The organism is Pantoea sp. BS_8 (genome assembly GCF_041954965.1).
Taxonomy (GTDB): Bacteria; Pseudomonadota; Gammaproteobacteria; order Enterobacterales; family Enterobacteriaceae; genus Pantoea; species Pantoea stewartii.
Window position 1 is genome coordinate 688,598 of record NZ_JAVAXU010000001.1, and the last position, 461,373, is coordinate 1,149,970.

The 461,373-nt window shown below is 53.1% G+C and carries 396 protein-coding genes, 5 tRNA genes, 5 pseudogenes, 1 riboswitch and 1 other annotated feature; of the genes and pseudogenes, 148 read left to right on the forward strand and 258 right to left on the reverse strand.

Annotated features, from left to right (window positions below):
• Window positions 1-69: 69 nt before the first annotated feature.
• From betI to RAC65_RS03205, 6 genes are all read left to right on the forward strand, one after another.
• On the forward strand, window positions 70-663 hold the full coding sequence (gene betI / locus RAC65_RS03180) for a transcriptional regulator BetI (RefSeq protein ID WP_006120302.1): 594 nt from the start codon (window positions 70-72) through the stop codon (window positions 661-663).
• Window positions 664-680: 17 nt separating this feature from the next.
• Complete coding sequence (gene betB, locus RAC65_RS03185) at window positions 681-2,153, forward strand: betaine-aldehyde dehydrogenase (RefSeq protein ID WP_006120301.1); 1,473 nt, start codon at window positions 681-683, stop codon at window positions 2,151-2,153.
• Between the two features lie 23 nt (window positions 2,154-2,176).
• Entirely contained in the window at window positions 2,177-3,859 is a 1,683-nt protein-coding gene (betA, locus tag RAC65_RS03190) for a choline dehydrogenase (protein ID WP_033741949.1), read from the forward strand.
• Between the two features lie 405 nt (window positions 3,860-4,264).
• Entirely contained in the window at window positions 4,265-4,609 is a 345-nt protein-coding gene (mdtJ, locus tag RAC65_RS03195) for a multidrug/spermidine efflux SMR transporter subunit MdtJ (RefSeq protein WP_006120299.1), read from the forward strand.
• Window positions 4,596-4,925, forward strand: coding sequence for a multidrug/spermidine efflux SMR transporter subunit MdtI (gene mdtI, locus RAC65_RS03200; protein ID WP_033741950.1), 330 nt, complete (start codon window positions 4,596-4,598; stop codon window positions 4,923-4,925). Before mdtJ ends, mdtI begins: the two co-directional genes overlap by 14 nt.
• 309 nt (window positions 4,926-5,234) lie before the next feature.
• Complete coding sequence (locus tag RAC65_RS03205; RefSeq protein WP_263757919.1) at window positions 5,235-6,368, forward strand: acyltransferase; 1,134 nt, start codon at window positions 5,235-5,237, stop codon at window positions 6,366-6,368.
• 42 nt (window positions 6,369-6,410) lie between these two features.
• Here RAC65_RS03205 and RAC65_RS03210 read toward each other — a convergent pair whose 3' ends face one another.
• Window positions 6,411-6,605 carry a hypothetical protein gene (locus RAC65_RS03210; protein WP_006120296.1) on the reverse strand — a complete coding sequence of 65 codons (195 nt, stop codon included), beginning with the start codon at window positions 6,603-6,605 and terminating at the stop codon, window positions 6,411-6,413.
• A gap of 548 nt (window positions 6,606-7,153) precedes the next feature.
• Between RAC65_RS03210 and RAC65_RS03215 the strand changes: the two genes are divergently transcribed.
• Window positions 7,154-8,698: a methyl-accepting chemotaxis protein gene (locus tag RAC65_RS03215; RefSeq protein ID WP_033741952.1), complete on the forward strand. Its 1,545-nt coding sequence runs from the start codon at window positions 7,154-7,156 to the stop codon at window positions 8,696-8,698.
• Window positions 8,699-8,754: 56 nt separating this feature from the next.
• On the opposite strand, the gene RAC65_RS03220 is transcribed toward RAC65_RS03215, so the two are convergent.
• The 4 genes from RAC65_RS03220 to copC all read right to left on the reverse strand — a co-directional run bounded on the left by RAC65_RS03220 (window position 8,755) and on the right by copC (window position 11,201).
• Window positions 8,755-9,213: an MEKHLA domain-containing protein gene (locus tag RAC65_RS03220; RefSeq protein WP_375096341.1), complete on the reverse strand. Its 459-nt coding sequence runs from the start codon at window positions 9,211-9,213 to the stop codon at window positions 8,755-8,757.
• A 357-nt stretch (window positions 9,214-9,570) separates the two neighbouring features.
• The gene (locus tag RAC65_RS03225; protein ID WP_058708054.1) at window positions 9,571-9,918 is read right to left on the reverse strand and encodes a YebY family protein; all 348 of its coding nucleotides are present in this window, start codon (window positions 9,916-9,918) and stop codon (window positions 9,571-9,573) included.
• A 28-nt stretch (window positions 9,919-9,946) separates the two neighbouring features.
• Window positions 9,947-10,822 carry a copper homeostasis membrane protein CopD gene (copD, locus tag RAC65_RS03230; protein WP_033741956.1) on the reverse strand — a complete coding sequence of 292 codons (876 nt, stop codon included), beginning with the start codon at window positions 10,820-10,822 and terminating at the stop codon, window positions 9,947-9,949.
• Window positions 10,823-10,826: 4 nt separating this feature from the next.
• A complete protein-coding gene (gene copC / locus RAC65_RS03235; RefSeq protein ID WP_375096342.1) occupies window positions 10,827-11,201 on the reverse strand; it encodes a copper homeostasis periplasmic binding protein CopC in 375 nt (124 codons plus the stop codon).
• A 150-nt stretch (window positions 11,202-11,351) separates the two neighbouring features.
• Between copC and RAC65_RS03240 the strand changes: the two genes are divergently transcribed.
• Window positions 11,352-11,582: a DNA polymerase III subunit theta gene (locus RAC65_RS03240; protein ID WP_006120290.1), complete on the forward strand. Its 231-nt coding sequence runs from the start codon at window positions 11,352-11,354 to the stop codon at window positions 11,580-11,582.
• Entirely contained in the window at window positions 11,582-12,250 is a 669-nt protein-coding gene (gene exoX / locus RAC65_RS03245; protein ID WP_039343143.1) for an exodeoxyribonuclease X, read from the forward strand. The genes RAC65_RS03240 and exoX overlap by 1 nt, the downstream gene beginning before the upstream one ends.
• On the opposite strand, the gene RAC65_RS03250 is transcribed toward exoX, so the two are convergent.
• Window positions 12,234-14,306, reverse strand: a complete 2,073-nt coding sequence (locus RAC65_RS03250) for a prolyl oligopeptidase family serine peptidase (RefSeq protein ID WP_375096343.1) — start codon at window positions 14,304-14,306, stop codon at window positions 12,234-12,236. The genes exoX and RAC65_RS03250 overlap by 17 nt on opposite strands.
• Before the next feature lie 117 nt (window positions 14,307-14,423).
• Entirely contained in the window at window positions 14,424-15,068 is a 645-nt protein-coding gene (locus RAC65_RS03255) for a tellurite resistance TerB family protein (protein WP_375096344.1), read from the reverse strand.
• A 172-nt stretch (window positions 15,069-15,240) separates the two neighbouring features.
• Between RAC65_RS03255 and purT the strand changes: the two genes are divergently transcribed.
• Window positions 15,241-16,419 (forward strand): formate-dependent phosphoribosylglycinamide formyltransferase, encoded by a 1,179-nt coding sequence (gene purT, locus RAC65_RS03260; protein ID WP_039343220.1) that lies wholly within the window; start codon window positions 15,241-15,243, stop codon window positions 16,417-16,419.
• Window positions 16,420-16,456: 37 nt separating this feature from the next.
• Here purT and RAC65_RS03265 read toward each other — a convergent pair whose 3' ends face one another.
• A complete protein-coding gene (locus RAC65_RS03265; protein WP_033741962.1) occupies window positions 16,457-17,095 on the reverse strand; it encodes a bifunctional 4-hydroxy-2-oxoglutarate aldolase/2-dehydro-3-deoxy-phosphogluconate aldolase in 639 nt (212 codons plus the stop codon).
• 189 nt (window positions 17,096-17,284) lie between these two features.
• Complete coding sequence (gene zwf, locus RAC65_RS03270) at window positions 17,285-18,760, reverse strand: glucose-6-phosphate dehydrogenase (RefSeq protein WP_006120280.1); 1,476 nt, start codon at window positions 18,758-18,760, stop codon at window positions 17,285-17,287.
• An 803-nt stretch (window positions 18,761-19,563) separates the two neighbouring features.
• On the opposite strand from zwf, the gene pyk reads away from it, so the two are divergent.
• Together pyk and RAC65_RS03280 are read left to right on the forward strand one after the other, a co-directional pair.
• Window positions 19,564-21,006: a pyruvate kinase gene (gene pyk / locus RAC65_RS03275; RefSeq protein WP_375096345.1), complete on the forward strand. Its 1,443-nt coding sequence runs from the start codon at window positions 19,564-19,566 to the stop codon at window positions 21,004-21,006.
• An 84-nt stretch (window positions 21,007-21,090) separates the two neighbouring features.
• Window positions 21,091-22,323, forward strand: coding sequence for an MFS transporter (locus tag RAC65_RS03280; RefSeq protein WP_054633646.1), 1,233 nt, complete (start codon window positions 21,091-21,093; stop codon window positions 22,321-22,323).
• A gap of 28 nt (window positions 22,324-22,351) precedes the next feature.
• Here RAC65_RS03280 and lpxM read toward each other — a convergent pair whose 3' ends face one another.
• The 3 genes from lpxM to znuA form a co-directional block, all read right to left on the reverse strand.
• A complete protein-coding gene (gene lpxM, locus RAC65_RS03285; RefSeq protein ID WP_039343145.1) occupies window positions 22,352-23,326 on the reverse strand; it encodes a lauroyl-Kdo(2)-lipid IV(A) myristoyltransferase in 975 nt (324 codons plus the stop codon).
• A 113-nt stretch (window positions 23,327-23,439) separates the two neighbouring features.
• On the reverse strand, window positions 23,440-24,771 hold the full coding sequence (mepM, locus tag RAC65_RS03290) for a murein DD-endopeptidase MepM (RefSeq protein WP_325990767.1): 1,332 nt from the start codon (window positions 24,769-24,771) through the stop codon (window positions 23,440-23,442).
• Between the two features lie 14 nt (window positions 24,772-24,785).
• Window positions 24,786-25,733, reverse strand: coding sequence for a zinc ABC transporter substrate-binding protein ZnuA (gene znuA / locus RAC65_RS03295; protein WP_205950329.1), 948 nt, complete (start codon window positions 25,731-25,733; stop codon window positions 24,786-24,788).
• Window positions 25,734-25,810: 77 nt separating this feature from the next.
• Here znuA and znuC point away from each other — a divergent pair, with 77 nt between their 5' ends.
• Together znuC and znuB are read left to right on the forward strand one after the other, a co-directional pair.
• Window positions 25,811-26,566 (forward strand): zinc ABC transporter ATP-binding protein ZnuC, encoded by a 756-nt coding sequence (gene znuC / locus RAC65_RS03300; RefSeq protein WP_375096346.1) that lies wholly within the window; start codon window positions 25,811-25,813, stop codon window positions 26,564-26,566.
• A complete protein-coding gene (znuB, locus tag RAC65_RS03305) occupies window positions 26,563-27,348 on the forward strand; it encodes a zinc ABC transporter permease subunit ZnuB (RefSeq protein ID WP_054633643.1) in 786 nt (261 codons plus the stop codon). The genes znuC and znuB overlap by 4 nt, the downstream gene beginning before the upstream one ends.
• On the opposite strand, the gene ruvB is transcribed toward znuB, so the two are convergent.
• The 6 genes from ruvB to aspS all read right to left on the reverse strand — a co-directional run bounded on the left by ruvB (window position 27,349) and on the right by aspS (window position 32,861).
• Window positions 27,349-28,353 carry a Holliday junction branch migration DNA helicase RuvB gene (gene ruvB / locus RAC65_RS03310; protein WP_006120271.1) on the reverse strand — a complete coding sequence of 335 codons (1,005 nt, stop codon included), beginning with the start codon at window positions 28,351-28,353 and terminating at the stop codon, window positions 27,349-27,351. It lies immediately after the preceding gene.
• Between the two features lie 8 nt (window positions 28,354-28,361).
• On the reverse strand, window positions 28,362-28,976 hold the full coding sequence (gene ruvA / locus RAC65_RS03315; protein WP_006120270.1) for a Holliday junction branch migration protein RuvA: 615 nt from the start codon (window positions 28,974-28,976) through the stop codon (window positions 28,362-28,364).
• A 96-nt stretch (window positions 28,977-29,072) separates the two neighbouring features.
• Complete coding sequence (ruvC, locus tag RAC65_RS03320; RefSeq protein WP_033741979.1) at window positions 29,073-29,600, reverse strand: crossover junction endodeoxyribonuclease RuvC; 528 nt, start codon at window positions 29,598-29,600, stop codon at window positions 29,073-29,075.
• Window positions 29,601-29,636: 36 nt separating this feature from the next.
• The gene (locus RAC65_RS03325) at window positions 29,637-30,380 is read right to left on the reverse strand and encodes a YebC/PmpR family DNA-binding transcriptional regulator (RefSeq protein ID WP_205956508.1); all 744 of its coding nucleotides are present in this window, start codon (window positions 30,378-30,380) and stop codon (window positions 29,637-29,639) included.
• A gap of 268 nt (window positions 30,381-30,648) precedes the next feature.
• Window positions 30,649-31,080, reverse strand: a complete 432-nt coding sequence (gene nudB, locus RAC65_RS03330) for a dihydroneopterin triphosphate diphosphatase (protein ID WP_006120266.1) — start codon at window positions 31,078-31,080, stop codon at window positions 30,649-30,651.
• Complete coding sequence (gene aspS / locus RAC65_RS03335) at window positions 31,080-32,861, reverse strand: aspartate--tRNA ligase (protein ID WP_324030510.1); 1,782 nt, start codon at window positions 32,859-32,861, stop codon at window positions 31,080-31,082. Before aspS ends, nudB begins: the two co-directional genes overlap by 1 nt.
• A gap of 220 nt (window positions 32,862-33,081) precedes the next feature.
• Here aspS and RAC65_RS03340 point away from each other — a divergent pair, with 220 nt between their 5' ends.
• The 4 genes from RAC65_RS03340 to cmoB all read left to right on the forward strand — a co-directional run bounded on the left by RAC65_RS03340 (window position 33,082) and on the right by cmoB (window position 36,125).
• Complete coding sequence (locus RAC65_RS03340) at window positions 33,082-33,903, forward strand: DUF72 domain-containing protein (RefSeq protein ID WP_006120264.1); 822 nt, start codon at window positions 33,082-33,084, stop codon at window positions 33,901-33,903.
• Between the two features lie 52 nt (window positions 33,904-33,955).
• The gene (locus tag RAC65_RS03345; protein WP_033741986.1) at window positions 33,956-34,351 is read left to right on the forward strand and encodes an MAPEG family protein; all 396 of its coding nucleotides are present in this window, start codon (window positions 33,956-33,958) and stop codon (window positions 34,349-34,351) included.
• An 80-nt stretch (window positions 34,352-34,431) separates the two neighbouring features.
• Window positions 34,432-35,160, forward strand: a complete 729-nt coding sequence (cmoA, locus tag RAC65_RS03350; RefSeq protein WP_006120262.1) for a carboxy-S-adenosyl-L-methionine synthase CmoA — start codon at window positions 34,432-34,434, stop codon at window positions 35,158-35,160.
• Window positions 35,157-36,125: a tRNA 5-methoxyuridine(34)/uridine 5-oxyacetic acid(34) synthase CmoB gene (cmoB, locus tag RAC65_RS03355; protein WP_375096347.1), complete on the forward strand. Its 969-nt coding sequence runs from the start codon at window positions 35,157-35,159 to the stop codon at window positions 36,123-36,125. The genes cmoA and cmoB overlap by 4 nt, the downstream gene beginning before the upstream one ends.
• 3 nt (window positions 36,126-36,128) lie before the next feature.
• On the opposite strand, the gene RAC65_RS03360 is transcribed toward cmoB, so the two are convergent.
• Entirely contained in the window at window positions 36,129-36,752 is a 624-nt protein-coding gene (locus RAC65_RS03360; RefSeq protein WP_375096348.1) for a LysE family translocator, read from the reverse strand.
• A 146-nt stretch (window positions 36,753-36,898) separates the two neighbouring features.
• Here RAC65_RS03360 and RAC65_RS03365 point away from each other — a divergent pair, with 146 nt between their 5' ends.
• Window positions 36,899-37,996, forward strand: a complete 1,098-nt coding sequence (locus RAC65_RS03365; protein ID WP_033741989.1) for a glycerol dehydrogenase — start codon at window positions 36,899-36,901, stop codon at window positions 37,994-37,996.
• Between the two features lie 3 nt (window positions 37,997-37,999).
• Here RAC65_RS03365 and RAC65_RS03370 read toward each other — a convergent pair whose 3' ends face one another.
• Both RAC65_RS03370 and cutC read right to left on the reverse strand, forming a co-directional pair.
• The gene (locus RAC65_RS03370) at window positions 38,000-38,845 is read right to left on the reverse strand and encodes a hypothetical protein (RefSeq protein ID WP_054633639.1); all 846 of its coding nucleotides are present in this window, start codon (window positions 38,843-38,845) and stop codon (window positions 38,000-38,002) included.
• 243 nt (window positions 38,846-39,088) lie between these two features.
• Window positions 39,089-39,841 carry a copper homeostasis protein CutC gene (gene cutC, locus RAC65_RS03375; protein ID WP_375096349.1) on the reverse strand — a complete coding sequence of 251 codons (753 nt, stop codon included), beginning with the start codon at window positions 39,839-39,841 and terminating at the stop codon, window positions 39,089-39,091.
• An 86-nt stretch (window positions 39,842-39,927) separates the two neighbouring features.
• Between cutC and RAC65_RS03380 the strand changes: the two genes are divergently transcribed.
• Entirely contained in the window at window positions 39,928-41,070 is a 1,143-nt protein-coding gene (locus RAC65_RS03380; protein WP_375096350.1) for a MalY/PatB family protein, read from the forward strand.
• On the opposite strand, the gene RAC65_RS03385 is transcribed toward RAC65_RS03380, so the two are convergent.
• On the reverse strand, window positions 41,067-41,627 hold the full coding sequence (locus RAC65_RS03385) for a VOC family protein (RefSeq protein WP_006120255.1): 561 nt from the start codon (window positions 41,625-41,627) through the stop codon (window positions 41,067-41,069). The genes RAC65_RS03380 and RAC65_RS03385 overlap by 4 nt on opposite strands.
• A gap of 630 nt (window positions 41,628-42,257) precedes the next feature.
• Between RAC65_RS03385 and argS the strand changes: the two genes are divergently transcribed.
• Window positions 42,258-43,988: an arginine--tRNA ligase gene (argS, locus tag RAC65_RS03390; protein ID WP_006120253.1), complete on the forward strand. Its 1,731-nt coding sequence runs from the start codon at window positions 42,258-42,260 to the stop codon at window positions 43,986-43,988.
• 322 nt (window positions 43,989-44,310) lie between these two features.
• Window positions 44,311-44,979, forward strand: coding sequence for an aquaporin Z (gene aqpZ / locus RAC65_RS03395; RefSeq protein WP_375096455.1), 669 nt, complete (start codon window positions 44,311-44,313; stop codon window positions 44,977-44,979).
• A 125-nt stretch (window positions 44,980-45,104) separates the two neighbouring features.
• On the opposite strand, the gene RAC65_RS03400 is transcribed toward aqpZ, so the two are convergent.
• From RAC65_RS03400 to otsB, 17 genes are all read right to left on the reverse strand, one after another.
• Entirely contained in the window at window positions 45,105-45,497 is a 393-nt protein-coding gene (locus RAC65_RS03400) for a flagellar protein FlhE (protein WP_033741996.1), read from the reverse strand.
• The gene (gene flhA, locus RAC65_RS03405; protein WP_033741997.1) at window positions 45,494-47,587 is read right to left on the reverse strand and encodes a flagellar biosynthesis protein FlhA; all 2,094 of its coding nucleotides are present in this window, start codon (window positions 47,585-47,587) and stop codon (window positions 45,494-45,496) included. Before flhA ends, RAC65_RS03400 begins: the two co-directional genes overlap by 4 nt.
• Window positions 47,580-48,731, reverse strand: coding sequence for a flagellar biosynthesis protein FlhB (gene flhB / locus RAC65_RS03410; RefSeq protein WP_162285809.1), 1,152 nt, complete (start codon window positions 48,729-48,731; stop codon window positions 47,580-47,582). Before flhB ends, flhA begins: the two co-directional genes overlap by 8 nt.
• Before the next feature lie 190 nt (window positions 48,732-48,921).
• Entirely contained in the window at window positions 48,922-49,563 is a 642-nt protein-coding gene (gene cheZ, locus RAC65_RS03415) for a protein phosphatase CheZ (protein WP_006120247.1), read from the reverse strand.
• Between the two features lie 9 nt (window positions 49,564-49,572).
• A complete protein-coding gene (cheY, locus tag RAC65_RS03420) occupies window positions 49,573-49,962 on the reverse strand; it encodes a chemotaxis response regulator CheY (protein ID WP_006120246.1) in 390 nt (129 codons plus the stop codon).
• 39 nt (window positions 49,963-50,001) lie between these two features.
• Window positions 50,002-51,051, reverse strand: coding sequence for a chemotaxis response regulator protein-glutamate methylesterase (locus RAC65_RS03425; RefSeq protein WP_006120245.1), 1,050 nt, complete (start codon window positions 51,049-51,051; stop codon window positions 50,002-50,004).
• Window positions 51,051-51,923, reverse strand: coding sequence for a protein-glutamate O-methyltransferase CheR (cheR, locus tag RAC65_RS03430; RefSeq protein WP_006120244.1), 873 nt, complete (start codon window positions 51,921-51,923; stop codon window positions 51,051-51,053). The genes RAC65_RS03425 and cheR overlap by 1 nt, the downstream gene beginning before the upstream one ends.
• 82 nt (window positions 51,924-52,005) lie before the next feature.
• Window positions 52,006-53,682, reverse strand: coding sequence for a methyl-accepting chemotaxis protein (locus tag RAC65_RS03435; RefSeq protein WP_375096351.1), 1,677 nt, complete (start codon window positions 53,680-53,682; stop codon window positions 52,006-52,008).
• Between the two features lie 109 nt (window positions 53,683-53,791).
• The gene (locus RAC65_RS03440; protein ID WP_039343187.1) at window positions 53,792-55,354 is read right to left on the reverse strand and encodes a methyl-accepting chemotaxis protein; all 1,563 of its coding nucleotides are present in this window, start codon (window positions 55,352-55,354) and stop codon (window positions 53,792-53,794) included.
• A 255-nt stretch (window positions 55,355-55,609) separates the two neighbouring features.
• Complete coding sequence (gene cheW / locus RAC65_RS03445; RefSeq protein WP_006120241.1) at window positions 55,610-56,107, reverse strand: chemotaxis protein CheW; 498 nt, start codon at window positions 56,105-56,107, stop codon at window positions 55,610-55,612.
• Between the two features lie 23 nt (window positions 56,108-56,130).
• The gene (gene cheA / locus RAC65_RS03450) at window positions 56,131-58,122 is read right to left on the reverse strand and encodes a chemotaxis protein CheA (protein ID WP_172677647.1); all 1,992 of its coding nucleotides are present in this window, start codon (window positions 58,120-58,122) and stop codon (window positions 56,131-56,133) included.
• An 11-nt stretch (window positions 58,123-58,133) separates the two neighbouring features.
• Window positions 58,134-59,393: a flagellar motor protein MotB gene (gene motB / locus RAC65_RS03455; RefSeq protein WP_033741999.1), complete on the reverse strand. Its 1,260-nt coding sequence runs from the start codon at window positions 59,391-59,393 to the stop codon at window positions 58,134-58,136.
• Complete coding sequence (gene motA, locus RAC65_RS03460; protein WP_006120238.1) at window positions 59,390-60,277, reverse strand: flagellar motor stator protein MotA; 888 nt, start codon at window positions 60,275-60,277, stop codon at window positions 59,390-59,392. Before motA ends, motB begins: the two co-directional genes overlap by 4 nt.
• A 131-nt stretch (window positions 60,278-60,408) precedes the next feature.
• Window positions 60,409-60,987: a flagellar transcriptional regulator FlhC gene (flhC, locus tag RAC65_RS03465; protein ID WP_033742000.1), complete on the reverse strand. Its 579-nt coding sequence runs from the start codon at window positions 60,985-60,987 to the stop codon at window positions 60,409-60,411.
• Window positions 60,987-61,337, reverse strand: a complete 351-nt coding sequence (gene flhD / locus RAC65_RS03470) for a flagellar transcriptional regulator FlhD (RefSeq protein WP_006120236.1) — start codon at window positions 61,335-61,337, stop codon at window positions 60,987-60,989. Before flhD ends, flhC begins: the two co-directional genes overlap by 1 nt.
• A 978-nt stretch (window positions 61,338-62,315) precedes the next feature.
• Complete coding sequence (gene otsA, locus RAC65_RS03475; protein ID WP_033742002.1) at window positions 62,316-63,752, reverse strand: alpha,alpha-trehalose-phosphate synthase; 1,437 nt, start codon at window positions 63,750-63,752, stop codon at window positions 62,316-62,318.
• The gene (otsB, locus tag RAC65_RS03480; protein ID WP_375096352.1) at window positions 63,749-64,537 is read right to left on the reverse strand and encodes a trehalose-phosphatase; all 789 of its coding nucleotides are present in this window, start codon (window positions 64,535-64,537) and stop codon (window positions 63,749-63,751) included. The genes otsA and otsB overlap by 4 nt, the downstream gene beginning before the upstream one ends.
• An 846-nt stretch (window positions 64,538-65,383) precedes the next feature.
• Here otsB and pmrA point away from each other — a divergent pair.
• The 4 genes from pmrA (at window position 65,384) to RAC65_RS03500 (ending at window position 68,347) form a co-directional block, all read left to right on the forward strand.
• On the forward strand, window positions 65,384-66,070 hold the full coding sequence (gene pmrA / locus RAC65_RS03485; protein ID WP_205958551.1) for a two-component system response regulator PmrA: 687 nt from the start codon (window positions 65,384-65,386) through the stop codon (window positions 66,068-66,070).
• A complete protein-coding gene (gene pmrB / locus RAC65_RS03490) occupies window positions 66,067-67,134 on the forward strand; it encodes a two-component system sensor histidine kinase PmrB (RefSeq protein ID WP_375096353.1) in 1,068 nt (355 codons plus the stop codon). Before pmrA ends, pmrB begins: the two co-directional genes overlap by 4 nt.
• A 388-nt stretch (window positions 67,135-67,522) precedes the next feature.
• Complete coding sequence (msrA, locus tag RAC65_RS03495; protein ID WP_006120229.1) at window positions 67,523-68,062, forward strand: peptide-methionine (S)-S-oxide reductase MsrA; 540 nt, start codon at window positions 67,523-67,525, stop codon at window positions 68,060-68,062.
• A gap of 197 nt (window positions 68,063-68,259) precedes the next feature.
• Window positions 68,260-68,347 (forward strand) — tRNA-Ser (locus tag RAC65_RS03500).
• Between the two features lie 730 nt (window positions 68,348-69,077).
• On the opposite strand, the gene RAC65_RS03505 is transcribed toward RAC65_RS03500, so the two are convergent.
• On the reverse strand, window positions 69,078-70,025 hold the full coding sequence (locus tag RAC65_RS03505; protein ID WP_375096354.1) for a sulfonate ABC transporter substrate-binding protein: 948 nt from the start codon (window positions 70,023-70,025) through the stop codon (window positions 69,078-69,080).
• Window positions 70,026-70,119: 94 nt separating this feature from the next.
• Window positions 70,120-72,009 carry an aliphatic sulfonate ABC transporter substrate-binding protein gene (locus tag RAC65_RS03510; protein WP_375096355.1) on the reverse strand — a complete coding sequence of 630 codons (1,890 nt, stop codon included), beginning with the start codon at window positions 72,007-72,009 and terminating at the stop codon, window positions 70,120-70,122.
• Window positions 72,010-72,283: 274 nt separating this feature from the next.
• Between RAC65_RS03510 and ssuD the strand changes: the two genes are divergently transcribed.
• The 5 genes from ssuD to RAC65_RS03535 all read left to right on the forward strand — a co-directional run bounded on the left by ssuD (window position 72,284) and on the right by RAC65_RS03535 (window position 79,211).
• Window positions 72,284-73,456: an FMNH2-dependent alkanesulfonate monooxygenase gene (gene ssuD, locus RAC65_RS03515; RefSeq protein ID WP_375096356.1), complete on the forward strand. Its 1,173-nt coding sequence runs from the start codon at window positions 72,284-72,286 to the stop codon at window positions 73,454-73,456.
• Window positions 73,457-73,471: 15 nt separating this feature from the next.
• Window positions 73,472-74,884 carry an FAD/NAD(P)-binding protein gene (locus tag RAC65_RS03520; RefSeq protein ID WP_375096357.1) on the forward strand — a complete coding sequence of 471 codons (1,413 nt, stop codon included), beginning with the start codon at window positions 73,472-73,474 and terminating at the stop codon, window positions 74,882-74,884.
• Between the two features lie 71 nt (window positions 74,885-74,955).
• Window positions 74,956-76,365, forward strand: coding sequence for an LLM class flavin-dependent oxidoreductase (locus RAC65_RS03525; RefSeq protein WP_375096358.1), 1,410 nt, complete (start codon window positions 74,956-74,958; stop codon window positions 76,363-76,365).
• 196 nt (window positions 76,366-76,561) lie between these two features.
• The gene (locus RAC65_RS03530) at window positions 76,562-78,016 is read left to right on the forward strand and encodes an MFS transporter (protein ID WP_054633624.1); all 1,455 of its coding nucleotides are present in this window, start codon (window positions 76,562-76,564) and stop codon (window positions 78,014-78,016) included.
• Entirely contained in the window at window positions 78,009-79,211 is a 1,203-nt protein-coding gene (locus tag RAC65_RS03535; protein ID WP_205956515.1) for an acyl-CoA dehydrogenase family protein, read from the forward strand. Before RAC65_RS03530 ends, RAC65_RS03535 begins: the two co-directional genes overlap by 8 nt.
• A gap of 79 nt (window positions 79,212-79,290) precedes the next feature.
• Here the strand turns inward: RAC65_RS03535 and phoH are convergent, their stop codons facing one another.
• From phoH to putP, 5 genes are all read right to left on the reverse strand, one after another.
• Window positions 79,291-80,079, reverse strand: a complete 789-nt coding sequence (gene phoH / locus RAC65_RS03540; RefSeq protein WP_006120221.1) for a phosphate starvation-inducible protein PhoH — start codon at window positions 80,077-80,079, stop codon at window positions 79,291-79,293.
• Between the two features lie 578 nt (window positions 80,080-80,657).
• Window positions 80,658-81,944, reverse strand: a complete 1,287-nt coding sequence (gene efeB, locus RAC65_RS03545; protein ID WP_058701494.1) for an iron uptake transporter deferrochelatase/peroxidase subunit — start codon at window positions 81,942-81,944, stop codon at window positions 80,658-80,660.
• A 2-nt stretch (window positions 81,945-81,946) separates the two neighbouring features.
• Entirely contained in the window at window positions 81,947-83,068 is a 1,122-nt protein-coding gene (efeO, locus tag RAC65_RS03550; RefSeq protein WP_033742027.1) for an iron uptake system protein EfeO, read from the reverse strand.
• A 50-nt stretch (window positions 83,069-83,118) separates the two neighbouring features.
• The gene (gene efeU / locus RAC65_RS03555) at window positions 83,119-83,946 is read right to left on the reverse strand and encodes an iron uptake transporter permease EfeU (protein WP_058701495.1); all 828 of its coding nucleotides are present in this window, start codon (window positions 83,944-83,946) and stop codon (window positions 83,119-83,121) included.
• Window positions 83,947-84,136: 190 nt separating this feature from the next.
• The gene (putP, locus tag RAC65_RS03560) at window positions 84,137-85,621 is read right to left on the reverse strand and encodes a sodium/proline symporter PutP (RefSeq protein WP_033742030.1); all 1,485 of its coding nucleotides are present in this window, start codon (window positions 85,619-85,621) and stop codon (window positions 84,137-84,139) included.
• Between the two features lie 441 nt (window positions 85,622-86,062).
• Between putP and putA the strand changes: the two genes are divergently transcribed.
• Window positions 86,063-90,007 (forward strand): trifunctional transcriptional regulator/proline dehydrogenase/L-glutamate gamma-semialdehyde dehydrogenase, encoded by a 3,945-nt coding sequence (gene putA, locus RAC65_RS03565; protein WP_058701496.1) that lies wholly within the window; start codon window positions 86,063-86,065, stop codon window positions 90,005-90,007.
• 210 nt (window positions 90,008-90,217) lie between these two features.
• Here putA and RAC65_RS03570 read toward each other — a convergent pair whose 3' ends face one another.
• From RAC65_RS03570 to RAC65_RS03610, 9 genes are all read right to left on the reverse strand, one after another.
• Complete coding sequence (locus RAC65_RS03570) at window positions 90,218-91,297, reverse strand: acyltransferase family protein (RefSeq protein WP_375096359.1); 1,080 nt, start codon at window positions 91,295-91,297, stop codon at window positions 90,218-90,220.
• A 414-nt stretch (window positions 91,298-91,711) separates the two neighbouring features.
• Window positions 91,712-92,794, reverse strand: a complete 1,083-nt coding sequence (locus RAC65_RS03575) for an acyltransferase family protein (protein ID WP_375096360.1) — start codon at window positions 92,792-92,794, stop codon at window positions 91,712-91,714.
• A gap of 237 nt (window positions 92,795-93,031) precedes the next feature.
• A complete protein-coding gene (gene tcyN, locus RAC65_RS03580) occupies window positions 93,032-93,784 on the reverse strand; it encodes an L-cystine ABC transporter ATP-binding protein TcyN (protein ID WP_006118892.1) in 753 nt (250 codons plus the stop codon).
• Window positions 93,781-94,449 (reverse strand): cystine ABC transporter permease, encoded by a 669-nt coding sequence (tcyL, locus tag RAC65_RS03585; RefSeq protein ID WP_033742036.1) that lies wholly within the window; start codon window positions 94,447-94,449, stop codon window positions 93,781-93,783. Before tcyL ends, tcyN begins: the two co-directional genes overlap by 4 nt.
• Window positions 94,449-95,249, reverse strand: a complete 801-nt coding sequence (tcyJ, locus tag RAC65_RS03590; RefSeq protein ID WP_033742037.1) for a cystine ABC transporter substrate-binding protein — start codon at window positions 95,247-95,249, stop codon at window positions 94,449-94,451. Before tcyJ ends, tcyL begins: the two co-directional genes overlap by 1 nt.
• A gap of 132 nt (window positions 95,250-95,381) precedes the next feature.
• Window positions 95,382-96,368: a D-cysteine desulfhydrase gene (locus RAC65_RS03595; RefSeq protein WP_058707979.1), complete on the reverse strand. Its 987-nt coding sequence runs from the start codon at window positions 96,366-96,368 to the stop codon at window positions 95,382-95,384.
• A gap of 191 nt (window positions 96,369-96,559) precedes the next feature.
• Entirely contained in the window at window positions 96,560-97,063 is a 504-nt protein-coding gene (gene fliZ, locus RAC65_RS03600) for a flagella biosynthesis regulatory protein FliZ (protein ID WP_039342604.1), read from the reverse strand.
• 50 nt (window positions 97,064-97,113) lie between these two features.
• Entirely contained in the window at window positions 97,114-97,836 is a 723-nt protein-coding gene (locus RAC65_RS03605; RefSeq protein WP_006118887.1) for an RNA polymerase sigma factor FliA, read from the reverse strand.
• Window positions 97,837-97,979: 143 nt separating this feature from the next.
• Window positions 97,980-98,948 carry an HNH endonuclease signature motif containing protein gene (locus RAC65_RS03610; RefSeq protein WP_006118886.1) on the reverse strand — a complete coding sequence of 323 codons (969 nt, stop codon included), beginning with the start codon at window positions 98,946-98,948 and terminating at the stop codon, window positions 97,980-97,982.
• Window positions 98,949-99,290: 342 nt separating this feature from the next.
• On the opposite strand from RAC65_RS03610, the pseudogene RAC65_RS03615 reads away from it, so the two are divergent.
• The 8 genes and pseudogenes from RAC65_RS03615 to RAC65_RS03650 form a co-directional block, all read left to right on the forward strand.
• Window positions 99,291-99,419: pseudogene (locus RAC65_RS03615) on the forward strand (sugar phosphate nucleotidyltransferase); the annotation flags it as partial.
• Window positions 99,417-99,608: a dTDP-4-dehydrorhamnose 3,5-epimerase family protein gene (locus tag RAC65_RS03620; protein ID WP_226374530.1), complete on the forward strand. Its 192-nt coding sequence runs from the start codon at window positions 99,417-99,419 to the stop codon at window positions 99,606-99,608. The pseudogene RAC65_RS03615 and the gene RAC65_RS03620, both read left to right, overlap by 3 nt.
• Window positions 99,608-100,474 carry a dTDP-4-dehydrorhamnose reductase gene (rfbD, locus tag RAC65_RS03625; protein ID WP_375096361.1) on the forward strand — a complete coding sequence of 289 codons (867 nt, stop codon included), beginning with the start codon at window positions 99,608-99,610 and terminating at the stop codon, window positions 100,472-100,474. Before RAC65_RS03620 ends, rfbD (RAC65_RS03625) begins: the two co-directional genes overlap by 1 nt.
• A gap of 12 nt (window positions 100,475-100,486) precedes the next feature.
• Window positions 100,487-100,807, forward strand: coding sequence for a hypothetical protein (locus RAC65_RS03630; protein WP_375096362.1), 321 nt, complete (start codon window positions 100,487-100,489; stop codon window positions 100,805-100,807).
• A gap of 111 nt (window positions 100,808-100,918) precedes the next feature.
• Window positions 100,919-101,329, forward strand: coding sequence for a hypothetical protein (locus RAC65_RS03635; RefSeq protein ID WP_375096363.1), 411 nt, complete (start codon window positions 100,919-100,921; stop codon window positions 101,327-101,329).
• 403 nt (window positions 101,330-101,732) lie between these two features.
• A complete protein-coding gene (locus RAC65_RS03640) occupies window positions 101,733-102,899 on the forward strand; it encodes an acetyl-CoA carboxylase biotin carboxylase subunit family protein (protein ID WP_058701500.1) in 1,167 nt (388 codons plus the stop codon).
• A gap of 9 nt (window positions 102,900-102,908) precedes the next feature.
• Window positions 102,909-104,018: a Gfo/Idh/MocA family protein gene (locus RAC65_RS03645; RefSeq protein WP_006118881.1), complete on the forward strand. Its 1,110-nt coding sequence runs from the start codon at window positions 102,909-102,911 to the stop codon at window positions 104,016-104,018.
• A gap of 33 nt (window positions 104,019-104,051) precedes the next feature.
• The gene (locus RAC65_RS03650; protein ID WP_375096364.1) at window positions 104,052-105,158 is read left to right on the forward strand and encodes an FkbM family methyltransferase; all 1,107 of its coding nucleotides are present in this window, start codon (window positions 104,052-104,054) and stop codon (window positions 105,156-105,158) included.
• Window positions 105,159-105,399: 241 nt separating this feature from the next.
• On the opposite strand, the gene RAC65_RS03655 is transcribed toward RAC65_RS03650, so the two are convergent.
• From RAC65_RS03655 to RAC65_RS03675, 5 genes are all read right to left on the reverse strand, one after another.
• A complete protein-coding gene (locus RAC65_RS03655; RefSeq protein WP_164482095.1) occupies window positions 105,400-106,542 on the reverse strand; it encodes a DegT/DnrJ/EryC1/StrS aminotransferase family protein in 1,143 nt (380 codons plus the stop codon).
• A gap of 76 nt (window positions 106,543-106,618) precedes the next feature.
• Complete coding sequence (locus tag RAC65_RS03660; RefSeq protein ID WP_375096365.1) at window positions 106,619-110,092, reverse strand: glycosyl transferase family 2; 3,474 nt, start codon at window positions 110,090-110,092, stop codon at window positions 106,619-106,621.
• A 130-nt stretch (window positions 110,093-110,222) separates the two neighbouring features.
• Complete coding sequence (locus RAC65_RS03665) at window positions 110,223-113,915, reverse strand: glycosyltransferase (RefSeq protein ID WP_375096366.1); 3,693 nt, start codon at window positions 113,913-113,915, stop codon at window positions 110,223-110,225.
• A gap of 185 nt (window positions 113,916-114,100) precedes the next feature.
• Complete coding sequence (locus tag RAC65_RS03670; RefSeq protein ID WP_039342628.1) at window positions 114,101-115,006, reverse strand: flagellin; 906 nt, start codon at window positions 115,004-115,006, stop codon at window positions 114,101-114,103.
• A gap of 179 nt (window positions 115,007-115,185) precedes the next feature.
• Complete coding sequence (locus RAC65_RS03675) at window positions 115,186-116,115, reverse strand: flagellin (RefSeq protein WP_006119482.1); 930 nt, start codon at window positions 116,113-116,115, stop codon at window positions 115,186-115,188.
• A 252-nt stretch (window positions 116,116-116,367) separates the two neighbouring features.
• Between RAC65_RS03675 and fliD the strand changes: the two genes are divergently transcribed.
• From fliD to amyA, 4 genes are all read left to right on the forward strand, one after another.
• The gene (gene fliD, locus RAC65_RS03680) at window positions 116,368-117,765 is read left to right on the forward strand and encodes a flagellar filament capping protein FliD (protein ID WP_033742060.1); all 1,398 of its coding nucleotides are present in this window, start codon (window positions 116,368-116,370) and stop codon (window positions 117,763-117,765) included.
• Window positions 117,766-117,779: 14 nt separating this feature from the next.
• Window positions 117,780-118,190 carry a flagellar export chaperone FliS gene (fliS, locus tag RAC65_RS03685; protein WP_033742062.1) on the forward strand — a complete coding sequence of 137 codons (411 nt, stop codon included), beginning with the start codon at window positions 117,780-117,782 and terminating at the stop codon, window positions 118,188-118,190.
• Complete coding sequence (fliT, locus tag RAC65_RS03690; RefSeq protein WP_033742064.1) at window positions 118,190-118,549, forward strand: flagellar protein FliT; 360 nt, start codon at window positions 118,190-118,192, stop codon at window positions 118,547-118,549. The genes fliS and fliT overlap by 1 nt, the downstream gene beginning before the upstream one ends.
• Window positions 118,550-118,653: 104 nt before the next feature.
• Window positions 118,654-120,135 carry an alpha-amylase gene (gene amyA / locus RAC65_RS03695; protein ID WP_375096367.1) on the forward strand — a complete coding sequence of 494 codons (1,482 nt, stop codon included), beginning with the start codon at window positions 118,654-118,656 and terminating at the stop codon, window positions 120,133-120,135.
• A gap of 82 nt (window positions 120,136-120,217) precedes the next feature.
• On the opposite strand, the gene yedD is transcribed toward amyA, so the two are convergent.
• Entirely contained in the window at window positions 120,218-120,676 is a 459-nt protein-coding gene (gene yedD, locus RAC65_RS03700; RefSeq protein WP_006119487.1) for a lipoprotein YedD, read from the reverse strand.
• A 241-nt stretch (window positions 120,677-120,917) separates the two neighbouring features.
• On the opposite strand from yedD, the gene RAC65_RS03705 reads away from it, so the two are divergent.
• Window positions 120,918-121,241 carry a DUF6388 family protein gene (locus tag RAC65_RS03705; RefSeq protein WP_006119488.1) on the forward strand — a complete coding sequence of 108 codons (324 nt, stop codon included), beginning with the start codon at window positions 120,918-120,920 and terminating at the stop codon, window positions 121,239-121,241.
• A gap of 130 nt (window positions 121,242-121,371) precedes the next feature.
• On the opposite strand, the gene iraP is transcribed toward RAC65_RS03705, so the two are convergent.
• Window positions 121,372-121,668, reverse strand: a complete 297-nt coding sequence (gene iraP, locus RAC65_RS03710) for an anti-adapter protein IraP (protein ID WP_006119490.1) — start codon at window positions 121,666-121,668, stop codon at window positions 121,372-121,374.
• A 175-nt stretch (window positions 121,669-121,843) separates the two neighbouring features.
• Between iraP and RAC65_RS03715 the strand changes: the two genes are divergently transcribed.
• Window positions 121,844-122,083, forward strand: coding sequence for a DinI-like family protein (locus tag RAC65_RS03715; RefSeq protein ID WP_033742070.1), 240 nt, complete (start codon window positions 121,844-121,846; stop codon window positions 122,081-122,083).
• 37 nt (window positions 122,084-122,120) lie between these two features.
• Here RAC65_RS03715 and RAC65_RS03720 read toward each other — a convergent pair whose 3' ends face one another.
• Complete coding sequence (locus RAC65_RS03720; protein ID WP_006119493.1) at window positions 122,121-122,387, reverse strand: hypothetical protein; 267 nt, start codon at window positions 122,385-122,387, stop codon at window positions 122,121-122,123.
• A gap of 249 nt (window positions 122,388-122,636) precedes the next feature.
• Between RAC65_RS03720 and RAC65_RS03725 the strand changes: the two genes are divergently transcribed.
• Window positions 122,637-122,834, forward strand: coding sequence for a hypothetical protein (locus RAC65_RS03725; protein ID WP_006119494.1), 198 nt, complete (start codon window positions 122,637-122,639; stop codon window positions 122,832-122,834).
• Between the two features lie 255 nt (window positions 122,835-123,089).
• Here the strand turns inward: RAC65_RS03725 and RAC65_RS03730 are convergent, their stop codons facing one another.
• Together RAC65_RS03730 and fliE are read right to left on the reverse strand one after the other, a co-directional pair.
• Window positions 123,090-123,380, reverse strand: coding sequence for a hypothetical protein (locus RAC65_RS03730; protein ID WP_033742072.1), 291 nt, complete (start codon window positions 123,378-123,380; stop codon window positions 123,090-123,092).
• Window positions 123,381-124,138: 758 nt separating this feature from the next.
• Window positions 124,139-124,450, reverse strand: coding sequence for a flagellar hook-basal body complex protein FliE (gene fliE, locus RAC65_RS03735; protein WP_006119561.1), 312 nt, complete (start codon window positions 124,448-124,450; stop codon window positions 124,139-124,141).
• Window positions 124,451-124,683: 233 nt separating this feature from the next.
• Between fliE and fliF the strand changes: the two genes are divergently transcribed.
• The 15 genes from fliF to RAC65_RS03810 all read left to right on the forward strand — a co-directional run bounded on the left by fliF (window position 124,684) and on the right by RAC65_RS03810 (window position 138,513).
• Window positions 124,684-126,387 carry a flagellar basal-body MS-ring/collar protein FliF gene (fliF, locus tag RAC65_RS03740; RefSeq protein WP_375096368.1) on the forward strand — a complete coding sequence of 568 codons (1,704 nt, stop codon included), beginning with the start codon at window positions 124,684-124,686 and terminating at the stop codon, window positions 126,385-126,387.
• Entirely contained in the window at window positions 126,384-127,376 is a 993-nt protein-coding gene (gene fliG, locus RAC65_RS03745) for a flagellar motor switch protein FliG (protein WP_006119564.1), read from the forward strand. Before fliF ends, fliG begins: the two co-directional genes overlap by 4 nt.
• Window positions 127,369-128,064, forward strand: a complete 696-nt coding sequence (gene fliH / locus RAC65_RS03750; RefSeq protein WP_375096369.1) for a flagellar assembly protein FliH — start codon at window positions 127,369-127,371, stop codon at window positions 128,062-128,064. The genes fliG and fliH overlap by 8 nt, the downstream gene beginning before the upstream one ends.
• Window positions 128,064-129,425 (forward strand): flagellar protein export ATPase FliI, encoded by a 1,362-nt coding sequence (gene fliI, locus RAC65_RS03755; RefSeq protein WP_033742076.1) that lies wholly within the window; start codon window positions 128,064-128,066, stop codon window positions 129,423-129,425. The genes fliH and fliI overlap by 1 nt, the downstream gene beginning before the upstream one ends.
• A 28-nt stretch (window positions 129,426-129,453) precedes the next feature.
• Entirely contained in the window at window positions 129,454-129,897 is a 444-nt protein-coding gene (fliJ, locus tag RAC65_RS03760; RefSeq protein ID WP_033742078.1) for a flagellar export protein FliJ, read from the forward strand.
• Entirely contained in the window at window positions 129,894-131,162 is a 1,269-nt protein-coding gene (locus RAC65_RS03765; protein WP_375096370.1) for a flagellar hook-length control protein FliK, read from the forward strand. Before fliJ ends, RAC65_RS03765 begins: the two co-directional genes overlap by 4 nt.
• Before the next feature lie 129 nt (window positions 131,163-131,291).
• The gene (gene fliL, locus RAC65_RS03770) at window positions 131,292-131,777 is read left to right on the forward strand and encodes a flagellar basal body-associated protein FliL (protein WP_033742081.1); all 486 of its coding nucleotides are present in this window, start codon (window positions 131,292-131,294) and stop codon (window positions 131,775-131,777) included.
• A 4-nt stretch (window positions 131,778-131,781) separates the two neighbouring features.
• Entirely contained in the window at window positions 131,782-132,789 is a 1,008-nt protein-coding gene (gene fliM, locus RAC65_RS03775) for a flagellar motor switch protein FliM (protein ID WP_006119575.1), read from the forward strand.
• Window positions 132,782-133,195, forward strand: a complete 414-nt coding sequence (gene fliN / locus RAC65_RS03780; RefSeq protein ID WP_006119577.1) for a flagellar motor switch protein FliN — start codon at window positions 132,782-132,784, stop codon at window positions 133,193-133,195. The genes fliM and fliN overlap by 8 nt, the downstream gene beginning before the upstream one ends.
• Before the next feature lies 1 nt (window position 133,196).
• Entirely contained in the window at window positions 133,197-133,595 is a 399-nt protein-coding gene (gene fliO, locus RAC65_RS03785; protein WP_033742082.1) for a flagellar biosynthetic protein FliO, read from the forward strand.
• Complete coding sequence (gene fliP, locus RAC65_RS03790) at window positions 133,595-134,326, forward strand: flagellar type III secretion system pore protein FliP (RefSeq protein WP_033742230.1); 732 nt, start codon at window positions 133,595-133,597, stop codon at window positions 134,324-134,326. The genes fliO and fliP overlap by 1 nt, the downstream gene beginning before the upstream one ends.
• Window positions 134,327-134,352: 26 nt before the next feature.
• Window positions 134,353-134,622 carry a flagellar biosynthesis protein FliQ gene (gene fliQ, locus RAC65_RS03795; protein WP_033742083.1) on the forward strand — a complete coding sequence of 90 codons (270 nt, stop codon included), beginning with the start codon at window positions 134,353-134,355 and terminating at the stop codon, window positions 134,620-134,622.
• Complete coding sequence (gene fliR / locus RAC65_RS03800) at window positions 134,622-135,407, forward strand: flagellar biosynthetic protein FliR (protein WP_006119583.1); 786 nt, start codon at window positions 134,622-134,624, stop codon at window positions 135,405-135,407. Before fliQ ends, fliR begins: the two co-directional genes overlap by 1 nt.
• A gap of 627 nt (window positions 135,408-136,034) precedes the next feature.
• Complete coding sequence (gene rcsA / locus RAC65_RS03805) at window positions 136,035-136,670, forward strand: transcriptional regulator RcsA (protein WP_006119584.1); 636 nt, start codon at window positions 136,035-136,037, stop codon at window positions 136,668-136,670.
• A gap of 136 nt (window positions 136,671-136,806) precedes the next feature.
• A complete protein-coding gene (locus tag RAC65_RS03810; RefSeq protein ID WP_039338285.1) occupies window positions 136,807-138,513 on the forward strand; it encodes a methyl-accepting chemotaxis protein in 1,707 nt (568 codons plus the stop codon).
• Between the two features lie 106 nt (window positions 138,514-138,619).
• Here the strand turns inward: RAC65_RS03810 and dsrB are convergent, their stop codons facing one another.
• Both dsrB and RAC65_RS03820 read right to left on the reverse strand, forming a co-directional pair.
• The gene (gene dsrB, locus RAC65_RS03815) at window positions 138,620-138,814 is read right to left on the reverse strand and encodes a protein DsrB (protein WP_006119586.1); all 195 of its coding nucleotides are present in this window, start codon (window positions 138,812-138,814) and stop codon (window positions 138,620-138,622) included.
• A 62-nt stretch (window positions 138,815-138,876) separates the two neighbouring features.
• Complete coding sequence (locus RAC65_RS03820; protein WP_006119587.1) at window positions 138,877-139,035, reverse strand: YqaE/Pmp3 family membrane protein; 159 nt, start codon at window positions 139,033-139,035, stop codon at window positions 138,877-138,879.
• A 304-nt stretch (window positions 139,036-139,339) separates the two neighbouring features.
• Between RAC65_RS03820 and RAC65_RS03825 the strand changes: the two genes are divergently transcribed.
• The 3 genes from RAC65_RS03825 (at window position 139,340) to RAC65_RS03835 (ending at window position 141,982) form a co-directional block, all read left to right on the forward strand.
• Window positions 139,340-139,570, forward strand: a complete 231-nt coding sequence (locus tag RAC65_RS03825; RefSeq protein ID WP_162286973.1) for a DUF2525 domain-containing protein — start codon at window positions 139,340-139,342, stop codon at window positions 139,568-139,570.
• Window positions 139,571-139,935: 365 nt separating this feature from the next.
• The gene (locus RAC65_RS03830) at window positions 139,936-140,721 is read left to right on the forward strand and encodes a mannosyl-3-phosphoglycerate phosphatase-related protein (RefSeq protein ID WP_205953275.1); all 786 of its coding nucleotides are present in this window, start codon (window positions 139,936-139,938) and stop codon (window positions 140,719-140,721) included.
• Window positions 140,722-140,761: 40 nt separating this feature from the next.
• A complete protein-coding gene (locus RAC65_RS03835) occupies window positions 140,762-141,982 on the forward strand; it encodes a glycosyl transferase (protein ID WP_033742089.1) in 1,221 nt (406 codons plus the stop codon).
• A gap of 94 nt (window positions 141,983-142,076) precedes the next feature.
• Here RAC65_RS03835 and RAC65_RS03840 read toward each other — a convergent pair whose 3' ends face one another.
• The 5 genes from RAC65_RS03840 to RAC65_RS03860 all read right to left on the reverse strand — a co-directional run bounded on the left by RAC65_RS03840 (window position 142,077) and on the right by RAC65_RS03860 (window position 144,430).
• On the reverse strand, window positions 142,077-142,259 hold the full coding sequence (locus RAC65_RS03840) for a YodC family protein (protein ID WP_033742091.1): 183 nt from the start codon (window positions 142,257-142,259) through the stop codon (window positions 142,077-142,079).
• A gap of 172 nt (window positions 142,260-142,431) precedes the next feature.
• Window positions 142,432-142,563: a hypothetical protein gene (locus tag RAC65_RS03845; protein WP_006119592.1), complete on the reverse strand. Its 132-nt coding sequence runs from the start codon at window positions 142,561-142,563 to the stop codon at window positions 142,432-142,434.
• Between the two features lie 44 nt (window positions 142,564-142,607).
• The gene (locus RAC65_RS03850) at window positions 142,608-143,510 is read right to left on the reverse strand and encodes a DUF808 domain-containing protein (protein WP_054633597.1); all 903 of its coding nucleotides are present in this window, start codon (window positions 143,508-143,510) and stop codon (window positions 142,608-142,610) included.
• Between the two features lie 99 nt (window positions 143,511-143,609).
• On the reverse strand, window positions 143,610-143,885 hold the full coding sequence (locus tag RAC65_RS03855; RefSeq protein ID WP_006119595.1) for a hypothetical protein: 276 nt from the start codon (window positions 143,883-143,885) through the stop codon (window positions 143,610-143,612).
• 65 nt (window positions 143,886-143,950) lie between these two features.
• Window positions 143,951-144,430 carry a very short patch repair endonuclease gene (locus RAC65_RS03860; RefSeq protein ID WP_058701674.1) on the reverse strand — a complete coding sequence of 160 codons (480 nt, stop codon included), beginning with the start codon at window positions 144,428-144,430 and terminating at the stop codon, window positions 143,951-143,953.
• Between the two features lie 233 nt (window positions 144,431-144,663).
• On the opposite strand from RAC65_RS03860, the gene dcm reads away from it, so the two are divergent.
• Entirely contained in the window at window positions 144,664-146,052 is a 1,389-nt protein-coding gene (gene dcm, locus RAC65_RS03865; RefSeq protein WP_375096371.1) for a DNA (cytosine-5-)-methyltransferase, read from the forward strand.
• A gap of 101 nt (window positions 146,053-146,153) precedes the next feature.
• Entirely contained in the window at window positions 146,154-147,770 is a 1,617-nt protein-coding gene (locus RAC65_RS03870; protein ID WP_375096372.1) for a methyl-accepting chemotaxis protein, read from the forward strand.
• A gap of 68 nt (window positions 147,771-147,838) precedes the next feature.
• Here RAC65_RS03870 and RAC65_RS03875 read toward each other — a convergent pair whose 3' ends face one another.
• Both RAC65_RS03875 and RAC65_RS03880 read right to left on the reverse strand, forming a co-directional pair.
• The gene (locus RAC65_RS03875; protein WP_058708348.1) at window positions 147,839-148,090 is read right to left on the reverse strand and encodes an Arc family DNA-binding protein; all 252 of its coding nucleotides are present in this window, start codon (window positions 148,088-148,090) and stop codon (window positions 147,839-147,841) included.
• Window positions 148,091-148,163: 73 nt separating this feature from the next.
• The gene (locus RAC65_RS03880) at window positions 148,164-148,868 is read right to left on the reverse strand and encodes a phosphohydrolase (RefSeq protein ID WP_283786304.1); all 705 of its coding nucleotides are present in this window, start codon (window positions 148,866-148,868) and stop codon (window positions 148,164-148,166) included.
• Between the two features lie 610 nt (window positions 148,869-149,478).
• Between RAC65_RS03880 and RAC65_RS03885 the strand changes: the two genes are divergently transcribed.
• The 3 genes from RAC65_RS03885 (at window position 149,479) to RAC65_RS03895 (ending at window position 151,283) form a co-directional block, all read left to right on the forward strand.
• A complete protein-coding gene (locus tag RAC65_RS03885; RefSeq protein WP_033742103.1) occupies window positions 149,479-150,162 on the forward strand; it encodes a hypothetical protein in 684 nt (227 codons plus the stop codon).
• A gap of 165 nt (window positions 150,163-150,327) precedes the next feature.
• Window positions 150,328-151,095, forward strand: a complete 768-nt coding sequence (gene mtfA / locus RAC65_RS03890) for a DgsA anti-repressor MtfA (protein WP_205958567.1) — start codon at window positions 150,328-150,330, stop codon at window positions 151,093-151,095.
• Window positions 151,096-151,207: 112 nt separating this feature from the next.
• A tRNA-Asn gene (locus RAC65_RS03895) sits at window positions 151,208-151,283 on the forward strand.
• A 203-nt stretch (window positions 151,284-151,486) separates the two neighbouring features.
• Here RAC65_RS03895 and hemH read toward each other — a convergent pair.
• Window positions 151,487-152,449 (reverse strand): ferrochelatase, encoded by a 963-nt coding sequence (hemH, locus tag RAC65_RS03900; protein ID WP_205956530.1) that lies wholly within the window; start codon window positions 152,447-152,449, stop codon window positions 151,487-151,489.
• 665 nt (window positions 152,450-153,114) lie between these two features.
• On the opposite strand from hemH, the gene RAC65_RS03905 reads away from it, so the two are divergent.
• Window positions 153,115-154,353, forward strand: a complete 1,239-nt coding sequence (locus RAC65_RS03905) for an MFS transporter (protein ID WP_054633591.1) — start codon at window positions 153,115-153,117, stop codon at window positions 154,351-154,353.
• A 354-nt stretch (window positions 154,354-154,707) separates the two neighbouring features.
• Here the strand turns inward: RAC65_RS03905 and RAC65_RS03910 are convergent, their stop codons facing one another.
• From RAC65_RS03910 to RAC65_RS03990, 17 genes and pseudogenes are all read right to left on the reverse strand, one after another.
• The gene (locus RAC65_RS03910; RefSeq protein WP_375096373.1) at window positions 154,708-155,460 is read right to left on the reverse strand and encodes an Appr-1-p processing protein; all 753 of its coding nucleotides are present in this window, start codon (window positions 155,458-155,460) and stop codon (window positions 154,708-154,710) included.
• Complete coding sequence (locus tag RAC65_RS03915) at window positions 155,454-159,566, reverse strand: RHS repeat-associated core domain-containing protein (protein WP_375096374.1); 4,113 nt, start codon at window positions 159,564-159,566, stop codon at window positions 155,454-155,456. The genes RAC65_RS03910 and RAC65_RS03915 overlap by 7 nt, the downstream gene beginning before the upstream one ends.
• A 10-nt stretch (window positions 159,567-159,576) precedes the next feature.
• Window positions 159,577-159,705, reverse strand: a complete 129-nt coding sequence (locus tag RAC65_RS03920) for a hypothetical protein (protein WP_096010432.1) — start codon at window positions 159,703-159,705, stop codon at window positions 159,577-159,579.
• Entirely contained in the window at window positions 159,702-161,252 is a 1,551-nt protein-coding gene (locus RAC65_RS03925) for a hypothetical protein (RefSeq protein WP_375096375.1), read from the reverse strand. Before RAC65_RS03925 ends, RAC65_RS03920 begins: the two co-directional genes overlap by 4 nt.
• A 12-nt stretch (window positions 161,253-161,264) precedes the next feature.
• Window positions 161,265-163,478 carry a type VI secretion system Vgr family protein gene (locus RAC65_RS03930; protein ID WP_375096376.1) on the reverse strand — a complete coding sequence of 738 codons (2,214 nt, stop codon included), beginning with the start codon at window positions 163,476-163,478 and terminating at the stop codon, window positions 161,265-161,267.
• A gap of 311 nt (window positions 163,479-163,789) precedes the next feature.
• Window positions 163,790-164,764, reverse strand: coding sequence for a FecCD family ABC transporter permease (locus tag RAC65_RS03935; protein ID WP_375096377.1), 975 nt, complete (start codon window positions 164,762-164,764; stop codon window positions 163,790-163,792).
• Between the two features lie 29 nt (window positions 164,765-164,793).
• Window positions 164,794-165,708 (reverse strand): ABC transporter substrate-binding protein, encoded by a 915-nt coding sequence (locus RAC65_RS03940; protein ID WP_375096456.1) that lies wholly within the window; start codon window positions 165,706-165,708, stop codon window positions 164,794-164,796.
• 49 nt (window positions 165,709-165,757) lie between these two features.
• Window positions 165,758-166,561: an ABC transporter ATP-binding protein gene (locus RAC65_RS03945; protein ID WP_033742118.1), complete on the reverse strand. Its 804-nt coding sequence runs from the start codon at window positions 166,559-166,561 to the stop codon at window positions 165,758-165,760.
• A gap of 248 nt (window positions 166,562-166,809) precedes the next feature.
• A complete protein-coding gene (locus tag RAC65_RS03950; protein ID WP_033742120.1) occupies window positions 166,810-167,106 on the reverse strand; it encodes a hypothetical protein in 297 nt (98 codons plus the stop codon).
• Window positions 167,107-167,189: 83 nt separating this feature from the next.
• Window positions 167,190-167,678: an Hsp20 family protein gene (locus RAC65_RS03955; RefSeq protein ID WP_033742122.1), complete on the reverse strand. Its 489-nt coding sequence runs from the start codon at window positions 167,676-167,678 to the stop codon at window positions 167,190-167,192.
• A gap of 1,884 nt (window positions 167,679-169,562) precedes the next feature.
• Window positions 169,563-169,826: a hypothetical protein gene (locus RAC65_RS03960; RefSeq protein ID WP_205955437.1), complete on the reverse strand. Its 264-nt coding sequence runs from the start codon at window positions 169,824-169,826 to the stop codon at window positions 169,563-169,565.
• Window positions 169,823-171,061 (reverse strand): annotated as a pseudogene (locus RAC65_RS03965) (RHS repeat domain-containing protein); the annotation flags it as partial. The gene RAC65_RS03960 and the pseudogene RAC65_RS03965, both read right to left, overlap by 4 nt.
• A gap of 129 nt (window positions 171,062-171,190) precedes the next feature.
• Entirely contained in the window at window positions 171,191-171,664 is a 474-nt protein-coding gene (locus tag RAC65_RS03970; RefSeq protein ID WP_375096378.1) for a hypothetical protein, read from the reverse strand.
• Between the two features lie 40 nt (window positions 171,665-171,704).
• Window positions 171,705-172,182: pseudogene (locus RAC65_RS03975) on the reverse strand (type IV secretion protein Rhs); the annotation flags it as partial.
• Window positions 172,183-172,348: 166 nt separating this feature from the next.
• Window positions 172,349-172,717 carry a hypothetical protein gene (locus RAC65_RS03980; protein ID WP_244964666.1) on the reverse strand — a complete coding sequence of 123 codons (369 nt, stop codon included), beginning with the start codon at window positions 172,715-172,717 and terminating at the stop codon, window positions 172,349-172,351.
• Window positions 172,718-173,467: 750 nt separating this feature from the next.
• Window positions 173,468-173,716 carry a hypothetical protein gene (locus RAC65_RS03985; protein ID WP_164482108.1) on the reverse strand — a complete coding sequence of 83 codons (249 nt, stop codon included), beginning with the start codon at window positions 173,714-173,716 and terminating at the stop codon, window positions 173,468-173,470.
• Window positions 173,713-174,117 carry a hypothetical protein gene (locus RAC65_RS03990; RefSeq protein ID WP_375096379.1) on the reverse strand — a complete coding sequence of 135 codons (405 nt, stop codon included), beginning with the start codon at window positions 174,115-174,117 and terminating at the stop codon, window positions 173,713-173,715. The genes RAC65_RS03985 and RAC65_RS03990 overlap by 4 nt, the downstream gene beginning before the upstream one ends.
• A gap of 281 nt (window positions 174,118-174,398) precedes the next feature.
• Here RAC65_RS03990 and RAC65_RS03995 point away from each other — a divergent pair.
• A pseudogene (locus RAC65_RS03995) lies at window positions 174,399-175,406 on the forward strand (IS3 family transposase); the annotation flags it as partial.
• Window positions 175,407-175,816: 410 nt separating this feature from the next.
• Here the strand turns inward: RAC65_RS03995 and RAC65_RS04000 are convergent.
• The 31 genes from RAC65_RS04000 to RAC65_RS04150 all read right to left on the reverse strand — a co-directional run bounded on the left by RAC65_RS04000 (window position 175,817) and on the right by RAC65_RS04150 (window position 216,707).
• Entirely contained in the window at window positions 175,817-176,194 is a 378-nt protein-coding gene (locus RAC65_RS04000; RefSeq protein WP_375096380.1) for a hypothetical protein, read from the reverse strand.
• The gene (locus tag RAC65_RS04005; protein ID WP_375096381.1) at window positions 176,191-180,645 is read right to left on the reverse strand and encodes a glycohydrolase toxin TNT-related protein; all 4,455 of its coding nucleotides are present in this window, start codon (window positions 180,643-180,645) and stop codon (window positions 176,191-176,193) included. The genes RAC65_RS04000 and RAC65_RS04005 overlap by 4 nt, the downstream gene beginning before the upstream one ends.
• A 3-nt stretch (window positions 180,646-180,648) precedes the next feature.
• Window positions 180,649-181,089: a DcrB-related protein gene (locus RAC65_RS04010; protein ID WP_033742127.1), complete on the reverse strand. Its 441-nt coding sequence runs from the start codon at window positions 181,087-181,089 to the stop codon at window positions 180,649-180,651.
• 11 nt (window positions 181,090-181,100) lie between these two features.
• On the reverse strand, window positions 181,101-181,901 hold the full coding sequence (locus RAC65_RS04015) for a hypothetical protein (protein ID WP_282497980.1): 801 nt from the start codon (window positions 181,899-181,901) through the stop codon (window positions 181,101-181,103).
• Window positions 181,902-182,132: 231 nt separating this feature from the next.
• Window positions 182,133-182,831 carry a hypothetical protein gene (locus RAC65_RS04020; RefSeq protein WP_282497981.1) on the reverse strand — a complete coding sequence of 233 codons (699 nt, stop codon included), beginning with the start codon at window positions 182,829-182,831 and terminating at the stop codon, window positions 182,133-182,135.
• A 742-nt stretch (window positions 182,832-183,573) separates the two neighbouring features.
• A complete protein-coding gene (locus RAC65_RS04025) occupies window positions 183,574-184,344 on the reverse strand; it encodes a hypothetical protein (RefSeq protein WP_282497982.1) in 771 nt (256 codons plus the stop codon).
• A 2-nt stretch (window positions 184,345-184,346) separates the two neighbouring features.
• Window positions 184,347-186,953 carry a type VI secretion system Vgr family protein gene (locus RAC65_RS04030; RefSeq protein WP_375096382.1) on the reverse strand — a complete coding sequence of 869 codons (2,607 nt, stop codon included), beginning with the start codon at window positions 186,951-186,953 and terminating at the stop codon, window positions 184,347-184,349.
• Window positions 186,954-186,964: 11 nt separating this feature from the next.
• A complete protein-coding gene (locus RAC65_RS04035; RefSeq protein ID WP_324030447.1) occupies window positions 186,965-188,455 on the reverse strand; it encodes a serine/threonine-protein kinase in 1,491 nt (496 codons plus the stop codon).
• Window positions 188,456-188,484: 29 nt separating this feature from the next.
• Complete coding sequence (tssH, locus tag RAC65_RS04040) at window positions 188,485-191,094, reverse strand: type VI secretion system ATPase TssH (protein WP_039338230.1); 2,610 nt, start codon at window positions 191,092-191,094, stop codon at window positions 188,485-188,487.
• 55 nt (window positions 191,095-191,149) lie between these two features.
• Window positions 191,150-192,196 carry a type VI secretion system baseplate subunit TssG gene (gene tssG, locus RAC65_RS04045; protein ID WP_375096383.1) on the reverse strand — a complete coding sequence of 349 codons (1,047 nt, stop codon included), beginning with the start codon at window positions 192,194-192,196 and terminating at the stop codon, window positions 191,150-191,152.
• Complete coding sequence (gene tssF, locus RAC65_RS04050; protein WP_033742148.1) at window positions 192,193-194,070, reverse strand: type VI secretion system baseplate subunit TssF; 1,878 nt, start codon at window positions 194,068-194,070, stop codon at window positions 192,193-192,195. The genes tssG and tssF overlap by 4 nt, the downstream gene beginning before the upstream one ends.
• A 2-nt stretch (window positions 194,071-194,072) precedes the next feature.
• Window positions 194,073-194,648 (reverse strand): type VI secretion system baseplate subunit TssE, encoded by a 576-nt coding sequence (gene tssE / locus RAC65_RS04055; RefSeq protein ID WP_033742150.1) that lies wholly within the window; start codon window positions 194,646-194,648, stop codon window positions 194,073-194,075.
• Complete coding sequence (locus RAC65_RS04060; protein ID WP_375096384.1) at window positions 194,638-195,465, reverse strand: type VI secretion system accessory protein TagJ; 828 nt, start codon at window positions 195,463-195,465, stop codon at window positions 194,638-194,640. Before RAC65_RS04060 ends, tssE begins: the two co-directional genes overlap by 11 nt.
• 16 nt (window positions 195,466-195,481) lie before the next feature.
• Window positions 195,482-196,486: a hypothetical protein gene (locus RAC65_RS04065; RefSeq protein ID WP_039338307.1), complete on the reverse strand. Its 1,005-nt coding sequence runs from the start codon at window positions 196,484-196,486 to the stop codon at window positions 195,482-195,484.
• A 10-nt stretch (window positions 196,487-196,496) separates the two neighbouring features.
• Window positions 196,497-197,288 carry a PP2C family serine/threonine-protein phosphatase gene (locus RAC65_RS04070; protein WP_039338221.1) on the reverse strand — a complete coding sequence of 264 codons (792 nt, stop codon included), beginning with the start codon at window positions 197,286-197,288 and terminating at the stop codon, window positions 196,497-196,499.
• Complete coding sequence (tagH, locus tag RAC65_RS04075; protein ID WP_375096385.1) at window positions 197,285-199,141, reverse strand: type VI secretion system-associated FHA domain protein TagH; 1,857 nt, start codon at window positions 199,139-199,141, stop codon at window positions 197,285-197,287. Before tagH ends, RAC65_RS04070 begins: the two co-directional genes overlap by 4 nt.
• A gap of 142 nt (window positions 199,142-199,283) precedes the next feature.
• Window positions 199,284-199,715, reverse strand: a complete 432-nt coding sequence (locus RAC65_RS04080; protein ID WP_375096386.1) for a lysozyme inhibitor LprI family protein — start codon at window positions 199,713-199,715, stop codon at window positions 199,284-199,286.
• A 254-nt stretch (window positions 199,716-199,969) separates the two neighbouring features.
• A complete protein-coding gene (locus tag RAC65_RS04085; protein ID WP_375096387.1) occupies window positions 199,970-200,293 on the reverse strand; it encodes a hypothetical protein in 324 nt (107 codons plus the stop codon).
• 97 nt (window positions 200,294-200,390) lie between these two features.
• A complete protein-coding gene (locus RAC65_RS04090; protein WP_375096388.1) occupies window positions 200,391-200,942 on the reverse strand; it encodes a hypothetical protein in 552 nt (183 codons plus the stop codon).
• 18 nt (window positions 200,943-200,960) lie between these two features.
• On the reverse strand, window positions 200,961-201,818 hold the full coding sequence (locus tag RAC65_RS04095) for an N-acetylmuramidase domain-containing protein (RefSeq protein ID WP_375096389.1): 858 nt from the start codon (window positions 201,816-201,818) through the stop codon (window positions 200,961-200,963).
• A 69-nt stretch (window positions 201,819-201,887) separates the two neighbouring features.
• Window positions 201,888-202,370: a type VI secretion system tube protein Hcp gene (locus RAC65_RS04100; protein ID WP_033742159.1), complete on the reverse strand. Its 483-nt coding sequence runs from the start codon at window positions 202,368-202,370 to the stop codon at window positions 201,888-201,890.
• Between the two features lie 541 nt (window positions 202,371-202,911).
• Complete coding sequence (gene tssC, locus RAC65_RS04105) at window positions 202,912-204,411, reverse strand: type VI secretion system contractile sheath large subunit (RefSeq protein WP_033742163.1); 1,500 nt, start codon at window positions 204,409-204,411, stop codon at window positions 202,912-202,914.
• Window positions 204,411-204,941 carry a type VI secretion system contractile sheath small subunit gene (tssB, locus tag RAC65_RS04110; RefSeq protein WP_033742165.1) on the reverse strand — a complete coding sequence of 177 codons (531 nt, stop codon included), beginning with the start codon at window positions 204,939-204,941 and terminating at the stop codon, window positions 204,411-204,413. The genes tssC and tssB overlap by 1 nt, the downstream gene beginning before the upstream one ends.
• 80 nt (window positions 204,942-205,021) lie before the next feature.
• On the reverse strand, window positions 205,022-206,047 hold the full coding sequence (tssA, locus tag RAC65_RS04115; RefSeq protein WP_033742167.1) for a type VI secretion system protein TssA: 1,026 nt from the start codon (window positions 206,045-206,047) through the stop codon (window positions 205,022-205,024).
• A 10-nt stretch (window positions 206,048-206,057) separates the two neighbouring features.
• On the reverse strand, window positions 206,058-206,774 hold the full coding sequence (gene tagF, locus RAC65_RS04120) for a type VI secretion system-associated protein TagF (RefSeq protein ID WP_033742168.1): 717 nt from the start codon (window positions 206,772-206,774) through the stop codon (window positions 206,058-206,060).
• Window positions 206,775-206,788: 14 nt separating this feature from the next.
• Window positions 206,789-210,415, reverse strand: a complete 3,627-nt coding sequence (gene tssM, locus RAC65_RS04125) for a type VI secretion system membrane subunit TssM (RefSeq protein ID WP_033742169.1) — start codon at window positions 210,413-210,415, stop codon at window positions 206,789-206,791.
• 3 nt (window positions 210,416-210,418) lie between these two features.
• Window positions 210,419-211,666, reverse strand: a complete 1,248-nt coding sequence (locus RAC65_RS04130) for a DotU family type VI secretion system protein (protein ID WP_080752842.1) — start codon at window positions 211,664-211,666, stop codon at window positions 210,419-210,421.
• 16 nt (window positions 211,667-211,682) lie between these two features.
• Entirely contained in the window at window positions 211,683-213,023 is a 1,341-nt protein-coding gene (gene tssK, locus RAC65_RS04135) for a type VI secretion system baseplate subunit TssK (protein WP_033742173.1), read from the reverse strand.
• Window positions 213,024-213,044: 21 nt separating this feature from the next.
• Window positions 213,045-213,548, reverse strand: a complete 504-nt coding sequence (gene tssJ, locus RAC65_RS04140; RefSeq protein WP_375096390.1) for a type VI secretion system lipoprotein TssJ — start codon at window positions 213,546-213,548, stop codon at window positions 213,045-213,047.
• Window positions 213,549-213,571: 23 nt separating this feature from the next.
• The gene (locus RAC65_RS04145; protein ID WP_033742175.1) at window positions 213,572-214,168 is read right to left on the reverse strand and encodes a hypothetical protein; all 597 of its coding nucleotides are present in this window, start codon (window positions 214,166-214,168) and stop codon (window positions 213,572-213,574) included.
• 1,078 nt (window positions 214,169-215,246) lie between these two features.
• Window positions 215,247-216,707 (reverse strand): EmmdR/YeeO family multidrug/toxin efflux MATE transporter, encoded by a 1,461-nt coding sequence (locus tag RAC65_RS04150; RefSeq protein WP_375096391.1) that lies wholly within the window; start codon window positions 216,705-216,707, stop codon window positions 215,247-215,249.
• A 345-nt stretch (window positions 216,708-217,052) separates the two neighbouring features.
• Between RAC65_RS04150 and RAC65_RS04155 the strand changes: the two genes are divergently transcribed.
• Window positions 217,053-218,507, forward strand: coding sequence for an AMP nucleosidase (locus tag RAC65_RS04155; protein WP_039338216.1), 1,455 nt, complete (start codon window positions 217,053-217,055; stop codon window positions 218,505-218,507).
• Between the two features lie 77 nt (window positions 218,508-218,584).
• On the opposite strand, the gene RAC65_RS04160 is transcribed toward RAC65_RS04155, so the two are convergent.
• Both RAC65_RS04160 and RAC65_RS04165 read right to left on the reverse strand, forming a co-directional pair.
• Window positions 218,585-219,523: a hypothetical protein gene (locus tag RAC65_RS04160; protein ID WP_375096392.1), complete on the reverse strand. Its 939-nt coding sequence runs from the start codon at window positions 219,521-219,523 to the stop codon at window positions 218,585-218,587.
• Window positions 219,524-219,919: 396 nt separating this feature from the next.
• Window positions 219,920-221,218, reverse strand: a complete 1,299-nt coding sequence (locus RAC65_RS04165; protein ID WP_199227855.1) for an NCS2 family permease — start codon at window positions 221,216-221,218, stop codon at window positions 219,920-219,922.
• Window positions 221,219-221,655: 437 nt separating this feature from the next.
• Here RAC65_RS04165 and RAC65_RS04170 point away from each other — a divergent pair, with 437 nt between their 5' ends.
• Window positions 221,656-222,399, forward strand: coding sequence for a response regulator (locus tag RAC65_RS04170; protein WP_033739476.1), 744 nt, complete (start codon window positions 221,656-221,658; stop codon window positions 222,397-222,399).
• On the opposite strand, the gene RAC65_RS04175 is transcribed toward RAC65_RS04170, so the two are convergent.
• From RAC65_RS04175 to RAC65_RS04200, 6 genes are all read right to left on the reverse strand, one after another.
• Entirely contained in the window at window positions 222,336-223,388 is a 1,053-nt protein-coding gene (locus RAC65_RS04175) for a carbohydrate kinase family protein (RefSeq protein WP_262959202.1), read from the reverse strand. The genes RAC65_RS04170 and RAC65_RS04175 overlap by 64 nt on opposite strands.
• Window positions 223,389-224,249: a ketose 1,6-bisphosphate aldolase gene (locus tag RAC65_RS04180; RefSeq protein ID WP_033739478.1), complete on the reverse strand. Its 861-nt coding sequence runs from the start codon at window positions 224,247-224,249 to the stop codon at window positions 223,389-223,391.
• A complete protein-coding gene (locus RAC65_RS04185) occupies window positions 224,249-224,941 on the reverse strand; it encodes a D-lyxose/D-mannose family sugar isomerase (RefSeq protein WP_054633547.1) in 693 nt (230 codons plus the stop codon). The genes RAC65_RS04180 and RAC65_RS04185 overlap by 1 nt, the downstream gene beginning before the upstream one ends.
• Before the next feature lie 47 nt (window positions 224,942-224,988).
• The gene (locus RAC65_RS04190; RefSeq protein WP_054633546.1) at window positions 224,989-225,927 is read right to left on the reverse strand and encodes an ABC transporter substrate-binding protein; all 939 of its coding nucleotides are present in this window, start codon (window positions 225,925-225,927) and stop codon (window positions 224,989-224,991) included.
• Window positions 225,928-225,998: 71 nt separating this feature from the next.
• Window positions 225,999-226,979: a ribose ABC transporter permease gene (locus tag RAC65_RS04195; RefSeq protein ID WP_033739482.1), complete on the reverse strand. Its 981-nt coding sequence runs from the start codon at window positions 226,977-226,979 to the stop codon at window positions 225,999-226,001.
• A gap of 10 nt (window positions 226,980-226,989) precedes the next feature.
• Window positions 226,990-228,504, reverse strand: coding sequence for a sugar ABC transporter ATP-binding protein (locus RAC65_RS04200; RefSeq protein ID WP_054633544.1), 1,515 nt, complete (start codon window positions 228,502-228,504; stop codon window positions 226,990-226,992).
• 146 nt (window positions 228,505-228,650) lie between these two features.
• On the opposite strand from RAC65_RS04200, the gene RAC65_RS04205 reads away from it, so the two are divergent.
• On the forward strand, window positions 228,651-231,251 hold the full coding sequence (locus RAC65_RS04205) for an ATP-binding protein (RefSeq protein ID WP_375096457.1): 2,601 nt from the start codon (window positions 228,651-228,653) through the stop codon (window positions 231,249-231,251).
• On the opposite strand, the gene phnE (RAC65_RS04210) is transcribed toward RAC65_RS04205, so the two are convergent.
• The 35 genes and pseudogenes from phnE (RAC65_RS04210) to RAC65_RS04380 form a co-directional block, all read right to left on the reverse strand.
• The gene (gene phnE / locus RAC65_RS04210; protein WP_033739486.1) at window positions 231,205-232,089 is read right to left on the reverse strand and encodes a phosphonate ABC transporter, permease protein PhnE; all 885 of its coding nucleotides are present in this window, start codon (window positions 232,087-232,089) and stop codon (window positions 231,205-231,207) included. The genes RAC65_RS04205 and phnE (RAC65_RS04210) overlap by 47 nt on opposite strands.
• Window positions 232,090-232,091: 2 nt before the next feature.
• On the reverse strand, window positions 232,092-232,946 hold the full coding sequence (gene phnE, locus RAC65_RS04215) for a phosphonate ABC transporter, permease protein PhnE (protein ID WP_033739498.1): 855 nt from the start codon (window positions 232,944-232,946) through the stop codon (window positions 232,092-232,094).
• A 119-nt stretch (window positions 232,947-233,065) separates the two neighbouring features.
• Complete coding sequence (gene phnD / locus RAC65_RS04220) at window positions 233,066-233,995, reverse strand: phosphonate ABC transporter substrate-binding protein (protein WP_006119630.1); 930 nt, start codon at window positions 233,993-233,995, stop codon at window positions 233,066-233,068.
• A 25-nt stretch (window positions 233,996-234,020) separates the two neighbouring features.
• The gene (gene phnC, locus RAC65_RS04225) at window positions 234,021-234,851 is read right to left on the reverse strand and encodes a phosphonate ABC transporter ATP-binding protein (protein ID WP_006119631.1); all 831 of its coding nucleotides are present in this window, start codon (window positions 234,849-234,851) and stop codon (window positions 234,021-234,023) included.
• 200 nt (window positions 234,852-235,051) lie between these two features.
• Window positions 235,052-235,822 (reverse strand): phosphonate metabolism protein PhnP, encoded by a 771-nt coding sequence (phnP, locus tag RAC65_RS04230; protein ID WP_375096393.1) that lies wholly within the window; start codon window positions 235,820-235,822, stop codon window positions 235,052-235,054.
• A complete protein-coding gene (gene phnN, locus RAC65_RS04235) occupies window positions 235,819-236,355 on the reverse strand; it encodes a ribose 1,5-bisphosphokinase (protein ID WP_006119633.1) in 537 nt (178 codons plus the stop codon). Before phnN ends, phnP begins: the two co-directional genes overlap by 4 nt.
• Window positions 236,355-237,491 (reverse strand): alpha-D-ribose 1-methylphosphonate 5-triphosphate diphosphatase, encoded by a 1,137-nt coding sequence (gene phnM, locus RAC65_RS04240; RefSeq protein WP_039338201.1) that lies wholly within the window; start codon window positions 237,489-237,491, stop codon window positions 236,355-236,357. The genes phnN and phnM overlap by 1 nt, the downstream gene beginning before the upstream one ends.
• A complete protein-coding gene (gene phnL / locus RAC65_RS04245; protein WP_375096394.1) occupies window positions 237,488-238,207 on the reverse strand; it encodes a phosphonate C-P lyase system protein PhnL in 720 nt (239 codons plus the stop codon). The genes phnM and phnL overlap by 4 nt, the downstream gene beginning before the upstream one ends.
• Window positions 238,207-238,968: a phosphonate C-P lyase system protein PhnK gene (gene phnK, locus RAC65_RS04250; protein WP_006119636.1), complete on the reverse strand. Its 762-nt coding sequence runs from the start codon at window positions 238,966-238,968 to the stop codon at window positions 238,207-238,209. Before phnK ends, phnL begins: the two co-directional genes overlap by 1 nt.
• Window positions 238,958-239,806 carry an alpha-D-ribose 1-methylphosphonate 5-phosphate C-P-lyase PhnJ gene (locus RAC65_RS04255; RefSeq protein WP_006119637.1) on the reverse strand — a complete coding sequence of 283 codons (849 nt, stop codon included), beginning with the start codon at window positions 239,804-239,806 and terminating at the stop codon, window positions 238,958-238,960. Before RAC65_RS04255 ends, phnK begins: the two co-directional genes overlap by 11 nt.
• Entirely contained in the window at window positions 239,799-240,875 is a 1,077-nt protein-coding gene (locus tag RAC65_RS04260) for a carbon-phosphorus lyase complex subunit PhnI (RefSeq protein WP_033739493.1), read from the reverse strand. The genes RAC65_RS04255 and RAC65_RS04260 overlap by 8 nt, the downstream gene beginning before the upstream one ends.
• Window positions 240,866-241,450 (reverse strand): phosphonate C-P lyase system protein PhnH, encoded by a 585-nt coding sequence (gene phnH, locus RAC65_RS04265; RefSeq protein ID WP_033739495.1) that lies wholly within the window; start codon window positions 241,448-241,450, stop codon window positions 240,866-240,868. The genes RAC65_RS04260 and phnH overlap by 10 nt, the downstream gene beginning before the upstream one ends.
• The gene (phnG, locus tag RAC65_RS04270; RefSeq protein WP_185199300.1) at window positions 241,447-241,896 is read right to left on the reverse strand and encodes a phosphonate C-P lyase system protein PhnG; all 450 of its coding nucleotides are present in this window, start codon (window positions 241,894-241,896) and stop codon (window positions 241,447-241,449) included. The genes phnH and phnG overlap by 4 nt, the downstream gene beginning before the upstream one ends.
• Window positions 241,893-242,609, reverse strand: coding sequence for a phosphonate metabolism transcriptional regulator PhnF (gene phnF / locus RAC65_RS04275; protein ID WP_006119641.1), 717 nt, complete (start codon window positions 242,607-242,609; stop codon window positions 241,893-241,895). The genes phnG and phnF overlap by 4 nt, the downstream gene beginning before the upstream one ends.
• 214 nt (window positions 242,610-242,823) lie before the next feature.
• Window positions 242,824-243,666, reverse strand: a pseudogene (locus RAC65_RS04280) (oxidoreductase).
• A 98-nt stretch (window positions 243,667-243,764) separates the two neighbouring features.
• Window positions 243,765-245,546, reverse strand: a complete 1,782-nt coding sequence (locus RAC65_RS04285) for a thiamine pyrophosphate-requiring protein (protein ID WP_039338040.1) — start codon at window positions 245,544-245,546, stop codon at window positions 243,765-243,767.
• Window positions 245,547-245,684: 138 nt separating this feature from the next.
• The gene (locus RAC65_RS04290; protein WP_033740352.1) at window positions 245,685-246,200 is read right to left on the reverse strand and encodes an Lrp/AsnC family transcriptional regulator; all 516 of its coding nucleotides are present in this window, start codon (window positions 246,198-246,200) and stop codon (window positions 245,685-245,687) included.
• A 249-nt stretch (window positions 246,201-246,449) separates the two neighbouring features.
• Window positions 246,450-247,763, reverse strand: coding sequence for a 4-aminobutyrate--2-oxoglutarate transaminase (gene gabT / locus RAC65_RS04295; protein WP_033740353.1), 1,314 nt, complete (start codon window positions 247,761-247,763; stop codon window positions 246,450-246,452).
• A 113-nt stretch (window positions 247,764-247,876) separates the two neighbouring features.
• On the reverse strand, window positions 247,877-249,010 hold the full coding sequence (locus RAC65_RS04300) for a M20 aminoacylase family protein (RefSeq protein WP_375096395.1): 1,134 nt from the start codon (window positions 249,008-249,010) through the stop codon (window positions 247,877-247,879).
• Window position 249,011: 1 nt separating this feature from the next.
• Window positions 249,012-249,938: a 2-hydroxyacid dehydrogenase gene (locus tag RAC65_RS04305; protein ID WP_375096396.1), complete on the reverse strand. Its 927-nt coding sequence runs from the start codon at window positions 249,936-249,938 to the stop codon at window positions 249,012-249,014.
• Window positions 249,938-250,780 (reverse strand): GNAT family N-acetyltransferase, encoded by an 843-nt coding sequence (locus RAC65_RS04310; RefSeq protein WP_039338046.1) that lies wholly within the window; start codon window positions 250,778-250,780, stop codon window positions 249,938-249,940. Before RAC65_RS04310 ends, RAC65_RS04305 begins: the two co-directional genes overlap by 1 nt.
• A 10-nt stretch (window positions 250,781-250,790) precedes the next feature.
• Window positions 250,791-252,122, reverse strand: a complete 1,332-nt coding sequence (locus tag RAC65_RS04315; RefSeq protein WP_205956554.1) for an FAD-binding oxidoreductase — start codon at window positions 252,120-252,122, stop codon at window positions 250,791-250,793.
• A gap of 83 nt (window positions 252,123-252,205) precedes the next feature.
• Window positions 252,206-253,870, reverse strand: coding sequence for an ABC transporter ATP-binding protein (locus RAC65_RS04320; RefSeq protein WP_110268287.1), 1,665 nt, complete (start codon window positions 253,868-253,870; stop codon window positions 252,206-252,208).
• Entirely contained in the window at window positions 253,867-254,715 is an 849-nt protein-coding gene (locus tag RAC65_RS04325; RefSeq protein ID WP_006119653.1) for an ABC transporter permease, read from the reverse strand. Before RAC65_RS04325 ends, RAC65_RS04320 begins: the two co-directional genes overlap by 4 nt.
• Window positions 254,715-255,668 carry an ABC transporter permease gene (locus tag RAC65_RS04330; protein WP_039338049.1) on the reverse strand — a complete coding sequence of 318 codons (954 nt, stop codon included), beginning with the start codon at window positions 255,666-255,668 and terminating at the stop codon, window positions 254,715-254,717. The genes RAC65_RS04325 and RAC65_RS04330 overlap by 1 nt, the downstream gene beginning before the upstream one ends.
• A 27-nt stretch (window positions 255,669-255,695) precedes the next feature.
• Window positions 255,696-257,303 (reverse strand): ABC transporter substrate-binding protein, encoded by a 1,608-nt coding sequence (locus RAC65_RS04335; protein ID WP_039338050.1) that lies wholly within the window; start codon window positions 257,301-257,303, stop codon window positions 255,696-255,698.
• Window positions 257,304-257,454: 151 nt separating this feature from the next.
• Window positions 257,455-258,732, reverse strand: coding sequence for an FAD-binding oxidoreductase (locus RAC65_RS04340; RefSeq protein ID WP_006119656.1), 1,278 nt, complete (start codon window positions 258,730-258,732; stop codon window positions 257,455-257,457).
• Window positions 258,733-258,742: 10 nt separating this feature from the next.
• Entirely contained in the window at window positions 258,743-259,411 is a 669-nt protein-coding gene (locus tag RAC65_RS04345) for a haloacid dehalogenase type II (protein WP_039338052.1), read from the reverse strand.
• Window positions 259,412-259,443: 32 nt separating this feature from the next.
• On the reverse strand, window positions 259,444-260,913 hold the full coding sequence (locus RAC65_RS04350) for an aldehyde dehydrogenase (protein ID WP_205956555.1): 1,470 nt from the start codon (window positions 260,911-260,913) through the stop codon (window positions 259,444-259,446).
• 353 nt (window positions 260,914-261,266) lie between these two features.
• Window positions 261,267-262,724 (reverse strand): NAD-dependent succinate-semialdehyde dehydrogenase, encoded by a 1,458-nt coding sequence (locus tag RAC65_RS04355; RefSeq protein ID WP_110268284.1) that lies wholly within the window; start codon window positions 262,722-262,724, stop codon window positions 261,267-261,269.
• A 137-nt stretch (window positions 262,725-262,861) separates the two neighbouring features.
• The gene (gene cbl / locus RAC65_RS04360; RefSeq protein ID WP_375096397.1) at window positions 262,862-263,821 is read right to left on the reverse strand and encodes an HTH-type transcriptional regulator Cbl; all 960 of its coding nucleotides are present in this window, start codon (window positions 263,819-263,821) and stop codon (window positions 262,862-262,864) included.
• Window positions 263,822-264,024: 203 nt separating this feature from the next.
• A complete protein-coding gene (nac, locus tag RAC65_RS04365) occupies window positions 264,025-264,942 on the reverse strand; it encodes a nitrogen assimilation transcriptional regulator NAC (RefSeq protein WP_006119661.1) in 918 nt (305 codons plus the stop codon).
• A 603-nt stretch (window positions 264,943-265,545) separates the two neighbouring features.
• On the reverse strand, window positions 265,546-266,571 hold the full coding sequence (locus tag RAC65_RS04370) for an ABC transporter permease (RefSeq protein WP_369974382.1): 1,026 nt from the start codon (window positions 266,569-266,571) through the stop codon (window positions 265,546-265,548).
• A gap of 23 nt (window positions 266,572-266,594) precedes the next feature.
• A complete protein-coding gene (locus RAC65_RS04375) occupies window positions 266,595-268,079 on the reverse strand; it encodes a sugar ABC transporter ATP-binding protein (RefSeq protein WP_033740365.1) in 1,485 nt (494 codons plus the stop codon).
• Between the two features lie 31 nt (window positions 268,080-268,110).
• Window positions 268,111-269,034, reverse strand: coding sequence for a sugar ABC transporter substrate-binding protein (locus RAC65_RS04380; RefSeq protein WP_033740368.1), 924 nt, complete (start codon window positions 269,032-269,034; stop codon window positions 268,111-268,113).
• Window positions 269,035-269,537: 503 nt separating this feature from the next.
• On the opposite strand from RAC65_RS04380, the gene RAC65_RS04385 reads away from it, so the two are divergent.
• A tRNA-Asn gene (locus RAC65_RS04385) sits at window positions 269,538-269,613 on the forward strand.
• 290 nt (window positions 269,614-269,903) lie between these two features.
• On the opposite strand, the gene RAC65_RS04390 is transcribed toward RAC65_RS04385, so the two are convergent.
• Window positions 269,904-271,031 carry a hybrid-cluster NAD(P)-dependent oxidoreductase gene (locus RAC65_RS04390; RefSeq protein WP_152998353.1) on the reverse strand — a complete coding sequence of 376 codons (1,128 nt, stop codon included), beginning with the start codon at window positions 271,029-271,031 and terminating at the stop codon, window positions 269,904-269,906.
• A gap of 361 nt (window positions 271,032-271,392) precedes the next feature.
• Between RAC65_RS04390 and RAC65_RS04395 the strand changes: the two genes are divergently transcribed.
• On the forward strand, window positions 271,393-272,658 hold the full coding sequence (locus RAC65_RS04395; protein ID WP_054633523.1) for an aromatic ring-hydroxylating dioxygenase subunit alpha: 1,266 nt from the start codon (window positions 271,393-271,395) through the stop codon (window positions 272,656-272,658).
• A gap of 48 nt (window positions 272,659-272,706) precedes the next feature.
• On the opposite strand, the gene RAC65_RS04400 is transcribed toward RAC65_RS04395, so the two are convergent.
• The 8 genes from RAC65_RS04400 to RAC65_RS04435 all read right to left on the reverse strand — a co-directional run bounded on the left by RAC65_RS04400 (window position 272,707) and on the right by RAC65_RS04435 (window position 283,520).
• A complete protein-coding gene (locus tag RAC65_RS04400) occupies window positions 272,707-273,498 on the reverse strand; it encodes an electron transfer flavoprotein subunit beta (protein WP_033740372.1) in 792 nt (263 codons plus the stop codon).
• On the reverse strand, window positions 273,488-274,726 hold the full coding sequence (locus RAC65_RS04405; RefSeq protein ID WP_054633521.1) for an electron transfer flavoprotein subunit alpha/FixB family protein: 1,239 nt from the start codon (window positions 274,724-274,726) through the stop codon (window positions 273,488-273,490). Before RAC65_RS04405 ends, RAC65_RS04400 begins: the two co-directional genes overlap by 11 nt.
• Entirely contained in the window at window positions 274,726-276,684 is a 1,959-nt protein-coding gene (locus RAC65_RS04410; RefSeq protein ID WP_375096398.1) for a (Fe-S)-binding protein, read from the reverse strand. Before RAC65_RS04410 ends, RAC65_RS04405 begins: the two co-directional genes overlap by 1 nt.
• A gap of 65 nt (window positions 276,685-276,749) precedes the next feature.
• Window positions 276,750-278,813, reverse strand: coding sequence for a dimethylglycine demethylation protein DgcA (dgcA, locus tag RAC65_RS04415; RefSeq protein WP_054687575.1), 2,064 nt, complete (start codon window positions 278,811-278,813; stop codon window positions 276,750-276,752).
• A gap of 93 nt (window positions 278,814-278,906) precedes the next feature.
• The gene (locus RAC65_RS04420) at window positions 278,907-279,434 is read right to left on the reverse strand and encodes a DUF5943 domain-containing protein (protein ID WP_375096399.1); all 528 of its coding nucleotides are present in this window, start codon (window positions 279,432-279,434) and stop codon (window positions 278,907-278,909) included.
• A gap of 38 nt (window positions 279,435-279,472) precedes the next feature.
• On the reverse strand, window positions 279,473-280,450 hold the full coding sequence (locus tag RAC65_RS04425) for a dipeptidase (RefSeq protein WP_033740378.1): 978 nt from the start codon (window positions 280,448-280,450) through the stop codon (window positions 279,473-279,475).
• 209 nt (window positions 280,451-280,659) lie between these two features.
• On the reverse strand, window positions 280,660-281,808 hold the full coding sequence (locus RAC65_RS04430) for a GlxA family transcriptional regulator (RefSeq protein WP_033740379.1): 1,149 nt from the start codon (window positions 281,806-281,808) through the stop codon (window positions 280,660-280,662).
• A 335-nt stretch (window positions 281,809-282,143) separates the two neighbouring features.
• The gene (locus RAC65_RS04435) at window positions 282,144-283,520 is read right to left on the reverse strand and encodes an L-serine ammonia-lyase (RefSeq protein ID WP_375096400.1); all 1,377 of its coding nucleotides are present in this window, start codon (window positions 283,518-283,520) and stop codon (window positions 282,144-282,146) included.
• A gap of 313 nt (window positions 283,521-283,833) precedes the next feature.
• Between RAC65_RS04435 and glyA the strand changes: the two genes are divergently transcribed.
• The 9 genes from glyA (at window position 283,834) to RAC65_RS04480 (ending at window position 295,880) form a co-directional block, all read left to right on the forward strand.
• Window positions 283,834-285,099 carry a serine hydroxymethyltransferase gene (gene glyA / locus RAC65_RS04440; RefSeq protein ID WP_375096401.1) on the forward strand — a complete coding sequence of 422 codons (1,266 nt, stop codon included), beginning with the start codon at window positions 283,834-283,836 and terminating at the stop codon, window positions 285,097-285,099.
• A gap of 85 nt (window positions 285,100-285,184) precedes the next feature.
• Complete coding sequence (locus RAC65_RS04445; protein ID WP_033740946.1) at window positions 285,185-286,438, forward strand: sarcosine oxidase subunit beta family protein; 1,254 nt, start codon at window positions 285,185-285,187, stop codon at window positions 286,436-286,438.
• 11 nt (window positions 286,439-286,449) lie between these two features.
• Entirely contained in the window at window positions 286,450-286,737 is a 288-nt protein-coding gene (locus tag RAC65_RS04450) for a sarcosine oxidase subunit delta (RefSeq protein ID WP_033740381.1), read from the forward strand.
• Between the two features lie 12 nt (window positions 286,738-286,749).
• Window positions 286,750-289,770, forward strand: coding sequence for a sarcosine oxidase subunit alpha family protein (locus tag RAC65_RS04455; RefSeq protein WP_375096402.1), 3,021 nt, complete (start codon window positions 286,750-286,752; stop codon window positions 289,768-289,770).
• Window positions 289,763-290,437 carry a sarcosine oxidase subunit gamma gene (locus RAC65_RS04460; RefSeq protein ID WP_081011341.1) on the forward strand — a complete coding sequence of 225 codons (675 nt, stop codon included), beginning with the start codon at window positions 289,763-289,765 and terminating at the stop codon, window positions 290,435-290,437. Before RAC65_RS04455 ends, RAC65_RS04460 begins: the two co-directional genes overlap by 8 nt.
• 66 nt (window positions 290,438-290,503) lie before the next feature.
• On the forward strand, window positions 290,504-291,364 hold the full coding sequence (gene purU / locus RAC65_RS04465) for a formyltetrahydrofolate deformylase (protein WP_033740385.1): 861 nt from the start codon (window positions 290,504-290,506) through the stop codon (window positions 291,362-291,364).
• Between the two features lie 155 nt (window positions 291,365-291,519).
• Entirely contained in the window at window positions 291,520-293,178 is a 1,659-nt protein-coding gene (locus tag RAC65_RS04470; RefSeq protein ID WP_375096403.1) for a BCCT family transporter, read from the forward strand.
• Between the two features lie 60 nt (window positions 293,179-293,238).
• A complete protein-coding gene (locus tag RAC65_RS04475) occupies window positions 293,239-295,122 on the forward strand; it encodes a DUF294 nucleotidyltransferase-like domain-containing protein (RefSeq protein ID WP_033740948.1) in 1,884 nt (627 codons plus the stop codon).
• Complete coding sequence (locus tag RAC65_RS04480; RefSeq protein ID WP_033740392.1) at window positions 295,122-295,880, forward strand: 3'-5' exonuclease; 759 nt, start codon at window positions 295,122-295,124, stop codon at window positions 295,878-295,880. The genes RAC65_RS04475 and RAC65_RS04480 overlap by 1 nt, the downstream gene beginning before the upstream one ends.
• 204 nt (window positions 295,881-296,084) lie before the next feature.
• On the opposite strand, the gene RAC65_RS04485 is transcribed toward RAC65_RS04480, so the two are convergent.
• Window positions 296,085-297,449, reverse strand: coding sequence for an MFS transporter (locus tag RAC65_RS04485; protein WP_172912963.1), 1,365 nt, complete (start codon window positions 297,447-297,449; stop codon window positions 296,085-296,087).
• 583 nt (window positions 297,450-298,032) lie between these two features.
• Here RAC65_RS04485 and fdhA point away from each other — a divergent pair.
• Window positions 298,033-299,220, forward strand: coding sequence for a formaldehyde dehydrogenase, glutathione-independent (gene fdhA / locus RAC65_RS04490; protein ID WP_058708382.1), 1,188 nt, complete (start codon window positions 298,033-298,035; stop codon window positions 299,218-299,220).
• A gap of 302 nt (window positions 299,221-299,522) precedes the next feature.
• Here fdhA and RAC65_RS04495 read toward each other — a convergent pair whose 3' ends face one another.
• Window positions 299,523-301,322, reverse strand: coding sequence for a DNA/RNA non-specific endonuclease (locus RAC65_RS04495; RefSeq protein WP_133745348.1), 1,800 nt, complete (start codon window positions 301,320-301,322; stop codon window positions 299,523-299,525).
• Between the two features lie 272 nt (window positions 301,323-301,594).
• Window positions 301,595-301,942 carry an HNH nuclease YajD gene (gene yajD, locus RAC65_RS04500; RefSeq protein WP_058701609.1) on the reverse strand — a complete coding sequence of 116 codons (348 nt, stop codon included), beginning with the start codon at window positions 301,940-301,942 and terminating at the stop codon, window positions 301,595-301,597.
• Between the two features lie 489 nt (window positions 301,943-302,431).
• On the opposite strand from yajD, the gene RAC65_RS04505 reads away from it, so the two are divergent.
• Window positions 302,432-302,507 (forward strand) — tRNA-Asn (locus RAC65_RS04505).
• Between the two features lie 180 nt (window positions 302,508-302,687).
• Entirely contained in the window at window positions 302,688-303,965 is a 1,278-nt protein-coding gene (locus tag RAC65_RS04510) for a tyrosine-type recombinase/integrase (protein ID WP_375096404.1), read from the forward strand.
• A 304-nt stretch (window positions 303,966-304,269) separates the two neighbouring features.
• Here the strand turns inward: RAC65_RS04510 and traD are convergent, their stop codons facing one another.
• Window positions 304,270-304,722, reverse strand: a complete 453-nt coding sequence (traD, locus tag RAC65_RS04515; RefSeq protein ID WP_375096405.1) for a conjugal transfer protein TraD — start codon at window positions 304,720-304,722, stop codon at window positions 304,270-304,272.
• A gap of 530 nt (window positions 304,723-305,252) precedes the next feature.
• Between traD and mobQ the strand changes: the two genes are divergently transcribed.
• The 3 genes from mobQ (at window position 305,253) to RAC65_RS04530 (ending at window position 309,964) form a co-directional block, all read left to right on the forward strand.
• Complete coding sequence (mobQ, locus tag RAC65_RS04520; RefSeq protein WP_375096406.1) at window positions 305,253-306,662, forward strand: MobQ family relaxase; 1,410 nt, start codon at window positions 305,253-305,255, stop codon at window positions 306,660-306,662.
• Window positions 306,663-306,912: 250 nt separating this feature from the next.
• Window positions 306,913-307,830: a DUF1837 domain-containing protein gene (locus RAC65_RS04525; protein ID WP_375096407.1), complete on the forward strand. Its 918-nt coding sequence runs from the start codon at window positions 306,913-306,915 to the stop codon at window positions 307,828-307,830.
• A 1-nt stretch (window position 307,831) separates the two neighbouring features.
• Window positions 307,832-309,964 carry a DEAD/DEAH box helicase gene (locus RAC65_RS04530; RefSeq protein WP_375096408.1) on the forward strand — a complete coding sequence of 711 codons (2,133 nt, stop codon included), beginning with the start codon at window positions 307,832-307,834 and terminating at the stop codon, window positions 309,962-309,964.
• Window positions 309,965-310,037: 73 nt separating this feature from the next.
• Here RAC65_RS04530 and RAC65_RS04535 read toward each other — a convergent pair whose 3' ends face one another.
• Both RAC65_RS04535 and RAC65_RS04540 read right to left on the reverse strand, forming a co-directional pair.
• Entirely contained in the window at window positions 310,038-310,613 is a 576-nt protein-coding gene (locus tag RAC65_RS04535; protein ID WP_375096409.1) for a hypothetical protein, read from the reverse strand.
• A 97-nt stretch (window positions 310,614-310,710) separates the two neighbouring features.
• A complete protein-coding gene (locus RAC65_RS04540) occupies window positions 310,711-310,995 on the reverse strand; it encodes a hypothetical protein (protein WP_146109183.1) in 285 nt (94 codons plus the stop codon).
• Between the two features lie 413 nt (window positions 310,996-311,408).
• Here RAC65_RS04540 and RAC65_RS04545 point away from each other — a divergent pair, with 413 nt between their 5' ends.
• From RAC65_RS04545 to RAC65_RS04555, 3 genes are read left to right on the forward strand one after another with little or no spacing between them, the layout of a single operon-like run.
• Window positions 311,409-311,846 carry a DcrB-related protein gene (locus tag RAC65_RS04545; RefSeq protein ID WP_375096410.1) on the forward strand — a complete coding sequence of 146 codons (438 nt, stop codon included), beginning with the start codon at window positions 311,409-311,411 and terminating at the stop codon, window positions 311,844-311,846.
• Between the two features lie 18 nt (window positions 311,847-311,864).
• Window positions 311,865-316,112 carry an RHS repeat-associated core domain-containing protein gene (locus RAC65_RS04550; protein WP_375096411.1) on the forward strand — a complete coding sequence of 1,416 codons (4,248 nt, stop codon included), beginning with the start codon at window positions 311,865-311,867 and terminating at the stop codon, window positions 316,110-316,112.
• Window positions 316,113-316,135: 23 nt separating this feature from the next.
• Window positions 316,136-316,471 carry a hypothetical protein gene (locus tag RAC65_RS04555; RefSeq protein ID WP_375096412.1) on the forward strand — a complete coding sequence of 112 codons (336 nt, stop codon included), beginning with the start codon at window positions 316,136-316,138 and terminating at the stop codon, window positions 316,469-316,471.
• Between the two features lie 186 nt (window positions 316,472-316,657).
• Here the strand turns inward: RAC65_RS04555 and RAC65_RS04560 are convergent, their stop codons facing one another.
• Window positions 316,658-317,233 carry a replication/maintenance protein RepL gene (locus RAC65_RS04560; protein WP_375096413.1) on the reverse strand — a complete coding sequence of 192 codons (576 nt, stop codon included), beginning with the start codon at window positions 317,231-317,233 and terminating at the stop codon, window positions 316,658-316,660.
• A 1,423-nt stretch (window positions 317,234-318,656) separates the two neighbouring features.
• Here RAC65_RS04560 and RAC65_RS04565 point away from each other — a divergent pair.
• On the forward strand, window positions 318,657-319,169 hold the full coding sequence (locus RAC65_RS04565; RefSeq protein WP_210530545.1) for a hypothetical protein: 513 nt from the start codon (window positions 318,657-318,659) through the stop codon (window positions 319,167-319,169).
• A gap of 461 nt (window positions 319,170-319,630) precedes the next feature.
• On the opposite strand, the gene RAC65_RS04570 is transcribed toward RAC65_RS04565, so the two are convergent.
• Both RAC65_RS04570 and RAC65_RS04575 read right to left on the reverse strand, forming a co-directional pair.
• Window positions 319,631-320,263 carry a hypothetical protein gene (locus RAC65_RS04570; RefSeq protein ID WP_375096414.1) on the reverse strand — a complete coding sequence of 211 codons (633 nt, stop codon included), beginning with the start codon at window positions 320,261-320,263 and terminating at the stop codon, window positions 319,631-319,633.
• 120 nt (window positions 320,264-320,383) lie between these two features.
• On the reverse strand, window positions 320,384-320,623 hold the full coding sequence (locus RAC65_RS04575; RefSeq protein WP_289367387.1) for a DNA-binding protein: 240 nt from the start codon (window positions 320,621-320,623) through the stop codon (window positions 320,384-320,386).
• Between the two features lie 145 nt (window positions 320,624-320,768).
• On the opposite strand from RAC65_RS04575, the gene RAC65_RS04580 reads away from it, so the two are divergent.
• Window positions 320,769-321,074 (forward strand): helix-turn-helix domain-containing protein, encoded by a 306-nt coding sequence (locus tag RAC65_RS04580; protein WP_375096415.1) that lies wholly within the window; start codon window positions 320,769-320,771, stop codon window positions 321,072-321,074.
• Here RAC65_RS04580 and RAC65_RS04585 read toward each other — a convergent pair.
• The 3 genes from RAC65_RS04585 to RAC65_RS04595 all read right to left on the reverse strand — a co-directional run bounded on the left by RAC65_RS04585 (window position 321,071) and on the right by RAC65_RS04595 (window position 322,816).
• The gene (locus RAC65_RS04585; RefSeq protein ID WP_289367389.1) at window positions 321,071-321,439 is read right to left on the reverse strand and encodes a type II toxin-antitoxin system RelE/ParE family toxin; all 369 of its coding nucleotides are present in this window, start codon (window positions 321,437-321,439) and stop codon (window positions 321,071-321,073) included. The two genes, RAC65_RS04580 and RAC65_RS04585, sit on opposite strands and share 4 nt — an antisense overlap.
• Before the next feature lie 90 nt (window positions 321,440-321,529).
• On the reverse strand, window positions 321,530-321,730 hold the full coding sequence (locus RAC65_RS04590; protein WP_289367390.1) for an AlpA family transcriptional regulator: 201 nt from the start codon (window positions 321,728-321,730) through the stop codon (window positions 321,530-321,532).
• Between the two features lie 144 nt (window positions 321,731-321,874).
• On the reverse strand, window positions 321,875-322,816 hold the full coding sequence (locus RAC65_RS04595) for a DUF6387 family protein (RefSeq protein ID WP_375096416.1): 942 nt from the start codon (window positions 322,814-322,816) through the stop codon (window positions 321,875-321,877).
• Window positions 322,817-323,329: 513 nt separating this feature from the next.
• Here RAC65_RS04595 and RAC65_RS04600 point away from each other — a divergent pair.
• Entirely contained in the window at window positions 323,330-323,731 is a 402-nt protein-coding gene (locus tag RAC65_RS04600; RefSeq protein WP_054633511.1) for a hypothetical protein, read from the forward strand.
• Window positions 323,732-324,001: 270 nt separating this feature from the next.
• Here RAC65_RS04600 and RAC65_RS04605 read toward each other — a convergent pair whose 3' ends face one another.
• Window positions 324,002-324,472, reverse strand: coding sequence for an Lrp/AsnC family transcriptional regulator (locus tag RAC65_RS04605; protein ID WP_006120213.1), 471 nt, complete (start codon window positions 324,470-324,472; stop codon window positions 324,002-324,004).
• A gap of 261 nt (window positions 324,473-324,733) precedes the next feature.
• Here RAC65_RS04605 and RAC65_RS04610 point away from each other — a divergent pair, with 261 nt between their 5' ends.
• The 4 genes from RAC65_RS04610 (at window position 324,734) to RAC65_RS04625 (ending at window position 328,450) form a co-directional block, all read left to right on the forward strand.
• Window positions 324,734-325,360, forward strand: coding sequence for a LysE family translocator (locus tag RAC65_RS04610; protein ID WP_058701608.1), 627 nt, complete (start codon window positions 324,734-324,736; stop codon window positions 325,358-325,360).
• Window positions 325,361-325,507: 147 nt separating this feature from the next.
• A complete protein-coding gene (locus tag RAC65_RS04615; protein ID WP_039338080.1) occupies window positions 325,508-326,155 on the forward strand; it encodes a TetR family transcriptional regulator in 648 nt (215 codons plus the stop codon).
• 64 nt (window positions 326,156-326,219) lie between these two features.
• Entirely contained in the window at window positions 326,220-327,602 is a 1,383-nt protein-coding gene (locus RAC65_RS04620; RefSeq protein WP_039338081.1) for a D-arabinono-1,4-lactone oxidase, read from the forward strand.
• 17 nt (window positions 327,603-327,619) lie between these two features.
• Window positions 327,620-328,450 (forward strand): glycosyltransferase family 8 protein, encoded by an 831-nt coding sequence (locus tag RAC65_RS04625; RefSeq protein ID WP_039338083.1) that lies wholly within the window; start codon window positions 327,620-327,622, stop codon window positions 328,448-328,450.
• Between the two features lie 72 nt (window positions 328,451-328,522).
• On the opposite strand, the gene RAC65_RS04630 is transcribed toward RAC65_RS04625, so the two are convergent.
• Window positions 328,523-329,644 carry a Gfo/Idh/MocA family protein gene (locus RAC65_RS04630; protein WP_058701605.1) on the reverse strand — a complete coding sequence of 374 codons (1,122 nt, stop codon included), beginning with the start codon at window positions 329,642-329,644 and terminating at the stop codon, window positions 328,523-328,525.
• A 306-nt stretch (window positions 329,645-329,950) separates the two neighbouring features.
• On the opposite strand from RAC65_RS04630, the gene RAC65_RS04635 reads away from it, so the two are divergent.
• Window positions 329,951-330,026 (forward strand) — tRNA-Asn (locus RAC65_RS04635).
• 125 nt (window positions 330,027-330,151) lie between these two features.
• Here RAC65_RS04635 and RAC65_RS04640 read toward each other — a convergent pair.
• The 6 genes from RAC65_RS04640 to RAC65_RS04665 form a co-directional block, all read right to left on the reverse strand.
• The gene (locus RAC65_RS04640; RefSeq protein ID WP_033740406.1) at window positions 330,152-330,421 is read right to left on the reverse strand and encodes a hypothetical protein; all 270 of its coding nucleotides are present in this window, start codon (window positions 330,419-330,421) and stop codon (window positions 330,152-330,154) included.
• A gap of 65 nt (window positions 330,422-330,486) precedes the next feature.
• Window positions 330,487-330,738, reverse strand: coding sequence for a SymE family type I addiction module toxin (locus RAC65_RS04645; protein ID WP_033740409.1), 252 nt, complete (start codon window positions 330,736-330,738; stop codon window positions 330,487-330,489).
• Window positions 330,739-331,404: 666 nt separating this feature from the next.
• Window positions 331,405-332,241 carry a hypothetical protein gene (locus tag RAC65_RS04650; protein WP_375096417.1) on the reverse strand — a complete coding sequence of 279 codons (837 nt, stop codon included), beginning with the start codon at window positions 332,239-332,241 and terminating at the stop codon, window positions 331,405-331,407.
• A gap of 36 nt (window positions 332,242-332,277) precedes the next feature.
• Window positions 332,278-332,760, reverse strand: coding sequence for a type VI secretion system tube protein Hcp (locus tag RAC65_RS04655; protein ID WP_033740412.1), 483 nt, complete (start codon window positions 332,758-332,760; stop codon window positions 332,278-332,280).
• A 31-nt stretch (window positions 332,761-332,791) separates the two neighbouring features.
• On the reverse strand, window positions 332,792-333,274 hold the full coding sequence (locus RAC65_RS04660) for a type VI secretion system tube protein Hcp (RefSeq protein WP_039338087.1): 483 nt from the start codon (window positions 333,272-333,274) through the stop codon (window positions 332,792-332,794).
• Window positions 333,275-333,735: 461 nt separating this feature from the next.
• Window positions 333,736-334,758 carry an LLM class flavin-dependent oxidoreductase gene (locus RAC65_RS04665; RefSeq protein ID WP_054633503.1) on the reverse strand — a complete coding sequence of 341 codons (1,023 nt, stop codon included), beginning with the start codon at window positions 334,756-334,758 and terminating at the stop codon, window positions 333,736-333,738.
• Window positions 334,759-335,027: 269 nt separating this feature from the next.
• Here RAC65_RS04665 and RAC65_RS04670 point away from each other — a divergent pair, with 269 nt between their 5' ends.
• Window positions 335,028-335,942 (forward strand): ketopantoate reductase family protein, encoded by a 915-nt coding sequence (locus RAC65_RS04670; RefSeq protein ID WP_058701604.1) that lies wholly within the window; start codon window positions 335,028-335,030, stop codon window positions 335,940-335,942.
• 92 nt (window positions 335,943-336,034) lie between these two features.
• The gene (locus tag RAC65_RS04675) at window positions 336,035-337,093 is read left to right on the forward strand and encodes a LacI family DNA-binding transcriptional regulator (protein ID WP_033740416.1); all 1,059 of its coding nucleotides are present in this window, start codon (window positions 336,035-336,037) and stop codon (window positions 337,091-337,093) included.
• Between the two features lie 73 nt (window positions 337,094-337,166).
• Here RAC65_RS04675 and tmaR read toward each other — a convergent pair whose 3' ends face one another.
• From tmaR to dacD, 3 genes are all read right to left on the reverse strand, one after another.
• Window positions 337,167-337,493 carry a PTS system regulator TmaR gene (tmaR, locus tag RAC65_RS04680; protein WP_033740422.1) on the reverse strand — a complete coding sequence of 109 codons (327 nt, stop codon included), beginning with the start codon at window positions 337,491-337,493 and terminating at the stop codon, window positions 337,167-337,169.
• Between the two features lie 160 nt (window positions 337,494-337,653).
• Window positions 337,654-338,709: an FUSC family protein gene (locus RAC65_RS04685; RefSeq protein ID WP_033740425.1), complete on the reverse strand. Its 1,056-nt coding sequence runs from the start codon at window positions 338,707-338,709 to the stop codon at window positions 337,654-337,656.
• Between the two features lie 209 nt (window positions 338,710-338,918).
• Window positions 338,919-340,076 (reverse strand): serine-type D-Ala-D-Ala carboxypeptidase DacD, encoded by a 1,158-nt coding sequence (dacD, locus tag RAC65_RS04690; RefSeq protein ID WP_172913000.1) that lies wholly within the window; start codon window positions 340,074-340,076, stop codon window positions 338,919-338,921.
• A 197-nt stretch (window positions 340,077-340,273) separates the two neighbouring features.
• Between dacD and sbcB the strand changes: the two genes are divergently transcribed.
• A complete protein-coding gene (sbcB, locus tag RAC65_RS04695; RefSeq protein WP_058708388.1) occupies window positions 340,274-341,695 on the forward strand; it encodes an exodeoxyribonuclease I in 1,422 nt (473 codons plus the stop codon).
• 45 nt (window positions 341,696-341,740) lie between these two features.
• On the opposite strand, the gene RAC65_RS04700 is transcribed toward sbcB, so the two are convergent.
• The 5 genes from RAC65_RS04700 to ltnD all read right to left on the reverse strand — a co-directional run bounded on the left by RAC65_RS04700 (window position 341,741) and on the right by ltnD (window position 346,796).
• Window positions 341,741-343,096, reverse strand: coding sequence for a GntP family transporter (locus tag RAC65_RS04700; protein ID WP_054633499.1), 1,356 nt, complete (start codon window positions 343,094-343,096; stop codon window positions 341,741-341,743).
• 128 nt (window positions 343,097-343,224) lie between these two features.
• Complete coding sequence (gene otnI, locus RAC65_RS04705; RefSeq protein ID WP_058701601.1) at window positions 343,225-344,010, reverse strand: 2-oxo-tetronate isomerase; 786 nt, start codon at window positions 344,008-344,010, stop codon at window positions 343,225-343,227.
• Window positions 344,010-344,636 (reverse strand): aldolase, encoded by a 627-nt coding sequence (locus tag RAC65_RS04710; RefSeq protein WP_375096418.1) that lies wholly within the window; start codon window positions 344,634-344,636, stop codon window positions 344,010-344,012. The genes otnI and RAC65_RS04710 overlap by 1 nt, the downstream gene beginning before the upstream one ends.
• Window positions 344,629-345,891, reverse strand: a complete 1,263-nt coding sequence (otnK, locus tag RAC65_RS04715) for a 3-oxo-tetronate kinase (RefSeq protein ID WP_110268256.1) — start codon at window positions 345,889-345,891, stop codon at window positions 344,629-344,631. The genes RAC65_RS04710 and otnK overlap by 8 nt, the downstream gene beginning before the upstream one ends.
• On the reverse strand, window positions 345,891-346,796 hold the full coding sequence (gene ltnD / locus RAC65_RS04720; protein ID WP_039338099.1) for an L-threonate dehydrogenase: 906 nt from the start codon (window positions 346,794-346,796) through the stop codon (window positions 345,891-345,893). Before ltnD ends, otnK begins: the two co-directional genes overlap by 1 nt.
• A gap of 264 nt (window positions 346,797-347,060) precedes the next feature.
• Between ltnD and ygbI the strand changes: the two genes are divergently transcribed.
• Window positions 347,061-347,828 (forward strand): DNA-binding transcriptional repressor YgbI, encoded by a 768-nt coding sequence (gene ygbI / locus RAC65_RS04725; protein ID WP_006119819.1) that lies wholly within the window; start codon window positions 347,061-347,063, stop codon window positions 347,826-347,828.
• Window positions 347,829-347,869: 41 nt separating this feature from the next.
• Here ygbI and RAC65_RS04730 read toward each other — a convergent pair whose 3' ends face one another.
• The 3 genes from RAC65_RS04730 to RAC65_RS04740 all read right to left on the reverse strand — a co-directional run bounded on the left by RAC65_RS04730 (window position 347,870) and on the right by RAC65_RS04740 (window position 351,025).
• Window positions 347,870-349,228, reverse strand: a complete 1,359-nt coding sequence (locus RAC65_RS04730; protein ID WP_039338101.1) for an APC family permease — start codon at window positions 349,226-349,228, stop codon at window positions 347,870-347,872.
• Entirely contained in the window at window positions 349,218-349,382 is a 165-nt protein-coding gene (locus tag RAC65_RS04735; RefSeq protein ID WP_006119821.1) for a hypothetical protein, read from the reverse strand. Before RAC65_RS04735 ends, RAC65_RS04730 begins: the two co-directional genes overlap by 11 nt.
• Before the next feature lie 224 nt (window positions 349,383-349,606).
• A complete protein-coding gene (locus RAC65_RS04740) occupies window positions 349,607-351,025 on the reverse strand; it encodes a glutamine synthetase family protein (RefSeq protein ID WP_375096458.1) in 1,419 nt (472 codons plus the stop codon).
• 210 nt (window positions 351,026-351,235) lie between these two features.
• Between RAC65_RS04740 and puuD the strand changes: the two genes are divergently transcribed.
• Genes puuD through RAC65_RS04755 form a run of 3 tightly spaced genes read left to right on the forward strand, consistent with a single transcriptional unit; the run spans window position 351,236 to window position 353,856 of the window.
• Entirely contained in the window at window positions 351,236-351,997 is a 762-nt protein-coding gene (puuD, locus tag RAC65_RS04745; protein ID WP_039338102.1) for a gamma-glutamyl-gamma-aminobutyrate hydrolase, read from the forward strand.
• Window positions 351,994-352,551 (forward strand): HTH-type transcriptional regulator PuuR, encoded by a 558-nt coding sequence (gene puuR / locus RAC65_RS04750; protein WP_054633493.1) that lies wholly within the window; start codon window positions 351,994-351,996, stop codon window positions 352,549-352,551. The genes puuD and puuR overlap by 4 nt, the downstream gene beginning before the upstream one ends.
• 27 nt (window positions 352,552-352,578) lie before the next feature.
• Window positions 352,579-353,856, forward strand: coding sequence for an FAD-binding oxidoreductase (locus tag RAC65_RS04755; RefSeq protein WP_039338107.1), 1,278 nt, complete (start codon window positions 352,579-352,581; stop codon window positions 353,854-353,856).
• A 46-nt stretch (window positions 353,857-353,902) separates the two neighbouring features.
• Here the strand turns inward: RAC65_RS04755 and RAC65_RS04760 are convergent, their stop codons facing one another.
• Window positions 353,903-354,730: an SDR family oxidoreductase gene (locus RAC65_RS04760; RefSeq protein WP_054687559.1), complete on the reverse strand. Its 828-nt coding sequence runs from the start codon at window positions 354,728-354,730 to the stop codon at window positions 353,903-353,905.
• A 178-nt stretch (window positions 354,731-354,908) separates the two neighbouring features.
• On the opposite strand from RAC65_RS04760, the gene hisL reads away from it, so the two are divergent.
• The 12 genes from hisL to RAC65_RS04820 all read left to right on the forward strand — a co-directional run bounded on the left by hisL (window position 354,909) and on the right by RAC65_RS04820 (window position 364,959).
• Window positions 354,909-354,956: a his operon leader peptide gene (gene hisL / locus RAC65_RS04765; RefSeq protein WP_100396937.1), complete on the forward strand. Its 48-nt coding sequence runs from the start codon at window positions 354,909-354,911 to the stop codon at window positions 354,954-354,956.
• Window positions 354,932-355,052: a sequence feature (His leader region), on the forward strand. (Overlaps the previous gene by 25 nt.)
• A gap of 52 nt (window positions 355,053-355,104) precedes the next feature.
• A complete protein-coding gene (gene hisG, locus RAC65_RS04770; RefSeq protein ID WP_375096419.1) occupies window positions 355,105-356,004 on the forward strand; it encodes an ATP phosphoribosyltransferase in 900 nt (299 codons plus the stop codon).
• A gap of 3 nt (window positions 356,005-356,007) precedes the next feature.
• Window positions 356,008-357,315, forward strand: a complete 1,308-nt coding sequence (hisD, locus tag RAC65_RS04775) for a histidinol dehydrogenase (protein ID WP_375096420.1) — start codon at window positions 356,008-356,010, stop codon at window positions 357,313-357,315.
• The gene (hisC, locus tag RAC65_RS04780) at window positions 357,312-358,382 is read left to right on the forward strand and encodes a histidinol-phosphate transaminase (protein WP_039338110.1); all 1,071 of its coding nucleotides are present in this window, start codon (window positions 357,312-357,314) and stop codon (window positions 358,380-358,382) included. Before hisD ends, hisC begins: the two co-directional genes overlap by 4 nt.
• A 2-nt stretch (window positions 358,383-358,384) precedes the next feature.
• The gene (gene hisB, locus RAC65_RS04785) at window positions 358,385-359,452 is read left to right on the forward strand and encodes a bifunctional histidinol-phosphatase/imidazoleglycerol-phosphate dehydratase HisB (RefSeq protein WP_033740444.1); all 1,068 of its coding nucleotides are present in this window, start codon (window positions 358,385-358,387) and stop codon (window positions 359,450-359,452) included.
• A complete protein-coding gene (gene hisH, locus RAC65_RS04790) occupies window positions 359,452-360,042 on the forward strand; it encodes an imidazole glycerol phosphate synthase subunit HisH (RefSeq protein WP_006119831.1) in 591 nt (196 codons plus the stop codon). Before hisB ends, hisH begins: the two co-directional genes overlap by 1 nt.
• Window positions 360,042-360,779, forward strand: a complete 738-nt coding sequence (hisA, locus tag RAC65_RS04795) for a 1-(5-phosphoribosyl)-5-[(5-phosphoribosylamino)methylideneamino]imidazole-4-carboxamide isomerase (RefSeq protein ID WP_205950505.1) — start codon at window positions 360,042-360,044, stop codon at window positions 360,777-360,779. The genes hisH and hisA overlap by 1 nt, the downstream gene beginning before the upstream one ends.
• Window positions 360,761-361,537: an imidazole glycerol phosphate synthase subunit HisF gene (gene hisF / locus RAC65_RS04800; protein WP_006119833.1), complete on the forward strand. Its 777-nt coding sequence runs from the start codon at window positions 360,761-360,763 to the stop codon at window positions 361,535-361,537. Before hisA ends, hisF begins: the two co-directional genes overlap by 19 nt.
• Window positions 361,531-362,142: a bifunctional phosphoribosyl-AMP cyclohydrolase/phosphoribosyl-ATP diphosphatase HisIE gene (gene hisIE / locus RAC65_RS04805; RefSeq protein WP_054633490.1), complete on the forward strand. Its 612-nt coding sequence runs from the start codon at window positions 361,531-361,533 to the stop codon at window positions 362,140-362,142. The genes hisF and hisIE overlap by 7 nt, the downstream gene beginning before the upstream one ends.
• A 73-nt stretch (window positions 362,143-362,215) precedes the next feature.
• Window positions 362,216-362,692: a YbaK/prolyl-tRNA synthetase associated domain-containing protein gene (locus tag RAC65_RS04810; RefSeq protein WP_006119835.1), complete on the forward strand. Its 477-nt coding sequence runs from the start codon at window positions 362,216-362,218 to the stop codon at window positions 362,690-362,692.
• A gap of 67 nt (window positions 362,693-362,759) precedes the next feature.
• A complete protein-coding gene (locus RAC65_RS04815) occupies window positions 362,760-363,557 on the forward strand; it encodes an ABC transporter substrate-binding protein (protein WP_033740450.1) in 798 nt (265 codons plus the stop codon).
• Between the two features lie 106 nt (window positions 363,558-363,663).
• Complete coding sequence (locus RAC65_RS04820) at window positions 363,664-364,959, forward strand: succinylglutamate desuccinylase/aspartoacylase family protein (RefSeq protein ID WP_033740451.1); 1,296 nt, start codon at window positions 363,664-363,666, stop codon at window positions 364,957-364,959.
• Window positions 364,960-365,138: 179 nt separating this feature from the next.
• On the opposite strand, the gene wzzB is transcribed toward RAC65_RS04820, so the two are convergent.
• From wzzB to wbaP, 31 genes are all read right to left on the reverse strand, one after another.
• Window positions 365,139-366,143: an LPS O-antigen chain length determinant protein WzzB gene (gene wzzB / locus RAC65_RS04825; protein ID WP_110268250.1), complete on the reverse strand. Its 1,005-nt coding sequence runs from the start codon at window positions 366,141-366,143 to the stop codon at window positions 365,139-365,141.
• A 94-nt stretch (window positions 366,144-366,237) separates the two neighbouring features.
• Complete coding sequence (gene gndA / locus RAC65_RS04830) at window positions 366,238-367,647, reverse strand: NADP-dependent phosphogluconate dehydrogenase (protein ID WP_375096421.1); 1,410 nt, start codon at window positions 367,645-367,647, stop codon at window positions 366,238-366,240.
• Between the two features lie 190 nt (window positions 367,648-367,837).
• On the reverse strand, window positions 367,838-369,205 hold the full coding sequence (gene cpsG, locus RAC65_RS04835) for a phosphomannomutase CpsG (protein ID WP_375096422.1): 1,368 nt from the start codon (window positions 369,203-369,205) through the stop codon (window positions 367,838-367,840).
• A 4-nt stretch (window positions 369,206-369,209) separates the two neighbouring features.
• Complete coding sequence (locus RAC65_RS04840; RefSeq protein ID WP_110268247.1) at window positions 369,210-369,953, reverse strand: glycosyltransferase family 2 protein; 744 nt, start codon at window positions 369,951-369,953, stop codon at window positions 369,210-369,212.
• Between the two features lie 2 nt (window positions 369,954-369,955).
• Window positions 369,956-371,371 (reverse strand): mannose-1-phosphate guanylyltransferase/mannose-6-phosphate isomerase, encoded by a 1,416-nt coding sequence (locus tag RAC65_RS04845; protein WP_110268246.1) that lies wholly within the window; start codon window positions 371,369-371,371, stop codon window positions 369,956-369,958.
• 13 nt (window positions 371,372-371,384) lie between these two features.
• Window positions 371,385-371,840 carry a GDP-mannose mannosyl hydrolase gene (locus RAC65_RS04850; protein WP_110268245.1) on the reverse strand — a complete coding sequence of 152 codons (456 nt, stop codon included), beginning with the start codon at window positions 371,838-371,840 and terminating at the stop codon, window positions 371,385-371,387.
• Between the two features lies 1 nt (window position 371,841).
• Window positions 371,842-372,804, reverse strand: a complete 963-nt coding sequence (locus RAC65_RS04855) for a GDP-L-fucose synthase family protein (protein WP_375096423.1) — start codon at window positions 372,802-372,804, stop codon at window positions 371,842-371,844.
• 2 nt (window positions 372,805-372,806) lie between these two features.
• Window positions 372,807-373,913 carry a GDP-mannose 4,6-dehydratase gene (gene gmd, locus RAC65_RS04860; RefSeq protein ID WP_110268243.1) on the reverse strand — a complete coding sequence of 369 codons (1,107 nt, stop codon included), beginning with the start codon at window positions 373,911-373,913 and terminating at the stop codon, window positions 372,807-372,809.
• A complete protein-coding gene (locus tag RAC65_RS04865) occupies window positions 373,910-374,947 on the reverse strand; it encodes a glycosyltransferase family 4 protein (protein ID WP_375096424.1) in 1,038 nt (345 codons plus the stop codon). The genes gmd and RAC65_RS04865 overlap by 4 nt, the downstream gene beginning before the upstream one ends.
• 39 nt (window positions 374,948-374,986) lie before the next feature.
• Complete coding sequence (locus RAC65_RS04870; RefSeq protein WP_375096425.1) at window positions 374,987-376,171, reverse strand: EpsG family protein; 1,185 nt, start codon at window positions 376,169-376,171, stop codon at window positions 374,987-374,989.
• A complete protein-coding gene (locus tag RAC65_RS04875) occupies window positions 376,168-377,076 on the reverse strand; it encodes a glycosyltransferase family 2 protein (protein WP_172912939.1) in 909 nt (302 codons plus the stop codon). The genes RAC65_RS04870 and RAC65_RS04875 overlap by 4 nt, the downstream gene beginning before the upstream one ends.
• Complete coding sequence (locus tag RAC65_RS04880; RefSeq protein ID WP_110268239.1) at window positions 377,063-378,304, reverse strand: flippase; 1,242 nt, start codon at window positions 378,302-378,304, stop codon at window positions 377,063-377,065. Before RAC65_RS04880 ends, RAC65_RS04875 begins: the two co-directional genes overlap by 14 nt.
• A 4-nt stretch (window positions 378,305-378,308) precedes the next feature.
• Complete coding sequence (gene rfbC / locus RAC65_RS04885; protein ID WP_324030333.1) at window positions 378,309-378,872, reverse strand: dTDP-4-dehydrorhamnose 3,5-epimerase; 564 nt, start codon at window positions 378,870-378,872, stop codon at window positions 378,309-378,311.
• 70 nt (window positions 378,873-378,942) lie between these two features.
• On the reverse strand, window positions 378,943-379,818 hold the full coding sequence (gene rfbA, locus RAC65_RS04890; protein ID WP_172912937.1) for a glucose-1-phosphate thymidylyltransferase RfbA: 876 nt from the start codon (window positions 379,816-379,818) through the stop codon (window positions 378,943-378,945).
• A 49-nt stretch (window positions 379,819-379,867) separates the two neighbouring features.
• Window positions 379,868-380,770, reverse strand: a complete 903-nt coding sequence (gene rfbD, locus RAC65_RS04895) for a dTDP-4-dehydrorhamnose reductase (protein ID WP_110268236.1) — start codon at window positions 380,768-380,770, stop codon at window positions 379,868-379,870.
• Window positions 380,770-381,855, reverse strand: coding sequence for a dTDP-glucose 4,6-dehydratase (gene rfbB, locus RAC65_RS04900; RefSeq protein ID WP_375096426.1), 1,086 nt, complete (start codon window positions 381,853-381,855; stop codon window positions 380,770-380,772). The genes rfbD (RAC65_RS04895) and rfbB overlap by 1 nt, the downstream gene beginning before the upstream one ends.
• Before the next feature lie 140 nt (window positions 381,856-381,995).
• A complete protein-coding gene (gene wecA / locus RAC65_RS04905; protein ID WP_110268234.1) occupies window positions 381,996-383,072 on the reverse strand; it encodes a UDP-N-acetylglucosamine--undecaprenyl-phosphate N-acetylglucosaminephosphotransferase in 1,077 nt (358 codons plus the stop codon).
• Between the two features lie 484 nt (window positions 383,073-383,556).
• Window positions 383,557-384,570 carry a UDP-glucose 4-epimerase GalE gene (gene galE / locus RAC65_RS04910; RefSeq protein WP_033740479.1) on the reverse strand — a complete coding sequence of 338 codons (1,014 nt, stop codon included), beginning with the start codon at window positions 384,568-384,570 and terminating at the stop codon, window positions 383,557-383,559.
• 49 nt (window positions 384,571-384,619) lie between these two features.
• Window positions 384,620-385,516, reverse strand: coding sequence for a UTP--glucose-1-phosphate uridylyltransferase GalF (galF, locus tag RAC65_RS04915; RefSeq protein WP_006119858.1), 897 nt, complete (start codon window positions 385,514-385,516; stop codon window positions 384,620-384,622).
• 268 nt (window positions 385,517-385,784) lie between these two features.
• On the reverse strand, window positions 385,785-387,125 hold the full coding sequence (locus RAC65_RS04920; RefSeq protein ID WP_033740483.1) for a lipopolysaccharide biosynthesis protein: 1,341 nt from the start codon (window positions 387,123-387,125) through the stop codon (window positions 385,785-385,787).
• Window positions 387,122-388,345, reverse strand: coding sequence for a glycosyltransferase (locus tag RAC65_RS04925; protein WP_058702658.1), 1,224 nt, complete (start codon window positions 388,343-388,345; stop codon window positions 387,122-387,124). Before RAC65_RS04925 ends, RAC65_RS04920 begins: the two co-directional genes overlap by 4 nt.
• A 4-nt stretch (window positions 388,346-388,349) precedes the next feature.
• On the reverse strand, window positions 388,350-389,612 hold the full coding sequence (gene wcaK, locus RAC65_RS04930; RefSeq protein WP_058702657.1) for a colanic acid biosynthesis pyruvyl transferase WcaK: 1,263 nt from the start codon (window positions 389,610-389,612) through the stop codon (window positions 388,350-388,352).
• A 150-nt stretch (window positions 389,613-389,762) separates the two neighbouring features.
• Window positions 389,763-391,973, reverse strand: coding sequence for a phage tailspike protein (locus RAC65_RS04935; protein WP_033740488.1), 2,211 nt, complete (start codon window positions 391,971-391,973; stop codon window positions 389,763-389,765).
• Window positions 391,974-392,061: 88 nt separating this feature from the next.
• Window positions 392,062-393,096 carry a glycosyltransferase gene (locus RAC65_RS04940; RefSeq protein ID WP_375096427.1) on the reverse strand — a complete coding sequence of 345 codons (1,035 nt, stop codon included), beginning with the start codon at window positions 393,094-393,096 and terminating at the stop codon, window positions 392,062-392,064.
• 46 nt (window positions 393,097-393,142) lie between these two features.
• The gene (locus RAC65_RS04945; protein ID WP_058702655.1) at window positions 393,143-393,895 is read right to left on the reverse strand and encodes a glycosyltransferase family 2 protein; all 753 of its coding nucleotides are present in this window, start codon (window positions 393,893-393,895) and stop codon (window positions 393,143-393,145) included.
• 81 nt (window positions 393,896-393,976) lie between these two features.
• Complete coding sequence (locus tag RAC65_RS04950; RefSeq protein WP_033740494.1) at window positions 393,977-394,894, reverse strand: glycosyltransferase; 918 nt, start codon at window positions 394,892-394,894, stop codon at window positions 393,977-393,979.
• Between the two features lie 128 nt (window positions 394,895-395,022).
• Window positions 395,023-396,159 carry an EpsG family protein gene (locus RAC65_RS04955; protein WP_006119869.1) on the reverse strand — a complete coding sequence of 379 codons (1,137 nt, stop codon included), beginning with the start codon at window positions 396,157-396,159 and terminating at the stop codon, window positions 395,023-395,025.
• Between the two features lie 246 nt (window positions 396,160-396,405).
• The gene (gene wzc / locus RAC65_RS04960; RefSeq protein ID WP_033740496.1) at window positions 396,406-398,583 is read right to left on the reverse strand and encodes a tyrosine-protein kinase Wzc; all 2,178 of its coding nucleotides are present in this window, start codon (window positions 398,581-398,583) and stop codon (window positions 396,406-396,408) included.
• Between the two features lie 12 nt (window positions 398,584-398,595).
• Window positions 398,596-399,030: a protein-tyrosine-phosphatase gene (locus tag RAC65_RS04965; protein WP_006119871.1), complete on the reverse strand. Its 435-nt coding sequence runs from the start codon at window positions 399,028-399,030 to the stop codon at window positions 398,596-398,598.
• Window positions 399,031-399,039: 9 nt separating this feature from the next.
• Window positions 399,040-400,179: a polysaccharide export protein gene (locus RAC65_RS04970; RefSeq protein ID WP_033740498.1), complete on the reverse strand. Its 1,140-nt coding sequence runs from the start codon at window positions 400,177-400,179 to the stop codon at window positions 399,040-399,042.
• Window positions 400,180-400,453: 274 nt separating this feature from the next.
• Window positions 400,454-401,887 (reverse strand): undecaprenyl-phosphate galactose phosphotransferase WbaP, encoded by a 1,434-nt coding sequence (gene wbaP / locus RAC65_RS04975; protein ID WP_039338133.1) that lies wholly within the window; start codon window positions 401,885-401,887, stop codon window positions 400,454-400,456.
• Between the two features lie 777 nt (window positions 401,888-402,664).
• Between wbaP and RAC65_RS04980 the strand changes: the two genes are divergently transcribed.
• Complete coding sequence (locus RAC65_RS04980; RefSeq protein ID WP_375096428.1) at window positions 402,665-404,236, forward strand: transporter associated domain-containing protein; 1,572 nt, start codon at window positions 402,665-402,667, stop codon at window positions 404,234-404,236.
• A gap of 24 nt (window positions 404,237-404,260) precedes the next feature.
• Here RAC65_RS04980 and asmA read toward each other — a convergent pair whose 3' ends face one another.
• The 3 genes from asmA to udk all read right to left on the reverse strand — a co-directional run bounded on the left by asmA (window position 404,261) and on the right by udk (window position 407,391).
• On the reverse strand, window positions 404,261-406,069 hold the full coding sequence (gene asmA / locus RAC65_RS04985) for an outer membrane assembly protein AsmA (protein ID WP_375096429.1): 1,809 nt from the start codon (window positions 406,067-406,069) through the stop codon (window positions 404,261-404,263).
• Window positions 406,070-406,083: 14 nt separating this feature from the next.
• Window positions 406,084-406,665: a dCTP deaminase gene (gene dcd, locus RAC65_RS04990; protein WP_006119878.1), complete on the reverse strand. Its 582-nt coding sequence runs from the start codon at window positions 406,663-406,665 to the stop codon at window positions 406,084-406,086.
• An 84-nt stretch (window positions 406,666-406,749) separates the two neighbouring features.
• Window positions 406,750-407,391, reverse strand: coding sequence for a uridine kinase (gene udk / locus RAC65_RS04995; protein ID WP_006119880.1), 642 nt, complete (start codon window positions 407,389-407,391; stop codon window positions 406,750-406,752).
• Window positions 407,392-407,669: 278 nt separating this feature from the next.
• On the opposite strand from udk, the gene RAC65_RS05000 reads away from it, so the two are divergent.
• The 13 genes from RAC65_RS05000 to RAC65_RS05060 all read left to right on the forward strand — a co-directional run bounded on the left by RAC65_RS05000 (window position 407,670) and on the right by RAC65_RS05060 (window position 430,024).
• On the forward strand, window positions 407,670-408,281 hold the full coding sequence (locus RAC65_RS05000) for a phosphatase PAP2 family protein (protein ID WP_006119881.1): 612 nt from the start codon (window positions 407,670-407,672) through the stop codon (window positions 408,279-408,281).
• Between the two features lie 167 nt (window positions 408,282-408,448).
• Window positions 408,449-411,784, forward strand: a complete 3,336-nt coding sequence (locus RAC65_RS05005) for a diguanylate cyclase (RefSeq protein ID WP_375096430.1) — start codon at window positions 408,449-408,451, stop codon at window positions 411,782-411,784.
• Window positions 411,785-411,859: 75 nt separating this feature from the next.
• Entirely contained in the window at window positions 411,860-413,212 is a 1,353-nt protein-coding gene (yegD, locus tag RAC65_RS05010) for a molecular chaperone (RefSeq protein WP_054687528.1), read from the forward strand.
• A gap of 898 nt (window positions 413,213-414,110) precedes the next feature.
• Window positions 414,111-415,340, forward strand: coding sequence for an MdtA/MuxA family multidrug efflux RND transporter periplasmic adaptor subunit (locus tag RAC65_RS05015; RefSeq protein ID WP_324030321.1), 1,230 nt, complete (start codon window positions 414,111-414,113; stop codon window positions 415,338-415,340).
• Complete coding sequence (locus tag RAC65_RS05020) at window positions 415,340-418,462, forward strand: MdtB/MuxB family multidrug efflux RND transporter permease subunit (RefSeq protein WP_375096431.1); 3,123 nt, start codon at window positions 415,340-415,342, stop codon at window positions 418,460-418,462. Before RAC65_RS05015 ends, RAC65_RS05020 begins: the two co-directional genes overlap by 1 nt.
• Window positions 418,459-421,536 carry a multidrug efflux RND transporter permease subunit MdtC gene (gene mdtC, locus RAC65_RS05025; protein WP_375096432.1) on the forward strand — a complete coding sequence of 1,026 codons (3,078 nt, stop codon included), beginning with the start codon at window positions 418,459-418,461 and terminating at the stop codon, window positions 421,534-421,536. The genes RAC65_RS05020 and mdtC overlap by 4 nt, the downstream gene beginning before the upstream one ends.
• A gap of 12 nt (window positions 421,537-421,548) precedes the next feature.
• Window positions 421,549-422,949, forward strand: coding sequence for a multidrug transporter subunit MdtD (gene mdtD, locus RAC65_RS05030; protein ID WP_110268219.1), 1,401 nt, complete (start codon window positions 421,549-421,551; stop codon window positions 422,947-422,949).
• Window positions 422,946-424,334, forward strand: coding sequence for a two-component system sensor histidine kinase BaeS (gene baeS, locus RAC65_RS05035; RefSeq protein ID WP_324030316.1), 1,389 nt, complete (start codon window positions 422,946-422,948; stop codon window positions 424,332-424,334). The genes mdtD and baeS overlap by 4 nt, the downstream gene beginning before the upstream one ends.
• Window positions 424,335-424,340: 6 nt before the next feature.
• Window positions 424,341-425,048, forward strand: a complete 708-nt coding sequence (gene baeR, locus RAC65_RS05040) for a two-component system response regulator BaeR (RefSeq protein ID WP_033740518.1) — start codon at window positions 424,341-424,343, stop codon at window positions 425,046-425,048.
• Window positions 425,049-425,164: 116 nt separating this feature from the next.
• A complete protein-coding gene (gene yegQ, locus RAC65_RS05045; protein ID WP_324030606.1) occupies window positions 425,165-426,541 on the forward strand; it encodes a tRNA 5-hydroxyuridine modification protein YegQ in 1,377 nt (458 codons plus the stop codon).
• A 230-nt stretch (window positions 426,542-426,771) separates the two neighbouring features.
• Window positions 426,772-427,671: a lipid kinase YegS gene (yegS, locus tag RAC65_RS05050; RefSeq protein ID WP_039338141.1), complete on the forward strand. Its 900-nt coding sequence runs from the start codon at window positions 426,772-426,774 to the stop codon at window positions 427,669-427,671.
• 155 nt (window positions 427,672-427,826) lie between these two features.
• On the forward strand, window positions 427,827-429,287 hold the full coding sequence (locus RAC65_RS05055; protein ID WP_324021210.1) for a mannitol dehydrogenase family protein: 1,461 nt from the start codon (window positions 427,827-427,829) through the stop codon (window positions 429,285-429,287).
• A 50-nt stretch (window positions 429,288-429,337) separates the two neighbouring features.
• Window positions 429,338-430,024, forward strand: a complete 687-nt coding sequence (locus RAC65_RS05060; RefSeq protein ID WP_039338144.1) for a GntR family transcriptional regulator — start codon at window positions 429,338-429,340, stop codon at window positions 430,022-430,024.
• Between the two features lie 28 nt (window positions 430,025-430,052).
• Here the strand turns inward: RAC65_RS05060 and thiD are convergent, their stop codons facing one another.
• Both thiD and thiM read right to left on the reverse strand, forming a co-directional pair.
• A complete protein-coding gene (thiD, locus tag RAC65_RS05065; protein ID WP_054687513.1) occupies window positions 430,053-430,853 on the reverse strand; it encodes a bifunctional hydroxymethylpyrimidine kinase/phosphomethylpyrimidine kinase in 801 nt (266 codons plus the stop codon).
• Window positions 430,850-431,638, reverse strand: a complete 789-nt coding sequence (thiM, locus tag RAC65_RS05070; RefSeq protein ID WP_205955494.1) for a hydroxyethylthiazole kinase — start codon at window positions 431,636-431,638, stop codon at window positions 430,850-430,852. The genes thiD and thiM overlap by 4 nt, the downstream gene beginning before the upstream one ends.
• Before the next feature lie 34 nt (window positions 431,639-431,672).
• Window positions 431,673-431,769: riboswitch (TPP riboswitch) on the reverse strand.
• A gap of 300 nt (window positions 431,770-432,069) precedes the next feature.
• On the opposite strand from thiM, the gene RAC65_RS05075 reads away from it, so the two are divergent.
• Together RAC65_RS05075 and RAC65_RS05080 are read left to right on the forward strand one after the other, a co-directional pair.
• Window positions 432,070-432,267, forward strand: coding sequence for a hypothetical protein (locus RAC65_RS05075; RefSeq protein ID WP_006119907.1), 198 nt, complete (start codon window positions 432,070-432,072; stop codon window positions 432,265-432,267).
• A gap of 91 nt (window positions 432,268-432,358) precedes the next feature.
• Window positions 432,359-433,318 (forward strand): AEC family transporter, encoded by a 960-nt coding sequence (locus tag RAC65_RS05080; protein WP_033740536.1) that lies wholly within the window; start codon window positions 432,359-432,361, stop codon window positions 433,316-433,318.
• Window positions 433,319-433,365: 47 nt separating this feature from the next.
• Here RAC65_RS05080 and ahpF read toward each other — a convergent pair whose 3' ends face one another.
• Both ahpF and ahpC read right to left on the reverse strand, forming a co-directional pair.
• On the reverse strand, window positions 433,366-434,934 hold the full coding sequence (gene ahpF, locus RAC65_RS05085; RefSeq protein ID WP_039338149.1) for an alkyl hydroperoxide reductase subunit F: 1,569 nt from the start codon (window positions 434,932-434,934) through the stop codon (window positions 433,366-433,368).
• A 72-nt stretch (window positions 434,935-435,006) separates the two neighbouring features.
• A complete protein-coding gene (gene ahpC, locus RAC65_RS05090; protein ID WP_033740540.1) occupies window positions 435,007-435,570 on the reverse strand; it encodes an alkyl hydroperoxide reductase subunit C in 564 nt (187 codons plus the stop codon).
• Between the two features lie 335 nt (window positions 435,571-435,905).
• Here ahpC and RAC65_RS05095 point away from each other — a divergent pair, with 335 nt between their 5' ends.
• Window positions 435,906-436,361, forward strand: coding sequence for a GNAT family N-acetyltransferase (locus tag RAC65_RS05095; RefSeq protein WP_058702640.1), 456 nt, complete (start codon window positions 435,906-435,908; stop codon window positions 436,359-436,361).
• Here the strand turns inward: RAC65_RS05095 and apbC are convergent.
• On the reverse strand, window positions 436,358-437,470 hold the full coding sequence (gene apbC / locus RAC65_RS05100; protein ID WP_058702639.1) for an iron-sulfur cluster carrier protein ApbC: 1,113 nt from the start codon (window positions 437,468-437,470) through the stop codon (window positions 436,358-436,360). The two genes, RAC65_RS05095 and apbC, sit on opposite strands and share 4 nt — an antisense overlap.
• A 172-nt stretch (window positions 437,471-437,642) precedes the next feature.
• Here apbC and metG point away from each other — a divergent pair, with 172 nt between their 5' ends.
• The 6 genes from metG to sanA all read left to right on the forward strand — a co-directional run bounded on the left by metG (window position 437,643) and on the right by sanA (window position 444,595).
• Window positions 437,643-439,676: a methionine--tRNA ligase gene (metG, locus tag RAC65_RS05105; RefSeq protein ID WP_058702638.1), complete on the forward strand. Its 2,034-nt coding sequence runs from the start codon at window positions 437,643-437,645 to the stop codon at window positions 439,674-439,676.
• Window positions 439,677-439,791: 115 nt separating this feature from the next.
• Complete coding sequence (locus RAC65_RS05110; RefSeq protein ID WP_033740547.1) at window positions 439,792-440,184, forward strand: CidA/LrgA family protein; 393 nt, start codon at window positions 439,792-439,794, stop codon at window positions 440,182-440,184.
• Window positions 440,177-440,869: a CidB/LrgB family autolysis modulator gene (locus RAC65_RS05115; RefSeq protein ID WP_006119921.1), complete on the forward strand. Its 693-nt coding sequence runs from the start codon at window positions 440,177-440,179 to the stop codon at window positions 440,867-440,869. Before RAC65_RS05110 ends, RAC65_RS05115 begins: the two co-directional genes overlap by 8 nt.
• Window positions 440,870-440,987: 118 nt before the next feature.
• Window positions 440,988-441,872, forward strand: coding sequence for a cytidine deaminase (gene cdd / locus RAC65_RS05120; RefSeq protein WP_375096433.1), 885 nt, complete (start codon window positions 440,988-440,990; stop codon window positions 441,870-441,872).
• A 170-nt stretch (window positions 441,873-442,042) separates the two neighbouring features.
• Window positions 442,043-443,740 carry an NAD-dependent malic enzyme gene (locus RAC65_RS05125; protein ID WP_006119924.1) on the forward strand — a complete coding sequence of 566 codons (1,698 nt, stop codon included), beginning with the start codon at window positions 442,043-442,045 and terminating at the stop codon, window positions 443,738-443,740.
• 135 nt (window positions 443,741-443,875) lie between these two features.
• Window positions 443,876-444,595, forward strand: a complete 720-nt coding sequence (gene sanA / locus RAC65_RS05130; protein WP_006119925.1) for an outer membrane permeability protein SanA — start codon at window positions 443,876-443,878, stop codon at window positions 444,593-444,595.
• A 505-nt stretch (window positions 444,596-445,100) separates the two neighbouring features.
• Here the strand turns inward: sanA and mglC are convergent.
• The 7 genes from mglC to RAC65_RS05165 form a co-directional block, all read right to left on the reverse strand.
• Window positions 445,101-446,111 carry a galactose/methyl galactoside ABC transporter permease MglC gene (gene mglC, locus RAC65_RS05135; RefSeq protein ID WP_006119926.1) on the reverse strand — a complete coding sequence of 337 codons (1,011 nt, stop codon included), beginning with the start codon at window positions 446,109-446,111 and terminating at the stop codon, window positions 445,101-445,103.
• A 19-nt stretch (window positions 446,112-446,130) separates the two neighbouring features.
• Window positions 446,131-447,651 carry a galactose/methyl galactoside ABC transporter ATP-binding protein MglA gene (mglA, locus tag RAC65_RS05140; protein ID WP_006119927.1) on the reverse strand — a complete coding sequence of 507 codons (1,521 nt, stop codon included), beginning with the start codon at window positions 447,649-447,651 and terminating at the stop codon, window positions 446,131-446,133.
• Window positions 447,652-447,721: 70 nt separating this feature from the next.
• Window positions 447,722-448,717 (reverse strand): galactose/glucose ABC transporter substrate-binding protein MglB, encoded by a 996-nt coding sequence (mglB, locus tag RAC65_RS05145; RefSeq protein ID WP_033740552.1) that lies wholly within the window; start codon window positions 448,715-448,717, stop codon window positions 447,722-447,724.
• Window positions 448,718-449,029: 312 nt separating this feature from the next.
• Entirely contained in the window at window positions 449,030-450,070 is a 1,041-nt protein-coding gene (galS, locus tag RAC65_RS05150; RefSeq protein WP_110268213.1) for an HTH-type transcriptional regulator GalS, read from the reverse strand.
• Window positions 450,071-450,210: 140 nt separating this feature from the next.
• Window positions 450,211-451,371: a DUF418 domain-containing protein YeiB gene (yeiB, locus tag RAC65_RS05155; RefSeq protein WP_058702636.1), complete on the reverse strand. Its 1,161-nt coding sequence runs from the start codon at window positions 451,369-451,371 to the stop codon at window positions 450,211-450,213.
• Window positions 451,372-451,420: 49 nt separating this feature from the next.
• Window positions 451,421-452,086 carry a GTP cyclohydrolase I FolE gene (folE, locus tag RAC65_RS05160; protein ID WP_375096434.1) on the reverse strand — a complete coding sequence of 222 codons (666 nt, stop codon included), beginning with the start codon at window positions 452,084-452,086 and terminating at the stop codon, window positions 451,421-451,423.
• 125 nt (window positions 452,087-452,211) lie between these two features.
• A complete protein-coding gene (locus RAC65_RS05165) occupies window positions 452,212-453,339 on the reverse strand; it encodes a YbfB/YjiJ family MFS transporter (protein ID WP_133745372.1) in 1,128 nt (375 codons plus the stop codon).
• Window positions 453,340-453,445: 106 nt separating this feature from the next.
• Between RAC65_RS05165 and RAC65_RS05170 the strand changes: the two genes are divergently transcribed.
• From RAC65_RS05170 to fghA, 3 genes are all read left to right on the forward strand, one after another.
• Complete coding sequence (locus RAC65_RS05170) at window positions 453,446-454,357, forward strand: LysR family transcriptional regulator (RefSeq protein ID WP_033740559.1); 912 nt, start codon at window positions 453,446-453,448, stop codon at window positions 454,355-454,357.
• Window positions 454,358-454,435: 78 nt separating this feature from the next.
• On the forward strand, window positions 454,436-455,560 hold the full coding sequence (locus tag RAC65_RS05175; RefSeq protein ID WP_033740561.1) for an S-(hydroxymethyl)glutathione dehydrogenase/class III alcohol dehydrogenase: 1,125 nt from the start codon (window positions 454,436-454,438) through the stop codon (window positions 455,558-455,560).
• Between the two features lie 11 nt (window positions 455,561-455,571).
• Window positions 455,572-456,417 (forward strand): S-formylglutathione hydrolase, encoded by an 846-nt coding sequence (fghA, locus tag RAC65_RS05180; protein WP_006119939.1) that lies wholly within the window; start codon window positions 455,572-455,574, stop codon window positions 456,415-456,417.
• 35 nt (window positions 456,418-456,452) lie between these two features.
• On the opposite strand, the gene RAC65_RS05185 is transcribed toward fghA, so the two are convergent.
• The 5 genes from RAC65_RS05185 to RAC65_RS05205 all read right to left on the reverse strand — a co-directional run bounded on the left by RAC65_RS05185 (window position 456,453) and on the right by RAC65_RS05205 (window position 461,349).
• Window positions 456,453-457,241, reverse strand: a complete 789-nt coding sequence (locus RAC65_RS05185) for an ABC transporter ATP-binding protein (protein WP_033740562.1) — start codon at window positions 457,239-457,241, stop codon at window positions 456,453-456,455.
• Window positions 457,241-458,317: an iron ABC transporter permease gene (locus RAC65_RS05190; protein ID WP_054633448.1), complete on the reverse strand. Its 1,077-nt coding sequence runs from the start codon at window positions 458,315-458,317 to the stop codon at window positions 457,241-457,243. Before RAC65_RS05190 ends, RAC65_RS05185 begins: the two co-directional genes overlap by 1 nt.
• 137 nt (window positions 458,318-458,454) lie before the next feature.
• A complete protein-coding gene (locus RAC65_RS05195) occupies window positions 458,455-459,915 on the reverse strand; it encodes an amino acid permease (protein ID WP_033740564.1) in 1,461 nt (486 codons plus the stop codon).
• Window positions 459,916-460,096: 181 nt separating this feature from the next.
• Window positions 460,097-460,966, reverse strand: coding sequence for a DNA-binding transcriptional regulator YeiE (yieE, locus tag RAC65_RS05200; RefSeq protein ID WP_033740566.1), 870 nt, complete (start codon window positions 460,964-460,966; stop codon window positions 460,097-460,099).
• A 17-nt stretch (window positions 460,967-460,983) separates the two neighbouring features.
• A complete protein-coding gene (locus RAC65_RS05205) occupies window positions 460,984-461,349 on the reverse strand; it encodes a YkvA family protein (protein WP_375096435.1) in 366 nt (121 codons plus the stop codon).
• Window positions 461,350-461,373: the final 24 nt, after the last annotated feature.

Genomic DNA, 461,373 nt, shown 5'->3' on the forward strand with positions numbered 1-461,373 from the left:
CTATTTATATTGAACATCCAATCAAAAAAAGATTAAATAGGGGACTGATTTTGGGTGGGAGCGAACGCAATGCCAAAGGTAGGGATGCAGCCAATACGACGTCGACAGTTGATCGATGCGACGCTGGCAACGATAAATGACGTAGGTATTAATGATGCCACCATTGCTCAGATTGCCCGACGCGCGGGCGTGTCGACCGGCATCATCAGCCACTATTTCAAGGACAAGAACGGATTGCTGGAAGCCACGATGCGCGACGTCACCCGGCAACTACGTGAGGCAGTTGCCCGTCGCCTGCAGCCGTTAGCCAACGCCCCCGCCGAAGAACGACTGCGCGCAATCGTTGAGGGAAACTTCGACGAAAGTCAGGTCGAACGCGCAGTGATGAAAGCCTGGCTGGACTTTTGGTCAAGCAGTATGCACCAGCCTCAGCTTCAACGTCTGGAACGGGTCAGTCATCGCCGTCTTTTTTCATCGCTGGCCGTGGAGTTTCGCCGCCAGTTGCCCAGGGACAGGGCCAGGCTTGCCGCTCACGGGCTGGCCGCCATGATTGATGGCCTGTGGCTACGCGCAGCATTAAGCGGCAAGCCCTTTGACCCGACGACAGCACGGACACTGACCACTCAATTTATTCGCCAGCAGTTAGCCGGCGAACACGCGTAACGGAACCAGGAGAAATTATGTCCCGATTCACCGAACAACACCTCTACATCAATGGTACTTATGTTGCCGCGACGTCTGGAGAAACCTTCCAGACGATTAATCCGGTCAACGGCGAAGTACTGGCTGATGTCCAGATTGCCGGGCGCGAGGATGTCGATCGCGCTGTGGCGGCGGCCAGAAAAGGGCAAAAAATCTGGGCAGCCATGACCGCCATGGAACGCTCACGCATTCTGCGTCGGGCCGTAGATATTCTGCGCGAGCGCAATGATGAGCTGGCTGAACTGGAAATGCTTGATACCGGTAAGCCGTTCAGTGAAACCGCCAGCGTCGACATCGTTACCGGTGCCGATGTGCTGGAGTATTACGCTGGGCTGATCCCTGCGCTGGAAGGCCAGCAAATTCCTCTGCGTGATACCGCGTTTGTGTATACCCGCCGTGAACCCTTAGGCGTGGTCGCCGGTATTGGCGCGTGGAATTACCCGATTCAGATTGCCCTGTGGAAATCTGCCCCGGCCCTCGCCGCAGGCAATGCCATGATTTTCAAACCCAGCGAGGTCACACCGCTGACGGCCCTGAAACTGGCTGAGATTTACACCGAAGCCGGTGTGCCGGACGGCGTTTTCAACGTGCTGCCCGGTACCGGCGCGGTTACCGGTCAACTGCTTACCGAGCATCCGGGTATCGATAAAGTGTCATTTACCGGCGGTGTCGTCAGCGGCAAAAAAGTCATGGCAAATGCGGCAGGATCGACCCTGAAGGACGTCACCATGGAGCTGGGCGGCAAATCCCCGCTGATCATCTTTGATGACGCCGATCTCGATTTGGCCGCCGACATCGCCATGATGGCTAACTTCTACAGTTCCGGCCAGGTATGTACCAACGGTACCCGCGTTTTTGTCCCGGCCGCATTGCAGTCTGCGTTCGAAGCCAAAATCGTAGAACGTGTTGCCCGTATCAAAGCGGGCGATCTGCGCGATCCCGAGACGAACTTTGGTCCGCTGGTCAGCTTTAGCCACCGTGACAACGTGATGCGCTTTATTGAGTCCGGTATTGCAGAAGGTGCCCGTCTGCTGTGTGGCGGTAAACGCTTAACCGGTGACGGGTTTGATCAGGGCGCGTGGGTGGCACCAACCGTATTCAGCGACTGCCGCGACGACATGAAAATTGTCCGTGAGGAAATTTTCGGGCCGGTGATGTCGATCCTGAGTTACACCTCGGAAGAGGAAGTGATACGTCGCGCTAACGATACCGAATATGGTCTGGCTGCGGGTCTGGTGACCCGGGATCTGAATCGTGCGCACCGCGTCATTCATCAGATTGAAGCGGGCATCTGCTGGATTAACACCTGGGGTGAATCTGCCGCTGAAATGCCCGTCGGCGGTTACAAGCATTCTGGCGTCGGTCGTGAAAACGGCTTGATGACGCTGCAGAATTACACCCAGGTGAAGTCGGTTCAGGTTGAGCTGACGCGCTTTCAGTCTGTCTTTTAATCCCCTTACCTGAGGAGCGACGAATGGAATTTGATTACATTATCATTGGAGCCGGATCCGCAGGGAATGTGTTGGCCACCCGACTGACTGAAGACAGTAGCGTGAATGTTCTGCTGCTGGAAGCGGGTGGGCCTGATTATCGTTTCGATTTTCGGACGCAGATGCCAGCGGCCCTGGCGTACCCTTTACAGGGAAAACGGTATAACTGGGCGTATGAAACTGAGCCTGAGCCGTATATGAACAACCGCCGCATGGAGTGTGGTCGGGGTAAAGGCCTGGGCGGTTCTTCGCTGATCAACGGCATGTGTTATATCCGGGGTAACGCGATGGATCTGGACAACTGGGCAAGCATGCCCGGCCTGGAAAACTGGAGCTATCTGGACTGTCTGCCCTACTATCGCAAGTCAGAAACGCGCGATACCGGTGCCAATGACTACCACGGCGGCGATGGTCCGGTCAGCGTGACCACGCCGAAGAAAGGCAACAACGTGCTGTTTGAAGCAATGATTCAGGCAGGCGTTCAGGCCGGCTATCCGCGCACAGATGACCTGAATGGTTATCAGCAGGAAGGCTTTGGGCCTATGGACCGCTTCGTCACGCCAGAAGGCCGACGTTCCAGCACCGCGCGCGGTTATCTTGACCAGGCGAAACGCCGACCGAACCTGAAAATCGTGACCCATGCCACCACTGACCGTATTTTGTTTGAAGGCAAGCGTGCAATTGGCGTGGAATATATGATCGGTGACAGTAATACGCTGCACACCGTTCATGCGCGACGCGAAGTGCTGCTGTGTGCGGGTGCCATTGCTTCGCCACAAATCTTACAGCGCTCGGGTGTGGGATCGTCCGAACTGTTACAGCAGTTTGACATCCCGGTCGTCCATGACCTGCCGGGCGTAGGTGAGAACCTGCAGGATCACCTTGAAATGTACCTGCAGTATGAATGCAAGGAGCCCGTCTCTCTGTATCCCGCACTGAAGTGGTGGAATCAGCCGAAGATCGGCGCAGAGTGGCTGTTTAACGGCACGGGCGTGGGTGCCAGTAACCAGTTCGAAGCGGGTGGCTTTATTCGCAGCCGTGAAGAGTTTACCTGGCCGAATATTCAGTACCACTTCCTGCCGGTAGCGATTAACTACAACGGCTCGAATGCGGTCGATGCGCACGGTTTTCAGTGTCACGTGGGCTCAATGCGTTCACCCAGCCGCGGACATGTGCGCCTGAAGTCCCGCGATCCGCGTCGCCATCCCGCAATTCTGTTCAACTATATGTCGCATGAACAGGACTGGCATGAGTTCCGTGATGCGATTCGTATCACACGTGAAATCATCAATCAGCCCGCGCTGGATAAATACCGTGGCCGTGAGATCAGCCCGGGCATTGAATGCCAGACGGACGAGGAGCTGGATGAATTCGTGCGTAACCATGGCGAAACGGCTTACCATCCTTGCGGAACCTGTAAGATGGGTAACGACGAGATGGCGGTGGTTGATGGCGAAGGCCGCGTACATGGACTGGAAGGTTTGCGCGTGGTCGATGCATCCATAATGCCATTAATTATTACGGGCAACCTGAATGCGACCACCATCATGATCGGTGAAAAAATCGCCGACTGCATCCGTGGTCGTCAACCGCTGCCGCGCAGTACCGCAGACTACTATGTTGCAGGCGATGCCCCGGTGCGTAAGGCACCTGAGCGGTCAACCTGATCGCCTCCCTGACCTTAAGCCGGACAACTGTCCGGCTTATTTCTTTTTTCTGCACTTATCACCTGCATTAATCAGAATAATAAGCATGATTTCTCTGATTTATGTCAATTCAAATTACAATATCGCGCTGTGCTTTTAACGCCGGTGGTGGTATAAAGTGTGGGTGTTCATTACCGGAGGCTTTACCCGTCCACTGAAGAGAAGCAATAACGTGGATGCATTGTGAAATTATGAGCAGGATGTTCATTCCCCGTTTTACCGCCCTTTCGTTCCTCGCATTACTCAGCGTTAACGCCCTCGATCAGCACTGGCGCAGCGCGCTTTAGTCCCCTTTCCGCTCGTTTATTCTTTTCTGCCGTGGCATCACGGTTGGTTAATTACGACGCTAGTTGTGGAGAAAAAACCATGCGCGCATGGGGATTATTAGCACTCGCTATTGTTGCGGAAATCATGGGTACCCTGACCATGAAATGGTCCAGCCTGAATCAAAGCCAGAGCGGCTATCTAATTATGCTGGGCATGATTGCCTGTTCGTATATCTTCCTGAGTTTTGCCATCAAACGTATCGCACTGGGGGTCGCTTATGCCCTCTGGGAAGGTATCGGCATTATGCTGATCACGCTGTTTAGCGTGCATCTGTTTGATGAAACCGTATCGCCGCTGAAAATCTGCGGTCTGGTCACCTTGATTGTCGGCATTCTGCTGATGAAAACCGGCAGCAAGAAGGAGGCCGATCATGACCCTGCCTGATCTGATTCATTTTGCCTGGCTGGCACTGGCTGTCCTGCTGGAAATTGCCGCCAATATCATGCTCAAGTACAGCAACGGTTTTAAAAAGCCCCTGCCCGGCATCGCGTCGTTGGGCTGTGTGCTGCTGGCATTCAGTGCGCTGTCGCAGGCCGTGAAAGGTATCGATCTTTCCGTGGCTTACGCGCTCTGGGGCGGGTTTGGTCTCGTCGCCACAGTTGCTGCAGGCGGCATTCTCTTTGGTCAGCGCCTGAACCGCAAAGGCTGGGCGGGCCTGGCTCTGCTGTTGCTGGGCATGGTTATGCTGAAACTGGCCTGAGAACAGGGGACGCAGACGTCCCCTTTCCGCCCTTTACCCGTACGTCTGCAATGCCGTCCTGCCCTGCTGTTTATGAAAATACGTCCCTCTTATCCGCAGTGGCAGGCCCGTCAGAGAAAGGGGTTGACCTTTGTCATCGACAGTCACTTCTGAGCCACTCAAAGGTGTGTGTATTATCACGCAGATCGATTATTCATCATAATGTCAGAATCCTCTTACTTTTATCATTGCAGGTGGACTTGATCCGACTGTTAGGGCTTAGTGATGCCTTTGGATCCAGTATAAATAATTGATTAACGAGGTTTTACCATGTCTGCAACGCGAGGATGGTCCACGGAACTGGAAGGGTTACGGGGGATTGCTTCTCTTTGGGTACTGCTGGGACACATAAGCTTGCTTATCCATTGCCATATCACTTTACTCTCTTCTCCGGGGATTGGTGTGGATCTGTTTATCCTGCTTTCGGGCTACCTGATGGCAAAAAACTATGTCGAACGTCAGGAAAAAGAGCCGTGGCAAAGCCCGGAAACCATCAAGAAATTCTGGCTACGGCGTTTTTTTCGCATCGCCCCGCTTTACTATCTGCTGCTGGCGGTCGCGCTCATCTCTGGCCCCTGGTTTGGCGAGATGCGCGACACGATCGCACATGTTTATTCGGGCACAGCGACCGATGCCTCACGCTATGCCGATCAGTCACTCATGAATGTCGTGACGCATTTCTCTTTCCTGTTTGGCGTCCTGCCCGCCTATGGCTTTAACACCACGCTGCCCGACTGGAGTATCGGGCTGGAAATGCAGTTTTATCTGCTGTTTCCCTTTATCATGCTGGCGGTTATGCGCTTCGGTTATGCCCCGGCATTGCTGTGCATCATGGCGCTGAGCTGTGCCGGCCGTTATCTGCTGCCTGACTATTACGAAGCCTTTGAAATGCCGTCCATGATTCTGATTAAACTCAATATGTTTATTTCGGGCATGCTGCTGGCGGAGGCCGTACGGCGCAAGTCCCTGCTCTATGTGGTCTTTGCCCTTGCTGGCCCGGTGGTCAGTGTGTTTATCGGGTTAGGCGCGATCAAACTTCAGGTGGTGATGGAAGCCTTGATGATTATCGGCATGGCGGCGGTGCTGTGGCAGTATCAGGAAAACAGTCTGATGGCGCGGCTCATTCAGCTTCCACGTAAGGTGTTAAACAACCGCCTGAGTACATGGCTGGGCGATGTCTCTTTTTCCGTGTATTTGCTGCATCTGCTGATTGTGATTCCGGCTATCGCGCTGTTGCTGAAACAAACGGATATTGCTTACCAGAGTGATGTCACGCGTTTCCTGATTGTCTGTGCCGTATCTCTGCCGCTGACGTATGGCCTGGCCTCTTTGCTGTACCAGTATGTTGAGAAACCGGGCATCAGACTGGGCAAAAAAGTGCTGGCTCCCAAACCTGCCCTGTAATACCAATATGGCTCGCCGGGGCGAGCCATTTTTATCCTCACATCATAATGCATTGCCTACATCATGCTGCTTTTCCCTCACATGCTCATCCGGTGATTCCGGCGTATCGGCAAGGCTACTGTACGTTTTCAGTCCGACGAGATGCGTCGGATCGTGCCTGCTGTGTACCAGGCTTTGTGCGGCAGAACCAAACGAGACAATCAAAAACATCCAGGCCACTGCTAATGATTTCCGCATTGTGCTATCCCATGCTGTGAATGGAGTCGCTATGGTGAAGAAATCAGGGTAAGGGAGTGTCTGATAAACTTAAAATTTTCGTCAATATTGTTACCTGCCTCACATATTTTCAGTGATCCAGGGACACGCATGACGGTCGCGGCCCTGTGCGGGCTCGGGATAATCGCCCCTCATGCTTCAGCAAAAAGACAAGCGCGTCCCCCTTACGCATCGCAAAAACGTGCTGAGCTTAACGTTTTTCGGGTCCGGATTCGGCCCAGGCTGTGCGGCGCATCAGAGTTAGGGAGGAATCACCATTTATATTTATCTATCACCTCAAAAACACATGCTTTCCCGAGGTAATACATAAAGAAATTCTTTGTTTTTTCATCATTTACCCCCTCCTTCGCAATGAAATCCTTTTATCTGACCATTTATTGATTAAGATCATTTTCAATGGTGCAAAATAAAATATTAACGATATTTATGTAAATTTTGCATTTTCCATTAATTATTTATGCTTCTGATGCCGATAGAGAACGAAACCGCTCCTTATCAGGAATTTTATTATGAAAATCTCTACACGGCTTGCGACGGGTTTCGGCCTGCTCATTCTCCTTTTGATCCTCTGTACTGCCGTTTCTCTGACCTCCCTGCATCATGCCAAAACAGGCATGGACGATGTCGTGAACAGCAAAATGAGAAAATACCAACTTATTCTGGATATGCGTGGCGGACTGCGCGATCTGGCGATAGCCGTGCGAAACCTGGCCCTGCTCACCGACGACAAAGAAATGCAGCCAGAGTTACAGCGCCTTAATACGCAGAAAGCATTGTTCATTCAAAACCGCGAGACGCTTGAAACCATGATGCAGACTCAGTCTACAGCGGAAGAACAGGCTGCCCTGAATCATATCAGGGAACTTGAAGCACCGATGATGGCGTCCTTCGTGACGGCCGGGCAACTGGGACTAAAAAATGAGCAAACAGAAGCGACGCGCTATCTCATGACGACCCTGCGTCCACTGCAGCGCAATATGCTGGATGCGCTTAATAAAGCCACCGATATTCTGATGTATAGCAGCCGTAACGCCGTCGAAGTTAACAGCCAGTCCACCAGCCGGGCGTCGGTAACGCTGGTGCTGTTAGCCGTGCTTTCTGTCCTGTTCTCGGTAGCAACCGGCTATGTGATTACGCGTGTGCTGATGCGTCAACTGGGCGGTGAGCCCGCCCAGGCGCAGGCGCTGGCCGCTGCAATTGCGGCAGGTGACCTGACATCCAGCGTTTCGCTGCGTCGTCATGACACCACCAGCCTGCTTGCGTCCCTGGATGGTATGCAGGCGAAGCTGCGCGGGCTGGTCTCAGAAATTAAACAAACGTCGGGCAATGTTGCCCTGGCGGCAGAGGAAATCGCCCAGGGAAATACCGAACTCTCCTCGCGTACTGAACAGCAGGCTGCTGCCTTGCAGGAAACGGCGGCCAGCATGGAGCAGTTAACTGCGACGGTAAAAAGTAATACCGCCGGTGCTCAAACTACGGCCTCAACGGCGCGTGAAACGGCAGAGCTGGCCCGCAGCGGTGAGAGTGATGTCCACCGCATGTCAGAAACCATGAACGATATTTCCCTGAGCGCCGCCAAAATTCGCGATATCACCGGCGTGATAGAAGGCATTGCTTTTCAGACCAATATTCTTGCGCTGAATGCCGCCGTTGAAGCCGCGCGGGCGGGTGAACAGGGACGCGGGTTTGCGGTCGTGGCAGGCGAAGTCCGCACGCTGGCCCAGCGCAGCGCCACTGCCGCAAAAGAGATAAAATCCCTGATTGAGCAGGCGGTGGAGCAAGTGGGAAGCGGCGTCAAAGTGGCCAACGGTACGGGTGAAAGTATCCTGAAAATTGTCAGCATGGTGGGCGACCTCGCGAGTGCGATGGATGAAATTTCCCTTGCCTCCGCCGAACAGATGCAGGGCATTTCACAGGTCAGCGTCGCGGTGAGTCAGATGGACAGCGTAACGCAGAATAACGCGGCACTGGTGGAAGAATCGTCTTCGGCTTCACAATCTCTGTCCGAGCAGGCCCATGCGCTGCGCGGCATGGTAGAAGCCTTCCGCGTGTAACGCACGCCATTGCGCCACGTCATCGCAGGTAAGGTATGACGTGGCACGACGTTATTTTACTTTCTCGACTGACGGGGACGAGGCCAGAACAAGGCGGCCTGCCCCCAGTCCGCTTCGTGTTCTTCTGACTGCCAGACTTCACCCTCGTAGATGGTGAAGGTCTCACCCTGTTTATTGACGCGCGGGCCACTATAACCTGTGGCGATGCCATTGCGCCTCACGCTGTCCAGCAAACGCTGCCGCTCCGCCCTGTCGACAGGCCCGGCGCTGAGCCGTGAGGGCAGTTGCAGCATCTCCGCCAGGCTGTAGTGAAAACAATCCAGCGCACAGCGGTTGGCATAGACAAAAACCGGATCGGCCTCACGGTTATGCGCGAGAATACTGTACGGCGCATCCTCGTGGAGCCAGCGGTAACGATCGGCTACGTGCTCAGGACAGTATAATCCGTTGCCGGTCAGCATCCGGTAGCGGTCATCAATGCGTTTCAGTAAGGCGATTTGCTGTTCAGACGACATGCTTCTCTCCGTAACGAAAATCAGAATGCGAAACGCTAATGTGGCGGGATTACGGGGGGAGATCAAGGGCGGGAAGATGACAGCGCCAGGTGCGTTTTGGCTGTTTTGCGGCCGGGATGGATATTAAGACGCGTCGGGTATAAAAAAAGACCGAACACTATTCCAGGTATTCGGTCCAGGGAAAGGGCTCTCAAGGAGCCGTGCGCTAAAAGTTGGCATTCGTTCAGGCTTTCGCCTTGCCTGTAAAGCGTAGGCCAAGACAGGAGATTTTCCAGCCAGCGCAGCGGCGCTGTGCAAAAAACCGACAGGTTTGTGATCGGCTAAACAATTTTGCTGACAACCCTGCCGTATCGCGTGTTATTTCGCGCACAGCGCCTGAGCACGATCGACGATGGGCTGCAGACTCATCATCTGATCCGGATGGGCTTTATCCGGAGCCTGAATCACGCTGATCGGCTGCGCTTTAACCTGACCGGCCTTGAACTGCGCATCCGCTTTGTCGTTCAGGGGATACTGCATCAGCGTGCTGGGGTTAATCGCAAACAGCGCGCCGTCTTTCTCGCAGGTTAACATCACTTCTTCCCGGTTAAAGGGCCACTTCTCTTTGCCAATTTCGAAGCGGCTGACGGTGATAATTTGTGCCGCCAGCGCCTGGCCAGCCAGTGTGAATAACAGCAATGCAGGGATCGCTTTTTTCAGCAACATAACCTTCCTTTCTTGAATGTCGGTCATTTCAGGTTGGCGACAGCGTAGCAAACACACTCACCAACCCCACTACGCCGCATGCCAGCACAATTTCCAGCTGAGTCATGCGAATAAACTGCTGCTGTGCGCCCAGGCCAGCGACATGAAAACGCGGAACTAATCGGTAGCGGTTCCAGAGCGCAATCATCACCATAAGGCCCACCAGCGCGACTTTACAGAGCAACAGTACAACATAACGGTTAAGCGACCAGTCACCCGGCCAGCCTGCAATCAGCAGGCTGTTTACCAGTCCGGTGACCAGCGTCAGGGCCACAGCCAGATGCCCGTAGCGGGAAAAACGCATCATCGTGCGGATTGCGGTGGTTCGGAAGGCAATGTTCCGTGCCATCTGCATCAACACCAGTAACGGCACCAGGCCACCCGTCCAAAAAGATGCGGCGATCAGATGTACAACGTGATTACCTTGTTGCGCGATGCCAGCCAGCCCCTCCCGCATCGCGGCATGGCCGATGAGCGCCAGACAACCACACTGTAGCAGACTGGTCAGCCACCCGATCCACTGCCGCTGCGGGTCACGCATCAGGATAGCGGCTACGCTGCACAACGAAAAGAGGAGTTGCCATTGCCACACCGCGCCCCAGTGTGTAGACAGCACCGCCATCCATACGTCCGGCACGGCCAGGTTGTGCCAGTCGCCACTCATCAATGCCGTCTGCGCGGCCAGCATACACAGCGCAGTCAGGAGTGCCAGGATTGCACTGCCTGTCATCAGGCGTGACAGGCGCGATATCAGCGCCGCCCGTAACGAAACGGGCGCCAGCAGCGTCGTACAAAAATGGCTGCCGACCAGTACTATAACCGCCGTAAAATGCAGTGCCCGCAGCACTACCCACAGTGTCGTCACAGGATTACTTCACGGTGAACGTATAGTTTCCGTTTGTTTTATGCCCGTCCACGGACAGCACATGCCAGTTTACCTGATACGCGCCCTGAGTCAGCCGCTGGGCGAAGTTAACCCGTAACTGGTTATGCCGGGCTTTATCGCGGCTGATCTTGCCCGCAATCGTTTTATGCTGAGCATCCACCACCTTAACGCCGCTGAACGCGGGCTCAACATCTTCCGTAAAATTCAGGGTTATCTGCTGCGGCGCGGGCGATATTTCGGCTTTTGCGGCGGGGACAGAGGACGTAAGATGCGCGTGCGCCAGCGCGAACGGACTAAAAGCCAGTGTCGAGGTCGCAAACGCGATCATTGCGCCATGCGAAAGTAATGTTTTCTTCATAACATCATCCTGTTAACGCCTGGTAAGGCCATAAACGTGGCGCAAGAATACGCCGCTGCAATTTAACTGTCGAGGCCAGCAATGCTATCCTTTACCTTGCGTATGGCGGAGGAAAACATTACTTTTGCGCACGCATATCAGGAGAATATCATGAGTCATAACCTTGCCTTGCTGTCGCAGGAAGAGAAAGACAAAGTCAACGTTGATCTGGCGGCGGCAGGCGTTGCATTTAAAGAACGCTATAACATGCCTGTGGTGGCTGAAATGGTGGCCAGTGAACAACCCGAAGCCCTGCGCGACTGGTTTCGTCAGCGCTTGATGCACTATCGCCAGGCCTCTCTGAATCTGTCCCGCCTGCCCTACGAGCCTAAACAGAAATAATGTTACGTGTCATTGATACAGAAACCTGCGGGCTGCAAGGCGGCGTTGTCGAAGTGGCATCCGTGGATGTGATTGACGGCCAGATCGTCAATCCTATGAGCGATTTGGTTTCACCCGACCGCCCTATCAGCCGCCAGGCGATGGCCGTTCATCGCATCACTGAAGCGATGGTGCTGGGTAAGCCGCCGATTGAAGATGCCATTACGCGCTACCACGGCAGTGCATATTATGTCGCGCACAATGCCAGCTTCGACCGCCGGATGTTGCCTGAGATGGCCGGCGACTGGATCTGCACCATGACGCTGGCACGCCAGCTGTGGCCAGGGATCAAATACGGGAATCAGGCGCTGCGGCACAGTCTGAAGCTGGAAGTGACGCCGCCCGCAGATTTACATGCTCACCGCGCACTTTACGACTGCTATGTTACGGCGGCCCTGTTGATCCGCATTATGGACCTGTCTGGCTGGAGCGCCGCTGAAATGAGCCAGCGCTCTCAGCCTGCCGCCCAGCGCGATGATGTACTGCCGTTTGGTAAGTATCGCGGCCAGGCGCTGGCCGTCATTGCCCGCAAAGATCCGGGTTACCTGAAATGGATGCTTGAGAACGTTAAAGATTTGCGCCCGCCATTGCGACAGGCGCTGCGTAAATATCTCAGTCAGCTTCCCTGAGGTCAGGCGGGGGCAGACTGCCCTGGGCCAGTGCAATGATAAAGGTCAGCTCCAGCGCGACGCCTTCGTAGGCTTTATAACGCCCTGACTTGCCCCCGTGCCCTGAGTCCATATCGGTACAGAGCAGGAGCAGTGTGTCATCCGTTTTATGTTCACGCAGTTTTGCGACCCATTTCGCCGGTTCCCAGTACTGCACCTGTGAATCGTGCAGGCCTGTGGTAACCAGCAGATGAGGACAGGGCCGGGCGTCAATATTGTCGTACGGGCTGTACTGACGAATAGCGTGGTAATACTTCGCCTCATTTGGGTTGCCCCATTCATCATACTCGCCCGTGGTCAGCGGAATTGATTCATCAAGCATGGTGGTTAACACATCGACAAACGGCACCTGCGCAACGACGCCGTGATACAGGGTCGGTGCGAGATTAATGACCGCCCCCATCAGCAGTCCGCCCGCACTGCCGCCCATGGCATAAAGCCGGTCCGGGTGCCCGAAACCCCTTGCCACCAGTTCATGGGTAACGTCAATAAAATCGGTAAAACTGTTCATCTTGTTAAGCAGGCGACCGCCGTCATACCATTGTTGCCCCAGCTCACCGCCGCCACGCACATGCACAAGTGCATAGACAAAACCGCGATCCAGCAAACTCAGCCGGCTGACGCTAAAGTCCGCATCCATGCTGCTGCCATAGGCACCATAACCGTAAACCAGCATCGGGTTCTGTCCCTTCTGATAATACTTGCGGTTATAGACCAGCGAGACCGGCACTTCGGTGCCGTCAGTCACGGTAATCCAGTGATGTTCGCTTTTGTACTCATCCGGATTGAAGTCTTTGACGCTGCTCTGCTTTAAAATACGGCGTTCACCCGTGTCCATATCCAGTTCGAACAGCGTGGCAGGCGTGGTCATGGAGGAGTAGCCATAGCGCAGTTTACTGGTGCGTGGCGTGGGGTTGTAAGCCAGCCAGGTTACGTACGTAGGATCGTCAAATGCGATACCGCTGGTTTCGCCCGTGTGCCAGTTCATTTGCCGCAGGCTGGTGAGGCCGCGCTGGCGTTCCTCGACAACCAGCCAGTCACGGAAGAGCTGAAAGTCTTCCATCACCACATGGTCACGCGCGGGGATCACGGTTTCCCAACGCGATTCGTCGAGGTAACGCGTGCGGTACAGGCCAAAGTTTTTGCCTTCACGGTTTGAGCGTATAAAAAACGTAAAGTCATAGTGGTCGAGGCTGTACTCGTGATCGCGTCGCCGTGGCAGAAAGACCTGTGGAAGGGCGTCCGGCAAATCGGCGTCCAGCAGCTGAATTTCACTGGTATTGGTACTGTCCAGTACGATCAGGATGAACTGTTTTGAGGTGGTTTTATGAATGCTGAGGTGAAACGTATCATCCTTTTCTTCATAAACCAGTTGGTCATCGCTTTGTGGCGTACCCAGTTCATGCCGCCAGAGCTGGTAAGACAGCAACGTTTGCGGATGCTTGCGCACATAGTAGAGCGTGAGTGAATCATTCGCCCAGGCAAAGCTGGAAGAGGCATCATTCAGCACCTCAGGATACCAGCTCCCGTTTTCCAGATTGCGAAAGCGAATGCCGTACTGGCGGCGGGAAAGGAAATCTTCTGCCAGGGCCATGACCTGATTGTCCGGGCTGATATGCAGCGCGCCCATAGTATAAAAATCACTGTGCGAAGCCCGCTGATTGGCATCCAGCAGCAACGTCCATTCATCAGTTTCCTGATAACTGGCAGGCTGCCGGTAATAGGCGGCATATTCGTTACCACTTTCATAACGGCTTTGGTAGCGGTAGCCATTTTTTACGTAGGGAACGGAATGGTCCTGAGGCGGCAGTCGGTCAATGATCTCGTGGAGAATACGGTTTTGTAATGGCTCCTGTGACGCCATGATTTTCTGACCATAGTTGTTCTCAGCACGCAGGTAGTCCAGCACATCGCTGTTTTCGCGTTTGTCATCGCGCAACCAGTAGTAGTTATCGACCCGCGTCTCGCCATGCAGGGACATCTCGTAAGGTATTTTTTTCGCGTCAGGTGCTTTCATATCATCCATCCTGCTGAACATCATCAACATTAAGGGTGGCACTAATGTCTTCAGATGCCAAGTCAGGGATAGTGAGTGTGAGCGTGTTCAGGGCCCTGTTACGGGCCCGGACATGGGTTAACTGGCCTTCTGCTGATCAATATCCTGCTGGATACCTTTTCGGACATCCTGCGGAATTTTTAGCGCGTCGCCCAGTGCCAACAGGTAGCTGCGCTCCATAAAATGGTCGACATCAATGGCGGCACAGCTGAGAAAATAGAGTTCCAGTGCTTCTTCTTCATTTTTAACATCCGCCGCCAGCCATTCGGGGTCCAGCGGCCGCTGCATGGCCTGCTGGATCAGTTTCTCCGCATCCTGACCATAGCCTGCCTGATGAATGTTCTGCTCAATCGCCGCACGTTCACGGTCATCAATATGCCCGTCGCTTTTGGCGGCAAACACCAAGGCCGTGACCAGTCGTTCTGCGCGCTGATCAACCGGCGTCTGTAACTCACCAAAACCCGGTTCGTCCTGATGGGTTTCACGCACCCGCTGTTTGTATTTGTTCCACAACACCGCGCCCGCTGCTGCCCCGCCGCCGATGATTAAGGCTTTGCCGCCATATTTAGTTAACAGCTTGCGTGATGATTTACTGGCCACCAGCAATCCCGCCAGGCCACCCAGCGCACCGGGGGCCAGCATCTCACTCAGCCCGCCGCCGGATTTGCCGTCACCGCTCTTTTTTGCCAGTACTGATTGAATCTGTTGCAGCCAGTTATTCATTATTTACTCCCGTTACCATCCAGAAACATCATCATTACCAAAAAGATGTCAGGAAACGTCAGAGCAGGAAAAGTAGCGCAAACGAGATGAAATGTGCGCAAGGGGTGAGAACGCAAACGTTTTCGTTTATACTGCGCGCGAATTTTGACTGGTTGACTGCTTAGGTGAAATGATGACGACTCTCGGAACTGCGCTACGCCCTGCTGCCACGCGCGTCATGCTGTTAGGCTCAGGAGAACTGGGCAAAGAAGTCGCGCTGGAATGTCAGCGTCTGGGTGTGGAAGTGATTGCGGTTGACCGCTACGCCAATGCGCCTGCGATGCATGTAGCGCACCGTAGCCATGTGATAAATATGCTGGACGGCGACGCACTGGCCGCCGTTATTGCCCAGGAGAAACCAGACTTCGTGGTGCCTGAGATTGAAGCCATCGCAACAGAGAAACTGCTGGAGCTGGAGCAGCAAGGTCAGCGCGTCGTGCCCACTGCCCGCGCTGCCCGCCTCACCATGAACCGCGAAGGCATTCGTCGTCTGGCAGCAGAGGAGCTGGCGCTGCCCACTTCAACCTACCGCTTTGCCGACAGCAAAGAAAATTTTGTCGCTGCCGCCGCCGGGATTGGTTTTCCCTGCATCGTCAAACCCGTTATGAGTTCATCCGGCAAAGGCCAGAGTTTTATTCGCGATGCCAGCCAGCTGGATAAGGCCTGGGATTATGCGCAACAGGGCGGTCGCGCCGGGGCGGGACGCGTTATCGTTGAAGGCGTGGTGAAGTTTGATTTTGAAATCACCCTGCTGACCATCAGGGCCGTTGACGGCATTCATTTCTGCGCCCCTATCGGTCATCGCCAGGAAGACGGCGATTACCGTGAGTCATGGCAGCCGCAGCAGATGAGCGACCTGGCGCTACAGCGTGCCCAGCATATCGCGGAAACCGTGGTCAACGCACTGGGTGGCTATGGATTATTTGGTGTGGAGCTGTTTGTATGCGGCGACGAAGTGGTATTCAGTGAAGTCTCTCCGCGTCCGCACGACACCGGCATGGTGACGCTGATCTCGCAGGATCTGTCAGAATTCGCCCTGCATGTCCGCGCGTTCCTGGGGCTGCCTGTAGGGGCCATTCGCCAGTACGGCCCTTCTGCTTCAGCCGTTATTCTGCCGCAGTTAACCAGCCAGAATGTCCGGTTTGCGAATGTAGAAGCAGCACTGGGGGCGGGTTTGCAGTTGCGCCTGTTTGGCAAGCCCGAAATTGAAGGTCAGCGTCGTTTAGGTGTTGCTCTGGCCTGCGCCGAGACAACGGAAGAGGCTGTTGCGCGCGCGGTAGCCAGTGCGGCTGCCGTCAGCGTTCAGGGTTAAGTGAGTGCGGTGAGCCTGTGGGCTCACCGTCTGCCCGTTAGCGGGCCCCCGCGACGGCCTCGCTGGCCAGTTGCGTAATACGCTGCCAGTCCCCTGCTTCCAGCGCCTCGTTCGGCACCAGCCAGGAGCCGCCGATACAAAGTACGCTTTTCAGCGCCAGATAATCACGGTAATTCGCTGGTGAGATACCGCCCGTCGGACAGAAACGCACCTGAGGGAAAGGCCCACCGATGGCCTGTAGCGCTTTTACCCCGCCGTTGGCTTCGGCCGGGAAAAATTTAAACTCTCGCAGACCGTAATCCATGCCGGTCATTAATTCTGACACCGTGCTGATGCCGGGAATAAGCGGAACTGGCCCTTCAACGGCGGCCTTGAGTAAGGACTCGGTGATACCAGGGCTGATTACAAACTGTGCGCCCGCTTCCGTCACTTCCTGGAGCTGCTGTGTGTTCAGCACCGTTCCCGCACCGACAATAGCCTCTGGCACCTGTTTGATAATGGCGCGTAAGGCATCCATCGCCACGGGCGTGCGTAAGGTCACTTCCAGCACCCTGACGCCGCCGGCGACCAGCGCCTGAGCCATGGGAACCGCATGTTCCAGCTTGTTAACCACGATTACCGGCACGACCGGTCCGGTTTTCAGAATCTGTTCTGCACTCGTTTTCCAGTTTTTCATCACTTCCCCTGGTAAATAACATTGTGATCACTGCGCCGAAGCCTTTACAGCGCCAGTCCGGTTAACAGCACGACTACCATACAGGATTCTCCGTTTCACCGTCCATCAACGGATAAAATTTTTAAAACAGCAGTTCATTTTTGAGAGGTGGTGCAAAAAAAAGCCCGCATTATGCGGGCTGGGAAGGGATTATTCGAATTCATTCCAGGAACGACCGTCTCGCGTGATCATCGCGACGGACGCCACCGGTCCCCAGGTGCCGGCCTGATAAGGTTTGGAGGAATCACCATCTGCGGCCCAGGCGTTGATGATGGAGTCAACGTATGTCCAGGCGGCTTCCACCTCGTCACGGCGCACGAACAGTGCCTGAATGCCGCGCATCGATTCCAGCAGTAAACGCTCGTACGCATCCGCCAGATGAGACTGGTTAAAGGTTTCTGAGTAGCTCAGATCCAGCTTGGTCGTCTGCAGTTTGTGTTTGTGATCCAGACCCGGCACCTTGTTCAGGATCTCAATGTCCACCCCTTCATCCGGCTGCAGACGGATCGTCAGTTTGTTCTGCGGTAACTCGGAGTAAGAGTCTTTAAACAGGTTCATCTCCGGGTTTTTGAAGTACACCACGACTTCAGAACACTTGGTCGGCAAACGCTTACCGGTGCGCAGATAGAAGGGCACGCCCGCCCAGCGCCAGTTGTCGATATCGACGCGAATGGCCACAAAGGTTTCCGTAGAGCTGGTTTTGTTGGCGCCCTCTTCTTCCAGGTAGCCGGGGACTTTTTTGCCCTGCACAAAGCCGGCGGTGTATTGACCCCGCACCGTTTTCTCACGGACGTTCGTCTGATCGATAGGACGCAGCGAACGCAGCACTTTCACTTTCTCATCGCGAATGCTGTCGGCACTGAGATCGGAAGGCGGAGACATTGCAATCATGGTCAGCACCTGTAACAGGTGGTTCTGGATCATATCGCGCATCTGTCCGGCTTTATCGAAGTAACCCCAACGGCCTTCAATGCCCACCTCTTCAGCCACGGTAATCTGCACGTGATCGATGGTGCGGTTATCCCAGTTGTTCACGAAGATGGAGTTTGCGAAACGCAGCGCAAGCAGGTTCAGAACCGTTTCTTTCCCCAGATAGTGGTCAATACGGAACACCTGACTCTCATCGAAATACTCGCCTACGCTATCGTTGATTTCTTTTGACGTTTCCAGCGACGTGCCGAGCGGTTTTTCCATCACCACGCGCGCCGGTTTCGCATTGAGCTTGGCCATGCCGAGGCCCTGACAAATGGCCCCGAAGGTGCTGGGCGGCATGGCGAAATAGTTAATCGTGGTGCGGTTTTTCTGATCCAGCATCTTACCCAGTCTTGGGAAATGCGAAGTATCGTTGACATCAAGGTTACAGAAATCGAGACGGTTACTGAGCTTATCCCAGAGCGCTTCGTCAATCTTTTCCTTCATGAAGGTTTCTAACGCCTCACGCACCACTTTGGTGTATTCAGCTTTATCCCACTCTGCACGGCCAACGCCGATAATGCGGGTTTCTTCATGAATCTGACCCGCTTTCTCTAACTGATACAGCGAGGGCAACAGTTTACGACGGGCGAGATCGCCTTTGGCGCCGAAAATTACCAGATCGCATGCCTGGGCTATTTGTGTTACCGCCATTTTCCTCTCCTCGTTGCAGGATAGTCCCGGTGGCGATGCATCCTGAGCACCGGGTCCATGTTGTTATTTACTTTCAGCACAATGTACTTTTTTCCCCAGGCCAGGTAAACCAGCCCGCGGCGTCACCCTACTTACTCTGCGCGTAATTCGCGTCTGTGGTAGGTTGACCCGTGCGCTTTCGCTTATTTTTCTGTGTCAAAAATTGTCTGGCTGCAGCCAGTGCGACGCTGATTATGGCAAAAAAAGGGCCAGCAGACTTATCAGACCTTGCCCCGCGGCTGATTCTACAGGGTCACCCCGGCAGCATTGCCTTTCATCTCAGCATTTATCCATTCTAACAGATATTTACTCCCTATCTGGTCGGGATAATGCGCCGGTGCAACACTTGCCGCTTTACGCTTTTCGCTGTTTACACCGGCTTCGTGGGCCAAACAACAGACGATGCCTTCCCCACCGGCAAACGAACGACCGCAACAGCCTGGTCTGTTACGCGCGGCCCGGCTGTAAATACGATACAGATGAACGGGCTGTTCAGCCTGCCGCGTTGTGACACGCAGAATGGCTGCGTCACTTGCGTCTGGTCAATTAAGCTGGCGCTAGCGTCGAAGGGGGGATGACTTCCTCGGTGAGTCTCAGTATTGTATCTGACAAAAGCGCCTTTACTGGACGTCTTCCGGGCGCAGTGCCACAGTTCTGACACACTCGAATGTATAATAATACCTCTGTGTGGTAATCAGTATCTGACGGGCTAATACCTTAAAAAGTAACGATTCAGCTCAGTTCCAAAATTCAAAGGAATCTCTATGTCCCGACGTTTAAGAAGAACCAAGATCGTAACCACTCTCGGCCCAGCCACTGACCGCGACAACAATCTCGAAAAAATCATTGCTGCTGGTGCCAACGTTGTGCGTCTTAACTTTTCACACGGTACGCCCGAAGATCACCAGATGCGTGCCGATAAAGTGCGTCAGATTGCGGCAAAACTCGGTCGACATGTGGCCATTCTGGGCGATTTGCAAGGCCCTAAAATTCGTGTATCCACCTTTAAAGAAGGTAAAGTCTTCCTGAACGTGGGCGACCGGTTCCTGCTTGATGCGGCGCTGGGCAAAGGCGAAGGCGATAAAGAACGCGTCGGCATTGACTATAAAGGTCTGCCCGAGGATGTGGTACCCGGCGATATCCTGCTGCTGGATGATGGTCGCGTCCAGCTGAAGGTGCTGGAGGTTCAGTGCGTCAAAGTGTTTACCGAAGTGACAGTAGGTGGCCCGCTTTCTAACAATAAAGGCATCAACAAACTGGGCGGAGGCCTGTCGGCTGAAGCCCTGACGGAGAAAGACAAAGCCGATATTATCACGGCCGCCAAAATCAACGTGGACTATCTGGCGGTATCCTTTCCGCGTTGTGGTGAGGATATGCACTATGCCCGCCGTCTGGCGCGCGATGCGGGCTGTGACGCGTTAATGGTCGCGAAAGTAGAACGTGCCGAAGCGGTCGCCTCGCAGGAAGCCATGGATGACATCATTCTGGCCTCTGACGTGGTGATGGTTGCCCGTGGCGACCTGGGCGTGGAAATTGGCGATCCGGAACTGGTCGGGATTCAGAAAGCCCTTATACGCCGTGCGCGCCAGTTGAACCGTACCATCATCACCGCGACACAGATGATGGAATCAATGATCACCAATCCTATGCCGACGCGCGCTGAAGTCATGGACGTCGCCAACGCCGTGCTGGACGGCACCGATGCGGTAATGCTGTCAGCCGAAACCGCTGCCGGTCAGTATCCGGCGGAGACCGTTGCCGCCATGGCAAAAGTCTGTCTGGGTGCCGAGAAAATCCCAAGCGTGAATGTCTCTAAACACCGTCTGGATGTGCAGTTCGATAATATCGAAGAAGCGATCGCCATGTCAGCCATGTACACGGCGAATCACCTGCAGGGCGTGACCGCCATTATTACCATGACGGAATCCGGTCGTACGCCATTGATGACCTCACGTATCACATCAGGTTTGCCGATCTTTGCCATGTCGCGCCACGAACGTACGCTGAATATCACCGCGCTGTATCGCGGCGTGACGCCCGTGTTTTTCGACAGCGATAACGAAGGCGTGGCCACCGCCCATGACGCCGTTAATCTGCTGCGTGACAAAGGCTTCCTCGTCTCCGGTGATTTAGTAGTCGTCACGCAAGGGGATGTGATGGGGGCAACCGGCACGACTAACACCGGCCGGGTGCTGCGCGTCGATTAATACCGCTTTTCATACACATCTGTATTACCATTTAAACGCGGCTGCCTTGCAGTCGCGTTTTTTGTTTTTTCATAAGGAGGCCAGATGGCCCGTTATCAACCCATCCGCCAGTTGACCGGACGCGTGATGCTGTTTCCGCTGGCGATGGTGCTTTATGAGTTCGCCACCTATATTGCTCACGATATGATCCAACCCGGCATGTTGCTGGTCACCGCCGAATTCGACGTAGGCGATCAGTGGGTTTCCACCTCTCTCACGGCCTATTTACTGGGTGGCGTGGTTTTACAATGGCTGCTTGGCCCGTTGTCCGATAAATATGGCCGCAGGCCTGTGCTGCTGTCCGGCATTCTGTTTTTTGCCGCCGCCTGTATTCTGACTACCTGGGTCAGCGACATTGAGCAGTTCGTCAGTCTGCGTTTCCTGCAGGGAATTAGCCTGTGTTTTATTGGTGCGGTCGGCTATGCAGCCATTCAGGAAGCGTTCGAGGAAGCACTGGCCGTGCGCATTATGGCGCTGATGGCGAATGTCGCCCTGCTGGCACCGCTCGCCGGGCCTCTGGCCGGCGCCGCCTGGCTCACGGTCGGAAGCTGGCGCAGTATGTTCTGGCTGTTTGCCGCCTGCAGCGCCGTGGCGTTTATCGTACTCTGGCGGGTCATGCCTGAAACCGCCGGCGATCGTCACCAGTCCATTGCGCTGCCGGTGCTGGCGCGCAATTATGGCCGACTGATAAAAGATCGTCAGGTGATGTTTGGGTCCTTTGCCATCGGACTGGTTTTCATTCCCATTCTGACCTGGGTAGCCCTGTCCCCGGTCATCCTGATGCGTGATGAAGGACTTTCACGAATGGAGTACGCCCTGCTCCAGCTGCCGGTATTTATGGCAATGATTGCCGGTAACCTGACCCTGAGCAAACTGGTTGGCCGGATGCCGATTGAGCAACCCGTGAAATTTGCCGCCTGGCCCATATTACTCGGGTTAAGCCTTGCTTTATTTGCCACGCTGATAAACACACACAGCTATTTGTTGATCACCGCAGGATTAAGCCTGTACGCGTTCGGCGGCGGGATGGTGAATGCCGGACTTTACCGGCTGACGCTCTATGCCAGCGATGAAGGTAAAGGCAGCGTCGCGGCCATGCTGGGCATGATCAGCATTTTGACGCTGGCTGCCGGCATTGAGTTGGCGAAGCACTTCTATTTTAGCGGTGGGGTAATCTGGTTTAGCCTGATCAACTTTATCAGTGGTGTCCTGTGGTTTGGCCTGGTGCTGATGTTTCTGCGGGAACGCAGGCGTCACGCCAAAGTAACGCCCGTCTAAATCAGAAAGGCCGCCATGCGGCCTTTCTTTATTTACGAGGATAAAGCTCGTCTCGCGAGTAGGGTTCGACATCACCCGCTTTGCGGGTTTTAAGCAGTTTCAGTATCCAGGTATATTGTTCCGGATGCGGACGCACAAACACTTCTACCTCTTCATTCATCCGCCGCGCCAGTTGACGGTCATCCGCTTCGAGTAAGTCATCCATCGGCGGACGAACGTAAATTTCCAGCTTATGCCTTGCTCCGTTATACACCGGAAACAGCGGCACGACGCGGGCGCGACAGACTTTCATCAACCGGCCAACGGCGGGTAAGGTAGCTTTGTAAGTGGCAAAGAAGTCGACAAACTCACTGTGTTCCGGCCCGTGATCCTGGTCAGGCAGATAATAGCCCCAGTAGCCCTGACGGACCGAACTGATAAACGGCTTAATGCCATCGTTGCGCGCATGCATACGACCACCAAAACGACGGCGGACACGGTTCCAGACATAGTCCACCAGCGGATCGCTCTGGTTATGGAACATCGCGGCCATCATCTGTCCCTCTGAGGCCAGCAGCATGGCCGGAATGTCCACAGCCCAGCCATGCGGCACCAGAAAAATCACGTTCTGCTTGTCGGCCTGCAGTTGATCAATGATTTCCCGACCGTGCCACTCAACCCGCTGTCGGATCTGTGCCGGATCGCGCATACCCAGCTCGGCCATCATGGCCATGGCTTGCGGTGCGGTGGCAAACATCTGATCGACGATCGCGTCACGCTGAGATTCGCTTAATTCAGGCAGGCAGTAATAGAGATTGATGAGCGCACGGCGACGCGCGCCCTTCGCCAGCTTACCAGCAAACTTGCCGAGCCCTCCCAGAAGCGGATCGCGCACGCGAGGCGGCATCAATGCAATACCCGCCAGCGCGCCAATGGCCAGCCAGCTGCCCCAGTATTTTGGCTTTAAAAAAGAACGTTCAAAAACGGGAATAAATTCAATGTTATTTTTTTTACGGGTTTCCATGCACTCGCCTCAATCAATGACGGGCTAATGATAGTGGCGACGAGTAAATTTGCAATCATCCTGCGCCAGAGATAAAAAAGTCGACGGCCATGCCGTCGACGTTATCAAAGTATTTACTTCATCCCCAACTGCGGTAACCAGCCTTTGACCTGAGCAAGATACTGCGAACGATCTTTGCCCGTCAGACCTTCCATGCGCGGCAGCTTGGCCGTCAGGGGATTAACAGCCTGATTATTAATCCAGATCTCAAAATGCAGATGCGGTCCGGTTGAACGGCCGGTATTGCCGGAGAGCGCAATACGATCGCCACGCTTTACCTTTTGCCCCGGTTTCACCAGCACTTTTTTGAGGTGCATGTAACGCGTCATATACTGACGGCCGTGACGGATGGCCACATAGTTACCGGCGGCACCGCCGTTTTTGGCCACCACGACTTCGCCATCGCCCACAGCCAGCACAGGCGTACCAACCGGCAGCGCGAAATCGACACCTTTGTGTGGAGCAATTCGGCCCGTCACCGGATTAAGACGGCGCGGATTAAAGTTCGACGAGACACGGTACTGTTTCACGGTGGGGAAACGCATAAAGCCCCGCGCCAGGCCCGCACCGCTGCGGTCGTAATATTTGCCGTCTTCGGCCCGGAACGCGTAATAATCTTTGCCGCCGCTGCGCAAACGCACACCCAGTAGCTGGCTTTGCGCGCTCTTGCCTTCCAGCATTTCGCGCGACATCAGCACGCTGAATTTATCGCCCGCGCGTAACTTACGAAAATCCATCTGCCACTGCATGGCTTTGATCACGCTGCTGGCCTCTGCACTGCTTAAACCGGCACGCATAGCGCTGGCGGCGAAGCTGCCGCGGACTTCGCCCTGAATCACACTGTTGCGCCATTCACCCTTTTGCATCTGCGACTGCATGCTAAAGCCACCTTTATCGGTGCGCGTATAGGTGCGGGTTTCACGACGCGAGATTTCCCAGGTAAAGGTATCCAGTGCGCCGGCATCATTGAGCGTCCAGCTGAGCTGCTGACCGACCTGCAAATTACGCAGATCTTTATCGCTGGCCACCAGCGCATTAATGTCGCTCATGTCGATGCCATACTGGTTCAGTGCGCTGCTGAGCGTGTCGCCTGAGGAGACGGTGTAATCGTGCGAGCCTGCCGTATCGGCGACATCCTGATCGACGTCGTCTGAAGGCAGTTCTTCATCGGGTTCGGGCGTGGTTTGATCGATAGGTTCACTGGCTTCAGGAAGCAGTGTGCGAAACTCGTTTTTGTCTAACTCAATGGCTTTGACGATGGGCGTAACATCATCATTCGGATGGTAAACATAAGGCCGCCAGACTGCGACGGCCAGAGTAACAACGGTTAACGATCCCAGCATAACGCGGTGGGGGCGCGGCAAATTATTAAATGCGAGGGCGACAGAGCGGGCTATCTGCTGCACGTTAAACTATTCCTCTATGCTCCTTTCAGGCAGGTCTCATACTGGCTCGACAGCTGTGAGAGGAATTTCACATAGCTGTCTTTTCCTAAGCTGATGTCTGTGCCCAGTGGATCGAGCGTGCCTTTACGCACCTGCGTTCCACGGGCAACAGCATCGATGACCGCCGGCCTGAATTGTGGCTCAGCAAAGACGCAAACGGCCTTTTTCTCAACCAACTGTGTTCGAATTTGATGTAAGCGCTGTGCACCCGGTTGAATTTCTGGGTTAACGGTAAAATGCCCGGTGGGCGAGAGACCGTAGTGTTTTTCAAAGTACGTGTAAGCGTCGTGAAAAACGAAATACCCTTTATCTTTAACGGGGGCAAGCTGTGAGATAATGCGCTTATCTGTGTCCGCTAATTCTGCCTCAAAATGCTGCAGGTTGGCGTCAAGTTTGGCTTTATCCTGCGGCATAAGTTCCAATAATTTTTCATGGATTGCAACCGCGGTTTTTTGCGCGATTTCGGGTGACATCCACAAGTGCATATTAAACTCACCGTGATGGTGATGATGCTCTGCATCGTGATCGTGCTCTGCTGCCTCGTGGTCATCGTGATCATCGTCTTCATCGCCCCGCAGCAACATCGTTTTTACGCCGGGAATTTGTACTATCTCTAGATTCTTTTTTTCTGGCAGGGCGGCGGCTGATTTGGTCATAAACGCTTCCATTTCTGGTCCCACCCAGACCACTAAGTCCGCGTTTTGTAAGCGTTTTACATCAGACGGACGCAGGGCATAATCATGTTCGGATGCGCCATCAGGCAGCAAGACCTCCACCGGTGTTACCCCGTCCGCAATCGCAGAGGCAATGAAGCCAACAGGCTTAATGGAGGCCACCACATTGGCATGAGCGGGCAAAGCAACGGCGGTAGCAAAAGCAAGCGCAGCCAGGGTAAAACCCACCCCTTTTTTATTATGTAACATAATGCGTCATTCCTTCGTCATCAACAGATTGGATGTGATATTATAACATTCGAAATTCTGCGCAACCTGTAAATCTTATGCCATCACTTGTCACACTTGAAAATGTCTCCATCCAGTTTGCTCAACGCACCGTCCTGTCTGGCGTGAGCCTGGCGCTTCATCCTGGTAAAATTTTGACGCTGCTGGGTCCCAATGGCGCGGGTAAATCGACGCTGGTGCGCGTGGTACTCGGCCTGCTCGCGCCCTCATCCGGTCAGGTGCATCGCAGTGCGAACCTGCGTATTGGTTATGTGCCTCAGAAACTGCACATCGATCCGACGTTACCGGTCACTGTCGAGCGTTTTATGCGTTTGTCACGTGGCGCACGTCATCAGGACATTCTGCCTGCGCTCAAACGCGTTCAGGCCGGTCACCTGCTGACCTCTCCCCTGCAGAGACTGTCCGGTGGCGAAATGCAGCGCGTCCTGCTTGCGCGTGCGCTGCTTAATCAGCCACAGTTGCTGGTGCTGGATGAGCCGACACAGGGCGTGGACGTCAATGGTCAGGTCGCGCTCTATGATTTGATTAACCAGCTTCGTCATGAGCTGAACTGTGCGGTATTGATGGTCTCTCATGATTTGCATCTGGTCATGGCCAAGACAGACGAAGTACTGTGCCTCAATCATCATATCTGCTGTTCCGGCACGCCCGAGGCTGTCTCCCAGCATCCGGAATTTATTGCCATGTTTGGGCCACGCGGCGCGCAGGAACTTGCTATCTATCGTCATCACCATAATCATCGTCACGACTTAAAGGGACGTATCGTACTTCGCAAGGGACCGGGTCCACTATGATTGAATTATTGCTACCGGGCTGGCTGGGCGGCGTCATGCTGGCGCTGGCTGCCGGTCCTCTGGGTTCGTTTGTCGTCTGGCGCAAGATGTCTTACTTTGGCGACACGCTGGCCCATGCCTCACTGCTGGGCGTTGCGTTTGGTTTAATGCTGGATGTAAATCCATATTATGCCGTGATTCTGGTGACGGTTTGTCTGGCGCTGGGGCTGGTCTGGCTGGAACGCCGCCCGCATCTGGCCATAGATACCTTGCTGGGCATCATGGCGCACAGTGCGCTTTCACTGGGACTGGTGGTCGTCAGCCTGATGTCGAATGTGCGGGTCGATTTGATGGCCTACCTGTTCGGCGATTTGCTGGCGGTCACCCCTGCCGATCTCGGGGCAATGGCTGCGGGCGTAGGTTGTGTTTTAGCGGTCATGGCCTGGCAGTGGCGCCCGTTGCTGTCGATGACCATCAGCCCTGAACTGGCGCAGGTCGACGGGGTGAATATTCAACGCACCCGGTTAATCCTGATGCTGGTGACCGCGCTGACTATTGGCGTGGCGATGAAATTTGTCGGGGCGCTTATCATCACCTCGCTGCTGATTATCCCGGCTGCGACGGCGCGACGCTTTGCACGTTCACCGGAAATGATGGCCGCGATTGCGGTGCTGATCGGGGTAATGGCAGTGACCGGCGGGTTAACCTTCTCGGCGTTCTATGACACGCCTGCGGGGCCGTCTGTGGTGCTGTGCGCAGCCATACTGTTTATCGTCAGTATGGTGCGCAAACCAGCGCTGTGATTACGCCTCTTTGGTGATACCGAAATGACGGTAAGCATGCTGCGTGGCCATCCGGCCGCGCGGTGTACGTTGGATAAAGCCCTGCTGAATCAGGAAGGGCTCGATGACATCTTCGATCGTTTCCCGCTCTTCACCAATCGCCGCCGCAAGGTTATCCAGACCCACCGGCCCGCCGGTGAATTTATCAATAATCGCCAGCAGCAGTTTACGATCCATATAGTCGAAACCTTCGCTGTCAACGTTAAGCATGTCCAGCGCGGTCACTGAGACTTCGCCGCTTAAGTTACCGTTTGCCCGCACTTCTGCAAAATCACGCACCCGGCGTAACAGTCGGTTAGCAATACGCGGCGTGCCGCGAGAGCGACGGGCGATTTCAAGGGCCCCCTCCTCGCTCAGCGCCAGGCCCAGACAGGCGGCACTGCGCCCGACGATATGCTGCAAATCTTTCACCTGATAGAATTCCAGCCGCTGCACGATACCAAAACGATCTCGCAGGGGCGACGTCAGTGAGCCCGCGCGCGTAGTGGCACCAATCAGCGTAAACGGCGGCAGATCAAGCTTAATCGATCGCGCTGCCGGACCTTCGCCAATCATGATATCCAGCTGATAGTCTTCCATCGCCGGATACAGTACTTCTTCAACGACCGGTGACAGGCGGTGAATCTCATCAATAAACAGCACATCATGCGGCTCAAGGTTGGTCAGCATCGCCGCCAAATCGCCCGCTTTCTCCAGCACCGGACCGGAGGTGGTGCGCAGATTGACGCCCATCTCATTAGCCACAATGTTCGCCAGGGTGGTTTTTCCCAGCCCGGGTGGGCCAAAAATCAGCAAATGGTCCAGCGCATCGCCACGCAGTTGGGCCGCTTTGATAAAAATTTCCATTTGCTCCCGCACCTGCGGCTGGCCGACATACTCGGTCAGCATCTTAGGCCGGATGGCGCGGTCGAGGCTCTCTTCTTCGCTAACGCTGGCGGCGGAGATCAGGCGATCGGCTTCAATCATGAATTACCTCAAATAGCGGCGCGGAGCGCTTCGCGAATTAATGTTTCACAATCCGCGTCAGGGCGACCCACTTTGCTGATCATGCGGCTCGCTTCCTGCGGTTTATAACCCAGGGACACCAGCGCTGCAACCGCTTCCGCTTCGGCGTCGTTGGTTTCGGGTTCCGGGCCCGGCGTGGTCAGCGTAAAGGCCGAGTCACCGCCAAACAGATCGCCATGCATCCCTTTAAAGCGATCCTTCATCTCGACAACCAGACGCTCGGCGGTTTTCTTGCCCACACCCGGCAGTTTGACCAGAGCGGCAATCTCTTCTTTTTCCACCGCCGTGACAAACTGCTGAGCGGACATGCCCGACAGAATAGCGAGCGCCAGTTTCGGCCCAACGCCGTTGACTTTTATCAGTTCACGAAACAGGGCACGTTCCTGTTTGCTGTTAAAGCCGAACAGCAGTTGCGCGTCTTCACGAACCACAAATTGCGTAAAGATTATCGCTTCGTGATTAAGCTCAGGCAGTTCATAAAAACAGGTCATTGGCATATGGACTTCATAACCAACGCCATGCGCCTCCAGCAGGACCAGCGGTGGCTGCTTTTCCAGAATGGTTCCCCGTAAACGACCTATCACCTGATGCCTTCCTTATTCAACGTATGTGGCGGAATTTATACCATAAAAAAGGCTGGATGAATATCCAGCCTGACGGGCATATTGCGGGGATTGCCGTTAGCGCTGCCGCAGCCGGCCGCGGGTCAGCACCAGCGTGTTCTCACTCATGCGCGCGGCATTCTGTGCAACATGGCAGTGCGTAATCGCGATAGCCAGCGCATCGGCGGCATCAGCCTGCGGACTGGCTGCAAGCTTCAGTAAAGATTTGACCATATGCTGAACCTGACTTTTTTCTGCCCCGCCGGTTCCGACAACCGTCTGCTTCACCTGACGTGCGGCATATTCGAACACCGGCAGGTCATGGTTTACCGCCGCGACGATGGCGGCACCGCGCGCCTGGCCAAGCTTCAGCGCCGAGTCGGCGTTCTTCGCCATAAACACCTGCTCGATGGCGAAAAAATCAGGCGAAAACTGCGTGATAATTTCGCAAACGCCAGCATAGATCAGTTTCAGGCGCGCCGGCAATTCTGTCGTATTGGTGCGGATACAGCCGCTGCCCAGATAGGTGAGCTGGCGGCCGGTCTGACGAATCACCCCGTAACCGGTGACGCGTGAACCGGGGTCAATCCCCAGGATAATAGACATGACGCGTCTCCAGCCAGCGATGAAAGCGGTACAGCATTACAGCGTTTCCGCCACCTCATCGGAGATCTCACCGTTGTGGTAAACCTCCTGCACGTCGTCGCAGTCTTCCAGCATATCGATCAGACGCAGCAGTTTCGGTGCGGTTTCCGCATCCATTTCCGCTTTGGTTGACGGAATCATCGCAACTTCCGCCGTATCCGCTTTCAGACCGGCGGCTTCCAGCGCATCGCGCACGGTGCCCATCTCTTCCCAGGCGGTGAAGACATCGATAGCGCCATCATCATACGTAACCACGTCCTCTGCACCGGCTTCCAGCGCGGCTTCCATCACCGCATCTTCATCCTGGCCTGGCGCGTAAGAAATCACGCCTTTTTTGCTGAACAGGTAAGACACGGAGCCATCGGTTCCCAGGTTGCCGCCGGTTTTGGTGAACGCATGACGCACTTCACCCACCGTACGGTTTCGGTTATCACTCAGACACTCGATCATGATGGCCGATCCCCCCGGACCGTAACCTTCATAGATGATGGTTTCCATGTTGGAATCATCTTCGCCGCCCACACCGCGTGCAATCGCACGGTTCATGGTATCGCGTGTCATGTTATTAGACAGCGCTTTGTCCATGGCAGCACGTAAACGTGGGTTAGAACCGGGATCGCCCCCACCCAGTTTCGCGGCGGTCACCAGCTCGCGAATGATTTTGGTAAAGATTTTACCGCGCTTGGCATCCTGAGCAGCCTTGCGGTGCTTGGTATTCGCCCATTTACTATGTCCAGCCATCTTACATATTCTCCGATCTTAACAATCGCACGGGCTATCTGACTTACGATCCGCCTCCCGACAGTGCCTGCCATCCTCACGTCGTTATAAACGTTCCGGTTGCACTGCACTGACAGACGCGGCTTCGCGATACCGATGATGCCCGACTCTTCAATTTTAACGGCGCCGGTTTATCACCGGCACCCGGTTTAGGGAACGAAGGATGAGCTTCGTCGAATTCGTGAAATTTAACGTTACTGCCGTCTGAAAAACGCGTTACGGCAGGCATTCAGATAAATTCCTCAATCGCCTGGCGGTTACTCCAGGACTTGGTCAGGGCAGCAGCAGCGGCGGGCTCAAGCCAGCGCGCGGCAAGATGCTCGGTGAGCAGCAGGTCGCGCTCTGCGGGTAAGGCCAGCCTGAACCAGTGTTCACGGTTATGCGTGATGCCCGGTGCGTAACGGTGGCGATAGTGCGGGAAAATTTCAAACTCGATCTGTTTGTGACAGTCTTCCAGCACTAACTTTTCGTCCGCAATGTTGATGGACAGCTCCTCTGACACCTCACGCTCGGCCGCCTGGCGCGGGGTTTCCCCGACTTCCAGGCTGCCTGTGACCGACTGCCAGAAGCTGGCATCATCACGTCGCTGCAGCATTAACACCCGGCCAGTATCTTGCGCAAAAATCACCACCAGCACCGATACCGGATGTTTATTGCCCATTACTTGTTCTCTGACTTTTCTTTCTTCGGCGCCACCAGAATGCCCAGATCCAGCAACGCGGCAGGATTGGCTTCGCTCGGTGCTTCGGTCATCATGCACGCGGCGGCGGTGGTTTTCGGGAATGCGATAACATCGCGAATGTTATCGGTGCCGGTCAGCAGCATCGTCAGACGATCCAGACCAAACGCCAGGCCCGCGTGCGGTGGTGTACCGTATTTCAGCGCGTCAAGCAGGAAGCCAAACTTCAGGCGCTGCTCCTCTTCGGTGATCCCGAGGATACTGAACACCGTCTGCTGCATTTTGCTGTTGTGAATACGCACGGAACCGCCGCCCACTTCGTAGCCGTTAATCACCATGTCGTAGGCATTTGCCACCGCCTGAACCGGATCGCTGGCCAGCGCCTCTGCGGTCATGTCTTTCGGTGAGGTGAACGGATGGTGCATCGCAGCCAGACCGCCCTCTTCATCTTCCTCAAACATCGGGAAGTCGATTACCCACAGCGGTGCCCAGGCGTTTTCGTCGGTGATCCGCAAATCGCGGCCGACTTTCAGGCGCAGCGCACCCAGCGCATCCGCCACGACTTTCGCGCGATCGGCACCGAAGAAGATCAGGTCGCCATCCTGTGCGCCCGTGCGGTTCAGTATCGCTTCCACGATGTCGGCACTGAGGAACTTGGCCACCGGACTCTGCACGCCCTCGAAGCCGTTGGCACGTTCGTTAATCTTCATCCACGCCAGCCCTTTGGCCCCGTAGATTTCAACAAACTTGCCGTATTCGTCGATTTGCTTACGCGTCAGCGCCGCACCGCCGGGCACACGCAGCGCAGCTACGCGGCCTTTCGGGTCATTAGCGGGACCCGCGAAGACCTGGAATTCGACGCTTTTCAGCAGACCGCCTACGTCCACCAGCTCCATCGGGTTGCGCAGGTCAGGCTTATCCGAACCAAAGCGATGCATGGCTTCGGCAAAGGTCATCTGTGGAAACGCCCCCAGATCCACCCCTTTGATGTCCATCCACAGCTCACGAATCAGACGCTCCATCTTCTCACGCACCTGTTCGGCGGTCATGAAGGAGGTTTCAACGTCGATCTGGGTAAACTCTGGCTGACGATCAGCACGCAGGTCTTCATCACGGAAGCACTTAACGATCTGATAATAGCGGTCGAAGCCGGACATCATCAGCAGCTGCTTGAACAACTGCGGTGACTGCGGCAGCGCATAGAACTTCCCTTTGTGCACACGGCTGGGCACCAGATAGTCGCGCGCGCCTTCTGGCGTTGCTTTAGTCAGCATCGGCGTTTCGATATCCAGAAAGCCTTCGTTATCCATAAAGCGACGCACAAAGCTGGTGATTTTCGCACGGGTTTTCAAACGCTGCGCCATCTCCGGACGACGCAGGTCCAGATAGCGATACGTCAGACGCGCTTCTTCGCTGTTGGTCTGGTTAGAATCCAGCGGCAGAGGGTCAGCACGGTTGATGATGGTCAGCGCGTGGGCGAATACTTCCACGTCGCCGGTCGCCATGTCGCTGTTTCGGTTCTTTTCGTCACGGGCACGGACGGTACCGGTGATCTGGATACAGAATTCGTTACGCAGTTCAGATGCCAGCTGGAACGCCTCTTGATGATCGGCATCGAAAAACACCTGGGCGATGCCTTCACGGTCGCGCATATCGATAAAGATCAGGCTTCCCAGATCGCGACGGCGATTGACCCAGCCGCAAAGCGTAACTTGCTGACCCACATGAGACAGATTGAGCTGTCCACAATACTCTGTACGCATAACACTATCCTTTTAACTTCGCCGCTGCAGCAGACAGCACCAGGCCGCGTAACCTTATCAGGTGCTGTCGCAAAAAAGGCCGCTATTATAATGGAAAAAGGCTGACAGGATAAGTGGAGCCACGCTAAAGCACGGCATTTCCTGTTCCCTTTTCACCGGGTTGCGTCAATATACTGCCTTACAGGATAATTACCATCACACTCAACGACAGGAGTCAGGCGTGACACTTCGTATCGGTTTGCCGCAATGGCACCACGCACACTGGAAACGCTGGGGAATTGAAACCCTGGCGGACTACGCGCGTTATTTCCAGACCGTTGAGGGCAATACCACGCTGTATGCACTGCCGGATCCCGAAACCGTGTTGCGCTGGCGGGATATGACGCACGATCAGTTTCGCTTCTGTTTTAAATTCCCCAGCACAATCAGCCATCAGGCAGCACTGCAAAACACCGATGACTTACTGACCGACTTTTTTCGCCTGATGCATCCGCTTGCCGATCGCATCGGTCAGTACTGGCTCCAGTTGCCTGCCAGCTTTTCTCCCGCCCAACTCAGCGATCTGTGGCGTTTTCTGGATAGTCTGCCTGCCTCTTTTTCCTATGGCGTGGAAGTGCGGCATGCCGCTTTTTTCGCGAAAGGTGAGGCTGAGCGCGCGCTGAATCGTGGCCTGCTCCAGCGCGGCGTCAATCGTGTGGTGCTGGACAGCCGTCCGGTTCACGCCTCAACGTCACAAAGCGCGGCGGCGCTGCACGCCCGCCAGCAAAAACCGCGCGTCCCGCCGCATGCGCTGTTAACAGGACCGCGCCCGATGATCCGCTTTGTCGGCAGCGATAGTCTTGAAGAAAGCCTGCCGCTGTTTCGCATCTGGCTGACGAAACTGGCTGAATGGCATACGCAAAGTGAACCGCTGGTTTTCATTCACACGCCCGACATGGGCCAGGTCTTTCCGCTGGTGCAGGCCTTGTGGCCTGAACTGCAAAAAATTGATGCCAGCATCGGTCCCGGGCCGGACTGGCCGCAACAGGATTCGCTATTCTGATAGCGACCGGCAGCATCACACCTCTGGCAAAAGTAAAAATAAGGAATCAATAATGATAAGCGCGTTATATGTGGTGATCGGGGCCTTACTGATCATGAAATTTACCCTGAATGTTGTGCGCTTACGGCGACAGCATCATGTGGCTTATGGCGATGGCGGTCATCACGATTTACATATGGCCATCCGGATTCACGGCAATGCCATTGAAACGATCCCGCTGGGGTTATTATTGCTGATTGTGCTGGAGATGAACGGCGCGAATATCTGGATGGTGCACCTGACCGGCATCCTGTTTTTCATTGGCCGGGTGTTGCATGCACAGGGCCTGCGCAACGATGTCATGAGCAAACGCAAATATGGCATGATGCTGACGTTATTCTCGCTGTCCGGTATGGTAATTTTTAACCTGATTTACCTGCCCTGGCCACTCTTGCTCAGCTTGCGTTAATGTTAACGGCGTAAAGGGTGCAGGCCGCGGCAGTTTCTGCCAGAATAGCGCCCTTTCCGCCGTCTCTTCGGATTTTCGTTATGTCTGATCGCGATCAACTCTTTTCTGCGCCCATTGAAAAACTGGGCGACTGGACGTTTGACGAGCGCGTGGCTGAAGTGTTTCCCGACATGATTCAGCGCTCAGTGCCGGGCTATTCCAACATCATTTCGATGATTGGCATGCTGGCAGAACGTTTCGTCCAGCCCAACAGCCAGGTATTTGACCTGGGCTGTTCACTAGGCGCTGCCACGCTCTCGGTGCGCCGCAATATTCACGTGCCCGGCTGTCAGATTATTGCTGTGGATAATTCGCCGGCCATGGTGGAGCGCTGCCGCCGTCATATCGATGCGTTTCGGGCGGATACGCCGGTTACGGTCGTCGAAGCGGATATCTGCGATATCGCCATTGAGAACGCGTCACTGGTGGTGCTCAATTTCACCCTGCAGTTTCTTGAACCGCCAGCCCGCCTGACGTTGCTGACCAAAATCTGGCAGGGGCTGAATCCCGGCGGCGCGTTGGTGCTCTCTGAGAAGTTCAGCTTTGAAGATCGTGACGTCGGTGAACTGTTGTTCAACATGCATCATGACTTTAAGCGCGCCAACGGCTACAGCGAACTGGAAATCAGCCAGAAACGCAGCATGCTGGAAAATGTGATGCTCACCGATAGCGTAGAAACGCACAAGGCGCGCCTTAAACAGGCCGGTTTTTCTCATGCTGAGCTGTGGTTTCAGTGTTTTAATTTTGGTTCGTTGGTGGCATTAAAATGATCGACTTTGGCCGTTTTTATCAGCAAATCGCCGTGGGTCCCCTGGCAAAATGGCTGGAGGTGCTGCCTGCGCAAATCAGCGAGTGGCAGCGTGAAAATCTGCACGGGCACTTCCGTGACTGGTACAAGTCGCTGGAATATTTACCCCAGCTGGAACCTCAGCGGCTGGACCTGCTGCACAGCGTCAGCGCCGATCGGGACGATATCAGCGATCGGCACCGTCAGGGCATTGAGAAACTGCTGCGTAATCTGATGCCCTGGCGCAAAGGCCCCTATTCGCTTTACGGCACCGAAATTAATACGGAATGGCGCTCAGACTGGAAATGGGATCGCGTGCTGCCACACATCTCCTCGTTAGCCGGACGCACTGTACTGGATGTGGGCTGTGGCAGTGGCTACCATATGTGGCGCATGATCGGGGCAGGCGCGCACCTTGTGGTCGGTATCGATCCCATGCAGCTGTTTCTGTGCCAGTTCGAAGCCGTCCGCAAGCTGTTAAATGACGACCGCCGCGCCCACCTGCTGCCGCTCGGCATCGAACAGCTGCCGGTACTTCAGGCGTTCGATACCGTGTTTTCCATGGGCGTGCTTTATCATCGCCGTTCGCCGCTGGATCATCTGATGCAGCTGAAAAATCAGTTAGTGAGCGGCGGCGAACTGGTCCTGGAAACGCTGGTGATTGAAGGCGATGTGAATCAGGTGCTGGTGCCGGGCGAACGCTATGCTCAGATGCGCAACGTCTACTTTATCCCCTCCGCCGAGGCGCTGAAAAGCTGGCTGGAGAAATGCGGCTTTATCGATGTGCGCATTGTAGACTTTGCCGTAACGACCACAGATGAACAGCGCCGGACCGACTGGATGACCAGCGAATCGCTGGCGGAATTCCTTGATCCTGCGGACAGCAGCAAAACCGTTGAAGGTTATCCCGCACCGCTGCGTGCGGTGCTGGTCGCCACCAAGCCGTAATGCTCAGCGGCGAGACAGCGCCAGTTTCGCCGCGAAGCCAATAAAGACGCAGCCCGTCAAACGATCCATGATTGTCAACACGCGTGGCTTCCTGAGCTGTGCCGCAAAATAGTGACTGCTGCCAATCAGCACGCTGCTCCAGATCAATCCAGTCACCATATGTGTCAGGGCCATCAGGGTGCACCAGACCGGGACCGAGCCGCCCTGAGGGATAAACTGCGGTAAAAATGTTACGTAGAAAACGCCCACTTTAGGATTCAACAGATTCCCCAGTAACCCACGCAGAAAGCAGGCCAGATGCGTTTGCTGCGACGGCGTTTCGGCGGGCAGCGCTGCATTCTGGCGACGCGGATGCCACAGTAACCTGACGCCCAGACAGAGCAGATAGGCTGCGCCAGCCCACTTCAGCAGGTTATACGCCGTTTCCGATGCCAGCAGCAGCGCCCCCAGCCCCAGCCCGACCGCAATGCCCCACGACAGACAGCCCGTCGCCACGCCCAGCGCGGCCGCACTGGCTCGTCGCCAGCCCTGTGCCGCCGCCGATCGCAAAATTAATGCCGTATCGAACCCCGGCGTCAGGGTCAAAATGATGATCGCAAACAGAAAAGCGAGGAATGAAGTCGTCACAGGCGTACTCCTGATTAGAAGTGCTTAACAATAACAAGCGTTTTTCACGCTGTACAGACAGCCAGGCGTGATTAACTGCTACGCTTTTTAGTGGCGTTATTAGCGGGCCGGTAACGGTCTCAATTGAAAAACCAGGAGCTACGATCATGAGTAAATTTATTTTCTCTTCGCCTCGCAAATATGTACAGGGTGCGGGCGTGCTCGATGAACTGGGAGAGTATGTCACGGAATTGGGCAATCACGCTTTCGTGGTGGCTGACGATGTCGTCTGGGGGCTGATTGGTGAGCGGGCGCAGTCTACGCTGGAAAAAGCAGGCATTACCCTCAGCCGTCAGCAGTTCAATGGCGAAGCCTCCAGTAATGAAATTACCCGGTTAAGTCAGCATGCGCAGCAGCAGGGCTGTAACGTGGTGATTGGTTTGGGTGGCGGCAAAACGCTGGATACGGTAAAAGCCGTGGCCGATGAACTCAAACAGCCGGTAGTGATTGTGCCCACCATTGCCTCAACCGATGCGCCCTGTAGCGCGCTGTCTGTTATCTATTCCGACAGTGGCGTTTTTGAAAGCTACCGTTTCTACAGTAAAAATCCCGATCTGGTGTTAATTGATACCGCCGTGTGCGCCGCCGCGCCCGCCCGCCTGTTCGCGTCCGGCATCGCCGATGGTCTGGCGACCTGGGTGGAAGCCCAGGCGGTGGCCCGTAGCCATGCGAAATCGATGGTCAATGGCGATCCGACTATTGCCGGTCTTGCCATTGCCCGGGCCTGTGAAGAGACGCTGCTGACGTGGGGCTACAGTGCCTATATCGCCGTCTCGGAAAAACGCGTCACGCCAGCGGTAGAAGCGGTAGTGGAAGCCAATACATTGCTGTCCGGTTTAGGCTTTGAAAACGCCGGTCTGGCTGGTGCGCACGCGATTCATAACGGATTCACCGCAATTGACGGCGATATCCACCATCTTACTCACGGTGAAAAAGTGGCCTACGGTACGTTAACTCAGATGGTGCTTGAGCAGCGTCCCGATGAAGAAATTGCCCGCTACATCCGCTTCTACCGTTCGATCAATATGCCGACCACGTTAAAAGAGATGCATCTGGACGGGGTGAGCTGGGAAGATCTGGTAAAAATCGGCGCGCTGGCGAACAGCGAGGGCGATACGCTGAAAAACCTCAATCCTAACCTGGCACCGGAACAGATCGCCCATGCGCTGCTGGGCCTGGATGCGTTCAGTAAAACGGTAAAATAGGGGCTATTCCGTCGCCTCAGTGGGTTTGTCCCAGTACTGATACTTATAAACCGCACTGAGGTGACGCTGCACCGTGCCTTTCTCAAAAACTTCGGTTTCATTCAGGTAACTCAGGGTGCAGTTGCCCTTGTCATCCCAGAACTGGCATTCATCCACGGTGCGCAGAGTGCTGACGTCGGTTGATGCCGTGCCGTTCAGGCGCAGCTCCCGCCCTTTATCGTCATAGGTATAGGTGTCTTTTCGCCGGGCAGAGGTGGTGCGGGTGACGAGGCCCTGCGGACTCCACGTGTAACGGTATTCCCCGTTGCTGACGGGATCGGTTCCGCGCGCAATGCTTTTCAGCAAACGATAGTGTTTATCGTAGCGGTACGTGGTGTCCGTGAATCCCGATTTGCCCATGCTGATGAATTTGTCTGAAGCGCTGATAATATTGCCGTTTTTTCCCTTATGCCAGTTGATGGTGCCTTGTCGGTTATCCACCACCACTTCCTTTCCCTGTTTCAGCACTTTTACCAGATACGCATATTCGGCCACCCAACCTTCCTGCACACGCACCAGATGTTGTTCCATGCTCAGAATGACGTTACGCTCATTTTTGTCATAACTGATATCCGCCACCAGCAGGTCGCCACAGGGATCAAACTGCCCCAGCACCCGCTTTTGCGAATTGACGTCTTTGCCAAACTCCCCTGCGACAACCTGACGTACCGCCCCTTTCGCACTGCCGCCCAGCAGAATCCAGTTATTACTGTCAGAGACCGCTTTACTGTTTGATTTGCACGCGGCAAAGGTTAAGGGCGCATGGCATCCCATCACGGTGAGAACAGCGGAAAGCAGAATGCATCGCATGGCAGGGCCTCTGACATCAATGTCGATTAGGGTTAAGCTGATGACCCGCAACCGGGGAACAGAACAGGGAAAGCAAAGCCGCGTTGACGGCAAACGGCGACACAGAATGCACGCAATGCGTTGTTTCATCATCCACTATAGCGGAATACCGGACAAAAAATACCCCAGCAAATGTGCTGGGGTTTGGTACTTGCAAACATCACGTCATCAATCGGCGTGCTGCGCGGCAAAACTGGTTATGAGTCAGGCCACCCGGGCGGTATTCATTTGCATGACACTTTTCATTGCCTCTACAACATCACCATCGACGCAGTAACGGCTGAACTCATCAATTTCGGCTTCGGAACACATGGAAACACCCGCTTTGCGGTAACGCATCGGTGATGCCACCAGGTGGCTTGCCGAGCTGTGTACCTCACGAATATCTGCATCAAGAAACTTTTGCAGGTTACTTAAACGAACGCCAGCACCTGCCATAATGATAGGACCGCTGCTGTATTCATTAAGTTCCCTCAATAATGCAATTCCGTTTTCCGCACTCTGCTGCTGCCCGGAAGTGAGGATACGTTTCACGCCAAAATCGGTTAAAACATCGAGCGAACGTTTTGGCCGGTGGCAGAGATCAAAGGCGCGATGGAAGGTCACCGCCATGCCGTCGCACAGCGCCATGATCTGCCGCATCTGCCCCACATGAATATGGGCATCTTCATCCAGCATCCCTAACACTACGCCCGGAAAGCCCAGTTCGCGAATCCGCGCGACATCCGATTTCATTGCCTCGAACTCCCGGCTGGAATAGCAAAAATCTCCGCCGCGCGGGCGGACAATAGGATGCACCGGAACAGAAATGTCACGACGGGCGAATTCCAGCATGCCAGCAGAAGGTGTCAGGCCGCCTTCACGCGGTGCCGCACAGAGTTCAATTCGATCGGCCCCCGCCTGTTGAGCGGTTAAGGCACAATCCACCCCATAGCAACAAATTTCCAGTGTGGTCATTCTCTTCTCCTTTACATGACGTCCTGTTCACGCCAAATTCGTCAGGTATGCTTATCCCTTAGAACAGTTTACGTGGAAAACTAACTATGACATTCAATTTTGACCAACGGATAGACCGCCGTCACAGTGATAGCCTTAAATGGCACAAATATGCGGGCCAGGATATTCTGCCGTTGTGGGTAGCGGATACGGATTTCCGATCGCCTGCCCCCATCATTGAGGCCATTAAAGCCCGCGTTGATCATGGTGTTTTCGGCTATGGCGATAAGCCTCAGGGATTTATCGATGCGCTGATTGCCCGCTGTAAATCACGCTATCACTGGGAAGTTAAACCGGAATGGGTGGTCGTGTTGCCCGGCGTAGTCTGCGGGTTAAATCTGGCCGTGCGGGCGTTTACCGCGCCGCACCAGGGTGCCGTCGCGCCGCATCCCATTTATCCCCCTTTCCGTTCAGCCGCGAAGCTGGCTGAACGTGATCAGTTGAATCTGCCTCTGACGTTGCAGGAAGGCCGCTGGGTCATGGATCTCACTGCAGCAGACGGCCACATGCAGGACAAAACCTTGCTGATGCTTTGCAATCCGCAGAATCCTGGCGGCACGGTTTACCGCCGGGAAGAACTTGAAGCGCAACTGGCCTTTGCGCAGCACCATGATTTAATCGTCTGCTCTGACGAAATTCATTGCGATTTACTGTTAACGCCGGGGCTGCAACATATCCCCTTTGCCTCCCTGAGTAATGATGCGGCCCAACGGAGCATTACGCTGCTTTCGCCATCCAAAACCTTCAATATTGCCGGGCTGGGCGCTTCCGTCGCTGTGATCCCGGATCCTGAACTACGGGCGCGATTCACCGCCGTGCGCCAGGGCATTGTGCCCTCAGTCGATATTCTGGCCCTGGTTGCGGCGGAAGTCGCCTGGCGGGCCTGTGATGACTGGCTTGATGCCCAGCTTGATTATCTGCGCGGCAACCGGGACTGGCTGGTTTCCGAAGTCAATGCGCTGCCCGGCCTCAAAATGACCTCTCCGGAAGGCAGTTATCTGGGCTGGATCGATGCGCGAGAACTCCAGGTTGCCAGCCCGGCGCTGTACTTTGAAAAACACGGGCTTGGCTTCTCGCCAGGGCGCGACTTTGGTGATGACGGCTTTGTACGAATCAATTTCGGCTGTCCCCGCGCCTTGCTGGAAGAAGCCGTCAGACGGCTCAGACGCGCGGTTGAAGCCCGGGGCTAACGCTGTTCACTGGCCACAATCTCGTCCAGTCGCCATGGGTGAAACTTAATCGTGGTTTCCCCATCGGTCACTGCCAGCGTAGGATTCGGCAGACGCTCGTTTTCCCCTTTCGGTGAGCTGGTTTTGAATGAAATACCCGGCTGCGTGAGCGCCTGATCGGACAGTAGCGCCATGGCACGCATGCCCAGTGTTTCAGGCTCGCCTCGTAATACCACCTCAATATGTTCCCAGCGCTCGTGGCGGTAACGTTTTTCACCCGGCCAGGGCAGCTCAACGACGTCTATCGCCCAGCCGGCAATCATTAACGGTTGGTGCAGCTTAAATAAACATACCGGTCGTCCGTTAATCATCGCCGCCGAGAACTGCTCCCCGAGTTGCAAAAACCCTTTTTGCCAGCGTTCGGCCGTCGCATTCTGATGACACCGCACGGCCACATGATCGACGTCGAGGTCTGTGGGGTTTAATCCCAGACGCTGTGAAAAATTTTGTAACCGTTCTTCGAAAGCCGCTAAATCGGCCTGTAAATCGTCCAGTTCGGGTGGGAATATCATGCTCACCGTAAGCTGTCTCCTCACTTTTTTATGACCAGGGAATGCCGTAACTCATTGTTACTGAACTATCGTAATGAACAAAAGGGTAAGATTCATCTTATTTGGCGGGCGTTTTACGAGAAAAGCAAAAAATTAACGCTTTTAATTCAGATTAATCTTCTGGTTAGATCCACCTTTTCGTTGACAAAAGTAACTTAAGTTACTGTTTTGTATAGTTATCATTAACACAATAAGATAAGTCTTACTTAACGGTGGCATGATTGCAGCCTGCATAGCTTTCTATTAAATTTGCATTAACACTATTATAAGGAAAGTTTTTATGACGATGCTCATCGTAGTTGCCATCTTAATTGCACTGATGGGGTTTGCCCTTGCGCGCCACTGGAAGGTACGTGCAGACAAAAGTGTTAAAAACGCGCGCCGCGCGCGTCGTCGCTAATCTCTGCGGGAAACATCTTCGGCTCTGTTTCCCTGCCTTTATCCCGCTACTGACTCACGCTGACAATTCACGTATACTTTTTCCCTCATTTTTTCCTTTTGCCGGGCCAGGACCTGTGGTCATTGCACCCGGCAGAATCATGACGACAGCCCGCTGCCCAAATAGCGTGCTTTTCTCTGCATATGTAAGGTAACCCGGTGAATATTCAGGCGCTTCTTTCCGCAAAAGTCAGTCAGGCAATGGTGCTGGCTGGTGCTCCCTCCGATTGTGAACCTCAGGTTCGTCAGTCGGCTAAAGTTCAGTTTGGTGATTATCAGGCTAACGGCATCATGGCCGTGGCGAAAAAACTGGGCCAGGCGCCACGACAATTAGCTGAAACCGTGATTCAACATCTGGACCTCACTGGCATTGCCAGCAAAGTGGAGATCGCGGGGCCGGGCTTTATCAACATTTTCCTGGATCGTCAGTGGCTGGCCGACCATGCCCGGCAGGCGCTGAATCATCCGCGCCTTGGCGTGAACCCGGTCGAACCACAGACAATCGTCGTGGACTACTCTGCCCCCAACGTGGCGAAAGAGATGCACGTCGGCCATGTGCGTTCCACCATCATTGGCGACGCCGCGGTGCGCACCCTCGAGTTCCTGGGCCACAATGTGATCCGCGCGAACCATGTGGGCGACTGGGGCACGCAGTTCGGCATGCTGATTGCGTTTCTTGAAAAACAGCAAAATGAAAACCACGCGGAGATGGCGCTGGCGGATTTAGAAGGTTTTTACCGTGAAGCCAAGCGCACTTACGATGAAGATCCTGAGTTTGCAGAGCGTGCGCGCGGCTATGTCGTGAAGTTGCAAGGCGGTGACGACTACTGCCGTCAGATGTGGAAAAAGCTGGTTGATATCACCATGACGCAAAACCAGCATATCTACAACCGTCTGAACGTCACCCTGACGCGTGATGATGTGATGGGTGAGAGCCTCTATAACGACATGCTGCCGGAAATTGTGGCCGATCTGAAAGCCAAAGGTCTGGCCGTCGAGAGTGAAGGCGCCACCGTGGTATTCCTGGAAGAATTCCAGAACAAAGAAGGTGAGCCGATGGGCGTGATCATCCAGAAAAAGGATGGCGGCTATCTTTACACCACCACCGATATTGCCTGTGCCAGGTATCGCTATGAAACCCTGCATGCGGACCGCGTAATTTACTACATCGACTCACGTCAGCATCAGCATTTACAGCAGGCGTGGACCATTGTCCGTAAAGCCGGCTATGTGCCCGCGTCCGTTCCACTTGAACATCATGCGTTCGGTATGATGTTGGGTAAAGATGGCCGTCCGTTTAAAACCCGCAGTGGCGGCACCATTAAGCTGTCAGATTTGCTGGATGAAGCCTATGAACGCGCGTACACGCTGGTACGCGAGAAAAACCCGGACATGACGGAAGAGGAAGTCAGCACGCTTGCGGAAGTCGTCGGCATCAGCGCCGTGAAATATGCCGATCTGTCAAAAAGCCGCACCACTGATTACATTTTTGACTGGGATAATATGCTGGCGTTTGAGGGCAATACGGCGCCTTACATGCAATATGCTTATACGCGCGTGCTGTCCGTGTTCCGTAAAGCCGGTATCGACGCCGATGCGATTCAGGCAGAAATCGTGCTGACGGATGACCGTGAAGCCCTGCTGGCAACGCGTTTGCTGCAGTTTGAAGAGGTCATTACGCAGGTGGCACGCGATGGCACACCGCATGTGATGTGTGCCTATTTGTACGATCTGGCGGGCCTGTTCTCAGGCTTCTACGAGCACTGTCCGATTCTGGCCGCAGAGGACGACGTGACGCGCCTGAGCCGTTTACAGATTGCGGCACTGACCGCAAAAACCCTGAAACTGGGCCTGGATACGCTGGGGATCAAAACGGTCGATCGCATGTAATCTGTTAAGGCGCTGAGAGCTGACTGTTCTCAGCGCCTGCCTCAACCTCGCCCTTCCCGCTCTGCCCGTCACCCGCACAATTTTCCTTCATGTAGCGTCATCTTTGCCATTGCCCTCCCTGACTCCACGATACAAAGGCGTTAATTCGTATTTCAGCACCAGAGATGATCGCAGCACGCGCCGTGCAAACCCGCTCAGGCAACCCTGATGTCGCGTATATCAAGGTCCTGTCGGGACATGATTCTTTTCTTATTCCCGCGCTCTACTATAAGCCCGCGTTTTATCAGGTTTAACGTGTTAACGAGAAAGGAAGAATAAGTTGATGTTAAGAAAAGCGTTTGCCGAGCTGTTCGGCACCTTCTGGCTGGTATTCGGAGGCTGCGGCAGCGCCCTGCTCGCCGCGAATTTTCCCCAAACCGGGATTGGGTTTGTGGGCGTGTCTCTGGCATTTGGCCTCGCCGTACTGACAATGGCCTTTGCGGTAGGCCACATTTCGGGCGGTCACTTTAATCCCGCCGTCACCCTGGGCTTATGGGCCGGTGGCCGCATCGACAGCAAGACCATCTTGCCCTACATCGTGGCACAGATGGCTGGCGGTATTGCGGCGGCGGGCGTGCTGTATCTGATCGTCAGTGGTCAGGCTGACTTTACGATGGCAGATAAGGGTTTCGCTGCCAACGGCTTTGCGGCGCACTCGCCAGGCGGCTATTCCCTCTGCGCGGCCGTCATCACTGAACTCGTACTCAGCGCGTTCTTCCTGGTGGTTATTCAGGGTGCGACGGATAAACGCGCGCCGGCGGGTTTCGCTCCCATTGCGATTGGTCTGGCATTAACGCTCATTCACTTAATCAGTATCCCGGTAACCAATACCTCGGTGAATCCGGCACGCAGTACCGCGATGGCTGTTTTTCAGGGAGGCTGGGCGTTACGGCAGCTGTGGGTTTTCTGGCTGGTACCGATAGCGGGTGGCGTTGCAGGGGGATGGCTTTAGCGCTTTCTGCTGCAAAAAGACGCGTAGCCTGAACCGCGTTATGACATCGGGGGTGATCGGGCAGACCGACAGCATCAGTCTCTTGATGATGCTTGTCAGTCTGCCATGAACAGGGCGAAAAAGGCTTAGTGGTAGTTGACCGTCACCGCTGTGCTGACGACCTTCAGCCCCGGCGGCAAACTTCCGCCACCGGCGAAGCCAAACACCATATGTAACGTTTCACCGGCGGCGACCTCAGCCAGACCGCGTGTGCTGCCGCTGGCACCGTCCAGTTCGGTACAACGCTGTTCTGCACAGAGCCGGACCTGTAAACCGGAAGGCACCGGTTGGGTAAACTGATAACGCCAGTTCACCACGGTGATCGCCCCACTGACCTGACCTGGCGGGGTCAGCGGCTGCGACGACTGCCAGCTTCCCCGATTCGCCATCAGTGGACCCGCCGCGCTGGCGCTCCAGGCACCGTCAGCGGCCTGAGCAAACAGCGGAAGCAGCAGCGAAAACAGCATTAGCGATCTCATTGTTTGCCACCGATGGTTGCGGTCATGCGAATCTGACGGTTATCGCTTAATTCCATATTGGACAGCACCACCAGCTGCGGCATGTTACGGCGCAGGAAGCGTGCCAGTAAAGCGCGTAACGGATGATTGACCAGCAGGACAGGCGGCGCGCCCATCATTTCCTGCCGTTGCAGGGCCTCCTGCGTCTGGGCTAACAGCCGATCGGCCAGGCCTGGCTCAAGTCCGCCACCGCCCTGCAAGGCCTGCAGCAGCAGGCGCTCCAGTGTCGCATCCAGGCCAATCACCTGCACTTCACCCGTGCCCGGGAACCACTGCTGCGTAATCGCTCTGCCCAGCGCCACGCGCACCACGCTGGTGAGTTCCTGCGGATCGCTTTGAACCGGCGCATGCTCTGCCAGGGTTTCAATAATGGTGCGCATATCACGAATCGAAACGCGCTCAACCAGCAGGTTCTGGAGGACTTTGTGCAGCGTTGTCAGCGTAATCACGCCAGGCACTAAATCTTCGGTCAGTTTCGGCATCTCTGAGGAGACGCGGTCCAGCAGTTGCTGCGCTTCCTGACGGCCAAACAACTCACTGGCGTACTGGCCAATCAGATGATTAAGGTGCGTCGCCACAACGGTACTGGCTTCTACTACGGTAAAGCCCTGAATCTGAGCCTGCTCTTTGAGCGCACCGTCAATCCACACCGCCGCCAGGCCAAAGGCAGGATCGACGGTTGCTTCACCCGGCAAGGTACCCGCGGCTGTGCCGGGGTTAATCGCCATCCAGCGTCCTGGATAGGCATCACCGCTGCCGATCTCCACGCCTTTCATTAAAATGCGGTAGCGCGCGGGTGGCAATTCCATGTTGTCACGGATATGCACCACCGGCGGCAGAAAGCCGACATCCTGCGCCACTTTTTTACGGATACTGCGGATACGACCAAGCAACTCACCGTTCTGGTTGTGATCGACCATCGGAATCAGGCGGTAACCCACTTCCATGCCCAGCGTGTCTTCAAGCTGCACATCAGTCCAGGAGGCTTCGGCAGAGGCAGGCGTTTCCATGGATTTTGCGATGCTGCTCGGCGATTCGACATTCTTCTTCGGCTGCATCTCGCGGCCACGTAACCACCACGCCAGCCCCAGTAAGGCCGCCGTAAACAGCAGGAACACAAAGTTAGGCATGCCAGGCACAAGCCCCAGCAAACCGATTACGCCGGCACTCAGCATGAGGACGCGCGGATCTTTGAACAGTTGCCCGACCATCTGCTCGCCGACGTCCTGGTCGGTTGCCACGCGCGTCACGATAACACCCGCCGCGGTAGAGATGACCAGCGCAGGGATCTGTGCGACCAGACCGTCACCGATGGTTAACAGCGTATAGGTTTCTGCCGCGTGGCCCGCATCCATACCATGCTGAACGATCCCCACCAGTAAACCGCCGATCACGTTGATGACCATGATCAAAATACCGGCGATGGCATCCCCGCGTACAAACTTACTGGCACCGTCCATCGAACCGTAAAAGTCCGCTTCCTGAGTCACTTCGGCGCGACGACGCTTCGCTTCATCTTCGCCAATCAGACCCGCATTCAGGTCGGCGTCGATAGCCATCTGCTTACCCGGCATCCCGTCAAGCACAAAGCGCGCACCCACTTCGGCGATACGGCCCGCACCTTTGGTGATAACCATAAAGTTGATGATCACCAGGATGATAAACACCACGATCCCGATGGCGAAGTTTCCGCCAACCAGGAAGTGGCCAAAGGCTTCCACCACCCGTCCCGCCGCCGCGGCACCGGTATGCCCTTCCAGCAAAATAATACGCGTAGAGGCTACGTTCAGCGACAGGCGCAGCAGGGTCGAAAACAGCAGAATGGTGGGAAAGGCCGCAAACTCCAGCGTGCGCTGGGTAAACATGGCGACCAGCAGCACCATAATCGACAAGGCAATGTTAAAGGTAAACAGCAGATCAAGGATAAACGGCGGTAAGGGCAGAACCATCATCGACAAAATCATGATGATCAGCACCGGACCCGCAAGGACCTGCCATTGCATGTCTTTGAAGTTGCCTGGAAGGCGTAGTTTAGCGGCCAGATTAGCCATCGTTTTTGCTCTCTCCTGCAAAGTCCATCTCTGCCGGGACCGGCAGGTCTTTAGGTTTTACGGGCACCAGGCCACCTTCGCGCTTCCAGCGGCGAAGCTGCCAGACCCAGGCCAACACTTCCGCGACGGCCGCATAAAGGGCGCCAGGAATGTGTTGCCCGATTTCGGTATGACGGTATAACGCACGCGCCAGCGGCGGTGCTTCCAGAACCGGAATGCGGTGTTCTGCGCCCAGTTCACGAATGCGTAAGGCGATCTCGCCAGCGCCTTTGGCAATAACCTTGGGCGCACTCATTTTCTTCTCGTTATATTGCAGCGCAACCGAATAGTGTGTTGGGTTGGTAACGATCACGTCGGCCCTGGGCACATCGGCCATCATGCGACGACGGGCTGCCGCGCGCATCTGCTGACGAATGCGCCCTTTCACGTGCGGGTCACCTTCCTGCTGCTTGTGCTCATCGCGAATTTCCTGACGTGACATCCGCAATTTTTTAAAGTGGCTGTAAAGCTGCCAGAAAACGTCGTATCCCACCATGGGGATCAGGCCGAGCATGACCAACGCACAACAGATAGCGATCATGTCCATGCCATGGATCAGGGCTGTGGTCGGCGACTCGGCAATCAGCCGAAGCATATCGGGCCAGTGCGTCCAGATGTACCAGCCTGCCACGCAGCCCACCAGAATGGTTTTCAGAATGCCTTTAAACAGCTCCGTCCAGGCCTGCGCGGCGAACATGCGTTTGAAGCCTGGCAACGGGTTCAGCTTGCTAAAATCCACTTTGATGGATTTGCCGCTGATGACCACGCCGCCCAGCAGCATCGGTGAGGCAATGGCCACCAGAACCAGCCCGCCCAGAAGCGGCAGAAGCGCGGCAATGGCCTGCATGATCAGATTACCGACGTGGGCGATGATAATTTTGTCATCGGTCACCATGCCGTGGTCGAAACTGAGTCCGGTTGACACCATTGCCGCCAGTCGATGGGCCATTGCCGTCCCGCCAACCCATAAAATCATGATGCCTGCCAACAGCATCAATAGTGAGGTTAACTCGCGCGAACGCGGAATCTGGCCCTCTTCACGCGCTTTTTCAAGTCGGTGGGCCGTGGGCGATTCTGTTTTGTCCTCATCACTGTTTTCTGACACCACAAACCTCGGTTGGCAGGAATTCTGAGCATAGAATGCCAAATTTGAGTTTGGTTAAAGCGTGGATAAAACGTGAAAAACACATGCTCTTTCACGGATAGCAAAAGAGAAAAGCGGAGTGGCCCGCGGTGAGCAGGCCACTTTTCAGAAGGGACCATCGCAACGTCGCGATGGCGAGACAGCCAGGTGATTAGAAACCGAGGCTGTCCAGCAGGTCATCCACCTGATCCTGGTTCGCAACAATGCCAGGGGCGGCAGCGTTAACCTGAGGACCGTTAAGCAGCGTAGTGCCAACCTGACGTTTTTCGGCGCTCACTTCTGGCATGTTTTCCAGCAGCACCATTAACAGCTGGCGCTCGATCTCCTGAATCACATCCATCATGCGTTTGATCACCTGACCGGTGAGATCCTGGAAATCCTGCGCCATCATGATGTCGAGCAACTGCTTGTTAGTAAAAGAGGTGTGCTCAGGCACTTCCCCTAAATACTGACGCGTATCCGTCACCAGCTCGCGCGCATCGGCAAGTTCGATAGGATTCTCAAACCATGCATCCCAGCGTCCTTTAAGCGCAATCGCTCCCGCTTCCATTTTGTCCTGGTGCGGTTGCGCTGCTTCGACGCTGTTCAGCGCCCGGTCGGCCGCCTGAGCGGTCTTTTGCACTACATAGTCCAGACGATCACGGGCGTCAGGAATGGCTTCAGCAGCTTCTGCAATGGCCTGATCCAGCCCCAGCTCACGCAAACTATCACGCAGCATGCGTGTCAGTGAACCGATGCGGGAAATGATATCTTGTGCCGCGGCTTGCTCAGCTGATTTCGGAAGGTCGCTCATCACATCTCCTTACATACCCAGTTTTTCAAAAATTTTGCCCAGCTTCTCTTCAAGCGTGGCGGCCGTAAACGGCTTAACGACATAGCCGCTTGCACCCGCCTGAGCGGCAGCAATGATGTTTTCTTTTTTCGCTTCAGCCGTCACCATCAACACAGGCAGACTGGCCATGGCCGCATCTGCGCGAATGGTCTGCAGCAGTTGCAGGCCATCCATGTTAGGCATGTTCCAGTCGGAGATAACGAAATCGAAACCACCTGCCTTGAGTTTGGTTAACGCATCGACGCCGTCTTCCGCTTCTTCTACGTTATTGAAGCCCAGCTCTTTCAGCAGGTTACGGACAATACGACGCATCGTATTGAAGTCGTCCACCACTAAAAAGCGCATATTTTTGTCAGCCATATCTACTCCTGTGTTATCTCGCCCGGCAGGACGGGCCTGTTAAATACGCAATGCCTGTCCGGCGCTAATTTTCGCCAGCATGTGCTGGCTGATGTTGCTTAAATCCACTACTTCGCTCACACCGCCGCTGGCTATCGCCTCGCGTGGCATGCCAAAAACGACACAACTTGCTTCATTTTGCGCGATGGTCCAGGCGCCGGCACGATGCATTTCCAGCATGCCTGCTGCCCCATCGTTACCCATACCGGTCAGGATCACGCCAACGGCATTTCGCCCGGCGTTGATCGCCACCGATTTAAACAACACATCGACTGACGGTTTATGACGGTTAACTGGCGGACCGTCGTTCAGCTTCACGACATAGTTCGCACCACTGCGACCCAGCTCCATGTGCATCGCGCCGGGCGCGATATAAGCATGGCCAGGAAGAATACGCTCACCATCTTCGGCCTCTTTCACCGTAATCTGGCAGAGCTTGTTTAGCCGCTCGGCAAACGAACGGGTAAATCCCGGTGGCATATGTTGCGTAATCAGCAGCGCAGGGCTGGTGGCCGGTAGCGGCTGCAATACGTGGCGGATGGCTTCTGTACCGCCCGTCGATGAACCAATCGCAATCAGCTTTTCACTACTCAGCAGCGGACCGGCTTTCAGCGTGACCGGGGCAGGCATGGTGGTGCGCACATGCAGACGTGCCCGGGCAGCCGCGCGAATTTTATCGCCAATCATCTGGCTGTAAGCCAGCATACCTTCACGAATCCCTAACTGTGGTTTGGTCACGAAATCCACCGCACCGAGCTCAAGCGCGCGCAGCGTGATTTCTGAACCCTGTCCCGTCAGTGATGACACCATCACGACCGGCATCGGGCGAAGACGCATCAGTTTTTCAAGAAAATCCAGTCCATCCATGCGCGGCATTTCAACATCCAGCGTCAACACCTGCGGATTAAACTGTTTAATTAAATCGCGGGCCACTAATGGATCCGGGGCCGTCGCCACCATTTCCATATCAGGATGACTGTTGATGATTTCTGTCATCAGTTGCCGCATCAGCGCAGAGTCATCTACGCACATCACGGTAATTTTGCTCATCATCTTTCCTTCGTCAGTCCATAAACGGTTTGCCCACGCAGCCAGAACTCTTTACTAATCTGGCTAAAGTTTTCTGAGTGTCCGGCGAACAGGATGCCGCCAGGCTTAAGCAGTGGAACAAAACGACGTAGAATTTTTTCTTGTGTTTCTTTATCGAAATAGATCATTACGTTACGGCAGAAAATGGCATCGAACGGACCCGGCAGGTTCCAGTCGTTGGCCAGCAAATTCAGCTGACTGAAATTCACCATATTCGCCAGTTCGGGGCGCACACGCACCATGCCAGCATGCGGGCCCGTACCCCGTAAAAAGAAACGTTGTAGCTGTGCAGGCGACAGCGTCCGTAATTCTTCCTGGCGGTAAACGCCCGCCACGGCTTTTTCCAGAACCTGGGTATCGATATCACTGGCATGGACCTGGAATTTACCGGGTCCGGTTCCCAGCGTTTCGGCCAGGGTAATCGCGATAGAGTAAGGTTCTTCGCCCGTTGAGGCGGCCGTGCTCCAGACGCTGAAATTGCCCTGACGTTTACGTGCATGTTCCGCCAGGATAGGAAAATGGTGCGCCTCGCGGAAAAAAGCGGTCAGGTTAGTGGTCAGAGCGTTGATAAACGCCTGCCACTCAGCACTGTTAGGATCGTTCTCCAGCAGGGCCAGGTAGCGACCAAAATCATCAATATTCAGCGTGCGCAGACGACGTACCAGACGGTTGTAAACCATCTCGCGCTTATGATCGGCCAGCACGATACCCGCGCGCTGATAGATGAGCTGGCTGATACGGCGAAAATGGGTATCGGAGAGGGGCAGCCGCTGCACCATCTGTGAGAGCAGCGTTGTCGCCTCTGGTTGATCTAATAACGTCGATTTCTTCATCTTTGCACCTGGCCTGAACTACACCTGTTAAACGTCTGCTGCTATGCCCAGCCGCACATCAGCGGTTGGGCCATCCAGGCAATTAGAAGGTTTCCCAGTTCTCATCATTGCGTGATGAGGGTTGGCGAATGCCCTCTGACGGACTTTCTACACGTAAACTTTTTGCCGCCGTTGTCTTGTTAACGGCCTGCGTGACAATTTCTTTACCAATATTGAAGACAGAAACCGCTTGTTTTAAGTTGCTGGCCTGATCTTCCAGTGCCGCAGCGGCGGCGGCCGACTCTTCAACCAGCGAGGCGTTCTGCTGTGTCACGCGATCCATCTCGGTCACGGCCAGGCCAACCTGGTCGATGCCACGGCTCTGTTCGTCTGAAGCAGAGGCAATCTCTCCCATGATGTCGGTGACGCGTGTGACGGCGCTGACGATTTCGTTCATGGTATCGCCTGCGCTTTCAACCAGGACTGAACCGGTATTCACGCGACTGACGGAGTCCTCAATCAGCCCTTTAATCTCTTTCGCCGCCTGTGCACTGCGCTGTGCAAGATTGCGCACCTCACCGGCAACCACCGCAAAGCCACGGCCCTGCTCACCTGCGCGTGCCGCTTCCACGGCCGCATTCAGTGCCAGGATATTGGTCTGGAAAGCAATGCCATCAATCACGCTGGTGATATCGGCAATTTTTCTGGAACTGCCCGCAATTTCTTTCATCGTGGTCACGACACCGTCCACCACTTTGCCGCCCTGCTGTGCGGTTTCAGAGGCATTCAGCGCCAGCGTCGACGCCTGACGGGCATTTTCAGCATTTTGCTTCACGGTCGCGGTAAGCTGTTCCATGCTGGCAGCGGTTTGCTCCAGCGAAGCCGCCTGCTGCTCTGTTCGCGACGACAGATCGTTATTCCCTACGGCAATTTCGCTGGCGCCGGTATAGATCGCATCGGCCCCATCACGGACGGTGCTGACCGTACGGACCAGTTCACGTTGCATCTCCTGCAGAGACGTCAGCAAATCGCCAATTTCATTACGTACGGTAATGGCGATAGGCTGCGTCAGGTCACCCCGTGCGATATGCTGGATATGATCGATGCTCTGTTTTAACGGGCGAATCAGCAGGCTGCGCATAAGATTCCACACCAGCACGATCACCAGCAGCGTAACGACCAGCGTCCCCGCAACCAGCATAATCATGCGCTGATAAGCGGCATTATTGGCATCGATGCCTTTCTGGCTCAGTACCAGGTTGTAGTTAAGCCAGTCGTCATAATCTTTTTGGAATTTGTCCTGATAACTTTGTGTCGGCTGATCAACAAACCCTTTAAAGTTGCCGTTGCCCAGAAACACAATCAGTTCCGCCAGACCATCGTGGAATTGTTTGTAATTGGCCTGTAGCGTCAGCACGTTAGCCGCACTTTTTCCTTTCTCTGACAGGTTGGCATTGAATAATTCATAGCCCTTTTCAGCCTGTTTCAGCTCACTGTCAGCCAGCGCCACCAGCTCTTTTACGGTGGCTCCCGAACCTGCCATCTGCCCATCCTGCAAATAACGAATGCCCGCACGGTTTAAGGTATTACGTGCCTGGACAAGCGCAACCCATGACGTTCCCATGGCGCGTTGCAAGGTGCTAAGACGCTGGTTATAAGCAAAGTTTTCTTTATCTTCCGTAACCGTTTTGAAAAATACCCCACCCGAGAAAACCTGCAGCAAGGCAAAAAGCCCCAGTACACACAGGAGGCCGGTGACAACGCGTACTCGACTAAACATAGAAACCTCATTCATTAGCAATTCGATTCTGTTTATCGGCCCGCGCAGGCGGAACTTTACTGACAGCGTGAATTGATCATCACGCTGGCAGTAAAAACTGTCAGAACGCTTAAGTACGGGAGATTTTGAAGACGGAAACGGCCTGGGACAGTGAGCTCGCCTGTTGCTCCAGCGCGGCGGCGGCGGCGGCAGACTCTTCCACCAGCGAGGCGTTCTGTTGCGTCACGCGATCCATTTCTGTCACCGCCTGCCCCACCTGATCGATACCGCGGCTTTGTTCATCCGATGCCGAGGCAATTTCACCCATGATGTCGGTCACGCGGGTGACGGCACCCACAATATTATTCATGGTGCTACCCGCGCTCTCGACCTGCTGCGAACCACTGTCAACACGAGCAACAGAATCTTCAATCAGCCCTTTAATCTCTTTGGCAGCCTGCGCACTGCGCTGCGCCAGGCTACGTACTTCGCCGGCGACAACCGCGAAGCCACGGCCCTGCTCGCCTGCACGCGCCGCTTCGACGGCGGCGTTCAACGCCAGGATATTCGTCTGGAAAGCAATACCATCGATCACACTGATAATGTCAGCGATTTTCTTAGAACTGTCTGCAATTTCTTTCATTGTGCTGACGACGCCATCCACAACTTTGCCACCCTGCAAGGCGGTTTCAGATGCGGTATGGGCGAGTTGTGAAGCCTGACGCGCATTATCCGCATTTTGTTTCACCGTGGCGGTCAGTTGCTCCATGCTGGCGGCGGTCTGCTCAAGCGAGGCCGCCTGCTCTTCCGTGCGTGCGGACAAATCGTTATTGCCCGCGGCGATTTCGCTGGCACCCGTAAAGATCGCATCGCAACCGCTGCGGACTTCACCCACCGTTGTCACCAGAGATTGTTGCATCTCACGGATACCGGCGGCCAGTTGGCTCATCTCATTACGGCCTTCTACCTTCACTGGCTGCGTCAGATCACCGGAGGCAATCGTGCGGATATCCACCAGCAGACGTTGCAGAGGATAAATCAGCACCTGGCGCAGGCCAAACCAGCAACCGATGATCACCACGACCACCAGAGCGCCGACCATGCCCAGCAACCACATCATCTGAGTAAAGGCTTGCTGGTTTTGTTCTGCACCGTGGGAAGACAGCTCGCTCTGCTTAAGACGCCAGGCCGTATAGGTGGCCTGCATGGCCTGCTGCTTCTGTTCAATGTTCTGTTTGAACATGCCTTCCAGATCTTTGGCTTTCAGGCTGGCGATCATCCCGCGCAGACCGGTCAGATAGGCGGCAAAATGGTTTTGTAACTGATCGCGCATTTCGGTATCCGCGCCTGGCGTTTCCGGAATGGCATTAAACTCGGCAAGATACTGCTCACCTTTATTGGCTTCGCTAATGGCTTTGTCCGTCAGGCTGTCCAGCTGACCGCCGTTCATTTGCGATGCCAGACTGGTTTGTAACCGCAACATGGCGCGGTTGAGCGTAGTACGTGACTGGTTCAGAGCCATATAGGCATCCGTCATGGCCGCCACGTTGCGTGTTGAAATCTGCGACAAGGCAAACGCCGCTTTATCATTATTGAGCGCTGACCAAAACAGGCTGCCTGACAGCAGTTGCAGGGCACCGAAAAGCATCAGTACCGTAATCAGACTGGTCACCACTTTTATCCGTTTTAACATCTTTTTCCCCGACTAAATAAGTAACGTGCAGGGGCTGTATCGGCGGCAACGCAGGATGTTTTAGCCATTTCGCTTTTAAAAAGGGGTTCAAATGACTTTTGTAATTATTGAAACCAGAGCAATATGCTAATCCTGGAGCAGGATCACAGACAGCGTGTTTTTTGAAAGGTCGACGGGTGAAGGAAAGGCGGTGATGACAGGTTCGGCGTGCAGAATAACAACACGGGCCAGCGTTGGCTGGCCCGTGTTTAACGATTACGCGGTACGCAGGTTGTCGACCAGCGCCATCTCTTCGCTGCTCAGCAGCTTTTCGATGTCGACCAGAATCAACATGCGCTCGCCCAGTGCACCCAGACCTGTCAGGTACTCTGTTGACATAGTCACAGCGAACTCAGGTGAAGGACGGATCTGTTCCTGCGTCAGCGACAGGACATCCGACACACCGTCAACCACGATACCGACGACGCGGTTTTCGAGATTCAGCACGATCACCACGGTATTTTCGTTGTACTCAACGTCTGGCTGTGAAAACTTCACGCGCAAATCGATAATTGGCACGATAACGCCGCGCAGGTTTGTCACGCCGCGAATAAAATCAGGCGTGTTGGCAATGCGGGTTACCTGATCGTAACCACGAATTTCCTGAACCTTCAGAATATCGATGCCGTACTCTTCATCACCCAGCGTGAAGACCAGGAACTCCTGTCCAACGGTTTCGCCAGCAATTTTTGTCACGGTTGCCATTCCACTCATGTTATTTACCCTTTCGTTATCAATCAGGCGGCAGCGCCGGCCACACGTTTTTCACGGTTAAGTGATTGCAACGCCGAAACGTCTACAATCAGCGCCACGCTGCCATCGCCGAGGATGGTGGCGGCTGAAATACCTGGAACTTTGCGATAGTTGCTTTCCAGGTTTTTGACCACAACCTGGTGCTGACCGATTAACTGGTCCACCAGCAAAGCGTAACGCTTGCCCGCGCTCTGCAGAATCACCACAATGCCCTGCGTCGCTTCGGTTTTCGCCTCTTTCACGTCAAAGACGTTCCACAGTTCAACCAGTGGCAGGTATTCGCCGCGCACTTCCAGAACACATTCGCCGCCCGCCAGGGGTTTCAGCTCTTCAGCACGCGGCTGTAACGATTCCATCACCGCATTCAGCGGCAGAATAAAGACTTCGTTCGCTACGCGCACTGACATGCCGTCCAGAATCGCCAGCGTCAGCGGCAGCAGAATACGGATGGTGGTGCCTTTGCCTTGTTTTGAGGCAATTTCAACATGGCCACCCATTTCCTGAATGTTACGTTTCACCACATCCATGCCCACACCGCGGCCAGATACGTCGGTGACCTGCTCTGCCGTTGAGAAACCTGGCGCGAAAATCAACATGCCGACTTCTTCATCGCTCATGTTTTCATGCACCGGCAGGCCCGATGACAGAGCTTTTGCCAGGATACGTTCGCGGTTAAGGCCCGCACCGTCATCTGACACTTCGATACAGATGTTGCCGCCCTGGTGTTCTGCTGACAGCGTCAGATTACCTGTGGCAACCTTACCTGCCGCAATACGTTTTTCCGGGGTTTCGATGCCGTGGTCAAGACTGTTACGCACCAGGTGCGTTAACGGATCGATGATACGTTCGATCAGACTCTTATCGAGTTCCGTCGAGCTACCCAGTAACGTCAGTTCAACTTCTTTGCCCAGCTTGCTGGCCAAATCACGCACCAGACGTGGGAAGCGACTGAAGACGTACTCCATAGGCATCATACGAATCGACATCACAGATTCTTGCAGGTCACGCGCATTACGCTCAAGCTGCCCCATGCTGTTCAACAGTTCGCCGTGCGCGACCGGGTCCAGTTCACCTGAACGCTGTGCCAGCATTGACTGGGTAATCACCAGTTCACCCACCAGGTTAATCAGCTGATCGACTTTCTCAACCGCAACACGGATGCTGCTTGATTCGCTGGTCTTCGCGGGCGCGGCAGCGCGTTTGCTTTCGCGTTTCACCGCGGCAACCGGCAATTCGGTCACGGTCGCAGTCTGAACATCGGCAACCGCAGGCGCATCCACGCTTTCGGCTACCGCCGCGGCAGCGTCAGCACCCGGGAAGCGAATCTGCGCTTCATCAATAACGAAACACAGCACAGCAATAATGTCGTCTTTGCCTACGCCGGTAATGTGGCACTCAAGCGTATTGCTGCCTTTCTTCACGTTGCTGAGCGTGCCAAGATTACCCAGCTCTTCCAGCATCAGGTCGATATCTTTTTCTTTCAGGTCGACCAACTGCAGGTGAACACCTTCAGCATCAGAGGAGGCGGATTCTGCCTGACTGACAGGCGTTTCAAGCGCAACCACAACCGGTGCTTCAACCGGCTGACCTTTCGCCTCTAACGCCAACTGGCGTAATGCTTCACAGATATACTTGAAGCTTTCCGCGTTAGGCTCTTGCGCGGTTTTATAAGCATCTAGCTGTTCCTGCATAATATCTTTAGTTTCCAAAAACAGATTGATGATGTCGGTGCTGAGCTGCATCTCGCCGCGACGAGCACCATCCAGAATGTTTTCCAGGATGTGGGTTGTTTCCTGTAAAACCGTAAAACCAAAGGTTCCGGCTCCGCCTTTAATCGAGTGGGCGGCGCGGAAGATGGCGTTAAGCTGTTCAGAGTCTGGCTCCTGGGGATCGAGTCCCAACAGGTGTTGCTCCATATCCGCTAACAGCTCATCGGCTTCATCAAAAAACGTCTGGTAAAAATCGCTGATGTCCATGCTCACGGGAATCACCTCGGCTGTGAGGGGGCTGCTGTATTCACCGCACCTGCCGAAGACGCTGGCGGTGCGGAGGTTGTTTTCGTTGCATCCGCCGGTAGGGCTGACGGTGCAGGCGTTATTGTTGTTACCGCACGAACCGAAGAGGTTGACGTCGCGGAGGTCGCTGTTTTCGCCGCGACCGCCGGTGAGGCTGACGATGCGGAGGCTGCTGTTTTCACCGCGCTCGTCGATGACGCTGACGAGGCGGCGGTCGCGGCTTTCTCTGCGCTCGTCGATGCGGCTGACGGTGCGGAGTTCGCTGTTTTCACTGCATCCGCCGACGTGGCAGTTGCAGGTTTGGAAGATGTTTTATCAGCCGCATTACTGCCGGGTGCTGACGGCGCGGTCACTTTTTCCAACGCAGAGGGATCGCTAATCTGAACCGCGTCACTTTCTGCGTTCTCTTTCTCAATCGCGGCTTCGGTATCATGGTTCAACACCAGCAAACTGATACGACGGTTAACGGCATCATCGCCGCCGCGATTTTTCAGTTTCATGGTATCCGCCATGCCGACGATACGCAGAATCTTTCCACCATCCAGCCCACCAATCACCAGTTCACGACGTGACGCATTGGCACGGTCCGCTGACAATTCCCAGTTGCTGTACCCTTTATCACCGGTCGCATACTGAATGTCATCCGTATGGCCCGCGATACTGATACGGTTAGGGATGTCATTCAAAATCGGGGCAATCGCGCGCAAAATATCACGCATATAAGGTTCAACTTCTGCACTGCCGGTCTTGAACATCGGGCGGTTCTGGCTGTCGATGATCTGAATACGCAGCCCTTCATCAACCATATTAATAATCAGGTGCGGACGCAGCGCTTTCAGGCGCGGATCAGCTTCGATTAACTGGTCGAGCTTTTCACGCAGGCGGTTGAGGCGAATTTCATCCAGCTTGCGTTTCTGCGCATCCATATCCACAACCTTTTTGACTTCACCTTCTTTCTTCGTAGCATCGTCTCCTCCGCCTGGGATCGGGCTGCTACTGTCGCTACTTCTCTGTCCACCCGTCAGCGCCACTTTTAAGGGCGTCTGAAAATATTCTGCTATCTGGATAAGCTGTTGTGGGCTGGCGATCGACAGCAGCCACATCACCATAAAAAATGCCATCATCGCCGTCATAAAGTCGGCATAGGCGATTTTCCATGAGCCATGTCCTCCTTCATGTTTTTTATGTTTGCGCTTTCTAATCAGCACAATTGGGCGATTGCCATGTTTCATGAGGTCTGATCCGAAGTCTGTTTAGCCGGGTTCTTCGCGTTGCGAACGTGTTCTTCCAGTTCGCTGAACGATGGACGCTCAGCTGAATAAAGCGTTTTACGACCAAACTCGACGGCGATCTGCGGTGCATAACCGTTCAGGCTGGAAAGCAATGTCACTTTCACGCACTGCATCATCTTGGTCGTTTCAGCACACTTCTGACGTAATACCGACGCCAGAGGCGAAATAAAACCGTATGCCAGTAAAATCCCGAGGAACGTTCCCACCATGGCATGTGCCACCAGTGCCCCCAGCTCGGCGGCTGGACGGTCAGCTGACGCCAGGGCATGAACCACGCCCATTACCGCCGCAACGATACCGAAAGCGGGCAGGCCATCGCCGACGGCAGCGATACTTTGTGCCGGCACTTCACACTCGTGTTCATAGGTTTCAATCTCTTCATCCATCAATGCTTCGATTTCGAAAGCATTCATGTTGCCGCTCACCATCAGGCGTAAATAATCGGTGATGAAGTCGACTAACTGTTTATCGGCTAAGATGCGGGGATAATTAGCAAAAATTTCACTCTGGGCGGGATCTTCAATATCACGCTCAAGCGATAACATGCCTTGCTGACGAGATTTCGCCATCAGCCGGTAAAGCAGTGCCATGAGATCCATGTACACCGCTTTGTTGTATTTCGAGCCGCGGAACAGGAGCGGCAGAGCTTTGAGGGTCTTCTTGATCGATTTACCGTTGTTGCCCACCAGAAACGCGCCGACGCCCGCCCCGGCGATCATCAGCAATTCTGCAGGCTGGTAAAGCGCGCCAAGATGTCCGCCCACTAAAGCGTATCCGCCCAACACGGAACCTAATACAACGATGTAACCTAAAATTATCAGCACAGAAAAATCCTTACGTCCGTAACGTGTTGGTCGACGTTAAGCCAGAGAAACCGGAGATGTTCACCCTGTGGAGGCAAAAAAAAAGCAGCGGGATTAACCGCTGCTGGATGACTTCCACATTGCGAACAAATTTAAACGGCGTGTTTAACCTGTTCATCCAGCAGTTGTGGAAAGATATCGGCAGTATCTGCAGAAAGTTTACGTCTTTTTACGGCACGTGATGGTGGCTGGCACAGGCTGCAGACAAAGCTGCCAACAGGCTGATGTGCATGATTAATAAAGCTGCCGCTGCAGCATTTACAATCTGATAATTCCAGCATACCGCTTTCAACGAATCGCACCAGGGTCCAGGCGCGTGTTAGCGCCAACAGCGGGCCCTCGTCCGATTGCGGGCACTGCTCGAGATAAAGGCGGTAGGCTTTAATCACCGCATCAATCCCTTTGCTCAAACCGGTTTTCAGTAAAAACGTCCAGGCATTACAGAACATTGAGGCATGAATGTTCTGTTCCCAGGTCATGAACCAGTCAGTCGAGAATGGCAACATACCTTTAGGGGGTGGACTGCCACGCAACTCTTTATAGAGTTTGATCAAGCGACCGCGGCTCAGCTGCGTCTCGCTCTCCAGCATTTGTAAGCGCGCACCCAGTGTGATCAGCTCCATAGCGAGCTGAATATCACGCGCTTCCTGAACAATACTTTTCTCACCCATTATACCGCCCTCTTTTTAGTAGGCGCGGCGTCTTTCGACGCACTGCGTAATAAACGGCTGGATAAAAGAATCCCGGTATGGATTTGTTGTAAATCATCCACACGTGATTCCTGCGTCAGGCGATTAATAACGGTGCTATCGGTGAAACGAAACTGACACACAAGTTGGTTGGTCTCAGCTAATTTCACCATTTCAGGTAAGGTTAATTCAGACAATGCGTCAGCCATCTTTTCATCGATCCCGAGGCGAAACATCGCAGAAGCTTTTTCCTGGTTAATTAATCGCTGCGCGAGCAGTAAATATGACAAGTTGATATCGTAAATATGTTTTAGTAATTCAGATGTACCCATTTTTCCATCCTGAGAGACGCGACGTAACTTACCGCAGATGACATCTCTGCGTATCGAGCTGCTGGTTGGTAAATCTAAAGATGGCAAAATAATTAAACATAAAAAGCAATGGTTCTGAGTTCTGCTTCTTTTTGCGACCCTGTCTGTCCGGTCAGAAGTCAATCTTTTCAGTCCACCTTATTCTTAAGTCGATAACCTTCTTCCCTGAGGCTTGCTTGCTTTTTTTAAGACTAATCCGAAAACAAGGCAAATCTATATCGGATGATCCTTACATACAACGACAGTTCGGTGAAATTTTAGATAAAGTGTGACGTAGATCACACTTTTGCCTCTATTTTCTTCAGTAACGCTTTATTATCCCTTCCTCACTGTCTGTTTTTTGCACAATTTGACGTTTTTTTTACAGGGATTTGTCCTGAGCTGGACTTAATTGGCTACAAAAATCAGGGATGATTCTGTAGGGCATGCAGATTTCCTGTTTATCTCAATGAATGGAATTTGCACCCTATTTAGAACCAGCCAAAACCATAAAACCAGTGGAATATGCTACCCATGGCGCGCATTATTTGTATTTAAATTAGTCAGTTAGGTGATAAGACAAAAAGAAGGGAAAACAGGAGCAGAAGGCCGACAATTCTGATTACGCGCTTTCTGACAATCCGTCGTAAAGGCTGAAAGCAACCCGTTTAGAGAGCGTACACCGATGTAACAAGGAGTTACATTAAGGATATGAATGAATTGCAGGCAGGGGAGTTTTATGCATTTTAACTATCGGCAGGAATGAAGAGAACTTTAGCTTAAACAGGTAAAGAAAGTGAATGGTGGTGTTAATTGCACATTTTTACGCCACTTTGCCGTCAGACGGACACCTGGCGACGCAAAAGCGCTTTTGAGTTAGGGGACAATCATTAGCAACAGCGTGTATGCAAAAGCGGCGGGATGTAACGCACAGCAAGCCTTCCCTGGCTTGCTCTGCTGTCAGGCGAGTTTCGGAAAGGTGGCAACCTTATTTGCCATGCCGTGATCGGCACTCCGCGGGGCAATCTTCTCAAGATCACGCAGGAAGTTTTCGCGCCATGCGGTGATGTCGTTTTTACGCAGTACCGCCATCATATCGTTATAGCGTGAGATACGCTCGGTACGGGGCATGGTAATCGCTTTATCCAGCGCCGCGGCCACTTCATCGCGGTCATAAGGGTTCACGATGAGCGCGGACGTCAGCTCGTTAGCCGCACCGGCAAAACGGGACAGTACCAGCACACCCGGATCGTCCGGGTCCTGCGCCGCCACGTACTCCTTCGCCACCAGGTTCATCCCGTCACGCAACGGCGTCACTAAGCCGACATCCGTTAAACGGAAAATTTTCATCAATAAACGACGGTCAAAGTGCTGGTTAAGATAATAGAGTGGCGTCCAGCCCAGGGTGCCGTATTTCCCGTTGATGCGCCCTGCCTCGGTTTCTAACTGATGACGAATATCCTGATAGGCCTGCACATCGCCACGAGACGTTGGCGCAATCTGCGAGTAACGAATCTTGCCGTGATGCTGCGGGTAGTTTTCCAGCAGCGCTTCATACGCCAGGAAGCGTTCCGGCAGGCCTTTCGAGTAATCCAGACGTTCGCAGGCAATGATATTGCGCACATCGCCCAGCTCTTTCTTCATCGCCGCCATTTTGGGTGGCAATGGCCCTTCAGCCATCTCTTTAATGCTGTCAGGTTCGATCCCTATCGGGTACACCTCCGTCATAAAGGTATTGCCATAGGCGCGATGTTTTTTGTCACCTTTATTCTGCAACTGCGTCAGCTGGCTCACACTGTCGAGGAAGGCGACGCGATCAGATTCCGTCTGGAATCCTAACAGATCGTATTCGCACAACATTTCCAGCAGTTCTCTGTGCGGCGGCAGCGCATTGAAAATTTCGGGCGTCGGGAAAGGAATATGCAGGAAGAAACCGATGCGGTTGTTGATGCCTGCCCGGCGCAGCGCGGCGGCAAACGGCAGGAAGTGGTAGTCATGAATCCACAGAATGTCGTCAGGCTTGATCAGCGGTTTCAGCCGCTGCGCGACGGCATCATTAACTTCGCAGTATCCTTCCCAGGCTTCACGCTGGAACTGCACCAGATCTAAACGGTAATGGAAAGCAGGCCAGATAACGGTATTAGAAAACTGACAATAATAGAGATCGTACTCGTTCTGGCTCAGCGGGAAGGAAGCATATTCAATACCATCATGCTCCGTTACCGATACCGGGTTTTCTTCCTCACCCGAAAATTCACTTATCTCACCGTTCCAGCCAAACCACAGTCCACCCGTGCTTTTCAGCGCATCCAGGATGCCAACGGCAAGGCCGCCCGCGCTGGTTTTGTTCCCATTTGGCATGGCGATACGGTTAGATACAACAACTAAACGACTCATAACCTAAACTCCTTACCAACGTTATCTTGCTCTAATTGTAATCGTGTTCTTTCCAGCCAGGCATAGACATCCGTAACGTCATGTAAACGATAACGTGCCTGGCTTTCGCCTTCTCCCACTTTCACGGAAATCCCGTGCATGGCATTGACGGCGGCAAAGCCTTTCTCATCGGTCAGATCGTCACCGATGAACACCGGAATACGTCCCGCGAACGGGGCTTCCTGCATAAATGCCTGCACAGCCGCGCCTTTATCAATGCCGGTCGGTTTAATTTCAACCACACACTTTCCGGGCTGCAACGTCAGACCCGAGAAACGTTCGACGGCGGCCTGCGCAAGGCGCAATATGTCCTGCTCATGTGCCATCGCCCGACGATAATGGAGGGCAAACGCCATCCCTTTCGCTTCAAGCTGCGTATCTGGCCAGTGGGCCATTTCGGCTTCCAGCATCTGTTTCAGCTGACGTTCAGTCTCTTCGGGCAGTGACACGCAGTGCACCTTGCCCTCCGCGTCACGACGCTCAGCGCCATGCACGCCGGCAGCCGGCGCGTGCAACGGTGCCGCAAGCGCATCCAGTTGCTCAACAGGACGACCTGATACCAGCGCCAGCGCGCCGTGGCATAAAGAAGAGAGGCGTTGCAGCTCTGCTACAACCTGTTCTGGAATGAAAGCGGCATCCGGCTGGGGCTGTATCGCTGCCAGCGTGCCATCAACATCAAAAAAGAAGGCATACAGACCGCCGCTCAATGACGGAAACGAGGCATTACTTTCTGCCGTCTGGGTCACGTGTCTTCTCCTGTAAACGGGTTCATCATCAGGACATCGCAGCAGAGAGCGTTCAGCAAGAGGTCGGCGCAAGACCGAATGAAGTAAGGAGACTGCGCGGTAAAACCCTGCAATTCGGTAACTCTTTCTCCAAAAACATACGCGTTAAGTGCTGAAAAACTCACTGACTGTCGTTGTCGCCCCATAAAGTGTAGACGCAATCCTGCATTCTGCCAGAAATATGCATTTCCTGTGCCAGCCGTAACGCTTAATTCTGCTGCTGGCAATAACGGCGATTACCGGCCTGCTCACGCCGACTTATTTTGCGCCCGCAAAAAAGAAATAAAAATGTAATAAATGGTCCTGTTTAAGGTTTTCCTAATCTTTCTTATCCATACTGTTCACTTATTACCGTCTGACTTTCATTGTTGCGCGTTAATGCGAATGTATTAGCGCAATAATAATGGAGACATTCACTAATGATTCAACCCGGATAAAATAACATTTTTTATTATTCCGCCTTTATATTAATAGTCCGCCCGTCATGTTGCCCTTTCGCATTTGATAAAACGTCTTATTACGGGTTAAGGCATTATGCCGGGCGAGACGAAAAGGGGCTGATTTGCAGCCCCCTTTATCTCATCTTTAATTAACGTTTCCGCTGAGCTAAGTTGAGTGACAACATTCGTCATGTCAGCAACAATCCCGGCATGTTTGCCCAAAGCAGGCACAGCCGGCGAAACCGGGACGGCCTGCCTTATCCGCTTGCCGGACAAGGTTGTCAAGGTGAGTTCGCGGACGAGCGACCCGCTATTGCTGTGTCCGGTCATCGGTACTGATAAAAAAGAGGTATCCTGTTAAGCGCTTATGAAAATATTAATTGTTGAAGACGATGCTCTGCTGCTGCAAGGTCTTGTTCTGGCGCTGGAAGGCACGGGCTATGTCTGCGATGCGGTTTCAACGGTCCGTTCCGCGGAAGCTCATCTTGCCAGCGGGCTTTACAGTTTGATCGTGCTGGATGTCGGCCTGCCGGATGAGGATGGACTGCACTTTCTGCAGCGTCTTCGTCGTCAGAAGCAGATGCAGCCCGTATTGATTCTTACCGCACGGGACACGATTGATGAGCGCATCGCCGGGCTGGATGCAGGTGCCGATGACTATCTGATTAAGCCTTTCGCGCTGGATGAACTGCTGGCAAGGATTCGTGCCCTTATCAGACGTCATGTTAACCAGGGGGATACGCGCGTGGAGGTGGGCAACCTGTCGCTGGATATGACCCATCGCCAGATTCATCTGGATAACGCCTTGCTTGATCTCACCCCTAAAGAGTTTTCGATTCTGTCTCGCCTGATGCTCAAAGCGGGCCATCCGGTGCACCGCGAATTGCTGTATCAGGATATCTACAATTTTGATAACGAGCCTTCGACCAATACGCTGGAAGTGCATATCCACAACCTGCGTGACAAGATCGGCAAAAGCATGATCAGAACGGTTCGCGGCTTCGGCTATGCCCTGTCCCCCTCCCAAACTGATAGCGAGATGCCCGAGACATGAATACTGACCGCACCGGGACGACCATGCGTTTTCGGCTGCTTCTCACGATTGGCCTCATTATGCTGTTTTTCCAGCTCATCAGCGTGGCCTGGCTCTGGCATGAAAGTCAGGAACAGGTGCAATTTTTAGTTGAGGCGCATCTGCAGAACCGCAACATGGACCAGCATGTGCATAAAGAAGTCCGCGAAGCCGTGATGAGTCTTGCCCTGCCCAGTCTGGTGATGATTACGCTGACGCTGCTCCTGTGCTATCAGGCGGTACGCTGGATTACCCGCCCGCTCTATCAGTTGCAGCGTGAACTGGAGAACCGGAGCGAGGTAAACCTGGAACCTATCACCTTTTCCGGATCGGTGCAGGAGATTGACGCTGTTACGCACTCTGTGAATCGCCTTGTCGCACGTCTGACAGACAGTCTGGAACGTGAACGCCTGTTTACGGCCGATGTGGCCCATGAGCTGCGAACGCCGCTGGCAGGTTTACGCTTACATCTTGAGTTGCTACAACGAAATCAGGCCGTCGATACGCAACCTTTATTACATCGTCTGGATCAGATGACAGGAAATGTCGCCCAGTTGCTGCAGCTGACCCGTGCCGGCCAGCAGTTTACCTCGGGCAGCTACCAGCAGGTTGCCCTCATTGATGAAGTGATTGTGCCTATGGAAGCGGAGTTGAGTGCGATGCTTGCCGTGCGTCATCAAACGTTAACCCTTGATGTTGAGCACAGCTCCAGGGTGAAAGGCGATGCGATCCTGTTACGAATGCTTCTGCGCAATCTGGTGGAAAACGCCCACCGTTACAGCCCATCTGAAAGTAATATCACCGTGCGGCTTGAAAACACACCAGGCCCGGCGCTGATCGTGGAAGACGAAGGTGACGGCATTGATGAAAGCAGGCGCGGCGAGTTAAGCAAAGCCTTTGTCCGCATGGACACGCGCTATGGTGGCATTGGGCTGGGCCTGAGTATCGTCAGTCGGATTGTGCAGTTACATCATGGACAGTTTCTGCTGGAAAATCGCCATGACCGTTCAGGTTGTCTGGCCAGGGTCCTTTTCGCGGTGGACTGATTCAGTTCACAAACCAGCAGGCCAGAAAGCTGATGACAGCGCTGACGGCAAGAATAACGGCAACGTACTCGCTGAATGGGCGTGATACGAAAGAGGTGGCGGTAACAGTCGTGGTTTTCATAGCGTCTCCTGTAGAATCCACCTCAGTATCGCTGCCCTGTGTTAAGGAAACATTAAGCGCTACATTCCCTGTCGCGGCTTAAACCTTCCCGACAGAGTGCCCACCGCTTGCCCTGTTCCCTGCTACGCTAAACGCATTGTGTGACAAAAAGGCCCCACATCAGACGGCGTTTAACGCGGCTCTCTTTACGCTGACGTCTTCAGAGATGTTGAAAATGCCTGACGTCATCCCCACCTCTTTCCTTCAGACCAGACAGGAGTAACATTTATGGCAATCGAATATGCAGTAATCGCAGGCGGCTGTTTCTGGTGTACAGAAGCGGTTTTTAAAGACGTGATTGGCGTTGAGTCAGTCGAAAGCGGTTACACCGGCGGCGAGCGCCCTAATCCGACCTATGAGCAGGTCTGCAGTGGCGCCACCGGTCATGCAGAAGCCATTCGCATTGGCTTTGATCCTGAGAAGGTCAGCTATGGCGATTTGCTGGACATCAGCTTTGCCACGCATGATCCAACACAGCTTAATCGCCAGGGCAATGACATCGGCACTCAGTATCGCTCCGCCATTTTCCCCGAAACACCCGAGCAGGAAGCTGAAGCCCGTGCCGCGATTGCACGCGCTCAGCAGGATCATGATAAACCGATTGTCACAACCATTGAGCCATTAAAGGCCTGGTATCCGGCAGAAGGTTATCATCAGGACTACTGGGAAGGTGCTGGCCAGCGAAACGGCTATTGCATGGCGGTGATTCCCCCTAAACTGCAAAAGCTGCGCAAGAGTTTTGCCAGTCGGGTTAAAACCGCCCAGTAACCGCCTGCCGCTGAGCGGACTTTACACTGCGTAAAAACGGGCGTTTTGCGATTAAAAAACCCGATTTTGCGCAGCCTTAACGCGATTCGTTCAGAGCTTAAGCGAATAGAAAAAAAGAAAAAAATAGTGCTTGACCGTTTCAGGTCGACTCCCTATAGTAGCGCCCCGTTGACCCAGCGCGGTCAGCAACAATTTGCGGTGAGGTGTCCGAGTGGCTGAAGGAGCACGCCTGGAAAGTGTGTATACGGCAACGTATCGGGGGTTCGAATCCCCCTCTCACCGCCACATTCAAAGAAGAGTCCAGACTCACCTCTGGACTTTTTTTTTGCCTGTTCTCCTGAGGGGGGGATGAGAACCCCCGACCGGGGGGGCGACAAAACGGCAACGCCGTTTTGCATGGCCGCCGGGCGAGCGCAGCGAGTGAATCCCCTCTCACCGCCACATTCAAAGAAGCGTCCAGACTCACCTCTGGACTTTTTTTTTTGCCTGTTCTCCTGAGGGGGGATGAGAACCCCCGACGTGGGGGCGACAAAACGGCAACGCCGTTTTGCATGGCCGTCAGGCCACCCGAAGGGCGAGCGCAGCGAGTGAATCCCCCTCTCACCGCCAGATTTGAAGAAGCGTCCAGACTCACCTCTGGACTTTTTTTTTTGCATATTCTCCTGAGAGGGGGGATGAGCACCCCCGACCGGGGGGCGACAAAACGGCAACGCCGTTTTGTATGGCCGCCAGGCCACCCGAAGGGCGAGCGCAGCGAGTGAATCCCCCTCTCACCGCCAGATTTGAAGAAGCGTCCAGACTCACCTCTGGACTTTTTTTTGCCTGTTCTCCTGAGAGGGGGGATGAGCACCCCCGACCGGGGGGGCGACAAAACGGCAACGCCGTTTTGCAGGGCCGCCAGGCCACCCAAAGGGCGAGCGCAGCGAGTGAATCCTTCTCTATCGTCCTCTGTCGCCCCCAATAAAAAAGGCCTGACGGTTCACCCGCAGGCCCTTAAAGCACTCGCGCTCACGCGTTACTGCTTATCCCGTGCCCACGTCGCGCTGCTGACATTCACCTTCACTGGCAACAGACCGATCTGGGTAAATTTATCGGCCAGCGCCTGCTGTTCGTTAAACACGTTGGGCGTCATACGTTCCGCCCCAAACGGCATGCGGGCCAGCGCGCGCTGCCAGATGGGTACAGGCAACCCCGTGGAGCCGGAAAGGATTTTTGCGGCGTCAGCCTGATGACTGTTTGCCCAGGTGCTCAGCTGACTCAGCGCGTTCAGCACCTGTTTCGCCGTCTCGGGATGACCATCAGCAAATTTGCGGCTGGCCAGGAAAAAGGTGTAATGCGGCACTAAGCCTTCGGCATTTTTCAGCAGGCGCGCATGGGCCGTGGTTTCGACTTCGGCCAGATACGGGTCCCAGATAACCCAGGCGTCGACAGCACCGCGCTGGAAGGCGGCCCGGGCATCGGCAGGCGGAAGATAAACCGGCGTAATATCTTTATACGTCAGCCCCGCCTGCTCCAGCGCAGTCACCAGCAGATAATTAACATCCGATCCTTTGTTCAGCGCCACGCGCTTGCCTTTCAGATCCTTGACACTTTTGATCGTTGAATCGGCCGGCACCACAATGGCCTCGGTCTGCGGGTTGGCCGGCGAGTGGCCAAGGTAGACCAGATCGGCCTGTGCCGCCTGCGCGAAAACAGGAGGCGCATCGCCGGTGGCCGCCAAATCGATACTGCCTACGTTAAGCCCTTCCAGCATCTGCGGGCCTGCCGGGAACTCCACCCAGCGCACATCAATGCCCTGCTTTTTAAATTCGCTGTCGAGCGTGCCACGGTATTTCAGCAGCGCAAAAATATTCGCTTTCTGAAAACCGATATTCACGATCTGGGGTTTGTCTTCCGCCTGTGCTGTCACGAAGGTGCCAAGTTGAGCGAGCGCAATCAGTGCGCTTATCACTATTTTTCTCATTTTTCTGTCCTGAACGAAGGTGTTGTCAGCGCAACATAACAAATCCGTGCCTGAGGGCTTAATGCGTATAAGTTCTGTTCTTAGTCATAAAACGTCATTGCGGCCAGACTCTGTCCCGGACGTTGATGGCGCGGGGAAACAGACCGAGCGCATAGAAACGATCGGCGATTCTCTGCTGCTCGCGAATAATCGCTAAGTTCATCGCCTGAGTTCGATGACTACGCCGCGCCAGCGCCTGACGTAATGCGCTGTCGGACATGCCCAACTCCTTTGCCAGTAACCCGGCAGCCTCGGCCGGATGGGCATCGATATACTGGCCAGTCTGCTCCAGCGCGGTCATCAACAGGCGCAGTAAATCGGGTGAATGCGTAGCAAACTGGCAATCCGCCAGATAGAACTGATGGTTGCTGACCCGGCCCACGCCATCGGCAATGACGCGCAGTTGATCGCCACGTTCGGCCTCACTCAGTAAAGGGTCCCACATCATCCAGGCATCGACCGCATTCAGGTCGCTGGCGGTTAACGGGTATTTCGGTGGGGCATACACGATACGCACGTCGTCCAGCGTCAGTCCTGCTTCATCGAGGATCTGCAGCAGCAAAAAATGGACGTTAGAACCTTTATTCACCGCAATGCGCTTGCCTTTGAGATCGGCAATCGTCGTGATGGCGCTGTGTCTGGCGACCATCAGGGCAACACTTTGCGGCGCAGGCGGTTCCCAGGCCACATAGACCATGGTGCCCTGATCGGCCTGGGCAAACAGTGGCGGAACTTCGCCTGTCGTACCAAAGTCAATTTCCTGATCGCGCAGGGCGTGCAGCAACTGTGGCCCCGCAGGAAATTCACTCCACAACACGCGGACATTCTGGCCCACCAGCTGCTGCTCAAGATGCTGACGGGCTTTGAGAATGCCAAGATTGCCGAACTTCTGGTAACCAATACGCAACTCGCGCTCCTGCACCACAGAGTCTGTCAAAGCACGCGATGGCGCGATGACGCTTCTGCGGCGCGGCTTAATGATGCCGCAGTGGCCCAGATGGGTGCGCAGGCTGTGACGGCTGATTCCCAACAGCGCTGCCGCCTGGAGCTGATTTCTCTGACTCAGCGCATAGGCATTCCGCACTAAGGATTCAATAATTCTGGGATACAGGGGCGTTTCACTGTGCTGCAGTTGCTGCCGGATAAACTGATCAATCACATCCTGTTCAGGCACCGGTGCAGCCTCAGTCACGTGGCCCAGACGCAGATGCCCGGGGCCAATGAGTGTTTCCTGGCTGAGCAGAACAGCATTATGTAATGTGTTTTCCAGCTCCCGAATATTGCCCGGCCAGGCGTACCGGCTTAACGTCGCGATCGCCTCCTCACTCAGACGCAGCTGAGGTCGGCCCAGTCGGCGCGCATAGTGTTGCAGAAAATACGCGGCCAGCACCGGTATATCCTCACGGCGCTCGCGCAGAGGCGGCAGCGCCACGCTGGCCACATTCAGCCGGTAATAGAGATCCTCGCGGAAGCGCCGTTCGGCAATCGCACCGGTCAGGTCGCGGTTCGTGGCGGCAAGCACCCGAACATTTACCTTTATCGCCTGAGATGAACCTACCCGGGTAATCTCTCTCTCCTGCAATACGCGCAACAGTTTTACCTGGAGCGGCAAACTGAGTTCACCGATCTCATCCAGCAGCAGCGTGCCGCCCTGCGCCGCCTCGAACCAGCCACGATGACGTTCCGTGGCACCGGTAAACGCGCCCTTCTCATGCCCAAACAGTTCTGACTCGGCAAGACTTTCCGTCAGTGCGCCGCAGTTCACGGCGACAAAGGGCGCGCGGCGGCGCGGGCTGTGGTGATGCAGATAGCGCGCCATCACCTCTTTACCGGTGCCGGTTTCGCCAATGATTAACACCGTGGCATCCGTGGGTGCCAGGCGATCCAGGATACTTTTGAAGGCCAGAGAAGCCGGGTCAATTAAATCGGGACCAGCGTGTTCCATAGCGAATACCTGCAAAGTGACTGAGCGCTCACGATAACGCTAAGCGTGAAGGGAAACGAGCCACGGGCTGAGCCCCTGTGCTGCAAATGCAGCACTGAAGTTCAACGCCTGCTGCATTTGCAACAGCGCGTACCTGAAAGCTGAAATCATAACGCTATAAATTCAAAGGAAAAAATGACCAGACACAGTTGGCACGTATTCTGCTAATGGCTTTATAACTGAAAGATTGCTTTTCATTTGCCAATTTCAAATATCGTTATAAAGGAATCTGCTAATGCCTGAAGCCTCTGAGAAAAACATTAATCTGTTCTGGTTTTTACCCACCCACGGTGACGGACGTTATCTGGGGACCACCCAGGGCGGAAGAGCGGTCGATCTGCCCTATCTGCAACAGGTCGCCCTGGCGGCAGACAATCTGGGTTTCTATGGCGTACTGATCCCCACGGGTAAAAGTTGTGAAGATTCCTGGCTGGTGGCGGCGGCTCTGGCCCCCATCACTAAACAGCTGCGTTATCTGGTGGCGGTCAGGCCGGGGTTGCAGCCGCCGAGCCTGGCGGCGCGCATGGCGGCAACGCTGGACCGTCTGTCAGACGGGCGCTTACTGATCAATGTGGTGACGGGTGGCGATCCGGTGGAAAATAAAGGCGACGGTATTTTCCTGAGTCATGCCGAACGCTATCAGGTCACGCGGGAGTTCCTGGAGGTCTATTCCCGTTTGCTGAAAGGCGAGAAAGTGGACTTCCACGGTGAACATATTCGTGTGGAGGGCGCTGAAATTCTGTTTCCGCCTGTGCAGGCCGACGGTCCACCGCTCTACTTTGGTGGTTCGTCAGACGATGCGGTCGACGTGGCCGCCAGTCAGGTCGATACTTATCTCACCTGGGGCGAACCCGTTGAGCAGGTTGCCGCCAAACTGGACGTTGTGCGCCAGCGGGCGCAGGAACGTGGCCGGGCGTTGTCCTACGGCATTCGACTGCACGTTATTGTGCGTGAAACCGAAGAGGAAGCCTGGGCAGCAGCCGATAAACTGATAGCTCATCTGGATGATGAAACCATCGCATCCGCTCAGAAGATCTTTGCCCGTATGGATTCGACGGGCCAGGCGCGCATGAGTGCACTGCACGGCGGTTCACGCGAAGTCTTACGCATCGGCCCCAATTTATGGGCAGGCGTCGGACTGGTGCGCGGCGGCGCGGGCACTGCACTGGTCGGCAACCCTCAGCAGGTGGCAGCGCGGATTCGGGAATACCAGGCGCTGGGCATTGATAACTTTATTCTGTCGGGCTATCCGCATCTGGAAGAAGCGCACCGGGTAGCCGAGTTACTGATGCCACTGCTGCCGCTGTCGACGCACGCCGGGAAAGCACAGCGCAGCGTGAATACAGGTCCCTTTGGTGAAACTATCGGTGGCGATCGTCGTCCCGAAAAAAGCGCCAGTGCCAGCTAACAAATGAGGCGGTTTATGTCAGAGCAGCATATTGTCATCGTGGGCGGTGGATTTAGCGGGACAGCGCTGGCCGTGCATCTGGGTCGTCTGGGCCAGGCCGGACTGCGTGTCACGCTCATCGAACCCCGGTCGCAGCTGGCGCAGGGCGTTGCCTACTCGACGGCCGATCCGGCTCACCGCCTTAATGTACCCGCGTCACGCATGCAGCTGGCGGGAGAGGAAGAAGGCAGCTTTGATCGCTGGTATCGCGCCTCTGATGCATATGTCAGCGATCCCGCCGCGCGCTGGCACGATGGTCATGTCTATCCTCAGCGCAGGCAGTTTGCCCGTTGGGTCAATGCACAGTTCGAGGCGGCACAACGTGAGTCGCCTGTCGTTCTGGCGCATCTGCAGGATCGCGCTGTGGCTTTCCGGGACGGCACGGTCAGCACCGCCGCCGGCAAACACCTTGCCGCCGACATTGTGGTCCTGGCCGTCAGTCATCCCGCGCCGTCGTTGCCTGGCGCGTTAACCGCACTGGCTGACTATCCCGCCATCATCGCCGATCCCTGGCAGGAGAACGCCCTCGCCTCTGTCGGTCCGGAGGAGCGCATCGCCATTGTGGGCAGCGGTTTAACGATGGCGGATATGGTGGCCACGCTGGATCGCCAGGGGCACCGCGGCCCTGTCACCGTGTTTTCACGCCGTGGACAACTTCCCCGGCCCAATATCAGTCAGCATGACCTCAGCTGGTCGCTTGAAGGGCACCTTGCCAGGCCAGCGGGTGTGCGCTGCTGGTTACGGCGCATCCGCCAGGACATGCGTCAGGCGGCGGCGCGCGGGCTTCCGTGGCAGGTCGTCTTTGATGAGGTTCGTCGGCAGGGCCAGACCCTCTGGCAGAGCCTGCCACTGAATGAGCAACGGCGCTTTCTGCGCCATCTGCGGCCGTGGTGGGATGTGCACCGCTACCGCATTGCGCCACAGGCAGGCCAGGTGCTGAACGCGCGGCTGGAAAACGGATCGTTGCAGGTGATGGCGGCGCGGCTGACGGCGGCAGAGTCCAGCCATTCTGCGGTGCGGCTGCATCTGCAAACTCGCTCGGGCGAAGTCGTGACGCGGGAGGTGGATAAGGTGATCGTGACCACCGGCCCGGCGCACGGGAAACTGGTACAACATGATGCCCTGCTACGCCAGTTGTGTGATGACGGCGTCATCCGGCCCGATCCTTTAGCGCTTGGCATTGATGTCAATGCCCTGTCGCAGACGCGAACGGCACAGGGCCACAGCAATTCCCATCTGTATGTGGTCGGTCCCGCGGCACGCGGTCGGTTTGGTGAACTGATGGGCCTGCCGCAGGTGGCAATGCATGCGGAAGCGGTTGCCCGTCAACTGCTAAATCTCACAACCGCTACGCTAAACGAGCGATGTCCCCTTTCACTGACTGACTAATCACTTACCTGTTTATTATCCCCCTAAAAAGTGGGCGGCACCGGCGTGCCGCATCCGCTCAGGAGCCTGCTATGCCTAAACAACGTGAAATCCGCTTAAATGCCTTTGATATGAATTGCGTGGGTCATCAGTCACCCGGTCTGTGGGCGCATCCGCGCGATCGCTCCTGGCAGTACAAGGACCTGGAATACTGGACAGACTTAGCCGTGCTGCTGGAGCGCGGTAAATTTGACGGCCTGTTTATCGCCGATGTACTGGGCATTTATGATGTCTTTAACGGCAACAATGATGCCGCCCTTCGCAGTGCCTCTCAGGTGCCGGTTAACGATCCGCTGGCGCTGATCACCCCAATGGCGATGGTCACTCAGCATCTCGGTTTCGGTCTGACCGCCTCGCTTTCGTTTGAACATCCTTATCCGTTTGCGCGCAGGATGTCGACGCTGGACCATCTTACCAAAGGGCGGATTGGCTGGAACATCGTCACCTCCTATCTGGAAAGCGGCGCACGCAATCTGGGCCAGGCCACGCAAACCCGTCATGATGCCCGGTACGATTATGCAGATGAGTATTTGCAGGTGGTTTATAAACTGCTGGAAGGCAGCTGGGAAGACGACGCCGTTATTCGCGACCGGGAGCGCCATATCTTCAGCGATCCGAACAAAGTCCATCCGATCAACCATCAGGGCACCTTTTTCCAGGTGCCGGGCATTCACCTGTGTGAGCCGTCACCACAGCGCACGCCGGTGTTATATCAGGCGGGTGCCTCCAGCCGCGGTAAAGCTTTTGCCGTGCAACATGCCGAGTGCGTGTTTGTTGCCGCGCCGTCTAAGGTGCTGCTCAGGAAAACCGTGGCCGATATTCGTCGGCGCGCAGAGGAGGCCGGACGCGATCCGCGCAGCATTCTCATTTTCAATATGCAAACCGTGATCGTGGGCGAGACCGATAAGCTGGCTCAGGCCAAATGGCAGGATTACAAACGTTATGTCAGCCACGAAGGTGCCCTTGCCCTGATTTCCGGCTGGACCGGCATTGACTTTAGTCAGTATCAACCCGATCAGGTGTTTAAACATCTTCATACCGATGCGATTCAGTCTGTTGTAGAGAGCTTCTCGACCGCCGATCCGCAGCGTGAATGGACGGTGCAAAACATGGCCGACTGGGTAGGCATTGGCGGCTTTGGGCCGTTGCTGGTGGGCAGCACCGAAACCGTGGCAGATGAACTACAGAGCTGGGTGGAGGAAACAGACGTTGACGGTTTTAATCTGGCTTATGCCGTTACCCATGAAACCTTTGCTGACGTCGTGAACCTGCTGGTGCCGGAACTGCAAAAACGCGGCGTATATAAGCAGGATTACCAGCCCGGCACGTTACGGGAGAAGCTTTTTGGGCTGGGCGATCGCCTTACTCATCCTCATCCTGGTGCCGGCTACCGACGCACGCCCTCGTCAGCGGGCCTGATCGTCCCTGCTGAAGCCTCATAACATAACGAGACGGCTTCGTTAGCCTGATTCACCCAACCCATACCGGAAGCGTGCCCACGTTTCCGGTCTTTTTCATGCCTGAGAATAAAAAATAACTTATTGAAATTAAAACATTCCTTATTACTTTTTCTTGTTTGTTTACTGCGTATGCACTGCTTATAAAGGCAGCACCTGTACAGACAATAACGAGGATAACATGAGCACTCTCAATATCGATGATGATGTGGCGATTCCCTCGCCGCCTTCCACACCGGTTCGCTCCGTCAACGATGTGGCCCGACTGATCAATACGCAAAGTGACAAAAACAGCTATGCGCGCTGGATCGTGTTTCTGGCGCTGGGCGGCGTTTTTCTGGATGCCTATGACCTCACGACGCTGTCCTACGGCATCGATGATGTCGTTAAGACGTTTAGCTTAACGCCAACCTTAACCGGGCTGGTCACCTCCTCCATTATGATCGGCACCATTGTGGGCAACCTGGCTGGCGGCTGGCTGACCGATAAATACGGTCGCTATTCGGTGTTTATGGCAGACATGCTTTTTTTCGTCGTTTCTGCCCTCGCTGCCGGTCTGGCTCCGAATGTCTGGGTACTGATCGGGGCGCGCTTTTTGATGGGCATTGGTGTGGGAATGGATTTGCCTGTGGCCATGGCCTATCTGGCCGAATTCTCGAAGTTTTCGGGTAAAGGCAACAAAGCTGCGCGACTGGCGGCCTGGTGCCCGATGTGGTATGCCGCCTCGTCGGTCTGCTTTTTCATCATCTTCGCCCTCTACTTCCTGTTGCCAGCCCAGCACATTGACTGGCTGTGGCGGGCATCGCTGTTGTTTGGTGCCGTGCCTGCCCTGCTGATTATTGCCGTGCGCAGCAAGTTTATGAACGAATCGCCTTTATGGGCGGCTAATCAGGGAGATTTACGCGGTGCGGTCCGTATTCTGCGTGAGTCCTATGGCATCCAGGCACATGAAGATAAGTCCCCTGCCATCGAGCCTGTCGCACCGGCGGTCAGTTTCCGCGTGCTGTTCCAGAAGCCATATCGCGAACGCACTATCGTGGCAGCGGTGATGAACGCCTGTATCGCTTTTGAATATACGGCTATCGCATTTTTCCTCCCCTCGATTCTGGCGCAGTTTCTGGGCGCGGGCGTGTTCGAAACCATTGCCGCCTCACTGGGACTTAATGCGCTGTTCGCCTTTACCGGCGGCCTGCTGGGCATGCGACTGGCCTGGAAATTTCCCTCTCGTCATGTGGCCATCGCGGGGTTTGCGCTACAGTTTATCGCCCTGATTTCACTGGCCTTGATCGGGCATCCTGAAGCCACTTACGGTGTGGTCTTTGCCATTCTGCTGCTGGGAGTGTGGCTGTTTGCCGAAGGGTTCGGACCCGGTGCGCAGTTAATGATCTATCCCGCCCTCGCCTATCCCACATCTATTCGCGCCACCGGCGTCGGGTTTAGCCGTTCGATCTCTGGTGCAGGAAGCGCACTGGCGCTGTTCATTCTGCCGATATTGCAGGCGGCTTATGGCACCAACCTGTTCTGGATCGTGTCACTGGCCGCTCTCATCCCCATCATTTTCCTGCTTGTGGTGCGCTTTGAACCGACGCGCCACGATATTGATGACCCGTCAGCTCAAGGAGAACACCATGTCTGAACCTGATTACACCCGTCTGGCAGAACGCTTTCGTCCTGTTTTTGCCCGCATCGCCGACGGGGCCGCTGCACGCGAACGCGACCGGACACTGTTGCATGAGCCGATAAACTGGCTTAAGGCGGCGGGCTTTGGCACGCTGCGTATCCCAACGGCTAATGGCGGCCTGGGAGCCTCGCTGCCGCAGCTTTTTCGTTTGCTCACCGAGCTGGCAGAAGCGGATTCCAATCTGCCTCAGGCTCTGCGCGCCCATATGGCCTTTGTCGAGGATCGCCTCAATCAACCTGACAGCGAAGACCGTCAACGCTGGTTTCGCCGCTTTGTTGATGGCGACATCGTCGGCAGTGGCTGGAGTGAAACGGGCAGCGTCAGGCTGGGAGACGTGAATACCACCGTTTCCCCTACCGGGCACGGTTGGCAACTGACGGGCGAAAAGTTTTACAGCACCGGCACACTCTATGCCGACTGGATTGATGTGTACGCTAAGCGCACCGACAACCAGCGCGACGTGATTGCGGTGGTGAGCACTCATCAGGACAGCGTTGAGCGGGACGATGACTGGGATGGATTTGGGCAACGCCTGACCGGTAGCGGCACTACGCGCTTTCGCGAGGCGCACGTGGAGCCTGCGCATGTGTATGACTTTAGTGAACGCTTTCGCTATCAGACGGCTTTTTATCAGCATGTCTTACTCGCGACCCTGGCCGGCATTGGTCGCGCTATTGTGCGGGATGTGTCCCGGAGCGTTGCACAACGAAAACGTATTTACAGCCACGGTAATGCCCGCCAGGTCAAACAGGATGTGCAGGTGTTGCAGGTTGTCGGCCAGATAAGTAGTTGGGTCTGGGCGACAGATGCCGCCGTGCAGCATGCCACGCCGTCGCTCCAGCTTGCGTTTGATGCGCACCAACAAGGGCAAGCAGAAAGCCTGATTCACGCCGCCAACGTGCAGGCCGAAGTGGAGGCCGCCAAAGCGCAGGTCGTCGCCGTTGAATGGATTACCCGCGCGGCCAGCGAGTTATTTAATGCGCTGGGCGCGTCAGATACGCGGGTGATAAACGCGCTGGACAGGCACTGGCGCAATGCCCGAACCATCGCGTCCCACAATCCGGTGATATACAAGAGCCGAAATGTCGGCGACTGGGAAGTGAACCGGCGCGATCCGACCTTTATCTGGCAGATCGGCAGCGGTGAATGATCGCGGCCAGGCGGCGAATCTGAGACACAAAAAAACCCGGCCGGAGCCGGGTTTGGTCGCTACATGACTCAATCGAACGCTAGCTGTACGCGTGCAGAGTGCGCTGACACAGCGCGGAACGCACACAATCCTCTTTGCCGAAACGGACAATGCCAACCATCTCGTCCTCTTCGAAACGCGCCAGCGCGTCTGCGAGACCGGAAGGCACCCCAGCGGGCAAATCGCACTGGGTAATATCGCCGTTAACAATCACCGTGACATTTTCGCCAAGGCGGGTCAGGAACATTTTCATCTGCGCAGCCGTCACGTTCTGCGCTTCGTCCAGAATCACTACCGCATTTTCAAAGGTGCGGCCGCGCATATAGGCAAAAGGCGCAATTTCCACTTTGCCGATTTCCGGACGCAGACAATATTGCATAAAGGATGCGCCAAGACGTTTAACCAGAATGTCGTAAACCGGGCGGAAATAGGGGGCGAATTTCTCTGAGATATCACCAGGAAGGAATCCCAGATCCTCATCCGCCTGTAGCACCGGGCGCGTAACGATAATCCTGTCGATATCCTTATGAATCAGGGCCTCTGCTGCTTTCGCAGCACTAATCCAGGTTTTGCCGCAGCCCGCTTCGCCCGTGGCGAAGATAAGCTGTTTTGTTTCTATGGCGTTAAGATAATGCGCCTGAGCTTCATTTCGGGCTTCAATCGGCGCACGGTCACGCACATCGCGTGCCATGCCAATTGCATCAAGCCCACCCATTTGCACCAGCGAAGTGACCGATTCTTCTTCACGCTGACGATGACTGCGTGAGTCATTACGAAGCACTCGTCTTGCTTCTCGACGCGCTTTGATCACTGCTTTCTGTCTTCCCATAGTGGCACCTTACAGTTGGTTTCATTTCCCGCTTCAGGCAATACGCCCGTTGCGATTACGTGAACGCTTTAGAGGTTTCAGTTGGCTTCCTTTAGAGCCGTGACAGGCCATGACGATTGATATCCGGCAGCAAAACAGCCTGACCGTATACCGGTAAAAAAGGAGTGAAGTTGAAGAGAGAAAACACATTGAAATGTAAAAGCGGTTGAGGAAGAACGTCCCTCACGGGTGAGTGCGATATTGTTTACTGCTGAACGGCTGTAAAAACATCTATCCATGCGCGAACTCCAGTGTGAGACATCAACACGCCCGATTACGCTTTCATAGTAAAGTGAACCATCTTATTGGTATTTTGCAACAGTATTTTCACTTTCATGAAAAATAAATATTCAACCGGCCGTTAACGAAGACCTTACTTAAATTAAATTACGTATTTATTACAGAGGGTTAGTATATTTTACGTCACGTTAAAAAGCGTGTTAAACGGGGCGATAAAAAAGCCGTACGGGGAAAAAACGGCAATATGAAAACACGGCACGCTGCGCTGTCAGACACAGAATGCCGTGCCTAAAATTTAATCAACTTTCCAGTAAGGACTGGCCTAAATAATGGTTTTCATTCACCACGCCGGGTAAGACAAAAAAGTAACCGCCGCCAAACGGACGTATATACTCTTCCAGCGCTTCGCCATTTAAGCGGTTCTGGACGGTAAGGAAACCCAATTCCAAATCATGTTGATAGCAGACGAAGAGTAATCCCATCTCCAGTTGACCTGAAGCGGAAACACCGGACGAATAACTGTATCCCCGGCGCAGCATCAGGCTGCTTTCCGTGGCGGGCGTACGGGGGTTTGCCAGACGAATATGCGCATCCAGCGCAATTATCTGGCCATCCGGATCGTTACGGTAATCGGGAACGTCATGTTCATTTTTCATACCCAGCGGTGCGCCGCTCAGCTTTTCGCGACCGAAAATGGTCTGCTGTTCGCCCAACGGTGTGCGATCCCACATTTCCACGTGGAAACGAATCAACCTTACCGCCTGATAGCTGCCATTCCGCGCCCAGGCTGGCTCGTGCTGATCCTCGGTGACCCAGAGCAGCTTATCCATCAAGGCGTGATTGTGCGTGTCCGGATTTGCCGTGCCGTCTTTAAAGCCCAGCAGATTAATGGGCGTTTCTTTGCCCGCGCTGCGCGCGGCATGATCGGAGATAAACCCTTCCCGCCGCCAGCGTACGCCCAGCAGATCCGGCGTATGTTTGATGATATCGCGCAGCGCGTGGATCACCGTGTCCTGGGTATTGGCGCAAATCTGCAACAGCAGATCGCCATGGCACTGACTGGCATCCAGCGAATCATTAGGAAACCGGGTCATCGGCTGCAGTTTCGCGGGTTTGAGCGCAGCCAGACCGAAACGCCGGTCAAACAGCGCGTTACCGACTGACACCGTGATGGTCAGATTATCGGGGGCAATCTCGGCCCCCAGGATACCGGAATCCATCGGTGGCAGCTGTGGGTTGACCACGGCGGGGGCCTTGCCGCCTGCCGTTAAAAACGCGATGCGCTGTGTCAGCAGTTGGAACAACCGCTGCAGCTCACGCCTGTCGCTGGTCAGCACATCAAACGCCACCAGCATCATGGCGCCCTGCTGTGGGGTAATAATGCCCGCCTGATGCACGCCATAGAAAGGCTGTCGTTGCTGACGCGCGTTCGGCGTGACCGTGCCCGGTGCAAAACTGTCGGGCTGCTCAGCAGCCCCGGCATGAAACGGACAGCCCGCGCCTACCGCAGCCGCGCCGCCCAGCATGCCCAGCCCTTTTAATAAACGCCGTCGCGCAGGCTGCTGTAATTCCTGATCCTTGTCCATGATTAGTTCAGGCCCAGTGTGCCACGCAGTAGGGAAAGATCTTCCGCCAGAGCGGTGATCGGCCCTTTCAGCGCCGTGCGGTCAGCCTGGGTCAGTTTTTCATAGGATTCATAACCTTGCTGCGTGCGGTATTTATCCAGAATCGCATCCACTTTACTGAAGTTAGCGTCTATTTTTGCTAAAAGCTGTGGGTTCGCCTGCTGCAGTACCGGACGTAAAAGTGTGACAATTTTTTGTGCCCCATCCACATTCGCGCGGAAATCCCACAGATCCGTGCGGCTGTAGCGATCCTCTTCGCCAGAGATTTTGGTCGCCGCCACCTCTTCAATCAGCCCGGCGGCTCCGCCCACCACTTTCGCCGGAGGAAATGCCAGTTCACTCACGCGTTGTTGCAGGTCATGCACATCGTGATTTAACTGGTCGGCATAGCCTGCCATGTCTTTCGTCGTGTTATCTGCAAACAGGGCTTTTTCGAGACGATGGAAGCCGGTAAATTTCGGATCGTCGGCTTTTTTCTCGTAATCATCTTCGCGGGCATCAATACGACCATCAAGGTCAGAAAACAGCTCCGCGATCGGCTCAATGCGCTCGTAGTGCTGACGGGTGGGCGCAAATAACGCTTTGGCTTTAGCCACATCACCGGCTTTCACCGCATCCGTAAACGCCTGCGTGCCGGATACCAGCTGACTCACTTCCTCAGTGACATAGGCTTTATAGGCATTAATGGGGCCCGCCAGTTGCATCAGTTCGGGTTTGCCTTGTTGCGCACTTTTGCTCCCGGTGCCCTGCACGATCAGTTTGCCTTTCGGGTTCGTCAGCAGGCCACAGGTCATGTCATATTCCCCGGCTTCCAGGTTGGCCGTCAGTTTCTGACTAAAGCCCGGCGCAATATTTTCGCGCTCTTCGACCACCATCACGCCTTTGAGAATTTCCCATTCCAGCGCTTTTTGGCTGTTATTTTTAATCAGAAACTGAGTTTTACCGGCCTGTACCGTAACTGACATGGGCTCACACTGTTTGTCCGTCACAGTGACGCTGACCTGCGGAATGGCTGCAGCCAGTGAAGAGCCAGAAAACGCCAGCAGAGAAGCCAGTACCGCATTACGGTTAAAACGCATCATCATATTTTTTCCCTGTTCAGTCAGAGGCGCGGCTGACGCGCCGGGTAAACGCGTTAGCGCGCAGCTGCTGAGGTATCAGCGCGTGCAGGCATAACAAACAATAATAAAGCGGGGATCAGATAGAGCAGCCAGACAGCGACTTCACTGACGCTGGGCGCTTCCTGATAGCCAAGCATGCCTTCCAGCACTGTGCCAAACAGCGAATGCGTGGACAAGATCGGGCTCATATCAAAGGCCACCTGCTGAAAATGGTTCCACAGCCCTGCCTCATGAAAAGCGCGAATAGCCCCTGCCGCCAGGCCTGCTGCCACCAGCAGAATGAAAATACTGGTCCAGCGGAAAAAGTGCGCCATGTTGAGCCGCAGGCCGCCCCAGTAGATCAGCATGCCCAGCACCACCGCCGTGGCCAGCCCCAACACCGCACCCAACGGCGGCGCATAACCGACATCCTGTGTGAACGCGGCCAGCAGAAAGAACACTGATTCCAGCCCTTCGCGTGCGACGGCCAGAAACACCATCATCACCAGCGCCAGGCCGCCGCCGGCCGATTTATGCAATGCCTCGTCGACGGCGTGTTCAAGTTCCCGTTTGATATTGCGCGCGACCCGGCGCATCCAGAACACCATCGAGGTCAGGATAACGACCGCGATTACCGCCACGATACCTTCAAACAGCTCTTGCTGTTTCTGCGGAAATTCACCCGTGGTCTGGTTGATTAAGATACCCAGCCCAAGGCAGAGTGCGGCGGCGATAAAGACGCCCGCCCACATCGCAGGAAACCACTGAGTGCGCTGAGTGCGCTTCAGATAACTGGCGATCAGGCTGACGATCAACGCGGCTTCAAGCCCTTCGCGCAGCATAATGAGAAACGGAACGAACATCGCCAACCTCTTGAATGTTAACCGGCGTCAACGACGCGTAAAGTTACGTAAAAACGAACGATACCGATTATCATTACCACTCAAAAAAATACAAGTTCCACAACGAAATAATTTCGTAACTGTCTGTGCCAGATAACGGGCAAAAAAAAGCCTGCCCTCGCGGGGGCAGGCGGTGGAAAAAAGAAGGCGATTACTTCGTCTGGAACTCGGCCTCAGCGGCATCGAAACGTGCCATCGCCTGGGTTGACGGTGCGCGACTCGCCAGGCTAAAGACGACGATGGCGAGACTGGCCAGGATAAAGCCCGGGATGATTTCGTACAGACCGAGCCAGCCATACTGCTTCCAGACCACCACGGTCACCGCACCGACAACCATGCCCGCTAATGCGCCATTGCGGTTCATACGTTTCCAGCACACGCCGAACAGCACAACCGGCCCGAACGCCGCACCAAAGCCCGCCCATGCATAGCTGACCAGGCCTAATACCCGGTTTTCAGGGTTGGCGGCCAGTGCGATGGCAATCAGCGCGACCAGCAGCACCATCAGGCGACCGACCCAGACCAGTTCTTTCTGGCTGGCATTTTTGCGCAAAAAGCCTTTATACAGGTCTTCGGTCAGGGCGCTGGAGCACACCAGCAGTTGGCAACTGAGTGTCGACATGACGGCCGCTAAAATGGCTGACAGCAGAATCCCGGCAATCCAGGGGTTAAACAGAATACGTGCCAGCTCAATGAAGACACGCTCGCCGTTTTGAGTTACACCAGCGGCCTCGCCCGGGTTGTTCTGGAAATAGGCGATACCAAAGAAGCCAACCGCGACGGCGCCGGCCAGACACAAAATCATCCAGGCCATACCAATACGGCGCGCGGTACGAATTGACCGGTGTGAATCCGCCGCCATAAAGCGGGCCAGAATATGGGGCTGGCCAAAATAACCTAATCCCCAGCCCAGTAGCGACAGGACCGCAACCACATTCAGTCCTTTGAACATATCCAGGTTTTCCGTGCTTTTAGCCTGAATGACTGCCAGCGAATCGCTTAAACCGCCGACGGCCATGATGACGATAAGCGGCGTCAGGATCAGGGCGAAGATCATCAGGCTGGCCTGAACGGTATCTGTCCAGCTTACCGCCAGGAATCCGCCCACCAGCGTATAGAGAATGGTCGCCGCCGCACCGGCCCATAAGGCCGTGGCGTAGTCCATTCCAAAGGTGCTTTCAAACAGGCGCGCACCGGCAACCACACCGGAAGCACAGTAAATGGTGAAAAACATCAGGATGACGACCGCAGAAATCACACGCAGAATTTTGCTGCGATCTTCAAAGCGGCTGGTGAAAAAGTCGGGCAAGGTTAAGGCGTTATCATGATGTTCTGTCTGGACGCGTAAACGACCCGCGACAATTTTCCAGTTAAGCCAGGCACCAATAATCAGACCAATGGCGATCCAGCTTTCTGAAATGCCGGAGAGAAAAATGGCACCGGGTAAGCCCATCAGCAGCCAGCCGCTCATGTCAGAGGCACCCGCTGACAGCGCGGTAACCACACTGCCCAGGCTGCGACCGCCCAGAATGTAGTCATCAAAGTTTTTGGTTGAGCGCCAGGCAATAAAACCGATGAGCACCATCCCGAGGATATAAATTAAAAAGGTCACCAGCATGGGTGTACTTACTGTCATGTGTTTCTCCGTTATTATCCGATCTCTTAAGAGAAATCTTTTCCTGCGCCACCGGAACGGGGTAGCGTCAGCGTATTACCGCATCGATAAAAGTCCCGTTTCCCTTAAGGCGCGGTATCCTGCCGTAAAGGCACGTTCTATACAATGCATTTAACACATCCGTTACATCAGTTTCACCTCTCTCCCTGTTTTAAATGTTCACAGGTTGCGCCCGCTCACACTTAAGTTGCACCTTTACCACCACAACCCTGTTTAAATTGAAGGGGGTTGCAACATTGGCGAGTTTCTTGCAGCAAGATTTGTGCCGCTTTTAAATGTTAATGGCAAAAGCGGCGGTAAAGTGTGGAAGCAAGGTCACATTTAACACGGTTGCACAAAGTTGCAACATGAGTGATAGTGCAGCCCTTGCTCTGGTAAAAAACGTTTTAAGGAACAGAAATCATGGGAACAACGACCATGGGGGTGAAGCTGGATGAAGCCACCCGCAGTCGCATTAAACTGGCGGCACAGAAAATGGATCGCACGCCGCACTGGCTGATTAAACAAGCGATCTTTAACTATCTCGTGCAGTTAGAAGCCGGTGAAACAGTGGAAGAGATTCCCCTGCAGCTCAACGAATCGGCTTCTGATGAGGTCGCTGCGGACGAGATGGTTCAGCCGTTCCTTGACTTCGCAGAGCACATCCTGCCGCAGTCGGTAGCCCGTTCGGCCGTGACGGCCGCCTGGCGTCGACCTGAAACCGATGCCGTTCCCATGTTGCTGGAGCAAGCCCGCCTTCCCGCTCCGCTGGCTGAAAAAACCCGGCAGCTCGCCTTTACCCTGGCCGAGAAGCTCAGGCACCAAAAAGGGGCAACCGGACGCGCCGGTATGGTGCAAAGTCTGCTTCAGGAGTTTTCATTATCTTCACAGGAAGGCGTGGCGCTGATGTGCCTGGCGGAAGCGTTGCTGCGTATTCCGGATAAACCGACGCGCGATGCGCTTATCCGTGACAAGATCAGTAACGGCAACTGGCAGTCGCATCTGGGCCGCAGTCCGTCCATGTTTGTTAACGCCGCTACCTGGGGCCTGTTATTTACCGGCCGCCTGGTCTCAACGCATAACGAAGCGAATCTGTCGCGCTCGCTCAACCGGATCATTGGCAAGAGTGGTGAACCGCTGATCCGTAAAGGCGTGGATATGGCGATGCGCCTGATGGGTGAACAGTTCGTGACGGGTGAAACCATCGCCGAAGCACTGGCTAACGCCCGTAAGCTTGAAGAGAAAGGTTTCCGTTACTCTTACGATATGCTGGGCGAAGCCGCCCTGACCGCCAGCGATGCGAAAGCCTATCTGGTTTCGTATCAGCAGGCGATTCATGCGATTGGCAAAGCCTCCAATGGCCGCGGCATTTATGAAGGCCCGGGCATTTCAATTAAGCTCTCTGCCCTGCACCCGCGCTACAGCCGTGCCCAGTACGACCGGGTGATGGATGAGCTGTATCCGCTGCTTAAGTCGCTGACGCTACTGGCCCGCTCTTACGACATCGGCATTAATATTGATGCAGAAGAAGCCGACCGCCTGGAACTCTCTCTTGATATGCTCGAAAGGCTGTGTTTTGAGCCTGAACTGGAGGGCTGGAACGGTATCGGCTTTGTCATTCAGGCCTATATGAAGCGCTGTCCGTTTGTTATTGATGAGCTGATCGACCTGGCGCAACGTAGCCGCCGCCGTTTGATGATTCGTCTGGTGAAAGGCGCTTACTGGGACAGCGAAATTAAACGCGCCCAGATGGAAGGCCTGGAGGGCTATCCGGTGTACACGCGCAAAGTGTATACCGACATTTCGTACCTAGCCTGCGCGCGCAAGCTGCTGGCGGTGCCGAACCTGATCTATCCGCAGTTTGCCACGCACAATGCGCACACCCTGGCCGCCATTTATCAGCTGGCAGGCAATAACTACTATCCGGGTCAGTACGAGTTCCAGTGCCTGCACGGCATGGGTGAACCGCTGTATGAACAGGTGGTCGGCAAGGTCGCAGACGGTAAACTTAATCGTCCCTGCCGTATTTATGCCCCGGTCGGTACGCATGAAACGCTGCTCGCCTATCTGGTGCGACGCTTACTGGAGAACGGCGCGAATACCTCCTTCGTTAACCGCATCGCCGATACGTCACTGCCCATCGACGAACTGGTCGCCGATCCGGTTGCCGAAGTGGAAAAACTGGGTCTCAGCGAAGGAACACTGGGCCTGCCGCACCCGAAAATTCCGTTACCACGTGACCTGTATGGTGAGGACCGCGTGAACTCCGCCGGTCTTGATATGGCGAATGAACATCGTCTTGCGTCACTGTCCAGCGCGCTGCTGAGCGGTGCTACCGAAACGTATGTGGCGCAACCGCTTATCGACGGCCCTTTAACGGGAGGGGAAAGCGAGCCAGTGCTCAATCCGGCCGTCCCTGCGGATGTGGTGGGCACCGTGCGCCAGGCATCCGAACAGGAGGTTTCCCTGGCCATTGAGGCCGCCGTTAATGCCGGCCCTATCTGGTTTGCCACGCCGCCGCAGGAGCGTGCCGCGATTCTGGAGCGCGCCGCACAGCTGATGGAAAGCCAGCTACAGCAACTGCTGGGTCTTCTGGTGCGTGAAGCCGGAAAAACCTATAACAACGCCATTGCCGAGGTGCGTGAAGCGGTCGATTTCCTTTATTACTATGCCGGCATTGTGCGCCATGATTTCGATAACGAAACCCACCGCCCGCTTGGCCCGGTAGTCTGCATCAGCCCGTGGAACTTTCCGCTGGCCATTTTTACCGGCCAAATCGCCGCGGCTCTGGCGGCAGGTAACAGCGTGCTGGCGAAACCCGCCGAGCAAACGCCGTTAATTGCCGCACAGGCCGTCAATATTTTACTGAGCGCTGGCGTGCCCGCCGGTGTACTGCAACTGCTGCCGGGTCAGGGCGAAACCGTGGGGGCACAGCTCACCGGCGACGAACGGGTGCGCGGCGTCATGTTTACCGGCTCCACCGCCGTTGCCACGCTGCTGCAACGCAATCTTGCGGGCAGACTCGATCCGCAGGGCCGTCCGACACCGCTGATTGCGGAAACGGGCGGAATGAATGCCATGATTGTGGACTCCTCCGCGCTGACCGAACAGGTGGTTGTCGACATCGTGGCATCGGCCTTTGACAGCGCGGGACAACGCTGTTCCGCCCTGCGTCTGCTCTGCGTGCAGGAAGACGTCGCAGACCACACGTTAAAAATGCTGCGTGGCGCGATGGCGGAATGCCGCATGGGCAACCCGGAACGCCTGTCCACCGACATCGGTCCGGTGATCGATCAGGAAGCCAAAGCCAACATCGAACGCCATATTCAGGCCATGCGTAATAAAGGCTTCAAGGTCTACCAGACGGCACAGGATAACCCACAGGACAGCAAAGAATGGGCCACAGGCACCTTTGTGAAACCAACGCTGATTGAGCTGGATAAGGTCAGCGATCTGACCCAGGAAGTGTTTGGTCCTGTCCTGCACGTGGTGCGTTTTACCCGCAGCAACCTGCCGCAGATCGTTGAGCAGATTAACGCCACAGGCTATGGCCTGACCCTGGGTGTTCATACGCGCATCGACGAAACCATCACGCAGGTCACCGCCAGTGCCAAAGTGGGTAACCTGTATGTTAACCGCAACATGGTCGGCGCGGTCGTCGGTGTGCAACCCTTTGGGGGCGAAGGCCTCTCAGGTACCGGTCCAAAAGCGGGCGGCCCACTGTATCTTTATCGTCTGCTGGCTCACCGCCCGGATGAGGCGCTGAGCACCACCCTCGCCCGTCAGGATGCGGAACGTCCCGCAGACAACAGTCAGCGTCAACGCCTGTTAGCGCCGCATCAGGCACTGACCGACTGGGCAAAAGATAAGCCACAGCTGTCTGCGCTGTGTCAGCATTATGAACAGCTGGCGCAGGCCGGTACGGTTCGTCTGCTGCCGGGCCCAACAGGAGAGCGCAACACCTTCCTGTTACTCCCGCGCGAACAGGTGCTCTGTCTGGCAGATAACAACGACGATGCGCTGATTCAGCTGGCTGCGGTAACCAGCGTCGGCAGTCAGGCCCTGTGGCCGGATGATGACCTGCATCGTACGCTGCTTAATACCTTACCGGCAGCGGTGAAGAGCCGTATTACCCTGGCGAAGGATCCGCTGACCGCGCAGTTTGATGCCGTGATTTATCATGGTGATGCCGACCAGCTCCGCAGCCTGTGCGAGCAGATTGCGGCGCGTGAAGGTGCGATTGTCTCGGTACAGGGATTTGCCCGCGGTGAAACCAACCTGTTACTGGAACGCCTGCTGATTGAACGCTCTTTGAGCGTCAACACCGCCGCCGCGGGCGGTAACGCCAGCCTGATGACGATCGGTTAACTGTCGGCGCGTTTCATTCTGGTTGTGATCAAGGTTCATGCCTAGCATGAACCTTTTTTTATGACGGATGAAAAACCCGCGGCCGTTGAGCGCCTCAGCAGTGGAGAAGTGCGAAGGGATTCGCGCTACCAGGTGGTCTCTGCGCGCACATCCCCCGCATACGCAATCCGGACGCGCCGCAGAGACAGGTGGCTGACATGCGTACAACGGTCAGGCTGCCGGAATGGAAGGCCGTTTCATCAGGTGTGGCAAGCGAAACAGCGCGCGTCCCGGTCCCCGATTCAGCAATGACCAGACCGCCATGGAGCACAAGGCGCAGATCGTAACCATCACCGGAGGATAGAGACAGGCCCAAAGCCATGAAAAGCCTGTCAGCTCAAAAAGCTGGTGACGTTGCGCATATAAAATCGCCGTCATCCCGAAATATTCAATGAAAATACGGTGAATAACGTAAAGGGGTAAGGTATGGCGGCCTGTCCAGTTCAGCCAGGCCATACAGCCCAGCTGGCTTAACCATCGGCAGGCGGCCACGCTGGCCAGAATGGCAATCAGACAGAGAAAAAGACGGCTGTTCAAATCAAGCAGGCCCTGTAGTACAGCCAGCAGTCCCAGTAACAGCCACGGCAACCTGTTCTCCCGTCGCCCTTCGCTCAGTCGTAGCATGGGTGCCCACCAAAATGCGCCCAATACAAAAAAGATAAAATACTGCGCCAGACTTTGCGGTCCCCAGAACGGGATACTCTTTTCGACCGCCAGATAGTTCAGCACAGCGGCTACGATAAGCAGCGGGATTTTGTAATGTTGAAACCATTTGGCGCACAGGAAATAGAGTGCCAGACCATATAAATACCAGGCGGTACTCATGGCGAGAAAGGTCAGTCTGAGAAATTCTGAAAACGAATCTGCATAGGCCGCATTAAGATTTTGCGAAATACGCTGTCCGGTAATTTCAGTCGCGATGCCGGAAATGGATCCCCACTGAATAACGCCCCATAACAGATAAAGGTAAAACAGATTCATAATGCGGCTGGTGGCGACAGACTGCCAGGGCCGGTGAAGAATGGCATGACTGGCCAGCAGACCCGATACAAAGAAAAAGGCGGGCATGCGCAGCGGCGACAGTAGCAGGTTAAACCGGACCCACAGTTCAGCCAGGAGAAGGCCCGCGGTCAGATGTGTTACCGTATCATCAAAGCCGGGTAATACCGTGTGATACAGGATAACCAGCAGTATACACAGGCCTTTGAGTGTATTAATCCAGGCAATTTCTTCTTTTTCTTTGCTCATCATCGGCACATTTCCGCTGCGGTGAAACGGCAATTCACATCGCCTTCTCTTGTGCGAAAAGTATTCCGTATGTTCTTTCTGCTGAATGTAGCGAAAGTCTTAAATACCCGCGTTACGGTGCGTTTCGGACCGTACTTTACACTTAAAGGGATTTATTGACACTGGGCCCGGCAAGCGCGTTATTCAGGCGCGTTTTCCTTTCCTGTCTGGTTATCCTTATGACATAAACCGAGGCTCTGCCCTGCTTTCAACAGGCGTAACTTTGGAACTGACGTAGGCGCTTTTATTCCGTTTTCCCGATAAAAAATGGCTTCACGGTCAGGCGTGCGCTGACCTGGCTCCCGGCCCGCGAGGATGTCGGGCGACTAAGAGGTAATCTGGCAGATGAAAAAGGGGCCAGCGCGCTGGCCCGGATCTTCAGGATAAGGTTTGCGTTTCGGGCTGACGCTGACTAACCAGGCGTGGATGGAGAAACAGCATACGTCCCGGCCCGCGATTAAGTAACGACCAGACCAGCAGCGACAGCAGTGTGCATACCGCCACACCGGTCACCGGCATCAGCAGCGCCCAGGCCCAGCTAAAGCCGGCATTGCCGAACCAGCCGAAATGCAGGGCCAGTGTGATAGCGCTCAGTCCGAGCAGTTCGATAAAAATGCGGTGTAACACATAGATTTGTAATGTATTTCGACCGATAGCGTTCAGCCAGGTCATTCTGAAATGCGCATTGAGAAAACGACACAGCACGATGCCAAACACGATCGTCAGCAGGCTGTAAAACGGGTTTTTATAGATGCCACCTGCATGATGGGCGATGCCGGCAAGTGCAATCGCGCCAAGCCACAGCCAGTGACGTCCCTTGAGGGCGCTCAGTTCAATTAGCCTCGCGCTGAAAAATACGCCCAGCAGGAAATACAGATAGTTCTGCGCCACGCTGGCCGGGCCCCATCCGGGGATCAGGTTAAACTGCGCAGCGTAGTTCGCCGCTATCGCCGCCGCCAGCAGAACCCTTTTCTGTTGATGGAAAAGCTTAGTCACCAGGAAAAACCCTGCCAACGCGTACAGGTACCACAGGCTGGTCATCGACAGCATCAGCAGCTTAATAAACTCAAGAGGCGAATCCGCATAGGCGGCATTTTTGCTACTGGACAGCCGTTCGCCTAAATGGGTGGAAATGTAGTGGATACTCAGCCACTGAATCACGCCCCACAGCAGGTAGAGGTAACCAATATTGCTGAATTTTTTCGTAAACACCTCTTGCCAGCTTTTCTTCACGACCGCGTTAGCGGCCAGTAACCCAGACACAAAGAAGAAAGCGGGCATACGCAACGGCGAGAGCCAGGTATTAAACGCCACCCATCCTTGTGCCGGTAGCAGACCCGCAGTCAGATGATGAAGCGAGGGTGCGAACGTGGTGATGATGGCGTGATGCAGTACGACAAGTAAAATGCACCCTCCTTTGAGGGTATTGATCCAGAGGATTTCCTTCCTGGGGTGAGTCATTATAACGTCCCGACAGCGCGATGAATTTGTGAAGAATTATTAATATTTTCACTGTCACCTCAATCGGGGAGGTCTTAAAATTTACACTCTGTTACGTCATTGAAACATCACTCCGTATAACCGAAGCGATAACAACAGGTTAAGGAAAGACCAGCCGTAAATTTTCAGAAGAAACTGAGCGCGCATGCAGGAAAAAAATAAATAAAACGCCGCCCGTCTCGGGCGGCATTTTGGGGATTATTGATTAAGAAATTTATCCAGAAACTGTCGGGTACGCGCCTGCTGAGGAGCGCTGAACAACGCTTTGGCCGGGCCCTGTTCTACCACGCGGCCCTGATCCATGAAAATCGCCCGGTCAGCGACATCACGGGCAAAGCTCATCTCATGGGTCACAATCACCATCGTGCGCTTTTCCTGCGCCAGCGCCCGGATCGTATTCAGCACTTCGCCCACCAGCTCGGGATCCAGCGCCGAGGTCGGTTCATCAAACAAAATGACTTCAGGCCGCATGGCAAGTGCGCGGGCAATGGCAACACGTTGTTGCTGTCCGCCGGAAAGACGACGTGGATAGCTGTCTTCTTTACCCTGCAATCCCACTTTTTCAAGCAGGCCACGCGCCCGCGCAACCGCGTCCGCTTTGGTTTCGCCTTTGACGATGACCGGCCCCTCAATAATGTTTTCCAGCACCGAGCGATGCGGAAACAAATTGAAGTTCTGAAACACAAACCCCACCTGCTGACGGAGTTGGCGCACCTGTTCTTTCTGCTTATTGATCCCCAGACTGGCGTCAATCGTAATATCACCGACTTTGATGCGCCCGGCCTCAGGCACTTCAAGCAGGTTGATGCTGCGCAACAGCGTCGTTTTACCGGATCCGCTCGGGCCGATAATCGCCACAATTTCACCCGGCGCAACATCCAGATCGATGCCGTGCAGTACCGTTTGGCCGTTAAACTGTTTCACCAGTTGGCGCACTTCAATGGCACTCATTTCGCCTCCTGATCCTGACGGTTAACGTGTGCTTCGAGCCGGTTCTGTAAGGCAGACAGCACGGTAGCCATGATCCAGTAGATAACCGAGGCCGCCAGATACATCGTAAATACCTCCAGCGTACGTGAGGTAATCAACTGGGCCTGACGAAATAACTCCGGTACCTGAATGGTCGCCGCCAGTGAGGTATCTTTGACCAGGCTGATGAAGCTGTTACCCAATGGCGGTAAAGCGGTACGGGCAGCCTGAGGCAAAATAACCCTGCGCAGCGTTTGCCACGGCGTCATGCCAATGCTGGCCGCTGCTTCCCACTGTCCACGCTCAATCGCCGCAATGGCACCACGAAGCGATTCCGATGCATAGGCTGCTGTATTCAGCGACAGGCCAATCATCGCGGAAGGAATTGGATCCAGCTCAATGCCAAACTGGGGCAGACCGTAGTAGATCATAAACAACTGAGCGATAAGCGGCGTGCCACGAAAAATCGACACGTAGATACGTGCCAGCCAGCTGATGGGCCAAAAGCGCGACAAGCGCATCAGCGCCAGCACAAAGCCCAGTATCAGCCCAAAAAACATCCCGCCAATACTGAGCTGAAGCGTAAACAGCGCGCCTTTAAGAAGGAATGGTGCTGAATCCAGCACCAGTTGTAAACTTTCCTGCATTATTGCGTAACGTCCGCGCCAAACCATTTCTCAGACAGCTTTTTGAGCGTGCCGTCTTTCTGCATCTCTGCAATCGCCTGGTTAATGGCTTTCAGTAAATCTTCGTTACCTTTACGCAGTGCAACGCCCGCTTCAAGACGCGAGAACGCAGGGCCAGCAACGGCCATCGTGTCACCGGTTTTCTTCACCAGATCCAGTGCCGCCAGACGGTCCACCAGAATCGCATCAACGCGACCTGAACGCAGATCCTGGTATTTGGTAGGATCGTCATCATAGGTACGAACATCGACACCTTTCACGTTTGCACGTAACCACTGCTCGTAGTTGGTGCCCAGACCGACGCCCACTTTTTTACCTGCCAGATCTTCGGGGCGGGTGATGCTGCCGGCATTTTTCTTCAGCGTCAGCGCCTGCACGCCCGAAATGGTGTACGGCGTGGAGAAGTCATATTTCTTTTTACGCTCATCGGAAATGGTGACCTGATTAATCACCACATCGATACGTTTGGAATCCAGCGCGGCCAGCATGCCATCCCATTTTGTCGGTTTCAGAACGGCTTTCACACCCATGTGTTTCGCCAGGTCCTGGGCGAACTCCACCTCAAATCCGGTCAGCTTGCCTTTTTCATCCTGGAAACTGAAAGGCGGATAGGTGCCTTCCAGGCCCACACGCAGTTCGCCTTTACTTTTCACTTGCTGCAGCAAATCTTCTGCGGCAAAGGTTTTAACACTAACGCCAGCAACCAGCGCAACCGCCATCATTCCCGTCACCAGCTGGCGACGAATCTGTGAGAAAGCCATGTGTACCCCATTTATTATTCGTGAGTGTGCTGTTGAGCGGCTAAACCCCGTTTGCCGCTCTGTCATTATGGGCGTTATTTACCTGAGACAGCAAAATAACGGCCGGATTATAAACCTTTTTTTCGCGACGTCTCAGACCGAAGGGTGATAAGCAAATAACGCGGGCGCACCGCCGGTATGCACAAACAGGAGCGGTCCTTCGCGGCGGAAACGATTCTGACTGATCCCGTCAATTAACCCCGCCATCGCTTTGCCAGTATAAACCGGGTCGAGCAGCAGGCCTTCCAGCCGGGCCAGCAGCTTGATCGCCTCTGTGCCCTCTTCATTTGGCTCGCCATAGCGTGGCCCAAAGTAGTCATCCCACAGCGTTACCGGCGCCTTTGCCTCTACCGACAACTGCGATGCCAGCGCCTGACGAATAGCATCCACTTTCGGCAGCTGTTCATCACGCTGACGCGATACGGTCACGCCCACCAGCTCGGTTTGCGGCATGAGGTGTTCCAGCCCAATGGCCAGCCCCGCATGCGTTCCGGCACTGCCAGACGCGACGACTACCGCAGCAAAGTCCACCACGCCTTCACTTTGATGCACGATCTCCTGGGCGCACTCTACGTAACCCAGCGCGCCTAGCGCGTTTGATCCACCAACAGGCAGGGTATAGGGTCGAAAGCCCTGCGCCTCAAGGCGTTCCGCCTGTTCCGCCAGTTGTGCGGCAGGATCGGTCAGTGCATCAACCATCACTACTTCAACGTCCATCAGTTCCAGCAGCAGCCGGTTACCGTTAGTGAGGTAATTCTCGCTCTGGGTCGCGATGGGGTTTTCGAGTAATGCCACGCATTTCAGCCCAAGTTTGGCCGCGACAGCAGCGGTCTGACGCACGTGGTTGGACTGGATCGCACCGGCGGTGAGCAGCACATCGGCCCCCTCACGCAGCGCATCGGCCGCCAGGAACTCCAGCTTGCGCAGTTTGTTGCCGCCCAGCGCCAGCGGCGTTACATCGTCGCGTTTGATAAAAATGTCACGACCTAAGAAGTCCGACAGACGGGGCAAAAATTCCAGAGGCGTGGGCGCACCCAGAAGTTCAATACGGGGAAACTGATGAATAAGATGTAAAGACAATGCGGCCTCCAGTCAGGCACAGAGCAGTTATCATTACAGTGTTACAGAAGATGAAGAAAGGATCATCCTGAATTGAGGTCAGGAACGTGGAAGACGGGAATGCACAACATCCCCACGTTTCTTCCGATGGTGAGAAGAAACGTGGGGCGGGAAATCGACTGACCGTGCATCCTGTGCCCGGCATTTTTCCCTTAACGTTGCTGCCAGCCTAAGAACTGGTCGTATTTGCGCAGCGCAATTCGATAATTATTGTTGCCTGCATCGGGTAAATCTTCTTCCAGGCATTGATGCCAGCTATTGCCTTTCAGTTTTTCTGCCGGAAAATTTCGCGCCTTCAGCATATCGTCAAGCCGACGTAACCGAACCACATACTCACGAATCGTGCTTGGGCTCATTTCCGTCTGCTCGAACAGATATTGTTTAAACGCCATAATGTCAAAATAGTTAGGATGTGTATTACAAAAAATATCGCTGCAAAAACGACAAAGTGCCGTTAATTCTGGCTGCAGTTTTAGCCAGAGTGGCTCATCAATCATTTGGTCCATCCGTGCGATGGCCTCTTTATTGATGATCTGGCCACGAAAAACCAGCGCCATTCGGTCTAGTACTTTGCCACAGTGTGAACAATTGGTTTGGCTGTGTTTATAGTCTTTAAGATAGCGACTTAAAGGTCTGGCTTTGGTTTTGGCTCCCACTGTTGAGTCCCCGATTTCTTATATTTATAGATCTCCAGGAACTGAGCCTTCTAGCGCGCTCCCGTAAGTCGGGCACGCAAGCGTTTAATCGCCTGACTGTGCAGTTGGCTGACCCGGGATTCCCCGACATCAAGTACCGCGCCAATCTCTTTAAGATTCAGTTCTTCCTGGTAGTACAGTGTCAGCACCATTTTCTCGCGCTCAGGCAACGCCTCGATCGCTTCTATGACGCGTTCACGCAGACTCCCTTCCATTAACTGATGAAGTGGATTGGCCTCTTCGTGCCCTTCCGTCACCAGCTCCGCACTGTCACCGTGTTCTTCCCGATACTCGTCGTATGAAAAGAGCTGACTATTGTTGGTATCCAACAGAATCTGCCGGTACTCTTCTATCGAAACATTCAACTGTTGCGCGACTTCCTGCTCGGAAGCGGCCCGACCCAGCATCTGCTCAACCTGATGCATGGCTCCGGCTACCTCACGTGCATTACGTCTGACGCTGCGTGGCGCCCAGTCCCGGCTGCGAAGCTCATCAAGCATTGCGCCACGAATGCGCTGGACTGCATACGTGGTAAAGGCGGTACCCTGAAGCGCGTCGTAGCGCTCCACCGCATTCAACAGACCAATGCCCCCGGCTTGCAGCAGATCGTCAAGTTCCACACTGGCAGGCAGGCGAACCTGCAAGCGCAGTGCTTCATGACGCACCAGTGGGACGTAGCGCTGCCAGAGCGAATGTTTGTCCATCACGCCTTCGGCGGTATAGAGATCGTTCACGTTGACTACCCTGCGTTAATGAAGTTATCGGCATGATTATGCAATTCTGTAGGACTTTCGATTGGCAGAATAGGCGGGATAAACCGAGGTTATTTCAAATTTGTGATGTTTCAGAGCGGAAGATTCCGCTCTGTCTCAACAGGCTAACCTAATGACAGTAAACGTTGACGAGTGGCGGAGGGCACGCTGTCCCATAAAGCACAAACCTGCCCTTCCATTTCCTGATAAAAAGGGCTAATGCTTTCGCGGGTTTTTTCATCCCCATTAAAACGGACCTTGCCGGAATCACCATCAATACTAATCATTCGGTTAACAAAAAGTCGCTGTAAATCGCTGCGCAGGAATAATCCGTTATCCACACTGTTATCCGCCAGAAAACCTTCATCATTCTCTCGCGTATCAATATGGCAGGCTTCCACCCATGGCCACGGATGCTGATCGATCAGGCTGGTGCCGGTAATGACACAGGCACCATAACGGGCTTTCACGGCGGCCATAAATTCGGCCTGGCTGGCTCGCTGCAGCACTTTAGCCTTTACCCGCCGCCCGACTTCAGTACCAGGCATCACTGCGGCGGGTGTTTTATGTCCGGGGGTACTCAGTACCACAATAAACTGGATACGCTGTGATTGCGGAAAGCACGGATTGGAGTGCATGTTAAACAACTGCCACCAGGCATCGTCGCCATCTTCTCGCATCAGCACCAGTTTGTATCCCCGGCTGTTGATCAGGTTCTGCGCCTGTGCTGAATGGGGATCGATCATGGCATATACGTAGCTTTGGCCAATCACTTTCCACAAATTCTCCGCTTTGTCCTGCTCTCCCCGGCGGAAATAGTGAAAAGGAGCCTGCTGCTTCAGGTAATACTCAAAACGGCGCAGGTAATTTTTACGTTCATTGTCGTTCGCAATAAATAACAGGTCTTCCAGCGGACTGTTGCTCTCTTCCTGTGCGAAGACAGCACGAATCTTTAGCGTCCGAAAGCTGGTCGAAGGACTCAGCAGCGCTCGCGCTGTTAATTCTTTCTCATCAGGGTATTGCTGTGCATAGCGCCGGGCGATCTCCTCGAAGGAAAGCCGTTCACCCGGTAGCAGGTCATAGTTGAAGCGCATAACCACCCCAGAACACGCGAAGTTGTAGCCAAATTAAACTTATCCTGAAGAGTGTTATCGGCACCATCTGTATGAACTGTAACGTTTATCCAACTTTTATCGCGCCGAAAACCCTAATCCACAATCACTTCCGTCTGGCTGACGCGATTTGCATTACTGCGCGATAAAATGTGCCCGCTTCGCTTATGCTGATTTATTTCATTAGCCGCTATGGATGCGGGGACGGACTTATCCTTGACTTTACCCGCTTTTTTGTCGGTTATTCGTGCCATTACTTTCACTCGAACACTCGTATTCTTTCACCATCACGCTGCACGCGCAGACGAGTTATGAAGGAAGCGAATGATGAAAGGCATAGTACTGGCAGGCGGAACCGGTTCCCGACTGCATCCGGTGACCTGTGGCGTCTCTGAGCAACTGCTGCCGGTCTATGACAAGCCCATGCTCTCTCTTCCCCTTTCACTCTTGATGCACTTGCATCCATTCGTCTCGCGCCCGGACATTGCTGATTTTGAATATACCTGTCCTCACTATGACAATCCTAAGGATGAAGCCTGCCTGATGTGGAATGCCCCTGATGTTGCGATTCAATGGTCTGTCGAACAGCCGATATTATCGGTGAAAAATCAACAAGGACTCTCATTGCAGGAGTTGGTGTAATGCGCGTTTTACTTACAGGTGCTTATGGTCAGTTGGGGCGCTGTTTACTGGATCGTTTTCCCGCCGACTGGATCACGCTGGCGTGTGGTTCGGCGGAACTGGATATTACCGATCGCGTTGCCGTTGTGCGCGTGGTTAAAAAATTTAAGCCCGATGTCATTATGAATGCAGCGGCTTATACCGCCGTTGATAAAGCAGAAACCGACCGGACACGTGCCTTAAAGATCAATGCGATTGGCCCTGAAAATCTGGCTCAGGCCGCCAAAATGATCGGGGCGCGTTTCATTCATATTTCCACAGATTATGTTTTCGACGGGGTGAAAAGAACGCCCTATACCGAACAGGATCCGCCCTGCCCGATTAATTTTTACGGCCTGAGTAAGTGGGAAGGTGAAAAGCGCGTCTTTGAGGTCCTGCCCGAGGCGATCGTGATCCGTACTTCATGGATGTTCAGCGAATACGGTAATAACTTCGTCAGTACCATGCTTCGTCTGGCGCAGAGACGTTCCGAGTTACATGTGGTGAACGATCAGTATGGTTGTCCGACCTACGCGGGTGATTTAGCCCAGGCCATGATCACGCTCGCCGACATGCCCGAAAAGCACGGTCTTTACCATTATTGTGGCGACGTTGCCGTCAGCTGGTGCGAATTCGCTCAGACAATCTTTGTCGCGGCGCAACAGGACGTGGTCGTGCATGGCATTATCAGCTCGCACTATCCGTCTGCGGCGATTCGGCCGGCGCGCAGTGTGATGAACAGCGACGCTCTCAGCACCATCGGCATCCCCCCCTCAGACTGGCAGGATAAACTTCGCCTCTGTCTGAATCACCTGGCGACCCCCTTTCCCTACGCGAATACTTTATAAGGAGATAATGTAATGAAAGTAGCAACGATTGGTAACTGTCAGCTCGAAGTCGTTGGTCAGTTATTAAGTAATTATTCTGAGCTTCATCGTGGCGCAATAACACACGTTGTTAATACACCTCTGTATAAACTTGATGCTCAGCGAGACATTATCAATCTGATGCACGAACTTGAAAGCTGCGATCATATTTATATGCAGTATCATTCTGAACGCTGGGGTTTGCTGTCAACCGCGAAACTGACCGAGTATTTCGATATCCGCATATTACCCACAATGGAATCAAGCGTATCAGCACCGCAGCTAGGGTATTATTCTGCTGCCGTGCCCGATTAGATGGTGTATGTTGATTACCGTTTTTTACATCTCTATTTGACCGCACATGCCTGTGCGGATGCCGTTGCTGCGTACCACAATGTCAGTTACGACGAGGCCAGGCAGCATAACATGATCATGGACGACGCTAATCGCTACCAGCGGTTGTTCAAAGAAGGTAAGGTGGCGTTTGATTATTCAGACTTTTATCGGGACGCCCTGTTAAAAGATAAACATTGCTACAGCACGGTAAGCCACCCCAATAACAAACATTTAAGCATTTTCTTTAGTGCAATCTTTTTTGATTTATTTAAAGAGAATAAGAACTTCGATCTTGGCGGCAACGATTTGCTTAAAAACTATATTGCTCCAGAGGTAGGCAGTGGCGAACAGCATTATTTCATGATGCGCGAAACAGGGCTTTCTCTGGCCTGTAAAATTAACTATCACTTCTTTTCTTCACAACCGCGTGAACAACTCTCAGAAGCCTTACTGCGTTCCACTTATTATCGTAGCCTGAAATCCGGCTATCAAAACCTCTGAGCCTTTGCTGTAAGCCTGAAGATGCATCTTATCGATCAGGCTTGTCAGCACACAAAACAGTACCATTCAGTCACGGCGGCAATGCAATCAATACTGCGATGTTGCTTTACTGTATTAATACAGCGTTATATCGCTTTGTGGCGTCTGCCTGTCTCTGCCATTCCGGTCATTATGACTCTGCATAAAACATTCACGTTGCCGCCAGAAAGAAGCGCGGTTCCTGACGAGCCTGCCTGTCCCCGTTTGCGTTAAATACACACTAAAAAGGGCTTTATTTACGGCATCAGTTCGGCCTGCCGGGATTACAATCTGCTATAAAAGCGCGCCTGGCACCCCATCCATACCAGGAAAAAACTTTGCCAGCTAAACAATGTGTTAGCTGCACCACCTCAGGCAAATCATAATGAGCAGTAATAAAAAAGCACTTATGCTGGATGCCGGTTTTGCTGCCATGCCTCTTTTGATGGCACTTAAGCATTCCGGTTATGAAACAGCCGTATGCAGCGGCAAACCGCAGGATCCGGGTCATCAACTCGCGGCCCACTCTTTTTGCCTGAATTATGCCAATGTACAGGACGTACTGACCCTGGCGAAATCCCTCAATATTACATCACTTCTGCCTGGTGTTACCGATGTGTCTTACCTTACGGGTGCCAGTGTCGCTGAGGCAATGGGCTTACGCGGTTTTGATCGACCTGATGTAGCAGAAATTATTTTTAAAAAAGACGTCTTCCGCCAGTGGGCACAGAATAAGGGTTATCCAGTCCCTGTGGCCGTGAGCTGTCCTGAAGAGGCGGCGCAACTTCCGTTACCGTTGATGATAAAACCTGTCGATTCCTACAGCGGATTAGGGATTTCACTGGTGGCTGAGCGCGAACACATCTCCGCCGCCTGGCGAGACGCCTGTGCGGCATCATCCTGTGGCCAGGCGCTTATAGAGCGCTGGATAGCCGGTGATTTACACAGCCACTCCGCTTTTATCGTGAATGGAAAAGTGGCGGTCGAATACTTTGTCGATGAATTTTGTACCGTTTACCCCTGGCAGGTAAACAGTAGTAGCCTCAGCCTCAATCTTCCTGCGTCGATAAAAGACCAGGTCAGCGACTGTATACAGGCACTCGTTGATGAGCTCGGGCTTTGTGATGGTTTACTGCACACTCAGTTTATCTCGGATGGTAAAAGCTTTTCTCTGATAGAAATGACACGCCGATGCCCGGGTGACCTGTATAATCAACTCATTGAATATTCTACAGACACGCCTTATTCACTCTGGTTCACCCATGCCTTTACCGGCACACCTTTTACGCCAGCCAATCGGCGTCCCGAACATGTCAGATTAATCGCTCGCCATACTGTGTCTGTTGATCAGGAACAAACCTTTACCTCCGTCAGCTTCGCAGCATTACCGGCCAATATCCTTTCTTTTCTGCCACTTAAGAAAACAGGCGAGAGAATCCAGCGCGCGCCTCACGATCGCGCCGCGCTTATTTTTGCTGAATTCCACCAACGTGATGAACTGGCCCGCTTCACACCACAGTTAAAAAATTTTTTTACGCTTGGTAAGTACTAGGAAACCGATATGAAAAAACGACTACAACTTGGTTTTATTGGCGGTGGCGCGAATTCGGCTATTGGTCTTACCCATAAAATTGCCTCACAGCTCGACGGGGATTTTACGCTTGTGGCGGGCTGTTTTAGTCGCAATCCTGAGCAGAATCGTCACACGGGTGAGAGTTGGAATATTCATCCTGAACGTATTTACGACAGTATTCAGGCGTTTATTTTGCAGGAGCGCCATCATCTTGATGCAGTTGCGGTGTTAACACCCACCCCTGACCATCATGAAATTATCACCGCCTGTTTCGAAAACGGTCTGGCTGTAATTTGCGAAAAGGCGATGGTTGAAAGCCATCAAAGCGCTTTGCACATCATGAACAGCGAGCACCAACATCAGGCAAAATTGTTTGTCACTTACAATTACAGTGGCTATCCCATGGTGCGCGAACTGCAAAAGCGCGTACAGCGCGGCGATTTCGGGGCCATTCAGCAGGTCATGGTTGAAATGCCTCAGGAAGGTTTTGCACGCCATAATCAGCATGGCGATGTGCCAAAACCGCAGAGATGGCGGCAGCAGGATGCCGTCATTCCAACCGTTTCGCTCGATCTTGGCGTTCATGTTCACCAGCTTATTGAATTTATCACCGGGGATCACGCCGTCGATATTTATGCGATCAATGATACGTACGCCAAAATTCCCGGCGTTATCGACACCGTACATATCTTATCGCGTTATCAAAGCGGTATGACGTGTAATTACTGGTATGGCAAAGCCGCTCTGGGATACCGAAATGGCCTGCGGATTCGCGTCATGGGAAGTCAGGGCAGCGCAGAATGGCTCCAGATGGATCCTGAATTCCTGTATGTCAGCGGTTTGCAAGGCAGTCGTTCTGTTATCGATCGCACAGCCAATGACAACATTGTTGCTGCTGATGCACGTTACTGCCGTTTTAAAGCGGGTCACCCTGCTGGCTTTATTGAAGCATTTGCCAATTATTATGCTGACATTGCCTCTGCATTGAGAGGGGAACCTAACGATTACGTGATGGGTTCAGACGTTGCGGCTCGCGGGCTTCACTTTCTTGAAAGTGCCGCGAAAAGTGCAACAAGTCAGCAAAAATGTACCCTTTAAACAATAAAAAGATAAAATATAACGGAGTTCCTCATGAGTTTTCTTAGTGAAATAGTCGAGAAAAATAACCATTTTCTCGTTACGCTGGAGAAAATGTACCAAAACGGTAATCCGGTAGTCCTCATTGGCGCAGGCTGTCTGGCTACCAAGACCAGTGAATATATGGCGCGTAATCACTTGCATATCGATTATGTAGCGGTCAATGAAATGTATTTTTCTCCTGGTCAAACGTTAAACGAACTGACTGTTGTCCCTCTGGAAAGTTTGCTCAACACCAATAAAAAATATAATTTTATTATTGCACTACAGTATGTGGAGCAGGCGTTTTTAAATTCATTATCAGACGTTCAATCTGAAGTGCTGGTCTATGACCCCTCTTTTACAGGCGTAAACACCGAAGATATTATTTCCTATGATTTTTGTCAGACCCATGCTGACGCCCTGAATTCCTTATATGAAAGTCTTGGTGATGATAAATCTCGCGAGACGTTTATCGCATTCATGAATCAGCGTATTAGCGCACGCCCTGACTATATTAAAACAGTGTATGATGAGAACCATTACTTCCCAACCGATATTGTCGCGTTGAGTAAGTCCGAGGTTTTTGTTGACTGTGGTGCTTATAATGGTGACAGCGTGAATGCTTTCGAAGCCGCACTGGCCACCCGCGGACTCCCTTCGCCGAAAAAAATCTTTGCCTTCGAACCTGACGACGTCAATTATCCGTTGCTGTGTGCCGCTACAGCGGATAAAGCGTATTGTGAATGCCACCAGGCAGGCGTATGGAGTGAAGAGACAACGCTGTATTTCGACTCAGGAAAAGCGTTGGATTCAAAAATTACTGAAAAGGTCACGACTAACAGTATCGCATTAACCACACTCGATAGCGTTATTGCGGACAGTAAGGTGACATTTATCAAAATGGATATTGAAGGCGCTGAGCTTTCTGCGCTGGAGGGGGCGAAAAACAGTATTCAACGCTGTTACCCACTGTTGGCAATCAGCGCTTATCACAAACCGGATGATCTTATAAAGATTCCTGCTTATATCAAAAGCATTATGCCCGGGTATCGATTTTATCTCCGCGCCCATCATCCTGTTCATGCTTTTGAACTGGTGTTGTACGCGATTCCTGCCTGATTTTTTTGCATCAGCCCGGCTCTCGCGTATCAGCCGGGCAGAGTTGTTCTCATTACCTGTATCCGTCGTCTGTGCCCTTCCCGTTTCTTTTTCGATATACCGCTGTCAGCAACGATTTTTTGAGATGAGAAACGATTAAGAAAGCAAGATCGTGCAGATGGAAAGCATGTGAGATGTGCAGCGTCAGGCAAACGCATGTTCCTTTTTGCCTGACGGGCTTGTAAAGATCCGGATTGAAGCCTTACGCAGCATTCACATTGCTGGCGCGCATAATAATGTTAATAATCTCATCCTGATCCGCTTCCGCCAGGTTTGGATGCACCGGTAAACACAACACCTGCTGAGAAATTTGACTGGCCACCGGCAAATTTGAAGGAGCCGATGATTCATAGCCTTTGTACATCGGGAAATCGGAGATGAGCGGATAAAAATACCGTCTGACATAAATATTTTGGCTTTTGAAGTGATGATACAGTTCATCACGCGTCATCGGGAATAATCCCGCGTGAACAAAGACCGGGCAATACGCATAGTTCCAGTCGGTTTCATCAACGAGCGGTAGTAGCGTAAGTCCGTGTATATGCCCTAATGCCTGCTGATATTTTTCGTAGATGACTTTACGCTTAGCCAGCGCTGAATCCACATGCTTCAGCTGGAGTAATCCAAATGCCGCCTGAACTTCATTCATTTTGCCATTGATACCCGGCGCAACCACCGTGGTTTCATCGGCAAAGCCAAAATTCTTTAAATAATCAATACGTCGTTTGATTTTTTCATTCGGGCAGATAATGGCGCCGCCTTCAAACGTGTTAAATACCTTTGTCGCATGGAAGCTTAAAACAGAAAGATCGCCGTGATTCAGGATACTGACGTTTTTTTGTTTAACACCAAAACAGTGCGCGGCATCGTAGATGACTTTCAGACCGTAGTTGTCGGCAATACGTTGAATGCGTTCGACATCGCAGGGAATGCCATAGCAGTGAACGGGTAAAATTGCACTGGTGGTAGGCGTGATGGCGGATTCGATTTTTTCAGGATCGATATTGCAGGTAACAGGATCAATATCGACGAATATGGGTTTTATGCCGTTCCATAATAAGGAATGGGATGTCGCGACGAAAGAATAGGGAGTGGTAATCACCTCTCCCGTGATTCTGAGCGCCTGAAGCGCAGTCACCAGCGCCAGGGTACCGTTCGCGAACAAACTGAGGTGCTCGACACCGAGATAATCGGCAAGGGCCCGTTCCAGCTCCTGGTGATACGGACCACCATTTGTGAGCTGTTTACTGTCCCAGATACGTTCTAAATAAGGCAGGAACTCTTCCAGGGGCGGCAGAAGAGGACTTGTCACCAGCACATTTGATGAGGGTTTGTTTATCTTCATCGGATAACTTCCTGACCTTAAATAATTGTTGAATGCGTACAGGGCTTTTATCTGGCGCGCTGTCTCTGCACGTCATTTATGCCTGAGTGGCTTCAGATAACGCCTGTATCCGGCCGAAAAGTGTCATAAGCGCGTCCTGGTTTACCTCGTTATACGCTTTTTCTTTCAACTGCTGACTGAGCGTGTCACTCAGCGACGTATCAGCACAAAGCGTTGCGATAGCCTCTTTCCAGGCGTTCGGGTTATGTTTTACTCTCCAGCCGGGAACGGACTCACCGAATGTAGGATGATCGCTATACATCGCCGGTATCCCCATTACTGCTAACTGCATGAGTACGTTGTTATCTTTGTAACGGTTTTCATCATTGTTGCAGCGCGCAAGCACGGCGATATCGGCGTCACAATGCAGCAACTGCGCGACCAGGCGGGCCTCAGTCTGAAAACGGTACGTTTCCCTGATATAAGGCAGCCATTCCGGCGGACAATGTCCAATGACAATCCAGTCAAGCTTTTCCGCACTTGCCGTTATCGCTGGAGTCAGTAATTCACAATCTTTCTTCCTGAGAGCGTATGTGAAACACACGACACGGCATTTGTCTTTTTTCTGCTTAACCCTATCCTGACAGGGTTGCACTAAAACATTGGGAAGAATAACGACAGGTTTATGGCGCTTTTTGAGCCAATTGGCCAGTGCATTGCTGTACGTTAGCCAGTTATCGATAACATTATCTTCAATTAATTTTTTATATTTCCGCGCATTCGGATCGTCCTGAATAAGATAATGAACACGACAGGTTATGGCGTTTTTGAGTTGCCTGATTGTCTGGCAGGCGAGATCCGTTAGTTCGCCGCTGATAACGAGCTCGTCAGGATGATGCCGCAATAATTCTGGCGCGGAGGGTATCTGTTCAAGAAGCACGCTTTTGACGCCACCGGCATTCATCAGCCTGTCCAGCGCGGTGGTAAATCGCTGCACGCCAGTATCATTCTGATCCTGCGCGATAAAAATGACGGTGCGTGTTTCGCCAGGTTTGAGCGGGTTCCAGCCCGTGACTAACGTGCTGTCTGCGGTAAAAAGGGTTCTGTTCAGGCTTAAATTTTTATTATAAGCCGGATCATCTGCCAGAACAGGGAGCCAGGCGTGATAGAAACGGTCAAGTTCCTGTGAAGGCGACAACGCATATTGTGGCGGAAAGTCCGTCACGGCTTCCTGTTTCGCTACAACGCTGTAAGGTGTGCATATTGCCCGACCGCCCTGCTGAACCAGTCGCAGATTCAGGTCCAGTCTGGCCAGCAGAGGTTGTGTATAAGCCGTATCAAATCCACCGACCTCCAGCCATCTGTCTTTTCTGATTAACAGACAGTCTGTGGCCAACGTCGAATAACTACAGTCGCTTTGATAGCGTGACAGGTAGCCTGCATTGCCCCATCTTTCGGCATAACCAACGGGGAAGGCCAGGCCCCTGACCCCAAGAATTTCTCCGGCACATAAGATCTGACTGTCCAGGTTGATAATATGAGGCGCGACGCAGACAACATCATGCCGAAGGGCATGACATGCCAGCGCCTCCAGCCAGCCGCGGCTGACAAATAAAACACGGGGATCCAACAACAGCAGAAACTCGCCTTCTGCCTGCCCTACTGCCTCATTAATCGCCGCTTCCTGGGTTTGGCTGCCATGACTTTTCAGGATGTTGATGTTAACCGACGCTGTTGACAAATTTGTCGTCAGCCAGGCCGTGATGGCCTCAGAGGTCGCCGGCGTCACAATAACAATCAACTGGCATACAGGTTGATGGGTTTGTTCAAATAACGTAGTGATGCAACACTGCAGTTGATGGATATCTGTGCCAGCGACAAGTATGATGCTGAGCGAAATCACCGGCTCCGTGCTGTATCTTAACCGCCACGGCTTACCCGGCTGGTGCTCCACTACACCCTGGCTGAAGCCCTGCTGCTGAAGATAAGATTGCAACACAGCATGTTCCTGCTGCAGATCCTGTGCCACACAGCTGTTCAGAGGCGTCACGGTAAAGACCTCTGAAACATGACCAAACACGTTGCTATCGCGCGTAGCTAACAGTCGCGTAATCGCATCCAGCTCATAGCACGCGGATAAATCAGCATTAAACCCGCCGATAGCCATCAAGGCGTTTCGCGCGAAGATCCCGCGCTTAAGGTAGAGTGAAGGCTGACTCAGAAAAAGGTCCGGGCAAAATGCAGGCTTAAAATGAGGATGAATTTTCCCTTCCTTGTCAGAGAGGCCTTCATCCGCGTAAACAAAGGCGCATCCCGTTCTGCTGTGCAAGGCCTCAGCAAGGAGTCGTAAACTTTCCGCTGTAAACTGACACCCGGCAGGAACGACGTATATCCAGTCGTAAACGTTCTGCTCCAGATGACAATTCATTTCATTCAGCCACACATCAGACCGAATCTGAAAGACACGATCGTCAGAAACGTGGCACGTTTCCTGCGGCGTCGCCAGTAAAACTGCGCATCCTGTTACCTGATCTAACTGAGGCAATAAGGCATTCAGCGTCGAGGTCCTGTCCGCTTCGCTGCCTGGCTGGACGGCAATCAGCATTCTGAGGAGTGGCAGTGATGAAGGACTCTGCACCTCTTCAGCAGGAGCCGGAAGTTGCCGCTTATACAGCCAGTCATTCAAAGCGTGTCGCTTATCCTGCGCGGCACGTTGTTCGGCCTTTTCTTGTGTCAACGTAACGAAGTTTTCAAACTGTTGCTGACTTCGCGCGCGTCGGACCAGAAAATAGTCTCGCATCTTCCATAAATTCTGGCGCTCGGTATCAATAGCTTCCTGGGTGTTTTCCCAGCAAAATCCAGCGCCACCGTTGTCACGCACGGTTTCCTGCGTAATGGCATACTTTTCATAACCCGGTGCGGTTAACGCAACTACAGGACTTCCGCATAAAATCGCCATTGCGCAGGTGCCCGAGGACTCATACGAATAAAATACGCGCGTACGCTTGAGCACAACGGCAAGTTCTTTCAGCGTCAATGGGTTTGCCATGGACAAGATTTTGGTATCCGCGGGTAGCTGGCTGAAATCAACGACCGACTCAGGCACACGATTCAGGTAGAGGATATTCAGGTCTTTCTGCGGGTTGTCGTCACAAAATAATTGCAGATCAAAGGATTCGATTCCCAATATTTGTGGGTCAACGGCTTTTTCAGCAAACTCATTGCGGTACCAGAAAAATAAATCATCCGGTCCTTCATGGATCCGGTTATTCATGATCACGCCTTCCCGGTTCAGCATATAGCGAACACATACGGGCGCGGAAAGAGGATTACCCGATACGATTTCAGGGTAAATGGCAATCCAGGGTTGCCCGCTGTTTTGAATAACTTTCCAGTCTTCACTGTTTATCACCGGCGTATTCCATTCTGGATTCACGCGGCAATTAACCATCCAGGCTTTACCGCCCTGTTCATTAATCATGTGACAGAGCTGATGGATAACCTGAACGCCGGATGAAGATTCGATGTAATCCGGTGCCAGAAGTAAGTAAGGAAAGGTGAACCCACGCATAACAGCCTCTTTTTCTACAGGCGCGACAATGAAAAGCTGGCGTTGCCTGAACGTCGTGTGTCTCCAGGGAGACGTTATATCCAGTCATGTAACGACGGCGTCATCATCAGGACGACGCGCCGCCACTGTCTCAGGCAGAAAGCCAACTTCTCTGCCATTCGTTTAATCCCTGCTCCCTCAGGTACCAGTCCTGATGGACCGCCGCGCGAAGTTGATCGCCCAGACGACGAGTGGCATCCATATCCGCAAGGTGCGCGCGTATAGCGCCCATCCAGTCTTTAAAGCGGTTTTCGACGAGCGTGACGGGCAGGCCACAACGATAGGGTTCGATACTGGTGGCAATGATCGGCACGCCACAGGTGCCGATCTCCAGTAACCGCAAATTACTTTTGCATTCATTGAACTGGTTGACTTCGAGCGGCACCAGCGCCAGATCCAGGTTCAGGCTGGCCAGCTTTTCGGGGTACATATCAAACGGCACGCCAGTGTGGAACTCACAGTGCACGCCCCGCGGTTTCATTCCCATGAAAACCCATTCAACCTTGTCCTCCAGCTCCTTGATAAGCGGCAGCAAAATTTGCAGGTCACCGGCATGCGTACTGCCGCCCGCCCAGCCGATACGCACTTTACGCCCCACGCCGCGCTGGCTGGTCAAATGGCCCCACTGACCTTCTGCGAGACGGTTCTGTGCAATGCGGATGTCATGATGGAAACGGCTGTAGGCATCCGCTAACGGTGCGGTTGACACAACCACCCAGTCCGCGCACTCCATTACTTTGCGAAGATTTTTGACAATCTGTTTAGGGAACTGGTTACGGTTGCCATTTTTCACCGGTACGTTGAGCAGGTAGTCGTCGTACTCAACCACGATTTTGGCATCGCAGACGTCGCGATATTGCGCCATGACCGACGGGAAACGACCGCCACTCAGCGACTCCAGCACAATAATATCAGGCTGTAACAGTGCGATTTCCATTACGCCGGGAATTTGCTGAGTCAGTCCGCCCTCAAGCAGCAACTGACTTTCCATGGCCTTGAACGGTTGCAGGATGCGGTGATTGCCACATCCCTGCCAGTCGACATGGTGTGCCAGCACGACAGGCAGTGGCCTGCCCGGCAGCGGCTGCTGAAAACGCGCCGTCCCTGCACCCAGCGTAAACGGTTTACCTGCCCGCTGCATCAGCGGATGGTTACTGGGATCCTTTAACAGCGTAGCGCGCCACTGCTGGCGAAGCCGACTATAGTCATGCTGAAACGGCCTTTCCTGTACGTTGAACTTTTCTGGCATCAACCGCGTTGCACCGCCCATATGGCGAACACGCGACCACGGCGTCCAGACGTTTAAGTAACCTTGTTGCTGCGCACGTAACCCCAAATCGACATCCGCGAAGTAAAGCGGGAAATCGTTCTCAGCAAAGCCACCCAGACTAAAGAACACGTCTTTGCGGACCATCATGCAGGACGCACTCACTGCAGCAAGATTGTGCTCCGTTTGCAGATAGCTCTGGAAACCTCTGGCATGTTCCTGCATCCCCTCCCACGGACTGTCAACGCCGTTCTGTACCCCCAGCAGATAACCGCCGTGCTGAACCCGGCCATCGTGGTATTCAAGGCGCGCCCCGACTAATGCGACCTCTGGCCGCAGTGCATGCTCCAGTAGCGCATCCAGCCAGTCAGGTTGCGTAATCTGGCAGTCGTTATCCAGGAACAACAAGACGTCGCCCTTCGCCTGCTCTGCGGCGCGATTATGCATGGCGGCGAAATTAAACGGCGCGTCGTAACGCAGTACCTTAATCTGTTCGATATTGAGTTTGTCGAGATCGTTGAGAAAGGTACAGGCCTGCGCATCCACGGACTGATTGTCGACGATCAGTAATTCATAATAGGGATAACGCGTTTTCTCCATCAACGTATCGATGCAGGCACGCAGTAAGGTGGCATGGTCACGCGTGGGGACGATAATGGAAATGAGAGGCTGCGTGTCCCACTGATAGCGCACCCGTGCAAAACCGGGATTCACGCCGGCATCAAGTGACGCTTTTATCCCTAAACGCTGTAAATGCGCCTCGACAACGCGCCGATAGCCGGCTTCACAGGACTGCGCTTCATTCCAGCGCCCGTTCTCTTTTTGGCCTCTGACTACGACATCTGCCACATGTCCGAGCGCGCCCGGTCCCTGATTTTCAATGCAACGCCACAGCCATTCATACATGATCAGAGGATTGACGGCATCCTCGCCCTTCCCCGCCGCCTGCACTTTCCGGCGGTCAAACAGCAACGTGCGGCCTACGTAAGGCGTACTTCTTAACAGATCGATATTGGGATCGGGACGAAGAATCGCTCCCGGCTCATTCATATCATCATTAAAGGTTTCATCGACATACCACACAGCCGTTTCCGGGCGTCGCAAACGCTGCTCTGCCAGCAACAGCAACGCGTCAGGCAAAAGCTCATCCCCTGCCATCACCAGCAACAGCGCGGCTGGCCCGGTTTGGTGATAAACGACCTCGTTAAGTTCAGCGACCCAGCCTGAGGGACAGGCGCTTATCGTCCTCTCATTTAACGCAATATCGACATCGCTCAGTAACATGACCGTCGCGGGCGGCAATGTTTGCTGCCTGACGGCGGCAAGGGAACGTTCACAGGCTGCGGCATCACTGTTTTCATCAATGATCACGATCCCGATGTCGCCACTTTCGGGCACAGACTGAATAAATGACTGTAACGCTGCGCGTCGGGCTTCGGTAATTGACCTGTCTTTCAGCCACTGCTCAATAGAGTAATTTTTATCGGCCCAGGACAGGACGGACTGTCTATGAAAGCGTAACGCATGTTGCGCCGGGTCATCCATGGACCAGCGTTTGGGCGCAGGGAGCTGGCTGAGGATAGTCTGGATCGCAGCAGGCATCGTCCATTTATCGCCAAAGCGGCCCTGGTTTGCCCGGGTCCATGCCACGGCCTCACTGAAACCCCGTTTGAGTGCGGCGATCCACTCCTCCGTCTCCGGGCAAAACTGCAGATTCACCACGGTAAAATGCGATTGTTCAAACTCCTGAAGGTTATGCGCGTTCAGATAACCTTCCACGCCGGTTGTAGACGCTAAAAATACCGGAATACCCAGTATTAACGCCTTGGCCACAATTTCATCGCCACCCATGACCATATCGTAGTTGTCCAGCCACTCAGGCTCAATCCGACTCACAGGCTGGCTACAGTCGAACCATTCCAGCGTAATGGACTGACTTTTCAGTTGCTGTTGCAGCTCATACATTTCGGCGGAAATATCCGGAGCGTAATAAAGTATGCGTTTGAGCGCAGTGCGGGCATTACGAGATGGATAGCAACTGAATGCGGAAGGAACGGTAAACGGCAAAACAGCGATCTGACTGGATAGCAGTCCGTTTTGCAGCAAACGTTCTGACACCACAGGCGACAAACTCAATGACAGGGAGGCGAGCTGATTTTCCAGCTCAGCGCCCCACGGCATATAAATGTCATGATAATCATAAAAGTGGCGGAAAATAACCGGGGCCGTGCCTGTTAACGTTTCCAGCACGGGTAACAATTTTTGTGCAATAAAACCCTTATAGACCCAGATGAGGCTATAAGCATCAGCGAGCGTGCCTTGCTTATCACTGATAATGCGGAAAGCCGGGTTGGATTTGTACTTTTCCAGTTCAAACGACAGCGTTTTACCATAGGTACTGGTGACAATATCCACCTGCCATCCCCCGGGTAAAAAAACATCAATGATATCGAGCGCCTCATTCACGTGAAGAGAAAACTGCTCAACTCGGTCAATGCTTATTAAAAGCCTGTTCATCTGACATCCTCTGGTTGTGCATAGCACTATCCTGCACGTAAGTACCTTACCTGTTTCAGGCTATTGTAAATTTTTGGGCATTAACTTAGGGCGGGAAAAGCTATAGCAAAGCGGGCTAATTAGACCGATTAAAAAAAACGCCCTCATTTCTGAGAGCGTTTTTAATCTGACGGGCTGTGCGGCGATTAACGCAGCAGAGACAGCATGGTCTGTGGCACCTGGTTGGCCTGTGCCAGTACAGAAGAACCGGCCTGCTGCAGGATCTGCGCGCGGGACATGTTTGACACTTCCGTTGCGTAGTCCGCATCCTGAATACGGCTGCGGGCAGCGGTCAGGTTGGTCACGGTGTTGTTCAGGTTGCTGATGGTGGACTCAAAACGGTTCTGAGACGCACCCAGCAGGCTGCGCTGGTTGTCGACCGCTTTGATGGCCGCATCGATGTCCGCCAGAGGTGAACCATCGGTGGTGCCACCGCTTGTTACGGTCCCGCTCATCACGTCAAAACCTTCAGCCGCGGTAGTACGCGCGTTGCCATTGATAGTCTGACCGGTTGTCTGAGCAGTCGCACCAGAGGTATTGAACAGGTTGAAACCGTTGCTTGCACTGATGGTGATACCGATGGTTTCGCCGTCTTTTGCGCCAACCTGGAAGTTATACGTCTGAGAACCTGAACCGGTATTCAACACTTTAATACCGTTAAAGTCAGTCTGCTGAGTAACGCGGTTGATCTCTTCCATGCGCTGGTTAACTTCCGCCTGGATTGAGTCAATGTCAGACGCTGAGTTAGAGCTGTTCTGCGCCTGAACGGTCAGGTCACGTACACGCTGCAGGTTGTTGTTCACTTCAGTCAGGGCGCCTTCAGCCGTCTGCGACAGAGAGATACCGTCGTTGGCGTTACGGGCTGCAACGGTCAGGCCGTTGATGTTAGAGCTGAAGCGGTTAGCGATAGCTTCGCCGGCTGCGTCGTCTTTTGCGCTGTTGATACGCAGGCCAGAAGACAGGCGCTCAATCGCCGTACCCAGTGATGACTGAGATTTGGTCAGGTTGTTCTGAGTAACCAGCGACAGGGTATTGGTATTAATGACTGCCATAATAATTATCCTTCATGATGATAGGGTTCAGATTTGGGCTGCGGCTTTATCGCCTTCATTATTGTTATCGTCGAACGGGGGACAAACTTTATACATTACTTAAATTTTTTTAACCGATTTGGCAAAAAAAAACGCCCTCATTTCTGAGGGCGCTTTTAATCAGACGGGCTGTGCGGCGATTAACGCAGCAGAGACAGCATGGTCTGTGGCACCTGGTTAGCCTGTGCCAGTACAGAAGAACCGGCCTGCTGCAGGATCTGCGCGCGGGACATGTTTGACACTTCCGTCGCGTAGTCCGCATCCTGAATACGGCTGCGGGCAGCGGTCAGGTTGGTCACGGTGTTGTTCAGGTTGCTGATGGTGGACTCAAAACGGTTCTGAGACGCACCCAGCAGGCTGCGCTGGTTGTCAACGGCTTTGATCGCCTTGTCAATGTCGGCCAGCGGTGTGGTACCTGCTGCAGTACCGCCGGTACCGCCGGTTACTGCGCCTTTCAGCACGTCGAAACCGATAGCTGAAGTGGTACGCGCGTTACCGTTAACGGTCTGACCGGTTGTTGAGCTGGTGTTCTGAGTGGTGCCAGACTGGCCCGCTGCTGCCAGGTCAAAACCGTCGCTTGAGCTGATGGTGATACCGATGGTTTCGCCGTCTTTTGCGCCAACCTGGAAGTTATAAGTGGTGCTGCCTGAACCGGTGTTCAGAACTTTGATGCCGTTGAAATCGGTCTGCTTGGTGACGCGGTCGATTTCCTGCATACGCTGGTTAACTTCAGCCTGGATTGAGTCGATGTCAGATGCTGAGTTAGAGCTGTTCTGCGCCTGAACGGTCAGGTCACGTACACGCTGCAGGTTGTTGTTCACTTCAGTCAGGGCGCCTTCAGCCGTCTGCGACAGAGAGATACCGTCGTTGGCGTTACGGGCTGCAACGGTCAGGCCGTTGATGTTAGAGCTGAAGCGGTTAGCGATAGCTTCGCCGGCTGCATCGTCTTTTGCGCTGTTGATACGCAGGCCAGAAGACAGGCGCTCAATTGCAGTACCCAGAGAAGACTGTGACTTGCTCAGGTTGTTCTGGGTAACCAGCGACAGGGTGTTAGTGTTAATCACTGCCATGATGTTTTTCCTTTAAAAAATTGAGCCATATTAGGCGTCTGAATTCGGCTAGCTTACCGACAACCTGATTATCGTCAGCCCTCGTTCAACCTTTAGAAAAAAAATTCAGTAATTTTTCGCCAGCCAAATCCGGGAAGACAATTAAAGAAAGGGGTTTTATTCAGCCATCAATTTTTTCAGAAACAGGCTAATCTTTTGCCACTCGCTGCCGATACCCATTTCACTTAACGTAAACTCGTAAAGGATTAAAGCATGGCAAGTGTAAGTTCACTCGGTGCTGGTACGAACCTCGACCTGAATACTCTCTACAGCAGCCTGGAATCCGCTGAGCAGACTAAACTGACGCCTATTACTAAGCAGCAGGCGTCCTATAACGCTCAGCTTACCGCCTGGGGCGTGGTGAAAACCGGCCTGTCAAAATTGCAGACCGCGGCGGCGGCATTGCAAAATGCCTCGACAATTGCGGCTACGAAAGTCACCAGCACGAATACCGCTTTCACTGCCACGCTGGCGAGCAAAGCCTCCGCCGGTAACTATTCTATTGAGGTTACTCAACTCGCCTCTTCGCAATCGCTGCTGTCAAAATCAGCCAGCAGTAAAGATACCGATTTAGGTGATCAGAGCCTGGCATCTCGCACGATTACGATTTCCCAGTCTGGGCAGAAATCGCCGCTCACGGTAACACTGAGCAAAGATCAAACCAGCCTGTCTGATATTCGCGATGCGATTAATAAACAGCAAGGCAGCGTAAACGCCAGTATTATTAAAGCAGACGATAATACCTATTATCTGTCTCTGACTGCACGCGACAGTGGCACAGCGAATGCGATGACGGTCAGTACGGACGACGGCACGCTGTCCCAGTATATTAATTACAGTTCGGGTGGCAGCAGCAACGCGATGACCGAACAGGTTGCCGCTAAAGATGCGCAGTTAAAAATTAACGGCGTGTCCATCACCCGCAGCAGCAATACCGTCACGGACGCGCCTGAAGGTGTCACGCTCAACCTGACGAAAACCACCGCTGCAAATACACCGGAAACGCTGACCGTCGCCACAGACAATCAGCCAATGACAGCGGCAATCCAGGCTTACGTGGATGCCTACAACTCCCTGCAAACCACTATCGGTAACCAGACGAAATATACCGCGGTGAAAGCGGGTGAGTCGCAAAGTTCCGGTAACGGCGATCTGTTGGGTGATAATACCTTACGTAACATCCAGACCAGCCTGCGCAGTCAACTGTCCAGCGCACAAGCCAGCGGAAACCTGACCAGTCTGTCACAACTGGGGATCACGCAGGACGTTAACGGCAAGCTGACTGTGGACAGCACCAAACTGGACAAAGCCCTGACCAATCAACCGACAGATGTCCTGAACTTTCTGACGGGTGACGGTAAAACAACCGGGTTTGCCACACAGGCAAATAACAAACTGACGCAGATACTGGCCAGTGACGGACAGGTACAAAATGCCACTAACGGCATTAATACCTCACTGAAAAAACTGTCCGATCAGTACGACGAAGTAAACAGCCAGATTGCGGCGACCATGGCGCGTTACAAAACACAGTTTACCAGTCTGTCTACCCTGGTCAGCTCCATGACCCAGACCGGTAACTATTTGACCCAGCAGTTCGCCAAACTATAACAGGAGTGGTAAGCATGTACGCTAAGTCCGGTATTCAGGCCTATGCGCAGGTAGGTGTGGAAAGCGCCGTATTAAGCGCCAGCCCACATCAGCTGGTCGTGCTGCTTTTTGATGGCGCCCTGAGCGCCATGAAAAAAGCTGCCATTTTAATTGAGCAAGGCGATATTCCCGGTAAAGGTAACGCCTTATCTAAGGCCATTAATATCATTACTAACGGGCTGCGCGCAGGCCTGAACCATGAGGTTGGCGGTGAAATTTCCGCTAATCTCGACGATCTGTATGAATATATGACCCGTCGTCTGTTACAGGCTAACCTGAACAACGACCTTGAGGCCATTACGGAAGTCGAAGGCTTGCTCAATAATATTGCGGATGCGTGGAAACAGATTGGCCCTAATTACCAGCCACAGCAGGATACCTTTTAATGAGTCATCCACTCGAGCTGCTAAAAGGATATCAACACTTACTCACGCTCAGTAATGCCATGCTGGAAAATGCCCGGCAGGGACAATGGGATGAGTTGCTTAGTTGCGAATCAACTTACGTTAGTAGCGTCGAGCGTGTTGCGCGTGATAACGATGCCAGTGCGCTGTCCGCATTACAGCGGGCACAAATTCGCCCGGTACTTGAACAAATTCTGAAGAATGAAACCACGCTGAAGACGTTGCTGGGTGAACGTATGAGCGAACTGCGCTCGCTGGTCACGACCTCAACGCAGCAACACAACATTGTCTCTTCTTACGGCAAGATGGCGGGTAATATCCTTTACCCAAAAGACCAGTAAAGGCCGACTTATGCGGGTAAACACTCTTTTTTTAGTTTACCCGCGTAATTTCTTCACTCTTATCCCATACTTCCAGTTCCCTCTCCTCTGACTGGACGTTTGTCATGCACAACCCAACCCTTTTGCAGTTTTTCCACTGGTATTATCCCGATGGCAGCACGCTGTGGCCGGAAGTCGCAGAAAAAGCGGCCCTGCTTAATGACATCGGCATCAACATGGTCTGGCTGCCCCCTTGCTATAAAGGCGAGTCCGGTGGTTACTCGGTGGGTTATGACAGCTACGATCTCTTCGATTTAGGCGAGTTTGAGCAAAAAGGCAGCGTCGCCACCAAATATGGTGATAAGCAGCAGTTGCTGGCTGCCGTCAATGCGCTGCGCAGCCACAACATTGGCGTGCTGCTGGATGTGGTTCTCAACCATAAAATGGGCGCGGACGAGAAAGAACAGGTGAGCGTAAATCGCGTTAACCCGGATAATCGTGATGAAATTTATCCCGAGGTCGTGGAATGCGAAGCCTGGACAAAGTTTACGTTTCCGGCGCGGGCAGGCGAATACTCGACATTCATCTGGGATCATAAGTGTTTTAGCGGGGTCGACCATATTGAAAATCCCGATGAAAACGGCGTGTTCAAAATTATCAACGATTACACCGCTGAAGGCTGGAACGACCAGGTGGATAACGAGTTAGGTAACTTTGATTATCTGATGGGCGCCAATGTTGATTTCCGCAATAAGGCGGTGAGCGAAGAACTCAAATACTGGGCGCGCTGGGTCATGGAGCAGGTCCCCTGCACCGGCTTTCGTCTGGACGCGGTAAAACATATCCCGGCCTGGTTTTACAAAGACTGGATCGAACATATTCAGGACGTCGCTAACGAACCGCTGTTTATTGTGGCGGAATACTGGTCCTTTGAAACCGAAAAGTTGCAGGAATATATCATTCAGGTGGAAGGCAAAACGCTGCTGTTTGACGCCCCGCTGCATATGAATTTTCATCAGGCGTCTAAAGCCGGCAGCGATTATGACCTGAGCAAAATTTTTGATAACTCGTTGGTATTAGCCGACCCGTGGCATGCCGTGACTATCGTGGCCAACCACGACACACAGCCGCTGCAGTCTCTGGAAGCGCCCGTTGAAGCCTGGTTTAAGCCGCTGGCTTATGCGCTGATTCTGTTGCGCGAGCAAGGCGTTCCGACCATTTTTTATCCGGACCTGTTCGGTGCCCACTATGAGGATGAAGGCGGAGACGGTGAAATGCATCAGGTCGATATGCCGGTCATTCCTGAACTCGAAGGGCTGATTCGTGCCCGTCAGCAATTTGGCTGGGGCGCGCAAACCGATTACTTCGACCATCCTAACTGCGTCGCGTTCAGCCGCAGCGGAACCGCTGAAAAGCCGGGCTGTATTGTGATCATGTCGAATGGCGAAGCGGGGGAAAAACAGATTTCAATGGGAGAAGGATATGCCGGGAAAGTATGGTATGACTATCTGGGACATCAATCCGATACCGTTACGACGGACGACGCCGGCAGCGCCGTGTTTCGCTGTAATGCAGGCAGCGTGAGTGTCTGGGTTGTTGAGGCATAAAACCACAGGTCCGCTGCTTTTTCTGGCGCGGTAACAGCCTGCGCATCAGCGCAAAGCGGTCTCGTGGACCGCTTTGCGTCATTTATTTGTTCAGAACCGGACGCATAATCTCAGGTTCGATATTCTGAATCACATCCACACCGGGATGTTGGGCCGCTTCCTGTAAAGCTTTCTGGCATTCCACCGTGGGTCGATCGACCTTACGCAACGTAAGCCCGTCGTAATCCAGCTCACCGCCATCCAGATCCAGTGTCATAATGCGTAACTGACGCGTGACATTGACATAATCGCCATTCAGCTGCGTCAATTTGCCTGGCTTCGCAATGACCCGTTGCCACTGCCGGCAATCCAGCGTACTGCCGTCCGCGTTGATAATCAGACTCCCAATCGCCTTGTCGCTAATCAGGTTACTCTGCGGCCCAACCGTCTGCCAGTTGCCTTGTAAATTTGCCGGGGCCGGCGTTTGCACCGCACTTTGATAACTGTTTATTTGTGCGCAGCCACTCAGCGCCAGTGTGGCAATCAGCATCCAGTTTTTCATCTTTGATCCCTAAATCCGGTTAATGGCGGCTACGTTATAATTTTTACCGCCAGATGTGCAAGATATCTGAGGGATGAAATCAACGTAAAGCGCGCTTTTCCTGAATTCATCACGCACCGGGTGATGTTTATTCCCTTCCCTGCCCGCTTTTATCGCTGTGAATGAACCTGTCCTCTCCGGCCTGACAAGGGAGGCACAACAGGCTACACTGTCGCCCTGCATTACATCTCAGAGATTTGTCATGAAAACTCCAGAAGCTTATTATGCCCAGGCACGCCAAATGTTCTTCACTGCCCATGCCGATTTTCAGGCCGCACTCGATGAACTGACCGAACAGGATGCCCGTGCCGCCAATATGTCCCTGCGTGAATTGCGCGAGTGGCACGCCGAACGCATTTATGCCGCCTTTTTACGCCAGAAAAATCTTGATGGTATGATTTTTTCGATTCAACTGGCAGAGCCGGATAAAGCCGTCGCCGCCGAAGCCATCGAAGCCTATCTCCGATCGCATGCCGAATCTCTGGGAATGAGTTGGGAAGAATTTTGTATTAAGAACGAGCTCTAGCTATACCTCAGCTGTACGGACAGGAAGAATAACGGCTATGGCGTTGCGCAGCGTCGTGACAACAAACGGTTAATGCCCCTGATACGGCCTCGCTGGCGGCAGAAAACCTTGCTGCCGCCAGCGTTAGCCATCACTCTTCTTGTTCGAGCTTTCCCCTCACCTCAACATACTTAGCCACGGCCAGTAATCGGTTGAGGTGCGTGAGCAACAGATCAATATCAGACTGCATGAACTCTGATGAGGAACGCGATGCCGTGACAATGGCATCCTGCACCGTCTCAGAAATCGTTAACGCATTATCTTGTTTCGCCTGGACTAATAAAGCGGCAACCAGCAATGACTGCGCTTCGACCTGAGCAGTCAGTTCCTTTGCATCGACATCCATTTTTGCCAGTTTAAGCAGAATATCAATAACCAACTGTCGCATTGCACTTCTCCCGGTGAGTGAGCGCATATATCGTTAAGAGCGCCCTCAGAGTAAACCAGATAAAAATGCTTTTCTACGCGGGACCTAAAAAACGGATTCATGCAAACATCAGCTTGATACTGTTTTTATTTACAGTAAAATGGCAACGCGATTTTGCCCTGAAGGGATGGTTATTATGTTTGTAGAGTTAATTTACGATAAGCGTAATGTCGCGGGCCTGCCAGGGGCGCGCGACATGATATTGGCAGAGCTTGAAAAGCGTGTGCATCGTGTTTTTCCTGACATCGAGGTCAAGGTGAAACCGATGGAACGTAACGCGATAGAAACCGACCTCAGCAAGAATGATAAAGCCACTGTCGCGCGTCTGGTGGAAGAAATGTTTGATGAAGCCGAGTTTTGGCTGGTGGCGGATTAATCCGTTAATCGCCACCCCTCAGTTAGCGGGAGATACCTTAACTCTCCTGCTCACTGTGGTTGATTTCAATTTCAATATCCTGAATGGCTTTCTCCAGATCTTCCAGCAACGTTCCCTGCTTATTCAGTAATGCGTCAATACGGGCCGCATTCCCTTCATCCTTGTATTCACCGGCATCAAAGGCTAACCAATGGGCGGAAAGCGTCTCAGTGTTCGTTTGCGCATAGTGGCGCATTTCTTTCAACTGGGATGCCACGTCACGCAGATAATCGGTTTTGCTTTTGGTTTCGATTGAATCACTCATGCTGTGTTTCCTTTTGGTTGTTTTTCCAATGAAAATATCGTCTGGAGATTTAAAGGTAGGACAATATAGCGGTTTTACATTAGGAATAATCGGAATTCACTTTTACAGGACATGGCTTCTCGCCGTGGTCAGGCGGAAAACGGCGGTGTCATACCCCGTCCTTACGTGATGATAAATATGCTGACGGGTCTCCGCTCACAGCTTTGTTGTGCTGGTCTAGACTTAGAGGACGACAAAGAGGAGCAAACGATGCACAACCAAAGTAACGATAAACGTAAACATGAAGGCGATGTCAGCAAAGGATTACCCGAAGCCGCACCTAATGCGGGAAATGCCTACGAGGAAGATGATCATCCCGCAAACGATGCACCGAAAGATCACGGTGAAGTGCCCAGAAAAAATGATGACAGTCAGGATGATAAAAAGGATCCTTTCAAAGCATCATGACATGTCACCGTCTGCCCACTGAACCGGGGCAGACGGTGATCTGCACCATGCTTTGAAGCCGGTGCAGCCATTATTTTAAGGCCAGCAGGATGAGAAGCCATGCCTCCCTGCTCGTTAACCCAGCTGGCCTGGCATGTGGGCTGCTCGCCTGGCAACGGTCAGGGACGGGCGGGCAACAGGCTTTGGCCCTTTATTCACACGGATCGCAGGCGCAGAAAAACGCCGGATACGGGAGCGGGCCCCCTCTGCACGTGATCAGGCTTGCTGATTTAAATAATCGACCAGCATCTCAAGATTAATCCGGTGAGGGCCGTCTGGATAAAAAACATCCTGCGCCGGTCGATGGGCATCGAATAACGGTTGCAGATTCACATCCCGATCCAGCAACTGAATCGTCCCCTCAGTCAGTTTGTAAGAAATCACTGTGCAGGAACCTTCCGGGATTTTATCTATAAAATCTGACTTCCGGTTTTCCGAATAGACTTCATATTTAATCTGCTCACCACTTTTTGAGTTCGTGAGAAGTGTTTGAATTAAGTATCTCATGTTGATATATCCGTGAGCAGAATGAATACTGACATTAATATCAGGCGACAGATTTAAACAGTTAAATATTTTAATTAGATTAGAAGAGGAATATTTCCGTTTGATGTGTAACCGGGGATACAAGCCGCGTGGTGCCTGTTACGCTGCTGTCGCAACCCGCGTCGCCGTTAAGGTAAACAGGTTTTGCTGGCTTACGAATACATACCAGATTACATCTTTTGCTTTCAGTATTTCATTTTTTACTTCCCACCTTCAGGGATATTTTTAGTTATTAAGCTAACTAATTTTGCTTTTAAAAGTCGTAGAAAAATTACAACATTAGAAATGATATTTTTTGACGCAGGAACCGTGCTGAAAATACTTTAGCGGATGGCGTCATGCAGCCGTAACCGGCACAGCGAAAATGTCATAGTGAACGCCTGCACGGAAGCGAAGGATAAAGATGCAGGATATATTTTCTTTCGGCAAGAAAAGGAGAATAAACACCGACAGGTAGATGTCTGAAGTAAAGGGATGATGAGGCAGGTTGTGGTGCGACAATCGCGTCTCAGACGCTGCCCTGACAGGCCCAACTCGGCTACCGCGCGCGGCTGGCATGGCCTGAACGCATCAGGAAAGGTTATCAGGTGTACGATTGCATCGTTGAACACGTATAAAGCAACAAGAAGGCGCTTTTGGTAAAGCCACATTCTGTATCGCTCTTGTCCCAACTCAACGCCGCCAGGCATATACCTGATAATAAAGACCCGTTTTCCCGACTACACCTGCATGTTCATGATGTCGGTATAGGCCGAAACCAGCTTGTTCCTGACCTGAATCCCCATCTGCATGGAGATAGACGATTTTTGCAGATCGACCATCACATCGTTTAAAGCGACACCGGGTTTCCCCATTTCGAACGCCTGCGCCTGGCTACGGGCGGTGGTCTGGGTTTCGCTGATTTTGTCCAGAGCGGCCTTCATGGTCGCGCCAAAATCGATATGGCTGTTGACCTCATCGCTTTTGTTATTGGCCTGAAGCGAGGTCATCTGTAACTGCTGTAAAACACCGTCGATTGCCTGAATTGACATGGTTGCTACCTCATTAAAAAAGATGAAGATTTTTGACGTGGGGAGAAGTTAACACATTGTCAATAAGACAAAGCCGCTAAATGACGCTAAAAACCGTGGCTTATTCACCCATCGAATTTTGCGTTTCATCAAATAATGCCAAGCATTGAAGTAGAAATTTTATTTAAGCAGGTCAGGGAGTCTGTTTTGCCATCACAACTAACCCGGTCAATTACGTCAGGCAGGAATCGGTCATGAATGCGAGTGCAGCCGCCACACAAAATGAAGAAACGAAAGGCTTTGGTGACCTTCTCGCTCGCCTGCGTGCCAATCCACGTATTCCGTTAATCGTCGCAGCCGCAGCCGCTATCGCTGTGGTTTTTGCGTTGGTGCTCTGGGCCAAAACACCGAACTACAGCGTATTGTTCAGCAACCTGTCCAATGAGGACGGGGGTGCCATTGTCACGCAGTTGACGCAAATGAATGTCCCTTATCGTTTCGCGGATAACGGCGGTGCATTAATGGTGCCGGAAGATAAGGTGCATGAGCTGCGCCTGCGTCTGGCTGAACAGGGTCTGCCAAAAGGTGGCAACGTCGGTTTTGAACTGCTGGATAAAGAAAAGTTCGGTATCAGCCAGTTCAGCGAGCAGGTGAACTACCAGCGCGCACTGGAAGGCGAGCTGGCACGTACTATCGAATCTCTGGGGCCGGTGAAAACGGCGCGCGTCCATCTGGCGATGCCTAAACCAACCCTTTTCGTACGTGAGCAAAAAGCGCCCTCCGCGTCTGTGACGTTAACTCTGCAGCCGGGCCGTGCGCTGGATGAAGGTCAGATTCAGGCCATCACGCACATGGTTTCCAGCAGCGTGGCCGGTTTACCGCCGGGGAACGTGACCGTGGTCGATCAGAGCGGTCATCTGTTAACCCGTTCTGACGCAGTAGGCCGTGATCTGAACGATGCACAGCTGAAATATGCCGCCGAAGTCGAAGCGCGTTACCAGCAACGTATCGAAGCGATCCTTAACCCGATTCTGGGCCAGGGCAATGTCCATGCGCAGGTAACGGCACAGATTAACTTCGATACCAGTGAACAGACGGATGAGAAGTACCAGCCGAACGGCGATCCGAAAAACGCGTCTATTCGCTCTCAGCAGACCAGCACCAGCGAGCAGACGGGCAGCCCTTATCCGGGCGGCGTACCGGGCGCACTGTCTAACCAGCCTGCGCCAGCCAATACGGCCCCGATCAATACGGCCAATGGCCAGAATGCCAATGGTCAGAACAATGCGGCCAATGGTCAACGGACCAGCACAGCCTCTACCAGCAGTGTACCGACCAACTCGCGCCGTGATGATACGGTGAACTATGAGCTGGATCGTACCATTCGTCATACCAAGATGAATGTGGGTGACGTGCAGCGCCTGTCTGTTGCCGTGGTGGTGAACTATCGCGAAGACGATAAAGGCAAAGCGATTGCGCTGAATGAGCAGCAGCTGAAGCAGATTGAAGACCTGACGCGCGAAGCCATGGGCTATTCACAGACACGTGGCGACACTGTCAACGTGGTGAACTCGCAGTTTAATACCACCGAGCCTGTATCAACTGAACTGCCCTTCTGGCAACAGCAGTCGTTCTTTGATCAGCTGATTAATGCAGGTAAATGGCTGTTGGTTGCGCTGGTGGCGTTCATCCTGTATCGCAAAATGGTGCGTCCGCATGTTCTGCGTAAGAAAGCCGCAGAGCAGGCCGCTGCAGAAGCTCAGGCTGCCCGTGCTGCTCAGCAGAACGATCAGGAAGCTTACAGCGTCCAGCTCAGCAAAGATGAACTTGAGCAGGAACGTAAATCTAATAACCGCATGAGCGCTGAAGTCATGAGCCAGCGTATCCGCGACATGTCTGAAAACGATCCGCGCGTTGTTGCGCTGGTGATTCGCGAATGGATGAGTAACGAACTATGAGTCTGACCGGTACTGAAAAAAGCGCCATTCTGATGATGACCATTGGTGAAGAACGCGCGGCGGAAGTCTTTAAGCACCTGAACCAACGTGAGGTTCAGCATCTGAGTGCCGCGATGGCCAGCATGCGTCAGGTCTCGCATAAGCAACTGACCGAAGTGCTGCGTGAGTTTGAAGGCGATGCCGAGCAGTTCGCGGCGCTGAGCCTCAACTCGAACGATTACCTGCGCTCCGTGCTGACCCGGGCGTTGGGTGAAGAGCGTGCGTCAAGCCTGCTGGAAGATATCCTTGAAACCCGCGATACCACTAGTGGTATGGAAACGCTCAACTTCATGGAACCGCAGGCCGCAGCCGATCTGATTCGCGACGAGCATCCACAGATCATCGCGACTATCCTGGTCCACCTGAAACGGGGTCAGGCTGCCGATATTCTGGCCTTGTTTGATGAGCGCCTGCGTCATGACGTCATGCTGCGTATTGCTACCTTCGGTGGTGTGCAGCCGGCAGCGCTGGCAGAACTGACCGAAGTCCTGAACAGCCTGCTCGACGGTACCAACCTCAAGCGTGCGAAGATGGGCGGCGTGAGAACGGCGGCCGAAATTATCAACCTGATGAAAACGCAGCAGGAAGAAGCGGTTATCGAAGCGGTACGCGACTTCGATGGCGAACTGGCACAGAAAATTATCGACGAGATGTTCCTGTTCGAAAACCTGGTGGAAGTGGACGACCGCAGTATCCAGCGTCTGTTGCAGGAAGTGGAATCCGAGCAGTTGCTGATCGCCCTGAAAGGTGCCGAGCAGCCGCTGCGCGAGAAGTTCCTCAAAAACATGTCAGCCCGTGCGGCCGATATCCTGCGCGACGATCTGGCCAACCGTGGTCCGGTACGTATGTCTGCAGTAGAGAACGAACAGAAAGCGATCCTGCTGGTGGTGCGTCGTCTGGCAGAGTCCGGCGAGATGGTAATCGGTGGCGGCGAGGAAACCTATGTCTGATGCATTTTCCGCCCGCCCCTGGCAACTGTGGCAGCCTGTAGAACTGGGGCGTCCTGAAGAGCCCGCGACGATTCAGACTGAACCCGAAATCGAATTCTTCGAATCAGAAGAAGACGAACAGCAACAGCAGTTTGAGCAGATGCAGCAGCAGTTGCGTAAAGAAGCCCACGGTCAAGGCTACAGCGAAGGCCATCAGCAGGGGTTTAATGAAGGTCAGAAAGCCGGCTATGACGCGGGCTTTCAGCAAGGCCTTGCTGATGCGCAGCAACAGCAGGCTCCCTTACAGGCGCGAATGCAGCAGCTGGTGACGGAATTTCAAAATACGCTGGAATCGCTGGACAGCGTCATTGCTGCCCGCCTGATGCAGCTGGCTCTGGAAGCCGCGCGTTCGGTGATTGGTCAGGCCACCACGGTGGATGGCAGTGCGTTGCTGCGCCAGATTCAGGGCTTACTGCAGCAGGAGCCCATGTTTAGCGGTAAGCCGCAGCTTCGGGTGCATCCTGATGACCTGCTGAGGATTGAACAAACACTGGGGCCAACGCTTGATCTGCACGGCTGGCGTTTACTGGCTGACAATACGCTGCACCCCGGCGGCTGCAAGCTCAGTGCCGAAGACGGCGATCTTGACGCGAGCGTGGCAACCCGCTGGCAGGAACTGTGCCGTCTTGCCGCACCTGGAGAGTTTTAATGACCACTCGTCTGAACCGCTGGCTGGGCTCGCTTGATGCCTTCGAAAGTCGTATTGCGCAGGTGCAACCTGTTCGTCGCTATGGACGGCTGACGCGTGCCACCGGCCTGGTTCTCGAAGCAACCGGCCTGCAGTTGCCGCTCGGTTCGACCTGTGTGATTGAACGTAATGACGGTAAAACGATTAGCGAAATTGAAAGCGAAGTCGTGGGCTTCAACGGTCAGAAACTGTTGATGATGCCGCTGGAAGAAGTGGACGGCATTCTGCCCGGCGCGCGCGTTTATGCCCGTACCACCGGCGATAACCCTCATTCAGGTAAACAGCTGCTGCTGGGGCCACAGCTGTTAGGCCGGGTGCTTGATGGCAGCGGCCGCCCACTGGATGGCTTGCCTTCCCCGGAAACGGGCTACCGTGCCCCATTGAACACACCGCCGTTTAACCCTTTACAGCGCACCCCTATTACCGATGTGCTGGACACCGGCGTTCGGGCGATTAACGCCCTGCTCACCGTTGGCCGGGGACAACGTATGGGCTTGTTCGCCGGATCAGGCGTGGGTAAAAGTGTGCTGCTCGGCATGATGGCGCGCTATACCCAGGCCGATGTGATCGTGGTGGGCTTAATCGGTGAACGTGGCCGTGAAGTTAAAGACTTTATTGAAAACATCTTAGGTGCTGAAGGCCGCGCCCGTTCGGTCGTCATCGCCGCGCCGGCAGATGTCTCACCGCTACTGCGTCTGCAGGGTGCCGCTTACGCCACGCGCATTGCGGAAGATTTCCGCGATCGCGGTAAACATGTTTTATTAATCATGGATTCGCTGACACGTTATGCCATGGCGCAACGTGAAATCGCGCTGGCGATTGGTGAGCCGCCGGCCACCAAAGGTTATCCACCTTCCGTATTTGCCAAACTGCCCGCCCTGGTTGAACGCGCGGGTAACGGCATCGATGGCGGCGGCTCGATCACGGCGTTTTATACCGTGCTGACCGAAGGCGACGATCAGCAGGACCCGATTGCTGACTCTGCGCGTGCCATTCTTGACGGCCACATTGTGCTGTCACGTCGTCTGGCCGAAGCCGGCCATTATCCGGCGATTGATATTGAAGCCTCAATCAGTCGTGCCATGACGTCACTGATTGATGAAAACCATTATGCACGCGTGCGCCAGTTCAAACAGTTGCTCTCGAGTTTCCAGCGCAACCGGGATCTGGTCAGCGTCGGTGCCTATGCCGCCGGTAGCGATCCGATGCTGGACAAAGCCATTCAGCTTTATCCGCAGATGGAAGCCTTCCTGCAACAAGGCATTTTTGAGCGCAGTGAGTACGACGATGCCTGCCTGCATTTACATGCATTGTTCGGTTAATTCGCGCGTTTGATATGAGGACATCGTAATGAAAACAGTCAATGCCATTGACACTTTGCGTGACCTGGCGGAACAGGATCTTGAACGCGCCGCCGTGCTGTTAGGCGATATGCGGCGTGGCCAGCAGGCTGCAAACGAGCAGCTCAGTATGTTGCTTGACTATCAGGATGAATACCGCAACAAGCTGAACAGCGACATGTCCAGCGGTATTGCCAGCAACCGCTGGACGAACTATCACCAGTTCATTCAGACGCTGGAAAAAGCCATTGAGCAACACCGCAGTCAGTTGCAGCAATGGAATCAACGGCTTGAACAGGCACTGGTTAACTGGCGTGAAAAACAACAACGCCTCAATGCCTATCAGACGCTGATTACCCGGGCAGAAGAAAATGCATTACGACAAGAAAACCGTCTCGACCAGAAACGGATGGATGAATTTGCCCAACGGGCTGCACTGAGGAAAGGCGAATGATTACGCTGCCAAACATTGCGTTGACAACGAAAACAACCGGCACCGCTGAAACATCGGGGACAACCGATCTGCTGAGCGGTGGCGAGGCGCTACCGAAGGACTTTATCACTACGCTGGGAAATCAGTTGCTTTCCCTGGCGAAACTGCACAGTAAAACCACGGTTGCAGCAGAAAAAAATAGTGTCGCTGATGACGACAGCAAGGTTGCCACGTCGTTGAATGCATTGATCTCTTCGCTGGAAAACCCGACTGCACTCAGTGCGCTGTTTAAACCGGAAAATATTAAAGCCGGTACAAAATCAGCCGATGATAAGGGTGACGCGAAAGAGGCCGCGCTGAACAGCAGCGATATGCAAAATATTCAGGCGCTGTTTGCCATGTTACCGGCAACCGGCTTGCAACAGGCCGTGAAAGACAGCACGACGACGCGTGACGTGGATATGCAACGCGATGCCGGACCGCGTTCGGCCTTATCGGCACTGACGCAGGCGGTGACCACGGCTCTGAGCGGTGATGACAAAGACGCGAAAAACAGCAAGGTGCAGGATGGCGGTCGCCTGGCCAGTAACGTTGACCAGGCCAGCCGTGGGGTAACGCCCGCAGCCACGACGCAAACCGCATCGACACCGGCACAGTTGACGACAGACGCCAGTTTTCAGCAGATACTGAGCAGCGTCAACAAGCAGGATGAGCGTCCGATAAACGCTGCAGCCAGCGATAATCAGACGATGATTGCCGCGCCGATAACCAGCGTCAGCAGCGTTATGCAACCCTTCACGGCCTCTGCGTCGATAAACACGCCGTCTACGCCGATGCTGAATGCCCACCTGGGTAGCAATGAATGGCAGCAGGCCCTGAGTCAACAAATTGTGATGTTCAGTCGTAACGGCCAGCAGAATGCGGAGTTACGCCTGCATCCAGAAGATCTCGGTGCGATCCAGATCAGCCTGAAACTGAATAACGATCAGGCACAGTTAAATATGGTTTCAGGTCACAGCCATGTCAGGGCTGCACTGGAAGCCGCGCTTCCTCAGCTGCGCACTGCGCTGGCTGAAAATGGTATTAACCTGGGTGAGAGTCAGGTCAGCAGTGACAGTTTCGCGCAAGGGCAAAGCTTCCAGCATCAGCAGGAGGCGCGTCGCGACGGACAGCACGGCAGCTTCTCTCTGACCCAGGACAGTGATAACGACATCACGCCGATTGCCGTACCGCAGGCTCTTCAGGCCCGGTTAAACGGTAAGGGCGCCGTCGACACCTTTGCCTGACAGCGACAAACGCTGAAGGTAAGCGTAAAACCCGTGTCTTTTCTTGCCATTGTTTGACTTAAGACACGCGATAATCTGTTCAGGTGAGCCGAGAGGCTCGCCCATAATTCACAGGAAGTAACTGCTAAAATGTCTGATAACGCGAAAGCTAAAGGTCGCAAACGTAAAATCCTGATTCCAGTGTTGCTGATCGTAACGCTGGCCGCTTGCAGCGTGGCAGGCTATGCAGTCTGGCGAATAATGAATAAACATGAGGGCGATAAGCCGGAGGCCGCGAAAGTTGAACCGCCTCCCGCCCCGGTCTTTTTTGCACTTGATACATTTACGGTTAACCTGGTCAATCCCGACAACGATCCAGACCGTGTACTGTACGTAGGGTTTACTCTGCGTCTGCCGGATGAAGAAACGCGTCGTCGGATGAGTGACTATCTGCCTGAGGTTCGCAGTCGTCTGTTACTGCTGCTTTCTCGCCAGAGCGCTGCTGCGCTGGCGACAGAGCAAGGAAAGCAAGCGCTTGTTGAGCAAATCAAACAGGCGCTGGCACCACCGCTGGTGAAAGGTCAACCTCCGCAGGTCGTAGACGACGTACTGTTTACCGCCTTCATTTTGAGGTGAATCAATGGGCGACAGCATTCTCTCCCAGGCTGAAATTGACGCGCTATTAAACGGCGACAGTGGCAGCGCGGAAGAAGAAAAGAAACAAAACGGGCCAGAGGGCGATATTCGCCCTTATGATCCCAATACCCAGCGCCGCGTGGTGCGCGAGCGTTTACAGGCGCTGGAAATTATTAACGAGCGTTTTGCCCGTCATTTCCGTATGGCGCTGTTTAACCTGCTGCGCCGTAGCCCGGATATTAGCGTGGGCGCGATCAAGATTCAGCCATACCATGAGTTTGCCCGCAACCTGCCGGTGCCAACGAACCTGAACCTGATCCACCTGAAGCCGCTGCGCGGCACGGCTCTGGTCGTGTTTTCACCGAGCCTTGTATTTATTGCCGTTGATAACCTTTTTGGCGGAGATGGGCGTTTTCCGACTAAAGTAGAAGGACGTGAGTTCACGCATACCGAGCAACGCGTCATTCGTCGTATGCTGAAACTGGCGCTTGATGGCTACAGCGATGCGTGGAAAGCGATTTATCCTCTGGATGTCGAGTACGTCCGTTCGGAAATGCAGGTGAAGTTCACCAACATCACCACATCGCCTAACGATATCGTCGTCAACACGCCGTTCCAGGTCGAGATTGGCAACCTTGTCGGTGAGTTCAACATCTGTATTCCGTTTTCGATGATTGAACCTTTGCGTGAAATGCTGGTGAATCCGCCGCTGGAAAACTCGCGGTCAGAAGATACACACTGGCGGGACAATCTGGTGAAGCAGGTTCAGCATTCTGAACTGGAACTGATTGCCCATTTTGCTGAAACGTCGTTGCGTCTGTCACGCGTGTTGCAGCTGAAACCCGGCGATGTCCTGCCGATTGAAAAACCCGAGCGCATTATTGCCCACGTGGACGGTGTGCCTGTTTTAACCAGCCAGTACGGTACACTTAACGGTCAGTATGCGCTGCGTGTAGAACATTTGATTAACCCGATTTTGAATTCGCTTAACGAGGAACAGCCCCATGACTGACAGCAAGAAACCGTCCGATGACACCATCTCTGCGGACGATCTGTGGGCTGAAGCAATGAATGAGCAGGTGGGCTCTGGTGCCAGCACCTCACAGAGTGATGACGTTTTCAAATCGTTTGAAAGCAGCAACACTTCAGGCTCATTGCAGGATATTGACCTGATTATGGATATCCCGGTAAAACTGACTGTGGAACTGGGCCGCACCAAGATGACCATCAAAGAACTGCTGCGTCTGACACAGGGTTCTGTGGTCTCACTGGATGGTCTCGCAGGCGAGCCGCTGGATATCCTGATTAACGGTTACCTGATTGCGCAGGGTGAAGTCGTGGTCGTTAACGACAAATATGGTGTGCGTATCACCGACATCATTACGCCTTCAGAACGTATGCGCCGTCTGAGCCGTTAATATGAATAACCAGAATCATACTGTCCAACCGGCTACGCCGCAGACGCCCGCCATCTCAGCGGGCTCTGTACTGACTCAGGTAAGTGGTGTTCTGGTTGTTATTATCCTGTTGATTCTGGCATGCGCCTGGCTGGCCCGTCGTATGGGCTTTGCGCCGAAAAAAGTCGGCAGCCGTGAGCTGACGCTCACGGCCAGTGTCCAGGTCGGTCAGCGCGAGCGCGTCGTCATCGTTGATACGCCAGATGCCCGTCTGGTACTGGGCGTAACGGCACAGCAAATTACCCACCTGCATACGTTGCCACCGGGTTCACCCGATGTAGACACCGCGGAAAAGGCAGCACCGCAGGATTTTCGTCAGTTATTACAGAATCTGGTTAAACGTCCCGGAAAAAACCCATGATGCGTCGACTGCTCCCTCTTCTGCCGCTGCTGTTGCTGGCACCGGTTGCTCACGCCCAGTTACCAGGCCTGGTAAGCCAGCCATTAGCCAATGGTGGCCAGAGCTGGTCACTTCCGGTACAAACGCTGGTATTTATTACCTCGTTGACGTTTCTGCCGGCCATTCTGTTAATGATGACCAGCTTCACCCGCATCATTATTGTTTTTGGTCTGCTGCGTAATGCGCTGGGCACGCCCTCTGCGCCGCCCAATCAGGTATTACTTGGCCTGACGCTCTTTTTAACTTTTTTTATTATGGCACCTACCTTTGATAAAATTTATCAGGATGCCTATCTGCCTTTCAGTCAGGATAAAATCAGTATGGATGTGGCCATTGATAAAGGCGCACAACCCCTGCGTGAATTTATGCTGCGTCAAACGCGTGAAGCTGACTTAGCGTTATTTGCCCGTCTGGCAAATACGCCTCCCATTGTCGGGCCGGAAGCCGTGCCGATGCGTATTTTATTACCTGCTTATGTGACCAGTGAATTAAAGACCGCCTTCCAGATTGGATTTACCGTCTTTATTCCTTTTTTAATTATTGACCTTGTCGTGGCCAGCGTATTAATGGCGCTGGGTATGATGATGGTGCCGCCGGCAACCATCGCCCTGCCCTTTAAATTAATGTTATTTGTTCTGGTGGATGGCTGGCAGTTGCTGGTTGGATCGCTGGCACAAAGTTTCTATTCCTGATCTTGTGAGTGGCACAGGAGATATTCATGACACCTGAATCGGTAATGGTAATGGGCCAGGAGGCGATGCGCGTCGCGTTGCTGCTGGCCGCTCCGATGCTGCTGGCCGCCCTGGTCAGCGGTTTACTGGTGAGCTTGCTACAGGCAGCGACCCAGATTAATGAACAAACGCTGTCTTTCATTCCTAAGATTATTGCGGTGGCGGCCACGGGCGTCGTTGCCGGTCCCTGGATGTTAAACGTCTTGCTGGATTATATCCGCACCGTTTTTTCTAACCTGCCCTATATCATCGGCTGATGATTACGCTCGACAGCAGCCAGCTTGTTCACTGGATAAGCCAGTTTTTCTGGCCGATGGTGCGCATTCTGGCGCTGATTGCGACAGCGCCGGTATTGAGTGAGCGCGCCATCAGCAAACGGGTGAAAATCGGCCTGGCGGCCATGATCACCTGGCTGCTGGTCCCGCTGTTACCGCCGGTGAACGTCACCCTGTTTTCGCCGGCCGGTTTCATGCTGCTGATTCAGCAAATGCTGATTGGTATCGCCATTGGTTTTACGATGCAGTTTGCCTTTGCAGCTGTCCGGGCGGCCGGTGAACTGATTGGTTTGCAAATGGGTCTGTCATTTGCGACGTTTTTTGATCCCGCCAGTCGGCTTAATATGCCGGTCCTTGCGCGTTTTCTCGACATGCTGGCCATGTTACTGTTTTTATCCTTCAACGGTCATTTGTGGCTTATCTCACTGTTGGCGGACAGTTTTCATACACTTCCTGTAGGTGGAACACCACTTGAAGCTAATGCTTTTATGGCGCTGGCAAAATCAGGCGGCATGATTTTCCTTAATGGCATGATGTTAGCGTTACCCTTGATCGTTCTGCTACTCACACTAAACATGGTCCTGGGTTTGTTAAACCGTCTTTCACCACAGTTATCAATCTTCGCGATCGGCTTCCCGATTACCTTATCAGTCGGCATTTTGACGATCAGCCTGCTGATGCCCCTTCTCGCCCCGTTCTGTGAGCACCTGTTCGGCGAAATATTTGATCTTCTGGCCCAGTTCCTCACCGAACTGTCCCCCTCCTGAACATTAAGTATCTAACTATTTTTCCTTTTCCATACTTAAGAAATTCACAACTATCCGGGCATTTTTCAAACCATATTTTCCAGAAATCAACTAAGGATATTCTGATAAATGTGCGATAAGTCTTAAAATAATTCTTATTAAACCGCGCATCGCGTATTTTAGTCGGGCGGTACACAGAGTCATCGACAGGGTTGTTTTGGTGATAAAATCGGCAATGCATTGAAATTAAACAAGAAAAAATATTGTGTGATTTTTCTTGTCAGAAAATGTTTTTTCCGGCATTGTCAACTCACTCTTCAACCTTACACTTTCGTGAAACAAATGTTTTTAAGACTTGTCCTATCAGAAAACTCTGGGTTTTCAGCGATAGTGACATTGCTCCCAAAAACGGTGTTTCGCGCCGGTACGACTTTACATCAATACCCGATGTGGATTCGACGCCAGGTGTGGGGCCAGAGTAAGAAAAAATTTTGCAGAACGGGTCAAGGAAGAAGACTTTTACGGGCGTTTGCCCGTTGCCACGCTGCATCAGCAGAATAAAAAAAAGCGCTTTGGAAATCTTCTCGTACCGCAACGCGTAATTCATCGTTGATTTAAACGGATAACAAATTGGTGAGGGTCGCTAACATGCCAACGATTATTATGGATTCCTGCAACTACACACGCCTGGGATTATCGGACTATATGTCTTCTAAAGGAGTGAAGAAGAAAAATATTACTTCTGTCTCCGATATTGAGCAATTACAGCAAAGATGTGAGCAGTTGAAACCAGGTGTTGTGTTTATTAATGAAGACTGTTTCATTCACGAAACCGACTCAAGCGAGCGCATTCGCAGCATTATTAATCAGCATCCCGAAACACTGTTTTTTATTTTTATGGCCATCAGTAATATTCATTTTGAAGAATATCTGTATGTCCGAAAAAATTTAATTATTACGTCGAAAGCCATTAAACCTTCAACGCTGGATTCTCTCCTTAGCACGTATTTGCAAAAGAAACTTAACATGTCTCCGCGTATTTCCTCAGGGCTGGACGTTCACCCTCTGACGTTGAGCCAGACTGAGTCAAATATGCTGAAAATGTGGATGTCGGGTCATGATACCATTCAGATATCCGACAAAATGCAAATTAAAGCGAAGACGGTCTCTTCCCATAAAGGAAACATTAAGCGGAAAATTAAAACGCACAACAAGCAGGTTATTTACCATGTCGTGCGCTTAACCGATAACGTGACCTCTGGTATTTACGTTAACGTAAGATAGTTTGCCGCCTCACAGAACTGGCCCAAAAGGCCGGTTTTTTTTAGTGATTAGCGATCAAGATCTCAATTTTCAGCATAAACCTTTTCCTGCTCCTGCCGATGTTTTTTTCATCAGGCCCCCTTAAGAGAGCAAGGAAATGAACACAACGCTGATTAATGAAGGACATCACAACGTCAGTTTTTGGCAAAATCTCAGACTGGTCCCGCTGTTTAGTTTGATTTTCGGCGGGATATTATTTTTGTTCGCACTCTGTATAGGCATTTCCAGCTACTTCCTCATCCTGAGTAATCAGTCGTTGAAAGATGCGACTGAGGAAATTCAGGTCCGCAACGGTCTGATCGACAGCTCCTCAAACCTCCGCTCTGCCCGACTGAATATCATCCAGGCCGGTGCGGCCGCGCGTATTGGTGAGATGGATGATTTCAATGCCAACCTTGCCGCAACGGATGAGCGTATTAAGCAGGCTGAAAATGGCCTCAACGTCTACCTGAACCGCAAGAATAAAACCCCCGAAGACGTCAGGCTGGACGAAGAGCTCACTACTCGCTTCAAAGAGTATGTTCAAAAAGGCCTGAAGCCGATGATTGATGCCGGTAAACAGGGCAGTTTCGAAAGCATCATTGCCCAGGAAACCGACACCACGCGTAAACTGGATAACGCTTATAACGCTGTGCTGGTCAAGGCGATCAAACTTCGGGATATCCGTTCTGATTTCATTAACGCCAAGGCTGCCGAACAGTCACGTATTGGTTTTATTTCCATGGGTGGTGCGTTTGTGGCTGCGCTGGTGCTGGTGCTGCTGACCTTTGTTTTTCTCCGTCGGGTCGTGATCACGCCTTTACGCAAATCGGTTGCCCATATCGAGCGTATCGCTCAGGGTGACTTAACCGCCCCTTCAGTACCGCACGGTCGTAACGAAATCGGCTTACTGCTGGATAATCTGCAGCGCATGCAGGAATCGTTAGTCAAAACGGTCGGTACGGTGCGTGAAGGCGCTATCGCCATTTATCAAGGCTCCAGTGAAATTTCAGCCGGTAACACCGACCTCTCCTCGCGGACGGAGCAGCAAGCCGCCGCCCTTGAGCAGACCGCAGCCAGCATGGAGCAGTTAACGGCGACGGTGAAACAGAACGCCGATAACGCGCACCATGCCAGCCAACTCGCAGCCGATGCATCAGATAAAGCACGCAACGGTGGCGACATGGTCAGTGGTGTAGTGAAAACCATGAACGATATTTCTGGCAGCTCGAAGAAAATTGCTGAGATCACCAATGTGATTAACAGCATCGCTTTCCAGACCAATATTCTGGCGCTGAACGCCGCCGTCGAAGCGGCGCGCGCAGGGGAGCAAGGACGTGGCTTTGCGGTTGTTGCGAGTGAAGTCCGTAGTCTGGCACAACGCAGCGCCCAGGCCGCGAAGGAAATTGAATCCCTGATTGCCGAGTCTGTGAAGTTAGTCAGCAGTGGCTCGCATCAGGTTGGCGAGGCCGGCAGTACGATGGGTGAAATTGTCGAAGCGGTGCGTCGCGTGACCGATATCATGTCTGAGATTGCTGCCGCCTCGGATGAACAAAGCCGCGGTATTCAGCAGGTGAGCCAGGCGGTAACGGAAATGGATAACGTGACCCAGCAGAACGCCTCGCTGGTTGAAGAAGCCTCAGCGGCGGCGGCATCACTGGAAGATCAGGCGGGTAAACTGACGAAAGCGGTTTCCGCATTTCGCTTAGTCGACACACCGGTCGCGAAAACTCCCGATGTTAAAGACGTGGCACCGAAAGCGAGCTCACCCGTGCTACGTCCGGTAGCCACTACCTCTGGTCATGAAAACTGGGAAACGTTCTGACCCAAGCAAACGCCCCTGTCCTGTGACATGCGTGACAGGACAGATAAAAGTAAACGCCCGCGACATCCTCAGACATCGCGGGCGTTTTCATCAGACTGACCGATAATCAGGCGGGAACCCAGGGCTCGACAAAAACGCCGTCCCGGTGATTATTCTCGTTAAAAAACCAGATCCCCTGCGGGTAATCGTCCAGCGCCACCAAAAACATCGTCCCTTCGTTAAAAGGTTCTACCGCCAGGATCGTACCGATTCGCCGGGGTCCACCGTCGGTTTTAACGCTTACGCGATCGTCTACCTTCATCTGTTACTCTCCAGAAACGTTCCTGATAACAGTGTAATGGAAGCGTAGGACGAATGCAGGCATTAACGGCGGGCAATCACCCACACGGCATGGACGATGCCGGGAATGTAGCCGCACAAGGTCAGTAAAATGTTCAGCCAGAACGCGCCGCCAAAACCGACCTGCAGGAAAACGCCCAGTGGTGGAAGTAAAATAGCAATAAGAATTCGAAGTAAGTCCATAACCATTCCTTTAGGTACTGAGAAAAACCGTTTTGCTTACCAATATAGCCGTTTTCTGAAGGGTTACAGGAAAAGTCAGGTAAATCTGAGTCAGGGTTTTTTTCGTTTTCCTGACACTTCACAGCCGGACGTTTAACACGAGAATCGTTACACTTCATTGCGTTGCTTTCCTACCCCAGGAAAACAACACACCCAAAGTAACAAGGATTATTTTGCCCGCGCAGCGCGGGCTTTTTTTTACCCTTCCCTGCTGTCAGCCCGCCGTTCTATACTCAGTATTCACGTTGCTCTTTGGAGGCAGACTATGACGCATTTTCTCGCTTCAGATGAAAACCAAAGTGATCGGGACAGTGAAATGGATGCGCTTCTTCATGCCATCCAGCGTGACACGGCAGGACAGGTACAGGACTATTTTTCGCCTCAGGTTGCGCAGACTGAAAAAAATGCTGGCGGGCCGACAGCCCCGTGCCGTGAACCTGCGGAGCAGTGTGAGATGGACATTCACGATTGCCGCTACAGTGAGATCAATCGCTAGCGGGATCGCTCGCCGGGCGGAATAGCAGGCAAAAAAATACCCGGCACAGGCCAGGCAAGTATTCAAATCGTTACACCAGGGAAGACATACTGCTTTCTCAGAGTAGCTGTTCCGGTAATGAAAACAAGCTTCTGCGATGCACGTTTCGCTCATCTTATTCTGCTCCTGCCCTCCTCCTGCCTACGCAAGCCGCAGCGCGCGCGCCATGCGTCGTGCACATTCTGACCGCTCCCGCTTTTTGTCCTATCGGGTTTTAAGAATCCTCCTGGTTCTGTCTGCATGAGTACGGAACCTCGGGCCTTTTCAGGACTCAACTACACTAAACAGATGCCGTGGCTAACGTGAGCCGTGTGGAGGAGACCTGGATGCCCAACCTGAATGAATCGCTGATGATCGTGACCGACCTCGATGGATCGCTGCTTGACCACCACGACTACAACTGGGATGCCGCCACAACATGGCTGGAGACCTTCAGCCAGCATCAGGTTCCTGTGGTGATTTGCTCCAGCAAGACGGCGGCGGAAATTCTGCCGCTGCAACGAAAAATCGGGATTAGCGGTACGCCGTTTATCGCCGAAAACGGCGCGGTTCTCTACTTCCACGAGGACAAACCCGTTCGTATCCCTGACGATAAGCTGAACTACGTCGCCATCTGTCGGATTCTTAGCGCGATGAAACAGCAGTTCCGCTTTAGCGGCTTTCAGGATTTTAGCGACAGCGACGTGTCGGCAATGACAGGTTTACCGGAAGCCGAGGCCGCGCTCGCCCGCCAGCGCGATGCCTCCGAAGTTATCGTCTGGCGCGATACTGACGAGGCGTTAGACCGTTTTCGCCATGCGCTGGCTGACTACCATTTGACGCTTACCCAGGGCGGCCGCTTCTGGCACGTGATGCCGGCCCGAAGCGGAAAAGGCCATGCCCTGCATAAATTACTGTCGCATTACAGCCATCAGGATTTGATCACGATTGGACTGGGTGATGGCCCTAACGATGCACCTATGCTCGATGCGGTCGATTATGCCATCGTGATTAAAGGCTTCAGCAAAACCCCTGTCACGTTAACGCGTAATGATGGGCAGGTTTATCATACAACGCATCACGGCCCTGAAGGCTGGCGCGAAGGTCTGGACCATTTTTTAACGCAGCCATGAACGGCTGTGGTTCCTCGGGCAACCCCATAAGGATGATGCAATGAGTGATTTCTTTCAGAATGGCGTAATTACTAACTTTCATAATCTCACGCACCGCAGCGTCGAATCGCTGGAAAAAGAGATGGTGCGTTTTGCGCGTAAACGCAAAATGGGGTTAATTCTGCCCTCCCTGTTTTCTGAGCTGGAAGGACCGGCACTGAGCAAAATCGTCGATGAACTGGCGAAAGTGCCGTATCTGAATGAAATTGTCATCGGCCTTGACCGGGCCGATCGCGATCAGTTCCTCCATGCCCGCGAGTTCTTTTCTCGCCTGCCGCAGCGCCATCGGATCTTATGGAATGATGGTCCCCGCCTGAAGGCGATCGACGCGGAACTGGACAAAGAAGGTTTGTCGCCGACGAATCCGGGCAAAGGGCGTAACGTCTGGTTCTGCACCGGCTATACGCTGGCCTCCGACCGCACCAGCTGTGTCGCGCTTCACGATTGCGATATTGTTACCTATGAGCGCGGTATGCTGGCACGTCTGCTTTATCCGCTGGCGAATCCCGCGTTTCAGTATGAGTTTTGTAAAGGATTTTATGCGCGTGTCGCCGACGGCAAACTCAATGGTCGCGTGGGCCGTTTATTAGTCGGGCCGCTGCTGCGTTCCCTGCAAAAAGTGTATGGTCACTCGGAGTACCTTGATTACCTCTCCAGTTTCCGTTACCCGCTCTCCGGCGAGTTCGCCATGCGTACTCATGTCCTTAACGGGATTAAAATTCCGGGTGACTGGGGCCTGGAGATTGGCGTGCTCTCCGAGATCTATCGCAATTACACCACACGCCAGTCGTGCCAGGTTGAGATTGCGGATAATTATGACCACAAGCATCAGCCGCTGGCAGAGGATGACGGAACAGGCGGCCTGAAGCGCATGAGCAACGATATTGTTCAGTCGCTTTTACGTAAACTTGCCACCATGGGCGTGCCGCTCACCAGCGACTCCTTCCGCGTGCTGAAAGCCACCTACTATCGCAACGCGTTAGATATGATGGAAATCTACAATCATGAGGCCGCCATGAACGGACTGAAATTCGATCAGCACGTGGAAGAGGCTGCGGTCGAGATGTTTACCCAGGCTATCCTGGATGCGGGTCAGTCCTTTATAGAACGCCCAAATGACAAGCCGTTTATCCCAAGCTGGAGTCGGGTTCAGTCTGCCTTCCCGGATATTCTGCAACGAATTTACAAGGCGGTAGAAGAGGATAATGACGGTAACGTCTAGCGTGCCATAGGTGGAAGACAGGCTATTACGTGACGTGATGCCTGGAAGGAAGACAGACGGGCCAAGTGTACAACACCGGCCCGGTCATTTGCAATCAGGACGTTAACTGCGGTTGTGACTCACGGGTGTGGCTGAGCTCGTCTGTCCGAAACGCCTCGCTTCTGACCGCATAACCATCATACCAGCGACACTCTACCATGCCACTGGCATGACCGGTCACCACCATCGTTTGCCCGCCGTCCTTATGCTGCACTTCATCACTGATTGCAAAAACCATGTTGCGCCCTCTTTATCCATTGACATTAATTCTTAATATTTATTTATAGCATGGTAAAAAAGTTGCTGCTGTTAAGGCGCGCAGAAAAAGGGCAAATTCAGAATAAAGTAGAAGGTTATCCTGGAAAGGAATAAAGCGGATAAGAGGCTATCCGCTTCAGAGGGAGGATGAATCAGATTTTGCAGCCTTCGCAATCCGCTTCGTCACTCAGGTCGTCAGGCACTTCGGCCGCCTTTTTTTCTGCCTTGGCTTCGGCCTGCTCTAACTGAGCATCTATATCGAATTCAAACATATCGTCGCTCATTGTTTTCTCCCCAGAACGCGTAAAAGAAGGCGCTGTTATACCGATTACCCACGCAGTTTGGCAATAAGGTTAACCACTAAAAGCACGATCGACCCAATGATAAAACCAATCACCAGGTTAGCGCCGTTACTCAGCAGCCCTGATACCAGACCGCTAAACGGAGCGATAGCATTTTCAATAAAGTGGTGCAAAGGCGTTATCCCGTGAACAATGATGCCCCCTCCCACCAGGAACATGGCCAGCGTGCCCACCACGGTTAATATTTTCATCAGCCAGGGTGCCGCAGCCAGCAGCACGGCACCAACTGACTGGGCCACCCGTGACGATTTTTGCTTTAACCAGAATCCCAGATCATCGATTTTCACGATGCCCGCCACAATACCGTAAACGCCAATCGTGACCAGAATGGCAATGCCCGCCAGGATCAGAACCTGATTCAGCAGCGGTGCTTCCGAAACGATGCCCAGCGTAATCGCGACGATTTCGGCGGACAAAATGAAATCGGTGCGCACAGCCCCTTTAACCTTTTTCTTTTCAAATTCACGCGGGTCCTGCTTTGCCAGGTTATCCAGACGCTGCTGACGGGCCTCTGGTGAATTTTGCTGCTTGTCGTGTTGCAGGCTGTGCAGCACTTTCTCGACACCTTCATAACAAAGGTAAGCGCCGCCAATCATCAACAGCGGCGTGATTAACCACGGCGCAAATGCCGAGATAATCAGCGCCAGCGGCACCAAAATCAGCTTGTTCAGAAACGAGCCTTTGGCCACGCCCCACACGACCGGCAGTTCGCGATTGGCTTTTACGCCACTGACCTGTTGCGCATTCAGTGACAGATCGTCACCCAGAACGCCCGCCGTCTTCTTTGCCGCGACTTTGCCCATTACAGAGATATCATCCAGCAGCGTGGCGATATCATCCAGCAACGTTAATAAACTGGTTCCTGCCAAAATATGTCCCTTATTCGGTCATCGACAACGACTTACATCGCAAACAGTGGAAGCCTCATCCTCGACGAAGCCCAACGGCACACGATTCGTGCGTTGTGACTATTCCGGTTCGTTATGTTGACAACATGGGCATCGTTCGATTTCCGTTACCGTCATCTCTGCGATGCCCTCACAATCCCATTCGACGCGCACCGCTTGCCCAGCCAGTCCTTCGCTATGCAGGTATTTACTGACCGGGCTTTCCGTCATGCCGGTAATTTCTTCCGTGGCCACCAGCGTTTCGCCCACATAAATTCTGGCGGTGGCTTTGGTATTCACCATGCGCTCATCACGAATCTGGTAGAGACGTTTAACCGTCAGTTTTATGCTGCTCATCTCGGTCTCCCGGTCACGGAAAAGCGTCTATCTAACATGTTATGTTACTGATGAGCAAGGCCCGATCATTCCTGCTCACGATAATGATGAATGCCCTGATGATCGATTTCAGCACTGTCATTCATCGCCAGTAACCACTCTTCCAGTCGTTCAAGCAACGCGTCGTCGTCGAGACGGAGTTTGCCACGCAGTGCACATTCCCAGATGATGAGAACCTTCCAGCCGCTCTCACGTAACTGCCGTACATAGCGATGGTCTCGTTCGACGTTGCTGTTAATCTTGCCTGTCCAGAACTCGGTGCGCGTGGCGGGTATCTTAAACAAATAGCAGTGATGACGATGCCAGAAGCAGCCGTGCACAAAGATAATGGCCTGATGAGCGGTCAGGACAAAATCAGGCCGCCCTGGCAGGTTTTTGTCCTGAACCCGGTAAGTGAATCCGCGATCTTTAAGCAACAGTGCGATGCGTTGCTCAATCGCAGTGTCCTGCTGGCGAATAGCGCGCATGTTTTTGCTGCGCGTTTCGCTGGAGTGAACGTCGGCCATAGCATCTCCTTAAAGGCTACTCATTCAACTTTAGTCGCCGTCCTGAAAAGCGAAAGCCACCTGGACAAAAGCGGCCATTTTTTTGGCCCTTCCGGACGGTAATCACGCGTCCGGTGCTACCTGTCCTGACTTTCCCACTCGCGTGTTTTGCAGCCCACCGCCGCCGCGTCAGGCGGATTTCCTCATCGGGCAAGGAGTGATAGCATAGGCGCTTCACTGTTAAGGATATTTGCATGCACGCCGTCGCAACCGCTGAACCTCTTCTTTCTGCAGCTCTGCATTCCGATGAACTGAATCTGTTACACCAGGTCCTGTCGATCTATTCCGTCAGGGATATCGTTGCCCGACTGCATCAGGCCGGCTTTGCGCACTGGTCAGCGACGCTCATCAACCGTATTCGTCAAGGTAAAAGCACGCTGCCCGCACTGAGCACTGCGGAGCGGGATCTGTTCGAGCGCTTATTGCCGTCTCGTCCTGCGCATTATGATGCACCTGCGTTTCGTTTTGTTGATCTGTTCGCCGGCATCGGGGGGATTCGTCGCGGATTTGAGCGCATTGGTGGAAAATGTGTCTTTACCAGTGAGTGGAATAAAGAGGCGATTCGCACGTACCGGGCCAACCATTACAGCGATCCGCTTGAGCACCACTTCAATACCGATATCCGCCAGGTCACGCAGCCTGCCGGGCTATACGATGAAGCAGCGATCTACTCCTCCATTGATGCAGCCATCCCCGATCATCAGGTGCTGCTGGCAGGCTTTCCTTGTCAGCCCTTTTCGCTGGCTGGCGTCAGTAAGAAGAATGCATTGGGTCGGGCGCATGGGTTCGAATGCCAGGCGCAGGGTACGCTGTTTTTTGATGTAGCACGCATTCTTGCCGCCAAAAAACCGCCCTTCTTCGTGCTGGAGAACGTGAAGAACCTAAAAAGCCATGACAAAGGCCGGACCTTTGCCATCATCATGGACACGCTGGATGAGCTGGGCTATGCCGTCGCGGATGCCAATGCCAGTGCACCGGATCCGAAAGTGATTGATGCCCGCCATTTCTTGCCTCAACACCGCGAGCGTATTGTGCTGGTGGGCATTCGACGGGACATTGCCGGCTGCGAGAATTTTACCCTGCGCGACATCAAACGCTTTTTCCCTGCCCAGGTGCCCAGCCTGCAAAGTTTGCTGGAAGCCGCACCTGATGATAAGTACATCCTGTCGCCGGTGCTGTGGCGTTATCTGTATCAGTATGCCAAAAAGCATAAAGCGCTGGGAAATGGCTTTGGCTTTGGTCTGAACGATCCGCGCAATCTGCAGTGCTGCGTGCGCACCCTGTCTGCCCGCTACTATAAAGATGGCTCTGAGATTTTGATCGATCGCGGCTGGGACGCGGATAAAGGCGAGCGTGATTTCCTTGATGCCACCAATATGGCGCATCGTCCCCGTCGTCTTACGCCCCGTGAATGCGCACGCATCATGGGCTTCGATGATGCCGGCAGTGAGCCTTTTCGCATTCCGGTCTCCGACACGCAAGCGTATAAACAGTTTGGTAATTCCGTTGTCGTCCCCGTTTTTGCCGCCGTGGCGCAGCTTCTCCTGCCCTACATCCGCGATTTACAGCATAAAACACGCTAAAAGTTGCGCTTAGGCGCAACCTTTCTCCTCTTTTCCCGCTGCCAGGCGATATTGTCACAACCTCGTCATACAAGCCCAGAATACTGCTGCTTTTTCACTTGATGGGTAGAATGATGTCACCTCTCACGTTGTTATCCCTGCGCAGTCTGAAGCGTCGCTATCGCGTCAAACTGCCCCCGGTGCCCACCTGGCTTACCAGCCTGCGCGGCAATTTTATGCTGTTCGTTGTGCTGTTTTGTTTGCTGCAATCCATCGGGATTGTTCTGCTGACCGCGCAGGTCAGCCATACCAAAGTGAACCTGACGCAGGCGAGTGCCATGCGCGACCGGCTGGCGCTGCTCGATCACGCTCGCATAGAGCTGCTGACGGCCAGCGATAACAGTCACCGGGCAGGCATTTATCTGATGGAAGATCAGAAAAGTGGATCGGTGGACAGTTGGAAGAGCCTGGCGGAAACCGCAAAATCCTCACTCGTGCATGCAGAACAGCTGTTTGCTCAGTACCATGCCGTTCCCAAGGGGGAGCTTGAGCAGGGTTTCATGATGTTAACCCAGGGCCTTGAAGAGCAGCTTAAAGGCCTGGAAGCCAATAATATCGATGCGTTCTTTATGGTGCCGATGCAGGCTTATCAGCAGCAGTTTAACAGCGCCTGGTTTAACGAAATCACCCAGGCCAACAAACAGCTTTCTGCCGTCAACAACCTGACACTGGAGACGCTGACCACCAGCCGTAACCTGTCGCTGCTGGTCACAGGGCTGCTGTTTACGCTGTTGCTGACAGGTGGGGTTTTGCTGCTGCGCGGCGTGATTATTCCTTTAAGACTGGCCAGCCGCCAGCTGCATGCTATCGCCACTGGCGACTTAGTCAGTTGCCCGCAACCGCCTCGTCTGCAATCGTTAGAAACCGCCGGATTGTTTAACGCGGTGGCGGATATGCGGCAAGGGCTGCGCACCATTGTGGCAGAAATTAATACCATAGCCGCCAGCGTGGCGGAGGGTGCGCGGGAAATGCAGCATACCAATGACCAGGTAAGCGAGCACTATAAGGTGCAAAACAGCAGCTTTAGTCATATTTCACAGCGCCTGCATCGTGTCTCGGAAGAGGTTGAAAACAGTACGCTGTTTTCGCAACAGGCCGCACAGCAGGCACATGTCGCGGATGAACTGATGCAGCAGTGCGCCAGTCAGGTCGATGAAATGGAGGTGCAGATGCGCCACATCGTCGATTCCTCAGGGGAAATCGCCGGTATTGTCGAGCTGCTGGACGGTCTTTCACTGCAAACGCGTCTGCTGGCGTTGAATGCGGCGATTGAATCAGCGCATGCAGGGGTTTATGGACGCAGCTTTAGCGTCGTGGCAAAAGAGATGGGTACCCTGTCGAATAAAAGCGGCGAGTCGGCACAGCAAATTAACGGGCTGGTGAACAATACACAGCTGCATATTTCTGAGGGATTCAACAAGGTGAAGTCACTGGAAGCCTTGTTTTACCAAATCAGTCAGTCGGTCAGCGCCGTGGTCACCCAGTTAAAAGAACTGGAGGAAAACGCCACAGCACAAAGTCGCCGCGTGTCTGGCATTGCCGCCGAAGTGGTGGCGCTGGACAAGGAACTGCATACTAACGAGGGGCTTACGGCGCGGCAGGTACGCACCGCCGATACCTTACAACATCAGGCCTCACGACTGGCCGAAAGCGTGCAACAATTTCGCATTGCCGTCTGAATACGGCTCTGAATAAAAAAGCCGCCTTTATCAAAGGCGGCTTTCATCGCGAGAACAACCGATAACCATTATTTCTTTTTCTTACTCTGCTTCTTAAGCAGCGTACGCAGTTGTTTGATTTCGCTGGAACTTAAAGCATCCGACGCGCCTTCTTCCGTGTTCTGACTGTCGATGGCGGGATGAGAAGGTGCTTCGAGGCTGGCCTGCAGACGTTGCACGATCTCCTGACTCATTGATACCTGGTTTTCAAGCGCCAGCTGTTTAATGTGTTCTTTCAATGCAGGATCAATTTTAATCGTCAAATTAACAGTTTCGGTCATTTCCTCACTCCTTTTTTGTTATTGCTTCCACGCTACCGGATGACTGTATCGATTCCTATACTGTCATAAAAATTTAATATTCCGCGTGTAAGGGACTAAAATCACGAAGTACCGCCTCATCCAGACTAACCAGATTACCCTGCAGCTCAGCACACAACTTGGCCATATAGCGTACCAGGAAGTCCGCGTTGTGTTCTGCGAGTCTCCGCCCTGCTTCGGTTTGCATCGTTTCAGGCAACCGTAACAGCTTGGTTTGAAAGTGATCCAGTGTCCATTTCACATCATTAAGTTCACGCGATTTCCCCAGCGGGTCTTCACTGTTGAACAGAGGACGGTTCATCGTACCGGCCGTGTAAAACACCCGGGCCAGCCCGATTGCACCCAGCGATTCCAGCCGATCGGCATCCTGAACGATTTTCGCTTCAGGGGTTTCAGGCGTGATGGCCGCGCTAAAACTGTGTGCCTGAACCGCGTGCATCACTCCACCGATTAATTCGGCAGGAAAATCCGTAAAGTCCTGCTGCAGGATACGCTGCGTTTCGCTGGCGGCGTAAGTGGAAGCCTTATGACGTTCAGGATGGTTTTTCGGTAAGTTCACCACATCATGAAAGTAGCAGGCAGTCAGGACGATCAGTGGGTCGGCAGATGTACCTGCCATAATGCGCTGCGCGCTCATCCAGACCCGACGTAAATGCGCAATATCGTGTGCGCCATCATCATGAATCCAGTTTTTTTCAAACCAGGTTTCATAGCGAGCCTGCCAAAGTGCAAGTGACATAATCTTTTCCTGTAAGGGTTATCTTCGTCTCAATTGACGACCTGTTACGCGTATAGGCTTTGTCATCATAACGAATGGCTAATGACATTTTCTTTACATCGCTAAGGAAAAAGCCGGTCGGTACCTTTAAATTCCTCTTAAAAATGAGACGCTGATCATTTTTATGGCAATTTGCTACCAGGAAAACAGCCATTTGCTGCTTTTTCAGCCTTGACTGATTCAGTTTTAGGCAGGATGAATAGTTTAATATTAATAATGATTAATCAGCGCTATTTTATCTCAGAGTGAGGGAATTAATGTCATAATAAAAATGTAAAAAACAATAAAAGCGGCGAAAATTATAGATGGATAAATCTGAAAAGGTTCCTATTTTTGCCGATATAACGTACTGTATTCTCACTATCAGATGTCCGGTAATACGCGTTAACAGCAGTACTGATGATTTTTTATTCACACCTGTCCGGCGGATTAAAAATCATCACAACTGAGCGAACCACACGGTGGCCAATTATCAGGAATAATGATTTATATTTTTTATGATATTGCCACCAATTAGGTGCCCTTTTTGTTTCAGCAGTAACCGGGATCGACTAATAAAAAGAGGTAATCCATGAAAGAGCGGCCGATTCTTTTTTCCGAACAGCGGGTCCGAGCCCTGCTGGTTGGCCAACAAACCCAAACCCGGCGCATAATGAAAACGCAGGCTTTTGGTCCAGGCCAGGATCATCATGAAGGGGTACATGCCTTTGATGTGCAGGCTAATCACCTGCACGGTGACAAAATGATGGCCATGAACGACATTCGTTATCATTGTCCTTACGGCATGCCTGGCGACAAGCTCTGGGTCCGCGAAACCTGGCGTGGCCCCATCGTGCCTGAACATGCGCTGGCGGATTATGAACGCGATCCCACCCCGTTTCGCTCGCCGGACTTTTGCCAGTACCGGGCGGACAGCAATGAACTGGGCCAACATACGTCAGGCGGACCGGACGCCGAGCAGTTTGGCTGGCAAACAGCCATTCATATGCCGCGCTGGGCAAGCCGAATCGACCTGATTATTACGGATGTGCGCGCAGAGCAGATTCAGGATATTAGTGAAGACGACATTATGGCGGAAGGTGTGCAGACCGACTCGCACTTCCTGAACAACTTCTTTACCATGAACGTCAATTCTGAACTGCCTAAAGAAGCCTATCGCAAAGCCTGGCAAAAACAGTACGGGGCAACCAGCTGGCAGGTTAACCCGTGGGTTTGGGTTATTGAGTTCGAGCGTGCCACGCGCGAATCAACTTAGCCTGCGCTTTGTGGGCTGAATCACAGACAATTTCCTTGCTAACAGGTTGAATATTGCTCCTTCATCCCTGAAGCCTGACGATGCCAGCATGCCGTTTTGATGCTGGCATTTTACTGTCTGGTCGCTCAGGGTTCTGCAATTGCAGCATTCAGTGCGGAACCAACGATGTTTAAATGGCCATGGAAAACACACAGCAATACGGATCTGACTGACCTGCCCTGGCAGGCCGGGCTGACACAGCCGATTTTTACCCTCCTCAACCACGATGAACGTCAGTCGCTGCAGGCCATGGCTCAGCATTTTCTGCAGCAAAAAAAACTGGTTCCGCTTGAAGGCTGTCAGCTTGATGCGCTGCGTACCGTGCGCATTGCTTTGCTGTTCTGCCTGCCGGTGCTGAAGCTGGGGCTCGACTGGCTGGACGGCTTTCACGAAGTGCTCATCTATCCCGAGCCTTTCAATGTGGATGACCTGTGGCAGGATGAGCATGGCCTGGTCCATCAGGCCCCCGCCGTCCATGCCGGGCAAAGCTGGACGCAAGGGCCAATCGTGCTCAACTGGCTGGATATTCAGGACTCCTTCGATCTTTCCGGCTACAACCTGGTCATTCATGAAGTGGCGCACAAACTGGATGCGCGCGGTAGCGGTTATACCAGCGGCGTGCCAATGATGCCGCTACGTGAGGTTGCCCAATGGGAAAAAGATTTGCGAAGCGCGATGGCCGGGATTGAACATGAAGTGGAAAGTGTCGGTGAGCAGGCCGCCAGCATCGATCCTTATGCCGCCAGCGATCCGGCAGAGTGCTTCGCGGTATTATCCGAGTATTTTTTTACGGCCCCGGCCCTGCTGGCGGAGCGTTTCCCGGCCATGTACCGTCATCTTCAGCAGTTTTATCAGCAGGACCCGTTAAGCAGAACAGGAGCCGCCCACGACTAAATCGCCTGCTTTGCAGACGCATTGCTTTAAAGCTAGCCAGTTGAATGCTAAACGCTTTTATACTGTTGACACCCTGAGCCGACCTCGTTACTATTCGCCTCGTTCACACGATTCCTCTGTAGTTCAGTCGGTAGAACGGCGGACTGTTAATCCGTATGTCACTGGTTCGAGTCCAGTCAGAGGAGCCAGAATTAAAAAAGCCTGCTTGCGAGCAGGCTTTTTGCTTTTCAGCCGATCGCCTTTCTCTGTCTTCTTTCCGCGCGTTGCTTTACGGCCAAATTTAGCAATCTGCCATCATAAAATGCTGCAGGTTAATAAAAACACAAAGCCAGAATGAACGCATTCTGGCTTTGTCGCTACCGGTCTTTAACAAGTGACGGACCGCAGCACGCTATTTCGCGCCCTCCGCCAGCTGGCGCAGCATCTCAATATGAACAGGTTTATCATTGAGCGCAGGAATATAGGTAAAGGACGTCCCGCCCGCATGCATAAAGATTTCCCTGTTCTGCTCATCCAGTTCTTCCAGCGTTTCCAGACAGTCTGCAGCAAAGCCCGGACTGATTACCTGCAGGCTTTTCACGCCTTCCGCAGGCAGATTTTTAATGGTTTCATCGGTATAAGGCGTTAACCAGGGTTCCCTGCCGAAACGTGACTGGAAGGTCATCACTACTTTTAGCGAAGGCATGTTCAGGGCGTCGGTGAGTAATTTCGTCGTTAACGCACAGCGTTCCTGATATTTGTCGCCTTCGTTTGAAAACCTGACCGGTATACCGTGATAGGAGACCAGTAAGGCATCTGGCACGCCATTGGCCTCAAACGATTCAAGCACGGACGTTTTTAACGCATCGATATAAGCAGGATGATCGGCATAGTCGTTGATGAAGTTGATCGCCGGTGTGTAGCGGTTCTTCATCGTCTGCAGGTGACGACTCACGCTGTCGAAAACGGATGACACGGTGGACGAGGAAAACTGCGGATACAAAGGAATAACGATAATTTTATCGACACCTTTCGCCAGCAGCCTGTCGATAGCGCCCCCGATGCTCGGCTCGCCATAACTCATGCCCAGCTCAACAGGCATGCCCGTCAGCGCTTCCAGTGCGCGCGCCTGACGGACGCTGTACACCATCAGCGGTGAACCTTCCTCCATCCAGATAGAGGAGTATAATTTGGCCACGCGTTTGGCGCGTAGCGGGATAATTACGCCATGCAGAATCGGGCACCACAGGATCCGGGGTAAATCGACCACTCTGTAGTCGTGCAAAAATTTCGATAAAAATGTTTTAACCGCAGCAGTCGTGGGTTCTTTTGGTGTTCCAAGGTTAACAATTAAAACACCCTGTTTATTCGTCATTAGCTGGGACCTCTGAAAACCCAAGGAAAAAAAGTGCCTGAACACTGTAGCACACTCAGGGACATCATCTCCTCCGTCTGCGCCTTTTGCGTCAGTGACGGCGAAACGAAGGCCTGGCGGGGACTTCTGCGACGACGTCGAGTCAGCCTGCCAACGTCTTTGCTGACGTCTTACGCCGCCTTATGAGCCCGGACCATGGATGAAACAGTCGGGCGGGCTTTTACGCCGTAAAAAGCGTTATGCCCTGCGAGCCCGCCTTTATTTGCTTTTTGACACGGCTTTGCCTGACGGTCAAAAAACATTGGCTCGTATCTTATCATCGCTGCGTCGACGAAAGACCAATAGCTCTGATAAGTCGCGTCCCTTCCGATCGGCTCGTACATTTTCTGTGGTGAATGATAAAAAGTAATCCGGCAACTCCCCATTATTCAGCGGGTTAAAATCACATCTTGTCGATATTTTGATTTATTAAATTGAATATTGAGCATGCTAATATTTAGGGCTCTATCTGTGCTGACTGACGCTGTCCATGGCGTGAATATCGCGCGGACCGCCAGGCAGTAACATCACCATGCTTTAGTCAGAAAAAACCAGACCGCATCATGGTCATCAATCAGACTGAGGCAATCACTTTTGCCGCGAGGCTTTTCGGGACAGGAATCAGGATGCGTACAGGCGTTTCAACAGGCGAAGACTCGCTGCTGCAACACAGGTCATTTGTGGCGTTTTGGCTCGCCCGAACCTGTTCTTCATTTGGTTTTCAGATGTTTTCCGTGGCCGTCAGCTGGCAAATCTATGCAATAACCCACAGCGCGATGGCGTTAGGCATGATTGGCCTGATGCAGTTCCTGCCCTCAGTGCTTCTGGCGTTGCCGGCAGGACATCTGGCCGATCAGTTCGACCGCCGCCGTATCGTGGTTATCGGCCAACTGATTGAGTGGGCCGCGCTGCTCGGCCTGGTGGCGCTGACGCTATTGCACTGGGCAGACAAACTTGAAATCTGGGGGCTGGTCTTTCTGATTTCGCTGGCGAAAGCCCTGGAATGGCCAGCCATTACCTCTATGTTGCCGGCGCTGGTCCCGCCACCGATTCTGGCGCGCGCCATGGCGGCAAGCTCTGTTGGCGGTCAGGCGGCGGTGATTGTCGGGCCAACGCTGGGTGGACTGCTGTATATAGCCGGTCCCGAGGTGGTTTACGGGGTTTCAGCCCTGTTTTATTTATTCTCGCTGATACTGGTGAGTTGCTTACGTTATGAACGCCCTCCTCAGGAACGTGTGCCGATGACGCTGTCGAACATGTTTATGGGCGTGCGCTTTATTCGCGAACGCAAGGATGTTCTGGGCGTAATATCGCTCGACCTGTTCGCCGTGTTACTGGGCGGTGCAACCGCCCTGCTCCCTGTCTTCGCCCAGGATATTCTGCACACCGGGCCATGGGGACTTGGCCTGTTACGCGGTGCGCCGTCAGTGGGTGCCCTGTTGGTCGGCGTCTGGCTCAGCCGCCACAAGCTGGAAAAACATGTCGGCATGATTATGTTTGGTTCCGTGGCCGGTTTTGGCCTGGCGACGCTGCTGTTTGCGCTCTCAACAAAACTGTGGCTTTCTCTGCTGGCGCTGGCCGCACTGGGCGGTTTCGATATGGTGAGCATGGTGATCCGTGGCGCACTGGTTCAGCTGGATACACCCGATACGATGCGCGGCCGCGTCAATGCGGTTAATGCCATCTTTATCAATACCTCAAATCAGTTGGGTGAGTTTGAATCCGGGCTGCTCGCGGCATGGATGGGCGCGGTGCCCGCCGCCGTCATTGGCGGTGTCGGGACACTGGTGGTGGTTGGGCTCTGGATGATGCTCTTTCCGAATCTGCGGAAAAGGCAGAAGCTTGAGAATGAGACGGTGGTGTGAGTGAGGGGGGGTATTTTAAGTGTACCCAGCCAAACATTTATTTATAATAATTCTCATAGAATTAAGAATTGCCGCATTAGCGGCATTTTTTTATAGGTTTCTTTCCAATTTATATCTAACATCTAATTTTCAGCTCTAGCTTTAATATAAATTAGCTAATTCACCAAAAAAAGCAAATTTATCACAGAATAAATCATAGCAAAGTAGCACAACTTATTAAAACTTCGCCATTATGAACTAGAGTAATATTATTTTTTTCACATGAAAAAGGAAAACTAAACCCTCATAAAAAACCTTAATTAAAAGGAAAAAGCGAGAAAAAAGAAAAGGCTGATAAAAGCCCTTTCTTGCCATCTAGTCTAAAGTTAGAATATGGCAGGGTATTTTTTTATAAGTCAATTTATCTTTTATAATATCAATAATAACTTGCCAATCTCCGCCGCCCAGACCTGCACCGATCATTGGCATCTGAACTTCTAATCTATTGCACAATGCATAGTCACTTGCAATTTCCAGACACTCTTCAAGAGCCTCATATGAAATGTATCTTTTAGCGTCTCTTTGGGATTTTTTTATTCCTTCCTGTGCAACCATATTTGCTACAAATACTCTATTAAGAGTATCCACTTCAATAAATTGAACATCGCCCATCTTATACCCAATTCGCGAAGAGGCCAAATATTTTTCTTTTGCCAACGGATACCTTTTAGACAAAGAAAGGACAAAACCTTTCCCCCACTTTCCTAGGTTATTCACAACGTGCAAAATAATAACTGACTCTTTAAATGGTATTGATGCATCTCCACTATGATAATGGATATAGGCTATTTGATCTTCATTGACGAGTGTTTTTTTCCATTCGGTTTCAAAATTTTCATCTGTAATCTCTTCAGAATCAGATAAATCTAACTCATTTTTTTTGCCATCATAGAGTAAGTAACCAATATCTTCATGCCAGTCAGTGACAGAAGATGAAGAGTAATGATTCCCTTCAAAAACGCTTATCTGTCTGGTTGCCACTTCCCCGATGAATTCAGTATAGACAACACCGTCTCCCCTCAAAAATTCTGAAACCGCACGGTAGTAACTTTTATTACTCACTAGCATGAACTCCCACTACTCACTATTCGGTTCGAGACATCAAGTTCTTTGTCATTCTTGACTAAGAAAGTACCCGGTCTCGGCTCAGTTATATTCAACCCTGTCACATTAATCTCAACATAATGAGTGATACTACCAGACTTTCTTGCATCACCATAAATGTTAGCCGCAAGTTGCCCCAAAGATATTTTACCAGAGTCTTCTAAATCTTTTAATGTACGCCCACCAATCCTATCTGGGTGAACATTAGTAAAATACTGACCATCTCCAAAACGTGCATGAACACCGCCCGTGGAAGGCCTGATAACTCCACTGTTTTTAATACCCTCCATTCCTTTCAAATCGGTGAAATGGAACAAAGTTTTTATTTCCTCCGTCGTAAGCCCGAGTGGATCACTCCATACAAATGGATTTGGAGCATAACGATAGGGAGTAACCCCCCCCGCCAGCCCTATCGGATCCTGACTGATATACGCCGCAATCTCAGGGTCATAATACCGATAGCGGTTATAATGTAACCCCGTCTCGGCATCAAAATACTGCCCCTGAAAACGCAGGGGGTTTTCGATCTGATCAGCAAAGATTTGGCCTTTTTCACCCCAGACACCGGTTTTTTCTGCCCAGACAATCTCACCAGTAACGGATGTCAGTCTGACTGGTGCGCCATTGGGATCGCAGTGATAGTGCCAGCTTTGTTTACTGTCCCCCTGTTGCGTCAGCAACGCCAGCGGTCGAAACGTGCCGGGATAATAGACGTATTCCCGCATCGTGCTGACCAGTGCAGCCTGTGCTTTTTGTCGCTTAAGGCGACTGCCTGTATCAAAGATACTCTGCGCGGCCAGAGGTTCATGTGTGCGGGTGAGCGTTTCGCCCACCAGCGCGTCCTCTTGCCAGTAGAACCAGCGCGTTTCGCTGTCGGTTTGCTTAAACACCCGGCGGCCCAGCCCATCATAGCCATAGCGCACCTGATGGTTCCCTTTACGCACCGCAATCAGTTGTCGATTTTCATCCCAGAGGAAATCTTCTTTTTCATCCTGATCACCCGCGGTCCCCGCGACTCGGCGTCGCTGGCGTAACTCACCGGCACGATCATAAACATAACGAACGCCCTGATGCACGCCCTCCCGGAACCAACCTTCCGCGCGGTCATTAACCTCACGGGTTTGCGTCTGCAAATGGCTACCTGTTGCATCCTGCACAAACTTTAGCAGTGCCCCGTCAGGGGTGATATGTGCCGTCAGCCTGCCCACAGGGTCATAACGATAGCTATCGTTGCCCCACTGGCTGTCGTGACGCGCAGTCATATTTCCGCTTTTGTCATAGACAAAGCCACTGGCAAACAGCGGTAAATCATTTTGTAGTACCTGCTGTGACGTAAGCCGTCCCTGGTGGTCGTAATTCAGGGTGCGCGTCAATGCCTCTGACAACTGTTCATGAATACACCGTCCCGCGGCATCATAATCAAAGGTGATCGGCGAATCAGTGTTGAGTTGCACGGTGCGTAAACGTTGATACGCATCGTACCGATAAACCACCCGATGGCCACTGTCGCTTTCACGCTCGTGCAAACGTCCCTGCTCGTCATAATGGTAGCGAAGTTGAAAGCCGTCCTGATCTTCTGTCAGTAACCGTCCCGCGTCATCGTAGCGCCAGCTGAGTCGCCGCCAGGGATTCTGGCAGAGCACCAGCCTTCCGCAGGGATCATAGTGGAACGTTGCCTGTAAGGTATCACCGCTACGTCGTTCACTCAGGCGCCCGGCTTTATCGTAGCCATAGTGCACCTCACGTCCGAGCGGATCGCAACGTGCGGCCAGGCGGCTGCCTTTGTCCCAACGGTACTGCGTTTTTTGTCCCCAATAATCCTGCTCGGCCGTCACACGTCCAAGCCCATCTCGTTCCATCTGCCAGCGTTGACCAGATTGATTAATCACGGCCAGCAGGCGGTCCTCAGGATCGTATTCATAACCCAGCCGGGCACCATCAGGCGTTTCACAGGCGGTGAGCATGCCTGTGCCGTTATAGTAAAAACGCGTGGTCTGCCCCACTTCATCGGTAAAGGTGACAGGCTCATCTTCACGGTCATACTCAATCCGGACATCGCCACCCGCCGGGTCGACCGTGGCGATGAGGCGATCTTTCGAATCCCAGTAAAAACGGGTCACACCGTTACTGGCATCAGCACGTTCCAGTAAATTCCCACGTACGTTGTGCCTGAAACGCGTCTCTCCCGCGCCTGCCACGCTGACCACCAGCAGGAAACCAAAGCGGTCATAACGATACTCTGTTTGCGGTGCACCCGGCTCATTCGCCTGGGTCAGTTGGCCAAGCCGATCGAACTGATAACGGGCCGTCACACCGCCCGGATCGCGACTGGCAATAAGGTTGCCACCGCTGTCATAGTCGGCGTGCCAGACCGCACCTTTCTGATCGGTGCTCGCCAGCGGCAGGCCATCCTCATTGTAAACGGCCTGCACCCTGCTGCCGTCGGGTAAATGCTCAGCGATCATGCGACCCTGCGCGTCATAATCCCACCGATGAATGCTGCCATCCGGTTCAATCACTTCTACCGTTCGACCAAAGTCATCGTAACGAAATACGGTATTTCCGCCACAGGGATCGATTTCGGCGATCGGCAGACCATTGTCGTCAAACGTAATACGTGAGAGGTGGCCCAGTGAATCCGTTACTTCAACCTCATTGAGCAGCGGTTCGTAAGCGAAGTGGTAGTCCCAGACGCCGCCGTCACCCCAGGCGTGAATGACGCGCCAGTCCTGATTGTACTGGTAATGAAATCCCTGGCCGTTTCGGTCAAAGTGACTGACCAGATAAAACTGTTGATAGTCAAAACGCCGGGGATGCGATAGCGCATCAATTTCGGCGCTAAGTTGACCATTGGCATGATATTCGTAGCGCGTCAGCGGCGTGATGTCACCGTCCAGCGCATTGTGCAGGCGTAAGCTACTCAGGCGGCCCTTATCATGAGTGACAAGGACCTCTCGTCCGGTCAACCCGTTAAGGCTGAATTCGCGAAGCCGAATCAGCATCTCGTCCTTCCATTCAAAGGCCCAGCCGTTTCCGTTACGATCGGATAATTGCTGTATCGGTAACCGCCCATCGGCACCGGTGAAATGCCACAGGATCCCCGCTTCCTGCTCAACGCACCAGGTCACCTGGCCCTGGGCGCTGTCTCGCCACAGGCGGCTGCCATCCGGCAACCCCATGACAGCATGTTTACGTCCGTCTTCCTGTGGCAGGGCGGCAAAAAGCGTCATCCCGTCAGGCTGAATAAAGAGCGCAATGCCCTCTTCAGTCAGGATTTCCAGCCGGGTATCCGCGGGTGTCAGCCAGCCATAGCCACAAAGTCCTGCCGTTTCAACATCGGCCGACGAATACGTCCGATGCCAGGCCAGCGGCAGCCGGCCCGGCAACAGGAAATCCTGCTGTTCAAGACTGACGCTGCCATCCCGAATATCGACCGGTTCCGCTCGCAGAACCTTACACTTGAGAACCCCTGGCTCCATATTACGAAACAATTTGCGCCTGTAGTCGCCAAAGCGTTTCATGAAATTTTGCCATTTCACCGACTTCCGGAACTTCTTCAGCCCTTTTCCCAGACCGCTCAACCCGGCACGCATCAGCAGCGCCATCAAATTGATTGTTGGTGGCCCGCCTACGATGACATTGTTGGGGATGGCCAGGTTGAACGTCAGCGGTAGCGTCAGGGACAACGGTTTGGGTTTAGTGACGCGCTTGAGGCGAAACGGGGGAATCATACCGACAATATTGCAACTCAGTACCGGCATGCCAATTCGGGAAAACGGTTCACCATCCACCGAAACCGTTTTACTGCCCATAAACAGCTCATCTTCAATCTGTGGGCCGCCGGGCGCACGCAACGGCGGCACCCAAACGCCGCCAACGGGGATATGTATCGACATTCCACCCGTTCCCGCGCTGGCCCGTTTGATGCTGTTAACATGCACCGTAGTGCCAATCAATGGCAGATAGTCAAACACATCAAACACAATACCGATGTGAGGCGTCGGTAAAGGCCAGGGATAGGTGTGAATGTCAAGTCCTAGCTGCGGATCAAAGTGCGCACCTGAATGCATGAATCAGGCCTCAGAAAATGGCACGCAGCAGCGCGCGCAAAAATGTTCTGACTTCCGTCGCCAGACCGCTATCGGACAGGCTTAAGAACAGCAGCGCCAGCACCGTGACGACGACAATAAGGATGATGCGGTTTTTCACAATGTGTTGCTCCCTGCAGGTTGTGTGGCTAAGGGTTCAGTGCTTCCCCACGCAGGCAGGCTTTGCCATTCACCCGGCGGGGCATCAAAAGGATGGGCGATGTCAGGTAAGCCATTCCACTGCGGATGCAGTTTTTCACGGGCCAGGTGGATGACACGGCGAAAACTGTCATCGCCATTGCGGATGACTGTTTCCCGCTCCTCGCGAATAAGTAAAAAGGTTGCCTCGAGCTGGCGTTGCAGCAGGCTGTCAGTTTGGCGGACCTGCGATGGGGTGGGCACAGGCGGCAGGTTCGCGTCGGCCTGCTGAATAAGCCGCTGTTTATCGGATTGCCAGCGAGATGCATAGGCTTCAAGCGCCTCTGTGCGGCGTTTATCGTGACTGCGCAGGAGATCCTGAAAGACCAGCGGCAGCGTGGTTTCGCCCCGCTCGGCCAGCGGCACATTCTCTGCGGCTCGCACGGCCTTACCATAGGCTTCCATGGCAGCCGGGCGTTGTCCGGCGAGCCATAAACAGAAGCCAGTCATGCGCCAGCCCTCAATCGCAAACACAGGATGGGGGATTACCTCTGCCTCACGCGCGGCCTGCCGGTAGCACTGTGCCGCCCGAACGTACTCTTTACGTGAAAACCAGGCACCGGCTTCGCCAAACGTACTCTGCGTTCGAAGCTGGCCTTTGACAACGGGGTCCGCCACGCTGCTGGACGCGTTTTGCGCCTCACGATAGTGGTCGACGGCCTTATTGTGATCCTGGCCTTTCAGCCAGCCGCCCGCAATAAGGTTATGCAACATCGCCTGTTGATCAGGCCAGCCTCGCCGCTGTGCAATGCCTAACGCCAGACTGCCGCGCGCAGCGACCTGCTGGGCGATCCCTTTTTCCAGCAAGAGCATCGCATCGGCAAGGTAACGCCGCAGCAATGCCCGATCGGTATCAGGATCGCTTTGCTGCTGGGCGGTTTGATGCATCACCTTCATGCCATCGACCTGATCGACAATCAGTTGGACGCGATCAGGATGCGCGTCATGAAGTGTCTGCCAAAGCGGTTGTTCAAGCGTATCAATCAGCAGTAAACGCGGCGCAGGCGCGGAGGAAGCCAGCCAGCGTTTCAGCCAGCGCATCAACGCACTCTCGTCACTTACGGCAGCGGGTTTAAGCACCAGAACCAGGTAACGTACATCCTCTGCAAAATGATCGGCGAAGTCCTGTAACAGGCCGCAAAGCTGTTCAATGGTGTAGCAGGGCAGCAACACATCGCCATCCCAATGTGCCGCATCGGGCGTGGCGTCATAATGTTCAAGAAAGTCACGCGACAGTGCATCGCTATAGCCATAACCGGTTTCAAACGCCGTAGACAGACCAAGGAATATATCGGGTACGGAACGCCCCTCCGGATGCTGCTGAAGGGCGATGAACGCATCAAGTAGTGATTCGCCTGCGGCTGGAACGCGCCAGATAAACAGACCCGCGTCGGTCTTTTCCGTGGCGGTTAACCAGCTCAGCTCCAGCTCAGTCATAACACGTTCAGTGGGATTCTTTGCGGTGCTCATTTCTCATCCCTGTCAGGCATTGAGTTCAATCTTTTTGCCATTCACCATGACACCGGCGGCATTAATGGTAATCGTCGATCCGCCCGCCGTAATTTGCACGCTGCCATTGCTGATTAAAATCCCGCTCTCACCGACGTTGATATGAAACGTATCCGTGGCACTGTCGGCCACGCTTCCTTGAGTAAAGCGGGTATCGCCCCCCGTGATACTTAGCGTGCGCCCAGCGCCGATCGTCACATCCTGCTTTTGCGCAATGGTACAGACCTCATTGCTGTTGACACTGACGTGACGATTACCCGTCACGTCGAGTGTCTGATTACCCGTCACCTGCACGGTTCGGTTTTGCTGCACGCTAACCTTTTCATTGCCCTGCACCGTACGGGTCCGATCCTGAATCACCGTTAGCGTTTGATTCCCTTCTACTGTGCCGGTGTTATTGCTTTTCACCGTCGTGGTATGGTTTCCGGTAATGGTTTCATCGCGGTTTTGCTCAACGCTGAGCGTTTCATTACCTTTCACCGTTTCCGTACGATTTTGCTGAACCGTGGTGGTTTCATTGCCGCTGATGGTTTTACTGCGGTCCTGTCCAACCGAGATGGTTTCATTGCCATCCACGGTCCGTGTACGGTTCTGCTTGATATGGCTGGTTTCGTCTTTACCAACGGTTTTGGTGCGATTGCTGCCGACATCATGGGTTTCGTCGTTTTCAACCTCGGTATCCATATTACGTTCAGCATGCAACCAGAGCTGCTCTTCGCCGGGTTTATCTTCAAAACGCAGCGCATTGGCATTGTCAGGCGATCCATCCTTTGAGCGGCTCATGAATCCCATCTGCGTAGCGGCAGCGGGCAAAGCCCAGGGCGGCATGCTGGCCTCGTTATAGACGCGACCGGTGATAATTGGCCGATCAGGGTCGCCATTAATAAAGTCGACCACCACTTCGTCGCCTACGCGTGGAATCTGCACGCCGCCGAAACCTTGTCCCGCCCACGCGCTGGAAACACGCACCCAGCAGGAACTGGTATCGTCACCTTTTGCCAGCCGATCCCAGTGAAACTTAACCTTGACCCGACCATAGCGATCGGTCCAGATACTTTCTCCTTTCGGCCCGACCACCTTCGCCGTTTGCGGGCCGCCCGTGCGCGGCCACGGCGTTTTCTGCTCAGGACGAAACACCACACCCGCTGGTATCACGCTAAACTCCGTACGATGAATCGTCTGGCTGTCCGGGCCACTGGCGTAGCGATTCTCCTCAAACTGGTAGTCAGCAGCAGTCACCAGATATTCACCGACATCGCTGAAAAAGGCCGCATTGGTGAGCTGGAACGTGCTGCCCGGCACAATCCCCATTGCCGTCGCGGTGCCGTGGGTTTGTTGATGCTCTACCTGCCAACGCTCCTGACGGATGCGGGCATAAAATTCGCCATGACCATGTTCCACAAACCGCCCCGGCCAGTCATACACATCAATGGTGCCGGGTGAAGGAGATGTTGGATTTTGTCGTGCCTGGAAGAGCCAGGCGTTAGGTTTGCGAAAATCGTAGTCGTCCAGACTGTATAAACCCGGCGTCACGCTGTCAGTAAGGGCCCACTGGCTTATCCCTTCTTCACTGGTAGAACCGCCTGAAGGCGTTTGATGATAGGGGATCACTTCATAGCCACTAAATGGCGTGTACTGCGCAGTGGCATCCGTGAGCACGATGGTATGCTTACCGGCCTCATGGCGAACGTGCCAGGTAATGCCTTCCAGCTCCATCAGTCGGTTGGTGAAATCAAAACTGCTTTCCTGATACTGAACACAGTAATCCCAGCTGCGATAGCTACCCGACAGGTTATTTTCCACGTTAACCTGATACTCACTGAGTAACGTCTGCACGATTTGTGGAACGGTTTGCTCCTGAAAAATGCGCAGATTCCGGTCACGTTTCATCGGCCACAGATCTGGCTCAAGCGTTAACGTGTAAACAGCATAACGCGTGCCTGACATCTCTACCGCGCTCACCGCCACCCGCGTGATCTTGCCATTAAAGTAACGTGGATTTGCCAGACTTTGCGTCGGCACCACTACGGTAGCGGCTTTACCCAGCAACGCGCTGCGTTCGATACGCGCATCGGTCCCTAAAACCTGAAGCGTTAAGATAAACGATTCAGACAGGGCCTCTCGGCCAGATAGCTTCCAGAACAGCAAGCCTTCAACGGGTAACTGAACAGTAATGCGATTGAGCATAAATCGAACCCTGACGTCAGACTGAAGTCACGCGGGACTTCGTGAGTACGTTTGTTTTAAGGTTTAGGATGGATCGGATCGATTGTTTAAGTAAATAAGACAATGGCTAATATGTTACCCGAATGCAAAGAAGTGTGAATAGCTATTACATTCATAATAAAGCCAGGCAATCCGGCAATCCTCGGTGGAAATACCTTGATTGCAGAAGATCGCTCGCCATTATTGGCCAGCTGTCTCGGAATGAAATAATGAAATTACCTTACTGAGTCAGGCACCGTAAACCGGTCTTACTCAGCGGCGGATTTCAGCATTCAGGGTCGGGCGCGCGTCAGTTGGACAATCACAAACATCCCCCCAATGCCCGCTGTGATGATGCCGATGGGCAGCTCCTGCGGGGCCAGCAGCGTCCGACTGGCAATATCGCCAGCACACAACAAAATGGCGCCCCAGAGCGCGCACAGGGGGATCAGCAACCGGTGTTTCACACCCGTTACGTGTCGGCACAGGTGTGGCACCATCAGTCCGACAAAGCCAATGACGCCGGTCAGTGCCACCAGCAACGCGGTTGCCAGCGCACAGCACAGAAACACCTCGATGCGTAACCGGTTGACGTGAATACCAAGCGAGAGTGCGGTTTGCTCGCCCGCCAGCAATCCATCCAACTGCCGCCCGCGCAGCGCCACAAACCCTGTCAGTAGTGCCAGACTTACCAGTGCATAAGGCAGATTATGCCAGCTGGCTAATCCCAGCCCGCCCAGTGACCAGAACATCACCGAGCTGGCCGCGCGCTGGTCGCCTGAAAAAATCAAATAGCTGGTCACCGCACCAAACAGAAATGACACGGCCAGCCCGCAGAGAATCAAGTGTTCTGCTGAACGTTGCTTTTTGAAATGAAAAAGCAACATGACGGCGGCGGCTGAAAACAGCCCACCCGCGAAAGCGGCAACGGGCAAGGTTAACGCCGACAGCCGATCGCCAAAGCGGGTAATCACCAGTACAGCACCGGCTGAGGCCCCAGAGGACAGACCAAATAAAAACGGATCGGCTAAATCGTTACGGGTGGTGGTTTGCAACAATGCCCCGACGATGGCCAGGCCAGCCCCCGTCATCACGGCCAGCAGCGTGCGAGGTAACCGTAGGTCGATCACGATTCGCGTGATCATTTCAGAGACGGGCGCGTCTGCCATGTCGAGTGCGGACAGCACCTGCGTTAAAGACAATGACACGGTGCCTTCCGCCGTGCTGATCAGCATCAGGATCGCCAGCAGCAGGCAGGACGCACTCATTATTCCTGAATAACGATGCGGCAATCGATTCACGGCGCATCCGTCGAATAGAGCGCATGAGCCAGCTTCTCCACGGCCTGAATATTGGCCGGCCCCGGTGTGAGTTCAGCGTACTGTAACTTCAGGTAGCGGTGGTGCTTCACCGCAGGCGTCAGCTTCATAAGCGGATGATTTTCCAGGAAGTGGCGCAGTGCCTCTGCCCCACCGCCGGTCTGATAGTCCAGCAAGATAATAAAATCCGGCTGCGTGGCCGCCACGCTCTCCCAGGAGGTGGTGCCCCAGCTCATCTCCAGCGATTCCATCGCGTTTTTACCTCCGGCGGCCTCAATGATGGCGGTCGGCATGGCATATTTTCCGCTGGTGAACGGTTTATCTTCGCCTGAGTCGTAAACGAAGACTTTTCGAGGCTGCGTGTCAGCCGGACGCTGAGGTAAGGCCTGCAGTTGCTGTTTCCAGTCCTCTACCAGCGCCTCGGCCTCGGCCCGCTTGCCAAAAATTTTGCCCAGTTTAATCTCGTCGTTATAGAGCAGATCCATCGTCGCTTTCTGCTTGTCCTTCTGTGTAAAGACGCAGCTTTCACTCAGCACCAGGGTTTTAATGCCGTACTGACGCAGTGAAGCAGGCGTAACGTCACCGCCCACTTTCATCCCGTAATTCCAGCCAGCAAAAAAGAAATCAGGGCTCGCGGCCAGCAACGTTTCCAGTGAGGGATATTTCGGTGCCAGCTCAGGGATGGATCCCATGGCTTGCTTAAAGGCCGGCGTCATCTTGTACCAGCCACTGATGCCGGTGAGACCGACAATACGGTTCTGCAGATGCAGCGCAAAAGCCATTTCTGCCATATTGAGGTCGTTAATCACGGCTCGCGCAGGCGGCGAGGTGAACGTCACGGGCTGGCCGCAACTGTCGACGGTGACAGGAAAATCACTTGCGCTGGCCCACATGGCTGGCGTCACGGCCAGAAACGCGGCAAAACCGATTTTACTCAATGCATCATGCACAGTCGGGCACCTCAAAAATACGTAAGCGCTTACCGCTGGCAGGATGTTTTACGGTAAAGCTGTTTAAGCCGAACACGGGCTGGAGATAGCGCGACGTCAGCGCGCGCGACGGGTGATCACACACAATTTGCTCGCCCTGCGACAGGATAAGCACACGATCGGCAAACGTATCAATCAGGGACAGGTCATGCAGTACCGCTATTGCCGTAATCCCTTTGTTTTTAATGAGTGCCAGTAGCTGCTGGCGGGCCAGCGGATCAAGATGGTTCGTCGGTTCATCCAGTAAGATCAATAACGGCTTTTGCGCCAGCACGCGCGCCAGTGCAGCACGTTGTCGTTCTCCCCCGGACAGCGCAGCCAGCGGGCGTGTTTTTAGTGCTGAAAGACCGGTTTCATCAATGGACTCGTGGATGATCCGTTGATTTACTCCTGCCGGGCAGGCGCCTAGATGCGGAATACGGCCCAACGCAACATACTCTTCAACCGACAGCCTGAGATCGGGCATATCATTCTGCGCCATCACGGCTATGCAGGTGGCAAGCTGTTGCCGTGAAAACGTTGCCAGACATGCGCCGTTAAGCTGAATCGCCTGTGGCGGTGACGATAACTCACGGCACATTGCCCGCAGTAATGACGTCTTGCCACTGCCGTTTGGCCCGATGATGACCAGCCGCTCTCCCTCTCTGACGCTGAAGTGAATGTGATGCAAGAGCGGTTCGCCGTCCGTTCGGTTCAACTGCGCAATGTTGACCTGCAAAACAGGATCGGATTGAGGTAACGCTCTGGACGACGGCATGTTTTTCACCCCACAAATAGATATGTTATAACATAACAATTGAGGCGCAGAAAGACAAGCGGCGGGCACGAATGAAACAGGGTGCCGCGATGTCGGCACCCTGAAGAGAGAAAACGAAAACGGCTTATTTAAAACGGTTGTGAAACAGGCTGGCCGTCATCGCTAGCATGCCAGCACCCAACGAGGTATGTAGCATGAGTGTGTTGAGCATCGTCACCTCCTCTTCGTTTTGGTTGCACTTATCGGTTTTACACCGCCTCAGCCAGCTTTTCCTCACTGGCCTCTTTCTCAATCAGCCGCATTAACAGCGACAATCGACGTTCAGTGCGCTCTGGTGTATCGGGCGGCAGGTTGTAACGCAGGGAGTAAAGTTTGCCTTTTTCGTTGTAGAAATCCACCACCAGCACCGGCATGATACCGCCAGGCACTTTGTTGTAATTCACCGACAACCGGGTGCGGCCTAACTGTAACTTTGCCGCCATTACGGTTTCGCCAACCAGCTTGGGATAAAGAGCACGATCTTCGGGCACGCTGATGACTTTCATTACCGCCTCCTGATTCTCTGGCACCTTGATGACAAAGCGCGGAGAACGCCGTCAGCGCCCTCCGCTTTTTCGTTAACCTGCCATTAGGCCTGATGTTCAATGGCTTCCGCCGTACGGTGTTCGATCGGAATGCGACGAGGCTTCTCGCTTTCCGGTATCTCATGGTGCAGGCCGACGCGCAGCAAACCGTCCTGCAGGCGTGCGGTGGTCACTTTCATATGCTCCGGCACGCTGTAGCTCAGACGGAAGTCTGAACGACTGATACCACGGTGCAGCCAACCGCTGTTCTGCCCTTCTTTTTCCGTATCGTTATCGCTGACCTCCTCTTTCTGTCCGGTCACGGTCAGACGACCGCCTGCCACTTCGATTTCGAGCTCGCTTTCTTTCCAGCCCGGCACGCTGACGGTCAGTTCGTAGTGTTCGTTATCAACCTGCTTCAGGTCGTAAGAGGGGGAAACCGACACGGGCGCATCACCGGTCAACTGGCTGAACAGCCTGTCGATACGGTTAAACCGGTCTGAAAAGGCAGAATCTGCGATAGAAGGAAATACGGGAAAATTACGTAATGCCATAGTGATAACCTCCTGAATTAATGGTTCATTCAAAAGCTCATCGGCGTGGGGACCTCCCCCGCTGCTCACAGAGATTTATAGGATCATTTAGTGGGATTTCAAGCGAGGAAAATGAAATTTTTTTGGGCGTGAGTGGCTACATGGTTTTGCCTTTTTCGTTGATATTTTCTGAGCGCCGATCTGAAGTGGTATTTGAACCGGACACGTGTATCAATAGCATCACCATGGCATGCAACTCAGCGGTAATAAACGGCATAATGATGGGCGGTGCAGACGAGGCGGCAGAAGCGATAATACGAATCTTGCGTAATACTGAAGTACCCAGCCAGTAAGACTCTCAGAAATCCGACGCCAGACCGCTTTCCGGAGATTGAACAGGCAACGTAAACACCTGACAGGTAATTCATTAATCCAATGATTTTTAAACCGATATCCTGCGTAAGATGTAGCCATTTATTCAGCCAGCAGTAATGACGGGCAGAGCAAAAGAGATGCCTGTCATTAAATGGTTTTTGATATTGACCATCGTTTTTTCATAGTGTCACCAATATCAGGGATTACGGCGCGCCTCGACAGCCGCCACACATTTAGCAGTCACCACAGCGGCATGCCCCACGCACTGGCTGATTTTGACCCGGATGATGGTTTTACCAGCAAAACGCTCCTCATTCTTCAATTGAGCGATCCGCCGCATTCAGCACGAAGTCTGTCTCCGTGATATATTCCAGAGTGAATTTATCGATCATCCCCATCGTCCCTTGCTGTTGGATATGCACCTGATGGCCCAGCTTTCTTCCCGCTTTCTAAAGCGATTTCGCTGCCATCGGTGTATGCGCTAACCCGGCAATACAGGATGTGACGCCTACAATATTCATGCTTCCTCCTAAAACTGAATTCGTTGCACCATAAACTGGAAAAGGGCATCCTTGTTTTCGAGCGAAAATAAGGCGTGCCTGAAATCATCATCGACAATCTGACTTGCCAGCGCGTTGATGATTTTTAAATGCAAAAGACTGGCACCCGAGGAAGGGCTGTGCAGTTGCCCAGCGCAACATACTCACACGCCAGTTCGTCGTGCCAGAGCTACGAGGTATTAGACAACGACAAATGATATGACACTTTGCCCAGCTATTCCGGACAACTGTAGTAGCTTTTTTATTCCGTATGCTTTTAATAACTTCCCAGGCTTTTTTACCTTTATGAAATTCATCATATCATCCACCTTAAAAGCGATGAATTATTTAAATTAAATTGCATCAATTCCATTATCGCTGCTAAACATTAAATAACTGCTTCCTAATTTCATCTCCTCACCTGTAGTAAAACTAAAATCACCATTTCGACACTAAGTATACAGCAATCTAAAAAGAAAAAGGCGCAACCCAAGGATTCGCCTATCGCTTTCAGTAAGTCAACGCCATTAATACCAAAGCAAGAATTAGTTGCTAGTCAAATATACATCGACAGACTTTTCACTTTTGTTCATTACATCCATTATTGTATGGAGGTAATCGTTATACATCTCAGCATAGCGCCGGGGAAAGCCTCTTAAAGGATTATTCATAAGACTGTTATTTATAACTTTAAGTGACTTTAACTCATCAATAAAGACCTTCACCCCCCTTTATTTTCGTTATTCATAACTTGATCTATGTAAGAAGATGCCTTATCTATTTCAGCCATTAACTCATGCTTGTTCATAGTCAATTTCTCAATTATAAAAATCTTACATCAGTTATCCAACGGACAGGATGTCCGTTCTTGCAGCTTGGTGTGCAACTAATCCGGGTTCAGCATAAAGTTGGGACAGGGCTGCCTGATCCTGACACCGGGTAACTAAAAAGAAAAACCGGAGAGATCTCTGGGATCACTTCCGGCCATGATTTATTTTTCTTTATTTAGCTTATTCTTAAATTCAGTAATAAGATCGGTCCATTGTTTATAAGTAATGTTGTTAACATAATAGTCCCCAAGCCATTTAGGATGACATCGTGATATTAAACTATCTATCGCCATCATTCTTAAAGGATCATTTTTATCCAACGTTAAAACTTTAATCATTAGATCTTTAATGTCATTGGATTCATCAAGATAAGCAGATGAAGCTAATATATCACATATTTTTTTGCCAACTTCTTCTAAATTCATAATGATTCTGTCGCTCCTGAATATCTACCGCCGGCAGTTACTATTTGCCATCCGCCACCGACCTTATCTGCCCCCCATTGCAGTTGAGGCGCAACTTTACCTTCAAGAAGAACTTGAGGTCTGGTCAGGGCTACCTTACCTTCATAAGTTGCTGAGTTATTCGGTGGCAAAGCCAAGTTTGCACGTCTTGCCGCTGGGGTGGCACCTGCACTTCCTCTTGTGACATATACTTGTGAGGCACTACCTGGTGTATGCTCTGTAATAGTGAACACATCTCCAGACTTTACTCTGGATGCATAAATCTGATCATCAAAACTATTGATAGTGTCATGCTGAATTTGCTTATTTAATCCGCGACTTCTCAATAGTTTTCTGGCTGAATTTCGCGTTATTGGCGTTTTATCTAATGAACACCTACTCAACCCCCACGGATCCACCCATCCCAGCGCATTCGGCGCATACTGGTAAAGGTTAATCCCCCCCGCCAGCCCTATCGGGTCATGCTGGGTAAAACGGCCGCTGTCCGGGTCATAATAACGGAACAAATTATAGTGAAGCCCCGTTTCGCGGTCCAGGTACTGGCCCTGCATACGCAGGTTCTGCTCTACCACCGGAATTCGCTGATTCGATTCGCGCAGCAGTTTGCCCCACGGGCTGTTCACACCTTCCCAGGTCTTCTGGCCTTCAACGTCGGTCAGTAGCTCGGGCGTGCCATTTGCGGCGCAGTGGAACCAGAATATCTCCGGACTTTCCACGCCATCAATACGGGCCAGTGGCTCATAGATCTGGCTGTCGCTGTACACATAGGTCAGCGGAATATCGTCGTGGATTTCCTGCAGCAGACGGTAACCTTCCCACACAAACCGCGTTGTGACAGCATGACCAGACGGCTTACCCTGTAATGATTGTTGGCAGGTTTTACTGATGCGTCGGCCCAGCGGATCGTAACGGAAGCTCACTTTGTTGCGTGGCTTATTGCGATCACGCGGCTCGCTGATGACATCCGTCAGACGATGCTCACCATCGTAACGGTAGCGCCAGCGGGTCTGGCCTTCATCCTTCTCAGTGGTGCGGCCATGAATATCGTACTGCCAGCGAATCCCGTTCAGTTCGGTCACGCGGTTATGCATGACGTGGGAAGCGGCATGGCGATCCAGCGGGTTGCCTGCACCGTCCCAGCACCTGTCCCCTTTACCAGGCTGCGCGCCATCCTGAGAAAATAGCCGATTAGTGGACTACCATTAATACGACATCCCCAATACTCCCAAAAATCAATAACCATAAAACAGATGGTTTTATTGAGGCGAAATCCTTTCACAACTCAAAAAAAAAAAATTAACAACACACTCAATAAAACAACTACTTCAATTCCATTCTATATATATACCGCACTCAAAAGTATTGGAGTTTAATTGAACCGCTACATTACCCCACTGGAAGCACCATACATACCCATAGGGAGGATTTTTTATCTCACCATCATAGTTTCCGGGGTATTTATTCCGAGCCCATTCATACAACCTTTTTTCTTCATCCTTCAGCATATTTAAGTCAGCTTTTTTATTCCAATTGTGAAGGCTTTGAAAATAACCACCACTTTTGCTAATAAGATAAACACTTTTTTTAAAAGAAAAAACTGCAGGTCTAAACTCTATAGTAAATGGTTCATTATGCCAGATGATTTCTTTAGCAAAGAAACAATATTTACCAACGCATGTCAAATCATCAGATAATTGAAAAAAATGGGATTTAATGAAGGAATCGTAAGATTCAAGCTCTATCTCATTTTCATTTATCCGCAAACCTCCAGTATTTACATCTAAAGTCATTTTTTTCATATATCTATTATTTTTCCTAGTTTCAGTTTAAGTCTTGCTTCTTCTGGCCTTCAACGTCAGACAGTAGCTCGGGCGGCCCATTCGCGGCGCAGTGGACCAGAATATCTTCGGACTTTCCACGCCATCAATACGGGCCAGTGGCTCATAGCTCTGGCTGTCGCTGTAAACCTAAGTCAGCGGAATATCGTCGTGGATTTCCTGCAGCAGTCGGTAGCCTTCCCACACAAACCGCGTTGTTACGGCGTGACCAGATTGCTTGACCTGTAACAACGACTCACTGGGTTTGCTGATGCCCCGCCAAGGGGATCGTAACGGTAGCGCCAGCGGGTCTGGCCGTCATCCTTCTCAGTGGTGCGGCCATGAATATCATACTGCCAGCGAATCCCGTTCAGTTCGGTCACGCGGTTATGCATGACGTGGGGAGCGGCATGGCGATTCAGCGGGTTGCCTGCACCGTCCCAGCACCAGTGCCCTTTACCAAGTTGCGCGACATCTTGGGAAAATAACCGACTAACATTTTAATATTACTGGATATTTCCTACTATCAGCATTCAGAATGATAACTTATTTGTAATTTTAGGTTTTACAGTTTTATCATTCAATTAAAACTTAAAGGTTATTATGATTGATAAGCAACCATATTTTTTCTTTACAGAATCCAAAAAATTATTAGCTTCACTCCTATTAGCGTGCAGGCGCAATGCGTTCGAGTTTCCCCGAATCCTGATTGAACGAAAAATGCCAATCATTCCATCCATCCAGCTTCTCACTAAAAACACAGACTACCAAAACTTCTTTCTCAGGAGTGATTGTCAAATAATAGAAGTCTCCATTAACGGGAGAGAAAAAAGTCGATAAAACCTTTCCGGATCCGTTTATTACAGACAATCTTTTAGGCAATCTTTCCTTTTTATCGAGAACAAATAATAAGTTTCTACTGGAATCAATCAAGGACTGGTCGATGTTTGTAAAAAACATTGTAATAGTCTCTCCATTGTATCTCCATTCGACAGTTGATTCGCCAGCATTAACTTTCAGATTTTCAATTTTCACTACAAAAATCGCTCATCAAAGTTACTTTAATCGCTAAATATCAATAATCCCAACTTTAAGGATTGAATGCAAATTTCGCGTAGCGAGTTTTCCCATAGACTGTTACCCCTTCCATCTTTTCATGGTTCTTTACATTAGTAAAAATTTCTGACGCGCCATTAGCAGCACAATGGAACCAGAAAAAATGCAAGCTTTTCAGAACAGTTTTACATAGCTCTGGCTGTCGCTGTAGACGTAGCGAAATATCTTCGTGGATTTCATGCAGCATTCGGCAGCCTTGCATATAAATCGTATTATGACAGCGTTGTTAGACTGCTTACCTGTAACGATTGCTCGCGGGTTTTACTGATGCATCTGGGTGGTTGTCGAGCCGGTGGCAAGTCACACATTCCTTTTTCTTTATATAAGTACGGAAATTAAAGTTAAAAATGAGTAATATTAAAAGAAGGGGGAATTAAATAGTCAATACTATAAAATCATACTATCTACAATAAGCTTTAAGGAAAAAATGATAATTTTATTTAAAGTTCACACAACTCCAGGATAATAAAAAACTTAATTCTTAAGGAATACACCGCTCAAATGAGAAATGTACCTGGATGGTTGAACTTCAGAAAAAGTACAAAAAAATTTTATGTTTTCCAGGATCAAATTGAGTTTCAAAATAGCTGATAGCTTCATCATTGTAATGATAAAGACCAGAACCCTTAGTCATTTCTTTTACTCTTCTTGTTTTTTTGACAAAACACTCTATTGCCAAATATCTATTAAGTGTTTCCAAACTTCAGTCTCTTCATCATTTGGTAGGCGATAATCAGCGAATTTCTTACGATAATTTTTAAAGCAAACGTCAATTGCTCTAATTGAAACCGTTTTATTATCACGACTTCCATCAAGAATTATTTGCATTTCTTTCCGGGACTTTTCGTCTTTAATCATTTTATCAAAAAAAACCTCAAGAAAATTCAAAGCTTCATTGTAAGAAAATAGATCAATCATTCTCTCTCCGGCAAAATATCAACTTTATCAAATTCAATTATTTTATTATCGGCATGCATTTGTTCAATTTTTCCAGCGCCATATTCCGGATATGCCTCGGTAAATGGCTCTAGTGGTGCATCTTTTTGGTCGCCAAACATTCGTGGATGGCGTACTTGTGGAACACCATTCTCGTAAAGTTGTAATGTATCATATTCTCCTCTAAGGCGTCCATCGCTCCAAGTTTTGTCCAAAGGATCCAGTGGATCTAAATTCTCTTTTCCTTTTATTTGAAAGGCATCACGCACACCATATCCAGAATTTATTTTTTTAAACCCGAAGTAAGTTACTGGTGCTGACTTAGTTTCAATTACCTTAACTGCACAAACATTAATACCACCATCATCATTAAGATACCTCATGTAACGATATCCTGTTGCGGGCAACGTAGCGCCAGGCCCAGTTGGACCAACATAAAAATCAGGTTTATTAGGCTTCTCATTTGTTTTACAACGTCTTGATAAACCCCACGGATCCACCCGATCCACCCATCTCAGCGCATTCGGCGCATATGATTCAGTCCGCAAAGCTGGAAAACATTTTTTGCCAGGTCGATGCGCATAAATACAATGTTCATAGTCACACTCCTGCTGGATAAATTATGTTCAGTTAAGCGCAGGGGGAAGAGATAGTCCATCCCATTACCTGGCGCAAGAAGTATGGCGGTATGGATGTGCCCGGGGTTAAGCGCCTGAAGTCGCTTGAGGAAGAGAACGCCAGACTCAGGAAGCTGCCTGCAGAAGCCATGCTGGATAAGGAGGCACTTCAGGTGGCTCTGGGGCGAAAGTACTGACGACAGGCCAGAAGCGGGAAGCCGTTGAGTTTATGTGTGATGTAACCGGTCTGTCGCAACGTCGTGACTGCAGGCTTACAGGTTTGTCCATGTCGACCTGCCGCTACGAGGCTCAGCGTCCGGCGGCTGATGCGCAGCTGTCTCTACGCATCACAGAGCTGACACTGGAGCGCAGGCGTTTTGGCTACCGCCGCATCTGGCAGTTGATGCGCCGTGAAGGCCTTCTGGTTAATCACAAGCGCTTGTACCGCCTGTATCATCTCAGCGGGCTGGGCATAAAACGCAGACGACACCGTAAAGGACTGGCAACGGAACGTCTGCCGCTGCTCCGCCCGGCAGCGCCCAACCTGACCTGGTCGATGGATTTCGTCATGGACGCGCTCGCCACCGGTCGCAGAATAAAGTGCCTGACTTGCGTGGACGACTTCACGAAGGAATGCCTGACGGTCACTGTTGCCTTTGGGATTTCAGGTGTTCAGGTCACGCGTATTCTGGACAGCATTGCACTGTTTCGAGGCTATCCGGCGACAATAAGAACTGATCAGGGCCCGGAATTTACCTGCCGCGCGCTCGATCAATAGGCCTCTGAGCATGGCGTGGAGCTGCGGCTTATCCAGCCCGGCAAGCCGACACAGAACGGAATTATTGAGAGTTTTAACGGACGCTTTCGCGATGAATTGTCTGAATGAAAACTGGTTCAGTGACGTCAGTCATGCCAGAGAAACCATCAGTGAATGGCGTCAGGATTATAATGAGTGCCGCCCGCACTCCGCGCTCAATTATCAGACACCGTCTGAATTTGCGATGGGCTGGAGAAAGAATAATTCTGAGAGTGAAGGATCCGACATTACTAACTGAGCCTTGTATCTAATACTGGTGGCAGGTAAATATGTCCAAGCTCATTATCTTGATATGCATAAGCTGAATTATCATTTTTCAATTCATTGATATATGCTATTTCATCCCCATTCATTTATACCTTTCCTTAACAATTGCGGAATTAACCATGTAACTCATAGTCAAGGTATGCATGTGCTTATTCTGTATCTCAGCACTTACTTTGTATTCCTTTTTAATACGTATTCAAACTTAACTTATCAACCCATTCAAGCATATTAGTTTTATTGATAATTATTGATAATTTCAAACTGTCTAATAATACTATTAGGATCAGCAGGGTGTCTAATTAAATTACCCACTAGACCTTCCATTAAAAACGTCATAAAGGAAAAAGATCCCATTAAAAATGACACTCTCTATAATTATCATCACTCTTCATTGAACGTATTATTGTCAAAAACCCCTACAAGATAGGATTCATAACGAGCAGGCTGTAACTCCTTGTAAGTAAACACAACCAAAATATCATGCCCATTAGAACATTTTGTTTCTGAAACTCTCAATGAGCTACTTTTATATCTATACTCTTGAATTTCGCCTCCAATAAATTCCAATCGCTTAATACTGCCAACTATAGCCTTTACTTTCTTTTCATCATACATATCTAAATCTGTAGAGTTGTACAAGCCATAATAAGCCATGCCATCACAGCGAGGGCAAGAAATTAGCTTGTCATTCTTCAGGAATGCATCTTCTAATCCGTCGTGAATTAATACCTTTTTTTTCTGATGATTAATTATTTTCATACTTTCCTCAAATAGCCTTTCTCGATTAGTTTATCAATTTTTAAAAAGGTTTCATGTTGCGTTCCGTAGCCTGGTTGTCCAAACCAAGGTATGGCTGGTCCAGTATCAACCGGCAATGGCTTCAATACTTCATAAATTGAATAAGGTTTATCCAGTGTACTCGATTGTAAAGCCCTGCCCTCAAATGATGAACCTACTGGAGAAATAAAAGTACCAATATCATGGAATCCTTTTTCATCTATCCAACCACCATATCGATCAACTAAAGTGCCGGGTTGAAGAGTTGTTCTTGTTGCTTTTACAAAACCGCGATTAGGTGGCCAAGCACCTTCACCCATAAATTGTTCTAACGCTGCCCAGTCTTGTTTTTTCCATAAAGCATATGCTTTGGATGCTTGTTTCCTTGAAGTAAATTGATTATTGTTCGATTTTTTCTGAAACTCATTCCATTCGTTTTTACACCTACTCAACCCCCACGGATCCACCCATCCCAGTGCATTCGGCGCATACTGATAAAGGTTGATCCCCCCCGCCAGCCCTATCGGGTCATGCTGGGTAAACCGACCACTGTCCGGATCATAATAACGGAACAAATTATAGTGAAGCCCCGTTTCCCGGTCCAGGTACTGGCCCTGCATACGCAGGTTCTGCTCTACCACCGGAATTCGCTGATTCGATTCGCGCAGCAGTTTGCCCCACGGGCTGTTCACACCTTCCCATGTCTTCTGGCCTTCAACGTCGGTTAAAAGTTCTGGCGTGCCATTCGCGGCGCAGTGGAACCAGAATATCTCCGGACTTTCCACGCCATCAATACGGGCCAGTGGCTCATAGCTCTGGCTGTCGCTGTAGACATAAGTCAGCGGAATATCGTCGTGGATTTCCTGCAGCAGACGGTAACCTTCCCACACAAACCGCGTTGTGACAGCATGACCAGACGGCTTTCCCTGTAACGATTGTTGGCAGGTTTTACTGATGCGTCGGCCCAGCGGATCGTAACGGAAGCTCACTTTGTTGCGTGGCTTATTGCGATCACGCGGCTCGCTGATGACATCCGTCAGACGATGCTCACCATCGTAACGGTAGCGCCAGCGGGTCTGGCCGTCATCCTTCTCAGTGGTGCGGCCATGGATATCGTACTGCCAGCGAATCCCGTTCAGTTCGGTCACGCGATTATGCATGACGTGGGAAGCGGCATGGCGATCCAGCGGGTTGCCTGCACCGTCCCAGCGCCAGTGTTCATTACCAGGCTGCGCGCCTTCCTGGGACAACAAACGACCAGCGTTATCGTAGTGCCATAATGTCTGGCTGAACGGATTATCGTCGCGCTCTTCACGGATCAGGTTGTTGCCGTAATCGAAGTCGCGTCGGCGGGACCAGACGCGCGGTGCAGGTCGCTGGGCTTCCCCCCTGAAAACGTCACGGCGGCGCAGTCTGCCAAGACGATCGTATTCACTGCGCGTGGTCAGACCGCCCTGCGTGCGGCTGAGTTCCCGATGCAATGTGTCACGGGTAAACTCCGTCACCGGCAGGTTGTCGAGTGCGATGCTCAGTAAATGACCGCTACCGTAGTAAAGCTGCTTCAGGTTGCGGCCATCCGGCAGGGTTAGGGCTGTGCAATTACCCAGCGCATCGTACTCCCAGGCCAGTGTGCCCTGCTCCCCCTGTTCACTCACGATGCGGCCCAGCGCATCATAGGTAAACGTAATCTCCTGCTCAGCCTGCTGGCTCCACTCGGTGTCAGACAGTGGCAGATGCTGTGACACTTTACTTAGCTGACCACCACCACGGTAGTGATAGCGCGTCTGACCTTCCGGTGTCGTGCGCGCCAGCAATTGTCCGGCTCGACTCCAGTGATAGCGATGGGTAATCGCCTGAGGATGCCCGGCGGCAAAAGTGCGTGCTAACGTGCGGCCCGCAGCATCATACTCATAACGCGTGGCCACGCCGTCCAGTCCAGTCTGGGCCAGCAGCAGTGAATCTGCGCCCCATTCGAACTGATACTGCTCGCCGTTCTCGTTTTGCAGCGCCGTTAACCGGCTACGGCTGTCCCAGCTGCGTTGAACCGTCTCACCCTGGGCATTGCGGTTCGCGATTAAGCGCCCGACGTTGTCATAGCGGAATTCACTGCGTTTGCCATCCGCTGACTCATGGGCCAGCGGCAGGCCGTTGTCACTCCAGCGCAACCGCTCTTCCCAGCCCTCTGCCCGCTCCAGCAAAACAGGACGGCCTGCTGCATCATAGTGATAACGGGTTTCTTCACCATCCGGCGCCGTCACACAACTGAGCCAACCCAGCGGATGATAGCGGTAGCGCGTCGTCAGCCCTGAGCAGTCTGTTTCACGGATGACCTGGCCTGCATCGTTGAACTCCCGACGATAGCTGTTGCCTGCCGCATCGATTTCTTCGATAACCAGCCCAAACTCATCCCGCTTATAAACAGTACTTTGCCCGAGCGCATCGACCACACGCTCAAGGCCATGATGGGGATCGTAATAGTATTTCGTTGTGGAGCCGTCTGCGCCTGCAACGACCGTTGGCAGAGAACGGTGGGACAGCCATTGCACTGCCTGCACACCGCCGTCCGCATCTTTCTCTTCAACACGGTTACCAAGATCGTCATAGGTGAAGCTCACCGCATTGCCCAGCGGATCGATGCGGCGCGTCATGAGTTCGTTTTCATTCCACTCATAACGCCACTTCTCGCCCCGTTCATCAATGAAACAGGTGATAAGGCCCGCAGCATTCCAGTGGTGTTCGCGCTGTTGACCGTCATAGGTCGACACCCGCGTAATGCCTGCTTCCAGATCGTAGTGCATATGGCAGCCATCACCGGTATTGGTGCGGTTCTCGACCACACGCCAGTGATCCAGTTTCTGCCAGCGATATTCACTTTCCAGTCCGCCCGGCAGCTGATGCCAGATCATTAACCCATCGTCGTTATAACGGAAACGGCGCGAGGTAATGCCAGCCGCATCGGTGACGCTGGCAAGCTGGCCCTGTTCTGTATAGTCCCAGTGCGCTAGCGGCCAGTGCTGTTCACCATCAAAGTGACTGGCGGAGGTCGGGCGCTGGGGGTGCTGGTTGTCGCCGTAATGCAGTGTGACGTCGATGGCCAACGGTGCATCATGAATACGCACAAGACGCGCCTGCTCATCCCAGCCCATCTCCAGCGCGTTACCGTATTCGTCGCTGAGCGAAGCCAGACGCAGTACCTGAGGATTCGCCGCGGTAGGTTTATAGAGCCGCCAAACCGCACCATCATCATCGGCAATAGCGATATCGCCCATTTCATTACGGCGCACCATCAGTCCTTCACTGATGCTGTAAAGCACCTCTTTATCCCCCGGCACCGCAAAGCGCAGCTCGCGCCCGTTGTCATCAAACCAGGTTGCCTGTGCGCCATCCAGCACTAAATAGCTGTCGAACACCGTTGCCCAGCCCAGACCAAATAATCCGCTGCGCTGCGTCAGGCTGTTGTAACTACGTTGGAAACTGAGCGGAAAACGGCCAGGAAGGGAGAAATCACTTTCGGCATCATCATTGAGGACTTTGACGCCAGTCGAGGCATGAACCGGAAACAGCGACGAAAAGGCCGCATTAATCGCCATATCGGCCATCATCCCCCCGGCCGCACCGGCGAGTGCACAGGGCATGTTTTTCAGAATCTGACTAGGTCGACCGCGGATCAGGGACAGGCCGATCATCGCTAAAGCCAGCCCGGGTACTTTACCGCTTTTGATCTCTCTTACCGTCACGGTTTCACCGCCAATGATGACATTGGGTGAAACGTCGTCACTTACCGTGGCTTCACAGGTGGTTTTGTCTTTGGCGCGAACGGCTGGCTGCCCGTTAATAAAAACCTGCTTAGAACCCTGTGCCAGATATTGCGGCGCGCCGTGTTTTTCGCAGACAACTTTGTCCTGCTCCAGCGGAGACGTTCCGGCATCGGCAGACGCAACCGTAGGCTGCCACATCGCACTGCCAAACTGGCTGGCTGCAGCGAGCAACATGCCGCCGTAATCGGCAAAGCTTTTGGGTGACTGCGGTTCCGGCGGTGGAGTTTCTCCGGATACGAGCATGCCCGCCGCACGTGCCGCGAGAAGACCGTTCACCAGAACATTTTCTGATCCGCTGGCAATCACACCAGCGGGCGAAGGAGGGAACAGCATGTTTCCCAGCCCATCGGCTACTTTAGTGATGTCCTCTGAGAGGCCAACGGCATTGGCCAGTACGCCGCCCAGAATACCACTGAGCAGGCAGCTGGAACCAATAGCGGCCACACCGGCCGCGGCCATCCCTGCACCTAACAGGGGCGCGGCGGCGGTTGCCGCCGCGCCCACCGCCGCACCGATCACGGCGTAGGCTGCGCCCTCAGCGACAATACTGGTGATATCAGCAAAAATGCTGGAGTGAATGATCTCATCGCCCACGCGGGCCGCATGGTTATCCATAGCTTATGCTTTCCGTGGATTGTTCAGACTCAGACTGTGTTTAAAACTCTTCCAGCGCTCTCCATCTTCTTCATTGAAAGGACGCATCGCGGAAAGGGTAAAAATCATGAAAATGTTGCTGTCAGGAACCTGAGTAGCCAACTGCCGCTGCCACACAGCTTGTCCATTGCGCTCGAAGGCGGTTTCAACTTCCAGCGCCTGTAGCGCGCTATCAATCCCAGCCATAACCCGTACAAACGCTGTTTGCTGAATAGCGCCCATCTGACTGCGTAATGTATCCCATTGACGCTGGAACTCCGTCTCCGCATCGCTACCTTCAGGAATGACACCACGACTCACAACGAATGCCAGCCCACTGGCCTCATCCCGCAAAATATTCATGGTGGTGTCCTGCCACGCAGCAGGAAACAGCGCAAATGCGCCTTCATTGAACTGATAATTCATAGGGTGTCCGTTTATTGATTGGGTGTGGCTGACGTATTCAGGCTTCGATACGTGCCATCGGCATCATCGGCGTTAGTGAGTATTTGAGTGTTATCACGCGCCACTTTAATGTCGAAAAGACGAGGAGAGATATCCGGATCGCCGCCACAACTGACGTCATGGTTGTCTTCGCGAACCGTAATGATAAAGAAACTTTTATCACTGCTGTCGTCAACATCATACCTGAGACATTGATCGCTGAGTGTTGTCAGGTGATAAGTGTGAATGGCTTCCGTTGCCGCGCTGACAGCCTGGTCTGCGCTGATGTCATGCTGCCTGGCAGTCATAGTGGTATTCAACATGATATGGCTGACCTTTTGCTGGTCAATTTCGAACATCAACTGTTTCTCACCCAGCTTGTAGATAAGCCAGTGTTGATTATCGCTGTCACTTTCTTTGCCTGGGCCATAGGCTTGCCGGACCTGTTCCACGCTATCGCCCACCACAATATTGCGAGCCGTCGGCACGCTGGCAGCGTCCACAAGAATCTCCGCCAGAATGGTATGGCTGGCGTTTCCCACCGACGTTGCGCTGAACAACGCAAAGCCGTCATAGCTGTGTTGGAAATAGTTGTATCGCTGTTCATCGATGACCACTTCTCCGGCCACAACCGAGCTCAAGGCTTTGCCCGCACGGACGAAGCTCTGATTGTTCCATGCGTCACCAGGGGTGAAAGCGTAGTCGTTGAGCAGAACGGAAAAATCACCCTCGTTTAAAGCGGGAGCTATGGTTTCTGCAGTGGATTCAGCCCTGGCAATGCACGATACCAACATAAGGACAGCCATAAACAAAAAGCTGCCGAAAAGACGATTTATGAACATGATGTTTTTATCAGGGTAAAGGCAGAAGAGTATCAAATGAAAGTGGTGTTGGCATCATTTTGCCATCAATATTTTTCAAGTGTTACTACTACAAATTATTCTTTACGCTATGATTTTCGCTTCTCATCTTTAAAATTCAATTATGCCAGGTATATTAATAAAGACAGACTTCTATATAATGCATCATTGCCATTTCCCCTTCTGAGCAACTAAAACCTTTCCCGCTTTAATCACTTTCAATGTCAATGGGTTAAAGTTGATAAGATATTGAACATCTGCATTTGTAAAAATCATCCCTACGACTTTTCTCTGCTGTTCCGAATTAATGGTTTTCCCTGAAAGGATAATTTGTTTTTCATCATTATTTCTGAAGTCGATGTACTTAACCCTGTCGCAAACACTGAAAAATCCCCCGCAGCGGTTTAACAGAACAACGGTAAAGCCTGGTGTAGAAAACGTCTTCATTTGCGCTTCTGTATAACTGCTATTTACTTTGATCAAAGTATATTTCAGAGGCGCATATACAACGTCTTCCGAAGCGCTTTCATTCAACAACCATGCAACTGTATTACCTTCACGAATCAGATTCGCACTTCCTTTTCCTCTACCTAAACCAGTGTTAAAAAAGACCTTGGCCTGATTACCTTTTGCTGTGCCAGTGATATTTTTATTTCCATCTTCAGGACAATCTATTTTCTTCCCATTTCTTGTAACATAGCAATAAGTTCCAACAACTTGGTTACCATTTTGTTCCAGTTTAAGTGTTAACGTTGAGTACAATGTGCCGTCATTATTTTTCTCCTGTCCGCCCCATTGCCCCGAAAAAAACGCCGTAGCAGGCAGATGACATGAATACAGTGTTAAAAAAAGACAGGCTGGCAAAAATTTCCTTCATGATATCTTACTAACACTAACCCGATAAATAAGGAGTAATTTAATAATTCTCATTATGCAGACTCAGGACTTTACAAATGAAATATTCAATGAAAATAAACGAAGTATATTTATATTACTGCGGCGCAATGCCTTTGTGGGCTTGAGTCAACCTGTCTTTCTCGCTCTATTCTTTAACTTCATTAACGCCTCGACTTAGATACATTAAACTATAGTAGCCTTCTTATTCTGTATAAGCATAACGTCTGTCACCTGGGACAACAAAAACACCTTTAAGAGCGCACGTTTTATTAGGGGAAAGAATAAGACGGCAGTCGCACAACATCATTGGCTTTGAAATCATTATCAGCATGGTTGAAATTATACTTTTCTTTTAGGCTATACTATCGAGGTTTGCACAAAACCAGCAACTGAAAAGACATTAGGAAGTGACAGAAGAATCATAATATTAAAACCATCATAATCTTCTTTATTTCAACGTTCGTTTATCAACGTAACCATTTTTTATGGGTAAGATTAATTTTAAATATTCAGACCGAATTAACATTCTGGCACATCTCTTTCAACAATTATTGAATCACCCTTGAAAAATAGCCTACCTCATGTATTTTTCATTACGTCACTGACTAAGCATCATGCATATAAGGGTGATCCAAAGTGCTATACCTGCAGGCAAATTTTGTCCACCCAATATAAAAAGATTCAGTTGATACGCTAATATATATGCTTATCAGTTACTCCACTTACCGTCCTGACTTAAGACAACTTTATTATTAACTATGACAGTTAAGTTATTGATTGGCTTATTGAGAATGTAAGTTGTGTCGTGATTTTTAAATTTATAACTTAAGGCAGGACAAACGTCTTTACTGCACTCACTTCTCACCGCCTTACCCTTTAAGGTCATAACGGCACCATCAGATTTTCTTACACCTGTGTATTCAACATCGTTACAATTGGGGTTAGCAGAAGAACAGAGGAAAGAAATTGTTATTTTGAACTTATCCGTTTCGAAAGTCTCATTATGGTTTTCAGATCCTTCTTTCATTTGAGCATGAGTATTAAATTTCAACTCCTTAAATCTTTTCGCCCATTGCTCTATATCTGGTTGTATACTTTTTTCATTCGACGCATCGCTTACATAACTAATATAATTATCGTCTGGTTGCACCCAAGCGGCATAAACTTTTCCATCTGGTTGAATAACAAACGCCGAAGCCTGCTCAAGGTATAAGTCTTTAGGCCACCCCTCAACAAAAAGTCCGCCATCGCGGGTAAGATGTGGAGCGCCGAAAACATCAAAATTTCCGCTAAAAGTATCATAGTTTGATTTAAGCAAAGATTTCAACTTTGCCACTATATCGTTATTTTCAAAAACCCCTGACACTTTATTAATATCATTATAACTTTTCAAATCAATTGCTGCGCTAGCGATGTTTGCAAAGCATAAAGAAATGAACATTAAAAATGTGAAGCATAAAAATTTAACTTTATATTTCATCTTCATTCACCTGAAAATTTAAGGAACTCTGCGGCTTCTTTAGTGTATCGCTTGGTCAGACCGCCCGAATAATAATCCCACCAGTTATGAGCGACACCATTTTTTACAGTAGTTGTTGAACCATATATCGCTTTGTCATAATTCAAACGTGCACTTAAAAGATCATTCTGGAAATCAGAAGGACTCATCTTTTCAATATAGTTTATACTGTCATTAGTCAGAGTTGAGGATTTCACGATTTTTCCTGTACTCATTGAATTCAGTATTGCCTGAGAACCACCAACACCTCTCATGTGAGCCAAAGACATAACAGCAGCCTGTTTACTGGGATCGGTAAAATTGAGCGCTCCCGCCTTTCTGGCTGACTCGTTCATATATTTTGAGACAATGTTGAACTCTTGTTCACTCCCCTGACCATAAGTCTTTCTCGCTGCCGCGATATCATCATAAGCAGGACCGAAACCTTTTCGGAATCCATACATCTCTGGTATGCCGCCTTGTTCACCTGTAGCGCCTTCTGACTTCATAATTGAACGAACAATCTTGTCATCAAGTTTATTGGACTGTGATGACTGTGCTTTCTGAGCAACGGGCGCTGATTGATTTTTGACCCGTCCGCCCCCTCCAGAGGATTTTTGATGATTACTTTTAGGTGCCGCCGGGGCCGCCTGCCCCTTTTGCTTTGGGGGAAAAAGACTCTCCACAGCCTGAGTAATATTGCCTTTATGGCCCGGCCCAGGAGCCCCCGTGCCTGGCTTCGCACCCGATGTATTTAAATTAAGTTTTCCGCCAGATGTGGTGATGTGACCATCACCGCTCACAAACAGATTAAAACCCTTACCGACAATATTAATATGACCATTAGCATTAAGTTCAATCGCGCTTTCGCCGCATTCAAGGCGTAACCTGGTCCCTGACCCAAGAACGTAGGTTTCAACAACGTTGTCGATTTTTCCTTGTCCGGTTAAACGCTCTTCACCACCTTTAACGCCATGTACGCGGTTGGTTTCAACCCGATAGAGTTCATTTCCGCCTGCATAATGGCTGTGATTATTGGCAACGGAATGGCTGGCATCATTTTTAACATGCGTATCCATATTCTTCTGCGCCTGGATCCACAAATGCTCCTCACCCGCCTTATCCTCAAAGCGCAATGCGTTAGCGGTATCCGCCGTGCCGTCTTTCGATCGGCTCAGAAAACCCATCTGTGTGGCGGCAGCGGGCAGTGCCCACGGCGGCATACTGGCCTCATTGTAAACCCGGCCGATAATCAATGGACGGTCGGGATCGCCGTTGATGAAATCCACCACCACTTCATCGTTGACGCGCGGGATCTGCACCCCGCCAAACCCCTGGCCTGCCCAGGCGCTCGACACGCGCACCCAGCATGAGCTCGTGTCGTCACCCTTCGCCAGACGGTCCCAGTGAAACTTCACCTTCACCCGGCCGTATTTGTCCGTCCAGATGCTCTCACCCTTCGGCCCCACCACCCTGGCCGTCTGCGGGCCGTGCGTCTTCGGCCACGGTGTTTCCGGGCGCGCACGAAAGGTCACCGCGGCAGGCAGCACCGTGAAGTCGATGTTGTGGCGCGTGGCACCCACGTCGCCGCTGGCGTAGCTGTTCTCTTCAAAGTCATAGTACGCCGACGTCACCAGGTATTTGCCGTTGTCGCTGAAGTGCGGCGCGTTCAGCAGCGCAAAAGTGTAGCCCGGCGCGATACCCGTCGCCGTTCCGCTTCCACTCACCTCGTGGTGCTCTGCCTGCCACACCTCCTGGCGGACGCGCGCGTAGTATTCGCCGTGACCGTGCTCGACAAAGTGGCCAGGCCAGTCGTACACGTCCACTGAGCCCGGCGTCGGCGACACCGGATTCTGGCGCGCCTGCAGCATCCACGCGTTTGGCTTGCGGAAGTCGTAGTCGTCGGTGCTGTAGATGCCCGGCGTCACGCTCTCCGCCAGCGCCCACTGGCTCACGCCCTCTTCCGTCACGCTGCCGCCCGACGGCGTCACGTGGTACGCGATTGTCTCGTAGCCCGGGAACGGCTGATGCTGATCCGGCGCGTCGCACAGCACCAGCGTGTGCTTGTCCGCCTCGTGGCGGAAGAAGTAGTAAATGCCCTCCAGCTCCATCAGCCGGCTGATGAAGTCGAAGCTGCTCTCCTGATACTGCACGCAGTATTCCCACACCCGGTAGCTGCCCGCCAGGCGCGTCTCCACGTTTACCGCATACTCCTTCAGCAGCGTCTGCACAATCTGCGGCACCGTCTGGCTCTGGAAGATGCGCAGGTTGCGGTCGCGCTTCATCGGCCACAGGTCCGGCTCCACCGTCAACGCGTAGACCGCATAGCGCACACCGCCCAGTTCCTCGCTGCGCACTCCTATCCGGGTGATTTTGCCGTTGATATAGCGCGGGTTCAGCGCGCTCATCAAGCCGTCCGTCGGCAGCGTGAAGGTGACCGGTTTACCCAGCAGCGACTGGCGGTCAATGCGCGCGTCCGTGGAAAGCAGCTCCGCTTCCAGCACGAACGATTCAGACAGCGCCTCGCGGCCGCTCAGACGACGGAACAGCAGTCCCTGCGCGGGAAGTTGTACAGTAATACGTGAAAACATAGACATACCTGTTAAATATGAGGATCAAGTAACCAGACGCCTTCCTGATTAATCGTCAACGTCTGTTCGCGTTCGCCGCTTTGACCTGTCACTGAAAACGTGTAATTGCCTGGTGCCAGTTGCAGTGCGGCAAAACCATTGGCTGCCGGTACAACCGCCTGCGGCTGGCCGTTCACCTCAACGCGCTCGCCGGGCTGTAATTTGATATACACCTGCGCGACGGGCGCAGGTGGCGGTGCCACCGGCTCCTGCGCTTTTTCCGGTTGGGCCTGGGCAGTCTGCGTTTGTGCTGGCGCCGTCTGGGTTTGAGCCGATGTAACAGAGGGCTCCGTGGGTGCCTGCGACGCGGAGGAAGCTGCCGGGGCCGTTTCCGTCTGCGCAACGTCAGCCGGTTCAGCGTCCTGTTTGTCGCCGCCCGCCATCAGTAGACCTGCACACACGCCCACCAGCACGCCCGCCGCGACCAGGCCCGGTAACGCAAAGCGGTTACGCATCAGTTTCTTCAGCGGTGTGGCCGGTGCAGCGGCCTCGTCGTTTTCTTCTACCGGCACCAGCATCGTGCCCGGCCCGGTGTTTTTCACTTCCGGCAGCGGTTCGGGCGCTTTTTCTGGCAGCACCAGGGAGGCCGCAAAGGCGTCAATGCTTTGCGGACGATCTTCCGGTTTCAGGGCCAGCGCGCGATCGACTGCTGCCAGCAAGGTCTGGCTGTAGCCGGCCGGCGCACGCTGAACCAGCGGTTGATAATTATCTTCAATACTGCGTACCACGCTCACCGGCGGCGGTGCGCCAGTGATTAGCGTGTGCAGTACGGCACCCAGCGCATAGATATCGGTCCACGCGCCCTGTTCACTTTCATCGTTGTCGCTGTATTGCTCAATCGGCGCATAACCCGGACGCAGCATGGTTTCGCTTTCATCCGAAAGGTTACCGATGGTTTTGCGCGCGGAGCCGAAATCCAGCAACACCGGATCGCCGTTACTCTGAATCTGGATGTTATCCAGCGAGATATCCCGATGCAGATAACCCGCATCATGGATGGTCTTAATCGCACCCAGCAGGGGCGGCAGCAGGCGACGAATCCAGTTCTCATCGATCAGCTGCGGATTGCGCTCACGCAGGGCTGACAGTGTGGTCCCGCTGTAAAACACCGTGCCCATGTAGGCGGTGTCGTTTTGCACCCAAAAGCGCAGTACATGCAGCAAATTAGGATGGTTAAAACGCGCCAGCAGACGGGCTTCCTGAATAAAACTGTTCAGGCCGGCATGGAACGTCTTACTGAACCGTTCACTGCGCAGTACCAGATTCAGATCGTCGCTGCGCACAGCCAGTGAGGACGGCATAAACTCCTTGATGGCGATATCGCGTTCCAGCTGGTGATCCCACGCGCGATAGACGATGCCAAAGCCACCGCCGCCGATGACTTCCTTGATTTCAAACTCATTGAACCGGTAACCAATCGGTAGCGCATTGGGTACAGTCTGGTGATTATCGTGTTCCGACATATTCGAACGCTCTCTGATAACGAACGGCTTTAGACAGCAAACTGGCAAACAAACTCGCCCTGCTCACAGCTGACCTGCACACGACGATAACGTTCGTCACGGGCATGGGCGCTGAGCAGTATCTGGCTCATTTGCGGCAACAGGGTATTGGTCAGGATGGCGTCGACCATGCGACCGCCAGACTCCACTTCCGTACAACGCTGCACGATCTGGCTGACCACCGAATCGTCAATAACGGCCTCAATACCGTGATTCTCTTCCAGCCGACGGACAATGCGTCCCAGCTGAAGTTTAACAATCTCCGCCAGCATCTCATCACTCAGCGGATAATACGGTACCACCAGCAGACGGCCCAACAGCGCAGGCGGGAAAACCTCCAGCAACGGTTTACGTAACGCGGTGCTGAGAGCCTCTGGCTCCGGCATCAGTTCCGGATCGGCGCACAGAGCGCTGATCAGTTCTGTACCGACGTTGGAGGTCAGAATAATGATGGTATTACGGAAATCGATATGACGGCCTTCCCCGTCTTCCATCCAGCCCTTATCAAACACCTGGAAGAACAGCTCGTGCACGTCAGGATGGGCTTTTTCAATCTCATCCAGCAGTACCACGCTGTAAGGGCGACGGCGGACGGCTTCCGTCAGTACGCCCCCTTCCCCGTAACCGACGTAGCCCGGAGGCGCACCTTTCAGGGTTGATACGGTGTGCGCTTCCTGGAACTCGCTCATGTTGATGGTGATTATGTTTTGTTCACCACCGTAAAGCGACTCAGCCAGCGCCAGCGCGGTTTCGGTTTTGCCCACGCCCGACGGGCCGCAGAGCATAAACACACCGACCGGTTTGTTGGGATTATCCAGACGGGCGCGCGAGGTGCGGACGCGTTTGGCAATCAGATCCAGACCGTGGCGCTGACCAATCACGCGCTGGTTCAGCGTATCGGCCAGATTCAGCACAGCGTCGATTTCGTTCTTCACCATGCGGCCCAGTGGGATACCGGTCCAGTCAGATACCACCGCTGCGACCACACTGGCATCCACGGCGGCAAACAGCAGGGGCGCTTCGCCCTGTACCGCCTGCAGCTTCTGCCGGGTGTGATCCAGCGCCTCACGCAGCGAGGCTTCTCCTTCCGTCACGCAGCGGGCACGGAGTGCAATCAACTCTTCGACCAGTTCGCGCTCCTGCTGCCAGCGGGCGTCCAGCGCATCACGCTCGGCCTCCAGTGCGCTGCGCTGCGCGGCAATGGCGGCCTGACGGGTTTCATCGCCCAGCCCGACCTTCGCTTCGCGTTCCGCGATGTCTGCTTCAATGTCCAGCGCCGCCAGGCGGTGCAGACAATCTTCCAGCGCAGGCGGCTGAGCGCCCTGGCTGACGGCCACGCGGGCGCAGGCGGTATCCAGTAACGCCACGGCTTTATCCGGCAACTGACGGGCAGGAATGTAGCGGTGAGACAGCTTTACGGCGGCGCTGACGGCTTCATCCAGGAGCAGTACCTGGTGATGTTTCTCCAGAGCACTGACGGTGCTGCGCAGCATCAGGATCGCTTTCGCTTCATCCGGCTCCTGCACCTGCACGGTCTGGAAACGGCGGGTTAACGCGGGATCTTTCTCAATGTATTTTTTGTATTCGGCCCAGGTGGTTGCGCCAATCGTACGCAGCTGGCCACGGGCCAGGGCGGGTTTTAACAGGTTGGCGGCATCGCCTGTGCCCTGTTGTCCACCCGCGCCTACCAGTGTATGAATTTCATCAATAAACAGCACAATCGGCGTGGGACTGGATTGCACCTCGTTGATCAACGCCTGTAAGCGCGCTTCAAATTCGCCTTTCATGCCCGCACCAGCCTGTAGCATACCGATATCCAGCAGCCACAGCTGTACGTCGCGCAGCGGTGCAGGTACGTCACCGGCCGCGATGCGCAGCGCCAGCCCTTCTACCACCGCCGTTTTTCCCACGCCGGCTTCACCGGTGAGTAACGGGTTGTTCTGGCGGCGGCGCATCAGAATATCCACCATCTGGCGGATCTCTTCATCACGGCCTGCGACCGGATCGATTTTTCCGTCCCGTGCGCGGGCCGTCAGATCCTGTGCATACTGCGCCAGCGTACTGGTGCCCGCTGCCGCTGGCGCGGCGGCCTCACCGGCAGGCGGCACAACGGCCTGCTGAACCTCCTTGCTGTTCGCCAGCAAGGTATCAAACTGCGCCAGTAACGCATCGGCATTGATGCGCGAAAACTGCGGCGAGATGCCTTTCAGCACGCTGGCCAGATTAAAGGTTTTCAACATCCCGATGAGAAGATGCCCGCCGCGAATGCGGTTCGCGCCATATTTCAGCGACGCATAAACCCAGGCGCGTTCAACGGCGCTGTCGATGTGTTCTGCGAGATCGGAGACCGCACTGGCGCCGCGCGGCAGGCGGTCCAGGGCAGCGACGATATCCCGCGTCAGCGCGTTTTCATCCAGTGAAAAGTGCTTAATCACCTGCTGAAGATCGCCATCCTGCTGCTGCATGAGCTGATGCAGCCAGTGCACCAGCTCCACGTAGGGATTGCCACGCAGTTTGCAGAAGGCGGTCGCACTCTCAAGCGAGGTAAATAACAGCGTATCCAGTTTGCCAAATAGTACGGCACGGCTGATTTCTGACATATCGGTTCTCTTTAATGAAAGAAGCGGCTAAATATCGGGGAAAGCGGTTGCGCCGTTACGGCATGGCCTCAACCTCAAAAGCAAAATCTTCACGATCTATGGGCTGCGGTTGCTGTCCAAGCCAACTGGTATAGCCCAGCCGCGCCTCACCGCCCAGGGTTACCCCTTTCACGGCGTCGGCCGCCAGGATCAGGCTGAGATCCCACTGCATCTCAATCCCTAAATAGTGACGTACCCAGTCGCGCACTTCGCACGCGCCCTGAGCATGGGGTAAAAAACGTTCATACTGCTCGGCACTGAGTGGCCCGATGCGCAGGCGGAAGCGATGCTGCACATCACGCACGGCCACGCCAAGGAAAGCGGACTCACCCAGCCGCGGCATGTGGCGTCCTGCTGACAACCGCGCCTGATCGCGGCTGTCCAGCGCTAACCATTGCGGCACGTTCTGCTGCAACATCACCGGCACACCAAAGTAATGGCGCAGAATCCGCACCAGGCCTTCGGCATCATGACCGTGACGGCTGAGGTGGCCGGACAGCATCAGGCGCGCATGCAGGCTGAGCGAACTGGCTTGTTGCTGAGCCGGTAAGCCAATGCCTGCCACACAGGCCAGGTAATCCTGAAAGCGTCGGTCATCACGGCGATCCAGCGAGCTGGTGGGCTGAGCATTCGCCCAGGCCCGGTAAAACAGCAAGGTGGCGCGATGGTGGAACAGATCGGCAAAGGCGCTCAGGCTGTGATCCTGATGGTGATCGATGCGGCCACGAACGTATTCCGTTAAGTGCGTCGGTAACGGGCCGTTAGGGCCGAACAAGCCAAAGCTGTAGATGGCCACGTCATAACGGTCGTCCTGCTCGCGCGGTTTAACCTGTGACACGGTGGACGGTGCAAAGGCTAGCGAAGGGGTTTGTCCGATGCGCACGGCTTCAAATTTTGGCAGCGGCGCTTTACCTAAGGCATAACGCTGACCGCTCTGGGCATCCAGCTTACGCAACAGCTGAAACAGGTCGTAGCGCCAGGGGGCGGCCATGACCGCCTGCCAGAAGTCATCAGGCAGGCGAACGGCCCGCTGTAAGGGAATGATGTGCGCCGTTTCACTCATAGCAGCGCCTTTTTACCCATGCGCGGTGGCCAGTAGCCCACTTCGCCGCGCTGCTGGCTGCTCAGGGTGAATTCGGTAAAGCTGTTCAGCGCCACGAGGCGAGAGAAGACGCGCTCCAGTACGCTGCCAAACAGCCACGGACTGGCACCTGAAAAAGCCTGTTCATCGACTTCCAGCGCGATGCTCACGCCGCGTGCAAAGACCACCGGGCCCGGTTCCGGTACGCGACGGTGCACGGCTTTCAGGTTGCAGTGCCGTATGCCGTCGATCTGGCGCGTTAGCGGCGTTTCCGCCAGGCTCGCATACAGACTCAACATCTGGCGCAAGGCCGCCGCGCCTTCCCCCTCACTGCTGTCCATCAGGCTGAGATAGTTCATCTGCAGATGACTGATCAACCGCCACGCTGACAGCCCTTCTGCCAGCGCGGGACGTGGCGGCGTGGGCCCTTTGCATAAGGTAAGCTGCCCGACCGGAATTGAGTCGGGCATAACAAAGTTGCCCTGCTCCTGCTGTAACAGCATTAACGGCAGATCGCGGCTGGTACACATCACCTCGGCAGACAGGTAGCGGATATCGCTGTTCCACGGCGTGTGGTTTTGATCGACCAACGACAAAAATACTTCAGAGCCGATATAGCCTGTGCGGGTGCCATAGCGCAGCGCATGTTCGGACAGTGTGCGCTGTTCGCGACGCAGCGAGAAATAGGCGCCGTAATCGCCGCCATCGTGGCTGAAGGTGCTCCAGAAGGGACGGAAAATTTGCTCTTCACGCTGCCCTTCCACCGAGGCAAACAGCCGCTTCACCGAATGAATTTCATAGTCCAGTGGGCGGATGTTATCGACCACCAGATGATATTCATGCTGACTGTCGCTGACTTTGAGTCGCTCAGCCGTTTTCGGGAACAGGTTGATCACCGGCGTGCAGTGCAGCGCCAGGTGCGTATTGTCGACCACGCTTTCCAGCGCGGCATCGGCTTTATCCAGCAGGATAACGATGTCAAAAGACTGTGTGTTGTCGCAGCGGCGCAAAAACGGCGCGAGCTGGCGCAGGCTGACAAACTGGAAACGTGCCGGGAAAGCGAAATATTCCTGTAGCAGACGATAGCCATCGAAATTACGCAGGTCATCCGGCAGCAGCGCCTGATCCGGCGAAAAGCCTTCCTGCTCCAGCGCATCGTCTGGCAGCGACTGGCGCTGTGGTTTTGCTTCCACGGACTGCAAAATAATGCCGCTACGATGCTGCATCAGCAGCTCCATCAGCTTGAGCGCCTGAATATCCGGGCCGCTGAGGAAAAACATAATGTCGTCCAGACTGAGCTGGCTCAGCGAGGAAATGCCTTCGCAGGTCATACGGATGCGCAGTGCACTGGAAGCCCCGGACGATCCGCGTGCCTTCAGTTCTCCCAGCGGAATATCCGCCGGTACGCCCCCTAGGGAGACATCGCTGATGCGCAGCGGCTGCAGCATCACATCATGTGCCGTGCTGTAGCTGCAGGTGACACCGGTTTTTTTCAGGTTCTGGCTTTCCATCATCGTGCCGCGCGGCACTAAAAAACCATTGCTGATATCGCCTTTCCGGCTGTCCGGCGTCAGTTGCGCAATGGCCATGGACGGCGTGGGAGACAGATAGCCGGGCGCCACCATTTCCAGCATGCGCTGCGAAAAGCGCGGAAACTCCGCATCCATCTTTAGCTGCACACGGGAGGTCAGGAAAGCAAAACCTTCCATCAGCCGCTCGACATAGGGATCGGCAACGTCAATGCCGCGCATCCCGAGCCGTCCTGCGACTTTCGGATACTGCGCAGCAAATTCCGCGCCCATCTCACGCAGATAGGCCAGTTCACGGTTGTAATAATCGAGCAGCTTGCTGTCCATGATTAACCTGCATCCTGTAGTTCAAAATGGCCGCTCTCTAAATCCACCTGAGTGCGGAACAGAAACTCCAGCGGGTAAGGTACGCACCATAACCGGCCTTTTATCTCGATCGACAAAACGTTGTGCAGGCTGAGGGAGGTCAGATCGCTGACGCAGCGCACCTGCAGGCCCTGCGGTATAATACGCGGTTCGAAATGCAGGATGGCATCGGTCATTTTCCGCTGCATATCCTGCCACTCAATGTCAGAAATATTCTGTCCGGCCAGCGGCGCGACGCCAAAGTTCAGCACAGAGCGCTGTACCTCATTCAACCCGCTAAGATCGTGCTGTGCTTCATTGTTAATGGTGTTGAACAGCCACTGAAGATCGCGCAGTACATTGCGTCGCAGCGTGCTGTGGGTAATCACCGAACTGTTGCCCGATTCTGTCGCTTTCTCGGGTGCATCATCCGTCAGTCTGTCCAGCAGCGATGACTGAAGCTTATCGCGCGCGGTCAGCGTGTCGCGATTTTTACGCGAACGATAGCCGCCATGCAGCTGTGAATAGCCGTCACCGGATGAATTGTCGTTACGACTCATGAGGTAACTCAGTTTCGTTGAAAATCATCTGTTGCAGCGTCAGTAAGGGAAAGTCTGCCTCGTCACTGAGCCACATTTTTTGTCCGTGCCCAATGAACTGCCCTTCGTCACCGTCCAGTGCCTGCCATTCTGTGATGCTGGCACGCAGGAAGCGTTCGTCCGCGCCTTCCTGAAGAGGATAACGAACCGGGATCTGACAGATTTGCTCACTGCCATCCACCAGTTGCAAACGCGTATGACGCCAGACCAGATCCGTCACGCTTGCTGGTGCCTGGAATTCCATTTCCGCGATCGCCGCAAACGGGATCCAGTAATAGCGACCATTAGCAATCGCTTCACAGATCGGTCCGAAGCGACTGTCGCCGTCCATCAGCCAGGCGAACGGGCTTTCGCCCTCCTGCGCAACGGCACGACCGGCAGTCGCTTCTGCGCTGTCCAGCGCCTGAGCACGCAGTGTCGCCCCTGCTACGCTATCCCCGGCGATATCGGCTTTCAACGCGGCCAGCATCAGATTGCACCAGGGCCAGGCACTGCCAGGCAACTGGGGATCGGCCTCGCCGCGCAGGACAGCCTCACGTAATACTTCGCCCGCAATTGCCTGTTGCAGCAAGGTGACGGTGGGCTGCGCCTGCGGCAGCATCGCCAGCCAGGATTTCAGTTGTGTCTGTGCCCGCTTCCAGTTACCGGCAAGGCACAACAGCTGGACGAAGGCAGCCCGTAAATCGGCATCCGCAGGGTTTGCCTGGATTTGCGCGGTAATGCTGGCCAGGTTTTCTGCCAGAGAGGCGTTAGCCAGACGCTGTTGTAAAGAATCCATTCAAACTCCTTATGCCTTAGTTGATGGTGCGATAGACGGCGGCGGCCGGATCTTTCAGTTCCGGATGGAGTTTTTCCACCAACTGCACTTTGATTGAGGCAGGGCTGCTCAGCCAGGGTGACCAGGTTTTCCGCACTTCCTGCAGGCGCGCCCGCAGGGCATTTTCATCTGCGGCTTCGCTGGCAGGCATCGCCACAACGACCTGATTCACCGCCTGCCAGCCGTTGAATTGTGGGCTGAACGGCAGCACCAGCCAGCTGTCTGGCGATTTTTCATCACTCAGCACCATGCGCTCGCTGTTGACCGTGGTAATCGTCAGCTCATCAAGCTGTTGTTTGTCGCTCAGGCCCGCCACCGGGAAACCCTGTAAGAAGCTGACAGAGACGGGTTTGCTCTGGCCCTTGCCCACTTCCGTTAAGGTACTGTGACCGCTCAGCCAGCCATCTTTGCCACAGGTCACGCCCTGCTTAGCGGGCACGAAAACGGCACTTGACTGCGCGGGCTGATGCCACCAGGTCCGGAAATGACAGCCATCCAGCAAACTGAACTGCAGCCATGGCGTGGTATCGGCTGGTGGGGAATTCAGCACGACCGGCGCGGCGGGTTGCGTCTGCGTCACCGGTGCCTGCTGCTGTGCAGTGGCAGCTGAAGCAGGTTGGGAGGTTGCCGGCGGTGTAATAACCACTTTCCACTGCTGCGCTTTTGCCGCACTGCCGTTACCCAGTTGGGCACCTTCGGTATCGGTTAATGTCCAGTGCAGTTGTTGCAGTGGCTTACATTGCGAGCCCATTAATCCGGCGACACGCGGCAGAAAATCATTTAATACTGAAGGATCTTTATCCCCGTGCGTCACAATGCGCAGGTTCACCGTGCTCTTACACCAGCTTGCGAGCTGGTTATCTTTAACATCATCAATCCAGACATCCAGTTTCTGAGTTGGCGACTGCACAATGCGATAGTTCTCAGCAAAGGCATGGGTACTCAACAGCATTGCAGCCAGGCCCACTAATCCATATTTCATGTTGGCGTTCTCAATCTCGAAGAGGGAAAAACTGCGCCGCATCTGACAGCGAGTGCAATAAAGTGGTGTCTTCCGGGGAACCTACCCAGACAGCCATGGCGCTGAAGTTGTCCTGCTGACCACCCTGCGGTTGGCTGTTTTTGATAATTTGTTGCATCAGGGTCAGCCACTCTTCTGGCGTGTTCACCATATGCAACGATTGCTGCATTTGTTCCAGCGTGACGCCATGCCAGAAGCCGTCCGTGCACAGCAGAAAGGCGTCGCCGTCTTCAATAGGCACCACGTCGCTATAGCTGGCATCACGCTGTTCATCGCCCATGCCGAGGGCGAAATAAAGCAGGTTACTGTTGATGCCTTCGGTCTGATGACCGGCATCTTTCATTTGCTGCACCAGGCTGTGATCGGTGGTGACATGATAGAGATAGCCGCGGCGAAACAGATACAGGCGGCTGTCGCCTGCGTGGGCCCAGTAAGCCAGCTCATAGTCTCTGTCGATAAACAAACTCACCAGCGTGGTGCCCATGCGACTGTGCTGACTGTTGGCTTTTTGCTGTTGCCGGATTGCGTCGTTGGCATAATTGACGTAATCGCGGATAGTTTGCGCATCCAGGTGCGCATTGCCATCGAAGGCTTCCATCAGGCTGCTGCGCGCAATTTTCGCTGCCACATCACCGCCAGGAAACCCTGCCACACCATCGCACACCACAAAGCAGGCCGAACGTTCACCGATGCGCTCACCGGTTTGATCCTGATTGGTGGCGCGGTCGCCCTGATTCGACGTGGAAGCAGTAGAGATATTCATGCGTCATCCGTGTGGGTTTGTGAGTCTTTATACTGATTTACTTCCATGTCGTACGCGTGCAAGAAGGCTTCGCCAAACAAGGTATGGAAGTCATCTTCGATTTCACCGGCGGTTTCGCCATAGCGCTGAACAAAATGTTCCCACAGCGCGGCTTTGCGATTACCGAGCAGACCAATGCGTGAGATTGATCCGTTCTGACGCGCCTCTTCTTCCAGCTGATCGGGATTAAACGATTGCAGCATGGAGGCGATAATCGCACGAATACCGGCAATCATACCCAACTGGTGGGCCTGCAAATCAATCAGCGCATCGCGTACCGCCTGACGTGGTGGCATAAAGCCTGGCATGCGGCTTCCAAACATCTGCATCAGCACGGTCTTGCCCGAGGGCAACAGTTTAAACGGGTTATTCGCGTCGTCGAGAATCACCGTCATATCCGCCTTCACGCCGCGTTTCAAAATTGAGCGCGACGAGAGCAGCGCGACCGTTCCCTGTGAAAACATGCTCAGCATCTGGCCAAATTGCCGCATCTGCTCACGGTCGAATTGCGGCGTTGGTTGCAGATCCTGCAGACCCATGCCTTCGAGCAGCGCATCCAGCAATTCACCTTTCAACGCATCACCGCTACTGCTGTTTCCTGTCGTCTGCTCTGCCCCACCGTTATTGTTGTGCGAGGCAACCGGATCAATACGCAGTCGTCCTTTTGGCGTCGGCGAAGGCGCACGCTGAACCGCCTGCGGCGTCGGTAACGTAATGCCACCGTAATCAATGGGACTCTGCGCCCCTTCAGTCTGCGCAGGCTCCGGCTCGGTTTCGAATACGGGATCGTGAGTGGGCTGCGTTTCAGTGTGATCAAACAGCGGTGAGCTGCTTAACTCGGCCAGCTCAACCGGCGCGCTGTCACGCGGTTCGGGAGCAGGCTCAGGCGTTTGCGGATGCGGGGCCGGTTTCTGAGGGGCTGGCCGTGCTTCAGGTTGTGTAACCGGCACCTCAGGTTGCGCCAGCGGTACCGCGCCGCTCATCATTAATCCAAGGGGATCGTCATGATGACGTGGGTCGGGCGTATTCTGACTGCCAAACAGATTCAGGGGATCCAGATCGCCCGATGGCGCCTCGACTTTCGGTTGTCCCTGAGCATTTTGCTGGGCTGATAAGGTGCTCGGCGTACGATCATCAAAGATGCTTTCCTGCGCAAAGAGCGCATCGCCTTCATCAAACAGACTGCTGGTTTTAGGCTGTTGCCCGATATCCAGCGGCTTATCGCTGATCAACTGTGCCAGCGGATCTTCCGGATTACGGTTCGCCGCCGTCGAAGTTAACGGATTGGCATCTGGCATATCGGGGGCCGGCGTTTTACGCTTCGACAAATCGTCTGAGATGGAAAACTCTTTTGCCAGGCTGTCCCAGATTTCACTCGGAATGGCCGCCGTACTTGCTGTGGCAGTGACTGGTGCGGCGACCGGTGGCGCATCGTTCATGACCGGCGCTTTAGCTGGTGCAGCCGTCACGACAGGCGACGGCTGTGGTTGCTGTTCACCGTTAAGATCGTTAACCAGCAGGCGGTAGTCATCAATACCCAGCACGTCGCCGTCCTGCAATTCCACCTGGCGTCCCCGCTCCAGTGGGATATCGTTTAACAGCACACGCGTCACGTTACCGCGATTCGTCAGGCGGCATTCACCTTCAGCAGTGATATGCACAATCGCCTGCAGGCGGGAAATCGTGCGATCGTCGTCGGGCAGTACCAGATTGTTATCCACGCCACGACCAATTGTGCCGCCGGGAGGAAGAAAATCAAAACTGGTTTGCGGCGGTTGATGGCCGGGTTTAGCGGTTATTATCGTAAAGCGCATCACGGATTCCTGCGGTTAGCTGTTCGACATCTATATCGCGCGTCTCTCGGGGAGAAAGGCGGGATATCAAAATAGATAGAGTTACTAAAGCTTTACAATATAATATGCACCTGTATTAAAACAGGTGCATATTAAAAAACAATCAATCGTACGGGATCTGTTCCAACTGTTTAGTTCTTGCCTCATCAAGTTCTGCAATACAATTATTCGTAAATACCGTATAAGGATTACTGTTTTTATCGGCAATATGCGCAAATAACTTACACTGCCCATCGCGATATTTTAGCCAGCTTCGCTGTGACTCAAGAAATATATTCAAATATTCTTTTTTGACTTCAGCTTCGTTTTGAAAGACTTTATCGATGCGTTTCTTTGCCGCCGAGTACTCATTATTTAACTTTTGCTCTGCAGTGTTTTTGTTTTTTTCAGCACAAGTAAACACTGCCGGATCACTTGTTTCCTTAGAGCAATCATCCATCGCATAAGCTGAATGACCAAATATAAAAAAGATAAAAGCCAAACTATAAATATATTGCCTGCACATAAAAATCTCCGCCTGTTTATGTTTTCTCAAATAATTTTCTCATTGGCGTCTACCCTCATAACTTTTTACTTGGGCATTATCTTCAATAAAATCCATTAACTTATCGATATCGTTATACATGCAGGCTTTCATGGTTCTTTCAAAACCCATCCCTTGATATGCAAAGTCTACAGCTATATCTTTTATAGGAGGTTTAAGGTTTTACAAAGGGGTACTTTCTCGGAAGCCAGAAGTTTTCTAAGATAAATTGATTGCCCTCTAACCAGGTATTTAGGGTATATCATTTAAAATAATTTAGCTTGAGCCACACGTTTAATAATACCATACTCATTACGGTGTTCTTTTACGAACTTGTCTGACTGTGAAGGCGATAATCGAGCACCTCTCGCCAGAAGAATAACTTCTTCCTGTGGAACACCAGCGTGGATCAGGTCTATTTTCACCGTCTCACTAGAACGCCCACCCATATCACAACCACATCCGATTGTTACGCCAGAAGCTCCTTTAGGCCAATGGATATGACGACTAGATACTGTGCTATTAGGCCTATCATTACCTTCTGCATCAAAATTTATTTTTATAGCGGCAAATTCATCAATTTCAACCAATAGTACAAAGGAGTTTAATCATACATCTCATATGCAAACCCCTTTAATTAAAATTAACATAAGCCTTGTTTGTTTTGCTAAAGAGGTTTGATTAAAATTACTTTTGATAAGCCTTACGCAGTTCAGTGAGATTTTTTATATATGAATTTTGAAACTTTTCAGTAACACTCTGATCGTAATAGATGCTGTCATCACCACTTTTTAATCCCAAAATGTAGTAATCATTTCCATAGTGATCAGGGGCTTCAGTGGTATAAATAACCGCAACTTTCGTAGCAGGATCGTCTTTTTTTGAAATAAGGCCGACTGAATCAACTTTATGGCAACCTACTGTTTCCCAATCCCCTTGACCGATTGTTTGAATAAACTGATCAGATTTTTTACTATCCTTTGTCCAGGCAATAAAACATACAGGCTGAACTTCTCTTATCCATCCTTTCCCTTGTACAAGAGTACCTAGTACTTTGCCATTTTTGATTAAATCGAAAGTTTGAGATTTATCTAATTCAACTCGTTCAAGACCTTCATGCTGAGCTTCCTGAATAATAGTCTTTTCATAATCATTTGAATGAGGTTTAGAAAGAGTTATGGAAGCATTCGCTATAGGGCTAATAACAAGTAAAGACAATACCAGATTGAAGATTTTCATATTATATAATATCCTTAATTAATTATGCAGGGCTCTGTCATAATTTCTTGATAAATGAACATCATAATTATTCTTTTTATAATCACTACCATTGTAGTATCTGGCAAAACTTGACCAGTTCTTCGTCCGGATTGCATTCAAAAGAGTCGGCGTATGAGAAACATGATTAACAAAAGCGTATACCTGTCCCGGAATAGTATTCATTCCTTTGACAAACTCTTCGATATTTGCGTAACCCGAAGTGACATAATTACTACCCATAATTTGGAATGCTCCCCAGGAAGCTGACTGGAGCGCTGCTGCACGATCAAGTGCTATTGCTTTGTTTAACTTGTCGTATTGCTCACTAAATTTACCATAATGATCGTATGGCTTTCCTGATATTTCAGGATGAGTTGCATCATATTTGTGATTTGTTAATCTACTGAAATAGTGCCTTTCATATAGAATTGTCGGCCGACCTGATGAATCGAATGGACTTTGCTTGGTTTCCGACATCACAACTGCTTTTATTGCTGCTGGTTCGCAATTTAATGCTTTCGCCATACTAACATACATTTCATCAGTAACAGCAGAGGCTGTAGTATCGAGGCTTAATTTTATATTGCTGGCCGGCGTAATATTTCCATGTAACCTACGCATTGTAGGCCCCCGGGGTGAAACAATACCGTCCGGGTTGCGAAGACCCACAATCTTTTCCTGGAATATTTTTATTTTATCAATAGTTTTTGGTCCCAAAAAACCATCAACTTTTAATTCACTACCAGGAGGTGTAACAGACTTATTGGAATTTAATAATGATTGAACGGTTTTAACATCACGTGATTTATTAGGTTGTCTTAAACCAACGCCCTGGCTTATCTGTATTGTAGTCACGTCAAATCCCTCTCGACTCAGCTTTAACAGATTAGTGTAAAGGGCGCCTCCTGATGGAGGCGCATCTTATTAAGCTTCTTTATTCTCTTTGATGTTCCAGCCCGCGCTGGTTTCTGCACCTTTACCACCAGAAGAGCTCTGCTCCCAGTACTGCTGTTTCACTTTCGCAGCCTGGAATGCATAAGTTACGCCCAGGGTGTCATCGTGCTCTGAACCCACGAACTGAACGTTGGTTACCAGCACATCTTCCAGGGTGATTCGGGTGTATTCGATTTGCGTGCCGCCCGCTTTACAAACTGACACTTCAACCTTAGAAACGTGCTTACCGCTGGCACAGTTTTTCAGCAGTGCAGTTACCGCTTTGTCGATTTTGGCATTAATGTGCAGGTCGTTGAAGTTAACTTTACCAGCACCGCCACCGCCGCCCACGCTCATATTACCCGGCTGATTAGCGCCCCAGGAGAAAGAGGTAATATCAATCCAGCCGGTATGGTTAGAATCTTTAGATTCACCCGTAATGCCGTCTACCTTCAAATACATATCAATAGCCATAATATTTACTCTTCGTTATGGAAAAAGTTGTCGCTTTCGAAAAAGCATCTATATGGCAAAGAGAAAAGCATGGGGCTGAATAAAACAGTCCATATTTTACTTTTGCCTCGACTTCGGGATTGCTACAGGCTTCCCGAAGGGTCCCACTACAATAAACTGCCACAGCAGGAGATTTTTTTTGCCGTATCGGTATGTCAAATGAATGCTGACGCACACAAGGCATCCGTCGTATATACGCTAAATTTAATTATGTCGTTCATTCTGTTGCAGGCTGATGACTTAACCCCTATCCATTCTCACAGCGATAACAGAACAGTTAAGCTAATTATTTATCTGGCCGACCTGGAACAGCAAAATATCTGATTAGGCAGCCTGCCATTATACCTTTATAGCCCGGTCGAAACCCGTAGACCTTCTACCGGAGCCAGTATTTTCAGAAAAGGTTTATTTTGCGGGCAACAGAATTTTTGAAATGAAAAAGGTCATGCTTAATCGTCTGAATAAGCACGCCACCTGGACGTGCTTTACATTGCAAAAAAATTTAATTCTCGTTCGACTTCAGCGAAGGCAGCTTCGATACCAGACGCAGCGACACTGTTAATCCTTCCAGTTGATAATGCGGGCGCAGGAAGAATTTCGCTGCATAGTAGCCAGGGTTGTCTTCCTGCTCTTCCACATTCACCTCCGCCGCAGCCAGTGGCTTGCGTGATTTGGTTTCCTGTGAAGAGTTAGCCGGGTCACCATCGACATAGTTCATTATCCAGTCATTCAGCCAGCGTTCCATATCGTCACGCTCACGGAATGAACCAATTTTGTCGCGCACAATGCACTTCAGGTAGTGAGCGAAACGGCAGCAGGCGAACAGGTACGGCAGACGGGCAGCCAGACGAGCATTCGCGGTAGCGTCCGCATCATGGTATTCCGCCGGTTTTTGCAGCGACTGTGCGCCAATAAACGCGGCGAAGTCAGAGTTTTTACGGTGGACCAGCGGCATAAAGCCATTTTTCGCCAGTTCGGCTTCACGACGATCGCTGATGGCGATCTCGGTCGGGCACTTCATGTCCACGCCGCCGTCATCGCTGGGGAACGTATGGCAGGGCAGGTTTTCCACTGCGCCACCTGATTCCACGCCACGGATGGAGGTACACCAGCCGTACTCTTTAAATGAACGGTTGATGTTGGCCGCCATCGCATAAGCTGCGTTGGTCCAGCTGTAGTTGCTGTGATCCGAGCCATCGGTCTGCTCTTCAAAATCGAAGCTGTCAACCGGGTTGGTACGAATGCCGTAAGGCAGACGAGACAGGAAGCGCGGCATTACCAGGCCCAGGTAACGCGCATCTTCCGATTCGCGCAGGCTGCGCCAGGCGGCATATTCGGTATTCTGGAAGATTTTGGTCAGATCGCGTGGATTCGCCAGCTCCTGCCAGGATTCCATCTGCATAACGCCTGGCGCGGTACCGGTGATAAACGGACAGTGCGCTGCCGCACCGATGCGGGCCATCTCGCCCAGCAGCTCAACGTCCTGCGGGCTGTGGTCGAAGTAGTAATCGCCGACCAGGCAACCGAACGGCTCGCCACCGAACTGGCCGTATTCCTGTTCATAGATTTTCTTAAACAGCGGACTTTGATCCCAGCCCACGCCTTTATAGCGCTTGAGCGTGCGGCCCAGCTCCTGTTTAGAGATGCTCATGAAACGAATCTTCAGCATCTCATCGGTTTCCGTGTTATTCACCAGATAGCTCAGACCGCGCCAAGCGCTTTCCAGCTTCTGAAACTCTTCATGGTGAATAATCTGATTGACCTGCTGAGACAGCTTTTCATCAATCTCAGCAATCAGTGCCTGAATGGTGCGGTAAGCATCGCTGGAAACGGTCACCGTATTTTCCAGCGCCTGCTGTGCCAGCGTTTTCACCGCGCTTTCTACCGCTTCGCGCGCCTGATCACTCTTTGGACGAAACTCTTTGTTCAGTAAGGCACTAAACTCGTCCTGACTAAAACTGGCATCGCCCTGTGACTGGGGTTGTTGAGAAGTCTGATTCATTATTGCTCCTCCTTCCCTTCTGCGGCATCCGCCTGCTTAGGCACATGCGTCAGCGCCTGCAGCAGGGTCGGATCCTGAAGAATTTTGCCGATAAGCTCTTCAGCACCATTTTTGCCATCCATATAGGTCAGCAGATTTGAAAGCTGAGTACGTGCTTCCAGCAGGCTGTTAAGTGGTTCGACTTTACGGGCAATGGCATCCGGGGAGAAATCGTCCATGCTTTCAAAAGTCAGGTCAATATTCAGTTTGCCGTCGCCGTTCAGCGTATTGTCGACCTGGAATGCAGCGCGTGGCTTCATGGCTTTCATGCGCTCATCGAAGTTATCGATGTCGATTTCCAGGAATTTGCGGTCGTCAACGCTGGCCTGCGGCTCCAGCGGCTTACCGGCTAAATCGGCCAGTACGCCCATGATGAAGGGCAACTGAATTTTTCGTTCTGCACCATAAACTTCCACGTCATATTCAATCTGAACGCGTGGCGCGCGATTGCGGGCGATAAATTTCTGCCCACTGGACTTCATTGTTGGCATGGTTCTCTCCATAAATAATGCGCGGTTACTGGCTCGCAGGAGGCGCGCAGGTCTCGCTGCGTTAAGACTTCACTGATAGCTTAGTCGCGGCGTCCAAAAATGTTTTCTAACTGATGTACACCATCCGGCGCAAGGTCGCGAATGATGTCCATAAAGTCGAGTTCGATCAGGCGCTGTACACGGTCAATCATCAACGGTGCCGGATGGCTGGGCTCGTGCTGCGTAAAGTACTGTTTCACTTTTTCCAGCATTAACTGCGCTTCAGCACGCGAGTTAAGCTGAGCACTGCGCCAGTCTGTAGCGGCGCGCGACGCGGCCCTGGGCGCGGTTGGGTTTTCAGTTTCCGGTGCAGACTGTACGGCCGCTGCCAGAGACTGTAACGCGCCGATATCGGTGGCCTGGCAACGCTCATTCAGCATGGCGAAGCTGCGCTGAAGCTGACTCATATCCGGTAAGGCCGTTTCATCCAGCTTTTCAGTCACCAGGCTACGAATGCGCTGCAAACGTTCGCCAATGTCCTGAATGGCCGCAACGCCGGGTTGCTCGCCTCGCGCCAGTTCATCATTAAGACGCGGCAGGCCGCCAGGGTAGTCTGGCACTTCCGTTTTACTGCCGTCACATAATGCAGCGGCATCGCGAAGCGTAATCCCGTCGGAAGCATAACGCAGCAACCACGACTGGCGCACCGCGCCCGCCAGGGCTGACTGGTCGCCCAGCACGGCCAGGGCATTGATGCGGTAAAAGGGATCGGGCTGGCCATCTTCTTCCAGACGTGGCCATAAGGTTTCCCAGTACTGCGACATGGCCTGCTCAATCAGTTGCAACCCCTGTGCATAGCCGGGCAACCCTTTGAGACGAGTCCAGGCGTGCGTCAGCGTGAGCATGACGCGTAAATCTTTGCTGCGGCTCATTAAATCCAGTGCCAGCTTTTCGACCTTGTTCCAGTCAGCCGGTTCGGCCGGAATGATGGTATTGCCGAACTGCTGCTCGGCTTTGCCTACGCTGGCCTGTTCCATCGCCTGAAAATCCGCATCGTATTCCAGGTTATCTCCGCAGGGATTATCGTGGCTTACCGGTATCAGCAACGTGTCAATATCAATACTCATCCGTTTCGCCTCAGGATTCAAACATAGGAGGATAAAGTCCATTTCGCCCGGGCTTTGCACCGCCCGCCGGATCGAATAACAGCGAAAATAACTGCGCTGTCAGGTTGCCGCTGTGGACATGGGTATAAAGCGGAAAACCGTCGCTCTGATTGGTCCACCAAAAACTGCTTTGAAACTGGGGATCAAAACTCTGTGATGGCAAATTCCAGCTCAGGGTGGAGGCATTATTCTCCCCGCTGCCGATCACCGATAAGATATCTGATGAGGCTTCGCCTTCCTGAGGCTGTGGAAGGGGAATACTTAACAACGCCTGATCAAACTGCTCGGGCGTGCCCCCCTCCTGAACCGCCCGCAATAAGGTATTGCCCATCTGGTGATACCAGTCACCGGCGCGGGCCAGCAGTAACGGGGCCCATTCCGTTGGCGTAAAGTAGCGCAACGCACAGAGCGGATAATGTCGCCCGACGCTGTCGCGGGCGGCGGTCAGGCAGCCCATCTGAATCAGCTGCGTACCTAACATGGGCGGTATGACAAAATTCCATACGGGCGCTTTAAGAAAGGCCCGGGACGCGGAATGCTCGCCTTCCGCACTGGTTTGCCAGTGATGCAATCCTACCTGAAACCAGTTCGACCACTGGCGCTGCAGGGTATCGGGGAAACGTCGTTTTACGAAATCACCCGAACTGGGCAGTTTGCCGTACCAGCCAGGTGCTGCGTATTGAGTCATAGTCAGATCCTGTTTCAGGGACAGCTAAATGCAGGGAGCTGGAAGGGGTTCCTGATGCTGCCCGGCGTAAAGGACAACGTCACATTATGGCCGTCCACATTAAAGCTGGCTTCGCGCGTCAGCCCACCGACCGAGGTGACCTGTGCGCGGTCAAAGAAGCGATTAAGCGCCCATGGCCCGCTGGTGGTCAGCGTGGAGGTTGTGCCATTCGTCAGGCCCAGTTGCATGCGCACCTGACTGGTTCCCCCCGGACCGGGCCAGCTGACTAACTGCACCGCCTGTGGACCATGACTGTAGCGTAAGATTTGCCCGTCCACGTCCAGCGTCATATTAAGAATGTCGTTGTCCATTTTTACCGTGCGCAACGTCACGCGGAAAGAAGGCGTGGTGGCACCATTGGCAAAAAACGCATCGCGAATCGACTGAGCCTGCTGGAACGGACGCAGCAGCGCTTCGCCCCCCGGTAACGTTTTGCCATCAATGCCCGGCGTGAAACGCCATGCCGCGCGGGTGGTATCCACTTTACTGGCCAGATTGTCCCGGAAGAAGCTGTCCATCAGTCCGCTGCCTGGCGCAAACATGCGCGCCAGGTCGTCAGGCGTGACTTCACTTCGCGCGTTGCGCACTAAAGGATAGCGGCCGGCAATCGCCTGGCGACAGAAACTGCCAACTTCCATGGTAATGCGCTTGCGGACGTTATCCATATCGCGACGCTGTGCATCACTGCTGGCACCGACAGCCATACCGGAGACCATATTTTGCAGCGAGCCAGGCAAACGGCCCGCGCTGGCCTGCAGACGGCTGATCGCATCACTGGAGGGCGGTGGCATTCCGCTGTTCGCCGCGTCCTGTACGGCCGTGAGGTAACGATAGAGATCGTCAATCTGCTTCAGGAAATCATCCACGGCCAGCACTTTGCTGCCCTGCTGCAATGGCTGTGCCAGTTCGATAATCGGTGCGAAATGGGCCGTTACCGCTTGTTCAGGCGTTTGCTGCACCGCACCCTGTTCACCATTCGAGCGCGGCGAGGTAAACAGTGCCTGTAATGTGCGCGTGGCACTGTTATCTGACGCGGCTGCGGCGTTTTTCGCGCTCTTGTCGTCAGGTTGTGCCCGCGTCAGCGTGAGCTGTTTACTCAAATTAATAACCAGTTGCCGCAGCGGGGAATGGTTACTGGATAACAGACGTGCGGTATTAATACGCTGCGTTAAATCGGCACTGCTGTTGAGCTGAATATCGCTGAGAAACTGCTCCCACTGGCGAATATAGTCCTGAATATACAGCTGACGCACCGCCATATCGGTTTGTTTGCTGTCTTCATGGGCCGTTTCGCCGCCCAGCACCCAGATATCATCCTTGTAGAGGGCATCCGTCACGGGGGCGATCTCTTTATCAACGTGGTTCCAGTAGCCGTCGGGTGTGAAAAGTCCGGACACGCCTTCATTCACGGATTTACCGCTTTTACGTGAGAACACCAGTTCGCTTTGCGGCCCACCCAGGGCAGCCAGGGTCACGGGTGACAATGCACTATCGCGTTCCAGCAGGCGTTTCAGGCGTCCGTAAACGCGCTGTGACAGCGGCATCTGACTAATCAGCGCCTGCTCGCGCTTTACCAGCGCGTCATCCTTCGCATAGGGCGAGGACTGGATCTGTGTTTCCAGCAACTGCTGCAGGTGCCACGCCAGCTGTTTCACCTCCGCCTGCGTCACATCCTGAGGCAGTTCACGGGAGATATTTAACATCATCCACGCCTGAAGAAACTTACCGTCATAGTGCTTTGGCTGATACAGCATCTGATAAGCCTTCAGGGCTTCATAGCTGTAATCGGCATCGCTGCCGTTGTCATTGCGTAACCAGCGGGTAATATTTTGCGCCACTTGTGGCATCAACAGTTGTTTAAGTGCGCGATCGTATAACGCCTGCGTGGCGTCACTCACTTCCGTACCCCGATACAGTCCCATGCGACGCGTCAGCGGCGGATGCTCCAGGGAAAAAGACGCGCTTTCCGGCAGGTGCAACAGCGTGTTGAGATAAGGGACCAGCGCAAACAGGTTACCGTTCACCTCTTTTTGCAGTTTGTCACCCAGTTGCTCGACCTGCGGCGTTTTGGCCGCCATCTCCTGCAGATAAGTTTTATTTTTGTTGTAGCTGATCAGCCACAATGTCCCCGCAATCAGCACCAGGATAAGCAAGGCCAGGTAGCCCGACCAGAGCCCTACGCGATTACGGAGTTCCCACCAGCGATTGCTGCCCGCCAGGCCCGACTCCTGAAAGATGACGTTTTCCAGCACCCCTTTCAGGAAGAAACTCTGGCCTTTGTTCTGCGGAATCGGGGCCTCTTTATCCACCTTGTCCCAGCTACCTGACTCGCCCTGCTGCTGGCCCGGCAAGTGCAGTGCACGTGTCAGTTCGCCCATCACACGGTCAAATGGCAGCCCTTCCTGGGTGCCGCTGGCGAAATAGATCCCGCGCGGCGCAAACTGCGTTTCGAAATCAGAACGGGCAAAGAGAATATCCAGCGCTTCAGCCAACTGTGGGCGCAGCGCGGCAAATTCTTGTGGGAACAGATAACTTTCTGCCCGCGCCTGCGCATCACTTTCCGCCAGCAGAACATCCGCCAGCCCGGCATCCAGCCGCTGTTGCAACAGAGCATATTCCTGCTGGAACTGGCTGCTCAGTTCGAAATCCGCTGTCGACGCTTTCGCCCATGGGAAGGTAAATCCCCAGATCTGTTCGCGCTGTGTTTTATCCAGGCTGGCAAAATAACTGCGGAAACCTTTTAACAGGTCAGCTTTAGTGACCAGCACATAAACCGGAAAGCGAATGCCCAGTTGATCGTGAAGTTCCATCAGGCGCTGACGCAGCGCCATCGCCTGATTACGCATGGCGTCGGGCGATTGCGACAACAGATCAGCCACGCTGAGTGTCACAATGACGCCGTTTACAGGCTGACGGCCACGGTATTTGCGCAGCAGCGCCAGAAAATGGTGCCATTCACTGGCATCACGCTCCTGCTGACTTTCCTGCGTGGTATAGCGTCCTGCGGTATCCAGCAGGACAGCTTCATTTGTAAACCACCAGTCGCAGTTTCGTGTTCCGCCAATACCGCGTAAGGCCGCTTTGCCAAATTTATCGGCCAGCGGAAACTGCAAACCGGAATTCACCAGCGCCGTCGTTTTACCCGCGCCAGGCGCACCGATAATCATGTACCACGGCAGTTGGTACAGGTACTGATGGCTGAAGCGCTGCGCCCAGAAAGGGGCGCCTTTGCTGCTCTGGCGCTGAAAATGCGCCTTTTTCAGCATTTCTGTCGCTTCAGAGAAGCGGCTGGCAAGCACCTGATCCTCACTGGTCAGGCGTTTGCGCTCTTCCTCAGGTGCGTCCGGTTTACTGGTCTCCAGACTGGACATCAGTTTGCGGTTCAGCCAGTAGTTATACAGACGTGGGATCGCCTGACTCAGGCCCCAGACCACATACAGCAGCGCAATACTGATCATGCGGTTCTGTTCAGACTCCAGCGGCCGGGAATCCACTATCGAGAACACCGGGCCGATGACCCAAATGATAAATGATAACGCTGTGATACCGACGAAGCCCCACGCCAGGCGGCTGGTCAGTATCGAAAACAGGACATTCAGCATGGATTAGTTCCCTCTTGCCAGGCCGTTAAGTTCAGCTTTCGTCGTGTCAGGTGCGACCTGCAGCGTGATTTCAACACGACGGTTGCGGGCGCGGTTCTCTGCACTGTTATTAGGCACCAGCGGGTGCGTTTCGCCCCGCCCTTCCGCTTTGACACGTGACGGATTGGCCAGCTGTTTTTGCAACAGGTTCTGAACGGACTGAGCGCGAGCCAGCGACAGCTCGTAGTTCGATGCAAAACGTGCACTGCGAATCGGTACGTTATCGCTGTATCCCACGACCAGGATTTTCCCGCTGACGTTGTTCATGGCCTCGGCAATGCGCTGAATCACCGCATCATAACGCCCACGAACTTCCGTTGATCCAGAGGCGAATAAGCCGTCTCCTTTCAGCGTCACCACGCTCTGATCGGCCTCGTCACGCACCGCGACCAGGCCTTCATCGATTTCTGGTTTGAGGAAGGACTTCAGGTTCAGTGACGGCGGCGGCGGCGGTGCCGGATTTCGAATCTGCACTTCGGGCAGTGTCGTCTGATAAATTTTGGCCAGCACCGGCGAGGTGTAATCCCCCAGCCGCCAGTTAAGCACAATGTAGAACAGGCAGGCCGCCAGGCCCGCCAGCGCGGCACAGGCCCACAGCGGAATCATTGGTCGCCACAGTTTGCGCAACACCGGTTGATCGGTAGGATGCGGCGAAAGCGCAGCGGCAAAACTTCCCCTGACGCTTCGGATCATCTGCAGCAGGCGCTGTTTAATGGTGTCCAGCTGTGAACGCCCGTTGTCGAGTACGCGGTAGCGCCCTTCGAACCCCAGCACCAGACAGAAATAAATTAGCTCCAGTAACAGAATATGCTGTCGCGGATTTTGTGACAGTTTAGCCAGCAGCTGGAAAAACTTTTCGCCACCCCAGGTTTCATTATGAAAAGTTACCAGCAAGCCATTACTGGTCCACACACCGCGGCTGCCCCAGGGCGTCAGCGCAGCGGCTTCGTCCAGCGCCGTACACAGGCAGTAACGTGCGCCAACGATCACTTCGTAGCTCAGACCCGACTGCTGACAGGCCAGCTCGAAACGACGAATCTGTTCGATAAGTTGCTGGCGTAAACGGGCGGGATCGTCGTGCGATACCGAGTGACGAATCTGGGGAATGGCGTTGATCAGCGGATTAGCTGCGGCTACCAGCGTGTTCTGATGGCTCAGACTTAACTCCTGCTGAAAAGCATCACTGTTCGGTTTGTTTTGTTCCTGCATCATGCCTGCTCAGTTTGAATTATTCTGACTGACTGCGAATGGCCCAGAACTCCATGTTCAGGCCCGGAAACTCACCGGCAAGGTGCAGCGCGAAGGCACCCGATCGTTCCATCTCCTGCCAAAGCTCGCTGTTTTTATCCAACTCAAAATAGCTGTATCCCGCGTGCCAGGGGATTTGCGGGGGCGCGCCAGGCATGGCTCTCAGAGCCAGCCCCGGAAGCTGCAACTGCACGAGATCGCGAATTTTGGTCACAGGCGCGACTTTCATCTGTGCCGGGAAATGGGTTTTGAGTGCATCGGCGGGAACACTTGCCTTGACGGCCAACACGAAGCCAAATTCACGCACCATGCTGTTGTCTGGCACGGTGGCGACGTTCAGGCCGTGTGAACGCTGCGTCAGTGGCAGTTGAATGGCGCTCTCTTCCATGACCTGCGACAGCCCCTGACGCAGCAACAGGGTGAGGCGCGAAAAGCAACCTTGCAGATCATCGTGATCGTAAAGGGGAAGCGCATCAGGCGTACGGGCCTGCGTCCAGGTTGCCAGTTCCGCGGCCAGTTGTAACCAGTGGCTGTAGAGCGTTTCAGGATGCAGTAACGGCAGGTGCTGCAGATGAGCGTGCAGCCCCAACTGGCGATTAAGGAGCGCCAGCAGCATGAAATCCACCATATCTGCACTGTTAAAACGCCCGGTACCTGGCGCGCGCTGGCTCAGTTGCTGGCTGCGCTGCTGAATCATACCGTGCAAATCCGTCATCATGCTCTGAAGCGGACGACTGCCTGCAAGCGTTAAGGTAGGAGGGATATAGTCATTGTCTAAACGAATGTGGTTGTCACTGCGTTTTTCAACAATCTGCGCCACGCCCATGGCCGTCCACTCTGCGGTCAGATCCTGCTCCAGCATTAACCGCAGGCGAAGCTTGCCAAACTGGACAGTGGCGGTGCCAACAGCCTGCGCGTTGTCATCTTCGACTTCCGCTTCCCAGGCGAGGTAGCGCGCCAGAGAATCTGGCGCATCTTCAAACGTTACCGCTTCGCGGCCATTACGCCGCGCGGGGATGGCCAGCACCACTTTCGCCCGGTCAATATTCGCGGGCACGTCTAATGGGGCTGGACCTTGCTGGGGCTGGCTGAAAGCAAAAAACGTCCCATCCGGCAGACATCCACTGGCGGCATTGAGCGCCAGCTTGCCCTGCCGTAACAGCGCTTCATCAAATTCGAGATCGAAAAATCCCCAAATGTAAGGACGTTGCGACTGGCCCCATTCACGCAGCGAGCTTTGCAGAAAATTTTCTGCCTGCTGGAAATGGTGAGGACGCAAAAACATCCCTTCCGCCCAAACAACCTTTTCGGCTCTGTTCATAATCATCCTTTGAAGACGGTGTTATTGCTTAACGGGACGCATACCGGCATCGTCAACAATAATGTTGGCGTTTAGCTCACCATCATTGCTTTTCCAGAACTGCCAGAATGAACTGCTGTCGCTGTCCGGGAAAGGCAGCGCCAGCCGCCACACTTTGCCATCCAGCTTTTGATATTCCGCCATGATGCCGATAAACCGTGCCTCAGGCAGGCTTTTCGCACTCAGCGTTTTACTGAGCTGACCGGACATCAGGAAAAACTGCTGACTGTTAAGCAGCGTATTGCCTAATGCTGTCGCGGGTTGATTCTGTAATGTGAAAAAATCAGCGGACATAAACTCGGCATCCGACGTCAACAGCATGATGCGCACTTTGAGCGGCGCGCCAGCGTTGATGGGGGGATGCGCCTGAAAATTCAGGTTGTAGCGCGCGATATCGGGCTTACTGCTACTGCATGCGGTCAGCAGAAGTAGCAGGAAGGGCCAGAGCCATTTTTTCAGGCCAGCGCGCAAGTGGGTATGTGCCATATCTGCCCCTCCCTGCCCCTGACTTAGTTAATGATCCAGGTACCGTTATTGCTGTTCTGGCAGGCCTGGCTGTTGCCATCAACAGAGACGCAGGTCTTTTTCTTCGCGGCGGCACGCGCACGACGCTTAGGCTGATCGGCTTTGATGGTTTGGTCGTATAAATCGCTTTTTACCACTGCACGGAAAGGCACATAGCCAATGACTTTGACCGCATTAGTCGGTGCCTGAGGCGCGGCGCCCTTGCTGTCGGTGGCTTTCGCGTCAGTTGCGGGTGGTGAAACCGCGTCAGCTTCTTCGCCCAGTGCCAGCCAGTTATTTTCTACCTGACCCACAACGGTATAGGTTTCACCCGTTTTCAGCGTTTCCACGACCTTGCCGCCAAAATCCGGGCGTGTCATCACAGAGGCAGGATACAGGGCACGGTAACTCTCATTGACGGCGGTGAACTGTGCAGGCGCAGCTACGGCATGACGGTGAATCAGGGTAGTGCCATCAACGGTATTGGTGACCATTGTGTCATCTGTCATTTTTGGCGGTGTTTTACAGCCTGCAACAGCAAAAACAAACATCAGGCTTAATGCAATTCGAAAGTTCACCATTTTTTTCATATTTAGTTCCATTAATACCCAAAAAAGTGGCCTTTGGCCGGTGGTCAGCGCGTCGTATTGTTGCACAACGTCAACTGGACGCCAGATGACGCCAAGTCATTGATTAACAATACAAGTTGCCTGAATAGGAGCGTTGATTGAGTGTAAATTTTATACGATGAGCATGAACAGTATAGGCACAGTTCATAAAACCTGATGACCGGAGAAGCGGGTCGGCTGAATTTCACCAAATACATTCAGCAAACTGACCCATTCCTAAAAGCAAACGGTATTAAAGCAGCCAGATTATGTTTTGGTAAGACACGATTTTTGTTAGATAATCGTTAAACTTAACGGGGCTGGTTAATCGTTATTCGTGTGGGGAGAATGGTAACATCCTGCTTAAATTCCAGTCGATCTCACACAAATAGCAATAAATCAATGGGTTACAAAAAAATATGCAGCACCATAGCTACCGCACGAGCCTGTACATCCTGCTCGCCTGTGTAAAGTTCTTTTCCATTTATTAACATCTTACACAGCTTTACATATTGCCTTGAAAAATTCAATACAGCTCCCAGTTACGTAACTAAGTAATAGTATTTATGTTTTTTACTAACTCAAACAGATGACAATACGGTGAAACCTGCACATTTCGTACGTCTGATACTCATCTATGGTCTCAGCGCCCCTATCCTTTAGTATAAAAGCTTAAGCCAGATGAATATTTTAAGGTGCCGGATGGCCCTGAACGCTGAGAAAACCGTCAGCTCAAACGCGATGCGTAAGTTGAAAAGAGGAATTAAGTCAAATTTGGCTGCCTGGTCTTTCTGAAACAAAATCAATAACACATATTAATCAAAGAGTTAAACGAAGCAATGGCGTTAAATTTAAGAGTATTCCTACCCGAAGGCGATACGCGCGGCCCTGGATTCGAACGCATTTCGTCCGCTTTGCGGGAAAAGTGGGCACAGAACCGTCCTGACGAATGACGAAACCTGTGTAGAGGCAGGTAAATGAAAAGCGTGGCAGTATTAAAACAGACTGTGATGATGCGCGGCGCGAAGCTGCCACGCATCATCCCCTCTCACAAACGGGTGGCTGAAGGTATTCAGGTGGATTCTGCCCTGGCGAGCATCTTGCGGTAGTTATTAAGCCATTTTCCGCTTTTCAGCCGCCACCAGAAAAATCCGCCGCGCACCGTCCAGTCAAGGAACATGCCCAGCCAGACACCAATCACGCCCATACCGAGTTCAATGCCCAGCAGATAACCAATAACAACCCTTGCGCACCACATACTGAACATCGATACATACATCGTATAACGGGCATCACGCGCGCCCTTCAGGCCGGCGGGGAGCACCCAGGAGGCGGCCCAAATCGGCATAAACAGGGCATTCAGCCAGATAAGGTGTTTGGTAACGCTAATCACTTCCGGATCGCTGGTGTAGAAGCGTGCCAGCAGCCCCGCCAGCGGTATGGTCAGCGCAGCAACGCCTGTCAGACAGATTGTAGCCAACAGATAGACGTGCTTGATTTGCCGCTCTGCCTGAAAAACCTGGCATTTACCTAAGCGTTTTCCCGTAATAATGGTCGACGCCGATCCCAGCGCATTACCAGGCAGGTTAATCAGTGAGGCGATTGAAAACGCGATAAAATTGCCGGCAATTTCGTTGGTGCCCATGCCCGCCACAAAGACCTGTGTCAGTAACTTCCCGCCGTTAAACAGCACGGATTCAATACTGGCCGGCACACCGATGCTTAAGACTTCAAATAAAATACTGCTGTTCCAGCGCCTGAAATAGCTGGACAGCGAAATTCTCAGTGAGGCGTTGAAGCCAATCATTAACACGTAGATGACCGCTATTGCGCCAATGTAGCGGGTAATTGTCAGCCCTAATCCGGCCCCCACAAAGCCCAGCCCCTTCCACGAAAAACAGCCATAAATCAGCACACTGCTGATAACGATGTTAAGGATATTCATCCCACCGTTAATCAGCATCGGTATTTTCGTGTTCCCTGCCCCACGCAGCGCACCGCTACCAATCAGCGTAATGGCCGCCGCCGGATAACTCCATGCGGAAACCTGCAGATAGCTGAGTGCCAGCGCTTTCACTTTCGGTTCTGCTGCGCCTGCGATGGCGTCAATAATCAGATGCCCCCAGAACTCAATGGCGATAACCAGCACCAGGGCTAATACCGTCATCATTGCCAGCGACTGCCGTGTTGCGGCGCGGGCCCGTTTACCATTGCGTCTGGCCAGGCTAAACGCGACCACTACCGTGGTTCCCAGGTCGATGGCGGCAAAAAAGGAGATGACGACCATGTTGAAGCTGTCTGCCAGCCCGACGCCGGCCATGGCTTCTTTGCCCAGCCAGCTCACCAGGAAGGTACTTAACACGCCCATCAGTAGCACACAGGCATTTTCAAAAAAGATAGGAACTGCAAGAGGCGAAATTTCACGCCAGTACAGCGTGCGGTAAGCGCGACGTTTCGGATACCACGCCGTGCGCTTAATCGCCTGCACCACTGCTACGCCGGGATTTTGCAAAGGAGTACCAAATATGAACATGTCGGGAAAGAACTCTAATGATGGTAGCGTAAAGTGAAATATGCAAAACGTTTTGCATTCCTGTTAAATCATCGTTACACACTTTTCTGCTCTCGCCTTTAGTCGCGCCGAATCGGTGCTGCCATGCTCCGGTCCACCCTCTTGCCTTAGCGAAAGCCATTGCTGCCCTGCACATCCTGATGCTGTCGGGTTAATCCGTTTTTTTACTCAGTGCCGCATGATGCCCACTAGCCTCGCCCATAACAGGCAGCCGCAAAATGCGCGCGATCATAGATTCTTCACCCAATCCGTTGTTAAAACCGCTAAGCTGAGGAGCATTGTGGTAAGAACCTGAAAGGAGAAGTTATGCCAGCCCAACGGAAAAAGCTGACACGCGAACAGGCACTCAATGCGCTTGAGCAACTTTACAATGACGCCGTCGATGCGCTTCGTGCGTCCATCAAGGCCTACACGGAAGAAGGCGTGCTGCCGGACCCCGCCGCGCGTGAGCAAGGCCTGTTTGTTTATCCTGAATTACGCATTACCTGGCAGGGAGACGGACCGCAACAGAATCGCACGCGTGCATGGGGCCGTTTTACACATACAGGCAGTTACAGCACCACCGTCACCCGCCCCGCTTTACTTCGTCATTACATTTCAGAACAGCTGGCGATGCTGGAAAAAGAGTACGACGTGGACATCGAAGTCGGCCCGTCACAGCAGGAGATTCCCTACCCGTATGTAATAGACGGCTCTGACCTGTCGCTGGACCGGACCATGAGCGCCGGCATAGCCCGTCATTTTCCCACGACTGAACTCTCGCAGATTGGGGATGAAACGGCAGATGGCTTGTTTCATGCTGACGCCACCTTTCCCCTTTCCCACTTTGATGCGCTGCGCACCGACTTTTCGCTGGCACGCCTGCGCCACTATACCGGCACGGCTGTGGAGTATTTTCAGCCGTTCGTGTTGTTTACCAACTACACGCGTTATGTGGATGAATTCGTCCGCTGGGCCATCGAACAGGTACGCGATCCGTCAACCCCGTTTGACAGCCTGGTGTGCGCCGGAGATGTCATCCTGACGGCTGACACGGAAAACAATGACGCGATGCTGTCCGATCTGGCCTGGAAAAAACATCAGATGCCTGCCTGGCATCTGACGTCACCGCATCGTCGCGGCATCACGCTGATCAATATCGGTGTGGGTCCTTCTAATGCCAAAACCATCTGCGATCACCTTGCCGTCATTCGCCCTCATGCCTGGCTGATGATAGGTCACTGCGGCGGCCTGCGCGAAAGTCAGCGTATTGGGGATTACGTGCTGGCCCATGCGTATTTGCGTGACGATCATGTACTGGATAGCGTGCTGCCACCGGATATCCCGATTCCCAGCATCGCCGAAGTTCAGCGCGCCCTCTACGATGCCACCAAATCGGTCAGCGGTATGCCCGGCGAAGAAGTCAAAGAGCGCCTGCGCACCGGTACTGTCGTCACCACCGATGACCGTAACTGGGAGCTGCGTTACTCGGCTTCTGCCCTGCGCTTTAATCTCAGCCGCGCCGTGGCGGTGGATATGGAAAGTGCCACCATTGCCGCCCAGGGTTACCGCTTCCGGGTGCCTTATGGCACGTTACTCTGTGTTTCCGATAAACCGTTACACGGCGAAATTAAGCTGCCCGGTCAGGCGAATCGCTTTTACGACGGCGCCATCTCTGAACACCTGCAGATTGGGATTCAGGCGGTAGAGCTGTTACGGGCTGAGGGTGACAAGTTACATTCGCGTAAACTGCGAACGTTTAACGAACCCCCGTTCCGTTAAAGAGTAAAATCAAAGACGGTATTAAGGGTGAGTCTCTTTCACATTAATGCCGTCGTCCCTTCTCCGTTTCTGCTGAATCAGGCTGCGTTCAGTACGGCAGTATTTATAAACCAGGCAAACACAGCCAGAATAGCCGGGACCATAAATGTCCAGATAAGGCGATTATTCAGGCTTTCAAATCGCGCATCCAGCTTATCGAATTGCTCATCCACCTTGTCGAATCGCTGATCCACCTTGTCGAAGCGACGATCCATTCCGTCGAGTCGTTTATCAATGCCATCAAGGCGATAGTCGATTCCGTCTAGCCGCTTATCCACGCCATCGAGCCGACAGTCGAGTCCGTCCAGCCGCTTATCCACGCCATCAAGCCGACAGTCGATGCCGTCCAGCCGCTTATCCACACCATCAAGCCGACAGTCGATGCCGTCCAGCCGCTTATCCACACCATCAAGCCGACAGTCGAGTCCGTCCAGCCGCTTATCCACGCCATCAAGCCGACAGTCGATGCCGTCCAGCCGCTTATCCACACCATCAAGCCGACAGTCGAGTCCGTCCAGCCGCTTATCCACGCCATCAAGCCGACAGTCGAGTCCGTCGAACCGCTTGTCCATACCATCGAACCGACAGCCAAGTCCGTCCAGCCGCTTATCTGTCCCATCAAATCGGCTGTCAGTATCATCAAATTTCGCTATGACAACCGAGAAGCTGGCGTCAATGCTGTTAAACCGGTTAGTAACGTCGACTAATACCTTATTGATTTCAAAAATTTTGCTGTCAATACGATCCTGCCTGTTCTCAATACCGGCAAACTGACTCCCGACGTGTTCTACATTTTCTTCCAGGCTAGTGAATCGCTGAAGCATTTCAACGTGAAACAGCGTTTGCTCTGAGCGCAGTATTTCAAGATCGGTTTTCGTCGCAAATGCCGTCGCGCGCCCACTGAACAGCGCCAGATCAATTTTCATCTGATGGCTGTCTTGCTCCAGTCGCTCAAAGCGCTTTTCAAAATTTTCCATTGTTTTGCCTCCCGTCCCGCAATGACGGTCGATTACGTTTGGCTTTCCGCGATCCCGTTTTATACAAAGGTTGCCCATTATCAGTCCCTGACAGGCGGATTACATGCATCCGTTAACGTTATTCACGACCTGCTTCGACGTTATTGAAGCAAAGTCCCGCACAATAAACATTACCTGATTGAATAAGAACGCAAAATAAAACCAGCGTGCCGCCTTATTCAGAAGGTGTTGTCGAAGAGTAAGAGGTGAAAGGCGTGAAGAAAAGGCAGTTCATATTCATTTTGGAAGAGAATGCACAACGATTGAAAAAGCTGAGGCAGCCTGGTGATGCATCGACGCGAAATATAACGCTAAAACCGTTACAGCATATTAAATATGCTGTAACGGTGAAGTTAATTATGCACTCAACCAGCCGAGCTTAATGACAAACAGCAGGGAAAGAATAATCAGCGCCGCATTAATTTCTTTCGTCCGCCCACTCAGCAGTTTCACTACGGTCCAGGTGATAAAGCCGAAAGCGATACCGTTTGCAATGGAATACGTTAATGGCATGGTCAGGGCCGTCACCGTAACAGGAGCCGCAGTAGTAATGTCTTTCCAGTCGATCTCGGCCAGGCCTGAGGTCATCAGCACAGCCACAAAGAGCAGTGCGGGTGCCGTGGCGTAAACCGGCACGCTGGAAGCCAGGGGTGAAAAGAACAGCGCCAGTAAAAACAGCACCGCCACCACCACAGCCGTTAATCCGGTACGGCCACCGGCGCTGACGCCTGCAGCCGATTCGACATAGCTGGTGGTCGTGGACGTTCCCAGCAGAGAACCAAACAGCGCCGCCGCACTGTCCGCCACAAGCGCGCGCCCCATTTTAGGCACGTTGCCCTCTTCGTCAGCCAGCCCGGCACGTTTGGTCACGCCCAGCAGCGTTCCCGTGTTATCAAACACGTCGACAAACAGGAACGCAAAAATCACGCTAATCAAACCCACGTTAAACGCACCCGCGATATCCAGATGCATAAACGTCGGGGCGATGGACGGCGGGGCAGAAAATACGCCGCCAAACGGCGTCAGGCCAATTCCCATGGAGATAAAGGTAATGATCAGAATGCCAATCAAGACTGCGCCCGTCACACGGCGCGCCTCCAGCACGACGATGATGATAAAACCTAACATCGCCAGCAGTGGCCCAGGCTTGGTCAAATCACCAATTCCTACCAGCGTGGCCGGATTGTCGACGACGATTCCCGCCCCTTCCAGCGCGATAATCGCCAGGAACAGACCAATACCGGCGGCAATCCCCGCACGCAACGGCAACGGAATGCTTTTGATAATCCATTCGCGAATTTTAAAGATTGATAACGCAAAGAAGATAACCGCAGACAGGAATACCGCGCCCAGCGCAATCTGCCAGGTGTAGCCCATGTGCAGCACAACGGTATACGTGAAGAACGCATTCAGGCCCATTCCCGGTGCCAGGGCGATAGGATAGTTGGCAATCAGTCCCATCAACACAGAACCAATTGCTGCCGCCAGACAGGTCGCGACGAAGACCGCACCTTTGTCCATGCCGGTCGCCCCTAAAATACTGGGGTTAACAAACAGGATATAAGCCATTGCCAGAAAGGTCGTGATCCCGGCGATGATTTCGGTGCGAACCGTTGTGTTGTGCGCTTTTAATTTAAATAGTTTTTCTAACATCATTATCTCTCGATGATAGAGACGTCACTCAGGTACGTGCTCTCTTGCCAAAGTTATTATCATGCTGTTTGTGGTAATGCCGACGGCTGGCCCGCGCCGTTGCAGGCCTGCTAAAAACCGGGGTTGCTTTCCTTTGTCATGTGAGCAATTGCTAAGGCTTAAGCAATTGCTGTGCCAGTCCGACACGCAATCGATTACCTGAATAAGCGCAAACGAGCCTTAAGAGAATTCTGAACCGAATCAGGGCGCGATTATGGTGCATTGCCCCCTAAATGCGCAAACGTTTTCCTTTCGGTGCCGAAAAGGCGAAAAAAGGGTGCTGACGCACGCTTCAACACTTAGTGAGGCGACGCTGGTCACGTTTCAGCCGCATTAACCTGCAGGCAAAAGGGGAATGTGTAAACTCGAAATTAACTCTTTAGTAACATTGAGGTCACACAATGAAGCCAGCAGTTCTGGTGGTGGATGATGATCCTGCGGTCTGCGATCTGTTGCAGGACGCGCTCAGTGAACATGCTTTACGGGTTTATCGTTGTCATCAGGGTAAAGAGGCGCTGGCGATGGTCAGTGCTCACCCGGACATCGCGCTGGTAATGTTGGATATGATGTTGCCTGATACCAATGGATTGCTGGTGCTCCAGCAGTTGCAGCGTCAACGGCCTGATATCCTCGTAATCATGCTGACCGGCATGGGATCGGAATCGGAGATGGTCGTGGGTCTGGAGATGGGCGCGGACGACTATATTGCTAAACCATTCAATCCCCGCGTGGTCGTGGCCCGCGCACGCGCCGCCCTCAGACGCAGCGGACGTGCCGCAACCAGTGATGACGCGCAGTCAGGCTGGCGCTTCAATGGCTGGGTGCTTGATGAAGCACGCTGCCAGTTACTCAATCCTCAACGCGAAACGGTTCCTCTGACGCAGGGGGAATATACTTTGTTACGCGCCATGGTACGGCATGCACGCAAGGTCCTGACGCGCGATCAGTTATTAGAACTGACCCACAGCGAGACGATGGATGTCTTTGACCGCACGATCGATGTGCTGATCATGCGGTTACGCCGTAAAATTGAAGCCAATCCGCATCAGCCCGGCCTGATCCGCACTATCCGCGGGCTGGGCTATGTTTTTTCTGCCGATGTGGTCAAACCTGAAGGGCTGGGACTTTCCACACAAACCGCCTGAGCCATCCATTCACGCATGTCGCGCAAGGGGCGAATGCCGTCTGTCGCATTGGCGGCACGCAGATTAAAACAGGCGCAGGTATGGGCCAGTTTCAGCGTCGAGACCATATCCTCGCCTTCATGGCTGGCAAACAGCACGCCCGCACAAAATGCATCACCCGCTCCGACGCTGCCCACAATGTCGTCGGGTGCCAGCTGCCAGGCGGGCTGCCAGACACCTTCGCCGTCCGCTTCACGTCCCCATGCGCCCTCGGGCGCATGGATAACAACACGCTGACGCACGCCCTGCTCCGCCAGCCACTGCGCGGCACGGGCAAAAGCGGCGGGCGGCTGAATGCCGCGGCCATCACGTAACAGCACGCCTGACAACGCCTGCGCTTCCAGTTCATTAATCACCAGATAATCCAGCCAGCGTAAGGCGGGCAGCACCTGAGGGCGGTAATCGCCCGCGCGGGAAGCCAGATCCAGGGACGTGAAATAGCCCCGCTGCTGCATGTGTGCCAGCAACCGGGCGCTGCGGGTACCAAATTCGCTGTCCACGCTATCCAGCGTTTCCAGCAGCAGCAAATACCCCAGATGAAAGATGCGCTGTGCGTCATCGACGGCGGCGAAGTGCGGTCTGTCCAGTAAGCTGTTGGCGCCGGGTGAAAAGAAAAAAGTCCGTTGTCCGTCCGGTGTCGTCATCACCTGGGTCATCGCTGTAGGCTTGTCGTCGGTGCGCTGCACTAACCGGTAGTCAATCTGCGCCGCTTTCATCATAGCCAGCAGAAAATCGCCATCGGCGTCATTGCCGAGCAGGCCAATCGCCGCCAGCGGCAGTGCGCACTGCATGCGCGACAGCGTGAGCAGAACATTGAGCGGCGCGCCACCTGCGGCCTTTTCGCTGTGCTGTATTTCGGTCAGCCAGCCCTGTTCCGGCCAGTGGCTGATGCGATGCACATAATCCACCAGCATGACACCTGCGGCCAGAATGCCGCTTCGCGTTGCCATTTACGCCTGGCCTGCGCTGCCGAAAATGTTCATCTGCTGCATAACGGTTTCACAAATCGCCTTTTCCACCGCCATCAGTAACTCTGCGAACTCATCATAACGGGTATTGCGCGAGGCCAGGCTGCGTTCCACCGCGTCAAGGGCCGCCTGAGACATGCCGGTGTAAAAGTTAATTTTGTGGATACCGAGTGAGATTGCCCGACGGAAATCCGCGTCGCTGATGCCCGACCCGCCGTGCAGCACCAGCGGTACACCGGTTTGCTGACGAATCGCCGCCAGCCGGTCAAAATCCAGTTTGGGTTCCCCTTTGTATTTGCCGTGCGCATTACCAATGGCGACCGCCAGCGTATCAATGCCGGTTTCGCGCACAAATTCAGCGGCCAGTCGCGGATCGGTAAATTTCTCGCTGTCGGCTTCCCCAAACAGTGCGCCGCCTTCATCACCCCCGACTGCGCCCAGCTCTGCCTCAACGGAAACGCCGACGGCATGTGCGGCGCGAACCACTTCCCGCGTCTGGCGAATGTTCTCTTCATAGCTCAGGGTCGAACCGTCAAACATCACCGAGGTGAACCCGAGACGAATCGCCTGCATCACCGCCTCAAAGTGCAAGCCATGATCCAGATTCAGCACCACCGGAACAGTATGCTTCGCGGCTTCAAAACGGATTGCCTCAGTGATCTGATCGAGCGTGACGTACTTAAAATGCACTTCGGCAATGTTGATAATAAACGGCGAGCGCTGTCGCTCTGCCGCATCAAACAGCGCACGCAGGAAATGGCTGTCCAGGACATTAAACGCGCCCAGCGCATAACCCTGTTGCTGGGCATGCGCCAGCCCCTGTGCCAGAGAAATCAAAGCCATCATTCACTCCTCAAGGTGAGCCAGCGGGAATAGTCGTTACAAAGCAGCCTCTGGGGTTCCTCATCCTCGTCAAGGTCGTTGAAACGCGCCAGCGGCGTCAGGAAGACGTTGTCGTTGTCATCATCGTTGGGCATGGAGACTTCCCCCACCAGCACGTCACCAAAGCCGTTTTCGCCCCAGAAGCTGTGCCAGACGCCCGCGACGAGCGTGACACTTTCACCAGGGGAAAGCCTGATCTGCGAACCCGCCGCATGGGTTTGCCGGATGCCGTCCAGGGAAACCGTCACCGGCGTGGCGGCTTTGTCATGGCCTTCACGGTTATACAGCTCGACAATCAGGTTGCCGCCGCCGCGATTAATAATGTCTTCCATCTTGCGCGGATGGTAATGCATCGGCGTTACCTGCCCTTCACGCACGTGCATCACTTTTTCTGCATAAGGTTTGTGCCAGGGCGTTCCGTGCGGCGAGCCGTTGCGGAGTGTGAATAACGTCAGGCCGGTTTGCAGAAAATCGTCGCCACCAAAACTGGTCAGATCCCAGCCCAGGCGTAAGGCAACGATTTCAGTGATGTCCTCCTGTTGCTGACGCCACTGCCGGAGACCGTAATCGGCCCAGGACGGCAGAGGGACGTCCTGACGGGTGAAAAAGTCTCGCGTATATTGCAAATGTCTGTTCACGTCGGCGCGTTTCATCTTCCGCTCTCCCGTTAAGGCGGCACCCTGCGATGCCGCCTGCTGGTTTATTTCACGGTCCAGCCTTTGTAGCTGCCGACATTATTACGGTCGATCAGCTTCACCGGGATCAGCACGGGTTTATCCGGTGCGGGTTTTCCCTGCAGGATGTCGTAACCGATTTCGACGGCTTTCGCGGCCATCACCTGAGGATCCTGAGCGGGCGTGGCGGCAAAGAGCGAGTTCTTACGCTTCAGCGCTTCTTCGCCGTCCGGTGAGCCGTCCACTCCGACAATGAAGAACTCGTTACGCTGTGCCTGTTTCGCCGCTAAATCCGCGCCAATTGCGGTTGGATCGTTAATCGCGAACACGGCATCGATTTTCGGGTTGGCCGACAGCAGGCCGGTCATCACTTCCAGGCCGCCTTCACGGCTGCCTTTGGCGTTCTGATTAGAAGAAAGCAGTTTGATGTCAGGATGGCGTTTCAGCGCCGTCATACAGCCTTCCACGCGGTTTTGCACCGCCGAGACCGGCGGCCCGTTGATAATGACGACGTTGCCTTTGTCTTTCAGACGGTCAGCGATATATTTACAGGCCATTTCACCGGCCTGAGTGTTATCCGAGGTGATCGTCGCGTTGGCACCGTCGGCGGCGACGTCGACAGCCACCACCACAATCCCGGCATCCCGTGCGCGTTTCACTGCGGGCGCGATCCCTTTTGAGTCCGCGGCATTCAGGATAATCATGTCGACTTTAGCGGCGATGAAGTTATCTATCTGCCCTACCTGCTGTCCAAGATCGTAGCCACTCGACACCAGCGTCACCTTGACGTTATCGCCAGCCAGCTGGCGCGCCTTCATCTCTGCGCCCTTGGTGATTTGCACGAAGAACGGGTTAGCCAGATCGCCCACCGTCACGCCAATCGATTTCAGTTCTTTTGCCTGAGCCATACCGGCGCTGAGCAGCGTTGCCGCCAGCAACCCGGTTACAATCGGATTAAAACGCATAGATCTTCTCCTGCTGTTATTTATCGGCCAACTGCTGAATGGCGCGTTGTGTACTCTCTGCATAGGGGACATCAGCCCACATGATGACGCGTGCGATATTTGTCGATCAGAACGGCGATGATGATCACGGCACCTTTAATCACCAGCTGCCAGAAATAAGAAACGCCCATCAATGTCATGCCGTTGTTCAGCGTGGCAATAATCAGTGCGCCAATCAGCGTGCCGGTAATGGTGCCGATTCCCCCCACAAAACTGGTGCCGCCCAGAATGACCGCCGCAATGGCATCCAGCTCGTAACCCATGCCCAGATTGCCGTTGGCGCTGTAGAGACGTGAAGCGCTCATCAGCCCGCCCAGGCCGGACAGCAAGCCGCTCATCCCGTAAACGAACAGCAGTACCAGCCCGACTTTGATCCCGGTCAGACGGGCTGCCTGGATATTGCCGCCTACGGCGTAGATGTGAACGCCCAGCGTGGTGCGGCGCAGGATGAACCAGCAAAGCGCAATCACCGCGAACGCAATAACAATCAGCCACGGTACCGGCCCCAGATAGCCATTGCCTATCCACTCGAAATTGATATCGGCGTTGATGACCGTGGTGCCGTTCGCCAGCAGATAGGCGGCTCCGCGCAGTGCGGTATAGGTGCCCAGCGTCACGATAAACGGCGGAAGCCCGGCCCAGGCCACCAGAATGCCGTTAAACAGGCCCATCGCCAGCCCGGCTCCCAGCGCCATCGGAATCGTGAGCGAGGCCAGCATCGGATCCAGCGAAGTGAGCAACGCCACCACTGCCGTCGTGCCCAGCATTGAGCCGACAGATAAATCGATACCGCCGGTAAGAATGACAAACGTCATGCCTGCGGCCAGTACAATGTTGATGGACGCCTGGCGCGTAATATTCAGTAAATTGGCTTCGGTAAAGAAATTGGGTGTGACAACGCCGAAGACCGCCACGATTAAAATCAAAATGGGTAAAATGCCGACGGTCTGCATGATGTCGCCCATCAGGGCTCGTCTGACCGTGGGTGGATGAATCCGTGCCGTTTGTGTCATGGTTTTATCCTCATACTTCAAGCGGTGATGCGCTATACGCACCGGTTGCCAGCGTCATGATGTTTTCCTGACTAATCTCGTTACCTGCCAGTTCCCCTGCGATAGTGCCTTCATGCATCACATAAACCCGGTCACTCATGCCGACCACTTCCGGTAATTCACTGGAGATCATCAGAATGGCCACGCCCTGCCGCGCCATATCCTGCATCATGCGGTAAATCTCGCTTTTGGCCCCGACGTCCACGCCGCGCGTCGGCTCATCCAGGATGAGAATGCGCGGACCAATGGCAATCCAGCGGGAAATCAGCAGCTTCTGTTGGTTGCCACCGGACAGGCCTCCTGCCCGCACCAGCGCGTGGGGAACCCGGATATTGAGCGCGGCAATCGCCTCGCTGGCGATCTTTCTGGCTTGACGGCGGTTCAGCATGCCGTACTGCGCATCCCGTTCCAGCGTGGCCATCACGATGTTTTCCTGTGCAGCCATTTCAAGGAATAATCCCTGCTCTTTGCGGTTCTCGGTCAGAAAGCCAATGCCGTGCGCAATCGCTTCTCTTGGGGAGTGAATCTCTACCTTCTGGCCGTCCACCCAGATTTCACCCTGCTGAAGCCGGTGCACGCCAAAAATCAGCTGGGCCAGTTCGCTGCGTCCCGCACCAACCAGGCCGGCCAAGCCAACAATTTCGCCTGCCCGCACGTTAAGGCTACAGGGCTGTACCTTGCCGCCATCGGACAGGTTGTGCAGAGCCAGACGCACCTCGCCGCGAGGAATGGTGCGGTCTTTATTGAACAGATCGCTGAGTGGGCGTCCCACCATCATGCGCACCAGTTCGCTGGCGTTAAGGTTGTCGCGCGTCAGACTGCCGACGTACTGCCCGTCGCGCAGTACGCTGACGCGATCCGACAGCTCATACACTTCCGCCATGCGATGACTGATGTAGATAATCGCCATTCCCTGGCTGCGCAGCCGTTTGATCAGGGCAAAGAGTTGTTCAGTTTCGCGGCTGGATAAGGCGGCGGTGGGCTCATCCATCACCAGAATACGGCTGTTGCGATGCAGGGCGCGCGCAATCTCCACCTGTTGCTGCTCGGCAATGCTCAGCCTGCTGACTTTGTCCGTTGCGCTGAACTGCGCGCCTAAGTGGTTAATAACCTGCTGCGCTTCACGGGCCATCTGGTGACGCCTGACCATGCCAGCACGGGTGATTTCGCTTCCCAGAAAGATGTTTTCTGCCACGGTGAGATTCGGAGCAAGGTTGATTTCCTGATAGATCAGCGTAATCCCGGCCGCTAATGCCGCTTTCGGTCCTTTAAGCGGATACGGCTCGCCGTTGATCAACACCTCGCCGCTGGTGGCCGTATAGGCCCCCGCCAGAATCTTCATCAGGGTGCTTTTGCCCGCGCCATTTTCCCCCATCAGCGCATGCACCTCGCCAGGATAAACGGTCAGGTCAACGCCTTTCAGTGCGTAGAAGTGGCCAAAACGCCGGGTGATCTGACGCATTTCAAGTATCGGCTTAGCTGTCATCGCCCCGCTCCTGCTGATTATGGATAGCCGCGAGTTAAGCAGGAGAAGATAAATGGATAATGTCAGCGGCCATTCATATTTGTCATATTCCGCTTCGCACTCACTTTTATACTCGCCCTATCGTCGCATGGCCGGAGAGCGTATTGATGCAACGCAGTTTGCCGTGGCAGGTCGGGGCGCGCGGTCGCCTGTTGCTGTCGCATTTATTAGTTGTGTGCGTCACCCTGATGGTGAGCGTGGTGGCCATTACCAGCTTTCGCCATGCCGGAAGCCTTCAGGAACAGGCTCAGGCTCAGACGCTGGCCGATATGAACGGCAGCCTGGCGCTGGCGCGCAATACCGCGAATGTCGCCATCACCGCCGTGCGGTTATCTCAGGTCGTGGGCGCGCTGGAATATCAGAGCGAATCGCGACGACTGCAGCAGAATCAGCAGGCCCTGCAACATTCACTCGCCCTGCTGGCCAGTACGCCGCTGGCTGCACGCGAGCCTGAACGCGTGGCCCGACTGCGTGCACGCAGTCTGATGCTTGAGCAGTCTGTGAGTCTGTTGCTGCGTAAGGGCCATGAACGTCATTTGCAGCGCAATCTTGTGCTCAGCGGGTTATGGCAGTCACAGCTGCTGCTGGAACGCATTAATGACCTGGCACACCGCAACGGAACCGGCGCACCCGATTTCGCGTTGCGCCAGCAGACCGGCAGGCTACTGGATATTGCGATTCGTACGCCCTCCTCGACCGCGGTCATTGATCAGTTGCAGCAGGTGATGACGCAATGGCGCAACGTGGTCGCATCGGGGGCGTTGGGTGACAACGTGCAGCAGTTACTGGAAACCCAACGCAGCCTGATCCCGTTGGCGGCAGCGCTGGAACAGAGCGATCTGTCCATCGCCTATGCCACCTACCGTATCAAGGCGCTCGTAGCCGCGCTGAATGATGACATTACCGCGTACGTTCAGCAGGTAGCCCGGCAAAGTGATCAGCGTAACATTGCCACTCACCGACAACGGGATTCGGTCAGTGGCTTTATCCTGCTTTCTGCCCTGTTGGCACTCGCCATCACCGTCTATACCGGGTACTACATCTACCGCAACCTGGGGTCCAGCCTGACCGCCATTGCCGCCGCAATGACCCGGCTGGCCCAGGGGGAACACAATGTCAGCGTGCCGGGCCTTCAGCGCCGGGATGAACTGGGCGAGCTGGCGCGCGCCTTCAATGTGTTTGCCCGTAATACCGCCTCGCTGGCCCATACGTCGCGTCTGCTAAAAGAGAAAAGTACCCAACTTGAATCCACCTTTCTGGCAATGCGTGATGGCTTTGCCCTGTTTGATAACAGCGGCGAATTGGTGGTGTGGAACGATCAGTATCCGCAGCTTCTGGGCATCGCACCGCGGGATTTGCAGCGGGGACTGCACTACCAGCATCTGCTGGCGCAGCTTGATATACACCTGCACGATCTGGCGGAACCACAGGAAGTCAGGCTGGCCGATGGCCGCACCGTAGAACTGCGCTTCAGCCCGGTCCCCCGGCGCGGTAGCGTGAATACGGTGCTGGAGCGCACCTCACGGAAGGTGCTGGAAGAAGCGCTGGTACACAGCCAGAAAATGAAAGCGGTAGGTCAGCTGACCGGCGGCATCGCGCATGATTTCAACAATCTGCTGGCCGTCATTATCGGCAGCCTGGCGTTAACCGAGGGGCAACTGCCGCCCGGCCCTCTTGCGAGCCGGATAGAACGCGCCCGCCAGGCGGCGGATCGGGCAGCTCTGTTGACCCAGCGACTGCTGGCCTTTTCGCGTAAGCAAACCCTGAATCCGCATGCGGTGTCGGTCGTGTCGTTAGTGGAAAACCTGCAGGGGCTGCTGCAACATTCGCTGTTGCCCGGTCAACACCTGATTATTGATGCCCAACGGCCCGGCTGGCCTGCCTGGATTGATGCCAGTCAGTTAGAGAATGCGGTCATGAATCTGGTGGTGAATGCCAGAGATGCGATGGCCGGACAAAGCGGCGAGATCCGTCTGCGTATCTGGAACCAGCGCCGCACTGAGCGCGGTGAAAAGCGAGACCGGGTCACCATTGAGGTCATCGATCACGGTTGCGGCATGTCAGAAGAAGTGCGTGCGCAGGTGTTTGAACCCTTCTTTACCACCAAAACAACCGGTACCGGTAGCGGCCTGGGCCTGTCGATGGTCTACGGTTTTGTTCGTCAGTCGGGCGGACAGGTAGAGCTGGAAACCGCGCCGGGCCAGGGCACCACCGTACGGCTGTTGCTGCCCCGCGCACCCGATGTCCCGGCGGTCCGATCCGTCGCCTCGCACCCGGCGCAGCCGGATGCCGCGCAGGACCGGTTAGTTCTGGTGCTGGATGATGAACCGGCTGTGCGGCAAATCCTGTGTGAACATCTGCACCAACTGGGTTACCTGACGCTGGAGTGTGACACGGGCGAAGCGGCGCTGGCGCTGCTGCACCAGACGCCGGATATCGATTTGCTGATCAGCGATTTGATGTTGCCGGGTGAGATTAACGGTGCGGAGGTGATTCGTCAGGCACAGCAAAAGTGGCCGCAGTTGGCTACATTGCTCATCAGCGGCCAGGATCTGCGTCACCAGCCCGTCACGTTGCCGTTGTGTGAACGACTGGCGAAACCCTGGCAGGCAGCGCAGCTGGTGCAGGCGCTTCAGCGCGCCTGGCAGCGCAGCGCGCGGCTTAATCGTGCCCGCCAGGCTGCCACAACGGCACCGGCTTCCCGATGATATAGCGTTTACGCAGGCGGCTGGAGATGGCATCCATCACCATGACCACGACAACCAGGATGATCGTCAGGAACATCACCACATCCCAGTTCCACAGGCGCATGTTCTCCGCGTACACCAGGCCGACACCGCCCGCGCCGACAAAGCCAAGCACCGCCGCTGAGCGGGTATTGGACTCGATCTGATACAGGCTCAGTGCCAGAAACTGTGGGAAGGACTGGGTGAAAATACCGAACCGGTGTTTCTGCAGACTGTTGGCGCCCAGCGCGCCCAGGCCGCGACTGGGTGAACGCTCAACCGCTTCGTGGCCTTCGGAATAGAGCTTACCTAACAGACCAATGTCCTGCAGGATAATCGCCAGCACCCCGGCCAGCGGCCCCATGCCGACCGCGCGAACAAAAATCAGGCCCCAGATCGCCATATCAATGCCGCGCAGCATATCGAACAGGCGACGCACAACAAACGCAATGGGACGGGCAACCTTGTCATGCATCACATTACGCGCCGCCAGAAACGAGAGCGGCAGCGCCAGCAGCGTGGCGGTCAGCGTGCCGGCAAACACAATCGCCAGCGTAATGCCGACCTGAGAGAAATAGTAGCCAAACGGCCAGTTCACGAAGTCCTGCCAGACAAACATGCGCAGAAAATAGCGGCCCAGTTGCTGGCATCCTGTGAGCAGGCGGTTCCATTCGATGCCAAACACCATAAAGAAAAAGACATAATAGAGCACCAGCGCCAGGGCCAGCATGGCAAGGCGACGCAGATAGCGGTTTTGTGCAGCAAACAACGCGGGATGCTGCTGTTTCATCGCGCTGATATCGGGCGCAAGCGTAACCATGGTTATTCCTCCACAACGCGACGGCGCAGGCGGCCAGAAACGGTGTCCAGTAGCGAGACCACAATCAAAATCAGCAGCAGCGTCATGCTGACCTGATCAAAGCGATCCAGTTTAATATTGGTCATTAACTCCTGACCAATGCCGCCCGCCCCCACCAGCCCCAGGATGGTCGACGAACGGAAATTAACTTCCAGGCGCATAAAGCTGTATGACAGAAAAACCGGCTTCACCTGCGGCCAGAAGGCATAGCGCATCCGTTGCAGTTTGCTGGCACCGCAGGCCGCCAGCCCGCGCACCGGTTTATCCGAGGCGGACTCAATGGCTTCATAAAACAGTTTGGTCAGGCTGCCAATGGTGTGCAGCGCCAGCGCCAGAAAGCCGGGAATCGCTCCGATGCCAAATGCCATCACAAACATTACCGCCCAGGCCAGTTCCGGCATGGTGCGTAGAAAGGCGACAAAAGCGCGAATCGCCATGCGCAGACTGGCTGGCGTTTGTGTGTTATCGGCCGCAAAGAAGGCCAGCACGCCCGCTATCACCACCGCAATCAGCGTGGAGGCCAGCGCCAGCTGCAATGTTTCCCATATCAACGGCAGCTGGATATTCAGACGATAGCCCCAGTAAGCCAGCGATCCTTCTGTCTTGCCATCCGCAAATAACACCGGCAGATGCAATACGGGCATGATTTCGTGCAGGTAATCAAAAAAGTGCGGTAAGGATTGCCAGATGGTCACGAGATTGAACTCGGCCATATTCGCCGCCGCCAGGTAAAGCCCCACCAGCACCAGTGACCAGACGAGCGAGTCACGCTTCTGTTGGCGGCGGATGCGTTGATAATAGCGTTCGAAGTCGGTCACGGCGGTGTTCTCAGATTGATGTGTGGCAAAGTCAGCAGAGAAAGGGAAATCTGTCTGTGATAACGGGCCGCCCGCACCCCGGCGGGCGGCTCGCTGGCTCAACGTCAACGGCTGTACCGTTAGCCGCGCGCGCCTTTCATCAGCTCGCGCTTCATGTCGATGATGTTCTGGAAGTCAGCCACAGAGGTTTTGCCAATGTGCTGCTGGCCGCCTACGGCTTTGGTGAAACAGGCGTGGTCGTCTTTATCCAGTTTTTTGATGGCAGCAATCACTTTCGCTTTGAAATCGGCGGGCAGTTTATTGCTCACGAGGATAGGCCCGTTAGGAATTAACGGTGACTGCCAGATGATGCGGATCTGTTTCATCAGGTCAGGATGATCCATACGGATCAGGCGGCCAAACGCACCGGAGGTGTAGCCCTTATTGTAATCCCCCACCATGGAGGTCCAGGTGACGGCGCCGTCGAACTGATTATTCAGTACGCCCAGGATGTCCTGCTCATGACCACCGGAGAAGGTTACGCTGGAAAAGAAATTGTTGTATTTGTTGTCGATGTTGCCGCCAAACAGCTTTTTAAAGGCCTGATTGGGTACCAGGAAGCCTGACGTGGAATCCGGATCGGCCATCCCAAACGATTTGCCTTTCAGATCTTCCAGCTTTTTGTAAGGACTGTCAGCTTTCACAATCACGACAGAGTGATAACCGCGAGACTGATCTTTGTCATCCACGACAATGCCGACTAAATCGACGGCTTTCGGGTCCTGAATATACACCGAGGCGTAAGACGACGGCGACATGCTCAGCACCAGATCCACTTTGCCACCCAGCAGGCCCTGAATTACGCCGGAATAGTCGGACGAGTTGCGGATTTTGGTATCCACGTGCAGTTCTTTATCAAAGAAGGATTTCACACACTGGTTATCACCAATCTGCTGGGTGGCGTTCTGACCGCCCAAAATGCCCAGATTCAGTTCTTTAGGTGCATCCGCTGCATTAACGCCAAAGGTAAGCAGTGCCGTAGTCAATAACGCGAAAGCTTTGATTTTCATTAGCCTTGTTCTCTTGCTGTGATAGTTAGTGGATCTGGTTGAATTCATCGCCGTACAGCTGATGCAGCAGGCCGTCGGTCAGGTCAGAAGGATGGCCGTCAAAGAGCACCACACCGCGTTGAATCCCGATGACGCGGGTGCAGTAACTTTTCACCAGCTCGATCGAGTGCAGGTTAACCATCACGCTGATGCCCTGTTCACTCACCTGGCGCAGAACGTCCATAATGCGGGTGGTATTTTTGGGATCGAGAGAGGCAACCGGTTCGTCGGCCAGCAGAATTTTGGGGTTTTGCATCAGCGCCCGACAGATCGCCACGCGCTGCATTTGTCCACCTGAAAGGTTTTCGGCACGCTGTAACGCCTGCGGTAGCATGTTCATCCACTCCAGCAGTTGAATCGCGCGGGCGCGGTCGGCGTCAGAGAAGACTTTGAAAAACGATTTCAGCGTCGACGTCTGGCTGAGACGACCCAGCAGCACGTTGGTCAGCACGTCAAGACGCGGCACCAGGCAGAAATCCTGAAAAATCATGCCGCACTGCGCACGCCATTCGCGCATCTGGCGGCTACTGAGGTTGACTACATTGCGATCGGCTTCGCCGTGATGCAGGCTGATGATTGCGCCCTGCGAGGCCGAAATGGTGCCGTTCAGCATATGCAGCAATGTCGATTTGCCTGCGCCAGAGCGACCAATCACCGCCACTAATTCACCCGCATGCAAATCGAAACTGACATTATCGAGGACTTTGTTGCTACCGTAGGCTTTGCTCAATCCCTGAACAGATAACACTTTTTGCCCGCCGGAGTGGGTCAACGACGTGACGTTATCGACCACCGTTTTCAGCAGTGCCTGTGCCATGATGTTCTCCGTTGTTCCAGTTAACGTTCTGTGCACCCGACGCTGAATCCGGGGCTTCATTACCCTGTCTGGCCCGTACCTGTTGGCTCAGTGCCTTTGCTGGCAGCAGGGACAGCAGGCCCTGCTCACGCAGCAGGAACCTGACGAGAGACCGCTATATTAAGAACACCGGGGATGAAAGCTGTATTACGGTTATGTGATTAAACGATGACAGGCAAAACGGCGTCCAGAGACAGCGACAGGCCGTCATGCGCCGCCTGCACCGAGGCCGGTAGCGGATGCTCGGCCAGCCAGTTGTCCATATCGTGACTCAGATGAATCAGCCAGGCCTGGTGGGGTTTCAGTGCCTCGATGATGGTCAGGGCCGCGGTCACATCGTTATGGTTACGCCCGCCCTGACCGGGGGGATCGTTGCAGTCCACCACCAGGTGGTCCAGCGTTTGTCCACGAAGGAAATCCGCGGTATCCGGCGGCAGACCGCAGGTATCACACAGCCAGGCCAGCCGGGCACCGTGCCAGTCAAACAGATAGCCATGCGTAAGCCGTGAATGCTGGAGTGGTAAGGGCGTCACCCGCAGGTCGCCAAATGACTGGGCCACGAAGGGGGTTAACGCGGGCCGGAAATCCAGTAAGCCGGGATGTTTAAACAAGTCGTCACAGCCCTTTTCATCCGGCGGCCCCCAGACGGGAATCGGTTTTCCTTTGCCCCAGCGCAGGGTAAATAAGCCCTGCACATGATCCATATGATAGTGCGTCAGCAGAATCCGGTTGATATCCTCAGGCTGAAACCGTTCTGCCAGCAAGGGTAAGCCCGCATCCAGTAAAATACGTTCACGTCCGGCTTCGATTAACGCGCTTGTAGGCGCGCGGCGATAACGGGCAAACTGACGGGCGCGCAAACAGGCGACACAGTCACAACCGAACACGGGTGCCCCGGTTACGCCGCCCGTACCGAGCAGGGTCAGTTTCATGAGGCGCCCTCCAGCAGCTGACGTAACTGTTGTACGGTCTCTTCGAGTGCGCCATCGTTATTCAGCCGCAGGCAGCCTTCTGGCTGATGCCGGTCAGCCCGTGCCAGCCGTTGGGCGATCGCCGCTTCGCTCTCACGGCCACGCTGGCGTAACCGTGCGGCCAGTACCGCAGACGACACCTCAAGGCATAGCGGTAACAGTCGCGTGCCGTAACGTGCCCGGACGTGTTCCAGATGCTGGCGCGATCCGTTGACCAGCACGTTTTGCCCGCACGCCAGCCAGTGGTCGATTTCACTGCCCACGCCGTAATAAAAACCGTGCGCCTGCCAGCTGACGGCAAATAACCCCAGCGCATCGCGCCGGATAAATTCCGCTTCCGTCAGGGCGATATGGTTTTCGCCCCCTACATCATGGGGGCGCGTAATATAGCGATGAGCAATCAGCAAGCCCTCAGGCGGTGCCTCGCGCAGCCGGTCCAGCAGGCTGTCTTTGCCTGAACCGGACGGGCCGATAAGCCAGATGAGCCGGGCCATCAGTACACCTGCCGACCTTTACACCAGACATGGCGAATATGGGGATGGCCATGTTGAGTATGCGCCAGGACCAGGTCGGCGCGGCAGCCTTCGCTGATCACGCCACGATCTTCCAGCCCCAGCGCACGTGCCGGATTGCACGTCACCAGCGCAATGGCCTGAGGCAAAGAGAGCGTATTGCGCTCATCGGCGGCCAGGCGGAACGCCGCATCCAGCAGGCTGGCGGGATAGTAGTCCGACGACAGGATATCCAGCATGCCGTGAGCGGCCAGCTCCCAGGCGGCCACGTTGCCGGAATGCGAACCGCCGCGAACAATGTTGGGCGCGCCCATTAACACCTGCATGTTGCGGTAGCGCGAAGCTTTCGCCGCCTCCAGCGTGGTGGGAAACTCGGCAATCGCACTGCCCACGGCGTGCGACTCTTCGACATGGTCAACAGTCGCATCGTCATGACTGGCGATCGCGATGCCGTGATCGCGGCACAGCGCGGCAATCGCCAGACGATTGGGCTGTGACCAGGCCTCGGCCAGTTCCAGTTGCTCGCGCTCAAACGCATCCATCTGCTCGTCATTCAGCTGGTATTTTCCCTGGTAGTATTCCCGGTACTTTTCCAGCGACGCATACTGACGCTGGCCCGGTGAGTGATCCATCAGCGACACCAGCGACAGCTCGGGTGAGGACAGCAAGGCTTCAAATAGCGGCAGCGTTGTATGATGCGGCAGCTCACAGCGCAGATGCAGTAAATGCTCCGCGCGATTAAGCCCCTTTTGGTTGCTGTCACGAATCGCGCCAATCATTTTACTGAGATTTTCCAGTCGGTGGCCGCCATCACGCACATCCCCCACGCCGATAGCATCCAGCACGGTGGTGATGCCGCTGGCCACCATCAGCGCATCGTGGCTGCTCATCGCCGAGTGCGCCGGCCAGTCGACTTTAGGCCGTGGGGTGAAAAATTTGTCCAGGTTATCGGTATGCAACTCCACCAGGCCCGGCAGCAGATACGCGCCTTCGCCATCCAGCGCACTGGCCAGCTGGCTGTTCGTTTCGCTAAAGTTGGTAATACGGTCTTCGCGAAACTCCAGCGAACCGGCAACAACCTCATTTTCCAGCACCAGCTTTACGTTATTAATGATCATGCTTCTGCCCCTGTTTTGAAGGGCTGCATGACGTGCAGGCAATCGGCCACACGTTCCCGCACCGCTTCATCATGAAAGATCCCCACGATTGCCGCGCCGCGTTCACGCGCCTGCTCAATCAGGCCCACGACCGCGGCACTGTTGACACTGTCGAGTGACGCTGTGGGTTCGTCCAGTAACAACACCGGATAGTCCGCGATAAAGCCGCGGGCGATATTGACGCGCTGCTGCTCGCCTCCCGAAAAGGTTGAGGGGGCCAGAGACCAGAGGCGCTGCGGTACGTTAAGTCGCGTCAGCAGCTCTTTCGCGCGGGCTTCGCAGAAGCCGCGTTCCACGCCGCGCTCCAGCAACGGCTGCATCACGATCTCCAGCGTCGGCACGCGCGGGATGACGCGCAGAAACTGACTGACCCAGCCGATAGTATCGCGACGAATGGCAATAATCTGACGGGCCGGTGCCTGCGCCATATCCACCCACTCATCCTGATGCTGTACCCAGATGTGGCCGCTGTTGGCCTGATAGTTACCGTACAGGGCACGCAGCAGGGTGGATTTCCCGCTGCCGGAATGCCCGTGCAGTACCACGCATTCGCCCTGACTGACGTCCAGGCAGGCATTCTGTAATACCGGCAGCGCCGCCCCGTTTTGATTGTGCAACACAAAGGTTTTGCACAAATTTTCTACGCGCAGTTGCGTTTTCATAGTCGCCGTCGCCATTAGTTGAGCACCGATGAAACCAGCAGTTGCGTGTAAGGATGATGCGGGTCATCCAGCACGCGGTCAGTTAAGCCACTTTCCACCACCCGGCCCTGCTTCATCACCAGCAGGCGATGCGCCAGCAGGCGCGCCACGCCCAGATCGTGCGTCACAATCACCACCGCCAGATTGAGTTCCCGCACCAGCGTACGCAGCAGATCCAGTAACCGTGCCTGCACCGAGACGTCCAGGCCGCCGGTCGGTTCATCCATAAACACCAGCTTCGGCTGGGTGACCAGATTGCGGGCGATTTGCAGACGCTGCTGCATGCCGCCGGAAAAGGTTGTCGGCAGATCATCGATGCGGTTAGCTGCGATTTCCACCGCCTGCAGCCAGTGGCTGGCTTGCGCGCGGATCTCGCCGTAATGGCGGTGACCGACGGCCATCAGGCGCTCGCCGATATTGCCGCCCGCCGTGACCTGAGGGCGCAAACCTTCCAGCGGATGCTGGTGGACCACGCCCCACGCCGTGCGCAGTAAGCGGCGGCGGTCGCTTTCGCTCATTTGATACAGATCGCGTTGCAGATAATGAATCGCGCCTGCCTGCGGTGCCAGCCGCGCTGACAGGCTACGCAACAGGGTGGTTTTGCCCGATCCGGATTCCCCGACGATACCCAGAACCTCGCCCGGATAGAGATCAAAACTGACGTCTTCAAAGCCTTTTCCTGGCGCATACAGATGCGTAAGGTTGTTCACCGCGAGCAGCGGTTGTTCACTGTGCATGGTGTTGTTCCTGCTGCTGGTGGCAAAAATCGGTATCGGAGCACACAAACATGCGCGTGCCCTGGTCGTCCATCACCACCTCATCCAGATAGCTGTGGCGCGAACCACAGAGCGCACAGGGTTCGTCCCACTGCTGCACGGTGAAGGGATGATCGTCGAAATCGAGGCTTTCAACTTTGGTATAGGGCGGCAAGGCATAGATGCGTTTTTCACGACCGGCACCAAACAGCTGGAGCGCGGGCATCATGTGCATCTTGGGGTTATCGAATTTGGGGATCGGCGACGGATCCATCACATAGCGATCGTTGACCTTTACCGGATAGGCATAGGTGGTGGCGATGTGACCAAAACGGGCGATATCTTCGTACAGTTTGACCTGCATGATGCCGTACTCTTCCAGCGCATGCATGGTGCGGGTTTCCGTTTCGCGAGGCTCAATAAAGCGCAGCGGCTCGGGAATCGGCACCTGGAAAATCAGGATCTGATCTTCTTGCAGCGGCGTTTCCGGAATACGGTGGCGCGTCTGGATCAGCGTGGCGTCCACTGTGCGCTCGGTCGTCGCCGCACCGCTGACGCGCTGAAAGAAACGGCGGATCGAGACCGCATTGGTGGTATCGTCCGCGCCCTGGTCGATAACTTTCAGAACGTCTTTGTCGCCAATCACGCTGGCGGTAATTTGAATGCCGCCGGTGCCCCAGCCATAAGGCATCGGCATTTCACGTCCGGCAAACGGCACCTGATAGCCGGGAATCGCCACGGCTTTCAGGATGGCGCGTCGGATCGTACGTTTGGTTTGTTCGTCAAGATAGCCGTTGTTATAGCCGCTGAGTTCAGCCATTTTGCTGCTCCTGATAGTCCTGGCGCAGACGTTTCAGCAGTTCCAGTTCCGCCTGGAAATCGACGTAGTGCGGCAGTTTTAAGTGGGACACAAAACCTGCGGCTTCGACGTTATCCGCATGGGACAGCACAAACTCCTCGTCCTGCGCCGGGCTGGTAATGCGTTCATGGTGTTCACGCGTCTGTAGCGCCCGATCCACCAGCGCCATGGACATGGCTTTACGTTCAGCCCGGCCAAAGACCAGGCCATAACCCCGCGTAAAGTGCGGGGCGCTTTCGCCGTCGTGCGTAAAACCGTTGACCATTTCGCATTCGGTCAGCAGCATTTCCCCGATCTCCAGTTCAAAACCCAGCTCTTCCGGACAAATGCTGACGCTGACGTATCCGGTACGGATTTCACCGGCAAAGGGGTGCGTGCGGCCATAGCCACGCTGCGTGGAATAGCCCAACGACAGCAGAAACCCTTCGTCGCCGCGCACCAGTTGCTGAAGACGTGCCGCGCGCGAGGCGGGAAAGCCCATCGGCTCACGGGTGATATCCGTGGGTTCGCTGCCATCGTCGTGTTCTGCCTCCGCAAAGCCTTCCTCGCTCATCATGCTGAACATATGCGGACAGTGTTCCGGCAGCGCCTGCTCACTGCGCGGCGGCGGCGGTGTTTCGCCATTTGCCATCAACGTAAAGTCCAGCAGACGGTGACTGTAGTCGTAGGTCGGCCCGAGTACCTGACCGCCGGGTAAATCCTTATACACCGCCGAGATGCGTCGCTCGATTCGCATGCTACCGGTAGCTAACGGCGTGCTTTGCGCCAGCCGCGGCAGGGTTGTGCGATAGGCACGCAGCAGGAAAATGGCCTCCACCAGATCGCCGCTGGCCTGCTTAATCGCCAGCGCCGCCAGCGCGGGATCGTAAATGCCACCTTCCGTCATCACCCGATCTACCGCCAGACCGAGCTGCTGCGCGACCTGGTCGCAGGATAATTCAGGCACCGCGCGATCGCCGCGCCGCACATCCGCCTGCAGGTGATGGGCGTTAGCAATGGCTTTTTCGCCCCCTTTCACGGCTACGTACATGAGCACACCTCAACGTGGGTTGTCCGTGGCACCGCCATCATCGCTTCGCCACAGGTAAAGATGAGATCCACACCCTGAGGAAACGGATGCGGGCGGGCACGCAGGTAGTCGATCACGCTTTCCGGCAGTTGTGGCGCAATGGCGCGTGCTTCGCGCAGTCCCGGCCCTGTCAACCGTAATGCCAGGCCACCGTTCAGCGCAGGTACCTCAATAATCAGCGTGGTGCTTTTCTCAGGTGCCAGGTTATCACCCGCGGAAAAGTCGGCCGGATTAGGCTGAGCGGTCGCGTGACTTAACGCAAATGCCGCATCACTGCTGTCGGTAATCGGTGCGCCAGTATGAAAACGCAGGTTATCGCGCAGCGTCTGATTATCGACCTGTGGGTCCAGCCATAGGGGGCTTTCCTGATCGACCAGGGTCAGCAGCACGGCAGTGGCGGCGGGAGAAAGTGCGCCCCAGCCCTGTTGCAGCGGCAGCGATACCATAACGCCAGGTTCGCTCATGGCTTTCAGAATGCGGCGAAAAGCATGCTGCGCATCCGCAACCGGGTGATGAAAACTTGCCAGTAAAGTCATTCATTGTCTCCGCGTACCAGCGTAAAGAAGTCCACTTTGCTACTGGCGATTTCACGTGCACGCAGCTGACGCTGCTCGTCGCGTAAGGCCGCCAGTGGGGTAATAATCTTTTCCTGTAACAGCTCGGCGGTGCCCGTCTGCTGCAACAGCGCATCCATTAGGGCACAGCGCTCGGCGTGGACTTTATCCCGGCCCAGCAGGTAGCTGTAGCCCAGGGTGCCATCGTTTAGCCGGACGACCGCGCGCGTGACGGTGGCATCGCCCATCACAAAACGTTTGCCCGTCGCGCCCATGCGGGCCTGCAACCGTGTCAGGCCAATTTCAGCCGGTCGGATCAGCGTAAATGCCGGCGTAAGGTTGAGCGGCTGCCAGAGCGCGTCAAGCTCGGCGGCGCTGCTGTGGGCCAACACCGAAAGCCAGTGCTGGCGTGCCGTTTGCTGTTTCATTCGTGCTCCAGAGTGAGTTCAATCATGTCGCCACGCGTCAGGCTGACGGAGTACTCCGCCATCGCACCATCGGTGGTTTTATTCAGGGTGCGCACGCACAACAAGGGGGAATGCAGTGCGATCTCCAGCTGCTTGCACTCTTTGGCCTGAGCCCGACGGGTGCTGATGCGCGTTTGCGTGCGCACCAGTTGCTTGCCGGTGTGCTGCCGCAGGAAGTCGTGGAGCGAGCCGCTGGTAAAGCGTTGTAGCTGCGGCCACCAACTGAGGTCGGGCAGGAAGTGATTAATCAGGCACACCGGCAGGCCATTGACCCGGCGCAGCGTGCGCAGATGAATGACGTTGTCGCCTTCGTTCACGCCTAATGCGGCCGCGACGTCTGTACTGGCAGGACGCAATACGGCCAGCAGGCGCTCACTGGTGGGATCGCTGCCCTGTTCCAGTAAGTTCTGGCTGAAGCGGGCCTGCGCATGGAGCGGATAATCATACGGGCGCATTAACACCAAAATGCCGACGCCGTGGCGACGCTGCAGCAACCCTTTATTCACCAGTTCATCAACCGCCCGACGTAAGGTGTGGCGGTTAACGGCATAGTGATCGGCCAGCTGTTGCTCCGAAGGAAGATAGTCACCACTGCGATAACGCTCCTGAACAGCCTGCTCCAGTTGCGCCGCAACGGCCTGATACACAGTGGTCGGATGTCTGGATAACTCCATCACAAATAAATCCTCACAGCGTAAGGGGGATTTCGCAGCCGGTGGACTGCGGGATGGCTACAGCGTGACGGGATCAGATGACAAAGAGGTGACGACTTAGTGAAGCGAAGGTGAATTTGTCTGTGAAGCGCAGGACACCGGACAGGTCTGAGAGTAAACCGCTCAACGCCATAGGGCATCCATGCCATAGAGCGGTCAGGGCTTATCCGGCTGTTTAATCAGGAAAATCGGTTGATAATGATGTCTGTTTCCAGGCTTCTACCTGTGCCAGTCGCGCTTTGAGTTTTTCCGTCACCGCCTCATAACCCCATGCTCCCATCACCACGTGGCGCGGCGGTTCAGGGTGTTCAGCAATGGCGATCATCGCGCTCGCCGCACGAACAGGGTCACCTTTCTGCGTGCCGCTGTACGCCGCCGTCGCCTTCATCCTGGCGGCAGCGGTTTCGGCATAATCCGGTAAGGTGCTCGGGGTCTGATGCAGGGAACGTCCTGCCCAGTCGGTACGAAACGGGCCGGGTTCAATACAGGTCACGTGAATCCCTAACGGACCCACCTCCTGGGCGAGCGAGTCAGACCAGCCCTCTACGGCGTGCTTACTGGCAGCATAATAACCTGAGCTGGCAAAGCCGATAAATCCTGCCACGGAGGTGATATTCATAATGTGGCCCCGTCGCGCGGTGCGCATAGCCGGCAGTACCGCACGCGTCAGAGCAAACAGACCGAAAACGTTGGCATCAAACTGTGCGCGTATGGCCTTGTCTTCCCCTTCTTCGACGGAACTTTGGTAACCGTAACCCGCATTATTGACCAGTACGTCAAGGGTGCCGAACGTTTCAAGCGCTTTGTTGACCGCCTTATCAATACTGTGTTGTTGCGTCACATCCAGTTCAACCGCGATCGCGTTCGGATGGCCGTCAACCAGATCGGTGATCGCTGATCGATGGCGTGCAGTTACGACCACCCGGAATCCGCGGGCGATGGTCTGCTGCGCCAGTTCACGGCCAAATCACGTTGAACATCCAGAAATCAGCCACACCGGTTGTGTGTTTGTTCCCATGATCAGGCTCCTGTTATCGGTTTAGCAAAGGGCTGCCGGACATCCGCATGGCCGGCAGCAAGCAGAGTCTTGCCGCAGGGCGAGTGAAAATTTACCCGCTACTGTTTTTTATGAAAAAGTTGGCTGGCCGTGTCACTGAGAATCTGGACCGCGCCACGATCCCCTTTAACCATGGAGGCCATAAAGGATTTGGCCTGACTGAACGTGATATGTGGCGGCAGAGGCGCGACTTCCGGATCGGTTTTTACCTCCAGCAGTACAGGCCGGTCAGCGCTGAGCGCCCGTTGCCATGCACCTGCGAGCGCATCCGGATTATCCACATAGATCCCTGTCAATCCCAGGGATTCAGCGAACTCAGCATAGTTAACGTTCGGCAGTTGCTGGGTTGCTTCGAAGCGCGGATTGCCCTCCATCACGCGCTGTTCCCAGGTCACCTGATTGAGGTCCTGATTATTGAATACACAAACAATCAGGCGCGGATCGGCCCATTGTTGCCAGTATTTCTGAATGGTGATCAGCTCAGCCATATTATTCATCTGCATCGCCCCGTCTCCCACCAGCGCCACAACCGGCTTGTGCGGATGGGCAAATTTGGCCGCAATCGCGTAGGGCACCGCCGCCCCCATACAGGCCAGGCCGCCGGACAGTGAGGCGCGCTGGCCCTGTTTTACACGATAGTCACGCGCAAACCAGTTGGCACAGGAGCCGGAATCGGAGGTCACAATGGCATCGTCCGGCAGTTGCGGCGACATTTCCCATACCACACGCTGCGGATTAACAGGATTGGCAGGAGCATGCGCTCGCGTTTCCATCAGTGTCCACCACTCTTGTACCTGACGTGCAATATCCTCCTGCCAGCGACGATCGGTTTTGTGCTCCAGCAAAGGTAATAAAGCACGCAACGTTTCTGCGGCATCGCCGTGCAGATTCACTTCACAAGGATAACGCAGGCCCAGCATGGCAGGATCGATATCAATCTGTACTGCGCGTGCCTGACCTTCTTTCGGCAGAAATTCCGTCCAGGGAAAGCCGCTACCGATCATCAGCAGCGTGTCGCAGTGTTGCATCATTTCCCAGGAGGGCCCCGTGCCAAGTAAACCAATAGCGCCGGTTACAAAAGGGGCATCATCCGGCAGCACATCTTTACCTAACAACGCTTTTGCCACGCCCGCGCCCAACAGATTAGCCGCTTTCACCACTTCTGTCGCCGCATCGCGGGCTCCAGAACCAATCAGGATGGCGACCTTTTTCCCGCTGTTCAGCACCTCCGCAGCACGTTGCAGATCATGGTCGTAAGGGACAACTTTGGGGCGCTGATAGCCGCTGCCAGAATGGGTAAAACCGTGAAGGTGCGGAGGCGCCTGCCAGGCTTCGTCCTGAATATCTTTCGGGACGATCACCACCGCCACGCCATTCTGTGCAATGGCAATACGAACGCCACGGTCAATCAGATGGCGGACCTGCGCAGGCGCGGAGGCTTCCTGCACAAAATTAGCCACGTCGGAAAAAATCCGGTCAAGGTTCATTTCCTGCTGATAACTGGCACCGCGAGCGGTCGCTTCCGCCTGCCCGGCAATGGCGAGAACCGGTGCGTGATCCATTTTGGCATCGTAGAGCCCGGTCAGAAGATGTGTCGCACCCGGGCCGCCCGTTGACAGACAAACGCCAAGCTCGCCGGTAAATTTGGCATGTCCGGCGGCCATAAAGGCGGCCATTTCTTCGTGACGGACCTGGATAAATTCAATGCCGTCACCCTGTTCGTTGGCACGCTGAATGGCCCCTAAAACACCGTTGATGCCATCGCCCGGATAGCCATAAATGCGCGTAACGCCCCACGCCTTGAGACGCTGGACAAAAAAATCACTGGTTTTGGTACTCATGGTCGCCTTCCCCTCTTAGTCCGTGCAGACTTAAAGGGTAGTCGATCAAAAAAATATCAACGGTCAGTGATGGATTTCGCGCCCAGGCGATGTTGCATTCGTACCTGTCATCGCGAAAAAGCGTTCTTACTGCGCGGGCTACTGGCTTCCGTATTCCATCGCGTTATGTTTGCCGATCAGTGAGCGCAGGGGCACACTGCTTTTCATGACCGGGGATTTGATCACGATGTAGCTGAAGTATTTATCAATGCCGATTTGGGCATCAAGCATCTTCTCAATCACGTCCTGGTAGTGCTCAATACTGCGGGTGATAAAGCGCAGAAGGTAATCGTAACCGCCGGTAATCAGATGGCACTCCATCAGCTCATCGACGTCACGCATCGCAGCTTCAAACTTCATAAAGTCTTCGCGGCGGTGTCCGTTAAGCGTGACTTCGGTAAAGACGGTGACGGAATCGGTAATTTTGGTGAGATTAACGTGCGCTTCATAGCCCGTGATGAATCCCGCCTGTTCCAGGCGCTTGACGCGTTGCAGGCAAGGGCTCGGGGAAAGCCCGACGGCATCGGCGAGATTAACGTTGCTGATACGGCCATCTTTTTGTAGTTGCACCAGAATATTGATATCGATGCGATCGAGTTTCATTAAGCCGTTCATAGCACCCCTCATTGTTTACCGCTGTACTGGACGTTCGTGACTACCCAGAAATACGCTGTGTACTCGCGCAAAGCGCACTTTTGTTACTCCTTAAAATACGCCTTTTAAAATAACAACTGCGCTACTTTTTTGTAACACAAAAAATCCCGGGCTTATCACGCTTTGCAAAAAATGCGCCAGCGTGACACCCGGTTGCGGCCTGGTGGACCGCATCCCGGGTGGCTGCCTTGTCAATGAGGGCCAGTGCAGTTACAAACGACCGGTCGCCCGCGCCAGCGCGATATCGAAAATATGCAGCGCCTCTTCAAGTTGCGAATCGGTGGTCACTAACGGTGCAAGGAAACGTATGGTATTGCGATGCAAGCCACATTTAATCAGCAGCAACCCTTCCTGACAGGCGCAGTCGAGGATCTTTTGCGTCAGTGCACTGTCGGGTTTGTGTGTGTCCACATCCAGAATCTCAACGGCCTGCATAAAACCTACGCCGCGCACATCGCCAATACAGGCATACTTGTCTGCCAGCTGACGCAGACGCTGATTCAGTTGCTCACCTAACTGACAAGAACGCGCCAGCAAATTTTCCTGCTCAAAGATATCCAGTACCGCGAGGGCCGCCGCACAGGCCAGCGCGTTACCGCCATAGGTCCCGCCCAGTCCGCCCGGCGCCGGGCTGTCCATGATCTCGGCTTTACCTACCACGCCCGAAATCGGCAACCCGCCCGCCAGACTCTTCGCCGTCGTGACCAAATCCGGTTTGATGCCAAGTTGCTGGAAGGCAAACATGGTGCCGGTACGGCCAAAGCCGCTCTGGATTTCATCACAGATCAACACAATGCCGTGCTGGGTGGTAATGCGGCGCAGGGCCTGCATAAACGCGGGACCGGCCGGTAAGAAGCCGCCATCGCCCTGCACCGGTTCAATGATAATGGCGGCCACGCGCTCCGGCAGAATCTGCACCGCAAACAGCTGCTCCAGCGCCTTCAGACAGTCGGCCTCCGTGACACCGTGCAACGGATTCGGGAACGGCAGACGATACACATCACTCGGGAACGGACCGAAATTCTGTTTGTACGGCGCAGACATGCCGGTCAGCGTGACGCCCAGCAAGGTACGACCGTGGAACGCCCCGTCAAAAGCGATAATGCCGGGACGTTGCGTATAAGCTCGCGCAATTTTTACCGCATTCTCGACGGCTTCTGCGCCGCTGGTGAAGAAAACACTTTTATAATGATCTTCACCGCCGACCAGCTTATTCAGGCGCTGTGCCAGTTCGATATAGCCGGGATAGGCCACAACCTGAAAACAGGCATGCGACACCAGGCCGAGCTGACGGGTCACGGCATTAACGACCGCAGGATGGTTATGACCGACGTTCAGTACGCCGATGCCGCCCACGAAATCCAGATAGCGGTTCCCTTCCACATCCCATACTTCGCTGCCTTTCGCGCGTTCGATCACCAGCGGATGTGCGGTAACGATGCCACGCGGCACATGGTGTTCTCGGACATCCAGCAACAGGCTGTTATCCGAATAAGTTTGCTGTTCTGCCAGGACATTCTGCATTTCTCTACCTCATCCACGTCGTGTTCGGTTGGCTTAAGTATCGCAATCTGTTGAGCGATGACGGTGCCGTAATTCCGCCAGTAGCGGCATTAAGTGTTAAAATCCCACAGGTTTCAGCAAGGAAATGTTGCCCCCAGCCCGTGGCAGGCCAGCGTGATAAATGCCCGTATTCCATGCGGTATCAACGCGTCGTTAAAGTCATAGGCCGCATGGTGCAGCGGCTTGCAGGGCGCGGAGCCGATCCACAGATAGGCGCCGGGTTTGGCCTGCAACATAAAAGCAAAATCTTCTGAGGTGAGCGCGGGCTGAGCCGCGAGGCGTGCCTGCATACCTGCGGCCTGCAAGGCGGCAAGTGCCTGAGTCGCTTCCGCATCACTGTTGATCGTGGCCGGGTAATAGCGCAGATAGTTCACCTCAGCCTGTAAGCCGTGCGCGGCCGCGATGTGTTCTGCCATCTGCCGCAGGCGTGATTCGATGATGTCCTGCGCCGCGGGATTAAAGGTGCGCACCGTACCGGTGATGTTGGCTTCCGCAGGGATCATATTGTGGGAGAAACCGCCCTGCATGCGCGTCACGGTCAGCAGAGCCGGTTCGCAGGGATCGAGTGCCCGTGGCACCAGCGTGTTGAGCTGGACCACCAGCTCGCTCAGCGCCAGCAGCGTGTCATGGGTCAGATGAGGCTGGGCAGCATGCCCGCCTGCGCCTTTGACGGTGATATTAAAACGGTCGGCTGCCGCCATAATCGGCCCCGGACGGGTTTGAATCTCCCCAAGCGGCAGCTCGGGCCAGTTATGCAGCGCATACACGGCATCGCAGGGAAAGCGTTCAAACAGGCCATCGTCGATCATAGCCTTCGCGCCCGCCAGCCCCTCTTCTGCCGGTTGAAAGATAAAACACACCGTACCGTCAAACGCAACGTCACGCGCCAGTTTCTCCGCTGCGCCCAGCAACATGGTCGTGTGGCCATCATGACCACAGGCGTGGCTGCGGTTTTGTTGCAGGCTGGTCCAGGCAACCTCGCCTTTATCCTGCATAGGAAGCGCATCCATATCGGCACGCAACCCAATCATGCGCGAATTTGTGCCTTTCTTCAGTATGCCCACGACGCCGGTTTTACCGATGCCACGATGCACTTCAATACCCAGATCGTGTAAAAAGCGGGCAACAATGTCGCTGGTACGCTGCTCCTGAAATCCCAGCTCCGGGTTACGGTGCAGATCCCGGCGCAACGCCACTAAATGATCCATCTTAATATCCTCGTGAACGATCGATAACGCCGTGCAGCGGCTCACCGCGCTGAAAACGCCGCAGGTTGGCCACCAGTGCGCTCACCGCGCTGTCGTTTTGTGTGCGGCTGGCAATATGGGGCGTGAGCCAGATGGCGGGATGGGTCCAGAACGCATGACCGGCAGGGAGCGGTTCCGGCTCCGTTACGTCAATCACAGCGGCCCGTAACTGACCGCTGTCCAGCGCGGTCAGCAAATCCTGTTCGTTAAGCTGCGGTCCGCGTCCGGCCTGCACCAGCTCGGCCCCGGCGGGCAACTGGCTGAACAGTCTGGCATTGAGCAGGCCCTCTGTGCTGGGCGTCAGTGGTAACAGGCACACCAGAATGTCGCTGCGTGCCAGAAACGCGGGCAGCTGCGCGTCACCGTGCCAGCACACTGCGCCCGGTATCTGATGGGGCGTCCGGCTCCAGCCGCCGCAGTCAAAGCCTAATGTCTGAAGCTGGGTCAGTGCGGCGCGCCCCAGTTCGCCGAGTCCCATGATCCCTACGCGCCGTTCGCTGGCGGGCACGGCTGAATGCGCCTGCCACTGCTGCGCACGCTGTTGCTGGAAATAGCGCGGCATATCGCGATGCAGTCCCAGCACGGCGAAGGTAATGTATTCCACCATGCCCTGCGTCAGCCCGGGTTCAATCATCCTCACTAACGGCAGGTGTGCAGGAAGCGCGGACAGATCGAACTGTTCCGCCCCGGCACCGACAGAAAACAGAATTTTCAGGTTGGGAAACCGGCGGGTCACATCGTCCGGCGGCACCCAGGCGATCACCGCCTCCACCTGCTCCGGCTCACCCGTTTCGGGCCAGAGATGTAAGTGGATATCCGGCGCATGCGCCGCCAGCCAGCGCTGCCAGTAAAGGCCACGCTGGGGCTCCGATTTGTACACGATATGCATCAGGCCATCGCCTGGGTCATTAAGCCAAACGCCTGCATGCCCTGTGGTGCCCACACCTGGCCACGTACCATGGTGACCGGGGCATCCACATTGGCCAGTCCAAGACTTTCAAGCCAGCTGGCCATCGGCAGCGCGGCATCGGTGTCCATGCGCAGATATTCCCCTTTCAGGCCCTGCATTAACGCGGCGGTCAGTGCCTGTGCCACCGGTAAACTGTCTGCGATCACCGGACCAATCACCCAGCCGCGGCCAAAACGGCGCAGGCTGGCAAACCCGCGCGCCTGTTGTGCGTCGTCCTGCAAAATAACGGTCTGGTTATCGTTAATAAGATGCGCAATAAGTTCAGGGCGGTACAGCCCATGCGCCGCCTGGTCCATCTGCACCAGCCTGTCCTGGTCGTCGGCGGTTGCGGCAGACAGAGTTAACCCCGCCGGGATGGGCACGGCCGGCACGCTGCTCAGGGACGGCGTTTGGTACTGGAGGATGTTGCCGCAGGCCACAAAACCCAGTTTCTCGTAAAGGCCCTTGCCCATGTCGGTAGCGTGCAGACGTACGTTATAGCCGGGGACTTTTTCCAGCAGCGCCAGCATCAGCTGCTTGCCCAGTCCCCGGCCCTGATGCTGATTGGCCACAATGACCAGGCCAATGGTGGCGGCCTCGTCACCCCAGCGCCACAGAATCGCGCTGCCGATGACCTCACCCTGCTCTTCAATGACTACGCCTTCGCCAAGCTGGATGCCGATCGCCCAGTCCTCGCGACGGTGCGGCCAGTTAAGTGCCTGGCTCATGGCGTGAACCTGCGGGATATCGTCTGAGGTCATGGTACGAATATGAAATGTCATTTTGCTTTCCTTACATCATGCCAGGTGCATCAAGTGCGCTGCCGTCAGTGAAACGGCTGTAGCGATAAGGTGTCGGATCGACAACCGGCGTGGCGTCAGTTGCCAGCTCGGCGGCAAGGCGGCCCGCACCGGGGCCAATGCCAAAACCGTGGGCGCTGAAGCCCGCCGACAGCACCAGACCGGGCAGTTTTGCCACGGTGGAGATGACCGGAATCGCATCCGGGGTGCTGTCAATCATGCCGCCCCAGGCCTGGGCAACCTTCAGGTTGGCCAGGGCAGGAAACTCCCGGCGCATCGCTGCCAGGCCGTTTTCCACCACCGAGCGATCGGCGGCCGGATCGAGAATACGCATGCGCTCAAACGGCGAAACGCTATCCAGATCCCAGCGGCCCATGGCTTCAGGCCCATGGAAAAACGGTTTAATCCCGAGGTTCAGGGTAAGGTTTTTACGACGACTTTTGAATGTGGGATAAAACTGCTTCAGATAACGCAGACCCTGCGCGCCGGGCTCCAGCCTGCCGCGGCCGGAGACGGAAACCGTATAACTGCCGTCCAGTTGTGGGCGACAGGCGAAACGTTCGGTATAAAACGGCACGGTAATGGCCTGCCGAATGGGCTGAGTGCGAAACGCGGTGCCAATCACATTGCCAAGCGGCAGATCGAGTCCGTGACGACGGCAAAACATCGAGGTCCATGCCCCGGCAGCACAGATCACACGGCTGGTCTTGATCAGGCCGCGTTCCGTAACGACGCCGCTGACACAGCCCGCCGTGATATCCAGCCCGCGCACGGCACACTGCTGGAAAACCTGCGCCCCGTTTTTCTGCGCCCCTATGACAATGCCGGGGGCGGCGAGTCGCGGCTCAGCAGCACCGTCCGTAGGCGCTGATACGCCGCCCAGCCAGTCAGTGGAACTGCCCGGCGTCATCGCTTTAGCCTGCCGGGCATTCAGAATATCGCTGCGCACGCCGTACTGCTTCGCCATCTGTCCCCACTTATCCCAGGCGGCAATATCCGCTTCATTGCGGGTGGCATACACCAGGCCGCTGCGGCGAAACCCCAGCTCTTCCCCGGTTTCCTGACTCAGTTGTTCCCAGCCGCGCAGGGCTTCAATCACCAGTGGCAGTTCACGCTCGTCGCGATTCTGCTGGCGGCACCAGCCCCAGTTGCGGCTGGACTGTTCGGCCCCGACCAGGCCTTTTTCTATCAGCACCACTTTCAGGCCCTGCTTTGCCAGATACCAGGTTGCGGCTGCACCGGCGATACCGGCACCTATCACCACCACATCAGCAGCATCCGGGAAATCCGGGCTGTCCTGTACATATCGAATCGGTGCGGGCATGTCGTCACAACCTCGTCGTGTGTTGGGGCAACATGGCAATGGCGTGCTGCCCTGCCCCGGAATGGGGGGCGCTTGTTTACCGGTTATTCGGCTTTCAGGATCTCTTCGTGCTCGTCGAGCCAGCCCTGACGGAGTTCAGGCACGGCACGTTTCAGGCGTTCAAAATAGAGCTCGCGGGTCGGCTGCTCGTAATTTTCCCGCGCCAGTTGGGTGACGATAGCGCCATTGCGCATGACGACGATCTCATCGCACACCGCTCTGACGGCGTGCATATCGTGGCTGATAAAGATGACAGACAGCCCCAGTTCACGGCGCAGCTCACTGATCAGATCCAGTACCGCCGAGGCGACCACGGTATCGAGCGCCGAGGTTACCTCATCGCACAGAATGACATCCGGCTCTGCCGCCAGCGCGCGCGCCAGGTTCACGCGCTGCTTTTGTCCACCGGACAGCGACCAGGGACGGCGCGAGAGCACGGTACGTGGCAGCCTGACCAAATCCAGCAGTTGATACAGCCGGTTCTGCCGGGCGATGCCGCTCAGCCCATGAAACAGCGTCAGCGGGCGTGACAGAATTTGTTCCACACTGTGTGCAGGATTGAGCGCCGTATCCGCCATCTGGAAAACATACTGAATACGACGCAGTTCGTTATCCGTGCGCTTTTGCATCTGACCAGCCACCATGTGACCGTTAAACAGGATTTGCCCCTGACAGGCCGGGTTCAGGCCGGCGATAGCATGAGCCAGCGTGGTTTTGCCCGAGCCGGACTCACCGATAATGCCGATAGCCTGGCCTTTCCAGAGCGTAAGATTGATGTTTTCCAGAATGCGCACTTTGGGCAAACCATCACTGCCTTTGGGTCCGTAACCCGCAGACAGGTCGCGTACTTCCAGCAGCGGCAGCTCATTCGCCTTTGCCGGGCACCAGTTGCTGGGGCGTTCTTTCTGTTGCGCCGCCGCCATCAGCAGGCGCGTATAGTCCGACTGCGGTGCGCCTATCAGATGGGCCGTGGTGCCGTATTCGGCAATTTTTCCCTGCAGCAAAACCAGAATACGATCGGCCATTTGTGCAACGACGGCCAGATCGTGGCTGACATAAATCGCCGTCACGCCACGCTGTTTGACTACGCGGCGGAAGGCTTTGAGCACTTCGACCTGCGTGGTGACATCCAGCGCGGTAGTAGGCTCATCAAGAATCACCACCTCCGGATCGCTAATCAGCGCCATTGCCGTCATTAAGCGCTGGAGCTGTCCGCCTGAAACCTGATGCGGAAAGCGATCGCCAATGGTGTCCGGATTCGGCAGCGCCAGCTCCCGAAACAGGCCCAGCGCTTTGGCTTTTGCCGCCTTGCGCGTCATCGTGCCGTGAATCACCACTGGCTCGATCACCTGGTCGATAATTTTCATGCCGGGGTTAAACGAGGCCGCCGCACTTTGCGCAATATAGGCGACCTTATTTCCGCGGAAAAAGCGAAGCTCGGCAGGCGTCAGTGCCATGACGTTGGTGCCCGCGACGTGGATATTTCCCTCGGCGATCTTACAACCGTGGCGGGCATAGCCCATCAGCGCCATTGCGATGGTGGTTTTCCCCGAGCCGGATTCACCAATCAGCGCCAGGACTTCCCCCTTCTGCACGGTGAAGCGAATATCAGAGACGATATCCAGCTCATCGCCATTGTCGTTGTGCGCCGTTACGCGCAGCTTATCCACCGAAATCACAGGCATCGCCGTATGTGGTGTCACGTTCATGCCCCCTCCTTTGCCAGCGTCAGCGGACGCATGCTTTGCAGACTGTCAATAAACAGGTTTACGGCGATAGTAAGACTGGCAATCGCCAGGGCGGGCATCAACACCGCCGGCGAACCGTCAAACAGCCCCTGAATATTTTCGCGGACTAAGGTGCCCCAGTCGGCATACGGCGGCTGGACGCCCAACCCCAGGAAGCTCAGGCCGCTCAGCAGCAGGACGATGTACACAAAGCGCAGACCAAAATCGGCCAGCACCGGATGAACCATGTTCGGCAGAATATCGTGGATGGCGATGTACCAGCGGCTTTCGCCCCGCAGCCGGGAGGCGCGGACGTAATCCATATTGCGCAAACTACTGGCCAGCGCAAACGCAATGCGGAAGGCGCCCGGCCAGTAGGTGAACACCGCCGTGATCAGCAGCATCGGCAGTGAAGAACCAAATACCGCCACAATCATCAGCGCCAGAATTTTACCCGGCAGCACCAGCATCGCGTCGTTAATGCGACCCAAGAGCTCTTCCAGCCAGCGTCCGGTGACCGCCGCGATTAAGGCCAGCATCGTCCCAATCAGGCTGGCCAGAATGGCCGCGCCGAGTGCCAGGCCCAGCGAGAATTTCGCGCCGTACATAATGCGCGTGAGCATATCCCGCCCCAGATAATCGGTGCCCAACAGGTTTTCGGGGGTGAATCCGCCCATCAGCGGCCCGGAACCAATATCGTCGAGGCTGTGCGGTGCCCACCAGGTGCCAAACAGCGCGATGACCAGCCAGAACAGGGTCACGATCAGGCCCAGGCGACCTGATAACGACAGTGACTGAAAAATGCGCCAGGGAAGCAGAAGTTTCATCAGCTCCTCCATTTCGGGTTAAAGGCGATAGTGACAATATCCGCAGCCAGCAGCAGCAACAGATAACAGCCGGCAAACAGCATGACGCAGAGCTGCACGACGGGCAGATCGCGGTTACTGACCGCATCCACCATCTGGCTGGCCAGACCGGGATAGCTGAAGATGGTTTCAATGATGATGACGCCACCAAACAGATAAGAAAGGCTGAGGGAAATCGCGTTCGCAATCGGGCCAACGGCGTTAGGTAAGGCATGACGCAACACGGCGCGCATCGGGGAAACGCCTTTCAGCAACGCCATTTCCAGATACGGGCTGTCGAGCTGGTTAATGATGGCCGCACGCGTCATGCGCGCCATCTGGGCGACCAGGCCGCAACATAGCGTGATGACCGGCAATGCGTAGGCTTTGATATAGCTGGCGAAATCCATGTTGGGACTGCCCAGTGACATAGCCGAGACCCAGTGCAGCTTCACGGCGAAGATCAGCACCGCTACGGTCGCCACCAGAAATTCCGGTACGGCTACCGTGGCCATAGTGCCAATCACCAGCGCGCGATCCAGCTTCGAGCCGCGGTTCATCGCGGCGGCAATACCGATAATCAGCGCAAGCGGCACGCAGATGGCGGTGGTGGTCGCCGCCAGTTCAAATGTGGCCGGAAGCCGCTGTGCCACCAGCTGTGCCACCGGCAGATGACTGGCAAATGAGGTGCCAAAATTCCCTGTCAGCATGCCGCCGAGCCAGGTGAAATAGCGCACCAGCAGCGGCTGATCTAAGCCCAGTTGCTGACGCAGGGCCGCCACGGTTTCGGGTGTGGCGTTTTGCCCCAGGATCATTTGCGCCGCATCGCCCGGCAGCAGGCTGGTGATAAAGAACACCACCGCTGAGACGATAAGCAAGGTCAGGATGCCGGCGCCAATGCGCCGGGCAATCAGGAACATCATGTATCGGTTCATCGGCGAACTCCTCTTACAGACGCGTGATCAGGCAGACAGCCAGGCAAACTCGTGGAAGCGATAGCCCATCAACATGCCTGACGGCCAGGCTTCCAGCCCTTTCAGCTTTTTGCTGTAACCATCCATCGAGCTGATAAAGGCAGGAATCAGCGTGCCGCAGTGGTCATAGATCAGGGTTTGCATATCGCCGTACATCTGCTTGCGTTTGGCTTTATCACGTTCGCCACGCGCCGCAATCACCAGCTGATCGAACTGTTCATTTTTCCAGCCGCATTCGTTATTCGGTGCGCTGGAGAGATAAAACTGTGAGAACAGCATATCCAGTGTTGGCCGCGGGTTGATGGAGCCGTAACCAATGGGATCTTTCATCCAGTGGGTCCCCCAGTAGCCTTCATACGGCACACGACGCACATTGACGTTCAGTCCGACATTGCGACCTACCTGCTGAATCAGTTGCGCGCCTTCGGTTGCGCCTTCCAGCGGCGGCGTCGTAACAATCTCAATGGTTTGCCCGCTCATGCCGGCTTTGTTGATATAAAACTTCGCTTTTTCCGGATCCAACGGACGGGGTTTGAGATCGGCGTTGTACAGCGGGTGCCACGGCGGCACCGGCGTGTCGTTGCTGACGTCGCCAAAGCCCTGCAACACGGTTTTCACCACGATCTCTCTGGGTTGCAGATATTTCATCGCCAGCACGAAATCGGGATTGCTGCCGGGTTTGATATCGGTGCGGATAATCAGGTTGGTGTACATGCCGCCCTTGGTTTCAAGCACCGCATGATCCGGTGTACGGCTGATGCGCATACTGTCCGAAGCTTTCAGCCCTGAAGCCACCTGAATATCGCCTGATAACAGGGCATTGACGCGGGCCGCCTGATCGGTCACGCCGAGCAGTTCCACCTGGTCCAGATGCGGCAGCCCCGGTTTAAAATAGTTGGGATTTTTCGTGCCAAGCGTACTGACGCCAGGCGTAAAGCTTTTGCAGACAAACGGCCCTGTGCCGATACCTTTGCTGAAATCTTTGGTGCCGTCCTGCACGATCAGGAAGGGCGACGTTGCGAGCATGTAAGGAACGTCAAAGTTAGGTGCCACCAGAATAAGCTGCACTTCATTGTCGTTGACGGCGTTGATGGTTTTGAACTGCTCAGCCAGCTTGAAAGCGCTGGACGCGACGGCTGGATCTTTATGGCGGCTCAGTGAATAAACCACGTCTTTGGACGTAAACGGCTTACCATCATGGAAGGTCACGCCTTTACGCAGCTTAATGCTCCAGGTGACGCCATCGTCAGAGTCGATGGATTCCGCCAGCGCAGGTTTCACCGTCAGGGTTTTATCCACCTCTGTCAGTCCGCTGTAGAACATAAACTGGCGCGTAAAGTCGGCGCTGTTATTGCCTTTCGCCGGGTCCAGCGTGTCAGTCGCCGACGCATTGGACATGCCCACACGGATTTTGCCGCCCTGAGTCGGTTTCTCCTCTGCCAGCGCCATGCCAGGGAAGCCGATCAGCCCGGTGCTCATCGCGGCCCCGGCTGAAAGCAATTTCATCAGACTGCGGCGGGACAGCGTACCTTCAGTGATCATCCGCGTCAGAGCAGGATTGGTTACGTCAGATTCTTTATTATCAATTTTACTCATCTGTACACCCTCATTACATTTTCAAGCGAACGGTGAAATTCCCTGCGTTAATCAGACGGCACATGCTGTGTGGCGCGCACCGCGAAGGCGATGATCCGGTCATGATGTTTCGACCCGACAATGCCCCGGCGGCCTGAAAAACAATGTGAAGTTATGAAAGGCGATCCTTTGCTTTGTAGTAGAGCCCGGCGAGAGGCAGGAACCACGGTTTTCCGTGATAACCCGGCAGTGCAGGCCATGTCTCGCGCTGCCAGGGGTTATCGCGGGATTTCTCACTCAACAGATCGGCCATGACCCGGCCCATCCATACCGACATCTGCGTGCCATGCCCGCTGTAACCCAGCGAGTAAAACACACCGTCCTGTTCGCCTGCGTGCGGCAGGCGATCGGCGCTCATATCCACCATGCCGCCCCAGCAGTAGTCGATCTGCGTATGGCGCAGTCTGGGGAACATACTGGCCATGGCGGCGTGCAGGATGTCCCCGCTGCGGGAGTCTGACGTTGGGTTACTGATGGCGAAGCGTGCCCGGCCACCGAACACCAGACGGCTGTCCGCGGTGGTCCGGAAGTAGTTGCCGATGTTCATGGAGGTCACATAGTTACGTTTATGCGGCAGCAAGCCGGTAAGAAGCGCCGTATCCAGCGGCTCGGTCACCACGATAAAGCTGCCTACCGGCACAATACGGCGCTGGAACCACGGGAACGGACCGTCACTCGAACAGCCCGTCGCCATCAGCACTTTATCGGCCAGAATGTCACCTTTGCTGGTCACCACCCGATGGCGGTAGCCGTCAAGCCGTTCCAGCTTCGTAACGTGATGGTGCGTATAAATTTTTGCCCCACTGCGGGCCGCGACTTCGGCCAGGCCGACGCCAAATTTGCCCATGTGCATCTGGCCGCCGTGATGCTGTAGCAGGCCGCCATGGAAATCGCCGCCGTCGATCTCCTGCGCAATCTCTGACTGACTGAGCAGCTCCACTTCCGGATCCACCGTACGGCGCATCAGTTCCCAGGCCTCACGCAGGCCGGAGAAGTGCGACGCCTTACTGGCCAGTTTGAGCTTGCCGCACAGACGAAAGTCACAGTCAATCTGCTCGTCTTTAATCAACTGTCCGACATAGGTCACGGCATCATCGAATGCCTTATAGAACCGACTGGCCTGCTCAAGCCCCTGGCTGGCCACCAGTGAAGCAAAGTTTTGCGCCACGCCGGTGTTGCAGTGACCGCCATTACGGGCGGAGGCCTGACTCATTACCTCCCCGCTGTCCAGCACCACCACATTGATCCCACTGCGCGCCAGCGATAAGGCCGCCGAAACACCGGTAAAGCCCGCCCCGATCACCACCACATCCGCGTGGGCGGGTAACGGACCGCTGGCGGCCGCGCGAAACGCCGGTGCGGTCGCCTGCCAGTACGATTCCAGTTTCATGACGCTGTCCTCACAGACCCACGACGCCGGGCAGGCCGCCAATGTCTTTGATTTCGGTGTATTGGTAATAGGGGTTAGCCGGTTCGTGGCCACGGTTGACCCAGACCTTGTGTTTGATGCCAAGATCGTGCGCCGTCATCAGGTCATAGCGGAAACTGGAGGAGACATGCAGAATTTCATCCGGACGGCAGTCCAGTTTCTCCAGCATGTATTCAAAGCCTTTCATCTGCGGTTTATACGCGCCCGCTTCTTCTGCGGTAATCGTCATGTGGATGGGCGCACCCAGACGAGGAATATGGTGCGGAATCAGATCCTTCATTGAATTGGTCAGCAGCACCAACGGGAAGGCTTCCGCCACTTTAGCTAACCCGGCAGGTACATCCGGATGCGGTCCCCAGGTGGCGCAGTCGGTGTAAATGTAATCGCTGTCTGCCTGCGTCCATGTCACGCCCCACTTTTTACAGGTGCGCTGAATCGCATTGCTGACCACATCGTAATAGGGTTTCCACGCGCCCAGCACTTCGTCCAGGCGGTAGCTGGAAAAGTCGGTCACAAAGGCCGCCATGTCTTTCGCGTCGACGCGATCGTGAAAACAGCGTTTTGCCGCACCGGCCATATCAAAAAAGATCAGCGTGCCATAGCAATCAAACGTGATGAATTTGGGTTTAAACAGTGCCATTACATTAACCTCGTTATTGTCTGGTTAGGTGCTTAAAAATCGATAAGGACGCTTTTCTGGCGCTGGCAGGCCTGGAACGCCTGACGACCCAAATCTTTGCCGATGCCGGATCCCATGAACCCTCCGGTAGGAATAATGAAATCGCCGGACCGCCCGTAGCGGTTGACCCATACCGTGCCGGAAGCGATTCCCCGTATCGCACGCATCGCACGTGGCAGGCTCAGCGTGTGCACCCCGGCGCACAGGCCATAGGTCTCATGTGCCGCCAGCCCCAGCCCTTCGTCTTCGCTGTCGAACGTCTGAATTGTCAGCACAGGCCCGAAGATTTCCTGCTGCACTGCCGGATTATCCTGTTTAACCTGCGTCAGCAGCGTGGGTTGCCAGAACCAGCCCTCATCGGTATCCGCGAAGCGGTCACCGCCCACCAGCACGTCTGCGCCCTGGGCTTTCGCCGCCTCAATCACGGACTGCACTTTGTTGCCCTGACGCGCATCAATCAGCGGGGCATAGCGGCTGGTTTCCTGCCAGGTCACGCCAGGCCGGACCTCACGACACAGCGCCGCCAGCCGTTCCGTCAGCGCATCGGCAATACCGCGCTGCACAATCAGGCGCGTCCCGGCAACGCAGGCCTGGCCGCCGTTGGCGGTAAAGCCACGCAGAATGCGTTGTGCCAGCACCTCAATCTCGCCCGCATCATCAAACACCAGTTGGGGGCTTTTGCCGCCTAACTCCAGCGTGACGGGCTTCATGCCAAACTGGGCCGCATCACTCATAATGCGCGCGCCTGTGACAGTGGAGCCGGTAAAGGAGACTTTGCGCACCAGGGGATGCCTGACCAGGGCGCTGCCGGTCACCGCACCGCTGCCCTGCACAATATTCAGAATGCCCGCCGGTAACCCGGCCTGCACCGCCAGCTCGGCCATACGCACGGTGGACAGCGGCGTCAGCTCTGAGGGTTTTAGCACTACCGCATTGCCTGCGGCCAGCGCAGGTCCGCATTTCCATGAAGCCATGGACAGCGGGAAGTTCCACGGCGTGATCGCCCCGATAACGCCATAGGGCTCCGCAATCAACATGCCCAGGCTACTGTCGCGTGTCGGAAACAGATCGCCGCTGTATTTGTCGGCGCACTCGGCATAGAAGCGAATGGCTTCGGCAGTAAAGGGAATTTCATGTTGCACGACATCGGTAATCGGACGGGTTGAGCCAAGGGCTTCAAGCTGCGCCAGCAGGGGATCCTGTTCGATTAAGTCTGCCCAGCGGCGCAATACCCGACCACGTTCACGCGGTGCACATCCTGACCAGCCGCTGGTTTTCAATGCCTGATGTGCCGTCATGACGGCATGGTCAACATCCTCTGCCTGGGCTTCGCGCAGCGTGGCAAACACCTTGCCATCAGACGGGCGTTTAACGGCAAAAGCGTCGCCCTGTGTCTGTACATGTTTTCCGCCAATATAGTGACCAGGCGGGAGTTGCACGCTTTCCGGGTCGAAACTCAACATGAAAGAATCCTTATTTGTTACACCCATCACATGCTGGATGAATTAATTTCTGGCAATGCTTTTCGGCACGCTTTATTAGGTAATGCAGAAAGTATGCCAGCCGTTAAAAAAATAAAAATGCGTTTAAAACCGCCCAAAAAAATTTTTGTGCCGTATTCGTGAAGGATTTATTGCGGAATTGCCGAAGGGTTAAACAGATGATTTAGTTCACAAAAAAGCCGCATTGCTTTGGTGCAATGCGCATGAAACTTGCACTAAAAAGGAGAATACCGATAAAACGTCGATCTGGCGCACAAAAAAAACGCCAGCATAACGTTCATGCTGGCGAGGAATATCAGAAATTAAAAGTTAAATTACAGGCTGCCCATGTGAAATGTTTTTTGCTCCAGATATTCGTCAATGCCATATCGTGACCCTTCGCGACCTATGCCGGATAATTTCACGCCGCCAAACGGCGCGACTTCCAGCGAAATGACGCCGGTATTAAAACCGACCATGCCAAACTCCAGCGCTTCCGCCACGCGCCAGGCTCGACGAATATTTTCAGTAAAGAAGTAAGCGCCGAGACCAAAGGGTGTGTCATTTGCCATCGCCAGCGCCTGTTCTTCATCATCAAAGATAAACAGCGGAGCCACCGGTCCAAAGGTTTCTTCCTGCGCGATGCGCATCTCACTCGTGACCTGTCCCAGCACGGTGGGCTGCACCCACGTACCGGGTCCGTCGCTGATGCCACCGGTCAACAGCGTTGCGCCTTTTTGCAGCGCATCATCAATGTGCCCGTTGACCTTCTCCACCGCGGAGGTATTGATCAACGGCCCGATAGTGCTGCCAGGGGCAAAACCATCCCCGACCTTCAGGGTCGCCACCGCGTCCAGCAGTCGGGCGGCAAAGCGTTCATAGATGTTACGCTGCACCAGAATACGGTTGGCACACACACAGGTTTGTCCCGCATTACGGAATTTGCTGGTCATCACGCCTGCGACGGCAATCTCGATATCCGCGTCGTCAAAGACAATAAGCGGCGCGTTGCCGCCCAGCTCCAGACTCAGGCGTTTAATGCTGTCAGCGCACTGCTTCATCAGCAGCTGGCCCACGCGCGTTGAGCCGGTGAACGAGATTTTACGCACCAGACGGCTTTCGGTCAGCGCGGCGCCGATGTCTGTCGGCATGCCGGTGAGCACCTGTAAAACGCCTGCCGGGAAACCCGCGCGCTCGGCCAGCACGGCCAGTGCCAGTGCAGACAGCGGCGTCAGGTCAGACGGTTTAACGATAATCGGGCAGCCTGCCGCCAGTGCCGGTGCGACTTTGCGGGTAATCATTGCGATGGGGAAATTCCAGGGCGTAATCGCTGCCGCGACGCCAACCGGTTGTTTCAGGACAATAATACGCCGGTCGGTCGTTGGGGCGGGAATGGTGTCGCCATAAATCCGACGCGCTTCTTCCGCAAACCATTTCACAAAACTGGCACCGTAGAGCACTTCACCGCGCGCCTCCGCCAGCGGCTTACCCTGTTCGGCCGTCATGATGATGGCCAGATCGTCAGCGTTATCAAGAATAAGCTGATGCCATTTTTCCAACAGCGCCGCACGGGTGGCATTGGGGGTTGCCGCCCATGCATGGCGGACCGATTCGGCACAGGCAATCGCCGCCTCCGTTTCCTGGCGACCTAACGCCGGTACGCTAGCCAGCGTTTCGCCCGTAGCCGGATCGTTAACGGCGAGCGTTGCGCCCTGATAACCGTGTTGCCATTCACCGGCAAACAGCGCCTGCTGGCGCAGTAGTGTGTGATCTTTCAGTTGTATACGTGACATCGCATCCCCCTTTTTCAGTTCTCTTCACTTTATCGGTTGGGGGAAGCGCAGGATGTTGTTATTGGCAGCCAGAAAGCGTTCGCTATGGCGAATGACGGCCGAAAAAAAATTTTATGCCGTCAGGGCGCAACGCGGAGTCAGATTTGAAAGTCGATTACGGGCTCATCATCGCCTGCCGTAGAGAGCGCCTGCGCTTTAATTTCTTCAAGCGACAGATTCGCGTTGCACAGCTCAAGGAACTGCCAGACGTAATTGCGCTGCAGTTGTCCCCGTTTCAGGCCCAGCCAGACGGTGTTGGCGTCGAACAGGTGAGTGGCATCCAGCCGGACCAGCTCTCCGCCCGGCTCCTTTTCACAGGCCTGATCGGCCAGAATACCGACGCCCAGCCCGAGTTTGACATAAGTGCGCACCACATCGGAATCCTGGGCGCTGAGCACGATATCCGGTTTTAAGCCGGCGCGCTGAAACGCGCTGTCCACCCGGGAGCGGCCGGTAATGCCCTGCCGGTAGGTAATTAACGGATGCTGACTGAGGGCATTCAGTGAGACCGGCTGCTGTTGTGCCAGTTCATGATCGCGCGGGACCAGCAGTGCATGATGCCAGCTGAACCAGGGAAACGCGGCCAGGCTGTTATTATTGGCCAGCATTTCACTGGCAATCCCGACATCCACCTCTCCGGCCAGTAGCATATTCACAATTTCCTGCGGCGATCCCTGATTAAGTTCAAGCCGGACATTAGGATAAAACTGGCGAAAGGACTTGATGACCGGCGGCAGGCTGTACCGGGCCTGCGTGTGTGTGGTGGCGATAGAGAGAATGCCGCTGGATTCGTTCGTGAAGACATCGGCCAGGCGACGCACTTTACCGGCTTCATCGAGAATGCGTTCGGCGATGGTAAGCAGCGCCTTGCCCGGCTCCGTCATACCAAGCAGGCGCTTGCCCCGGCGGACAAAAATTTCGACGCCAAGCTCATCCTCCAGATCGCGAATATGACGGCTGACGCCTGATTGCGAGGTAAACAGCGTGCTGGCGACCTCCGTGAGGTTGAACTCCCGCCGCGCGGCTTCGCGAATAATTTTAAGTTGCTGGAAATTCAAAATATTTACCTCTCTTTACGCAATCTGATCATTCGATAATAAAAACGCTTATCGATAACCTGAAATAATAAAAAAGATTTATTTATGCGTTTGAAGCATATAGAAGGCGGCAGGACGCACAGAGAGGACAGCCTGGAAGAGGAGAAAAGGCAGCGGCGCGGTTTTACGCGCCCTGCTTGAGAGGGATAAACAGAACGTTGTGTTTAGCTGACCAGCGTGAGTTCGCGTTTTTCAGTCAGTGGCTTGTTGAGCAGCGACAGCAGAATATTTTTAACGGCCTGTGCGGGTGGCGATAATGGCAAGCGGTGCGAAAGATTCAGTGACAGCGGCAGGCTGATGGTCGGGCTGGTGATCCGCGCCATCCAGGCCTGGGTTGAACCAACCAGCGCTCTGGCCGCCGATTCAGGCAACACGGTCACGCCCATCCCGCTGGATATTGCGGCGGTGAGCGTCGAAAGCGATTCGATCTCGCCAATAATGCGCGCGCTCAGGCGGCGCAGTGAGAAAGCCTCATCAACCCGCTGGCGCACGGCGCTGTAATCACGCGGCAGAAACAGGCTCATCTGGGCTACCTCGGCCAGATCGACGTTGGCGCCAGGGCAGGCGGTTGCGCCGACCAGATAGAGATCTTCTTTCAGCAGGGGCACGCTGTTGATGCCCGCCGTGGGGGCGCGGTCATACAGCACCGCCATATCCAGTTGCCCGCTGATGATGTTGTCATTCAACGCACTGCTGCTGTTTTCATGCAGGTAAATCATGATATCCGGGTACTGTTCCCGTACGGTTTGCAGAAGCGGCATAGTTAACGCGGATGCCGCCGTGCCCGGTGCCAGCCCGATTGACACCTGCCCCTCCACCACCTGACCGGCATTCATCACCGCAGACTGGGCCAGCTCACACTGCCGCAGAATGACGCGTGCATGGCTGTAAAGCAGTTTACCGGCTTCGGTCGGTGTGACGCCGCGTTTGGTCCGGTTCAGAAGCTGCTGTTCCAGCTCGCCTTCCAGCGTAGCAACCTGCTGGCTCAATGCAGGCTGAGCAATATGCAGCACTTCTGCTGCCTGTGTCAGGCTACCGATATCGACGATTTTCACAAAGTATTTCAGCCGTCTTAAGTTCATCTTGCCTCCGTCGCTACGTCAAGGTGTCTGGCTGGTCGCTACTCACCAGCCTGCATAAGAGGGAATTGCAAGATGCAGACCAGGTTTATTCAGTTTGCAAAATATCTTTGAAAATTTTTCTAACAGTCGGATAAAAAAGCGTTTCCTGTTACCTCTAAAGAGGTAATCCCCGACGACTGCCAGACCTGCTTTTCCCATTCATGTCGTCCTGCACCGCAATAGTGCGCAACATGACAGACCAGCGTGCAGGGATGGTTAACAGGCAATCTTCATCGAGGATGAGGCTTGACGACCGGGAAATCCCCCCACCTCTCCGGGGCAGGGTTTATCCGTAAAAGGCGGGAAACGTAACAGGTTTAGCAGACCGCCGGGGCGGCGTTATTGCGGCCCGGCAGACGTGCAAAGGCGCATTAGTTAAAAGAAATAACCGAAACGTTTACTACCCTGTTTTTTCTTTTAACAGGATCGCGAAACGGGACGACGCAAACGCATTTGTGATGTAGCAAGGCGGCGGTGGCGCTTAGTCCCGGGCGCAGGGTGAACGATGTGACTGGGATAAGCGCCTGCCGCCAGCGCCGCTACAGCGCCAAGGCGGCAGCGTATTCAGCGTTTGGCACGGTTGCGTCGCATATCGATGGTCACTGCGGCGACGATGATGATGCCTTTGATGATATCCTGGATATACGCATCTACCCCGACAAACGTAAAGCCGCTTTTAATCAGTCCCAGTATCACCGCGCCTATCAGCGTGCCGGTAATGCGCCCTACGCCGCCCATCAGGCTGCTGCCGCCGATAACCGCCGCGGCAATCGCATCCAGCTCATAGCCCACGCCCATGCTCGACTGGCCGCTACTGACGCGCGCTGCCAGTACCACGCCCGCCAGGCCGGACAACGCGCCTGCGATGGTATAGACAATAATCAGGTATTTATTGACGTTGATACCGGACACTTTGGCCGAGGTCATATTACCGCCGATGGCGTACACGTATTTGCCGTAGCGGGTATGTTTCAGTGCGATGTGGAACACCAGCGCAACCACCAGGAAGATAATGACCGGCATTGCGCCCTGGCCAATCGAGGTGAACCCGTCAGAGAGAAAACTGATAGGGTTACCCTGGGTGTAATACTGTGCCAGTCCACGGGCCGACACCATCATGCCCAGCGTGGCAATAAACGGGGGAATACCGGTACGGGTAATTAATACGCCGTTAATCAGACCGCACAATAACCCTACCCCAATGCCGGCCCCAATCGGCACCACCGCGGGCATGTTCACCAGTGACGGAAACATCGGGGTCAGCGTATCTGAAGTTTGCGCCAGACTGGCGGCTACCACGGCAGTGAGCGCGATAACCGACCCGGAGGACAGATCGATACCGGTGGTAATAATGACCTGGGTCACGCCCACAGCAATGATGCCGATAATGGCAACCTGCAGGACGATAAGAATCAGACGATTGGTGTTCATCAAAAAGGACTGATCGCGCACATACCAGCCAAACATTTCGAAAATTAACGCAATGCCGACCATCACGACAAAAATGCCGGTATCTTTTGGCAGTTTCTGACGTAAATGCGCAAAAAAAGAGGGTTGATGCTGAGGAGCCTGCGTGGCCGTTGCTTTCATATTACTCATCGTGGTTTCGCGCCTCATTCGGATGCTAACGACAAAATAGTTTCCTGATCGGCCTCGTCTTTATCGAGGATGCCGGTAATGCGCCCACCATGCATCACCATGATACGGTCACTCATGCCCAGAATTTCCGGCAGCTCTGACGACACCATAATGATGGCAACTCCACGGTTGGCCAGTTCACTGATCAAACGGTAAATCTCTGCTTTCGCCCCGACGTCAATTCCACGGGTCGGCTCATCAAGAATCAGGATTTTGGGTTGAGCCAGCAGCCAGCGGGCAATCAACACTTTCTGCTGATTCCCTCCGCTCAGGTTATTAATGATTTGGTCCATGGTGGGGGTTTTGATATTCAGACGGCGGATCTGATCCATGCAGTCCTGAGCCATTTTCACATGACTGACAAAACCGCCTTTACCGCTGTATTCAGGCATGTTGACGATGCTCATGTTCTCTAACACCGACAACACCAAAAACAACCCGGACTTCTTGCGATCTTCTGTCAGAAACGCCATTCCTTTTTCGATGGCGACCGACGGCGAATCAATAGCGACAGGCACACCATCAATCAGGATTTCGCCGCTGTCGAAAGGCACCATGCCAAACAGGCTTTCCATCACTTCACTGCGTCCGGCACCAACCAGACCCGCCACACCGAGAATTTCCCCACGGCGCACGCCAAAGCTGACGTCGGAAAAGCGGTCCTGACAACTCAGATGACGAACGGTGAGCACCTCTTCCCCAATCGCATTATTGAATTTCGGGAACAGCTGCGTCAGCTCACGTCCGACCATTTTGGTAATCAGCGACTGACGCGTGAATGCGCTGGTACTGTCGCTACCCACCCAGCTGCCATCGCGGAACACGCTGATTTCATCCGTAATGGCGAAGATCTCATCCATTTTGTGACTGATATAAACGATGGCTTTGCCCTGCTCGCGCAGATCACGAATGATGGTAAACAGATGGGCGACCTCGGTTTCCGTCAGGGCGGAGGTAGGCTCGTCCATGATCACAATGTCCGAGTTCCAGGACACCGCTTTGGCGATCTCCACCATCTGCTGTGACGCAATACTGAGTTCGCCCACCAGCCGATCGGCTTTCAGTCTGATGTTCAGGCGGCTTAACAACTGCTGGGTTTCTTCATTCAGTCGGGCGTGATCGACAAAACCAAACTTCACCGGCTCCCGTCCCAGCCAGATATTCTCTGCGACGGTCATATGCGGCACCAGGTTGAGTTCCTGATGAATCATGGAAATACCGGAACGTAACGCATCCATGGTGTCCCTGAACTGCACTGGCTCCCCTTTAATTTTAATGGAGCCCTGATCGGGACGGTACATCCCGATCAGGCATTTCATTAAAGTGGATTTGCCCGCGCCATTTTCACCCATCAACGCATGTACCGTTCCCGGACGCACACGTAACGACACATTATCCAGTGCCTTCACGCCCGGAAAGAACTTGCTGATGCCTTCGGCTTCAAGCGCAAACGCGGTCATACATCACCTCCGTTCCACAGGTTCAGGACGTTTATTTTTGGTTCATGCTGGTGTATTTGGTGTAGTTGTCTTTGGTGATCAGCTGGAACGGGATATCGACGATCTTTTGCACTTTCTCACCTTTGACGAGCTTAACCGCCGTTTGAACGGCACCTTCACCCTGTCCTTTTGCGTCCTGGAACACGCTGGCGACCATTTTGCCGTTCTTAATCATCTGCAGCGCATCGGGGGTACCATCGACACCGGCGACCAGAATATGTTTATCGTTTTTACCCAGCGCCTGAATGGCACCGATGGCCATTTCGTCGTTGTTTGACGCGATAGCGTTGATATCGTCTCCGGCGGTCATCCAGTTACTCACGACGTCCACCGCATCGTTACGGCTAAATTTCGCCGTTTGCTTTTGTACCACTTTAATATTCGGGTATTTCGCCACGACCGCTTCCACCCCTTTGGTGCGCTCGCGGGTGGATTCGTTCGCCAAATCACCCAGCAAAATAGCCACGTTACCTTTTCCGTTCATGGCTTTTGCCAGCGCTTCCATCTGCAGACGGCCCGCCAGTTCGGAGTCAGAACCCACAAACGCCATCTTGTCACCCAACTGCGCCTGGGGTTTGCGGTTGACGAACACTAGCGCCACACCCGCCTTAGATGCCTGATCGATAATCGGTTTCACCGCGTCGGTGTCCACCGGGTTAACAATAATGGCGTCGACGCCCTGACCAATAAAGTTTTGTACCTGCTGAAGTTGCTGCGCGACATCGCCTTTGGCATCTTCAATCTGGCCTTTTACGTCATCCTTTTTCATCTCATTTTGTATAGCGTTACGCACAATGGTCAGGAAGTTATCGTCAAACATCGCCATCGAAACCCCCACGGAAATATCTTTCGCCATCGCAGCGGCGGGCAACATGCAGGCTAACAGTGAAGCAACAATCGTTTTTTTGATGTTCATAGGGACCCTTCTTATTTGTTAACTTGCTAGCGACTGACCTGTTGAATGAAAAATATTTTTTACATTCATACCGCCTCGCTGGCGTTTTTAATGGAAAATTTGAGGTAAGACGACTACGTTGACGCTTTTCTGACACCCCCACCACTTTTCTTATCTTCATGATTTCCATAAACATGCACTACAGGCGACGCGGACACATCTCAGAACATTCCATTTTGTCGCCGTAAACAGTTTATTTATTCCATAAATTACTTTTTTGAAATTTTTATCATAAAAGCACTGAAACAAGTGTTTTGATATCGTCAAATAACAAAAATTTGACATGCGTCTAACATCTACCTGGAAATGGGTTTAAAGTGAGATCCTGTTAGCAGTTTGAAAAGCAAGCGAATGCGTCAGTTCTTCGCCAATGCGCTGCTTTTACACGCACTTGAACGTAAACCGTTAAAGAGTGCTTTGACATCCCGTACTGACGCCGCTACTATTCGCCCCGTTCCAACAATTCCTCTGTAGTTCAGTCGGTAGAACGGCGGACTGTTAATCCGTATGTCACTGGTTCGAGTCCAGTCAGAGGAGCCAGATTAAGAAAAGCCCGCTCAGGGAAACCTGAGCGGGCTTTTTGTTTGGTGCGCTTTTGTGAACGCTTGCAGGACATATGTCCCGTTCGACGGCCCTTACGCGGGAGTGAGGCGTCGATGCAGAGTGAGGACGGCCAGCAAGAAAGAAAATAAGCCCTGTCACTGACGCTGCGGCTGTCTATCCGCTGCGGTGAACGGCGCTTTACCCCTGTTCAGGCTGCATCACCGTTGCGCACTGCACAGCAAACGTGCTCGCGCTGAGGGTGCGCCAGACGGCGATGCGGATCGTCATTAAAATTCAACGATGATATTGTTCTTTGGAATGCTGCAGCACGACAGAATGTAGCCCTCTTCCACATCCTCATCGGTGATGCCGCCGTTGTGGTTCATCTCGACGTCGCCGTCCAGGCACTTCACCTTACAGGTGCCGCAGATACCCATGCCGCACGCTTTTGGAATATGCAGTCCCAGTTTGGCCGCGGCGGCGTGCACGGTTTCGCCGGGGGCGATTCTGACGCTCTTGTCGCTTTGGGTGAATGCCACGCTAAGCAGTTCTGAACTGCACAGCGCGTCGGCCATTTCAGCGGCCTCTTCGGCCTCCTGTTCGACCTGCTCCTGCACGACCTCTGGTGTGGCACCAAACGACTCTTCGTGATAGCGCGTCATGTCATAACCGACTTCCTGTAACAGCGTTTTAATCGCACGCATGTACGGTGTCGGGCCACAGCAGAAAATCTCGCGGTCCTTGAAATCCGCAGCAATCATCTGCAGCATCGCCAAATTGAGGAAACCGCTGAAGCCGGACCAGCACTGGCCAGATTCGTACCGCTCACAGATGATGCTCAGTCTGAAATTGGGGATGCGCGCCGTCATGTTTTCCAGATCGCGTCGGAAAATAATGTCTTCCGGCGTTCGTGCGCTGTGCACAAACACCATGTCCACATCCGCATTGGTATCAAAATACCAGCGCGCCATCGACATCATGGGCGTAATGCCCACGCCGCCAGAGAGGTACAGCACCTTGTTGCTGGGATAGTCGATGCAGTTGAACTGCCCTACCGGACCATGTACTGCCAGATTCATGCCCTCGTGCAGTGTGGCATGTAACCAGTTCGAGACCACGCCGCCCGGCACCTGTTTTACCGAAATGGAGAAGCTGTAAGGCACGGAGGGCGAACTGGAGATGGTATAGGAGCGGAAAACCGTTTCATTCTCGATCAGCAGTTCCAGCGTGACAAACTGCCCCGGTTTGAAAAAGAACATTACCGGCTGCTCTGCCATAAAGCAGAAGGTTTTCACGTCATGGGTTTCCTGTATCACCTTCACACAGCGCACCGCATGGCGGCCATTGGTCCAGGTTTGTGTTGTGACAGGCTCAAAAGCATTGGTATTCAGTACGGTGATATTTCGGTCTGACATACGTTTCATTCCCATCAGAAGTGGAGAGTTCAATTGCCTGTCTGACTGGCGACATCGCAACAGGCTTTTGAGCCGGTAAGCCTGATTTTCCGTTTAACCCTGTTTCAGCATTTAGTTATTCGCGACACGGAAATGCTTAAAAAAACCGTCCCGCTAAGAAATTTCGCGCGCACGTCTTTAACAGAGGGGATGGATGTCGCTGGCAGAACATTGGCGTGCGCGTAACCCGTGCAGCATGGACGTCACCCTTAGCCGTTACGCGTGTATCAACGTCTGGCCTGACGGAAAATTTGGGTGGTTGGCATCCTGTTACGCCTGGAAAGGCGCAAAACACTCTCCTTAACCGCGCGGGAAGATCACTATGAGCCATAACGATCTGCTGAATATCACCTGTACAAGCCTTGTCGATGCGAACGACCGCATACGCGATTTGCTCGAAAAGCGTCAGCCCAACTACTCGCTGCCGCAGGCGCTTTATAACGACCCGACTCTGTTTCGCATTGATATGGAGGCGATCTTTCAGAAAGAGTGGCTGTTTGCCGGAATGAGCAGTGAAATCCCGAAAAAAGGGGACTACTTCACCCTTGAGGTGGGTCAGAACCCGGTGTTGGTCTTGCGGGACGCGGAAGGTAACATTAACGCCTTTCATAATACCTGCCGTCATCGCGGCTCCCGACTCTGCTCAAAAGAGCGCGGCAAAGTAGCGAACCTGGTGTGTCCCTATCATCAGTGGACCTACGACCTGAAAGGCAATCTGTTATTTGCCGGCTCGGAAATGAATCAGGCATTTGATATGAAGCAGCACGGGCTGAAAAAGGCGCACTGCAAAACCGCCGGCGGCTTTATTTTTGTCTGTCTGGCTGATGCGCCGCCACAGTCTGACTTTGACGCCTTTCTGGCCACCCTGGACGAATACATGGCGCCCTATGACGTGGAAAACACCAAACTGGCGGCAGAATCGCACATGTACGAAAAAGCGAACTGGAAACTGGTGCTGGAGAATAATCGCGAGTGCTATCACTGCGCCGGAAGTCATCCTGAACTGCTGAACAGCCTGCTGGAGTGGGACGATACCAACGATCCGCGCGCGCCGCAGAGCTTCCACGATTACTACAATAAACAGGCCGCACGCTGGGACGAACAGGGAATTCCCCATCGCCACCAGAGCTTTGGCCTGCGTAACCGCATCGTGCGGATGCCGCTGAAAGAGGGCACGAAGGCGATGACCATAGATGGTCGCGAAGGCTGCACCAGACTCATGGGGCGCTTTTTGAGTCACGATCAGGGTTCCATGCGCATCCTGCACCTGCCGAACTCCTGGAACCACATGCAGAGCGATCACTTTATTGTGTTCCGCGTGTTGCCCCTCTCGGCGCAGGAAACGATGGTCACCACCAAATGGTTTGTGCATAAAGACGCGGTGGCGGGTGAAGATTTTGATCCCGAGAAACTGCGTGCCGTCTGGGATGCGACCAATGAGCAGGATCGCGTTCTGGGGGAAGAAAACCAGCGTGGGATTAACTCTGTCGGCTATCAACCGGGCCCTTATTCGGAAACCTATGAGTTCGGCGTGATTAACTTTATCGACTGGTACAGCGAAACCATCCTCAAAAACGTGAAAGGCTGATGATATTCCTGCCTGGCGAGGATCAAGCCAGGCAGGATCAGCGTTGCCCTAGCGAATCACTCCCTCCTCCAGCAGCAGATCAAAGACCGCCTGCGCCATTTCCTCTACCGGTTTATTTTGCAGAACCTTTCCGCCGTCGCTCTGTGATTTGGCGGTTGCCGCTTTAAAGCGGTCAGCAGCCGTTTTGGCTTTGATCTTTTTGAGACGCTTCGGCCGTTTGACCGCCGGGGCAATCTGCCATTCCGCTCTTGCCGCATCCCGCACCTCAATGCCCGGCTGCGCCATAATCGTCGCCCGGCTTGCCGGACCAAAGGCGACCTGACGCGGTGCGCAGGCGGCCATGTCGACGCTGGCGATAAACGGCAGCGCAATGCGTAGCAACCGGCGCTGTCCCCGCGGCAGTGCCTGTAATACTTCGGCATCGGTGCCGTTCAGGCTGACGATTTCCGCCACGCCGACCACCACCGGCATCGCCAGCGCTTCCGCCAGCAGAAAAGGCAGCATACCGGACGACTCACCCCGCTCCGACCGGCCGCCGGTCAGGATCACGTCCGGCTGATCCTGACTAAGGTAATGGCTCAATACCGCCACCGCGTCGCCCTGTTCGTCCATGGCGAGCACGCGCAGCGCCTCCACGCCCATTCCGGCATAGCTGCGCAGCGCCGCATCATGCGGATCGCCCGCATGCAGGACTTCCAGGGTGTCCTGCGCCAGCGTCAGCCCAAGCTCTACCGCGCGGGCGTCCTGTTCCGCCCGACGGGCGCGTCCGGATTCCGGATGCCTGCCCACCGACACCAGCGCGGTGATACGGCAGCCGCTGTGTTGCACATTATGCTGCATGATGTAACTCCTCTTTGCGCCAGTCACGCACCCGCCGTGCCAGCGCTGCCAGAACCTCATCACTGTCGGCAATCACGCTGAGCGAGGCGCGGCTGACCATATCACAGCCGGGGTCGGTATTAATGGCAATCACCCGGTCACACTGCGCAATGCCCTGTAAATGCTGTACCGCGCCGGAGATGCCCACCGCCACATAAACCCGTGCCGTTACCCAGGTGCCGGTGGCCCCTACCTGACGGAAACGCGGCATATGACCGCTGTCCACCACGACACGGCTTGCGCCTTCGGTGGCCCCGAGAAGCGCGGCCGTGGCATGAAACTGTTCCCAGTTGCCGATGCCATTGCCTGCCGACAGAATGAATTCCGCTTCGCCCAGCGGCACCGCAGCCGGATCGACCGGTATCAGGCCGCAGTCCTCAATACGTTTTGTCCGGATACTCAATGGCCCGATGCTGACCGGCAAGACCTCATGCCGGGTGTCGTCGATCGGTTCGGCGCACTCCTCCGCCAGCAACATCACGCGCGCAAGCGGTCGGGTAATATCCGCGCTGCCGCCTGCGGCACGGCTGGTGCAGGTTTCCCCGGTTACGCGCCAGACCTGGGTTGCGGGCCGTTCGCCCGTGCGGGCGGCAAACCGGCAACCAAGTTCGAAGCCGCCCGCGACGCTGTCCGGGAACAGCCAGAAACGCGGTGCCCACTCTTTTTCAACCGCCATCAGTGCATGAATGCGCTGCTCCGGGCGGTAGCCGGTGTAGTGCTCGCCGCTGAGATGCAGCAGGCGATCCACACCGGCCGTCGCAAAGTCCCCTTCACGATGCTCGCCAAACACCACGGCCATCACCACGCCAGCGCCACCAGCATGCTGGATCAGCTGATGAGCCTGGCCCAGGATATCGCGATCGTGGCGGGTAAGGCGTCCGCCGGACATGTCGAGCACCACGGCCACGCAGTAATCGGGCTGCTCCACACGATACAGCGGCCGTTCGACCGGATGATCAGCCCCGGCCAGACGCCGGCTGGCGAGCTGCACGCAGGCATTACCGTTCTCGCGGTCAATGCGCCTGAGGCCAGTCGGGCCGGTAAAGCCTACGACGTGCGGGTTTTTGCGCAGCAACCCTGACGGGCCGCGGCTCTCCGGCGGCGGCTGACACCGCTCCGCATGGTCGGGATGCAGGCGGTTGCGGCTGATCCACTCAAGGCGCGGATCGCGACGTATGATCGTTTCCATCAGATAACCTCCACAGCAATTTGGCGGTCGCGGATTTTCGCGGGCAGCGGTTTTTTGGGTTCGCTCAGCGCCTCAGCCACCAGTTCGGCGATGTCTTTTACCGCCGGACGTGGCCCGACAACGCCTTCCAGCATCGCGGTACACTGCTGGCAACCGACAGCGATCAGTTCCGCCCCGGTCTCTCTGGCATCCTCCATGCGCATATCGGCGATACGGCGTTCACCAGGAATATCCGTCACCGGCGCACCGCCCCCGCCACCGCAGCAGCGGGAACGAAAGCCGGATCGGGTCATTTCAGACAGCGTGATCCCCAGCTCCGCCAGCACTTCGCGCGGAGCGGCGTATTCACCGTTATAGCGGCCGAGATAACAGGGATCGTGCCAGGTCACCTTGCCGCCCTTGTAATCCTTCAGGTCCAGGAGCTGCGCCTTAACCAGTTCGTTGATGAATGTCGTGTGGTGCAGCACCTCGTAGTCGGGCTGCGTGCCAGCCGGATAGTGTTCAGGATATTCATTCTTCAGACAGTGAAAGGCATGCGGATCGGTGGTGACGATGCGGTTAAAACGATACTGTTGCAGCGTCGCAATGTTGCTTTTCGCCAGGCGCTGGAATGTGGCGTCATCGCCCAGCCGCCGCGCCACGTCGCCGCTATCCCGTTCTTCATCGCCCAGCACCGCAAAACGCACATTGGCGGCCTTAAGAATATTGACGAAGGCGCGCAGGATACGCTGACTGCGCATATCAAACGCGCCGTCCGATACCCAGAACAGCACGTCGGTCTGTTTCACGTCGCGCATCAGCGGCAGGTTCTGGTCAGCCGCCCAGTGCGTACGGCTGCGCGGATTAAAGCCGTTCGGGTTGTCAGTGAGACTGAGGTTTTCCAGCACTGCCGCGCCCTTGCCTGGTGTTTGCCCCTTTTCCAGCGTCATAAAACGGCGCATATCGACAATGGCATCAACGTGCTCGATCATCATCGGGCACTCCTCAACGCAGGCGCGGCAGGTCGTACAGGACCACAACGTCTCTTCTTTAATCAGCCCCCCGACGATCGGTTGATGCGGCTGGCCGCAGGCCTCACCGACGGGTACACCGGGATAAGGGCTGCCCGCAAAACGGGCATCGTTGCCGCCTGCCATACCGATCACCATGTCCTGAATCAGCTTTTTTGGGTTTAGCGGCTGACCCGCCGCAAATGCCGGGCACATTGCTTCGCACTTACCGCACTGGACGCAGGCGTCAAATCCGAGCAGTTGATTCCATCTAAAATCCGCCGGTTTTTCGACGCCCAGCGTCGGCGCATTGAGATCGACGCTTTTGAGTCCGGTTGAACGTCCGCCGCCAAAGCGTTCCGGGCGGCGATGAAAAGCCAGATGCAGTGCGCCCGCAAAGGCATGTTTCATCGGTCCGCCCCAGGCCATGCCAAACACCATCTCACCCAGTCCCCAGATGATGCCCGCCAGCAGAAGCAGCGCCAGCGCCCAGCGTCCGGCCTCGCCAAACCGATCCGAGATCGGCAATGTGGTGATAAAGAAGGTGAACGCAAACACCAGCAGACTTTTCGGCAGCCGCATCCAGGGGCCACGCGAAAGCCGGGCGGGCGGATTGCGGCGGCGATACCAGACAAACAGCGCGCCTGTAAACATGACGATCAGCGCGGCCGCCAGTACGCCATTGACCAGTACGTTGCTGATGCGAAAGAGGTGAACCGCCAGAATCAGTAACATTGACAGGACAAAGCCACCTGCGGTCGCCACATGGGTGCGCGACATGTATTTATCGCGTGCCACGACATGATGCAGATCGACCAGATAGCGCCGTGGCATGGCCAGCAAACCGCTCAGCAGGGCCACCTTTTCAGGTTGCCCGCGCCGCCAGAGCAGCATGCGCCTGACCATACCGATGAGGGCGAGTATCACTGCGCCAAGCAGTAACCAGGGAAGTAACCGATCGAGTACCATGATGTGCCCTTACCAGACAATTTCTGCGATGTGCAGCGCGCGGGCTGCACGTCAACGACGGCGAATTACAGGTCCTTACACAGACGCAGTGCATCGTAAATCGCGGCGTGGGCATTGCGTTGCGACACGCAGTCGCCCAGGCGCCAGAGGATCATGCCACTGCCCGGCTGCGACAACACCGGCTGCGGTTTGATGTCAAACAGCGCCTCTACATCAATCTGCCCGTTGTTGCGCGATTCGGCTTTCAGCGCGTAGTACAGCGCCTCATCAGGACGCGTGCCGTTCTCGACCACGATCTGATCGACCACCCGCTCCTCTTTCTGGCCGGTATACTCATTTTCCAGCACCGCCACCAGCTTCTCGCCTTCGCGATACACTTTCTCCAGCGCCAGATCAGCGGTCATCACGACCGCTTTTTCATACAGGCTGCGATAGTAGGTTGGGAACGTCGTGCCGCCGATGCCAATGCCGGGTTTGATGTCGCCAGTGACAAGTTCGACTAACGCGCCGCGTGCCGCCAGGAAGTCGGCGGCGGACATGCCAGAGAATTCACAGATGGCGTCGTACACCAGTACGTTTTTGCCCGGCTCCACCACGCCGTTGAGAATGTCCCAGCTGGAGACCACCCTTCCGTCGGCTGCGCCCCATTCCGGATTTTGTTCAAGGAAAGGTTGTCCACCCGTAGCGAGGATGCAGACATCCGGATTCAGGTCCCGGATCATCGCCGTATCCGCTGTCGTATCAGTCATAACGTTAACGTTAAGGCGCGCCAGCTCCATCGCTAACCAGCGCGTAATCCCCGCCATCTGGTCGCGCTGCGGCGCTTTGGCGGCAATGGTGATCTGCCCGCCCAGTTCACTGGCGCGCTCGATCAGTGTCACCTTATGACCGCGCTCGGCTGCCACGCGTGCGGCTTCCAGTCCGCCAGGCCCGCCGCCGATGACCACGACGTTGCGAACAGGGCCGTCGGTTTTGGTAATGATATGCGGCAGCCCCATGTACTCGCGCGAGGTGGCCGCGTTCTGAATACACAGCACATCCAGCCCCATATACTGACGGTCGATACAGTAGTTCGCCCCGACGCACTGACGAATCTGGTCTACCTGATTCATTTTGATTTTGGCGATAAGGTGCGGATCGGCGATGTGGGCGCGCGTCATGCCGACAAAGTCCACATAGCCCGCGGCGAGAATGCGCTGTGCCTGATTGGGATCTTTAATATTCTGCGCATGGATCACCGGCACCGAGACCACTTCTTTAATGCCTGCCGCCAGGTGCAGGAACGGCTCGGGCGGATAGCTCATGTTGGGGATCACGTTAGCCAGCGTGTTATGGGTGTCACAGCCGGAACCGACCACACCGAAATAATCGACCAGGCCGGTTTTATCGTAGTACGCGGCAATCTGGCGCATGTCCTCATGGCTGAGGCCGTCCGGATGGAACTCATCGCCGGTGATGCGCATGCCCACCACAAAGTCCGGCCCCACCGCGTCACGCACGGCAGTCAGGACTTCAAGGCCAAAACGCATCCGTTTTTCAAAGCTGCCACCCCATTCATCCGTGCGCTTATTGACGCGCGGCGACCAGAACTGGTCGATCATATGCTGATGCACGGCCGATAACTCGACACCATCCAGGCCGCCCGCTTTCGCCCGCACCGCCGCTTTGGCGAAATCGCCAATGATGCGCCAGATCTCCTCTTCCTCGATCGTTTTACAGGTGGCGCGGTGCACCGGTTCACGAATACCGGACGGCGACATCAGATTCGGCCAGTTTTCCCCATCCCAGCGTGAACGGCGACCCATATGGCTAATCTGAATCATGATTTTGCCGCCGTGCTGATGCACGGCATCGGCCAGATTCTGAAAGTGCGGAATGATACGATCAGTGCTCAGGTTGACCGAGCTCCACCAGCTCTGCGGACTGTCGATGGACACGACGCTTGAGCCGCCGCAGATACAGAGGCCACATCCTCCCTTCGCTTTCTCTTCATAGTATTTCACGTAGCGATCGGTGGTCATTCCGCCATCCGTGGCGTACACCTCGGCATGGGCCGTGCTGACAATGCGGTTGCGGATAGTCAGTTTATTTATCTTCAATGGCTCAAACAGCAGATCAAACTGTGACATAGCTTCACCTTCACGTAATTCTGATAGCCCGCCGCCAGCCAGCGGTTCCTTCAGGTCATGCGTCTTACGCAGCAGGCTGCGGCGCGTGCGTGTTTAGCGCGGCGAAACGGTGAAGATGCCGTAATCACAGCCCTCTTCCGCCGCACTCTGCGTCTGCACCGCCTGCGTTCTTACGCTGTAGCCCAGGCTTTCGGCGATCTGGTCCATGGCACCGGCAAACCAGCCGGTAAACATGTAGTCCACCTTACGGTTCACTTTGCCGTACTGATACACAAACGCGGAGTGATCGAGCCGGATGCGCGCGGTCCCCTGCTTCAGGTCCAGCGACTCGGTGGTAAAAAAGCCCCAGCCGCGCTGAGAAAGGCGTTTCATGTAGTGTTCAAACACCGCCTCACCCGAAAAACCGTGCAGTTCGGCCTCTTTCTGACACCAGTGCCAGGCGGATTTATAGCCCGCTTTGTAGAGGATCGCGGCATAGCGTTCTGCACCGATTTCCTCTTCGATGCCCATATGGTTATTCACAAAAAAGTGGAGCGGTACGTACAACATCGGTAACGCATCGGTGGTCCAGACGCCGGTTTCATCATCGACGCTGATAGGCATTTCAGGCGCATGTGCCATGGTTTAACCTCACGTGTTCACAGGAATGGGTAACGGATTTACTCGTTCCAGACATTGGCCAGCAGATTGAGCCAGTTTTCGCCCATAAATTTACGCACCTGCTTTTCGGTGAAGCCGTGACGTAACAAGGCGGCGGTTAAATTCGGGAATTCGCCCAAAGTACGAATGCCCTCCGGGTTGATGATCTTGCCGAAGTCTGTTAACTGGCGGGCGTAGCCTTTATCGTGAGTCAGCCATTCGAAAAATGCCTGGCCATGTCCCTGGGTGAAATCGGTGCCAATGCCGATTTGGTCTTCCCCGACCCGGTTAAAGATGTAGTCGATGGCTTCGACATAATCCTCGATGGTGGAGTGGATACCGTTCTTTAAAAACGGGGTAAACATGGTGACGCCAACAAAGCCGCCGTGATCGGCAATAAACTTCAACTCTTCATCCGATTTATTGCGTGGGTGATCTTTCAGACCTGATGGCAGGCAGTGTGAGTAGCACACCGGTTTTTTCGAGGCGAGGATCACCTCTTTCGAAGTTTGCGCGCCGACGTGCGACAGGTCGCACAGCATGCCGACACGGTTCATTTCCGCCACGACTTCATGGCCGTAGCCCGAGAGGCCGCCGTCACGCTCATAGCAGCCGGTACCGACCAGGTTCTGCGTGTTATAGGCCATCTGCACCACACCGACACCCAGTTCTTTAAACACCTGGATATAGCCAAGCTGGTCTTCAAACGCATGGGCATTCTGGAAGCCCAGCAGAATCCCGGTTTTGCCTTCGTCCTTAGCGCGGCGGATATCGCGCGTCGTGGTGACTTTGGTGACCAGATCGGCGTTTTGCGCAATCAGGTGATTCATCTCGACAATGTTATTCACCGTGCTCTGGAAGCCCTCCCACACGGATACCGTGCAGTTGGCCGCGGTGAGTCCGCCGCGGCGCATATCTTCAAACAGCGCTCTGTCCCACTTCGCAATGACCAACCCATCAATGACAATCGCAGAATCATGCAATTCAGTCGCGTTCATATCTTCCTCTCTGGTTTACGTCATAACCGGATGCGGCCTGATGAAAACAGAATAGGGTTTACGCGCGGGCAGAATTGTTCTGAAAACGTCACTTGCCTGACCGCTGGCGCAGATCAGGGCACAGAAAAACGGCAATACGTTGCGGGACCCGAAGCAAAAAACAGCCCCGAAAGGCTGTTTTTTGCTGACGCAGTGGGGTAAGACAGGCGTCAGAGATTGCCCGGCAGCGTGACGGAGCCAAAGGTGGGTTCAAACCGCGCTTCGTTCAGAATACGCAGGGAGGTGGAGACGGTGCTTTCCTGCTGCCAGTTAGTCAGGCCGGGCAGGTCGGCCATGAAAAACTGCGTCAGCGTTTTGCCGCTGCCCTGGCTGTGAACGCCGCGCCGCTCTTCACGCGGCGGCACGCCAAGGTGTTCGCGATAGCATTTACTGAAGTGCGGCGTGGAAACAAAACCGCAGGCCAGCGCAATTTCAATAATCGACATGGAGGTTTGTTTTAATAACTGACGGGCGCGGAACAGACGCAGCTTTAAGTAGTAACGTGAGGGCGAACAGTGCAGATATTTCTGGAACAGCCGTTCCAGCTGTCGCCGGGACAGGCCCACGTATCCGGCCAGTTCATCCAGATCGATGGCCTCTTCGATATTGGCCTCCATCAGGGAAACGGCTTCGACCAGGCTGGGCTGGGCGGTGCCGAGTACATGGCGCAGGGGAATACGCTGGTAATCGGACTCGTTGCGGACCCGGTCGCAGATAAACATCTCTGAAATGGCGGCGGTGAGCTGATGGCCAAAATGCCGTTGAATCATCGTCAGCATCATATCCATCGGTACAGTACCGCCACTGCTGGTCATGCGATCCTGCTCAATCACAAACAGCTGATTGGTGCAGATCACGCGGGGATAGGCTTCCTGCATGGAGGCTATGCATTCCCAGTGGGCGCTGCAGTGATAGCCATCCAGCAGCCCCGCTTCCGCCAGCAGGTACGGGCCGGTACAGATGCCACCAATCAGGATCTTACGGCGCGCCAGACTTTGCAGCCAGCCAATCTGTCGACTGGAATAGCTGCGGGTAATGTTGACACCGCCGACCACAATCAGGACATCCAGTGCCGGCACGTTCGCCATCGAATGGTCGGGTGTAATGGCAATCCCGTCACTGGCGACAACGGGCGCGCCCTCTTCACTGACGGTATACCAGCTGTACAGCTCCTTGCCGCTCAGCTGGTTCGCCATGCGTAAGGGTTCAACGGCGGTTGCCAGCGCGATCATGGTGAAATTATTCACCAGCAGAAAGCCTACGCTGCGCGTTTTATTTTCAGTAGAGGAACGTTTATGAATTGCGTCTGTATCGAACATGTGCGCTGACCTCTATTAGGCTTAACAGGAACATCACCCAGGGGTATTTCACCCAACTGCTTTCCAACACCTATAGAGTAAGCAACAGCCATGCCATTCGTCACCAGGTCGCACGACGCAAAAATGACACACAGTTAACATAAGCGAAACAAATGTTTGTTCAGCTTCACAGATTTGATCATTGCTGCCCTTTCAACGCAGGCAGGCTTCATAACGGTGCACCCGCTGAACCGTTTTAGTCATATGACGGTTTTATTGCACTGTTTTGTGACGTGTTTTTCTGGCTGTTTTTTATTCGAACCCATAAGCGCAAGTAACCAAAAACCAACACATTGTTAACATTCAATCGCGTTGACCGCCAGCCCACCGCGCGAGGTTTCCTTGTATTTATCCTGCATATCCCGTCCGGTGTCGCGCATGGTGCGAATCACTTTATCCAGCGAAATAAAGTGCTGACCGTCGCCGCGCAGCGCCATCTGTGCCGCGTTTATCGCTTTCATTGCCGCAATGGCATTGCGTTCGATGCACGGCACCTGCACCAGTCCGCCAACCGGATCGCAGGTCAGACCGAGATTATGCTCCAGCGCAATCTCGGCGGCATTTTCGACCTGCTCGGGCGTGCCACCCAGCACCTCGGTCAGGCCGGCTGCCGCCATAGCACAGGCGGACCCCACCTCACCCTGGCAGCCGACTTCGGCCCCCGAAATGGAAGCATTTTTCTTGCACAGTGCGCCGATCGCCGCCGCCGCGAGCAGAAAATCGACCACATCGTCTTCGCGCGCCTGGGGTTCAAACTTCATGTAGTACATCAGTACCGCCGGGATAATACCTGCCGCCCCGTTCGTGGGGGCGGTAACCATACGCCCGCCTGCCGCATTCTCCTCATTGACCGCCAGCGCATAGAGGTTGATCCAGTCCATCGCCGACAGGGTTGAACTGATCACATTTTCCGCTGAGGCGCGGCACAGCGATCGGTAGAGCATGGGCGCTCGTCGGCGCACGTTAAGCCCTCCCGGCAGGATGCCTTCATTTTCCAGACCATTGGCAATGCACTGCTGCATCACCTGCCAGATCTGCGCCAGACCGGTCCGAATCCCGGCCTCCGTGCGCCAGACTTTTTCATTCTCCAGCATCAGTGCACTGATGCGTAACTGCCGGTCCGCACAGTGTGCCAGCAAAGCGGCGCCGCTGTTAAAGTCGTAGGGCAGCGTGCACTGTGGCACCAGATGTGCCGACGCCAGCGCCTCATCCTCATCCAGCACAAATCCGCCCCCAATGGAGTAATACACGGTCGAATGGCTTTGCCCGTTGCGGTAAAACGCGCTCAGGCGCATCGCGTTCGGATGGTAAGCGAGCACATCATCAACAAACAGCAGGTCCTCATGGCTGTCGAACGCAATGTTTTCTCCCCAGGGCAGTGTGAGGGAGCCGGTTTCATCAATCGCCTGTATCGTGCTGTTGATCGTAACGGGATCGACGGTATCGGGTGACGCGCCCATCAGCCCCATCAGTACCGCTTTATCCGTACTGTGCCCGCGCCCGGTGGCGCTGAGCGAACCAAACAGTTCGACTTTGATGCGGTAAATCATCCCACGATCCTCACGGTGACCGAGCGGTTCGACAAAGCGTTGTGCCGCGCGCATAGGGCCAACGGTATGTGAACTGGAGGGACCAATTCCGACTTTGAACAGATCGAAGACACTGATACTCATGTTGCGCTCCCGGGCTTATGCCTGCCGTTGAGTGAATGACAGCCGCATTATCTGCGCGGATGAAAAACAAGAGATGCCGGATAACGACGTATTTGGCGATGAATTCGCCATGTTTTGCCCTTTCTGCCGTTCCTCACCGTTCAATGTGTCCGCCTTGCGTGGGTATGTCGCAAATTGACATCGCCGGGGCGCTACCAAACATTCCGGCATCGGTGGCGCTGGTTATTATCCCTCCCACATTCACTCTACCGCTGCCCTGAACGGTTCAGGCCCAAAGCAGGCGCTGCGTGGTTATCCGGGCAAGGAGAAAAGCATGTTTGCGAAGCGCGACGATATTCAAAGCTTTGACAGTGAACTGTGGCAGGCCATTGAACAGGAAGCGGTGCGTCAGGAAGAGCATATTGAGCTTATCGCCTCCGAGAATTACACCAGCCCGCGCGTGATGCAGGCTCAGGGTACGGTACTGACCAATAAATATGCAGAAGGCTATCCGGGGAAGCGCTACTACGGCGGCTGTGAATATGTCGACGTAGTCGAAAAACTGGCAACAGAACGTGCCTGTGCGCTGTTTGGTGCCGATTACGCTAACGTGCAGCCCCATTCGGGTTCGCAGGCGAATGCGGCGGTCTATATGGCGTTGTGCCAGCCGGGCGACACCATTCTGGGCATGAGCCTGGCGCACGGTGGTCATCTGACGCACGGCGCCCATGTCAGCTTCTCCGGCAAAATTTACCGTGCCGTGCAGTACGGCCTGAATGAAGCCAGCGGCGAAATTGATTATGAACAGGTCGAAGCGCTGGCGCTGGAACATCGGCCGAAAATGATCGTCGCCGGTTTCTCGGCCTACTCACGCGTCGTGGACTGGGCGCGCTTCCGCGCCATTGCCGATAAGGTCGGTGCCTGGCTGTTTGTCGACATGGCGCATGTGGCGGGCCTGGTCGCGGCGGGCCTTTATCCCACTCCACTGCCCTATGCCGATGTGGTCACTACCACCACGCATAAAACCCTGCGCGGTCCGCGCGGCGGCCTGATTCTGACAAAAGCCAACCCCGAGCTGGAGAAAAAGCTCAACGCTGCCGTGTTTCCGGGCGGCCAGGGCGGTCCGCTGATGCATGTGATCGCCGCCAAAGCCGTCGCCTTTAAAGAGGCCATGCAGCCTGACTATACCGACTACCAGCGTCGCGTGGTCAACAATGCCCGCGCGATGGCCGACGTGTTTATGACGCGTGGCTACGATGTGGTCTCAGGCGGCACCGACAACCACCTGTTTTTACTCAGCCTGATTAAACAGGGGCTGACCGGTAAAGCGGCCGATGCGGCGCTGGGACGCGCCAACATTACCGTCAACAAAAATGCCGTTCCCGGCGATCCACAATCCCCGTTTGTGACCTCCGGTCTGCGCATTGGCGCGCCGGTTGTCACCACGCGCGGCTTCAGCGAAGCGCACTGTCGCATGCTGGCCGGCTGGATTGCCGACATCCTGGATGTGATGAACAACGCCGACATGCTGGAGACGAAGATTGCTCAGGTGAAGCAGCAGGTGCTGTCCCTGTGCGCGGACTTCCCGGTTTACCGTTAGGCCAGGCGGCCACCGGCTTCGGTCGGCGGCGCGGTTTTATCGTCTGTCAATTCGCCCACGCGCGAGAGTTACTGGAGTAGAAATGATGCAACGCTATTCAGGATTTGGCCTGCTCAGGCACAGTCTGAGCTATCACGAGAACTGGCAGAAAGTCTGGCGCAACCCCACCCCGCAGAAACGCTACGACGTTATTATCATCGGCGGCGGGGGGCACGGTCTGGCTACCGCCTACTATCTGGCAAAAGAGCACGGCATCACCAACGTGGCGGTGCTGGAAAAAGGCCATCTTGGCGGCGGCAACATCTGCCGTAACACCACGATTGTGCGCTCCAACTACCTGTGGGATGAATCCGCAGCGCTGTATGAGCACGCCATGAAATTATGGGAAGGCCTGTCACAAGAGCTGAACTACAACCAGATGTTCTCTCAGCGTGGGGTTTATCACACCTGCCATACGTTGCAGGACCTGCGCACCAATGAACGACTGGCGAATGCCAATCGCCTGCAGGGCATCGACAACGAGATGGTTTACGGCGACCAGTTACAGAAAGAGATCCCCGCACTGGACTGCAGCAAAGATGCGCGCTATCCGGTACTGGGCGCGTCGGTGCAGCGGCGCGGGGGCAATGCCCGTCACGATGCGGTGGCCTGGGGTTATGCCCGTGCGGCGGACAGCCTGGGCGTCGATCTGATTCAGAACTGTGAGGTCATTGATATGGAAATCAGTGACGGCAAAATCACCGGCGTCAAAACCCGCCACCACGGCGTGATTAAAGCGGATCGGGTGGGGTGCGTCACCGCCGGTAACTCTGGCGTGATGGCCAAAATGGCCGGCTTTGAACTGCCGGTTGAATCTCATCCGCTTCAGGCGCTGGTCTCCGAGCCGATCAAGCCCTTCCTGGATACCGTCGTCATGTCCAACCATGTGCATGGCTATATGAGTCAGTCAGATAAAGGTGATCTGGTCATCGGCGCAGGTATTGATGGCTGGGTCGGCTATGGTCAGCGCGGCTCCTACAGCGTCATCGAACACACCATTCAGGCCATTGTTGAGCTGTTTCCGTGCACCAGCCGTGTCCGCATGAACCGTCAGTGGGGCGGCATTGTCGACACCTGCCCGGATGCCAGCCCGATTCTCTCGTCCACCCCGGTGCGCAACCTGTTCTTTAACTGCGGCTGGGGCACCGGTGGCTTTAAGGCTACGCCTGGCTCCGGCAACCTGTTTGCCCATCAGTTAGCGCACGGCACGCCGCACCCGATTGCTGAACCCTTCGCCCTGTCCCGGTTTTATACCGGTGCGCTGGTCGATGAACATGGCGCCGCAGGCGTAGCCCACTAAGGAGTGACAACATGCTGCACATTTACTGTCCTCACTGTGGTGAGTATCGCGAAGAAGAAGAGTTTCATCCCCGTGGCCAGGCGCATATCGCGCGGCCTGCTAACCCGGACCAGTGCAGTGATGAAGCGTGGGGAACCTTTCTCTATTTCCGTAAAAACCCGCGCGGATTACATCACGAACTTTGGGTGCACAGCGCGGGATGCCGCAAATTCTTTAATCTGGTACGTGATACCCAGACTTATGAGATTAAACAGGTTTACACACTCAACGAACAGCCTGAATCCCGTGAACACGCGTAAGGAGCGGAGCGCATGAGCCAGAAGAATCGCCTGCCGTCCGGCGGCAGAATTAACCGTTCCAGTACGCTGACCTTTACGTGGAATGGCAAGCCGTATCAGGGCTATGAAGGCGATACCGTCGCCTCCGCCCTGCTCGCCAACGGCATTGATATTGTCGGTCGCAGTTTTAAATACAGCCGTCCACGCGGCATTGTCGCCGCCGGCGCTGAAGAGCCGAACGCAGTGCTACAGCTTGGCGCGACAGAAGCCACGCAGGTGCCAAACGTGCGCGCTACCCAGCAGGCCCTTTATGACGGCCTGGTCTGTTCGGCCACCAACGGCTGGCCGTCTGTCGAATCCGACCTGATGAGTCTGGTAGGCAACCTTGGCGGCAAAGTGATGCCGCCGGGGTTTTACTACAAAACCTTTATGTATCCGCAATCGATGTGGCCGACCTATGAGAAGTTCATCCGCAAAGCCGCCGGTCTGGGTCGCGCGCCACGCGAGAAAGATCCCGATATCTATGACGCCATGAACCAGCATTGCGATCTCATGGTTGTGGGCGGCGGGCCTGCGGGCCTGATGGCGGCACTCGCCGCCGGTCGCAGCGGCGCCCGCGTCATCCTGGCGGATGAGCAGGATGAATTCGGTGGCCATCTGCTTGCCAGCCGGGAACAGATTGACGGCAAACCGGCGATGGAATGGGTCAAAAAGGTGGTGGCGGAACTGGCGACGATGCCGGAGGTGACGCTGCTGACGCGCGCCACGGTGAATGGCTATCACGACCATAACTTTCTTACCGTTAACGAGAACCGAACCGACTACAAAGGCGATCGCGCTGCGGCGGCCCAGGTTCGCCAGCGTATGCACCGCGTCCGGGCACACTGGGTCGTGCTGGCCACTGGTGCCCAGGAGCGACCGCTGGTGTTTAGCCATAACGATGTACCGGGCTGCATGATCCCTTCTGCCATCTCCACCTACATCAACCGCTATGGCGTGGTGCCCGGTCACCAGCTGGTGCTGATGACCACCAATGACAGCGCTTACCGAACCGCGCTCGACTGGGCTGATGCGGGACGCGAGGTGGTCGCCGTGGTAGATACCCGAACCGTGACCAAAGGTGAACTGGCCGCCGCTGTTCGTGGCCGCGGTATTCGAATCATCACCGGCAGTGCGGTCATTGAAGTAAAGGGCAAAAAGCGCGTCAGCGGCGTCACGATTGCCGCCCTGGATAAAAAAGGTGAGGCGATCGCCGGCAAGCCCTTTTCCCTCACCTGCGACACCGTAGCCAGCTCTGGTGGCTGGAGCCCGGTCATTCATCTGGCGGGCCATACCGGCAGCCGTCCGGTCTGGAACACGGACGTGACGGGTTTCCTGCCCGGGCCGACACATCAGAAGCAGTTGACGGCAGGCGGCATCAACGGGCGCTATGCGCTTGATAACGTGCTGCAGGAAGGCATCAATGCCGGGCAGGACGCTGCGCTGAAGCTGGGACTGACGCCGGTCGAGGTCGCCCTGCCCGATGTGAAAAAGTGGCTGGAACATCCTCCTGCCGCCCTGTTCCATATTCCGCACATCAAACCGATCAGCCGCGCACCCAAGCAGTTTGTGGATTTGCAGAATGACGTTACGGCCGCCGGTATCGCCCTGGCAACGCGGGAAGGGTTTGAAGCGATTGAGCACATTAAACGCTATACGGCAATGGGGTTTGGCACCGATCAGGGAAAGCTGGGCAACATCAACGGCATGGCGATTGCCGCCAAAGTGATGGGCAAGAGCATCCCCGAGACCGGGACCACGGTATTTCGTCCGAACTATACGCCGATCGCCTTTGGCGCTATCGCGGGGCGTAACTGTGGTGAACTGTTTGAACCCAAACGCTTCACCGCAATGCACCCCTGGCATGTCAGGCAAGGTGCGATGTTCGAGGATGTCGGCCAGTGGAAGCGCCCCTGGTACTACCCGCGTGCCGGCGAAACGATGCAACAGACGCTGGATCGCGAATGTCGTGCGGTGCGCAATGGCGTGGGCATTCTGGATGCGTCCACGCTGGGCAAAATTGATATTCAGGGCAAAGATGCCCGTGAGTTTATCAGCCGTGTTTATACCAACGCCTGGGCCAAACTGGGCGTCGGCAAATGCCGTTACGGTCTGATGTGCGGCGAAAGCGGCATGGTATTCGACGATGGCGTGACGTCATGCCTGGCGGAAAACCACTTCCTGATGACCACCACCACCGGCGGCGCGGCACACGTCATGGAATGGCTGGAGCTGTACCATCAGACCGAATGGCCGGAGCTGGAAGTGTTCTTTACCAGCGTGACCGATCACTGGGCCACGATGACCGTATCCGGCCCCGACAGCCGCAATTTACTGGCTGAACTGTGCAGCGACGTCTCGCTGGACAAAGAGACCTTTAAGTTTATGGACTGGCAGGAAGGCAAGATAGCGGGCGTACCGGCACGACTCTTCCGTATCTCCTTTACCGGTGAGCTGTCGTTTGAGATCAACGTACAGGCCAATTACGGCCTGTACGTCTGGGAGAAACTCTTTGCGCACGGCGCAAAATACGATCTGACGCCTTACGGCACCGAAACCATGCATATCCTGCGCGCCGAGAAGGGATTCATCATTGCCGGTCAGGACACCGACGGCTCGGTGACGCCGCACGATCTCAATATGAGCTGGTGCGTCGCGGACACAAAACCGTTCAGCTATATCGGCAAACGCGGCATGGCGCGGGCTGACTGCGTACGTGACCAGCGCAAACAGCTGGTCGGGCTGAAAACACGCGATCCTATGATCGTCTTGCCGGAAGGCGCACAGGCGGTGGCCGATCCTGCTCAGCCTGTCCCGATGGATATCCTGGGCCACATCAGCTCCAGCTACTGGAGCGCTAACCTGAATCGCAGCATCGCCATGGGCTTTATCAAAGGCGGGCTGTCTCGCATGGGCGAAACCGTATTCTACCCGCTGGCCGATGGCCGGGTGGTCGAAGCGGAAATCTGCAGCACGGTCTTTATCGATCCGAAAGGAGAACGTCAACATGTCTGAAACCCTCTTACCTGAAACCAAACCGGCAAAGACTGTCAGACAGGTGGCGGTCATGGATCAGTGTGCGCCTGCGCAGGTACGCGCCGAATCCCCTCTGCATCACGCCGGGCTGGACAAGCTGGCGGCCAGCCATGCGCAGCCCGGTGGCGTTCAGCTGCGCGAACAGGCGCTGCTGGGCCATCTGGTGCTGCGCGGTTCACAGCAGAACCGGAGTTTTATGCGGGGTTGCCTGACGGTGCTGGGTGTAGCGCTGCCCACCGTCCCCCTTACCTCCTGTGAAGAGGGCGACATTTCTGTGCGCTGGCTGAGTCCCGACGAGTGGCTGGTGGTTCTGCCAATGGATCAGCTGTTTCCGGTGGAAAAAGCGTTGCGCGCAGAGATTGACGGTCACTACTCCGTGGTCAACGTCAGCGGCGGACAGACGATACTGACGCTCTCCGGCAAACATGCCATTGATGTGCTGAAGAAAAGCACGGTGTTGGATCTCCATCCCCGTGCGTTCCCGGTGGGCAAAGTCGCAGGTTCGGTATTTGCCAAAAGCAGCGCACTGATCCGCCGGACCGGCGAAGACCGCTGGGAACTGGTCGTCCGTCGTAGCTTCGCCGACTACATCTGGCTGTGGTTACAGGATGCCAGTCGTGAATATGGCCTGACCATTACGAAGTAATGCCCTGTTGTGCCGGCCGGACGCGTTTCCGACGGCACGCGTTTCTCTTCTTCACAGGAGCTGCCCATGAGCGCGCTGCCCGATTCATGGATTTTTACCGCCAGTTGCCCGAGTAAACTGGGTACCGTGGATGTTGTGACCCGATTCATGGCAGAGTCCGGTCACTACATTAATGAAATACACTCTTTTGATGACAGGGTCAGTCACCGTTTTTTTATTCGCGTTGCCTTTTCACCCGCCTCCCCCTTCAGTACCGACCTTTTTCGGGATAATTTCACGCCGCGCGTGATGCCCTTTGAAATGCACTGGCAACTCACGCCGCCGCAGCATCGCGAACGCGTCGCTATTCTGGTGTCTAAATTCGATCACTGTCTTAACGATCTGTTATTTCGTCACCGCACCGGCCAGCTCAATATTGATGTCCCGCTGATCATTTCTAACCATCCCGATCTCTGTTCCCTGGCCGAATGGCACGGTATTCCTTATTACCATCTGCCGGTAAATAACGCGAACCGCGCCGAACAGGAAGCCCGCATTATGGCGCTGCTGGCGCAGCATCATATCGACCTGGTAGTGCTGGCCCGTTATATGCAGGTCCTGTCACCTGCCATGTGCGAAAAACTCGACGGAAAAGCCATCAATATTCATCACTCCCTGCTGCCGGGCTTTAAAGGCGCGCGCCCTTACCATCAGGCCTGGGAAAAAGGGGTAAAAATGGTCGGCGCCACTGCCCACTATGTGAATAACGATCTGGATGAAGGACCGATTATTACCCAGGGCATTCAGAGCGTCGATCACGCCCTTTATCCGGATGACCTGATTAGTCGTGGACAGGATATTGAGCGGGTAACGTTATTTAATGCCGTGCGTTATCACGTTGAAAAACGCGTGTTTTTAAGCGGAAAACGTACGGTGGTGTTCAGCTGAATGAAAGGAAAGGCGACTGATAGCCGCACTCTTGCACCACAGGAAAACAGGGATTGTCAGGGATGAGCGAAACGATGTCCGTTAACTAAAACAGAGCCAGCCCGGCGTGCTGAGGATGGCATTAACAACAACGAACAAATCGCGAGGAAATGATTATGGCAGACGCCAGAGATCCCATGCTGCCTGACGGGGACGTCGCACCTTATGATACTGATTATCAGGTGGGGCAGGACAATATTGTGGTAAATGTTGGCCCCTTCGGTCTGGATATTCACAACCGGGTATTTGTCCTCTCCGGGATGGTCATTATTGCCTTTATCGTTTTAACGCTCGTCTTTCAAAGTGATGTGGCACCGCTGTTTAAAGGAATGCTGAACTGGCTGACCACCCGACTCGACTGGTTCTTTATCAGTGCCGGAAATATTTTTGTTCTTCTCTGTCTCGGCCTGATTATTTCCCCCCTCGGTAAAGTGCGCCTCGGCGGCACGCTGGCCCGCCCTGACTACAACTACGTGACCTGGTTCTCCATGCTGTTTGCCGCCGGAATGGGCATTGGCCTGATGTTTTATGGCGTTTCCGAGCCTTTGTCGCACTTCTCCAGCTCAATGGGTGGCACCGTTGTGGAAAACGGTGTACGTACCGACTGGGCTCCCCTGAATGGCGCAGTTGGCGCGGCCGACAATGCGCACCAGCTGGCGATGGCCGCCACGATTTTTCACTGGGCGCTGCATCCCTGGGCCATTTACGCCTTTCTGGCATTAGGTCTGGCGCTGTTCTCTTTCAATAAAGGTTTACCGCTGACGATCCGCTCGCTGTTTTATCCGCTGTTGGGCGACGCGGTGTGGGGCTGGCCGGGACACATCATTGATATCCTGGCTGTACTGGCGACGCTGTTTGGTCTGGCAACCTCGCTGGGGCTGGGCGCTTCCCAGGCGGCGTCCGGCCTGAATTTTCTGTTTGATGTGCCATTAGGACAAACTACGCAGATTGTCCTGGTGATCGTCATCACCGCGATTGCCACCTTTTCGGTGGTGGCCGGGCTGGATGTCGGCGTACGGCGGTTATCTGAAGCCAACATGATTCTGGCTGGGTTACTGCTGCTGTTTATCATTGTGGTCGGCCCTACCCTGATTTTGTTTAGCGGTTTTTTCTCAAACCTGGCTTCCTATCTTGCGTTTTTGCCCGCCCTGTCGAATCCGGTTGCCCGCCCTGACAGCAATTTTGCCGCAGGCTGGACCTCGTTTTACTGGGCATGGTGGATCTCATGGTCGCCCTTTGTCGGGATGTTCATTGCACGCATCTCGCGTGGTCGCACGGTGCGTGAATTCATGATCTCGGTACTGCTGGTGCCGTCACTGGCCTGCGTGCTGTGGATGACGGTGCTGGGCGGCACCACCATTCATCAGTATTTCACCGAAGGCTATCATAGCATTGCCGATGCTGTTCTGCCGCTGCAGTTGTTCACCATGCTGGATACGTTGCCGCTGGCAAAAATCACCTGCGTGGTGGCGATTATTCTGGTGGTGGTGTTTTTTGTGACGTCGGCGGATTCGGGCACGCTGGTCATCGATATTATTGCTTCCGGTGGCAAGATCGACTCTCCCACTTCACAACGCGTGTTCTGGTGCGTGTTTGAAGGGCTGGTTGCGATAACGTTGATCCTCGGCGGTGGGCTGGATGCACTACAGGCGATGGTGGTCTCGACCGGGCTGCCGTTCGCACTGGTCTTGCTGATCGCCTCAGTCGCGGTGGTGAAAGGACTGATGTCAGAACCGCGGCTGGCACGTTCTGCCCCTGCGGTGCCTAATCAATAAGTCAGCGTTGATCGGACCGCGCAGGTCAGGCTGTCCGCTGTGGCAGAAAAGGAGGTCACCGTGCAGTCAGCCCATCAGGAAATTATCGACTTCATTCAGCGCTATCCGCCGTTTGACACCTTACCGCTCACGGCGCTGGCGCGCATCGCCGCGCACATTGAGGTCAGCTATTTCAAAGCCGGAACGCCTGTTCTCACCTTTGGCCAGCCTGTCGATGCCTGGTATGTGATTCGCAGCGGCGCGGTGGAAATCTACCGACGCAATGGCGATCTGTATAACCGACTGACGGCCGGGGGCTATTTTGGCGAATTTGGTTTGTTGCGCGAAAACAGCGTACGCTTTCCGGTGACCGCGCTGGAAGATACGCTGACTTACCTGATCCCGGCCCCGATTTTTAATGCGCTGTTTCGCAAATACGAGGAATTTGCCGATTTAGTGGAAGTGGAGGACCGCACCCGTCTCCGGCAAACCGTGGCGCGCACAGAAGAGGCTAACGGCCTGATGGCCTCCCGCATTGAGGCCCTGATTAGCCGACCGCCCGTTACCCTCGACAGCCGGGCCACGGTGCGCGACGCCGCGGTGAAAATGAGTAAAGAGGATGTCTCCTCGCTGTTGATCGTGACGCCGATGGCAGAAGTTAACCCCGCCGTCAGGCCGGCGCTGACCGGCATCGTGACGGATAAAGACCTGCGTGAGCGGGTCATCGCGGGTGGACTCGGGTTTGAGACACCGGTGAAGGCGATCATGACCGCACCGCTGAACCATGTGGAACATTATCAGCTGGTGTCTGAAGCGATGCTGACCATGATGCAGCACAATATTCATCATCTGCCGGTGATGAAAAACGGCTGTCCTGTCGGCGTGATTTCACAATCGGACATTATCCGCTACGAATCGCAAAACAGTCTGTTTATCGTCAGCCGCATTTTTCACTGCCAGCGCCCGGACGAACTGAGCGCCCTGAAAAACGAGGTACGTGCCTGTTTCAGCCGCATCGTACGTGAAGATGCCAACTCGCAGATGACTGGCCGCGCCATGGCGGTCATTGGTCGCAGTTTCACGCAGCGCCTGCTGGCGCTGGCCGAGGCGGAACTGGGGCCGCCGCCGGTCCCCTACTGCTTTATTACCCTGGGTTCGATGGCCCGCCAGGAGCAACTGCTCGTCACCGATCAGGATAATGCCCTGATCCTGGATAACCGTTATGACCCACTGCGCCATGCGCCCTATTTTATGGCGCTGACCCGGCGCGTGAGTGACGGGCTGGACGCCTGCGGCTATCGCTACTGCAAGGGAAATATCATGGCGACAAACAGCCGCTGGTGTCAGCCGCTCTCCGTCTGGGAACGCTATTTTGATGAGTGGATCGATTCGCCCTCACCGCAATCGCTGCTGGACAGCGCGATTTTCTTCGACCTGGACGCCGTCTGGGGCCAGGTGGAATGGGGAGAACAGCTTAACCAGCGTATCAGACACAAAGCGCGGCACAACGCCCGTTTTCTCGCCTGTCTGGCGCGCAATGCCTTGCTGCGAAAGCCGCCGCTGGGGTTCTTTAAAAACTTTGTGATGGAGCCCTCCGGCCAGCATACGCAATCCATTGATATGAAACGGCGCGGAACGGCCCCGCTGGCCGATCTGATTCGTGTGCATGCGCTGGCGGCGGGCGCAACGGCGCATAACTCCTTTGATCGGCTGCAGACGATTATGCAGGCCGACATTTTGCCCCACGGACGCGGTCAGGATCTGCGGGATGCGCTGGAGTTTATTTCGATGGTGCGCATCCGCCACCAGGCGCAGGATGTGGAGAACGGCCAGGAACCGGACAACCGGATTGAACCGCTTAATCTGTCTGACTTTGAGCGCAAGAATCTGAAGGATGCCTTTCAGATCCTCAGCAATGCGCAAAAATTTTTAAAATATCGCTATCAGCCAGGGCGGAGCGTTTAATGCTGCATATCAATAAAGCATTGCTGTCGCCCTGTGTCCGCGCCCGCCAGGACAGCGTGCTGCCGCAGGACTGGCCCGCCGTCCTCGCCAGACGGGCCAGGGAAACGCGCCATGCCGCGCTGAAAAACTACTACTTGTCTGGCATGCCGTCACCCGATACACCGTTGTCCGACGTTCCCTTACTGGCGATGGATTTTGAAACCACCGGCCTGAATCCTCAGCATGACGATATTGTCAGTATCGGTTTACTGCCGATGAGCCTGTCGCGCATCCGTATCCAGGGCAGCCAGCACTGGATACTGAATCCGCGTGCCGACCTGCGAACAGAGTCGGTGGTTATTCACGGCATCACACATTCCGCAATTGCCCGCGCCCCGGACCTGAATGCTGTGCTGCTCAGGCTGCTGGCAATGATGGCGGGAAACGTGATGGTGGTCCATCACAAAGGGATCGAACAGCCTTTTCTGGATGCAGCATTTAAAAAGCGCATTGGCGAAGGCATTGTGTTCCCCTGTATCGATACGCTGGCGCTGGAGGCGCGCGTTATTGCGGCACAGCGGCAAAACGGCTGGCGACAGAAATGGTGGCGACCGCGCCCCCGACTGTCGTTGCGCCTGTCTGACTGTCGGGCCCGTTATCATCTGCCGCACTATCCGGCCCACAACGCGCTGACCGATGCGCTGGGCTGCGCCGAACTGTTGCAGGCGCAGATTGCGCATCATTTCTCAGCCAGCACGTTGCTTGGCGATCTTGGGTGACCCGTCGGGTCACGCTTTCTCTGACGTGTTGACACCGCAATGGGTGATAAGCACTTCCCCTGCGATGCTGCACAGTCCCTGGCCTGCTTCGCGCCGATGCCGCCCTCGCTATGCGGAGGAATGCTTATGTCGCAGTTTTATGCGCCGCCAGCGAGGCCATCAGAAGATAACCCGGGCGGGTGCCCGGTTGGTGACCTTTATGCCTCACACCGGCTCCTTGCGGGCGACCGTCCCCACGTGCTTTACCGCACCCTGTTGCCGCGAATGCGGATGTGCGGCGTCATCCTGCAAAGAAATACGTGAGGTTTCGGGCAAGCTCAGCCCGCCCGCCAGCGCCAGCACCGCGACCGCAACAAGATAAAAGGCCGGTGACAGCGTATTGCCTGTGTAGTCAATGAGCCAGGTTGCCACCAGCGGTGCGGTGCCGCCGAAAAGCGTATAGGCCAGATTGTAGGTAATGGCAGAGGCGGTATACCGTGCCCGCGTGGGGAAGACTTCGGAGAGTAACGCGGCCGTCACGACGCCCGAAAACACCGCCCCCGTCGCTAACAGCATATCCCCGAGGATGGCGGCCCAGAGCAGGCCCGAACTGGCCAGCCACCAGGCCGGTAAGACACTTACGATCACCCATCCGCCCGTGACAGCCACCGTCTTTCTTCTGCCTATCCCGTCACAAAGCGCCCCCGCTACCGGACAGAGCCCCGCCGCAAACAGCAGCGCGAGGAAGGAGACCAGCAAGGCCGAGGCCCGACTGAAGTGGCCCTGCAACTGGAGAAAGGTCGAGAAGTAGGTGGTAAACATATAAAACGTCAGCGCGGTTAAGGCGATAAAGGCCCCCAGCCGCAGGATGTTTCCTGTCTGCTGGCGTAACGTGTCAGCAAGTGCCGCATGTGTTCCCGCCTCTTCGCGACGTGCAGCCCGGAAAGCAGGCGTCTCTTCCATACGAATGCGCAGATAAATCCCCACCAGCCCCAGCGGGGCCGCAATCAGAAAAGGAATACGCCAGCCCCACGCGCGCATCTGATCCTGGCCCAGCGCGGCATCTGACAGAAAAGTGATAACTGCCGCAGCCGCGAAAGCAGAAAACGTCGAGACCGTGATAAAGCTTCCGTACCAGGCGCGTTTGCGTGGCGGTGAATGCTCCATCACATAGGCGCAGGCTCCGGCATATTCCCCTCCTGCCGAAAATCCCTGAATACAGCGGGCCAGCGTCAGCAGAATCGGGGCCATGATCCCCAGATGCCTGTCGGTCGGAAGCAGGCCAATCAGCGTGGTCGCGCCCGCCATCATGAGTACCGTCAACGATAAGATACGTTTACGCCCATATTTATCCCCCAGCATACCGAATATCACCCCACCTAATGGCCGCAAGGCAAACGCCACGGCAAACACCAGGAACGTCTGTAATAAGGCGGTCTGCGGAAGTGCCTGTGAAAAAAAGTTTTGGGCAATAATCGTGGCCAGGAAACCATAAACGGCAAAATCAAACCACTCGACAAAATTACCTATAGCGGCAGCGGCTGTTACCTTTCTGAGCGTAGCGGGCGACGCGGGCGTAACAATATTCATTGTCCTGTTCCTTCTACGTAATGATTAACACTCAGCGACCATTGCGGTTGATGATATATTGCGGTCGACATGCCAGAAATAACCGTCAGCGATACGGTAATCCTCTGGCGATAACGATCGCAGGGTATTAAGGCACGATATTCTGACGCTTTATTTCGTAACTGCCGGGTTATTGCAATCCTTAATTAAAACCTGACCGCCTGAAAAAAATGAAGTCAACACGCGTGAGCTAATTCATTTTTATCATAGCACTGTCTGACGTGAAATAACGGCATAGGAAAAGCCTATATAATAATAAGCGACGTTGTCGCCGACAGATAATTACAGGTCGTTTTTAATAAAATCATTTTATTTATTTTCGACAGGATGTCCGGACAGGCTTTATTGCACAATGGCGATCTGTTTTTATTATTTCTTTCGATGTCGCCATTCTGCGTTTTTTCCCGTCCCGATGTCGTTGTCAGATCATTTAAGCACCACTGACTTGCTTACACTGCCTTTGCAGACCGGTAAGTACCTCACCCTACATGCATGATACCGCGCTGCCAGACAGACCTCTTAATCAGCCAGACAGGACATTACTATGGGAAACGCTTCCAATAAAGGTGTGGTATATCAGGGGCCCGGTAAGGTTGAAGTGATGGATATTGCCGATCCGAAATTCGTCAGCCCCGCGGGTAAAAAAATCGATCACGCGGTCATCATCAAAGTGCTGTCGACCAATATCTGTGGCTCCGATCAGCACATGGTACGTGGACGCACCACCGCACCGGCGGGCATGGTGCTGGGGCATGAAATTACCGGCGAAATCATTGAAAAAGGCACCGACGTTGAAATGCTTAACGTGGGAGATATTGTCTCTGTCCCCTTCAACGTGGCCTGCGGACGTTGTCGCTGCTGCCGGGAACTGGATACCGGCGTGTGCCTGACGGTTAATCCGGCACGCGCTGGCGGCGCATTCGGCTATGTCGATATGGGCGGCTGGGTTGGCGGACAGGCGAAATATGTCATGGTGCCGTATGCCGATTTTAACCTGTTGAAGTTCCCTGACCGGGATCAGGCGCTGGCAAAAATTCTTGATCTGACCATGCTGTCAGACATTCTGCCGACTGGCTTTCATGGTGCGGTCACGGCGGGCGTGGGCGTCGGTTCGATGACCTATGTCGCGGGCGCGGGCCCGGTTGGCCTGGCCGCGGCAGCCTCAGCGCAAATTCTGGGTTCAGCGGTCGTGATGGTTGGTGACTTCAATCAGGATCGCCTGGCGCATGCAGAAAAAATGGGCTTTGTGCCCGTCGACCTGAGCAAACACGATCGCCTGGGTGAAATGATCGCGGATATCATCGGCGTGCCGGAAGTCGACTCGGCGATTGATGCGGTTGGCTTTGAAGCGCGGGGCCATTCGGGTAAAGAGCAGCCGGCTATTGTCCTGAACAGCATGATGGCTGTCACCCGGGTAGCCGGTAAGATTGGTATTCCGGGACTGTATGTAACAGACGATCCGGGCGCTCAGGAGCAGGCAGCCCGTGAAGGATCCCTGAGCCTGAAGTTTGGCCTGGGCTGGTCAAAGGCGCAAACCCTGCACACCGGACAAACGCCAGTGCTGCGATATAACCGCCAGCTCATGAATGCAATTTTGCATGACCGGTTACCCATCGCGAAAATTGTGAACGCCAAAGTGCTGCCCCTTGAACAGGCGGCCGAGGGTTATGCCAGCTTTGATGCCGGCGTGGCCGCCAAATATGTCCTGGATCCGCACGGTTTGCTGGCGTAGGCCTTGTCTGCCCCGATGCCGGGACAGGTCGCGGCATCGGCTTACTGTTTTCTTGCCGCCAGTGGCGCGGTTAACCCGTCGGGTTAATGTCATGGTTTAGCCGGGGCGAACCGCGAACACATGCAGCGATCGTCCGGCTGAATCTCAGGCTGGCATACTGCTCAGGGCGTTGCTGGCGGGCAAGCCTGCCAACCCGGTGCCGGACGATACATCAGTGGCGACAATCTACGAATGCTGCCCGTTCGGAACACCAGAACGGGCAGTGTGATGTCCCTTACATTCAGCCGATTGCCGCCGTCCCTTTATAACACCTCAGACCAGCTCATAATCAGCTTTGCCTGCACAGGATCGGCCAGCAGGCTGGGATCGGGTTGCCAGCTGTCCCAGTCGCGGAACGCGCTGAAATCAAGCCCGGTGAGTGTTTCCAGTGAACGAATCGAAACGCGGTATTCATCCACCTGCGGAACCGCTTCCGGCTGCTGAAGCGGCAGTACGCGGCGCGGTTCGTCCAGCAACTTATCCTGACTGACCAGCAGTGCGGTGGCCTGCGGCGTGCCCTGCGGCCCGATGCGCAGTACCACTTTCCAGAACATCAGCGGCACCTGTAAGTTCCCGTATTGCCGGTGTTGATCGTTAAGTACCGGTCCGGTCAGCACGCTAATCTGCTGTTTGGTTTTTAACACACCATATTCCAGGATGTAGCGCTCAACACCTTGCCAGTACTGCACACTCTGGTTAAAGCGAAAATGCTGCGGTGAACAGTTGGTAAAGTGAAACGTGTCTTTATTGGCGCGCACTGCTTCGGCCGCGGTGCCCCAGGTGGGATCGCTACGGCGGGTGAGATGGCCCCGATCAAACCAGCGGCTGAATTCACTATAGAACGCCTGGCCGGTGATATAGCGACTGTCGATACGGCTGTCTTCATACCAGCGGTCGCCTTCAGGGAGCAGCGAAGGTTGTCCACTGCCGCGGTCAATATTGATGTAGCGCGCACCATCAATATTGGTGGCTGTGAAAAAGGCCAGCTTCCGCCCTGCGCTCATGATCAGCGAGAAGTGCTCATAATCCAGCGTGGCTTCTGCACCGCTGCGCCCATTACGCAGCGGTGCGACTTCACTGGCGCGTGGCGCGATAATGCCGGCGACATCAACATGCGTGCCCGACAGAAAGCCCGCCTGATAACCGTCGCGATTAGCGTAATTTTCATCGGGTGCAGCGGCACTGGGCAACACCTGTTCCGCTGCAGGCTCAGCCTTGAGCGCCTGCATCAGCGACGATTGCCAGGCTTCAGGTAACGTCGGCAGCGCGCCTTTAAGCCAGTCGGTAAGCGCGCTGATGCGGATGCCTTCATTGACCCATTTTCCGTTCTCTTCCACGCCACCGTGATGAAGCGCCACCAGCTGCCAGCTGTCATTGAAAACGGGTGCGCCCGACGAGCCACCTTCGCTGTCGGCTTCGTAGTGCAAAAACTCTTCATGACGGGCTAACAGTGCATTATTGCGCAGCGAGACCTGCTGCGGCGCACCGCCGGGATGGTGGATAAGATTAAGGTGGATGCCCAACGCATGTTTATCGTTGCGGTCATTGAGCGCCAGCGGCAGCGGTTGCTCGCCACTGTCGTCAAGCGCGTCGCCTAACGCGATCAGCGTGCAGTCCAATGCTTCGGTCGGGCTGGTGAGCCAGAAGCGTTCCGCATCCACACTGAAAAGACGTCCCTGAATCATCTCACCCGCTTCCCCCTGGCGGTAGCCAAACTGAAGCGTAATACGGCCTTTTTCAGGCGGTTCAGGTAACAAATGGTGATTCGTGACAAACAGGTTGCCCCAGGTTAAAAACCCACTGCCTTTGGGTACGCCATCTTCCCTGACCAGTGCCACCGCCCTGGCGGCGCTCAGCCCCTGCTGCAAAAAAGAGACGGGCAGCAAATCATTCGTGCCGATGATGACCTGTTGTCTGGCACGTTGCTGAAAGGCATAACGCTGTGCGCGTCGTGAATCAGGTTCCGCTGGCAGACCCTGACTCAGCGCCGTGCGCGTCTGTTGCCGCTGTCCGGCTGTCAACGCCAGCCTTGCGGCAATCTGTGCTTGCAGTTGCTCGTTCATTCACTTCTCCATGGTCGACGGTGCCCCTTTAACCATAGCTGTTTAAAACGGAGTACGCGCCAGGTGAGCATATCAACGGGCATACTGCACTTTTGCACTGAGAGGCGAACGACATCACCAGGCTGTTGATTCAGCCTCGTGCAGAAGGGCTTTGCCCCTGGGGTATAAGCTGCGGACAGTCAGAGAGGGAGTGGATAGCAGGCGCATAAAAACGGATGCGCGTCTGGCCGCTGTCAGGCACGAACGCAAAGGTCACGTCCGGGCCTTCAGTCTTACTTTTTCTTATCCAGCATTGCCTGTAAATCCGCAAAGGGATTATAGGTGGCTTCGCCCACGTCTTTTTGCGCGTCCTCACCCGCCACAACCCGGGTGCCGTACTGGTCAGCTTCCGTATACTTCGAGTGTTCGTGATCGTGGCAGTACAGGCACAGCAATTCCCAGTTACTGCCATCTTCCGGGTTATTGGTGTGGTCATGATCAATATGATGAACCGTTAATTCACGCAGGTTGGAATAGACAAACTCGCGCGAACAGCGCCCACAAACCCATGGATAGATTTTCAGGGCTTTCTCACGGTAGCCACTTTCAAGCCGTGAGTAGTTTTTTGGAATCAACGCCATGACGATATTACCTGTGATAAAGAGTGTTTGAGACAAGCTACAGGGACGAATGCTGCATACTACGTCCGTGGATGGCGCAACGCCAGCCTTCTGCGGTGCGTTTGTGGCTGTGGTAAGGAAGACGTAGGACGCTATCGCTTACTGATATGCAGTGGAAACCTGTGGCGCGAATGCACTCGACGTGAATAAACAAAAGCAGGCTATGCACGTTTATCAAAAGCTGGGCTTTGTCATCATGGGCCGCCTGGAACAGGATGGTCAGGCTAATCCGTTTCCTTTGTTGCATAGGCATCGATGATGCGGGTCGCACTCACCTGTCCGGCATGGGTGCTGTGATAAAACCATTTTATGGATGAAGAAGATCGGGAATGCGCAAAGTTGCGCTTGAAACAACCAGAATGCTGAATCCTTCAGCAAACAGACTGTCCGGCGCGAAAACCGCTTTGACTCAGTAAGATCAGTCCATTACTATGCGCCCTGTAGCACGATTCCTCTGTAGTTCAGTCGGTAGAACGGCGGACTGTTAATCCGTATGTCACTGGTTCGAGTCCAGTCAGAGGAGCCAATTTAAAGAAACCAGATGTCTACTGATGTCTGGTTTTTTGCTTTCTATCAATTGGTTAACCCTTCAAGCTTGTCTACTCACGTCTATTAAAAAATACTCGAAGCTACACCCTTTTGCTGGTAAAAATACTGGTAAAGCTGGTTCGGTTTTCCTTTTACCAGCATTCAGGGGGTAACTGCCATGCCACTTACTGATACCAAAGTAAAAAATGCCAAACCCGCTGAAAAGCCCGTTAAGCTCACTGACGGGTTCGGCCTCTACCTGCTGGTACATCCTAACGGTTCAAAGTACTGGCAGTTGGGTTATCGCTTTGAAGCGAAACAAAAGGTGTTTTCCATAGGTGTATACCCTGCCGTTTCTCTGGCAGACGCAAGGCAACGCCGCGACGAAGCCAAAAAGCTTTTAGCATCAGGAGTTGATCCCAGCGCTAAAAAACAGGCTGACAACAAAACCACGATGGATAAACGTAACAATACCCGCGCTTTTAAAACAGTTGCTAAAAGCTGGTTTGCAACGAAAACAACCTGGTCAGAAGATTATCAGCGCTCAGTCTGGACTCGTCTTGAAACTTACCTGTTTCCTGATATCGGCAACAAAGATACAGGTGAGTTAGACACGGGGGATCTGTTGGTTCCAATCAAGAAGATTGAAACACTCGGTTATCTTGAAATCGCTATGCGGGTAAAACAGTACGCTACCGCTATCCTGCGATATGCTGTTCAGCAAAAGATCATCCGCTTCAATCCTGCCTATGATCTTGAAGGTGCTGTACAGAAGCCACAGACAGAGCATCGGCCTGCAATTGAACTGGAAGAGATACCAGCACTTCTGGAACGTATTGATGGTTATCAGGGACGCAGCAGGCTCACGTCACTGGCAATTACACTCAACCTGCTAACGTTTGTCCGTTCCAGTGAACTCCGCTTTGCCCGCTGGTCAGAAGTTGATTTTAAAAGTGCGCTATGGATTATCCCGGAACAGCGTGAAGCCATTGAGGGTATCAGACATTCAGGGCGGGGATCTAAAATGCGCAGGAAGCATTATGTTCCACTGTGCAGACAGGCGGTGGCAGTTCTGAATGAGCTGAAAAATATCACAGGTGATGTCAGTACTGACGACGGCTTTATCTTTACAGGCTGCTATGATGCCATGAAGCCCATGAGTGAAAACACCATCAATAAAGCACTGCGTAAAATGGGTTACGACACCAAAACCGACCTCTGTGGTCATGGCTTTCGTACCCTTGCATGTAGTGCGTTGATTGAGTCCGGACTTTGGCCGGAAGACGTGGTTGAACTTCAAATGAGCCATATGGAAAAAAATAACGTTCGCGCTGCCTACACGCATAAGGCTAAACACCTTGAACAACGCCGCCTGATGCTGAAATGGTGGGCTGATTTTCTGGATGCCAACCGTGAAGGGATGGTCAGACCGTTTGAGTTTGCTAGCAGAAAATAATACAAAAATTCCCTGACAGTTAAATATTCAAATCCCCTGGCGGTAAACCACCAGGGGACTGAACCAGGTTCCTGACGCCCTGCATAACCAAAAGGGACGTTATATTTCTGAATGTCAGGACAAGGTATATAACAACCGCACCACATATAAAAAATAAAAAGGATGACAACATAATTTCAATAACATTTATATTGATAATGTCAACAAACGGTTATAAATTAATTCCTACCGCGCCATCTGGCTTGCTCAACCCTTCACAGCAGAAAACAAGTTTTCGGCTGCTCAGCGTTCTATAAGAAAAATATTACTTACCTTTATCTACTGCCTTACCCAACATGGAAGAAAAATGACTCTGGTAACGCAGATTCAATCCGTTTTCACCCTCTTTATTTTCCTCTGATGTATTACCATTCTTTGATACAGGATCTGCTACTTCGGCTTGCTGTTTTTCCTGTTTACGTTTTACTGTTGAAATTTTATTTTTCTGCTCTTTTTTCATATTTTCGTTTTCTCTGGCTCTGGCCCCGTTACTTATGAACCTTTTGCGTTGTTCTTCTGTTAGCCCGGCACAAGTAATAAGAAAACCCACTAACATATCCTGATCAACGTACAGTCCAAGATACTTTGCAACCTCACCACCCAGCACAATTTTCCTGTGCGTTTTCTCTTTGCGACTCAGTGCTTTTTCTTTTGTAGTTAATCTGTTCAGTTCCTGTTGTGCTGATGCTAATAGCTGACGTAAATCTTTTCTTTCCATAATTATCTCCTGTTTTGTCTTTCATGCCTGGAATGTTCCAATGAATAAAACTGCTTTTCATTGATTTTTCGCATCCAGACGTCAGGCTTTTAAGGTTTTTGATAATTTAAGCTTCCGCGCAGAGGAATAATCATTTTTTTGCATTTTCATTGTTTTAGTTAACTCTTTAATCATTAAATAACATATTTATTTTTACTTGCAAATTTTACAAGATGATAATTCCGGGTTATATTATTAATATAAGCAATACGGAAACATCCCTTCTTCGATTTATATCCCTTTACCCCAAGCTTACGCGCCTCTTCTTTCGGCGCTTAGATCCAGAGAAAAACTTGACCATTTTTTTTATTTTGATTCGGCGCAAGCTGAATAAAAAATAAATAAAATGCCCACTTATACATTGCTTCGCAACGTGTGGGCCTGGCGGGGGCCTTAAAGTCAACACCAGCGTTTTTCTTACGAAAAACTAAAACCAGCAAAGGTCAACACCTTTAAAACAAATTAAAATCAACAGGAGAATTTATTGTAGCATGACAATATTTCATTTATCGTTTAGTATGCTAAAAAGATCCGCAGGAAAATCGTCATGTTATCTTGCCGCATATAATGCAAGAGAAAGAATAGAAGACGTGAGAACAGGAGACGTATACGATTATTCATATCGTTCCGACCTGTTCCACCACTGCATTCTTGCACCAGAACACACACCTTTTAATATTATTGAAAACTCTGCTGTGTTGTGGAATGAAATTGAGAAAGTTGAGAAAAGAAAAGACGCCCAGCTCTCACGTTATTTTGATATCGCTATTCCTGTTGAACTGGATAACGATGCCAAAATCGCGTTAGTGAAAAACTACTGTAAACGCAATTTTGTCAGTAAAGGCATGATTGCCGATATCTCATTCCATGACCTTGACGGTCATAATCCCCATGCTCACGTTATGCTGACGCTACGCGAGATAACACCAAAAGGTTTCGGTAACAAGAACAGAAGCTGGAACGAGCATGATTTGATGGATGAATGGCGTGCGTCATGGGCCAGAATGTCTAACCGTGCACTGGAACGTGTTGGTTCCAAAAATCGTATGGATCACCGTTCCCTTTCAGCGCAGCGTGAAGAAGCGATTGTTCTGGCGAAGGAAGCACAGGAAGCGGGAAGAGAGGATATCGCAAACGAACACCTGGCTAAGGCCATTGAACTTGATCGCCCTGCGCTTACCAGGATAGACCGTAAATCATGGCATACCAATAGAGCCAAAACCCTACGTGCCGCAGAACAGTTGCAGGCAGCACAGACCAAACAAGCTGCTAACGATTTCAGGCAGTTGTTTAACAGTGAGGTGGGTCATCTCATTACCGTCAACCTCAACACATTCCGTATTGAAGGTCTGAAAGCAAAACCAGCGCCACAACAGCCTACACTGGTTGTTCCGGAAAGAAAACGCCGCTTTAAGCCGGTTGTAGGGAAGCCAAAGGATATGTCCCTTTACTATGGTGTTGCGCCAAAAATAGAAAAACCAGCTTTGTTAAGGCGTAAACGTAAGATTAATTTGCACAAGATGTATGATTTTATTAAAACTTTTATTAGTGTGTTGGTTAATCGTCCGACGAAAGAAACTCAGCCAGAACCAGCTGCTATCACTGTGCCAAATCCGGCTGTTCCATACCCGCTTGATGAAGTGATGATTGACCCTGTTACGAAATTGAAGATTACCAAGCGTCAATGGGAGGGTATGGAGACTACCACTAAACCAGCAGAAGTTTGCATTCCTCTGGAAGCTAACTACAACCACAAGTCTGAGAAAAAACAAGATCCAGACAAAACAAGCCGAGCAATTGCCTTTCCACCTTTACCAAAGGAAAGGGAAGTTGCAACAAAATCAAAAGGTTTTACGCTGCCTAAACTTCGATTTGGTTTGAAAAAACCTAATAATCAATGATTTATATTTGAAATAACAGCAAGTAGCATTAATTAACCACAAACTAGGGTTAAACTACCCCAGTCTCAATGCGTGTATAAAATTTAAACACCTTACGTTAGCATCAACGACAGAGTGCGACTATAAATCCTGATATAAGCACTGTATATATTTACATGCATAAAATTCATCAAAAAAAATACCAGAACCTTCTGATTTATGATAAATATTTCAAACTATAACGAAGAAGAAATTACATCGGAGAAAACGAATGGACTTTGAGATCTTGTTTGATGATACGGTTCTAACACTCTTTCCGCCTTTGGAAGCAAACACTTTTTGTAATAACAAATTCCTTTCCATGATAAACGACTTTGAGGATGGTGGATGGCGACTCAAAAAATTTCATCGGTTTGTTTGGGATAACATCATTGAGACTGCATTATCTTTTAAAGAAAGAGAAGCTTTAATTTCAGATCCTCATTCAGCCCTTGCTTCTGCTGCGCAGAATTTAAGATTAACTGATAAGTTCGATGATATTAGTCAAGGCAGTGAACTGGCAGAAATATTTTTATATGGATTGATGAAGCATCATTTCAAGGCGCTACCTGTTGTACCCAAAATATTTTATAAACAGAATGTACAAGACAATGCAAAGGGTGCTGACAGCGTTCATATCGTAATTGATGAAACAGGGGAGTTTACGCTATGGTTTGGAGAAGCGAAGTTTTATAATAGCATTGAAAATGACAGGCTTAATTCAATAACTGAATCAGTTAAAAATTCACTTAACACTGATAAACTCAGAAAAGAAAATAGTGTAATCCTCAATGTAAACGATATAAAGGAATTAATTCTAGATGAGAAAGTAAAAGATGATATCTTTAAATGCCTTTCCAATGCCAATTCAATCGATAATATCAAAGGAAAAATAAACATCCCAATACTTATAATTCATGAGTGTAATATAACCAGTAAGGCCACCTGTATAAGTGAAGCGTACAAGAAAGAGATAATTGATTTCCATAAAGAAAGAACAGTAGCTTATTTCAGAAAGAACAGACAAAAATTACAAAGCTTGTTCGGGTATGAAAACATTAAATTTCATTTAATACTATTCCCTGTACCAAATAAAAAATCCATAATAGACAACTTTGTAAACAGTGTAAGTTTTTATAAGGAGCAATAGAATGGACTCTTTTGATAAAACTATCGGAGATAGTCATGAATATATTTTTGATATCTGCCGTGAAATAAGTGCTCTAATTCAAAAAAATAACGAAACGGAAGCCAGAAACACATTAATTAAATTATTAGACTATCACTATCGAAATGAACTGGATTATAATCCCTTTGTGAATCACCTTATTAGAAAATTAGGGCTATATCCATATCTAAGAGTTAACACATCTGACTGGCAAGATAGACTTATTTATGAAGCGTTTAAAGTAGATGTTGGACTAAAATTTCCAGTAACACTGCATCGTGAGCAATCTTTGGTATTAAAAAAACTTATTAATGGAACCGACTTAGCCATTAGTGCGCCTACAAGTTTTGGCAAAAGTTTTATTATTGATGCATTCATTTCAATAAAAAAACCTACTAATGTAATGATTATTGTGCCAACTATTTCTCTAACTGACGAGACTCGCAGAAGATTACATCGGAAATTCTCAGCAGAATATAAAATAATTACTACGTCTGATGTTGAACTCAGTGATAAAAACATTTTTATATTTCCACAAGAAAGAGCCATTGGATATTTAGAAAAAATAAATCAAATAGACATTTTAATAGTGGACGAATTCTATAAAGCCAGTGAAGCTCACGATAAAGAAAGAGCATCCGTCTTACTCAAGGCAATTATAAAATTAAGCAAAAAGGCTACTCAACGATATTTTTTATCCCCTAACATTGACCAAATAAATTCCAATCCATTTACTAAAGGAATGGAGTTTACTAAGATAGATTTTAATACTGTATTCTTAGAAAAACATGATTATAGCTCCAAAATAAACAACGATGATAGTATGAAAGGTAAATATTTACTTGAAATACTAAATAAAAGCAAAGGCAAATCATTAGTATATGCTGGAACTTATAAAAACATTGACAAGATTACTGATGTTTTAACTAAGAGTTCAGTAAACAGTTCAAGTAATATTACAAGTCAATTTTCCAACTGGCTTAGGGATAACTATTCAACTGGATGGAAATTACCTAAACTCATTGAAAACGGAGTTGGCATACATAATGGGAGATTGCATCGTTCTTTAAGCCAATTGCAAGTAAAATTATTTGAAGAGAGCGATGGTCTAAATACCCTCGTTTCAACATCATCAATAGTTGAAGGTGTAAACACTAATGCCGAAAATGTAATCATATGGCAGTCTAAAAATGGAAATAGAAACCTCAGAGATTTTCTATACAGAAACATAATTGGCAGAAGCGGTAGAATGTTTAAACATTTCATCGGGAAAGTCTATCTTTTCTCTACTCCTCCACAAGAAGAATTTTCTGAACTGGATCTCACAGTACCCGACTCGTTAATCACAGATATAGATGAGAAAGAGTTTTCAGATAGTCTTACACCAGATCAAATTGCGGCTATAATTTCATATAGAGAGGAAATGTCCACTTTATTAGGAGAAGAAAAATTCAAACAATTACAAAGTGAAGGCGCATTTAAATTAAATAACCCTTCACTTATAATACAAATCGCTTGGGATATTATTCAAAATCTTAGGGAATGGGAAAGAATATATTTCTTAAACACTCAAAATCCTGATGATTGGGATTTTTACTTATATAAAATACTCAAACTTCAACCAGGTTCATGGCGTATTGAGTATAGTAAATTTGTAGCATATATAAAATCCGCCAGTGAAAATTGGTCAAAAACAATTCCTCAGCAATTAATTGGTTTATCACCTAATAATATCTCAATAGACAACCTATTTGAACTCGAAAAAACCTTAACACATAAGTTAACATCATTATTGAATGATATAAACGTGCTTTTACGCGAACTAACTAAAAAAAATAACACTGACATATCCTCTTTCATATTTAAATGCTCGCATGCATTTTTGCCGCCAATTGTTTTTCAACTTGAAGAATATGGCTTACCTCGCATGCTATCAAAAAAAATACAACTGAAATTTTTACTCGATTTTGATGACGAGAACTTATCACTTCATCAAGCCATAGAGCACTTAAAATTTATAGACTCAATAATAGGATTGGCAGAGGCAATTAATGCCTCTGAGTTTGAGCGATATATAATTAGCAACTTTATCGATGGGGTAACATTGCAAAAATAGCCCCCATCCCCCGTTTTAGATGAAAACGGGGGAGTCTTAAAATTAAATAATTTTAAGTTTTTTTAATTCACTATCAGTGAATCATACCATTTTGCATTTTAATAATTTTCGATGCCATATTGCCATTGTTATGCGTGTTGAACGTCCTGTCGCCAATGTCATAGACAACACCTGTAATCGTGATCTTTTGTCCTTTCCTGATTCTCAGGATATCATCATCTTGGCCAGCATAGTAAGACAGCAATACAGCCCCACCGCAATATTTCGTATCAGCCGTCTGGAAGATAATAGCGTAGGTTTTATGGTCTCGCTGCGCACCAAGGTACTTCATGGTGTCGTATGCTTCCTGCGCTTCCAGAACAGTGGCATTGCTTATGCTGATTTTCTTACCAATCCAGTTCTTTTTACCAGCCATCGCGTTGGCTTCATAATCCCGGCAAATAACCCCTAAACCGTTAATGGTATTAACCGGAAGATTATCCGCTACATTTGTATTACTTTTATTATCAGAAGTGCTTAAAGCATTACCCAGAGAAGATAATGACGAGTTGATCGACTGCCCCACCTTCCCAGTTGCGTCGCTCAGTTGCTGACAGCCTGCCAGCGCAAAAGAGGCAGACACACATAACACTGCAATTGCATTTTTCATTTAAAATGACCTGAACAGAATTATAAAAAACTCACTGCCCTGAGTTTGTCATTCAGAACAGTGAGTGGTGGTGTTTTTCCCTGATGTGGCAAAGCCATTAACGTGCGGTCGGACGAACCCAACTGACTTTATCTTTGGTTTTAAATTTCAGAATCAGTAAGGGGCCAAGCATTAACGCGAGCAAAGTTATCACCATTACTGGGGTGGATTTGGTTAGATAGGCCATGACAAATCCCGCAGGAATGCCAATAATCGTTCCACCAACTACCAGCCCCTTCATAGTCTGCTGGCTGACATAACCTTTTACTCTTTCCGCACCACATCCCCTGCACACTGACACATGCTCCTGGACTTCTGTACCGCAAAATGGACATTCTGACATGCTCTTTTCCTCGCCAGATTAACTCTAAGTAATTGATATAATTGATCTGAACAAAGGGCGTGTCATATCGTTTTTATCGATCAAACCCACAACTCACAATAGACAAAAACTATCAAAAAAACCATATCGATCGATTTAGACAATTAATGACCGATCGATAAGAGCTTATTGATTGCCAATACCTATTAAAAATTCATATATCGATCGGCAATACAGATCAATAAGTTAATGAAATGTGTGATTAATTGACTGATTTTGCACTACGAAAGCGGGCATCGGCTGAATCAGCCTGTTGCTGAACCGATACTTATCTCAGAACACTTACCTTCGGTAAGTAAATGAAACCTCTGTATAGTAAGCTGCCTGGCCCTGTGGCACACTTAAACCGTCCTGATGCATATGGAAGCTGCTCAATGTCTGATAATCTCCCTCTCTGCGTTTTTACCGAAGGCCACATCACCCTTCCTGACCACTATCAGGATCGCACCGTTAATGTCTTTACCCTGCCCGGTGAGAACACGCCAGCCTTTAACATCTCCCGCGATTCGATGAATGATGGCGAGACGCTGTCAGGTTATATTGACCGGCAGTTAACGCTGATTCAGAAGCATCTGAAAGGCTGGAAGCAAACTAAACGGGTGCCAGCTGTGCTCGGCAATAACCTCTTGCAGGGTGAATGTGTGCATGCATGCTATCTGCGTGACGGTAAACGGGTCTTCCAGCAACAGGCGGTATTTAACACGTCTGCAAACCATATTCTGGTGTTCACTGTGTCCTGCACCGCGATACTGACGGACGGAGACAGTCAACAGTTCCATGCGCTGCTTGCCAGCTTTTCTTTTAACACCTGACAATTAAGGAACGTTGTTATGTTCGAAGCGGCACGCGTGGGTGATGATATCGGCCATTCTCATGCGCTGGCAGGGATGATTGCCGGAACGATTGTCGGTGGACTGATTGCCGCAGCGGGAGGTATTGCCGCCGGGGCATTGATGATTGCCGGTATCGGTGCGTCATGTCTGGGTATTGGTGTGCTTCTGGTCGGGGCCAGTCTGGCGGTTGGGTATTTTACGGGCGAACTGGCAACGAAGGCCAGGGACAGCATTGCGGATGCCGGGGCCGCCAGCATGGAGAAGGAAGGCGTTATCGCCACCGGCTCTCATAATGTGTTCATTAATGGCAGACCTGCCGCCCTTGCAACCGACAGCATGGTGGAATGCGCCAAAGATGCTGGCTCACAGCAGATGGCCGAAGGCTCCTCACGCGTGTACATCAATGGCCTGCCTGCTGCCCGTCTCGGCGATCAGACCACCTGTGGTGGAAAGGTCATGACCGGTTCCGCAGATGTGATTATCGGCGGTGAGCCGGAACAGACACTGCCCATACAGTCAGAAGTCCCGGAATGGCTCTATAAAGCCTCCGACCTGACGCTGTTATTTGCCGGACTGCTCGGTGGAGCGGGCGGTGCAGCAGGTAAAGTCGGTGCGCTGGGAAGACTGTTCAGTAAAATCCCGGGTATCAACAAACTGGCCCGCGTCGCCTGCCGCGCTGGCGTGCTGATGACCAGTGCCGCCGCCGTGGGCATCATCGCCCGCCCGGTTGATATCGTCAGTGGGCAGAAATTCCTCTCCGGTGATGACGAGCTGGACTTTGTATTACCCTCCCGTCTGCCGGTTGTCTGGCAGCGTTATTGGCGCAGTGGCAATCCCGGCGACAGCATACTGGGCCGTGGCTGGTCACTTTTCTGGGAAACGCGACTGGAAAAATATCAGGACGGACTGGTGTGGCGTGCACCGTCCGGCGATTACGTGTCCTTTCCTCTCGTGCCGAAAGGGAAGCGTACCTTCTGCGAAACCGAAAAACGCTGGCTGGAACACCATCAGGATGATACCTGGTCAGTGTATGACATCGGCGGCGAACGCTGGTGTTACGCATCTCTGCAGGGTGATTCCCCTTCCCTGCCGCTGCGACTCACCGAACCTTGTGGTAACGATATTCTTTTTGACTGGAACGACGACCATACGCTGCATGCGCTCACCGACAGCGCCGGACAGCGCGTGGTCTGCCGTTATGAGACCGTCAGCGGACAGGTTCGCCTTGCCAAAGCCTGGCTGGACGATGAGATTTGTCTGGTCAGCTACGATTACGATGCTAAGGCCCGGCTGATTAGCGTCACCGGACGCGGCGGTCAGGTACGCCGCCGCTTTGGCTGGTATGATGACGGAGACGGCACGGATTTACTGCGCAGCCATGAGGACAGCAACGGTCTGCTGAACGAATATCTCTGGCAGAGTCTTGACGGACTGCCCCGCGTGCTGGCTTACCGCAACAGCGCGGGTGAGCAGCTTACTTTTAATTACGATTTTGAAAACGGCACCCGCCGCGCCATCCGCGAGGATGGCGCACAGGCACACTGGCTGGTTGACGACGATGATAATGTTGCACGTTTCACCGATTATGACGGTCGCCAGACCGGCTTCGTCTGTCGTGATGGGGAGTTGTGCGATGTTATCCTGCCTGACGGAGCCATGCGGCGCAGCCAGTGGGACCGTTACGGTCGCCTGACGTCAGAGACCGACCCGGCAGGCCGCACCACAGCGTATTACTGGTTCCGTAATACTGACCGAATCGCCCGCACGGTTTTCCCGGATTCAACAGCCACTCAGTCTGTGTATGACCTGAACGGTCGCCTGCTGTCGGAAACCGATGCACTGAATCACACCACCACGTATCACTACCCTGATGAAGAAGAAACGCTGCCTGACCGCATCACCGATGCCAGTGGTGGTGACGTGCTGCTGGTGTGGAACCACCAGGGACTGCTGACTCAACGCACCGACTGCTCCGGCAGCGTGACCCGCTTTACCTATGACCGCTTCGGTCAGCTTATCACCAGTGAGGACGCAGAAGGCAACCTCACACGCCGCGAATGGAACGATGCAGGCCAGCTTACCGCCTTAATTCGGGCCGATGGCAGTCATGAAACGTTACTATGGAACGAGCACGGGCAACTTGCGGCCTGGCGAGACCCGCTGGAAAGTGAGGTTCGCTGGCAGTATTCCGCGCTTGGACTGCCAGAAAGCGTTACCGACCGCACGGGACGAACCCGCCGCTGGCACTATGACCGGAGAGGCAATCTGCTGCGTCTGGAAAACGGCAACGGTGGCGAGTACCGTTTTACTTATGACCCGACAGGCCATCTACTGAGCGAAACCCGCCCGGACGATACATCCCGGCAGATGGAATGGAATGAACGTGGACTGCTCACCACGCTTATGGAAAGCGGCAGGCCGGACGACGATGGCGGCATTCCGCGACGCACTCAGCAGTTCAGCTATGACAGCAGCGGCCTTCTGACCATACGCACTACCCGCGATGCTCAGTACCATTACCAGCGTAAAAACAGCGGGCAGCTTACCGGCCTGACCCGCAAGCCAACCGCCGATGGCATGGCGCTGGGAATTCAAGAAGATGAAATTCAGTTTACCTTCGACGCGGCAGGAAACCTGCTCGCTGAACAGGGAGTCAACGGTGAACTGCATTCTGCGTATGACGTTCTGGGTAATCTTACTGCGCTGACTCTGCCCGGCGGCCAGCAGATAAGCTGGCTGCATTACGGTTCCGGCCACGTCAGCGCCATCCGCTTCGGTCAGCAAATCATCTCTGAATTTACACGCGACCGCCTTCACAGGGAGGTGGCCCGCACTCAGGGAACCCGTGAACAGACCCGCCAGTATGACAGTCTGGGCAGACGTACCCGGCAGAGCAGCTTCACACCCGACCTGCCGGAACAGACAATCTTCGAACGCGCCTTCAACTACACCGGGCGGGGAGAACTGTCAGACGTCAGTGACACCCTCCGTGGCAACACAATTTATGGCTATGATGAGGAAGGCCGTTTTCTCAGGCACTACGAAGCCCGCCCGGACCACAGCAACAGGACGTTCCGCTACGACGCTGCGGATAACCTGCTGCCGGATAATGACCTCCCTGCCCTGCCGCTGAAGGATAACCGCCTCACGCACTGGCAGAACCTGTTTATGAAATACGACTGGTGGGGTAACCTGGTCTTTCGCCGAAGTGGTCTGTATGAACAGCATTATGTATACGACGCGGAAAACCGCCTGATACGGGCAGAAGGCACCGGCCCGGAAGGCCGGTTTACGGCACGCTACCACTATGACGTGCTGGGCAGGCGCACCCGTAAAACGGTTACCACGCAACACGGCACCACGGAGACCCGCTTCCTCTGGCAGGGCCTGCGACTGTTGCAGGAACAGCAGCAGAACGGACAGTCCCGGACATATGTTTACGATCCGAACGAAGCATACAGCCCGCTGGCGCGTGTTGACCATTTGCGTGACGAAAATAGTGGAGTGGTTCTCTGGTTCACAACCGATCTGAACGGTGCACCGCTGGATATCACTGATGAACAGGGACAGCTTCGGTGGAGCGGTCATTACGGGAGCTTTGGTGAGGTTACCCGGCAGACGGAAGGTTTCCACCGATTCACGCAACAAACTGCCCTTGCTCATCAGCCTCTGCGCTATGCCGGGCAGTACGCTGACAATGAAACGGGACTGCACTATAATCTGTTCCGGTATTACGATCCGCAGGTCGGGCGGTTTACGGTACAGGACCCGATAGGATTGCTGGGAGGCTGGAATCTTTATCAGTATGCACCTAATCCTCTGGGTTGGATTGATCCGTTAGGGTTAGCTAATAGGCCAAATAATGGTGAATATCATATTTTTCATGATTATTCACTTGATCCTCAATATCGATATTCCAGTGATGCAGTCCAGTTCAACAGGGCTAATGTAGATTTCGTTCAAAAAATGGAGGCGAATCCGGAATTTCGACAAGATATGCTTAACAGATATCCAAAACTGAATGACTGGCTCAAAGATGGGGATATGAGCAGAAGCCCTTCGGGATTAACATGGCATCACCATGAAGATATAAACAGACTAACTCTGGTCGACAGAGCAGATCATAGATCTAATCATGCTTTATATCATCCAACTGGTAAAGGTGGACGTGATATTTGGGGTGGTGGAAAACCTGGACGACAAGGAAAACTTGATGGTCCTACGGGTAGAAAAATTTGTAGCTAAGACCTAAATATAAAGAGGATACTATGTCGATTAAAGGTAATTATATTAAATTGAACGATATAATTGACATCATGGTCAAAACTCGTTGCGAAGATGATAACTTTTGCATTTATGGTGCAGATGGAGAGTTATTCGGAGACAAAGAATATTTGGCTTCCGGTTATCCACAGGTAGATGAAAATGATAATGAAGTCTATCCGCAAGATGCATCTAGCAGAGGTTTATCATATATTTATTCAGGTGAGCAATTTGCTGATGTAATCTTATCAGTAATTGAACAAAAACCTTCTGCCAGTAACCAGGATTTTATTGATGCTCTAAACTATTATCTTGAAAATGATGATTTTTTAGACTTCTGAAATTTATCCAGACAGCCTGCGCGTAATCATGTATTGTAGCAGGCTGTATTAAAATTTTCACTGCTTTTTGCTCAGCCTCATCAGTACTAGAAACTAACTGAGGATTTAGACAGACGTTAGTCTCGCGAAGCCAATCACTTGCAATCCAAATAGCAAATATTTCGTTATCTTAGTGAAGCCATCATTCTATTTTAATTCTTTTATCGAGGGTGATTTTGTTAAAATATATGATTTAACAAATGACAGACGATCACCATTAAATATGAAATCAGGATTAATAAAATAAGAGTTCTGAACAGTTGTTTCAGCAATAAAACCTTTGTTAACGAGCTCTTTCATTCCTCTATAATACGTTGACTCCGAAATCTTCACTATGTCTTGATCTACAAGTTCATAAGCAAGGAAAACTCTGTCCGTATCTTTGAACTCCTGAACCGTTCTATACAAAATTTCAAACACCTTGGTTCCGGCTCCGGTAAGTTCAGTTAACGCTTTTACTCCGTTTATGTATAGTTTTAAAAATTGTGTTTTATCCACCTCCTGCCATTGAAAGAAGCCAGCCCCTGCTAACTGTTCTCCGGTATTTTCATTAATAACTAACAATCGATCTTTACCCGTTGTGACCCTTCGTGATCCACTTTTTGTATTATTACTGGTGTTTTGTAAGAATGGATTGCTTTTGTATCTTGGCAATCCTCTCCTTGATTTTCTTAATTTTGAATCTTCTTTTCCTTTTATTACTGTAATATTAAATTCATTCATTTTTTTACCTTTATTATTTTTATTTGGATGGTTAGTTATGTAATACAAACATAATAAAATATGTCAAGTGTCAAAATCAAATTTATTCCTGACAATTCAAGTTCTTTTTATCGATACTTTAAATGCTAACAATAGCAATGTTTTTGACAGTTCATTTTCGATCTGTCAGGAAATAATAAATAATGACAGATTACATTACTAATCCTGACAGTTTAATCTGCAAGACCTGACAGTAACGATCCTTATTTAAAGCGGCCTGAGAGCAGTTTTCTTCTTCATTATTAATATAGAGTGAAGCGAGAGATGTTCTTTATCGATTTTATAAAGTGAAAAACAAGATGGTTTTCTTTTTTTTTAAGTAACCCAACACGGCTGTTGTGCCGTGTCATTGGGGTTCATATTCATTACTTCTCTTTTATTTTATAATCAGAACACAAAACCCTGGGCTCTGCTTATTTGCCTTTTAGGGGCAACCAGCAGACTAGGGAATGATGGTTTGTTATTTAATTAGTTTTTCAATGCAGCACATTCGCTTGCTCATATACTGCTTTAAAATCAAACCCCTTTGATAAAGGAAGCTGTCTTGTTTTTGCTTCCTGCTGTCAGCAAAACCGCTATGCGCTCACGCGCACTGACGACTTAAATAGCATAGATTTTCTGTTAAAACCATTTTCTTCATCACATGAAGACTTTTCTTCGTTTTTAGCGCTTAAAATGAAGTAAATCACTTCATCAGGTGAAGAAAAATGTTCTCACAATTTAAATCAAAAGGGCGAGAGCCAGGTTTTAGCGATTGAGCGCATTAGCTCAATCAAGACCAGCCATTTATCCAAGGTTTTTAATATTGCGCAATGCGAGCAAGCGAGCATGTAGCTTAGTAACACGGTTATTTTACTCATACGGCCTATACAGGCATTGCTGGTTGCCCCAAAAGGCAAAGAAGCAAATGCACTGTTATTGTCTTCTGCTACTGTATAAAAGAAGATCTTCAACCACCATGCCCCCCACAGGCACAACCTTATGTTGTGCAGGGGTCTAATAATACAATTAAGGAAAATGTTTTCCTGATAAATAAAAACTGGCGGGACGTCCAGTTTAAGTAAACATTTTCCAGTCGAAACCCATTGGGGCGATATTAAGATCGCACAGGGTTCCTGTTGTCCTCTTAGATCTTATATTTCTTATACTTCTTAAGATAAAAATATTCATATAAAACAATGCATTAAAAAGCCACTTCCTTCATGTTTGTTGATTTTTCTTCGGGTTTGTAGATCTTTCTTCGGGTTTGTTCTTTTTCTCTTCGGGTTTGTTGTATTTTACTTCAATATTTAAAATAAAAATGAAGAAAACACTTCAAAATATATTTGACATTTCAAAAAACATAGTTATATATGTATATTATAATAATAAAAAAGGAACCATTATGAATAAAAACACCTATGATAAGAACCCATTTATATTGCAAAATGGCATTGAGATCCAGACGAAAGATAAAAGAAGAACAGTAGCTCGTGGAGAAAAATTTGAATCACCAGAGGGAGAACGATACGAAAGTGTCATTCACTCTATACAGGAGGTTGATAAAGAGAAGTTCGTTAAGCTTTTCATTTCCAAAATCCGTGTTCTCTTTGATCTGTCCCTGACAGGTAATAAGCTATTTTACATATTTCTCTTTTCCATTTCTGACGCTATTGGTAAAGACCAGGTTTATATGAATTTTGAAACAGCAAAAGATATAGCAAGTCAGTGTGATTTCAACTTATCCGATCCTGTATTTTATCGCGGAATAAAAGAGCTTATAGATAAGCAGGTCATAGCACCAAGCAAATCCAAGTACATTTACTATATCAATCCTGCGGTGGTATTTAATGGCGACAGAGCCAGATTTATCGAAGAAATAAAAATAAAAAATGGAGATAAAAATGCTAAAAAATGAAATAAACGAAATACTAAACATTCATACCGACGAAGACAGTATAGCCAACATCATAACAAAATCACTTATTCGTTATTACTCCGTTAATGGCTAACACTATGACCAGTTCCAGGATAATTATCTTAACTAACTGAGAAGGATTTTCGCCGGGCATCAGTTCTCTTTTCTGGATAAAGAAAAATTATTGTCATATAAAGACCAGATTCTTAGTACCGTTATGACAATAGTTCGGGACGACCTTTTAGAGAAAGTCGAGCCAGAGGAGCTTTACCTGTCCTACCAGTGGCAACCAGAATCGCTGAAAACGGTTCTGGTTGAGCTATTTGATAACAGGCTGATTCTGGATGTCGGGTATCATTAACACATTATGAATAAGCCAGATGAGCAACCAATTGAATTTTCATCGAATTACAAAACCGCCTTATTTAGTTCTTGAAGACTCTTATTCATCGTTGCACTTATTACATACCCATCCTGGATGAATATGAAATATTTTCATATTCCATATCTAAGGATTGGGAAAGCACATTTACATCATCAAAAGGAATCATGTTTAAATCCCCCTCTTCTGAAATATTCAAAATAAACCCACCGCAACCCTCAGATGTAGTTCCTGTAACAGATTTTATAAAATCCAGATACTCTACAAGCTCTTTATGGTTCAATCCAAAACCGGTGTTCTGTGATAAAACAGCTTTACATAGAGCCGGCAGAGAAATATATTTATCAAAATCTTTATGGATTGAACTATAATGAATAAATCCTAAACCACTCGGAAGTCCAAATCCCAAAAAGTGAGCCTTATTGCTCAGATTTAACCAATTTTCATTCTCTGTTAAGTTCAAAGCATTATTAATACTTTTCTTTTCGTCTTTTTCTAGTTCCGTGCTTATCTTTTTTTTATTTCTTTTAAATTCAAAAATAAAATTTCTCCCGGACCAGTTAATGAATAAATCGTTAAGTATTTCTTCGTCCGGTGTTTGCTGAACTAGCTGGATAGATTTGTCACTCAATCCGCGCTTTGTTTCTGCGGCATAAAATCCAAGAGCAAAGATAAAATTCCCAAGATAAACGTTTTCATATGGCTGCTTCATTACCCTTCCTCATTTACTAGTTTAATCGAATGTCTTAACGAAGACTTACCTCATCTATAATTAAAGTAAAATCAGCTTAAATATCACTGAAATGAATAATAACGCCAGTGACTTTCTGCTTCAATACATTTTATTAAAATCCTCCACACAGACCACATCCCTTCTCATCAGATCAAAGATTTTCTTCACTTTCATCCGCCTTGCCGCCTCTTCACCGATCTCTGCGTAGTGCTCAGCACGCCGTTCAGCGACTACCTTTTTTAACTTAACCAAAATCTCTTCAAGAGTTTTGATATCCGTCATAGCTGCCGCCCGCTGGATTTTTCTGTACTGATACAGGATATGAAACTCATCAATCAATTTTATCACCACATGGTTGTTTTTTTAATTAGGTAGTAATCAAAGCTGACTTAAAATTTTATCTTACCGAAAGATAAGCAATTAATTTAATTGACATTTTATCTAAAATATTAGATAATCACTTTATTAACAAAAGGAGACATTTATGGCTTTAAAATATTACGACAGTCCTTTCCATGCAACATCCGATGCTGACACTGCCAATAAAATCGCAATGAAAATGGATTTGTCCATTATGATCAGCAACCTGATAAAAGAAAAAGGCTGGACTCAAAAGGAAGCCGCCGAAAAGCTCGGCGTTCGTCAGTCCCGTATATCGGAGTTGAAGAATGCCAAAATTGAGCTTTTTACCATAGATGCCATGTTCGATATGCTGGATGCTCTCGGCTTCAAAACCCGAATGACCATGCCGGATCTGCATCATGCTGTCATTGAGATAAATGAGTGCTAAGCAGCAGACTTATATTTTTTCTCGCGTTCATTTGCTCTTACGTCAGCCATAAGCTCCCTGTACCTTTTCTCCGTAACGTTCTGAGCTTTACGATCAACGCCGTTGGTTGTTTTTTTGAAAGAATGCAGCACGACCACCGTATCAAGATATCTGCTCGTATGAATACAGCGATAAGCCGGGCTACCGTTGATTTTTAGTTCGTAAACACCACCGCTGTCAATGCTGTCCATAACACCAATGAGGAGTTCAGGTAATTGTCCATACTGGATACGGCGTAAATCCTTTCCAAATGCGTCCTGCACGTCCTCTGGTAATGCCTTATATTCTCTTTCGGCTGCTTCATTAATAAATGCGAATTTTTTCATAACAGTTCCTTATTAAGTGATTTATTTTGAATGCTGATAATTCCAAAGGCTGTTGCCAGCCCCCACAAGTTAAAATATTTACTACTGGTGTCATGCTACTGTGTTTCTTGATATATTGATTAGGTTCTCAATCCATTCATCTATTTCACTTTCAATAAATGCAACAGATCGCTCACCTGTTTTTACTGGAACTGGGAAACGTTGTTGACTGATTAAGCGGTAAATCCATGCACGGCAAAAGCCCGTGCGGTTTAATACTTCTGACATTCTGATGAGCTTTTTATTTTTCATGTTGATTTATCCTCTGTTGTGTCAACGAGGATAATTATCGGAAAATCAGGGGCGTGAAAAAATTGACAGGAGATTTTGCGTAGGGCCGGGAGAGTACTGAACTGTTGTTTGCCGGGACATAAATATTTTCGCGGTCCCTTGACTTTATCTTTTACTTGCTGATTTTTTCTTCATCTCTATGACATCACGAACTTCCATATCCATTAAATGCCTGTTTTTATAGAGGAAAATGGTAAACAGATTATCAAACTCGCCTGTGAGCGCTTTTCTGGCAAGCGGTCTGTCTGTCTCCTTAATCTGTATCTGGTCGCGTATATCTTCCATGCCCCAGCGATACAACAGGCGTTCAAGATCCTTGTCGCTCAGCTTATAGTCATTATGTTTCGCGTGATACAACAGATCGAGGATGGGTATGATCCGGAAATCAATCAGCTTCTGTACCATGACTTCGCCAAAACCATAGGGCTGTTCTGCAACCTTTGCTTTAATGCCAGTTTGTTTACGCCAGCAAGTGAGGAAGTAGCGCATTGACTCAATGATTTGCTCATCCGTGGAAGTACCAATATCGATTAAGAGCGGCAGGATGCTTTCCGCACGTCTCATTTTACGTTTTACATGATCTTCGGAAAACGCATGAAACTTATTCATACTTTCTGCGCGTTTACTGACATAACTGACCAGCGGTTTTGACAGCGCATGTTTATCGTCCTGCCTGGTCTCCAGATCCCCTTTTTCACTGTAACGGAGCAATCCAGAAGCTTTCAGATGCCGATCAAACATGTAAAATCTGCCCACAGACAACAGGCGGACATGCTGATCGCCCACATACGGATGGTCAATGTGAGCTGTTAAGGCTTTTGTCAGCAATGGCTTTCCGGTGAGGATTAAGGAAAGCGCCTCCTGATTCGCCTGCCCGACCAGCCATTCCGGATCGTCGCTTTCAATCGCCTCTTCAAGCTCCTGATACATAGCCCTGCGCAGACGAAACTCCTGATAAAATTCAGTTAAGGTAATATCTTTCAGGGCTTCATAATTTTCTGGTCTGAACCAGTTTGTCAGTTCGACCTTTTGTGCTGCCGTGACCATTTTAACCTCCTGTATCAGCGAAGTTTTACTATACGGGAGTGTGATAAAAATGTGGTGTGATAGTTGACAAGTATTCTAAGTGGCCGTCTCTTTTCTACTGTTGTCTACTATTGGATACTGACGTAATCAATTGAATATAATTGACTTTTTACTCATACAGATTAAATAATTCTGGTAAAAATGCTGGTAAAAAGTCAGCTAACTTTTTAAAACCCAATAACAGAGGGAGTTACAGATGAAGTTCGAGTCCAGTCAGAGGAGCCAGATTAGAAAAACCCGCTCAGGGAAACCGGAGCGGGTTTTTGTTAGTCTCTTAAACTCTCTCTGCGCCCGAACAGTCGTTTCAGTCAACACCGGGTTGTCAAGATAAACCGCTTCGCTCTCCAGTATTAAACCATTCACTCGCTGTTCGCTAATATAAAACACTCGTTTATCAACGGTTTATAGACCGAAATATACGCCGGGTGCTAGTGTTTCGCCTTATAACAAAAATATTAACCCTTGAGGCGATTAATGAGAAAGCGTGTGCTGTATTTTGCTTTAACGATGATGTTGACAGGATGTGTAGCCCGTTCTCATGAACCCGATCCACTACAAGTGCAGCTTGCCAGTTACGGTACGCTGCCAGACACTTATAAAACGGATGTCAAAAATACGTTTTATTATCATCTGAAAGATCCTTACAGCGCGCATTATCGTTTTTTTAAACCTTTTAAAGGATATACCTGGGTAATGAATGTGCCCGAAGATAAAGAAGAATTGATGTTTGGCTGGGTCATCCCCGGCGTGATTAATGCAAAAAACAGTTTTGGCGCTTATGTCGGCGCGCGCAGATTCGTGGTGATTTATTCAAATGGTCAATACCACAATCTTTACTACACGAAAGGCACGAAAAAAATCGGGCGGGCTCCTTAAAACAGCATTTTGTTTTCTGAACCATTAACACGCCATGGTCAATGGCGTGTTTTTCAAATCACAGCGATAAAGGCGCAGAGTTTCGCGGAATGAATGCCCATTGTGTCGCCTGATATTACCTCTACCCACGCCAGAGACATCAAAATGCCTTTTATGGCACCCCGGCTTTTCCGTCATTTCCTGCTCTTTATAACTGTCGCGTCAACGCTACGTTTAATGCGGCTGAGTCCGGCTGCATCACAGATGCTGCATAAGATTAAGCCAGTCATATCAGTGTGTATTTTTAACCGGATAAGCGGTCAGCGGTTTGATCTCTTTAAGCACAAACATACTTTGCATCTCTTTAATGCGCGGCAATCTGCGTACTACGGACATGGCGAACTCCGCATAAGTTTCGAGATCGCTCGCCACAACCTGTAGCAGGAAATCGGCATCACCACCGATACTGTAGCAGGCCACCACATCATCCAGCGCCGTGACCTGTTGCTCGAATTTTTTTGCCTCATCCTCGCTGTGGCAATCAATAACCACCCGAATAAACACCATGACCCCGGCGCCGATTTTTTTGCGGTCCAGTACAGCCCGGTACCCCTGAATGACGCCCTGCTCTTCCAGCCTGCGCACTTTACGCCAGCACGGTGAGGCAGACATACCAATCTTGTCAGCCAGTTCCTGATTAGTAATACGGGCATCGTCCTGTAAAACACGCAGGATTTTCATTTCTGTCTTATCAAGCAGCATACCGGTCAATTCCTTCCGCTACATTTCGTTTATGAGGTTAATTCTTGCAAAGAATACGATAAATGAATGTGATTGAGACAGCCTATTTCTGTCTCGCCAGGACATACTGTTTTCAGGTGCTGTACAAGGTGCAGATCAAAAGAAATGGCCGGACACGGCAGATTAAGGCGGCAGACGAGTCCGGGTTGTCCTGGTCATGCCGCTTTTCATGGCCAGCCTGTCTGGATTTTATCCCGACATAACATTTATGAAGGAAAGACGATGCCTGCGATAACAGAATTACTGCCTTATATACTGGCGCTGGGTCTGGCCGCGGCCATTCCCGGCCCGGGCATGACAGCGATCGTGGCCCGTACCCTTAACGGGGGCTCTCTGGCGGGTTTGGCTGCGCTTGCAGGCGTGATAATGGGCGATTTATTTTATTTGACGCTCGCCGTGTTTGGCCTGGCCGTTGTCGCTCATACCTATACCGGACTGTTTACACTGATTAACTGGGTTGCGGCGCTCTATTTAGCTTTTCTGGCCTGGCAGTTCTGGTCTTATCAGCCGCATTCCATCACGCTGGACCAAAAAGTGACGCACAAGCAACTGACTTCTGCCTGGCTGTCAGGCCTGACCATCACACTGGGCAACCCGAAAACAATCGCGTTTTATCTGGCCATATTACCGCTTGTGATATCGCTGGAGAGCATATCCTTTACATTCTGGGCAGCCATGCTGGTGCCCGTTACCGCAGCGGTACTGCTGATGGTCGGGGCCATGTTTATTCTGGCGGCAGTAAGCGTTCGCGCATTACTGACCAGCCAACGTGCACAGCGCATCATGTTTAAATCGGTCGGCGTTATCATGCTGCTGGCCGCCATCGGTATGATCCTGAAAACGCTTTAATGCCGTGACCGAGGTGACACGGCTTCCCGTGCGACGTCAGAACAGACTGATTAATCTTCATTTGCTTTCGGTATAAGTAACAGCCCTGATCCGCTGTGGTAACATCTTGCCCTCACCTTCTCGTTACCGGGCACCCTGTTAAGCACTATGTCAGACACTACGAAACGCAAAAATGATCCTGAAGGACTTAAAAAGCGCATTCTTGCGAGCGCACTGACGACCTTTGCTGAGTTTGGTATGCAAGGCGCCCGTCTTGAGCAAATTGCTGAAAATGCCCAGACGACTAAACGAATGGTGGTTTACCATTTTGGCAATAAGGAACAGCTCTATATCGATGCGCTGGAACAGGTTTACCAGCAGATCAGGGAGCATGAAACTGGGCTGAATCTGGCCTCGCTCGCCCCTGAGCAGGCCATCATAAAACTGGTTGAAGCCAGCTTCGATTACCATGTTTCCCACCCGGATTTTGTGCGTCTGATCTGTATGGAGAACCTGTCTCGCGGCCGCTACATCTCGCAGTCTGCCCGTCTGAGCCAACTGAACCGCAGTGCGCTGGACTTACTGGACGATATTCTGAGCCGGGGACAGCAGCAGGGACTGTTCATCAAAGAGATCGAGACACTGGACGTGCATCGCCTGATCAGCAGTATTTGTGTGCATCAGGTCTCCAACCGCTTCACCTTCAATACGCTGTTTAGTCGGGACAAAAATGAAGACGAGATCATCCGTCGTAATCGCCAGCTCGCCGTCACGGCAACGCTGCGCTACATCGGTTGCTCACGCCACGCGTCCTGAGCGCTGAAAAGGATAGTCTATGCTTAAGTGGTAATAACATTATCACTTAAGTAAGGAAAGCAGCTTGAGCAGAGACGCCAGCCTTTATCCGCTTCGCCAGACGCAGCGTGAACCTCATGACAATACACTCTGGAACTGGGCGCAAAACGCGCCGATTGGTACACAACAGCAGGTAAAACGCCCTGCCAATGAGGCGGCTTTGCAGCAGTTACTGCGCGACACTCACAACACAGTGCGCGTTATTGGCAAAACCTACTCACCCGGCAGAATGCTGGCTGTGCATCCCGACGATCTGCTGCTGGATCTGAGCGCCTTTACCGGCCTGCTCCGCAGCGATGCTCACAGCGTTACGTTTGCAGGCGCCACACCGCTCGAACAGATCTACAGCACCCTGACAGACATGGACCGCATGCTGGCCTCTTCGCCGGGCGTGATCTCCGTGCAGACGCTGGCCGGTGCGATGGCAACCGGTACGCACGGTCAGGGTCTGCAGCAAAGCTCCATTGCGGATGAAGCCGAGCAGATCCGTCTGGTGCTGAGCGACGGCTCCATACGGGAGCTGTCGCGCGGTGACGACGATTTTGCGGCGGCGCTGGTGTCGCTCGGCACCCTGGGCATCGTGACCGAAGTGACGTTGCGCACCCAACCGTTCCGCATCTTCACCTGCCACAAGAATGCGGTTTCGGCGGACAACCTGGAAAGCGATCTGCTGCGCTGGAATGAGGATTATGCACTCAGTAAGGCCTGGTGGTTTGTTGACGATAACATCATGCACGTCTGGAATGCACATCAGGCCAGCTACGATGAGATCCAGCGTTACGAGCAGTCGGGACGCGAAGTAGTAGAACATGCCGATGAAGGTGATGACAGCCTGAACGATACGATCGAACAGACGCTGGAACACATGCATCGCGATACGCAGATTCACGGTAAAGGCGGCAAACAGTTCCGCACTGTGACTCGCTTTCGCGACTTTACCGATGTCACAGGCGACATCTACCAACTGTTCTGTCGCGGTATCGCCGTGCCGCAGATCAACGTTGAGATTGGCGTTCCGCTGGCGCGCACGCCGGCGATCATCAGCAAGATCAAACGCTGGTATGCCGAAAATCGTCCGCACATGCACTATCCGATTATCCTGCGCTGCACCGGTGCCTCATCCGCCTGGCTGAGCCCCGCCTTCGACCAGCCCACCTGCTTCTTTGGCTTTGTCGTTTATTACGCGGATGATGGATCGCTTTCTGAGGCCGGCCTGCACTTTTTAAGCGAGGTGGAGAAACTGCTGGCCGAAGAAGGTGGGCGTCCGCACTGGGGTAAATATTACGATGCCTCGCTCTACCACTGGCGGGATCTCTATCCGCACTGGGACCGCTTTCGCGCCCTGCGTGAACAACTTGATCCGCACCACCGCTTCAGCAACGACTATACCGCTGCACTGTTTGAATAATTTAAAAAAGGGATGTTATGTTTGCCTGGGTAACGTTACTGACACAACCGGATTATCTGGTGGGCGTGAAAGCGCTGCACCGATCACTGCAACAGACGAAAACACGCTGGCCACTGCTTGTGATGGCCACCAATGCTATCAGTGACAGCGAGTGTGAAGCCCTCAGGGATGAGGGCTGTATTATCCGCCGGGTTGATCCGCTTTATCCGGACAATGATTTGAATCAGCACTATGCCTCTGAACGCTTTGGCGAGGTCTGGACTAAGCTGCGCGCCTGGCAGTTGACCGAGTATCGGCGCGTGGTATTCCTGGATGCTGACATGCTCATCTTAAAGAATATGGATGAACTGTTTACACTGGACCTGGGTGACTTCGTGCTGGCCGCCTGCCACGCCTGCCGCTGTAATCCCAACCAGATTGAGTCCTATCCTGACAGTTGGGAGCCCGAGTTCTGCCACTATACCTGGCAGGAGCGCGAGCAGACGCCGCCGGCCCATGTGGATTATTACCTGAACGGTGGATTCCTGGTACTGGAACCGGATGAGGCTGTCTTTAACGATCTTGAAGCGCGTATTGCCGCCATTGATGACCTGCGCGCCTATGCCTTCTCAGAACAGGACTTGCTCAACGAAGCTTTTAAAGATAAATGGCTGCCCCTTTCCTATATTTATAACGCGCTAAAAACGCTTCGTTTTCAGCACGATACGTTGTGGGAATGTAAAGAGGTGAAGAACCTGCACTACATTCTGGCGAAGCCCTGGGAGCGGGATTTGTCACAGCCGGTGAGCCAGCGTGACCGCTATTACGCGATGGACAAGCTGTGGTGGGACAAAGCATCTGACTGCTGATAACAACGTGCGCCTGCCTGTCCGCAGGCGCACAGGTTTCAGTCTGTGCGTTAAAGTATGCTGTAACTACTATCAGACTTCCTGCCAGCACCGTTCTGTGGCGGACCGCGCAATCGCCTCCAGCACCTTTTGTACCTGCAAACCTTCGGCAAAATCCGGCCACATACGATCGCCTGCGGCGACGCCATTAATCAGATCACGTATTTCCACGGTCTTTTGATCGTTAAAGCCGATACCGTGGCCTGCTGACACACAGAAACTGGCGTAATCCGGATGAGCAGGCCCGGTCAGAATCGTTTTGAAGCCCTGACGCCCTGCGGGTTCATCATGAAGATAGAGTTCAAGCTCTGCCATCCGTTCCTGCGTATAGCGCAGCGTGCCTTTAGTGCCCGTCACCACATAGGTCAGGCCCATCTTGGCTCCGCAGGCAATGCGCGAGGTTTCAATCACGCCGTGCGCCCCGTTCTGGAAACGCAGCAATGCGCTGGCCTGATCTTCGTTTTCAACCGGTAACTGACGACTGAGATCTTTCGGGTCAGGACGCGACCTGATGACCGTCATCATATCGCCGCTGACTTCCACAATATTGCCGACCAGATAATGCGCCATATTGACGATATGCGCAGCCAGATCGCCCAGGGCGCCCAGTCCGGCCAGTGCTTTTTGGCAGTGCCAGTCGAGCGGAGTGTCAGGTTTTGCCAGATAGTCCTCATTGTGCGTGCCATAAAAGTGCACCACTTCACCGATTTCGCCTCGGGCAATAATCTCTTTCGCCAGCTGACTGGTGGGGTTTTTCATGTAATTGAAGCCCACTAGCGTTTTCACGCCGGCCTTTGCCGCGGCTTCCACCATTTCCCGGGCATCCGCCACGGTCAGGGAAAGCGGCTTTTCGGAATAGACATGTTTACCGTTAGCAATCGCAGCCAGCGCCATCTCTTTATGCAGAAAATTGGGCGCACAGATATCCACCACATCAATATTGGGATCGCACACCAGCTCACGCCAGTCAGCGGTTGAGCGGGCAAACCCAAAGGTGGCGGCCTGCTTTGCCGCCAGTTCCGGATTCACCTCTGCCAGCATCTCACGGATAATCTCCCCTTTTAACGCAAACACCGCAGGGGCCTGGGCATAAGCAATCGCATGACAGCGGCCAATGTAGCCACTGCCGATCATGCCGATTCTGACTTTGTTCATTTGGACTCCGGGCGGACAGCGAAAATTGAAATGAAATTTAAATTCCATTTATGAGCATTTCAAACTAAAAATGAAATAAATGTGACGAACATAAAGAACAATCGTCACTGCCCAGTCCAAGGCGAAATTTTACGCGGAGTGGGGTTTCTGTTTACGCAATAAGAAACCCTGTGAAGCCGCTTGTTAGGGTTAGCGATACGGCACAGCGCACAGAGTTGGCGAGTATTTCAGCAATCAGACACTTTTATGAAAAAGAGCTTTGACAAGCCTGCACGACGTCGATAATATGCGCCCCGTTCAAACGATTCCTCTGTAGTTCAGTCGGTAGAACGGCGGACTGTTAATCCGTATGTCACTGGTTCGAGTCCAGTCAGAGGAGCCAGATTTAGAGAAGCCCGCTCAGGGAAACCTGAGCGGGCTTTTTGTTTTGGGAATGGCGTGAAATACGCAACAATCCAGGTCGCGTTACCGCGCAGGGAACTTAACGCAGGCGCTGCTCCGGCTGCGCTACTTCTTACCTACGATAAAACCCGCTACCGCGCGTAAGCCATCGATGATCGGCATCGTTGCCGCCCCCGCCAGGAAGTCCTCGTAATCCGCCTGGTTACGTCGGCGAATATCCGCAAAGCGAGCGAGTGCCTTTTTCTCACTGGACGCACTCACCTCCTCAAATTGCTTTTCATAGCCCTGCGCAATGAGCTGGGTAGCGTTGTCTGTAGACGATTTTTCCAGCACGACAATCTGCTTACCCTTTTGGAAAAAACAGTAATGTGGCATGTCAGGCTCCTTAAACGGGGCGGTTGATTCTGTAACTATAAACGGTGGTGAGAGCAACACAACCCTTAACGCGCTCGGGAAAGGTTCTCTTCTGACTCCGGTGTCTCGACCTGCAACACGATACAGCCTTTGCTGATCTCTGCCCTTACCTTCGTCCCCGTCTCGAATCCCAATTCACGTAACCATTTGCCACTAATGTTCAGTGCAGGTGTGCTGGTGTCCCCGAATTTAGGTACATATCCAACTGTATAATGTCGCTGGGTTTTAAATGAGGCCGCCGTAAGTGCAGCGTCAGAAGATCGGGCATTCATCGTCATTTGCAAGCTCCTGGTCAATAAGGTGAGTCCATCATTCGCGAGGCCATTTGGCGCGATACAGGCCGGATGAGGCTGTACCTGCTTCTGGTGCACCAGCACCGGGTTTGCGCCTTCAGACAGCCCGCTTACTGTTTATGTCTGCAAGACATCAATGAGTTACAAGAGTGCCGACGCGCTGATATCGGGAGGTTTTCTTACTGGGCTGGTCCCGCTATCGGGTCTGACAAACGCTTGTAAACCATAACGATTTTAGCGGATGACAACAAGTCAGGACCTGGAAGCTAACTCGCATAACGTTGACAATATTCTGCTGTCTGTCCCGTCCGGCCCTGCGGCCGACTGTTAATGCGCCTCCAACGCATACTGCGCGCCAACTGACACGCCGTATGCGCGAATGGATAATGTGAATGGTGGGGCCTGAAGCCTGACTTTTGGCTGGCGCAAAGCAATACCGTTTACCCGGGCGGAAAAGCGCGGGGTAACCTTTATCCGCGCAGGGTAACTTATCTGAGAAGTGAGTCGGTAAACGCAAAATCCAGGCCGTATGCTTTAACCGGTAAGGTGGTCAGTCTGCTTACCTTTATCAAGACGTGAACTCACCGTCCGGCACGCTAAGCGGGCTTGCCGTCTGAATAGCGTTGCCTTCAGACAGCTTTTCGCCATTCCTTACGGGAATTTTAAGTTAATCAGATTACTGTACTGCGTGCGTGAAAGAGAAAGGGGTGCCTGGTCTTTAAAAAAAACCTTCACAAACTCGGCACTTGTGCCATACAGCTCCACACGCTGATATTCATGGCGGATAAATTGCTGAAGGATGGGCGTCATGTCCCGCGCATGATCCTGGGGCCAGGCGTTATGGGATGCCACGGTTTGCTCAAAGGTGAGGGGCGTACGCATTTGATCGTCGGGTTTAAAATTAGCGCGTTTACGCTCCGCTTCTGTTTTGAAGTCTTCAAAGGCTTCATGTGCAGTATTAAAGAGATCCGCGAGTGCTTTGATATGGGCAGCCATCTGATTAACGGCAACGGTTTTTTTGTTGACGAAGTAGGCGCCTGCCGCAGAAAAGAGTGCCGCCAGTACAGGAAGAGAGCCCCGTCCAATAATACTTCCAAGACCCTGGTAAGCGGACCATAAAACCACACCTGTAGCGCCAGTAGAGCTTGATATCGCACCTGTCGCAATCGAACTTGCCTGCTGAACTCTGACGCCGCCAATACGATTGTCAAGGTGCCGAATTGCTCCGCCAGGCCTCCTGACTGAAGCCGACTCTTCGTTCCAGGTTTTATAACGACGGTTATTATCTTCTTTATAATTCGACATCGCATAAGCAATCTGGCTGGTATCGGTTTTACTCAGCCGGGCGATTTCCGCTGGTTCAAACGATCTGACTAAAATCAGCGCTTCATCAAGCACCTCTTTGGACAGAAAGTTAGCGGAACCCGCAGGATTAAAACGAGGGTCCGTAGTCAGGCCCTCAATAAGACTCACTTTTGGAAATGCCATAACGCCCTCACTTTTTGATGCCGCCCGACGAAGTCATTAGTTTTCTTTATTTTGTTTAATATCCCAGCCCATCTGTACAGAAGCGGCTTTCGTTCCCTGAGAAGCCTGTTCCCAGTATTCCAGCGCCACTTTGCTGGCCTGAAAGGAATATTGCATACCCAGCGTTGACGCGTGCCCGACGCCGGTGAAGTCAGTCTGTGTCACCAGGACATCCTCAAGTGTGATGCGGGTATACTCCACTTCCTGTCCACCCGCCTTGCAAACGGACAGCTGAACTTTCGGCAGATGTTTACCACTGGCGCAATATTTCACTAATGCAGGCGTGGCCTTATCAATTAAGGCCTCAACGGTTAAATCGCGGTAATTTACTTTACCTGCTCCCCCACCGCCGCCAACGGCCATATTCCCTGGCTGCTGCGCGCCCCAGTCAAATGAAAGTACATCAATCCATTTTTTATGATTCGCATTTTGCGACTCACCTTCAATCCCGTCTATCTTCAAAAATATATCAATAGCCATTTTTCACCTTTATATTTACGGGCAGATTAACTCAGCTCTCTTTATTTTGTTTAATATCCCAACCGGCTTTGCTTTCCGCACCTTTAGTCCCGCTGGCGCTTTGCTCCCAATAGCTGGTAGAAACTTTAGATGCCTGAAAGGCATAGTCCACAACAATAGTGTCACTTTGCCCGATACCGTTGAAATTTGTTGCGGTGACCAGAACATCTTCCAGCACAATTTTCGTGTACTCAATCTGACTACCGCCAGCTTTGCAAACCGACAGTTCAACTTTTGAAACATGCTTTCCGCTGGAACAGTATTTAAGAATGGCTGGCGTGGATTTATCGATTAAGGCTTTGATCCGCAGATCGTTAAAACTCACTTTCCCCGCGCCACCACCGCCGCCAACAGCCATATTGCCGGGTTGTGAAGCCCCCCACTCAAATGAGAGTACGTCGGTCCATCCTTTATGTTTACTGTCCTGTGATTCACCTGTGGTGCCTTCAACTTTCAAATAAATATCGATCGCCATTCTTTTTTCCGGTTAGTTTGGGGTGGGACAAAATGCACGATGCACATCGCCAGGCTGAGACATTTCGTCAGCATCAGTGCCATCTTAAATTCAGGATAAGCACCGGCCTGTCATTTCTGTTCGCTATAAAGTGGAAATAAAAAGATGACTGCGTTATTCACGCAGCAATTAGGGATAGTTAATCAGGCAACGATTCTTTCTACGCCCTTTACTCATTAATAAAATTAACATGAGTTCATGTCAATTAATTTACAACGCGCATGATTTTATTGAGATAAATCCGAAAGAATTATTCTTAATAAGAAATTGTGTCGCGACGAAATAGTTTTTTAAAATAAAAAAACGGCATTCACTGCTACGTAACCGGGAGAGAAGACAGGACATCAGGATGGAAAAAGAATGAAAAACCCCGCGCAATCCGGACTGCGCGGGGCGATTATTCTCACAGAATCAGTTAGCGTTTAACGCCAGCCTAATTCAGGAGCGACATACTTCAGAATCGCTTCAATCACATGGGCATTATATTCCACGCCCAACTGATTCGGCACGGTGAGCAGCAAGGTGTCCGCTTCGGCAATCGCCTGATCCTCTGCCAGCAGTTTGATCAGCTTTTCGGGTTCAGCCGCGTAACTGCGACCGAAAATGGCGCGGGTTTTCTCATCCAGAAAACCGACGGAATCCTGATCCTGACCACTGCGACCAAAGTAAGCGCGGTCCATATCATTCACCAGCGCGAAGATACTGCGGCTGACGGAAACCCGCGGTTCACGTTGATGCCCTGCCGCTTTCCAGGCGTCACGGTAGGCGCGAATCTGTTTGGCCTGCTGGATGTGGAACGGCTCGCCGGTTTCATCATCTTTCAGCGTCGAGCTTTGCAGATTCATGCCCATTTTCGCTGCCCATACTGCGGTGGCGTTGGAACCCGAGCCCCACCAGATACGCTCACGTAAGCCTTCCGACAGCGGTTCAAGACGCAGCAAGCCTGGTGGATTGGGAAACATTGGCTGGGGATTCGGTTTAGCAAAGCCTTCGCCACGCAGCGCATCCAGGAACACTTCCGTATGGCGACGGCCCATGTCCGCATCCGTCTCGCCTTCCTGCGGCACGTAGCCGAAGTAACGCCAGCCATCAATCACCTGCTCGGGTGAACCACGGCTCAGTCCCAACTGTAAGCGACCGTTGGAAATCAGATCTGCAGCGCTGGCATCCTCCACCATATAAAGCGGATTTTCATAGCGCATGTCGATCACGCCAGTCCCTATTTCAATTTTTTTGGTGCGTGCACCGACCGCAGCCAGCAGCGGGAACGGCGAGCTGAGCTGACGGGCGAAGTGGTGCACACGAAAATAGGCCCCATCCGCGCCCAGTTCTTCCGCTGCGACGGCCAGGTCGATAGATTGCAGCAACACATCCTGGGCAGAACGCGTGGCGGACTGCGGCGAGGGCGTCCAGTGGCCAAATGAGAGAAAACCAATCTTTTTCATCTGTAACATCTCCTGGCGAAAGACGGGTGCTTTCGCATGATAAACATCGATGAAATAAGGTTACGCCAGCCATGTCATGAGGGATAGTGAATATACTTAAGCACTATATTCAAGATTTTTGACATAGGTCGCGCTCAATGGAACACGATCAATGCGCGATTCTGTGCCCATGCGGAATGTAATAATGCTTGCGGGCAGAATGGATTTTAACGCATAACTAAACTTTCTGTCCTGCATCTGGACAGGCGCGTTTAACAGAGGGAAAAGGGATGCGTATTTTACTGGTAGGTGCGGGTGCAACCGGCGGTTATTTTGGTGCGCGGCTGATGCAGGCCGGGCAGGATGTGACCTTTCTGGTCCGTGAAGGCCGTTTCCGTCAGTTACAACAAACGGGCCTGGTGCTGCAGACCCCATCAGGGCAGGAAACGCTGCATCCGACGTTGATCACTGCCGACAGGCTGGATACGCATTACGACTTAATCATCATCACGGTCAAAAGCACCGGTCTGGATCAGGCCATCCAGGACATTGCGCGGGCTGTCGGTCCGCATACGCTGATCATGCCGATCCTGAATGGCATGCGGCATATCGATACGCTGGTCACCCACTTTGGTGCCGACAGGGTGATCGGTGGGCTGTGCAAAATTAACGCCACGCTGAACGACCAGGGCCATGTGGTGCAGTTAACGCCTCTGCACCAGATCTGTTACGGCGCGCTGGATGGTAATAATGATGCCCGGCTTCAGCAGGTTGATGTTGCCCTTCGCAGCAGCGTTGTCGACACAGTTTTTACCGACAATATTATCGGTGAATTATGGGAAAAATGGCTGCTGCTGAGCACGCTCGGTGCCGTGTGCTGCCTGGCGCGGGGGAATACGCAACAGGTGCTGAACCAGCCAGGCGGCGAGATGTTGCTTCAGGGCATTTATAGCGAAGTGCTGCAGATTATCTGTGCTGAGGGCTACCAACCGCGCCCGGCCGTGACCGCCAAAATCTACGCGCTGCTGAACGACGCGTCGACGCCGATGACCTCCTCAATGTATCGTGATTTGACCCAGGGCTTTGCGATTGAAGCCGACCCGATCATTGGCGACCTGCTGTTACGTGCCAGCCGTCATGGCATCACTGCACCGCTGTTGAACGCGGTCAATGTCAACCTGCAGATCTATCAACAGAACCGTTAAACACGGATGTGATGAGCACGCAGCCACGCCGTTGCACGACGCGTGGGTAACGGAAATTTGTTACACTCGCTGCCTCATCTTTTGGAGGAAGAATGACGTCCCGCTCTGTGACCCTTGATGATGTTGCCCAACTGGCGGGCGTTTCCTATCAAACCGTTTCTCGTGTGCTTAATCGCTCTGAGCAGGTTTCTCCCCGTACCCGCGAAAAAGTGGAAGCGGCGATGCAACAGCTCAACTACGTTCCCAATCGGGTTGCGCAGCAGTTAGCGGGTAAAGCCACGCGGACCCTTGGCCTGGCCACCAGCAATCTGGCGTTAATGGCCCCAGCGCAGATTGCCTCGGCAATACAGCAGCGCGCCGCCAGAGCCGGCTACCATTTAGTCATTGCCATGGACAGCGCGGACGATGCCGAAGCCACGGTGAATGAACTGATGGCGCAGCGCGTTGATGCCGTACTGATTAATATGCCGCTTGAGGCCGCCGACGCGGAAAAAATCCGTCGTCTGTGTGGCAAAAAACCGGTGCTGTTTCTGGATGCTGAACCGCACGCCGTTGTGTCTCATTGCCAGTACTCCAATGAAAAAGGGGCGCGGGCCGCGGTTGAGCATCTCGTCGCGCTCGGACATACGCACATCGGCCTGCTGAATGGTCCGGTTCGCTCGGTATCGGCCCGTCAGCGTGAAGCGGTCTGGCGCCAGGCGCTGGCCGGGCACGGTCTGTCTCCCTGTTGTGTGCTGCGCGGCGACTGGAGTGCCCAGTCGGGCTACCAGGCTATGCTGTCTCAGTTACCGGACGCGCTGCCCCAGGCGCTGCTGGTAGCGAATGATGAAATGGCGCTGGGTGCCATGCGGGCATTGCATCAGCATGGCGTGGCGATTCCGGCTGAAATCTCCATTGTCGGCTACGATGACACGGCAGAAAGCGCCTGGTACCAGCCGCCGCTGACCACGATTCGTCAGGATCTCCAGCAACTGGGTGCCACGAGCGTGGAGCAGGCGCTGGCCGCGCTGCAGGGAGAAGCGGTCGCGTCACGGACGCTGGAGCCGGTACTGGTCGTGCGGGAAACCACCGCCGCGCCGGCCAGCAAAGACGCAGACTTATCCGCACTGGCCCGTCAGTTACAGCAGATTGCCCGCAAGCTGTCCCGCTGATCGCGGACGCAAAAAAAACCCGCCCAACCGGATGGTTGGAGCGGGCTGGTTATCAGCGATAATACGCGTTGCCTTATGGCGTTTTCGTCTCGCCCACGCCCATGGTCTTGAGCTTTTTAGACAGCTCGCGGCGCTCTTTAGACAGGTCAGCGTTTTTGATGATGTACTCATCCACGCGATCTTCATAGTCGGCACGCATGCTGGCGATGATTTCCTGAATCGCCTCAACGCTCATGCCGGGTTTGATGTATTCGCTCAGGTTATCCAGCAGCAGCACACGCTTTTGGTTGTCACGAATTTTCTTCTCATTATCGACGATTTCACGCTGCAGTTTGTTCTTGCGGCGGAACGTACGGACAAACTCAAGTACGTCCTGAAATGATTGCTTGGCATTTTCCATGATGGCACCTTTCTTTAAGCCTGCTAAAGCAGGGAGAGAGTCAAAACGATCAGCTTAGCGGCCAGCCAGCCTTGTGGGCAATTCTCACAGCTAAATTCGGACTGGCTCTTATCTTAGCGCAAAAAAACCGGGTTTCGCATTAAGTCATTGTCTGAGGTGATTATTTACGCAGCGCCAGGCGCATCAAATCCGTCATGCGTTCCAGTTGCTTCGCCAGCTCCAGACTCAGCCAGACATAGCCATAAATCGGCGCTTCTTCCAGACGGTCACTCCCGTCAGCGATCAACTGCTTAAGCTCTTTGACGATTTCCGTTAACTCATGATTGGCCGCGATGATGTCGTAGGTTTCCCCCTTCACAGCCATGACCGATAAGGTTCGCAGCGCGTTTTCGGTCATCTCCTGCGTGCGGCGTAACGTCGGAGCATTCAGCATGATCAGATGACTTTCGCGTGATGCCCACCAGGCATTAATTTGCATCTCAATGGTGTACACCATATTACGGTTCAACGTCTGTATCGCTTCAAACACCGATTTGGGGATGCGGGTTTCTTTACTGGACGGCTCCAGCAGGGCACGCATTTTCACCACGCTGGTGAGCAGTTTGCCCAGCGGTTTGTTCAGCCGGGGCTTTTCCACGAGGTTGGCGGAAAACCCTGCATGGTAGATTTTGGCCATTTCTGCCAGCGTATCTGACAGCTGAATACGCCAGTGAATATACGCACGCTGCGCCCATATGGCCGTAAATAACAGCGCCAGTAACGATCCTAAAATGACATCGCCACCGCGCCACATCGCCACGGTGAAATCCCCCATTGGCGCGCCTACAACCACGCACAGCGTGATGCCAATCAGCAATGCCATGTAAGGGTGTTTCCCCAGCGTCAGATAGCCGCTGATAAACATGATCACTGCGCACCATGCCAGCATGCCGGGCAGCGAAATCATCTCCAGCCTGAGGGCGATAAGACCAGAGATTGACCCGGCAATCGTTCCGCCAATGCGTTGAATGGCGCGCGGGAAGACGTTTCCCCAGGTTGAGATCGGCCCCATCACCACAACCAGGGTAATCAGAGGCCAGGTGCCTTCGGGAATGCCCGTGACGCGGACAAGCAGAAACGCACACAGAAACGCCACTGCGATGCGTAACCCGTGCACGCTGCGGTAATGACGATATAACCAGAATTCCAGATTTGAGATGGGTTTATCAGAGCGCAAAGTCGCTTGTCCGCTGGTAAAAAAATGATTCTACGCGTCGCGCCCTGCCGATCCTGGCGCGCCGTCAATGTTTTCGCTTGTACAGCGTTGAGCGGACCATTATCAACAACCCTGCCCCGGAAATCAGCAAAATTCACCACGACGACAACACAAGACGCACTATAGCGGGTTCATCCCTGCCCCGCGAAGGCGAAGCAGGGACGTAACGATTAGAACTTGCGTTTCAGGTAGTCCGTGATGCGGCTCACTACGCCCGCCTCGTTAACGGCGGTGAGTGCCACCAGCGGATAGCTGGCGATCTGCTTGTCCTTGTCCATCACCTGGATTTCACCAATATTCTCATTGGCTTTAAGTGGCGCTTCCAGGTCGGTGCGGTTGATCACGTATTTGGCTTTGACGTTCGGGATTTCGCTGCGCGGCAGTGACAGATAAACATCGTTTGCCGTGCCCACGTCAACCTGGTGCGGATTACCGTACCAGACATGTTCACTGCCAATTTTCTTACCGGCATGGAACAGTTGTACGGTATCAAACGTATTCTGGCCCCAGACCAGCAGCTTGCGCGCCTGCTCTTCACGCCCTTTCGCACTTTTCCCGCCCATGATGACGGCAATCAGGCGGTGCTGACCCACAATGTTGGAGGCAATGATATTGAAACCCGCCGTTTCAGTATGGCCCGTTTTCAGGCCATCGACGTGCAGGTTGTTGTCCCACAGCAGGCCGTTACGGTTGTTCTGGGTAATGCCGTTCCAGGTGAGGGTTTTTTCACGGTACATGGCATAGAAATCGGGCTCGCCATCAATAATGGCGCGCGACAGTTTTGCCATATCCAGTGCGCTGGAATATTGCCCCGGCGCATCCAGACCGTGTACGGTTTCGAAATGGGTATTCGTCAGCCCCAGTTTCTCCACGTAGTGGTTCATTAACTTAACAAAGTTGTCCTGGCTACCGGCCACGTAATCCGCCAGCGCAACGCAGGCGTCATTGCCTGAATCAATGATCACGCCGCGGCTGAGATCACGCACGCTTAACTTATCACCGGGCTTGAGAAACATCAGTGAGGAGCCTTTAAAGACCGGATTGCCTGCTGCCCAGGCATCTTTTCCCACCGTCACCATGTCGTCGCGGGTAATTTTCTTTTGGTCGATCGCGCGGTCGACCACATAGCCGGTCATCAGCTTGGTCAGACTGGCGGGATTCCGGCGCTCGTCGGGATTGCCCGCGGTCAGCACCTGCCCCGTGGTGGCGTCCATCAGCACCCAGGAGGCTGCATCAATCGCCGGTGGCGTCACAGGAAATGGCATATCGTCGGCCTGTGCCAGCGAAGCCCAAAAAACAGTTACGGTAATTAACAGACGCCTTTTCAACACTTCATCCTTAGTTGAGCAAGTAAAACGGACATGAACAGCGGGACGTTTTACGGCAAAACCCTTAATAAGGTTTAAATAAATTGAAAAAAAGTATGAACTGCTGCGCACCATTCAACAGCCTGCGCCCTGGCAGTTGTACTCAGGCACGCAGACGACTATCCTGAACGTTGATTTTTTGCAGACAGGACAGCGACGTGCCCGCCTCTGAATTCACTTTTTTGTTTCACGATTACGAAACCTTCGGCACCAGCCCGCAACGGGATCGTCCGGCACAGTTTGCCGGTTTGCGCACCGACAGCGAGTTCAATCCGATTGGCGAGCCAGAGGTATTCTACTGCCGCCCACCGGATGATTACCTGCCCCAGCCTGAAGCGGTCATGATCACCGGTATTACGCCGCAATTAGCCGCCTCCCGGGGCGTGAACGAGGCCGAGTTTGCTGCCCGTATTCATGCGCTGTTTACCACCGAACAAACCTGCGTCGTGGGTTATAACAACGTGCGCTTTGACGATGAAGTGACGCGCAATATCTTTTACCGCAACTTCTACGATCCGTACGGCTGGAGCTGGCAAAACGGTAATTCCCGCTGGGATTTGCTGGACGTGATGCGCGCCTGTTATGCGCTGCGCCCGGAAGGTATTAACTGGCCAGAGAATGATGACGGCTTTCCCAGCTTCCGGCTGGAGCATCTGACCAAAGCCAACGGCGTGGCGCACGAAAACGCCCATGATGCGATGTCAGATGTCTATGCCACGCTGGCAATGGCGAGACTGGTGAAAGAAAAACAGCCAAAACTGTTTGAGTTTTTGTTTACGCATCGCAACAAAAATAAGCTGATGACCCTGATCGACATCCCGCAGATGAAGCCGCTGGTCCATGTTTCTGGCATGTTTGGCGCGGCGCGCGGCAATACCAGCTGGGTGGTGCCGCTTGCCTGGCATCCGGACAACCGCAATGCGTTGATCGTGGTGGATTTGGCCGGGGATATTGCGCCCCTGCTGACGCTGGATGCGGACAGTTTGCGCGAGCGCCTGTACACACCTAAAAGCGAGCTGGGCGATCAGCCTGCTGTGCCGGTGAAACTGGTGCACATCAATAAGTGTCCGGTGCTGGCACCCGCTAATACCTTGCGTCCGGAAGATGCCGGGCGGCTGGGTATTGATCGTCAGTTCTGCCTGGATAATCTGGCCACGCTGCGTCAGCATCCTGACGTACGTGAAAAACTGGTGGCTATTTTTGCTGAGGCGGAACCTTTTGCGCCGTCAGAGGATGTCGACACGCAGCTCTATGACGGTTTCTTTAGCGATGCCGACCGCGCCGGAATGAACATCATCCGCCAGACCGCGCCTGCCAATCTGCCTGCGCTCAATCTGACATTTGACAGCCCACGGGTGGAAAAGCTGCTGTTTCGTTATCGCGCCCGTAATTTCCCCGGTACGCTGGATGATGCCGAACAACAGCGCTGGCTGCAGCATCGTCGTGAGGTTCTGAATCCAGAAAAAGTGCAGGCTTTTCTGATGGAGCTGGAATCGCTGGCCAGCCTGCACGAAGGGGACGCGGAAAAACTGTCTCAGCTTAAAGCGTTGTACCGGTACGCGCAGGAACTGGTGTCCTGACGTCCCGGCAGACCGGGAAGGTCTGTCGCCCTCCCGGTTTGTATATCAGATTACCCACCACAGCGCCCAGGTCAGGGCAAAGCCGCTCAGCCCCATCAGGGTCGTAAGTACCGTCCAGGTTTTTAAACCGTCCGCCACCGACAGACCCAGATAGCGCGTTACCACCCAGAAACCTGCATCATTCACGTGCGACAGGCCCAGACCGCCGAAGCACGCCGCCAGCGTGACCAGTACACGGTGCATATCATCTATGCCAGTCACGGCCTGGGTCAGTAATCCGCTGGTCGTGAGGATCGCCACGGTTGCCGAGCCCTGCGAAGCGCGTAGCGCCAGCGACAGAATAAACGCGGCAGGAATCAGGGGCAAATGCAGCGTTTCCAGCGCCCGCGCCAGCGCGTTGCCGACACCGGACTCCACCAGTACCTTACCAAACGCCCCGCCCGCGCCCGCCACCAGAATCACGCTGGCCGATCCCGGAATGGCGCGACCGGTCAGGTCCTCCAGCTTGTCCTTGCTCCAGCCACGACGCAGGCCCAGTAGCCAGGCGGCCAGTCCCAGGGCGATCAGCAGCGCAATCGGCGGGGTGCCAATAACCGTCATCACCTTGCGCAGCAGGCTGTCTTCCGTCAGCAGCGAGTGCGACAGCGTGCCTGCCACGATCAGCACAATCGGGACGACGATCAAACCGCTGATGGTCAGCGCGCCCGGCGGTGCGGGTTCATTTTTCTTCTGTACCCCTTCCGGCTTCGCCATCTGCAACTGTTCCAGTACCTCAACCGACAGGTGGTACTGCCGACGGTTCATTGCCTTTGCCACGTAATAGCCGAGGATACCGACCGGCACCGAGACCAGAATTCCCAGCATCATCAGCCAGCCCATATCAGTATGCAAAATGGCCGCGGCGGCGGCGGCGCCAGGGTGCGTCGGCAGCGCCACATGCACAGTCAGCATGACGCCCGCCATCGGTAAGCCAAACTTCAGCGGGGATACCCGCGCCACTTTGGTAAAGCCGTAGATCAGCGGAATGACAATGATAAAGCCCACTTCAAAAAATACCGGGATGCCTAAAATAAAGGCAGCCATCGTCAGGGCGGCAACGGTACGTTTCAGACCCAGCGTTTTGCTGAAACGCTGGGCCAGCGACTCTGCGCCACCAGAGGCTTCGATAATGGCCCCCAGCATCGCCCCCAGCACGATAATGATAGTGATATGCCCCAGCAGTCCGCCCATCCCGCTGATAATGGTTTCCATGATTTTTTCAGCCGGAATACCGGTCGCGATGGCCACCAGCAGACTGACAATTAACAGGGCAACAAAGGGATGGACTTTGGCTTTAATGACCAGCAACAGCAATATCACAATGCTGGCGGTCGCAATGGCTAACAGCAACGCAGTCGTCATAGTAAACCTCTGGAATAGTTATCTTTTTTCGCGTTTTTTCGTTAAAGCTCAACCTGGTGCCGCTCCGTTTCAGAGACGAGCAGAATGGCACCGGTACCGCAGCACCGGTGTGATTTTTTCACGTTAACTCAGCGGTTTTTCATCCAGGGCGCCAGCCAGCTCAGCCCCTCTACGGTGTCGCCGCGCGGGAAATATTCGCAGCCGACCCAACCGTCGTAGCCCACCTCATCTAACAGGCTGAACAGCCAGGGGTAGTTGATCTCGCCCTCGTCAGGTTCATGTCGACTGGGCGCGGCGGCGATTTGCACATGGCGATAACGTCCGGCGTAATGGCGAATCAGATGGCTGAGATTGCCGTCCACAATCTGGGCATGAAACAGATCCAGTTGGGTGAATACGTTGGGCCGGTCGATAAGGTCGACCATCTCCAGCGTGTGATACTGGCTGGCATAGAGATAGTGCGGTTTGGTCGTGGGATTAAGGGCTTCGATCAACAAGCGGATGTTATACGGGGCAAATCGTTCTGCCGCGTAGCGCATGTTGCGGATGAATGTCTCGACATAGCGCTGGCGATCGGCACCCGGCGGCACCGTTGCGGCCATGATATGCACCTGTGGGCAATCCAGCGCCCGTGCATATGCCAGCGCCCGGTCGATATCTGCGCGCGCGTCGGCTTCCCGTCCGGGAATAGCCGAAACGCCCCATTCCCCCGCGTCAACGTTGCCCGGTGCGGTGTTAAACAGCACCAGTTTAAGCCCGTTATCCGCCAGCAGCGCTTTCAGTTGCTCAGCCGGATATTCGTAGGGAAACAGAAACTCGACCGCGCTGAAGCCCGCCTGTGCCGCCGCGGCAAAGCGTTGCAGAAAAGGCATTTCGTTGAACTGGGTAGATAAGTTAGCTGCAAACTTTGGCATTACCGGCTCCTGAGTTCAGCGACGTCGTCGGCGGTTAAATAACGAATGGCGCGATCGCCCAGGGTAAACATCAGACGCGCCGTTTCTTCCAGCTCCTCGGTATTATCCGCCGCTTCGCGCAAGGTTTTGCCGACCACCACCGGACCATGGTTTGCCAGCAGGAAGGCGCGGTAACGCGGGGCAAGCAGCGCCAGATCCTCCGCCAGCCGCGCATCACCCGGTTTATAATACGGCACCACCGGTACATCGCCTACCCGCATCACCACATAGGGCGTGAACGGGCGGATGCAGTTCTGGCTGTCCAGATGTTGCAGGCAGGAAAGCGCGGTCAGGTAGTGACTGTGCAGGTGAACCACTGCCCGGCAGTCCGGATTATTCAGGTAGAGCGCCCGGTGAAAGGCGATCTCTTTCGACGGTTTATCCCCGGCTATCCATCCCCCCTGTAACGTCACGTTAGACAGACGCTCCGCATCCAGTTCGCCCAGGCAGGACCCCGTGGGCGTTGCCAGTAAGGTGCCGTCGTCCAGCAGCAGCGACAGATTACCGGCCGAGCCGGTGGCGTAACCACGCTGGAAGAACGAGGCACCCACTCTGACCATCTCTTCGCGGGCCTGTTGTTCAGTCATGTGAAAACTCCGTTTGTGCGCGGCGGAAGAACTGCTCATCGCCAAAATTGCCAGACTTCAGCGCCAGTGACAGCGGCTGCTGGATATCTCTGACCCAGGGCACACCGGGCGAAATCACCGGACCAATATGGAAGGCGGTCACGCCCAGGCTTTGGGCGACCACGCCCGAGGTTTCGCCGCCCGCCACGATAAAGCGCTGCCAGCCGCGGGATTGCAGATCTCTCGCCACCTGAGCAAACAGTTGCTCTACCGCCTCACTGCTGCGCTGTGCACCGAAATGCTGCTGGATCGACTGCAGCTGTTGCGCATCCGCAGTGGCAAAGAGCATCGGGGCCAGCGGCCCGTCGGCATGCTCAACGACCCAGTCGCACAGCGCCCCGGCGTACTGTTCATCGTTGAGGCAGCGCTCAACGTGAATTTCCCGGGCGGGTGCCTGCTGGCGATACGCGTTGACCTGGCGGTTGGTCATTGGTGAACAGGAACCCGAAAGCACCACGGCCCGCTGCCCTTGCGGATAGCCCGCGCGCTGCGCCTGACCATCGTCGCAGCCAGATGTTGACCACTGGCGCGCCAGGCCAATTGCCAGCCCGGAGCCGCCCGTGACCAGCCGCATCGACGTCAGCGCTTCGCCCTGATTCAGCAGATGCTGCTCAGTAAGCGTGTCGATTACGGCATAGTTCACGCCCTGAGCACGCAGATGTTCAAGTTGCTCTGTTATCGCGCCTGCGCCCTGCTCGACCGTGGCTAACGGAATAAGCCCGGCTTTTCCCGTGCTCTGACACGCCATCAGCCTTAGCAGGTTACTGTCGGTCATCGGCGTGACAGGATGATGGCGCATGCCGGACTCCGACAGCAGGTGTTCCCCCACAAACAGGTAGCCCTGATAAACGGTACGTCCGTTGACCGGCAATGCCGGGCAGATCACCGTCAGCGTCTCATTCAGCGCGGCCATGAGCGCATCCGTCACCGGACCGATGTTACCCGCAGCGGTGCTGTCGAACGTGGAACAGTACTTGAAATAAAAGCGCTCACAGCCTTGCGCCTGCAGCCAGCGCAGCGCCGCAAGCGAATGACTGACGGCCAGCGCAGGCGCACAGGATCGCGATTTCAGGCTGACCACAATGGCCTGGGCATCCGGGACCGTTGTCTGTTCTGGGATGCCGTTAAACTGAATGGTAGAAAGCCCGTTCTGCACCAGAAAGCTGGCAATGTCGGTTGCGCCGGTAAAATCGTCGGCAATCACCCCTAAGCGCATCACATCGCCTCCTCGCGCTGGGGCAGCGTAATGCCGCTGAAGATTTTAATCACCGCACTGTCATCCTCGCGGCCAAAACCGGCATTGCTGGCCTCAGTGAACATATTCAGCGCGGTAGAGGCCAGCGGTAGCGGGAAATGCAGGGCTTTCGCCGTATCGGCGACCAGATTCAGGTCTTTGACAAAGATGTCCACTGCGGATTTCGGTCGATAGTCGCCGTCGACGACATGGCGCATACGGTTTTCAAACATCCATGAGTTGCCCGCTGCGTTAGTGACCACCTCATACATCGTATCGAGCGGAATCCCGGCGCGGGCGGCCAGCGCCATGGCTTCGGCCCCGGCGGCAATGTGCACGCCCGCCAGCAGCTGATGAATGATTTTGACTGTCGATCCCTGACCGATTTCCGTGCCGACGCGGTAAACCTTTGCGGCGACCGCATCCAGTACCGGTTGCAAAGCCGCAAAGGCCGCATCGCTCCCGGATGCCATCACGGTCATCTCGCCACTGGCGGCTTTGGCGGCCCCGCCGGACACTGGCGCATCCAGCATCAGCAACTGACAGTCCGCCAGTCTGGCGGCGATCTGCTGCGCATCCTGCGCGGACAAGGTGGAGGATACCATCACCGCCGTGCCCGGCTTCAGCCTGGCCGCCAGCCCCTGCTCGCCAAACAGAATTGCATTAACCTGCCGGGCATTCACGACCAGCAACAGGACAGCATCCAGGTGTTCGGCAAAGGCATGGGCCGACGACTGCGCGTCACGCGCGCCTGCCTGGCGCAGCGTTTCGCAGGCCTGCGGATTCAGATCAACCCCCCATGTCGCCAGCCCAGCCCGGATGCAGGACTGCGCCGCGCCCATTCCCATTGAGCCTAAACCTATGACACAAATGTTTGAAGCGGGCATCGGTGGCCTCCCTTGTTAAATTAAGTGAATTTTTGGTCTCTGCTGGTAATAGTGGCAGGAAAGTGCAGGTAAAAACGTGCCGTATTTCACATAAATTAACTTCATAAGGCCGCAGTTGAACATTTATTCACATCAGCCACGTAACTGTTATTACCAGGTATCGCGGTCAAATCGCCACCAGCAAAGGGGATCTGGTGCAAAATTTCCGTGCGTCTTTGTGAAGGCATCCCCTACAATGTGAAAAAATGATAAACCGAGGTGTATATGATCCCCGTTGAGCGTCATCAACAGATTCTGGCACTGGTAGCCGAGCGCGGCGTAATGAGCATCGCCGAACTGACCGAGCGTTTTGGCGTGTCACACATGACGATTCGTCGGGACGTGCAGAAGCTGGAGGAACAGGGCGCGGTGCTGTCGGTTTCCGGTGGCGTGCGCTCCGCTAACCGCCTGGCGAGCGAACCCTCGCACCTGACCAAGACCGCGCTGTGTAATGAAGAAAAAAACGCTATCGGCAAATTGGCCGCTCAGCTGATTCCGCCTGACAGCTGTATTTATCTGGATGCCGGTACGACCACACTGGCGCTGGCGCGGGAAATCGCCGACAGAGAGGACCTGTTAGTGGTCACCAATGATTTTATGGTGACCAATTTGCTGATGGAGGCGAGCCGCTGCCGGGTGATTCATACCGGTGGCACCGTCTGTCGGGATAACCGTTCCTGCATTGGCGATGCAGCCGCACGCCACCTGCGGCAACTGGCAATTGACATTGCCTTTGTCTCCACTTCCAGTTGGGGATTGCGCGGTTTGTTTACGCCGGATGAAGACAAGGTAGCGGTTAAACAGGCCGTGTGTGACGTCAGCAGCAAACGCGTGCTGCTCAGCGACAGCTCGAAATACGATAAAATCGCGACGTGGCTGGCCTTACCGCTGGAAAAGTTTGATGTGATTGTGACAGATGATCAGTTAAATGCCGCAGGACGGAATGCGTTACAGGCAGGAAGCTGGGAACTGATGCTGGCAAGTAAAAGCTGACAGAAAACGGCCCTGCTCTGTGAATGAGCAGGGCCGGGGGATTACACTTCTTCGCTAAACTGTGGAACGGGATTGCGGAAGCTGCGCGTCACAAAGGCCAGGTAAACAATACCAATCGCGGCCCAGATCAGTCCCAGCACCATAGAACTTTGCTCCAGGTTAACCCACAGTGCACCCACGGTCAGGGCACCCATCATCGGCAGAACCAGATACTGGACGTGATCTTTCAGGGTCTTATTCCGTTTTTCACGTACCCAGTACTGCGCAATCACTGACAGGTTAACGAAGGTAAACGCAACCAGCGCACCAAAGTTAATCAGCGCAGTCGCGGTGACCAGATCGAAGTTGATCGCCATCAACGCTACGGCACCCACCAGAATCACGTTCAGGGACGGCGTGCGCCATTTTGGATGGATATAGCCGAAGAAACGCTCCGGGAACACACCATCACGGCCCATCACGTACATCAGACGTGAAACGCCTGCGTGCGCTGCCATACCGGACGCCAGTACCGTGACCACAGAGAAGATCAGGATACCGATCTGCAACGCTTTACCGGCCACATACAGCATGATTTCAGGCTGCGACGAATCCGGCTCTTTAAAGCGCGAGATGTCCGGGAAATACAGTTGCAGGAAGTACGACGCGACAATAAACATCAGGCCACCAATCAGCGCCGTCAGGAAAATCGCACGCGGAATGGTACGTTCTGCATCTTTCGTTTCTTCTGACAGCGAACTGATGCCGTCAAAACCGAGGAATGAGAAACACAGAATCGTCGCACCGGTGATCATCGGCACCACATGGGCGTTTTCAGACCAGAACGGTTTACTGCTTACCACTGTTCCCGCACCTTCGCCGTGCGCCACGCCGTAAATCACCATCGCGGTGATACCGACCATGACCACCACCTGAAGGATGACAATCACGCTGTTGAAGTTAGCGACCGTTTTGATGCCCTTAAGGTTGGAGAGCGTCATAAAGCCCACCAGCAGCACCACGAAAATCCACGACGGGATCCCTGGCACCAGGGTTTCAAAATAGTTTTTAGCCAACAGAATGTTGATCATCGGCATGAACAGATAGTCCAGCAGCGATGACCAGCCCACCATAAAGCCGACGTGCGGACTGATGGCCTTCTGAGCATAGGTATAAGCGGAGCCCGCAGATGGGAAGCGGCGTACCAGCTTACCGTAACTCACGGCGGTAAACAGAATCGCAATCAGGGCGAAAGCATAAGCGGTGGCAACGTGACCGTCCGTCAGGCCCGATACGATACCAAAGGTATCAAACAGGGTCATCGGCTGCATGTAGGCCAAGCCCATCATGACAACAGGAAGTAACGTCAGCGTTTTTTTCAGTTGGGCACGTTGTGGTGCGGCAGAGGTATTAAGCGACATGCTTCAGTCCTCCTTGCGCAGCAACCTGGCTGGGTTGATTCACAAGGAAACTGCGCATTAAGCGACAGGGAGTAAGGCTGGCGGCCAGCGCGGCGCCGTAGTCATCACGGAAACGTGTACCAGCCTGGGCTGGCAGAGTGTTAAACATCCCCATCTTTACATCCTCAATCTCACGCGGCTGCGTGTTTTCAGTGTTTATCTATCCGGGTGCGTGCCCGGCCTCGTTGGTGTCAGCTAAATGCTACGCGTTAAAAACAATATGCAAAAAAATAACCGGCGCGGTGAGCGTCGGTTATGTTCTGAATTTGCAGGGGGCGTATTTTGCCCTAACCCAACGCATTATTTCAAGACGTTGTCGCATAGAATGCAAAATTTTAATCAGGCGTTTTTCAGCATCCAGTCAATTTCGGTGGCAGTGATTAATCTTTCGAACTGCATAAGCTCATAATTTTTGCAGCTAAACCACACTTTGGCAAATTTCTCACCCAGTAATTTTTGTAAAGGATAGCTGCTTTCGAAGGCATAGAGTGCATCGCTCTGCCGAATCGGCAGCGGCAGCCCTTCCGCTTCATGGCCGTTTCCTTTAACCGGCTGTGGCAGCGGCAGCTGCGTATCGAGGCCGTGCAACATGCCCGCCAGAATGGTAGCCATGACGAGATAAGGATTCGCATCCGCCCCGGCTACCCGGTACTCGATGCGGCGACTTTCCAGATCGCCACAGGGAATACGCAACGCTACCGTACGGTTATTGTGGCCCCACGACGCCTGCAAAGGAACGTAGGCATCGGGCACAAAACGACGGAAGGCATTGACGTTGGGGGCCAGCAGCGCCATGGAAGCAGGCATAAGGTCAATCATGCCCGCCAGCGTGCGTTTCAGCAGCGGGGAATCGCTTCCGTCATCACAGGCAAAGGCATTATGGTCAGCGGCATCAAGCATGCTGATATGGACGTGCATCCCGCTTCCGGCGTAGTCCTCATAGGGTTTTGCCATAAATGTTGCCGTCATGCCGTGGTTCTCTGCCACCTGGCGGATAAGGCGCTTGAGCTGGATAGCATGGTCGCAGGCGCTCAGCACATCACGGGTATGATGGAGATTGATTTCGAATTGCCCCGGCGAGGCTTCCGCCAGCGCGCCATCCGCAGGAATGCCCTGCAGACGGGCCAGCGCATCAATATCACGCAGGACATCGGCGAAGTGATCGAGATTATCCAGCGAGTAAACCTGGCTTTGTCTGTTGCGATCGTCACTGCCTGGCGCACAGGGCGGTTGAATATAGCCTTCTGCATCGCGCTTTTTATCGACCAGATAGAACTCCAGCTCTACCGCTACCACCGGAAACAGTCCACGATTACGCAGCTGTTGCCACAGCCGGTTCAGAACATTTCGGGGTTCAACGTCAAAGGGAGTGCCATCTTGGTTGCACATGGTTAACAGCAGTTGTGCAATGTGTTGCGGATCGGCGGCGGAGGGGACGAGCGTGCCATGGACGGGAAGGCAGAGGTTATCGGGTTCACCAAGCGACTGGCCCAGACCGGCCTCTTCGACGGTATTGCCGAGAATATCCATGGCAAAAACCGAGGCGGGAAAGTAGCAGCCTTTTTCCAGCCTGGCTAAGGCCGAAACCGGGATGCGCTTACCGCGAAAAACACCATTTAAATCGTTGAGCAAGATATCGACATACTGCGTTTCAGGGTGGCGCTCCAGCCAGTTTTTCACTTCTTGCTGGAACGCGCTGGTTCGTCTCTCTTCACTGTGAAGCGTGAAGTCTTCTACTTCTACCAGGTTAGTCATGATTTCATCCGCCTTTGACCACAAAAATGGGAGTGCGTAATGCTCAAAAAAACCGCCACTCATCTAACATAGCTCTAACGTAAAAAGTGTGCAAATGTAACAAATCTGTTTGAAGATCGACCAATGGATTGCTAGATTGACAAAATATTGCACACTTAACCATCAGACATGCCCTTTTCGTCAAATATTTCGAACAGCAGTTAAGGGGGAAAGATGGGCATTATTTTTGACAAGCCTTTGATTGGCGTAGTGATGTGCCAGACGCACAATCAGGGCCACCCGGTTCAGTCTGTCCACAACAAATATCTTGATGCCATCGTCCTGGCGGGCGGCGTGCCGCTTGCCCTGCCCCATCACCTTATGGCTGCCCCGCATCTATCAGAAAACGCTATGGCTGTGCTGGACGGCATTCTGCTGACCGGGAGCCCCAGCCACCTGGAGCCCTGGCTGTATGGCGAAGAAGGCGAAGAGCCGGAGGCAGATGCCGGCCGCGATCGCCTGGCGTTTAACCTTATTACGCATGCTGTCGGCAAACAGGTGCCGCTGCTGGGCATATGTCGGGGCATGCAGGAGCTGGTCGTGGCCAACGGCGGTGCCCTGTATCGCCACCTTGACCACCATCCGCAGTTTCAGCGCCACCATGCAGACGAGGATGCCTCACCTGAACAAACTTACGCACCCGCTCATGCCATCCAGATTGCACCGGGAGGATTGCTGGACAGGCTGCTGGGGCGTGCGCCGATCACCGTCAACTCCGTTCATCACCAGGGCATTCGTGAAGCGGGACCGCAGGTGCGCGTTGAGGCCCGTGCGCCCGATGGTCTGATTGAGGCGGTCAGCCTGCCAGCGCATCCTTTCGCCCTTGCCGTACAGTGGCATCCTGAATGGCAGCTGAAACCCGCCACGCCGTCCTTTGCGCTGTTTGACGGCTTTATTCAGGCCGCCCTGCACTATCACCAGAGGAAAAAGGTATGAATGATGCGGCTCAGGCTCCGGGACGCCGCCTGGCGCAAATCCGTCAGGCCATGGGACTGTCACAACGGCGCGTCGCGGAACTGGCCGGACTGACCCACAGCGCCATCAGTACTATCGAACAGGATAAGGTCAGTCCGGCGGTCAGCACGCTGCAAAAGTTACTGAAGGTTTATGGCCTGTCTTTGTCTGCGTTTTTTTCGGAGCCGCATGCTGAGGACGCGCCCAAAGTGGTGGTCCGGCCTGAAGATCTGCTGGAAATCGGCAGTCAGGGCGTTTCGCTTAAACTGGTTGATAACGGCACGAAAACCCGGGCGTTAGGCATGTTACTGGAAACTTACCAGCCAGGTGCCAGCACCGGCGAAAAGTTACGCCATGCGGGCGAAGAGACCGGCACCCTGCTGGAAGGGCGCATCGTACTGGAAGTTAACGGTCAGCAATTTCATCTGACGGCCGGCGAAAGTTACGTGATCGATACGGGTTTGCCGCACAGTTTTACCAACCAGGCCGATGTGCCCTGTCGCATCGTCAGCGCCCATACGCCCGCCAATTTTTAATCAGGGACGTTCGCCAAGGAGCTTGATATGAATTACGTAGAAAACTACTACACCTCCACACGGAATCCCCATGCGCCCTGGCCGGTGCTGCAGGAAAGCATCCAGTGTGACGTTTGCATTATTGGTGCCGGTTTTACGGGCTTATCGGCCGGCCTGTTTTTAACCGAAGCGGGTTACGATGTGGTGCTGCTTGAAGCGGCTCGTGTTGGTTATGGTGCCAGCGGCCGCAATGGCGGCCAGGCCGTGAACTCCTACAGCCGCGACGTGGATGTGATTGAACAACGCTACGGCAAAGACAGCGCGAAAATGCTGGGCAGTATGATGTTTGAAGGCGGTGATATTATTCGTGATCGTATCGACCGTTACGCGATCGCCTGCGATTACCGCCCGGGCGGTATCTTCGCCGCGTTTAACCGTCGTCAGATGGCGCACCTGGCCAGTCAAAAAGCCGCCTGGCAGCGTTACGGTAACGACCAGCTTGAACTGTTAGATGAGCGCGGCATTCGTCGCGAGATCGGCTCAGAGCGCTATGTAGGTGGGCTGCTCGACAAACGCGGCGCACATCTGCATCCGCTGAATCTGGCGCTGGGAGAAGCCGAAGCCATTCGTCGCCACGGCGGTCGTATCTATGAACAGTCCGCCGCGTTAAGCGTCAGCTACGGTTCACCTAATCGGGTAAAAACGGCACAGGGAGAAGTCAGCGCCACGTTTCTGATTTTTGCCGGCAATGCTTATCTGCCTTCCGAACTCGAACCGCGCCTGAGTCGCAAAAGCATGCCGTGCGGCTCGCAAATCATTGCCACCGAACCGCTGTCCCGTGACCGGGCATTAGCGCTGTTACCCAACAACTATTCGGTAGAAGATTCCAATTATCTGCTGGACTATTTCCGCCTGACCGCCGACAACCGGCTGCTCTATGGTGGCGGTGTGGTTTATGGGGCGCGCGAGCCTGGCGATGTGATCACGATGATCCGGCCTAAAATGCTACGCACCTTTCCGCAGCTGCAGGACGTGAAGATTGATTTCGCCTGGAGCGGAAATTTTCTGCTGACGCTGTCGCGCATGCCACAGTTTGGTCGGCTGGAAAACAACGTCTACTTTATGCAGGGCGACAGCGGCCACGGCGTGACCTGCACGCACCTTTCCGGCAAGCTGATAAGCGAAGTGTTACGTGGGGATGCTGAGCGCTTTGATGCCTTCGCGAAGCTTCCGCATCTGCCCTTCCCTGGCGGACGGCGATTTAAAGTGCCGCTGACGGCCATGGGTGCCGCCTGGTATGCCTTACGCGACCGACTCGGCGTGTAATCAGGAACAGAACACGACGCTTTCCCCGCTGAGGGGAAAGCCACACTCATTCCAGCGGCATTTTCTGCGGATCGTCGTAGCGGTATTCAAAACCCAACTCGTGACAGATACGCGCGCCGTCAATCAACTTACCGCTGTCGTCGTGCGTCTGCGGTTCAAAGGTGGGCGGCGTCATGCCCAGCTGGCGCGACACACAGGGATAGAAATGGGCGCGGGACGGATGTTTTAACGCACACAGGTTGAACGTCCTGCCGCCTTTTGGCGTTTGCAGCAGCAGCATAATCGCCTCCACCACATCATCCAGATGCACCAGATTCACCCCGTGCGATCCATTGGGTAAATCCTGTTTGCCGGCCAGGAAGCGACCAGGATGCCGTTTCGGGCCCACCAGCCCGGCCAGACGCAATACATCGACGCTGGTGCCGGGTAAGTCGTGCAGCCAGTTTTCCAGGTCCACCAGCGTTTTGCCTGCCGTGGTTTCTGGTTGAAGCGGGCTTTTCTCCGTTTTGATACCGGTGCTGCCGCCATAGACGGAGGTGGAACTGGTAAAGATGATCCGTGGGACATTGCGCGCCAGCGCGGTATCCACCACGTTTTGTACTGCCTGCACATAGGCGTCGCCGCCCTCTGCCGTGCGGCTGGCGGGCAGGGTGACAACCAGCGCATTCACGTCAAACAGCGCCTCCAGGTCCTCGGCCTCACAGACCAGTTCGGGCGTCAGTTCAAGTTGAAACGCATCGATGCCACAACGACGGGCCGCCTCTACGCCATCCGGCGTGGTTTTACTGCCGGTCACCTGCCAGCCTCGCGCGGTCAGCGCCATCGCAAGCGGCATGCCCAGCCAGCCGAGTCCTACAATTGCGACCTTTTTCATATTGTCTCCTGCTGCGAACGTCAAGATTCAGCCATCTTAAGCTGCCCCTGAGTTGCAAACCAGTGCAAAGTGTTTCTGTGCTTTGCGAAGAACAACATTAAAAAAGAGTTGCCAATTTCAACTATCTTCGTTAGGTTAATTCCACACAAATGAATAACTTTTCATTATCGAGAATTTTATGACACGCGTTCAGTTCAACCATCATCACCACCATCACCCTGACTAGTCTTTCAGGCGATGTGTGCTGGAAGACGTCTAGGATCTTCCAGTGGTGCGAACGCAAGAGAACCCCCGGAAGATCGTCTTCCGGGGGTTTTTTTATGGGCTGACGCAAAATACGCATTCAGGACAGGTTAATTAAGGGGACAGGAACAATGTTAGACAATAGCCGTTTACGCATAGCTATGCAGAAATCAGGTCGGTTGAGCGATGATTCACGCGAGCTGCTGGCGCGCTGCGGGATCAAAATCAATCTTCAGCAACAGCGTCTGATCGCCTTCGCTGAAAATATGCCTATCGATATTCTGCGCGTGCGCGATGACGATATTCCGGGCCTGGTGATGGACGGCGTGGTCGACCTGGGCATTATCGGCGAAAACGTGCTGGAAGAAGAGTTACTGACGCGCCGCGCACAGGGGGAAGATCCTCGCTACTTCACGCTGCGTCGCCTCGACTTTGGCGGCTGTCGTCTGTCACTGGCCATGCCGGTCGATGACGCTTACACCGGCCCGCAGTGCCTGAACAATGCCCGCATCGCCACCTCCTATCCTCACCTGTTAAAACAGTATCTCGACAAGCAAGGTATCGCCTTTAAATCCTGTCTGCTGAACGGCTCGGTCGAAGTGGCGCCGCGTGCCGGCCTGGCTGATGCGATCTGCGATCTGGTCTCCACCGGTGCCACGCTGGAAGCGAACGGTCTGCGTGAAGTTGAAGTGATCTATCGTTCTAAAGCCGTGCTGATTCAGCGCGACGGCGACATGCCCGCGGCCAAGCAGGAGCTGATCGATAAAATGATGACCCGTATTCAGGGCGTGATTAAAGCACGTGAATCCAAATACATCATGTTGCATGCACCGAGCGATCGTCTGGAAGAAGTCATCAGCCTGCTGCCGGGCGCCGAGCGTCCAACCGTGTTACCGCTGGCGGGCGATGTGAGCCGTGTGGCAATGCACATGGTGAGCAGCGAAACGCTGTTCTGGGAAACCATGGAAAAACTCAAAGCGCTGGGTGCCAGTTCGATTCTGGTGCTGCCAATCGAAAAAATGCTGGAGTAAACGATGAGCAAAATCATGACACCCGTGAACTGGCAGGCGTGCAGCGCGGAGGCGCAACAGGCGCTGCTGGCACGCCCGGCGCTGTCTGCCTCTGACAGCATCAGTCAGATTGTGCGTGACGTTCTGGCGCGCGTGAAAAGCGAAGGCGACGCAGCTCTGCGCGATTTTAGCGCGCGCTTTGACAAGGTTGAGCTGACGGATTTTCGCGTGACCGCTGAGCAGATGCAGGCTGCCAGCGATCGTCTCAGTGATGAACTCAAACAGGCAATGGCGGTGGCGGTCGCCAATATCGAGACTTTCCACCGTGCGCAGATTCTGCCAGCCGTGGATATCGAAACCCAGCCGGGCGTGCGTTGCCAGCAGGTGACGCGCCCGATGCAATCGGTCGGCCTCTATATTCCCGGGGGGACCGCCCCGCTGTTTTCCACCGTATTGATGCTGGCGACACCGGCACGTATTGCCGGATGCGGCCGCGTGGTGCTGTGCTCACCGCCGCCAATTGCCGACGAGATTCTCTATGCGGCCCAGCTGTGTGGCGTAGAAGAAGTATTTCAGGTGGGCGGTGCGCAGGCCATTGCCGCCCTGGCCTTCGGCACCGAGACCGTGCCGAAAGTGGCTAAAATTTTCGGACCGGGCAACGCCTGGGTCACCGAAGCCAAACGTCAGGTCAGCCAGAGCCTCGATGGCGCGGCTATCGATATGCCCGCGGGCCCGTCAGAAGTGCTGGTGATCGCCGACGACGGTGCCACGCCCGCGTTCGTGGCGTCCGACCTGTTGTCTCAGGCGGAACACGGGCCGGATTCGCAGGTGATTCTGCTGACGCCTTCACAGGGACTGGCTGAGCGCGTGGCTGACGCTGTCGAACAACAGCTGGCGCAGCTGCCGCGTGCCGCCACGGCCCGTAAGGCGCTGGAAAGCAGCCGCCTGATCGTGGCCCGCGATTTGCAACAGTGTGTGGCGATTTCCAACCGCTATGGTCCGGAGCACCTGATTCTGCAAACCCGCACGCCGCGCGACCTGGTTGAGCAAATCACCAGCGCAGGCTCCGTGTTCCTGGGCGACTGGTCGCCCGAGTCTGCAGGCGATTATGCCTCCGGCACGAACCATGTGCTACCTACCTATGGTTATACCGCGACCTGCTCCAGCCTGGGGCTGGCCGACTTCCAGAAACGTATGACGGTACAGGAACTGTCGCCGCAGGGCTTTATGGATCTCGCCGCCACCATTGAAACCCTGGCCGCCGCGGAGCAGCTGGATGCCCACAAAAATGCCGTCACGTTGCGCGTCACCGCGCTCAAGGAGCAAGCATGAGTCAGGATATTGAAAAACTGGCCCGCGCCAATGTGCGTGCGCTGACGCCTTATCAGTCGGCGCGTCGTCTGGGCGGCAACGGTGATGTCTGGCTGAATGCTAACGAGTTTCCGCTGCCGGTGCCCTTTGAGCTGTCGCAGCAAACCCTGAACCGCTACCCGGAGTGCCAGCCGAAGCAGGTAATCACCCGCTATGCGGCTTACGCGGGCCTGTCTCCTGAGCAGGTGCTGGTCAGCCGCGGCGCAGATGAAGGCATTGAGCTGTTGATGCGGGCGTTCTGTGAGCCCGGCAAAGACGCGATTCTGTTCTGCCCACCGACTTACGGTATGTACAGCGTCAGCGCGGAAACCATCGGCATTGAGTACCGTACCGTGCCGGCACGTGAAGACTGGCAGTTGAACCTGCCCGCGATTGCCGAACAGCTCGACGGTGTGAAAGTCGTTTATATGTGCAGCCCGAACAACCCCACGGGCAACCTGATTGATCAGGACGCTATCCGTCAGCTACTGGCGATGACCGCCGGCAAAGCGCTGGTCGTCGCGGATGAAGCCTATATTGAATTTTGTCCACAGGCGACGCTGGCGGGCTGGTTGCGCGAATATCCGCACCTGGTCATCCTGCGCACCCTGTCGAAAGCCTTCGCACTGGCCGGTCTGCGCTGCGGATTTACGCTGGCGAATAAGCCGGTTATCGACCTGCTGATGAAGGTGATTGCGCCCTATCCGCTGGCGACACCGGTGGCCGACGTGGCGGGCCAGGCACTGAGCGACGAAGGGATTGCCTTAATGCGCCAGCACGTCGATGAGCTGAATGCCAACCGTAGCTGGTTGTTTGAACAGTTGCCGCAAATTCGCGTTGTGGAGCAGGTCTTCCCCAGCGAAACCAACTATATTTTGGTGCGCTTTACCGATTCACCAAAGGTGTTTAAAACCTTGTGGGATCAGGGCATTATTTTGCGTGATCAAAACAAGAACCCCGGCCTCGCAGGTTGTCTGCGCATCTCGGTGGGAACCCGCACCGAGTGCGAACGCCTGATCGCCGCGCTGCAAGCCTTATCTCTGGAGTAAGCATGAGTCAGAAGACCCTTTTTATTGACCGCGATGGCACGATTATCTCGGAACCGCCGCAGGACTTTCAGGTGGATCGGATGGACAAGCTGGCGTTTGAGCCGGACGTCGTGCCTGCACTGCTGGCGCTGCAGGACGCAGGCTATCAGCTGGTGATGATTACCAATCAGGACGGTCTGGGCACGGACAGTTTTCCACAGGCGGACTTCGATGGCCCACACACGCTGATGATGCAGATTTTATCATCGCAGGGCATTCGTTTTAGCGATGTGCTGATTTGTCCCCATAAGCCTGAAGACCACTGCGCGTGCCGTAAGCCGAAAACCCAGATGGTTGAGGCCTGGCTGGCTGAAGGCGCCCTTGATACGGCCAACAGCTATGTGATTGGCGATCGCCAGACCGATATTCAGCTGGCGGAAAATATGGGGATTCAGGGCATTCGCTATGGCGCAGAAGGTCAGGACTGGAAAGCGATTCAGCAGCAGCTGACGCAGCGCGACCGCTACGCGCTGGTCCAACGCAACACCAAAGAAACCCAGGTCCGCGTGGAACTGTGGCTGGACCGCGAAGGCGGCAGTAAGATCAACACTGGCGTCGGCTTCTTTGATCATATGCTGGACCAGATTGCCGTGCACGGCGGCTTCCGCATGAACATCGACGTCAACGGTGACCTGTATATTGACGATCACCACACGGTAGAAGATACCGGTCTGGCATTAGGCGAAGCGCTGCTGAAAGCGTTGGGCGATAAGCGCGGCATTGGCCGTTTTGGCTTTGTGCTGCCGATGGATGAGTGCCTGGCGCGCTGTGCACTGGATATCTCTGGTCGTCCACATATCGAATTTAAAGCGGAATTCAGCTATCAGCGCGTTGGCGATCTGAGCACCGAGATGGTCGAGCACTTCTTCCGTTCCCTGTCCTACGCCATGATGAGCACCCTGCACCTGAAAACCAAAGGGAAAAACGATCATCACCGTGTGGAAAGTTTATTCAAAGCCTTTGGCCGGACCTTACGTCAGGCGATTCGCGTTGAGGGAAATACCCTGCCGAGCTCTAAAGGAGTGCTGTAATGAACGTGGTGATCCTGGATACAGGCTGTGCCAACCTGTCGTCGGTAAAGTGGGCCGTTGAACGTCTGGGCTATACGCCAGAGGTCAGTCGCCATCCGGATGTCGTCCTGCGCGCCGATAAGCTGTTTCTGCCCGGCGTTGGCACCGCGCAGGCGGCCATGAACCAACTGCAGGAGCGTGAGCTGATTGAGCTGGTCAAGGCCTGTACGCAGCCGGTGCTGGGTATTTGCCTGGGCATGCAACTGCTGGGCAGCCACAGCGAAGAGAATGGCGGTGTGCCCACGCTGGGCATTATCGATCAGCCCGTGTCACTGATGGACACGCAGGGGTTACCGTTACCGCACATGGGCTGGAACCAGATCACCGCTCAGGCCGGTAATCATCTGTTCCGCGGCATTGATGAAGGCAGCTACTTCTACTTCGTACACAGCTTTGCGATGCCCGTAAATGCCAGCACCATTGCGCAGTGTCACTATGGTCAGGCGTTCACGGCCGCGGTACAGAAAGATAACTTCTTTGGCGTGCAGTTCCACCCGGAACGCTCTGGCAAAGTCGGCGCGCAGTTGCTGAAAAACTTCCTGGAGATGTAATGATTATCCCCGCATTAGATTTAATTGATGGCAAGGTTGTGCGCCTGCATCAGGGTGATTATGCCCGTCAGCGCGATTACGGCAGCGATCCCTTACCCCGCTTACAGGATTACGCACGCCAGGGCGCAACGGTACTGCACCTTGTGGATTTAACCGGTGCTAAAGATCCGGCGAAACGCCAGATTACCTTACTGAAAAGCCTGCTTAACGGCGTGGATGCGGTGGTCCAGGTTGGCGGCGGCATTCGCAGTCGGGAAGACGTTAAAGCGTTACTGGACGCGGGTGCCAGCCGTGTGGTGGTAGGGTCGACCGCCGTCAAACAGCCCGAGGAAGTGAAAGCCTGGTTTACCGAGTTTGGCCCGGACGCGATTGTGCTGGCGCTGGACGTCCGTATTGATGCGACCAACCGCAAAGAGGTGGCGATTAGCGGCTGGCAGGAAGCTGCGGGCGTTACGCTCGAAGAGGTCATTGAACAGTTTCAGCCGGTCGGGCTGAAGCATGTTCTGTGCACCGACATTTCCCGTGATGGTACGCTCAGCGGGTCGAACGTGGATCTGTATAAAGAAGTGACCGCACGCTTTCCGCAGATTGCGTTTCAGTCCTCAGGCGGTATTGGTGAACTCAATGACGTTGCCGCCCTTCGCGGCAGCGGTGTTCAGGGCGTGATCGTCGGACGTGCGCTACTGGAAGGCAAATTTACAGTTTCGGAGGCCATAGCATGCTGGCAAAACGGATAATTCCTTGTCTCGATGTGCGTGACGGTCAGGTGGTAAAAGGCGTTCAGTTTCGTAACCACGAAATTATTGGCGACATCGTGCCGCTGGCGCAGCGCTATGCGCAAGAAGGTGCGGACGAGCTGGTGTTTTACGATATCACCGCTTCATCGGACGACCGCGTAGTGGATAAAAGCTGGGTTGCGCGCGTTGCCGAAGTCATCGACATTCCTTTCTGCGTGGCAGGCGGCATCAAAACCCCGGAAGATGCCGCGCGGATTCTGGAGTTTGGTGCGGACAAAATTTCCATTAACTCCCCTGCGCTGGCCGATCCTTCATTGATCACCCGCCTGGCCGACCGCTTTGGCGTCCAGTGCATCGTGGTCGGTATTGATACCTGGTTTGATGACGCCAGCGGGAAGTACCATGTTAATCAGTATACCGGCGACGAATCCCGCACCCGCGTGACCCAGTGGGAAACGCTGGACTGGGTGCAGGAAGTGCAGAAACGGGGCGCAGGCGAGATTGTCCTCAACATGATGAACCAGGACGGCGTGCGCAACGGTTATGACCTGGTGCAGTTGAAGAAGGTACGTGATGTCTGCAAGGTACCGCTGATCGCCTCTGGCGGTGCGGGTACCATGACTCACTTCCTTGAAGCCTTTGAGCAGGCCAATGTCGATGGCGCGCTGGCGGCGTCGGTTTTTCACAAACAAATTATTAATATCGGCGAGCTGAAACGCTTTCTGATCGACAACGGTGTGGAGATTCGTGCGTGTTAACTGAACAACAACTGGCCCGGTTAGACTGGGAAAAAACCCAAGGCATGATGCCGGTCATCGTCCAGCACTCTGTTTCTGGTGAAGTTCTGATGCACGGTTATATGAATCAGGCGGCGCTGGAAAAAACGCTGCAGGACGGCAACGTGACGTTCTTTTCACGCACCAAAAGCCGTCTGTGGACCAAAGGCGAGACCTCAGGACACTTTCTACAGGTCGTGAGCATCACACCTGACTGCGACAACGACACGTTGCTGGTGCTGGCAAATCCGATTGGCCCCACCTGCCATCTGGGCACCTCCAGTTGCTTCACCCCTGCTGCGCCTGACTGGACGTTCCTCTATCAGTTGGAACAACTGCTGGCGTCCCGTAAGCAGGCCGACCCGGAAAGCTCTTACACCGCCAGACTCTATGCCAGCGGCACCAAACGGATTGCGCAGAAGGTCGGTGAAGAAGGCGTGGAAACCGCGCTGGCTGCCACGGTGAACGATCGTGAGGAACTGACGAACGAAGCCTCCGATCTGATCTATCACCTGCTGGTACTGCTGCAGGATCAGGATCTGGATCTCAGCACCATCATCAATAACCTGCGCGCCCGTCATAAGTGACAGACTGCGTTACGGCTGCTCGACGGTTTGCTGAGCAGCCTTTCCCGTCCATTTGACCTGTAAGGATTTTACCGTGACTACGCATGAAAAACTCATTGCTCTGCTCGACCAGCATCGTGCGCGTTACCGCCTGATGCAGCATGAGGCAACCGGCAAATGTGAAGCCGTTGCCAAAATTCGCGGCACGGCAGTCGGACAGGGCGCAAAGGCGCTGGTGTGTCATGTGAAAGGCAATGGCGTCAAACAACATGTCCTGGCGGTACTGCCTGCGGATCAGCAGGCCGATCTCAGTAAAGTCGCCTCAGCCGTAGGCGGACGCCGGGCATCCCTTGCCTCGCCCGCAGAGGTCGATGTACTAACCGGCTGCGTATTTGGTGCGATTCCCCCGTTCAGCTTTCATCCTGATTTAACTGTGGTGGTCGACCCGCTGCTGTTTGAGCGCTATGACGAGATTGCCTTTAACGCCGGCGTACTCGACCAGTCTGTCGTACTGAATACCCAGGATTACCGTGGCCTTTGCCAGGCTAACATCGTGAAAATCATCCTCTAATTGCCATCATCCCGGGTGAAAGGTACTCTGCGTAATACACTATTACGACAACAGAAGACCGAAAACGATGGCAATCACTTCTCTGAAAACCCGTTTACACAAAGCGTTAGCGCTGGCCCTCCTGGCTGGCTGCGCGTTTGGCGCCCAGGCGAAAATTGAGCAGGTTCGCTTCGCTGTTGATCCCACCTATCCCCCTTTTGAATCCAAAACGCCGCAGGGGAAGCTGGTCGGCTTTGATATCGATTTAGGTAACGCGCTGTGCGCGCAGATGCAGGCCAAATGTGTCTGGGTGGAGAGCCAGTTCGACGGGATGATTCCGGCGCTTAAAGCGCGTAAATTCGACGCCATTCTGTCTGATATGGGCATCACCGAAGAGCGACTGAAGCAAATCGACTTTACCGTGCCGCTGTACGATACGCACACCCAGCTTATCGCGCGTAAGGGGTCGGGCCTGTTGCCCACCCCGGAATCGCTGAAAGGCAAAACCGTAGGCGTAGAACAAGGCACTGTGCAGGAGCGTTATGCCCGGGCAAAATGGCAACCTTTTGGCGTGACGGTCGTGCCCTATGGCGATCAGGCGCAGGTTGAAAGTGATCTGGTGGCCGGGCGCCTTGATGCGGTCTTTACCGATGCGGCTCAGGCGGCAAACGGTTTTCTCAAACAACCTCAGGGCAGCGCGTTTGAACTGGCCGGGCCGATTGTGAAAGACCCGATCATCGGGCCGGGCACGGCGATTGGCCTGCGTAAAGGCGATACCGAACTGAAAACTGCGCTGGATGATGCCTTCGCTGCCATTAAGAAAAATGGCACCTTTGACAAACTGCAAAAGAAATATTTTGCCACGGATATTTCCATTCAACCGTAACGTCAGTGCAGGCTTTTTCCCCCTCCTCCGCCTGCATGACTATACTCAATGACTTTATGGGCGGCATTTGTCCGCCCCTGAACCGACAAAAGGACATTAACACGGTATGTACCAACAACATCACCCTTTGTTAAGCGCCTCTCTCGGCACCCAGCGTGAAATTATCAGTTTTCATTTTGGCGATGATCACAGTCGCCAGGTCTATATTCAGGCTTCCTTACATGGCGACGAGATCCCGGGGATGGCGGTGGCCTGGTATCTTAAGCAGCGTTTACAGGCGCTGGAATCTGCCGGACGACTCAAAGCTTTTTTCTCCCTGATACCGGTATCCAATCCGCTGGCCCTGAGCCAACACTGGCACGGTACACATCTGGGACGCTTCCACGCACAGTCCGGCCAGGATTTTAACCGCAAATTCCCGTCTCTGGGGGCGCTTCTGGCGGGGGAACTGGCCGAGACGCTGACCCAGAATGAGAGTCAGAACCGGCAGCTGATTCGTGATGCGATTGACCGTTACTACCGTGACACAATCGCCAAAACTGAACTGGAAGCCCAGCGTTATACGCTGATGCGCATGGCCAGTCAGGCCGATCTGATGATTGATTTGCATTGTGACTGGGAGGCGGTTCCACACCTTTACACCACGCCACATGCATGGCCGGATATCGAACCCTTAGCACGCTGGCTGGGCAGTGAAGTGCAGCTACTGGCACAGATATCGGGGGGTGAGCCCTTCGACGAAGCCTGTTGTGAACCCTGGCTGACGCTGGCTGAAAAATTTGGTGAAACATTCCCGATGCCGCGCGGCCTGCTGCCGGTAACGCTGGAGCTACGTGGCGTACGTGATGTCTCGCCTGAACAGGCTGAGCAGGACGCAGATGCGATCATTAACGCGTTGCAGGAATCCGGCTATATCTCTGCGGCCGATACGTCCGTGTCTGTTGAAGTCGCTGCGCCGGTGATTGGCGGTGATGAGCTGGTGTCGGTGGTGAGCGGCGGTGAGGATGTGGTCGGTGTGGATGAGAGCGGCACCGGACTGGGTGCGCCTGGTGTGGCGCAGGCCGCAGAAGAAGGCAATATTATCAAGCAGCGACACACTGAAGGCACGTCGGCTTTAATGCCGCCGCTTAAAAATCCCCCGACGCCGCTGGCGGGTTGTGAATATGTTCACTCACCGGTATCGGGCCTGATCCTGTATCGCAAACCGCTAGGCGCGCGAATCCGTCCAGGAGAAGTGGTTGCGGAGATTGTTGATCCTGTCACCGACCACATCACGCCCTTGGTCGCAGAATTTGGAGGCGTGCTATACGCGCGGCACTGGGCCAGATTTGCGACGGCAGGCATGCTGGTGTTAAGGCTGGCGGGCGATAAGGCGGTGAGGAGTGGGGAGTTGTTGGTATGATAAATTCAGCGCTACAGGCTGTGACCTCATTGGAGGCCGTGATGATTCTGCAATCATAGGATCAATAAAATAATCACTTCCTTTCCTTGCATGAGAATGAAAAAAGCTCATTATTAAATGAGCTTTTTGATGAATACAATATATGGATTAACGTGCTTAAAACCAGTGGTCTTCCTACGTTAATTATTCTTATAACTGATTAAAGCATTACGTGTAAGAACGAATAAACCGCCTAAAATTGCGCCACCAATAAGAGAAAGAAATAATATCAGGGCTTTTTTAGGGCTATCACGTCTGAAAGGTAAGTCAGCTTCAGAAATATATCTGTAGGACTGAAGGTTCTCGACCTCAATCTTAAGGTGCGTGACAGCCAATAAAGCGCGCTGTGCCTCATAATACTCCTTGCCATAATCAAGAGGTTTAGAGTTTTCATTTGCTACCATAGCATTAAGCGCATCAGTACCCAGTAAATACAAAGTATCGTCAGAAAGAAAATCAGCTTGTTTGACTTGCAATTTATCGACATTAGATGCCTGAGCGACTTTAAGAGCCTGTTTAATGACATCCAGTCGGTGCTCTTTTTGATTGATTGCAACCTGAGTGTAGGTGTCAAGTGTATTTGTCAATTCTCTTGTTTTAACGCTCAAGTTACGTTTAATATCATCGCCGTAATCTTTTACAACATCGGCATTTATTTTATCAATATACTTTGAAAGTTGCGACTGCGCTTCTTTAGCTGTATGACCGACAAAAGAGACATTAAGCGCATCATCCCGACCTTTTATAGAATCAATCCGCAGCGTCAGTGGCTCTTCCAGATTAGCCAATGCACCTGATAATGCACTTAACGATGCGCTAAAACGGCCAAATAATTGATTTTGTAATCCACTTAACGAAGGTTTATCCTGAGGAGTATCAGCGTATACAATGGCAAGAGCTGCATTATAATTAGCAACTTGACCTGCGGCAGGTAAGGTTACCGTAGCCTGGGATGTCCATTTTTCTTTAACTACGCTAACGTAAATTGCCGCTATGATAAGTGCAATTACCATCCCCAAAATAATAAATTTTTTACCTTGCCATAATTGAAAAAAAACATCCATTAAGTCAAGTTCATCTTTCGAACTAACACTATTTTTAGGGACGTTTGGCTGCTCCCCTCTTGTAGAAAACTTTTCATTCATAAACAGTCAACTCAGGAAAAATTATTTCTAATTGCCTTGTTAAAAAGGCACGAAACCAAAAATAAACCTCCCAGTTGGGAGGTTTTATTAATAATTAATCCAGCCATTCCGTATGGAACACGCCTTCTTTATCGATACGCTTATAAGTATGAGCGCCAAAGTAGTCGCGTTGTGCCTGAATTAAATTAGCTGGCAATACTTCTGAGCGATAGCTGTCATAGTAGGCAATCGCCGCTGAGAAGGTTGGCGTTGGGATGCCATTCTGAACAGCATAGGCTACAACATCACGTAGCGCCTGCTGATATTGATCAGCAATATCTTTAAAGTATGGTGCCAGAAGGAGATTGGCAATACCTGCGTCTTCAGCATACGCATCAGTAATTTTCTGAAGAAACTGGGCACGAATGATACAACCCGCACGGAAAATCTTAGCGATCTCACCGTAGTGCAGATCCCAGTTATTCTCATCTGATGCGGCACGCAACTGAGAGAAGCCCTGAGCATAAGATACTATTTTGCCAAGATAGAGCGCACGGCGTACTTTTTCCACAAACTCTGCTTGATCGCCAGCGAAGGCCTTAGCCTGTGGTCCACTTAATACTTTAGAGGCAGCAACGCGTTGCGATTTAAGCGATGAAAGGTAGCGAGCAAAAACAGATTCGGTGATCAGTGACAGAGGCTCACCCAAATCCAGTGAACTCTGGCTGGTCCATTTACCAGTGCCTTTATTTGCTGCTTCATCAAGAATAACATCGATGAGATAATGACCGTCTTCATCTTTTTTAGTGAAAATATCTTTAGTGATATCAATCAAGTAGCTGCTCAGTTCGCCGTTATTCCACTCGGTAAACCTCTTCGCCAGCTCTTCATTATTCAGACCCAGAGCACCTTTCAGCAGCGCGTAAGCTTCTGCGATGAGCTGCATATCGCCATATTCAATACCGTTATGGACCATTTTAACATAGTGGCCCGCACCGTCTGGGCCAATATATGAGACGCAAGCCTCACCATCTTCTGCTCGAGCAGCAATTTTATCAAGAATAGGCGCAACCAGCTCATACGCTTCTTTCTGACCACCAGGCATAATTGATGGACCTTTTAAGGCCCCTTCTTCGCCACCCGAAACACCGGTGCCGATAAAGTTAAAGCCCTGATCAGATAGCTCTTTATTACGACGTATAGTGTCTTTATAGAAAGTGTTACCACCGTCAATGAGGATATCGCCTTTATCAAGATGAGGTGTTAAAGAGGCAATAGTCTTATCAGTTGCTTCACCCGCCTGCACCATTAAGAGGATACGACGTGGTTTTTCCAGTGAATCGACAAATTCTTTAACAGTGTAGAACGGGGCCAGCTTCTTCCCGGGGTTCTCAGCAATCACTTCATCTGTCTTTTCACGTGACCGGTTGAAGACAGAAACAGTGTAACCGCGGCTCTCAATATTAAGTGCCAAATTTCGGCCCATCACTGCCATACCTACAACACCGATTTGTTGCTTAGACATATCTACTCCTGTCTTAAAGTGAAATCAGCAGTACACGACTGCAATTAATGTCCTGACATGTTATCTCATGATAATGAGATGAGGGAAGAAATTGATGGTTTCAGCATATATCGCTAAATCATGGGCTTGGATGACTGTCGATAAAAACCGCATTGAGGCAACATCACTTGTAGCTTCAAGATTAACTGGCTCAGGCTAACAGGCTTAGTACTTCTGAGGTTTTGGCTTGCATCAGCTGTATGTCACCTCGCGATTCGACGTTCAAACGAACTACAGGTTCGGTGTTCGATCTTCTTAAATTAAAGCGCCAGGAGCCAAAATCAAGACTGATGCCGTCAGTAAAGTCTTTAGTCTCTGCGAGATCCTCATAGTGCTCAAGCACCCTTTTAATTGATGCATCTGGATCAGTTAACTTGCTGTTAATTTCCCCAGAAGAAGGATAAGCGGCAATTCTTTCTGAAACCAAATCGCCTAAAGACATGCCTTTTAGACTAACCAGCTCAGCAATAAGTAACCATGGGATCATTCCACTATCACAATAAGCAAAATCGCGGAAATAATGATGCGCACTCATTTCACCGCCATATACTGCATCTTCTTTACGCATGCGTTCTTTAATAAAGGCATGTCCTGTTTTAGACATGATTGCTTCTCCTCCATTAGAAGTCACTATGTCAAGAGTGTTCCATGTGAGTCGAGGATCGTAGATGACTTTTTCACCAGGATGTTTCTTTAAGAAAGCCTCAGCAAGAAGCCCAACGATGTAATAACCTTCAATAAACTGTCCTTTTTCATCAAAGAAAAAGCAACGGTCAAAATCGCCATCAAAAGCTATTCCAAAGTCGGCACCATGCTGTAATACCGCTTTTTGTGTATCTTCACGACATTCTGGCAAAAGCGGATTAGGGATTCCATTAGGAAAAGTGCCGTCAGCAACATGGTGAATTTTGATAATTTCAATGGGCACATTATTCTTTTTAAATTGACACTCTATAGCATCAATTACATGACCCGCTACACCATTACCACTGTTAATAACAAGCTTAAGAGGTTTTAAATACTCTAAATTAATACTACTCAGGATATTTGAAACGTATTCATTTAGTGTGGTAACTTTCGAATATGTCCCTTTTGCGTTATCCTCAACAGCGCTAAAATGACCTGATTCAGCCAGGTACTGAATGTCTCTTAAACCACTGTCCCCGCTAATAGGTTTAGCACCATGGCGAACTAATTTCATTCCATTATAATTAATAGGATTATGACTGGCAGTCACTTCAATTCCACCGTCACAACCTAAATGAAAGGTGGCAAAATAAATTTCCTCTGTTCCGACCATACCTAAATCCAGTACGTCAACACCTGAATCCTGAAGGCCATTGGCAAGAGAGAGCTTAAGCTCTTCGCTTGTAAGCCTGGCATCACCACCTACAACGACAGTTTTAGGTTTTAAGAACTGACCGAATGCACGGCCAATTTTATAGGCAATCTCATTATTAAGCTCATCTCCAAGTTTACCGCGAATATCATATTCTTTGAAACAGGTTAAATTTTTCATATTTTTATTTTATAAATTGAGGAAGTTTAGAGATATTTTTACACAGCAGAACAGTTGGCCAAAATAAACCATTTTTCTTTATAACATCAATATCTTCACGGGATTTTTTTAAGATGTTTTTGATTGAACGATTGCTTTCGCCGCCGACCCGCATCGAAATGGTAACTTTAGGAAGATATGATACATTAGCTTTATGAACATACAAATAACGTAACAGCGAATCATAATCCGCAGAAATCCGATACGTTAAATCAAAAACGCCCCATTCATCATACCTTTTCTTTTTCATATAAAAGGTTGGATGAGGTGGCATCCAGCCAAGCTTAATTTTTTTCACATCATAGAAGCCGCTCAACCATTTACGAACGACTTTATCCGTATTTTTCTGAGAAACATAATTAAGGTCTGAGTAAACAGCATCTATGTCATCATCTGTAAAACTACTTACAATTTCAGAAATGGCTGATGGATAAGAAAAAATATCATCTGAATGTAAAAAACCAATAATATCGCCTGTAGCATTAAGAATACCTTTATTTAAAGCGTCATAAATGCCTCTATCAGGCTCACTGATAATTTTGGTAATACGTGTACAGTTTTCTTGCGCCACGGCTAATGTATTATCTTTTGAAGCACCATCGATAATAATAAATTCAATGTTAGGATAATCTTGTGATTGCAATGATAAAACAGTGTCTTTAATTGTTTTTTCACTATTATAGGTTGCTGTTATAATAGAAACTTTCATTCTTAATATCCTGTCCCGTCATCACCAATACGGATGACATCATCTTCAGACAAGTACGTTCCGGTACGTACTTCAATAATTTCAAGCGGAAGAATGCCAGGATTTTCAATAGCGTGGGCTTCCCCAATCGGAATATAAATAGATTCATTTTCCGTAATGAGATAGCTTTGGTCACCTTTATGAACTTTAGCGGTTCCTGAAACAACAATCCAGTGTTCAGCACGGTGATGGTGTATTTGCGTTGCTGTACGCTGCCCCTGCTTAATCGTCAATTTTTTTACGTGAAAACGAGCACCTTCACTTATTGTATCGTGTGATCCCCAAGGTCTGAATATTTCACGATGTTGCAAATGTTCGCAACGCGAATCAATTTTTAGCTGATGTACAATATCTTTAACACCCTGTACTTTATCCTTATGTGCAATCAATACAGCATCTTTTGTCTCTACGACAACTAAATTGTTAATGCCTACAGTAGCAACTAATTTGTTTTGAGAATATATATAACTATTGTAAGTATCGGAAGTAACGACATCACCTCTGATAGCGTTTTCATTACCGTCTTTAGCATTTATCTCCCATAAAGCAGACCATGAGCCAACATCACTCCAGGCAGCATTCATTGGAACCAAAGCTGCATCCTGTGTTTTTTCCATTACAGCATAATCAACGGATTCATCAGGACAACTTTTAAATGCATTATCATCTAAACGTATAAAATCAAGATCGTTGTGTTGTCCTAATAGAGCTTGCTCACACCGCTCCAGAATATCTATATGAAACTTGCGAATTTCATTAAGAAACACAGACGCACGGAATAAAAACATCCCACTATTCCAGTAGTACTCACCCGATGACAAATATTCTTGTGCAGTTTCTAAATTGGGCTTTTCAACAAATGAATCCACTTTATAAGAGTGGTCATTGAGTTTTGAGCCTTGTTTGATATAACCGTACCCAGTTTCAGGATGGGTCGGGACGATACCGAAAGTAACAAGTTTACCTGCTTCAGCCAAAGGAATAGCATTTTCAACTGATGCTAAAAACGCTTTTTCATCCTTGATAACGTGATCGGCAGCGAGCACTAACAAAACGGGATCGCCAAAATCTTTTACAGCCTGTAGCGCAGCGAGAGTTATTGCTGGCGCCGTATTACGGCCTACAGGTTCCAGGAAAATCCCTCCGTGTTTTACATTCTGCTGGCGTAACTGTTCAGCAACAATAAATCTGTGTGATTCATTACATATTATATAAGGCGGAAGATGAGGCAATGGCTCAACACGCTTAATCGTTTCCTGTAGCATTGTTGAATCAGAAGTAAGTGCAAGAAATTGCTTAGGATATAACGTTCTTGACAATGGCCATAAGCGACTACCTGAACCTCCAGCCATAATAACAGGTAATAAATTAACTGACATAATTTCAATGCCTTTATTGAAAATAATTCTTGGTATAAAAATGAACAGAGTCAGAAGCTAAAATTTCTTCTTTACTGAACCACTTGAATTTTGAATGCTGGTTTACGGGAAAACTTTCCAAATCAGATCTGTAGGAAATATTATAAGCAAGGACAATGTAATGCGTTGAGACACTATCACTTACATATGAATCGTTGTAGAAATGCTCATACACACTTTTAAAACTTGCGCATTCAATTTCTAAATGAAGATTTAATTCATCGCTGACGATCCGCTTGAACGCGTCAGCAATTGACTCAGATTTAAAAATTCTCCCGCCAGGTACAAACCAATGATGCTGCGCAGGTTTATTATTCCTGTATCCTAATAAAAACTTCCCATCTGAGTTTTCGAGAATCAGGTCTATTGATATCAATGGAGTATTGGCCAGAATATTTTCGAATAAATCCCTACTTAATCGCTTTACCATTTTACTTCCTAAAAGAATGCTGGTTCATTAAAAACCACTTATAAGTTTCTTTGAGGCCAGTATGAAGGTCAGTTGAAAATGACCATCCCATATCTTTCAAGCGTTGTACATCGAGTAATTTTCTCGGTGTTCCGTCAGGCTTTGAACTATCAAAAATTATTTTGCCTTTATAACTAACTACTTCGGCGAGCGTATTTGCCAGTTCTCTTATAGTACAGTCCACACCTGTACCAACATTTATATGCGATAACATAGGCATAGTATTAGCAGCATAACTGACGTAATCCAACTCCATAACGTAGACAGATGCTTCCGCCATGTCATCAACATATAAAAATTCACGCATGGGGTTACCGCTTCCCCATACTGTCACTGTAGGCTCATTATTTAGCATCGCCTCATGGAAGCGACGCATCAGAGCAGGTACAACATGCGAGTTTTCTGAATGAAAATTATCGTTTATACCATACAAATTTGTTGGCATTACACTGCGGTAATCTCGAGAAAATTGTCTGTTGTACGATTCACATAATTTGATGCCCGCTATCTTAGCAATCGCATAGGGCTCATTGGTGGATTCAAGTACTCCAGTAAGAAGAGCAGATTCTTTAATAGGTTGCTCTGCAAACTTAGGATATATGCAACTCGAACCTAAAAAAAGCAGTTTTGGGACATTTGCCAGATGCGCTGCATGAATGACATTACATTCAATTAGCATATTTTCATAAATGAAGTTCGCGGGGAACTGATTATTAGCCTGAATCCCCCCTACCTTTGCAGCAGCAAGATAAACCTCATCAATCTTAGTTTTACAAAAGAAATTTTCGACATCATCTTTTGAAAGTAGATTCAACTCTTCTTTACTTTTAGTAATGATTTCAATATCTTTGCGCTTTGAAAGTTGGCGAACAATTGCAGAGCCCACCATGCCTCGGTGTCCCGCTACAAAAACTTTTTTAGTCATAATTAGCTTTCCACAGAGATTGAAACATTGAAGCCATGACTTTTCAATAATGCGAACTGTTTGGCGTTACCTAAATCATGTTCCACCATTTCTGCACACATTTCTTCTACGGTAATTAGAGGTTCCCACCCAAGTAACTCTTTTGCTTTAGATGGATCACCGAGGAGAGTTTCAACTTCCGCAGGTCGAAAATAACGAGGATTAACTCTTACAATGACATCACCAACTTTCACTTGCGGAGCATTGTCACCTGAAACCGAAGTTACCGTAGCGATTTCATCCACGCCTGTGCCAGTAAACGTTAATTCAATGCCAAGTTCACGAGCCGACATTCTGACAAATTCACGAACTGAAATTTGTTTACCCGTGGCAATAACGAAATCATCTGCTTGGTTTTGCTGCAACATCATCCATTGCATACGTACATAATCTTTGGCATGACCCCAGTCACGTAACGAGTCCATGTTGCCTAGTTCTAACTGTTTTTCAAGACCCTGTGCAATATTAGCAAGCGTTCGCGTAATTTTACGCGTAACAAAGGTCTCACCACGGCGCGGGGATTCATGATTAAACAAGATACCATTGCAAGCATACATGCCATAAGACTCACGATAGTTAACAGTGATCCAATAGGCGTACATTTTTGCTACTGCGTAAGGTGATCTCGGATGAAAAGGCGTAGTTTCTTTCTGAGGAATTTCTCTTACCTGACCATATAATTCGGAAGTTGAGGCCTGATAAAATCTGGTTTTTTTCTCAAGACCACAAATACGAATGGCTTCAAGCAAACGAAGAGTACCAATTGCATCTACGTCAGCAGTATACTCAGGTGATTCAAATGATACCGCAACGTGAGACATTGCACCAAGATTATAAACTTCATCCGGACTGATATCTTTCATTAGTCTTATTAAATTAGATGAATCAGTCAAATCACCATAATGAAGATACATATTGCGATTTTTACTTAAAGCATTATCGATCCGTTCAGTATTGAACGATGATGTGCGTCGAATAATTCCATGGACTTCATATCCCTTTTCCAAAAGAAAATCTGCAAGATAAGAACCGTCCTGACCCGTTACGCCTGTAATTAATGCTTTTTTCATTTTAAATCTCTTATTTCATCATAAAAATTTAATGTTTCCTGTGCCATTTTTGTCCAGGAATATTTTTCAGAGTTTGTAAGTCCGTTAGTGACCAACTTTTCTCGTATTCTTTTATCATCGAGCTGATATAACGCCTGACTTATATCAACTTCAGTAATATTGTCCAGTAAAATCGCTGCACCTGTAGCTATTTCTTTTACTGAGGAAGAATTTGAAGCAATAACAGGACAACCTGAACGCATCGCTTCTATAACTGGGATTCCAAATCCTTCATATAAAGACGGGTAAATTAAGCAATAGGCATTTGAGTAAAGTGCATTAAGTTCCTGTTCATTTACAAACCCTGCATGACTGTAACGCCCAGGTATGGTATTGCGCAATAAAATAAGTTCTTCAGGATTAAAACTGCCGCCACCTACGACGATTAATTTTATGTCTTTATGATCTTTAAGCGCTTTTACACAAGAAACGAAGTTTTTGTATCCTTCTCTTGCGCCAACAAAAAGAACATATTTACCTTTATCGCTTTTAGTGTTTAATGGTACAAAATCGCTTACACCATTATATATAACTTTAGTTGGTATATTTTTAGCTTCGGGAATATATTTCAACATATCCTTTCGGGTGGATTCAGAAATACAAATAATCCCATCACTGTTAAGTATCGCTCGTTTTTTTTGCCAATGATGAATTTTAGTTTTGACCCCCCTGGGGAATACTTCATAGGTAAAATCATGAACCGTGGTAATTATTTTTACATTATCTTTATTAACGGGAAGCCGGTAATAACTTGAGTGAAAAATGTCGCTTTTACTTTCTGGCGATATACTAACATCAATATAACGCTCGATATTAATATTTAGTCGTGGCTTACGATTTACCTGCAATTTTTTTGCATAAGGATTGCTGTTTGGATAAATTATCAGTTTATTTTTAACATTACTTTTATCCAAAAATTTCAAATACTCATCAAAATATACAGATATTCCACCTGAGTTTTGTAATGAGTATATAATTCCATCAATATAAATCATCAATACGCCTTAGTATAATATTTTATCTGTTATCATACATTATATTGAACATAAAAACTCCAAACCCATAGTGTGCAGAACTGCACATTTTTTCTTCGCTCTGATATAAAGCCCATCATCGTTTAGGTAATTAGCGGCCTGAAATATTGTTTCCTGATTAATTATTCCATAACGCGAATGTTCATAAAGCATGGGACGTGCTGCTTGCGCTATGAGAAATAAGTAAATCATCAATTTAGTAACGGGAAAAGATGCAGTGCTTTTTATTTTCTCAAAATAAACAGAGTCGGAAATTTTCGCATTGAGTAAGATAATGATAAAGGGTAATCCGTACCAACCTATTCTTGTCATCACCGGCATCATTTTCCCAATTATTATTGAAAAACTAATATAGAGAATTACGCCTGGTAAGACTAAATTCAAATGATGTAAAACATTTTCATCTTTCTTACGCTTCAGCCCCTTGTAGCAAATATAGACAAGAACGATAAGGATTAAGTCGAAGAGAGTACCTACGCCAGCTGAAAGCTGTGGCCGATAAGCTTCAGAAGTCAGATAGAAATTCAATTTTTCGTACGCAAGCGATCCTGGTTGTAAAAGCGAGAAAGCTATATTTAAAATAATGAACGGTACAAACAAGAATGCGAGAGAAAGTATTAATGTCGACATTGAACTTAAGTGTGATATTCTCGGGGATATCACTGGTAAGATAAAGAGTATACATATTATGGCCGTTGTATGCACTGTACTTGCCAACAAAACCAGAAGTATATAATTTATTATTTTTCTTTTAAAAAGGAATGGTATAGCCAACAATAATAAAGAGATTGCTATCGATTGCCTTACGGCCTCTACATATAACATCCAATACATGAAAGACAGCATTGAAAAATATATAAAAGCTTTATTCTCAAACTGTTTAGAAAATTTATCGAGGCAATAAATATTAAATATAACTATTATTATATTATAACCCAGAAAACCTAAATTGCCAAAAATGTAAACTATTAAATTAAAGCCAGGCTCAAAGCTAGGTGTATTTTCGTCACACTGAACATTTTGAATGCAATCATAATTCAAAAAATATCCTATCCAATCACCCCCGGATGGATAAGAGAAACAAAACACAAAAAGAGTAATAATTAGACAAGTTATTCTTTCACTTTTTTGGTGTCTAAATAAGGAGATAAAAAGGGTTATAAAGAAATAGGTAAAATAAATCATCTGGTTACCACAAAAGCAATGAGCATAAAAAAAGCATACCCTCTTCTGCTACCGAATAAAATTTCAGGTGTAATATTTCTTAACGCAAAAAAAACATCTGATAGCCAAGAGTTTCCGACCGAACCAAGAGACTCGTTACCTCTGATTTTCTTGGTTTCTGCGATGAGCTTTGTGATCTTTTTCCTGTATTTTATTATTTTATCGATTGTGTTAGGTAGACTTTTTATCTTGGTTGTTAATGTTTTTCCTGAACCCCCTACAACATTATTGCTATGCTGACGATAAAAAATAGTCTGGTGATCATAGAAAAACAATCCCTTTTCAGTTGCTGCGTTTAAAGCTAACCAGTTATCATGCATCGTAATTCCTTCTGGCAATGGCAAGCATTTATCGAGCAGTTTTCTGTTCATGATTACTGAACAACCGTATACACTACATTGCCAAATTAAAGTTTTATAATCGCTATTTTTTAATGGGTCAATTGAGCGTGATTTATAAAAACTCTCAGAAATAACTTTCAGATTTTCGTCGACAAGTGTAAGGTCACTAAAAACCATTGCAACCTTATCTTGAGGTTTCTGCATAATAAAATCTAATAAATCTTTGATACGATGCTCGGGCCAATAATCATCCTGATCTGAAAGTAAAACAAATTCTGCATTTGTACATAGTAAAGCTTTATTGAAATTGTTAACTACGCCACCTTGCCTTTCAATATTAATTAATTTTATTCTGGTATCCTGACTTGCAAACTCTTCAATGATCTTTTTCGTATTGTCAGTTGACGCATCATCACTGATATATAAGGTCCAGTAAGGGTAAGTTTGATTTTGAATAGAGCGTAATTGTTCTGCTATATACTTTTCACCATTATAGGTTGCCATTGCAATATCAACGTTCTGCATCCAATTTCCTTGAAAGATAGAATAAAGCAAAAAAATCCACCATCACTCTTATACTCCATGCTACCGCTGCCCCTGTTAAAGCATAGTTTACAGTAAGAAAATAAAGCATAAGTAGATAAGGTATTAACTCGGCCATATGAAGGCTTGCTGTAATATGTGCTTTACCTATAGCCTGTATTTTAGAAAAGGGGATTTGAGCCATTGCATTAAATACAAATCCTATTAATAGAATCTGTAATATTTTTGCTGGCTCTCCCGCATACGCAGATCCCATCCATGTAACAAGGATTTTTTCTGCAAAAAAAATACCAATAAAGACTATGGGTAAACAACACCCAGCCATTAGCAAATAACTAAGCTTCTCAAGTTTTTTTCCGTCAGCGTTTCCAGCGCTTAACTTTGGGAAAAGCGCTCTCGATAACGCTGTAGGAATGTTCAACAGTCTGGAGACAGCTTCTGAAGGCGCAGTATAATAAGCTATTTTGTTAGCACCTAAAAGATGAGAAATTACGAAGCGGTCAAAATATACCATGACTGGTGAGATGATGTTACTTATGGTTATCCAACCACCAAATTTCAAAAGTCGAAAATAAGTTTCTTTACTTAACTGAAACCTTCTAAGGATAATTTCGCGACTAAAATAAAAGCTCATTATAAGTGAAATTACTCGCCCAATTAGCAGTCCAACAATGGCATAATATAAAGTATGCTGTATTAACATCAACATTGCAGGTATCGCTGCGATAGAAGAACTACTGAGCGCACGTTGCATATTAATGATGGCAAATCTTTCATGTCCTTCCAGATACGCTAGCCATATTTGATTTAATAAAAATACAGGTATTGTAATTGCAAGGACTTTAAATGAAGATTTGACATCATCAATATGAAATATTGAAACTTGTAAAAAACCGGGTATAAAAGGAATTAGAATATAGAGTATACTGCCTGCTAAACAACCCAATAAAAATACTGAAACTGAGGCTGTAGATATTATTTTAATTTGCTCTTCATGGTCATTTCTGAATAAAGAAATTTCTCTTATAACGGCACGCGTTAATCCTGCATCAAAGATGCTTGCATATCCTACAATCGCAAATGCCAACGTAAAAATGCCAAAAAGTTCTGTTCCGAGTTCGCGTGCCAGGATTCCCAAACTTGGTATGGCCACAATTGTAGGTATCATGAACCCAGAAAGATTGAGTATGCTATTTTTGATTAAACTCATTTAATTACACAGTAATGAAATTATGTAGATTAGATGAGAAAGGTGTACCTTTTTCATCCTTAGCAGAAAGTTCTGGCAACAATTTATCAGGGATGGGCCAGGAAATATTTAAATCTACGTCATTCCATTTAATGCATCTTTCGCACTCTGGTGAGTAGTAATCGGTAGTCTTATAAACAAACTCAACATCATCTGTAAGAGTGTAAAACCCATGTGCGAAGCCTTCCGGAATCCATAATTGTTTTTTGTTTTCCGCAGATAATCGTATACCAAACCACTTGCCAAAAGAAGCAGAGTCTGGCCTTATATCGACAGCAACATCATAAACTTCACCTCTAACACACCTTACGAGCTTACCTTGAGCCTTGGGTGATTTTTGAAAGTGAAGTCCGCGTAAAACATTTTTCTTTGATTTAGAATGATTATCCTGTACGAAGTTAACTTCATAGCCAACAGCTTCATCAAAAATTTTTTTATTAAAGCTTTCGAAAAAAAAACCGCGATCATCGCCAAATACTTTTGGTTCAATTACTAATACATCTTTAATATCTGTATCTATAATATTCATTTTTTCTTTCTGAATTGAATTTTAGTAAAGAATGATTTTTCTTATAAAGTCAGCGATTATTAACCGTAAGTTATGAGCTGATCATTCTCATCAGGTATTTACCGTATTGATTTTTTTCGAGTGGTTTAGCTAGCTTAGCAACCTGTTCACGATCAATAAAACCTTTTCGGTATGCGATTTCCTCAGGACAAGATACTTTTAATCCCTGTCGTTCTTCAATGGTCTGAATAAAATTACTCGCTTCAATTAAACTTTGATGCGTTCCAGTATCTAACCACGCGAAACCTCTTCCCATCATCGCTACAGAGAGATCCCCCCGCTCAAGGTAAAGCCTGTTAATATCTGTGATTTCAAGCTCACCACGAGGTGACGGTTTTAGATTTTTCGCCATTTCGACGACACTGTTATCGTAAAAATAAAGTCCGGTGACAGCATAATTGCTTTTCGGTTTAGCTGGTTTTTCTTCAAGGCTGATTGCTTTGCCATCTTTATTAAATTCAGCAACACCGTATCGCTCGGGATCATTGACATGATAAGCAAAAATGGTAGCGCCCTCATCTTTCTCGATGGCTGTTTCCATGAGTTTTGGCAAATCATGCCCGTAGAATATATTATCGCCTAAAATTAATGCACAGTTATCATTGCCAATAAACGCCTCACCAAGAATGAAAGCCTGGGCAAGACCATCTGGGCTTGGCTGCACTTTATATTGCAAGTTCACTCCCCATTGACTACCATCGCCTAAAAGTTGCTCAAAACGAGGTGTGTCCTGTGATGTGCTGATAATCAAAATATCATTTATACCTGCTAACATAAGTGTTGAAAGCGGGTAATAGATCATAGGTTTGTCGTAAATAGGCAGAAGCTGTTTACTAACAGCCATTGTGACTGGATAGAGGCGTGTTCCTGAACCGCCCGCCAGAATAATTCCTTTCCGCTTTGCCATTCTTTTATCTCTTTAAGCATAAAATGCCTGATATCAGGCATTAAATTAATTATTTATCTTTTTGCTGCATTAAAACTTCGTTTAACATACGCTCAACACCTGAGTACCATTCAGGTAAATTTAATCCAAATATATGTTGGAAATGGGAGTTATTGAGTCGAGAATTATAGGGGCGACGAGCCGGTGTAGGATAGGCGCTGCTTGGGATGGCATTTAACTTTTCGAGAGAAAGCATGATACCTTTGTTTCGGGCTTCATTAAAAACAAATGAAGCGTACTCATACCAGGTTGTTGTACCACTTGCAGCCAAATGATAAATGCCTGCGACTTCAGGTTTACGTAATGCCGTCTGAAGGGCATGGGCAGTGCAGTCCGCCAGCAGTTCTGAGCCTGTGGGGGCGCCAAACTGATCGTTTATAACAGAAAGCTCTTTTCTCTCACTGGCTAACTTCAGCATCGTTTTAGCAAAATTGTTACCATTTGCCGCATAGACCCAACTTGTACGTAAGATCAAAAACTTCTGGCAATATGCAGCTAGTGCATGTTCACCAGCAAGCTTACTGGCACCATAGGTGTTTACTGGACTGGTCAAATCAGTCTCGGTCCAGGCACAATCACCTTCACCTGAGAATACATAGTCAGTTGAATAATGAACAACCCAGGCATTTATTTTTTTCGCTTCTTTAGCAATTGTCTCAACGCAATGAGCATTGATTAGATATGCCAGACTGGATTCAGACTCTGCTTTGTCAACAGCAGTATATGCAGCTGCATTCACAATAATCTCGGGCTGGATTTGCTGAATTGTCTTTGCTATTTCATCTGGCTGACTTAAATCACCACAATAATTTTTGCTGTGTCTGTCCAATGCTATTACATTGCCTAAAGGTGCCAGAGCGCGCTGAAGTTCCCAGCCAACCTGCCCCGATTTCCCAAACAACAGGATATTCATTACTGGCGGTCTCCATAATTCTCTAAAATCCAAGTTTTGTAGGCACCGCTTTTAATATTATCAACCCATTGCGTATTTGCCAGATACCACTTCACCGTTTTACGTATACCGCTTTCAAAGGTTTCTAATGGCTTCCAACCTAATTCACGGGCTATTTTCCCTGAATCGATTGCGTAGCGGCGATCGTGACCAGGTCGATCTTTGACATAAATTATTTGTTCACGATATGATGTTTTTTTAGGTACGATTTCGTCCAATAAATCACATATAGTATGCACAACATCTATATTTTTCTTCTCATTGTGCCCACCGATATTATAAGTTTCGCCAATTTTACCCGTTTTAACGACGGTTAAAAGTGCTCGTGCATGATCCTCCACATATAACCAGTCACGAATCTGATCGCCTTTCCCATAAACGGGCAAAGGTTTGCCCTCAAGTGCATTTAAAATCACCAGAGGAATAAGTTTCTCTGGAAAATGGTACGGGCCATAGTTATTTGAGCAGTTTGTCACAATCACAGGTAAACCATATGTCCGTGACCAGGCTCTGACTAAATGATCGCTGGATGCTTTTGAAGCAGAATAAGGACTGCTCGGTGCATATGCAGAATGTTCGGTAAAAAGGGGCAAAGTTGAAATATCTTGCACCTCATCTGGATGTGGTAGGTCTCCGTAGACTTCATCCGTAGAGATATGGTGAAAGCGGAAATTAGCCTTACGGGATTCATCCAGTTGCATCCAGTATTTTCTGGCAGCATCAAGAATTGTATAAGTCCCCACAATATTCGTTTCTATAAAGGCTGCGGGGCCGGTAATTGAACGATCAACATGACTTTCTGCTGCTAAGTGCATAATTGCATCTGGTTGGTAACGTTTAAGGATAGTATCCATTTGATCGGCATTGCATATATCAGCATGTTCAAAATTATAGCGTTGATGCTTGCCAACATCTTTAAGAGACTCAAGATTACCTGCATAGGTTAGTTTATCAACATTAACTACGCTGTCTTGCGTATGTTCAATAATGTGTCGAACTACCGCAGATCCAATAAAACCGGCACCACCAGTAACTAGAATATTCACAATCGCTATCCAGAATTTATTCTTTTAAACATTCAGAAAAGATAATGACTATCCATTTCTAAATTTCATGAAAGTTATGTTAGGAGAAAATTACATCTAATAAAGTTTTCCGAACTATATAAATTTCACATCATTAGATTTTAAAATTTATCAGCCAATGCATTCGTATCATTTTGTTTAGCTAAACTAATTTGATTAACTCTATGAAATCGCGCTGAACGGTATATTATTCCATTAAATGAAAGGAATGCAGCAATAAAAAGCAGCAATTGCCAGCTGTCGCTTACGCCCAAAGAATCAAATGCAACGCCTGCTGCTGCCAGTATAGCTGCGAATATGACCATAACGACAAGTGTCCCGCGTCCAGTCAATCCTGCCCTCATGAGCAGATGATGCAAATGTTCCCGATCGGGTTTGAAAGGGCTATAGCCTCGACGGAGACGAGCAGCCATAACACGTGCCATATCCATGAGCGGAACGGCGATTAGCCATAACGCAGTCACTGGACGAATCACGGCTTCTGTGCCTTGTGTCGCCAACATTAATAGCCAAATTACTGTAAAACCTATTAAGGTACTTCCTGCATCACCCATAAAGACCTTAAATTTATTGCCCCAAGGAATGCCCAGATTGAGTAATATGTATGGTAAACATGCCGCCATCAAGCATGTACACCATAGGGCAAGAGGCGTGTTTCCGCCGATTTCAAACACGATTCCTAAGGCACCAAATGTGACGCACGACAAAGCTCCTAATAGTCCATCTATACCATCTACCATATTGAATGCGTTTACCGCGCCGATGACAGCAAAAAGCGTCACCGCATAACCAAAAATACCCAATACTAACTGAAAGCCGAAAAGCACATTTCCTAATGAATACAAGTAATAACCATTCCACATCATGATACAAGCCATCAATGCCTGAATCATGATGCGTGGCATTACCGGAAGATCAAAGCGGTCATCAAGGACGCCGACGACCAGCAGTACCGTGGCACAGAACATGTAGATGGTGAAATCAGGCAGCCAACCTGGCTGCATGATGTATAAAATCCATAGTGATAAGTAGACCGAAACGCCGCCAACTAAGGGAATGTGTCCTTTATGCTGCTTTCTGTCGTTAGGCTTATCGACCAGTCCGACTTTGCGAGCGACCTTGCGCGCAATGAATAGCAACGCGAATGCACTTAGAAAAACACAAACGATCTCTTGCATGTATGCACCACTGCTGAGTTGTCATATTTTAACCACGCTACCGCCCCTGGCTATCGCTACCACTTGCGTGAACATAGTTTTAGCCATCGTTAAGCATAGACTGCATTACAAAATGGCGTTGTCTTGCCCGGTTATTATTTTCGAGAACCTGGCTGAATCGATAAAAAACCTTACGATTCTCGTACTATCCTGGCTTTGAGACAAGGTTTAAAGCGCCACTTTTTGACAATTTTCTGATCACACAAGATTTGGCATCTGAAATCTGACCATTTAATCAACAGATTTTGTTTTCTGTGGCAAGCGGGATGGGTTGAAAGCGCCCTAGATTTTTGATTTATGGACAAAAAATAACTAAGTCCATTTTTTAACAGGTGAGTGCTTACAATGATGTGAACGGTTTAAAGACAATACAGGAACATCCCATACGTGCGGCTGCTTGTTAGCATCGAACGATATGGGATTTTACAAATGCTAATGAGTAATATTAACGAAACCCTTCCGGATTCTTCGACTGCCAGTTCCACGTATCGCGCATCATCGCGTCAATCCCCCGTGTCACACGCCAGTCCAGTTCACGGTTCGCCAGCGACGCATCCGCCCAGAACGCCGGCAGATCGCCATCGCGACGTGGTTTGATTTCATACGGAATCGGTTTGCCCGAGGCTTTTTCAAAGGCTTTGATCATCTCCAGTACGGAGAAGCCTTTGCCACCACCCAGGTTGTAGGCTTTATAACCTTCAATTTTGTCCAGATGATCCAGCGCTTTAAGGTGGCCTTCCGCCAGGTCAACGACATGAATGTAGTCACGCAGGCAGGTGCCGTCTGGCGTATCATAGTCACCGCCAAACACACCGAGCTTATCCAGACGACCGATAGCGACCTGAGCAATATAGGGCAGCAGGTTGTTTGGAATGCCTGATGGATCTTCACCGATCTCACCCGATTCATGCGCGCCAACCGGATTGAAGTAGCGAAGCGCAATGGTTTTGAACTTCGGCTCGGCTTTGGCAAAATCACGGATAATGAATTCGACCATCAGCTTGGAGGTGCCGTACGGGCTGGTCGTCCCCCCAATCGGGGTAGTTTCAACGTAAGGTACCGGCGCGTTAGCGCCGTAAACGGTGGCAGAGGAACTGAAAATGAAGTTCCAGACGCCGGCGTTACGCATTTCTTCCAGCAGAACAACGGTACCGGCAACGTTATTTTCGTAATATTCCAGCGGCATACGCGTGGATTCACCCACCGCTTTAAGTGCGGCGAAGTGAATCACGGCAGAAATACGGTGAGAGGCAAACAGGTCGCGCAGGCAGGCGCGGTCAAGGACATCACCTTCAATAAAGGTGGCTTTCTTGCCGGCGAGTTTCTCAACACGGTTAATCGCCTCACGCGAGGCATTGCACAGATTATCCAGGACGACGACGTCGTCACCGCGCTCCAGCAGCGCCAGTACGGTATGAGAGCCGATGTAACCCGCGCCGCCTGTAACCAAAATTGCCATCTCAACTTCTCCCTTTCTGCCGCGTTAACCGCGGCGAATTATACAGTGATTACTTCGCCAGAATATGCTTGATCGCTTCGCGGAAATCACGGCCCTGCGCATTGTTTCGTAAACCGTACGAGACAAATGCCTGCATGTAACCCAACTTGCGTCCACAGTCAAAGCTGTGCCCGGTCATCAGGGACACATCGACCGTTTTTTTCTTGCTCAGGCTGGCAATCGCATCCGTTAACTGAATACGTCCCCATGCGCCCGGTTCGGTACGTTCCAGTTCTGGCCAGATATCGGCAGAGAGGACGTAGCGCCCTACCGCCGCCAGGTCTGAGTTTAACTCAGCCGGATGCTCTGGTTTCTCAACGAAGTTACTGATGGTGCTGACGTCGCCCGGGTTTTCCAGCGGTTGTTCCGTCGTGATCACAGAGTATTCTGACAGGTCATAATCGGTCAGATGCTTCGCCAGAACCTGGCTATGACCGGTCTCTTCAAAACGCGCCACCATGGCCGCCAGATTATAACGTAAATGGTCAGCGGTAGAATCGTCCAGCAGGACATCAGGCAGGACGACAACGAACGGGTTATCGCCGATCATCGGGCGGGCACAAAGGATGGAGTGCCCCAGGCCCAGTGGCTGCGCCTGGCGTACGTTCATGATGGTCACGCCTGGCGGACAAATTGACTGTACTTCACTCAACAGCTGACGCTTCACGCGCGCTTCAAGCAACGCTTCAAGTTCGTACGTTGTATCGAAGTGGTTTTCCACCGCATTTTTGGACGCATGGGTGACCAGCACAATCTCTTTAATACCTGCAGCTACGCACTCGTCAACGATGTATTGAATCATTGGCTTGTCCACAACAGGCAGCATCTCTTTCGGAATGGCTTTGGTCGCCGGAAGCATATGCATGCCGAGACCCGCAACCGGGATTACTGCTTTAAGCTTGGTCATATTTATTCCATCTAATGAAGTGAAGACATGCGTCAATTATGCCGGATGGACCGGAAAAGGAAGTATAATCTTTATCTGAAAAGCCCACACTAACTCGCTGTGAAATCTTACAAATTCGGGATTTTCCCTGGGTTTTCGCCGTTTGGAAATAAAGCGCAATCCCGCAGACAAGCGAGTCTCTGGCGGTCTGAATGCAACGCCCTTTGCCCTTTTTAAGGCCAGCCATAAAACGACACAGGCGACCCAAAGTCGCCCGTGATAATGACACTTACAGCCACTGTTCAAACCATTCCGGCATCACGAAAAGGTTGAAGTGATTGACCAGCAGCATCAGTCCCGCAAACAGCACGGAGACCGACACCCACTGTCGGGCATAGGGTATAAAACGAATGCCAATGACCGGTTTAATAAAGAACGGATGCGCCAGGGCGGAAATTAACACCTGCGAAATCGACAGCGTCAGCGCGACATAGAGGACGTTCGGCCAGATAAAGGTCGTGGCCAGCACCGCCACCACCACCAGACTCGCGACGATGTTCCAGTAGAACTCCACGTTGGTGCGACCATTAGCCTGGGAAATAGCACCAGTCAGACCGCCCATCGGGCGCAGCATGCCAAACAGCAGCATCAACGGAATGAGATGGTAAACCTGCTCATGTGAGGCACCATACAGCACGCGAACAATGACGGGTGACAAAATACCAATAGCCAGATACATCGCGCTGCTGAACAACATAATCACCAGCGTGCCCTTGAGGAACAGTTTCTTCAACTGCTCTGGATCGTGCTGCTTCTCGGCAAAGCGCGGCAGCGCCAGGCGGTTAATCACGGGCGACACCAGCTTGAGCGGTTGCAGCACCAGCTCTTTCGCCAGTGAGTAAACACCGAGCATGTCAGCGCCCATCACTTTCCCCACCACCAGCGCATCGGCCTGGGTGCGTAACTGGTTAATCGTCTGCGAACCGAGCTGGTAAATTCCGTAGCGTACCGCGTTAAAAAAGGTCTGTTTGTCGAACTCCAGCGTAGGCCGCCAGGACTTCTCTCCAAGCGCAATCATGCACAAAATACGGGTGAACGCATTGATAAACAGGCCCAGAATCGCTGCCGCGACGGTGAGCGACGTAAACTCCAGCATGGCGACAACACACAGAAAGGCGAACAGCTTCGTGCCCATCTCAATTTTCGCCAGCGAAACCATGCGTTTGGTTTTGATATAGTGCGCCTGATACTGAGACAGATGACCGAGCACCAGGAAGTTGAGACTGGTCAGCATAATCAGTCCGGTTAACGCCGGAAGGTGATAGAACCAGGCAACCGGGAAAGCAATGCCCAGCATAACCAGGCCGGTACAGAAACTAATACCGACGTTAACCCAATAGATCGTGCTCTGCTCGCGGCGCGTGATGTCCTGGCGGTGTACCAGATAGCTGCTCATTCCCATGTCCTGCAGGACACCCGCCACCGCCAGAATGGCGTTGATGATGGCCAGCAGCCCCAGTTCATGGGTTTCGAGTTTACGGGCGAGAAAACTCAGTTGCGCGACCTGCAGTACGGCTGAAAAACAGGTGCTGCCAAACAACCAAATCGCCTGTGACTTTATTCCACTCAAACCATTTGCTCCAGAATCTGTGCCAGCTCGCGGTAGGCGATATGCTGATTAAACTCGGTTTCCACTTTCTGTCTGGCGGCCGCAACAACGGGGGCAACGTCTACCTCGCCCTGGGACAGTTTCAGTAAGGTGTCGGCCAGCGCGTCAGCGTCATCTTCTTTGACCAGCCAGCCGGAAACGTTGTTTTCGATAAGTTCAGGAATACCGCTGTGGAAGGTGGAGACCACCGGCAGCCCAACCGCCATCGCCTCCATCAGCGCGACAGGAATACCTTCCATGTCGCCATCGGCGGCGGTTTTTGACGGCAGCAGGAAGATATCGGCATCACTCAGCGCCTTACGAATCTCCTCCTGCGGTTTAAAACCTGGCATGGTGACGCAATCCTGCATCGATTCGTTCGCAATGAAGTCACGCATCATCTTGTCCTGATCGCCGTTACCAATAATCGTGTACTGGAACTGACCGCCGCGCTGCTTAAGCATGGCGCTGGCTTTGACCGCGACATCCAGGCCTTTCTTCTCAGTCAGGCGGGCGACAGACACGATACGCAGCGGCGTGTGAAAACCGTCGCGCGGCTGGAAGTTGAATTTCTCTGGCTCGATGCCCATACGGGTCACGTGAATCTTTTCGGGCGGGCAGCCCATTTCGATTAACTTGTTTTGCCACAGATGGCTGATCGGTAGCATCAGCTCGCTCTGCTGAAACAGGTTGCGGTAATCCTGCTTGTGCTCGTCAAGAATGTGACGACGCGAAATATCCGCGCCGTGGAAAACGGTGGCCTGTTTGCCCTTCAGAATACCCAGTTCGCGGAGTTTATTTGCCAGCGCACCGGCATAGCCGAAGTGCACCAGGAACACATCCGCTTCATAGGTCTGACGCGCATTGGCGACAATGGCGGGAAGCAGCAGTTTGCTTGATTGTGCGCCATAGCGGCGCACGTTAAGCGAACGTAATAAGGATGCCCGGGTGATTTTAGGCAAAACGAGTTTCAGGCGTTGTCCCAGCTTGTCCGTCAGCGACACTTTTTCTTCTGGCAGCATGTAGTGCGTTTTTGCTGCCAGGCCGTACTCATCAAACGCGCCATGCCGGTTGACCAGATCCCCCGGAAATACCGAGATAATCTCAACGTCATAGCCCGCATCAATAAAATGAGTGACCTGGTTCAGAACAAATGTTTCAGAGGCAACCGGGAAACGCATCGTGAAAAAAGTCAGTTTCATCACATCATCCTATTACGTTTAGAATCTCTTCAGTGATTCGGTTACCCACTTCCCTTTCGTGCGCCACGGCAGCAGCAACGTTTTGCTTGATCGCGTCGTAGTCGGCCAGGACGCTCTGCACCTTATCGATCAGGGAACCGTCCATCAGGCTCTGCACATCGGTCGCCATCTGCGGCAGGCCTAACTGATTCATGACGCCCATGGATTTGTGCTCATAGTTAATCGCTACGGCAGGCGTGCCGAAGTTCATCGAGATAATGGCAGAGTGCAGACGGGTACCAATGGTGAGATGACACTCGCTGAGCAGCACACCCAGTTCCAGGTCATTAAACTCGTCCATCACGACGTGATAATGCTCAGACTGTTGCACGTGGTCACGCAGGGTCAGCGCGACCATGCGGTCATCTTTGGCGTAGCTGTCGATACCGGTGCAGGTAGACAGGGCGACGACCTGATAACCGCTCGCGATCATCGCGTTAATCACCCGGCCAAATGCGGCTTCATAGTCTTGCTGCGTGACGCCCAAACGCTTATCAAAGGGGGCCAGTTCGCGTACCGTGATGGCAATGGTTTTACGCGAGCGGATCACGCTCTGCCAGTGTTGCAGGCTGTGGCTGGGATTTTCCACTTCACGGGCACGAACCAGAAACGCGGTATCCACACCGGCCACCACTTTCGAGCTGGTAACGCCATCCCGCTTCATCAGATCCAGACTGACCGATTCACGCAGAATAAGCTTGTCCACCCGATCAAACACAAAATTTGCCAGTTGGTTGGTGCGCGCATTCTGGAACGGACCGACCGAGTGACCAATCAGGTAAATAGGTTTTTTAGCTAACAGAGCACAAAGCGTATGGTCAAACTGCGTTACGCCATAGAGATCGACAAAAAATGAGCCGCCTACCTGGATGATGGCATCATAATCCTTCAGACTTTCCGTAAAGGCTTTAAGGTGCGGCGGCACGGAAAATGACTTGTAAGGACCGCCTTTACCCAGGTGTGCCATCATGATGTTGGGCATCAGGCGGTTCGCTACCTTACGTTTGACTGAGCCAATCAGGCCCTTCCCCGAGGAGTTGTTATGCAGGAACAGCTTGTCCTGCTGAATATGTTGCTGAAGCAGATAACCGGAGCTGGTTGGATAACGGCTAATCACATCAATATCGACATCGTTGCGCGCGGCCTGAATTGAATCAATCAGCCCACGCAGAATCGCGCCATCCCCACGATTCCCACAGGTATGGTTACCCACCAATAAAATTTTCATAAAAACTCCGAATTAAATTTTTTCTAATTCTGACAACCGCCCAGTTCCGAAACGGGCAAAATGAACACTGATAAAAAACAGCAATAACGTGCACGCCAACAGCCCAGATCCTGTTGGCCCTGGCTGCCGCTAAGGGCAGCCCTCTCTCAATTACGCTTTAATGGCAAAATAGGGCAAGGCAACGGTTTTACCGTTAATGACCACCGACACGAAACCTTCTGGTTTACGGGTATCCACGTTGTCAGCCGACAGCGCGCGGGAAGCCAGCAGGAGATCGCCTTGCTCATTTGCGCCGACGCCCGCTTTGCCGTTGTGCAGACTAAAGCGCTGCGGTGCAGCATGGCTGCCACTGTCGGGCGTAGCTTTAGCCATTTTGGCATCGACCCGTGCGCAGCGGCCGGTCACAAAACGGTCCTTCGCGGTGCTTTTGATCATGATGGCAGCAGAAGGCGTCCAGCCTGCCAGCCTGATAAAGACCTGTGTATCGGTGTCCGTTTTCGCCACGTAACGCACGTCCAGCACCGGGCTGCTGCCTTCCGCTGACCAGCTGGCTTCAGCGTGATCTTTCTTACGCTGTACATGAATCACCGCGCGACCACCGGTGTTTCTGCCGTCGATCAGATTCATCAGCGGTTCGCTGTCCGTGCCGTTGTTAAACTGCGACTGGCCGAAGACCTCGATTTCCCACGAGTCACCGACAGTAGGAGAATAAAGGTTAGCCAGTTCGTACCACACGGGCTGACTGGTGTTGTTTTCCAGCAACCAGCGCGAAGTGAGATAGTTGTATTTCAGGCTGCCATCAATCGCGACGCCGTAGGATTCAACGCGGGTCGATCCCATCTCCCAGGCGCTTAACCAGCGATCGCCCTGCTCTGAGTTATCAATCCAGCTCCCCGACTGCAGGTTGGTCTGGCGCGTATTCAGGCGCGAGTGCCAGGCGATAAGCGGGTTTTTGCAATCTTCCAGACTGAGCGCATCAATAATCCACTGACCATTGGAGATATCGCCGGGATTGTCGCAGTGTTCAATCCAGCCGTTATGAATCAGCGACTGACTGCAGCGCGGCAGATTCAGGACCTTGCCACCTTTACAGTGCTGCGCATTGAAGTTGGAAAGCTCAATCGCCGTGCTGTGATCCCAGTTGCCCTTCTTCTGTCCTGACCAGCCGGCCTGAATGACATCACCGGTACAGGCCGAGGCGTACCACTGGTCAATTTTACAGTCCAGCGTATCCAGCAGGCTCAGCGCGGTGCCACCAACGTTGTTGAAACGCAGACAGGCCCCCCGGAAGAATTGCCCTCCCGGACAGGTATTGCGGAACAGGCCCTGCCTATTCGGCTTCGTATCGGTATTGCCATTGAAAATCAGGTTGGAGATTTCCACCCAGCGGGCGCTGACCTCAAACACAAACGGGGATTGACCATCAGAAACGATGGTGGTCGCCGGGAAGTAGCCGAAGTTGACCATGGCCCCGGAGATACGGAAAAAGCGACGCTGTTCTTCGCCAAAGTCACAGCCTGTCACGAAGAAGGTGCCTGCCGGGAACTGGACACAGATAGGCTGATCGCTCTGTTGCGACCACTGATACATGGCTTTAATGGCGGGCGCGCTGTCGGTTTTGCCGTCGGCGATCGCGCCGAAGTCAAACAGCGACAGCCGGTTATAGTCATCCACCACGCGCCGCCAGTGAAAGCCGTCGCCGCTGAAAATCACGCCCTGATCGTCCTGAGCGGGTTGAAAACTGCCAACAAACTCGCCCCCGCCTACTTCCAGGCCGGGATGCCAGCTCTTCAGCTTAATCTTTGCCCCTTCAAACAGCGGCCGCGTTTTACGCAGATCATCGACAGAAGGAATTTCCCCGATGAGCTGATAACCGGCAGGCTGCGCCAGACGCTGACTAAAAGCGGCCTGACCCGGCTGACTGACATCCGGAATGTTGAATACGGTCTGTCCGTTGCTGTCCTCCAGTGCCATGGCGTGCGACGGATTAGCGATAAGCGCCGCATTGTCTTTGACGAACTGATCAAAATTGCCTTTGTTCAGCGTAATCGGCTGGGTGATTTGCGCCAGATTGCCGTTGGCATCGCGCAAAAAGACCGGAATCTGGTTACCGGGCTGGCGGGCATCGCTGCCTGCTTTGCCAATCCACAGCTTCCCCTGAAAATTTTGCCAAAACTGCGGTGGCATGGCGTACACATTTTCAGGGGTAAGAATGGGAACATCCCCTTTCGGGATCGCCGTTGCATCAACCGATTTCAGCGCCAGACCTGTATTTTTGGCGGCGTAACTGGAAAACGTGCTCACGGAAAGCGCACCGACAAGGGCGGAGGCTGCGGTTTGCAAGACTTCTCTTCTTTTCATGCAGTAAATCCCGTCGTCATGAAGGCTATAAACTCAGCCATAAAAGGTGTCCCATGAGGCACAGCAAAAATGAGCATCTCCAGCCCGTTTACACCAGCGCCAGCCAGCTTTGTTTAATCTGTTTGCCGTCAAATTTCAGCGCAGTGTGTTGGGTTTTTTCGCTCATGGCGTAGAACAAGGCATCATCGCTCGCCAGTTGCTCCATCCGCGCCAGAAATTCGCTTTTCTTGTTCATTGGCACCAGGAAGCCGTCTTCACCGTGATTGATGATCTCCTGAGGACCCGTCGGGCAGTCATACGCCACCACCGGCAACGACCACGATTTGGCTTCCAGCAAAACCAGCGGTAAACCTTCATAACGCGAGGTCATCAGCGCCATATCGCTGTCGCGATAGTAGTCGTTGATGTTGCTGACTTTGCCGACGAACTTCACGCTGGAGGTGATGCCCAGCACGGCAGACTGATCGTGCAGCTGCTGGCGCAGCTCGCCGTCACCGGCAATGACCAGGGTCCAGTCTGGATGGGCTTTGGCAAAGTCGCGCCAGATATCCAGTAGCAGGTCAAAACCCTTTTGATTGTCCAGACGGCCGACTGCCAGCGCCTGGCGATGACGCGAGGTGCGTTGCCAGGCTTTGTATACGACCGGGTTGGGGATGGTCTGGCTGGGAATGTGCCAGCGCTGAAAGACCTGATGATCTTTATCCGTCAACACAATCACGCGGTCGTAGTAGCGCAGAAGCAGGAATTTGAGGAATTTAATGGGCTTGCTAAAGGAGTTGATGGCCACGTGCTCACAGGCATAGGCTTTGAAACGTTTCTTTTTAAACGTCATCAGATTCCAGAACGCAAACATCACGCTCAGGCGGCCCATGCTGATCAAAAACACGGTATCAAAGCCTTCCTGCTGGATACGTGCCACCGCACTTTTAATCGGGTTACTTTCCCCTTCAAAGCTGACGATGCGCTTAACCTTTTCAAACGGGTAAAACGGCTGACCGTGCCCTTCCAGCGAGTAAATGGTGACGTCGTGCTCATCACCGAGGCATTCCGACATAAAGTTACAGATATTCTCGGTGCCGGCATACGAGTAAGCGTCTTTGATCACCAGGACGATTTTTTTCATGAAACGTTATCCACCTCAAAGTTTACAGACAATCCTGCCGATCGGCTTAACGGTGTTTCAGGCTAAAAAGCACACCGTTCACCATATACCAGGCGTAATAGTAATAGATTTTTAACGGATTGTTTTTATAGATAATTCTTAATAGTTCGAGGTGCCATTTCGCGGCTTTATTTTTATTACGCGACAGAGAATCGCCCAGCTCATAATAATTCACCAGAATTGTCTGAATTATCCTGGCCTGTTTATAACGGCTAAACAGTTCGTAGAGGAAAAGGAAGTCTTCATGACCTTTGCGCTGGAAAAAAATACCGCCTGGTGGGCGGCGAAAGCACACGGAAGAGAAGCAGACACGGTACTGTTTTTTTACGAAGTTGTCCTGCTGTAAATACGGCTTCGAGTAGCGGATATCGTGGTCAGCTTTGCGGGTTTTATAATGATATTCGGTAATAACCAGATTATCCCCATCGGCTATCGCCTGCATCTGCTGACGCAGTTTATCACTGTGCCATTCATCATCGCTGTCCAGAAAAGCAATGATCTCTTCTTTGGCCGCGCGCAAGCCGACATTGCGGGTTTCGGCTGCGCCCATGTTCACGGCATTGTCCAGAATCGTAATACGCGGATCGTGGCACTGTTCTGTTACCCAGGCGAGGGAGTCATCGGTGGATTTATCGTTGATCAGATAGAGGTGCCAGTCCTGATAGGTTTGATTTAACACGGACTGCACGGCGCGTAATACCGTCTGGCGGGCATTATACATAGGCATCACGATGCCAACGGTACCAGAGTGATTAGTCATTTTCATACCTGAATAAATAAAAAGACGGAGCGACCGGGAGAGGCTTCCGGCAGCACAGAAACGTCACAACATTTAAGAGAATCAGGAAAGTGCCTTTTCACCGCCAAAACGCGCTTTCAGCTTGTCTTTCACGCGGTTGAGGAAGTAGGTGCGATTGTCTTTATTAGTGAGCAAGAAATAGCGGGCAAAACTCACGCTCGCCATCAGGGCGTTGCCGTCCATTTTGTAGCGCAGCGGCAGCTTAAAGGCTTTATAGGTGTGAATATCACGCGCGGTAAGGTGCGGCTTCATGGTATCCAGCCAGAACAGGGAGTATTTGACCGATTCCCCTTTGTGCTTTGAACCGAACGAGGTCACCAGATGATAATTAGCCAGCGGCGCGTCAATCATCTCGAACCGGTAACCCATCCGATCGGCACGGATACAGAAGTCATAATCCTGATGGCGAATAAAGCGCGCATCGAACTGAATTTTGGCGGCATCTTCACGCTTCAGCACAATCGTGCTGGTTTGAATGAAGCCATAACAACCGAACAGATATTCCGCCACCGTTTCATTTTCAGCAGGCGGCTGCATTGGCATGACTTTCAGGAACGCGCCGTCCTGATAGATATTCACCTGACTGAAGATAATGGTCTTGTCTTTGCCCTGCGCCTCAAGTTCGGCAATTTTTTTTGTGACCTGCAGCAGCTTATCGGCGTGCCATTCATCGTCGGCATCCAGGAAACTGACATAGTCGCCCGTGGCCAGTTCAATGCCTTTGTTACGCGCACCTGCGCCATTCAGCTTGACCTCTGACAACACCAGGTTGATGTCCAGGTCCTGGTAACGCTCGCTGCGAACCACCTCGGCGAGCGCGGCGGCATCCGCCGATTTGTCATCAACGATGATGACCTCGAAATGACGATACGTCTGTGCTTTAACGCAATCCAGCGTCGTGACAATCGATTCTGACGCGTTATAAGCCGGAATTACGATGGAGAAACGAATGTCCTTCATTGCCAGCACCTCATTAAAATAGTTCAAAAATAAACAATTCAATCGACAAAGGTCGAAGAAAAACCTGTGTTCTGACTGGCAACCGCCCCTGCGTGACGCCTTTCACGGGAGGACGATCGCCGGGTTGATTAGCGAGTCAACCAAAACTCCTGCGCCACTTCGTAGCCGACAACCGCCTGTTTGGTGGAGATGGTGTTGTAGTAGAGGTAATAGAGCAGGAAGAAAACCAGCATGCCAAACAGTGCGGGCTTCCAGACGCGCCTGGCCTGAAAGATGAGCGAGGTCAGGATAATCGGCTCGACCTGTTGCAAATAGTTGGACAGACGTGAACCCGACGGGAAATTGTACAGGAAGATCCTGATCGCCCCGCCGATAGCAAAACTTAAAATCAGCAGATAGTTAAGACGGTACTGGGCGTAATTTTCGCGCTTCAGCTCTTCCGTCAGCATGAAATAGAAGAAGATAAACACCAGCATGATGTTTTTCAGGTTCGAGACTGACAGGATACTGCCATCCATTGCGTAGGACGGGTCGTTGTTATAGCCCGATGCCCTTTCACCCAGCGACCCCAGATGACCGGCAATCAGCGCGATAAAGCTGGAACCGCCGACAACGGAGAGCGGCAGACTGAAGAGAATGATAACCACCGGCCACCAGCGCCAGTCACGAATAAACAGGAACGGCACCAGCGTCACCACCATAACGGCGGTGTTGTGGCTCATAAATGACAGAATAAAAAAGGTAAATGCCCACCAGTAACGCTTGAGGTAAATGGACCACAGCACACCCAGGAACAGCGCGGAGCTCAGGCCAAAGCGAATCTGGTTTATGTCTTTGTTAATAAAGATGTGCGCGGAATACAGCGCCAGCGCCAGCACCGGATAGGGTGACATCTTCTTAAAGAAGTAAGTATTTATGGAAACTGCAATGGCACAAAACACAAACAGAAAGACGCTGGCATTGTGCGAAAACAGGCTGGTCAGCCAGGCCATGGCGAAAATCAGCGGTTCGTAACGGAAAAAAGCGACGGTATTAAAAAAGCCGTTAATCTGAATGCGTCGTACGAAGTCCTCGAAGAAACTCCGGTACTGAAAGTCATCCATGCCGGTGCCCAGACCGCGAATACCGCCGAAAACAATCAAAATCATGGCAGCAATACAGAGCAGCCAGGTTAAAGCATAATTTGTGCGTTCGTCTTTTTTAACCAGGATTTCGAACAGCGAAAGCAGCAGCAAAAACCCTGATATTGACCAATATGGAGCCATGGTGTGATTCCTTAAATCCACAAGTTCACATGCCAACAGTGGCCAGCGCTGATGACCTTCCAGGCGGCTGTCTCAGCAGGTCTGCGTGAAAGACCAGGGCATGTTGATGATGAATTCTGATGATTGACGTGAGATCGTCGCTTATTGTGCGTTCTATCCAGAATCATCTGTGCAAATCGTTGCGTGTCGTCATCGCAAGCCAGCGATCAAAAGGGGCGGTGAAACCCGCCCCTTCTCACTTAGCGCTTAGCTTTTCGTGGGTTTACCGTATTCGTAGTCGTAGTAGTCGTAGCCGTAACCATAAGAGTTAGCGGCTTTGCGTACCACGGCGTTCAGAATCACCCCTTTAATTTCGATACCGTTCTGGGCAAAGCGTTTGAAGCTGACATCCACTTCTTTCGTGGTGTTAGTTTCGAAACGCGCCACCATCAGCGACGTACCGGCCAGTTTTCCGATAATGGAGGCGTCGGTAACGGCCAGAATCGGCGGTGTATCAATCAGGACCAGATCGTAGTTTTTGCTTGCCCAGTCCAGCAGTTCACTCATACGGCGATGCATTAACAGCTCCGACGGGTTCGGCGGCACCTGACCACGTGGCAGGAAATCAAATCCGTACGCGCCCTGCTGAATCATGGCCGGGCTAAACTCCGTTTTGCCGGAGAGGACGTTTGACAGCCCGGATTTGTTATCGGCACCCAGCAGTTCGTGGGTATAACCCCGGCGCATATCACCGTCGATAAACAGCACTTTCTGACCGGCTTTAGCCACCAGCGTCGCCAGGTTGACACAGATAAAGGTTTTACCAATGCCCGGGCTGGCCCCGGTGATCATCAGGATGTTGTTTTTCGCCTCCATCATGGCGAAGTGCAGGCTGGTACGCAGGCTACGAATCGCTTCAATGGACAGATCGGTCGGGTTACCCAGCGCCAGCAGCGTGTCATGCGGATCGGTTTTCACCTTGTGGCCACGACGTGCCAGCGCCTCGGTGTCTTTCTTACGCTGCCAGTCGGAGAGCGGTACGCTGGCATAGACGTTCATGCCCAGCTCTTCCAGCTGTTCTGGATTTTCGATGCCGTGATGCAACAGGGCTTTAAGCAGAACCACGCCCACGGAAACCATCAGGCCCAGGATAAAGCTGGCGGCGATAATCAACAGCTTCTTCGGTGCTACCGGTGCGTTAGCGGTGGCCGCCTGGTCGATGATGCGAACATCACCCACGGTACTGGCCTTGCTGATGCTCAGCTCTTGCTGACGGTTAAGCAGCTGCATGTAGATTTCCTGGCCTGACTGCACATCGCGGGTCAGACGCAGAATCTCTTGCTGGGTTTTCGGCATCTGCGCAATTTTCTTGTTTAACTCAGCCTGCTCATCTTCCAGCGTTTTGCGCTTCTCAAGCAGCGCACGATAGGTCGGGTGATCTTTGGTAAACAGCTGCGACACTTCGGCTTCACGGAAGGTCAGCTCGTTAAGCTGGCTCTGTACGCTGACGGAAGAATCCAGTGCCGATTTCGCTTCCAGTGAGAGGTCAACGGATTCATTCGCGCGGCGGAAGGCGTTCAGCTTATCTTCAGCCTGATCCAGTTTGGCACGGACTTCAGGCAGTTGCGTTTTCAGGAACTCCAGGCTTTTCTCCGCCTGCTCAGATTTACGCTGAACGTTCTGCAACAGGTAGTTGTTGACGATCTGGTTCAGCACCTTACTGATCTGATCCGGGTCTTCACCCACATACTGCAGGCCCAGCACGCCAGTATCTTTTCCTTTATCCGCGACGGTCAGGTTAGACAGGATGCTGTTAATCGCCTGCAACTCGTTCAGTTTGGTGACGGTAAATGTGGTGCCGGGTTCAGCATTGATATCGCTGACCAGCATGCTGACATCACCGTGTTTTTCAAACTGCCCGACTTTTCCTTTAAACAGCTCATCCCCGTCAGCCGAAACGGTGTAGCTGTCTTTTCCGGTCACTTCCAGCTTAACGCTGCGTTTGTCGATAGTGCGTGGGATCTCCAGACGGGAAACCGCGACCTCGCCCGGTTTATTGCCCATCAGGCGCGACAGACCTTTACCGATAACCGGGAAATAGTTCTGTGAGACCACCGCATCCAGACCAAGGTCCTGAACGGTTTTGCCCAATACCATACGTGATTCCAGAATCTGAATCTCAGTGTCAGAAGCAGGCGTGGTCGGCATCAGCGTTTGCAGTTCATTCAGAACGGTGCTGGTGTTCTTTTGCTCGACCTGAACCATCGCATCGGCGCTGTAAATGGGTGTTGCAAACAAGGTGTAAAGGGTTGCCACCAGCATGAAAAAAGCGGTCACAGCGACGATCACCCACCGGTGATCAATCAGCTGTCCCACAAGGTGTGCCAGATCCCATCCATTCGATTCCTCGCGTGGCGCGGTCATGACTTTATTTTTACTATTCATGGATAATCCCAACTATCGGCTTAAAACGCTGACCCATTTCTGAGTGGCGTGTTCCAGTAACCCGTAAACCTCTTCAAAGGCCTCACGGCTTTTTCTGTACGGATCCGCAATTTCCTTCTGATCGAGCCAGTGCCCAAGCAGCATCGTTTTGCCACGCGCTGCCGGGTCAATGCGGTTAACCTGTTCAATGTGGCGCTTTTCCATCACCAGAATCAGGTCATATTCCCGACACAGGTTGGCCGTTAACTGTTGGGCCTCGTGCCCTTCCAGTGACAACCCGTTATCGGCCGCGACGTCAGAGGCGGTTTTATCCGCCGCGTGCCCGACGAGGGCACCCAGACCGGCTGAGGCGACAGAGAGTTGCGGCAGCGCACGTTTGAACAGGCGCTCTCCGGTAGGAGAGCGGCAGATGTTGCCTACGCAGACGACTAACACAGACTTAATCATGGCGAAACCTTAGTTCGACCAGTTGCGGATGCGTTGTGCGGCCTGCGTCGCATCGTTAACACCGGCTATGGTTGGTATCAACTGCGATATCACGCGGTTCCAACGCGTCAGCGGCGTCGAGGTCACGTAGACGATATCGTAAGGTTCGAGTTGGAATTCGGTACCCATCACCATTGATGCAGCATCTTTGGTGTTCAACTGGTAAATATTGGCGATCTTGTTGCGGTCTGTGCCGCGTGTCGGACGGATAACAAAGACACCGGTCGCATCCGACGTGGTCTGATCCATGCCCGCCGCATTGCCCAGCGCTTCCGCCAGCGTCATGCCACTGCGATCCATCTTCAGGGTGGCCTGCTGTTTCACTTCACCCATAACGAAGACTTTCAGATCGTCGTTGCGCGGCACATACAGAATGTCACCCGGATAAAGCAGATGGTTTTGGCTCAGATCGCCATTCTGCATCAACGCCTGCAATGACACGCGCTGTTCGCGGCCATTATGCGTCAGAACCACGTTGCGCCAGTCGGCGTCCGCAGCCAGTCCGCCCGCGGCGTTAATTGCGTCCAGGATAGTAAGCGGAACGTTGGTAATAGGCTGTTGACCTGAGGTGGTCACCGCACCGGTTACGTAAGTTTTCTGTGACTTAAAGGAAGCAATGCTGACGTCAACCTGAGGACTTTCGATGTACTGTGCCAGGCGACGCGCGATCTCATTACGCACTTCCCCTACGGTCCGGCCTGCGACACGGACCCGACCAATATAAGGGTAGAAAATGGTGCCATCTGAATGGACCCAGTTACCGGTGTCGCTTGCACTGCGGTACTGACCAGCGGGCGTGGTGAGTTCAGGGTGATCCCATACGGTCACGGTGAGCACATCACCAATGCCGATACGGTATTCATAGTTCTGAATCTCATTTTGCAGTGACGGGTTGGCTTGTGCTACCAGTGGCTTAGGACGCATTCTTTCCACCAGGCTCGGCGTTAACGGATACACGTTAACGTACTTGTCGATGTCAAAGTTATTGTCCTGCTGCTCAATGACATCTTTTCCCGAAGTGGATAAATTTTGCCCCGGCACGACGGTACAGCCGGCCATAAACGTGGCAGATACCAAAACAGGTATCATCTTCATTTTCATTGTAATCATTTAGATCTTCGCTATCAGTTAATGTTTGATAGAGGCAAGTACGCCGCTGTGTAAGCGCTCAAAAAAAGTAAACTATCCTGACTCAGGCACTGAACATGTCGTTCATTATTCTTAGCTCCTGTCTTTTACCGATCACGCGCTTTACCCAGAAAGAAATAAAGCAAAGCAGAACATGGCTGTTTATCAATGCCGTACCGCTTTTTTTTAGAAAAATGTACCAACCCGCTCCCCTGTCGTGTGCTGTCAGAGAGAGGCTGGCACCTTTTTCCTGCGGTTAATAAGCACCATCACGCTTAAGCACGACACCGACGGTTTTGAACAAAATGGCGATATCGTTCCACAACGACCAGTTTTTCACGTACCAGGAATCGAAATAGACGCGCGTTTCATAATCTACGTCGTTACGACCACTGACCTGCCACAGTCCGGTCATGCCGGGTTTGGCCATCAGGTAGTAATCCACGTCACCGGCGTAGCGTGCCAGCTCGTCTTCGATGACAGGACGCGGTCCTACCAGACTCATATCACCCCGAACGACGTTCCACAGTTGCGGCAGCTCATCCAGGCTGGTTTTACGAATGAAGTGGCCGACTTTGGTAATGCGTGGATCGTTTTTAAGTTTGAAATCTTTATCCCACTCAGCACGGGCGACCGGATCGGTACGCAGCACTTCCTCAAGCACTTCTTTGGAGTTGATCACCATCGAACGGAATTTCAGACATTTGAATTTACGGCCATTCATGCCCACGCGCTCATGACCATAAATCGGTGGACCGCCATCCCGGCCGACCAGAAAACCCAGCACCAGCAGCGCGGGGAGCAGCATGACGATGATAGACAGTGCGCCAACAATATCGAATACGCGCTTCAGGAAGCGTGACGTACGCTTAGCCAGGTTATTCTGCACGCGCAGGATCATGACTTCATGGCTGAAGATGTAGGCCATATCGGTACCGTACAGCGGTACGCCGCGCAGCGTCGGAATGACAGAAACGGAGCGACAGTTGTGCATAGCCAGTGATTTCAGCCACATATCACGGTACTGGCTTTGCTCGAATTCCACCGCCACGATGAACTGGGTGTCCGCATTGGTCAGCTTCCATACGTCCTGTTCGTCGCGCAGAACAGGAACGCCCGACATGACATCCTGAGGGCAGGTCCCATCAACGTCGTAGAAGGCAATGACATCGAATCCCATGACTTCTTCACTTTGCAGCGCTTCCCACGCTTCCTGGGCATTTTTACTGCTGCCGATAATGATGGTCTGTTTTTTCCACAGGCCATAATTATTTAAGACGCGTTTAAAAACGGAGCGACAGACAGGAATAATCACCAGCGTAATAAGCCAGGTCAGCAGCCAGACAAAACGGGACATCTGCCACTGAGACAGTGCCGTGATTGACAGTTCAATAACGGAAAAAATAAGAATGGTACGAAAAATTTCTTTTAATTCGAACCAGAAAGGTTTGCGATAGGTGTAATGACGCAGTCTGACCCAGAACCAGCCCACGCAAATTACTGACAGGCAAATGTGGGTAGCAATTTTTAAATTTAATTCCCGGTCAGACATATCCGATAAAAGAGACGGAGATGTCAAATTAATTAGCATCATCGCGATAAATAATGCCGCGTTGAAACATATTAAATCAGAACAAGCCAATAATAATTTGGTGATAAGACTTTTAAACGTAAAATGGTTATCGCGCATATTTAACTCTTTATTTTATTTCCTTAACCCACCACGACCAGACCCTGAAGTGAACAGTACTGATGTTGAGCCTGAAGCGTTTCTGAGGGGAGCTCCTGCGGCATTTACGCCATTGTCATTGACTATGAAAACAATAATCCCGTACTCAATACCAACAGATTACTCTGACTTTACCCACACAGGACTGATTAAATATCAAACCACAGCGGCAAGTCAGGCACGCTACCGCCCTTGGCTGTCGGTGCCAATACCGCCTTGATAGCCTCGGGTTCTCCCTGCGCCACAAATGAAGGCGCACAACGCATCCCTTGCCGAATGCGTTTACATTCCGCTGCTTACCCTGACGGATGATTGCGCAAATTACAGGTTCAGACGCAGGCGTTAACTAACTCGTTGCTATACTAGTTATTACTGGCCTGTTTACAAGTGGACCCCGCCATCACCGGACTATTTTAGGAAAAAGACTACCAGTAATAAGTATTGAAGCCGCTCATTTTGGGTGCCAGGGAAGAAAAAAATCAGATTTATTCCATGTTGGCACCAGGATTAATCGCATAAGAAATTCCTCTGAATGGCGAGTGTAGTGACATTAATCTGCAACCTTTATCCCTTACAGTCCTTCCCGCATTAATCATTTCGTCCATTAATTCGCCTGTAATTAAAGTGGTCTGTGTCTAAATAAAGCGTAAAGCGCCTGTCATTCCGCTATTTGTCCCGACGCCGTCTGTCCACTATCATCAGACAAAGCTTATTTTTAGACATTCAGGTGAATAACGCATGCTGGAGGTAATGACCGATCCCTCATTGTGGGCAGGTTTAGTAACGCTAATCGTTCTGGAGCTGGTGCTGGGTATTGATAACCTTGTGTTTATCGCTATCCTGGTGGAGAAACTGCCTGCGGCGTTGCGCGACCGCGCGCGCATTATTGGTCTGCTCATGGCGCTGGTTTGTCGCCTGCTGCTGTTAGCCTCGCTTTCCTGGCTGGTAACGCTGACTCAACCTTTATTCACCTTCGCGCATCATGCCTTTAGTGCGCGTGATCTGTTGCTGTTGTGCGGGGGGATGTTTTTGCTGTTCAAAGCGACCACCGAACTTAACACACGACTTGAAGGCAGCGATGCGGAGGACACTCAACAAAAGGGCGGCGCTAAATTCTGGCCCGTCGTGGCACAAATTGTCGTGCTGGATGCCATTTTTTCTCTGGATGCGGTGATTACCGCCGTCGGGATGGTCAACGATCTGCCGATCATGATGGCGGCGGTCACTATCGCCATTTTACTGATGTTGTTAGCCAGTAAACCGCTGACGCGCTTTGTTAACAACCATCCGACCATCGTGATTCTGTGTCTGAGCTTTTTGCTGATGATTGGTTTCAGTCTGGTGGCGGAAGGGTTTGGTTTTGCGATTCCCAAGGGCTATCTGTATGCCGCGATCGGTTTCTCCGTCGTCATTGAAGCCCTGAATCAGCTGGCACAGTTTAACCGCCGTAAAGTGTTGTCAGCCGGACGGCCCCTTCGCCAGCGCACAGCTGAAGCCGTGCTGCGGCTGCTGCGTGGTGAAGCGGAGCAGGCCGAGCTGGATACGCAAACCGCTTCTATGCTGGCTGACGGTGAGTCTGTTGCCCTGTTTAACCGGCAGGAACGTGTGATGATTGCCAGCGTGATGGGACTGGGGCAACGTCGTATCGACACAATTATGACCACGCGCCATGATGTTCAGCACATTGATTTAAACGACGATCCCGACGTCATTATGGCCGATCTTGACCGCAATCAGCATACGCGCATCGTTATCACCGAAAACGGTAACGAACCGCTTGGTGTTGTCCATGTTAACGATCTGCTGCATCAGTCGCTGCATCAGCATGCCCTGGATCTGCGTAGCCTGATCCGTCAGCCGCTGGTCTTCCATGAGCGAATAACGGTGTTACAGGCGCTGGAGCAGTTCCGCCAGGCACAGACGCATTTTGCGTTTGTGGTCGATGAGTTCGGGTCGGTAGAAGGCGTGGTGACGCTGAGCGATTTAATGGAGGCGATTGCGGGCAATCTGCCGAACGAAGCCGATTCAGAGGCGCGCCACGACATTCAGCCTGACGGTGCAGGCGGCTGGATTGCCAATGGCCATATGCCACTGGACGATTTGGCCCTTTACGTCACGCTGCCGCGAGAAAACACACAGCATTACCACACGATCGCAGGTTTAATGATGGATCGCCTGCAACATGTGCCGCAGGAAGGCGAAGAGATTCAGCTTGGCGAATACCGGCTACGGACTTTACAGGTCGACCAGCATCGGATTCAGAAGGTAGGGATTGTACCTCACGTCGACGGTGCGGCGCTGAAAGCGTAATTCAGCGCCGGCTGCCGACGGTGATTACGGGTGCGTACTGTTCTTGTCTTTTGCCTGTTGACGATCGAGCCACTGATTGAGGCGGGATTTTGCCTCATCCTGTAGCCTGTCACGCATGACATCATCTACCGGCAGCGTATATTGCGGATTAGCCCAACTGCCATAAATACGGAACGGAATCACCTGGTCGGACAGCGCGGCCACCAGTTTTTCGTCGCCGCGCCAGTCGCTCAGTGTCAGGCCCAGCGTCACATCCAGCTGTTGCTGCACCAGATTGATACGCCCCTCGCCGCGCAGCGTCAGCGCCTTCCCTCCACCGTCGAGATGACTTAACGTCAGCAGCCCATTTTTCATGGCCAGTTGTCCGCTCACCTGCTCAATGCCCTCTCCGGACGCCTGAGAATCACTGCTGACACGGTCGCTGACACGAGCCACGGCACTGCGCACCATTTGCTGTAAGTCGAGCTGGGCCAGTTTCAGATCATGCGCCTGGATATCGGCCTTGCCCTGCCAGCTGCGTTTTGCATCCGCAAGCGTCAGATTTTCACCCGACAATTCACCTTTAAGGCTCAGGGTTCCCTGCAGCGACGGCGGCAAGGCCAGCGCTTTTAATAAAGGCTGGATAGCTATCTGGTTCAGCACCGGCGTAAAAGCGACCTGCGTAACAGGCTGACGAATGTCGATACTGCCCGGTACAGAGAAGCTCCCCTGCCCCACATTGCCTGATAATGTACTGAAGGTTACCAGCCCCTGTTGATTAACCGCTTTGAGGGAGAGTTTGGTCAGGTTCAGGCCACGCCAGACCGCGCTATCGGCCTGCAGCGACAAATCAAGATCAATGTCGTTAAGCGGGGAGTCTGCATTGGTCGGTTCAGGCTGGTCCGCGATGACCGGTGCCGGGGCAATCTGACTGTTTTGTCCACTCATCTGCTGGGTCAGGGTCGAGATAAACAACAGATTGTCCATATTGAGTGCGCTGGCATGAAGATCCAGCGCCAGCTTTTGCGGCGGCGTAAGTTCGCCTTCAGCGCGCCCGCTGAGCACGCTGTCGTTAGCGGTCAGCTTAAGATTGCTCACGTCAAAACGATTTTTATCCAGGTCCCAGTTGCCCTGAAAGCTCAGCGTGCCTTTAATGCCCTCTGGCGGCAGGCTCGCTCCGGTCAGGTTATAGTCGACCTGCGCCACCTGGCCGCTCAACTGATGCGGATAGCGTGATTTGTCCAGTTGCCCTTTCAGCGTCAGGACAGCGGTGCGCTGGTTACGGGTCAGACTGGTCGTCAGGCCGATCGTGGCGATTCTGGACTGATCCTGCTCCATATCCAGATTAAGATTACGGAAGGTAAAGGCGTCCCCGCCCGGCTGCTGCCAGATAAGCAGGCTGTCGGACAGTTGCAGATTGTCGATGTCAAACGACCAGCCGGCAGACGAGGTGGGTTCGCTGTTGTGTGGCGCGCGCGGCGCGTTCTCAGGTGCCCGCGCGGCGCTGTCTGGCGTGACCCGCACGATGGCATTTTTTAACATCACCTGGCTTACGCTAAGCTGATGGGAAAGTAACGGCAGAAGATTAACATCCAGACGCATGTTATCGGCAGAAACAACCGGTTGCGCCGCTCCGGGTGCCGTCAGGCTCATCCGTCCGGCGAGAATGCTGAGTTTCGGCCACACATGCCAGCGCAGGTCGCCATCGATAGTGAGTTGATAACCGCTACGCTGTTCGACCTCTTGCACCATGTAACTACGGAAGTCGTTAGGGTTCACCAGCATGACCAACGCCGTTAATCCCGCTACGACCACCACCAGTAGAATGGCCAGCGTGGTTATCACTCTTCTCATCACATCCTCATGAATTAATCTTTGTCGATACGACTGGCATCAGCACCCTGCTGGCCACGATATTTTGCATTCTCCCGGCGATTATAGGGACGCGCTGCCGGACCGGAAAGCGGTTCAAAGCTTAGCGCACCAATCAACATGCCAGGGCGCAACGCCAGAGGCAGTTTGCCTGAATTATAAAACTCCAGCACGATACGGCCCTGCCAGCCCGGATCGATACGGTGCGCAGTGACGTGAACCATTAGCCCGAGGCGGGCAAGTGAAGAACGCCCGTCGAGCCAGCCCACCAGATCGTCGGGAATCGTGACAGATTCCAGCGTTACCGCCAGCGCCAGTTCGCCCGGATGCAGAAAGAACGCCTCACCTTCCGGCAACACGATCTCATCGCTCATGACGCGATCCAGCGCAGCACTGACCTCGTGCTTCGGGCCGCTTAAATCAATAAACGGCGCGGTATGTCCGCTGAACGTCCGGAACTGATTGCCCAAACGCACGTCCACTGTTGCACCATTGATATGTTCCACGGTTGGCCGTGGGGTAATCGCCAGTTTTCCAGTGTCGAGCCAGGCTTCAATATCGCGGTCGCATAATCTCATTACGGTAACTCCATGAAGTAAGTGTAGCGAACAGGGCGCATCTGTGCTTTTAACCTGTTCGCGTCACGCCTTTTGAGACGTAAACTACTCGAAAAACTGATTAATCTTGGCCTTCAGAATATCAATCGCGATGCGGTTTTTACCACCGCGCGGCACGATGATATCCGCGTACTGTTTTGACGGTTCAATGAACTGCAGAAACATCGGGCGTACCGTTTTCTGATACTGACTCATGACGGAATCCATTGAGCGACCGCGTTCATTGACGTCGCGCTTCATTCGGCGCATCAGACAAATATCCAGCGGCGTATCGACGAAAATTGAAAAATTCAGTTCCTGGCGTAACCGCGCATCCGTTAACAACAGAATGCCTTCAAGAATAATGACTTTTTTGGGCTTGAGATGCAGCGTCTCTTGCGTGCGGGTGTGCTCAACGTAGCTGTAAACCGGCAGTTCAATGTCCTGTCCTGCTTTGACAGCGCGCAGGTGCTGTAACAGCAAATCATGATCCATCGCGCTGGGATGGTCATAATTGGTCTTAACCCTCTCTTCCATGGTGAGGTGACTTTGATCTTTGTAATAGGCATCTTCGGGAATAACACCGATGTGTTCATCACCCACCTGATCGCGAATTTCACGATACAGGGTACTGGCGATTAAACTTTTACCGGATGCGGATGCACCTGCAATGCCAACGATCACGCACTGATGGGACTTGTCAGTCATACTTTTAAAAACCTGATACTGGAGCCAGAAACTGTACGCAAACTGCGCACCCAGTTAATGGGGCTGAACGGAGAGGGTGATTTGGCGCTAAGTATAGGGATTTCGGTCTTTTGATGCCAGAGAAATGGCATGGCCGGTTTTCAGACTTTCCCCTTTTAACTCGAATGATTTCATCGATAAACTAGCCCTTTCAGACAGCATGACGATGCACAGCACGTATCAGGTCTTACAAACCTGAACAAAAAGGGCCAGGGGCCCGAAAAAAATAAAGGAAAACTATGCTCTGGAAGACCCTCACCTATTTTGGTGACAGTATGTTGTTAATTCCCACGGCGGTGATTATTGCACTGATTTTGCCGTGGAAAAGTGATAACCGGCGCACCGTATGGTACTGGCTTTTTGCCTTTGGCCTGGCGGGGCTGGTCGTCAGCCTGTCAAAAATTCTCTTTCTGGGCTTTGGCATTGGCAGTGCCCGTTTTAACTTCACCGGATTTAGCGGCCACAGCGCCATGTCTGCCACCCTGTGGCCCGTGATGCTCTGGCTGATATCCGGACGCTGGCCGAGCCTGTGGCGCGGTTTCGCCATTGGCGTGGGCTATATGATCCCCTTAATGGTGGGGTTTTCCCGCCTCGTCATCCATGCCCATTCCCTCAGCGAAGTCCTGACCGGACTACTGTTAGGCTTTACACTGAGCACAGCTTTTTTGCTTTCACAACGCGAAACCGCATTAAAAGGGTTTAGCTGGCCGCAGATTGCCGCCGCGTTGCTGGTGCCGGTGCTGCTGCTGGGGCATGGACGCATCGCCACCACGCAGCAGTTTCTTGAGCACTTTTCAGCCCGCCTCGCGGGCCTGGAAAAACCCTATACCCGTGCCGACCTTTTTCGTTGAATAAGGCGAGACGGGCTCGCCTCACAGACGAGCCCGTCAATCGGTCAAATAACGCAATTTAATGATTTCCCCCCTTTTTTCTCCAACAAATGTGCTAGCATTCTTCAATCAGGATGGCTATCTCGTCACCTGCCATGTCAATACCTTGTACCCTGCTGGATCGATAAATGATCGTTGATGCGCTGGCTTCGTCAGATAAATCACCTAATTCGTGGCTTTATGCCTGCGGGCTTGGCCTGGTTTCGTTCGTCCTGACCTTGTTCTGCCTTGAACTGATCGTAGTGAGCGGCAAGATCTCGCCTTTATGGTTTTCCACCGCCTTAATGACCGTGGTGGTGTTTCGCTGCACATCACGTCAGTTGCCGTTGTTTCTTGCGGCCTGCCTGATTGGCACCGCCGCAGCCAATGCGTTTGTCATCGGTCCTGCGCTTTCAAATTTAAAATTTGCCCTGTTGAACCTTTTGCAGGCGGGCATCGGTGGCATGCTGCTGCGCGCGTTGCTTAACCGCGAGGCACCGCTGGTGTCGCTGCGCGACTGGCTGCGCTTTGTTTTTGCCACCGGCGTGATTTCGCCACTGATTGGTGGCGTACTGGCGCTGTGGGTTTTACAGGTTGGACAACAGGCCTCTTTCGCCTTCTTTTATACATGGGTGATTTCGGAAATCATCGGCATGCTCGCGCTTGGGCCGGTTCTGCTGCTGCTCTCCTGGCCCTTGCCTAAGGGTTACCTCAGGCGCGCCTCGCTGTTTGAAACACTTTTCAGCCTCGTTCTGACGCTGATTGCCAGCTATTTGTCGCTGCGTTTTTTGCCCTGGCCGTTTACCTTCATTTTGGTCGTGCTGTTCTGGTGCGCTGTTCGGCTGCCCAAGGTGGAGGCGTTTGTCCTGTTCTTTCTCAACGCCAGCTTTATGGCGCTGCTGCTTTCTTTAGACTGGATAATCGTCACGCCTACGACGACGAATTACGCCATGATTGTCAGTTGGCTGCCGTTTCTGATGGTCTTAATCCCCTGCCATATTATGTCGCTGGTCATGGATGCGTTCCGCCATGAAACGCGCCATATCAGTGAAAGCGAAACGCGTTTTCGTAACGCCATGGAGTATTCCGCTATTGGCATGGCGCTGGTTTCACCCGAAGGCCGCTGGCTTCAGGTGAATAAATCATTATGCGACACGCTGGGTTATCCCGAGTACGAATTAAAGAACCTGACTTTCCAGCAGATTACGCATCCTGACGACCTGGGTATTGACGATGGCAAAATGGATAAGCTGCTGGCTGGCGAGATTTTGTCGTTCACGCTGGAGAAGCGTTACTTCCGTAAGGACCATGAAATCGTCTGGGTGCGGCTGACGGTTTCGCTGGTACGGGACAGCGAACAACAACCGCTCTATTTCATTGCGCAGATTGTGAATATTTCTGAATTAAAACAGAGCGAGTTGGTCAACCAGCGGTTAATGGAACGTATCACGCTGGCCAACGAAGCGGGCGGCATTGGCGTGTGGGAATGGAACATGAACAGTGGCGAAATGCTGTGGGATAAACGCATGTACACATTGTTCGGTTTGCAGTCGGATGAAGTGCCCAGCTTCGACTTGTGGATCAAACTGGTGCATCCCGACGATCGCGCATTTTGTGTGCAGACCATACAGCAGGCCATTGAAGAAAGCAGCGCGTTTCAAATGGAGTATCGCGTGATGCGCGAAGAAGGACATTACTGGATACGTTCTCAGGCGAATCGTTTACTCAGTCAGGAAGGCCGGATCGAGCGCATACTGGGCGTTGCACAGGACATTACGCCGCTGCGTAACCTGAACGAAGCCCTGTTTCAGGAAAAAGAGCGCATGATGATTACGCTCGATTCCATCGGCGAGGCCGTCATCAGTACGGATCAGGCCATGCGCGTCACTTTCATGAATCCGGTGGCTGAAAAAATGACTGGCTGGTCACAGGAAGCCGCGGTCGGCAGACCGGTAAGTGAACTGCTTCACATCACCCATGGCCGTCACGGCGCGCCCGTGGAAAATCTGATGATCAACCCCACGCATTCTGAAAAGACTGCGCCCTATCTGTCGGAAGAGTGGGTGCTTCACACCCTGAATGGTGAGCATATTGATATCCATTACACGATAACACCGCTAAAATCGGAATCGGGAACCGAACGCGGCGCGGTGATGGTCATTCAGGATGTGAGTGAATCACGTAAGGTCATGAAACGATTGAGCTACAGCGCGCTGCACGATACGTTAACCCGCCTGCCCAATCGCGCCAGTTTTGAGTTGCAACTGAAGCGACTGCTGTCCGATGCTGCTGAACATCAACATCAGCATGTACTGGTGTTTATTGACCTGGATAAATTCAAAGCGGTTAACGACAGCGCCGGGCACGCCGCCGGGGATGCACTGCTGAGCGAACTTTCCGATTTAATGCGTCACCACCTGCGCAGCACCGACTTTCTCGCCCGTCTTGGCGGGGATGAATTTGCCGTGCTCATGCCTGAATGTCTGGTGGACCATGCCCGTGATGTGGTGCAGCGTATCGTGCGTGCAGTCAACGACTACTGTTTTGAATGGCTGGGCCGGGCCTATCAGGTTGGGGCCAGCGCAGGCATGACACAAATTTCACCAAATAATTGTCAAAGCAGTGATGTGTTGTCCCAGGCCGATATTGCCTGTTACAACGCTAAACGCAGCGGCCGCGGGCGCTACATGGTGTACGAACAGCATCCGCTGGCCCTGACCGGCAGCCACCATTCGCTGGATCAGGCAACCCTGGATGCGTTGCAGGTAGAACTCCAGGTCTGGGCTGTCGCACCGCCAGGTAAGCCGCACTCTGCCAGCGTCTGGTTGATTGAAGTGCAGTTGTTTACCCGGGAAGGACTGCTGGTGGATGAACATCTGCTGCGTAACAACCTGACTGACGCGGCGCTGAAACAGCGGCTGGAAGACAATATCGTTGAGGCTTTTTTCCGTCATCGCATTGCGGCTATGAGCCAAAAAGGCATTGCCTTAATTTTGCCCGTGGATGTTAACGCGCTTTATAATCCGGTTTTCGTTGAGAAACTTTGTGTCCGTTTTGCAGAATCCGGTCTGGCGAACAGTAACAGCGGTATCGCGCTGCATGCCGCCAGCGTGTTATCGGGCGGCGAGCAGCTTTTGGGCACACTGATGAAACTGCGCCAGGCAGGCTGTCGCATCGTGCTGCAACAGTTTGGACGTAACCTGGATGCGTTTAATCAGTTAACCGGTAAAGTGGTGGACTGTCTGATTCTGGCACCCGAGCTGGTGGCGAACCTGCATAACAATCTGATGGATGAAATGCTGATTTCCATTATTCAAAGCCAGACCAATGAACGTAATATTATATTGCTTGCGGGCCCAGTCTCCGTGCCGGCCGTTCTGACCACGCTTACCAGCCTGGATGTTGACGGAGTCTGGGGCTGTGCTGTTGCCGAGCGCCAGCCGCTCAGCAAACTGAGTGAAGACCACCTTTTTGCGATTCGCTAATTCTGCCGCTCGCCGCTTGCCTCACCTTTACAGCTGCGCTAAAGTCGCCCCCTTTTTCCTGCCTGGGGGCGAAAAATGTTCATTGGATTCGATTACGGTACGGCTAACTGCTCGATTGCGGTCAGCGAAAAAGGCACACCACGACTGTTAACGCTGGAGAACGGTCAACGCCTGCTGCCATCGATGATCTGCTCCCCGACACGTGAAGCCGTCACGGAATGGCTTCATCGCCATCATCAGGTTGCCACGCCGGACCAGGAAAGCACGGCGCTGTTGCAACGGGCGCTGCGCTATAACCGTGAAGAAGATATCGATGTTCTCTCCGATAGCGTGCAGTTCGGTCTGACCGCGCTTCAGCACTATATGGTCGATCCGGAAGATGTCTGGTTCGTGAAGTCGCCGAAGTCCTTCCTGGGCGCGAGTGGGTTAAAACCCCAGCAGATCGCCTTCTTTGAAGATTTAGTGTGCGCCATGATGCTGCATATTCGTCAGCAGGGCGAAGCACAGCTTGACCAGTCAATTGAACAGGCGGTAATTGGCCGCCCGGTGAACTTTCAGGGACTGGGCAGCGAAGAGGCCAACGCGCAGGCCCAGGGCATCTTATTGCGTGCCGCTAAACGCGCGGGCTTTCGGGAGGTGGAGTTTCAGTTTGAGCCGGTCGCGGCGGGGCTGGACTTTGAAGCCACACTCGAAAAAGAAACCCGCGTGCTGGTCGTGGACATCGGTGGGGGAACCACCGACTGTTCGATGCTGTTGATGGGGCCGCAGTGGCGTCATCTGTCAGACCGGCGGGAAAGCCTGCTGGGCCATAGTGGCTGCCGCGTGGGCGGTAATGACCTGGATATTATGCTGGCGTTTAAAGCGTTGATGCCGTTGCTGGGCGCGGGCGGGAAGACACAAAAAGGCACGGCCTTACCTGCCCTGCCCTGGTGGAATGCCGTCGCCATCAACGATGTGCCTGCACAAAGCGATTTTTACAGTACCGCCTGCGGCAAACTGTTGCGCGATCTGGTACGGGATGCCGAAAATCCTGCCGCCGTGGCACACCTGTTAAAAGTCTGGCAACAAAAGCTGAGCTATCGTCTGGTGCGTACTGCGGAAGAGAGCAAAATCGCCCTCTCCGACCGCCCTGACTTCGCTGCCGCACTGGATTTTATCAGCGCGGATTTACAGGCCGATATCAGCGTGGCAACCCTGCAGGACGCGATCAGCCAGCCGCTGGAGAAGATCCTGGAACAGGTACATCTGGCGCTGGCGACCAGCCACATTAAGCCCGAAGTGATCTATCTGACGGGCGGTAGTGCACGTTCGCCTCTGCTGCGCGCTGCGCTGCAGCAGGCCCTGCCGGGTACACCGATTGCTGGCGGAGATGACTTTGCCTCAGTGACCGCTGGTCTGGCGCGCTGGGCTGAGGTGATGTTTGCCTGACAGCGGGGGGAGTCGAATAAAGTGCAGCACTCTCGGCGGGTAAAATCGCCTGAAGGGGCATTTTGGCTTCGGCTCCCTTTCCTTCGTTTGCCTTTACCGCGAAGACGTCAGGCTGAGCTGCATTGGGATGCTAACCCATTGTTGTGATGTCGGCGGGTGAGATCGCCAGAAGGGGCACTTTGGCTTCGGCGGTCCTCGCGCCGCTCACGCGGTGCCTTCAGGTCGCTCAGCGCTGCGGAATACCTCGCAGAAAATGCCCCTTCTGGCTTTGTCAGTTTGTGCGCGGGTAAAGCGACACAGTATGTGAGCCCGTGCTTTCTTTTGCGGTGAAGGCAAAACGAATGCAGTGCCTGTCCTCAGAAAAAAGCCCTTCTGCCCTTTAATCTTGAGCGGGGTTAAAGCGGCACCATGCGTCAGCCGGTTCTGCCGCGTTAAGGATAGCGCCCGGTCCGGCAATGCACGTTACTGACGGACCCGGCGGTATCGAAGATGATGCTTATTCCTCTTCGCACCGCGTCCCCTTGCTCAGCGCTCAATGTCTCAGCAGGCATAACGTAAGGTTAAACGCTGACCTTCTTCATGCTGCGCACTGCTGCGTAAAGCGCTGGGTGATGAATGTGTCATCTTCCTGAAGGATAAGTTGTTTTTAATCCTGTATTTCCTGATCAGGCAGGATATGATCCGGCGCGCTGTGGTCAGCGTAGTCCGCCTTGTTTCACATCAAATCTGACTCTTTGCCAACGCCGTTTTTTCAAAAAACCGACATACTTACGGTGCGCTGACAGATATCCTTAATTCCTTCAAATTTTTACCCGCAGGGACGACTACAATTCGTGGTTTGCAGGCTAACGTTTACGCCCGCGTCCTGGAACGATATCGCTGGAGAGCAACAATAACAATGAACAACCGACATCCTGGAATGAAAAAAGGCCTGATTTTAGCGGTGGTTATTGCCGCTGCTGCAGGCGGTTACTACTGGTGGAAGCATCCAGCCCAACCCGCAGGCAACGAAACATCCAGCCAGTCAGAACACGGCAAAAGAGGCAACGGTGGACATAAACCGCTTGCGCCCGTGCAGGCTGCCAGCGCCGTGACAGAAAGTGTGCCGCAATACCTCAGCGGTTTGGGTACGGTGACCGCAGCCAATACCGTCACGGTACGCAGCCGGGTAGATGGTAACCTGGTGGCCATCCATTTCACGGAAGGCCAGCAGGTCAAAGCCGGCGATCTGCTGGCAGAGATCGATCCGCGTCCCTATCAGGTCGCCCTGATGCAGGCTCAAGGCCAGCTGGCGCGCGATCAGGCTACGCTTGCGAACGCCCGCCGTGATTTAGCCCGTTACCAGAAGCTGGCGAAAACCTCGCTGGTATCTCAGCAGGATCTGGATACGCAAAACGCGCTGGTCAGTGAAACCCTGGGCACGATTAAGGCCGACGAAGGCAGCGTTGCCAGCGCACAGCTGAACCTGACTTACAGCCGAATTACGTCCCCGATTGCGGGTCGCGTCGGCCTGAAGCAGGTTGATATTGGCAACTACATCACCAGCGGTGATACCAATGGTCTGGTGGTGATTACTCAGACGCATCCGGTGGATGTCGTCTTTAGCGTCGCCGAAAACAATATCAGCCAGATCATGCAGGCGCAGAAAAGTGGCGAACCGTTGCTGGTGGAAGCCTGGGACCGCAGCAATCAACATCTGATTGCGCGCGGAACACTGCTCAGCCTGGATAACCAGATCGACGTCACGACTGGCACTATTAAAATTAAAGCGCGTTTTGATAATCAGGATGACCTGCTTTTCCCTAATCAGTTCGTCAACGCCCGGCTGAAGGTGAATACGTTGCAGGATGCCGTCGTGATTCCGGTAGCCGCGTTACAGATGGGCAACGAAGGCCACTTTGTCTGGGTGATTAACAGCGAAGATAAGGTGAGTAAGAAAAGCGTGACCGCAGGTTTCCAGGACAGTCAGAAAGTGGTCATCAATGCCGGACTGAGCGCGGGCAACCGCGTGGTAACGGATGGCCTTGACCGCCTGACAGAGGGGGCAAAAGTGGAAGTGGTTGCAGCACAGAGCAGTGCAACTAAACAGAGCCGCGCCAGCTTGCCATCCAAGGGAGAGTCAGAGTAATGCAGGTTATGCCTCCTGACCACAGCGGAGGACCGTCACGCCAGTTTATTCTGCGCCCGGTCGCGACGACGTTACTGATGATTGCTATTCTGCTGGCGGGGATTCTGGGTTACCGCTTTTTGCCGGTGTCAGCGTTACCTGAAGTGGACTATCCGACCATTCAGGTTGTTACCCTGTATCCCGGTGCCAGTCCGGATGTGGTGACGTCGTCGATTACAGCGCCTCTTGAACGTCAGTTCGGTCAGATGTCCGGTCTTAAACAGATGGCCTCGCAAAGTTCTGGCGGCGCCTCGGTGGTGACGCTGCAGTTCCAGCTCTCGCTGCCGCTCGATGTCGCAGAACAGGAAGTGCAGGCGGCGATTAACTCTGCCTCTAACCTGCTGCCCAGCGATTTGCCGAATCCGCCGGTTTACAGCAAAGTTAACCCGGCGGATCCGCCCATCATGACGCTCGCCGTCACTACCACCAGCATGCCCTTAACCCAGGTACAGGACATGGTGGAAACACGCGTCGCGCAGAAAATTTCCCAGGTGACCGGCGTCGGCCTGGTCACGTTGACCGGCGGCCAGCGTCCCGCGGTGCGCGTTAAGATGAACACCCAGGCATTAGCCTCTATGGGCCTGACCAGCGAAATGGTGCGTACGGCGATCACCAACGCCAACGTAAATTCCGCGAAAGGCAGTCTTGATGGTCCGACCCGCTCGGTTACGCTGTCAGCCAACGATCAGATGAAATCGGTCGAGGATTACCGCCAGCTGATCGTCAGTTATAAAAATGGCGCGCCAGTGCGGCTGGCCGATGTGGCTACGATTGAACAGGGTGCCGAAAACAGCTGGCTGGGTGCCTGGTCTAACCGTGAACCCGCCATCGTACTGAATGTGCAGCGCCAGCCGGGTGCCAATATTATTGCAACCGCCGACAATATTCGCGCCATGCTGCCCGGGCTGATTGCCAGCCTGCCCAAATCCGTCGATGTCAAACTGGTCACCGATCGCACCACCAATATCCGCGCGTCCGTCACCGATACGCAGCATGAGCTGATGCTGGCAATGGCGCTCGTAGTGATGATCATCTACCTGTTCTTGCGTAATGTGCCCGCGACCATCATTCCGGCCGTGGCTGTTCCGCTGTCGCTTATTGGCACCTTTGCGGCAATGTATTTCCTGGGCTTTTCCATCAATAATCTGACACTGATGGCGCTGACCATCGCCACAGGCTTTGTGGTGGACGATGCCATCGTGGTGATTGAGAATATCTCGCGCTATATCGAAAAAGGGGAAAAGCCGATGACAGCGGCCCTGAAAGGGGCAGGCGAAATTGGCTTTACCATTATTTCGTTAACGTTTTCACTGATTGCGGTATTGATTCCGCTGCTGTTCATGGGCGACGTGATTGGTCGCCTGTTTCGCGAATTTGCGGTGACGCTGGCGGTGGCAATTCTGATCTCAGCGGTGGTCTCGCTCACCCTGACGCCGATGATGTGTGCCCGCATGCTGAGCGCCGAGTCACTGCGTAAGCAGAACCGCTTTTCCCGTGCCAGCGAAGCGATGTTCGATCGCATCATTGCCGTTTATGGTCGTGGGCTGCGCCGGGTGCTGAATCACCCCTGGCTGACGCTGTCCTTGGCGCTCGGCACGTTGCTGCTGACGGTTTTGCTGTGGATGGCCATTCCTAAAGGTTTCTTTCCGCAGCAGGACAACGGCATTATCCAGGGAACGCTGGAGGCACCGCAGTCGGTATCCTACGCCAGTATGGCGGAGCGGACACGCGATGTTGCCTCTGTGATTATGAAAGATCCGGCTGTACAGAGTCTGACCTCGTTCGTGGGCGTGGATGGCACCAATCCGTCACTTAACAGCGCCCGGTTGCAGATTAACCTCAAACCGCTGGATATGCGCAGCGAGCGTATTCCGGAGATTCAGCAGCGGCTGCAAGCGCAGATCAGCAAAATTCCTGGCGTCACCTTGTGGTTGCAGGCGGTGCAGGACCTGACAATTGACACCCAGGCCAGCCGTACGCCGTATCAGTTTACTCTGCAGTCCGGTTCGCTGGATTCGCTCAGCACCTGGGTCCCTGCCCTGCTTAACGCCCTGCAGAAACACCCTGCGCTACGTGACGTCAGCAGTGACTGGCAGGACCAGGGACTGGAAGCCTATATCAAAGTGGACCGCGACAGTGCCAGCCGGCTGGGCATCAGCATGGCGGACGTAGATAACGCGCTGTATGACGCCTTTGGTCAGCGGCTGATCTCCACGATTTATACCCAGGCGAATCAGTACCGCGTGGTGCTGGAACAGGACAACAGCACCATGCCGGGTCTGCAAAGCCTGGACGGTATTCGTCTGAACAGCACTGATGGTGGCAGCGTGCCGTTGAGCGCGATCGCCAGCATTGCCCAGCGCCATGCGCCTTTAACGATTAACCACCTGAGTCAGTTCCCCTCCGCCACCTTCTCTTTCAATGTGGCGAAGGGCTATTCGCTGGAAGATGCGACCAAAGCGATCAACCAGGCAGAGACGGAACTGGGGATGCCGTCAGAGGTGATGACGCAGTTCCAGGGCAGCACGCTGGCTTTCGAGGCTGCCCTGACCAGTACCGTCTGGCTGATTGTGGCGGCAGTCGTAGCGATGTATATCGTGCTCGGCGTGCTGTATGAGAGCTTTATCCATCCCATCACCATCCTCTCCACGTTGCCCACGGCGGGCGTCGGTGCGCTGCTGGCGCTGATGATAAGTGGGAATGAGCTGGATATTGTTGCCATCATCGGCATCATTCTGCTCATTGGTATTGTGAAAAAGAACGCCATTATGATGATCGACTTCGCGTTAGCGGCGGAACGTGAACAGGGCATGAAGCCCTATGATGCGATTTATCAGGCCTGCCTGCTGCGTTTCCGACCGATTCTGATGACGACGCTGGCTGCCCTGCTGGGTGCATTACCGCTGATGCTCAGCACTGGCGTGGGTGCAGAGCTGAGGCAGCCGCTGGGGATCGCCATGGTCGGCGGCCTGATTCTGAGCCAGATTCTGACGCTGTTTACCACGCCGGTAATCTACCTGCTGTTTGACCGCCTGGCGCATAACCTGCGTCGTCGCCTGGGTCAGACGGAGGCGCAGCCGTGAAGTTTTTTGCTTTGTTTATTCATCGTCCGGTCGCCACAACGCTTCTGACGCTGGCCATTGCGCTGGCGGGCATTCTGGGCTTCCGCCTGCTGCCGGTGGCGCCGCTGCCGCAGGTGGATTTTCCGGTCATTATGGTGTCAGCGTCCCTGCCAGGAGCCTCGCCCGAAACGATGGCGTCTTCGGTCGCCACGCCGCTGGAGCGCTCGCTGGGCCGAATTGCAGGCGTCAGTGAAATGACCTCGACCAGTTCGCTGGGATCGACCCGCATTATTATGGTGTTCGATTTTAATCGTGATATTAACGGCGCGGCACGTGATGTACAGGCGGCCATTAACGCGGCGCAGAGCCTGCTCCCTACCGGCATGCCGTCGCGTCCGACCTACCGCAAAGCCAACCCGTCTGACGCGCCGATCATGATTATGACGCTGACGTCAGATCTGTACACGCCAGCCCAGCTTTATGATTATGCGTCGACACAGCTGGCACAGAAGCTGTCGCAGATTAATGGCGTGGGCGATGTCACCGTGGGCGGCAGCTCGCTGCCCGCAGTGCGCGTGGCGCTCAATCCGCAGGCGTTATTTAATCAGGGCGTGTCGCTGGATGCGGTGCGTCAGACCATCGCTAACGCTAACCAGCGCCGTCCGCAGGGCGCGCTGGAAGACGGGCAACAGCGCTGGCAGTTACGGACCAACGATGCATTACAAACTGCCCGGGAATACCAGCCGCTGATCGTGCAATACAACAACGGCGCGGCAGTACGGTTGTCCGATGTCGCCACCGTTGAGGACTCCGTGCAGGATGTGCGCAACGCCGGTATGTCGCGGGGCAAACCGGCCGTTTTGCTGGTGATTCGCAAAACGGCGGATGCGAACGTGATTGAGACGGTTGATCGTATTCGCGCTGAACTGCCCGAACTGCACGAAATCATCCCGACGGCGATCGATCTGCAGATTGCCCAGGATCGCTCACCCACCATCCGCGCGTCGCTCGAAGAAGTGGAGCAGTCGCTTATTATCGCCGTTGGCCTGGTCATTCTGGTGGTGTTTGTTTTCCTGCGCTCAGGTCGCGCCACGCTGATTCCGGCGGCGGCCGTGCCGGTCTCGCTGATTGGCACCTTTGCCGCCATGTATTTGTGCGGCTTTAGCCTGAACAATCTGTCGTTGATGGCGCTGACCATCGCCACCGGCTTTGTCGTGGACGATGCCATTGTGGTGCTGGAAAACATTGCCCGTCATGTTGAATCGGGCATGAAACCGCTGGCCGCCGCGCTCAAAGGCGTGCGTGAAGTGGGCTTTACGGTGCTGTCGATGAGCCTGTCGCTGATCGCGGTCTTCCTGCCGCTGTTGATGACAGGCGGATTGATTGGCCGCTTCTTCGCGGAGTTTTCCATCACCCTGTCGGTTGCTATTCTGATCTCGCTGTTTGTGTCCATCACGCTGACGCCTATGATGTGTGCTTACCTGCTGAAACCCCATGCGCCGCGCAGTCAGCCGCGGCGACGGGGCATTGGCCGCCTGCTGCTGGCGGTACAACAGGGTTATGCGCGCTCTCTGAACGTCGTGCTGAACCATGCGCGCTGGGTCATCCTGTTGCTCGTGGGCACTGTCGCCCTGACGGTGTGGCTGTTCATCAGTATCCCTAAAACCTTTTTGCCCGAGCAGGATACCGGTCGCCTGTCCGGCTTTATTTCTGCCGACCAAAGCATTTCGTTTCAGGCGATGCGCGGTAAGTTGCAGGACTTCATGAAAATCGTGGGGGCCGATCCGGATGTCTCAAGCGTGGTGGGCTTTACCGGCGGCATGCGCACCAATATGGGCCTGATGTTTATCTCCCTGAAACCCTTGTCCGAACGCAAAGATAATGCACAGGCAGTGATTGCCCGCCTGCGTACCAAGCTGGCAAAGGAGCCCGGTGCCAACCTGTATCTTAATGCGGTGCAGGATATCCGGGTGGGCGGTCGCGAAGCCAACGCCAGCTATCAGTATTCTCTGTTAACAGACGATCTGGCTGCGCTGCGCACCTGGGAACCGAAAATTCGTCAGGCCTTTACCGCCCTGCCGGAACTGGCCGACGTTAACTCCGATCAGCAGGATCAGGGCAGCGAAATGGCCCTGACGTATGACCGGGCCAGCATGGCGCGGCTGGGCATTAATGTTTCCGAAGCGAATGCGTTGCTCAACGATGCGTTTGGTCAGCGTCAGATTTCCACCATCTATCAGCCGCTGAACCAGTACAAGGTCGTCATGGAAGTGGATCCGCGCTATACCCAGGACATCAGTTCACTGGATCAGATGTTTGTGATTAACAGCGACGGCAAACCTATCCCGCTCTCCTGGTTCGTCAAATGGCAACCGGCCAACGCGCCGCTGTCGGTTAATCATCAGGGCTTGTCTGCCGCGTCAACCCTCTCCTTTAATCTGCCAGAAGGTGTGTCGCTGTCCCAGGCATCCGAGGCGATCGATCGCACTATGACGGCGCTTGGCGTACCGTCCAGCGTGCGCGGCAGCTTTGCCGGCACCGCACAGGCGTTCCAGCAATCGCAAAGCAGTCAACTCTGGTTGATGCTGGCTGCGGTTGCGGCAGTTTATATCGTGCTGGGGATTCTCTACGAAAGCTATGTGCACCCGTTGACCATTCTTTCGACGCTGCCGTCTGCGGGCGTCGGTGCCCTGCTGGCGCTGGAGCTGTTTGATACGCCGTTCAGCCTGATTGCCTTGATCGGGATTCTGTTGTTGATCGGGATAGTAAAAAAGAACGCCATCATGATGGTCGACTTTGCGCTTGACGCAGAACGCAACGGCAACCTGAGTGCCCGCGAGGCGATTTTCCAGGCCTGCCTGTTACGCTTCCGCCCTATCCTGATGACCACGCTGGCGGCCCTGTTTGGCGCGTTACCGCTGGTGCTGACCAGCGGAGACGGCGCCGAGCTGCGTCAGCCGTTGGGCATTACCATTGCCGGCGGCTTGATCATGAGCCAGCTCCTCACGCTGTATACCACGCCGGTGGTGTACTTAATGATGGACAAACTGCGACGTAAAACGCGCACCCAGATGATGAATGCCACTCAGCATTAAGGGGTAAATATCATGCAGAGCGTCACGGTCCGCTGGCAGTTGTGGATTGTTGCCTTTGGTTTTTTTATGCAGACGCTGGACACCACCATCGTCAACACGGCGATCCCGTCCATGGCGCACGATCTGGGCGTGAGCCCACTGCATATGCATTCGGTGATTGTGGCCTATGTGCTCACGGTGGCGGTGACGCTGCCGCTGAGCGGCTGGCTGGCGGACCGGTTTGGCGTGAGAAATATCTTTTTTAGCGCGATTGTACTGTTCAGCGTGGGATCGCTGTTGTGCGGCCTGTCAGGCACGCTGAATCAGCTTATCATGGCGCGTGTGATTCAGGGGATTGGCGGGGCCATGATGGTGCCGGTAGGACGGCTGACGGTAATGCGCATTGTACCGCGTGACCAGTATATGTCTGCGATGACCTTTGTCACCCTGCCCGGCCAGATTGGGCCGCTGCTGGGGCCCGCACTGGGCGGTGTGCTGGTGGAATATGCCAGCTGGCACTGGATTTTCCTGATTAACATCCCGGTCGGCATCATCGGTGCCGTCGCCACGTTGAAGTTACTGCCGAACTACGCGATGCCGCCGCGACGCTTTGATTTTGTCGGGTTTGTCCTGCTGGCCGCCGGAATGGCTACGTTAACGCTGGCGCTTGACGGTCAACGCAGTAGCGGCGGCTCTGCCTTGTTACTGGCCGCGATGATCCTCATCGGCACCGGCTCTCTTCTGTTTTATCTGCTGCATGCGCGCCAAAACGACAGTGCGCTTTTCAGCCTGAAGCTGTTCGACAACCGCATTTTCTCCATTGGCTTACTCGGTAGTCTGACTGGCCGCATCGGCAGCGGCATGTTGCCCTTTATGACGCCGCTGTTCTTGCAAATCGGCATGGGCTTCAGCCCGTTTCATGCAGGCTTGATGATGATTGCCATGGTGCTGGGCAATATGGGCATGAAGCGTGTGGTTGTCAGCATTGTTAACCTGTTTGGCTATCGCAACGTGCTGGTGGGTTCAACCATAGGCCTGGCGCTGGTGGTCTTGCTGTTTCCACTGGTGGCGATGCTCGGCTGGACAGTCATGCTGCCGCTGGTGCTGTTTCTGCAAGGCATGGTGAATGCGATTCGCTTCTCTTCGATGAATACGCTGACGCTCAAGGATCTACCCGATGACCTGGCCTCCAGCGGCAACAGCCTGTTATCGATGATCATGCAGCTCTCAATGAGTATTGGCGTAACCGTGGCGGGCCTGCTGCTGGGCGCGTTTGGTCATGCAACGTCCGGGGAACAGGGTTTAAGCCATCAGGCGTTTATCTGTGTTTATCTCTGTATGGCGCTGATCATTATTCTGCCTGCGCTGGTGTTCTGGCGGGTTCCGAAAGAGATGAGTAAAAGCGTCGATCTGCGACGTCGGAGAAGTGAATGAGATCGTTCCTGCATTTTGGCATCGGTGCCAAATTATTCATGGCCATATTCTCCACCTGCATGCTGGTCCTGATTACCATGCACTGGGGCGTCCGGCTCAGCTTTGAACATGGCTTTGTGGACTATATTAAACGCGGGAATGAACAGCGGCTGAATTTGCTGGGTGCGGCGCTGGCCGATCAGTATGAACAGCATGGCGACTGGGATTTTCTGCGTAATAACGACCGGCTGATCTTCTCGATGCTGCGCTCGCTGGAGCAAAACCCGGACAGCAGTAACCAGTTACCGCCTCACGGCTGGCGCACCCAGTTCTGGGTACTCGATCAGCACTACAAAGTGATGGTCGGCCCGCGCTCACAGGTTCCCCCGGAAGGGATACGTCACGATATTACGCTCAGTAACGGTAAAGTCGTGGGCTGGATCATCAGCTCGCCGCCAGAGCGCCTGACGCGCAGCACCGATATCAATTTTGATCAGCAGCAGCGACGAACCAGCTGGTATATCGTGGGCCTCTCTACTCTGCTTGCCGCCCTGGTCACCTGGCTGATGGCGCGGGGCTTGCTGGCACCGGTGAAAAGACTGGTAGACGGTACGCATCATCTGGCGGCGGGGAACTTAGCCACACGGGTTAAGGTTTACAGCCAGGACGAACTGGGCCAGCTGGCCCATGACTTTAACCTGCTGGCCAGTTCGCTGGAGAAAAATGAAAGTATGCGTCGGGCCTTTATGGCCGACATCTCGCATGAATTGCGCACGCCACTGGCGATTTTGCGCGGTGAGCTGGAAGCCATGCAGGATGGTGTACGTAAACTCACGCCAGACGCGATTACGTCTCTGCAAAGCGAAGTGGCGCTGCTGACCAAGCTGGTGGATGATCTGCACCAGCTTTCGCTCTCTGACGTCGGCGCACTGGCCTATCGCAAGCAGGCCACCGATTTGGTGCAGCTTATTGAGATCAGCGCAGGCAATTTTACCGAGCGCTACCGCAGCCATGATTTAACCCTGAAGCTCGACATGCCGGATGACGCGCCGTTTTTTGGCGATCCTGACCGGCTGATGCAGTTGTTTATTAACCTGCTGGAAAACAGCCTGCGTTACACCGATGCCGGCGGCGTAGTCCGGGTGCGGCTCTGGTATGACGTGCCCTACTGGCACGTCACCGTAGAGGACAGCGCGCCCGGCGTGGAAGGCGATCAACAGGCACAAATATTTGAGCGTTTTTTCCGCACAGAAGGTTCGCGCAATCGCGCCAGCGGCGGCTCTGGCCTGGGGCTGGCAATCTGTAAAAACATTGTTGATGCCCACGGTGGCAGCATCAGCGCCTCGCATGCGGATTTAGGTGGGCTGAAAATCGCGCTACAATTGCGTTATGTTCCTCCCGTTTAGAAGATTATGAACCAGGAAAACACTTACCCGCTAATCCTTGTGGTTGAAGATGAACCCAAGCTGGCACAACTGATGATTGATTACCTTGAGGCTTCTAACTATCGCACGCATCATCTGGCGCACGGCAACGCGGTACTGGACTACGTTAAACAGACGCCGCCCGATCTTATCCTGCTGGATTTGATGCTGCCGGGTAAAGATGGCCTGACGCTGTGCCGTGAGATTCGCCGTGATTCCGACTTGCCGATTATTATGGTGACCGCGCGCACGGAAGAAATCGATCGCCTGCTGGGCCTGGAGATTGGTGCGGATGACTATATCTGCAAGCCATTCAGCCCACGCGAAGTGGTAGCGCGGGTCAAAACCATTTTGCGCCGGGTGAAGCGATCTCCCGAAGAAGCGCCCGTCGCGTCTTTGCTGAAAGTTCATGAAAGCCGCTTTCAGGCCAGCTGGCGTGATGAGCCGCTGGATTTAACGCCCGCTGAATTTCGTCTGCTGAAAACGCTGTCCCTTGAACCGGGAAAAGTCTTCTCACGTGAACAGTTGTTAAACCATCTCTACGACGATTACCGGGTTGTCACCGACCGAACCATTGACAGCCATATCAAGAACCTGCGCAGGAAACTGGAAAGCCTGGACAGCGAACAACCCTTTATCCGCGCGGTATATGGCATGGGCTATCGCTGGGAAGCCGATGTCTGCCAGTTGATTTAGATTGACCCAGATCAATTTACTTCCGTTTTCACCCTGCCTACAATTCCGCACCTTTTGCAGGGTTTCCCCCTGCACATGTCGCCCAGGCGACATGCTGACCTGACATCAGTGAGCACATCATGAAACCCGAATTACTTTCCCCCGCCGGAACGCTGAAAAACATGCGTTACGCGTTTGCCTATGGGGCCGATGCCGTCTATGCCGGCCAGCCGCGCTACAGCCTGCGGGTACGCAATAACGAATTCAGCCATGAAAACCTGGCGAAAGGCATTAACGAAGCCCACGCGCTGGGTAAAAAGTTTTATGTGGTGGTGAACATCGCCCCGCATAACGCCAAGCTGAAAACCTTTATTCGCGATTTAACGCCGGTAATTGAGATGCAGCCCGACGCGTTAATCATGTCCGATCCTGGCCTGATCATGCTGGTGCGCGAGGCGTTTCCGGCCATGCCCATCCACTTATCTGTGCAGGCTAACGCCGTAAACTGGGCAACGGTGAAATTCTGGCAGCAAATGGGCTTAAGTCGGGTGATTTTATCCCGCGAGCTGTCGCTGGAGGAGATCGCCGATATTCGCGAGCAGGTGCCGGACATGGAGCTGGAAGTGTTTGTGCACGGCGCACTGTGTATGGCGTACTCCGGGCGCTGTCTGCTGTCGGGCTACATGAATAAACGCGATCCTAACCAGGGAACCTGCACCAACGCCTGCCGCTGGGAATATCAGTTGCAGGAAGCCAGACAAGATGACGTCGGCAACATTGTTGAAATTCATCAGCCGGTCAGCGTACAGGACGTGACGCCTACATTGGGCATTGGGCAACCCAGCGACAAGGTGTTTTTGCTGGAGGAGAAAATGAAACCCGGCGAAATGATGAGCGCCTTTGAAGATGAACACGGCACCTACATCATGAACTCGAAAGATCTGCGTGCCGTGGCGCACGTCGAGCGCCTGAGCCAGATGGGCGTTCACTCGCTGAAAATCGAAGGTCGCACCAAATCCTATTATTACTGCGCCCGCACCGCACAGGTTTATCGCAAAGCCATTGACGATGCGGCGGCAGGTAAACCGTTTGATTCTGCCCTGCTGGAAACCCTGGAAGGCCTGGCGCATCGCGGCTATACCGAAGGTTTTTTGCGTCGTCACACCCACGACAGCTACCAGAATTACCAGACCGGCTACTCTGTCTCAGAGCGCCAGCAGTTCGTCGGGGAGTTCAGCGGTGAACAGCGCGAGGGCTGGGCGGAAGTACGGGTAAAGAATAAATTTGTTCTGCATGACAGCCTGGAGATCATGACGCCGTCTGGTAACCTGATCTGTACCCTTGATGCCCTGCAAAACAGCCGTGGAGAACCGACAGAGGTGGCCCCGGGAGACGGGCATCGCGTCTGGATGAAAGTGCCGCCGGAGGTAGATTTGCGGTTTGCCTTGCTGCTGCGTAACTTTGCGCCAGACCAGAACACCCAGGATCCGCATGCCGCTCACGCCACGGCCTGACAAAATTTGACAAAAGCAAGAACAGGATCACAGACGGCTCGGTTTTACTGAACTATAGTGCTGCCTGCTACCAATGAGTAACAATTATCAGCAGCAGTAACTGGATCCACCTCATTCACCCGCCCGGCTCCCCCGTGCGGGTTTTCTTTTTTCTCCCTTTCGCCAATCATTTTTCTCTTCCGGCTATGCTATAACCACTAACTACGCTTTCGATCTCCAAGGAACAGATAATGGACAAACAATCGCTTACGCTGCTAATCCTGAATGGTAAAGGCGCAGGTAATGACGATCTCCGTGAAGCGATCACGAAGCTGCGCGCCGAGGGCTTTAACATAGCCGTGCGCGTGACGTATGAAAAAGGAGACGGTGAGCGTTACGTGGAAGAAGCCCTTGAACTGCAGGCGGAAACCGTAGTGGCGGGCGGCGGTGACGGCACCGTCAACGAAATCGCTACCGCACTGGCGTCGGTCAACGCGGATGAGCGCCCGGTTCTGGGGATTCTGCCGCTGGGCACAGCGAACGATTTTGCCACCAGCGTCGGCATTCCTGAAGAGATTGAGCACGCCTTGCGCCTGGCTATCCAGGGTAAAGCCTGTGATATCGACCTCGCCCGCGTTAACCAGCATCACTATTTTATTAATATGGCGACCGGAGGATTTGGCACGCGCATTACGACCGAGACGCCGGAAAAACTCAAATCCGCGCTGGGCGGCGTGTCCTATTTTATTCATGGGTTGATGCGCATGGACACGCTAAAACCGGACAGTTGTGAAATTACCGGGCCCGGTTTTAACTGGCAGGGCGATGCGCTGGTCATCGGCATCGGCAACGGTCGTCAGGCCGGAGGCGGTCAGCGTTTATGCCCGTCGGCGTTGATTAACGATGGCCTGCTGGACGTCAGCATTGTCACCGCGCAGGAGTTGCTGCCTACCCTGCTGCATTCCCTGACCGGCGATGAAGAGAATCCCGGCATTGTTTCTACGCGCTTATCGTCCCTGACGATTCGCTCACCGCATGAAATGACCTTTAACCTGGATGGCGAACCGCTGACAGGCCAGTCATTTACCATCGATATCATGCCGGGCGCGTTAAGCTGCCGCCTGCCGCCGCAGTGTGCCCTGCTGAGTTAATTCTCACGGGAGCCCTGGCTCCCGGCCTTAATGTAAACAGTTCGTGATTACATTCACAATTCCGCTACTTCAACTTGTATGGTAGTAGCGGGACGCGTAATTTTTCATCCTTAATGCCAGCATGGCCTGCCGTCCGTCTGCCACAAGGATGCTTTATGCTACACATCGATCACCTTCCTGCGGATGTTCATCTGCCCGCCTATGACCGTCGCCAGCTTAAAACCCGTATAGTGCATATCGGCTTTGGTGCCTTTCATCGCGCCCATCAGGCCTTGTGCACGGATAAACTGGCCGAACAGGGTAGCGACTGGGGAATCTGCGAGGTTAACCTTAACAGCGGCGAGCTGATTCAGGCACTCCGCCAGCAGGACTTTCTCTATACGTTGACCGAAAAAAGTGACGACGCCGTGAAAACCCGGGTCATTGGGGTGGTTACCGCGGCACTGCACGGCAAAACGGACGGCATTGATGCCGTGATTACGGCCCTGTGCCAGCCGGACGTGGCGATTGTGTCGATGACCGTGACGGAAAAAGGCTATTGTCACCTGCCCGCCAGCGGCAATCTCGATCTGCAACATGCGGATATCGTGCATGACCTGGCGCACCCCGCACAGCCCCGCTCGCTGCCCGGATTGATTGTCGCCGCCATCCGCCGTCGACGCGATCTGAGTTTAGCGCCTTTCAGCGTGATGTCCTGCGATAACATGCCTGAAAATGGCCACGTCACACGGAATGTGGTGACGCAGCTCGCCCGGCAGCATGATCCGTCGCTGGCGGACTATATTCAGCACAACATCACCTTTCCCTCCACCATGGTAGATCGCATTGTTCCGGCGATGAATGAGGCCGCCTTTGACGCGTTACGTGCCCGAATTGGTTCGTCCGATCCAGTGGCCGTTGAGGCTGAACCCTTCTTTCAGTGGGTGATTGAAGACCATTTTGTCAGCGGCCGACCTGACTGGGACAAGGCCGGTGCCGAACTGGTGGAGGATGTGCTGCCGTTTGAGCAAATGAAGTTGCGCATGCTCAATGGCAGCCACTCCTTTCTGGCGTACCTTGGTTACCTTGCGGGTTATGAACATATCAGCGATTGTATGGCTGACGACGCGTTCCGGGCGGCCGCACGTGCGCTGATGGTTAACGAACAGGCGCCGACGTTAACCACGCAGGGCGTGGATTTACCGGCTTACGCCGACGCCTTAATCGCTCGCTTTGCCAACCGCGCTATCAGACACCGCACCTACCAGATTGCGACCGATGGCACCCAGAAACTGCCACAACGCTTTCTCGACAGCGTGCGCTGGCATCTCGCTAACGGCACACCCTGCCCGCTGCTGTTGCTGGGCATTGCCGCCTGGATGCGCTATGTCGCTGCGGTCGATGAAAAAGGCGAACCTATAGCGATCCGCGACCCACTTAAAGCCCAGCTGGCCACCTGTGTGGCAGAAAGCGCGGAAGGTCAGGAGCGGGTGCGGGCCTTACTGGGCCTGAAAACCGTTTTCGGCGAGGATCTGGCGGATAATACAGCCTTCGTTGACGCGCTCTCCGCCTGCTATATACAGTTAACGAAAGTGGGGGCACGGGCGGCCGTGCAACAGGCCATCGCACAGGGCTAAGGCGTTTTAACGCGCTGGCGAAATCGGGTTAATGTTAACAGGGACAGAACATGACGCTTTCCTACACCATCACGACAAGTGAACCGGTCAATCAGCAGATTTACCGTTATCTACGCAAAGATATCGTCACCTGCGTCATTCAGCCGGGCGCTTTGCTGTCGGAAAAAGAGGTTTCCGCCCGTTTTCATCTCTCTCGCCAGCCGGTACGTGAGGCGTTCATTAAGCTGGCAGAAGCCGGTCTGGTACAAATCCTTCCACAGCGCGGCACCTTTGTGCGTAAGATTTCAGCGAAGCAGGTCGAAGATGGACGCTTTATCCGGGAAGCGGTAGAACTGGCCGTGATACGCCGCGCAGCGCGGGAAACAAGCCAGCGCGGACTGATGGCGCTGGAGCATAATCTGCAGCTCCAGCGCATCACTGCCGCCCGGGGCGACAGCCAGATGTTTCTCAGCCTGGACGATGAATTCCATCGTCTGATTGCGGAGAGTATCGACTGTATGCTGGCATGGGAAACCATTGAAAACATCAAGGCGACGATGGACCGGGTGCGCTATCTCACCCTGAATCAGGTCGCGCCCGCTGAAACGCTGATCGAACAACATGAAGCCGTTTTTGCCGCCCTGAAAGCGCGCGATGCGGACCAGGCAGAAACCGCCCTGCGTCACCATCTGCAGGCAATGATGTTTTCGCTCGCGCCCGTGATCAGGCAAAACCGTGACTGGTTCGAGGCTGAGTAGCGCGCCGTACAATCGCTGAGCGAAGCCGTTACCACCACTGATGAAAATGATGCACAGGTCCAGTCCCGTGGCCCACCTCCAGCGAATCGGCTGCCAGCAGGGCCTGTTGTAGCCAGGTTTTGGCTTCATTAACCGTCTCCGCCCAGTCACTGTGCCGTGGACGCAGGGCCGCCAGCGCAGCAGACAGCGTACAACCGGTACCGTGCGTATGGCGCGTCTTCACCCGAGGCGTGCTGAACCGTTGCCGCCCCGCTGGCGTGATCAGCCAGTCAGGACTTTCGCCATGATCCAGATGTCCGCCCTTCATCAGCACGGCCTGACAACCCAGCGCCAGAAGGGCATCGCCCTGCGTCAGCATCTCGTTCTCATTGCTGGCCATACGGCATTCGAGCAGCGCGGCGGCTTCGGGCAGATTAGGTGTGATCAGTGACACCTGTGGCAACAGGCGCTCGCGGACACAGGCAATGGCATCAGGACTCAGTAAGGCATCGCCGCTCTTGGCCACCATCACCGTGTCCAGCACCACGAACGGGATTGCCCGGCGCTGCAAGCCAGCCGCCACCCGCTCCACGATCGCCGCGTCGGACAGCATGCCAATTTTTGCACTGTCGATGCGCACGTCATCAAGAACGGAATCCAGCTGTGCGCTGACAAAATCAGGATCAATACGGTACACCGACTGTACGCCACAGGTATTTTGCGCCACCAGGGCCGTAATCACGCTGGTGCCGTAAGCGCCCAGTGCGGAGAAGGTTTTCAGGTCGGCCTGAATCCCGGCACCGCCGCTGGGATCGGTACCGGCAATCGTTAAAGCATTGATGCGTTTCACAGGGCGGCCTCCAGTGTCCAGAGCGCGTCCAGAAACGCCGGTGCAAAGCTGCCCGGCCCGGTTGATGCCTGTGCGGCTTTCTCTCCGGCCAGTGCCATCACCCGACAGGCGCTGGCGATATTGATCAGTCTGTCACCCGGCAGGGTGGCAAAGGCGGCGACGACCGCAGACAGCGCACAGCCGGTGCCGACCACCCGCGTCATTAAGGGCGATCCGCCGACGATCGACAGGGTACGCATCCCGTCGGTGGCATAATCCACCTCGCCAGTGACCACCACACAGGTCTGATACTCCCGCGCCAGTTGTTGGGCGGCCAGCAGGGCGCTTTCGGCGGCGTGCAGACTGTCCACGCCACGTCCGCCGTCAGCCTGCTGGGCCAGCGCCAGAATCTCGGAAGCATTGCCGCGAATCACGGCAGGCGACTGCATCAGCACCTGCTGGCAAAACCGGGTACGCAACGTCAGTGCGCCCACCGCTACCGGGTCCAGCGTCCAGGGCGTGCCTGCCAGATTAGCCGCCTCGATTGCCGCGGCCATGGCCTGCTGGCGTTCGTGCGTTAATGTGCCGACATTGATTAACAGTGCATCCGCGATACCGCTGAACTGCGGCGCTTCCTCGCGATCGATGACCATGGCAGGTGACGCGTTCAGAGCAAGCAGGACATTAGCCGTGAGCATTTGCACCACATCATTGGTCATGCAGTGCACGAGCGGTGACTGACGGCGAAACTGTTGCAGGATGGGCGCGCATTGCGCATCAGAAAGATGGTGCGGTTGATGTGTCATCAGAACTCCCAACCGGCGGACAAGAAGGCGAATGCGGTCAGGCATCAGACTTCCCTACGCTGGCATTATCCAGATCAGGTAATACGGGTTTTTCTCAGCCTTCACAAAGAAGGGCACCCCGAGTCGTGTTACGCAGAGAAGAATAAGTAAGCCCCTAAATTTAAGCAAGGTGCTTATTCTTTTTTCAACCTGGCGGGCAAGACTTTTACATGATCCGGATCAACTCCCCACCGCACGAAAAAAGGCTTAATGCTGCGGGCTTAAAATTTGCACGTCAGAGCAGTAAAGGTATTTACGCAAGTAAATTATATCCTTCACCATTATCAGAATGCCCAGCAATAACAAACACCTGCCTACAACATCGCAACAATAAATCTTCATATCACGTAGTTAAAAATTACCAGAACACTTCATACTTGACAGGAAGCATGATGCGATTTTTAGCGCTTATCCCTCATCGTCACCGATGGACTGACATCACCATTACCCGTCAGGGTGCCCTTTCTCCTTCTGGCCGACACTATTATTCCACTTATCTTTCTGCCCGTTGTCAGCGTTGCGATGCGGTTATCCATCGGGTGTATTATCGCGATATCAGTGATGACCAGGCGCGCCGCTGGCTGGGGTAAATTCGCGGGTCGGGTACACGTTTTGCCAGGTTACGCGGCCGACGCAATTTGGTAGTCTTGCCCTTACTGAGTCACTGGACTGCTTACGCTTATGCCCTTCCTGCTGGATACATTAGGACACCAGATTTACCTGTCAGCCCCGCTGTTTATTCTTATTTTCCTGGGTTATTGCCTGACGAAATGGGGCAAATGGCCGCTGAGCATCAGCGAAGGCATGAACCGGTTTGTCTTTAACGTTGCCCTGCCCTGCATGCTGTTTCGCATCATGAGTGACTTTTACAACAGTCCCGCAGTCGATGTGCGCCTGCTTCTGGCATTCTTTGGCAGTTGTCTGCTGGTGTTTATCGTGGGCCGAATCCTTGCCTCGCGTCTGTTTCATCTGGATGGCGTGGCCGGTTCGGTCTTTGCCCTGGGCGGGGTCTTTTCAAATAACGTTATGCTGGGCATTCCGGTCGCTACCGTCCTGCTGGGCCCCGGTGCCTTGCCATCGGTTGCGCTGGTGCTGGTGTTTAACAGTCTGATCCTCTGGACATTACTCACCGTCTCGGTGGAATGGTCGAAACAGGGCAGTTTTTCCCTTCAGGGCTTTAAGCGCACCTTGATTAGCGTGCTCAGGAATCCGTTAATTATTGGCATCTTATCAGGCACCGCCTGGAGCCTGTTGCAGCGGCCGCTTCCCGCCATCGCCGCTGAACCGCTGCGCATGCTGGCGTCCATCGCCGCACCCTTATCGTTGGTCACTCTCGGCATGAGCCTGGCGCACTACCGGGTGCGGGAAGGCTTGAAAGAGAGTTACACGATTTGTGCGTTGAAACTGATTCTGCAGCCGCTGTGTGTCTGGGCGATCGCCTGGCTGACGGGTCTGCCTGCGCTGGAAAGTAAAGTGGTAGTGCTGCTGGGGTCGATGGCGGTCGGTGTGAATGTTTACCTGATGTCGCAGAAATTTAACGTGATTACCGGCCCCACGGCCGCCAGTATGCTGCTTTCCACCCTTTTTGCCGCGATAACCACGCCGCTGTGGATGATGTTAATGACGCTGGCCGGATATTAAAAAGCCCTGTAACACAGGTTACAGGGCTGGCTTTTGCACCGAAAAACTTAGTGTGCAGGTTGGGTGCGAATCAGGTAATCAAAAGCGCTCAGCGAGGCTTTTGCCCCTTCACCGCTGGCAATGATGATTTGCTTGTAAGGCACCGTGGTGCAGTCGCCTGCTGCGAAAACGCCTTTCAGGCTGGTTTCGCATTTTGCATCGATGATGATTTCACCCATCTTGTTGCGCTCAACCGCCCCTTCCAGCCAGGTGGTGTTAGGGAGCAGGCCAATCTGAACAAAAATGCCTGACAGCGCCAGTTCATGGGTTGTCTGGTTGGTGCGATCCAGATATTGCAGGCCGGTAACTTTGCTGCCGTCGCCTTTCACTTCGGTGGTTTGTGCATTCAGGATCACATCCACGTTTTTCAGGCTGCGCAGTTTGTCCTGCAGCACTTTGTCTGCACGCATTTCGCTGGCGAATTCCAGCAATGTGACGTGTTCAACGATACCAGCCAGATCGATAGCCGCTTCCACGCCGGAGTTACCGCCACCGATGACGGCAGTGCGTTTACCTTTGAACAGCGGACCGTCACAGTGCGGGCAATAGGTCACGCCTTTAGTACGGTACTGCTCTTCCCCCGGTACGCCCATGTTGCGCCAGCGCGCGCCGGTCGCCAGGATGATGCTACGGGATTTCAGTACGGCACCTGACGCCGTTTCAATGGCGTGCAGGCCGCCTTTCGCCGCAGACGGAATCAGTTTAATCGCGCTCTGACTGTCAATCACATCAACACTGTAATCGTCAACGTGGGCACGCAGTGCGCCAGCCAGTTTGGCCCCTTCCGTTTTCTGCACGGAAATATAGTTTTCGATATCAACGGTATCCAGTACCTGTCCGCCGAAACGCTCACCCATCAGGGCGGTGCGGATGCCTTTACGGGCAGAATAGATGGCGGCCGCTGCGCCAGCGGGACCGCTGCCAATAATCAGCACATCATAGGCTTCGCGTTTATTCAGCGCTTCTGCTGCGCGCTTGTCAGCATTGGTGTCGACTTTACTGACGATCTCCGCCAGGCTCATGCGGCCCTGACCAAACTCTTTGCCGTTCAGGAAAACCGCCGGCACGCCCATGACATTCCGTTCCTGAATTTCGTTCTGGAACAGGCCACCGTCAATCGCGGTGTGGCTGATGCGCGGGTTCAGGACCGCCATCAGATTCAGAGCCTGTACCACATCCGGACAGTTGTGGCAGGACAGCGAATAATAGGTTTCGAAATGGAAATCCCCATCCAGCGCCGCAATCTGATCAAGCAGATTTTGTGCTTCTTTGGACGGGTGCCCACCGGTCTGTAACAGCGCCAGCACCAGTGAGGTAAATTCATGACCCAGCGGCGAACCCGCAAAACGTGGGCCGTGATCCGCACCAGGGTTAGTGATTAAAAATGAGGGTTTACGCACCTGACGATCGTTCTCTTCACGAAAGCTGACCTTGTCAGACAGGCTCGCGATATCGACCAACAGATTGCGAATCTCGGTTGATTTTGCGCCATCATCCAGCGTTGCAATCAACTCCACAGGCTTGGTGAGTTTCTCAAGATAAGCTTTGAGCTGCGTTTTTAAATTGGTATCAAGCATAGTGAGTTCCTGGTCAAAAAATCGGGTGCCGAAGCACCCGATGAGAAAATGATCGACGTTGCGATGCGGAAATTAGATTTTGCCAACCAGGTCCAGCGAAGGCGCCAGAGTCGCATCACCTTCTTTCCATTTGGCCGGGCACACTTCACCAGGGTGAGAAGCCACGTACTGCGCCGCTTTCACTTTGCGCAGCAGGTCAGACGCATCACGGCCAATACCTTCAGCGGTGATTTCTACAGCCTGGATAACACCCTGTGGGTCAACGATGAATGTACCACGGTCAGCCAGACCTTCATCTTCGCGCATGATGTCGAAGTTGCGGGTCAGCGCGCCAGTTGGGTCACCGATCATCGCATATTTGATTTTTGCGATGGTGTCAGAAGAGCCGTGCCAGGCTTTGTGGGTAAAGTGGGTATCAGTAGACACTGAGTAGATGTCCACGCCCAGTTTCTGGAACTCTTCATAGTGATCCGCGACGTCGCCCAGTTCGGTTGGGCAAACAAAGGTGAAGTCAGCCGGATAAAAGAAGAAAACACTCCATTTACCTTCAACGTCTTTCTCGGTTACTTCGATAAACTGGCCGTCTTTAAATGCACTGTTTTTGAACGGCTTAATTTTGGTGTTGATAATGGACATGTGATGGCCTCCTTTAAAATATGTGATGCAGCTTACAAATTTTCCGGGCCAACATCTAATAAGCCCTCGTTATCAATAAAATAAACGAAAGCTATCAAACGCCGATCGCGTTGATCGTTAAGGGAAAAAACCGCTTTTCTTACCTTCATTTACCCGCAAAAAGATATATTGCGTGCTTCCAGGCAATAACCCCTGTGCGTTAACTGAAGGCCGTTTGCTGTTTTCCCATAAGGCACCGTCGGGCAGTGTACAAGGAAAGTGATGACATTTGTTCTGCTTTTACTTTTTTGAGAATCCCTGCCAGGGTTGTTAAAAGATGTTTAACGGAGCTTGATGTGCATATTCGATTATTTACAGAGGCCGACCGTCCTTTCCTGCGGACGTTGTTTCTGGCGGCCCGTCGGCATAACTGGGACTGGATCGCCAACGATGACTGGCAACTGGAAGACTTCGATCAGGTGATACTCGGCGAAACCGTTTTAGTGGCTGAGCTGGACGGGCATCGGGCAGGATTCGCGGGTCTGATGGAAAACGATAATTTCTTACACAGCCTGTATGTGGATCCTGATTATCAGGGGCGCGGCGTGGGCAGTGCACTGCTTGAGGCCGTCCAGTCACGCTTTACATCAACCGGCGCGCTGAAGTGTCTGCAAATGAACAAGGCCGCCCAGACGTTTTACCTGCAACATGGCTGGAAAGTGATTTCCCAGGGTGAAAGCGATCAAGGCGGCTATCTGTTAATGCATTATCCCCCGGCGTCGCACTATGAGAGCGACGCGCAGAAGGGTTAAAGCGCGCGGAAGGCGATATCGCCGGGAATCACCTCGCCCTGCCAGTAAAGCTGGGCGGCCACACGTCCGGCGAGCTGACGGTACAGCATCGTAAATTCACTGTCCGGCCGACGAATAACCGTTGGCTCGCCATCATCCAGATCTTCACGCAAATGAATATGCAGGGGAAGCTGTGCCAGCAGCCGCGTGCCATAGTCGTCCACCAGCCGTTGCGCTCCGCCGGTACCAAAAATCGGCTCATGGTGACCGCACTGGCTGCAGACGTGGATACTCATGTTCTCCACCACGCCCAGCACCGGGACGTTAACCTTTTCGAACATGACCATGCCTTTGCGTGCATCGATGAGCGCGATGTCCTGTGGCGTAGTGACCACCAGCGCACCGGTGACGGGCACACTCTGCGCGAGCGTTAACTGGATATCTCCGGTTCCTGGCGGCATATCCAGCACCAGATAATCCAGGTCGGGCCACTGGGTTTCGGTAAGTAACTGCATCAGCGCTTTGCTGGCCATAGGGCCGCGCCACACCATCGCGTTATCGTCGGTCACCAGATAGCCGATGGAATTGGTTGCCAGACCATGGGACATGATCGGCGCCATATGGGTGCCGTCAGGCGAGGTCGGGCGCTCTTTTTCACAGCCCAGCATGTTGGGCACGGACGGGCCATAAATATCGGCATCCAGAATGCCCACACGTGCGCCTTCAGCCAGTAACGCCAGCGCCATATTAACTGCGGTACTCGATTTGCCCACGCCGCCTTTACCGGAGCTGACCGCGATAATGTTCTTCACGCCGTTAACACCAGGGTGATTTTTCACGCGTTTCAACGTAGCAATCTCGTGACTTAACCGCCAGTCGATGGCCTGCGCGCCGCTCAGACGCAGTAGCTCAGCGCTGGTGTCTGCTTTTAAGGTCTCAAACGCGCTGTGCCAGGCAAAAGGCATCCGCAGTTCAATATGCAACGTCCCATCCAGCAGCGCCACATGATGCAGCGCCTTCAGGGTAATAAGGTTACGTTGCAGCGTCGGATGCTCAAAGCTGTTCAGAACGCCGGCCACAACGGCGCGTAAGGCTTCTGGTGTATGTGGTTCCCGGGATTGCGCTGTCATCCCCACTCCTTTTCTGCTGTGCTTATGCTGTTTTTCAACGATGTAGTAACAATACTATCAGATGCCGATCGTTTCACGGGCCGCGCGGCGGGAAATCCCTTATGTTTACGCGGCTGTGCCCATCGGTTACCATCTAAGCCCGTTTTTTACTTAACTGAAAGCTACGCAAACTATGACTCAAGTCGCAAAAAAAATTCTGGTAACCTGCGCCCTGCCTTACGCTAACGGCTCAATTCATCTCGGCCACATGCTCGAGCATATCCAGGCGGACATTTGGGTGCGTTATCAGCGAATGCGTGGCAATCAGGTTTACTTCATCTGCGCCGATGACGCCCACGGCACGCCGATCATGCTGAAGGCTCAGCAGTTGGGCATTGCGCCGGAACAGATGATTGCTGAAATGAAACACGAGCACGAAACAGATTTTGCCGGTTTTAATATCAGCTATGATAACTATCACTCAACGCACGGCGACGAGAACCGTGAGCTGGCCGGGCTCATCTATGGTCGCCTGAAAGAGAACGGTTTCATTAAGAACCGCACGATTTCTCAGCTGTACGATCCGGAAAAAGGCATGTTCCTGCCTGACCGTTTCGTGAAAGGCACCTGCCCGAAATGTAAAGCGCCTGACCAGTACGGCGACAATTGCGAGGTGTGCAGCGCGACCTACAGCCCGACCGAACTGATCGATCCGAAATCTGTGGTGTCCGGTGCAACCCCTGTGCTGCGTGATTCCGAGCACTTCTTCTTTGACCTGCCGTCGTTCAGCGAAATGCTGCGCGCCTGGACGCGTTCTGGCGCACTGCAGGAGCAGGTCGCCAATAAAATGCAGGAGTGGTTCGAATCCGGTCTGCAACAGTGGGATATTTCCCGTGATGCGCCGTACTTTGGCTTCGAAATTCCTGGCGCGCCGGGCAAATACTTCTACGTCTGGCTGGATGCGCCGATCGGCTATATGGGCGCGTTTAAAAACCTGTGTGACAAACGCGGCGACATCAGTTTTGACGAATTCTGGCAGCAGGATTCCACCACAGAGCTGTACCACTTCATTGGTAAAGACATCGTCTACTTCCACAGCCTGTTCTGGCCTGCCATGCTGGAAGGCAGCGGCTTCCGCAAACCCAACAACCTGTTTGTGCATGGCTATGTGACCGTAAATGGCGCAAAAATGTCGAAATCGCGCGGAACCTTTATCAAAGCCAGTACCTGGTTACAGCATCTGGATGCCGACAGCCTGCGCTATTACTATGCGGCCAAGCTTTCTTCGCGTATTGATGACATCGACCTGAATCTGGAAGATTTTGTTCAGCGCGTCAACGCCGACATTGTGAACAAAGTGGTCAACCTGGCGTCACGTAATGCCGGTTTTATCACCAAACGCTTTGGCGGCAAGCTGTCCGCAGAACTGGCCGACCCGGCGCTTTATCAAACATTCCTGGACGCATCCGAAAAGATTGGCGAGGCCTGGGCAAGCCGTGAATTTGGCCGGGCGATTCGTGAAATTATGGCGCTGGCCGATCTGGCCAACCGTTATGTTGACGAGCAGGCACCGTGGGTGGTGGCGAAGCAGGAAGGCCGTGATGCCGATCTGCAGGCTATTTGCTCCATGGGCATTAACCTGTTCCGTGTGCTGATGACCTGGCTGAAGCCTGTGCTGCCGTCGCTGAGCGAGCGAGCCGAAGCTTTCCTGAACAGCGAACTCAGCTGGGACGCCATTCAGCAGCCGCTGCTCGACCATCAGGTTGCGCCGTTTAAAGCCCTGTATGGTCGCATTGAGATGGCGAAAGTCGAGGGCCTGATTGAAGCGTCGAAAGCCGACGCGGCTGAAGCCAGTAAACCGACGGTTAGCGGCCCACTGGCGGATGCGCCGATTGGCGATACCATCACGATTGATGACTTTGCCAAAGTTGATATGCGCGTGGCACTGATTGAGAAAGCGGAACTGGTGGACGGCTCAGACAAACTGCTGCGTCTGGAGTTGGATCTGGGCGGCGAGAAGCGCCAGATTTTCTCTGGTATCCGTGCAGCCTATCCTGACCCGGCCGTACTCGTCGGCAAAATGACCATTATCGTGGCGAACCTGGCACCACGTAAAATGCGCTTTGGCGTCTCGGAAGGCATGGTGCTGTCTGCGGGGCCGGGCGGCAAAGACCTGTTCGTGTTGTCTGTCGACAGTGGCGCAGTGCCGGGTATGCCCGTTAAATAAGGCGTTCGCCCTTCCTGCATCTGATGGCAGGAAGGGCCGTTCTGCCTTACGCTGACAGCTGGCACGCCAGATCGTCAGTGCGTAGGATTACGCTCGTTGGAAACAGGAGCCTGTCATGCACACCGTGCTAGCGATAAGTTGGCGTTATCTGCGCGCTTTTACCCTTCTCTATCTCTGTTTATATGCCGGAAACGGCGTAGCAAGGTTGCTGCCCATTACGCTGCCCGGCAGCATTATTGGCATGCTGATTTTGTTTACCCTGCTCGCGTCTCAAATCGTGCCGGTCCACTGGGTTAAGCCCGGTTGTCATCTTATCATTCGCTATATGGCGCTGCTGTTCGTTCCCATCAGTGTGGGCGTCATGAATTACACCGATCTGCTGACCGCGCAGTTTGGCCCTATCGTGGTCTCGTGTCTTGTCAGTACCTTCGCTGTCCTGAGCATCGTGGGGTTAAGTGCCCACAAGCTGCATTCGCGCGCGCCGACGAAAGAGGTGAAGGATGAGTGATATCTGGTGGTCATTGCCCCTGACGCTGGGCGCATTTTTCCTGGCGCGCAGACTGGCTGCCGCGCTGAAGATTGCCCTGCTGAACCCCTTGCTGGTTTCGATGGCGATCATCATTCCCATCCTGCTGTTACTGCAACTGCCCTATACACGTTACTTTGCCGGAAGCCAGGTGCTTAATGCCCTGCTACAGCCCGCCGTGGTCGCACTGGCGCTGCCGCTGTATGAGCAGATGCATCAGATTCGCGCCCGCTGGAAATCCATTATCGGCGTATGCCTGATCGGCAGCCTGACGGCAATGACCTCCGGCACGGCGATCGCCCTGTGGATGGGGGCAACGCCGGAAATCGCCGCCACGATTTTACCTAAATCCGTCACCACACCGATCGCGATGGCGGTATCCGGCTCTCTGCACGGCATTCCCGCTATCAGTGCGATTTGTGTACTGATAGCCGGTGTGCTCGGTGCGGTATTTGGCCATATGGTGCTGAATCTGTTGGGCGTGAAAAGTAAAGCGGCACGCGGTCTGGCGATTGGTAATGCGTCCCACGCGCTGGGAACCGCCCGGGCGGCGGAACTGGACTTCCAGGAAGGGGCATTTAGTTCGCTGGCACTGGTGATCTGCGGCATCGTAACGTCGTTACTGGCACCCTTTGTTTTTCCGCTGCTACTGCACTGGTTTGGCTAAAACTTTGGGAAAGATCTCGCAAAGTTGAAAACTCTAAGACACGTTGCATTGTCAGAGCGACAGAGATCACATATAAACCGATGTCTGGCACATTGCCTGAAGATTGAATGAGGCTTCCATGCATCCACGTTTCCACTCTGCCTTTGAATTACTGCCGGCTCCCCTGCAAACCGCGCTTCGTCCGGTGCTGAGCGAGCCGGGATTTGACGCGATGCTGCGGGCCGATCAGGTCACCCTCCTGCAACAGCAAACCCAACTGGATGCGGACGCCCTCGCCCTGGCGCTGCTTCCGGTCGCGGCGGCCTGCGCGGTCGCCTCGCTGTCCCATTTTAACGTCGGTGCCATTGCACGCGGGATAAGCGGTAACTGGTATTTCGGTGCCAATATGGAGTTTGCCGGTGCCACCATGCAGCAAACCGTGCATGCAGAACAAAGCGCCGTTACGCACGCCTGGCTGCGCGGCGAAGCGCGCCTGGAGACCATCACCGTCAACTACACGCCGTGCGGGCATTGCCGCCAGTTCATGAATGAGCTTAACAGCGGCACGGCGATTCGTATCAGCCTGCCCCAGCGCCCGGTGCAGACGTTAGCGCACTATCTGCCTGACGCTTTCGGTCCCGGCGACCTGCACATCACCGAACGGCTGATGGATAAGGTGGATCATGGCTTTGTTGTCACGGGCGATGCGCTGTCGCAGGCGGCCATTGACGCGGCCAACAAGAGTCATGCCCCTTACAGCCGCGCGTTCAGTGGCGTTGCAGTGCAAACCGCCTCAGGCCGTATTTTTAGCGGTCGCTATGCGGAAAATGCGGCCTTCAATCCCAGCCTGCCTCCGCTTCAGGCCGCACTGATTTTGCTGAATATGGCCGGCGAATCCTGCGAGGCGATTCAGGCAGCGGCGCTGGCCCAGCCCCGACAGCCTGCGTTAGATCAGTATTCAGCGACGCAGGCAACACTGCGCGCGCTGGGCTGCGACAACCTTAACGTTATCGAGCTGGCGTAAAGCGTAATGCGGGGCACGGTTTTAAACAGTTTCTAAATCTTTTATTTACAAAAGCTGTACATCCGCGAGAAATTTCATAGGATCTGACGCCAGGCCTTCTTTATCAAAATAAACTGGCGTCCTCTACCCTCTTATTGCGCCAGGAACACTCGCAACCGGAGCATTACTGCATGGAACTCGAATACGAAAGTAAACGCCCGCTCTATATTCCCTACGCTGGCCCTATTCTGCTGGAATTTCCCCTGCTGAATAAGGGCAGCGCCTTCAGCATCGAAGAGCGTAACGAATTCAATCTCAACGGCTTACTGCCCGAAGCGGTCGAAACCATTGAAGAGCAGGCGAAACGCGCATGGCGTCAGTTTCAGGACTTCAAAAATAATAACGACAAGCACGTCTACCTGCGCAATATTCAGGACACTAACGAAACCCTGTTCTACCGTCTGCTGGACAATCATCTTGAAGAGATGATGCCAATTATTTATACGCCAACCGTCGGCGCAGCCTGCGAACACTTCTCTGAAATTTATCGCCGCGCCCGCGGTGTGTTCATCTCATATCCCAACCGTGAACACATCGAAGACATGCTGCAAAACGCCACCAAACAGAACGTTAAAGTCATCGTGGTGACCGACGGTGAGCGTATTCTGGGCCTGGGTGACCAGGGCATCGGCGGCATGGGTATTCCGATTGGTAAACTGTCGCTGTATACCGCGTGCGGCGGCATCAGTCCGGCTTACACCTTACCGGTGGTGCTGGATGTCGGTACCAATAACCAGCAACTGCTGAACGATCCGCTTTATATGGGCTGGCGTCACCCACGTATCACCGGTGAGGAGTACGATGAATTCGTTAATGAATTTATCCAGGCCGTGAAACGCCGCTGGCCGAAAGTGCTGCTGCAGTTTGAAGACTTTGCGCAGAAAAACGCAATGCCGCTGCTGGAGCGCTATCGCGATGAAGTGTGCTGCTTCAACGATGATATTCAGGGCACCGCTGCTGTCACCGTGGGCACTCTGATTGCCGCCAGTCGTGCTGCCGGAAGCCGTTTGTGCGAACAAAAAGTGGTGTTCCTGGGGGCAGGTTCAGCCGGCTGCGGTATCGCAGAGCAAATCATTGCGCAGATGAAGTCGGAAGGTCTGAGCGATGAAGAGGCGCGTAGCCGCGTAATGATGGTCGACCGCTTTGGCCTGCTCACTGATAAGTTGCCTAACCTGCTCGATTTCCAGAGCAAGCTGGTGCAGAAAAGCGACAACCTAAAAGACTGGGATACGGCCAGTGATGCGATTTCGCTGCTGGACGTAGTGCGCAACGCCAAACCCGATATTCTGATTGGGGTTTCAGGCCAGCCCGGACTGTTCACCGAAGAGATCATCCGCGAGATGCACAAGCACTGCAAACGTCCTATTGTGATGCCGCTCTCTAACCCCACCTCGCGCGTTGAAGCCACGCCAGCGGATATTATCGCCTGGACCGATGGTGCTGCACTGGTCGCGACCGGGAGCCCGTTCTCACCGGTTTCATGGAACGGTAAAACCTATCCGATCGCGCAGTGTAACAACTCCTATATCTTCCCGGGCATCGGTTTAGGGGTGATTGCCTCGGGCGCATCACGCGTAACCGATACCATGCTGATGACAGCCAGCCGCGCACTGGCAGACTGCTCGCCGCTGGTCAACGATGGTGAAGGGCCGGTACTGCCTGAAATCAAAGATATTCAGGGCGTGTCGAAAGTGATCGCAATGGAAGTGGGCAAAGCCGCGCAACTGGCGGGCGTTGCCGTGGTGACCTCGGAAGACGTGCTGTCACAGTCTATTTCGAACAACTTCTGGCTGCCGCAATACCGTCATTACCGCCGTACCTCGATCTAAAAAGGTCTGCGCTGGATCATCCTCTGATCCAGCGCTGCTTAAAATAGCACCAGCCAGACGGGGTAAACTTGCTTCGCGAGGGTTGCTCAAGTAGCCTTGTCCCACCAAAACCTCTCATCTCGAGTGCTCAGGCGCATGTTGAAACGCGTTTTCATTGCTCTGCTTTTCATCATCTTAACGATGGTGGCGACGGCGCTTGGCCTGGATCGCTGGATAAGCTGGAAAACCGCCCCCTATATTTACGACAATCTGGCCTCACTGCCCCATCGTCAGGTCGGTGTTGTGCTGGGCACGGCAAAATATTACCGCACCGGGGTGATTAATCAGTACTACCTCTACCGGATGCAGGGCGCGCTTAACGCCTATAACAGCGGCAAGATTAACTATTTACTGCTGAGCGGAGACAATGCGCAGCAGAGCTATAACGAACCCATGACCATGCGGCGCGATTTAATTAAAGGTGGCGTCGACCCGGCGGATATCGTACTGGATTACGCGGGCTTTCGGACGCTGGACTCCATTGTCCGCACGCGCAAGGTATTCGATACCAACGATTTTATTATCATCACCCAGCGCTTCCACTGTGAGCGGGCACTGTTTATCGCCCTGCACCTTGGCATTCAGGCTCAGTGCTACGCTGTGCCCTCGCCGAAAAATATGCTGACGGTGCGCATGCGTGAGGTCGGTGCACGTCTTGGCGCGCTGGTAGATTTGTACCTCCTCAAGCGTGAACCGCGCTTTCTCGGGCCTCTGGTGCCCATTCCCGCCGTACATGATGTGCCGGAGGATGCGCAAAGCTATCCTGCTGTCACCCCTGAGCAACTGCTGGAACTGGAACAAAAGCGCCATCAGTAAGCCGCCTTTGTCTGGCTGACAGCCCGCTGACCCTGGCGTGAAGATAGACTGTGAGAACGGATGATAACGCCGGCGCGGCAGGCTCCGCCTTTCTGACAGGAGTGCATCGCCGACGCGTAGCATCCTTGCTATGGCGAAACAAGGCTTAGCGCGGGACTTTGCGATGGCGTCAGGGCTTATCACGCATCGTTACCAAGGATGACAGTCAGTCCAGCGCGGCGGATTTGCTGCTTTTTTACCTTACTGACCGGCTGACCTGCTGACCTGCTGACCTGCTGACCTGCTGACCTGCTGACCTGCTGACCTGCTGACTCAGGATTTTGCGTCCACAGGACAGCTTTCTGTTCCTGATTAAAGTCAATTCGAACACGCATTCTCATAGCGGGCATCCTGCTGGCTCGCCGTGAATCCGCGTTCTTTCCTGCTTCCGGGCGCACGCTGGCGGCTTCCGTGCCATAAAAAAAGCGGCCCGCAGGCCGCTTAGCTTACATGATGACTTCTGCCGTTATTTTTTACGTGCGTACTTCAACGAGTCGAGCGCCACAGCAAAAATAATGATGCCGCCCTTGATGATGTACTGCCAGTACGGGTTAATGCCGATGTAGGTCAAGCCGTAGTTGATGACGGTGAAGATCAACACACCGGTCACGACACCGGCCACCGTCCCCACACCACCGGCAAAAGACACACCACCGACGACGCAGGCCGCGATAGCATCCAGCTCGTACATAAAGCCAAGGTTGTTCGTTGCCGAGCCGATACGGCCCGCTTCCAGCATGCCGCCGAAAGCATAGAACACGCCTGAAAGGGCATAAATCAGAATCAGGTTCAGGTTGACGTTTACGCCGGAGACTTTTGCCGCTTCCGGGTTACCGCCGATGGCAAAAATGTTTTTACCGAAACGCGTTTTGTTCCACAGAATCCAGACGAACACGATCGCAATCACCGCATAGAAGGTGATGTAGGACAGCTTAAAATCCCCGAAACGCAGGAAGCCTTGCGTAAAGGTTGAGAAGCCGTCATAGAAGCCTGCAATTGGTGATGCGCCTACGAAGTCGTAATACAGCGAGTTGATACCGTAAACGATAATCATGGTACCCAACGTAGTGATAAACGGCGTCACTTTCAGATAAGCAATGATCACGCCGTTCACCAGGCCAATAACGGCACCAATCGCACAAACAATCAGGATCACCACAGGAATCGGTACGGTTTCCAGATGTGGGAACACTTTGTTTGGGTTATCCATAGCCTGCAGCAGCGAAGCGGCCACGATAGCGGCGAGGCCAACCTGACGACCGGCTGACAGGTCTGTCCCCTGAGTCACAATTAGTCCCGCAACGCCCAGCGCAATGATAATACGCACCGAGGATTGGGTCAGAATGTTACTCAGATTCATTAAACTTAAGAATGTCGGATCCTGGAAAATAATAATCGCCAGCAGTACCAGTAGCACGACATAAATGCCACCCTCTTTCAGCCAGGTTAGCGCATTCTTTTTTGTAGTCGCTTTCATGTTAACAGCCCTTACTTCATTAAAGGTGTAATGACGCTAAACGCAATATTTCGTTCTGCGTAGTCGTTTTTGTATCAACAATGCCAGCGACCAGACCGTTACTCATGACCAGAATACGATCGGTGATGCCTAACAGCTCTGGCATTTCGGAAGAGATAATAATGATGCCCTTTTCTTTTTTTGCCAGCTCAGCCATCAGCTGGTAAATCTCGAATTTGGCCCCCACATCAATACCGCGAGTGGGTTCATCGAGCATCAATATTTCGGGCTGCGTCAGCAACCAGCGTCCAATAATCACCTTCTGTTGGTTACCACCTGAAAGCGAACCAATTTGGGTGTGGTGGCCTGGCGTTTTTACCCGCATGGAGTCGATAACCCATTGGGTATCACTCTTCATACGCTTATTATCCAGCAGACCAATGTTGTTCTTATATTTTTTAATATTGGAGATGAGAGAATTAAAACCAATATCCAGAAACGCATAAATACCGGTAGAGCGACGTTCTTCCGTCACAAGAGCAAAGCCATGATTGATGGCTTCGTTCGCCGTGTGATTATTAATCGTTTTACCGTGCAGTTTAATTGTGCCGCCCGATTTTTCGCGAATGCCAAACAGCGTTTCGACGATATCCGTACGTTTTGCACCGACCAACCCGGCAATACCGAGTATCTCCCCTTTACGCAAATCAAACGAAATATCACGAATAGAAGGCTGACGCAGAGAGGTTAAATTGCGCACCTCAAGAATGGTCTCGCCCGGCACATTTACGCGATCCGGGAAGCGCTGGCTTAATGAACGCCCCACCATCATGGCGATGATCTTATCCATGTCCAGCCCTTCGAGCGGCTGGGTTGCAATCCACTGACCATCACGCAGAACCGTAATTTCATCACACAACTGGAAGATCTCTTCCATTTTGTGTGAAATATAAACAATGCCGCAGCCGCGATCTTTCAGCTTACGGATAATCGTGAACAGATGATTAACTTCTTTTTCCGTCAACGAGGATGTCGGTTCATCCATGATCACGATTTTGGCGTCATAAGAAAACGCTTTGGCAATCTCAATCATCTGCATTTGCGAGACGGAGAGATGCGCGACTTTGTCACGGGGATCGATGTTAATATCCAGCTCGTCAAAAATCGCTTTGGTATCACGGTACATTTTTTCCTGATCGACAAAGAAGCCTTTGCGTGGATAACGCCCAAGCCACATGTTGTCCATCACGGTACGCTGTAATACCAGGTTTAATTCCTGGTGCACCATTGACACGCCATTTTCCAGCGCCTCTTTGGAACTTTTAAAATCTATTTCCTGCCCTTGAAAAAGAATACTTCCGGTATCTTTTTTGTAGATACCAAATAAACATTTTAACAACGTTGATTTACCAGCGCCGTTTTCACCCATCAGTGCATGAACGGAGTGAGGCCGCACTTTTAAATTTACGTTGTCGAGAGCTTTAACGCCGGGAAATGATTTACTGACGTTGGTCATTTCCAGCAGATATTCGCGCTGCGCGGTCGTATTATCACTGGCCATAATTTACCTGGCTAAAAAACGGTGATGACATAAAAAAGGCGCAGCAGCCGCCGCGCCCGTTTGCACATAATTATTTCTGGAACTGAGACAGGTTTTCCTGATCAACCGGTACGTAGGGTACGCGTACGATCTTATCGACCATCTTGAAGTTGGTGCCTTCGGTGGCCGGTTTACCATCGGCAAGGTTCTTCGCCATATCGATGGTGGCTTTCGCCTGGTTTTCCGCATCGTTCAGCACCGTACCGGCCATCGCGCCAGATTTAACCAGCGCCAGCGCCTCAGGTAAGGCATCCACACCAAATACCGGGATAGAAGACATGTTGTGTGCCTTCAGCGCTTCAACAGCCCCCATCGCCATCGCATCGTTGTTCGCGATTACCACTTCGATTTTCTTGGCGTTAGGGCCTGACAGCCAGGCGTCCATTTTGTCTTTAGCCTGTGCGGTATCCCACATTGCCGTATCCATCGCTAACTGCTGGGTTTTCACACCATCTTTGTTCAGCGTATCGATAACATATTTGGTACGCGCTTCAGCATCAGGATGGCCTGGTTCGCCTTTCAGCAGCACATACTGGATCACACCGTCTTTGTTCAGATCCCAGGCCGGGGTCGCTTTCCAGTGCTTCTCAATCAGTTTGCCCTGAATCACGCCAGACTCTTTCGAATCGGTACCGACGTAGTAGGCTTTATCGTAGCTGGCCAGTACTTTGGCGTTAGGTTCTTTGTTGAAGAACACAACCGGGATATCGTTCGCACGGGCTTTCTGTACCACGACGGCCGCTGCAGCCGGATCGACCAGGTTGATGGCTAACGCTTTCACGCCTTTTGCCATCAGCACGTCAATTTGATCGTTTTGTTTTGACTGATCGTTCTGCGAGTCATTCATCAGCAGCTGGATGCCGCCCAGCGTTTTGGCTTCTTTCTCGATGTCTTTACGTACCATCGACATAAAGTTGTCGTCGTACTTATAAATAGTCACGCCGATACGGGTATCAGCGGCGTGGGCTACTGCACCAAACATCATGCTGGCAACCAGTGCTGTGAGCGTGAAAACCTTCTTATTCATGGTATCTCCGGTTTTTCTGTAGGGTCTTTTTATGTTCTGCTGCGTCAAGCCGCGGAAGAACATCGGGTAAGAATTATCCGGCGAGGCAAGATGCGCTCTAAATCAGACTGAGCCACTGCTGTGCCGTGCCAAACTCGACTTCCATGTAGGTCAATGCGTCCGTAAAGCGTGTGTTATAAGCCTGAACCAACGATGCTGTCGGTGCCCTCAACGGGAGAGTGGCGTTACATAATGTTTCAGTACTGTAAGACGTTGCCATCATAGTGATAGCAATGTTAATTAACTGTGAATACAATCACAGATTGAAAACGGTTACATCGCGGAATCGCCCGAATTAGTGACGGACTCCACACTTTGCTTTTGCGCGACGGAATGGCGGCGAACGAGGGTGGGCATAAAGATATGTTTCGCCGTAGTGTCAAGACAGCCTGCCGCGCCCTGCAGGGCCAGTTCAGTGGCAAGTTTTGCCATAGAAACAATAGGATAACGGACTGTGGTAAGTTGAGGATCGGTGTACCGCGAAACCGGAATATCATCGAAGCCGACGACAGAAAAATGGTGCGGCACCTGAATGCCATTGTCTTTCAGAGCGGTAAGGGCACCGGCCGCCATACCATCGTTATAGGCGAAAATGGCGCTGAGATTCAGATTGCGTCCCAGCAGTTCCACCATTGCGGCTTCGCCCCCTTGCATATCCGGCTCTGCGCTGGCTATCCAGCTTTCCTGTGGGCGGATTCCCTGCTCTGCCATCGCCTGTAACCAGCCTTCACGCCGTTGATCCACATCTTCAATGGGATGACTGGAACAGAGATAGCCGATGCGGGAATGCCCCTGTTGCAGCAGCATGCGTGAGGCCATTAAGGCCCCGGTCACATTATCCAGACTGACGCAACGGGCCTCATAACCCGGTATACTGCGGTTGATAACCACCATACCTGGCACCTGACTCATAAAGCCCGCCAGCTCTGCGTCTGAAAGCGTTTTCGCATGGACCACCAGCGCATTGCACCGTTGCCGTATCAACACTTCGATAGCGTGACGCTCTTTTTCTTCCTGATGCCAGGAGTTGCTGATCAGTACATGTTTCTGGACGCGCTGTGCCACGGTATCCACCGCTTTGACCAGCGCGCCAAAAAAGGGATCGGAGACATCCATGACGACGACGCCGATCGTATCGCTCACCTGGGTTGCCAGCGCCTGAGCATTGGCATTTGGGCGATAGCCCAGAGCGTCAACCGCCTGTAACACGACGTCACGTGTTTCAGCGGTGACCGCGCTGCTGTTATTTAGTACGCGCGAGACAGTCGCTACGGACACGCCCGCCTGACGCGCAACATCTCGAATGGTTATCATGCAGCACTTCCAGAGAAAAGGCATTACGCCGGTTATGGCACCGGCGCTATTCTGTCAGGGAAGTGCATGGGACAGCGTGAATTGCGTCACATCAATGAAAACGGTTACATACAATTCTGCAACCTTTGTGATGACCGTCATTATCTTTCTGAGGATGACGTGGGGTGCGGCGTGGCAAGAAAGCGTGTCAGACGACGCCAGATCCATTCCACCGGCCCCTGCGGGAAATAGCGTAGCCACAGCACGGAAAACAGCAGGTTAATACACCATATGCCTGGCACCATCATGACCAGTTGCCAGCGCGTAAAGTGCATAAAAAGCCCGAAGCGGTAGAACAGCGTAGTGCCGATCAGGGACTGCAGCAGATAGTTACTGAGCGCCATACGGCCCACGCACTGGATAGCATAACTCATCCGCCAGCGCTGAATGGCTGGCCAAAATCCAAAGCACAGTGCGGCATAGCCGATACTGATTAACGGGCTGGCAAGATCACGCGGCAGTTGTAAATAGAACGCACTCCAGCGTGCATCCCAGTCCACAAACCATTGCGCGGCCACACCTGCCGTCGCTATCCCCAGCCCAATCGGCAGTAACATCCGCGCAACGCGCCGGTAATGGGACACGGGAAACGTTCCTTTCAGCCAGCCGCTACGTAACAAGGCCGCGCCCAGCAGCATCAGTCCGGCCAGTTGCCAGCCATACTGCGCCACTAGTGCCATTAAACTGGAGGAGAGGTTATCCAGGCGGATGCGTACCGCCGCCAGCCCGCCGTTGACCTTCCAGAACTGTTCATACTGAATGTCTGCGGCGCCGGGCAACCACGAGCGTGACGGCTCGGCGCTGCTAATCAGGGCAAAGATCAGCAACAGCGCACAGCCCACCAGATAAAGTAAAATCCCGGTATTGATTAGCCCACGCGTGGACGGCGCATCGCGCAGCATCCGCCAGACGATCAGGCCGATAATGCCGTAATCCAGCAGGATATCGCCTTCCCAGATAAAAATGCTGTGAAGAAACCCCAGCAGCACCAGTAATGACAGACGGGCGGACAGCCAGCGACTTCCGCGCGGCAGCTGCAGTTGCAACCCCGCGCCAAACAGCAGCGCAAAGAGCGTCAGAAATTTAAGCTGCGCGAAGATATCGGACAGCGCCCATGTCCACGCATCAGACAAGGTGACGCTGCCCTGCCAGGCAGGATTGAGATAGGCCGCAGAAGGTAAGCCAAAACCAATAATATTCAGCAACAGGATGCCGAGAATGGCACAGCCGCGAATAAAATCCAGCGCAAGGTAGCGTTGCATAGCGGCTCCTGACGGACCCGGCAGGCGCATCTGCGCCCACCTGTCGATATTAACTGTGACGCACCGCGCGCAGAAATTCCTGACGGGTATTCTGGCTGGATTTAAACAGACCGCCCAGGGAAGTGGTCGTGGTGGCACTGGTGGCATCCTTCACACCGCGTGCTTTTACACAGTAGTGGACGGCATCAATGGAAACAGCAACGTTATTGGTGCCTAACAATGTTTGCAGCGCCAGCAGCACCTGCTGGGTCAGACGCTCCTGCACCTGAGGTCGCTGGGCAAAAAACTGCACGATGCGGTTAATTTTGGATAAACCAATCACTTTGTCTTTGGGAATATAGGCGACGGTGGCTTTACCATCGATAATCACAAAGTGATGTTCACAGGTGCTGGTCAGCGTAATGTCGCGTACCGTGACCATCTCGTCCACCTTCATCTTGTTTTCGATAAGGGTGATTTTGGGGAAATTGGCGTAATCGAGACCGGAAAAGACCTCATCGACATACATTTTAGCGATGCGGTGCGGGGTTTCCATCAGGCTGTCATCTTCAAGATCCAGATTCAGCAACTGCATGATTTCCGTCATATGGCCTGCAATCAGGCTTTTGCGCGTTTCATCGTCCATTTCACGCGTAGGTACACGCAGCGGCGTTTCCAGCCCACGCGCCAGCAGCGCTTCGTGAACCAGTGCAGCTTCCTGACTTAAGGTACTCATCTTACTCTTCTCCGGCAGGTGTTGCGCCCGCAGTCTGTTACCTGCGGGTCATATTACTGAGCGCGTATTGTGAAACTTTCTGTGCAGGGAATCCAGCAATCAATCTGATTGGAGATGAAAGCTTTTCACGCGGCCCGCCGCCACACTAACAGGCCCGCCCAGACCAGGCTGGCGCCTGCTACCCATAACGCAGGCTCAAGGTGGTGCAGAAACAGGGTTGAAAGCGAGGAAAGTAAGGGGCCAGCCAGTTGCCCAATCGCATAGCCGGTGGTCAGTAAGCCCGCCATATAGCGCGTATGCTGCGGAGCCAGTTCACGCGCGCAAAGCAGCGACAACTGCACGACACTCAAAAAGCCCCCGCCCACCAGCAGCGCACCGAGTAACAAACCACCGAACCCCGGCAACAAGGCGGCCGCCAGCACGCCCAGCGCCTGGGCCCAGAGCGTGATGGCCAGGCGGGCATGCGCCTGCCCCATTCGACGCGTCACAATACCGATGACGATGCCCAGCATCGCCGCCCCGCCAAATACCGGCCAGACCAGCTGCGCCAGCGCACTGCCCGGAAAACGGGCTGCCGCCATTTGCGACAAAAAGGTGGCAGGCAAAATATAGCCAAACCCCGCCAGGCTGTAGCTCAGGACCAGCCGCCGCAGGTTGGGCGTCAGCGTCAGCGGCGCTGGTACCTGCCCTGCCCGGTGCAGCGCCCCCGTACGCGGCAGGTTGCGGCAGATGGCCGCCACCAGCACGGCGGCCAGCACAGCGTAAATGCCCCACGCCAGCGTCACAGAGACCTGTAAACTGTGTAAGATGACCGCCAGCAGGCCGCTGATGAAAATGCCAGCGCCGGGACCGGCAAAGACCGCCGCCGACAGACCAGGACGACCGTAGTGATGCAGTTGCTCATTGCTCCACGCGGCCACCAGCACCATGGCCCAGCCGCTGGCCCAGCCAATCACAAAGCGAATGATCCCGTGCAGCCAGGGGCCCCCGGCACAGGCTGACAACGCGGTTAACACCACCGCGCCCCAAACCCCCAGATGCAGGCGCCACTCCACACGCTGCTGCGCGCGCATCGCGTCAAAGGAACCGCACAGGTAACCCAGATAGTTTAATGCTGCGACCACACTGGCACTGGTCAGGGTTAACTGATCAGCCTGAATCAGTAAAGGCACCTGGGGCGTAAACGCAAAACGGCCGATGCCCATGACGACAAACAAGGTCAAAAACGCACTTATCGCGACGCGAAATGCCATTGGGCACCTCAGTTTTTTTAAATTGAAACTTGCGTACAGCATGAACGATGCTTAGAATCACGAAAAGTGAATAATATTAACCAACTTGTTTACAGGAAGAGAACACATGGATTTAGTCCAGCTACGTATGTTCTGTTCCGTGGCAGAGAGCGGTTCTCTTGCCCGTGCTGCGGAACAACTGCATCGGGTGCCTTCTAACCTCACCACGCGCCTGCGCCAGTTGGAAGAGGAACTGGGTGCCGATCTGTTCATTCGGGAAAAACAGCGTATTCGCTTATCCCCGATGGGCCATAACTTTCTTAACTATGCGCAGCGCATTCTGGCCCTGAGCGATGAAGCCTTAAGTATGGCGCGCACCGGTAAGCCTGGCGGGAATTTTGCGCTGGGCTCGATGGAAAGTACGGCGGCAACGCGCCTGCCTGGTCTGCTGGCTGCCTATCATCAGCGTTTTCCGGCGGTCGCCTTATCGCTGATCACCGGCACCTCCGGTGAAATTATCGATCGGGTTCGCGAAGGAACACTGGCCGCGGCGTTGGTCGACGGGCCGGTTCAGCATGACGATCTGAATGGCTGTATTGCGTTCCGTGAAGAGATGGTGCTCATCACTGACCTTGACCACATCCCGGTGACGAGCGCACGCGATACTCAGGAAGATACGTTGTTTGCGTTCCGCAACAGCTGCTCTTACCGGGTGAAACTGGAAGCCTGGTATCGCGACAGCCAGGCCGCGCCAAACAGCGTCATGGAGATTCAGTCTTATCATGCCATGCTGGCCTGTGTCGCAGGCGGTGCAGGCGTGGCGATGATTCCGGCGTCGGTCCTGAAACAGATGCCAGAGCGCGCACGGGTTCAGGTACACAGCCTGCCGGCGAAGTATCGTGATACTGCGACCTGGCTGATGTGGCGACGGGACGCCTTTACGCCCAATGTTGAGGCACTCAAGTACCTTATTATCGAACAGTTTCACGATCGTCCGCTCAACGATGAGCTGATGCATCCTTTACAGGCGGCGGAATAAGATTTCCGCGCTATTTTTAATGAATCACGACCATCCAGACGCCATAACGCGTCACAATCTGACTGGAAGAGGGATTGCATGAACATGATCAAAACCCGTGCCGCTGTCGCCTGGGCCGCTGGCGAACCACTGAAAATTGAAGAAGTGGATTTAATGCCGCCGCAAAAAGGGGAAGTGCTGGTCCGTATCGTTGCCACTGGCGTTTGTCATACGGATGCTTATACGCTGTCAGGTAGCGATCCGGAAGGCGTGTTCCCGGCGATTCTGGGTCACGAAGGCGGCGGTATCGTTGAAGCGGTCGGCGAAGGCGTCACCAGCGTGGAAGTGGGCGATCATGTTATCCCGCTTTACACGCCGGAATGTGGTAAATGTAAGTTCTGTCTGTCAGGCAAAACCAATCTGTGCCAGGCCATCCGCACCACACAAGGTAAAGGCCTGATGCCTGACGGCACGACGCGTTTCTTTAAAGACGGTAAACCCATTTTTCACTATATGGGCACGTCAACCTTCTCCGAATACACCGTCGTCCCGGAAATCTCTCTGGCGAAAATCAGTAAAGAAGCGCCACTGGAAGAAGTGTGCCTGCTGGGCTGCGGCGTAACCACCGGTATGGGCGCGGTGATGAACACCGCTAAAGTTAAAGAAGGCGATACCGTTGCCATCTTTGGTCTGGGCGGCATTGGTTTGTCAGCGATTATCGGCGCGAAAATGGCGAAGGCCGGCCGCATCATTGGTATTGATATCAATACCAGCAAATTCGACCTGGCCCGTAAACTTGGTGCGACCGATCTGATCAACCCTAAGGATTACGATAAACCTATCCAGGACGTGATTGTTGAACTCACCGACGGCGGCGTGGATTTCTCCTTTGAATGTATCGGTAACGTCAACGTGATGCGTTCTGCCCTGGAGTGCTGCCATAAAGGCTGGGGCGAGTCGGTGATCATTGGCGTCGCCGGTGCAGGCCAGGAAATCTCTACGCGTCCGTTCCAGTTAGTCACAGGGCGCGTCTGGCGTGGCTCTGCGTTTGGTGGCGTGAAAGGTCGCTCGCAGCTGCCTGGGATTGTGCAGGATTACCTCGATGGTAAATTTGCGTTGAACGACTTCATTACGCATACCATGCCGCTGGAAGAGATAAACGACGCCTTTGATTTGATGCACGAAGGGAAGTCGATCCGCTCCGTCGTTCACTTCAATAAGTAATCGGGGGCGCTATGACATCTTCTCTTGAGTTACTGGAAGAACACCGTATTTTTGGCGGCTGGCAGCAGCGCTGGCGTCATCCCTCCCAGGTGCTGAACTGCCCGATGACGTTCAGCATCTATTTGCCCCGTCCGCGCGGGGATTCGCCCCCACCGGTGGTGTGGTTTCTGGCAGGCCTGACCTGCAATGATGAAAACTTTACCACCAAAGCGGGTGCGCAGCGCGTCGCCGCTGAACTGGGGCTGGTGCTGATCATGCCCGATACCAGCCCGCGCGGTGAGGCGGTGGCCAATGACGAGGGCTATGATCTGGGCCAGGGCGCGGGCTTTTATCTCAATGCGACGCAGCAGCCCTGGGCGAGCCACTATCGGATGTTCGACTACCTTAGTGAGGAGCTGCCTGCGCTGATTGCCGATAACTTTAAGGTCAGTGAACGTCAGTCGATCATGGGGCACTCTATGGGCGGACACGGCGCGCTGATGCTGGCGTTACGCCTGGCAAACCGCTTTGCCTCCGCCTCCGCCTTTGCGCCGATTGTGAATCCCGCCGATGTGCCCTGGGGACAAAAGGCGTTCACCGCTTATCTGGGAGAGGATCGCCAGGCCTGGCGGGCATACGACAGCTGTCAGCTGATGCGCGAGGTTCAGCATCGCCTGCCGTTATTGATCGATCAGGGCGACAGCGATCAGTTTTTGGCGGATCAGCTTCAGCCGGAGCGATTAGAGGCAGTGGCGCAGGAGATGGATTTCCCGTTAACTCTGCGTATTCAGCCAGGCTACGATCACAGTTACTTCTTTATCGCCAGCTTCGTGGAAGATCATCTGCGCTTTCATGCGCAGCACTTGTTGGTGGGATAACACAACCGGGGATGGCGTGCGCCATCCCCGTTTTTTTACATCAGCCCTTCCCGGACTAATCCGTCAATCATGACCTGCGGCATTCCGCGGGAACAGTGCTCAATGCGGCCCTGCACGCCATAAACCTGCGCCAGCGTAGTGGGCGTGATCACGCTATCCGGTGCGCCTTCTGCGATTAACTGTCCCGCTTTGAGCATCAGCGCATGCTGCGCGTGACGTAAAGCGATATTGATATCGTGGACCACGACCACCGTCACCATATTGCGCAGCGCCGTCTCACGCCGCACTAAATCCATAACGTGAAACTGGTAGTTTAAATCCAGCGCACTCAGCGGTTCATCCAGCAGTAACAGCGCAGGCCGGCGAATCAACGACTGGGCCAGGCCAACAAGCTGCTTTTGTCCACCCGAGAGCTGATCCAGATACCGCATTGCCAGATGGGCAATGCCCAGTTGATCCAGCAGTTTCATGACATCGGCTTCACTGGCGGGACTGTGCAGGCCCGATGACGCACGCTGCGCGACAATAATGGACTCCAGCACATGCAGATGCACCCCCGCAGGCAACGATTGCGGCAGGTACACAACCTGTCTGGCCCGGCGGGCAAACGGCTGAGTCATCAGATCTTCGCCGTTTAACCACAGTTCGCCCTGCCCTTTATTCAGCCCGGCCAGCGCACGCAGTAAGGTGGATTTACCGCAGCCGTTCGGTCCCAGCAGGACCGTGATTTCGCCACGCGGTAACGGCTCGACGTGAAGGTTATCAATGACCTGACGTTTAGGATAACCGGTGGTGAAGCCGCGCAGGCGTAATCCCTGTTCCATTACACATGCCCTCGGTGACGCAAAATGATACTCAGGAAAAACGGCACCCCAATGAGCGAGGTCACAATCCCGACCGGGATAATGGCTCCGGGAATCAGGTTTTTGGAAGCCACTGAAGCCAGCGACAGCACAAGGGCACCGGTCAGCGCACTGGCCGGTAGATAGAAGCGATGATCTTCGCCGAACATCATACGGGCGATGTGCGGTGCGACCAGGCCAATAAAACCAATCGGGCCGACAAAGGCGACCGCTAAGGCGGATAGCACACTAATACGCAGCAAAGTCGCCAGGCGCAGACGGCGCACGTCGATACCAAAACTCACGGCCCGGTCTTCCCCCAGGCGCAGTGCGGTCAGTTTCCAGCTACTGAGCAGGGAAAACGGCACCAACAGCACAAAAGCCGCGCTCAGTACGCCCAGTTTTTCCCAGGACGCACGCGCCAGGCTGCCCATGGTCCAGAACACCAGCCCCTGTAACGTATCTTCACTGGCGATAAACTGCATCATCGACACCAGCGCATTAAAGGTAAACACCAGGGCAATACCAAATAACACCACGCCAGATGACGAGACCTGCGTCCAGCGCGTAATGCCGTCCAGCATTAAGGCGGCCAGCAGAGCAAAGATAAACGCATTGGCTGAGATAAACCACTGACCGGAGATCCCCGGAATCCCTACGCCTAAAATAATGGCCAGTGCGGCGCCGAACGCCGCCGCCGAGGAAACGCCCAGCGTAAACGGACTGGCAAGCGGGTTATTAAGGATGGTTTGCATTTCTGCACCGGCAAGGCCCAGTGCAAGGCCGACCACGATGGCCATGAGCGCATAAGGCAGGCGGATATCCCAGACAATGACGCGCGTGCCTGCATCAACGCTCTCGGGTGAGAGCAGCGTGTGCCACAACGTCGATAGCGAAAGTCCGGCCGGGCCGAGCGTAAAGTCCAGAACCAGTGACGCAAGGATCGCCACCAGCAACGCCCCTATCCAGAACAGGCGGCGGCGCAAAACCTGATGATAATTTTTCAGTATGGGCTGATGGCCTGCTTCAGCACCAATCAACGAGGATTCCGTTGTCATGGTTCAATCCAGTAATGGCTCCAAAATTAAAAACGCAGCCACAATAGTGCAGGTGATAATAATTATCAATTCATGGAATGTTAATAGTGATGACGTAACGTAAAAGCGCACGGCGTTTACCGTGCGCTTTTAACCCGTTATGAGCGGGGAAATTCCATCTCACTGTATTTCACAATGCGTCCGCCCCGCACCAGCCTGTAACCCAGCCAGATCAGCAGGAACAAAGGCAGGCCAATATAGGTCGCTGCAACGCTGTACCAGTCAATGGTGTCCTGCAGGAAGGCCTGGTAATTCTGACCGAGCGTAATAATCAGACAGAGTACAAAGGCAAAAATGGGCCCCAGTGGGAAGAAGCCTGAGCGGTACGGCAAGTCGCTCAGATCGCGCCCCTGAGCCACATAACCGCGACGGAAACGATAGTGACTGATGGCAATCCCTAACCAGGCGATAAAGCCTGTCATCCCGGAGGTATTCAGCAGCCAGAGATAGACTTCCTGATTACCAAATTTTGAGGTTAAAAAGCACAAACCCGCGACGACGGTGGTGGCCCATAACGCATTACGCGGTACGCCGCCTTTTGACAGTCGGGCAAAAATGCGCGGCGCTTTACCTTCACACGCCAGGTTATACAACATGCGCGTTGAGGCATACATCCCGGAGTTACCGGCCGACAGTACCGCCGTTAAAATCACCGCGTTCATGACCGCCGCCGCAGACAGCAGGCCGGCATTCTGGAACACCAGGGTAAACGGACTCACGCTGATATCTTTAATATCATTGTGCAGCAGTTGCGGATCGGTATAGGGCAGAATCAGACTGATAATCAGAATGGCCAGCACATAAAACAGCAGGATGCGCCAGAACACCTGACGCACGGCGCGCGGAATGTTTTTCGCCGGATCTTCAGATTCACCCGCCGCTATGCCGATGAGTTCAGTCCCCTGGAAAGAAAAGCCGACAATCATCGCAACACCGATCATCGCCGCAAAACCTCCGGCAAACGGCGCATCGCCTACCTGCCAGTTATGCCAGCCTGCATTTTCCGCGCCACGCATAATGCCCACAATCATCAACACGCCCACCACGATAAAGATCACGACGGTGGCGACTTTGATCAAGGAGAACCAGTATTCGGTCTCGCCAAAGCCTTTGACTGAAATGTAATTGATCAGGAACATCAGGCTCAGGAACAGTGCGCTCCAGATCCAGCCCGGCGTGTCGGGAAACCAGTAATTCATAACCAGTTGCGATGCCACCAGGTCGACAGCAATGGTGACCGCCCAGTTGTACCAGTAATTCCAGCCCAGGGCGAAACCAAAGCCCTCTTCCACGTATTTGGCACCGTAGGTGGCGAAGGAGCCGGAAACCGGCATAAACGCGGCCAGTTCGCCGAGGCTGGTCATCAGGAAATAGACCATTAAGCCAATTAAGGCATATGAGAGTAATGCCCCGCCGGGGCCAGCTTGAGAGATGGTGGCACCGGATGCCACAAACAGACCTGTACCGATTGATCCGCCAATGGCGATCATGGTGAGATGGCGTGCTTTTAGATCGCGTCGTAACGCAGGTTGTTGTGTTGTATTTGTGTCATTATGCATGTGTAAACATTACGCTGGGTAAAAATAAGGCGCGATTGTAGCAGCAAAGGCCACGCTGTATAGCGAATGCTACGCTGTTATTAGTTACCTTCATGATTGGCGCGAAATTATTAGCGGCGCCGCCTGTTTCCCTGAAATTCAAGGGGTTGAACCGCTGATTAAACCACCATTCATCGGGCGTTTACGTTTCCCGGCAGTACGATAAAAACCGCGACAGGGCCTTTGAGATGTGTTTTTGTCGATGGTGGATGCGATAAAGCGTGCGCGTCAGATTCGGCAAAGGCGTTTTCAGCTCAATCAGCGTCCCGGCGCTCAACTGCTCGGCAATCACCCGACGTGATAAGCAACTGATGCCCATCCCGTGCCGCACGGCATGCTTTATCGCTTCGGAGTTGCCCAGCTCCATGCCCAACTGAAATGTCGGCAAATGGGACAACAGCAGATAATCGACAATCTCGCGCGTACCTGAGCCGCGCTCGCGGAGAATCCAGGTGGCCTCAGCCAGCGAGGTCAGCGTGACGGGCTGCTGCAAAATGGCGGCGTCCGGTGCGGCAAAGACCACCAGTTCATCTTCCAGCCAGGGCTCGCTGACCAGTTCTGTCATATGGCACGGCCCCTCAATTAATCCCACATCGACGCGAAAATCGGAAACGGCTGTGATCACGTCCTGACTGTTTCCCACGCTCAGCTCTAAAGGCAACGTGGGGAAATCACGGCGGTAACCGGCAATCATCCCCGGCAGCAGATAATTCCCGATGGTGCTGCTGGCATAAATACGAATAGCCCCGTTATCTTCTTTAAATAACTGTTCGATTTCTGTGGCCTGTTCGAGCAGGCCAACGGCACGGGGATAAAGTAACCGGCCATGTTCGTTGAGCACTAGCCGCTTTCCTACCCGATCGAAAAGCTGCACACCTAACTGGTTTTCCAGATCAGCCAGGGCGGCACTGACAGCAGACTGGGAGAGCGCCAGCACCTGAGAAGCCTGGGTGGTAGAGCCGCTTTTAAGCACCTCGGTAAACACTTCAATTTGTCGCAGGGTAATATGCATGAAAACTCCGGAATCACTTAGCGCGCGACAAGGTAAACGATCAGGGCGATCCACAGCAGAAAAATCACACCCAGTACACCCAATACTTTTTTACCGCGTGCACGCTGTTGCTGCGCACGCGCGACGCTGCGGGCCCGAACCTCGCGCGGCAGCATTTTCAGCAGTAACATGACACCGGCAGGGATAATGACGGCATCGTCTATTAGTCCCACAACCGGGATAACATCCGGAATCAAATCGATCGGACTTATGCCGTACGCCAGCAACCCGGCGGCCAGGCCTTTACACCACAGCGGTGTTTGAGGATCGCGACAGGCAAAGGCGAGCGTCAGCACATCGCGTTTGATGAGCGTGATTAAGCGTTTCAGTCGTGCAAACAGCATAGTTCCTGCCTTATCACTTATAGC

Bases quoted from the DNA above. Each gene is read 5' to 3' on its own strand.
- betI (WP_006120302.1), top strand. From the start codon at position 70: ATGCCAAAGGTAGGGATGCAGCCAATACGACGTCGACAGTTGATCGAT.
- betB (WP_006120301.1), top strand. From the start codon at position 681: ATGTCCCGATTCACCGAACAACACCTCTACATCAATGGTACTTATGTT.
- betA (WP_033741949.1), top strand. From the start codon at position 2,177: ATGGAATTTGATTACATTATCATTGGAGCCGGATCCGCAGGGAATGTG.
- mdtJ (WP_006120299.1), top strand. From the start codon at position 4,265: ATGCGCGCATGGGGATTATTAGCACTCGCTATTGTTGCGGAAATCATG.
- mdtI (WP_033741950.1), top strand. From the start codon at position 4,596: ATGACCCTGCCTGATCTGATTCATTTTGCCTGGCTGGCACTGGCTGTC.
- RAC65_RS03205 (WP_263757919.1), top strand. From the start codon at position 5,235: ATGTCTGCAACGCGAGGATGGTCCACGGAACTGGAAGGGTTACGGGGG.
- RAC65_RS03210 (WP_006120296.1), bottom strand. From the start codon at position 6,605: ATGCGGAAATCATTAGCAGTGGCCTGGATGTTTTTGATTGTCTCGTTT.
- RAC65_RS03215 (WP_033741952.1), top strand. From the start codon at position 7,154: ATGAAAATCTCTACACGGCTTGCGACGGGTTTCGGCCTGCTCATTCTC.
- RAC65_RS03220 (WP_375096341.1), bottom strand. From the start codon at position 9,213: ATGTCGTCTGAACAGCAAATCGCCTTACTGAAACGCATTGATGACCGC.
- RAC65_RS03225 (WP_058708054.1), bottom strand. From the start codon at position 9,918: ATGTTGCTGAAAAAAGCGATCCCTGCATTGCTGTTATTCACACTGGCT.
- copC (WP_375096342.1), bottom strand. From the start codon at position 11,201: ATGAAGAAAACATTACTTTCGCATGGCGCAATGATCGCGTTTGCGACC.
- RAC65_RS03240 (WP_006120290.1), top strand. From the start codon at position 11,352: ATGAGTCATAACCTTGCCTTGCTGTCGCAGGAAGAGAAAGACAAAGTC.
- exoX (WP_039343143.1), top strand. From the start codon at position 11,582: ATGTTACGTGTCATTGATACAGAAACCTGCGGGCTGCAAGGCGGCGTT.
- RAC65_RS03250 (WP_375096343.1), bottom strand. From the start codon at position 14,306: ATGAAAGCACCTGACGCGAAAAAAATACCTTACGAGATGTCCCTGCAT.
- RAC65_RS03255 (WP_375096344.1), bottom strand. From the start codon at position 15,068: ATGAATAACTGGCTGCAACAGATTCAATCAGTACTGGCAAAAAAGAGC.
- purT (WP_039343220.1), top strand. From the start codon at position 15,241: ATGACGACTCTCGGAACTGCGCTACGCCCTGCTGCCACGCGCGTCATG.
- RAC65_RS03265 (WP_033741962.1), bottom strand. From the start codon at position 17,095: ATGAAAAACTGGAAAACGAGTGCAGAACAGATTCTGAAAACCGGACCG.
- zwf (WP_006120280.1), bottom strand. From the start codon at position 18,760: ATGGCGGTAACACAAATAGCCCAGGCATGCGATCTGGTAATTTTCGGC.
- pyk (WP_375096345.1), top strand. From the start codon at position 19,564: ATGTCCCGACGTTTAAGAAGAACCAAGATCGTAACCACTCTCGGCCCA.
- RAC65_RS03280 (WP_054633646.1), top strand. From the start codon at position 21,091: ATGGCCCGTTATCAACCCATCCGCCAGTTGACCGGACGCGTGATGCTG.
- lpxM (WP_039343145.1), bottom strand. From the start codon at position 23,326: ATGGAAACCCGTAAAAAAAATAACATTGAATTTATTCCCGTTTTTGAA.
- znuA (WP_205950329.1), bottom strand. From the start codon at position 25,733: ATGTTACATAATAAAAAAGGGGTGGGTTTTACCCTGGCTGCGCTTGCT.
- znuC (WP_375096346.1), top strand. From the start codon at position 25,811: ATGCCATCACTTGTCACACTTGAAAATGTCTCCATCCAGTTTGCTCAA.
- znuB (WP_054633643.1), top strand. From the start codon at position 26,563: ATGATTGAATTATTGCTACCGGGCTGGCTGGGCGGCGTCATGCTGGCG.
- ruvB (WP_006120271.1), bottom strand. From the start codon at position 28,353: ATGATTGAAGCCGATCGCCTGATCTCCGCCGCCAGCGTTAGCGAAGAA.
- ruvC (WP_033741979.1), bottom strand. From the start codon at position 29,600: ATGTCTATTATCCTGGGGATTGACCCCGGTTCACGCGTCACCGGTTAC.
- RAC65_RS03325 (WP_205956508.1), bottom strand. From the start codon at position 30,380: ATGGCTGGACATAGTAAATGGGCGAATACCAAGCACCGCAAGGCTGCT.
- nudB (WP_006120266.1), bottom strand. From the start codon at position 31,080: ATGGGCAATAAACATCCGGTATCGGTGCTGGTGGTGATTTTTGCGCAA.
- aspS (WP_324030510.1), bottom strand. From the start codon at position 32,861: ATGCGTACAGAGTATTGTGGACAGCTCAATCTGTCTCATGTGGGTCAG.
- RAC65_RS03345 (WP_033741986.1), top strand. From the start codon at position 33,956: ATGATAAGCGCGTTATATGTGGTGATCGGGGCCTTACTGATCATGAAA.
- cmoA (WP_006120262.1), top strand. From the start codon at position 34,432: ATGTCTGATCGCGATCAACTCTTTTCTGCGCCCATTGAAAAACTGGGC.
- cmoB (WP_375096347.1), top strand. From the start codon at position 35,157: ATGATCGACTTTGGCCGTTTTTATCAGCAAATCGCCGTGGGTCCCCTG.
- RAC65_RS03365 (WP_033741989.1), top strand. From the start codon at position 36,899: ATGAGTAAATTTATTTTCTCTTCGCCTCGCAAATATGTACAGGGTGCG.
- RAC65_RS03370 (WP_054633639.1), bottom strand. From the start codon at position 38,845: ATGCGATGCATTCTGCTTTCCGCTGTTCTCACCGTGATGGGATGCCAT.
- cutC (WP_375096349.1), bottom strand. From the start codon at position 39,841: ATGACCACACTGGAAATTTGTTGCTATGGGGTGGATTGTGCCTTAACC.
- RAC65_RS03380 (WP_375096350.1), top strand. From the start codon at position 39,928: ATGACATTCAATTTTGACCAACGGATAGACCGCCGTCACAGTGATAGC.
- aqpZ (WP_375096455.1), top strand. From the start codon at position 44,311: ATGTTAAGAAAAGCGTTTGCCGAGCTGTTCGGCACCTTCTGGCTGGTA.
- RAC65_RS03400 (WP_033741996.1), bottom strand. From the start codon at position 45,497: ATGAGATCGCTAATGCTGTTTTCGCTGCTGCTTCCGCTGTTTGCTCAG.
- flhA (WP_033741997.1), bottom strand. From the start codon at position 47,587: ATGGCTAATCTGGCCGCTAAACTACGCCTTCCAGGCAACTTCAAAGAC.
- cheZ (WP_006120247.1), bottom strand. From the start codon at position 49,563: ATGAGCGACCTTCCGAAATCAGCTGAGCAAGCCGCGGCACAAGATATC.
- cheY (WP_006120246.1), bottom strand. From the start codon at position 49,962: ATGGCTGACAAAAATATGCGCTTTTTAGTGGTGGACGACTTCAATACG.
- RAC65_RS03425 (WP_006120245.1), bottom strand. From the start codon at position 51,051: ATGAGCAAAATTACCGTGATGTGCGTAGATGACTCTGCGCTGATGCGG.
- cheR (WP_006120244.1), bottom strand. From the start codon at position 51,923: ATGAAGAAATCGACGTTATTAGATCAACCAGAGGCGACAACGCTGCTC.
- RAC65_RS03435 (WP_375096351.1), bottom strand. From the start codon at position 53,682: ATGTTTAGTCGAGTACGCGTTGTCACCGGCCTCCTGTGTGTACTGGGG.
- RAC65_RS03440 (WP_039343187.1), bottom strand. From the start codon at position 55,354: ATGTTAAAACGGATAAAAGTGGTGACCAGTCTGATTACGGTACTGATG.
- cheW (WP_006120241.1), bottom strand. From the start codon at position 56,107: ATGAGTGGAATGGCAACCGTGACAAAAATTGCTGGCGAAACCGTTGGA.
- cheA (WP_172677647.1), bottom strand. From the start codon at position 58,122: ATGGACATCAGCGATTTTTACCAGACGTTTTTTGATGAAGCCGATGAG.
- motB (WP_033741999.1), bottom strand. From the start codon at position 59,393: ATGAAACATGGCAATCGCCCAATTGTGCTGATTAGAAAGCGCAAACAT.
- flhC (WP_033742000.1), bottom strand. From the start codon at position 60,987: ATGGGTGAGAAAAGTATTGTTCAGGAAGCGCGTGATATTCAGCTCGCT.
- flhD (WP_006120236.1), bottom strand. From the start codon at position 61,337: ATGGGTACATCTGAATTACTAAAACATATTTACGATATCAACTTGTCA.
- otsA (WP_033742002.1), bottom strand. From the start codon at position 63,752: ATGAGTCGTTTAGTTGTTGTATCTAACCGTATCGCCATGCCAAATGGG.
- pmrA (WP_205958551.1), top strand. From the start codon at position 65,384: ATGAAAATATTAATTGTTGAAGACGATGCTCTGCTGCTGCAAGGTCTT.
- pmrB (WP_375096353.1), top strand. From the start codon at position 66,067: ATGAATACTGACCGCACCGGGACGACCATGCGTTTTCGGCTGCTTCTC.
- msrA (WP_006120229.1), top strand. From the start codon at position 67,523: ATGGCAATCGAATATGCAGTAATCGCAGGCGGCTGTTTCTGGTGTACA.
- RAC65_RS03505 (WP_375096354.1), bottom strand. From the start codon at position 70,025: ATGAGAAAAATAGTGATAAGCGCACTGATTGCGCTCGCTCAACTTGGC.
- RAC65_RS03510 (WP_375096355.1), bottom strand. From the start codon at position 72,009: ATGGAACACGCTGGTCCCGATTTAATTGACCCGGCTTCTCTGGCCTTC.
- ssuD (WP_375096356.1), top strand. From the start codon at position 72,284: ATGCCTGAAGCCTCTGAGAAAAACATTAATCTGTTCTGGTTTTTACCC.
- RAC65_RS03520 (WP_375096357.1), top strand. From the start codon at position 73,472: ATGTCAGAGCAGCATATTGTCATCGTGGGCGGTGGATTTAGCGGGACA.
- RAC65_RS03525 (WP_375096358.1), top strand. From the start codon at position 74,956: ATGCCTAAACAACGTGAAATCCGCTTAAATGCCTTTGATATGAATTGC.
- RAC65_RS03530 (WP_054633624.1), top strand. From the start codon at position 76,562: ATGAGCACTCTCAATATCGATGATGATGTGGCGATTCCCTCGCCGCCT.
- RAC65_RS03535 (WP_205956515.1), top strand. From the start codon at position 78,009: ATGTCTGAACCTGATTACACCCGTCTGGCAGAACGCTTTCGTCCTGTT.
- phoH (WP_006120221.1), bottom strand. From the start codon at position 80,079: ATGGGAAGACAGAAAGCAGTGATCAAAGCGCGTCGAGAAGCAAGACGA.
- efeB (WP_058701494.1), bottom strand. From the start codon at position 81,944: ATGGACAAGGATCAGGAATTACAGCAGCCTGCGCGACGGCGTTTATTA.
- efeO (WP_033742027.1), bottom strand. From the start codon at position 83,068: ATGATGATGCGTTTTAACCGTAATGCGGTACTGGCTTCTCTGCTGGCG.
- efeU (WP_058701495.1), bottom strand. From the start codon at position 83,946: ATGTTCGTTCCGTTTCTCATTATGCTGCGCGAAGGGCTTGAAGCCGCG.
- putP (WP_033742030.1), bottom strand. From the start codon at position 85,621: ATGACAGTAAGTACACCCATGCTGGTGACCTTTTTAATTTATATCCTC.
- putA (WP_058701496.1), top strand. From the start codon at position 86,063: ATGGGAACAACGACCATGGGGGTGAAGCTGGATGAAGCCACCCGCAGT.
- RAC65_RS03570 (WP_375096359.1), bottom strand. From the start codon at position 91,297: ATGATGAGCAAAGAAAAAGAAGAAATTGCCTGGATTAATACACTCAAA.
- RAC65_RS03575 (WP_375096360.1), bottom strand. From the start codon at position 92,794: ATGACTCACCCCAGGAAGGAAATCCTCTGGATCAATACCCTCAAAGGA.
- tcyN (WP_006118892.1), bottom strand. From the start codon at position 93,784: ATGAGTGCCATTGAAGTGCGCCAACTGGTGAAACAGTTTAACGGCCAA.
- tcyL (WP_033742036.1), bottom strand. From the start codon at position 94,449: ATGCAGGAAAGTTTACAACTGGTGCTGGATTCAGCACCATTCCTTCTT.
- tcyJ (WP_033742037.1), bottom strand. From the start codon at position 95,249: ATGGCTTTCTCACAGATTCGTCGCCAGCTGGTGACGGGAATGATGGCG.
- RAC65_RS03610 (WP_006118886.1), bottom strand. From the start codon at position 98,948: ATGCGCTTCAACTATGACCTGCTACCGGGTGAACGGCTTTCCTTCGAG.
- RAC65_RS03620 (WP_226374530.1), top strand. From the start codon at position 99,417: ATGCACTTGCATCCATTCGTCTCGCGCCCGGACATTGCTGATTTTGAA.
- rfbD (WP_375096361.1), top strand. From the start codon at position 99,608: ATGCGCGTTTTACTTACAGGTGCTTATGGTCAGTTGGGGCGCTGTTTA.
- RAC65_RS03630 (WP_375096362.1), top strand. From the start codon at position 100,487: ATGAAAGTAGCAACGATTGGTAACTGTCAGCTCGAAGTCGTTGGTCAG.
- RAC65_RS03635 (WP_375096363.1), top strand. From the start codon at position 100,919: ATGATCATGGACGACGCTAATCGCTACCAGCGGTTGTTCAAAGAAGGT.
- RAC65_RS03640 (WP_058701500.1), top strand. From the start codon at position 101,733: ATGAGCAGTAATAAAAAAGCACTTATGCTGGATGCCGGTTTTGCTGCC.
- RAC65_RS03645 (WP_006118881.1), top strand. From the start codon at position 102,909: ATGAAAAAACGACTACAACTTGGTTTTATTGGCGGTGGCGCGAATTCG.
- RAC65_RS03650 (WP_375096364.1), top strand. From the start codon at position 104,052: ATGAGTTTTCTTAGTGAAATAGTCGAGAAAAATAACCATTTTCTCGTT.
- RAC65_RS03655 (WP_164482095.1), bottom strand. From the start codon at position 106,542: ATGAAGATAAACAAACCCTCATCAAATGTGCTGGTGACAAGTCCTCTT.
- RAC65_RS03660 (WP_375096365.1), bottom strand. From the start codon at position 110,092: ATGCGTGGGTTCACCTTTCCTTACTTACTTCTGGCACCGGATTACATC.
- RAC65_RS03665 (WP_375096366.1), bottom strand. From the start codon at position 113,915: ATGAACAGGCTTTTAATAAGCATTGACCGAGTTGAGCAGTTTTCTCTT.
- RAC65_RS03670 (WP_039342628.1), bottom strand. From the start codon at position 115,006: ATGGCAGTCATTAATACCAATACCCTGTCGCTGGTTACTCAGAACAAC.
- RAC65_RS03675 (WP_006119482.1), bottom strand. From the start codon at position 116,115: ATGGCAGTGATTAACACTAACACCCTGTCGCTGGTTACCCAGAACAAC.
- fliD (WP_033742060.1), top strand. From the start codon at position 116,368: ATGGCAAGTGTAAGTTCACTCGGTGCTGGTACGAACCTCGACCTGAAT.
- fliS (WP_033742062.1), top strand. From the start codon at position 117,780: ATGTACGCTAAGTCCGGTATTCAGGCCTATGCGCAGGTAGGTGTGGAA.
- fliT (WP_033742064.1), top strand. From the start codon at position 118,190: ATGAGTCATCCACTCGAGCTGCTAAAAGGATATCAACACTTACTCACG.
- amyA (WP_375096367.1), top strand. From the start codon at position 118,654: ATGCACAACCCAACCCTTTTGCAGTTTTTCCACTGGTATTATCCCGAT.
- yedD (WP_006119487.1), bottom strand. From the start codon at position 120,676: ATGAAAAACTGGATGCTGATTGCCACACTGGCGCTGAGTGGCTGCGCA.
- RAC65_RS03705 (WP_006119488.1), top strand. From the start codon at position 120,918: ATGAAAACTCCAGAAGCTTATTATGCCCAGGCACGCCAAATGTTCTTC.
- iraP (WP_006119490.1), bottom strand. From the start codon at position 121,668: ATGCGACAGTTGGTTATTGATATTCTGCTTAAACTGGCAAAAATGGAT.
- RAC65_RS03715 (WP_033742070.1), top strand. From the start codon at position 121,844: ATGTTTGTAGAGTTAATTTACGATAAGCGTAATGTCGCGGGCCTGCCA.
- RAC65_RS03720 (WP_006119493.1), bottom strand. From the start codon at position 122,387: ATGAGTGATTCAATCGAAACCAAAAGCAAAACCGATTATCTGCGTGAC.
- RAC65_RS03725 (WP_006119494.1), top strand. From the start codon at position 122,637: ATGCACAACCAAAGTAACGATAAACGTAAACATGAAGGCGATGTCAGC.
- RAC65_RS03730 (WP_033742072.1), bottom strand. From the start codon at position 123,380: ATGAGATACTTAATTCAAACACTTCTCACGAACTCAAAAAGTGGTGAG.
- fliE (WP_006119561.1), bottom strand. From the start codon at position 124,450: ATGTCAATTCAGGCAATCGACGGTGTTTTACAGCAGTTACAGATGACC.
- fliF (WP_375096368.1), top strand. From the start codon at position 124,684: ATGAATGCGAGTGCAGCCGCCACACAAAATGAAGAAACGAAAGGCTTT.
- fliG (WP_006119564.1), top strand. From the start codon at position 126,384: ATGAGTCTGACCGGTACTGAAAAAAGCGCCATTCTGATGATGACCATT.
- fliH (WP_375096369.1), top strand. From the start codon at position 127,369: ATGTCTGATGCATTTTCCGCCCGCCCCTGGCAACTGTGGCAGCCTGTA.
- fliI (WP_033742076.1), top strand. From the start codon at position 128,064: ATGACCACTCGTCTGAACCGCTGGCTGGGCTCGCTTGATGCCTTCGAA.
- fliJ (WP_033742078.1), top strand. From the start codon at position 129,454: ATGAAAACAGTCAATGCCATTGACACTTTGCGTGACCTGGCGGAACAG.
- RAC65_RS03765 (WP_375096370.1), top strand. From the start codon at position 129,894: ATGATTACGCTGCCAAACATTGCGTTGACAACGAAAACAACCGGCACC.
- fliL (WP_033742081.1), top strand. From the start codon at position 131,292: ATGTCTGATAACGCGAAAGCTAAAGGTCGCAAACGTAAAATCCTGATT.
- fliM (WP_006119575.1), top strand. From the start codon at position 131,782: ATGGGCGACAGCATTCTCTCCCAGGCTGAAATTGACGCGCTATTAAAC.
- fliN (WP_006119577.1), top strand. From the start codon at position 132,782: ATGACTGACAGCAAGAAACCGTCCGATGACACCATCTCTGCGGACGAT.
- fliO (WP_033742082.1), top strand. From the start codon at position 133,197: ATGAATAACCAGAATCATACTGTCCAACCGGCTACGCCGCAGACGCCC.
- fliP (WP_033742230.1), top strand. From the start codon at position 133,595: ATGCGTCGACTGCTCCCTCTTCTGCCGCTGCTGTTGCTGGCACCGGTT.
- fliQ (WP_033742083.1), top strand. From the start codon at position 134,353: ATGACACCTGAATCGGTAATGGTAATGGGCCAGGAGGCGATGCGCGTC.
- fliR (WP_006119583.1), top strand. From the start codon at position 134,622: ATGATTACGCTCGACAGCAGCCAGCTTGTTCACTGGATAAGCCAGTTT.
- rcsA (WP_006119584.1), top strand. From the start codon at position 136,035: ATGCCAACGATTATTATGGATTCCTGCAACTACACACGCCTGGGATTA.
- RAC65_RS03810 (WP_039338285.1), top strand. From the start codon at position 136,807: ATGAACACAACGCTGATTAATGAAGGACATCACAACGTCAGTTTTTGG.
- dsrB (WP_006119586.1), bottom strand. From the start codon at position 138,814: ATGAAGGTAGACGATCGCGTAAGCGTTAAAACCGACGGTGGACCCCGG.
- RAC65_RS03820 (WP_006119587.1), bottom strand. From the start codon at position 139,035: ATGGACTTACTTCGAATTCTTATTGCTATTTTACTTCCACCACTGGGC.
- RAC65_RS03825 (WP_162286973.1), top strand. From the start codon at position 139,340: ATGACGCATTTTCTCGCTTCAGATGAAAACCAAAGTGATCGGGACAGT.
- RAC65_RS03830 (WP_205953275.1), top strand. From the start codon at position 139,936: ATGCCCAACCTGAATGAATCGCTGATGATCGTGACCGACCTCGATGGA.
- RAC65_RS03835 (WP_033742089.1), top strand. From the start codon at position 140,762: ATGAGTGATTTCTTTCAGAATGGCGTAATTACTAACTTTCATAATCTC.
- RAC65_RS03840 (WP_033742091.1), bottom strand. From the start codon at position 142,259: ATGGTTTTTGCAATCAGTGATGAAGTGCAGCATAAGGACGGCGGGCAA.
- RAC65_RS03845 (WP_006119592.1), bottom strand. From the start codon at position 142,563: ATGAGCGACGATATGTTTGAATTCGATATAGATGCTCAGTTAGAGCAG.
- RAC65_RS03855 (WP_006119595.1), bottom strand. From the start codon at position 143,885: ATGAGCAGCATAAAACTGACGGTTAAACGTCTCTACCAGATTCGTGAT.
- RAC65_RS03860 (WP_058701674.1), bottom strand. From the start codon at position 144,430: ATGGCCGACGTTCACTCCAGCGAAACGCGCAGCAAAAACATGCGCGCT.
- dcm (WP_375096371.1), top strand. From the start codon at position 144,664: ATGCACGCCGTCGCAACCGCTGAACCTCTTCTTTCTGCAGCTCTGCAT.
- RAC65_RS03870 (WP_375096372.1), top strand. From the start codon at position 146,154: ATGGGTAGAATGATGTCACCTCTCACGTTGTTATCCCTGCGCAGTCTG.
- RAC65_RS03875 (WP_058708348.1), bottom strand. From the start codon at position 148,090: ATGACCGAAACTGTTAATTTGACGATTAAAATTGATCCTGCATTGAAA.
- RAC65_RS03880 (WP_283786304.1), bottom strand. From the start codon at position 148,868: ATGTCACTTGCACTTTGGCAGGCTCGCTATGAAACCTGGTTTGAAAAA.
- RAC65_RS03885 (WP_033742103.1), top strand. From the start codon at position 149,479: ATGAAAGAGCGGCCGATTCTTTTTTCCGAACAGCGGGTCCGAGCCCTG.
- mtfA (WP_205958567.1), top strand. From the start codon at position 150,328: ATGTTTAAATGGCCATGGAAAACACACAGCAATACGGATCTGACTGAC.
- hemH (WP_205956530.1), bottom strand. From the start codon at position 152,449: ATGACGAATAAACAGGGTGTTTTAATTGTTAACCTTGGAACACCAAAA.
- RAC65_RS03905 (WP_054633591.1), top strand. From the start codon at position 153,115: ATGCGTACAGGCGTTTCAACAGGCGAAGACTCGCTGCTGCAACACAGG.
- RAC65_RS03910 (WP_375096373.1), bottom strand. From the start codon at position 155,460: ATGCTAGTGAGTAATAAAAGTTACTACCGTGCGGTTTCAGAATTTTTG.
- RAC65_RS03915 (WP_375096374.1), bottom strand. From the start codon at position 159,566: ATGCATTCAGGTGCGCACTTTGATCCGCAGCTAGGACTTGACATTCAC.
- RAC65_RS03925 (WP_375096375.1), bottom strand. From the start codon at position 161,252: ATGAGCACCGCAAAGAATCCCACTGAACGTGTTATGACTGAGCTGGAG.
- RAC65_RS03930 (WP_375096376.1), bottom strand. From the start codon at position 163,478: ATGCTCAATCGCATTACTGTTCAGTTACCCGTTGAAGGCTTGCTGTTC.
- RAC65_RS03935 (WP_375096377.1), bottom strand. From the start codon at position 164,764: ATGAGTGCGTCCTGCCTGCTGCTGGCGATCCTGATGCTGATCAGCACG.
- RAC65_RS03940 (WP_375096456.1), bottom strand. From the start codon at position 165,708: ATGTGGGCCAGCGCAAGTGATTTTCCTGTCACCGTCGACAGTTGCGGC.
- RAC65_RS03945 (WP_033742118.1), bottom strand. From the start codon at position 166,561: ATGCCGTCGTCCAGAGCGTTACCTCAATCCGATCCTGTTTTGCAGGTC.
- RAC65_RS03950 (WP_033742120.1), bottom strand. From the start codon at position 167,106: ATGAAAGTCATCAGCGTGCCCGAAGATCGTGCTCTTTATCCCAAGCTG.
- RAC65_RS03955 (WP_033742122.1), bottom strand. From the start codon at position 167,678: ATGGCATTACGTAATTTTCCCGTATTTCCTTCTATCGCAGATTCTGCC.
- RAC65_RS03960 (WP_205955437.1), bottom strand. From the start codon at position 169,826: ATGAATTTAGAAGAAGTTGGCAAAAAAATATGTGATATATTAGCTTCA.
- RAC65_RS03970 (WP_375096378.1), bottom strand. From the start codon at position 171,664: ATGAAAAAAATGACTTTAGATGTAAATACTGGAGGTTTGCGGATAAAT.
- RAC65_RS03985 (WP_164482108.1), bottom strand. From the start codon at position 173,716: ATGATTGATCTATTTTCTTACAATGAAGCTTTGAATTTTCTTGAGGTT.
- RAC65_RS03990 (WP_375096379.1), bottom strand. From the start codon at position 174,117: ATGAGGTATCTTAATGATGATGGTGGTATTAATGTTTGTGCAGTTAAG.
- RAC65_RS04000 (WP_375096380.1), bottom strand. From the start codon at position 176,194: ATGAAAATAATTAATCATCAGAAAAAAAAGGTATTAATTCACGACGGA.
- RAC65_RS04005 (WP_375096381.1), bottom strand. From the start codon at position 180,645: ATGGATAACCATGCGGCCCGCGTGGGCGATGAGATCATTCACTCCAGC.
- RAC65_RS04010 (WP_033742127.1), bottom strand. From the start codon at position 181,089: ATGAATTATCAGTTCAATGAAGGCGCATTTGCGCTGTTTCCTGCTGCG.
- RAC65_RS04015 (WP_282497980.1), bottom strand. From the start codon at position 181,901: ATGTTGGTATCGTGCATTGCCAGGGCTGAATCCACTGCAGAAACCATA.
- RAC65_RS04025 (WP_282497982.1), bottom strand. From the start codon at position 184,344: ATGAAATATAAAGTTAAATTTTTATGCTTCACATTTTTAATGTTCATT.
- RAC65_RS04030 (WP_375096382.1), bottom strand. From the start codon at position 186,953: ATGTTTTCACGTATTACTGTACAACTTCCCGCGCAGGGACTGCTGTTC.
- RAC65_RS04035 (WP_324030447.1), bottom strand. From the start codon at position 188,455: ATGTCGGAACACGATAATCACCAGACTGTACCCAATGCGCTACCGATT.
- tssH (WP_039338230.1), bottom strand. From the start codon at position 191,094: ATGTCAGAAATCAGCCGTGCCGTACTATTTGGCAAACTGGATACGCTG.
- tssG (WP_375096383.1), bottom strand. From the start codon at position 192,196: ATGAGTGAAACGGCGCACATCATTCCCTTACAGCGGGCCGTTCGCCTG.
- tssF (WP_033742148.1), bottom strand. From the start codon at position 194,070: ATGGACAGCAAGCTGCTCGATTATTACAACCGTGAACTGGCCTATCTG.
- tssE (WP_033742150.1), bottom strand. From the start codon at position 194,648: ATGAGTCGTAACGACAATTCATCCGGTGACGGCTATTCACAGCTGCAT.
- RAC65_RS04060 (WP_375096384.1), bottom strand. From the start codon at position 195,465: ATGGATTCTTTACAACAGCGTCTGGCTAACGCCTCTCTGGCAGAAAAC.
- RAC65_RS04065 (WP_039338307.1), bottom strand. From the start codon at position 196,486: ATGAAATATGGATTAGTGGGCCTGGCTGCAATGCTGTTGAGTACCCAT.
- RAC65_RS04070 (WP_039338221.1), bottom strand. From the start codon at position 197,288: ATGAATATCTCTACTGCTTCCACGTCGAATCAGGGCGACCGCGCCACC.
- tagH (WP_375096385.1), bottom strand. From the start codon at position 199,141: ATGCGCTTTACGATAATAACCGCTAAACCCGGCCATCAACCGCCGCAA.
- RAC65_RS04090 (WP_375096388.1), bottom strand. From the start codon at position 200,942: ATGAAAATCTTCAATCTGGTATTGTCTTTACTTGTTATTAGCCCTATA.
- RAC65_RS04100 (WP_033742159.1), bottom strand. From the start codon at position 202,370: ATGGCTATTGATATGTATTTGAAGGTAGACGGCATTACGGGTGAATCT.
- tssC (WP_033742163.1), bottom strand. From the start codon at position 204,411: ATGAATCAGACTTCTCAACAACCCCAGTCACAGGGCGATGCCAGTTTT.
- tssB (WP_033742165.1), bottom strand. From the start codon at position 204,941: ATGCCAACAATGAAGTCCAGTGGGCAGAAATTTATCGCCCGCAATCGC.
- tssA (WP_033742167.1), bottom strand. From the start codon at position 206,047: ATGAGTATTGATATTGACACGTTGCTGATACCGGTAAGCCACGATAAT.
- tagF (WP_033742168.1), bottom strand. From the start codon at position 206,774: ATGACTCAATACGCAGCACCTGGCTGGTACGGCAAACTGCCCAGTTCG.
- tssM (WP_033742169.1), bottom strand. From the start codon at position 210,415: ATGCTGAATGTCCTGTTTTCGATACTGACCAGCCGCCTGGCGTGGGGC.
- RAC65_RS04130 (WP_080752842.1), bottom strand. From the start codon at position 211,666: ATGATGCAGGAACAAAACAAACCGAACAGTGATGCTTTTCAGCAGGAG.
- tssK (WP_033742173.1), bottom strand. From the start codon at position 213,023: ATGAACAGAGCCGAAAAGGTTGTTTGGGCGGAAGGGATGTTTTTGCGT.
- tssJ (WP_375096390.1), bottom strand. From the start codon at position 213,548: ATGGCACATACCCACTTGCGCGCTGGCCTGAAAAAATGGCTCTGGCCC.
- RAC65_RS04145 (WP_033742175.1), bottom strand. From the start codon at position 214,168: ATGGAACTAAATATGAAAAAAATGGTGAACTTTCGAATTGCATTAAGC.
- RAC65_RS04150 (WP_375096391.1), bottom strand. From the start codon at position 216,707: ATGTTCATATTTGGTACTCCTTTGCAAAATCCCGGCGTAGCAGTGGTG.
- RAC65_RS04155 (WP_039338216.1), top strand. From the start codon at position 217,053: ATGCCAGCCCAACGGAAAAAGCTGACACGCGAACAGGCACTCAATGCG.
- RAC65_RS04160 (WP_375096392.1), bottom strand. From the start codon at position 219,523: ATGGAAAATTTTGAAAAGCGCTTTGAGCGACTGGAGCAAGACAGCCAT.
- RAC65_RS04165 (WP_199227855.1), bottom strand. From the start codon at position 221,218: ATGATGTTAGAAAAACTATTTAAATTAAAAGCGCACAACACAACGGTT.
- RAC65_RS04170 (WP_033739476.1), top strand. From the start codon at position 221,656: ATGAAGCCAGCAGTTCTGGTGGTGGATGATGATCCTGCGGTCTGCGAT.
- RAC65_RS04175 (WP_262959202.1), bottom strand. From the start codon at position 223,388: ATGGCAACGCGAAGCGGCATTCTGGCCGCAGGTGTCATGCTGGTGGAT.
- RAC65_RS04180 (WP_033739478.1), bottom strand. From the start codon at position 224,249: ATGGCTTTGATTTCTCTGGCACAGGGGCTGGCGCATGCCCAGCAACAG.
- RAC65_RS04185 (WP_054633547.1), bottom strand. From the start codon at position 224,941: ATGAAACGCGCCGACGTGAACAGACATTTGCAATATACGCGAGACTTT.
- RAC65_RS04190 (WP_054633546.1), bottom strand. From the start codon at position 225,927: ATGCGTTTTAATCCGATTGTAACCGGGTTGCTGGCGGCAACGCTGCTC.
- RAC65_RS04195 (WP_033739482.1), bottom strand. From the start codon at position 226,979: ATGACACAAACGGCACGGATTCATCCACCCACGGTCAGACGAGCCCTG.
- RAC65_RS04200 (WP_054633544.1), bottom strand. From the start codon at position 228,504: ATGACAGCTAAGCCGATACTTGAAATGCGTCAGATCACCCGGCGTTTT.
- RAC65_RS04205 (WP_375096457.1), top strand. From the start codon at position 228,651: ATGCAACGCAGTTTGCCGTGGCAGGTCGGGGCGCGCGGTCGCCTGTTG.
- phnE (WP_033739486.1), bottom strand. From the start codon at position 232,089: ATGGTTACGCTTGCGCCCGATATCAGCGCGATGAAACAGCAGCATCCC.
- phnD (WP_006119630.1), bottom strand. From the start codon at position 233,995: ATGAAAATCAAAGCTTTCGCGTTATTGACTACGGCACTGCTTACCTTT.
- phnC (WP_006119631.1), bottom strand. From the start codon at position 234,851: ATGGCACAGGCACTGCTGAAAACGGTGGTCGATAACGTCACGTCGTTG.
- phnP (WP_375096393.1), bottom strand. From the start codon at position 235,822: ATGAAACTGACCCTGCTCGGTACGGGCGGCGTAACCGGGGCACCCGTG.
- phnN (WP_006119633.1), bottom strand. From the start codon at position 236,355: ATGGCCCGGCTCATCTGGCTTATCGGCCCGTCCGGTTCAGGCAAAGAC.
- phnM (WP_039338201.1), bottom strand. From the start codon at position 237,491: ATGATCATTAATAACGTAAAGCTGGTGCTGGAAAATGAGGTTGTTGCC.
- phnL (WP_375096394.1), bottom strand. From the start codon at position 238,207: ATGGCGACGGCGACTATGAAAACGCAACTGCGCGTAGAAAATTTGTGC.
- phnK (WP_006119636.1), bottom strand. From the start codon at position 238,968: ATGCACAGTGAACAACCGCTGCTCGCGGTGAACAACCTTACGCATCTG.
- RAC65_RS04255 (WP_006119637.1), bottom strand. From the start codon at position 239,806: ATGGCTGAACTCAGCGGCTATAACAACGGCTATCTTGACGAACAAACC.
- RAC65_RS04260 (WP_033739493.1), bottom strand. From the start codon at position 240,875: ATGTACGTAGCCGTGAAAGGGGGCGAAAAAGCCATTGCTAACGCCCAT.
- phnH (WP_033739495.1), bottom strand. From the start codon at position 241,450: ATGACTTTACTGGCAAGTTTTCATCACCCGGTTGCGGATGCGCAGCAT.
- phnG (WP_185199300.1), bottom strand. From the start codon at position 241,896: ATGAAACAGCAAACGGCACGCCAGCACTGGCTTTCGGTGTTGGCCCAC.
- phnF (WP_006119641.1), bottom strand. From the start codon at position 242,609: ATGGAGTTATCCAGACATCCGACCACTGTGTATCAGGCCGTTGCGGCG.
- RAC65_RS04285 (WP_039338040.1), bottom strand. From the start codon at position 245,546: ATGAGTACCAAAACCAGTGATTTTTTTGTCCAGCGTCTCAAGGCGTGG.
- RAC65_RS04290 (WP_033740352.1), bottom strand. From the start codon at position 246,200: ATGAACGGCTTAATGAAACTCGATCGCATCGATATCAATATTCTGGTG.
- gabT (WP_033740353.1), bottom strand. From the start codon at position 247,763: ATGCAGAATGTCCTGGCAGAACAGCAAACTTATTCGGATAACAGCCTG.
- RAC65_RS04300 (WP_375096395.1), bottom strand. From the start codon at position 249,010: ATGGATCATTTAGTGGCGTTGCGCCGGGATCTGCACCGTAACCCGGAG.
- RAC65_RS04305 (WP_375096396.1), bottom strand. From the start codon at position 249,938: ATGCATATCGTGTACAAATCGGAGCCCCAGCGTGGCCTTTACTGGCAG.
- RAC65_RS04310 (WP_039338046.1), bottom strand. From the start codon at position 250,780: ATGACATTTCATATTCGTACCATGACCTCAGACGATATCCCGCAGGTT.
- RAC65_RS04315 (WP_205956554.1), bottom strand. From the start codon at position 252,122: ATGCCCGCACCGATTCGATATGTACAGGACAGCCCGGATTTCCCGGAT.
- RAC65_RS04320 (WP_110268287.1), bottom strand. From the start codon at position 253,870: ATGAACGTGACACCACATACGGCGATGCCTGTGATTTCGGTGGATAAG.
- RAC65_RS04325 (WP_006119653.1), bottom strand. From the start codon at position 254,715: ATGAAACTTCTGCTTCCCTGGCGCATTTTTCAGTCACTGTCGTTATCA.
- RAC65_RS04330 (WP_039338049.1), bottom strand. From the start codon at position 255,668: ATGAACCGATACATGATGTTCCTGATTGCCCGGCGCATTGGCGCCGGC.
- RAC65_RS04335 (WP_039338050.1), bottom strand. From the start codon at position 257,303: ATGAGTAAAATTGATAATAAAGAATCTGACGTAACCAATCCTGCTCTG.
- RAC65_RS04340 (WP_006119656.1), bottom strand. From the start codon at position 258,732: ATGAAACTGGAATCGTACTGGCAGGCGACCGCACCGGCGTTTCGCGCG.
- RAC65_RS04345 (WP_039338052.1), bottom strand. From the start codon at position 259,411: ATGGCACTGTTTAAACCCAAATTCATCACGTTTGATTGCTATGGCACG.
- RAC65_RS04350 (WP_205956555.1), bottom strand. From the start codon at position 260,913: ATGTTGAGTTTCGACCCGGAAAGCGTGCAACTCCCGCCTGGTCACTAT.
- RAC65_RS04355 (WP_110268284.1), bottom strand. From the start codon at position 262,724: ATGTCACGTATACAACTGAAAGATCACACACTACTGCGCCAGCAGGCG.
- nac (WP_006119661.1), bottom strand. From the start codon at position 264,942: ATGAACTTAAGACGGCTGAAATACTTTGTGAAAATCGTCGATATCGGT.
- RAC65_RS04370 (WP_369974382.1), bottom strand. From the start codon at position 266,571: ATGAAAGCAACGGCCACGCAGGCTCCTCAGCATCAACCCTCTTTTTTT.
- RAC65_RS04375 (WP_033740365.1), bottom strand. From the start codon at position 268,079: ATGACCGCGTTTGCGCTTGAAGCCGAAGGCATCAGCAAGTTCTTTCCG.
- RAC65_RS04380 (WP_033740368.1), bottom strand. From the start codon at position 269,034: ATGAACATCAAAAAAACGATTGTTGCTTCACTGTTAGCCTGCATGTTG.
- RAC65_RS04390 (WP_152998353.1), bottom strand. From the start codon at position 271,031: ATGTCAGACCGAAATATCACCGTACTGAATACCAATGCTTTTGAGCCT.
- RAC65_RS04395 (WP_054633523.1), top strand. From the start codon at position 271,393: ATGAGCCATAACGATCTGCTGAATATCACCTGTACAAGCCTTGTCGAT.
- RAC65_RS04400 (WP_033740372.1), bottom strand. From the start codon at position 273,498: ATGCAGCATAATGTGCAACACAGCGGCTGCCGTATCACCGCGCTGGTG.
- RAC65_RS04405 (WP_054633521.1), bottom strand. From the start codon at position 274,726: ATGGAAACGATCATACGTCGCGATCCGCGCCTTGAGTGGATCAGCCGC.
- RAC65_RS04410 (WP_375096398.1), bottom strand. From the start codon at position 276,684: ATGGTACTCGATCGGTTACTTCCCTGGTTACTGCTTGGCGCAGTGATA.
- dgcA (WP_054687575.1), bottom strand. From the start codon at position 278,813: ATGTCACAGTTTGATCTGCTGTTTGAGCCATTGAAGATAAATAAACTG.
- RAC65_RS04420 (WP_375096399.1), bottom strand. From the start codon at position 279,434: ATGGCACATGCGCCTGAAATGCCTATCAGCGTCGATGATGAAACCGGC.
- RAC65_RS04425 (WP_033740378.1), bottom strand. From the start codon at position 280,450: ATGAACGCGACTGAATTGCATGATTCTGCGATTGTCATTGATGGGTTG.
- RAC65_RS04430 (WP_033740379.1), bottom strand. From the start codon at position 281,808: ATGTTCGATACAGACGCAATTCATAAACGTTCCTCTACTGAAAATAAA.
- RAC65_RS04435 (WP_375096400.1), bottom strand. From the start codon at position 283,520: ATGAGTATCAGTGTCTTCGATCTGTTCAAAGTCGGAATTGGTCCCTCC.
- glyA (WP_375096401.1), top strand. From the start codon at position 283,834: ATGTTTGCGAAGCGCGACGATATTCAAAGCTTTGACAGTGAACTGTGG.
- RAC65_RS04445 (WP_033740946.1), top strand. From the start codon at position 285,185: ATGCAACGCTATTCAGGATTTGGCCTGCTCAGGCACAGTCTGAGCTAT.
- RAC65_RS04450 (WP_033740381.1), top strand. From the start codon at position 286,450: ATGCTGCACATTTACTGTCCTCACTGTGGTGAGTATCGCGAAGAAGAA.
- RAC65_RS04455 (WP_375096402.1), top strand. From the start codon at position 286,750: ATGAGCCAGAAGAATCGCCTGCCGTCCGGCGGCAGAATTAACCGTTCC.
- RAC65_RS04460 (WP_081011341.1), top strand. From the start codon at position 289,763: ATGTCTGAAACCCTCTTACCTGAAACCAAACCGGCAAAGACTGTCAGA.
- purU (WP_033740385.1), top strand. From the start codon at position 290,504: ATGAGCGCGCTGCCCGATTCATGGATTTTTACCGCCAGTTGCCCGAGT.
- RAC65_RS04470 (WP_375096403.1), top strand. From the start codon at position 291,520: ATGGCAGACGCCAGAGATCCCATGCTGCCTGACGGGGACGTCGCACCT.
- RAC65_RS04480 (WP_033740392.1), top strand. From the start codon at position 295,122: ATGCTGCATATCAATAAAGCATTGCTGTCGCCCTGTGTCCGCGCCCGC.
- RAC65_RS04485 (WP_172912963.1), bottom strand. From the start codon at position 297,449: ATGAATATTGTTACGCCCGCGTCGCCCGCTACGCTCAGAAAGGTAACA.
- fdhA (WP_058708382.1), top strand. From the start codon at position 298,033: ATGGGAAACGCTTCCAATAAAGGTGTGGTATATCAGGGGCCCGGTAAG.
- RAC65_RS04495 (WP_133745348.1), bottom strand. From the start codon at position 301,322: ATGAACGAGCAACTGCAAGCACAGATTGCCGCAAGGCTGGCGTTGACA.
- yajD (WP_058701609.1), bottom strand. From the start codon at position 301,942: ATGGCGTTGATTCCAAAAAACTACTCACGGCTTGAAAGTGGCTACCGT.
- RAC65_RS04510 (WP_375096404.1), top strand. From the start codon at position 302,688: ATGCCACTTACTGATACCAAAGTAAAAAATGCCAAACCCGCTGAAAAG.
- traD (WP_375096405.1), bottom strand. From the start codon at position 304,722: ATGGAAAGAAAAGATTTACGTCAGCTATTAGCATCAGCACAACAGGAA.
- mobQ (WP_375096406.1), top strand. From the start codon at position 305,253: ATGACAATATTTCATTTATCGTTTAGTATGCTAAAAAGATCCGCAGGA.
- RAC65_RS04525 (WP_375096407.1), top strand. From the start codon at position 306,913: ATGGACTTTGAGATCTTGTTTGATGATACGGTTCTAACACTCTTTCCG.
- RAC65_RS04530 (WP_375096408.1), top strand. From the start codon at position 307,832: ATGGACTCTTTTGATAAAACTATCGGAGATAGTCATGAATATATTTTT.
- RAC65_RS04535 (WP_375096409.1), bottom strand. From the start codon at position 310,613: ATGAAAAATGCAATTGCAGTGTTATGTGTGTCTGCCTCTTTTGCGCTG.
- RAC65_RS04540 (WP_146109183.1), bottom strand. From the start codon at position 310,995: ATGTCAGAATGTCCATTTTGCGGTACAGAAGTCCAGGAGCATGTGTCA.
- RAC65_RS04545 (WP_375096410.1), top strand. From the start codon at position 311,409: ATGTCTGATAATCTCCCTCTCTGCGTTTTTACCGAAGGCCACATCACC.
- RAC65_RS04550 (WP_375096411.1), top strand. From the start codon at position 311,865: ATGTTCGAAGCGGCACGCGTGGGTGATGATATCGGCCATTCTCATGCG.
- RAC65_RS04555 (WP_375096412.1), top strand. From the start codon at position 316,136: ATGTCGATTAAAGGTAATTATATTAAATTGAACGATATAATTGACATC.
- RAC65_RS04560 (WP_375096413.1), bottom strand. From the start codon at position 317,233: ATGAATGAATTTAATATTACAGTAATAAAAGGAAAAGAAGATTCAAAA.
- RAC65_RS04565 (WP_210530545.1), top strand. From the start codon at position 318,657: ATGAATAAAAACACCTATGATAAGAACCCATTTATATTGCAAAATGGC.
- RAC65_RS04570 (WP_375096414.1), bottom strand. From the start codon at position 320,263: ATGAAGCAGCCATATGAAAACGTTTATCTTGGGAATTTTATCTTTGCT.
- RAC65_RS04580 (WP_375096415.1), top strand. From the start codon at position 320,769: ATGGCTTTAAAATATTACGACAGTCCTTTCCATGCAACATCCGATGCT.
- RAC65_RS04585 (WP_289367389.1), bottom strand. From the start codon at position 321,439: ATGAAAAAATTCGCATTTATTAATGAAGCAGCCGAAAGAGAATATAAG.
- RAC65_RS04590 (WP_289367390.1), bottom strand. From the start codon at position 321,730: ATGAAAAATAAAAAGCTCATCAGAATGTCAGAAGTATTAAACCGCACG.
- RAC65_RS04595 (WP_375096416.1), bottom strand. From the start codon at position 322,816: ATGGTCACGGCAGCACAAAAGGTCGAACTGACAAACTGGTTCAGACCA.
- RAC65_RS04600 (WP_054633511.1), top strand. From the start codon at position 323,330: ATGAGAAAGCGTGTGCTGTATTTTGCTTTAACGATGATGTTGACAGGA.
- RAC65_RS04605 (WP_006120213.1), bottom strand. From the start codon at position 324,472: ATGCTGCTTGATAAGACAGAAATGAAAATCCTGCGTGTTTTACAGGAC.
- RAC65_RS04610 (WP_058701608.1), top strand. From the start codon at position 324,734: ATGCCTGCGATAACAGAATTACTGCCTTATATACTGGCGCTGGGTCTG.
- RAC65_RS04615 (WP_039338080.1), top strand. From the start codon at position 325,508: ATGTCAGACACTACGAAACGCAAAAATGATCCTGAAGGACTTAAAAAG.
- RAC65_RS04625 (WP_039338083.1), top strand. From the start codon at position 327,620: ATGTTTGCCTGGGTAACGTTACTGACACAACCGGATTATCTGGTGGGC.
- RAC65_RS04630 (WP_058701605.1), bottom strand. From the start codon at position 329,644: ATGAACAAAGTCAGAATCGGCATGATCGGCAGTGGCTACATTGGCCGC.
- RAC65_RS04640 (WP_033740406.1), bottom strand. From the start codon at position 330,421: ATGCCACATTACTGTTTTTTCCAAAAGGGTAAGCAGATTGTCGTGCTG.
- RAC65_RS04645 (WP_033740409.1), bottom strand. From the start codon at position 330,738: ATGACGATGAATGCCCGATCTTCTGACGCTGCACTTACGGCGGCCTCA.
- RAC65_RS04650 (WP_375096417.1), bottom strand. From the start codon at position 332,241: ATGGCATTTCCAAAAGTGAGTCTTATTGAGGGCCTGACTACGGACCCT.
- RAC65_RS04655 (WP_033740412.1), bottom strand. From the start codon at position 332,760: ATGGCTATTGATATATTTTTGAAGATAGACGGGATTGAAGGTGAGTCG.
- RAC65_RS04660 (WP_039338087.1), bottom strand. From the start codon at position 333,274: ATGGCGATCGATATTTATTTGAAAGTTGAAGGCACCACAGGTGAATCA.
- RAC65_RS04665 (WP_054633503.1), bottom strand. From the start codon at position 334,758: ATGAAAAAGATTGGTTTTCTCTCATTTGGCCACTGGACGCCCTCGCCG.
- RAC65_RS04670 (WP_058701604.1), top strand. From the start codon at position 335,028: ATGCGTATTTTACTGGTAGGTGCGGGTGCAACCGGCGGTTATTTTGGT.
- RAC65_RS04675 (WP_033740416.1), top strand. From the start codon at position 336,035: ATGACGTCCCGCTCTGTGACCCTTGATGATGTTGCCCAACTGGCGGGC.
- tmaR (WP_033740422.1), bottom strand. From the start codon at position 337,493: ATGGAAAATGCCAAGCAATCATTTCAGGACGTACTTGAGTTTGTCCGT.
- RAC65_RS04700 (WP_054633499.1), bottom strand. From the start codon at position 343,096: ATGACGACTGCGTTGCTGTTAGCCATTGCGACCGCCAGCATTGTGATA.
- otnI (WP_058701601.1), bottom strand. From the start codon at position 344,010: ATGCCAAAGTTTGCAGCTAACTTATCTACCCAGTTCAACGAAATGCCT.
- RAC65_RS04710 (WP_375096418.1), bottom strand. From the start codon at position 344,636: ATGACTGAACAACAGGCCCGCGAAGAGATGGTCAGAGTGGGTGCCTCG.
- otnK (WP_110268256.1), bottom strand. From the start codon at position 345,891: ATGCGCTTAGGGGTGATTGCCGACGATTTTACCGGCGCAACCGACATT.
- ltnD (WP_039338099.1), bottom strand. From the start codon at position 346,796: ATGCCCGCTTCAAACATTTGTGTCATAGGTTTAGGCTCAATGGGAATG.
- ygbI (WP_006119819.1), top strand. From the start codon at position 347,061: ATGATCCCCGTTGAGCGTCATCAACAGATTCTGGCACTGGTAGCCGAG.
- RAC65_RS04730 (WP_039338101.1), bottom strand. From the start codon at position 349,228: ATGTCGCTTAATACCTCTGCCGCACCACAACGTGCCCAACTGAAAAAA.
- RAC65_RS04735 (WP_006119821.1), bottom strand. From the start codon at position 349,382: ATGGGGATGTTTAACACTCTGCCAGCCCAGGCTGGTACACGTTTCCGT.
- puuD (WP_039338102.1), top strand. From the start codon at position 351,236: ATGGGCATTATTTTTGACAAGCCTTTGATTGGCGTAGTGATGTGCCAG.
- puuR (WP_054633493.1), top strand. From the start codon at position 351,994: ATGAATGATGCGGCTCAGGCTCCGGGACGCCGCCTGGCGCAAATCCGT.
- RAC65_RS04755 (WP_039338107.1), top strand. From the start codon at position 352,579: ATGAATTACGTAGAAAACTACTACACCTCCACACGGAATCCCCATGCG.
- RAC65_RS04760 (WP_054687559.1), bottom strand. From the start codon at position 354,730: ATGAAAAAGGTCGCAATTGTAGGACTCGGCTGGCTGGGCATGCCGCTT.
- hisG (WP_375096419.1), top strand. From the start codon at position 355,105: ATGTTAGACAATAGCCGTTTACGCATAGCTATGCAGAAATCAGGTCGG.
- hisD (WP_375096420.1), top strand. From the start codon at position 356,008: ATGAGCAAAATCATGACACCCGTGAACTGGCAGGCGTGCAGCGCGGAG.
- hisC (WP_039338110.1), top strand. From the start codon at position 357,312: ATGAGTCAGGATATTGAAAAACTGGCCCGCGCCAATGTGCGTGCGCTG.
- hisB (WP_033740444.1), top strand. From the start codon at position 358,385: ATGAGTCAGAAGACCCTTTTTATTGACCGCGATGGCACGATTATCTCG.
- hisH (WP_006119831.1), top strand. From the start codon at position 359,452: ATGAACGTGGTGATCCTGGATACAGGCTGTGCCAACCTGTCGTCGGTA.
- hisA (WP_205950505.1), top strand. From the start codon at position 360,042: ATGATTATCCCCGCATTAGATTTAATTGATGGCAAGGTTGTGCGCCTG.
- hisF (WP_006119833.1), top strand. From the start codon at position 360,761: ATGCTGGCAAAACGGATAATTCCTTGTCTCGATGTGCGTGACGGTCAG.
- RAC65_RS04815 (WP_033740450.1), top strand. From the start codon at position 362,760: ATGGCAATCACTTCTCTGAAAACCCGTTTACACAAAGCGTTAGCGCTG.
- RAC65_RS04820 (WP_033740451.1), top strand. From the start codon at position 363,664: ATGTACCAACAACATCACCCTTTGTTAAGCGCCTCTCTCGGCACCCAG.
- wzzB (WP_110268250.1), bottom strand. From the start codon at position 366,143: ATGAATGAAAAGTTTTCTACAAGAGGGGAGCAGCCAAACGTCCCTAAA.
- gndA (WP_375096421.1), bottom strand. From the start codon at position 367,647: ATGTCTAAGCAACAAATCGGTGTTGTAGGTATGGCAGTGATGGGCCGA.
- cpsG (WP_375096422.1), bottom strand. From the start codon at position 369,205: ATGAAAAATTTAACCTGTTTCAAAGAATATGATATTCGCGGTAAACTT.
- RAC65_RS04840 (WP_110268247.1), bottom strand. From the start codon at position 369,953: ATGAAAGTTTCTATTATAACAGCAACCTATAATAGTGAAAAAACAATT.
- RAC65_RS04845 (WP_110268246.1), bottom strand. From the start codon at position 371,371: ATGTCAGTTAATTTATTACCTGTTATTATGGCTGGAGGTTCAGGTAGT.
- RAC65_RS04850 (WP_110268245.1), bottom strand. From the start codon at position 371,840: ATGGTAAAGCGATTAAGTAGGGATTTATTCGAAAATATTCTGGCCAAT.
- RAC65_RS04855 (WP_375096423.1), bottom strand. From the start codon at position 372,804: ATGACTAAAAAAGTTTTTGTAGCGGGACACCGAGGCATGGTGGGCTCT.
- gmd (WP_110268243.1), bottom strand. From the start codon at position 373,913: ATGAAAAAAGCATTAATTACAGGCGTAACGGGTCAGGACGGTTCTTAT.
- RAC65_RS04865 (WP_375096424.1), bottom strand. From the start codon at position 374,947: ATGATTTATATTGATGGAATTATATACTCATTACAAAACTCAGGTGGA.
- RAC65_RS04870 (WP_375096425.1), bottom strand. From the start codon at position 376,171: ATGATTTATTTTACCTATTTCTTTATAACCCTTTTTATCTCCTTATTT.
- RAC65_RS04875 (WP_172912939.1), bottom strand. From the start codon at position 377,076: ATGCAGAACGTTGATATTGCAATGGCAACCTATAATGGTGAAAAGTAT.
- RAC65_RS04880 (WP_110268239.1), bottom strand. From the start codon at position 378,304: ATGAGTTTAATCAAAAATAGCATACTCAATCTTTCTGGGTTCATGATA.
- rfbC (WP_324030333.1), bottom strand. From the start codon at position 378,872: ATGAATATTATAGATACAGATATTAAAGATGTATTAGTAATTGAACCA.
- rfbA (WP_172912937.1), bottom strand. From the start codon at position 379,818: ATGGCAAAGCGGAAAGGAATTATTCTGGCGGGCGGTTCAGGAACACGC.
- rfbD (WP_110268236.1), bottom strand. From the start codon at position 380,770: ATGAATATCCTGTTGTTTGGGAAATCGGGGCAGGTTGGCTGGGAACTT.
- wecA (WP_110268234.1), bottom strand. From the start codon at position 383,072: ATGCAAGAGATCGTTTGTGTTTTTCTAAGTGCATTCGCGTTGCTATTC.
- galE (WP_033740479.1), bottom strand. From the start codon at position 384,570: ATGGCAATTTTGGTTACAGGCGGCGCGGGTTACATCGGCTCTCATACC.
- galF (WP_006119858.1), bottom strand. From the start codon at position 385,516: ATGACCAAGCTTAAAGCAGTAATCCCGGTTGCGGGTCTCGGCATGCAT.
- RAC65_RS04925 (WP_058702658.1), bottom strand. From the start codon at position 388,345: ATGAAACTGACTTTTTTCACGATGCGTTTCCCGGTTGCCTCTGAAACA.
- wcaK (WP_058702657.1), bottom strand. From the start codon at position 389,612: ATGAAAATTTTATTGGTGGGTAACCATACCTGTGGGAATCGTGGGGAT.
- RAC65_RS04935 (WP_033740488.1), bottom strand. From the start codon at position 391,973: ATGAAAAGAAGAGAAGTCTTGCAAACCGCAGCCTCCGCCCTTGTCGGT.
- RAC65_RS04940 (WP_375096427.1), bottom strand. From the start codon at position 393,096: ATGAAAAAAATCGTCCTGGTGATCAAAGACGCTTACTCGTATGCCGGC.
- RAC65_RS04945 (WP_058702655.1), bottom strand. From the start codon at position 393,895: ATGACTAATCACTCTGGTACCGTTGGCATCGTGATGCCTATGTATAAT.
- RAC65_RS04950 (WP_033740494.1), bottom strand. From the start codon at position 394,894: ATGAAGGACATTCGTTTCTCCATCGTAATTCCGGCTTATAACGCGTCA.
- RAC65_RS04955 (WP_006119869.1), bottom strand. From the start codon at position 396,159: ATGGCTCCATATTGGTCAATATCAGGGTTTTTGCTGCTGCTTTCGCTG.
- wzc (WP_033740496.1), bottom strand. From the start codon at position 398,583: ATGAATAGTAAAAATAAAGTCATGACCGCGCCACGCGAGGAATCGAAT.
- RAC65_RS04965 (WP_006119871.1), bottom strand. From the start codon at position 399,030: ATGATTAAGTCTGTGTTAGTCGTCTGCGTAGGCAACATCTGCCGCTCT.
- RAC65_RS04970 (WP_033740498.1), bottom strand. From the start codon at position 400,179: ATGATTACAATGAAAATGAAGATGATACCTGTTTTGGTATCTGCCACG.
- wbaP (WP_039338133.1), bottom strand. From the start codon at position 401,887: ATGCGCGATAACCATTTTACGTTTAAAAGTCTTATCACCAAATTATTA.
- RAC65_RS04980 (WP_375096428.1), top strand. From the start codon at position 402,665: ATGCTGGAGGTAATGACCGATCCCTCATTGTGGGCAGGTTTAGTAACG.
- asmA (WP_375096429.1), bottom strand. From the start codon at position 406,069: ATGAGAAGAGTGATAACCACGCTGGCCATTCTACTGGTGGTGGTCGTA.
- dcd (WP_006119878.1), bottom strand. From the start codon at position 406,665: ATGAGATTATGCGACCGCGATATTGAAGCCTGGCTCGACACTGGAAAA.
- udk (WP_006119880.1), bottom strand. From the start codon at position 407,391: ATGACTGACAAGTCCCATCAGTGCGTGATCGTTGGCATTGCAGGTGCA.
- RAC65_RS05000 (WP_006119881.1), top strand. From the start codon at position 407,670: ATGCTCTGGAAGACCCTCACCTATTTTGGTGACAGTATGTTGTTAATT.
- RAC65_RS05005 (WP_375096430.1), top strand. From the start codon at position 408,449: ATGATCGTTGATGCGCTGGCTTCGTCAGATAAATCACCTAATTCGTGG.
- yegD (WP_054687528.1), top strand. From the start codon at position 411,860: ATGTTCATTGGATTCGATTACGGTACGGCTAACTGCTCGATTGCGGTC.
- RAC65_RS05015 (WP_324030321.1), top strand. From the start codon at position 414,111: ATGAACAACCGACATCCTGGAATGAAAAAAGGCCTGATTTTAGCGGTG.
- RAC65_RS05020 (WP_375096431.1), top strand. From the start codon at position 415,340: ATGCAGGTTATGCCTCCTGACCACAGCGGAGGACCGTCACGCCAGTTT.
- mdtD (WP_110268219.1), top strand. From the start codon at position 421,549: ATGCAGAGCGTCACGGTCCGCTGGCAGTTGTGGATTGTTGCCTTTGGT.
- baeS (WP_324030316.1), top strand. From the start codon at position 422,946: ATGAGATCGTTCCTGCATTTTGGCATCGGTGCCAAATTATTCATGGCC.
- baeR (WP_033740518.1), top strand. From the start codon at position 424,341: ATGAACCAGGAAAACACTTACCCGCTAATCCTTGTGGTTGAAGATGAA.
- yegS (WP_039338141.1), top strand. From the start codon at position 426,772: ATGGACAAACAATCGCTTACGCTGCTAATCCTGAATGGTAAAGGCGCA.
- RAC65_RS05055 (WP_324021210.1), top strand. From the start codon at position 427,827: ATGCTACACATCGATCACCTTCCTGCGGATGTTCATCTGCCCGCCTAT.
- RAC65_RS05060 (WP_039338144.1), top strand. From the start codon at position 429,338: ATGACGCTTTCCTACACCATCACGACAAGTGAACCGGTCAATCAGCAG.
- thiM (WP_205955494.1), bottom strand. From the start codon at position 431,638: ATGACACATCAACCGCACCATCTTTCTGATGCGCAATGCGCGCCCATC.
- RAC65_RS05075 (WP_006119907.1), top strand. From the start codon at position 432,070: ATGCGATTTTTAGCGCTTATCCCTCATCGTCACCGATGGACTGACATC.
- RAC65_RS05080 (WP_033740536.1), top strand. From the start codon at position 432,359: ATGCCCTTCCTGCTGGATACATTAGGACACCAGATTTACCTGTCAGCC.
- ahpF (WP_039338149.1), bottom strand. From the start codon at position 434,934: ATGCTTGATACCAATTTAAAAACGCAGCTCAAAGCTTATCTTGAGAAA.
- ahpC (WP_033740540.1), bottom strand. From the start codon at position 435,570: ATGTCCATTATCAACACCAAAATTAAGCCGTTCAAAAACAGTGCATTT.
- apbC (WP_058702639.1), bottom strand. From the start codon at position 437,470: ATGACAGCGCAATCCCGGGAACCACATACACCAGAAGCCTTACGCGCC.
- metG (WP_058702638.1), top strand. From the start codon at position 437,643: ATGACTCAAGTCGCAAAAAAAATTCTGGTAACCTGCGCCCTGCCTTAC.
- RAC65_RS05110 (WP_033740547.1), top strand. From the start codon at position 439,792: ATGCACACCGTGCTAGCGATAAGTTGGCGTTATCTGCGCGCTTTTACC.
- RAC65_RS05115 (WP_006119921.1), top strand. From the start codon at position 440,177: ATGAGTGATATCTGGTGGTCATTGCCCCTGACGCTGGGCGCATTTTTC.
- cdd (WP_375096433.1), top strand. From the start codon at position 440,988: ATGCATCCACGTTTCCACTCTGCCTTTGAATTACTGCCGGCTCCCCTG.
- RAC65_RS05125 (WP_006119924.1), top strand. From the start codon at position 442,043: ATGGAACTCGAATACGAAAGTAAACGCCCGCTCTATATTCCCTACGCT.
- sanA (WP_006119925.1), top strand. From the start codon at position 443,876: ATGTTGAAACGCGTTTTCATTGCTCTGCTTTTCATCATCTTAACGATG.
- mglC (WP_006119926.1), bottom strand. From the start codon at position 446,111: ATGAAAGCGACTACAAAAAAGAATGCGCTAACCTGGCTGAAAGAGGGT.
- mglA (WP_006119927.1), bottom strand. From the start codon at position 447,651: ATGGCCAGTGATAATACGACCGCGCAGCGCGAATATCTGCTGGAAATG.
- mglB (WP_033740552.1), bottom strand. From the start codon at position 448,717: ATGAATAAGAAGGTTTTCACGCTCACAGCACTGGTTGCCAGCATGATG.
- galS (WP_110268213.1), bottom strand. From the start codon at position 450,070: ATGATAACCATTCGAGATGTTGCGCGTCAGGCGGGCGTGTCCGTAGCG.
- yeiB (WP_058702636.1), bottom strand. From the start codon at position 451,371: ATGCAACGCTACCTTGCGCTGGATTTTATTCGCGGCTGTGCCATTCTC.
- folE (WP_375096434.1), bottom strand. From the start codon at position 452,086: ATGAGTACCTTAAGTCAGGAAGCTGCACTGGTTCACGAAGCGCTGCTG.
- RAC65_RS05165 (WP_133745372.1), bottom strand. From the start codon at position 453,339: ATGGCATTTCGCGTCGCGATAAGTGCGTTTTTGACCTTGTTTGTCGTC.
- RAC65_RS05170 (WP_033740559.1), top strand. From the start codon at position 453,446: ATGGATTTAGTCCAGCTACGTATGTTCTGTTCCGTGGCAGAGAGCGGT.
- RAC65_RS05175 (WP_033740561.1), top strand. From the start codon at position 454,436: ATGAACATGATCAAAACCCGTGCCGCTGTCGCCTGGGCCGCTGGCGAA.
- fghA (WP_006119939.1), top strand. From the start codon at position 455,572: ATGACATCTTCTCTTGAGTTACTGGAAGAACACCGTATTTTTGGCGGC.
- RAC65_RS05185 (WP_033740562.1), bottom strand. From the start codon at position 457,241: ATGGAACAGGGATTACGCCTGCGCGGCTTCACCACCGGTTATCCTAAA.
- RAC65_RS05190 (WP_054633448.1), bottom strand. From the start codon at position 458,317: ATGACAACGGAATCCTCGTTGATTGGTGCTGAAGCAGGCCATCAGCCC.
- RAC65_RS05195 (WP_033740564.1), bottom strand. From the start codon at position 459,915: ATGCATAATGACACAAATACAACACAACAACCTGCGTTACGACGCGAT.
- yieE (WP_033740566.1), bottom strand. From the start codon at position 460,966: ATGCATATTACCCTGCGACAAATTGAAGTGTTTACCGAGGTGCTTAAA.
- RAC65_RS05205 (WP_375096435.1), bottom strand. From the start codon at position 461,349: ATGCTGTTTGCACGACTGAAACGCTTAATCACGCTCATCAAACGCGAT.